The sequence below is a fragment of the Aquabacter sp. genome (assembly GCF_965279295.1).
Lineage (GTDB): Bacteria > Pseudomonadota > Alphaproteobacteria > Rhizobiales > Xanthobacteraceae > Aquabacter.
The window spans coordinates 169,051-629,274 of sequence record NZ_CBDIHQ010000017.1 but is presented as its reverse complement, the minus strand read 5'-3'; the positions used below and the strand labels follow the sequence as shown (position 1 = coordinate 629,274).

At 65.6% G+C, this 460,224-nt stretch carries 395 protein-coding genes, 1 tRNA gene, 1 other RNA gene and 7 pseudogenes (2 of these 404 cut by a window edge); 202 read left to right on the top strand and 202 right to left on the bottom strand.

Going from position 1 to position 460,224, the window contains the following annotated elements; genetic code table 11:
• The 5 genes from ADADO0_RS17500 to ADADO0_RS17480 form a co-directional block, all read right to left on the bottom strand.
• Positions 1-5,350 carry the 5' end (the start) of a hypothetical protein gene (locus ADADO0_RS17500; RefSeq protein WP_511306469.1) on the bottom strand. 6,335 nt of this gene lie to the left of the window's left edge, so 5,350 of the gene's 11,685 nt are visible here — the first part of the coding sequence; the start codon lies at positions 5,348-5,350; the stop codon falls past the left edge of the window.
• Between the two features lie 305 nt (positions 5,351-5,655).
• Positions 5,656-6,435, bottom strand: coding sequence for an amino acid ABC transporter ATP-binding protein (locus tag ADADO0_RS17495; RefSeq protein ID WP_511306468.1), 780 nt, complete (start codon positions 6,433-6,435; stop codon positions 5,656-5,658).
• A gap of 11 nt (positions 6,436-6,446) precedes the next feature.
• Positions 6,447-7,199 (bottom strand): amino acid ABC transporter permease, encoded by a 753-nt coding sequence (locus ADADO0_RS17490; RefSeq protein WP_511306467.1) that lies wholly within the window; start codon positions 7,197-7,199, stop codon positions 6,447-6,449.
• A 245-nt stretch (positions 7,200-7,444) separates the two neighbouring features.
• Complete coding sequence (locus ADADO0_RS17485; protein ID WP_511306466.1) at positions 7,445-8,203, bottom strand: amino acid ABC transporter permease; 759 nt, start codon at positions 8,201-8,203, stop codon at positions 7,445-7,447.
• A 90-nt stretch (positions 8,204-8,293) separates the two neighbouring features.
• Entirely contained in the window at positions 8,294-9,097 is an 804-nt protein-coding gene (locus ADADO0_RS17480) for a transporter substrate-binding domain-containing protein (protein ID WP_511306464.1), read from the bottom strand.
• A 277-nt stretch (positions 9,098-9,374) separates the two neighbouring features.
• Here ADADO0_RS17480 and ADADO0_RS17475 point away from each other — a divergent pair.
• The 6 genes and pseudogenes from ADADO0_RS17475 to ADADO0_RS17450 all read left to right on the top strand — a co-directional run.
• Positions 9,375-10,031, top strand: a pseudogene (locus ADADO0_RS17475) (alpha/beta hydrolase family protein); the annotation flags it as partial.
• A gap of 430 nt (positions 10,032-10,461) precedes the next feature.
• On the top strand, positions 10,462-11,937 hold the full coding sequence (locus ADADO0_RS17470) for an N-6 DNA methylase (protein ID WP_511306463.1): 1,476 nt from the start codon (positions 10,462-10,464) through the stop codon (positions 11,935-11,937).
• A complete protein-coding gene (locus ADADO0_RS17465) occupies positions 11,927-12,835 on the top strand; it encodes a hypothetical protein (protein WP_511306462.1) in 909 nt (302 codons plus the stop codon). The genes ADADO0_RS17470 and ADADO0_RS17465 overlap by 11 nt, the downstream gene beginning before the upstream one ends.
• A gap of 150 nt (positions 12,836-12,985) precedes the next feature.
• A complete protein-coding gene (locus ADADO0_RS17460; RefSeq protein ID WP_511306461.1) occupies positions 12,986-13,606 on the top strand; it encodes a TetR/AcrR family transcriptional regulator in 621 nt (206 codons plus the stop codon).
• Between the two features lie 104 nt (positions 13,607-13,710).
• Positions 13,711-14,811, top strand: coding sequence for an efflux RND transporter periplasmic adaptor subunit (locus ADADO0_RS17455; RefSeq protein WP_511306460.1), 1,101 nt, complete (start codon positions 13,711-13,713; stop codon positions 14,809-14,811).
• 12 nt (positions 14,812-14,823) lie between these two features.
• Positions 14,824-17,931 carry an efflux RND transporter permease subunit gene (locus ADADO0_RS17450; RefSeq protein WP_511306459.1) on the top strand — a complete coding sequence of 1,036 codons (3,108 nt, stop codon included), beginning with the start codon at positions 14,824-14,826 and terminating at the stop codon, positions 17,929-17,931.
• Positions 17,932-18,100: 169 nt separating this feature from the next.
• Here ADADO0_RS17450 and ADADO0_RS17445 read toward each other — a convergent pair whose 3' ends face one another.
• Together ADADO0_RS17445 and ADADO0_RS17440 are read right to left on the bottom strand one after the other, a co-directional pair.
• Entirely contained in the window at positions 18,101-18,397 is a 297-nt protein-coding gene (locus tag ADADO0_RS17445; protein ID WP_511306458.1) for a DUF1330 domain-containing protein, read from the bottom strand.
• 157 nt (positions 18,398-18,554) lie between these two features.
• Positions 18,555-19,391, bottom strand: coding sequence for an alpha/beta fold hydrolase (locus tag ADADO0_RS17440; protein WP_511306457.1), 837 nt, complete (start codon positions 19,389-19,391; stop codon positions 18,555-18,557).
• Positions 19,392-19,518: 127 nt separating this feature from the next.
• Between ADADO0_RS17440 and ADADO0_RS17435 the strand changes: the two genes are divergently transcribed.
• The 4 genes from ADADO0_RS17435 to ADADO0_RS17420 all read left to right on the top strand — a co-directional run bounded on the left by ADADO0_RS17435 (position 19,519) and on the right by ADADO0_RS17420 (position 24,928).
• Positions 19,519-20,550: a GlxA family transcriptional regulator gene (locus tag ADADO0_RS17435; protein WP_511306456.1), complete on the top strand. Its 1,032-nt coding sequence runs from the start codon at positions 19,519-19,521 to the stop codon at positions 20,548-20,550.
• Between the two features lie 372 nt (positions 20,551-20,922).
• A complete protein-coding gene (locus ADADO0_RS17430; protein ID WP_511306455.1) occupies positions 20,923-22,164 on the top strand; it encodes an AAA family ATPase in 1,242 nt (413 codons plus the stop codon).
• Between the two features lie 408 nt (positions 22,165-22,572).
• Positions 22,573-23,091, top strand: coding sequence for a hypothetical protein (locus ADADO0_RS17425; RefSeq protein WP_511306454.1), 519 nt, complete (start codon positions 22,573-22,575; stop codon positions 23,089-23,091).
• Positions 23,084-24,928 (top strand): phage terminase large subunit family protein, encoded by a 1,845-nt coding sequence (locus ADADO0_RS17420; RefSeq protein WP_511306453.1) that lies wholly within the window; start codon positions 23,084-23,086, stop codon positions 24,926-24,928. The genes ADADO0_RS17425 and ADADO0_RS17420 overlap by 8 nt, the downstream gene beginning before the upstream one ends.
• A 104-nt stretch (positions 24,929-25,032) precedes the next feature.
• Here ADADO0_RS17420 and ADADO0_RS17415 read toward each other — a convergent pair whose 3' ends face one another.
• The 3 genes from ADADO0_RS17415 to ADADO0_RS17405 are packed head-to-tail and all read right to left on the bottom strand — an operon-like array spanning position 25,033 to position 25,810.
• Positions 25,033-25,260 (bottom strand): hypothetical protein, encoded by a 228-nt coding sequence (locus tag ADADO0_RS17415; RefSeq protein ID WP_511306452.1) that lies wholly within the window; start codon positions 25,258-25,260, stop codon positions 25,033-25,035.
• The gene (locus ADADO0_RS17410; protein WP_511306451.1) at positions 25,257-25,484 is read right to left on the bottom strand and encodes a hypothetical protein; all 228 of its coding nucleotides are present in this window, start codon (positions 25,482-25,484) and stop codon (positions 25,257-25,259) included. Before ADADO0_RS17410 ends, ADADO0_RS17415 begins: the two co-directional genes overlap by 4 nt.
• 23 nt (positions 25,485-25,507) lie before the next feature.
• Entirely contained in the window at positions 25,508-25,810 is a 303-nt protein-coding gene (locus ADADO0_RS17405) for an Arc family DNA-binding protein (protein ID WP_511306450.1), read from the bottom strand.
• Here ADADO0_RS17405 and ADADO0_RS17400 point away from each other — a divergent pair.
• The 9 genes from ADADO0_RS17400 to ADADO0_RS17360 all read left to right on the top strand — a co-directional run bounded on the left by ADADO0_RS17400 (position 25,809) and on the right by ADADO0_RS17360 (position 32,301).
• Positions 25,809-26,060, top strand: a complete 252-nt coding sequence (locus ADADO0_RS17400) for an Arc family DNA-binding protein (protein ID WP_511306449.1) — start codon at positions 25,809-25,811, stop codon at positions 26,058-26,060. The genes ADADO0_RS17405 and ADADO0_RS17400 overlap by 2 nt on opposite strands.
• Before the next feature lie 38 nt (positions 26,061-26,098).
• Positions 26,099-26,557, top strand: a complete 459-nt coding sequence (locus tag ADADO0_RS17395; RefSeq protein ID WP_511306448.1) for a hypothetical protein — start codon at positions 26,099-26,101, stop codon at positions 26,555-26,557.
• A gap of 108 nt (positions 26,558-26,665) precedes the next feature.
• On the top strand, positions 26,666-27,178 hold the full coding sequence (locus ADADO0_RS17390) for a MerR family transcriptional regulator (protein ID WP_511306447.1): 513 nt from the start codon (positions 26,666-26,668) through the stop codon (positions 27,176-27,178).
• Positions 27,175-28,620 carry a phage portal protein gene (locus ADADO0_RS17385; RefSeq protein ID WP_511306446.1) on the top strand — a complete coding sequence of 482 codons (1,446 nt, stop codon included), beginning with the start codon at positions 27,175-27,177 and terminating at the stop codon, positions 28,618-28,620. The genes ADADO0_RS17390 and ADADO0_RS17385 overlap by 4 nt, the downstream gene beginning before the upstream one ends.
• A complete protein-coding gene (locus ADADO0_RS17380) occupies positions 28,617-28,817 on the top strand; it encodes a hypothetical protein (RefSeq protein ID WP_511306445.1) in 201 nt (66 codons plus the stop codon). The genes ADADO0_RS17385 and ADADO0_RS17380 overlap by 4 nt, the downstream gene beginning before the upstream one ends.
• Positions 28,810-30,636, top strand: coding sequence for a prohead protease/major capsid protein fusion protein (locus tag ADADO0_RS17375; protein WP_511306444.1), 1,827 nt, complete (start codon positions 28,810-28,812; stop codon positions 30,634-30,636). Before ADADO0_RS17380 ends, ADADO0_RS17375 begins: the two co-directional genes overlap by 8 nt.
• 2 nt (positions 30,637-30,638) lie before the next feature.
• On the top strand, positions 30,639-30,857 hold the full coding sequence (locus ADADO0_RS17370) for a phage head-tail joining protein (protein ID WP_511306442.1): 219 nt from the start codon (positions 30,639-30,641) through the stop codon (positions 30,855-30,857).
• Positions 30,858-30,998: 141 nt separating this feature from the next.
• Entirely contained in the window at positions 30,999-31,196 is a 198-nt protein-coding gene (locus ADADO0_RS17365) for a hypothetical protein (protein WP_511306441.1), read from the top strand.
• Positions 31,197-31,203: 7 nt separating this feature from the next.
• Entirely contained in the window at positions 31,204-32,301 is a 1,098-nt protein-coding gene (locus ADADO0_RS17360; RefSeq protein ID WP_511306440.1) for a tyrosine-type recombinase/integrase, read from the top strand.
• An 8-nt stretch (positions 32,302-32,309) separates the two neighbouring features.
• Here ADADO0_RS17360 and ADADO0_RS17355 read toward each other — a convergent pair.
• The 4 genes from ADADO0_RS17355 to ADADO0_RS17340 all read right to left on the bottom strand — a co-directional run bounded on the left by ADADO0_RS17355 (position 32,310) and on the right by ADADO0_RS17340 (position 35,721).
• Positions 32,310-32,396 (bottom strand) — tRNA-Leu (locus ADADO0_RS17355).
• 118 nt (positions 32,397-32,514) lie between these two features.
• Complete coding sequence (locus tag ADADO0_RS17350) at positions 32,515-33,288, bottom strand: enoyl-CoA hydratase (RefSeq protein ID WP_511306439.1); 774 nt, start codon at positions 33,286-33,288, stop codon at positions 32,515-32,517.
• Positions 33,289-33,373: 85 nt separating this feature from the next.
• The gene (gene mutM, locus ADADO0_RS17345; protein WP_511306438.1) at positions 33,374-34,255 is read right to left on the bottom strand and encodes a bifunctional DNA-formamidopyrimidine glycosylase/DNA-(apurinic or apyrimidinic site) lyase; all 882 of its coding nucleotides are present in this window, start codon (positions 34,253-34,255) and stop codon (positions 33,374-33,376) included.
• A 218-nt stretch (positions 34,256-34,473) separates the two neighbouring features.
• Complete coding sequence (locus ADADO0_RS17340) at positions 34,474-35,721, bottom strand: DNA recombination protein RmuC (RefSeq protein WP_511306437.1); 1,248 nt, start codon at positions 35,719-35,721, stop codon at positions 34,474-34,476.
• Positions 35,722-35,803: 82 nt separating this feature from the next.
• Between ADADO0_RS17340 and def the strand changes: the two genes are divergently transcribed.
• The 6 genes from def to ADADO0_RS17310 all read left to right on the top strand — a co-directional run bounded on the left by def (position 35,804) and on the right by ADADO0_RS17310 (position 41,472).
• Positions 35,804-36,322 carry a peptide deformylase gene (gene def / locus ADADO0_RS17335; protein WP_511306436.1) on the top strand — a complete coding sequence of 173 codons (519 nt, stop codon included), beginning with the start codon at positions 35,804-35,806 and terminating at the stop codon, positions 36,320-36,322.
• Between the two features lie 42 nt (positions 36,323-36,364).
• Positions 36,365-37,285, top strand: a complete 921-nt coding sequence (gene fmt / locus ADADO0_RS17330; protein WP_511306435.1) for a methionyl-tRNA formyltransferase — start codon at positions 36,365-36,367, stop codon at positions 37,283-37,285.
• A gap of 11 nt (positions 37,286-37,296) precedes the next feature.
• On the top strand, positions 37,297-38,034 hold the full coding sequence (truA, locus tag ADADO0_RS17325) for a tRNA pseudouridine(38-40) synthase TruA (RefSeq protein WP_511306434.1): 738 nt from the start codon (positions 37,297-37,299) through the stop codon (positions 38,032-38,034).
• Positions 38,035-38,165: 131 nt separating this feature from the next.
• The gene (locus tag ADADO0_RS17320; protein WP_511306433.1) at positions 38,166-39,626 is read left to right on the top strand and encodes a peptide MFS transporter; all 1,461 of its coding nucleotides are present in this window, start codon (positions 38,166-38,168) and stop codon (positions 39,624-39,626) included.
• Positions 39,627-39,737: 111 nt separating this feature from the next.
• Entirely contained in the window at positions 39,738-40,760 is a 1,023-nt protein-coding gene (locus tag ADADO0_RS17315) for an LLM class flavin-dependent oxidoreductase (RefSeq protein WP_511306432.1), read from the top strand.
• 25 nt (positions 40,761-40,785) lie between these two features.
• The gene (locus ADADO0_RS17310) at positions 40,786-41,472 is read left to right on the top strand and encodes a sulfite oxidase-like oxidoreductase (RefSeq protein ID WP_511306431.1); all 687 of its coding nucleotides are present in this window, start codon (positions 40,786-40,788) and stop codon (positions 41,470-41,472) included.
• Positions 41,473-41,533: 61 nt separating this feature from the next.
• Here the strand turns inward: ADADO0_RS17310 and ADADO0_RS17305 are convergent, their stop codons facing one another.
• Both ADADO0_RS17305 and ADADO0_RS17300 read right to left on the bottom strand, forming a co-directional pair.
• Positions 41,534-42,121 (bottom strand): Dps family protein, encoded by a 588-nt coding sequence (locus ADADO0_RS17305; RefSeq protein ID WP_511306430.1) that lies wholly within the window; start codon positions 42,119-42,121, stop codon positions 41,534-41,536.
• Positions 42,122-42,215: 94 nt separating this feature from the next.
• Positions 42,216-42,851, bottom strand: coding sequence for a MarC family protein (locus tag ADADO0_RS17300; RefSeq protein WP_511306429.1), 636 nt, complete (start codon positions 42,849-42,851; stop codon positions 42,216-42,218).
• 125 nt (positions 42,852-42,976) lie between these two features.
• Here ADADO0_RS17300 and ADADO0_RS17295 point away from each other — a divergent pair, with 125 nt between their 5' ends.
• The gene (locus ADADO0_RS17295) at positions 42,977-43,522 is read left to right on the top strand and encodes an NADPH-dependent FMN reductase (RefSeq protein WP_511306428.1); all 546 of its coding nucleotides are present in this window, start codon (positions 42,977-42,979) and stop codon (positions 43,520-43,522) included.
• Between the two features lie 85 nt (positions 43,523-43,607).
• Here the strand turns inward: ADADO0_RS17295 and queD are convergent, their stop codons facing one another.
• Together queD and queE are read right to left on the bottom strand one after the other, a co-directional pair.
• The gene (queD, locus tag ADADO0_RS17290) at positions 43,608-43,964 is read right to left on the bottom strand and encodes a 6-carboxytetrahydropterin synthase QueD (protein ID WP_511306427.1); all 357 of its coding nucleotides are present in this window, start codon (positions 43,962-43,964) and stop codon (positions 43,608-43,610) included.
• Between the two features lie 9 nt (positions 43,965-43,973).
• A complete protein-coding gene (gene queE, locus ADADO0_RS17285; protein WP_511306426.1) occupies positions 43,974-44,606 on the bottom strand; it encodes a 7-carboxy-7-deazaguanine synthase in 633 nt (210 codons plus the stop codon).
• A 265-nt stretch (positions 44,607-44,871) separates the two neighbouring features.
• On the opposite strand from queE, the gene ADADO0_RS17280 reads away from it, so the two are divergent.
• Positions 44,872-45,822, top strand: a complete 951-nt coding sequence (locus ADADO0_RS17280; RefSeq protein ID WP_511306425.1) for a ring-cleaving dioxygenase — start codon at positions 44,872-44,874, stop codon at positions 45,820-45,822.
• Between the two features lie 51 nt (positions 45,823-45,873).
• On the opposite strand, the gene chpT is transcribed toward ADADO0_RS17280, so the two are convergent.
• Entirely contained in the window at positions 45,874-46,542 is a 669-nt protein-coding gene (chpT, locus tag ADADO0_RS17275; protein ID WP_511306424.1) for a histidine phosphotransferase ChpT, read from the bottom strand.
• Between the two features lie 209 nt (positions 46,543-46,751).
• Here chpT and ADADO0_RS17270 point away from each other — a divergent pair, with 209 nt between their 5' ends.
• Together ADADO0_RS17270 and ADADO0_RS17265 are read left to right on the top strand one after the other, a co-directional pair.
• Positions 46,752-47,348: a DUF1134 domain-containing protein gene (locus ADADO0_RS17270; RefSeq protein ID WP_511306423.1), complete on the top strand. Its 597-nt coding sequence runs from the start codon at positions 46,752-46,754 to the stop codon at positions 47,346-47,348.
• 97 nt (positions 47,349-47,445) lie between these two features.
• On the top strand, positions 47,446-48,708 hold the full coding sequence (locus ADADO0_RS17265) for a hypothetical protein (protein ID WP_511306422.1): 1,263 nt from the start codon (positions 47,446-47,448) through the stop codon (positions 48,706-48,708).
• A 62-nt stretch (positions 48,709-48,770) separates the two neighbouring features.
• On the opposite strand, the gene ADADO0_RS17260 is transcribed toward ADADO0_RS17265, so the two are convergent.
• Both ADADO0_RS17260 and ADADO0_RS17255 read right to left on the bottom strand, forming a co-directional pair.
• A complete protein-coding gene (locus ADADO0_RS17260; RefSeq protein WP_511306421.1) occupies positions 48,771-49,784 on the bottom strand; it encodes a zinc-binding alcohol dehydrogenase family protein in 1,014 nt (337 codons plus the stop codon).
• Positions 49,785-49,888: 104 nt separating this feature from the next.
• Complete coding sequence (locus ADADO0_RS17255) at positions 49,889-50,596, bottom strand: alpha/beta hydrolase (RefSeq protein WP_511306420.1); 708 nt, start codon at positions 50,594-50,596, stop codon at positions 49,889-49,891.
• Positions 50,597-50,743: 147 nt separating this feature from the next.
• Between ADADO0_RS17255 and ADADO0_RS17250 the strand changes: the two genes are divergently transcribed.
• The 3 genes from ADADO0_RS17250 to ADADO0_RS17240 all read left to right on the top strand — a co-directional run bounded on the left by ADADO0_RS17250 (position 50,744) and on the right by ADADO0_RS17240 (position 54,670).
• Entirely contained in the window at positions 50,744-51,130 is a 387-nt protein-coding gene (locus ADADO0_RS17250; protein ID WP_511306419.1) for a winged helix-turn-helix transcriptional regulator, read from the top strand.
• 142 nt (positions 51,131-51,272) lie between these two features.
• Positions 51,273-52,961: an NAD+ synthase gene (locus ADADO0_RS17245; RefSeq protein WP_511306418.1), complete on the top strand. Its 1,689-nt coding sequence runs from the start codon at positions 51,273-51,275 to the stop codon at positions 52,959-52,961.
• The gene (locus ADADO0_RS17240; protein ID WP_511306417.1) at positions 52,958-54,670 is read left to right on the top strand and encodes a formate--tetrahydrofolate ligase; all 1,713 of its coding nucleotides are present in this window, start codon (positions 52,958-52,960) and stop codon (positions 54,668-54,670) included. Before ADADO0_RS17245 ends, ADADO0_RS17240 begins: the two co-directional genes overlap by 4 nt.
• A 62-nt stretch (positions 54,671-54,732) precedes the next feature.
• On the opposite strand, the gene ADADO0_RS17235 is transcribed toward ADADO0_RS17240, so the two are convergent.
• From ADADO0_RS17235 to ADADO0_RS17225, 3 genes are all read right to left on the bottom strand, one after another.
• Positions 54,733-55,296: an RloB domain-containing protein gene (locus tag ADADO0_RS17235; protein WP_511306416.1), complete on the bottom strand. Its 564-nt coding sequence runs from the start codon at positions 55,294-55,296 to the stop codon at positions 54,733-54,735.
• Positions 55,293-56,522, bottom strand: a complete 1,230-nt coding sequence (locus ADADO0_RS17230; RefSeq protein WP_511306415.1) for an AAA family ATPase — start codon at positions 56,520-56,522, stop codon at positions 55,293-55,295. Before ADADO0_RS17230 ends, ADADO0_RS17235 begins: the two co-directional genes overlap by 4 nt.
• Before the next feature lie 188 nt (positions 56,523-56,710).
• Entirely contained in the window at positions 56,711-57,994 is a 1,284-nt protein-coding gene (locus tag ADADO0_RS17225; RefSeq protein WP_511306414.1) for an MFS transporter, read from the bottom strand.
• Positions 57,995-58,063: 69 nt separating this feature from the next.
• On the opposite strand from ADADO0_RS17225, the gene ADADO0_RS17220 reads away from it, so the two are divergent.
• The 6 genes from ADADO0_RS17220 (at position 58,064) to ADADO0_RS17195 (ending at position 63,808) form a co-directional block, all read left to right on the top strand.
• Positions 58,064-58,690 carry a TetR/AcrR family transcriptional regulator gene (locus tag ADADO0_RS17220; protein WP_511306413.1) on the top strand — a complete coding sequence of 209 codons (627 nt, stop codon included), beginning with the start codon at positions 58,064-58,066 and terminating at the stop codon, positions 58,688-58,690.
• A 78-nt stretch (positions 58,691-58,768) separates the two neighbouring features.
• Positions 58,769-59,938, top strand: coding sequence for an acetyl-CoA acetyltransferase (locus tag ADADO0_RS17215; protein WP_511306412.1), 1,170 nt, complete (start codon positions 58,769-58,771; stop codon positions 59,936-59,938).
• A 237-nt stretch (positions 59,939-60,175) separates the two neighbouring features.
• On the top strand, positions 60,176-61,726 hold the full coding sequence (gene ffh, locus ADADO0_RS17210; RefSeq protein WP_511306411.1) for a signal recognition particle protein: 1,551 nt from the start codon (positions 60,176-60,178) through the stop codon (positions 61,724-61,726).
• A gap of 106 nt (positions 61,727-61,832) precedes the next feature.
• Complete coding sequence (gene rpsP, locus ADADO0_RS17205; RefSeq protein ID WP_511306410.1) at positions 61,833-62,216, top strand: 30S ribosomal protein S16; 384 nt, start codon at positions 61,833-61,835, stop codon at positions 62,214-62,216.
• Between the two features lie 70 nt (positions 62,217-62,286).
• The gene (gene rimM, locus ADADO0_RS17200; RefSeq protein ID WP_511306409.1) at positions 62,287-62,817 is read left to right on the top strand and encodes a ribosome maturation factor RimM; all 531 of its coding nucleotides are present in this window, start codon (positions 62,287-62,289) and stop codon (positions 62,815-62,817) included.
• 142 nt (positions 62,818-62,959) lie between these two features.
• Positions 62,960-63,808 carry a hypothetical protein gene (locus ADADO0_RS17195; RefSeq protein WP_511306408.1) on the top strand — a complete coding sequence of 283 codons (849 nt, stop codon included), beginning with the start codon at positions 62,960-62,962 and terminating at the stop codon, positions 63,806-63,808.
• Between the two features lie 7 nt (positions 63,809-63,815).
• On the opposite strand, the gene ADADO0_RS17190 is transcribed toward ADADO0_RS17195, so the two are convergent.
• The 4 genes from ADADO0_RS17190 to ADADO0_RS17175 all read right to left on the bottom strand — a co-directional run bounded on the left by ADADO0_RS17190 (position 63,816) and on the right by ADADO0_RS17175 (position 69,061).
• The gene (locus ADADO0_RS17190) at positions 63,816-64,898 is read right to left on the bottom strand and encodes a hypothetical protein (RefSeq protein WP_511306407.1); all 1,083 of its coding nucleotides are present in this window, start codon (positions 64,896-64,898) and stop codon (positions 63,816-63,818) included.
• A gap of 106 nt (positions 64,899-65,004) precedes the next feature.
• Positions 65,005-65,748, bottom strand: a complete 744-nt coding sequence (locus tag ADADO0_RS17185) for a TerC family protein (RefSeq protein ID WP_511306406.1) — start codon at positions 65,746-65,748, stop codon at positions 65,005-65,007.
• Positions 65,749-65,758: 10 nt separating this feature from the next.
• On the bottom strand, positions 65,759-66,727 hold the full coding sequence (locus tag ADADO0_RS17180; protein ID WP_511306405.1) for a lipid kinase: 969 nt from the start codon (positions 66,725-66,727) through the stop codon (positions 65,759-65,761).
• Between the two features lie 1,302 nt (positions 66,728-68,029).
• Positions 68,030-69,061, bottom strand: a complete 1,032-nt coding sequence (locus ADADO0_RS17175; RefSeq protein ID WP_511306404.1) for a TIM44-like domain-containing protein — start codon at positions 69,059-69,061, stop codon at positions 68,030-68,032.
• A 256-nt stretch (positions 69,062-69,317) separates the two neighbouring features.
• Between ADADO0_RS17175 and ADADO0_RS17170 the strand changes: the two genes are divergently transcribed.
• Together ADADO0_RS17170 and ADADO0_RS17165 are read left to right on the top strand one after the other, a co-directional pair.
• The gene (locus ADADO0_RS17170; protein WP_511306403.1) at positions 69,318-69,569 is read left to right on the top strand and encodes a zinc-finger domain-containing protein; all 252 of its coding nucleotides are present in this window, start codon (positions 69,318-69,320) and stop codon (positions 69,567-69,569) included.
• Positions 69,542-70,744 (top strand): FAD-dependent monooxygenase, encoded by a 1,203-nt coding sequence (locus ADADO0_RS17165; RefSeq protein WP_511306402.1) that lies wholly within the window; start codon positions 69,542-69,544, stop codon positions 70,742-70,744. Before ADADO0_RS17170 ends, ADADO0_RS17165 begins: the two co-directional genes overlap by 28 nt.
• A gap of 9 nt (positions 70,745-70,753) precedes the next feature.
• Here ADADO0_RS17165 and treZ read toward each other — a convergent pair whose 3' ends face one another.
• A complete protein-coding gene (treZ, locus tag ADADO0_RS17160; RefSeq protein ID WP_511306401.1) occupies positions 70,754-72,583 on the bottom strand; it encodes a malto-oligosyltrehalose trehalohydrolase in 1,830 nt (609 codons plus the stop codon).
• 178 nt (positions 72,584-72,761) lie between these two features.
• Here treZ and ADADO0_RS17155 point away from each other — a divergent pair, with 178 nt between their 5' ends.
• From ADADO0_RS17155 to ADADO0_RS17145, 3 genes are read left to right on the top strand one after another with little or no spacing between them, the layout of a single operon-like run.
• A complete protein-coding gene (locus ADADO0_RS17155) occupies positions 72,762-74,240 on the top strand; it encodes a pyridoxal phosphate-dependent decarboxylase family protein (RefSeq protein WP_511306400.1) in 1,479 nt (492 codons plus the stop codon).
• Between the two features lie 17 nt (positions 74,241-74,257).
• Positions 74,258-75,415: an acyltransferase family protein gene (locus ADADO0_RS17150; RefSeq protein WP_511306399.1), complete on the top strand. Its 1,158-nt coding sequence runs from the start codon at positions 74,258-74,260 to the stop codon at positions 75,413-75,415.
• A gap of 60 nt (positions 75,416-75,475) precedes the next feature.
• Positions 75,476-77,320: an ABC-F family ATP-binding cassette domain-containing protein gene (locus ADADO0_RS17145; RefSeq protein ID WP_511306398.1), complete on the top strand. Its 1,845-nt coding sequence runs from the start codon at positions 75,476-75,478 to the stop codon at positions 77,318-77,320.
• 278 nt (positions 77,321-77,598) lie between these two features.
• On the opposite strand, the gene ADADO0_RS17140 is transcribed toward ADADO0_RS17145, so the two are convergent.
• The 4 genes from ADADO0_RS17140 to ADADO0_RS17125 all read right to left on the bottom strand — a co-directional run bounded on the left by ADADO0_RS17140 (position 77,599) and on the right by ADADO0_RS17125 (position 80,077).
• A complete protein-coding gene (locus ADADO0_RS17140) occupies positions 77,599-78,423 on the bottom strand; it encodes a TIGR00282 family metallophosphoesterase (protein ID WP_511306397.1) in 825 nt (274 codons plus the stop codon).
• Position 78,424: 1 nt separating this feature from the next.
• Entirely contained in the window at positions 78,425-79,030 is a 606-nt protein-coding gene (locus tag ADADO0_RS17135) for a 5-formyltetrahydrofolate cyclo-ligase (protein WP_511306396.1), read from the bottom strand.
• Between the two features lie 43 nt (positions 79,031-79,073).
• A non-coding RNA gene (gene ssrS / locus ADADO0_RS17130) (6S RNA) lies at positions 79,074-79,227 on the bottom strand.
• A gap of 85 nt (positions 79,228-79,312) precedes the next feature.
• Positions 79,313-80,077 (bottom strand): low affinity iron permease family protein, encoded by a 765-nt coding sequence (locus ADADO0_RS17125; RefSeq protein ID WP_511306395.1) that lies wholly within the window; start codon positions 80,075-80,077, stop codon positions 79,313-79,315.
• Positions 80,078-80,156: 79 nt separating this feature from the next.
• Between ADADO0_RS17125 and ADADO0_RS17120 the strand changes: the two genes are divergently transcribed.
• From ADADO0_RS17120 to guaA, 5 genes are all read left to right on the top strand, one after another.
• The gene (locus ADADO0_RS17120) at positions 80,157-80,576 is read left to right on the top strand and encodes an MAPEG family protein (RefSeq protein ID WP_511306394.1); all 420 of its coding nucleotides are present in this window, start codon (positions 80,157-80,159) and stop codon (positions 80,574-80,576) included.
• 77 nt (positions 80,577-80,653) lie between these two features.
• Positions 80,654-81,316 (top strand): 5'-methylthioadenosine/S-adenosylhomocysteine nucleosidase, encoded by a 663-nt coding sequence (locus ADADO0_RS17115; protein ID WP_511306393.1) that lies wholly within the window; start codon positions 80,654-80,656, stop codon positions 81,314-81,316.
• Positions 81,313-82,617, top strand: coding sequence for an RsmB/NOP family class I SAM-dependent RNA methyltransferase (locus ADADO0_RS17110; protein WP_511306392.1), 1,305 nt, complete (start codon positions 81,313-81,315; stop codon positions 82,615-82,617). The genes ADADO0_RS17115 and ADADO0_RS17110 overlap by 4 nt, the downstream gene beginning before the upstream one ends.
• An 89-nt stretch (positions 82,618-82,706) precedes the next feature.
• Positions 82,707-82,925 carry a hypothetical protein gene (locus tag ADADO0_RS17105; RefSeq protein ID WP_511306391.1) on the top strand — a complete coding sequence of 73 codons (219 nt, stop codon included), beginning with the start codon at positions 82,707-82,709 and terminating at the stop codon, positions 82,923-82,925.
• A gap of 115 nt (positions 82,926-83,040) precedes the next feature.
• Positions 83,041-84,588: a glutamine-hydrolyzing GMP synthase gene (gene guaA, locus ADADO0_RS17100; protein ID WP_511306390.1), complete on the top strand. Its 1,548-nt coding sequence runs from the start codon at positions 83,041-83,043 to the stop codon at positions 84,586-84,588.
• 138 nt (positions 84,589-84,726) lie between these two features.
• Here guaA and ADADO0_RS17095 read toward each other — a convergent pair whose 3' ends face one another.
• Positions 84,727-85,644: an NADP-dependent oxidoreductase gene (locus ADADO0_RS17095; protein ID WP_511306389.1), complete on the bottom strand. Its 918-nt coding sequence runs from the start codon at positions 85,642-85,644 to the stop codon at positions 84,727-84,729.
• Positions 85,645-85,742: 98 nt separating this feature from the next.
• On the opposite strand from ADADO0_RS17095, the gene ADADO0_RS17090 reads away from it, so the two are divergent.
• A complete protein-coding gene (locus ADADO0_RS17090; protein WP_511306388.1) occupies positions 85,743-86,501 on the top strand; it encodes an AraC family transcriptional regulator in 759 nt (252 codons plus the stop codon).
• Between the two features lie 156 nt (positions 86,502-86,657).
• Here the strand turns inward: ADADO0_RS17090 and ADADO0_RS17085 are convergent, their stop codons facing one another.
• Complete coding sequence (locus ADADO0_RS17085) at positions 86,658-87,857, bottom strand: DUF1963 domain-containing protein (RefSeq protein ID WP_511306387.1); 1,200 nt, start codon at positions 87,855-87,857, stop codon at positions 86,658-86,660.
• A 309-nt stretch (positions 87,858-88,166) separates the two neighbouring features.
• On the opposite strand from ADADO0_RS17085, the gene ADADO0_RS17080 reads away from it, so the two are divergent.
• Positions 88,167-88,676: a DUF1993 domain-containing protein gene (locus ADADO0_RS17080; RefSeq protein WP_511306385.1), complete on the top strand. Its 510-nt coding sequence runs from the start codon at positions 88,167-88,169 to the stop codon at positions 88,674-88,676.
• On the opposite strand, the gene ADADO0_RS17075 is transcribed toward ADADO0_RS17080, so the two are convergent.
• From ADADO0_RS17075 to ADADO0_RS17055, 5 genes are all read right to left on the bottom strand, one after another.
• A complete protein-coding gene (locus ADADO0_RS17075) occupies positions 88,655-89,851 on the bottom strand; it encodes a nucleotidyltransferase domain-containing protein (protein WP_511306384.1) in 1,197 nt (398 codons plus the stop codon). The two genes, ADADO0_RS17080 and ADADO0_RS17075, sit on opposite strands and share 22 nt — an antisense overlap.
• Positions 89,848-91,587: an ATP-binding cassette domain-containing protein gene (locus ADADO0_RS17070; RefSeq protein WP_511306383.1), complete on the bottom strand. Its 1,740-nt coding sequence runs from the start codon at positions 91,585-91,587 to the stop codon at positions 89,848-89,850. The genes ADADO0_RS17075 and ADADO0_RS17070 overlap by 4 nt, the downstream gene beginning before the upstream one ends.
• Positions 91,588-91,665: 78 nt before the next feature.
• Positions 91,666-93,708 (bottom strand): NAD(+) synthase, encoded by a 2,043-nt coding sequence (locus ADADO0_RS17065; RefSeq protein WP_511306382.1) that lies wholly within the window; start codon positions 93,706-93,708, stop codon positions 91,666-91,668.
• A 134-nt stretch (positions 93,709-93,842) separates the two neighbouring features.
• A complete protein-coding gene (locus ADADO0_RS17060) occupies positions 93,843-94,385 on the bottom strand; it encodes a GNAT family N-acetyltransferase (protein ID WP_511306381.1) in 543 nt (180 codons plus the stop codon).
• A gap of 96 nt (positions 94,386-94,481) precedes the next feature.
• Entirely contained in the window at positions 94,482-95,612 is a 1,131-nt protein-coding gene (locus ADADO0_RS17055) for a type III PLP-dependent enzyme (RefSeq protein WP_511306380.1), read from the bottom strand.
• 849 nt (positions 95,613-96,461) lie between these two features.
• On the opposite strand from ADADO0_RS17055, the gene hemA reads away from it, so the two are divergent.
• The 3 genes from hemA (at position 96,462) to ADADO0_RS17040 (ending at position 99,545) form a co-directional block, all read left to right on the top strand.
• The gene (gene hemA, locus ADADO0_RS17050) at positions 96,462-97,769 is read left to right on the top strand and encodes a 5-aminolevulinate synthase (protein ID WP_511306379.1); all 1,308 of its coding nucleotides are present in this window, start codon (positions 96,462-96,464) and stop codon (positions 97,767-97,769) included.
• 14 nt (positions 97,770-97,783) lie between these two features.
• Positions 97,784-98,488 carry a lysozyme inhibitor LprI family protein gene (locus tag ADADO0_RS17045; RefSeq protein ID WP_511306378.1) on the top strand — a complete coding sequence of 235 codons (705 nt, stop codon included), beginning with the start codon at positions 97,784-97,786 and terminating at the stop codon, positions 98,486-98,488.
• Between the two features lie 73 nt (positions 98,489-98,561).
• The gene (locus ADADO0_RS17040) at positions 98,562-99,545 is read left to right on the top strand and encodes an ABC transporter substrate-binding protein (RefSeq protein ID WP_511306377.1); all 984 of its coding nucleotides are present in this window, start codon (positions 98,562-98,564) and stop codon (positions 99,543-99,545) included.
• 43 nt (positions 99,546-99,588) lie between these two features.
• Here ADADO0_RS17040 and ADADO0_RS17035 read toward each other — a convergent pair whose 3' ends face one another.
• Positions 99,589-101,508, bottom strand: a complete 1,920-nt coding sequence (locus ADADO0_RS17035) for a transglycosylase domain-containing protein (RefSeq protein WP_511306376.1) — start codon at positions 101,506-101,508, stop codon at positions 99,589-99,591.
• Between the two features lie 691 nt (positions 101,509-102,199).
• Here ADADO0_RS17035 and ADADO0_RS17030 point away from each other — a divergent pair.
• Positions 102,200-104,990, top strand: a pseudogene (locus ADADO0_RS17030) ([protein-PII] uridylyltransferase).
• Positions 104,991-105,123: 133 nt separating this feature from the next.
• On the opposite strand, the gene ADADO0_RS17025 reads toward ADADO0_RS17030, so the two are convergent.
• From ADADO0_RS17025 to ADADO0_RS16925, 21 genes are all read right to left on the bottom strand, one after another.
• Positions 105,124-105,357 carry a response regulator gene (locus ADADO0_RS17025; protein WP_511306375.1) on the bottom strand — a complete coding sequence of 78 codons (234 nt, stop codon included), beginning with the start codon at positions 105,355-105,357 and terminating at the stop codon, positions 105,124-105,126.
• 186 nt (positions 105,358-105,543) lie between these two features.
• On the bottom strand, positions 105,544-107,352 hold the full coding sequence (locus tag ADADO0_RS17020; RefSeq protein WP_511306374.1) for a PAS domain S-box protein: 1,809 nt from the start codon (positions 107,350-107,352) through the stop codon (positions 105,544-105,546).
• A gap of 4 nt (positions 107,353-107,356) precedes the next feature.
• Positions 107,357-107,998 carry a chemotaxis protein CheX gene (locus tag ADADO0_RS17015; protein WP_511306373.1) on the bottom strand — a complete coding sequence of 214 codons (642 nt, stop codon included), beginning with the start codon at positions 107,996-107,998 and terminating at the stop codon, positions 107,357-107,359.
• Positions 107,995-108,378, bottom strand: coding sequence for a response regulator transcription factor (locus tag ADADO0_RS17010; protein ID WP_511306372.1), 384 nt, complete (start codon positions 108,376-108,378; stop codon positions 107,995-107,997). The genes ADADO0_RS17015 and ADADO0_RS17010 overlap by 4 nt, the downstream gene beginning before the upstream one ends.
• A 47-nt stretch (positions 108,379-108,425) precedes the next feature.
• On the bottom strand, positions 108,426-108,701 hold the full coding sequence (locus tag ADADO0_RS17005) for a hypothetical protein (protein ID WP_511306371.1): 276 nt from the start codon (positions 108,699-108,701) through the stop codon (positions 108,426-108,428).
• Positions 108,698-110,920: a chemotaxis protein CheA gene (locus tag ADADO0_RS17000; RefSeq protein WP_511306370.1), complete on the bottom strand. Its 2,223-nt coding sequence runs from the start codon at positions 110,918-110,920 to the stop codon at positions 108,698-108,700. The genes ADADO0_RS17005 and ADADO0_RS17000 overlap by 4 nt, the downstream gene beginning before the upstream one ends.
• Entirely contained in the window at positions 110,917-111,306 is a 390-nt protein-coding gene (locus tag ADADO0_RS16995) for a response regulator (RefSeq protein ID WP_511306369.1), read from the bottom strand. The genes ADADO0_RS17000 and ADADO0_RS16995 overlap by 4 nt, the downstream gene beginning before the upstream one ends.
• Entirely contained in the window at positions 111,299-112,147 is an 849-nt protein-coding gene (locus tag ADADO0_RS16990; RefSeq protein WP_511306368.1) for a CheR family methyltransferase, read from the bottom strand. Before ADADO0_RS16990 ends, ADADO0_RS16995 begins: the two co-directional genes overlap by 8 nt.
• Positions 112,140-112,751: a HEAT repeat domain-containing protein gene (locus ADADO0_RS16985; protein WP_511306367.1), complete on the bottom strand. Its 612-nt coding sequence runs from the start codon at positions 112,749-112,751 to the stop codon at positions 112,140-112,142. Before ADADO0_RS16985 ends, ADADO0_RS16990 begins: the two co-directional genes overlap by 8 nt.
• On the bottom strand, positions 112,748-113,839 hold the full coding sequence (cheB, locus tag ADADO0_RS16980; protein ID WP_511306366.1) for a chemotaxis-specific protein-glutamate methyltransferase CheB: 1,092 nt from the start codon (positions 113,837-113,839) through the stop codon (positions 112,748-112,750). The genes ADADO0_RS16985 and cheB overlap by 4 nt, the downstream gene beginning before the upstream one ends.
• The gene (locus ADADO0_RS16975; protein WP_511306365.1) at positions 113,836-115,365 is read right to left on the bottom strand and encodes a chemotaxis protein CheW; all 1,530 of its coding nucleotides are present in this window, start codon (positions 115,363-115,365) and stop codon (positions 113,836-113,838) included. Before ADADO0_RS16975 ends, cheB begins: the two co-directional genes overlap by 4 nt.
• Positions 115,358-117,298, bottom strand: coding sequence for a methyl-accepting chemotaxis protein (locus tag ADADO0_RS16970; RefSeq protein WP_511306364.1), 1,941 nt, complete (start codon positions 117,296-117,298; stop codon positions 115,358-115,360). The genes ADADO0_RS16975 and ADADO0_RS16970 overlap by 8 nt, the downstream gene beginning before the upstream one ends.
• A gap of 232 nt (positions 117,299-117,530) precedes the next feature.
• Positions 117,531-119,048, bottom strand: a complete 1,518-nt coding sequence (gene paaH / locus ADADO0_RS16965) for a 3-hydroxyacyl-CoA dehydrogenase PaaH (RefSeq protein ID WP_511306363.1) — start codon at positions 119,046-119,048, stop codon at positions 117,531-117,533.
• Positions 119,045-120,046, bottom strand: coding sequence for an NADPH:quinone oxidoreductase family protein (locus ADADO0_RS16960; protein ID WP_511306362.1), 1,002 nt, complete (start codon positions 120,044-120,046; stop codon positions 119,045-119,047). Before ADADO0_RS16960 ends, paaH begins: the two co-directional genes overlap by 4 nt.
• A 13-nt stretch (positions 120,047-120,059) precedes the next feature.
• Positions 120,060-121,172, bottom strand: coding sequence for a CaiB/BaiF CoA transferase family protein (locus tag ADADO0_RS16955; protein ID WP_511306361.1), 1,113 nt, complete (start codon positions 121,170-121,172; stop codon positions 120,060-120,062).
• A 1-nt stretch (position 121,173) separates the two neighbouring features.
• Complete coding sequence (locus tag ADADO0_RS16950; RefSeq protein WP_511306360.1) at positions 121,174-121,827, bottom strand: 3-hydroxyacyl-CoA dehydrogenase family protein; 654 nt, start codon at positions 121,825-121,827, stop codon at positions 121,174-121,176.
• A gap of 3 nt (positions 121,828-121,830) precedes the next feature.
• Entirely contained in the window at positions 121,831-122,706 is an 876-nt protein-coding gene (locus ADADO0_RS16945) for a 3-hydroxyacyl-CoA dehydrogenase family protein (protein WP_511306359.1), read from the bottom strand.
• A gap of 9 nt (positions 122,707-122,715) precedes the next feature.
• Entirely contained in the window at positions 122,716-123,882 is a 1,167-nt protein-coding gene (locus ADADO0_RS16940) for an acyl-CoA dehydrogenase family protein (RefSeq protein WP_511306358.1), read from the bottom strand.
• An 11-nt stretch (positions 123,883-123,893) separates the two neighbouring features.
• On the bottom strand, positions 123,894-124,640 hold the full coding sequence (locus ADADO0_RS16935; RefSeq protein WP_511306357.1) for an SDR family NAD(P)-dependent oxidoreductase: 747 nt from the start codon (positions 124,638-124,640) through the stop codon (positions 123,894-123,896).
• Position 124,641: 1 nt separating this feature from the next.
• On the bottom strand, positions 124,642-125,406 hold the full coding sequence (locus ADADO0_RS16930; RefSeq protein ID WP_511306356.1) for an enoyl-CoA hydratase/isomerase family protein: 765 nt from the start codon (positions 125,404-125,406) through the stop codon (positions 124,642-124,644).
• A 21-nt stretch (positions 125,407-125,427) separates the two neighbouring features.
• Positions 125,428-126,651, bottom strand: coding sequence for a CaiB/BaiF CoA transferase family protein (locus tag ADADO0_RS16925; RefSeq protein WP_511306355.1), 1,224 nt, complete (start codon positions 126,649-126,651; stop codon positions 125,428-125,430).
• Positions 126,652-126,956: 305 nt separating this feature from the next.
• On the opposite strand from ADADO0_RS16925, the gene ADADO0_RS16920 reads away from it, so the two are divergent.
• Genes ADADO0_RS16920 through ADADO0_RS16900 form a run of 5 tightly spaced genes read left to right on the top strand, consistent with a single transcriptional unit; the run spans position 126,957 to position 131,323 of the window.
• The gene (locus tag ADADO0_RS16920) at positions 126,957-127,922 is read left to right on the top strand and encodes a Bug family tripartite tricarboxylate transporter substrate binding protein (protein ID WP_511306354.1); all 966 of its coding nucleotides are present in this window, start codon (positions 126,957-126,959) and stop codon (positions 127,920-127,922) included.
• Positions 127,923-127,957: 35 nt separating this feature from the next.
• On the top strand, positions 127,958-128,647 hold the full coding sequence (locus tag ADADO0_RS16915; protein WP_511306353.1) for a hypothetical protein: 690 nt from the start codon (positions 127,958-127,960) through the stop codon (positions 128,645-128,647).
• Between the two features lie 34 nt (positions 128,648-128,681).
• Entirely contained in the window at positions 128,682-129,734 is a 1,053-nt protein-coding gene (locus ADADO0_RS16910) for an SDR family oxidoreductase (RefSeq protein ID WP_511306351.1), read from the top strand.
• Positions 129,735-129,755: 21 nt separating this feature from the next.
• Positions 129,756-130,325 (top strand): hypothetical protein, encoded by a 570-nt coding sequence (locus ADADO0_RS16905; RefSeq protein ID WP_511306350.1) that lies wholly within the window; start codon positions 129,756-129,758, stop codon positions 130,323-130,325.
• Between the two features lie 26 nt (positions 130,326-130,351).
• Positions 130,352-131,323 (top strand): tripartite tricarboxylate transporter substrate binding protein, encoded by a 972-nt coding sequence (locus tag ADADO0_RS16900; protein ID WP_511306349.1) that lies wholly within the window; start codon positions 130,352-130,354, stop codon positions 131,321-131,323.
• A gap of 82 nt (positions 131,324-131,405) precedes the next feature.
• Here the strand turns inward: ADADO0_RS16900 and ADADO0_RS16895 are convergent, their stop codons facing one another.
• The gene (locus tag ADADO0_RS16895; RefSeq protein WP_511306348.1) at positions 131,406-131,642 is read right to left on the bottom strand and encodes a hypothetical protein; all 237 of its coding nucleotides are present in this window, start codon (positions 131,640-131,642) and stop codon (positions 131,406-131,408) included.
• 23 nt (positions 131,643-131,665) lie between these two features.
• Positions 131,666-133,228: an FAD-dependent oxidoreductase gene (locus ADADO0_RS16890; RefSeq protein ID WP_511306346.1), complete on the bottom strand. Its 1,563-nt coding sequence runs from the start codon at positions 133,226-133,228 to the stop codon at positions 131,666-131,668.
• Positions 133,229-133,619: 391 nt separating this feature from the next.
• Here ADADO0_RS16890 and ADADO0_RS16885 point away from each other — a divergent pair, with 391 nt between their 5' ends.
• A complete protein-coding gene (locus ADADO0_RS16885; protein ID WP_511306345.1) occupies positions 133,620-135,023 on the top strand; it encodes an FAD-dependent oxidoreductase in 1,404 nt (467 codons plus the stop codon).
• A 72-nt stretch (positions 135,024-135,095) separates the two neighbouring features.
• Here ADADO0_RS16885 and ADADO0_RS16880 read toward each other — a convergent pair whose 3' ends face one another.
• Positions 135,096-135,440: a hypothetical protein gene (locus ADADO0_RS16880; protein WP_511306344.1), complete on the bottom strand. Its 345-nt coding sequence runs from the start codon at positions 135,438-135,440 to the stop codon at positions 135,096-135,098.
• A 56-nt stretch (positions 135,441-135,496) separates the two neighbouring features.
• Positions 135,497-137,143, bottom strand: a complete 1,647-nt coding sequence (locus ADADO0_RS16875) for a sigma-54 interaction domain-containing protein (protein ID WP_511306343.1) — start codon at positions 137,141-137,143, stop codon at positions 135,497-135,499.
• 313 nt (positions 137,144-137,456) lie between these two features.
• Here ADADO0_RS16875 and ADADO0_RS16870 point away from each other — a divergent pair, with 313 nt between their 5' ends.
• Together ADADO0_RS16870 and ADADO0_RS16865 are read left to right on the top strand one after the other, a co-directional pair.
• Positions 137,457-138,236: an enoyl-CoA hydratase-related protein gene (locus ADADO0_RS16870; RefSeq protein WP_511306342.1), complete on the top strand. Its 780-nt coding sequence runs from the start codon at positions 137,457-137,459 to the stop codon at positions 138,234-138,236.
• A gap of 2 nt (positions 138,237-138,238) precedes the next feature.
• On the top strand, positions 138,239-139,861 hold the full coding sequence (locus ADADO0_RS16865; RefSeq protein WP_511306341.1) for a class I adenylate-forming enzyme family protein: 1,623 nt from the start codon (positions 138,239-138,241) through the stop codon (positions 139,859-139,861).
• Positions 139,862-139,967: 106 nt separating this feature from the next.
• On the opposite strand, the gene ADADO0_RS16860 is transcribed toward ADADO0_RS16865, so the two are convergent.
• Together ADADO0_RS16860 and ADADO0_RS16855 are read right to left on the bottom strand one after the other, a co-directional pair.
• Positions 139,968-140,789: an SDR family NAD(P)-dependent oxidoreductase gene (locus ADADO0_RS16860; protein ID WP_511306340.1), complete on the bottom strand. Its 822-nt coding sequence runs from the start codon at positions 140,787-140,789 to the stop codon at positions 139,968-139,970.
• 19 nt (positions 140,790-140,808) lie between these two features.
• Entirely contained in the window at positions 140,809-141,453 is a 645-nt protein-coding gene (locus ADADO0_RS16855) for a tripartite tricarboxylate transporter TctB family protein (RefSeq protein ID WP_511306339.1), read from the bottom strand.
• A 132-nt stretch (positions 141,454-141,585) separates the two neighbouring features.
• On the opposite strand from ADADO0_RS16855, the gene ADADO0_RS16850 reads away from it, so the two are divergent.
• From ADADO0_RS16850 to ADADO0_RS16835, 4 genes are all read left to right on the top strand, one after another.
• Positions 141,586-142,170, top strand: coding sequence for a hypothetical protein (locus ADADO0_RS16850; protein ID WP_511306338.1), 585 nt, complete (start codon positions 141,586-141,588; stop codon positions 142,168-142,170).
• Complete coding sequence (locus ADADO0_RS16845; protein WP_511306337.1) at positions 142,170-143,687, top strand: tripartite tricarboxylate transporter permease; 1,518 nt, start codon at positions 142,170-142,172, stop codon at positions 143,685-143,687. Before ADADO0_RS16850 ends, ADADO0_RS16845 begins: the two co-directional genes overlap by 1 nt.
• Positions 143,688-143,713: 26 nt before the next feature.
• Positions 143,714-144,673 (top strand): Bug family tripartite tricarboxylate transporter substrate binding protein, encoded by a 960-nt coding sequence (locus ADADO0_RS16840; protein ID WP_511306336.1) that lies wholly within the window; start codon positions 143,714-143,716, stop codon positions 144,671-144,673.
• A gap of 66 nt (positions 144,674-144,739) precedes the next feature.
• Positions 144,740-145,366, top strand: coding sequence for a glutathione S-transferase family protein (locus ADADO0_RS16835; protein ID WP_511306335.1), 627 nt, complete (start codon positions 144,740-144,742; stop codon positions 145,364-145,366).
• An 8-nt stretch (positions 145,367-145,374) separates the two neighbouring features.
• Here ADADO0_RS16835 and ADADO0_RS16830 read toward each other — a convergent pair whose 3' ends face one another.
• From ADADO0_RS16830 to tcuA, 7 genes are all read right to left on the bottom strand, one after another.
• Positions 145,375-146,916 carry a tripartite tricarboxylate transporter permease gene (locus ADADO0_RS16830; RefSeq protein ID WP_511306334.1) on the bottom strand — a complete coding sequence of 514 codons (1,542 nt, stop codon included), beginning with the start codon at positions 146,914-146,916 and terminating at the stop codon, positions 145,375-145,377.
• 6 nt (positions 146,917-146,922) lie between these two features.
• Positions 146,923-147,609 carry a hypothetical protein gene (locus ADADO0_RS16825; protein ID WP_511306333.1) on the bottom strand — a complete coding sequence of 229 codons (687 nt, stop codon included), beginning with the start codon at positions 147,607-147,609 and terminating at the stop codon, positions 146,923-146,925.
• 99 nt (positions 147,610-147,708) lie between these two features.
• A complete protein-coding gene (locus tag ADADO0_RS16820; RefSeq protein ID WP_511306332.1) occupies positions 147,709-148,671 on the bottom strand; it encodes a Bug family tripartite tricarboxylate transporter substrate binding protein in 963 nt (320 codons plus the stop codon).
• A 207-nt stretch (positions 148,672-148,878) separates the two neighbouring features.
• The gene (locus ADADO0_RS16815) at positions 148,879-150,387 is read right to left on the bottom strand and encodes an aldehyde dehydrogenase family protein (protein ID WP_511306331.1); all 1,509 of its coding nucleotides are present in this window, start codon (positions 150,385-150,387) and stop codon (positions 148,879-148,881) included.
• A 3-nt stretch (positions 150,388-150,390) separates the two neighbouring features.
• Positions 150,391-151,830 (bottom strand): MmgE/PrpD family protein, encoded by a 1,440-nt coding sequence (locus tag ADADO0_RS16810; protein ID WP_511306330.1) that lies wholly within the window; start codon positions 151,828-151,830, stop codon positions 150,391-150,393.
• Positions 151,831-151,975: 145 nt separating this feature from the next.
• Positions 151,976-153,379 carry an MmgE/PrpD family protein gene (locus ADADO0_RS16805; RefSeq protein WP_511306329.1) on the bottom strand — a complete coding sequence of 468 codons (1,404 nt, stop codon included), beginning with the start codon at positions 153,377-153,379 and terminating at the stop codon, positions 151,976-151,978.
• Between the two features lie 70 nt (positions 153,380-153,449).
• On the bottom strand, positions 153,450-154,991 hold the full coding sequence (tcuA, locus tag ADADO0_RS16800; RefSeq protein WP_511306328.1) for an FAD-dependent tricarballylate dehydrogenase TcuA: 1,542 nt from the start codon (positions 154,989-154,991) through the stop codon (positions 153,450-153,452).
• Positions 154,992-155,126: 135 nt separating this feature from the next.
• On the opposite strand from tcuA, the gene ADADO0_RS16795 reads away from it, so the two are divergent.
• Positions 155,127-156,074 carry a LysR substrate-binding domain-containing protein gene (locus ADADO0_RS16795; RefSeq protein ID WP_511306327.1) on the top strand — a complete coding sequence of 316 codons (948 nt, stop codon included), beginning with the start codon at positions 155,127-155,129 and terminating at the stop codon, positions 156,072-156,074.
• Positions 156,075-156,242: 168 nt separating this feature from the next.
• Here the strand turns inward: ADADO0_RS16795 and ADADO0_RS16790 are convergent, their stop codons facing one another.
• Positions 156,243-157,415, bottom strand: a complete 1,173-nt coding sequence (locus ADADO0_RS16790; protein WP_511306325.1) for a mandelate racemase/muconate lactonizing enzyme family protein — start codon at positions 157,413-157,415, stop codon at positions 156,243-156,245.
• A 140-nt stretch (positions 157,416-157,555) separates the two neighbouring features.
• Positions 157,556-159,211, bottom strand: coding sequence for a GMC family oxidoreductase (locus tag ADADO0_RS16785; protein ID WP_511306324.1), 1,656 nt, complete (start codon positions 159,209-159,211; stop codon positions 157,556-157,558).
• A 283-nt stretch (positions 159,212-159,494) separates the two neighbouring features.
• Between ADADO0_RS16785 and ADADO0_RS16780 the strand changes: the two genes are divergently transcribed.
• On the top strand, positions 159,495-160,988 hold the full coding sequence (locus ADADO0_RS16780) for an aldehyde dehydrogenase (protein WP_511306323.1): 1,494 nt from the start codon (positions 159,495-159,497) through the stop codon (positions 160,986-160,988).
• A 21-nt stretch (positions 160,989-161,009) separates the two neighbouring features.
• Here the strand turns inward: ADADO0_RS16780 and ADADO0_RS16775 are convergent, their stop codons facing one another.
• The 6 genes from ADADO0_RS16775 to ADADO0_RS16750 all read right to left on the bottom strand — a co-directional run bounded on the left by ADADO0_RS16775 (position 161,010) and on the right by ADADO0_RS16750 (position 166,943).
• Positions 161,010-161,702, bottom strand: coding sequence for a cyclase family protein (locus ADADO0_RS16775; RefSeq protein WP_511306321.1), 693 nt, complete (start codon positions 161,700-161,702; stop codon positions 161,010-161,012).
• A 64-nt stretch (positions 161,703-161,766) separates the two neighbouring features.
• Entirely contained in the window at positions 161,767-162,474 is a 708-nt protein-coding gene (locus tag ADADO0_RS16770) for an ABC transporter ATP-binding protein (protein ID WP_511306320.1), read from the bottom strand.
• Positions 162,461-164,221 carry a branched-chain amino acid ABC transporter ATP-binding protein/permease gene (locus tag ADADO0_RS16765; RefSeq protein WP_511306319.1) on the bottom strand — a complete coding sequence of 587 codons (1,761 nt, stop codon included), beginning with the start codon at positions 164,219-164,221 and terminating at the stop codon, positions 162,461-162,463. Before ADADO0_RS16765 ends, ADADO0_RS16770 begins: the two co-directional genes overlap by 14 nt.
• 3 nt (positions 164,222-164,224) lie before the next feature.
• The gene (locus ADADO0_RS16760; protein ID WP_511306318.1) at positions 164,225-165,184 is read right to left on the bottom strand and encodes a branched-chain amino acid ABC transporter permease; all 960 of its coding nucleotides are present in this window, start codon (positions 165,182-165,184) and stop codon (positions 164,225-164,227) included.
• Positions 165,185-165,384: 200 nt separating this feature from the next.
• Positions 165,385-166,617: an ABC transporter substrate-binding protein gene (locus ADADO0_RS16755; protein ID WP_511306317.1), complete on the bottom strand. Its 1,233-nt coding sequence runs from the start codon at positions 166,615-166,617 to the stop codon at positions 165,385-165,387.
• Entirely contained in the window at positions 166,614-166,943 is a 330-nt protein-coding gene (locus ADADO0_RS16750) for a hypothetical protein (RefSeq protein ID WP_511306316.1), read from the bottom strand. The genes ADADO0_RS16755 and ADADO0_RS16750 overlap by 4 nt, the downstream gene beginning before the upstream one ends.
• Before the next feature lie 63 nt (positions 166,944-167,006).
• Here ADADO0_RS16750 and ADADO0_RS16745 point away from each other — a divergent pair, with 63 nt between their 5' ends.
• A complete protein-coding gene (locus ADADO0_RS16745) occupies positions 167,007-167,819 on the top strand; it encodes a hotdog family protein (RefSeq protein WP_511306315.1) in 813 nt (270 codons plus the stop codon).
• Positions 167,820-168,222: 403 nt separating this feature from the next.
• On the opposite strand, the gene ADADO0_RS16740 is transcribed toward ADADO0_RS16745, so the two are convergent.
• Positions 168,223-170,346 carry a xanthine dehydrogenase family protein molybdopterin-binding subunit gene (locus ADADO0_RS16740; RefSeq protein ID WP_511306314.1) on the bottom strand — a complete coding sequence of 708 codons (2,124 nt, stop codon included), beginning with the start codon at positions 170,344-170,346 and terminating at the stop codon, positions 168,223-168,225.
• Entirely contained in the window at positions 170,343-170,825 is a 483-nt protein-coding gene (locus ADADO0_RS16735) for a (2Fe-2S)-binding protein (protein WP_511306313.1), read from the bottom strand. The genes ADADO0_RS16740 and ADADO0_RS16735 overlap by 4 nt, the downstream gene beginning before the upstream one ends.
• 592 nt (positions 170,826-171,417) lie before the next feature.
• Here ADADO0_RS16735 and ADADO0_RS16730 point away from each other — a divergent pair.
• The 7 genes from ADADO0_RS16730 to ADADO0_RS16700 all read left to right on the top strand — a co-directional run bounded on the left by ADADO0_RS16730 (position 171,418) and on the right by ADADO0_RS16700 (position 179,151).
• Positions 171,418-173,220, top strand: coding sequence for a thiamine pyrophosphate-binding protein (locus tag ADADO0_RS16730; RefSeq protein ID WP_511306312.1), 1,803 nt, complete (start codon positions 171,418-171,420; stop codon positions 173,218-173,220).
• Positions 173,221-173,353: 133 nt separating this feature from the next.
• Positions 173,354-174,724: an MmgE/PrpD family protein gene (locus ADADO0_RS16725; RefSeq protein WP_511306311.1), complete on the top strand. Its 1,371-nt coding sequence runs from the start codon at positions 173,354-173,356 to the stop codon at positions 174,722-174,724.
• Positions 174,725-174,880: 156 nt separating this feature from the next.
• Positions 174,881-175,897 (top strand): ABC transporter substrate-binding protein, encoded by a 1,017-nt coding sequence (locus ADADO0_RS16720; RefSeq protein WP_511306310.1) that lies wholly within the window; start codon positions 174,881-174,883, stop codon positions 175,895-175,897.
• A gap of 76 nt (positions 175,898-175,973) precedes the next feature.
• Positions 175,974-176,597 carry a glutathione S-transferase family protein gene (locus ADADO0_RS16715; protein ID WP_511306309.1) on the top strand — a complete coding sequence of 208 codons (624 nt, stop codon included), beginning with the start codon at positions 175,974-175,976 and terminating at the stop codon, positions 176,595-176,597.
• A gap of 2 nt (positions 176,598-176,599) precedes the next feature.
• A complete protein-coding gene (locus ADADO0_RS16710; RefSeq protein WP_511306308.1) occupies positions 176,600-177,379 on the top strand; it encodes an ABC transporter ATP-binding protein in 780 nt (259 codons plus the stop codon).
• Positions 177,372-178,226, top strand: coding sequence for an ABC transporter permease (locus ADADO0_RS16705; protein WP_511306307.1), 855 nt, complete (start codon positions 177,372-177,374; stop codon positions 178,224-178,226). Before ADADO0_RS16710 ends, ADADO0_RS16705 begins: the two co-directional genes overlap by 8 nt.
• A gap of 109 nt (positions 178,227-178,335) precedes the next feature.
• Entirely contained in the window at positions 178,336-179,151 is an 816-nt protein-coding gene (locus ADADO0_RS16700) for an IclR family transcriptional regulator (RefSeq protein WP_511306306.1), read from the top strand.
• Positions 179,152-179,160: 9 nt separating this feature from the next.
• Here the strand turns inward: ADADO0_RS16700 and ADADO0_RS16695 are convergent, their stop codons facing one another.
• From ADADO0_RS16695 to ADADO0_RS16675, 5 genes are all read right to left on the bottom strand, one after another.
• Positions 179,161-179,667, bottom strand: a complete 507-nt coding sequence (locus ADADO0_RS16695; protein WP_511306305.1) for a TIGR00645 family protein — start codon at positions 179,665-179,667, stop codon at positions 179,161-179,163.
• A gap of 72 nt (positions 179,668-179,739) precedes the next feature.
• A complete protein-coding gene (locus tag ADADO0_RS16690; RefSeq protein ID WP_511306304.1) occupies positions 179,740-180,621 on the bottom strand; it encodes a carbohydrate ABC transporter permease in 882 nt (293 codons plus the stop codon).
• A gap of 169 nt (positions 180,622-180,790) precedes the next feature.
• On the bottom strand, positions 180,791-181,648 hold the full coding sequence (locus ADADO0_RS16685; RefSeq protein ID WP_511306553.1) for a carbohydrate ABC transporter permease: 858 nt from the start codon (positions 181,646-181,648) through the stop codon (positions 180,791-180,793).
• Between the two features lie 343 nt (positions 181,649-181,991).
• Positions 181,992-183,308 carry an ABC transporter substrate-binding protein gene (locus ADADO0_RS16680; protein ID WP_511306303.1) on the bottom strand — a complete coding sequence of 439 codons (1,317 nt, stop codon included), beginning with the start codon at positions 183,306-183,308 and terminating at the stop codon, positions 181,992-181,994.
• Positions 183,309-183,389: 81 nt separating this feature from the next.
• Positions 183,390-184,457 (bottom strand): ABC transporter ATP-binding protein, encoded by a 1,068-nt coding sequence (locus ADADO0_RS16675; protein ID WP_511306302.1) that lies wholly within the window; start codon positions 184,455-184,457, stop codon positions 183,390-183,392.
• 239 nt (positions 184,458-184,696) lie between these two features.
• On the opposite strand from ADADO0_RS16675, the gene ADADO0_RS16670 reads away from it, so the two are divergent.
• From ADADO0_RS16670 to ADADO0_RS16655, 4 genes are all read left to right on the top strand, one after another.
• The gene (locus ADADO0_RS16670) at positions 184,697-185,662 is read left to right on the top strand and encodes a 2-hydroxyacid dehydrogenase (RefSeq protein WP_511306301.1); all 966 of its coding nucleotides are present in this window, start codon (positions 184,697-184,699) and stop codon (positions 185,660-185,662) included.
• Between the two features lie 11 nt (positions 185,663-185,673).
• A complete protein-coding gene (locus tag ADADO0_RS16665; RefSeq protein WP_511306300.1) occupies positions 185,674-186,105 on the top strand; it encodes an AprI/Inh family metalloprotease inhibitor in 432 nt (143 codons plus the stop codon).
• A 93-nt stretch (positions 186,106-186,198) separates the two neighbouring features.
• Positions 186,199-186,999: a protease inhibitor Inh/omp19 family protein gene (locus ADADO0_RS16660; RefSeq protein ID WP_511306299.1), complete on the top strand. Its 801-nt coding sequence runs from the start codon at positions 186,199-186,201 to the stop codon at positions 186,997-186,999.
• 237 nt (positions 187,000-187,236) lie between these two features.
• Positions 187,237-188,154, top strand: a complete 918-nt coding sequence (locus ADADO0_RS16655) for a TorF family putative porin (RefSeq protein WP_511306298.1) — start codon at positions 187,237-187,239, stop codon at positions 188,152-188,154.
• A 210-nt stretch (positions 188,155-188,364) separates the two neighbouring features.
• Here the strand turns inward: ADADO0_RS16655 and radC are convergent, their stop codons facing one another.
• The 19 genes from radC to ADADO0_RS16560 all read right to left on the bottom strand — a co-directional run bounded on the left by radC (position 188,365) and on the right by ADADO0_RS16560 (position 213,725).
• A complete protein-coding gene (radC, locus tag ADADO0_RS16650) occupies positions 188,365-189,072 on the bottom strand; it encodes a RadC family protein (RefSeq protein ID WP_511306297.1) in 708 nt (235 codons plus the stop codon).
• Positions 189,073-189,078: 6 nt separating this feature from the next.
• Positions 189,079-189,906, bottom strand: a complete 828-nt coding sequence (map, locus tag ADADO0_RS16645; RefSeq protein WP_511306295.1) for a type I methionyl aminopeptidase — start codon at positions 189,904-189,906, stop codon at positions 189,079-189,081.
• A 172-nt stretch (positions 189,907-190,078) separates the two neighbouring features.
• Positions 190,079-190,792: a DNA/RNA nuclease SfsA gene (gene sfsA / locus ADADO0_RS16640; RefSeq protein ID WP_511306294.1), complete on the bottom strand. Its 714-nt coding sequence runs from the start codon at positions 190,790-190,792 to the stop codon at positions 190,079-190,081.
• On the bottom strand, positions 190,792-191,253 hold the full coding sequence (locus tag ADADO0_RS16635) for a PaaI family thioesterase (RefSeq protein ID WP_511306293.1): 462 nt from the start codon (positions 191,251-191,253) through the stop codon (positions 190,792-190,794). The genes sfsA and ADADO0_RS16635 overlap by 1 nt, the downstream gene beginning before the upstream one ends.
• 224 nt (positions 191,254-191,477) lie before the next feature.
• Entirely contained in the window at positions 191,478-192,251 is a 774-nt protein-coding gene (locus tag ADADO0_RS16630; protein ID WP_511306292.1) for a fumarylacetoacetate hydrolase family protein, read from the bottom strand.
• A gap of 47 nt (positions 192,252-192,298) precedes the next feature.
• Entirely contained in the window at positions 192,299-192,502 is a 204-nt protein-coding gene (locus tag ADADO0_RS16625) for a YqaE/Pmp3 family membrane protein (protein ID WP_511306291.1), read from the bottom strand.
• 307 nt (positions 192,503-192,809) lie between these two features.
• Positions 192,810-194,060, bottom strand: coding sequence for a formyl-CoA transferase (frc, locus tag ADADO0_RS16620; protein ID WP_511306290.1), 1,251 nt, complete (start codon positions 194,058-194,060; stop codon positions 192,810-192,812).
• A gap of 168 nt (positions 194,061-194,228) precedes the next feature.
• A complete protein-coding gene (locus ADADO0_RS16615) occupies positions 194,229-194,651 on the bottom strand; it encodes a PAS domain S-box protein (protein WP_511306289.1) in 423 nt (140 codons plus the stop codon).
• Positions 194,652-194,762: 111 nt separating this feature from the next.
• Positions 194,763-196,040, bottom strand: coding sequence for a formyl-CoA transferase (gene frc, locus ADADO0_RS16610; protein WP_511306288.1), 1,278 nt, complete (start codon positions 196,038-196,040; stop codon positions 194,763-194,765).
• A 117-nt stretch (positions 196,041-196,157) separates the two neighbouring features.
• Positions 196,158-197,894 (bottom strand): oxalyl-CoA decarboxylase, encoded by a 1,737-nt coding sequence (oxc, locus tag ADADO0_RS16605; RefSeq protein ID WP_511306287.1) that lies wholly within the window; start codon positions 197,892-197,894, stop codon positions 196,158-196,160.
• A gap of 58 nt (positions 197,895-197,952) precedes the next feature.
• Positions 197,953-198,654 carry a GntR family transcriptional regulator gene (locus tag ADADO0_RS16600; RefSeq protein WP_511306286.1) on the bottom strand — a complete coding sequence of 234 codons (702 nt, stop codon included), beginning with the start codon at positions 198,652-198,654 and terminating at the stop codon, positions 197,953-197,955.
• Between the two features lie 279 nt (positions 198,655-198,933).
• Positions 198,934-200,448, bottom strand: coding sequence for a tripartite tricarboxylate transporter permease (locus ADADO0_RS16595; RefSeq protein ID WP_511306285.1), 1,515 nt, complete (start codon positions 200,446-200,448; stop codon positions 198,934-198,936).
• Positions 200,449-200,591: 143 nt separating this feature from the next.
• A complete protein-coding gene (locus tag ADADO0_RS16590) occupies positions 200,592-201,098 on the bottom strand; it encodes a tripartite tricarboxylate transporter TctB family protein (RefSeq protein WP_511306284.1) in 507 nt (168 codons plus the stop codon).
• Between the two features lie 174 nt (positions 201,099-201,272).
• Complete coding sequence (locus ADADO0_RS16585; protein ID WP_511306283.1) at positions 201,273-202,289, bottom strand: Bug family tripartite tricarboxylate transporter substrate binding protein; 1,017 nt, start codon at positions 202,287-202,289, stop codon at positions 201,273-201,275.
• Positions 202,290-202,739: 450 nt separating this feature from the next.
• A complete protein-coding gene (locus tag ADADO0_RS16580) occupies positions 202,740-204,089 on the bottom strand; it encodes a L,D-transpeptidase family protein (protein ID WP_511306282.1) in 1,350 nt (449 codons plus the stop codon).
• Between the two features lie 213 nt (positions 204,090-204,302).
• The gene (locus ADADO0_RS16575) at positions 204,303-205,253 is read right to left on the bottom strand and encodes an acetyl-CoA carboxylase carboxyltransferase subunit alpha (RefSeq protein ID WP_511306281.1); all 951 of its coding nucleotides are present in this window, start codon (positions 205,251-205,253) and stop codon (positions 204,303-204,305) included.
• 488 nt (positions 205,254-205,741) lie between these two features.
• Positions 205,742-209,077 carry a transglutaminase family protein gene (locus ADADO0_RS16570; protein WP_511306280.1) on the bottom strand — a complete coding sequence of 1,112 codons (3,336 nt, stop codon included), beginning with the start codon at positions 209,075-209,077 and terminating at the stop codon, positions 205,742-205,744.
• Between the two features lie 135 nt (positions 209,078-209,212).
• Complete coding sequence (locus ADADO0_RS16565) at positions 209,213-212,413, bottom strand: efflux RND transporter permease subunit (protein WP_511306279.1); 3,201 nt, start codon at positions 212,411-212,413, stop codon at positions 209,213-209,215.
• A gap of 28 nt (positions 212,414-212,441) precedes the next feature.
• A complete protein-coding gene (locus ADADO0_RS16560) occupies positions 212,442-213,725 on the bottom strand; it encodes an efflux RND transporter periplasmic adaptor subunit (protein ID WP_511306278.1) in 1,284 nt (427 codons plus the stop codon).
• Positions 213,726-214,161: 436 nt separating this feature from the next.
• Between ADADO0_RS16560 and secA the strand changes: the two genes are divergently transcribed.
• The gene (gene secA / locus ADADO0_RS16555; RefSeq protein WP_511306277.1) at positions 214,162-216,939 is read left to right on the top strand and encodes a preprotein translocase subunit SecA; all 2,778 of its coding nucleotides are present in this window, start codon (positions 214,162-214,164) and stop codon (positions 216,937-216,939) included.
• A gap of 43 nt (positions 216,940-216,982) precedes the next feature.
• Here the strand turns inward: secA and ADADO0_RS16550 are convergent, their stop codons facing one another.
• A complete protein-coding gene (locus ADADO0_RS16550) occupies positions 216,983-217,828 on the bottom strand; it encodes an IclR family transcriptional regulator (protein ID WP_511306276.1) in 846 nt (281 codons plus the stop codon).
• Between the two features lie 231 nt (positions 217,829-218,059).
• Between ADADO0_RS16550 and ADADO0_RS16545 the strand changes: the two genes are divergently transcribed.
• On the top strand, positions 218,060-219,094 hold the full coding sequence (locus ADADO0_RS16545) for a 2-dehydropantoate 2-reductase (protein WP_511306275.1): 1,035 nt from the start codon (positions 218,060-218,062) through the stop codon (positions 219,092-219,094).
• A 507-nt stretch (positions 219,095-219,601) separates the two neighbouring features.
• Complete coding sequence (locus ADADO0_RS16540) at positions 219,602-220,183, top strand: YqaA family protein (RefSeq protein WP_511306274.1); 582 nt, start codon at positions 219,602-219,604, stop codon at positions 220,181-220,183.
• A gap of 167 nt (positions 220,184-220,350) precedes the next feature.
• Here ADADO0_RS16540 and ADADO0_RS16535 read toward each other — a convergent pair whose 3' ends face one another.
• Both ADADO0_RS16535 and gltB read right to left on the bottom strand, forming a co-directional pair.
• Complete coding sequence (locus tag ADADO0_RS16535; protein WP_511306273.1) at positions 220,351-221,775, bottom strand: glutamate synthase subunit beta; 1,425 nt, start codon at positions 221,773-221,775, stop codon at positions 220,351-220,353.
• Positions 221,776-222,064: 289 nt separating this feature from the next.
• Complete coding sequence (gene gltB, locus ADADO0_RS16530) at positions 222,065-226,726, bottom strand: glutamate synthase large subunit (RefSeq protein WP_511306552.1); 4,662 nt, start codon at positions 226,724-226,726, stop codon at positions 222,065-222,067.
• Positions 226,727-227,168: 442 nt separating this feature from the next.
• Here gltB and ADADO0_RS16525 point away from each other — a divergent pair, with 442 nt between their 5' ends.
• From ADADO0_RS16525 to pucL, 3 genes are all read left to right on the top strand, one after another.
• Complete coding sequence (locus ADADO0_RS16525; protein WP_511306271.1) at positions 227,169-227,948, top strand: hypothetical protein; 780 nt, start codon at positions 227,169-227,171, stop codon at positions 227,946-227,948.
• Between the two features lie 127 nt (positions 227,949-228,075).
• Positions 228,076-229,305 carry an ArgE/DapE family deacylase gene (locus ADADO0_RS16520; RefSeq protein ID WP_511306270.1) on the top strand — a complete coding sequence of 410 codons (1,230 nt, stop codon included), beginning with the start codon at positions 228,076-228,078 and terminating at the stop codon, positions 229,303-229,305.
• Positions 229,306-229,393: 88 nt separating this feature from the next.
• On the top strand, positions 229,394-230,230 hold the full coding sequence (gene pucL / locus ADADO0_RS16515) for a factor-independent urate hydroxylase (RefSeq protein WP_511306269.1): 837 nt from the start codon (positions 229,394-229,396) through the stop codon (positions 230,228-230,230).
• Between the two features lie 41 nt (positions 230,231-230,271).
• On the opposite strand, the gene ADADO0_RS16510 is transcribed toward pucL, so the two are convergent.
• Together ADADO0_RS16510 and cutA are read right to left on the bottom strand one after the other, a co-directional pair.
• Positions 230,272-232,128 carry an autotransporter family protein gene (locus ADADO0_RS16510; protein ID WP_511306268.1) on the bottom strand — a complete coding sequence of 619 codons (1,857 nt, stop codon included), beginning with the start codon at positions 232,126-232,128 and terminating at the stop codon, positions 230,272-230,274.
• A gap of 225 nt (positions 232,129-232,353) precedes the next feature.
• Positions 232,354-232,692, bottom strand: a complete 339-nt coding sequence (cutA, locus tag ADADO0_RS16505) for a divalent-cation tolerance protein CutA (RefSeq protein WP_511306267.1) — start codon at positions 232,690-232,692, stop codon at positions 232,354-232,356.
• A 131-nt stretch (positions 232,693-232,823) separates the two neighbouring features.
• Here cutA and ADADO0_RS16500 point away from each other — a divergent pair, with 131 nt between their 5' ends.
• On the top strand, positions 232,824-233,606 hold the full coding sequence (locus ADADO0_RS16500; protein ID WP_511306266.1) for an NAD kinase: 783 nt from the start codon (positions 232,824-232,826) through the stop codon (positions 233,604-233,606).
• Positions 233,607-233,627: 21 nt separating this feature from the next.
• Here ADADO0_RS16500 and ADADO0_RS16495 read toward each other — a convergent pair whose 3' ends face one another.
• The 3 genes from ADADO0_RS16495 to ADADO0_RS16485 are packed head-to-tail and all read right to left on the bottom strand — an operon-like array spanning position 233,628 to position 235,809.
• A complete protein-coding gene (locus tag ADADO0_RS16495) occupies positions 233,628-234,611 on the bottom strand; it encodes a rhamnan synthesis F family protein (RefSeq protein ID WP_511306265.1) in 984 nt (327 codons plus the stop codon).
• A 14-nt stretch (positions 234,612-234,625) separates the two neighbouring features.
• Positions 234,626-235,234 (bottom strand): flavin reductase family protein, encoded by a 609-nt coding sequence (locus ADADO0_RS16490; RefSeq protein ID WP_511306264.1) that lies wholly within the window; start codon positions 235,232-235,234, stop codon positions 234,626-234,628.
• Between the two features lie 11 nt (positions 235,235-235,245).
• Positions 235,246-235,809 (bottom strand): nitroreductase family protein, encoded by a 564-nt coding sequence (locus tag ADADO0_RS16485; RefSeq protein WP_511306263.1) that lies wholly within the window; start codon positions 235,807-235,809, stop codon positions 235,246-235,248.
• 186 nt (positions 235,810-235,995) lie between these two features.
• Here ADADO0_RS16485 and ADADO0_RS16480 point away from each other — a divergent pair, with 186 nt between their 5' ends.
• Positions 235,996-236,973, top strand: a complete 978-nt coding sequence (locus ADADO0_RS16480) for an RgsD C-terminal domain-containing protein (protein WP_511306262.1) — start codon at positions 235,996-235,998, stop codon at positions 236,971-236,973.
• A 94-nt stretch (positions 236,974-237,067) separates the two neighbouring features.
• Here the strand turns inward: ADADO0_RS16480 and ADADO0_RS16475 are convergent, their stop codons facing one another.
• From ADADO0_RS16475 to yidD, 3 genes are all read right to left on the bottom strand, one after another.
• Positions 237,068-237,211 (bottom strand): hypothetical protein, encoded by a 144-nt coding sequence (locus ADADO0_RS16475; RefSeq protein ID WP_511306556.1) that lies wholly within the window; start codon positions 237,209-237,211, stop codon positions 237,068-237,070.
• 210 nt (positions 237,212-237,421) lie between these two features.
• Positions 237,422-239,398 (bottom strand): threonine--tRNA ligase, encoded by a 1,977-nt coding sequence (thrS, locus tag ADADO0_RS16470; protein ID WP_511306261.1) that lies wholly within the window; start codon positions 239,396-239,398, stop codon positions 237,422-237,424.
• 103 nt (positions 239,399-239,501) lie between these two features.
• Positions 239,502-239,744, bottom strand: a complete 243-nt coding sequence (gene yidD / locus ADADO0_RS16465; RefSeq protein ID WP_511306551.1) for a membrane protein insertion efficiency factor YidD — start codon at positions 239,742-239,744, stop codon at positions 239,502-239,504.
• A gap of 156 nt (positions 239,745-239,900) precedes the next feature.
• Between yidD and ADADO0_RS16460 the strand changes: the two genes are divergently transcribed.
• A complete protein-coding gene (locus ADADO0_RS16460) occupies positions 239,901-240,656 on the top strand; it encodes an acid phosphatase (RefSeq protein WP_511306260.1) in 756 nt (251 codons plus the stop codon).
• Here ADADO0_RS16460 and ADADO0_RS16455 read toward each other — a convergent pair whose 3' ends face one another.
• Positions 240,657-241,118, bottom strand: coding sequence for an iron-sulfur cluster assembly scaffold protein (locus tag ADADO0_RS16455; protein ID WP_511306259.1), 462 nt, complete (start codon positions 241,116-241,118; stop codon positions 240,657-240,659).
• A 291-nt stretch (positions 241,119-241,409) separates the two neighbouring features.
• Between ADADO0_RS16455 and folE the strand changes: the two genes are divergently transcribed.
• From folE to ADADO0_RS16440, 3 genes are all read left to right on the top strand, one after another.
• Positions 241,410-242,066: a GTP cyclohydrolase I FolE gene (folE, locus tag ADADO0_RS16450; protein WP_511306258.1), complete on the top strand. Its 657-nt coding sequence runs from the start codon at positions 241,410-241,412 to the stop codon at positions 242,064-242,066.
• A 30-nt stretch (positions 242,067-242,096) separates the two neighbouring features.
• Positions 242,097-242,585: a phosphoribosyl-AMP cyclohydrolase gene (gene hisI / locus ADADO0_RS16445; RefSeq protein ID WP_511306257.1), complete on the top strand. Its 489-nt coding sequence runs from the start codon at positions 242,097-242,099 to the stop codon at positions 242,583-242,585.
• Positions 242,586-242,688: 103 nt separating this feature from the next.
• Positions 242,689-243,735: a patatin-like phospholipase family protein gene (locus ADADO0_RS16440; RefSeq protein WP_511306256.1), complete on the top strand. Its 1,047-nt coding sequence runs from the start codon at positions 242,689-242,691 to the stop codon at positions 243,733-243,735.
• Positions 243,736-243,768: 33 nt separating this feature from the next.
• On the opposite strand, the gene ADADO0_RS16435 is transcribed toward ADADO0_RS16440, so the two are convergent.
• Together ADADO0_RS16435 and ADADO0_RS16430 are read right to left on the bottom strand one after the other, a co-directional pair.
• Complete coding sequence (locus ADADO0_RS16435) at positions 243,769-244,200, bottom strand: CBS domain-containing protein (RefSeq protein ID WP_511306255.1); 432 nt, start codon at positions 244,198-244,200, stop codon at positions 243,769-243,771.
• A 139-nt stretch (positions 244,201-244,339) separates the two neighbouring features.
• Entirely contained in the window at positions 244,340-245,140 is an 801-nt protein-coding gene (locus ADADO0_RS16430; RefSeq protein ID WP_511306254.1) for a rhomboid family intramembrane serine protease, read from the bottom strand.
• 194 nt (positions 245,141-245,334) lie between these two features.
• Between ADADO0_RS16430 and ADADO0_RS16425 the strand changes: the two genes are divergently transcribed.
• Entirely contained in the window at positions 245,335-245,970 is a 636-nt protein-coding gene (locus tag ADADO0_RS16425) for a transglutaminase-like cysteine peptidase (protein ID WP_511306253.1), read from the top strand.
• Positions 245,971-245,976: 6 nt separating this feature from the next.
• On the opposite strand, the gene ADADO0_RS16420 is transcribed toward ADADO0_RS16425, so the two are convergent.
• The 4 genes and pseudogenes from ADADO0_RS16420 to ADADO0_RS16405 form a co-directional block, all read right to left on the bottom strand.
• Positions 245,977-246,507, bottom strand: coding sequence for a gamma carbonic anhydrase family protein (locus tag ADADO0_RS16420; protein WP_511306252.1), 531 nt, complete (start codon positions 246,505-246,507; stop codon positions 245,977-245,979).
• Positions 246,508-246,764: 257 nt separating this feature from the next.
• Positions 246,765-247,229: pseudogene (locus ADADO0_RS16415) on the bottom strand (DapH/DapD/GlmU-related protein); the annotation flags it as partial.
• A gap of 422 nt (positions 247,230-247,651) precedes the next feature.
• Positions 247,652-248,035 (bottom strand): cell division protein ZapA, encoded by a 384-nt coding sequence (locus tag ADADO0_RS16410; protein WP_511306251.1) that lies wholly within the window; start codon positions 248,033-248,035, stop codon positions 247,652-247,654.
• Positions 248,036-248,069: 34 nt separating this feature from the next.
• On the bottom strand, positions 248,070-248,363 hold the full coding sequence (locus tag ADADO0_RS16405) for a DUF4164 domain-containing protein (protein ID WP_511306250.1): 294 nt from the start codon (positions 248,361-248,363) through the stop codon (positions 248,070-248,072).
• A 145-nt stretch (positions 248,364-248,508) separates the two neighbouring features.
• Here ADADO0_RS16405 and ADADO0_RS16400 point away from each other — a divergent pair, with 145 nt between their 5' ends.
• The 11 genes from ADADO0_RS16400 to ADADO0_RS16350 all read left to right on the top strand — a co-directional run bounded on the left by ADADO0_RS16400 (position 248,509) and on the right by ADADO0_RS16350 (position 261,282).
• Positions 248,509-249,042 carry a YqhG/Tai3 family protein gene (locus tag ADADO0_RS16400; RefSeq protein ID WP_511306249.1) on the top strand — a complete coding sequence of 178 codons (534 nt, stop codon included), beginning with the start codon at positions 248,509-248,511 and terminating at the stop codon, positions 249,040-249,042.
• A gap of 190 nt (positions 249,043-249,232) precedes the next feature.
• Positions 249,233-251,221, top strand: coding sequence for a transketolase (gene tkt / locus ADADO0_RS16395; RefSeq protein WP_511306248.1), 1,989 nt, complete (start codon positions 249,233-249,235; stop codon positions 251,219-251,221).
• A 95-nt stretch (positions 251,222-251,316) separates the two neighbouring features.
• Entirely contained in the window at positions 251,317-252,324 is a 1,008-nt protein-coding gene (gene gap, locus ADADO0_RS16390; RefSeq protein WP_511306247.1) for a type I glyceraldehyde-3-phosphate dehydrogenase, read from the top strand.
• A 22-nt stretch (positions 252,325-252,346) separates the two neighbouring features.
• Positions 252,347-253,624: a phosphoglycerate kinase gene (locus ADADO0_RS16385; protein ID WP_511306246.1), complete on the top strand. Its 1,278-nt coding sequence runs from the start codon at positions 252,347-252,349 to the stop codon at positions 253,622-253,624.
• An 80-nt stretch (positions 253,625-253,704) separates the two neighbouring features.
• On the top strand, positions 253,705-254,733 hold the full coding sequence (locus ADADO0_RS16380; RefSeq protein ID WP_511306245.1) for a class I fructose-bisphosphate aldolase: 1,029 nt from the start codon (positions 253,705-253,707) through the stop codon (positions 254,731-254,733).
• Positions 254,734-254,895: 162 nt separating this feature from the next.
• Positions 254,896-255,501 carry a thiamine phosphate synthase gene (locus ADADO0_RS16375; protein ID WP_511306244.1) on the top strand — a complete coding sequence of 202 codons (606 nt, stop codon included), beginning with the start codon at positions 254,896-254,898 and terminating at the stop codon, positions 255,499-255,501.
• Positions 255,498-256,664 (top strand): tetratricopeptide repeat protein, encoded by a 1,167-nt coding sequence (locus tag ADADO0_RS16370; RefSeq protein ID WP_511306243.1) that lies wholly within the window; start codon positions 255,498-255,500, stop codon positions 256,662-256,664. Before ADADO0_RS16375 ends, ADADO0_RS16370 begins: the two co-directional genes overlap by 4 nt.
• A gap of 128 nt (positions 256,665-256,792) precedes the next feature.
• A complete protein-coding gene (locus tag ADADO0_RS16365) occupies positions 256,793-257,581 on the top strand; it encodes an inositol monophosphatase family protein (protein WP_511306242.1) in 789 nt (262 codons plus the stop codon).
• Between the two features lie 137 nt (positions 257,582-257,718).
• The gene (locus ADADO0_RS16360) at positions 257,719-258,837 is read left to right on the top strand and encodes an OmpH family outer membrane protein (RefSeq protein WP_511306241.1); all 1,119 of its coding nucleotides are present in this window, start codon (positions 257,719-257,721) and stop codon (positions 258,835-258,837) included.
• 3 nt (positions 258,838-258,840) lie between these two features.
• Positions 258,841-259,863, top strand: coding sequence for a peptidoglycan -binding protein (locus ADADO0_RS16355; RefSeq protein WP_511306240.1), 1,023 nt, complete (start codon positions 258,841-258,843; stop codon positions 259,861-259,863).
• Between the two features lie 123 nt (positions 259,864-259,986).
• A complete protein-coding gene (locus ADADO0_RS16350) occupies positions 259,987-261,282 on the top strand; it encodes an MFS transporter (protein WP_511306238.1) in 1,296 nt (431 codons plus the stop codon).
• 8 nt (positions 261,283-261,290) lie between these two features.
• Here the strand turns inward: ADADO0_RS16350 and ADADO0_RS16345 are convergent, their stop codons facing one another.
• The gene (locus tag ADADO0_RS16345) at positions 261,291-261,950 is read right to left on the bottom strand and encodes a glutathione S-transferase family protein (protein WP_511306237.1); all 660 of its coding nucleotides are present in this window, start codon (positions 261,948-261,950) and stop codon (positions 261,291-261,293) included.
• A 557-nt stretch (positions 261,951-262,507) separates the two neighbouring features.
• Here ADADO0_RS16345 and ADADO0_RS16340 point away from each other — a divergent pair.
• On the top strand, positions 262,508-262,837 hold the full coding sequence (locus ADADO0_RS16340; RefSeq protein WP_511306236.1) for a DMT family transporter: 330 nt from the start codon (positions 262,508-262,510) through the stop codon (positions 262,835-262,837).
• 65 nt (positions 262,838-262,902) lie between these two features.
• Here the strand turns inward: ADADO0_RS16340 and ADADO0_RS16335 are convergent, their stop codons facing one another.
• On the bottom strand, positions 262,903-263,517 hold the full coding sequence (locus ADADO0_RS16335; RefSeq protein ID WP_511306235.1) for a GNAT family N-acetyltransferase: 615 nt from the start codon (positions 263,515-263,517) through the stop codon (positions 262,903-262,905).
• Between the two features lie 241 nt (positions 263,518-263,758).
• Positions 263,759-265,027, bottom strand: coding sequence for a glycerate kinase type-2 family protein (locus ADADO0_RS16330; RefSeq protein ID WP_511306234.1), 1,269 nt, complete (start codon positions 265,025-265,027; stop codon positions 263,759-263,761).
• A 307-nt stretch (positions 265,028-265,334) separates the two neighbouring features.
• Between ADADO0_RS16330 and ADADO0_RS16325 the strand changes: the two genes are divergently transcribed.
• The 4 genes from ADADO0_RS16325 to ADADO0_RS16310 all read left to right on the top strand — a co-directional run bounded on the left by ADADO0_RS16325 (position 265,335) and on the right by ADADO0_RS16310 (position 269,089).
• Entirely contained in the window at positions 265,335-266,246 is a 912-nt protein-coding gene (locus ADADO0_RS16325) for a metallophosphoesterase family protein (RefSeq protein WP_511306233.1), read from the top strand.
• 145 nt (positions 266,247-266,391) lie between these two features.
• A complete protein-coding gene (locus ADADO0_RS16320) occupies positions 266,392-266,919 on the top strand; it encodes a Spy/CpxP family protein refolding chaperone (RefSeq protein WP_511306232.1) in 528 nt (175 codons plus the stop codon).
• 351 nt (positions 266,920-267,270) lie between these two features.
• Entirely contained in the window at positions 267,271-268,494 is a 1,224-nt protein-coding gene (locus tag ADADO0_RS16315) for an MFS transporter (protein ID WP_511306231.1), read from the top strand.
• Between the two features lie 130 nt (positions 268,495-268,624).
• Positions 268,625-269,089 (top strand): hypothetical protein, encoded by a 465-nt coding sequence (locus ADADO0_RS16310; protein ID WP_511306230.1) that lies wholly within the window; start codon positions 268,625-268,627, stop codon positions 269,087-269,089.
• Positions 269,090-269,112: 23 nt separating this feature from the next.
• Here ADADO0_RS16310 and ADADO0_RS16305 read toward each other — a convergent pair whose 3' ends face one another.
• Positions 269,113-270,027 (bottom strand): LysR family transcriptional regulator, encoded by a 915-nt coding sequence (locus ADADO0_RS16305; RefSeq protein ID WP_511306229.1) that lies wholly within the window; start codon positions 270,025-270,027, stop codon positions 269,113-269,115.
• Between the two features lie 101 nt (positions 270,028-270,128).
• Here ADADO0_RS16305 and ADADO0_RS16300 point away from each other — a divergent pair, with 101 nt between their 5' ends.
• Entirely contained in the window at positions 270,129-270,554 is a 426-nt protein-coding gene (locus ADADO0_RS16300) for a DoxX family protein (RefSeq protein WP_511306228.1), read from the top strand.
• Between the two features lie 152 nt (positions 270,555-270,706).
• Here the strand turns inward: ADADO0_RS16300 and ADADO0_RS16295 are convergent, their stop codons facing one another.
• Positions 270,707-271,672, bottom strand: coding sequence for an IS481 family transposase (locus ADADO0_RS16295; protein WP_511303867.1), 966 nt, complete (start codon positions 271,670-271,672; stop codon positions 270,707-270,709).
• Positions 271,673-271,721: 49 nt separating this feature from the next.
• Positions 271,722-273,413: a tetratricopeptide repeat protein gene (locus ADADO0_RS16290; RefSeq protein WP_511306226.1), complete on the bottom strand. Its 1,692-nt coding sequence runs from the start codon at positions 273,411-273,413 to the stop codon at positions 271,722-271,724.
• A 297-nt stretch (positions 273,414-273,710) separates the two neighbouring features.
• Between ADADO0_RS16290 and ADADO0_RS16285 the strand changes: the two genes are divergently transcribed.
• The 5 genes from ADADO0_RS16285 (at position 273,711) to ADADO0_RS16265 (ending at position 277,498) form a co-directional block, all read left to right on the top strand.
• Entirely contained in the window at positions 273,711-274,580 is an 870-nt protein-coding gene (locus ADADO0_RS16285) for a 4-(cytidine 5'-diphospho)-2-C-methyl-D-erythritol kinase (RefSeq protein ID WP_511306225.1), read from the top strand.
• 11 nt (positions 274,581-274,591) lie between these two features.
• Positions 274,592-274,912, top strand: a complete 321-nt coding sequence (locus ADADO0_RS16280; protein ID WP_511306550.1) for a YnfA family protein — start codon at positions 274,592-274,594, stop codon at positions 274,910-274,912.
• Positions 274,913-274,989: 77 nt separating this feature from the next.
• Positions 274,990-275,454: a nuclear transport factor 2 family protein gene (locus ADADO0_RS16275; RefSeq protein WP_511306224.1), complete on the top strand. Its 465-nt coding sequence runs from the start codon at positions 274,990-274,992 to the stop codon at positions 275,452-275,454.
• Positions 275,454-276,011: a TetR/AcrR family transcriptional regulator gene (locus ADADO0_RS16270; RefSeq protein ID WP_511306223.1), complete on the top strand. Its 558-nt coding sequence runs from the start codon at positions 275,454-275,456 to the stop codon at positions 276,009-276,011. The genes ADADO0_RS16275 and ADADO0_RS16270 overlap by 1 nt, the downstream gene beginning before the upstream one ends.
• A gap of 44 nt (positions 276,012-276,055) precedes the next feature.
• Entirely contained in the window at positions 276,056-277,498 is a 1,443-nt protein-coding gene (locus ADADO0_RS16265; protein WP_511306222.1) for an FAD-binding oxidoreductase, read from the top strand.
• On the opposite strand, the gene ADADO0_RS16260 is transcribed toward ADADO0_RS16265, so the two are convergent.
• From ADADO0_RS16260 to ADADO0_RS16245, 4 genes are all read right to left on the bottom strand, one after another.
• Entirely contained in the window at positions 277,491-278,708 is a 1,218-nt protein-coding gene (locus ADADO0_RS16260; protein WP_511306221.1) for an MFS transporter, read from the bottom strand. The two genes, ADADO0_RS16265 and ADADO0_RS16260, sit on opposite strands and share 8 nt — an antisense overlap.
• Before the next feature lie 261 nt (positions 278,709-278,969).
• Positions 278,970-281,021 carry a SpoIIE family protein phosphatase gene (locus ADADO0_RS16255; protein ID WP_511306220.1) on the bottom strand — a complete coding sequence of 684 codons (2,052 nt, stop codon included), beginning with the start codon at positions 281,019-281,021 and terminating at the stop codon, positions 278,970-278,972.
• Positions 281,021-281,842: a hypothetical protein gene (locus tag ADADO0_RS16250; protein WP_511306219.1), complete on the bottom strand. Its 822-nt coding sequence runs from the start codon at positions 281,840-281,842 to the stop codon at positions 281,021-281,023. Before ADADO0_RS16250 ends, ADADO0_RS16255 begins: the two co-directional genes overlap by 1 nt.
• The gene (locus tag ADADO0_RS16245) at positions 281,829-282,575 is read right to left on the bottom strand and encodes a hypothetical protein (protein WP_511306218.1); all 747 of its coding nucleotides are present in this window, start codon (positions 282,573-282,575) and stop codon (positions 281,829-281,831) included. The genes ADADO0_RS16250 and ADADO0_RS16245 overlap by 14 nt, the downstream gene beginning before the upstream one ends.
• A 283-nt stretch (positions 282,576-282,858) precedes the next feature.
• Between ADADO0_RS16245 and ADADO0_RS16240 the strand changes: the two genes are divergently transcribed.
• The 9 genes from ADADO0_RS16240 to rplS all read left to right on the top strand — a co-directional run bounded on the left by ADADO0_RS16240 (position 282,859) and on the right by rplS (position 290,729).
• Positions 282,859-283,506, top strand: a complete 648-nt coding sequence (locus ADADO0_RS16240; RefSeq protein WP_511306217.1) for a hypothetical protein — start codon at positions 282,859-282,861, stop codon at positions 283,504-283,506.
• Entirely contained in the window at positions 283,503-285,491 is a 1,989-nt protein-coding gene (locus ADADO0_RS16235) for an MFS transporter (protein ID WP_511306216.1), read from the top strand. The genes ADADO0_RS16240 and ADADO0_RS16235 overlap by 4 nt, the downstream gene beginning before the upstream one ends.
• Complete coding sequence (locus tag ADADO0_RS16230) at positions 285,488-286,498, top strand: ABC transporter substrate-binding protein (protein WP_511306215.1); 1,011 nt, start codon at positions 285,488-285,490, stop codon at positions 286,496-286,498. The genes ADADO0_RS16235 and ADADO0_RS16230 overlap by 4 nt, the downstream gene beginning before the upstream one ends.
• A gap of 4 nt (positions 286,499-286,502) precedes the next feature.
• Complete coding sequence (locus tag ADADO0_RS16225) at positions 286,503-287,171, top strand: hypothetical protein (protein WP_511306214.1); 669 nt, start codon at positions 286,503-286,505, stop codon at positions 287,169-287,171.
• Positions 287,168-288,343: an alanine racemase gene (locus tag ADADO0_RS16220; protein WP_511306213.1), complete on the top strand. Its 1,176-nt coding sequence runs from the start codon at positions 287,168-287,170 to the stop codon at positions 288,341-288,343. Before ADADO0_RS16225 ends, ADADO0_RS16220 begins: the two co-directional genes overlap by 4 nt.
• A gap of 146 nt (positions 288,344-288,489) precedes the next feature.
• The gene (locus ADADO0_RS16215) at positions 288,490-288,951 is read left to right on the top strand and encodes an ATP-binding protein (RefSeq protein ID WP_511306212.1); all 462 of its coding nucleotides are present in this window, start codon (positions 288,490-288,492) and stop codon (positions 288,949-288,951) included.
• A 159-nt stretch (positions 288,952-289,110) separates the two neighbouring features.
• The gene (locus tag ADADO0_RS16210) at positions 289,111-289,413 is read left to right on the top strand and encodes an STAS domain-containing protein (protein ID WP_511306211.1); all 303 of its coding nucleotides are present in this window, start codon (positions 289,111-289,113) and stop codon (positions 289,411-289,413) included.
• A 63-nt stretch (positions 289,414-289,476) separates the two neighbouring features.
• Positions 289,477-290,190: a tRNA (guanosine(37)-N1)-methyltransferase TrmD gene (trmD, locus tag ADADO0_RS16205; RefSeq protein WP_511306210.1), complete on the top strand. Its 714-nt coding sequence runs from the start codon at positions 289,477-289,479 to the stop codon at positions 290,188-290,190.
• A 119-nt stretch (positions 290,191-290,309) separates the two neighbouring features.
• Entirely contained in the window at positions 290,310-290,729 is a 420-nt protein-coding gene (gene rplS, locus ADADO0_RS16200; RefSeq protein ID WP_511306209.1) for a 50S ribosomal protein L19, read from the top strand.
• A gap of 56 nt (positions 290,730-290,785) precedes the next feature.
• On the opposite strand, the gene ADADO0_RS16195 is transcribed toward rplS, so the two are convergent.
• Positions 290,786-291,709, bottom strand: a complete 924-nt coding sequence (locus tag ADADO0_RS16195) for a hypothetical protein (protein ID WP_511306208.1) — start codon at positions 291,707-291,709, stop codon at positions 290,786-290,788.
• A 94-nt stretch (positions 291,710-291,803) separates the two neighbouring features.
• Here ADADO0_RS16195 and ADADO0_RS16190 point away from each other — a divergent pair, with 94 nt between their 5' ends.
• From ADADO0_RS16190 to ADADO0_RS16175, 4 genes are all read left to right on the top strand, one after another.
• A complete protein-coding gene (locus tag ADADO0_RS16190) occupies positions 291,804-294,818 on the top strand; it encodes a hypothetical protein (RefSeq protein WP_511306206.1) in 3,015 nt (1,004 codons plus the stop codon).
• Between the two features lie 156 nt (positions 294,819-294,974).
• Complete coding sequence (locus tag ADADO0_RS16185) at positions 294,975-295,565, top strand: ANTAR domain-containing response regulator (protein ID WP_511306205.1); 591 nt, start codon at positions 294,975-294,977, stop codon at positions 295,563-295,565.
• Positions 295,562-296,698 (top strand): CmpA/NrtA family ABC transporter substrate-binding protein, encoded by a 1,137-nt coding sequence (locus tag ADADO0_RS16180; protein WP_511306204.1) that lies wholly within the window; start codon positions 295,562-295,564, stop codon positions 296,696-296,698. The genes ADADO0_RS16185 and ADADO0_RS16180 overlap by 4 nt, the downstream gene beginning before the upstream one ends.
• Before the next feature lie 28 nt (positions 296,699-296,726).
• Complete coding sequence (locus ADADO0_RS16175; protein WP_511306203.1) at positions 296,727-297,572, top strand: ABC transporter substrate-binding protein; 846 nt, start codon at positions 296,727-296,729, stop codon at positions 297,570-297,572.
• Positions 297,573-297,630: 58 nt separating this feature from the next.
• On the opposite strand, the gene ADADO0_RS16170 is transcribed toward ADADO0_RS16175, so the two are convergent.
• The 7 genes from ADADO0_RS16170 to ADADO0_RS16140 all read right to left on the bottom strand — a co-directional run bounded on the left by ADADO0_RS16170 (position 297,631) and on the right by ADADO0_RS16140 (position 304,399).
• Complete coding sequence (locus ADADO0_RS16170) at positions 297,631-299,424, bottom strand: sulfatase family protein (RefSeq protein WP_511306202.1); 1,794 nt, start codon at positions 299,422-299,424, stop codon at positions 297,631-297,633.
• A gap of 78 nt (positions 299,425-299,502) precedes the next feature.
• Positions 299,503-299,850 carry a cupin domain-containing protein gene (locus tag ADADO0_RS16165; protein ID WP_511306201.1) on the bottom strand — a complete coding sequence of 116 codons (348 nt, stop codon included), beginning with the start codon at positions 299,848-299,850 and terminating at the stop codon, positions 299,503-299,505.
• 12 nt (positions 299,851-299,862) lie between these two features.
• Positions 299,863-300,615 (bottom strand): 2-dehydro-3-deoxy-D-gluconate 5-dehydrogenase KduD, encoded by a 753-nt coding sequence (gene kduD, locus ADADO0_RS16160; RefSeq protein WP_511306200.1) that lies wholly within the window; start codon positions 300,613-300,615, stop codon positions 299,863-299,865.
• Positions 300,612-301,451, bottom strand: a complete 840-nt coding sequence (kduI, locus tag ADADO0_RS16155; protein WP_511306199.1) for a 5-dehydro-4-deoxy-D-glucuronate isomerase — start codon at positions 301,449-301,451, stop codon at positions 300,612-300,614. Before kduI ends, kduD begins: the two co-directional genes overlap by 4 nt.
• A gap of 31 nt (positions 301,452-301,482) precedes the next feature.
• Positions 301,483-302,763 carry a TRAP transporter large permease gene (locus tag ADADO0_RS16150; protein WP_511306198.1) on the bottom strand — a complete coding sequence of 427 codons (1,281 nt, stop codon included), beginning with the start codon at positions 302,761-302,763 and terminating at the stop codon, positions 301,483-301,485.
• Between the two features lie 11 nt (positions 302,764-302,774).
• Positions 302,775-303,308, bottom strand: a complete 534-nt coding sequence (locus ADADO0_RS16145; protein ID WP_511306197.1) for a TRAP transporter small permease — start codon at positions 303,306-303,308, stop codon at positions 302,775-302,777.
• A 104-nt stretch (positions 303,309-303,412) separates the two neighbouring features.
• A complete protein-coding gene (locus ADADO0_RS16140; protein WP_511306196.1) occupies positions 303,413-304,399 on the bottom strand; it encodes a TRAP transporter substrate-binding protein in 987 nt (328 codons plus the stop codon).
• 165 nt (positions 304,400-304,564) lie between these two features.
• Here ADADO0_RS16140 and ADADO0_RS16135 point away from each other — a divergent pair, with 165 nt between their 5' ends.
• Positions 304,565-305,236, top strand: a complete 672-nt coding sequence (locus ADADO0_RS16135; protein ID WP_511306195.1) for a GntR family transcriptional regulator — start codon at positions 304,565-304,567, stop codon at positions 305,234-305,236.
• Positions 305,237-305,481: 245 nt separating this feature from the next.
• Here the strand turns inward: ADADO0_RS16135 and ADADO0_RS16130 are convergent, their stop codons facing one another.
• Positions 305,482-307,014 carry a D-arabinonate dehydratase gene (locus tag ADADO0_RS16130; RefSeq protein WP_511306549.1) on the bottom strand — a complete coding sequence of 511 codons (1,533 nt, stop codon included), beginning with the start codon at positions 307,012-307,014 and terminating at the stop codon, positions 305,482-305,484.
• Positions 307,015-307,163: 149 nt separating this feature from the next.
• Between ADADO0_RS16130 and ADADO0_RS16125 the strand changes: the two genes are divergently transcribed.
• The 4 genes from ADADO0_RS16125 to ADADO0_RS16110 all read left to right on the top strand — a co-directional run bounded on the left by ADADO0_RS16125 (position 307,164) and on the right by ADADO0_RS16110 (position 311,367).
• A complete protein-coding gene (locus tag ADADO0_RS16125) occupies positions 307,164-307,952 on the top strand; it encodes a GntR family transcriptional regulator (RefSeq protein ID WP_511306194.1) in 789 nt (262 codons plus the stop codon).
• Between the two features lie 5 nt (positions 307,953-307,957).
• Positions 307,958-309,394, top strand: coding sequence for a glucuronate isomerase (uxaC, locus tag ADADO0_RS16120; RefSeq protein ID WP_511306193.1), 1,437 nt, complete (start codon positions 307,958-307,960; stop codon positions 309,392-309,394).
• Between the two features lie 13 nt (positions 309,395-309,407).
• Entirely contained in the window at positions 309,408-310,883 is a 1,476-nt protein-coding gene (locus ADADO0_RS16115; protein ID WP_511306192.1) for a mannitol dehydrogenase family protein, read from the top strand.
• 103 nt (positions 310,884-310,986) lie between these two features.
• Positions 310,987-311,367, top strand: a complete 381-nt coding sequence (locus ADADO0_RS16110) for a hypothetical protein (protein WP_511306191.1) — start codon at positions 310,987-310,989, stop codon at positions 311,365-311,367.
• A 53-nt stretch (positions 311,368-311,420) separates the two neighbouring features.
• Here the strand turns inward: ADADO0_RS16110 and ADADO0_RS16105 are convergent, their stop codons facing one another.
• Positions 311,421-312,119, bottom strand: a complete 699-nt coding sequence (locus ADADO0_RS16105) for a GntR family transcriptional regulator (RefSeq protein ID WP_511306190.1) — start codon at positions 312,117-312,119, stop codon at positions 311,421-311,423.
• A gap of 422 nt (positions 312,120-312,541) precedes the next feature.
• Here ADADO0_RS16105 and ADADO0_RS16100 point away from each other — a divergent pair, with 422 nt between their 5' ends.
• From ADADO0_RS16100 to ADADO0_RS16075, 6 genes and pseudogenes are all read left to right on the top strand, one after another.
• Positions 312,542-313,738 carry an ABC transporter substrate-binding protein gene (locus ADADO0_RS16100; protein ID WP_511306189.1) on the top strand — a complete coding sequence of 399 codons (1,197 nt, stop codon included), beginning with the start codon at positions 312,542-312,544 and terminating at the stop codon, positions 313,736-313,738.
• 182 nt (positions 313,739-313,920) lie between these two features.
• A complete protein-coding gene (locus ADADO0_RS16095) occupies positions 313,921-314,790 on the top strand; it encodes a branched-chain amino acid ABC transporter permease (protein WP_511306548.1) in 870 nt (289 codons plus the stop codon).
• A 2-nt stretch (positions 314,791-314,792) separates the two neighbouring features.
• Positions 314,793-317,426: pseudogene (locus tag ADADO0_RS16090) on the top strand (branched-chain amino acid ABC transporter ATP-binding protein/permease).
• A gap of 32 nt (positions 317,427-317,458) precedes the next feature.
• Complete coding sequence (locus ADADO0_RS16085) at positions 317,459-318,691, top strand: amidohydrolase family protein (protein WP_511306188.1); 1,233 nt, start codon at positions 317,459-317,461, stop codon at positions 318,689-318,691.
• Positions 318,692-318,753: 62 nt separating this feature from the next.
• Positions 318,754-319,968: an amidase gene (locus ADADO0_RS16080; RefSeq protein ID WP_511306187.1), complete on the top strand. Its 1,215-nt coding sequence runs from the start codon at positions 318,754-318,756 to the stop codon at positions 319,966-319,968.
• A 63-nt stretch (positions 319,969-320,031) separates the two neighbouring features.
• On the top strand, positions 320,032-320,478 hold the full coding sequence (locus tag ADADO0_RS16075; RefSeq protein WP_511306186.1) for an RrF2 family transcriptional regulator: 447 nt from the start codon (positions 320,032-320,034) through the stop codon (positions 320,476-320,478).
• A gap of 7 nt (positions 320,479-320,485) precedes the next feature.
• Here the strand turns inward: ADADO0_RS16075 and otsA are convergent, their stop codons facing one another.
• The gene (otsA, locus tag ADADO0_RS16070; protein WP_511306185.1) at positions 320,486-321,964 is read right to left on the bottom strand and encodes an alpha,alpha-trehalose-phosphate synthase (UDP-forming); all 1,479 of its coding nucleotides are present in this window, start codon (positions 321,962-321,964) and stop codon (positions 320,486-320,488) included.
• A 2-nt stretch (positions 321,965-321,966) separates the two neighbouring features.
• Positions 321,967-322,794, bottom strand: coding sequence for a trehalose-phosphatase (otsB, locus tag ADADO0_RS16065; RefSeq protein ID WP_511306184.1), 828 nt, complete (start codon positions 322,792-322,794; stop codon positions 321,967-321,969).
• Positions 322,795-323,045: 251 nt separating this feature from the next.
• Here otsB and ADADO0_RS16060 point away from each other — a divergent pair, with 251 nt between their 5' ends.
• Positions 323,046-323,417 (top strand): hypothetical protein, encoded by a 372-nt coding sequence (locus tag ADADO0_RS16060; protein ID WP_511306183.1) that lies wholly within the window; start codon positions 323,046-323,048, stop codon positions 323,415-323,417.
• A 132-nt stretch (positions 323,418-323,549) separates the two neighbouring features.
• The gene (locus tag ADADO0_RS16055; protein WP_511306182.1) at positions 323,550-323,819 is read left to right on the top strand and encodes a YMGG-like glycine zipper-containing protein; all 270 of its coding nucleotides are present in this window, start codon (positions 323,550-323,552) and stop codon (positions 323,817-323,819) included.
• Between the two features lie 224 nt (positions 323,820-324,043).
• Here the strand turns inward: ADADO0_RS16055 and ADADO0_RS16050 are convergent, their stop codons facing one another.
• Together ADADO0_RS16050 and ADADO0_RS16045 are read right to left on the bottom strand one after the other, a co-directional pair.
• Positions 324,044-325,069: a transglutaminase family protein gene (locus ADADO0_RS16050; RefSeq protein ID WP_511306181.1), complete on the bottom strand. Its 1,026-nt coding sequence runs from the start codon at positions 325,067-325,069 to the stop codon at positions 324,044-324,046.
• A 99-nt stretch (positions 325,070-325,168) separates the two neighbouring features.
• Positions 325,169-325,348, bottom strand: coding sequence for a DUF1328 domain-containing protein (locus ADADO0_RS16045; protein ID WP_511306180.1), 180 nt, complete (start codon positions 325,346-325,348; stop codon positions 325,169-325,171).
• Between the two features lie 902 nt (positions 325,349-326,250).
• On the opposite strand from ADADO0_RS16045, the gene ADADO0_RS16040 reads away from it, so the two are divergent.
• Positions 326,251-326,502 (top strand): NepR family anti-sigma factor, encoded by a 252-nt coding sequence (locus ADADO0_RS16040; RefSeq protein ID WP_511306179.1) that lies wholly within the window; start codon positions 326,251-326,253, stop codon positions 326,500-326,502.
• A gap of 262 nt (positions 326,503-326,764) precedes the next feature.
• Here ADADO0_RS16040 and ADADO0_RS16035 read toward each other — a convergent pair whose 3' ends face one another.
• The 3 genes from ADADO0_RS16035 to ADADO0_RS16025 form a co-directional block, all read right to left on the bottom strand.
• Positions 326,765-327,349: a sigma-70 family RNA polymerase sigma factor gene (locus ADADO0_RS16035; RefSeq protein WP_511306178.1), complete on the bottom strand. Its 585-nt coding sequence runs from the start codon at positions 327,347-327,349 to the stop codon at positions 326,765-326,767.
• Positions 327,350-327,584: 235 nt separating this feature from the next.
• A complete protein-coding gene (locus tag ADADO0_RS16030; protein ID WP_511306177.1) occupies positions 327,585-327,851 on the bottom strand; it encodes a con-10 family general stress protein in 267 nt (88 codons plus the stop codon).
• Positions 327,852-327,941: 90 nt separating this feature from the next.
• A complete protein-coding gene (locus ADADO0_RS16025; protein ID WP_511306176.1) occupies positions 327,942-329,672 on the bottom strand; it encodes a sensor histidine kinase in 1,731 nt (576 codons plus the stop codon).
• A gap of 248 nt (positions 329,673-329,920) precedes the next feature.
• On the opposite strand from ADADO0_RS16025, the gene ADADO0_RS16020 reads away from it, so the two are divergent.
• The 3 genes from ADADO0_RS16020 to ADADO0_RS16010 all read left to right on the top strand — a co-directional run bounded on the left by ADADO0_RS16020 (position 329,921) and on the right by ADADO0_RS16010 (position 331,508).
• Positions 329,921-330,712, top strand: coding sequence for a response regulator (locus tag ADADO0_RS16020; RefSeq protein WP_511306175.1), 792 nt, complete (start codon positions 329,921-329,923; stop codon positions 330,710-330,712).
• A gap of 143 nt (positions 330,713-330,855) precedes the next feature.
• Positions 330,856-331,164, top strand: a complete 309-nt coding sequence (locus ADADO0_RS16015; protein ID WP_511306174.1) for a hypothetical protein — start codon at positions 330,856-330,858, stop codon at positions 331,162-331,164.
• An 11-nt stretch (positions 331,165-331,175) separates the two neighbouring features.
• Positions 331,176-331,508: a hypothetical protein gene (locus ADADO0_RS16010; protein WP_511306173.1), complete on the top strand. Its 333-nt coding sequence runs from the start codon at positions 331,176-331,178 to the stop codon at positions 331,506-331,508.
• A 117-nt stretch (positions 331,509-331,625) separates the two neighbouring features.
• Here ADADO0_RS16010 and ADADO0_RS16005 read toward each other — a convergent pair whose 3' ends face one another.
• On the bottom strand, positions 331,626-334,427 hold the full coding sequence (locus ADADO0_RS16005) for a hybrid sensor histidine kinase/response regulator (RefSeq protein ID WP_511306172.1): 2,802 nt from the start codon (positions 334,425-334,427) through the stop codon (positions 331,626-331,628).
• 429 nt (positions 334,428-334,856) lie between these two features.
• On the opposite strand from ADADO0_RS16005, the gene ADADO0_RS16000 reads away from it, so the two are divergent.
• The 9 genes from ADADO0_RS16000 (at position 334,857) to ADADO0_RS15960 (ending at position 343,519) form a co-directional block, all read left to right on the top strand.
• Positions 334,857-335,129: a hypothetical protein gene (locus tag ADADO0_RS16000; protein WP_511306171.1), complete on the top strand. Its 273-nt coding sequence runs from the start codon at positions 334,857-334,859 to the stop codon at positions 335,127-335,129.
• Positions 335,130-335,253: 124 nt separating this feature from the next.
• Positions 335,254-335,736, top strand: a complete 483-nt coding sequence (locus ADADO0_RS15995) for a tellurite resistance TerB family protein (protein ID WP_511306170.1) — start codon at positions 335,254-335,256, stop codon at positions 335,734-335,736.
• Entirely contained in the window at positions 335,717-336,484 is a 768-nt protein-coding gene (locus tag ADADO0_RS15990) for a glutamine amidotransferase (protein ID WP_511306169.1), read from the top strand. The genes ADADO0_RS15995 and ADADO0_RS15990 overlap by 20 nt, the downstream gene beginning before the upstream one ends.
• Before the next feature lie 52 nt (positions 336,485-336,536).
• Positions 336,537-339,089, top strand: coding sequence for a sensor histidine kinase (locus tag ADADO0_RS15985; RefSeq protein ID WP_511306168.1), 2,553 nt, complete (start codon positions 336,537-336,539; stop codon positions 339,087-339,089).
• Positions 339,086-339,454 (top strand): response regulator, encoded by a 369-nt coding sequence (locus ADADO0_RS15980; protein WP_511306167.1) that lies wholly within the window; start codon positions 339,086-339,088, stop codon positions 339,452-339,454. The genes ADADO0_RS15985 and ADADO0_RS15980 overlap by 4 nt, the downstream gene beginning before the upstream one ends.
• Before the next feature lie 435 nt (positions 339,455-339,889).
• On the top strand, positions 339,890-340,819 hold the full coding sequence (locus tag ADADO0_RS15975) for a sugar phosphate isomerase/epimerase family protein (RefSeq protein ID WP_511306166.1): 930 nt from the start codon (positions 339,890-339,892) through the stop codon (positions 340,817-340,819).
• A 107-nt stretch (positions 340,820-340,926) separates the two neighbouring features.
• Complete coding sequence (locus ADADO0_RS15970) at positions 340,927-342,579, top strand: FMN-binding glutamate synthase family protein (protein WP_511306165.1); 1,653 nt, start codon at positions 340,927-340,929, stop codon at positions 342,577-342,579.
• Positions 342,580-342,774: 195 nt separating this feature from the next.
• Positions 342,775-343,203 carry an Hsp20 family protein gene (locus ADADO0_RS15965; protein WP_511306164.1) on the top strand — a complete coding sequence of 143 codons (429 nt, stop codon included), beginning with the start codon at positions 342,775-342,777 and terminating at the stop codon, positions 343,201-343,203.
• A 49-nt stretch (positions 343,204-343,252) separates the two neighbouring features.
• Positions 343,253-343,519, top strand: coding sequence for a BQ00720 family protein (locus ADADO0_RS15960; protein ID WP_511306163.1), 267 nt, complete (start codon positions 343,253-343,255; stop codon positions 343,517-343,519).
• A gap of 15 nt (positions 343,520-343,534) precedes the next feature.
• Here the strand turns inward: ADADO0_RS15960 and ADADO0_RS15955 are convergent, their stop codons facing one another.
• Complete coding sequence (locus ADADO0_RS15955) at positions 343,535-344,482, bottom strand: LysR family transcriptional regulator (RefSeq protein ID WP_511306162.1); 948 nt, start codon at positions 344,480-344,482, stop codon at positions 343,535-343,537.
• Positions 344,483-344,636: 154 nt separating this feature from the next.
• Between ADADO0_RS15955 and ADADO0_RS15950 the strand changes: the two genes are divergently transcribed.
• From ADADO0_RS15950 to ADADO0_RS15940, 3 genes are all read left to right on the top strand, one after another.
• Positions 344,637-345,470 carry an alpha/beta hydrolase fold domain-containing protein gene (locus tag ADADO0_RS15950; protein ID WP_511306161.1) on the top strand — a complete coding sequence of 278 codons (834 nt, stop codon included), beginning with the start codon at positions 344,637-344,639 and terminating at the stop codon, positions 345,468-345,470.
• A gap of 18 nt (positions 345,471-345,488) precedes the next feature.
• On the top strand, positions 345,489-346,757 hold the full coding sequence (locus ADADO0_RS15945; RefSeq protein ID WP_511306159.1) for an efflux RND transporter periplasmic adaptor subunit: 1,269 nt from the start codon (positions 345,489-345,491) through the stop codon (positions 346,755-346,757).
• A gap of 208 nt (positions 346,758-346,965) precedes the next feature.
• Positions 346,966-350,160: an efflux RND transporter permease subunit gene (locus tag ADADO0_RS15940; RefSeq protein WP_511306158.1), complete on the top strand. Its 3,195-nt coding sequence runs from the start codon at positions 346,966-346,968 to the stop codon at positions 350,158-350,160.
• Between the two features lie 53 nt (positions 350,161-350,213).
• Here the strand turns inward: ADADO0_RS15940 and ADADO0_RS15935 are convergent, their stop codons facing one another.
• The gene (locus tag ADADO0_RS15935) at positions 350,214-351,005 is read right to left on the bottom strand and encodes a cation efflux transmembrane domain-containing protein (RefSeq protein ID WP_511306157.1); all 792 of its coding nucleotides are present in this window, start codon (positions 351,003-351,005) and stop codon (positions 350,214-350,216) included.
• Between the two features lie 58 nt (positions 351,006-351,063).
• On the opposite strand from ADADO0_RS15935, the gene ADADO0_RS15930 reads away from it, so the two are divergent.
• Positions 351,064-351,474, top strand: coding sequence for a MerR family transcriptional regulator (locus ADADO0_RS15930; RefSeq protein ID WP_511306156.1), 411 nt, complete (start codon positions 351,064-351,066; stop codon positions 351,472-351,474).
• A 62-nt stretch (positions 351,475-351,536) separates the two neighbouring features.
• Here ADADO0_RS15930 and ftsH read toward each other — a convergent pair whose 3' ends face one another.
• The 14 genes from ftsH to ADADO0_RS15860 all read right to left on the bottom strand — a co-directional run bounded on the left by ftsH (position 351,537) and on the right by ADADO0_RS15860 (position 366,323).
• Positions 351,537-353,462: an ATP-dependent zinc metalloprotease FtsH gene (gene ftsH, locus ADADO0_RS15925; RefSeq protein WP_511306155.1), complete on the bottom strand. Its 1,926-nt coding sequence runs from the start codon at positions 353,460-353,462 to the stop codon at positions 351,537-351,539.
• Positions 353,463-353,559: 97 nt separating this feature from the next.
• Positions 353,560-354,660, bottom strand: a complete 1,101-nt coding sequence (gene tilS / locus ADADO0_RS15920; RefSeq protein ID WP_511306154.1) for a tRNA lysidine(34) synthetase TilS — start codon at positions 354,658-354,660, stop codon at positions 353,560-353,562.
• Positions 354,647-355,588, bottom strand: a complete 942-nt coding sequence (gene ybgF / locus ADADO0_RS15915; RefSeq protein ID WP_511306153.1) for a tol-pal system protein YbgF — start codon at positions 355,586-355,588, stop codon at positions 354,647-354,649. The genes tilS and ybgF overlap by 14 nt, the downstream gene beginning before the upstream one ends.
• A gap of 178 nt (positions 355,589-355,766) precedes the next feature.
• Positions 355,767-356,213 carry a peptidoglycan-associated lipoprotein Pal gene (gene pal, locus ADADO0_RS15910; RefSeq protein WP_511306547.1) on the bottom strand — a complete coding sequence of 149 codons (447 nt, stop codon included), beginning with the start codon at positions 356,211-356,213 and terminating at the stop codon, positions 355,767-355,769.
• Between the two features lie 335 nt (positions 356,214-356,548).
• The gene (gene tolB / locus ADADO0_RS15905; RefSeq protein ID WP_511306546.1) at positions 356,549-357,862 is read right to left on the bottom strand and encodes a Tol-Pal system beta propeller repeat protein TolB; all 1,314 of its coding nucleotides are present in this window, start codon (positions 357,860-357,862) and stop codon (positions 356,549-356,551) included.
• Between the two features lie 190 nt (positions 357,863-358,052).
• On the bottom strand, positions 358,053-358,907 hold the full coding sequence (gene tolA, locus ADADO0_RS15900; RefSeq protein WP_511306152.1) for a cell envelope integrity protein TolA: 855 nt from the start codon (positions 358,905-358,907) through the stop codon (positions 358,053-358,055).
• A gap of 101 nt (positions 358,908-359,008) precedes the next feature.
• Positions 359,009-359,461, bottom strand: coding sequence for a protein TolR (gene tolR / locus ADADO0_RS15895; protein ID WP_511306151.1), 453 nt, complete (start codon positions 359,459-359,461; stop codon positions 359,009-359,011).
• Between the two features lie 3 nt (positions 359,462-359,464).
• On the bottom strand, positions 359,465-360,337 hold the full coding sequence (gene tolQ / locus ADADO0_RS15890) for a protein TolQ (protein WP_511306150.1): 873 nt from the start codon (positions 360,335-360,337) through the stop codon (positions 359,465-359,467).
• 223 nt (positions 360,338-360,560) lie between these two features.
• Positions 360,561-361,097, bottom strand: a complete 537-nt coding sequence (ybgC, locus tag ADADO0_RS15885) for a tol-pal system-associated acyl-CoA thioesterase (RefSeq protein ID WP_511306149.1) — start codon at positions 361,095-361,097, stop codon at positions 360,561-360,563.
• Positions 361,098-361,125: 28 nt separating this feature from the next.
• Entirely contained in the window at positions 361,126-362,160 is a 1,035-nt protein-coding gene (gene ruvB, locus ADADO0_RS15880; protein ID WP_511306148.1) for a Holliday junction branch migration DNA helicase RuvB, read from the bottom strand.
• A 103-nt stretch (positions 362,161-362,263) separates the two neighbouring features.
• A complete protein-coding gene (gene ruvA / locus ADADO0_RS15875) occupies positions 362,264-362,878 on the bottom strand; it encodes a Holliday junction branch migration protein RuvA (protein ID WP_511306147.1) in 615 nt (204 codons plus the stop codon).
• Positions 362,875-363,303, bottom strand: a complete 429-nt coding sequence (locus tag ADADO0_RS15870) for an anthrone oxygenase family protein (RefSeq protein ID WP_511306545.1) — start codon at positions 363,301-363,303, stop codon at positions 362,875-362,877. The genes ruvA and ADADO0_RS15870 overlap by 4 nt, the downstream gene beginning before the upstream one ends.
• A gap of 38 nt (positions 363,304-363,341) precedes the next feature.
• Positions 363,342-363,851 carry a crossover junction endodeoxyribonuclease RuvC gene (gene ruvC, locus ADADO0_RS15865; protein WP_511306146.1) on the bottom strand — a complete coding sequence of 170 codons (510 nt, stop codon included), beginning with the start codon at positions 363,849-363,851 and terminating at the stop codon, positions 363,342-363,344.
• Positions 363,852-363,968: 117 nt separating this feature from the next.
• The gene (locus ADADO0_RS15860; RefSeq protein WP_511306145.1) at positions 363,969-366,323 is read right to left on the bottom strand and encodes a hypothetical protein; all 2,355 of its coding nucleotides are present in this window, start codon (positions 366,321-366,323) and stop codon (positions 363,969-363,971) included.
• 281 nt (positions 366,324-366,604) lie between these two features.
• Between ADADO0_RS15860 and ADADO0_RS15855 the strand changes: the two genes are divergently transcribed.
• A complete protein-coding gene (locus tag ADADO0_RS15855; protein WP_511306144.1) occupies positions 366,605-367,024 on the top strand; it encodes a MerR family transcriptional regulator in 420 nt (139 codons plus the stop codon).
• 61 nt (positions 367,025-367,085) lie between these two features.
• Here ADADO0_RS15855 and ADADO0_RS15850 read toward each other — a convergent pair whose 3' ends face one another.
• On the bottom strand, positions 367,086-368,348 hold the full coding sequence (locus tag ADADO0_RS15850; RefSeq protein WP_511306143.1) for a glycoside hydrolase 5 family protein: 1,263 nt from the start codon (positions 368,346-368,348) through the stop codon (positions 367,086-367,088).
• 145 nt (positions 368,349-368,493) lie between these two features.
• Here ADADO0_RS15850 and ADADO0_RS15845 point away from each other — a divergent pair, with 145 nt between their 5' ends.
• Entirely contained in the window at positions 368,494-369,396 is a 903-nt protein-coding gene (locus ADADO0_RS15845; protein ID WP_511306142.1) for a methyltransferase domain-containing protein, read from the top strand.
• A 3-nt stretch (positions 369,397-369,399) separates the two neighbouring features.
• On the opposite strand, the gene ADADO0_RS15840 is transcribed toward ADADO0_RS15845, so the two are convergent.
• The 3 genes from ADADO0_RS15840 to ADADO0_RS15830 form a co-directional block, all read right to left on the bottom strand.
• A complete protein-coding gene (locus ADADO0_RS15840; protein WP_511306141.1) occupies positions 369,400-370,098 on the bottom strand; it encodes a DUF1045 domain-containing protein in 699 nt (232 codons plus the stop codon).
• Between the two features lie 32 nt (positions 370,099-370,130).
• Positions 370,131-371,264 carry an alpha-D-ribose 1-methylphosphonate 5-triphosphate diphosphatase gene (locus ADADO0_RS15835; protein ID WP_511306140.1) on the bottom strand — a complete coding sequence of 378 codons (1,134 nt, stop codon included), beginning with the start codon at positions 371,262-371,264 and terminating at the stop codon, positions 370,131-370,133.
• A gap of 66 nt (positions 371,265-371,330) precedes the next feature.
• A complete protein-coding gene (locus tag ADADO0_RS15830) occupies positions 371,331-372,884 on the bottom strand; it encodes a glycosyltransferase family protein (protein ID WP_511306139.1) in 1,554 nt (517 codons plus the stop codon).
• Positions 372,885-373,051: 167 nt separating this feature from the next.
• Here ADADO0_RS15830 and argB point away from each other — a divergent pair, with 167 nt between their 5' ends.
• From argB to ADADO0_RS15805, 5 genes are all read left to right on the top strand, one after another.
• The gene (gene argB / locus ADADO0_RS15825; RefSeq protein ID WP_511306138.1) at positions 373,052-373,957 is read left to right on the top strand and encodes an acetylglutamate kinase; all 906 of its coding nucleotides are present in this window, start codon (positions 373,052-373,054) and stop codon (positions 373,955-373,957) included.
• Positions 373,954-374,667, top strand: coding sequence for a pyrimidine 5'-nucleotidase (locus ADADO0_RS15820; protein WP_511306137.1), 714 nt, complete (start codon positions 373,954-373,956; stop codon positions 374,665-374,667). The genes argB and ADADO0_RS15820 overlap by 4 nt, the downstream gene beginning before the upstream one ends.
• Positions 374,664-375,527, top strand: coding sequence for a GNAT family N-acetyltransferase (locus tag ADADO0_RS15815; RefSeq protein WP_511306136.1), 864 nt, complete (start codon positions 374,664-374,666; stop codon positions 375,525-375,527). Before ADADO0_RS15820 ends, ADADO0_RS15815 begins: the two co-directional genes overlap by 4 nt.
• A gap of 96 nt (positions 375,528-375,623) precedes the next feature.
• Complete coding sequence (locus tag ADADO0_RS15810; RefSeq protein WP_511306135.1) at positions 375,624-376,268, top strand: TetR/AcrR family transcriptional regulator; 645 nt, start codon at positions 375,624-375,626, stop codon at positions 376,266-376,268.
• 103 nt (positions 376,269-376,371) lie between these two features.
• Positions 376,372-376,785 (top strand): DUF2852 domain-containing protein, encoded by a 414-nt coding sequence (locus tag ADADO0_RS15805; protein ID WP_511306134.1) that lies wholly within the window; start codon positions 376,372-376,374, stop codon positions 376,783-376,785.
• A gap of 207 nt (positions 376,786-376,992) precedes the next feature.
• Here the strand turns inward: ADADO0_RS15805 and ADADO0_RS15800 are convergent, their stop codons facing one another.
• From ADADO0_RS15800 to dnaK, 5 genes are all read right to left on the bottom strand, one after another.
• A complete protein-coding gene (locus ADADO0_RS15800; RefSeq protein ID WP_511306133.1) occupies positions 376,993-380,469 on the bottom strand; it encodes an indolepyruvate ferredoxin oxidoreductase family protein in 3,477 nt (1,158 codons plus the stop codon).
• A gap of 161 nt (positions 380,470-380,630) precedes the next feature.
• Positions 380,631-381,635, bottom strand: a complete 1,005-nt coding sequence (locus tag ADADO0_RS15795; protein ID WP_511306132.1) for a nickel/cobalt transporter — start codon at positions 381,633-381,635, stop codon at positions 380,631-380,633.
• Positions 381,632-382,273 (bottom strand): DUF1007 family protein, encoded by a 642-nt coding sequence (locus ADADO0_RS15790; RefSeq protein ID WP_511306131.1) that lies wholly within the window; start codon positions 382,271-382,273, stop codon positions 381,632-381,634. The genes ADADO0_RS15795 and ADADO0_RS15790 overlap by 4 nt, the downstream gene beginning before the upstream one ends.
• A 306-nt stretch (positions 382,274-382,579) precedes the next feature.
• Positions 382,580-383,734, bottom strand: coding sequence for a molecular chaperone DnaJ (gene dnaJ, locus ADADO0_RS15785; RefSeq protein ID WP_511306130.1), 1,155 nt, complete (start codon positions 383,732-383,734; stop codon positions 382,580-382,582).
• Between the two features lie 224 nt (positions 383,735-383,958).
• A complete protein-coding gene (dnaK, locus tag ADADO0_RS15780) occupies positions 383,959-385,917 on the bottom strand; it encodes a molecular chaperone DnaK (RefSeq protein WP_511306544.1) in 1,959 nt (652 codons plus the stop codon).
• A 149-nt stretch (positions 385,918-386,066) separates the two neighbouring features.
• Here dnaK and pncA point away from each other — a divergent pair, with 149 nt between their 5' ends.
• Positions 386,067-386,714 carry a bifunctional nicotinamidase/pyrazinamidase gene (gene pncA, locus ADADO0_RS15775; RefSeq protein ID WP_511306129.1) on the top strand — a complete coding sequence of 216 codons (648 nt, stop codon included), beginning with the start codon at positions 386,067-386,069 and terminating at the stop codon, positions 386,712-386,714.
• 4 nt (positions 386,715-386,718) lie between these two features.
• Here pncA and ADADO0_RS15770 read toward each other — a convergent pair whose 3' ends face one another.
• A complete protein-coding gene (locus tag ADADO0_RS15770) occupies positions 386,719-387,081 on the bottom strand; it encodes a hypothetical protein (RefSeq protein WP_511306128.1) in 363 nt (120 codons plus the stop codon).
• A 131-nt stretch (positions 387,082-387,212) separates the two neighbouring features.
• Here ADADO0_RS15770 and ADADO0_RS15765 point away from each other — a divergent pair, with 131 nt between their 5' ends.
• Positions 387,213-387,833: an alpha-ketoglutarate-dependent dioxygenase AlkB gene (locus ADADO0_RS15765; RefSeq protein WP_511306127.1), complete on the top strand. Its 621-nt coding sequence runs from the start codon at positions 387,213-387,215 to the stop codon at positions 387,831-387,833.
• A 77-nt stretch (positions 387,834-387,910) separates the two neighbouring features.
• On the top strand, positions 387,911-388,846 hold the full coding sequence (locus tag ADADO0_RS15760) for a hypothetical protein (protein ID WP_511306126.1): 936 nt from the start codon (positions 387,911-387,913) through the stop codon (positions 388,844-388,846).
• Positions 388,847-388,882: 36 nt separating this feature from the next.
• Here the strand turns inward: ADADO0_RS15760 and grpE are convergent, their stop codons facing one another.
• Entirely contained in the window at positions 388,883-389,500 is a 618-nt protein-coding gene (grpE, locus tag ADADO0_RS15755; protein WP_511306125.1) for a nucleotide exchange factor GrpE, read from the bottom strand.
• An 86-nt stretch (positions 389,501-389,586) separates the two neighbouring features.
• Positions 389,587-390,687 (bottom strand): heat-inducible transcriptional repressor HrcA, encoded by a 1,101-nt coding sequence (hrcA, locus tag ADADO0_RS15750; RefSeq protein ID WP_511306124.1) that lies wholly within the window; start codon positions 390,685-390,687, stop codon positions 389,587-389,589.
• 231 nt (positions 390,688-390,918) lie between these two features.
• Here hrcA and rph point away from each other — a divergent pair, with 231 nt between their 5' ends.
• The 3 genes from rph to hemW all read left to right on the top strand — a co-directional run bounded on the left by rph (position 390,919) and on the right by hemW (position 393,649).
• Positions 390,919-391,632, top strand: a complete 714-nt coding sequence (rph, locus tag ADADO0_RS15745; protein WP_511306123.1) for a ribonuclease PH — start codon at positions 390,919-390,921, stop codon at positions 391,630-391,632.
• Positions 391,632-392,294 carry an RdgB/HAM1 family non-canonical purine NTP pyrophosphatase gene (rdgB, locus tag ADADO0_RS15740; RefSeq protein ID WP_511306122.1) on the top strand — a complete coding sequence of 221 codons (663 nt, stop codon included), beginning with the start codon at positions 391,632-391,634 and terminating at the stop codon, positions 392,292-392,294. The genes rph and rdgB overlap by 1 nt, the downstream gene beginning before the upstream one ends.
• Positions 392,295-392,479: 185 nt before the next feature.
• Complete coding sequence (gene hemW, locus ADADO0_RS15735) at positions 392,480-393,649, top strand: radical SAM family heme chaperone HemW (protein ID WP_511306121.1); 1,170 nt, start codon at positions 392,480-392,482, stop codon at positions 393,647-393,649.
• Positions 393,650-393,682: 33 nt separating this feature from the next.
• Here hemW and ADADO0_RS15730 read toward each other — a convergent pair whose 3' ends face one another.
• The gene (locus ADADO0_RS15730; RefSeq protein ID WP_511306120.1) at positions 393,683-393,958 is read right to left on the bottom strand and encodes a metal-sensitive transcriptional regulator; all 276 of its coding nucleotides are present in this window, start codon (positions 393,956-393,958) and stop codon (positions 393,683-393,685) included.
• 729 nt (positions 393,959-394,687) lie between these two features.
• On the opposite strand from ADADO0_RS15730, the gene ADADO0_RS15725 reads away from it, so the two are divergent.
• The 7 genes and pseudogenes from ADADO0_RS15725 to ADADO0_RS15695 form a co-directional block, all read left to right on the top strand.
• Positions 394,688-395,296, top strand: a complete 609-nt coding sequence (locus tag ADADO0_RS15725; protein ID WP_511306119.1) for a YHS domain-containing protein — start codon at positions 394,688-394,690, stop codon at positions 395,294-395,296.
• A gap of 7 nt (positions 395,297-395,303) precedes the next feature.
• Complete coding sequence (locus ADADO0_RS15720) at positions 395,304-396,590, top strand: heavy metal translocating P-type ATPase (protein ID WP_511306542.1); 1,287 nt, start codon at positions 395,304-395,306, stop codon at positions 396,588-396,590.
• Positions 396,578-396,964, top strand: coding sequence for an HAD-IC family P-type ATPase (locus ADADO0_RS15715; RefSeq protein WP_511306118.1), 387 nt, complete (start codon positions 396,578-396,580; stop codon positions 396,962-396,964). The genes ADADO0_RS15720 and ADADO0_RS15715 overlap by 13 nt, the downstream gene beginning before the upstream one ends.
• Before the next feature lie 55 nt (positions 396,965-397,019).
• Positions 397,020-397,816, top strand: a pseudogene (locus ADADO0_RS15710) (ComF family protein).
• A 60-nt stretch (positions 397,817-397,876) separates the two neighbouring features.
• On the top strand, positions 397,877-398,131 hold the full coding sequence (grxC, locus tag ADADO0_RS15705) for a glutaredoxin 3 (RefSeq protein ID WP_511306117.1): 255 nt from the start codon (positions 397,877-397,879) through the stop codon (positions 398,129-398,131).
• Between the two features lie 93 nt (positions 398,132-398,224).
• Positions 398,225-399,105: pseudogene (locus tag ADADO0_RS15700) on the top strand (carbon-nitrogen hydrolase family protein).
• Positions 399,102-399,502, top strand: a pseudogene (locus ADADO0_RS15695) (DUF1178 family protein); the annotation flags it as partial. The pseudogenes ADADO0_RS15700 and ADADO0_RS15695, both read left to right, overlap by 4 nt.
• A 76-nt stretch (positions 399,503-399,578) precedes the next feature.
• Here the strand turns inward: ADADO0_RS15695 and ubiG are convergent.
• Positions 399,579-400,322 carry a bifunctional 2-polyprenyl-6-hydroxyphenol methylase/3-demethylubiquinol 3-O-methyltransferase UbiG gene (ubiG, locus tag ADADO0_RS15690; protein WP_511306116.1) on the bottom strand — a complete coding sequence of 248 codons (744 nt, stop codon included), beginning with the start codon at positions 400,320-400,322 and terminating at the stop codon, positions 399,579-399,581.
• Positions 400,323-400,445: 123 nt separating this feature from the next.
• Between ubiG and ADADO0_RS15685 the strand changes: the two genes are divergently transcribed.
• Positions 400,446-400,742: a GNAT family N-acetyltransferase gene (locus tag ADADO0_RS15685; protein WP_511306115.1), complete on the top strand. Its 297-nt coding sequence runs from the start codon at positions 400,446-400,448 to the stop codon at positions 400,740-400,742.
• A 174-nt stretch (positions 400,743-400,916) separates the two neighbouring features.
• Here the strand turns inward: ADADO0_RS15685 and ADADO0_RS15680 are convergent, their stop codons facing one another.
• Genes ADADO0_RS15680 through ADADO0_RS15665 form a run of 4 tightly spaced genes read right to left on the bottom strand, consistent with a single transcriptional unit; the run spans position 400,917 to position 402,138 of the window.
• Complete coding sequence (locus ADADO0_RS15680) at positions 400,917-401,102, bottom strand: hypothetical protein (RefSeq protein WP_511306555.1); 186 nt, start codon at positions 401,100-401,102, stop codon at positions 400,917-400,919.
• Positions 401,095-401,424, bottom strand: a complete 330-nt coding sequence (locus ADADO0_RS15675) for a hypothetical protein (RefSeq protein ID WP_511306114.1) — start codon at positions 401,422-401,424, stop codon at positions 401,095-401,097. The genes ADADO0_RS15680 and ADADO0_RS15675 overlap by 8 nt, the downstream gene beginning before the upstream one ends.
• Positions 401,421-401,804: a hypothetical protein gene (locus ADADO0_RS15670; protein ID WP_511306113.1), complete on the bottom strand. Its 384-nt coding sequence runs from the start codon at positions 401,802-401,804 to the stop codon at positions 401,421-401,423. The genes ADADO0_RS15675 and ADADO0_RS15670 overlap by 4 nt, the downstream gene beginning before the upstream one ends.
• A gap of 10 nt (positions 401,805-401,814) precedes the next feature.
• Positions 401,815-402,138, bottom strand: a complete 324-nt coding sequence (locus ADADO0_RS15665) for a hypothetical protein (RefSeq protein ID WP_511306112.1) — start codon at positions 402,136-402,138, stop codon at positions 401,815-401,817.
• Between the two features lie 206 nt (positions 402,139-402,344).
• On the opposite strand from ADADO0_RS15665, the gene ADADO0_RS15660 reads away from it, so the two are divergent.
• Genes ADADO0_RS15660 through ADADO0_RS15650 form a run of 3 tightly spaced genes read left to right on the top strand, consistent with a single transcriptional unit; the run spans position 402,345 to position 404,834 of the window.
• On the top strand, positions 402,345-403,067 hold the full coding sequence (locus ADADO0_RS15660) for a response regulator (protein ID WP_511306111.1): 723 nt from the start codon (positions 402,345-402,347) through the stop codon (positions 403,065-403,067).
• On the top strand, positions 403,064-404,326 hold the full coding sequence (locus ADADO0_RS15655) for an ATP-binding protein (RefSeq protein WP_511306110.1): 1,263 nt from the start codon (positions 403,064-403,066) through the stop codon (positions 404,324-404,326). Before ADADO0_RS15660 ends, ADADO0_RS15655 begins: the two co-directional genes overlap by 4 nt.
• A 52-nt stretch (positions 404,327-404,378) precedes the next feature.
• Positions 404,379-404,834 (top strand): GNAT family N-acetyltransferase, encoded by a 456-nt coding sequence (locus ADADO0_RS15650; protein ID WP_511306109.1) that lies wholly within the window; start codon positions 404,379-404,381, stop codon positions 404,832-404,834.
• A 30-nt stretch (positions 404,835-404,864) separates the two neighbouring features.
• Here the strand turns inward: ADADO0_RS15650 and ADADO0_RS15645 are convergent, their stop codons facing one another.
• The gene (locus ADADO0_RS15645) at positions 404,865-406,682 is read right to left on the bottom strand and encodes an ABC transporter transmembrane domain-containing protein (protein ID WP_511306108.1); all 1,818 of its coding nucleotides are present in this window, start codon (positions 406,680-406,682) and stop codon (positions 404,865-404,867) included.
• Between the two features lie 99 nt (positions 406,683-406,781).
• On the opposite strand from ADADO0_RS15645, the gene rpmE reads away from it, so the two are divergent.
• Both rpmE and ADADO0_RS15635 read left to right on the top strand, forming a co-directional pair.
• Complete coding sequence (gene rpmE, locus ADADO0_RS15640) at positions 406,782-407,006, top strand: 50S ribosomal protein L31 (RefSeq protein ID WP_511306107.1); 225 nt, start codon at positions 406,782-406,784, stop codon at positions 407,004-407,006.
• 959 nt (positions 407,007-407,965) lie between these two features.
• A complete protein-coding gene (locus tag ADADO0_RS15635) occupies positions 407,966-427,768 on the top strand; it encodes an autotransporter-associated beta strand repeat-containing protein (protein WP_511306106.1) in 19,803 nt (6,600 codons plus the stop codon).
• 30 nt (positions 427,769-427,798) lie between these two features.
• Here ADADO0_RS15635 and ADADO0_RS15630 read toward each other — a convergent pair whose 3' ends face one another.
• Positions 427,799-427,984 (bottom strand): DUF1192 domain-containing protein, encoded by a 186-nt coding sequence (locus tag ADADO0_RS15630; RefSeq protein ID WP_511306105.1) that lies wholly within the window; start codon positions 427,982-427,984, stop codon positions 427,799-427,801.
• A 141-nt stretch (positions 427,985-428,125) separates the two neighbouring features.
• Here ADADO0_RS15630 and ADADO0_RS15625 point away from each other — a divergent pair, with 141 nt between their 5' ends.
• Together ADADO0_RS15625 and ADADO0_RS15620 are read left to right on the top strand one after the other, a co-directional pair.
• Positions 428,126-429,127: an NAD(P)H-quinone oxidoreductase gene (locus ADADO0_RS15625; RefSeq protein ID WP_511306104.1), complete on the top strand. Its 1,002-nt coding sequence runs from the start codon at positions 428,126-428,128 to the stop codon at positions 429,125-429,127.
• Entirely contained in the window at positions 429,124-432,219 is a 3,096-nt protein-coding gene (locus tag ADADO0_RS15620) for an EAL domain-containing protein (protein ID WP_511306103.1), read from the top strand. The genes ADADO0_RS15625 and ADADO0_RS15620 overlap by 4 nt, the downstream gene beginning before the upstream one ends.
• A 20-nt stretch (positions 432,220-432,239) precedes the next feature.
• Here ADADO0_RS15620 and ADADO0_RS15615 read toward each other — a convergent pair whose 3' ends face one another.
• Positions 432,240-432,857: a YqgE/AlgH family protein gene (locus ADADO0_RS15615; RefSeq protein ID WP_511306102.1), complete on the bottom strand. Its 618-nt coding sequence runs from the start codon at positions 432,855-432,857 to the stop codon at positions 432,240-432,242.
• A gap of 143 nt (positions 432,858-433,000) precedes the next feature.
• On the opposite strand from ADADO0_RS15615, the gene ADADO0_RS15610 reads away from it, so the two are divergent.
• Together ADADO0_RS15610 and ADADO0_RS15605 are read left to right on the top strand one after the other, a co-directional pair.
• Positions 433,001-433,843 carry a protein-disulfide reductase DsbD domain-containing protein gene (locus ADADO0_RS15610; RefSeq protein WP_511306101.1) on the top strand — a complete coding sequence of 281 codons (843 nt, stop codon included), beginning with the start codon at positions 433,001-433,003 and terminating at the stop codon, positions 433,841-433,843.
• 121 nt (positions 433,844-433,964) lie between these two features.
• Positions 433,965-434,450 (top strand): peroxiredoxin, encoded by a 486-nt coding sequence (locus ADADO0_RS15605; protein WP_511306100.1) that lies wholly within the window; start codon positions 433,965-433,967, stop codon positions 434,448-434,450.
• A 98-nt stretch (positions 434,451-434,548) separates the two neighbouring features.
• On the opposite strand, the gene ADADO0_RS15600 is transcribed toward ADADO0_RS15605, so the two are convergent.
• Entirely contained in the window at positions 434,549-434,755 is a 207-nt protein-coding gene (locus ADADO0_RS15600; RefSeq protein ID WP_511306099.1) for a YdcH family protein, read from the bottom strand.
• Between the two features lie 451 nt (positions 434,756-435,206).
• Here ADADO0_RS15600 and ADADO0_RS15595 point away from each other — a divergent pair, with 451 nt between their 5' ends.
• The 4 genes from ADADO0_RS15595 (at position 435,207) to ADADO0_RS15580 (ending at position 440,150) form a co-directional block, all read left to right on the top strand.
• Complete coding sequence (locus tag ADADO0_RS15595) at positions 435,207-435,386, top strand: YdcH family protein (RefSeq protein ID WP_511306098.1); 180 nt, start codon at positions 435,207-435,209, stop codon at positions 435,384-435,386.
• Between the two features lie 93 nt (positions 435,387-435,479).
• Positions 435,480-437,297, top strand: a complete 1,818-nt coding sequence (locus tag ADADO0_RS15590) for an ABC-F family ATP-binding cassette domain-containing protein (RefSeq protein ID WP_511306097.1) — start codon at positions 435,480-435,482, stop codon at positions 437,295-437,297.
• A gap of 797 nt (positions 437,298-438,094) precedes the next feature.
• Positions 438,095-438,874 carry a DUF5131 family protein gene (locus ADADO0_RS15585; RefSeq protein ID WP_511306096.1) on the top strand — a complete coding sequence of 260 codons (780 nt, stop codon included), beginning with the start codon at positions 438,095-438,097 and terminating at the stop codon, positions 438,872-438,874.
• A 34-nt stretch (positions 438,875-438,908) separates the two neighbouring features.
• Entirely contained in the window at positions 438,909-440,150 is a 1,242-nt protein-coding gene (locus tag ADADO0_RS15580) for a three-Cys-motif partner protein TcmP (RefSeq protein ID WP_511306095.1), read from the top strand.
• 136 nt (positions 440,151-440,286) lie between these two features.
• Here the strand turns inward: ADADO0_RS15580 and ADADO0_RS15575 are convergent, their stop codons facing one another.
• Together ADADO0_RS15575 and ADADO0_RS15570 are read right to left on the bottom strand one after the other, a co-directional pair.
• A complete protein-coding gene (locus tag ADADO0_RS15575) occupies positions 440,287-441,048 on the bottom strand; it encodes an ABC transporter permease (RefSeq protein ID WP_511306093.1) in 762 nt (253 codons plus the stop codon).
• Positions 441,048-441,971, bottom strand: a complete 924-nt coding sequence (locus tag ADADO0_RS15570) for an ABC transporter ATP-binding protein (protein ID WP_511306092.1) — start codon at positions 441,969-441,971, stop codon at positions 441,048-441,050. The genes ADADO0_RS15575 and ADADO0_RS15570 overlap by 1 nt, the downstream gene beginning before the upstream one ends.
• A gap of 235 nt (positions 441,972-442,206) precedes the next feature.
• On the opposite strand from ADADO0_RS15570, the gene ADADO0_RS15565 reads away from it, so the two are divergent.
• Together ADADO0_RS15565 and alr are read left to right on the top strand one after the other, a co-directional pair.
• Complete coding sequence (locus ADADO0_RS15565; RefSeq protein WP_511306541.1) at positions 442,207-443,691, top strand: replicative DNA helicase; 1,485 nt, start codon at positions 442,207-442,209, stop codon at positions 443,689-443,691.
• A complete protein-coding gene (gene alr, locus ADADO0_RS15560; protein WP_511306091.1) occupies positions 443,688-444,794 on the top strand; it encodes an alanine racemase in 1,107 nt (368 codons plus the stop codon). The genes ADADO0_RS15565 and alr overlap by 4 nt, the downstream gene beginning before the upstream one ends.
• Positions 444,795-444,801: 7 nt before the next feature.
• Here alr and mmsB read toward each other — a convergent pair whose 3' ends face one another.
• From mmsB to ADADO0_RS15545, 3 genes are all read right to left on the bottom strand, one after another.
• Positions 444,802-445,686 carry a 3-hydroxyisobutyrate dehydrogenase gene (gene mmsB, locus ADADO0_RS15555; RefSeq protein WP_511306090.1) on the bottom strand — a complete coding sequence of 295 codons (885 nt, stop codon included), beginning with the start codon at positions 445,684-445,686 and terminating at the stop codon, positions 444,802-444,804.
• A gap of 30 nt (positions 445,687-445,716) precedes the next feature.
• Positions 445,717-446,859, bottom strand: a complete 1,143-nt coding sequence (locus ADADO0_RS15550) for an isobutyryl-CoA dehydrogenase (RefSeq protein WP_511306089.1) — start codon at positions 446,857-446,859, stop codon at positions 445,717-445,719.
• Between the two features lie 181 nt (positions 446,860-447,040).
• A complete protein-coding gene (locus ADADO0_RS15545; RefSeq protein ID WP_511306088.1) occupies positions 447,041-448,537 on the bottom strand; it encodes a CoA-acylating methylmalonate-semialdehyde dehydrogenase in 1,497 nt (498 codons plus the stop codon).
• A gap of 107 nt (positions 448,538-448,644) precedes the next feature.
• Here ADADO0_RS15545 and ADADO0_RS15540 point away from each other — a divergent pair, with 107 nt between their 5' ends.
• The 3 genes from ADADO0_RS15540 to ADADO0_RS15530 all read left to right on the top strand — a co-directional run bounded on the left by ADADO0_RS15540 (position 448,645) and on the right by ADADO0_RS15530 (position 450,608).
• Entirely contained in the window at positions 448,645-449,562 is a 918-nt protein-coding gene (locus ADADO0_RS15540) for a LysR family transcriptional regulator (protein ID WP_511306087.1), read from the top strand.
• A 162-nt stretch (positions 449,563-449,724) separates the two neighbouring features.
• On the top strand, positions 449,725-450,024 hold the full coding sequence (gene rpmB / locus ADADO0_RS15535) for a 50S ribosomal protein L28 (RefSeq protein WP_511306086.1): 300 nt from the start codon (positions 449,725-449,727) through the stop codon (positions 450,022-450,024).
• A gap of 68 nt (positions 450,025-450,092) precedes the next feature.
• Positions 450,093-450,608, top strand: coding sequence for a queuosine precursor transporter (locus tag ADADO0_RS15530; protein WP_511306085.1), 516 nt, complete (start codon positions 450,093-450,095; stop codon positions 450,606-450,608).
• On the opposite strand, the gene ADADO0_RS15525 is transcribed toward ADADO0_RS15530, so the two are convergent.
• The 3 genes from ADADO0_RS15525 to ADADO0_RS15515 all read right to left on the bottom strand — a co-directional run bounded on the left by ADADO0_RS15525 (position 450,609) and on the right by ADADO0_RS15515 (position 455,503).
• Positions 450,609-452,210 (bottom strand): AMP-binding protein, encoded by a 1,602-nt coding sequence (locus ADADO0_RS15525; RefSeq protein ID WP_511306084.1) that lies wholly within the window; start codon positions 452,208-452,210, stop codon positions 450,609-450,611. It lies immediately after the preceding gene.
• A gap of 91 nt (positions 452,211-452,301) precedes the next feature.
• A complete protein-coding gene (locus ADADO0_RS15520) occupies positions 452,302-452,805 on the bottom strand; it encodes a CAP domain-containing protein (protein WP_511306083.1) in 504 nt (167 codons plus the stop codon).
• Between the two features lie 106 nt (positions 452,806-452,911).
• Positions 452,912-455,503: a DUF3772 domain-containing protein gene (locus ADADO0_RS15515; RefSeq protein ID WP_511306082.1), complete on the bottom strand. Its 2,592-nt coding sequence runs from the start codon at positions 455,501-455,503 to the stop codon at positions 452,912-452,914.
• Positions 455,504-455,655: 152 nt separating this feature from the next.
• Between ADADO0_RS15515 and dapE the strand changes: the two genes are divergently transcribed.
• The 5 genes from dapE (at position 455,656) to ADADO0_RS15490 (ending at position 459,334) form a co-directional block, all read left to right on the top strand.
• Complete coding sequence (gene dapE / locus ADADO0_RS15510) at positions 455,656-456,876, top strand: succinyl-diaminopimelate desuccinylase (protein WP_511306081.1); 1,221 nt, start codon at positions 455,656-455,658, stop codon at positions 456,874-456,876.
• An 11-nt stretch (positions 456,877-456,887) separates the two neighbouring features.
• On the top strand, positions 456,888-457,667 hold the full coding sequence (locus tag ADADO0_RS15505) for an alpha/beta hydrolase (protein WP_511306080.1): 780 nt from the start codon (positions 456,888-456,890) through the stop codon (positions 457,665-457,667).
• A 58-nt stretch (positions 457,668-457,725) separates the two neighbouring features.
• Positions 457,726-458,175 (top strand): DNA polymerase III subunit chi, encoded by a 450-nt coding sequence (locus tag ADADO0_RS15500; protein ID WP_511306079.1) that lies wholly within the window; start codon positions 457,726-457,728, stop codon positions 458,173-458,175.
• Between the two features lie 122 nt (positions 458,176-458,297).
• A complete protein-coding gene (locus ADADO0_RS15495; protein ID WP_511306078.1) occupies positions 458,298-458,657 on the top strand; it encodes a hypothetical protein in 360 nt (119 codons plus the stop codon).
• 50 nt (positions 458,658-458,707) lie between these two features.
• A complete protein-coding gene (locus tag ADADO0_RS15490; protein ID WP_511306077.1) occupies positions 458,708-459,334 on the top strand; it encodes a 2-hydroxychromene-2-carboxylate isomerase in 627 nt (208 codons plus the stop codon).
• 6 nt (positions 459,335-459,340) lie between these two features.
• On the opposite strand, the gene ADADO0_RS15485 is transcribed toward ADADO0_RS15490, so the two are convergent.
• A protein-coding gene (locus tag ADADO0_RS15485) for an alpha/beta hydrolase (RefSeq protein WP_511306076.1) crosses the window boundary here: on the bottom strand, positions 459,341-460,224 show its 3' portion. The gene runs 76 nt beyond the window's last position; only the last 884 of its 960 coding nucleotides appear in the window; its start codon lies beyond the right edge, outside the window; the stop codon is at positions 459,341-459,343.

The window sequence follows — 460,224 nt, the reverse complement described above, 5'->3', positions numbered from 1 at the left end:
CGCCGCTTCCCCCGGAACCGGATAGGCCGAAGCTCACGCTCACCTTGCCACCGCTGGCGGTGTTGGCCGAGCCGCCCGCCGTGCCGCCGCCGCCGCCCACCGACTGGGCGAGAATGCCGATGGACTGGTCGCCGGTGAGCCGGATCAGCCCGTTGTTGGTGACTTGGACATTACCGCCAGACGTCCCCTCGCCGCCGGAGCCGCCAAGCGAGGCGCTGATGTTGTAGGCGCCGCCCGCCCCCTTGGAGGAGACGTTGCCGCCCTTGCCGCCGCCGCCGCCGATGGACTGGGCGAGGATGCCGTCGGCATGGTCGCCGGAGGTGGCGATGCTGGCGCCATTCTTGATGGTGACAGTGCTGCCGACGCCGCCGACGCCGCCTGAACCGCCGAGGCTGACGGACAGCGCAACCGACTTGCTGGCGCCCGCGGCGTGATCGTCCGACCCGGCCGAGCTGCCGATGCCGCCGCCGCCACCTACCGATTGGGCGAGGATGCCGTCGGCGAGATCGCCAAGCGTGACGATGCTGCCGCCGGTGGTCACGCTCACCGTGCCGCCGTTGCCGCCCGCCGCGCCATTCTCGCCGATGGCCCCGCCCAGGCTGATCTTGGACGTGGTGGTGGAATTGGTGTTGCCCGCGCTGCCGCCGCCGCCGCCCACGGACTGGGCGATGATCGCCCCGGAATCCGTTCCGGCCGTGCTGACCGCGCCATAGCTCGACACGATGACATTGCCGCCCGCGCCGCCGACGCCGCCCGTGGCGCCGAGCGCGAAGGCGAGACCGACGCTGCCGCCGCTCTCCGCGCCTGCCGCCGCGCCGCCCTTGCCGCCGCCGCCGCCCACCGAATGGGCGAAGATCGCGACCGCATGGTCGCCTGAGGTGGTGATCGTCGCGCCCTGGCTGGAGGTGCCTGATGTGACGGTCACACTGCCACCATCGCCACCGCCGCCGCCGGAGCCGCCCAGGGCTGCGGAGAGCCCGAAGCTGGAGCCGGAGCTTTGGCTGAGCGCCCCCGCGAGGCTGGAATTGCCGGTCTTCGAGGTGCTGCTGGCACTGCCGCCCACGCCGCCGCCGCCGCCCACCGACTGGGCGAAGATCGCGTCCGCGTCATCGCCGGTGGTGGTGATGATGCCGGTGTTGTTGATCGTCACCGCGCCGCCACTGCCACCGCCGCCGCCCGAGCCGCCGAGGGACACGCTGAGGGCGACCTTGCCGCCATTGGAATTGGCCGTGCCGCCTCCGGCACTGCCGCCGCCGCCACCGACCGACTGGGCGAAGATGCCGCGCGAACTCGCGCCCTGCGTGGAGATGGTGCCCGTATTGCTGACGGTCACGCCCGCGCCATTGCCAGCCGTGCCTCCCGAGCCACCGCCGCCGAGCGACAGCGAGATGGTCATTTCGCCCGGCATGCTCAGGGCGTCGGACGAGGTGGTGCCGACGCCGCCATTGCCGCCGCCGCCGCCGATGGACTGGGCCTGGACGCCGTCAGCGAAATCACCGGCGGTTAGCAGGACACCGAAATTGTTGACCGTGACGGCGCCAGCGCTCGCGCCGCTGCCGCCCGAGCCGCCGAGCGCGACGGATGCCGTGAGCGCGCCTTCGGGAGAGGCCGCGATCGCCAAGGCGCTGGAATCACCGCCATTGCCGCCGCCGCCGCCGATGGATTGCGCGAGGATCGCCACCGAACCCGAGCCGGCGGTCGCGATGGTGCCGGAATTGGTGACAAGGGCGTTTCCTGCGACATCGCCTTCGCCGCCGCTGCCGCCGAGGCTGGCCGAAATTGAGACCGCAGGTGCCTCGAGCGACACTGCAGCGCTCTTGGCGGATGAGGACCCACCATTGCCGCCGCCGCCGCCGATGGACTGGGCGAGAACGCCAAAGGAATCCATGCCGGAGGTGCTGATGAGGCCCTCGTTGACGACGTTCACCTGGGCGCCGGTGCCGCCGCCCCCGCCGCTGGCGCCGAGTGCCACTGCCGCGGTGAAATAAAGCCCCGCGCTTTGCGCGATTGCACTGCCGCCCGACCCGCCGCCGCCGCCGATCGATTGCGCGATGATGCCAGACGAACGGTCGCCGCTGGTGACGATTCCTGCCTGGTTCAGCACCACCACCGCGTTGGCATCACCGCCATTGCCGCCGGTGCCGCCGATGGCGAGAGCCACGAAGCCGATCTCGCTGGCCTTCGCGCCGCCTCCCGCGCCACCGCCGCCGCCGATCGACTGGGCCATGATGGCTGCGGAACTGTCGCCCACGGTCGAAAGGGTGATGCTGGTGGCGCTGGCGCCTGCATTCTTCACATAGACGTAGCCGCCATTGCCGCCGCCACCACCGCCGCCGCCAATGGCCGCCGCGACTCCAACGCCGACACTGGTCGCTCCGCCGCCGCGACCGCCGCCGCCGCCGATGGACTGTGCGACGATGGCGAATGAGCCATAGCCCTGGGTCGTGATGGTGCCGCCGTTGTTGTAAACCCGTGTGGTATCGGAATTGCCGCCGGAGGCGCCTTGCCCGCCCAGCGATGCCCAGCCGCCCGCGCCGCCGCCATTGCCGCCGCCGCCGCCGATCGACTGCACAAGCATGCCGTCGGAGAAACTGCCTGATGTGGCGATGCTGCCGTAATTCTTGGCGAGCGCCTCTGCGCCGAAGCCGGTGCCGCCACCCGAGGCGGTTCCGCCCACCGCGATGGAGGAGCCTGCGCCGCCGATCAGGCTGCCGCCGCCGCCGCCGACCGACTGGACCAGCATGCCGTGGGCATAATTGCCTGAGGTCTTGACGCTGCCGCCGGCCGCGTTGATGCCGGTGGCGCCGCCCGCGTCGCCGCTCGCCGCACCGTTGCCGCCCATGGAGGAGAAGACGGAACTCGAGCTGCCGCCATTGCCGCCGCCGCCGGCGACGGACTGGATGACGATGGCGACCGAGCCGTTGCCGGACGTGGTGATGCTGCCGCCGTTGCTGGCGTAGACATAACCGGAGGAGCCGCCCGCGCTGCCCTGGCCGCCATCGCCAGAGAAGAAGCCGCCCACGCTGGCGCCGTTGGCGCCCGAGCCGCCCAGGCTCTGGGCGATGAGGCCGTTGGACGCATAGCCTGTGGTGCTGACCAATGCGCCGGCCTGGATGATCACGTTGACCACCTTGCCGCCCGACGCTCTGCCGCCGACGCCGCCGTTGCCGCCCTGCTCGTTGAGAGAATCGTCCGAGCCCGCGCCCGCGCCGCCTGCTCCGCCGTTCGCGGCGACGAGAATGGCTGCGGAGCTGTCGCCTGTGGTCGAAATACTCACGCCGGACGCGACCGTCAGCGCGGCCGTGCCGCCGGTACCACCCGTGCCGCCGTCGGCGCCGTAGGCGGTCCAGTCGGACCGCGCCGAGCCGCCCGTGCCACCGGCGCCGCCATTGGCGTAGAGCGCCACCGCAGGAGCATTTGCGGCGCTGCTGGTCAGCACGGCGCCACTGGTGATGGTGACGGACACGGCGCCGCCGCTGCCGCCCGTGCCGCCGGTTCCGCCCCAGGAATTGGAGGTGCCGCCATAGCCGTAACCGCCCAGGCCGCCGGTGCCGCCGTTGGCCTGGGCCACCAGTGCACTGCCCCCCGTCTGGATCTGGGCGCCGGAGATGAAGACCGAAACGCTGCCCGCGCCACCACCCGCGCCGCCGTTGCCGCCGGTGGCGTTGGCGACGGTGGAATCCCCTTCGCCGCCGACCCCACCGTTCCCGCCAAGCGACGCGGCGAGAATGCCGGTGCCCGTGGCGCTGATGCTGCCGGGGCCGATCGTCTTGCTGGAGACGCTCACATTGACCGTGCCGCCCGCGCCGCCCACGCCGCCCACGCCGCCGTCGGAGCTTGAAAAGTCGGAATGCCCGCCGCCGCCGGTGCCGCCTGCACCGCCCGTGGAGCCGACCGACAGGCCTATACCACTGCCGCCATTGAGGGTGGCGCCGGTGAGAACCCCATAGGCGCCGCCGCCGATGCCGCCCGTGCCGCCGGTGCCCCCGTTGCCGCTGGTCGTGCCGGAATTGCCGTAACCGCCGCCGCCGCCGGCACCACCCGCGGAGCTGATCACCGCGCCGCCGCTGCTCCCCGTCGCGGTGGAATACGAGAGAGTGAGCTTCGCGGTCCCACCCGCGCCGCCCGTGCCGCCCGTGCCGCCATATGCGGCGCCGCTGGAGCTGTTGGCCGATCCGGCGGTTTGCGACAGGCCGCCGATGGCGGAGATGATGATCGCCGTGCCGCCATTGGCGGTAATGGTGCTGTCGTTCGAGATGCTGAGGCCGGCATAATAGGCTTGGCCACCCGTGCCGCCGGTGCCGCCGCGGGCCGTCGTGGTGCCGCTGCTGGCATAGCCGCCAAAACCGCCCGCACCGGCGGTGGTCATGGCGATGATGCCGTTGCCCGCTCCCGTGACCGTGGATCCGCTAATGGACCCGAAGGTGTTCGAGAAGGCGCTGGAAATTCCGCCCATGCCGCCGGCGCCGCCCTGGCTACCGGCGGTGGAGCTTTGCGCAGATGCTCCGTTGCCTCCGGCCGTGCCCGCCGATTGCATGAAGATGGCGGCATTCTGGCCGCCGCTGCCGCCCGTCACCGTAGACCCGGTCAGGGTGAGGCTGACCCAGTTGCCGAGACCGCCCGTGCCGCCAGCGCCGCCGTTGGCATTACCGAACGAGGAGGTCGCCCACCCGCCTGTGCCGCCGCTGCCACCGGCGCTGAGCAGACTGATGCCCTGTTCGGGCGAACTCAGCGTGGAGTTCGTGATCGTGATGTTCACCGCCCCGGCACCCCCGCCGGTGCCGCCGGTCCCGCCGTTTCCGGTATCCGTATAGCTGTGGCCATAGCCGCCCGCCCCGGCGTTCCCGCCGAACGACTGGACGGTGACGGCATTGCTGATGTTGCTGCCGGAGATGCTGGTGGCGGTGACGACGGTGTACCCGCCCCAGCTGCCCGCGCCGCCCGTCCCGCCGTTCCCGTAAGAGCCGGACCCCGTGGAGCCGTAGCCGCCATTGCCGCCGGAACCGCCCCAGGTGTTGATGAATATGGTCCAGGGCGCGGTGCCGGACGAGCCCGTGACAGTGAATGGCAGCCTGCCGAGCCCCTGACCATCGCCGCCGGAGCTGCCGCTCGCCGAGGAGAAATAGTAGTTCTCGCTGCCGCCGCCGCCGCCCGATACGCCAGCGCGGCTATAGATCAGCGGAACGGTGCTCTGCGCCTGCGCTTTGGCAGGCAAAGCTGCTCCGGCGCCGGCCAGCGCCGTGATCCCGCAGAGCGTGGTGGACAGGGCCGTCGACAGGCGCAGCCGCGCCGTGGACGCGCCATAAACGCTTCCGGCAGACCTGCCAGATTGTGTCCCACCCCGAGCCATCGACGCCCCCGCCGTATACACAAGACGTATCCTGCCGCGCTTCCCCGCACAGCAGGCTACTTCGATACCACGAGGTTTAGGGCCGCTCCACAGCTTTGGAGCGAAAAATGAAATATCACAAAATATGTCAATAGTATTTTTTTTGAAAAATGCGCTGAATGCGCTCTATACATTTAAAATACTAAGTTTTTATTTTATTTATGCGCATTCAATAAAATATAAGGAAAAATAAAAATAATTTATCAGCGTATAGATATAAAATATGAATGAAAATTTATTCTATTAGTCGCAAAACTACATAAAAATTACAGAATCTGACCCAGGAACGCACGCGTGCGCGCATCGCGGGGATCAGCAAAGAACGTCGCCGGTGGACCATGTTCAACGATCATCCCGGCATCGGTGAAATAAATGTGATCGGCCACTTCGCGGGCAAAACCCATCTCATGGGTGACGAGAATGCAGGTCATCCCCTCTTCCGCCAGTTCCCGGATAGTGAGCAGCACCTCCTTCACCGTCTCCGGATCGAGCGCGGCCGTCACTTCGTCGAACAGCATCACGTCGGGGCGCATGGCGAGCGCGCGGGCGATGGCGACGCGCTGCTGCTGGCCGCCGGAGAGTTCGCCGGGATAGGCATTTTCCTTGCCCGCGAGGCGAACCTTCGCCATCAAGGCGCGGGCGCGGGCCTCCACCTCGTGCTTGTCCTGCTTCAGCACCTGGATCGGTGCCATCATCACGTTCTGGAGCGCGGTGCGGTGGGGGAACAGATTATATTGCTGGAACACCATGCCGACCTTGCGGCGCAGGGCCAGCTTGTCGAGCCTCGGGTCGTTCACCTCCTGCCCCTCGACGCGGATTGTGCCGGAATCGATCGGCACCAGAGCATTGATGCAGCGGATCAGCGTGGACTTCCCCGAGCCGGACGGCCCGATGATGCAGATCGCCTCCCCCTTGGCGACATCCAGGGAGACGCCCTTGAGCACCTCCAACTGGCCGAATGATTTGCGCACGTCGACGATGCGGACCAGCGGCTGGTCCGGTGTCCATCCGAAGTCCTTAGGCGGTCGAGGGGAAGCCAAGGCCATGTCTCCGGGGATCACTGGTTCGTCTGAAAGCGCCGCTCAAGATAGAGGGTGAAGCGCTCGATGGGGTAGCAATAGAGAAAGAAGCACAGCATGGCGAAGCCGTAGAGCGGCGCCAGCAGATCCGGCCGCCCGCCCTCGGCCGCATGCACCTGGGCGGTGAGGGTCAGCATCTCCGTGACGCCGACGATCGAGGCCTGGACGGTCGCCATGGTGACGAGGGAGTAGAGGTTCATCCAGGGCGGCAGCATGCGCTTCACGCATTGCGGCAGAATGATCATCCAGAGCGTCTGGCGGCGCGAGAAGGCGAGCGATTCCGCCGCTTCCCACTGCCCGTTCGGCAACGAGCCCACGGCCCCGCGCACGATCTCCGACACGTTCGCCATGACCGGCAGGGCGAAGCCGACCACCGCCTTGATCCAATCCGGCAGGGGATAGGTGTGGCCGAACAGGGTGAACTTGAACGGGATCATGAACATGGCGAAGAACAGCAGCACCAGCCAAGGCGCGTTGCGGAAGAATTGCGTGAAGCTCCAGGCAAACGCGCGCACCGGCCGGTTCTCGCTGATGGCCAGCAATCCGAGGCCCACCCCCGCCGCCGTGCCCAGCGTCATGGAGAACACCGAGATGGCGATGTTGAAGGCGAACCCCTCCATGAGCAGGGGAAACCACTTCCAGATCACCCCCAGCGCCGAAAGCCGCGCGCCGCTCGCCTGGGCATAGGCGGCACCCCCGGCAAACAGGATGAGGCCGACGAGCCCCACCATGTGGGTGAGCCGCAGGCGCGGCCATCGGATGGGTCGCCGCGCGGGCGGGCGGAATGGGAGAAGGACGGGGAAGGATTTGAAAGCGCCATCTTCCCTCAGACCCGTCCCCTCTCCCGCTTGCGGGGGAGGGCTAGGGAGGGGGAAATGGTGCAGATCGACAGGCTGCGGACGCTCGCCGGCGTCGCCCGCCCCCTCCCCATCCCTCCCCCGCAAGCGGGAGAGGGGGTGCAATGCAGCCGCCCCTCTCATCTGGCGCTTCCCTGGCCATAGCCGGGAATGGCGAGTGTCTTTTCCCAGCGGTGCATGATGAACACCAGGATGCCCACGAACACGGTGTAGACCACAAGCAGCACGATCATCATCACCGGCACGTTCTGGCTGTCGGTCCAGATCTGCTTCGAGGCATAGAGCGTCTCCGGCACGGCGATGGCGTAGGCGAGCGTCGTGGTCTTCAGCAGATTGACCAGATTGTTGTTCAGCGCCGGCAGGCAGATGCGCAGCGCCAGCGGCAGCAGGACGTGGCGATAGACGCCGAACCGGGTGTAGCCCAGCGCCTCCGCCGCCTCGGTCGTGGTGCGCGGCACCGCCTCGATGCCGGAGCGGAAAATCTCCACGTTGAACGCCCCCGCAAACAGCGAAAGCGAGATGATGGCCCATTGTACATTGGTGAGGATCGGCACGCGCATGCCGTCCGCGCCTTCGATGCGGGGCAGCATCTGGCCGAGGCCGAAATAGAAGAAGAAGATCTGCACCAGCGGCGGGGTGTTGCGGAACACCACGACGAAGCCGTTGATGAGCCAGCGCACCGCGCGCAGCGGCGAGCCCTGCGCCCACGCCCCCACCGCGCCGATGGCGATGGAGATGAGGATGCAGACCACCGAGAGATAGACCGTCATGCCCAGGCCCGACAGAAACCGCTGCCGGTCATAGGAATCATAGACGATGGTGAGATTGATTCCGGTGGTCTCGTAGAGTTCGAGGAACCACTTGGCGACGGTATCCATGAGCACTCGAAAAGCGGCGGTCAGAAGGAGCGGCGGGCACTTGGCTCGAGGCGCTTGGCCTCAAGCGTTTGGCCCGCCGCAATGGGCCGATCAGCTGCCCTTCATCTTCTCATGCATGCGCTTGGCATAATCTGTGGGGGTGATGCCCCACTTCTTCTCTTCATTGACGATGAAGCCGGTCTTCATCCAATCGTTGGTGGTGTCGGTCATGAACTTGGCGAAGGCATCTTCGCCGGGCGCGACGGCGAGAATCCACGGCGCTTCCATGATGCCGGGCAGCGGCATGGCGTATTCGGTGTTCCATTCGGCATCGAGCAGTTTGCCCTGCACGAAGGTCTGGTCATAGAGATAGCCGATGCATTCGCCGCCCTTGAGCGCGAACAGCGGCTTCTCCGACCCGTCGAACGCCTTCACTTCCGCGCCGTATTTGGCGGAGACGTCCTTGTTGTACCAGGCGCCCGAGGTGCCGCAGAGCACCTTGCCCTTCAGGTCGTCCCAGCTCGCCAGCTTCGCCTTCTTGGAGAGCAGGATGTTGACCGAGTCCGAATAATAGGGCGGGTCGATGGCCAACGTGACCTTCCGGCGCTCCGGCTTGTCCGACATGGTGGCGATCATCAGGTCGATCTTGCCCTGCTGGAGGAACTCGATGCGGTTGGCCGAGACCACCGGCACGAGTTCGAGCTTCACGCCCAACCTTTTGGCGACATCTGCCGCGAGATCGGGCTCGATGCCGACAATCGCGCCGGACGGATCGCGGAAGCCGAACGGCTTGTAGTCGGCTTTCACGCCCACCACGAGCACGCCCTTCTGCTTGATGCTTGCGAGAACATCGGCGGCGGCCGGCACGGCGCCCAGCGCGAGCGCGAGGCCGGCGGCAACGAGAAGCTTTTTCATTCGCTTATCCCTCCTGCGCCGGAGGCCCGGCGAGAGCGTTCAGTGTGCGCGCAGGCGCTGAGGAGCGCCACCACGACGAACGTCATATCTTGCAAGAGCGGGACCAGTTTGGAAATTGTTAACTGGGATTTCAGCGCACACGTTTTGCCGGACCGACGACGCGTCGGCATCGTGAGCGGCGGCGCGATGGCAAGGACACTTTACATCCCTCGTGCAGAGATCGCTTATGCCGGGGCCGGCAATCGGCACCGCCGGGCGGTGATATCTCGGAGACATCATGACACTGCTGAACCGCGTCATCGCGCTCTGCGCCTTATCCCTGATGGTCCTGCCCCACGGCGCGGCGGCTCAGGATCAGGCCCGTGCCGTCAAGATCGGGGCCGGCGCGCAGTATGAATTCCTGGCGCGGTGGGATGTCGACAAACTCAACCGCATCCTGACCACGGACACCCCGTCGTTTTCCGGCATCCCGGTCAGCTACACGCCGGCGCGCAACGCCGTCAGGCTCTACCGCGTCACCTATCCCTCAGTGATCCCCGAGCGTGGCAACATGCCGACCCTCGCCACCGGGCTGCTGGCCGTTCCCGATACCGGCGCGGTGAGCTTTCCGATGGTCTCCTACCAGCACGGCACGGTGTACGGGAAACAGGAGGTGCCCTCCTTCCCCGATCAGTCCCCAGAGACCCAGCTCATGCTCGCCCAGTTCGCCGGCCAGGGCTATGTGATGATCGGCGCGGATTATTTCGGCCTCGGCGGATCGCAGACATCCGAAGGCTACATGGTCAAGGCGAGCCACCAGCAGGCGACCTACGACATGCTGATGGCGTCGCGCGCCGCGCTCGCCGATCTCAAGATTTCAACGCCCAAGCTGTTCCTCGCCGGATGGTCCCAGGGCGGCTTCGTGGCGATGGCCATGCTGGAGAAGCTGGAAAGCGTCATTTATGGCTTTCTGCGTGCGCCGAGTGGGTGATCAGTTCTCCCAATTACGCCGGCCGAACCAGTTGCCGGCACCATGCGCCTCGCCCTTGGGCCTCCTCTAGCTAACGTTCCCGGGGACGTTAATCCCGCTCCCGTCGGACAACCGCCCCCCGCACCACACATCAGGCCGCTCCGGACGCGCCCCTCCTTGGTGCAAGGTGAAGGCAAGCTAGCACAGGTTGGAGGAAAAAGGAATATAATCCTTTAATATTTTTTAGCTGAATTGCGGAGCGGCCTTTTTTATCAAAGGCACCCCTGCACGAGTGTGCCCAAGGGGCAGCACACGGCGCTGTAGCAGTGAATTTAACTTGTTCATCTTATGTTCTTATTTTAAGTCAATGCTGTGGCCCGTTGATCCGATCGGGTCAAGGGGCCAAGGTGCAGACATGCTCCACACTGAATCGCCAATCCTAGATCGGAAGAAATCAGGCGCCTATTTTACACCACCTGAGGTGGCGCAGACCCTCGTCAAGTGGGTTCTGCGTCAAGATTCCGACAGACTCCTCGATCCATCTTGCGGCGACGGACAGTTTCTTTCCGTTCACCCCAACTGCGTAGGCATCGAGCAGAATCCTGCTTCAGCTGAAGCCGCCGTTTCAGCCGCTCCTTGGGCGCTAGTTCACAATGGGGACTTCTTCGCCTGGGCCGGACAAACGTATGAGCGCTTTGAATGCGCAGCCGGCAATCCACCGTTTATCCGTTACCAGAACTTTAAGGGCGAGGTCCGGCGGCGCGCCCTTGAACTGTGTATGGAGCACGGAGCGCATTTCTCTGGTCTCGCCTCATCATGGGCCCCGTTTCTAGTAGCGACCGCCACACTCCTTGCACCCGGTGGCCGAATGGCCTTTGTCGTTCCAGCAGAGATCGGCCACGCACCGTATGCAGCGCCGTTACTTGAATACCTCATTCGGTCATTTTCTGAAGTACATGTCATTGCTGTGCGCCGGAAGCTTTTTCCTTCGCTTTCCGAAGATTGCTGGCTACTCTATGCAAACGGCTACGGTGGAAGAACGTCGCAAATCGGCATGACCGTGTGCGAGGAATTCAAGCCTGGCAAGCGCCGGCCGAAGCCGAATGTTCTCATTGATATTGAGGAATGGCGCACGCTCTGGTCGCGGCGTCTGCGTCCCTATTTGGTGCCGAAGGAAATCCGCGACATCTATTCCACCGCTGCCCTGGATCCAGGTAGCCAAAGGCTTAGCGACTTCGCGAACGTTGGCATTGGCTATGTTAGTGGGAACAATGAGTTTTTTCATCTTCGCCCTTCGGAAGCGCTGCGACTGAAAATTCCCTCGCAATTTCTCCATCCCAGTCTTCGCAACGGCCGCTCCATGCCCGACCAACAAATCACGAAGGCGACCATCGAGGGATGGGCACGGAGCGACGACAAAGTACTGCTGCTTCGGCTATGTCGCGGGCAAGAATTTCCTATGAGCGTTCGCCGTTACTTAGACAGCAGCGCCGGTCGCGAGGCCAGTGAGGGTTACAAGTGCCGTAACCGAACCCCATGGTATGTGGTCCCGGATGTTCAAGTGCCAGACTACATCCTGAGCTACATGTCCGGACGCTCGGCGAATATAGTGCGAAACCTAGCCGGCGTTACCTGCACTAACAGTGTTCATTCTGTGAGAATCAGTGACGCTATCGCTGCACGGAAACAATTGCCGAAATGGGCGACACCGTTCGTGCGCCTAAGTTGCGAACTTGAAGGCCATGCACTCGGAGGTGGGATGCTAAAGCTGGAGCCGAGGGAAGCCAGCCAAATCCTCTTTCCAGGCGAAGCGATCACGATTCCTAAGAATGACGAAGCATTGGAAGAGGCAATCAGCACGCTTCGGCGTTGGAGGCACTATGCCGAGTAAAATCGAGGCGAAAACCTGCCAGTGGACCAACCAGACAGATGCTCTCGCTGCGTTCGCAGAGTTTACCGGTAAGACACAAAGCGCCAGTCATATTAAGCCATTGCACTGGTATGTTGCTTGCCGCCTTGTGATAGAAGGTGGGTTCGATCCAGATGATGTTGTACCGCGACCGCCATTCAAGGTGGTTCGCTCGGGTCATGCTCCCACCCTCCACTACGATCCAATTCTAGCGGAAGGTGGCGAGCGCACGATTCTTGGCGGACTTAAGACTAAGAACGTCGACGTCGTCGTGACACGAGAAGGTATAGGCCCTGTTCTCGCTGTTTCGTGCAAAGGCGTAACGGGCGCATTCCGAAATCTGACCAATCGGATGGAAGAGACGATCGGCGAATGCACAAATCTGCACATCACCTATCCAGCTCTGGTCCTTGGATATCTTGTTCTCCTGCGCGCCAACCGCTTAGTCGAGACCGCTCTTGACGATGCCGCGAAGGTCGATGTCGATATTGCGGAGGGTGCCCGCACCCTCGCCGCGAACGATATAGCTATGACCGTGGGTGGTGAACCGGTTGCCGGAATCATCCGTTTCCACAATGCTTTACGTGAACTCGTCGGTCGCCGAGGCATCCGAAATGATGTCAGCCGCTACGAAGCAATTGGCTTCGGTCTCGTAGAGATGCACGGCGTCCACCGAAACTCTCTGCTCGAGAGCTTTCCTGTCCTCGAGAGCCCTCTGAATCTCAGGGGATTTTTCGATACGCTATACGCGCGCTATGATGAACGCTTTGTGGTGAGCGCACCGGATTTGTCACGGGTGACGCGCCGACTGGAATGGGATTCGAAATCATCTGCGTTTCGGTTGCCGGGTTTAGATTATGCGCCCCGTTGCGGTGACTGAAGACACACTCGCCCGGAGACAACGAGTAGCGATTTATACGACAGTGCGAAGACCATGCTCGAGTGAAACAATCACTTCCTTCTTCTCCCCCCTTGCAAAAAACTCCTGACGATTTATGATAATCGTCAGTTCACCGGAAACACCCCCCCCGTGCCCCCAGTCGCCCATCGCACCAAGGAGACCGCCGACGAGACCCGCGAGCGCATCGCGCGGGTGGCGGAGGAGATGTTTCGGCGTATGGGGTTCGCCAAGACGGCGGTGGCCGATATCGCCGCTGAGCTCGGCATGTCGCCGGCCAATGTCTATCGCTTCTTCCCCTCCAAGAACGCCATCGTCGAGGCCATCTGCTCGCGCATCTTGCTGGAGATGGAGGACGAGATCCGCGCCATCCTGGGCCAGCCGCAGCCGGCGCGGGCGCGCATCTTCGCGCTATTCCAGGCGATCCTAGTGCATCACCGCGAGACCTTCATCTCCGAGCGGCGGCTGCACGACATGGTGCTGGTGGCCATCGAGCTGAACTGGGAGTCGATCGAAGCCCACAAGAAGCGGATCGGCGCCGGCGTCCAGAGCCTTCTCGAGGAGGGCATGGAGGACGGCGTGTTCGTCTCCCACGATGCCGCCGCAGCCAGCCAGATCCTGCTGAGCGCAATGGTGCGCTACTGCCATCCCATCCTCATCGCCGAAAGCATCGACGAGGATCTGGACGGCCAGTTGCACGCGACGCTGACCTTCCTGCTGCGCAGCGTCGAGGTCGCGCGAACAGCCATGTGAACAGGAAACGCCCGGGGCGCTGTCCCGGGCTTTTTCATGCGTAAGCTGTGATGAAAATCAAAATTCGTCAGTCGTGACACGTAAATCTTCAGGAGCATGAGACCATGTCCGCCGCTCGTCCCTTCCTCCCGGCCCTGCGCCTGATCGCGGGCGTGAGCCTCGCCGCGCTTCTCGCCGGCTGCGGTGATCCCGCCCCCGCCCAGCAGGCCGGCCCGCCGCCCCGCCCGGTGCAGGTGGTGGAGGTGGCGCTGCGGCCGCTGGAGGTGGACAAGACTTTCGTCGGCGTCATCCGCGCCCGGCGCGAGATCGACCTCTCGTTCCGCGTCGGCGGCAAGGTCTCGCAGCGCGCGGTGGAGGTGGGGCAATTGGTGAAGGCGGGCGATCTGATCGCCAAGCTGGACCCGGAGGACTTTTCGCTCGAACTCCAGAGCGCGGAGGCCGAGCTGGCCGCCGCCACCGCCAATTTCAACCAGACCACGGCGGAGGACGGGCGCTATCGCACCCTCACCCAGCGCGGCTTCGCTTCCAACGCCGATCTCGACCGCAAGTCGGTGGCGAAGGAGGAGGCGGTCGGCCGGCTCGAGCGGGCCAAGCGCGCCCTGGATCTTGCCCGCAACAAGCTCGCGTATGCCAATCTCCTCGCCGACGCCGACGGCGTGGTGATGTCCACAGCCGCCGAGCCAGGACAGGTGGTGACATCAGGCCAGACGGTGGCGCGCATCGCCCGCCTGGATGAGAAGGAGGCGACCGTCGCCCTGCCCGAGACCGCGCTGGCCGATGCGCGGGCGGACGTCGCCACCGTCACCCTATGGGCCGACCCCACCCGCGCCTACAAGGCGCGTCTGCGCGAACTCTCGCCCCAGGCCGATGCCGCGAGCCGCACCTATGCCGCCCGCTTCACCCTGGAAAACCCGGATGACACCGTCGCGCTGGGCATGACCGCCACCGTCACCCTCCACCCCGCGGGACACGCGGATGTCGCCCGCCTGCCGCTCTCTGCGGTGTTCGACAAGGGCACCGGCCCGCATGTCTATGTGGTGGACCCCAAGACCCGCACGCTGTCGGCCCGTTCCGTTGAGATCGCGGGCTACACCGCCGACACCGCGCTCGTCTCCACCGGCCTCGCGACCGGCGACAACGTCGTGACCATGGGCGTCCAGACCCTTGAGCCCGGGCGCGCCGTGCGCACCGTCGCAGCGCGCTGACAGGAGGCGAACATGGGGGCGTTCAACCTTTCCGACTGGGCCATCCGCCATCGCGCGCTGACCCTGTTCGCCATTCTGCTGCTGGCCGTCTCGGGGGCCTATGCCTACGTCAATCTCGGGCGCGCCGAAGATCCCTCCTTCACCATCAAGGTGATGGTGGTGAGCGCCGCCTGGCCCGGCGCCACCGCGGATGAAATGCGCGACCAGGTGGCCGACCCGATCGAGAAGAAGCTCCAGGCGCTGGGCCACCTCGACCGGGTGGAGAGCTATTCCCGCCCCGGCATCTCCTTCATCCAGGTGTTCCTGGAGGATTCCACCCCGGCCAAGTCGGTGCAGGACCTCTGGTACCAGGTGCGCAAGAAGGTCGGCGACATGCAGGGCGACCTGCCGGCGGGCGTGGTCGGCCCGTTCTTCGACGACGAATATGGCGACGTCTATTCCGCCCTCTACATGCTCTCCGGCGACAAGGTCGGCCCGGCGGAACTGAAGAAGCAGGCCGAGATCATCCGCCAGAAGCTGCTGCGAGTGAAGGACGTGGAGAAGGTGGACCTCGTGGGCGAGCGCCCCGAGCGGATCTATATCGAGTTCAGCCACGCCCGCCTCGCCACCCTCGGCATCACCCCGCAGGCGATCTTCGACAGCGTGGCGCGGCAGAATGCCGTGGTCTCCGGCGGCGCCATCGAGACCAATGCGGACCGCATCAACCTGCGCCTCTCCGGCGCCTTCAAGGGCGCCGAGGCGATCGCCGCTGTGCCTGTTGCCGCAGGCAATGCCATCTTCCGCCTGGGCGACATCGCCACCGTCAAGCGCGGCTATGAGGACCCGCCCGCCTTCATGATCCGCCAGAACGGGCGCGACGCCATCGGCATCGGCGTCTCAATGTCGTCCGGCGCCAATATCATCACCATGGGCCACGCCCTGAAGACCGCCATGGATGCGGCCGTCGCGGAACTGCCCGCCGGCATCGATGTGACGCAGGTGGCCGACCAGCCGCACATCGTCTCGGAATCCGTGGGCGAGTTCCTGAAGACCTTCGCCGAAGCCCTGGTGATCGTGCTGGTGGTGAGCTTCCTCTCGCTCGGCCTGCGCACCGGCATCGTCGTGGCGCTCTCCGTGCCGTTGGTGCTCGCGGTGGTGTTCCTGGTGATGTTCGCCAGCGGCATGGACCTGCACCGCATCACGCTCGGCGCCCTCATCATCGCGCTCGGCCTGCTGGTGGACGACGCCATCATCGCCATCGAGATGATGGTGGTGAAGATGGAGGAAGGGCTCGACCGCGCGCACGCCGCCGGTTTCGCCTGGACCTCCACCGCCTTCCCCATGCTCACCGGCACGCTGGTGACGGCGGCCGGCTTCCTGCCCGTGGGCTTCGCCAAGTCCTCGGCCGGCGAATATGCCGGCGGCATCTTCTGGGTGGTGGGCATGGCGCTCATCGCCTCGTGGTTCGTGGCGGTGATCTTCACGCCCTATCTCGGCTATATGCTGCTGCCGAATTTCAAGACCGCGGCCCACGGCCACGATGCCCACAACGGCCGCCTCTACCGCGCCTTCCGCAAGGTGTTGACCTTCAGCTTGCGGCACCGCTTCGCGGTCATCGGCGTGACCTTCGGCATGTTTGCCCTCTCGCTTGCGGCGTTCGGGCTGGTGCAGCAGCAATTCTTCCCCACCTCCACGCGGCCCGAGCTGTTCCTTGAGATGCGGCTGCCGGAGGGCACCTCCATCTCCGCCACGCAAGCAACCGCGAAGAAGGCCGAGGCGCTGGTCGCCGGCGACCCGGATGTCGCCACCGCCACCACCTATATCGGCCGTGGCACGCCGCGCTTCTGGCTCGGGCTCAACCCGGTTCTGCCGAACCCGAACTTCGCCGAGATCGTCATCGTCGCCAAGGACATCGAGGCGCGCGAGCGGCTGAAGGCCAAGCTCGACCAGATGATCGCGGACGGCGCCCTGCCCGAGGCCCGCTCGCGCGTCGACCGTTTCGTGTTCGGCCCGCCGGTCGGCTTCCCCGTGCAGTTCCGCGTGGTCGGCCCCGACCCGCTGAAGGTGCGCGAGATCGCCGAACAGGTGCGCCAGGTGATGGCGGGCGATCCCGCCCTCCTCGACCCCCACCTCAATTGGGGCGAGCAGGTCAAGTCCATCACCCTCCAGGTGGATCAGGACCGGGCGCGCGCCATCGGCACCACGCCGCGCGACATCGCGGAAACCCTCCAGACCCTGCTCTCCGGCTATACCGTGACCCAGCACCGCGAAGGCAACCTGCTGATCGGCGTGGTGGCCCGCGCGGTGCCCGAGGAGCGGGTGGACCTGGAACGCCTTGCGGCGCTCACCGTCACAACCCGGAACGGTGTCGCCGTGCCGCTCGCCCAGGTGGCCCGCATCGTCTACGGCGCCGAGGAACCCATCCTGTGGCGGCGCGACCGCGACCTCGTACTCACCGTACGCGGCGACGTGAAGGACGGCATCCAGCCGCCCGACGTCACCACGCGCCTGCTGCCGCAACTCGCCGCCATCAAGGCTTCGCTGCCGCCGGAATACCGCATCGAGACCGGCGGCTCCATCGAGGAGAGCGTGAAGGCGAACACGGCATTGGCCGCCGTGTTCCCGATCATGATCATCGTCATGCTCACCTTGCTGATGATCCAGCTCCAGAGCTTCTCGCGGCTTGCCCTGGTGCTCGCAACGGCGCCGCTCGGCTTGATCGGCGCGACCTTCGCCTTGTTGCTCGCGCATCGCCCGTTCGGCTTCGTGGCGCTGCTGGGGCTGATCGCGCTGGCCGGCATGATTATGCGCAACACGGTGATTTTGGTGGACCAGATCGACAAGGACATCGCCGCCGGGCACGCCCCGGCCGACGCCATCGTCGATGCCACTGTGCGCCGCGCACGGCCCGTGGTGCTGACGGCACTGGCGGCGGTGCTAGGCATGATCCCGCTGGCGGAAAGCACCTTCTGGGGGCCGATGGCCATCACCATCATGGGCGGCCTTCTGGTCGCGACCGTTCTCACCCTGGTGGTGGTGCCGGCCATGTATGCCGCCTGGTTCCGGGTGAGGGTGGCGAAGGTTATCGCCCCCGAGCCGGTGCCGGCCCCTCACATCAAGGACGGTCACGCGCCGGCGTAGCCGTGTCCCGTCGGAGAGGGGCTGCCAGTGGGACCGACCCAACCGCTTGCCCCCTCCCCGGCCCTCGCCCGCAAGCGGGAGCCACCGCGCATGACACAACGTTCCCCTTCACGGGTCGTGGCGGGCAATGGACTAGGACCACCTGATTCCGCCCCTGCGTTCTAAAACATCAAGCGGAGGCCGCTTCGACAATCCGAATGTCGCGCTCCGCCCCTCCGGCCAGGGCGGCGAGAGCTTCCTGATAGGCCGCGCTGTCGTGTGCTGCCTTGGCTTGATCGACGCTATCGAACTCGATGATGACGGTGCGCTGCGCCAGCCCGGCCTCATAGGTCTGTGCAGGCACGCCCCGCACCAGGATCCGTCCGCCGGCAGCGACGATCGCCGGTCCGCTCAGCTTGGCATAGGCGGCCAATGCCTCGGGGTTGCTGATTGAGCGATAGGTCGCGACCCAATACGCCTTACTCATTCTCTGTCTCCGCCTTGTCGTTTCGATCCCGCGTCGGATTCGCACCGCAGGCAGGATAGCCACGAAAGCCCGCCTGCGCCGAATCCGCTTCACTGGCGTCAGCAGGGTAGCGAAAGGCAACGGGCGCATCACTGCGATGCGCCCGCCGTGTTGTGGCTCAGCTCTGGATAAAGGCGAGCAGGTCGGCATTGAGCACGTCGGCATGGACCGTCAGCATGCCATGGGGGTAGCCGGGATAGGTCTTCAGCGTGCCGTTCTTCAGCAGCGCGGCCGAGAGGCGGCCGCTGGCGTCGATCGGGACGATCTGGTCGTCCTCGCCGTGCAGCACGAGGGTCGGGACGGTGATCGCCTTCAGGTCCTGCGTCTGGTCGGTCTCCGAGAACGCCTTGATGCCATCGTAATGCGCCTTGGCGGAGCCGATCATGCCCTGCCGCCACCAGTTGTTGATCACGCCCTGGTCGATCTTCGCGCCTTCACGGTTGAAGCCGTAGAAAGGCCCGGTCGGCACGTCCAGGAAGAATTGTGCCCGGTTGTCGGCCAGCGCCTTGCGGAAGCCGTCGAACACCTCGATCGGCAGGCCGCCTGGGTTGGTCGACGTCTTCACCATCAGCGGCGGCACGGCGCTGACCAGCACCGCCTTGGCCACCCGCCCCTGCGGCTCGCCATGCTGCGCGACATAGCGGGCGACCTCGCCGCCGCCGGTGGAATGGCCGATATGGATGGCGTTCTTCAGATCGAGATGCTGCACCACCGCCGAGGCGTCGGCCGCGTAATGGTCCATGTCGTGACCCACCCACACCTGGCTTGAGCGGCCGTGCCCGCGCCGGTCGTGGGCAACGACACGATAGCCCTTGGCGAGGAAGAACAGCATCTGCGCGTCCCAATCGTCGGACGAGAGCGGCCAGCCGTGATGGAACATGATCGGCTGGGCCTCCTTCGGACCCCAATCCTTGAAGAAGATGTCCGTCCCGTCCGTGGTGATCACCGTGCCCATGATTTTTGACTCCTGCCTGTCGCCGGTCTCTGTCGTCCCCGGCGGCTCATTCGATCAACAGACACTAGCCGTCCGCGTTCCGCTTTCGCATTGGCGCGATCGACAGATTTCAGGCCATAATTGACAAATGACCTACCCGGCCCCCTTGGCGGAAATCGCCGTCCTGCTCTATCCCGGCGCACAGCTCGGTGCGGTTCATGGGCTGACGGACCTGTTCTCCGTCGCCAACCTGATGGTGACGCGCCGTCTCGGCGATGCGGCGCCGCGCCTGCGTGTCAGCCATTGGCGCGGCCGGGAGACTGGCGAAGGCGCCGAACGCATCTTCGATAGCGATCCCGGCGCTTCGGGCGAACCGGATTTCGTCATCCTGCCGCCCGCCGTGATCGCGCCGATCACCAAGGAGGCGGCGGCGGCGCTGGCGATCTGGTTGCGCGAGCGCCACGCGCGGGGCACGACGCTCGCCTCGGTGTGCGCGGGCGCATTCCTGCTCGGCGAGACCGGCCTGCTGGAGGGCCGCGCCGCCACCACCCACTGGTTCTACGCCAACGACTTCGCGGAACGGTTTCCCAGTGCCCGCATGGACATCGATAAGCTGGTCATCGACGATGGCGACCTGATCACGGCGGGCGGCCTGATGGCCTGGACCGACCTCGGGCTCAAGCTTGTGGACCGGCTAATGGGGCCGACCGCGATGCTGGAGACCGCGCGTTTTCTGCTGGTCGACCCGCCCGGCCGCGAGCAGCGGCACTACAGCGTGTTCTCGCCGAAGCTGCGCCATGGCGACGAGGCGGTCCTGAAGGTCCAGCACTGGCTTCAGGCGAGCGGTGGCCGCGATGCGACGCTCGCCGCGATGGCGGACCGCACGGGGCTTGAACCGCGCACTTTCCTGCGCCGCTTTCAAAAGGCGACGGGGTTGAAGCCGATCGAATATTGCCAGCACCTTCGGGTCGGCAAAGCGCGTGAGATGCTGGAGACCACCACCCGCCCCGTCGATCAGATCGCGTGGGATGTCGGATACGAGGACCCCGGCTCATTCCGAAAGGTTTTCCTAAAAGTCACCGGCGTCGGCCCCCGCGAATACCGCCAACGTTTCGGTCTTGCGGGCATTCGCCTGAACACCCCGGTTGAAGACGCAGGCCTGCCGATTGCGGACCGATAATGGGCTCGTGAGCTTACCCGCGGCGCGAGCTGTCCATTCGTCCGTACGGAACGTCCGGTTGTTGACGATGTCTCCATGTCGGCAACTGCCGCGCCACGTTTACCGGCAGGTGGCCGGCACCATTCCGGAATCAATCGGCGAAATCTGGATATAGGGAAGGGGCAGGAGCCAATCGACCAATGTGTATCACCCCAGTGTATGACTCGGGAGTAATCCATTGAAATCTAAGGCAAGTGGTGCCCAGGAGAGTGCCGGCGAAGCTTCCATTAATTCAAGCACTTGTGCCCAGGTGCGGAAGCATGTGCGCCCGTTGATCCGCTTCGGCTTTTTCCCGCCACGCCCTTACATTTATTGACCGGCGGAGATCGCGCTATGGTCGATTTCCCCGATCGCCTCAAGGGGGGCGGTGCAGGCCCCCGCACAATCGCAGAAATCATCGAAAAGGCCGCCAGCGCGGCCGCTCCGCAGAACAAGTCCACCCAGCCTTCGGGATGGCCTGTCATTTGCCCGAGCGCACTCGATGGAAAGACCATTCCGGAGCGCCGCTGGTGCCTGCCTGGATGGTTCCCTGATGGTTGTGTATCGCTATTAAGTGGAGATGGTGGCACAGGCAAAAGCTTGCTCGCCATGCAACTCGCTACCTGTGCCTCTACGGGGACGCCGTTCTTTGGTATCGAGATGGCCCCTCGCAAGGTGCTGTACCTCTCGTGCGAGGATGACCTAGACGAACTGCACCGCAGGCAAGCCGATATCAACGCAGCCCTTGGCATCGACTGGCCGGATCTCGATGGGCAGTTGTTTTGGCGCCCCGTGGTGGGTGAGGAGACAACCTTGATGGGGCCGGACAGGAGCGGCCGGCGCCTGGTCACAACCGCTCTCTACGACAACCTGCGCCGCTACTGCCGGGAGAACGGCGTTCAGCTCATCATTATCGATACGCTGGCCGACACCTTCGGCGGCCTGGAGATCGACCGCCAGCAGGTGACTCGCTTCGTGCGCTCACTGCAAGCTATCGCTCGCGAGTGCGACGGCGCGTGCGTTTTGGTGGGGCATCCCAGCGTCGCAGGCATCCGGGACAACACCGGAATCTCGGGGAACACCGCATGGCGCAATGCCGTGCGTTCCGTTGTGCAGATGCGCCGTCCTAATGAGGAAGAGGCCAGTGGGCCGAGTGCCCGCGACTTGCGCATCCTGGAGCGCCTGAAAGGTAACTACGCCCCCAGCGATACGCCCTTGATGATGCGCTACTTCGACGGCGCTTTCATGCTCGATGGCAACTCAGATCAATCGGCCGTGTCCTTCGACATATTCGCCACCGAGGTGAAGGTAGAGGCGGCTTTGAAGGCAGCGTTGAAGGCTGGCCGCCATCCCTCACCAGCGAAGAACTCCGAGAACTATGTGGTGGCTATGCTGATGCACTACCCCGAGACCAAGGGCCTTACCCGGAAGCACATTGAGGGCACAGTGGAGCGGATGCTGACCGCCGGCAGACTGCGGATAGCGCGTCTCGGTCGTGTGTCTCGGCAGAGCCAGGTCTTAGTACCGATGCACCACCCGCCGTTGCCGGACGAACGTGATCCGTCCACGGGCGAAGCCTACGGGGGCGCCTCATGAGCGGGGGCGTCAAGGTGTCAAGGTCATCTGCTAACCCATTGAAATCATTAGGTGTCACAGTGTCCCGTCAAGGTGTCAGGGTCTTCTGTAAGTCCTTGAAGAATAAGGGGGTTTTTTGTGTGTCGCAGTACCCCCTATCTAAAGATAGGGGGGCTGGTAGCGCCCCCCTATCAGATCAATCGGTAGAACCGGCGAGGGAGGCATGTCGTCTCAGCGCTCTCCACCCGCACCCGCAAGCCGATCGCAAGGTCGAGGCGCCGAGCGATGGCCCTCTGCGCCTTGTCGCATGGGTCCTCCCTGCCTTCCCGGTATACGGGCGAACTAAGCGCATGGGTCTTCTAGACGGTGGGCGTTTTAGTTCTAAAATCCCTGACTTTACAAAGGCTTGAGGTGCGAATTATGCATAGCTTGAGCTTTTTTCCGGATGCCAACCGGCCCGCCGAAACCCTTTCCAAGAAGGGGGTCGCCGAGCTGCTGGGCGTAAGCCCCGGCCGCGTGTCGCAGCTCATCACCGCAGGCATGCCGGTTGAGCCGAACGGGCGGGTCAATGTCGCTCGTGCCAAGGCGTGGGTGGCGGAGAACGTCGATCCGAACCGGCGCCGCGCCTCGCTGGACGGCACGTCTGCCCCGTCCCCGGTGTTCTCGGCGCGGGCCGTGAAGGACACCGCAGATGCCGAGATCTCGCGGCTCAAGGCCGAGCGCCTCGGTGGCCAACTCATCGACAAGGCCGCCACCCTGCGGACGGTGGAGACCCGCGCCCGTGCCGAGCGGGACGCCTGGATAGGCTGGGTGAACCGGGCGGCGCCGGAGATCGCAGCCGCCACCGGAGGCGACATGGCGAGCACCGTGGCCGCCCTGGACCGCCTGGTGCGCGACCAACTCGCCATGCTCGCCGCACTCCCGCTCGGGGAAATCGCCCATGACTGAGATCACCACCCTCACCGCTGCGCTGGTGGACGCCGCATGGCGCGCCGGCCTGAAGCCCGAACCCCAACTCACCGTCACCGAGTGGGCGGATAAGCACCGCATGCTGCCGGGCACAAACGCGGAGCCAGGGCCGTGGCGCACCTCTCGGGTGCCATACCTAGGCGAGATCATGAATTGCCTGTCAGTGGCCTCCCCTGTTGAACGGGTGGTGCTTATGAAGGGCGCACAGACCGGCGGCACCGAGGCCGGCTTGAACGCCATCGGCTATTGGATCGCCCATGCCCCCGGCCTCATCCTCGCCGTGTGGCCCTCGATCGACATGGTGCGGCGAAACTCGCGCACCCGCATTGATCCCCTCATCGAGGGCACGCCCGCCCTGCGGGAGAAGATCGCGCCGGCGCGCTCGAAGGAGCCCGGCAACACCGTTGGACTGAAGGAGTTTCCCGGCGGCGCCTTGGTGATGACCGGCGCCAACTCCGCCACCGGGCTGCGCTCCACCCCGGCGCGCTACCTGGTGCTGGACGAAGTGGACGCGTTCCCCGCCGACGCGGACGGCGAGGGCGACCCGGTGGCGCTCGCCGTACAGCGCACTGTCACCTTTCGCGGCCGGCGCAAGGTGTTCCTCATCTCAACACCCACCGAGGCGGGCATATCGCGGATCGAGAAGGCTTATGCGGAGAGCGACCAGCGCCGGTTCTTCGTGCCCTGCCCGCACTGCGACACGCACCAGGTGCTCAACTGGCGCGGCGTCACATGGCCGGAAGGCGAGCCACGCAAGGCGTTCTATGCGTGTTCCACCTGCGGCGGTGTGATCGAGGAGATGGACAAGCCCGCCATGCTGGCGGCCGGGGAGTGGCGTGCGACGGCGCCGTGCGATGGCCTCACCGCAGGCTTTCACCTCTCCGCGCTGTATTCGCCGTTCGAGAGTTGGGGCGAGATCGCAGCGGACTTCCTGGCCTCGAAAGCCGACCCCTCACGCCTGAAGGCCTGGACAAATCTGAAGCTGGGCGAGCCGTTCGAGGACCGGGACGATGCCGCCCTTGAGGCCGACAGGTTCATGGCCCTGCTGGAGGAGTGGGGCGAGGATCTTCCCGAAGGTGTGGCCGTGATCACCGCGGGCGTGGACGTGCAGGGAGACCGGCTGGAACTGGAAATCGTCGGATGGGGTGCGGGCGAGGAATCATGGTCCCTCGAATACACCGTGCTGTGGGGCAACCCGGCCGAGCCCGCGGTGTGGCAGGCGCTCGACGCCGAGATCATGCGCACCTTCCCGCATCCCCGCTCTGGCGCGATGCCGGTGCGCGCGGTGGCCATCGATTCCGGCGGGCACCATACACAGACCGTGTACCGCTTCGCGCGGGATCGCGCCGGCCGCCGGGTGTGGGCGATCAAGGGCCGCTCGGGGCCGGGTGTGCCGGTATGGCCGCGGCGCCCGCCCAGGCCGAAGGACCGGGCAAAGATGCTGGCCCCGTTCATTGTCGGGGTCGATTCGGCAAAGGAGGTGGTGACGACACGCCTTCGCCTCTGCGAATCGGGGGCGGGCTATTGCCATTTCCCCGTTGGGCGGGACCTCGATTATTTCCGCCAGCTTGGCGCGGAACGGCTGATCCGCACATGGCGGCGGGGTGTGCCGGTGCGGGAGTGGCGCAAAGATCCTGGGGTGCGAAACGAGGCGCTCGACTGCCGCGTCTACGGCTATGCCGCCTTGCAGGGGTTGGTGGCGCTAGGCTTCCGCCTGGGAGACGAGGCCAAGCGGCTGGCAGACCTTCAGCCGCGGAGCACGGTGAGCGCACCGGCAATGCCGCGCGTCGTCAAAAGCCGCTGGATGAGCGGCTAACGTGCTCGCGCCTCAGTCGTGGGCGTGGCGGGCGGCCAGGAAGATGCCGTAGCAGACGATCAGCAACAGCACCGGTGCGACCAGCCAAGCGATGGTTTCCGGCGTCACGGCTTCAGTCCCTTCAAAAGATATCTCGCCATGTAATGTATGGCCGATCCGGCCAAAAGCCAAACCACGGTGATGAGCAGCGCTGACCACCCACCCGCCGGGCCAGGCAATCCATAGGACAAAGCGACGTTCGGGCCGACCACGCCAGTCACCAGGGTGGCAGCGGCGACGTTGTTCAAAAGCGTGGCCGTGAGCTTGGTTCGCTCGTTATGGACGAGGCTCATAGCGGATCACAGCCGTCATCGTCATGGATGTGAGCCTGAAGCGGCAAATCTTCCCGTACTAGGCCGAGAATCTCATAGGCCTCACCTAACGAAAATCTCGCGTCGTCAACGGCTTGTTCCATGCTCATCGCACCAAACACTGTCATGGCATGGATACCAGGCTCATCGTCCCATCGATAGAAGACCGTCCAATCCCAGCCCGGTCGCTTGATGATATCTGTCATTCCACCGCTTTCCGCAGCCGCTTTTATTTTTTGAGTTCCGCCTTAATTGTTTCTTTGATGACGGTAGATAATTTCAATTCAAGCAAATGAAGCAATAACTTCATGTCGTCTCCCGACATGAATAAATCCAAGCTTCCATCAGTATAAAGATCGCCTGGACGCATTGATTGCGTGGTTTCTAACAAATCATCTTGGGCGATTGTCCTTTCAATTCGAGAAATTATCTCCGCATTGATCGAGCGTTTGCTCCATTTCGCGTCTCGCTCGATACGCTCCTTGAGGTCCCAAGGTAGTCGGAGGCGAAAGTGTGGATCATCTCGTGCCATGACGCACGTATGCCGCACTTTTCGCTTGACGCAAATGCCGCACGGTGCGCTATATCCATATAACGCACCGTGCGGCATTGGAAACTGTATGGCGAGAGGCGACCCCCACGTAAAAATCCGACTCCCTCAAGAGGTGAAGGTCTGGATAGAAACCGAAGCTTCCCGCAATGGTGCTTCACAGAACTCCGAAATTGTCCGCGCTATTCGTGAGCGCATGCAGCGTGTGCAGGCCGCCGCGCCGGCAAGTTAAACCGAACCCCACCAATAAAACTCCAGGGAGAAACGCGCATGAACTGTCATGTCCGCGAACGGGACACCTATGCCGAATTCGAGCCTCACCCGGACGCTGAGTTGCTGCGGCTAGGTCAGGTGTTCGGCCTCAAACACCAAGCGTGGTTGGAGTTGTGGTGGGTCACGCAACGAAACCAAGACGTTTTCTCCGACGCATGCGCCCCGATCGATTACGACCACCCCTATTCCGCCATCGTCCATGATGCCTTGCGCGATAAGTTTGGCCACACCGCCTCAGACGACGCCCTGGATCAGGTGGATGCCATCGCCACCCAAATACGCGTCATGCCAGCGAAAAGCGTTGCGGGGCTGGCGGTGAAGGCGCGGGTGGCGATGTTCAACATGTTCCCGGCCGACAAGTACATCGGCCTCACCGAGGAGGAGATGGATTGGCCCGCACAAATGGCCGCCACCCTGGTTCGCGAGATCGAGCGCATGGCGGAGGGGGAGGGGTGAGTCAGCGGGCCACTGGACGCCAGTGCTGAAATGCAATCGTGGGACTTCACACGATTGGTATATCGTGTTATATCTCACGTAATGACGGCACTTAACACGGTTTGAACAATGACCATTCGCATCGAGATCCAACGCGAAACCTTCTCTGCCTCCGAGGCCGAGACCATGACCGGCGTTCCGCAGGTGGTTATGCGGGACTGGCGCCGTCGCGACCTCTTGAAGACCAAGACGGTGTCCGGCCGCGCGGTGTTCGAAGTTCTGGATCTCGCATATCTCATTATTCTCAAGCAGTTGACCGCGTGGGGCGTGGCAGTGGGCACCGCTGCCGAGGCTGCTTTGTTCGCCCGCTTCATGGTCATGGACTTTGCTGAGTGGGCAAGCATCCAGGGCGAAGACGCCCGCTTTGTGGGATCGCGCGGCACGGGCGATGCCCGCTTTCTGATCCTTCCCACCGCCGGCGGCGTGATTCGCTGTGCCCATCTCGAAGGATGGCAGGCCATGCAGGACAGCAAGGGGCAGAGCGCCAGCGGCATCGTACTCGACTGCAAGGCGCTCGGCGAAGACCTCGCAGGCCGCTCTCCCCGGCCCGTCGTCACCGTGAAGCGGAGCGACGCAGAATGAAAAACGTCCTCTCCCGCATCTTCGAGAGCTTCGGCCGCCCGCTGGGCAGCACCGCCGTTGCGCGCCGTTCCTATGACGCCGCCGGCGGTGGGCGCCGTTGGCGCGGCTTCAACGACATGCCCAACCAGCTCGCGGCGCAGCTTGCGGCGCGCGGCCCGGCGGGCAAGCGCTCGCGGGCGATGGTAGGGAACAACCCTCACGCGGCATCCGGCGTCGAGACTTGGGTTTCGGCACTTGTTGGCACCGGCATCAAGCCGCAGTCCACGCACCCTGACCCATCTGTGCGCGCGAAACTCAATGTCAAATTCGAGAGTTGGGTGGACGGCGCCGATGCCGACTGCTCAACCGATTTCTACGGCATGCAGGCGCTCGCCGCCCGCCGCTTGGTGGTGGACGGGGAATCCTTCGCCGTCTTCATCTATGCGCCCAATGGCGCCCTCACCGTGCGTCTGCTGGATGCCGAACAGATCGACCCGGCAATGCATCGGGATGCCGGCGGCGGTGTGCGTATCGTGGCGGGGGTCGAGTTCGACGCCACCGGACGCCGCCTTGCCTACCACGTCTTCCGCGAGCGCCCCGGCCTGCCGCTGGGCACCATGCTCGACACCATTCGCATCCCCGCCGAGGACATGTGCCACTTGTTTCGGGTGGATATGCCCGGCCAGGTGCGGGGGCTGCCTTGGCTTACTCCGAGCCTCTTGCGAATGGCTGATTATGACGCCGCCTCCGATGCGCAGCTTATGCGCCAGAAGGTGGCCGCGATGTTCGCAGGATTCATCACTGATCCCAACGGCGTGCCCGCCGACTTTCAGGGGCAGGCCGATGGCATGGGCAATCTCGATGGCGGCATTGAACCTGGTATCTTGAAGGTTCTCTTGCCGGGCCAGGATATTCGCTTTTCCGAGGCCGCCAGCGTCGGCGGGGAGGTGATCGAGTTCATGAAGGTGACGGCCCGCGAGATCGCGGCCGGCCTGGGTGTGCCCTACGAGGCGATGACCGGCGACCTTTCCGGCACCAACTATTCCAGCATCCGCGCAGGGCTGGTGGAGTTTCGCCGCCGCGTCGAGGCGCTTCAGCACAACGTGCTGGTGTTCCAGTTTTGCCGCCCCGTTTGGCGCCGCTTCGTCACTGCCGAGATACTTTCCGGGCGCCTGGACGCGCCCGGCTTCGAGCGCGACCCCGAGCCCTGGCTGGGCGCCCGCTGGATTACACCGCGGCAAGAATGGGTGGACCCGAAGAAGGATGCCGAAGCGGAGATCGCCGCCATCGGCGCAGGTCTCATGAGCCGCCGTCAGGCCGTCGCCGCGCGGGGCTATGACCTCGAAGTCATCGACGCCGAAATCGCGTCCGACAACGCGCGCGCCAAGGCCCTCGGCCTCACCTTCGGCGCTGTTGCGGCCCCGGCTCCCGACGCTCTCGACGCGGAGGACATCGCAGCATGAGCCATCGCCCCTCCACCCCTCCCGATCTCCTCATCGAACACTGGAACGCCTTCTATAAGGAAGGTGGCCGGCTGGCAAAATACTGCACCGTCAATGAGTTGCGCCGTCTGCAAGATGCTGCCGAGCGGTTTGCGCTGCACTGCGAGCGCCTCGCAAACGCTGGACCCGGCTTCCGGGAGCGTGAATGGAATGACTGAAATCATCACCCGCCGCGCCCCGCTCGCGGCGACGAGCTGGAACCCCGACACATGGACCTTCGAGGCAGTGCTCTCCACGGGCGCCGCCGTCGAGCGCTGGGATGTCCGGGGCGCCCATGACGAGATCCTCTCGCTGTTGCAGCGCGCATGGCCCGCCAGGGTACCGTTGCTCGACAGCCATGGAAGGGAGAGCGTGGACCGCCAGCTCGGGAGCGTCGACACGCTGCGCGTGGTCGGCGGGGACCTCCTGGGGCGCGCCACGCTCTCCCGCCACAATCCCCGCTCGCAGCGCATCGCCGCCGAGCTGACCGATGGCGCCACCTTCGGCATCTCCATCGGCTACCAGGTCCACACCTGGGCCGAGCGCACCAATGCGAAGACCGGCCGCCGCGAGAAGGTGGCCGAACGCTTCACTCTGATCGAGGCCAGCCTCGTCGTTGTCCCCGCCGACCCGCATGCAGGCATCAGGAGCCATGACATGACGGTTAGCCCCGAGCCGGCGAACTCGCCGGTTCCCTCCACCCCGGCCGCCGCGCCGATCCTCAACCAGACGGCTGCTGCGGACCGGGCCGCCGTCAACGCGGAGATCCGCTCTATTGCAACTCTCGCCGACCTTGATCAGGGCTGGGTGAACACCCAGGTGGACGCAAGCGCCACCGTGGAAGCCGCCCGTGCGGCGGCCTTCGACGCAATGCGCACGCGCATGGCCCCGGCCGGCCATGTGCGCAACACCACCATCAGCGTGGGCACCGACCACACGGACCCGTCCGTGCGCGCCAGCGCCCTTGGTGAGGCGCTTTATACCCGTGCAAATCCGGGGCACACGCCCTCCGAGCCTGCCCGCGCATATGTCGGCCTCTCCATCCCGGAGATCGCCCGCGACTGCCTCCGCACCCGTGGTGTGCAGACCTCGGGCCTCTCCTCTGCCAGCGTGATCGAGCGGGCGCTTTCCACCAGCGACTTTCCGCTGATCCTTGGCGACACGGTGGGTCGCACCCTTCGCGACGGATATCGCACCGCGCCGGCGCCGGTGCGCCAGCTTGGTCGCCAGACCACCAATCGCGACTTCCGGAACAAGCATCGCCTTCAGCTTTCGGAAGCTCCGACGCTGGAGAAGGTGCTGGAAGACGGCGAGTTTAAGTATGGCGGCCTCGCTGAAGCAAAGGAGTCCTACAAGCTCGACACCTTCGGACGGATTATCTCCATCACCCGGCAGGCCCTGGTGAATGATGACCTCGGCGCCTTCTCAGACCTTGCTCGCCGGTTCGGCCGTGCGGCGGCGGCCTTCGAGGCGAAGTTCCTTGTGGACCTCATCACGAGCGCGGCAGGCTTGGGCCCCACCTTGTCCGATGGCAAAGCCCTGTTCCATACGGACCACGGCAACAAGGGGACGGTGGCGCTCGACGGCACCTCTGCCCTCAGCACCGCCCGGCTCGCCATGCGCAAACAAAAGGGGCTGGTGGCCGAACCCATCGCGGTGACGCCGAAGTTCCTGCTGGTGCCGCCGGAGCTGGAGACCATGGCGGAAACGCTGGTGGCGCAGATCACCCCGGCGACGGTGGACGAGGTGAACGTGTTTACCTCCAAGCTGACGGTGCTGGTGGAGCCCCGGCTTACCGACACCGGGCGTTGGTATGTGGTCGCTGATCCTGCCGAGGTTGACGGGCTGGAGTTCGCCTATCTGGAAGGCGAGCCTGGGCCGCAGATCGAGACGCAGGCCGGCTTCGACGTGGACGGTGTGAAGGTCAAGGTCCGCCTCGACTTCGGCGCCGGCTTCGTGGATTGGCGCGGCTGGTACGCGTCGAAGGCGGGTGCCTGATCATGGCCGAAGACACCACGACACTGGAGGCGCAGCTCACCGAGCTGCGCCAGATCCGCGGGCGAGGCGTCCTGCGCGTGCAGTATTCCGATGGCCGCAGCCACCAATACGCCTCCCTCGATGAGTTGGGCCGCGCGATCGCGGACCTCGAACGCCGCCTCGCGGCGACGAAACTCGGCCGCATCGGAACGGTGCGCGTCTTCTCCTCGAAAGGGGTGTGACATGAACCTGACGCACGGGGTCCTCCTGCGGGCCAGCGGCCGGCCCAACAGCGGCAAGCCCACCTCCTCGCCGTGTGTCGGGCGACGTAAGCACGGGGACAAGGTGGGCAAGGCCGCATTCATTTTCTTGGGGGTGCTGTGATGGCCCGAACGCAAGCCCGCCATACCCAGGCCGACCTAACCCGCGTTCTGAGGGCGGTTCGTGCCGCGGGCATGCAGACGGACACCCAGGTGGAATCACGTCCGGATGGTTCGATCGTAATTCTTCCGCTCGACCCGAAACGCAAAATCACCGTTGAACCGGAGATCGAGCGCGACGGGAGCGATATCGTCCTCTGAGGCGCCTATGCCGAAGCCCCGCCCCCCTTACCTACACCGGGAAGTGACCCGCCATGGCGTCACGACCTGGTATGTGCGCCGTCATCACGGTGCACGCATCCGCTTGATGGCAGAGTACGATACGCCCGAATTCTGGACACAGTATCGCGCGGCTATTGAGGGGGAGCCCCACCCGAAAAAGGGGCCAAAAACCGGCTCGCTAAGTTGGGCGATCGATCGCTATCGCGCAAGTTCGGCATGGGCAGGCCTTGCATCGGCGACTCGCCGCCAGCGCGAGAACATTTATCTCCATGTTGTGAAATCCGCTGGGGAGGAACCTCTCGGCAACATCACTCAGAAGACCATCATTCTCGGGCGCGAACGCCGCGCGTCCAGGCCGCACTCGGCGAACAATTTTTTGAAGGCCATGCGCGGACTGTTCGATTGGGCAACGGGCGATGGGAAGCTTGTAAAGACCAATCCCTGCACTGGCGTGAAACTCCTCAAGGGAGCCAACGACGAACATGGGTTCCACACATGGAACGAAGATGAGGTGACCACCTTCGAGGCAAAATGGCCGGTCGGTACCCGCCAACGGTTGGCGTTCGACCTGCTGCTATACACGGGCTTGCGCCGCGGTGACGTGGTGAAGCTTGGCAAGCAACACTTGCGCGACGGCCTGCTAACGATCCGCACAGAGAAGACAGGCGAGACGGTATTTTTGCCGCTGCTGTCGCCACTGGAACGCTCGATCGACGCGACCAAAACGGGCGACCTCGCATTCCTCATAACGGAATCCGGCCACCCATTCGTGAAGGAGAGCTTCGGCAATTGGTTTCGTAAGGCATGTAGCGATGCCGGTTGCCCTGGCTCGGCCCACGGTCTGCGCAAAGCCGGTGCCACGCGCGCAGCCGAGAACGGCGCCACCGACAGGCAGATGATGGCTTTGTTCGGATGGACCACGCCGAAAATGGCGTCGCTCTATACGCGTGCCGCCGACCGGAAAAAGCTGGCTGAGGAAGCCGCAAAATTGCTGGTGAGGAAACAACCCAAGAACAAAAACGCCCGCACCTCGCCTAGTGGTGCGGGCGCCAGCCCGAAAACCCTAAACAAATCAGGAGCTTAAGAAATGAGTGGTGCCCAGGAGAGGACTCGAACCTCCACGGCCGTTAAGCCACTGGCACCTGAAGCCAGCGCGTCTACCAATTCCGCCACCTGGGCCCGCGCCGGTCCAAGGAGCGGCGGGAGGGCGTCTTCTAGGGGAGCGCGCCGGGGGTTGTCAACGGGAAGCGCGCGCACTCCCCATGGAAATTGGCGGCTCCCAGCGATACGAGACCATTCAGTCCCGATTGAATTCCGCCGGGCGCTTCGCAATGAAGGCGGCCATGCCTTCCTTCTGGTCGGCGAGGCCGAACTGGGACTGGAATACGCGGCGTTCGAAGCGAATACCTTCCGCGAGGCTGGTCTCGAAGGCCCGGTTGACGCTTTCCTTGGTCATCATGGCCACAGGCAACGACATCGCAGCGATGGAGGCGGCAACCTTCAGGGCCTCATCCACCAATTCCGCGAGCGGGACGATGCGCGAGACGAGGCCACAGCGTTCCGCCTCCACCGCGTCCATCAGGCGGCCGGTCAGGCACATTTCCATGGCCTTGGACTTGCCTATGAAGCGCGTGAGGCGCTGGGTGCCGCCCGAACCGGGCATCACGCCAAGGCGAATTTCCGGCTGGCCGAAGCGGGCGTTGTCGGCCGCCAGGATGAAGTCGCACATCATGGCGAGTTCACAGCCGCCGCCCAGCGCCACACCCGCAACCGCCGCGATGATCGGCTTGCGGGTGCGCGACAGCCGTTCCCAGGCGGTGATGAAGTCATCCAGATACGTGTCTGGGTAGGTGAACTCCTGCATCTCCTTGATGTCGGCGCCGGCGGCGAACGCGCGCTCGGAACCGGTCAGGACGAGACAGCCGATGTTGCGGTCAGCCTCGAGCGCGTCGAGCGCGGCGGAGAGATCGCGCACGAGCTGGATGCTGATGGCGTTCAACGCCTGCGGCCGGTCGAAGCGGATCAGTCCAACCCGCCCGTGCGTCTCCACCTTCACCGTCTCATAGGTCATATGTGCCTCCCGAAGCGCCTCAAGCCGCTCTTTCGATCTCACTTAGCATTTCTGCGGGAAAGTCGCCCACTCGCCACTTGAGGTCTTAACGCTGGCAGACCGGGCAGAAGAAGGTGGAGCGGGCGCCCTGGACGATGCGCTGCACCGTTCCGGAACAACGAAAGGTGGGGCATGGCTTGCCCTCGCGATCGTAAACCCGGAAGGAATGCTGAAAATAGCCAAGCTCTCCATCCACCTGCCGATGATCCCGCAGGCTCGACCCGCCGGCCTGGATTGCCGCGCGCAGCACTTCCCTTATGGCAGTGACCAGCCGTTCGGTGCGCTGGGTTGGCTCTCCCGCCTTGGTGGCGAGGGTGGAGGCGAGGCGACGGGGCGAGATACCCGCCATGTTGAGCGCCTCGCAAACATAGATATTGCCGAGCCCGGCCACCACCTTCTGGTCCAGCAATGCAGCCTTCATGTTGGTGCGGCGCCCCGCCAAGGCGCGCGCGAGATGGACCGCGCTGAACGTATTGCCGAGCGGCTCCGGCCCGAGGTTCTGCAGCAGCGGATGACTGTCCAGCCGATCGTAGGGGACAAGGAGGATAGCCCCAAAGCGACGCGGGTCGTTGAACGTGACGGTGGCGCCGGAGGCAAGGTTAAACACCACATGGTCGTGGGGGCCTGGCGCGGCGCGCGGATGATGAAAACGACCGGGCTGAGATTTTCCACCCCATCCTTCGACGCGAATCGAGCCGGACATGCCGAGATGGAGAATGAGCACCTCACCGCCATCGAGATCGGCCAGCAGATATTTTGCCCGGCGTCCCACCGCCTCGATACGGCGGCCGGCAAGGCGTTCCGAGAAATTTTCAGGCAACGGCCAGCGCAGATCGGGACGACGCGCTTCAGCGGTGTCGATCACGGCGCCCTGAAGCACGGGCAGAAGGCCGCGGCGGACTGTTTCCACCTCGGGCAGTTCGGGCATTTCTTCCTTCGACTTCCAGCGCGCGACGAATCGGCGGCGCCGGCTGGTTCATGACGCGGCGATGAAACTAACGACACAACCGGATCGCGCAAAGACGCATTTGCAAGGATGTCCACTGCCCGCACCGGCAAGACCACACGCGGTCAAGGGCATCCATGCGGCCGCGAGGAACGATGCGCGAAACGATGAGAAAGAACGAAACGGTGCGTTAAGGCGCCCTATTCCGCCGCCGCACCCGGCGAGCCAAGGCCGAACACCCCGCGGGGTTCCGTGGGAACGAGAGGCCCTAGGGGAGCAGGAGATGCCGGCACGCCCGCGTGCGTCTCTGTCGCGGACTGCGGCATATCCTCGAACTCCAATTGCTCCAGCCGCTGGCCGCGCTTGGCGATCTTGTCGGCTGAGACCAGCACCTTCGCGACGTCGTCTCCCACCTGCCCGAAATGCTTGGAGAGGTCGCCAACGCGGTCGCGCAGGCGCGTGACGTCGGCGACCAGCGCGCCGACCTCATGACGGATGCGATCGGCCTGCTCGCGCATCCGGGCGTCCTTGGAAATCGCCTGCACCACCTGGATGGCCAGCATCAGAAGCGAGGGAGAGACAATCACCACCCGGGCACGAAACGCCCGCTGGATCACATCGTCGAAATTCTCGTGCAACTCAGCATAGACCGATTCGGACGGTACGAAGATGAGCGCGATATCCTGCGTCTCCCCCGGCACCAGGTAGCGTTCAGAGACGTCGTTGACATGCTTCATCATGTCGGTGGTGAGACGCGCGGCGGCCGCCTTCCTGATCTCCGGGGTCTGCGCTTCGCGAAAGGCAGTGACCCCTTCCAGGGGGAACTTCGCGTCGAGCAACAACGGGCGATGGTCGCCGGGCAGGAACACCGCGCAGTCCGGCCGCCTACCGTTCGACAGGGTATATTGGAAGGCGAAGCTGTCCTTCGGCAGGCCATCGGCGATAATCGCCTCCATCCGTGCCTGGCCGAAAGCGCCGCGCGCCTGCTTGTTGGAAAGGGTCTCGCGCAGGGAAATCACCTGGGAGGACAGGTCGGAGAGGCTTTTCTCCGCCTTCTCCACCATGATCAGGCGTTCAGCCAGCTTGGTCAGGCTCTCATGGGTCGCTCGGGCAGCGGTATTGAAGCTCTCCCCCAACCGATGGGAGGATGAATCCAGTCGCTCGGAAACCGCGCGGGCAAGGTCGCTCTGCCGCTGGGCCAATACCTCGCCCATGCTCTGCACCCGCCCCGTGGTTTCGGCCTGGATGCGGGCGAGGTCGCGCAGGCGCACCTCCATCTCGCGGGCGTGCAGCGCCGCCTCCTCGGCCTCGGCCGCCCGGTCGCCGGCTGCACGCCGCGCCGACAGCGTCATGAGGGCAAGCAGAAGCAGCGCGCCCGCCGCGCAACCCGCCAGCGCCATGCCCGATGTGACCGCCAAAGCGCCGAGATGGAACAGAACTTCGCTCATTTTTTCTCTTTATCCGATTCCGCCCCATGAACAAAGCGCGAACATGTTGACCCTGCGAGCGCCATGGAATATCTGCGAAAACATGGCTCTGCGACCCATCCTCATCATCCCCGAACCGACCCTGCGGCTGACCTCCAAGCCGGTCGAAAAGATCGACCGCGAGATCAAGGCGCTGGTGGCCGATATGTTCGAAACCATGTACGACGCGCCCGGCATCGGGCTGGCGGCGCCGCAGGTCGGCGTGCTGAAGCGGGTGGTGACGATCGACATCGCTCGCGACGACGAGCCCAAGCAGTCGCTTGCCCTGATCAATCCTGAGATCGTGGCTGTCTCCGAAGAGAAGTCGGTCTATTCCGAGGGTTGCCTTTCCATTCCGGAATATTACGAGGAAGTTGCGCGCCCCGCCGAGGTGACGGTGCGCTACCTGAATCTCGATGGTCAGACGGTGGAGACAAAAGCCTCCGGCCTGTTCGCCATCTGCATCCAGCATGAGATCGACCACCTCAACGGCGTTTTGTTCATCGACCATCTGTCCAAGCTCAAGCGCGACCGCGTGGTGAAGAAGTTCGCCAAGGCCGCTAAGCGCGAGGCGGCCGGCTGAGCCGGCGATCCATCGCACGCAAGACCCAAACCTGAGAGAGCCATGCGCATCGTCTTCATGGGGACGCCGGATTTCGCCGTGCCGACCCTCACCGAGATCGTCGCGCGCGGCCATGACGTGGCCGCCGTCTATTCCCGCGCGCCGGCAGCGTCTGGGCGGCGCGGGCTCGATCTCCTGCCCTCTCCTGTGCATGCGGTGGCGGAGAAGTTCGGCATACCCGTCTTCACCCCCGCAACCTTGCGGACCGAAGAGGCGGCAGAGCAGATGCGCGGCTTAGCTGCGGACCTCGCGGTGGTGGTCGCCTATGGCATGATCCTGCCCCAGGCGATCCTCGACGCGCCGACCCTGGGCTGCCTCAACCTCCACGCCTCGCTGCTGCCGCGCTGGCGTGGCGCCGCGCCGATCCAGCGGGCAGTGATGGCGGGGGATGCCGAGACCGGCATCGCGGTGATGCGCATGGAGGCCGGGCTTGATACCGGCCCGGTGGGCCTTCTGGAACGTGTGCCGGTCGGTCCCGACACCACCGCCGGCGAACTGCACGACACCTTGATGGTGCTGGGGGCAGACCTGATGGGGCGGGCGCTGGCGGCGCTGGAGCGTGGCGGGCTGCATTTTACGCCCCAGCCTGAGGATGGCGTGCTCTACGCCCGCAAGATCGACAAGACGGAGGCGCGGATCGACTGGTCGCGGCCGGCGCACGAGGTCCACAATTCCATTCGCGGGCTCTCGCCCTTTCCGGGCGCGTGGTTTCCGCTCGAAGACGGCACGCGGGTCAAGGTTCTGCGCTCCGCGCTTGCGGACAGCACCGGCGCTCCGGGAGAGGTGACCGGAGACGGCCTCGTCATCGCCTGCGGCGAAGGTGCGGTGCGGCTCACCAGCCTACAGAAGGCCGGCAAGCAGCCCATGGGCGCGGAGGTATTCCTCAATGGAAATCCCCTGCCCGCCGGCGCGCGGCTGACCTGAGGCGGGTCGGCATGCCCCGCTACAAGCTCACCATCGAATATGACGGCACCCAGTTCGCCGGCTGGCAGATGCAGGCGGCATTGCCCACCGTCCAAGGCGTCCTGATGGATGCGGTGGAGAAGCTGGCAGGCGAGCGCGCGCATGTCGCCGGCGCCGGCCGCACCGATGCCGGCGTCCACGCCACCGGCCAGGTGGCGCATGTGGATCTGACGCGCGATTGGCGATCCGACACCATACGCGACGGGCTCACCGCGCAGCTTCGCCCGCATCCTGTGGCGGTGCTCGCGGCCGAAAAGGTGGCCCAGGACTTCGACGCCCGCTTCTCCGCGCTAAGGCGTCACTACCTCTACCGGATCGTGAACCGCAGGCCGGACCTTGCGCTTGAGCGGGACCGGGCGTGGCGCATCCCCCAACGGCTGGATGCAGAGGCGATGCATGTGGCGGCGCAGAGGCTGCTGGGGCAGCACGATTTTTCCGCCTTCCGCGCCGCCGAGTGCCAAGCCGCCTCTCCGTTGAAAACGCTGGACCGGCTCGATGTCAGGCGCGAGGGGGAGGATATTCGCGTGACCACCTCGGCGCGCTCCTTCCTCCACCATCAGGTCCGCTCCATGGTGGGATCGCTGATGCGGGTGGGCGAGGGCCGCTGGAGCGCGGACGACCTCGCCGACGTGCTCGCCTCGCGCGACCGTGCCCGCTGCGGGCCCATGGCGCCGGCCTGCGGGCTTTATCTCGCCCAGGTCGACTACTGAGTGCCGCAGGCAAGCATGACGCTTCGGCATTGACACGCTCTGCCGCGCGGCGTGATTTAGGCCCCTGATAAACAGGTTACATGGCGGGCCTCATGCGAGCGGTCGCGCATTTCCTGTAGCCGGGGGGCACCATGAGCGTAGCTGAAGTGATCGAGGTTCCGCGCGAGACATCTTTGCGGCAACCCAGGGGTCTCACCTTCCTGTTCGCGGCCGAGATGTGGGAGCGGTTCAGCTTCTACGGCATGCAGGCGCTCATTGTGCTTTACATGGTCAACGTGCTGGGCTTTTCGGATGCCCGCGCCAGCCTGACCTATGGCGCCTATGCCGCCTTCGTCTTCCTCACACCGATCGTCGGCGGCGCGTTGGCAGATCGGGTGCTGGGTTTCCGCTGGGCGGTGATCGTCGGCGGGCTTATCATCATCGTCGGCCACATCGTGCTCGCCTTGCCGTTTGGGGCGATGAGCATGTTCACGGGCATGGCGTTCGTGGTGGTGGGCACCGGCTTCTTCAAATCCTCGGTCTCGGCCGTGGTCGGCCAGCTCTATGGCACGGATGATCCCCGGCGGGATGGCGGCTTCACGATTTTCTACATGGGCATCAACGTGGGCGCGCTGCTCGCGACCCTCATCGTCGGCTATGTCGGCCAGCAGATCGACTGGCACCTGGGCTTCGGCCTCGCGGCCATCGGTATGGCCATCGGTCTCGTGGTATTCATATGGGGCACCCGGCACTATTCGCCCACCAGCCTCAAATGTCCCCGCCCGCGCATGATCGCTCCTGCAGTGATCGGCGCGCTGCTGGCCGTGCCCGTGCTCACCTATCTGCTGGCCGAGCCGGACGGCGCCAAGCTGATGATGCTGATCGGCGGCGGGCTCACCTATGCTTATGTGATCTATCGCGCCTTCACCTCGGCGCCTGAATATCGCCGGCACCTCATCGCCATCATGATCTATGTGCTGTTCGCCAGCTTCTTCTGGGCGCTGTTCAAGCAGAAAGACGGGCCGGTGCTGCTGCTGGTGGACCGCGCCATCGACCGGCACATCTTCGGCATGGAAATGCCGTCCGCCATGTTCACCTCGTTCAACCCGTTTATGATCCTGATCCTGGCGCCCCTTTTCGCGCGCATGTGGAGTGCGTTCGCGGCGGCCGGGCGGCCGGTGTCGACGGGCGTGAAATTCTTCCTCGGCATTCTGTTCGCAGGGGGCTGCTTCGCGCTGATCTCCACCGCCGCCTATCTCTCATCCTCCGGCACGCCGGCCTCGCTGCTGTGGATCGCCGCCGCGATCTTCCTGCTCACCTGCGGGGAGCTGTCGCTCTCCCCGGTTGGCCTGTCGATGATCACCGCTCTGTCGCCGCCGGCTCTCACCGGTCTGATGTTCGGCGCCTGGTTCCTCTCCACCTCCTTCGGCGCATACGCCGCCGGGTGGATCGGCACGCTCGCCACGCTGCCGCCGGGTGCGGAGGCCAATATGGCCGCCTATGCCGCCGCCTGCGCGTCGGTCTATTTCAAGGTGGCCCTCCTGGGTTTCGGCGCCGCCCTGGTGTTCCTCTGCATCCTGCCCTGGATGCGGCGCCTCCAGGCGCATCACTGACGGTGCATCACTGACATGCGGCGGGCTTGCGAACACCTGCCGTCGCCCCAATCTTAGGGGCGTCGGCGGGGGCGCACGTCTGCCGGCGTATTTCAGCGAGTGAACCGTCCCATGCTCTCTAAGCCCACGCCCCCGTTCTCCATCCTCGACCTCGCCCACATCCCCCTGGGCGGCTCGCCGGCGGATGCGCTGCGCAATTCGCTCGATCTCGCGCGCAATGTCGAGCGGCTGGGCTACCGGCGCTATTGGCTCGCCGAGCATCACAACATGATCGGCATCGCTTCGGCCGCGACCTCGGTGGTGATCGGCCATGTGGCGGCCGGCACCAAGACCATTCGGGTCGGCGCCGGGGGCATCATGCTTCCCAATCATTCGCCCATGGTGATCGCCGAACAGTTCGGCACGCTGGCGACGCTGTTTCCGGGGCGCATCGACCTCGGCCTCGGCCGCGCGCCAGGAACTGATCAGCGCACCCTGAGGGCGCTCCGCCGCGACCCGAACACCGCCGATACCTTCCCGCAGGACGTGCTGGAATTGCAGGCCCTGCTCGGGCCACTCCAAGAGGGCCAGAAGGTGCAGGCGGTGCCGGGCACCAACACCAATGTGCCCTTGTGGATTCTCGGCTCCAGCCTGTTCGGCGCCCAGCTCGCCGGCATGCTGGGCCTGCCATATGCCTTCGCTTCCCACTTCGCGCCCGAGGCGCTGATGCAGGCGCTCTCGGTCTATCGGGAGCGGTTCGAACCCTCGCGCCAGCTTGATAAGCCGCACGCCATGGTGGGTGTGAACGTGATTGCCGCCGACACCGACGCCGAGGCACGGCGCCTGTTCACCTCCGTGCAGCAGACCTTTGCGAACATGGTGCGTGGCACGCGCGGCCAGTTGCCGCCGCCCATCGACGATATCGAGAGCTATTGGTCACCGATGGAAAAGGCCCACGCCTCCGGCATGCTGGCCTGCGCCTTCGTCGGTTCCCGCGAGACGCTGCGGACCTCGCTACGGGCCTTCCTCGACAAGACCGGCGCGAACGAATTGATGGTCGCCTCCGCGATCTTCGACCATGGCGCGCGGGTGCGGTCCTACGAAATTCTCGCGGACGTCCACGCGGACCTTTCGGTGGAACCGGCGCTGTCCTAGCTTAAAATTTCGATGGGAGGCTTGCATGGCACAGGACGATGACGCGACCTCCGCTTCCGGCGTCGAGGCCAACCCCACCAAGCTCACCACCACCAAGCAGAAATGGGCGCGGGAGCACAAATTCCTCACCGGCCGCTCGACCCGGCCGGAGGCGGACCGGCTGCCGCCCGGCCAGCATCTGGTGAAGGACTGGCCGGTGCTCGACCTCGGCATCCAGCCCAACCTGCCGCCGATCCGCTGGTCACTGGATGTGGACGGGCTGGTGGAAAAGCCCATGCACTGGAAATGGGAAGCGTTTTCAACGCTGCCCCAGACCACCGAAGTCACCGATATCCACTGCGTCACCACATGGTCGCGCTACGACAATAGATGGGATGGCGTTTCCACTCGCGATCTGCTGGCCCTGGTAGAGCCGCGCGAAGATGCCCATTTTGTCGTGCTTCATTCCTTCGACGGCTACACCACCAACCTGCCGCTGGAGGATTTCGCGGCTCCTGACGCCATCCTCGCCCATAGCTGGGAGGGCAAGCCGCTGACCCGCGAGCACGGTGGCCCGCTTCGCCTCGTAGTTCCGCATTTGTATTTCTGGAAAAGCGCCAAGTGGCTGAAGCGGATCCAGTTCATCACCGCCGACGAACTCGGCTTCTGGGAGGTCCGCGGCTATCACGAGCGCGGCGATCCCTGGAAGGAAGAGCGCTATTCCGGGGAATGAGCGGTCTCACCATCACAGCCGCGCGCGGCTGTGATGGCATCCATGCCGATGTAGGAACGCCTCAGACACCCCTGCGCGTGGTCTCAAACAGGAACCAGGCGCGCCGCTGGGTCTCGTCGGTCCAATTCTCCAGCAGCGAGGCGGTGGCGATGTCCTCGTGCTCGTCGGCGAGGTCGTGGCATTCCTTGATGAGGGCAACCAGTTGGAGGTTGTCGTCGCGCAATTCCGCCAGCATGTCGTCGGGCGTGACGAAGTCGGCGTCATTGTCTTTGATGCGCTGAAGGCGCGCGGCATGGCCGATGGAGCGCAGCGTGGTGCCGCCCACCTTGCGCACGCGCTCGGCCATTTCGTCGGTCATCGCGAAAATCTGGTCCGCCTGCTCATCCAGCAGCAGGTGATAGTCGCGGAAATGCGGGCCGGACATGTGCCAGTGAAAGTTCTTTGTCTTCATGTAGAGCGCGAACACGTCCGCGAGCAGCGCGGTCAGCGCACCGGCCATGTCTTTGACGGCGTTCGAACCGACGAGGTCGGAAGGGGTCGCGAGCGCCGCGGTCTGCCGTGACTTGACCGAGGCCGAAGGGGCTTTCGCGACCTTCGGAGCCGCAGTTGGCGCGGTCTTGGCGGGAGCGCGAGGTGTCTTGGCGGGCATTCTACTCTCCTGAAATGCGGCCGGGTTGGCTCCCGGCACTGCATAGAGCGATCTCGTGACACTTGTGTTCCGCTATTGGCGCGCGGACCACGCGTCAGATCGGCGGCAGGCTCAGCCATTGCGCCACGGCGGTGAGCACGATGTTGACCGACAGCGCAGCCAGGACCAGCCCCATGATGCGCCGAATGAGGTTGGCGCCCGCCGAACCAATCACCCGGATGACGTACTCGCCCAACCAGAACAGCACCATGAGGATGAGCATGAGAACCGCCACCACGAAGATCGTGATGGCGGTGTGCGACAGCACATGCCGGTTGTTGTCCGCCAGGATCACCACGGACAGGATGGCGCCGGGTCCGGCGATGATGGGAATGGCGAGGGGATAGACCGCCAGCGACATCAGATGTTTGTCGGAACCAACCTCAAGGGCCGGGGGCGAGTGCGGCTCGGAGAAGATCATTCCGGTGGCGTAGATGAACAGCACCAGCCCGCCAGCGATCTGGAACGACAGGGATGAGATGCCCATGGCATCCAGCAGCGCGCGCCCCACGAGAATGAAGAACACCAGGATCAGGAAAGCGAACATGCAGCAATACATCGCCACCCGGCGGCGATGCTGCGGCGTCATCTCGGAGGTCGTGGCGAGAAAGAGGGACAGGTGGCTTATGGGTTCCAGAACCGCCCAAAGGGTAACGAACTGCGTCACCAGCAGATTGTAGTCCTGTAGCATCCCATCCCCCATTCCCGACCCTGAGTTAAGATGCGATGATTCCGGCAGCCGCGCCATGCGAGAGCACGACGCGGCGGCAGTCCCTCGGCGTTCAGGGAGCCGAATAAACTCAGGGAGAACGTGCGATGAAATGGGTGGTTCTGGTCGGCAGCGTGCGCAAAGGCTCCTACAACGCAGCGATCGCGCGGGCCTTGAAAGATCTCGTCCCGGAAGGGGTTGAGGTGGAGTTGCTGCCTTCAGTGGCGGAACTACCGATCTATGATGCGGACATACAGGCGGAAGGTTTTCCGGAGAAAGTCACCGCGCTGGGGGATGCCATCCGCGCGGCCGACGCCGTTGTCGTCGTCACGCCGGAATACAATTATTCAGTTCCTGGTGGCCTGAAGAACGCCATCGACTGGGTGTCGCGCCTGCCCAACCAGCCGTTCAAGGGCAAGCCGGTGCTGATCCAGTCGGCGTCCATGGGTGTCCTCGGCGGCGCCCGCGCACAGTATCACCTACGCCAGATTTTCGTGTTCTTGGATGCGAGCGTGATGAACGTGCCCGAGGTGATGGTGGGTGCCGTGCACAAGAAGGTCAGCGAGGGCGGCGAACTCACAGACCAGCCGACCCGCGATTTCATCGCCGGCCAGCTCAAGACGTTCCACGATTTCGTGTCACGGGCGCACTAACTGCCCCACGCTTCGCCAAGGTCGGCCATGGCCGGGCTCGTCCCGGCCATGGCGAAAGCCGGTACCTGATCGTCTCCGGCGCCCCTCAGCTTCCGTCGTATTCCGCCCAGGAGAGCGGCGTCTCGAACACCCGCACCAAAGCGAGCGGCTCTAGGAGCGGCTTGGCGCGCTGCCAGATCCAGATGGCGATGTGCTCCGCGGTGGGGTTTTCCAGCCCCTCGACCTCATTCAGGCAGAAATGGTCGAGTTGCTTCAAAAGCGGGGCGAACGCGGCTTCCACATCGAAGAAATCCGCAACGAAGCCGGTAAAGGGGTCCACATCGCCGTCAAGAACCAGTTCCACCCGATAGGAATGCCCATGCATGCGGAAGCACTTGTGGGTCGCGGGAACATTGGGAAGGCGATGGGCCGCCTCGAAATTAAACGCCTGGGTAATCCGCACGATATGCCCTCAAGGAATGCCGATCATCTTATGGGTCTGGAGCGACAGGCGCCATTGTGGATGGCTGAGACAATAATCCACGGCTGCGCTGGTATTTGAAATGCGCTCCGGCCCGTCCATCGGCTGAAGGAAAAAATGGGCAAAATCGAGCCCGGCAACGCTATCAGGCAGAAGCGTAGGCTGGGGATAGACAAGCTTCAGTTCCTGGCCCCTGAGAACGACCAACTCAGCCCCGGCCTTGGGGCTCACGCAGATCCAGTCGATACCCTGCGGCGGGGTCAAAGTGCCGTTGGTCTCGATCGCGATCTCGAAGCCCCGGGCATGGGCGGCCGCCACCAAGCCGTCGTCGATCTGCAACAGCGGCTCGCCGCCGGTGAAAACCACGAAGCGACGCGCTTTCGTGCCGTCCCAGGTGCGCACCAACGCATCGGCCAGCGCATCGGCATCGGCAAAGCGACCGCCGCCCTCCCCGTCCATGCCGATGAAATCTGTGTCGCAGAACTGGCAGATGGACTGCGCGCGATCGGCCTCCCGGCCGGACCAGAGATTGCAGCCGGCAAAACGGCAAAATACCGCCGCACGCCCGGCATGGGCGCCCTCCCCCTGGAGGGTCTTGAACATTTCCTTCACGGCGTAGGACATGGAAACGCCTTAGCGCGCTTTTGGCGCGGATGGAATGAGAACAACACGCAGAAATGCTTTGGCCCGGCTCGCGCCAACTCTGTGAACCTCTGTCCCATTTGCAAATTTTAAATTCCGCGAAAGCGCAGTTCCATGCACGCCTGCAATGTCGCCTTGCAAAACCACCGCTCGCACCGCCCGTATCTCCGCACTACCTGTGAGTACGAACGCCCCAGCATGTGGGGCCACGAAAGGAGCGGCCGAAAGCCGCTCCGGGAGACGAGCCATGCAGCTCACCGGAATTCATCACCTGACCGCCGTGACCGCCGACGCGGCCTATAACCATCATTTCTACACCGACACGCTGGGCATGCGCCTCGTGAAGAAGACGGTGAACCAGGACGACACCTCGGCCTACCATCTGTTCTATGCCGATGGCGAAGCCAACCCCGGCACCGACCTGACCTTCTTCGACTGGCCCGCAAGCCCGGAGCGGCGCGGCACCCGCTCGGTGGTGCGCACCGCGCTGCGGGTTCGGGACGAGGCGGCGCTGGACTATTGGGCCGCGCGCCTCAGAGAAAAGGACGTTTCGGCTGAAGCCATAGCCATACGCGACGACCGCGCCACGCTTGAATTCGAGGACGCGGAAGGCCAGCGCCTGAGCCTGGTGGCTGATGGCGGCAACGGCCCGGGCGTGCCTTGGGGACGCAGCTCGGTGCCGACGGAACATCAGATTCGCGGCCTCGGCCCCATCACCCTTTCGGTGCCCGAGCTTGCGCCCACCGACGCGGTGCTGACCACAGTCATGAGCATGCGAAAGGTCCGCGCCTATGCGGCGGCGGACGGAGTCGAGGTTGCGGTCTATGAGATGGGCGAAGGCGGACCGGCCGCCGAACTCCATGTGCGGGTCGAGCCCAATTTGGCGCCGGCCGGACAGGGCGCCGGCGCGGTGCATCATGTGGCGTTCCGCGTACCGACCTTCGGCGAATACGACGCCTGGGCGGAACTGCTGAAAAAGCACCGGATGCCGTCTTCGGGGCCGGTGGACCGCTTCTATTTCCGCAGCCTGTATTTCCGCGAGCCCAACGGCATTCTGTTCGAGTTGGCCACCGACGGACCGGGATTCGCCTCCGACGAGCCCATGGAGACACTGGGCGAAAAGCTCGCCTTGCCGCCTTTCCTTGAAGGACGCCGGCAGCAGATCGAAGCCAGGCTCAAGCCGCTCGTCACGGCCTGACGCCGTGGGATCGGTTGCTCGCCCCCGGCTGAAAGGCCGGGGGCGAGCGGCTCAGACCGGAAGAGCCGAGAGGGTAACCGTGTCGCCATCCTGCGCGAACACGATCGCCAAGCCGACTTCGCGTGCCAGCATGCCTGCGTAGAACGGCTGGATTGCGTGGGCATCGAGCCCATCCTCAAGCGCGCCACCGGCGATCAGACGGGGCAAGGCGACCGGGATGCGCGCGCTCGCGCCCGCCATGGTGAGGACGAAACCAACGGAGGGCCCGCCCGACGCTGCCGAGACCGTGATCACGCCACCGCGCGGGATCGTCGTGCCGGCGAGCAGCGTGAGGTTCAGCAGAAGCTTCACCCGATTCTTCGGCTGAAACTCGCGCGGGACTGTCCATTCGATCTTGGTGCGGGTGTCTTCCATCATGCCGCGCACCACGGCCTCGGCGTCGCCAAGGTCGATGGTGGCACCGGCCGAACCCGCCGCCCCGAAGGCGAGCCGGGTAAACTGGAGCCGGGCGGATGCCTGCCGCGCGCTCTTGGCGATGAGGTCAAGCGCCACCTCGCGCATGTCAGCGGAGTTTTCGTCTTCAAGCACTTCAAGGCCGTTGACGATGGCGCCCACCGGACTGATCACGTCGTGGCAAACCCGTGAGCAGAGGAGTGCTGCAAGGTCCAGGGCGGAGATGACGATTTGTTCGGGTGCAGGCGTCACGGGAGCTTCGGACATGGCGGTTCCGCGTGGCGGCGGGGACCGGCAGAGGCCGGCTGATCCCGCGAAATGAAAGATGCGCCTGAATATACCCCCACCCCCAAGGCCACAAGCCGGCGCACAATCGCAGGAGGCCTTGCTCGCCGCCTTTTCTGCGTCACAGTGATTCGAGAGATTGCCGTGCCGATTCGCGGCGCCCTGTCCATGACGCTCTTTGCGAGACGCCAATGACCGCCAAAGCCGCTCCGCGTTCCGCCCTCCTTGCCGCACTGGCTCTTCTCTTCACCGCACTTTCCGGCACGGCTTTCGCCCAGCAGCCGCCGCCGCCGCGCGCTCAGCCGGCGCCCTATTCCACCAACGAGTTGATGACCAAGGGCCATTCCTTCTTCGGCAGCGTCTCGAAAGGGCTGGCCTTGGCCATCGAAAAGGCCACCAGCCAATGGGGTCAGCCCAACGGCTATATCCTGGGCCAGGAAGGCGGCGGCGCATTCGTCGGCGGCCTGCGCTATGGCGAGGGCGTGCTCTACACCCGCAATGCAGGCGACCTGAAGGTGTATTGGCAGGGCCCATCGCTGGGTTGGGACTTCGGCGGCGATGGCGCCCGCACCATGGTTCTGGTCTATAACATGCGCACCGTGGACGATATTTTCCGCCGGTTCGGCGGCATCTCCGGCTCGGCCTATCTCGTCGCCGGCTTCGGCATGACCGCCCTCACCGCCGACAACATCGTCGTGGTGCCGATCCGCTCAGGCGTCGGCGTACGGCTGGGCGCCAACCTCGGCTATCTCAAGTTCACACCGAGCGCCACCTGGAACCCGTTCTGACGTTTGCCATATCTCAGCAGCCCGTCCGGGGGTGCTGGCAAGCGGGCGCCTGACATCGTATGTTCGGCGCCCCAAGCGGTGAAAGTGCAGGTTCCGCGTGATCGAACAGATCATGTTCTTCGTTCTCGGCGTCCTCGTGGCGACGCTGATGGCTCTCATGGTGCTGCCCGCCGTGTGGAATCGCGCGGTTCGGCTGACCACGCGGCGCATCGAGTCGGCGGTGCCGGTATCGATGTTCGAGATTCAGGCCTCCAAGGATCACCAGCGCGCCAGCTTCGCGCTCAACCAGCGCCGGCTTGAGCTTCAGATCGACGCGCTGCGCGAAACCGTGACCACGGACGCGCGGACGCTCGAACAACACCGGCTTAAAATCGTCGGCCTCGAACGTGACCTTGCCGCGAAGACCGCCGAACACGACGCCCTGACCGTGCGCTTTAATGCCGAGGAAACCGCGCTCAAGGAGCGCACCCAGACCCTCGCAGCGACCGCCGCCGCACTGGAGGAGACCCAATCCGGCCTCACCCAGCGGACCGCAGAGTTGACCGAGACCCGCGCCGCGCTCGAGCGCACCCGCGCCGACCTCACCGCACAGACCGCGCGGGGCGACGGCCTCGACGCGACCCTTGCAGCGCGTGAAGCTACCATCGCCATCCTCACGGCCACCATCGCTCGGCTGGAAACGGAGCTTGCGAGCGCCCGCGACGAGATCGCGACAACACGCGGGCGAATTGCCGAGCTTGAAGGAATGCTGGCGTCGGAGCAGGAAGCGCATGCCACTTTGCGTGCCCATACCGCTTCAGAACACGCCCGCCTGGAAGCTGAACTGGAAGCCCAGCGCACCCGTCTCGAAGGCGAATTGGCCGAGGAGCGGTCCGCGCTCGCCGACAGTCTTGCGACCGCCGAAACGCGGGCTGAGGCCATCACACGCCTGGAGATGGAGGTCGCAAACCTGTCCGGTTCACTTGACGCCAGCCGCGCCGACCTTGCCGCAACCCAGTCGGTGGCGCAGGCAACCGAGACGCGCCGTGCAAGCGAATTTGCCACCGCAGAGACCGAGGCACTGCGCCTGCGCGAGGAACTGGGCATGCTCCGCGCCGACCACGCGATGATGGACGGCGCACTCGCAAAGACCAGGGAAGAGCGGGCGGCTCTGGCGGCGCGCGAGGCGGACCTCGATGTGCTGCGGGAGACATTGAGCGACGTCGCCGCTCGCGTGCTTGGACGGGTAGCGGGAGAGGCTGCGCCAGAAGCGAGCGATCCGCCGCCGAACCTTGCCGAGCGCATCCGCGCGGTGCGCCAGGAACAGGGTACGGCGGCACCGGCAAAAGCGCCGGCAACCCGCCGCTCGGCGAAACGCTGACGCCAGCCCTGCCAGAGGCCAGCCCTGCCAGATGCCAAGCGCCTGACAGGGACGAGCGCGGCCTACCAGCCTTCGAGTACGATCTTGCCGATGCTCGCGCCGCCTTCCAGGGCGGCATGGGCGCGCTTCAGATTTTCCGCCGAAATGGTGCCGAAGTTCGCGCCGACCGTGGTCCGCAACAGACCCTCGTCCACGAGGCCCGCGACATCCGTGAGCAGTTGGTGCTGTGCCAGCATGTCGGGCGTCTCGAACAGCGAGCGCGTGAACATGAATTCCCACACGAACGTGCCCGCCTTCGGCTTCAGCAGAGAAAGGTCGATGGGGCCAGGATCGTCGATCGCGCAGATCACACCCTGCGGCTTCAAAGCCGTGACGATCTCGCTCCAGTGCTTGTCAGTTTGAGTGACGGCGAACACGGCGTCCACGGCGGGGATGCCGATCGCCTTCAGTTCCTCGGACAGTGGCTTGCGGTGGTCGATGACATGGTGCGCGCCCAATTCCTTCACCCATTTGGTGCTTTCGGGGCGGGAGGCGGTGCCGACGACTGTGCAGGAGGTCAGGCGCCGAGCCAATTGCGTGGCGATGGAGCCGACACCGCCCGCCGCCCCGACGATCAGCACATTGCCAGCAACGCCGCCCTTGCCAGCCGGCAGCCGCAGGCGATCGAACAGCGCCTCCCAGGCGGTGATGGAGGTGAGCGGCAGCGCCGCGGCCTCGCCGAAGGAGAGAGATTTGGGCTTGAGTGCGACGATGCGCTCGTCCACCGCGTGCAGTTCGGCATTGGTTCCGGCGCGCGGCAGGCTGCCGGCGTAATAGACCTCATCGCCGGGCTGGAATAGGGTCACGTCCGCCCCCACCTGCTCGACCACGCCGGCCGCGTCCCAGCCGAGAATGACCGGCGCCGCATCCGTCCCCTGCCGGCGCATACGCACCTTCGTGTCCACCGGATTGACGGAAATCGCCTTCACCCGCACCAGCAGGTCACGCGGGGCCAGTTCGGGCGTGGGCGCCTCGAAGTCAAACAGGGAACGCACCTCCGTGATGGGAAGCGACTGGGTGTAGCCGATGGCTTTCATTGAAAAACTCCGACAGGTCAGAAAACCCTGCCCCTCCATGTCGTAGGCAGGCGCTTATGCGCAAGACGGCACCTTTGGGTGACGTTGTATCGCAATTGATACGCTCAGCCGGGCACATGCCCCGACACATCGCCCATGAAGAAGTCCACCGCGAGCGCGACCACCGGGGGCTGATAGGCGTGGGGGCCGTTATATTCCAAATAGGTGATGTCGTAGCCTGCCTGCTTCAACAGGTAGGAATGGGCGCGCGCGCTGCGGTCGATGAGGATCTGTTCGTCTGCGATGCCGTGCGACATGAAAATGCGCGGCGCGCCCTCCTGATGCTGAACCGACATGAAGCCGGCCGATGACACGATGATGTGCGTCACGAACTGCCCGTTGGTCAGCCCGAGAGACAGAGCATAGGACCCACCGTCGGAGTGGCCGGCAAAGCAGATATGCGTGGGGTCGAGCGTGTAGTGCGCCGCCACTTCCGCCAGCGAGAGGTCCAGCCGCTCCCGGTCCGGCCCATTGCCGACGATGACGATATCCCAGGTGGGGAATTGCGACTGGGGCACCAGCAGAAGGAAGCCGCGCGCCATGGCGTGCTGCTCCATCATGGGCAGGATTTTCTCGGCGTGCCCGCCACCGCCATGAAACAGCACCATGAGCGGGGTCGGCACATCAGGGTCGATGCCTTCCGGCACCACCAGGATGGCGTCGCGCTCCGCGAACAGCCCAAGCGGATTGCGCCCCGGCACCAGAGGCGGCTTCTGCACCGGCTGTTCGGCGGGCGTGAAGGTGAGACGGCCGGCAAGGAAGGGATCGAGCATGACGCACCGGATTGGCTGACGTGCATACGGTATATCGGGGAGGCCGACCCTGGCCAAGATGCCCCGTAGAGCCATCCGGTGACGGCATGGAGTGGCGACACCGCAAGCCTTTGGCTATCTTCGGCGAAGACGGTGAGGAGTCTGAAGATGGCCAAGCGCCATGTGGGATATGGCCATGCAGGTTGCCCGGTCGAGGCGGCAATGGAGATCATCGGCGCCAAGTGGAAGGGCGGCACGATCTATCATCTGTTCTCGGGCGAAAAGCGGTTCTCCGAACTGCGCCGGCTGATGCCCAGCGTCTCACAGCGCATTCTTTCCAAGGCCTTGCGGGAGATGGAGGCAGACGGCGTGATCTTGCGCACCGTCTATCCCGCCGTGCCGCCGCAGGTGGGCTACCGGCTGACCTTTAAGGGCGAGGCGCTGCGTGGCGCCGTTCTCGCGCTGCGCGATTGGGGCAGCGATCACCTACAGGCTTCAGACCTACGCCCCATGGGCGCACACCCCGCGGAAGCACTTCCGGCGGCAGCGGAGTGAGGATGGCAGCGGCAGGCCCTTTCCCCAGGGGCGTGGTTTCCTTTAAAACTCAGGCCATGATGTTCGACGCTTTGTTCGTGAATCAACCGGCCCTCTCCCGCTCAAAGGTGATTGAGGAAATCGGCATAGGCACTTCCCGCCCATGACCGACCGCTCTTTCGCGCCCGCCGAGACGCTTCGCATCGTGGTGGCGCAGCTCAATCCTATCGTAGGCGACGTGGCGGGCAACACGGAACGGGTTCGGCGCACACGCGATGCCGCCGCCGGGCAGGACGCCGATCTCGTGGTGTTCTCCGAGCTTTTCATCTCCGGCTATCCCCCCGAGGATCTGGTGCTGCGGCCGGCTTTCCAGCGCGCCTGCCGTTCGGCCGTCGAGGCGCTGGCCGCCGAAAGCGTGAACGGCCCCGCCCTGCTGCTCGGTGCGCCGTGGGTGGACAATGGGCGCCTCTACAATGCCGTTCTGCTGTTGGAGGTGGGAACCATCGCGGCGGTCCGCTACAAGGTGGACCTGCCCAATTACGGCGTGTTCGACGAAAAGCGGGTGTTCGCATCCGGCCCCATGCCGGGGCCGATCCCGTTCCGGGGCGTGCGGCTCGGGGTGCCGGTGTGCGAGGACATCTGGGCCGGCGACGTGGCCGAGTGCCTGGCCGAGACCGGCGCCGAAATCCTGATCGTCCCCAATGCGTCGCCCTATCGCCGCACGGTTTATGATGAGCGCGCCTCCGTTGCCGTCGCCCGCGTGGTGGAGACCGACCTGCCGCTGCTCTATGTGAACGCCGTGGGCGGGCAGGACGAACTGGTGTTCGACGGCGGCTCCTTCGCGCTCAACGCCGACCGTAGCCTTGCCATGCAGTTCCCGACCTTCGTCGAACGGGTGCGCATGACGCATTGGCAACGCTTTGAAAGCGGCTGGCGCTGCATGGAGGCGCCCCTGGCCGAGCGCACCGAGGGGGATGGCGCGGACTATGCCGCCTGTATGCTCGGCCTGCGGGACTATGTGGAGAAGAACGGATTTCCCGGCGTGGTGCTGGGCCTTTCCGGCGGCATCGACAGTGCGCTGGTGGCGGCCCTGGCGGTGGACGCCTTGGGCGCGGACAAGGTCCACTGCCTCATGATGCCCTATCGCTTCACCTCGAACGATAGCCTCGTAGACGCCGCCGCCGTCGCGAAGACGCTTGGGGTACGCTACGAGACGTTGCCGATTTCGCCTGCGGTCGAAGCTCTGGAGGCCGTTCTGGCGCCTGCCTTCGATGGCGCGGAGCGCGACGTGACGGAGGAAAACCTCCAGTCTCGCGTTCGCGGCACGCTGCTCATGTCGGTATCGAACAAGTTCGGGGCGCTTGTGCTGACCACCGGCAACAAGTCCGAGATGTCCACCGGATACGCCACCCTCTATGGCGACATGAACGGCGGGTTCAATCCCATCAAGGATCTCTACAAGACCGAGGTTCTGCGGCTCGCCAGCCTGCGCAATGGCTGGAAACCCTTGGGCGCCAAGGGGCCGGACGGCGAGGTCATTCCGCAGCGGCTCATCGACAAGCCGCCCACCGCCGAATTGCGCGAGAACCAGACCGACCAGGACAGCCTGCCGCCTTATCCCGTCCTCGACGCCATCCTCGCTCGCCTCATAGAGGGCGAGGCATCGGTCGCCGAGATCGCGGCGGACGGCTTCGACCCGGCAACCATAGCCCGCGTCGAGCACCTGCTGGCGCGGGCGGAATACAAGCGCCGTCAGGCCGCGCCGGGCGTGAAGGTCACGCTGCGCAATTTCGGCCGCGACCGCCGCTACCCCATCACCAACCGTTTCAAGGATGAGGCTGAAAGCCCATGAACCAGCTGGCATCCCACCAGAATCCGGCCCGCGTGCTCGACCCCAACAGCGATGCCGCCATCGCCGGGAGCGTCACGCCTCTGCCCATCGAGGAAGTGGCGGCACGGCTCGATATCCCCGCAGCCGGCATCTTCAGGTATGGTCCCTACAAGGCCAAGCTCTCGCTCGACTATATCAAGACCCTTGAGACGCGGGCGCCGGGCAAGCTGATCCTCGTCACCGCCATCAGCCCCACGCCTGCGGGCGAGGGCAAGACCACCACCACGATCGGGCTCGGCGATGCGCTGGCGCGGATCGGCAAGAAAGCCGCCATCTGCCTGCGCGAACCCTCGCTCGGTCCGGTGTTCGGCGCCAAGGGCGGGGCGACCGGCGGCGGGCATGCGCAGATCATTCCCATGCAGGACATCAACCTGCATTTCACAGGTGATCTGCACGCGATATCGGCCGCGAACAACCTGTTGTCGGCGTTGATCGACAACCACATCTACTGGGGCAATGCGCTCGATCTGGACTCCCGCCGCATCTCCTGGCGCCGGGTCATGGACCTGAACGATCGGGCGCTGCGGCAGGTGACGGTCGGCCTCGGCGGGCCGGCGAACGGCTTCCCGCGCGAAGACGGCTTCGACATCACGGTTGCGAGCGAGGTCATGGCGATCTTCTGCCTCGCTAAGAACCTGGAAGAACTGGAGAATCGCCTCTCGCGCATGGTGATCGGACAGACCCGGGGCAAGCGCATGGTGGAGGCCGGCGCGCTGAAGGGCATCGGCTCCATGCTGGCGCTGCTGCGGGATGCCTTCCAGCCCAACATCGTCCAGACCATGGAGTACACGCCGGCGTTCGTTCACGGGGGCCCTTTTGCCAATATTGCCCATGGCTGCAATTCGGTGATTGCCACCCGCTCGGCGTTGGCCTTGGCGGATTTTGTTGTGACGGAAGCGGGGTTTGGCGCGGATCTGGGGGCGGAGAAGTTCCTCGACATCAAGTGCCGGCAGGCGGGCCTTGCCCCCTCCGCCGCCGTGGTGGTGGCGACGGTGCGCGCGCTGAAAATGCACGGCGGCGTGCCGGTGAAACAGCTCGGCACCGAGGACGTTGAGGCCGTGCGCATCGGTACTGCTAACCTGTTGCGCCATGTGGAGAATATGCGAAAATTCGGGCTGCCCGTGGTGGTGGCGCTGAACCGTTTCCTGTCCGATACCCCCGCCGAAATCGAGATGGTGCAGGCAGCCCTCGCCCCGCTCGGGGTGAGCGTGCATGTGTGCAGCCATTGGGCGGACGGCGGGGCGGGGGCGGAGGGGCTGGCGCGGGAGGTGGTGGCGCTGGCCGAACAGCCCGCCAGTTTCCGCACCCTCTATCCCGATGTCATGTCGATCAAGGACAAGATCGAGACCATTTCGAAGCAGATCTATCGCTCGTCGGGGGTGACATACACACCGATGTCGACAACCCGCATCGCCGAGATCGAGGCCGCCGGTTTCGGCCACCTGCCGGTGTGCATGGCGAAGACCCAATACTCCTTCTCCGCCGACCCGACGCTGCGGGGCGCCCCCACCGGCCATGTCATCCCGGTCCGCGAGGTTAGGTTGTCGGCTGGGGCGGGGTTCGTGGTGGCGCTGACCGGGGATGTCATGACCATGCCGGGCCTGCCCTCGGTGCCTGCGGCAGAGGGGATTTTTGTGGATGCGGATGGAGTGATCGGGGGGTTGAGTTGAGGGGGATTGACTGAAAAGTGAGCAGACGGAACTGAGTTAGCCTCAGCGCCATTGTCAATCGACTAGATGAGCCCAATGCAACGCAATAGGCATTCCAGCCCGGGTTCAACCGCAGCCGTCCGCAATACCGCAGCGCGGTCGATGCGCCTCGCAAGCTCCATGCGTGTCATTGGCTTGGTGTATTCTGGCCAATCGCGCCGCAACTCTCTGCAGGCCGTTGGAGTGTCAATCGGTCTATTGCCGGACCTACCCGGCATGTGCCTAAGGAGCACCGCTTCGAAGCAAGGGATCTGCCAGATGATTGTAATGTCATTGTCAGACGCGATACGGAGTGCCTGATTTGCTCTGTTCAGATCCCGCTCCGCCTGATCATGATCCAGCAGAGCAAATCTTTCTCGCGGAGTCGTGCGCGTTCGACGCAGAACCGATAGACGCTGTACGGCCTTGTTAATGCGTGCGAGCGGATCACCGGCACCAGGCCCGAGTTCCTCGATTATTAGATGCACCGGTAGATTTGAATCTCGAATCAAATCCTGCAGGAAACTTGCGTAGCCAACCTCAGAAGCTCCCTCGCAACCGACATAGATCGGCCGGCGCTGCGGAATGTGAGGCGGGCGGCGTCTCATCCCAGGAGCGGTACGCCGCCATAGGCGCCGCTGAGATATTTGCGATAATGGTTCTCATCACGTCGAACCTTTACATCCATAAGACTGTGAAGGTGGGTCCGGCCCTGCCTATCCTTCTCGCAGAGCACGATTTCTTCTTTAAGAAGATCATCAAGTAGCGAGGCTGAATGACAGGTCAGCCAGAGCTGCGCGTCGAGCTTATTTCTGTTTAGCGAGTCGTAGAACCAACGCACCAACTCCGGCAAAACAATGGGGTGAATAGCTGCATCCATTTCGTCAATGGCAACTAAACCACCGCTATCAAGGGCAGTCATGATGAAAGGAAACATTTTTATAAAAGCGCGCGTCCCATGACTTTCAAGCAGCCAATTCATTTCGACTTGTAAACCTAAATGCTTGAATAGGAGAACTGGGCCGTTGCCTTTATCTTCGAAGCGAACATTTTCTACACCGACGTCGATCCGGCTCAACTCACTCTTCAGTCGCGACAATACGGCGGGCTGATCTTTCAGATACCTGATCACGTCACTATCCATAAACGAGTGTACGGACCCTATCTGGAACAGCGCCTTTCGTGCGGCATGAACAAAGAGTTGAGAGGATGGATGCTGAAACTTTGCAAATGACGATAGTACTGTATGATTATTAGCGAGCGTCTTAACTAGATGGCGGAAACCAGATAGGTTAAAGGACTTAGAATCCTTCACTTCTCCCTCGGCATCGCGCTCAAAGACACGCTGCCACCTTCCTTGACCATCCGGTCTTTGCCGAAGCGCTTCACTGATTATTCGCTGCGGAACGCCCTGCTTGACCTCAATTGTCAATTCGTACCGGTAAGTACCTTGCTCAACCTTTTCTCCTGCTTCAGCGCGGCGAGCGACTTCGGGCGTAAGATTCACGACGCCGCCAAGCTCAATAGCAAGACGGATTGGGCGTTCACAAGATTCTTTGTCGTTGAAGCGCTCACAGCCGTTGAATCCGGGCTCTGCACGCTGCACGCTGTCTCTGATCATCGAAACGATGAATTCCAAAGCTCGCAGAACTGTTGTTTTGCCTGATGCGTTGGCCCCATAGAGCGCCACGACCCTCGGGGCGCGCACCGCGGCCCCCTCAAAAATCGTTGCAAAGCGCCCTTCAGGGTCGGGGACTTTGCCGTCGATCGATAGGTCGAGCACCTGTTGATCACGGATCGAGAAAAAATTTTCGATCTCTAGCCTGTAGATCATGCAGCACCTTAACACGCCAAGTTGGCATCTTTAACTGAAAATCGTCGAAATGGCAATTTCAGAGCGGACTTTCATGAGTTGGGCTGGAGATATGAAGGTGCCGCTGATCATTACGATGCCTAGAGATTCTATGACCACCCTTATCCCGGCCTTCCCCTTCGCCGTGAGGCTCCACGCGAACAAAATCCTCACGCCACCCGCACCTCCCCCCTCACCACCCCTTCCCGCCTCCCCCGCCCAATCAACAGCGACAACACCGCCGCCAGCGCCCCCGTCGCCCCGGCAATAACAAACGCCTGCAGATACGTCCCATTGGCATCGCGCATCACCCCCGCGAACACCGCCGCACTCGCTGCGCCCAACTGGTGCCCGGCGACGATCCAGCCGAAGACGATGGGGGCGTCGCGTTCGCCGAAGGATTGGGTGGCGAGTTTCAGGGTGGGGGGCACGGTGGCGATCCAGTCGAGGCCGTAGAACACCGCGAACAGGGAGAGGCCGTAGAAGGAGAAATCCGAGAACGGCAGGTAGATCAGCGAAAGCCCGCGCAGGGCGTAATAGACGAACAGCAGCTTGCGGGCGTCGTAGCGGTCGGTCAGCCAGCCCGACGCGGTGGTGCCGAACAGGTCGAAGAAGCCCATCATCGCCAGCAGGCCGGCGGCGCGCACTTCGGGGATGCCATTGTCCGAGCACAAAGCGATCATGTGCGTGCCCACCAGGCCGTTGGTGGTGAAGCCGCAGATGAAGAAGGTGGCGAACAGCAGCCAGAAATCCCGCCGCTTCACCGCCATGCCGAGCGTCTTGAAGGCGACGACGATCGGATTGCCGCGCGAGGGCGCGGGCGGCGTCGGCGCGGTGGCGCCATAGGGGAGGACGCCGATGCTCTCCGGCCGCTCGGGCACCAGCAGCCACACCAGGGGCACCAGAACCGCCGCCGCGCCGGAGACGGTCCACACCACGGCGCGCCAGCCGGCATACTCCACCAGTGCCGCGAGCGCGGGCAGGAACAGCAGGGTTCCGGTGGCGGTGGAGGCGGTGAGCAGCCCCATGACAAGGCCGCGATGGGTGGAGAACCAGCGGTTTGCCACGGTGCCGGCCAGCACGATGGCGACGCCACCACCGGCGATGCCGCCGACGATGCCCCAGGTGATGATGAGGTGCCACGCCTCGCTCATGAAGCCGCTGGTGAAGGTGGCCGCCGACATCATCGCCAGCGCGATCATCATGGTGCGGCGAATGCCGAAGGTCTGCATGGCGGCGGCGGCGAACGGACCGGCGAGGCCATAGAGGAAGATGCCCATGCCGGCGGAGAAGGAGATGATGCCCCGGCTCCAGCCGAACGCCTCCTGAAGCGGCAGCAGCAGAACACCGGGCGCGGAGGCCCGCCCGGCTGAGACCAGCAGGGCGAGGAACACCACCCCCACCACCACGAATGCGTACTTCTGGCCGAAGGGGCGCTTGATGGATATTGCCATGTGACTAACCGGTACGTATATTGGGAGCCGGAAGATACGTACCGGTCAGTAACATTGCAAGGCCAAAATATGGCGAACGCCGAAATGCCGCCGGACGCCCCGGTGGAAAAGCCCAAGCGCGCGGCGGACCGCATCCGCGAGAGCGCGCACGACCTGTTCTACGCGCAGGGCATCCGCGCCGTGGGGGTGGACGAGATCGTCACCAAGGCGGGCGTCACCAAGCCGAGCCTCTACCGCGCCTTCGCCTCCAAGGACGAACTCGCGGCGGATTTTCTGCGCGGCTATGACGCGACATTCTGGGGCCGTTTCGAGGCGGCGGCGGCGCAGGCGCCCGGTGATCCGCGCGGCCAGATCCGCGCCTTCTTCGCCCGCCAGCGCACACGCTCCGGCGCCGGCAAGGCCCGCTGGCGCGGCTGCGCCCTGACCAATGCGGCGGTGGAATATCCGGAACCAGACCACCCTGCCCGCAAGGTCGCGGAAGCGGCCAAGGCGGCGCTGCGCGCCCGGCTGCACCAGATGGCGGGCGAGATGGGCGCGCGCGACCCCGAGGCGCTGGGGGACGGCCTGCTGCTGCTCATGGAAGGCGCCTTCGTCACCGGGCAATTGTTCGGCGCCGGTGGGCCGGCGTTGGTGGCGGGCGAGATGGCGGACCGGCTGATCGCCGCCAGCCTCTTACCTGACAAAACCGCCGATTGATTTTCACCGCCGGGCGCGCTTGGGTGCGCCCGGCTCAAATATGAAAATTGGCGCGAAGGGCGCGCACAGGAGGATCACATGACCAAAGCTGCCATCGTGGGCTGGTCCCACTCCCCCTTCGGAAAGCTGGAAGACGCCGACACCGAGGCGCTGATGGGCCGGGTGTCGGGCGCCGCCATCGAGCATGCCGGCATCGAGCCGGGCCAGGTGGACGGCATCTTCGTCGGCGTGTTCAATTCCGGCTTCCAGAAGCAGGATTTCCAGGGCGCCATGCCCGCCCTCTCCGTGCCGGAGCTGGCCTATACGCCCGCGACCCGCGTCGAGAATGCCTGCGCCACCGGCTCGGCCGCGATCCATTCGGCGCTCGACTTCATCGAGAGCGGACGCGGCAAGATCGCCCTCGTGGTAGGCGCGGAAAAGATGACCGCCAAGCCTACCGCCGAGGTCGGCGACATCCTGCTGAACGCCTGCTATCGCAAGGAAGAGGCGGACATCCAGGGCGGCTTTGCCGGCGTGTTCGGCCGCATCACCCAATCCTATTTCCAGCGTTACGGCGACCGTTCCGAGGAACTGGCGCACATCGCCGCCAAGAACCACAAGAACGGCGTCTCGAACCCCTATGCGCAGATGCGCCGGGACTTCGGCTTCGACTTCTGCAACACGGTGTCGGAGAAGAACCCCTATGTCGCCGGCCCGCTGCGCCGCACCGACTGCTCGCTGGTCTCCGACGGCGCCGCCGCTTTGGTGATCGCGGCGCCGGAAGTCGCCGAAACGCTGGCGCGCGGCATCGCCTTCCGCGCCCGCACCCATGCCAACGACATCATGCCCATGTCGCGCCGCGACCCCACCACCTTCGAGGGCGCCCGGCGCGCCTGGATGAAGGCGCTGGAAATGGGCAACATCACCCTGGATGATCTCGACCTGGTGGAGACCCACGACTGCTTCACGGTCGCCGAACTGCTGGAATACGAGGCCATGGGCCTCGCCAAGCCGGGCGAAGGCTACAAGGTGGTGCGCGAAGGCATTGCCCAGAAGGGCGGCAAGCTGCCGGTGAACCCCTCGGGCGGTCTGAAGTCCAAGGGCCACCCGATCGGCGCCACCGGCGTCTCCATGCATGTGCTCTGCGCCATGCAGCTCATGGGCGAGGCCGGCGACATGCAGATCGAAGGCGCCAAGCTCGCCGGCATCTTCAATATGGGCGGCGCGGCGGTCGCCAATTATGTGAGCGTGCTCGAACGGGTGAAGTGACCGCTCCCAGCCAAGATCGCTCCTGATAACGCGAGGCAATGCGCTGCCATTGTCTCGCCCCGCTTCCAATGCTAAGAACGCCCCCTTCAAGAGGACGGCCACGCCGATCCAGCCGACCGGGACCAGATCCCGGAGGTCCCCGCCCGACAGCGCGTTGCGCCCTCGGGCGTGTTCGGCGTTGGGCGCATCCTCGCGAGACACCTTTGGCCGAAAGGCCGGAGATCACCGGGCGGACCCATGTTCGATAACCTTTCCGACCGCCTTGGCGGCATACTCGACAAGCTCAAGCGGCGCGGCGCACTCAGCGAATCCGACGTCGCCGAAGCCATGCGCGAGGTGCGCCGCGCCCTGATCGAGGCGGATGTGGCGCTCGAAGTCGTGCGCGACTTCGTCGAGAAGGTGCGCGCCCGCGCGGTGGGCGTCGAGGTGGTGAAGTCGGTCACGCCCGGCCAGTTGGTGGTCAAGATCGTCCATGACGAACTGGTCGCCATGCTGGGGTCCGACGCAGACCCCATCGACCTGAACGCCGTTGCCCCGGTGCCGATCCTGATGGTCGGCCTCCAGGGCTCGGGCAAGACCACCAGCACCGCCAAGATCGCCAAGCGCCTGACCGAGAAGGGCAAGCGCCGGGTCCTGATGGCCTCGCTCGACACCCGTCGCCCCGCCGCCATGGAGCAATTGGCGACGCTCGGCACGCAGGTCGGCGTCGCCACCCTGCCGATCGTGGCGGGCCAGAGCGCCGTGCAGATCGCCCGCCGGGCGATGGAAGCGGGCCGGTTCGGCAATTACGACGTGGTGCTGCTGGACACCGCCGGCCGCGTCACCCTGGACGAGGCCCTGATGGCCGAGGTGGCCGAGGTCAAGGCCGCCACCAACCCGCACGAAGTCCTGCTGGTGGCGGACAGCCTCACCGGCCAGGACGCGGTGAACACCGCCCGCGCATTCGATGACCGCGTCGGCCTCACCGGCATCGTCCTGACCCGCGCCGACGGCGACGGGCGCGGCGGCGCCGCCCTCTCCATGCGCGCCGTCACCGGCAAGCCCATCAAGCTGATGGGCACCGGCGAAAAGATGGACGCGCTGGAGGATTTCGACCCCAAGCGCGTCGCCGGCCGCATCCTCGGCATGGGCGACGTAGTCGCCCTGGTGGAGCGGGCGGTCGAGAACATCGACATCGAGAAGGCCAAGGCCACCGCGGAGAAGATGCGCAAGGGCGCCTTCGACCTGGAGGATTTGCGCGACCAGCTGGCCCAGATGCAGAAGCTGGGCGGCATGAGCGGGCTGATGGGCATGCTGCCCGGCGTCGGTAAGATAAAGAACCAGATCGCCTCCGCCAACATCGACGACAAGGTGTTCAAGCGCCAGACCGCGATCATCAATTCCATGACCCGCCACGAGCGGCGCAACCCGAAGGTGCTCGACGCCTCGCGCAAGCGCCGGGTCGCCGCCGGTTCCGGCACCAAGGTGGAGGAGATCAACCGCCTCCTGAAAATGCACCGCCAGATGGCCGACATGATGAAGTCCATGGGCCAGGGCGGAAAGCGCGGCCCCATGGCCGGTCTCGCCAGCATGTTCGGCATGGGCGGCGGCGGCATGCCCTCGCCCGAGGCACTGCAGCAGATGGCCGAGAAGATGCCGGGCGGCATGTCTGGCGCAGGGGGTGGCGGGCTTCCCCCCACCATGCCCGGCCTCGGCAAGGGCCTTCCCCCGACCTTCCCCGGCAACCTGCCGGGCCTTGGCGGCATGCCGCGTGGCCTACCCGGCCTCGCAGGCCCAAAGAAGAAATAGCGGCTGCCGAGCGGCCTCTGAAATTGCCGTCAGTCCCGGATCCGATGCCGGGCGGACGACATGAGACACCAAGACAAACGATCAAAGACTTGAAAGGAAGAAAACCATGTCCCTGAAGATCCGCCTCGCCCGTGGCGGCGCCAAGAAGCGCCCGTACTACCGCATCGTCGTCGCCGACGCCCGTTCGCCCCGCGACGGCCGTTTCATCGATAAGATCGGCACCTTCTCCCCGCTGCTGGCGAAGGACGCGGAAAACCGCGTTGTGCTCGACGTCGAGAAGGCGAAGGCCTGGCTCGAAAAGGGCGCCCAGCCCACCGACCGCGTCGCCCGCTTCCTCGACACCCTCGGCCTGCTGAAGCGCGATGCGCGCAGCAATCTCAAGAAGGGCGAGCCCGGCAAGAAGGCCCAGGAGCGCGTCGCCGAGCGGGCCAAGAAGGCGGAGGCCGCCGCTGCTGCTGCCGCCGCCCCGGCTGAAGCATCCGCCGAGTGAGGCTTCGCGCCTGTCATGTTTCGTCATGCCCGGGTTCGCCCGGGCATGACGCGCATCGAGACCTGTTTTCATGACTGACCGCGTCCTCATTGCCCGCATCGGCGCTCCCCACGGGGTGCGCGGCGAAGTGCGCCTGTTTGCGTTCGGCGAGGACCCGCTGGCGCTCAGGACCTATCGCCTGACGGACGCTAAAGGGCGGGAATTCCGCCTTGCCTCCCTGCGCGCGGCAAAGGACCATTTCGTCGTCCGCCTCCATGGCGTGGACGACCGCACCGCCGCCGAGGCGCTCACCAATACCGACCTGTTCGTCCCGCGCGAGGCCCTGCCCCCGGCTGATGAGGAAGAATTCTACCACGCCGACCTGATCGGCCTCTCGGTCGAGGACGCTGCCGGCGTGAAGCTCGGCACCGTCACCGCCATGTTCGATTTCGGCGCTGGCGACATCCTGGAATACATGCCGCTGGACGGCGGCAAGACCCTGCTCGTGCCGTTCACCAATGCCGCCGTGCCGGTGGTGGACCTCCCCGGCCGCCGCATCGTCGTGGAAGCTCTGGCGGAAATCGCCGGCGACGATCCCGAGGCTGCCGAACAGGCGGACTGATCCGGGCGGGTTTCTTTTTTTGCCAAGGCGCCCGCTTGAATGCTTGCGCGCAGCGGCGCGCGCGCAATGAGTGCGTGTTTTTATATTTACAACTTTAGATATCCGTAGGAGTGTACCTTGCAATCTTGGATTGGGGGGTCCTATGGCGATCAACAAAGAGACCATTCAGGTGAATACGACGCCCGGCGATCTCCCGAACTGGGTCGACGCCGTGAGGCAAAGCGCCGTTGCAAACGGCCTGCTGACCCTGAACACCACCACCAACCATCACATCTACCCCCAGAACCTGATCGTCGCCGCGCGTCGCGCGGCAATCACTGCGACCAGCGAAACCGTGCTTGAGAGCGTCGCCAAATACGCTTCCGAAACCAAGGCCGTGCCGAATGCCGGGACCGACCAGGACAAGCTGGAACGGCTCATGGAGCGGATACTCTGGGCGTTCGGCAACATCATCCCCGGCCCGCCAAATGTGAGCCGTATCGACGACCCAATGGGCGCAGGAGGCTGGGAGGCCGCCGGGCCTTTCACCGCTGCAATGGCCTTCGCAAAGAAGCTCCGGGATACGCTGGAGGCAATCGCCGCAGGTCCCGGAGCCGGGGAAGATGCAAAGAAACGGGAAAACCGGCGCTTCACCCAATGGAGAGGCTTGGTGGACCTGGTCCATCTGGAAGGGTCGGACCATAGAGCCGCCAAGCAGGATATCCTCGCCTGGGCGGATGCCTGGGGAACCCATCGAACGTTCAGGATCTATGCCCGCCTTTCGGCTGACGAAACCCGCACCTCCCGCAGGGACCACCTGACGCGAGCGGGATTTGGCGCCTGGGTCTATCCTTCCCATCGGGAGATCGGGTCCATCGGGAGCCAATTGGAAACATGGGCACAGACGATCAACGCTAGCCAGGGCGCCGACAAAGCTCTGGCAATCAACCGCATGGTGGATGCAATCAAGAATGGCCAAGCACGCAACTGGCTTACGCTCCACCCGGTGTAGAGGCGTTTCAGGCCGGGCTTCGCGACATCGCGATCCCTGACGTTCCAACGCTGCGGCGTTTCCGCCGCCGCCACAGCGGCCGCACCAGCGCGACGCAGAAGCCGTTGAATGCCGCGATCAGCCACACCAGCCAGACAGCGGCGCCGATGCCCCACCACAGGAACGAGAGCACGGCGCCGGTCAGCGCGAGCGCGCCGCGACCCGCCGCGCGCAGGATGAACAGGGTCTGCCCGCCCTTCTTCTCGGCAAGCTTGGCGAGGCGGCCGACGTCCGCGCCATTGTCCACCAGCGCCAGCCCCTCGAAGGCTGCGCGGCTACCGGCCTTGGCCTGCACCGTGCCGAGATCGCCCATCACCCGCGTCACGCGGGCGAGCCCCTGCGGGCGCACCGCGCCGCGCAACGCGGCGGCGTCCAGCGTGCCCCCGGCCCGCCGCAGCGCCGAGAGGTCGATGCTGTCGCGCACGATCCGCCCGAGATAGACGGCAAAATCGGCGGAAAGCTTGCCGGTGCGCCGCGCCGCCTTCACCAGTGACAGGCCCATGCGCGCCGGCACACCGCCTCCGAACGTGGCGTAAGTGCCGGCGGTGATGGCGAGGCCGGCAGCGGAGAGGCCCAGCACAAGCGGGTCCACCGCCTCGCCATTGGCATATTTCCATCCCTCGCGGCTGGCATCCCGCAGGTCGCCCCACACGGTGAGGTCGCCCGCCGCCGCGCCGGCAAGGCCCGGCAGGTCGTCGGGCACGCCGGTGACGAAGCCCATGCCGAACTTGCGCGCCGCGCGAAGGGCGACGGCGGTGTCGGTCTGCTCGGCCGCTACCTTCGCCCGCAGGTCCGGGGCGATCGCGAAGCCGCGCGCATCGGCCCATTCCAGCGCCGATGCGGCAAGGTCGGGATCGTCCGCCGCCAGCGCCGCCGCGATATCCCCCTGCGTCTGCGCCGGGGTGCGGGATCTCAGCACGAAATCGGCGAGGACCGCTGGATCGTCATGCCCGATCACCAGGCGCGCGCCCTGCTTGGCGGCGGGAAGCATCCAGGGCGCGAGCCCCGCAAGACAGCCCGCCAGGGCGAGGAAAGATATGATCCGGCGCATGGGACACGACACACCTGACGAATGCGGCCGATCAACGTCGGCCGCTCCATCAGATCAAGCCGCGCGGGGGACGCCAGGTTCCCCGCGCGGCCGGCTCACGCGATCCTCAGGCGTGCCCGCCTTTGCGCTTGGCGCGCCGGGCCAGCATGTTGAGCGCCTCGACACCGGCCGAGAAGGCCATGGCGGCATAGATGTAGCCCTTGGGCACATGGGCGCCGAAGCCTTCGGCGATCAGCGTCATGCCGATCATGATGAGGAAGCCCAGGGCCAGCATCACCACGGTCGGATTGTTGGCGATGAACTTCGCCAGCGGATCGGCCGCGAGCATCATCACGCTCACCGCCACCAGGACCGCGATCACCATAATGGGAATGTGCTCGGTCATGCCCACGGCGGTGATGATGCTGTCGATGGAGAACACCAGATCCAGCATGAGGATCTGCGCGATGGCGGCGGCGAAGGTGATGCTCGCCTTGCCGCTCTCGAACATGTCGCCTTCGGGGTCGTGATCCACCGTGTGGTGGATTTCCTTGGTGGCCTTCCACACCAGGAACAGGCCACCGGCGATCAGGATCATGTCGCGCCAGGAGAAGGCGTGATCGAACATCGAGAACACCGGCTGGGTGAGCCGCACGATGAACGCAACGGTGCCCAGCAGGGCAAGCCGCAAGATCAGCGCCAGGCTGATGCCGATGCGCCGGCCGCGCGAGCGCTGCGCCTCGGGAAGCTTGTTGGTGAGGATCGAGATGAAGATGAGATTGTCGATGCCGAGCACCACCTCCATGGCGATCAGCGTGATCAGGGCCACCCAGGCGGCGGGGTCGGCCGCAAGCTGCAGCAGATAGTCCATCTCTTGTTCTTCAATCCTGTCGAGAGGGAGGGGGGAGGAAACGGCGGGAGTAATGCAGGGGCCCCGGCGGGGTCTCCGGGGCATAGACGCGGATCGCCGCCGGGCGGATGGTGAAATGCGCCGGCGTCCAGGTCGTGAGTTCGCCGTCGGTGTTCACCGGCCGGGGCTTGCGGGTGCGGATGACCACTTCGGTGGTGCGGAAGGTGCGCACGTCGCTCCACCGCCCCTGCGTGCCTTCGCGCAGGCTGGGCAAGAGCAGCAGCAGCTTCCACCAATGGTCGACTTCCAGGCTGTAGAAATCGAGCGTGCCGTCGTCGGCGGTGGCGTCCTGCGACACGGTCATCCCGCCGCCGTAATGGCGCCCGTTGCCCACCGAGGCCTGGAGCGTGCGCACGGTTTCGATGGTCCCGTCATGCTCGATATAGGCGGTGAACAGGCGGGACTGGGCGAGAAGGCGCGCGGCGGTGATGCCGTAGCCCAGCTTGCCCCACTTTTTCTTGGCCTTGGCGCTCAGTTCCCGGGCGAGATCGGCGGAAAAGCCGATGCTGGCGACATTGAGGAACGCGTGGCCGTTGACCTCGCCGAGATCCACATGGTGCGGCCGGCCCTCGACGATGAGGCGCGCGGCGGCGAGCGGGTCGGTGGGGATGCCGAGCGTGCGGGCGAAATCATTGGCTGTGCCGAGCGGCAGAACGCCCAATGGAAGCGAGGTATCGAACAGGCCTTCCGCGGCACCGTTCAAGGTGCCATCGCCGCCGCCGACGATCACCAGGTCGCAATCCTTGGCACGCGCGCGGATCAGGTCGGAGAGGCCCTCGCCTTCCGGCAGCGGCTGATCCAGCAGCGTGATGCCGCCATCCTCCAGCACCTCGCGCACCATGCCGATGGGCCCGCTACCCTGGCGCGCGCGTTGGTTCACGACGAACAAAGCGCGGCGCGGGCGAACGGAAACTGAAGATGACGTCGGATGATCGGTCACGGAACCCCTCGCCGGCATAATGTCGGAGCAGTTCCGACATCGCGCGCCAGAAGAACTGGTCGCGCCAGAGGGGCCCGGATTGCTGCTCCCTAATTAGGTAGAGGCATCCGCCGCGCCCACCCCGCGCCATTGGGACGGATTGTCGCACAGGCTGGCGGACTTGGGGAGCATGACGACCATCTCGGCGCCCGCCTTCGCGCTCTTTCCCTTGCCAAGCGAAAGCGCAGCTTGAGCGCAGAGCCGGGGTCCAGCGCAAAGGTCCGGCGAAGCCGTCATCTCGCGACCAGCGTTCAGAGCCTCCGCGCTGCGTGGCAGCCCGGAGGGATTGAAGCGCCTTCGGCGGCGCCTTGCGCTGGACCCCGGCTCGGCGCTCGCGCTGCGCGCTCACTTGGCCGGGGAAAGAAACGCAACACCAACATCCCCGCCGTTTCCCCCTTCCTTTAGCTCCCTCCCCCCTTGCGGGGGAGGGCTGGGGTGGGGGGTATGGTGCCGCCAGGGCCACCCCCGCCGGACCAAGTGGAAAGATACCCCCCACCCTAGCCCTCCCCCGCAAGGGGGGAGGGGACGCCAACGGAAGGGGTCGTGCCCAACACCAACATCCCCGCCGTTTCCGGCGAGGGTGGAGGGATGCGGGAGTGGAGACGCGTCGGCAGACGCGCGTCGGGTAAAATGGGTGATATCAGGGCCTTCGCCCCTCCACTCCCACGCGGTGATTTATGGCTTCTCGCTGACGCCGAGTGGGTGATCGGTTCTCCCATTAGCACCGGACGAACCAGTCCCGGATCCATGCGTCACGCCCTTGGGCCTCCTCTAGCTAACGTTTCCGGGGACGTTAATCCCGGTCCCGTCGGACAACCGCCCCAAACACCGCACATCAGGCCGCTCCGGACGCGCCCCTCCTTGGTGCAAGGTGAAGGCAAGCTAGCACAGGTTGGAGGTAAAAGGAATATAGTCTCTAGGATTATTTTCATTCAAGCCCGCGGTCCCGCCGGACCGCCCCATCTTGCCCTGGCCAAGCGACGGCGAAGACGGAGCGCAGAGCCGGGGTCCAGCGCACGGGCCCGCCGAAGGCGCTTCAATTCATCTGCGACGCCGCGCGGCGCGGATGCAGGGCGCTGGCCGCGCCCATTGCCGGCTTCGCCGAATTTCTGCGCTGGGTCCCGGGTCTGCGCTCGCGCTGCGCGCTCAGTGGCCCAGGACAAGGCTTCTGGCAGACGGCTTGCTTCTCGGAAAAAGAAAAACCCTCTCCCGCACGCGGGAGAGGGTCGTTTTCGCATCAGGCGTCGGGCCTCAATGGCCTGCTTACACGTCCTGGATCGCCGAGAGTTTCCACTCGCCGCCACGGGGGCGGGTGAAGGTCCAGATCTCGGTGGTCTCGGTCATCTTGTCGATGCTGTCCGACGCGAGAACGCCGGTCTGGCGGTCGTGCAGGGTGTCGCGCATCTCGTAGCGCATGGCGACGGTGGCATATTCGGTGCCGCCCTCGCGCCACGCCTCGGACAGGTCGCCCTGCAAGAGCTTCACGTCGCTGACGCGATTGATGACACCGCGCGTGGCGTTCTGGCTGAGTTCTTCCGAGAGATAGGACATGACTTCCGGCGTCGTGCGCTGGCGCAGGCCGTCATAATCCTCGCGGGCGAAATTATCCTGAACTTCGCGCAGCAGCCGCTCGAACCCCTCGAAGTCCTTCTCGCCGATGCCGATCTCGTCCTTCACCCGGCGCGCGGGCGCCGGCTGGTAGGGCGTGCCGCCGACATTGCCGCCAGCGTTGCCATTTCCAAGACCGCCACCAAGACCGCCGAGCGCGCTGCGCCCGGTGGGACCAGAGCCGGAGCCACCCGGCGCGCCGCCGAACATGGACTCGCGGTTCATGCCATAGGGCGCCCCAGCCGCGGCCGGAGCCGGTGCCGACTGGCGGCGATTGGCGAAGAAACGCAGCGCCAGCATCACGACGCCGGCGATCAGGGCGGCCTGAACCAGCAGGCCGAGGAAGCCCGCCATGCCGCCAAAGCCGCCGCCGAACAGCATGCCGACCAGGCCGCCGATGGCGAGGCCGCGCAGCAGCGAACCGCCGAGGCCGCCGCCGAAAAGGCCGCCGCGCCCGGCCGTCGCGGCGTTTGCCGCCTGGGTGGGTGCCGGCGTCATGGACCGCTGGATCGGCTGCGCCGCAGATGGCGCGGTGGTGGTGGACGACGGCGCCGTATAGGTGCGCCCGCCACGGCTGCCGAAGCCGCCGCCGCTGCGCGCGTCGGCGTAATCGACCGCCGCGGCCGTGATGGCGACGCCCAGCAGGAGAGCGCCAAGGAACGCAGGGAAACGCTTGAGAATGTTCATGTCACCTTCCAGAAGCGCAGGGCTTCCTCCCAACCTGCCCTTACGGCAGTCTGAGCCAATATGGGGTGCCCGGCGGAGGATTGTAAGAGGGGTTTCGCGCCCGCCGCTGCCTTGTCGGGATAACGCGCGGTGGAACAAGCGCCCTGCGCCGCATGATTGACGCGGCATATGGCGGCATCGGGGCGCTTCCCTGCACGGCGCCGGCGCATTAGAGTGCGCCGCGATATCGCAACGCCCCACGGGAGCGACGAGGGACATGGCAGCCACAGGAATTCCTCATTTCTGCAACGACCTCGGCATCCCGGTGATCGAGGTGGGCGCGCATGAATTCATGTGCATCGGCGCCGCGCCTCCGTTCGACCATCCGCACATCTTTCTCGACATGGGCGACGACAAGGAAATCGTCTGCTCCTATTGCTCCACGCTCTATCGGCACAACCCGGCCCTGAAAGCGGCTGAGGCGCGGCCGGAGGGAAGCGTGTGGCAGGAGCGGCCGGTCGCGGCCTGACCGTGGCCGCGAACCCGATCCGAGGGGTTGCCGCGAGCGCGGTGATCGTGGGCGGCGGCATCGGCGGTCTCGCCTCTGCCGTGTCCCTGCGCCGGGCCGGGCTGCGCGTCAGCATCATCGAGCAGGCGACCGCCTTCGAGGAGGTCGGCGCCGGGCTGCAACTCAGCCCAAACGCCACGCGCGTGCTGCGCGACCTTGACCTGCTCCCTGCCCTGGAGGCCGTGGCGGTTGCGCCCGAAGCCCTGGAAATCCGCGACGGCCATTCCGGGCGGCTGATCGCCACCTGTCCCTACGGGCCGGCGGCGGCGCGGCTCGGTGCACCATTCCTGGTGGCCCATCGCGCCGACCTGCACCGCGTGCTGGTGGATGCCGCCCGCAGTCTCGGCGTCAGGTTCGAGATGGGCGCGCGCCTGGAAGGCATGGAGGCCTCCGAAGGCGCCGCTGTCGCGGTTGCCAGCCGCGATGGCGAAGCGTTGCCGATCGAGGCCGACATATTGGTGGGGGCGGACGGCGTGCGCTCGACGGTGCGCGCCCAGCTCGGTGGATCGGCGGCGCCGGTGTTCGCCAACCGGGTCGCCTATCGCGCCACGGTGCCGGGCGCCGGGGGCGGCCGACCCGCAGTCAAACTCTATCTCGGCCCGGAAGCCCATCTGGTGACGTATCCGGTGCGGGGCGGGGATACGGTCAATATCGTCGCGGTGGTGAAGGCGGATCAGCCGGTGGCGCGCTGGAGCGAGCCGGGTAGCGCCTCCACGGTGCACGCGGCCTTCGCCACCTGGGCGGACGAGGTTCGCGCCCTGCTGGCGGGGGCGGCGGAATACCGCTGCTGGGGTCTCTACGATCTCGACCCGATGCCGCGCTGGGGCGCGGGACGCGCGACGCTGCTGGGCGATGCCGCTCACGCCATGCTGCCGTTCCTCGCGCAGGGCGCGGCGCAGGCGATCGAGGATGCGGCGGCGCTCACAGCCGCGCTGGGCCAAGCCGCCACGGCGGAATTCGCGCTCCGGGCCTATGAGACCGCGCGGCGCCCGCGCACCGCGCGCATCCAGCGCGAGGCGCGCACGTCAGGCGCGATCTACCATCTCTCCGGCCCCGCGCGGATGGCCCGCGATGCCTTCATCGGCCTCACCGGCAGCCGGCTGCTGGAACGCTACGAGTGGCTCTACGGGGGCTGAGCGCATCGGTCAGGGGAGGATCCAGCGCACCGACCAGGGGCCGGCGCGCGCGGCGGCCGTGTCGCCCGACATCTCGCCTTCCGACCAGATCACCCGCCCCGGCGGCAGCGGCAGGCCCGCAATATCGCTCGCGCTGAGATTGGCGCGCAGCGACAGGAGGGGGCGGTCGCCGTCGAACCAGTCCACCGCGACCCCGCCCGGCTCCATCGCGCGCCACACCCCGCCGCGCCTGATGAGCGGGGCCAGCGGCCAGATGTGGGCACGGCGCACCGAAATCGCCTGGCGATACCAGTCCAGCCACGCGCGGTGTTCCGGCTCATCCCGTGCGGCCCAGTCGAGCTTGGCGGATTGGAAGGTGGACACGGCCACCGGATCGGGAATGGTTTCCCGCACGAGCGGATCGGCGAACGCGGGAAAGCGCGCGAACTCGTCGCGGCGGCCCTGACGCACAGCCTCGGCGAGATCTCCGGTAAAGTCGCAGAAGAAGGGGAAGGGCTGGGCGCTGGCCCATTCCTCGCCCATGAACAGCATGGGAATCTGCGGCGAGAGCAGATAGATCGCCGCCGCCGCGCGCACCGCCGCCTGCGGCGCAGTGGCGGTGATGCGGTCGCCGAACGCGCGATTGCCGATCTGGTCGTGGTTCTGGAGGAAGGCGATGAAGGCGGTGGGCGGCAGGCTCGCGCTCGGCTCGCCGCGGGCGTGGCCGCGATAGCCCATCACCTCGCCCTGGAACGCGAACCCCTCGGCGATGGAGCGGGCGAGCAGGGTCGGCGCGCCGAGATAGTCTGTGTAATAGCCATCGCCCTCCCCGGTGACCGCGACATGCAGGGCGTGGTGCACGTCATCGTTCCACTGCGCCGTGAAGCCGCTCGCCGCCTCCTGGGACAGACGCCGCGCCTCGTTCTCCTCATTCTCGAGGATGAGATGGATATAGCGCCCCTTCTGCGCCGCCCGCACGCGGCGCGACAATTCGGAAATCAGATCCTCGCCGCTTTCGTCCTTGATGGCGTGGACGGCGTCGAGGCGCAGGCCATCCATATTGAATTCCTCGATCCAATAGAGCGCATTATGGATCATGAAGTCGCGCACCACGCTGCTGCCCTCGCCGTCGTAATTGATGGCGGCGCCCCACGGCGTTGCATGGCGATCGGTGAAGAAGCCGGGTGCATAGGCGCCGAGGTAATTCCCGTCCGGCCCGAAGTGGTTGTAGACCACGTCCAGCAGCACCATCAGCCCGCGCGCGTGGGCAGCGTCCACCAGGGCGCGCAGGTCGTCTGGCGGGCCGTAGGCGCCATCGGGCGCATAAAGCAGCACACCGTCGTATCCCCAGCTCCGCACGCCGGGAAAATCCGCCAGCGGCATCAGTTCGATCGCCGTCACGCCCAGGTCCACCAGCGCATCCAGCCGCGCGATTGCGGCGCGGAACGTGCCCTCGGTTGTGAAGGTGCCGACATGCAGTTCGTAGATGATCGCCTCGGCCCAGGGCCGGCCGGTCCACTGCGCGTCGCGCCAGGCATAGCGCGTGGGATCGACCACCTCGGACGGGCCGTGGCAATCCTCCGGCTGGTGGCGCGACGCCGGGTCCGGCACCATCAGGCCATCCTCCAGTTCGAAGGCATAGCGCGTGCCCGGCGGCACCCGCATCATGCAGCCGTGCCAGCCTTCGCCGCTCCGCTCCATGCCCACCACCACCCCATCCACATGCAGCCGCACCTGTTGCTGCGAGGGGGCATAGAACGAGAACCGCACCCCCTCCGGCGTGATCTGCGCGCCGAACGGCATGCGGTGTTGGCGCGCCGGCGGTGCGCCGGCGGGCAGACCGGTGGTTTCAAGCGTCATGAGAGCAGCCATTGATCCGATTTTGCCGTGGTGAAGGGGGCGATGGTTCGCGCGTCATCGACTGAACCCGGCATCGCAACGGCAGGTTCCGCCATTGCCGGCCCGTGTTGCCAGCCCGTGTTGCGCTTGGGCGTTGCCGCATCCACTATCCCACGCGGTGCGGATCGGGGGACCCTCCATGCGGCGCGACATCATCGGCAATGAACCGTCCTTGGACCCGGCGGACTGGGGCGCCTTGCGCGCCGTGTTCCAGACCGCCATGGAGGACGGCATCTCCCATCTGGAGGCGGCGCTGACGACGCCGGTGTGGACCGCCCCGCCGCAAGCCTCCATCGCCGCGCTGACCGAGCCGCTGCCGCAGGAGGGCATGGCGCTGGACGAAGTCTACGCCACCTTCAAGAGCCATATCCTGCCTTATGGAACGGGCAATGTGCATCCCGCCTTCTTCGGCTGGGTGCACGGCGGCGGCAACGTCCAGGGCGCGCTGGGCGAAATGCTCGCCGCCTTCATGAACTGCAACCTCGGTGGCCGGAACCACATCGCCAATCAGGTGGAGCGCCAGGTGATCGACTGGTGCAAGGAGATGGTGGGCTTCCCCGTCTCCGCCAGCGGCATCCTCACCAGCGGCACCTCGCTCGGCACGGTGATCGCCATGGCGGTGGCGCGCAATGTCATGGCGCAGGGCGATGTCGCCCGCGACGGGGTTGCGGCGGCCGGGCTCGGGCTGGTGGGCTATGCCTCCACCGAGGCGCATTCGTGCTTCGCCAAGGCGTTCGACATTCTCGGCCTCGGCCGTGCCAACGTGCGCATGGTGCCGGTGAACGGGGCGCGCGAGATCGATTGCGATGCGCTGGACGCGATGATCGCGGAAGATCGCGCCAAGGGCCTGAGGCCGTTCTGCGCGGTCGCCACCGCCGGCACCGTGAACACCGGCGCCATCGACGACATCGCCCGCGTCGGCGACATCTGCGCCAAGCACAAGCTGTGGTTCCATGTGGACGCCGCGTTCGGCGTCGGCGCGCTGCTCACGCAGGACCACCGCCACCGGGTGGACGCCATGAGCGGCGCGGATTCCACCGCCTTCGACTTCCACAAATGGTTTCAGGTGCCCTATGACGCCGGCATCGTGCTGATCCGGGACGCCAAGGCCCATCACGACGCCTTCGCCGCCCGCAAGGAATATCTCGCGCCCGCCGAGCGCGGTCTGGCCGGCGGCGAGCCCTGGTTCTGCGATTATGGCCCGGAACTCTCGCGCACCTTCCGGGCGCTGAAGGTGTGGTTCACCTTCAAGTCCCATGGCATCGCCGGGCTCTCCGCCATCATCGAGAAGAACTGCCGGCAGGCGCACGCCCTCGCCGAGCTTGTGGAGGCCAACGCCCCCCACCTGGAAATGCTGGCGCCGGTGAGCCTGAACGTGGTGTGCTTCCGCTATGTCCCCGAGGTCGGCGATGCCGGCTTCATCGACTGGATCAACAAGGAGATCGTCGCCGATCTTCAGGAACTGGGCATTTCCGCGCCCTCCACCACCACGCTCTCGGGCCGCACAGCGATCCGCGTGTGCCTCGTGAACCACCGCACCCGCACGCAGGATCTCGAACAATTGGTGGCCGCGACACTCGAACTCGGGAAGGTGCGGGAAGCGGCCAGCGCCGCCTGAGATCCCGCAGAAGCGCCATGGCGTCCGTATCCGCACGGGACGTAACCCCGAAAGCCGCTTCCGCAGGCGATCGCGTCGCCTGCCTCGACGGGCTGCGGGGCGTCGCGGCCGTCGGAGTGGTGGCGTTCCACTTCTTCTATGCCTTCGACCCCGCACCGTTCGCGGACAAGGCCCGCACCGGCTTCGGCATCATTGACCTGCCAGTGGCGGCGCTATGGAACGGGCGGTTCTCGGTGGCGGTGTTCTTCGTGCTCAGCGGCTTCGTGCTCGCCGCCTCCAGCCCGCGCACCCTGCGGGAGGCGCCGTTCATGATCGCGCTGCGCTATTTTCGGCTCGCGCTGCCGGCGGTCGCGAGTTCGGTGATCGCCTGGGCCTGGCTCACCGGCTTCCCCCACGCGGCGCATGAGGCGCAGGCGATCAGCGGCAGCCGCTGGTTCTACTGGACCTATCAGGCGCCGATCCCGCCGCTGTCGCAGGCCCTGTGGGAGGGCGCGGTCGGCGTGTTCGTGGAGGGCACCACCAAGTTCAACAATCCGTTGTGGACCATGCGAACCGAGTTCCTGGGCTCGGTGCTGATCTACGGCGCCTATGCGCTGATCGCGCCACGCTGGCGGGCGGGGGCGATGGTCGCGGGGCTGGTCGGTCTGGCAATCGCGCAGGAATACGGATTGGCGGCGTTCTGCGGCGGCGCCCTGGTGTTCGAGGCGCGGCACAGATTGGTGTCCCACACCGCCCTCGGTGCCGGCCTCTGTCTGCTGGGGTTGGTTCTCGGCGGCCCCTTTCCGGGCCATGTGCCGGGGCCGGGACTGGGCGATCTCATCCTCTCCCACCTCGGCACGGACGGCGTGCGGGAGGCGGGGGCGCTCTGTTTGATCGTGTCGATCCTCATGACGCAACAGCTTCGGCGCGCGTTCGCGCATCCGCTGCTGCTGCGGCTCGGCGAATTGTCCTTCCCACTCTATCTGGTGCATGTGCCGCTGATCTGCGCGCCCGTCTCCTGGCTGTTCGTGCATTTCGCGCCGCTGTCGCCAGCGAGCCTTGGCCTGCTGTTCCTGCTGCTGCTCGCGACGTCTCTGTTGCTGGCGGGTGTGTTCCTGGTGGCGGTGGAGCGGCCGGTGCTGGCGCTGCTGCGCACCGTGCGGACGCGCGGACGCGCCCGCCTCGCGGCACTTTGAGGCATTTCGCGGTGCACGCGCCCTTGCCCTTCGCCTTCGCGCCTGCGAGAAGGCCCCATCATGATCGTTCTCGACGATATTTCGCTCCGGCTTGCGGGGCGCCTTTTGCTGGATCACGCCTCGGTCGCCATCCCCGAGGGGGCGCGCGTGGGCGTGGTTGGGCGCAACGGCGCCGGCAAGACCACTCTGTTCAAGGCCATCATGGGCGAGTTGGAGCTGGAAAGCGGCTCCATCCGCCTGCCCAACCGCGCCCGCATCGGCCGGGTGGCGCAGGAGGCCCCGTCCGGCCCGGACAGCCTGCTGGAGCGTGTTCTCGCCGCCGATGAGGAGCGGGCCGCCCTGCTCATCGAGCGCGAGACCGCCACCGAGCCCATGCGGATCGCCGAGATCGAAATCCGCCTGGTTGATATCGACGCCCATTCGGCACCGTCCCGCGCCGCGCGCATTCTCGCCGGCCTCGGCTTCGATGAGGATGCCCAGGCGCGCGCCTGCTCGGAATTCTCCGGCGGCTGGCGCATGCGCGTCGCGCTGGCGGCGCTGCTGTTCACCGAGCCGGACCTGCTGCTGCTGGACGAGCCCACCAACTATCTCGACCTTGAAGGCACGCTCTGGCTTCAGGACTATCTCGCGAACTATCCGCGCACGGTCATCCTGATCAGCCATGATCGCGACCTGCTGGACACCAGCGTCGATCACATCCTGCATTTCTCCAACGGCAAGCTGGCGATCTATCGCGGCGGCTTCACCTCGTTCGACCGCCAGCGCCGCGAGCGCTTGCTGCTGGACCAGAAGCACCGCAAGAAGCAGGAAGCCGCCCGCGCCCACATGGAAGCCTTCGTCGCCCGCTTCAAGGCCAAGGCGTCCAAGGCCAAGCAGGCCCAGTCCCGCGTCAAGGCGCTGGCCCGCATGGAGCCGATCACCCCCGAGGTCGGCGAGCAGAGCGCCGCGATCTCGATCCGCCACCCCGAGAAGCTGCTGTCCCCGCCGATCATCGTGCTGGACCGGGTGGATGTCGGCTATGTCGAAGGCCAGCCGATCCTGCGCAATCTCGACCTGCGCATCGACGAGGACGACCGCATCGCTTTGCTGGGTCCGAACGGCAACGGCAAGTCCACGTTCGCCAAGCTGCTGGCCGACCGGCTTCAGCCCCAGCGCGGCAACATCGTGCGCGCTGACAAGCTTGAGGTCGCCTATCTCGCCCAGCATCAGCTGGACGAACTGGTGCCCGGCGACAGCCCGGCCCAGCATGTGCGCAAGCTGATGCCCGACGCCCCGGAAGCGCGGGTGCGCGCGCGGGCGGCGGAAATGGGCTTCTCCGGCCAATCGGCGGACACCAAGGTGTCGTCGCTCTCCGGTGGCGAGAAGGCGCGGCTGCTGCTCGGCCTCGCGGCCTTCAATGGTCCGCACATGCTGATCCTCGATGAGCCCACCAACCATCTGGATATTCAGGCGCGCGAAGCCCTCATCACTGCCATCAACGATTTTCCCGGAGCGGTGATCCTGGTGTCCCATGACCGCCATCTGCTGGAAGCCTGCGCGGAGCGGCTGTGGATGGTCGGCGGGGGCACGGTGAAGCCCTATGACGGCGACCTCGACCAATATCGCCGCGAAGTGCTCAGCCGCTCAGGCCGCATGACCGGCGAGGGCCGCAAGGACAAGGAAGAAGCCCCCGCGCAGGACAGCGCGGAGCCGCTGCGCAAGCGGCTGCGGGACATCGAGAGCCAGACCGCGAAGCTGGAAAAAGACATCGCCGCCATCGACAAGCGGCTCGCCGACCCGAAGATCGCGAAATTCCCCGCCGACGGTGTGCGCCTCACCAAACAGCGCGACGACGCGGTCGCGGCGCTTGCGAGGTGCGAGGAGGATTGGCTGGACGCGTCTACTGCGCTTGAGGCGGCGGAGTAGGCGGGGGGAATAGGCGGGCGGGTCTGCGGCTTTCGCCGCCAATCGCAAAGGATTGCCGCATCTCCGATTGCTCCCTCCCCTCTCCACTTGGCTCCCTCCCCCCTTGAGGGGGAGGGTTGGGGTGGGGGGTACGGCGCCGCTTGGCGGGGCATCGGCGGAGAAGAGAGCGGTTTACCGCTCGGATTCTTCTATCCCAGCATTAGCTCCGAATGGAAAGATACCCCCCACCCCAGCCCTCCCCCTCAAGGGGGGAGGGGGCCGATAGCAAGGGGGAAAGCCTACCCCTCCCAGAACTCCGGCCGTGCCTCCGAAAGCGCACCACCCAACCGCACCGGCGCCACCTTGAGGGCGAGCCCGGTCTTGTCGCAGCTTTCCACCGCAAGGCCGGAGAGGCTCGCCGGCCCGGACGCCGGCTCGAACCGGCCGGCGCCGATCTTGCGGGTGAAGCGGCGCAGCGGCTCCTCCTTGTCCATACCGATCACGCCGTCATAGCTGCCGCACATGCCGACATCGGTCATGAAGGCGGTGCCGCCGGCGAGGATGCGGTGGTCGGCGGTGGGCACATGGGTGTGGGTGCCGACAACGAGGGTGGCGCGGCCGTCGCAATAATGGCCAAACGCCTGTTTCTCGCTGGTGGTCTCGGCGTGGAAATCCACCACCGCCGCATCCACATGGGCGCCCATCTCGACCCCGCCGAGCAGCTTGTCGAGCGCGGCGAAGGGATCGTCCATGGGATCCATGAATGTGCGGCCCATGATGTTGGCCACCAGCACCCGCGCGCCGTTCTTGGCCTCCACCAGCGCCGCGCCGCGTCCAGGCGTGCCGGGGGGATAATTGGCCGGGCGCACCAGGCGCTCGGCCCGCTCGATGAACACCAGGGCCTCGCGTTGGTCGAAGGCGTGGTTTCCAAGCGTCACGGCATCGGCCCCGGCGGAGATGAAATCCTCATAGATCGCTTCCGTGATGCCGAAGCCGCCGGCGGCATTCTCGCCGTTCACGATCACCAGATCGAGCCGCCAGCGGGTGATCAGCCCCGGCAGGTGTGCCAGCACGATGTCCCGGCCCGAGCGGCCAACCACGTCACCAAGAAACAAGATCCGCATGCTACCCGCCGCAGGAATAGGCCCCTGCCTCCGTTATCATCCCCTCCACCCTCTCGTCATGCGCTTCGATGGGAACTTCGCCGACTTCCTGACAGGCGAAAGCATAGCCGAACGCGCGCACCGGCCCCTCCGCGCGCAACATCGCAAGGGTGCGGTCGTAATGGCCGGCGCCATAGCCGATGCGATAGCCGCGCCGATCGAACGCCGCCAGGGGGACGATGAGGTCCTGGGGAATGATTTGCGGAGACGAGGGAAGCGGGGTGGGAATGCGGTAGGCGCCGACCAATTCCAGCACGTCGCCGGGGCGCCAGAGGCGGAACAGGAGGGGCAGGTCGCGCGCGACCACCACCGGCAGCGCCACGCTGGCGCCGGCCTCCCACAGCATGGCCGCAAGCGGGGCGGTATCGATCTCGTCGCGGAACGGGGCGAACAGCGACACCACGCGGCCCGTGACGGGCCCCAGCAGCAAAGGCGCCTGCTGGGCGGCGGCGGAAGAGGCCGCGATGCGCGCTTCGCCGCCCATCGCGGCACGCCGCGCCAGCGCCTCACGGCGCAGGGCGGCCTTGAGACCCGGCAGATCTTTGGGATCGATTGGAGCGATCGGCATACCAAAGCCGGAGCCGGCGTGATCGCCGAAAGGAAAATGAAGGAGCGGAGCCGCAAAACCGTCGGAGTGCGATCCCGGGAAACCTACAGAGTAGGTGGGCGCCGTGTGATCAAGCCCAGGGGCAAGACCAGGTACAGCTCCCTAAGGATCGTTAAGGCCCCGGGGAAAAAGTCTCCTAACGCGCCCCGCAGCCCCGCTTCGCCTCTAATGTAGGGCCGGATCGCGCGTTGCGCCAGAGGGATACGCAGCAGAAGGCGCGCGACGTGACGCTGGCGCTCCTCATCACCCGGTTTTCGTCATCCCACCTTGTTCCGGCAGCACCGCGCGTGCCGCGGGCGCTATCTTTCGCTTGCGCGCCGCGGGCGCCAAGGCGGCGACGGGGGTGGGCTGCGTTTCCTCCACCTTCCCGGCATCCGTCTGGGTGACATCCATTTCGGCTGGGCTCGATTTGGGACCATCCAACTCAGCGTCCGCTTTGGCGGTCGCCCGCTTGCGCGCGGGTTTCGCTGCGGTGACCGCCTTCACGGCCGCATCCGCCACGGTGCGCACGATGCTCGCCTGCTCGACGGTCTCGACCGGCGTGCACACCTCGCCGATGGTGCGCTCCGGCGCCAGCCCGGCCGAGCCCTCGCCGATTTCGCCGCGCGCCACATCCGCCATGCGCGCATAGTCCGCGCGCAGACGGTCCAGCATGTCCTCGTCCAGATCCTCAAGGTCGAGCAGGGCGTTGCGCGGCCCCTCGGTGCGGGCGATCAGTTCGTCCAGCTTGATCTGAAGCGCGGCGGTGTCGCGGTTCTGGCTGTTCTGGATCAGGAACACCATCAGGAAGGTGATGATGGTGGTGGAGGTGTTGATGATGAGCTGCCACGTATCGTTGAAATCGAACAGCGGCCCGGTCGCGCCCCAGATGATAATCACCAGGATCGCGCCGACGAACGTCACCGGCTTGCCGGCATAGCGCGACACCTGCTGCGACACCCGCGTAAAGAACGGCCGATGCGCGTGCCCGTGAGACGGGGACGGCAGCTTCTGATCGATGTTCGACATGTGAAAAGCTCCTAAACAGGCGTGGAACGTGTGGCCGCGCTCGAGGTTCCTTCACGCGTGTCCAAGCTGGAGCTTTCCCATGACCGTCGCAATGATCCTCCTGCCCCTGTTCGTCCAGGTGGCCCTGATATTCGTTTTGCTGTTCGCCCTCGGCCCCATGCGCTACCGCGCGATCAACGCCGGAGCGGCGCCCGCTGCTGTGGCGCTGGACCGTGACGCCTATCCGCCGCGCTGCCGGCAGTTCGCCAATGCGTTCAGCAACCAGTTCGAGCTTCCGGTGCTGTATTTCGTGCTGACCGTGCTCGCCCTGTTCACCCGCAAGGCGGATGTGGTGTTCGTGATCCTCGCCTGGGTGTTCGTGATTTCGCGCATCGTCCATGCCGGAGTGTTCGTGACCTCCAACAGCCTGGGCCTGCGGTTCGCGGCCTATGCCATCGGCGCCATCGCGCTGGTGGTGATGTGGGTGCTGTTCGCCCTGTCGATCCTCCTCAACATCTAAGGCGGAAGCGAAGCCGGCATTGACACGGCGCGTCCCGCGTCAGAGGAGTGCGGCCGCAATGCTTTGGATGACGCGCAATGGATGATCCACGCCGCAACGTCCGCGTCATCGGCGGGGCGAGGGTCCTGTTCGTGATGGCGACGGCGATGGAATACGGGCCGCACCTTCAGGCGCGCATCGATCCGCTGATCACTGGGGTCGGCCCGGTGGAGGCGGCGGCGGGCACCTCCGCCGCCCTCGCCCATCTTACCCATCACGATGCCGCGCCGGACCTCGTTTTCACGCTCGGCTCGGCCGGCTCGCGCGTGCTCGACCACGCCGGCATCTACCAGGTGGCGAGCGTGTCCTATCGCGACATGGACGCCTCGCCGCTCGGTTTCGAGAAGGGCCGCACGCCGTTCCTCGACCACCCTTCCGTCATCCCCCTGCCCTTTCGCATCGCTGGCATTGAAGCCGCCTCGCTCTCCACCGGGGGCGCGATCGTCTCCGGCGCGGCCTATGATTCCATCACCGACGAGATGGTGGACATGGAATCCTTCGCCGTACTGCGCGCCGCCCACCGCTTCGGCGTGGAGATGATCGGCCTGCGCGGCATCACCGACGGTCGCACGGAGCTGTCCCGCTACGAGGATTGGTCCGACTATCTCCACATCATCGACGAGAAGCTCGCCGCGGCGCTGGACGCCTTCGCCGCCCAGGTGGCAGACGGCAGCCTCGAACTCCCCAGGTCCCCATCATGACGCCCTCCGCGCGCCTTTCCGCCGCCATCGAAATCCTCGCCGACATCGCGGCGCGCCGCCGGCCCGCCGGTGATTGCCTGCGCGAATGGGGCCTCTCCCACCGCTTCGCCGGCTCGGGCGACCGCGCCGCGCTGGCCGGCATCGTCTTCGACACGCTGCGCCGCCGCGCCTCCGCCGCCCATGTCATGGGCTCGGACGAGCCGCGCGCGCTGGTGCTGGGCATGCTGGCGGTGATGCGCAATCTCGACCTGCCGGCCATCGAGCGGATGTGCGACGGCTCCCGCTTCGCCCCCGCCCCGCTGAGCGCGGAGGAGCGCGCGCGCCTCGCCGATCCGAGCCTTGAGACCGCCGCCCCCTGGGTAAAAGGCGACTACCAGCAATGGCTCGACCCGCATCTGGCGCGGACCTTCGGCGAGGACCGTGTCGACGAGGGCCGCGCGCTCGCCTCCCGCGCGCCGCTGGACCTGCGCGTCAACACCCTGCTCTCGACGCCGGAAGCCGTGCTTCAGGATCTCGCGCATCTCAATCCCGCGCCGGGCGTCTGGTCGCCGCTCGCGCTGCGCATTCGCCTCGACGCCGAGGGCAAAGCGCCGCCGCTGACCTCCGAGGGAGCGTTCGTGAAGGGCGGCGTCGAGGTGCAGGACGAAGGCTCGCAGATCGCCGCCATCCTCGCCGCGCCGATCCCCGGCTCGCAGGTTCTGGACCTGTGCGCCGGTGCCGGCGGCAAGACGCTGGAACTGGCAGCGCTCATGGACAACAAGGGGCAGCTCTATGCCCATGACGACGACATCCGCCGCCTGAAGCCGATCCACGAGCGCCTCGCCCGCGCCGGTGTCCGCAACGTGCAGGTGCGCGCCCCGCGCGGCGCGATGGACGTGTTGTCCGATCTCGAAGGGCAGATGGACCTCGTGCTGGTGGACGCCCCCTGCACCGGCAGCGGCACCTGGCGCCGCAACCCCGACGCCAAATGGCGCGTGCGGCCCGGCGCCCTGGCGGAGCGCACCGCCGACCAGGCCAAGATCCTCGACACAGCCGCCCGCTATGTGAAGCCCGGCGGACGCATCACCTATGTCACCTGCTCCCTGCTGGACGACGAGAACGGCGCACAGGTCCGCGGCTTCCTGGAGCGGCACCCGGATTTCGCTGTCGTGCCTGCGGTCGAGAGCGTGCTGGCCCTCGGCAGCCGAGGGCTTGCGCTAAAGGACGCCGCGCTGGTAAGCCCGGAAGGCATCCTCATGACGCCGCGCCGCAGCGACACGGACGGGTTCTTTGTCAGCGTGCTGAAGCGCGCCGCTTCCTAGCCTCTCATGATACCACCAAATGGAACGGTTTCCACCTCAAGCGCGTCCATAGCGCGAAGGGCCGAGGCCCTGCACCAAGGAACACGCTCATGATCGTCCGCCTGCTTCTCCTGATCGTCGTCGTCGTAGGGGGCTATTGGGCCTATTACGTCTTCGCCTCCGGCTCGCCGTACGACCAGATCGGGGTGGCCATCAATTCCCGCCTGCCCGCGGATGCCCGAGCCTATGGCTGCGCGGAATTGAAGAAGCGTCACGCGTCCGCCAACCCTGCGCCGCAGGGCTGCGAGGGATACTGGAAGGCCCCCTGACCACGGGCCCTTCGCGGTTCGCATGGGAGAGCTGCGCGGTTCCTGCGCGCCTTTGCTTTTGGAATCGCTCCTTTGCCGCTAAAGGAGGGGCCACCGCCCCACCGGAAGCCGCGCCATGCAAGACACCGTCCTCATCATCGACTTCGGCAGCCAGGTGACGCAGCTCATCGCACGCCGCGTGCGCGAGGAAGGCGTCTATTCCGAAGTGGTGCCGTTCCAGAAATCCGCCGAAGCCTTCGCCCGGCTGAAGCCCAAGGCGGTGATCCTATCCGGCGGCCCGGCCTCGGTGATGGAGGGCGAAAGCCCGCGCGCGCCGCAGGAAATCTTCGAGGCCGCCATTCCGGTGCTCGGCATTTGCTATGGCGAGCAGACCATGGCCGCCCAGCTCGGCGGCAAGGTGGAGGGCGGGCACCACCGCGAGTTCGGCCGCGCCGAAGTGGAAGTGAAGACCACCAGCCCCCTGTTCGAGGGCGTCTGGCAGCCGGGGCAGCGGTATCTCGTGTGGATGAGCCACGGCGACCGCGTAACGGCGCTGCCGCAGGGGTTCGAGGCCATCGCCACCTCCGACAACGCGCCGTTCGCCGCGATCGCGGACGAGGCCCGCAACTATTACGCGGTGCAGTTCCACCCCGAGGTGGTGCACACGCCGGACGGCGCCAAGCTGCTGCGGAATTTCGTGCGGCGCATCGCCGGCCTGCAAGGCACCTGGACCATGGGGGCCTTCAAGGAGGCCGCCATGGAGAAAATCCGCGCCCAGGTCGGCACCGGCCGGGTGATCTGCGGCCTCTCCGGCGGCGTGGATTCGGCGGTGGCGGCGGTGCTGATCCACGAGGCGATCGGCGACCAACTCACCTGCGTGTTCGTGGACCACGGCCTGATGCGCCTGGGCGAAGCCGAGCAGGTGGTCTCGCTGTTCCGCAACACCTACAACATCCCCCTGGTGCACGTCGACGCCTCCGAGCTGTTCCTCGGCGAACTCAAGGGCATCAGCGACCCCGAGGCCAAGCGCAAGACCATCGGCAGGCTGTTCATCGACGTGTTCGATGCCGAGGCGAAGAAGGTCGGCGGGGCGGACTTCCTCGCCCAGGGCACGCTCTATCCCGACGTGATCGAGAGCGTCTCCTTCACCGGCGGCCCCTCTGTCACCATCAAGAGCCACCACAATGTGGGCGGCCTGCCCGAGCGCATGAACATGAAGCTGGTGGAACCGCTGCGCGACCTGTTCAAGGACGAGGTGCGCGTGCTCGGCCGGGAACTCGGCCTGCCGGAGAGCTTCGTCGGCCGCCACCCCTTCCCCGGCCCGGGCCTCGCCATCCGCTGCCCCGGCGAGATCACCGAGGAGAAGCTGGACATCCTGCGCCGCGCCGATGCCATCTATCTCGAGGAAATCCGCGCCGCCGGCCTCTACGACATCATCTGGCAGGCGTTCGCCGTGCTGCTGCCGGTGCGCACGGTCGGGGTGATGGGCGATGGACGCACCTACGACAACGTCCTCGCCCTGCGCGCAGTGACCTCGGTGGACGGCATGACCGCCGATTTCTACCCCTTCGACATGAACTTCCTCGGCCGCGCCGCCACCCGCATCATCAACGAAGTCCGCGGCATCAACCGCGTGGTCTACGACGTCACCAGCAAGCCGCCGGGGACGATCGAGTGGGAATGACGGGGCGTCGGTTTGATGCTGCGGGAGATAGATGCCGTATGACTTCCGCAGATGGGACTTTGCGGCCACGCCTGCGGCAGGGGACGAACGGCAGCCTCTGACAGAAGCCGATGTTCGCGATCGGGACACGAACGCCAGCTACGCGGCAATCTGCAGGACGATCTTACCGCGCGTGTGCCCAGCCTCCGAAAGGGCGAGCGCCTCTTTGATTTGCGTGAGCGGCAGCACCTTGGCGATATGCGCGGCGAGTTCGCCGGCTTCCACCATCGCCCGCAGGAGCGCGAGTTCGCCTGCGTCGGGCTTGCAATACACCCGCGCCACACCGACGCCGTGTCGCTGCGCTTCGTCGGTCGGAAACGCGACCGACGTCACCACGAACCCGCCCTTCTTCACAGTGCGAAAAGCCCGCTCGAACGTGTCGCCGCCGACCGTGTCGAAGACGACGTCCATGTCGCTCGCCACCTGCTCGAAGGATTGCGTGGTGTAGTCGATAAATTCGTCCGCGCCCAAGCTGCGGACGAAAGCCTCATTGCGTCCGGATGCCATGGCGGTGACGTGAACGCCCTTCGCCTTGGCGATCTGCACTGCCAGCGAGCCGACCCCGCCCGAGGCGCTGGTGATGAGCAGGCGCTGGCCGCTGACCAGGCCGGCTAAGTCAAACATCGCCTGCCACGCGGTCAGACCCCCGAGCGGGATCGCCGCGGCGTGGAGGAAATCGAGATTGGCGGGCTTGCGCGTCAGGTGTGCCGCCGTGGCGAGCGCATATTCGGCAAATGCGCCGCTTGGGATAATCCCGTAGATCGCGTCGCCCTTCGAAAGATGCGCGACGCCGTCGCCCAGCGCCTCGACGGTGCCGCTGATCTCCCCTCCCAGGTGCACGGGCAGGGTCATTCCCATGCGCTGGCCCATGCCACTACGAATCTTCCAGTCGACCGGGTTCACCCCGGCCGCCGCGACCTTGATGAGCACCTCGCCGGCCTTGGGTTCCGGCGTGTCGATATCGGTGTATCGCACCACGTCGTTGCTGCCGTACTCATGGATGATTGCCGCCTTCATAGCGCGCCTGCTTTCTGGTTGTTGATCAATACGAACCTCCATATACCCCCGCAGGTTTACGATGTAATGCCAATCGGCATCGCGCAGAGGCCACTTCCATGGACCAGCCCTTCTCAATCAGTCGCGGCATTAAACGGCGCGCCGCGGGCCTGCCGCCGCATGCGCATACGGCGGCGCAGCTGACCTTCGCCGCCTCCGGCATCGTCCAGGTCCACACGCCGGAGGGACGCTGGCTGGTGCCGCCGCAGCTGGCCGTCTGGATTCCGGAAGGCGTCTTGCACCATGTCGAGGTGCTGACCGATGCCGAGCTGTGGATGGTGCACTGGCAGCCCCGGACGGTGCGTGCGTGGGGACCGGACCTGCTTCCGGACCGAGCCTTCGCTCTGCGCGTCACCCCGCTGCTGCAGTCTCTGCTGAACGCGACCTTCGTCGCCGATATCGGCACGCACAAGGCCGAGCTGATCGCCAGGCTGATACTGCACGATCTCACCGAAACGGCCCACGCGCCGACGTTTCTTCCGCTGCCGACGACTCCCGCAGGACGGCGCGTAGCCGACTTGGCGCTGGACGATCCTCGCATCGAATTGAGTATCGAGGCGCTCGCATCGCGCGCCGCGACGAGCATCCGTACCGTGAGCCGCGTGTTCCGGGCAGAAACCGGAATGACGTTCAAGGCGTGGCGCCAGCGCGCGCGCATCGTCCACGCAATGGATCGACTTGCCAGAGGGGAGTCGATCGCGCGCGTGTCTACGAACTGCGGCTTTTCCAGCACGGCTGCATTCTCGTGCGCATTCCGGCAGGTGACTGCAATGACTCCAACCCGATTTTTGGCCCGAGCGGACCAACCTTCGGTATAGCCATGACAGCTCTACCAATTGCCGCGGCGCCCACACCAGACCGTCGACATTTCGAACCGGCTTTGCTGCGAGAAACGGGGCATGCGTCGTCACCGGGGCGACAGCCCCTAAGCTGTTTCGGGCTCGGCCCAGGGTCGAACCGAGCCTCCGGCGCCTCTACGTGCACTGCGTGACCATCTCCACCTCGTCGAAGCGGCGGCCAGCGAGGGCGTCGGCTTCGATCATGAAATAGATCATGCCGCCGGGTCCCAGGTCGTTCCACTCTGCCCCGTCGTGATAGGTGCCGATCTGGAGCAGGATTTCGCTCGGTGTCTCTCCAGCCGCCGCGTCGCCCCACCAGTCGTCCTGGATCATGTCGGCCCAGCCCAGCATGTGGGTCGCGTAGTCGTCGTCGTCGGGCAAGGGCGCGCCGCCGTTTCGCATCTCGCGGCGCAGCTTTGCGTAGAGCATCTCTTCCTCGGCGCTTAGGCCAAGCGCCTCGAACGTGCTGCTTTTGAGGTCGGGCAGATCCATCGTGGCGATGAACTCCAAGCCGCAGTGCGCCACCACGACAAAGTCCTCGATGGGCGCGCGCCGGGTTTTGAGCCCTGTGTCATCAGCGAGATGAAACACCACGCCACCGCCCATCGGCCCTGCCCCGCAGAGATCGTCGGGATGGCCGAAAAACAGCAGCGCCCCGGTCTCGGGCAGCGCCGTCTCTCCCACCGCCGCGTGAACCTCGGCGCAGTCGATCCGGGCGAGGAACAGCAGAGGTTCGTCCTCGGACGTCGGCCATTTCATGCCGCGCGGCAGCCGGGGCATTCCACCGAGAGATGAGGCTTGGGTGTCGCGGCGCGCCTTCACCGGCCACAAACGTATCGCGGGTTTCAGGAGCGCGGCCAGACTGTCGCCGCGCGCGCCGGGAAACCGGGCCGTGACAAGCTGAAGCGCCTCCGCTCGGCTGTATACCTTTGGCGCGGGGAGAAAGGGCAGAACCTTCTTCTTCACCTCAGCTTGAACGGGCCGTGCCCAGGCCATTCGGCTTCGGTCTTCAAGCCACAAGGCAGCGCTTTGGCCGAGCTTGTCGGTCCGCGTTGCAAGCTGAAGGACGGCGCGCTTCGCTTCCGCGACCATGTACCCGTCCCAGCTGCATCGGTGAGCTGTGGTCATCCTCACATGCGGGTCGGGGTGAGTAAGCAATTGCAGCGTCAGCTCCTCCCGCGCCGGGTTCTGCACGATTTTATCCAGCTGATCCTGCTGCTGCTTGAAGAGGCGATTGTAGCGGCTGACTTGAGAGGAATCGGTCAACTGCATGTCGTTTTCAATCGCGGCGATCTTCGCGACGATGGCATGTCGCGCGGTCGGTTCCGAAGTCATGGTGGCGCCCTCGATAGTGCCAGTTCTTTCACCAAGTGAGGCCGCGCTCGCCGAAATTCCCGCCATGCGCGAGAATTCCTCAACTGCCCCTACTCAAATGTTCCTTATATGTTCCATTTCTGTCAATCGCTAAGATGACGCTTCGTCATGATTTTTTTCCGGCGCGGCAACGCGCGGAGCCTGGCGCCGACGCCGCCCGCACATTCGCGTCACCCGGCGCGGGACCTGTCGCCGAACGGCTGCGCTTGGCTTAAACAGAGGCCATCAAACGCGCGCGCGGTTTCCGGCGCGCCCTCCCCTGGAGTTTCCATGACTCTCTCGATCTATGACGTCTCGATCCCCGCCCTGGTGCGGGGCCTACAGGTTCTCACGGCCTATATGGATAAGGCGGCGGCGCATGCGGCCGAGGCGGGTCTCGACCCGACGAGCCTGGTCGGCGCGCGGCTGGCGCCGGACATGCTGCCGCTGTCCGGGCAGATCCAGCGGGCCAGCGACACGGCGAAGGCGGCGGTGCCGCGCCTCACAGGCCTCGCGGCGCCGAGCTTCCCGGACACCGAGACCACGTTCGATGACTTGAAGGCGCGCCTCGCCAACACCATCGCCTTCCTCGAAAGCGTGCCGCAGGATGCGTTCGCGACGTCGGCGGAGCGCAGCATCGAGCTGAAGTTCGGTCCCCATAGCACCACCCTCACGGGTTCGGGCTTCGTGACGAAATTCCTGCTGCCGAACTTCTATTTCCACGTCGCCACCGCCCACGCCATCCTACGCAGCCAGGGCGTCAACGTGGGCAAGCTGGATTATCTCGGCGGCGTCGACTGAGGCCGCACCATCCGCACGGCGTGCCGCAGCAGCACCGCCGGAATGCGGATGACATGATAGAGAGGGTGGAGGCCGCGCGGGAGTTTGAGCGCCTGCCGGTCCCCCACCGAAACCCAGATCCGCGCGAGTTCGCTGCGGGCGTAGCCCAGGCCGGGCTTAAGGAACGGCAGGGCGATGTTGAGGCGAAGCGTCGCCGCCAAGGAGTGCTTGCGCTCGCTCTCGCGCGCCTGAAGACAGGCGATGGCATTGCCGGCAAGTGCCATGACGATCCGGTCGGCGCGCACCTCTTTCAGCAGAGAGGCCGGCACGGCGAGGCCCATCACGTCGTGGCACAGCACCAGCGCCAGGGCCGAGGTGCGCCCGCCGCCCATGGCGAGGGAGGCGCGGTGAAGCCGCTCCATTTCGCCCGGCGGCTGCACCCCCAAGAAGGCTGAGAGATCCGCCAGCCATTTGAGCCGCGCCCAGGCATGGCCCCCGCCGTGGGCGCAGAGATAGGCATAGAGTGGCGCATCGGCCAGCGTGCGCATCACCGCGCCGGCCATCGCCACGTCCTGGCATTCCGAGGACAGGCCAAGGCCGGGGAGCATGGCGGGATTTTCGGTCAGCGCCCAATGAAGGTCCACCACCACACCGCTGGCAGCGTGGACAAACGTGATCTCCCGGCACATGGAAAGCATGAGGGCGAAGCCGCGCCCGTCATCGTCCGCCGGCAGATCGGCGAGGACGTAGCCTGCGCCCTCCAGAAGCGCGCGCGCCTGCGGGATCGCGTCGAACGCCACTAGGAAATCCACGTCCCGCGCCTGCTTGAGGCCGATGTCGCCATAGGCGAGGCGGCCAAGGGCGGCGCCCTTCACCACCAGGGCCCGCACTCCTGCGGTATCGAAAAGGCGCTGGAGCCGAAGGGTTTCGCCCGCCATGGCGAGCGCGGTGCGGGCCTGCACGGCGGCGGCGCTGCGCAGCCGCTCGGCGACGTCAGGCGGCGGCTGGATGCCGGCGGATGCCAAGCCGTTGCAGGCCAGCGCGACCACGCGGTGGCGGCGCAGCAGCCGCTCGAACTCGGACCAGTCCGGGGGAACTGCGGCTGCAACCCGCACCGCAGCGTCGCGAGCCGGCGCGGCGGGCCAGCGGCAGCAGGCCGCGAGCAGCGCGAGTTCCGGCTGCAAGGCGCGCGTCACGCCCGCACCTCCGCGCGGGCCGGACCGCCGCGCGTGGCATCTGAAATTTGGCCGTGCTCCACCACCAGCACACGATCGCAGAGCGCCAGGCTCTCCGCGCGATGCGCGATCATCACAATGGCCGGGCGGGGGGCGAGTGCCCGCAGCCGGGCCAGGATGTCCCGCTCGCCGGGGATGTCGATGGCGCTGGTCGCTTCGTCGAGGATGAGCAGCGCGGGCGCACGCAACAGGGCACGGGCGAGCGCGAGGCGCTGGCGCTCGCCGCCGGAGATCAGGGCGCCGCGTTCGCCGACCACGCTGTCGAGCCCGAGCGGCAGCCGCGCCACCACCGGCGCCGCGCCGGCGACCGCGAGGGCAGCCGAAATCGCCTGGGGTTCGGCTGAAGGCCGCGCCCACAGCAGATTTGCGCGGACCGTGTCGTTGAACAGCACCGCGTCCTGCGTGACATAGGCCACCTGCTCGCGCCAGCAGGCCGCCGCGTCTTCGCTGAGCGGCGTATCGCCGATCAGCGCGCGCCCCGCCTGCGGCGCGATCAGGCCGGAGAGAAGGTCGGCCAGCGTGGTCTTGCCAGCCCCCGAGGCGCCCGCGATGCCGACCATTTCGCCCGGCGCGATGACCACGGAGAGGCCCTTGATCCCCGCGCCGGAGGGATAGTGATAGGCGACCTCTTCCAGCCGCACCGGCCCCTCCAGAGGCAACCCCGGCACGGGCGCGGGGCGGGCCGCGCCGACAAGTTCGTGCTGGAGCGCGCGGACCGCCTCCCAGGCCGGCAACGCATAGGCGATCTGCTGGAGGCCAAGCTGGATCTGCCCCGCCGGCCCGCTGATGCGGCTCAGCACCACCAGCAACGTGAGCAAGACGGGCGCGGAGAGATTGAGCAAAGAGAAACCCACCAGCACCGTCATCATGGCCGCGAGCGCGCCCAGCAGGCTCCACAGGCCGCGCATCAGCGATTGCTGCCGCATGAACACGATCTGCTGCGCCGTGCCACTCGCCTGATCGCGCGCGAAGGCGGCGACGAAGCCGCGCTCCAGATTCTGGCTCATGGCCAGCTTCATGCCGGACAGGAACCGCCCAACCTCCTCCATGAGGGAAAGGTTCGAGCCCGTCACCCGACGCCCGGCGTCATGGGCACGGCTCAACAGGCGGGAGAGCGCCAGCGCGCCCGCCGCCATCAGCCCCACCGCCAGCAGGGTCAGGGTGGGGGACAGCAGAAACGCCACCACGGCCTGGACAGCGATCATCACCGCCGCCGTGCCGCTCTGCAGCAGGAAGTGCACACCCGCCCCGCACCGCTGCACGTCGCTGCCCATGACATGATTGACGCGCCCGTGGCCGAGCCGCGCGAGAGCCGACCAGCGGGCACGCGAGAGCTGTTCCGCCACCGCCGTGCGCTGCACCTCGACGAAGCCGATCTGCAAGGCGGCGAGATGGGCATCGCGCAGCCAGAGCACGAAGGTGCGCGCCACCATCATTGCCGCGAACAGCCCCAGAAGAAGGGCGAGGCGCGCGCCGGGGGCAAGGGTCGGGGCGATCGCGTCGGCCATGCGGCCCAGCGTTCCGGTGCCGGCGCCGGCATCGAACAGGGTCGCCAGAAGCGGCACGAGCAGCACGATGCCGATGCCCTCAAGCACCGCCCCGCAGGCAACCAGAAGCGCCGCCAGAAGCGCGCGCGCGCCAGCGTACCGCGCCACCGCGCGGGTAAACTCCACACATCGCTTGAGAAGTTCGATCATCCCCGCCCTTTCCCGTCGATCGCGCGCGACCGACGGGCCGAACCTGCCTGTTTTCCCATTCGTCCGCCAGCGCGCCGCTCAGGCCTCTGGCACATTGGCGTGCAATTCCGCCAGCCACAGCTTGGCGTCGCCGTCGGAGGGCGCGCGCCAGTCGCCGCGCGGCGAGAGCGAGCCGCCCGATGTGATTTTAGGCCCGTTGGGCAGGGTGGATCGCTTGAACTGGCTGGTGAAGAACCGCTTGAGGAACTGCTCCAGCCAATGGCGGATGTCCGCCAGCGCATAGGCCCGCTGGTCGCCCGCCGGCAGGTCCACCGGCCAGGCGCCCCGTTCCGCATCGCTCCAGGCGTGGTGCGAGAGGAAGGCGATCTTGGACGGGCGAAAGCCGTAGCGGGTGAGGTAGAACAGGTTGAAGTCCTGCAACGCGTAAGGGCCGACGATGGACTGGGTGGACTGGATCGGCTTGCCCGCGCTCGCCGGCACCAGTTCCGGCGAGATTTCGGTTTCGAGGATGGCGTACAGGATGCGCCCGGTCTCCGCGCTGACATCACCCGAGGCGGCGACGAAGCGGATCAGGTGCTGGATCAGTGTCTTGGGGACCGAGGCGTTGACGTTGTAGTGGGACATGTGATCGCCCACCCCATAGGTGCACCAGCCGAGCCCGAGTTCGGACAAATCGCCGGTGCCCACCACAAGGCCGCGATTGTGGTTGGCGAGGCGGAACAGATAGTCCGTGCGCAGGCCCGCCTGCACATTCTCGAAGGTGACGTCATAGACCGGCTCGCCCTTGGCGAACGGATGGTCGAGGTCCGCCAGCATCTGCCGGGCGGCGGGGCGAATGTCGATTTCCTGCGCGGTGACGCCGAGCGCGCGCATCAGCGCCCAGGCGTTGGACTTGGTGTCGTCCGACGTGGCAAAGCCCGGCAGCGTGTAGGCCAGCACATTCTTGCGGTCGCGGCCGATGGCATCCATGGCGCGCGCGGCGACGATCAGCGCCTGGGTGGAATCCAGGCCGCCCGAGACGCCGATGACCGCGGTCTGCGCGCCCGAGGCGGTGAGGCGCTTGGCGAGGCCCTGCACCTGGATGTTGTAGGCCTCATAACAATCCTCGCGCAGGCGGGAGGGGTCGGAGGGCACGAACGGATACCGCTCCACACTGCGCTCCAGCGCCACCGTGCGCCCGGGCGTGTCGAGGGCGAACGCAATTGTGCGGAATGCCGGCCCGCGCGCGCCCTCCTCCTGCACGCAATCGCCAAAGCTGTTGACCCGCATGCGCTCCTGACGGATGCGCCCGAGGTCGACATCGGCGGTGGCAATCACCGCGCCAGCGGGAAAGCGCTCGGTCTCGGCGAGGATCTCGCCATATTCAAACACGGCCGCGTGCCCGTCCCACGCAAGATCGGTGGTGGATTCCCCCGGCCCCGCCGCCGAATAGGCGTAAGCGGCGATGGTGCGGGAGGAATGGCTGGCGCACAGCAGCCGCCGGGTGTCGGCCTTGCCGATGGTGATGTTGCTGGCAGAAAGATTGAGCAGCAACTCCGCGCCATTGAGCGCGGCCCGCGTCGAGGGCGGCAGCGGCACCCAGATGTCCTCACACACCTCCACATGGAACGTCACGGGCACCCCGCCCGTGGCGCGGAACAACAGGTCGGTGCCGAACGGCACCGTGCGCCCGGCAAGCTCGATGACCCCGCCGGTGACGCCAAGGCCGGAGGTGAAATGGCGGCGCTCGTAGAACTCTCGGTAATTGGGGAGATAGCTCTTGGGCACGGCGCCCAGAATTTCCCCGCCGTGGATCACCAGCCCGCAATTGTAGAGCCGCCCCTCGCGGCGCAGCGGCCCCCCCACCACCAGCACCGGATACAGCGCGCGCGAAGCCTCCACGATGCGCGTGAGCGCGGCGTCCACCGCGTCCTGCAGCGCATCCTGGAACAGCAGGTCGTCGATGGCATAGGAGGAGATGCCAAGCTCCGGGAACAGCATCACCGCTGTTCCCGCGTCATGGCCCTCCTGCGCGAGACGCAGCGTCTCCTCGGCGGCGAACACGGGGTCCGCCACCCCCGCACGCGGCACGCAGGCGGCGACGCGGATGAAATCGTGGCTGTAGAGAGAGTGGAAATCCATCGTCGCCGGCACGCCGCTCATGGGTCAGGAGTGGCGCGCAAGGTCGGGGATTTTGAGCGCAAGAACAAGTCACGCCATCACGGCGGCGCTGCGTCATTCCCTCTCCCGCAAGCGGGAGAGGGAATAACAGTGCATCACGCCGCCGAAGCAGCCATCAGTTCAGCCATGCTCGGCACCGCGACCTTGGCGCCGGTGGCGCTGATGAGGCCGCGCGCGCCGGCGAGGGCGCCGGGCTTCAGTTCCAGCGCCAGCAGGCGGTTGCGGTCGTAGGAGCCGGGCATCCACAGCGCCTGGGTGCGGGCGTTGGAGAAGCCGAAGCGGCCGTAATACGGCGCATCGCCCACCAGGACGATGGCGCCGTGGCCGCGTGCACGCGCCTCGGCAATCGCCGCATCCATCATCCGCGCCCCGAGCCCGCAGGCCTGGAACCAGGGATGGACGGCGAGCGGGCCGAGCAGCAGCGCCGGCTTTCCCGGGCCTGCGGTGACGTGCCAGAGCCGGACCGTGCTGACCAGGCGCCCGTCCGGCGCATGGGCCGCCAGGGACAGGCCAGCGGCCGGCAGGCGGCCTTCCCGCAGCCGCTCGGACGACTTTTCAAAACGCGCGGGCATGGTGAGATCCAGGAGCGCCTCGCGGGCAGCTGCCTCTTCCACCTTCTCAGCGACAATCTCAGTCATCAGCACCTCCTGTGCCAAAACCGAAGTCGAAAGACGCCGGCCCAGCCGAGCTCACGCTCGACTTTCCACACGGGGGCCGGTCGGGAAGGGTGATCGTCAGATCACGTAGGACTTCAGCGGCGGGAAGCCATTGAAGGCGACTGCCGAATAGGTCGTGGTGTAGGCGCCGCAAGCCTCGATGAGGATCTTGTCGCCGATCGAGAGCGACACCGGCAGTTCCACCGGGGTCTTCTCGTACATGACGTCAGCCGAATCGCAGGTCGGGCCGGCGAGCACGCAAGGCGCGGTGTCGTCCCCGTCGCGCGGCGTGCGCAGCGGGTAGCGGATCGCCTCGTCCATGGTCTCGGCGAGACCGCCGAACTTGCCGATGTCGAGGAACACCCAGCGCATCGTGTCGGTCTCCGCCTTGCGGGAGATCAGGACCACTTCGGTCTCGATCAAGCCGGCATTGCCGACCATGCCGCGGCCCGGCTCCATGATGGTCTCGGGGATCGCGTTGCCGAAATGCTGGCGCAGCGCCTCGAAGATCGCCTCGCCATACGCCTTCGCCGAGGGCACATCCTGGAGATACTTGGTGGGGAAGCCCCCGCCGAGATTGACCATGGACAGAGCGATGCCGCGCTCGGCGCACTCCTTGAAGATGCCGGCGGCGGATGCGAGCGCCTGGTCCCAGGCATTCACATTCTTCTGCTGCGAGCCGACGTGGAACGACACGCCATAAGCGGTCAGACCCAGGCGGTGGGCATGCTCGAGCACGTCGCTCGCCATTTCGGGCACGCAGCCGAACTTGCGCGAGAGCGGCCATTCGGCGCCGGCGCCGTCGCACAGGATGCGGCAGAACACCTTGGCGCGCGGCGCCACGCGGGCGATCTTCTCGACCTCCTCGTAGCAATCCACAGCGAACAGGCGCACGCCCAGCTTGAAGGCGCGCTCGATGTCACGCTCCTTCTTGATGGTGTTGCCGAACGAAATCCGCTCCGGGGTCGCGCCGGCGGCCAGCGCCATCTCGACTTCGCCGGTGGAGGCGGTGTCGAAGCACGAGCCCAATTCGGCCAGCGCCTTCAGGATGGCGGCGTCCGGGTTCGCCTTCACAGCATAGAACACGCGGGTGTCCGGCAGCGCGCGCGCAAACGCAGCGTAATTGGCGCGGACCACGTCGAGATCAACGACGACGCAGGGACCATCCTCTCGTCGGGTCTTAAGAAACTCGCGGATGCGATCGGTCATGGTAACCTCCTTGACCTGAAGCCAGTGAAGCGCGGCAACCCGCGCGACGACAGGACGGACACGCCTTATTGGCTTGTCCGGGACACGCACACGCGGAGTGAAAGGCGGTGTGGACGCGCCTTCGACCCGCGGGCCGTGCCCGCTTCGCCGGTCACAAACCGGCCGCATCTTCGCGCCGAAGGCATCCATCGCCGCACATCGGCGATAAGCCGACGAGAAGCGTTCTTTAGGATGCGCGCGTTTGGAATGGGGGTTTCCCGTTCCGCACGACCGGCAAGAAGTAGTGCCTCTTCAGTGACGCCGACCTTTGGAGGGCCGACCGAGACCAAAAAAGCCCTTACGTCGTTGCTTCAAGTCACGTCCCCCGCGTGAGGAGCGGGGTGCGCCGGTTCCCTCCGGCTGTCGATCGTCCTGGTAGTTTTCCGGCCTCTTGTCCGGAGTTCCACCGATCGACACGTAACCACAGGCACGTGCGAATTTGGGCAAGCGCGATGTAGGAGGATTCGGCCGCCTCCGCAAGCGGCAATTTGATGAATTCCGCTCCATCAAGGCGCGACTTTCTCCAGCCGGCTGAACGTTTCGGCAGCATTCGCACCCGGTTGGCCTCTCTGGAGCCTCAAGGGGGACTTTGAGCATCGCACCACGCTCGCGCGCTCGTGATCTGCGTGTGCCCCTCCGCTTTGCTCTCCAGGCGCCGGCTGACGCTGGGCGCGCCCCTTCGCCGCGTGGCTGGTTAACGCCCTTGATCGATGTCAAGGGAGGGGGCAATGTGCAAGCCTACGATTGGAAGAATTCGCGAGTGATTGATTCACCCGCGCTTTCAGATCCACCCCGTACCCCGGGACCGTGATGAACTACGATTTGTTCTTCTCCGATGCTGTCGATGCGCTGCGCCGCGAGCGCCGCTACCGGACCTTCACGGACATCGAGCGCGACGCCAGCCGTTTCCCCCGCGCCATCTGGCATTCGCCGGGCGGACCGCGCGAGATCACGGTGTGGTGCTCCAACGATTATCTCGGCATGGGTCGCCACCCAGATGTGGTGGAGGCGATGCGCGCCGCCGCCCTGCTGCGCGGCGCCGGCGCCGGCGGTACCCGGAACATCTCGGGCAACAGCCACGAAATCGTTCTACTGGAGCGGGAACTCGCTGATCTGCACGGCAAGGACGCCGGGCTGGTGTTCACCTCCGGCTATGTCTCCAACGCCACCGGCATTTCCACCATCGTCAAGCTGATCCCCGATTGCGTGGTGATCTCGGACGAGTTGAACCACAATTCCATGATCGAGGGCGTGCGCCAGGGCGGCCGCCAGAAGGCCATCTTCCGCCACAACGACCTCGGCCATCTGGAAGAAGTGCTGCGCGCCGCCGGTAACCGGCCCAAGCTGGTGGTGTTCGAGAGCGTCTATTCCATGGACGGCGACATCGCCCCCATGGCTGAAATCTGCGATCTCGCCGAGCGCTACGGCGCCATGACCTATCTCGACGAGGTGCACGCGGTCGGCATGTACGGTCCGCGCGGCGGCGGCGTTGCCGAGCGCGACGGCGTCATGCACCGCATCGACGTGATCGAGGGCACGCTGGGCAAGGCGTTCGGTGTCATCGGCGGCTATCTCACCGGCAAGCGCGTGGTGATGGACGCGGTGCGCTCCTATGCGCCCGGCTTCATCTTCACCACCGCCCTGCCCCCGGCCATCGCCGCGGCGGCCACCGCTTCGGTCCGCCATCTGAAGACCTCGCAGGTCGAGCGCGCCGGCCAGCGCGCCCAGGTCGCAAAGACCAAGTCCGCGCTTGCCGCTATCGGCCTGCCGCAGATGGAAACGCCGACCCATATCATCCCGGTGATGGTGGGCGACGCGAAGGCCTGCAAGGCCGCCAGCGATGTGCTGCTGGCCGAGCACGGCATCTATATCCAGCCGATCAACTACCCCACCGTGCCGCGCGGCACGGAGCGGCTGCGCATCACGCCGACCCCGTTCCACACGGATCGGATGATCGCGCATCTCGCCGAATCGCTGAGCGACGTGTGGTCCCGCCTGGACCTGCCCCGCGTCACCGATGCCCCGATACCGCTGCGGGCGGCTGCGCGCGCTTCCATGGGGTCCTCCTCGGGCAGCTCGATCCCCGCGCCGATTCCGGTGCCGGTGGGCGGCGGCTGAAGCGCACCGCCGCCATGACCGAACGCGGCTGGGCCTTGGCCCTCGCATCGGCGCTGTGCCTTTTGGCGTCCGCCGCGCACGCTGCGCCGGAGAGCAAGCCTTCCTTCGACTGCAAGGCCGCGCGCAGCGACACGGAAAATGCGATCTGCGCCAACCCCACGCTGGGCGCCCTCGATCTGCGCATCGCCACCGCCTACCAGAAGGCCATGGCCGGACTGGACCCGGCCGCGCAGGCGGCGCTCCAGACCGACCAGCGGTATTTCCTGGCGGCGCGCGATGATTTCTACGACACGCCCTATTACGATCTGAAGGGCGACCTCACCAACCGCGCGCGGATGCTGGAAGCCATCGTCGTCTCGCCGCGTCCCGGCTGGGATGGGGCTTGGGCCAATGTGATGGGTGAGATCACCATCGCGCCCGGCGCCAGTGGCCACCAGGTGACCATCTCAACCACCGCTCTCACCCAGAGCCAGCCCACCTGCGACTTCGAGGCGGCGGCCACGCTGCAAGGCGATACGCTGGTTGCTGGCGGCGATGCGCAGACGCTGCGGGAGAATGAGGGCTGGTCGGTGCGCCTGACGCGCGCCGGGGCAAGCCTCGGCGCGGAATTGCTCCCGCCGAAGACCGCGGCACCCGGCGGCCCGCCCTTCTGCGGAAACATACCCTCCATCGCCGGCAGCTTCCTGCCGGTCCGAAGCGATCACGGGCCGCACCCTTAAGCCTTCCCCACCGCGCTCTCGGCCTCTTATGATGGCCCTGGGAATGGGGGACAGCATGATTTCAAGGCGGGACATGAGCGCGGGCCTGTTCGCGATGGCAGTCGGCGGGGCGATGGGGGCGGTCCATTCCACAGCATCCGCGCAGAGCCCCGGCCCGACCACCGATATCGCCATGTTCCGCGATGCCGCTGAAACTCTGTTTGCGGTGGCGGATCTGCGGCGCGCGGCCGATGCGACCGCACCATGGGTCCCCACCCGCGCCTTCGTAAAGGACGCGGACGAAGCCCACCGCTTTGCCTTCGAGGGTCCCGCCCCTGTCATCGGCATGTCGCTGGACGATTTGATCGACTGCGCGCGCAGCGGCCGGCCCAATGCGGAAGAACTGGTGACGTTCGCCGGCGTACATCGCGGCTTCCTGCATCTGATGGCGAAGCCCGGCATTACCGGTATTGCCGATCTGAAAGGCCGGCGGATCGCCGTTGACACCGACACCGGCTATGCCAGCGCGCTGTTTGAAATTCTCCATCGCCACGGCTTGGAGCGCGGCCGCGACTATGAGGTGGTCTACGCCGGCGCCACCAATCTGCGCTACGAGAAGCTGCTGCGCGGTGAATTCGACGCGACCCTGCTGGGCGCGCCCTTCGCCCGCCTCGCCATGCGCCAGGGGTATCCGTCTCTGGGAACGGTGATTGGCGCGCTCGGCGGATATCAGGCGGTGGTGCTTGTCGCCCATCGCTCCTGGCTCCGGGCGAACGCGGACACCGCCCGCCGCATCGCTGCATGTCTGACCCAGACGCTGGCGTGGACCTCAGCACCGGAGAACCGCGCCGCGCTCGAAGCGTATATGGGCAAGATATTCGCCGATCAGGATGCAGCGACGGTGCGCGACCTGAGCGAGGATATGTTCGGCCCGCCCAGCGAATTCCTGCGCGACGCCCGCATGGCGCCGAAGGACGTCCAAGTGGTGATCGACCTCTTCAACGCCTCGCGCAAGGCCTCGGTCACGCTGGCGGATGTCGCTGACATCACGGACACAGGATACCTTCCGGCACGCTGAAAAGGGACGCGCGACGAAGATCCGAGCGTGTGAATCACAAGGTTCAGCGCCGCCCGCCGAGGAACGTGTCCACAAACCAGCGGTCGAGGGTCATGGGCTCCTCCTGCTGCTGCCGTTGCTGCGGCGGCAGGCTGCCCACCACGGCGGGCGGGGCCTCGTCCGGCAGCGAGCCGGGAGGCAAGGGCTGGCCGAACCCAAAGCCCGGCGAGCGCCCGCCGCCCGGCAGTTCCGCCACCGGCACGCCCTGGAGCGCGGCCTTCATGAAGCGGCTCCAGATTTCCACCGGCAGGTTGGCGCCGGACGCCTTCTTGGTGGGCGAGGAATCATCATTGCCGAGCCACACCGCCGTCACCAGGCGCGCGGTGTAGCCCACGAACCAGGCATCGCGATAATCCTGCGACGTGCCGGTCTTCCCGGCGGCTTCCCAGCCCGGCAGGTCGGCGCGACGCGCGGTGCCGGTGATGAGGGTTTCCTCCATCATCCGGTTCATCATCCCGGCATATTCCGCAGCCATCACGCGCCCCGGGCCGGAGGTGGAACGGGAATAGAGCATCTTGCCGTCCGCGCCCTTCACGCTCTCGATCACATAGGGGATGACGCCGATGCCGCCATTGGCGAACGGCGCATAGGCGGAGGCGAGTTCCAGCACCGACACCTCCGATGTGCCCAGCGCGATCGAGGCGTTCGGCTCAAGCGGCGAGGTGATGCCGAGGCGATGGGCGGTTGAAACCACCGCCTTCGGCCCGACCTCCAACACGAGGCGTACCGAGACCGTGTTGAGCGAGGCGGCCAGCGCCTGCTGAAGCGTGACCGGCCCGCGATAGTCGTGGGTGGCGTTTTCCGGTCGCCAACCCTTGAGCTGGATCGGCCCGTCCTCGCGCACCGTGTCGGGGGTCAGGCCGCGCTCCAGGGCGGTGAGATAGATGAAGGGTTTGAAGGCCGATCCGGGCTGGCGGCGCGCCGTGACGGCACGATTATACTGGCTCTCCTCATAGGACCGGCCGCCGATCAGCGCCCGCACGGAACCGTCCGGGTCGAGCGACACCAGCGCGCCCTGCTGCACGCCGAACTTGGTGCCGGACTTCGCCAGCGTATCGCTGAGCGCCGCCTGCCCCTGCGCCTGCATCGACGCGTCGATGGTGGTACGCACGGTGACGTCGCCGGAGAGTTCGCCGACGTAGGAATCCAGCTGGTCCACCACCCAGTCCGCGACATAGCCGATGGAGCCGGGCGCGGTGGGCGGGGCTACGGTTGCAGGGCGGGACAGCGCGGCCGCCTGCATGTCGGGGGAAATCAGCTTCTGATCGCGCATGGAGGCGAGCACCAAAGCCGCCCGCTCCTGCGCCGCTTTCAGGTTCCGCGTCGGCGCAAGGCGCGAGGGGGCATTGACGATGCCTGCCAGCATGGCGGCTTCGGCAAGCGTCACATTGCGCGCCGACTTGCCGAAATAGCGCTGCGCCGCGGCCTCCACCCCATAGGCACCGGAGCCGAAATAGACCCGGTTCATATAGAGATCGAGGATCTCGGCCTTAGAGAATTTCTGCTCCAGCCACAACGCCAGGATCACCTCCTGGATCTTGCGGGAGAAGGTCCGCTCCTGGGTCAGGAACAGGTTCTTGGCAAGCTGCTGGGTGAGCGTCGAGCCGCCCTGCCGGACCCGCCGGGAGACGATATTTGCCGCCACCGCGCGGCCAAGGCCCACCGGATCGAGACCGAAATGCTCGTAGAAGCGCCGATCCTCAATGGCAATGAAGGCGTTGGGCAGATAGGTGGGAAGCTGCTTCAGCGGCACGGCGGCGCCGCCCATGTCGCCCCGCGTCGCCAGGACCTTTCCATCCTCCGCCTGGATCATGATGGTCGGCGGACGCTTCGGGATCATCAGCGTCTGCATGGGCGGCAGCTTGGAGGCCTCGTAGACGACCAGCCCGGCAGCGGCGATGCCGCCCCACACGGCGAATATCATCAGCCATTTCACCAAGCCGAAAATCAGCGAGCCGCCCCCGCCCCGTCGCCTGCGTGCGGGCTCGGCCCTGCCTCGCCTCGGCGGAGCCGCCTTGGGGGGTGCGGGTTTGGCGGCAGGCTTGGCGGGGGCCCCGCTTTGGCGCAACCTGTTTGGGCGTCGCCAGCTCCTCCTCATATCTCGCGGCGCTGAGCCTGGACGGCGCCGCCTTTTCGGTTCGCGCGCGGCCGGACGGGACGCGACGTTCGACGACCTCCTCCATCTCGGGCTCGTCAAACCCGTGGGAGGGTTGCTGCGGGCGCACACGGCGCTTTGGCCGATCCTCCTCGCGCGGCGGAGCGGAGCGGTCGGCGGCATCGAGGCGAATGTCGAACGGCGTCTGCGGGCGCCCTAGCACCGGCTCGCGTCGTTCGCCCTCCCCGTTCCGTCTCGCCATGAATATTCCGCCCGCCTGTTTCGAGCAGACCTGAAAGACCTTTGAATGCGGCCATTTAAGGGGCAGTTAACGGCGGGAGAGGGGTTCCTGGCCGGAAGGGTGCGTTTGCGGGCCGGGTGTGGCGCACAAGGCCGAGTCCGATTTTACGCCGCAGCGCGCCGTGACCTTGTCACACGATTGCGATAAAGCGAAAGTCTCGGTTTCGCACCGGGCAAAACCCTTTCCTGAGTGGCGAACACTCCAAGAGCGTAGCGACGCATGCCTCGGCTTCCCCGTACCATCTCCGAGCCCTTCCTCGGCGCCCGTTTCAAGACCGAGGTCATGGAGATCGCCAAAGCGCACGCCGGGCGCGAGAGCGAACTGAAGCGTGCCGTCGTCGCCTACATGAAGCAGGAACTCGCGCTGTGCCACGCCGAGGCGGAGCGGCTGCTGCTGGAGGAAGGGTGCGGGCGCTGCTGCTCTCAGCGCCTCTCGATCTTCCAGGACGCGATCATCTGCGCCACCCACGAGGTGGCCACCACCATCCTCTATCCCGTGGAGAAGCCGTCCCGCGCCGAACGCATGGCGATCGCGGCGGTGGGCGGCTATGGGCGCGGAATGATGGCGCCGGGCTCGGACACCGACATATTGTTCGTTCTCCCCTACAAGCAGACCGCATGGGGCGAGAGTGTCGCCGAAGCCATTCTCTACATGCTGTGGGACATCGGGCTGAAGGTCGGCCATGCCACCCGCTCGGTGGACGAATGCGTGCGGCAGGCGCGCGCCGACATCACAATCCGCACCTCGATTTTGGAAGCCCGCTTCGTGGTGGGCGAGAAGGAATTGTTCGAGGATCTGGAGCACCGCTTCGACAAGGAAGTGGTGGAAGGCACCGCCGCCGAGTTCGTCGCCGCCAAGATGGCCGAGCGGGAGGAGCGCCTGCGCAAGGCCGGTCAGTCGCGCTATCTCGTCGAGCCGAACGTGAAGGACGGCAAGGGCGGCCTGCGCGACCTGCACACCTTGTTCTGGATCGCCAAATACGTCTACCGGGTCCGCTCCACAGGCGAACTGGTGGCGAAGGGCGTGTTCACCCGCGACGAGGTGCGCCTGTTCACCCGCTGCGAGGATTTCCTCTGGTCGGTGCGCTGCCACCTGCATTTCCTCGCCAAGCGGCCCGAGGAGCGCCTCTCCTTCGACGTGCAGCGTGAGATGGCCGAGCGCCTCGGCTACACCGAGCATCCCGGCCAGCGTGACGTCGAACGCTTCATGAAGCATTACTTCCTGGTGGCGAAGGACGTGGGCGACCTCACCGCCATTCTGTCCGCCGCGCTCGAAGCCCGCCACGACAAGCCGGTTCCGGGCTTGAAGGGAATGGTGGAGCGCCTGCGCAAGGGCTCGGCCCGCACCCGCCTCAAGGACAGCCCGGACTTCATCATCGACCATGACCGCCTGAACGTGGCGGACGACGAGGCTTTCGCACGCGCGCCGATCAACCTGATCCGCATGTTCCACATCGCGGACAAGCGCAACCTCGCGTTCCACCCGGACGCCATGCGGCTCGCCGCGCGCTCTCTGGGACTGATCGACGGCAAGCTTCGGGAAGACCCCGAGGCGAACCGGCTGTTCATGGACATCCTGTGCTCACGCAACTCCCCGGAAATCGTGCTGCGGCGCATGAACGAGGTGGGCGTGCTGGGCCGCTTCGTGCCGGAGTTCGGCCGGGTCGTGGCGATGATGCAGTTCAATATGTACCACCACTACACGGTGGACGAGCATCTGCTGCGCTGCATCGGTATGCTGACCGAATTCGAGCGCAAGACCAATCCCGAGAACGGCCTCGCCAACGAGTTGATGGGCAACACCATCAAGCAGCGCAATCTGCTCTATGTGACGATGTTCCTGCACGACATCGCCAAAGGCCGCCCCGAGGACCATTCCATCGCCGGCGCCAAGATCGCGCGGAAGCTGTGCCCGCGCTTCGGCTTGACCCCGATCGAGACCGAGACGGTGTCCTGGCTGGTAGAACAGCACCTCACCATGTCCACGGTCGCCCAGTCGCGCGACCTCTCCGACCGAAAGACCATCGAGAATTTCGCCGCTGTGGTGCAAAATCTCGACCGCATGAAGCTGCTCACCATCGTCACCACCGCCGATATCCGGGCAGTTGGGCCAGGGGTGTGGAACGGCTGGAAGGCCCAACTTCTCAAGACCCTCTATTACGAGACCGAGCCGGTGCTGACCGGCGGCTTCTCCGAGGTGGACCGGGGCAAGCGCGTGCAGGTCTCGCAGGCCCAGTTGCGCCACGCGCTCGCCAACTGGTCGGACGCGGATTTCGCCGCCTATGCCGCCCGCCACTATCCGCCCTATTGGCTGCGGGTCGATCTCGACACCAAGCTGCGCCATGCCCGCTTCATCGCCAAGGTGGAGGCGGAGGGACGGACCCTCGCCACCCGCGCCGACATGGAAGGTGGGCGCGGCATCACTGAAGTGACGGTTCTGGCCACCGACCATCCCAAGCTGCTCTCGGTGATCGCCGGCGCCTGCGCAGCGACCGGGGCGAACATCGTCGATGCCCAGATCTCCACGACCACGGACGGCCTCGCGCTCGACACCATCGCGCTGCGCCGCGCGTTCGACCGCGACGACGATGAGGAGCGCCGGGCGCAGAAAGTCTGCGATGCCATCGAGCATGCGCTCGTCGGCGACGTGCGCCTGCCCGAGGTGATCGCCCGCAAGCAGCCAAAAGGCCGGCGCACCTTCTCGGTGGAGCCGGAGGTCACGGTCAACAATTCCTGGTCAAACCGCCACACGGTGGTGGAAGTCTCCGGCCTCGATCGTCCCGGCCTGCTGTTCGAGCTGACCACCACCCTGTCGCGCCTCAACCTCAACATCGCCTCAGCGCATGTCGCGACCTTCGGCGAGCGGGCGGTGGACGTGTTTCTATGTCACCGATCTGATGGGCGCGAAGATCACGGGCGCGGCGCGTCAGTCGGCCATCCGCCGGGCGCTGATCACGGTATTCGAGGGCACGTTCGACGAGGAGGAGCCGCCCCGTCGCCTTCGCGCGTGAGAGCGGGGACCAGAGGCTTTTCGCAAGGCCTCGGTTCAGGAAGCGATGATCTGGTTGATCTTCAGCGCGAGGGCGTCGAGCTGTGAACGGCTTCGACACCATCTCCATGCCCGGATCCAGGAACTTGGCCTCTTCAAAGGGCCCGTTCCGCATACCCCGTCACAAACAGGACTTTCAAACCCGGCCCGCCGCTCGCGCGCCTCAACCGCCAGTTTGCCGGCCGTTCATGCCTGGCAAAACCGACATCGGTGATCAGCAGGTCCAGGTGGATATCGGAGGCGAGAATGGGCAGCGCCGCCTGGCCGTCGCCAACCTCGACGCAGCCATAGCCAAGATCCCTGAGCACCTCGCCGATCAGCATGCGCACCGCGACATCGTCCCTCGACGAGCAGAACGGTCTCGCCGGAGCCCTTAGGCATGTCTCCCCGGATGCCAGCCGCTTCGCTTACGATGTCGCCGGTATAGCGCGGGAGATAGAGAATGACGGCGGTACCGACACCGGGCGTGCTCTCGATCCGCACATGGCCGCGGGACTGTTTGGCGAAGCCGTAGATCATCGACAGGCCGAGGCCGGTCCCCTGCCCCTATGGGCTTGGTGGTGAAAAAACGGCTCGAAGACCTTCTGGAGGATATCGGGCTCCATTCCAACGCCGGTGTCCTGAACCTGGATCAGAGTATATTCGCCCGGCTGAAGCGCATCTTCGCCATCCGCGTCGATTGTTTTGACCGTCTCATTCCTGGTCGAGATCGTCAGCGCCCCACCGGACGGCATCGCATCGCGCGCGTTGATCGCCAGATTGAGAAGCGCGTTCTCCAACTGGTTGGCGTCGGTCAAGGTCGGCCATAGATCCGCTGCGAGATCGGTCTCAAGCCTGGCCTGCTCGCCGAGCGAGCGCGTCATCAATTCCTTCAAGCCGATGATGAGGTCATTGGCATTGACCGCCCTGGGGGCGAGCGGTTGACGTCGGGCAAACGCCAGAAGCCGGTGGGTGAGCGCGGCCGCCCGGTTGGCAGAGGCCGAGGCCGCATCCATGAAGCGGTGCAGGTCGTCGTACTGTTTGGCCTTGATGCGGCGCTTGATGAGATCCATCGCGCCGATGATGCCTGTCAGAAGATTGTTGAAATCGTGCGCGATGCCGCCGGTCAATTGGCCGATGGCCTCCATCTTCTGGGACTGGCGCAGATTTTCCTCGGCCTTCTTCAGGGCCTGCTGGGCTTCACGTTCCGCCGTGACATCCCGGCCCACCGCCTGGAGCAGACCATCGGCGGTGGCGGCGCTCCAGGCAATTTTCCGGAAGCCGTTGTCACGGGTGTGGATGCAAAGTTCAAACACACGGGGCAACGAGGACTGCGAAAATGAATGGAGCACATCCTGAAGGACCTGGCGATCCTCCTGCGCGACGAACTCCGCGACATTGGCTCCCACAAGACGATCTTCGTGTACCCCGAAAAGCGAACTCAGGGCCGGATTGACGGCATTGATGGTGCCATCCAACTGAGTGACAAGCATGACGTCGGCGGACAGGCGCCACATGCGGTCGCGGTCGGCGGTTCGCTCCGCGACGCGCCGCTCAAGCGTCTGATTGAGACCCCAGAGGGCGTCCTCAGCGGCCCGTCGCTCGTTCACGTCTCTCAGGATCGCCGTGACGAAGACGCGGGAATTGCTGAGCCATTTTGAAGCGGTCGCCTCCATGTAACTGGAGGAACCATCCTTGCGCCGGACCACCACGTCCAGAGGACGGTGAAAAGTCCCCTGGGCCAGGACGGTGGTCCAAGCCTCGGCCCATCCCTCCCGGCTGTGAAGAAGCACGTCGATGTGCTGATTGACCAATTCCAGCGGCGCGTAACCCAGCTTAGTCGCGGCAGGGTTGGCGAACTGGATGACACCTTCGACATTGAGCGTGAGGATCGTGTCGGATGAGCTGTCCATCACCGCGTCGTAGCGCGCGTTCTGGCGTTCGCGGAGAACGCGCTCGCGAAGCACCGCCGCGGTGATATCGGCGACCTGTATCAGGCACCAAGCATAGGGCCTATCGCCCACCGGGCGCACGGTCACATTGTGAAAAAGCTCCGCTCCCGCGCGCGTGTGCAGCGGAAGCAGCCGAGGATGCAGGCTTTGAGTGAGGAAGGTCGACGTGCCGGCATCAAACGCCTGCGTGGCGGCGGAGGACAGCCAGCGCAAATCCTTTCCGGGAAAGACCTCTTCGAGGCGCTTGCCGAGGATTTGCTCGGCCGGGATACCGCTCGCGGCCGCAAGCCAAGCATTCCAGGCAACAACGTGCCGAGAAGAATTCAGAACGATAAGGCCGGTGTCTTGCGCGTCAACAACAGCGACCCAAAAAGGGCCTTCCGATAGGGACATGGTCTCAGCTGGCCGCGCCGATTGTTCGCTCAATGAATTCACCCAGCAGCTCTTTCAGGGCCGCCAAAGAGGGCATGTCCATGAGCATAGCAATATAGCCCCGAATGTCCCGCTCGCGAACTGAAAAATCTATGTAAAGGAACATTACGATATCGTCAGCAGCAGAAACCGGAGTTAGATTAAAAAAATCAGAGCCTTGTCCCCGCATGATCTCGGGCAGCGACATCTTGAGGCTTCGCTGTAGCATGTTGGCGATCGTGGCGAGGCAGCTATTGAGAATGATATTGCCGGTTTCGGCCAGCGCTTCTTGTTCAAGCTCGATAATGTCTTCCAAAGGCAATTCGCCGCCGGTCACCGCACGGACCAGCTCAAGGCTTTTCACCTCGGGGAAAATCAGCATCGCGCGACCCTGGATGTCTCCCTCGAAGGCCTGATGGACGGCGACGAGGTTCTTGTCCTCCCGCTCCTTGAGGATTTCCACGGCGCGCGCCGCGCTAACGATGGCAAGTGTGGGGACAGACAGGAGGACTTGCTCGCCAACCATTTCACGCAAGCTGAGAGCCGCGCGACTGACGCCGATGTTCACCAGTTCGGTGAGGGCGTCCAGTTCAAGTTCGGAGAGCATCGGAGGGCTGGTCACCGTCATGTGGTAACCGGCTTCAGTTGACCACCCACGCTTCCTAACAACGATTGCAGCAATGCCACGGTTACAGGCTTGCCCAAGAAAAACGCGCCTATGCCTTTGGCTTTATTCACAATTTCTTCTTGGTGATTTGCCGAGATGATGGCCACCGGCATATCAGGATAGAGGGTCTTGAGTTCGGCCGCGAGCGCGAGACCGTCGCGGCCCGGCATGTTGAAGTCCAGCAGCGCCATGGCGACGTTGCCCTGCTTCACCAGCGCCAGGGCCTCGTCAGCGTTCGCCGCCTCGACATGCGACCAATCCGGATGGAGGGATTTGAGCGCCTTGGCGACCGACATCCGGGCCAGCTTGCTGTCATCGACGATTAATACTGTCACGCTCATGTGCTCTCCGGAAGGCATGAACCCTTGAAAATTCAGCCTCTTGTATCTTAACTCCCCGCCGCCGACAAAGATGCATCGCCTGAGCTTTTAAGAAGCGCCGGCTCGATCCAGACGCGCAGGAACGCGCCGGCGGGCGGCCCATCGACCCGCGATGCCGCCGCAAGCAGAACTTGAACGACGGCGGTATGCGCCTGCTGGCATGCACGCCAATCCACCCTTGCAGCGGGAGATGCCGCAAGATGGGCCAGGAGGCTTTCGGCATCCGCCGCCGGACAGGGGCCTTCCAGTACAATCTGGGTGGGATCGACAAGCCGTACGGTCATGCGAGAAGCTCCTGCACATCCAGCACCAACAGCACCCTGCCGTCGCCCAGAAGAGTGGTGCCGGCTATTCCCGGCATGCCAGCCAGGATGCCTTCCATGGGCTGGAGGATGACATCGAGCCTCTCCCCCAGCCTGTCCACCGCCAGCCCGCCGATCTGCCCGCCCATCCCGATGACAACCACGGTTATGTCGCCGTCCCGCCGCGGACCCTCCGCCTCGCCCAGCGCGGCGGCCAGTGAGACCAGCGGCACCGTTCGGTTGCGCAGGAAGAAGGCCTTCGCGGCCCCGATATCGGCGATCCGCGCCGGCGGCACCCGGACCGTTTCCACAACCATGTCCATCGGAATGCCGAACACCTGCTCGCCGGCATAGACCGTCAAGACCCGCGTCACCATGACCGTGAAGGGCAGGATGAAGCGCACGATCGTGCCTCTGCCCGCCTGGGTTTCCACACTGACCTGGCCGCCCATCCGGTTTACGGAGGCGCGAACGGCATCCATGCCCACCCCGCGGCCGGACAATCCGGTAACGGTCTGGGCGGTCGAGAAGCCCGGCAGGAAGATGAGATCGGTCGCCTGGGCATCGCTCATGGCGGCGAGGTCCTCGGCGGTGACGATGCCACGCGCGACAGCAATCTGCCGAACCCGCGCGAGATTGATGCCGGCGCCGTCGTCCTGAACCTCCACGACCACATGCTCGCCGTCTCGCGCCGCGCGCAGGTGGAGCGTTGCAAGAGCCGGTTTCCCCGCATCGGCGCGTTGTGCGGCATTCTGGATGCCGTGGTCGAGTGCGTTGCGGACCACATGGAGCAGAGGTTCGAACAGGGCTTCCACGATGGCCTTGTCGGCCTCCGTGGCATCGCCCTGCGTGACAAGCTGAACCCGCTTACCCAGTTCAGCGGAAATCTCGCGCACCAGACGCGGGAAGCGTTGGAAGACATGGCGAAGCGGCAGCACCCTCAGGCGCAGCACCGCGCTTTGCAATTCATCCAGCAGCCGGTCCAGCACCGCATGCTGGTCTTTCAGCCCGGCGGCGATGGTGGCGAGGTCAGTCCCCTTCTGCGCCAGCGTCGAGAAATGCCCGACAGCATTCTTCGCAATCGTCAGTTCGCCGGTCAGCTTCACCAGGGCGTCGATCCGCTCCACATCGACACGAAGGGTGCGCGCCGAAGTTTCCTGGGTCGCTCGCGTTTCCGCCCCCTCGGCCTCGCCGACAGGATCGTCGGGTTCGTCAGGGTCGGTGGGGGCCAGAATAGAGGAAATGGCCAGGGAGAGGGCCGTGACGTCGCCTGAGGCTTCGCTCGCCACGCGAGCAAGCGCCACGCGTTCCGCAAGCGCGAAAGCGCCGACATGGCGCAGCACATTGACTGCGACTTGGCCGGCAGAGAACAGGCGTCCCCTCACCCCATCGCCGGCAGGCTCGGCCAAAAGCAAGACCTGCGCTTCCAGCAATTCCCGCGCCGGAGCGGACAAGATTACGCCTTCACCGCCTGCCGTCTCGGGACCCCCGAGGGCCACGATCTCCACCTGGTCCGGGATATCCGCGAACAGCTTGGCAATGGCTTCACTCGGGGTGGACAGGAGCGCGAGGAAGACCAGAGCGCAAGTGAAAGGGTCCATGTCCTCCAGAGCGGCCGGGGCGCCGGCGTGTTCCAGGCGAAGGGCAAGCAAGCCGGGAATGGTCTCGATGCGTTCCAGCGGGTCTTCGCCCTGGAAGAAGCAGTCGGCACTTGGCCGATAACGCAGGGCGGTCCGGGCGGACACGGCTTCCAGGGGCGCTGCGGCGCGTAGCCGGCTCTCCCAAGGATCGTCCCTCTCAACCTGGGGCTCGGCGTTGATGGAGGGCGGCGTGGTGAACCGGGCAACGATCGCCGCTGCGCTCGCCTGGGCATCGGCGGGTGGCTCGCCCGTCGCCTCCATCTGGTCCAGCCACTGCACCACCTGATCCAGACACGTCAGATAGTCTCCAACCCGCGCCGGCGTTATGGGCTCCTCGCCCGCCCGCGAGCGCGAAAGCACATCCTCGGCCGCGTGCAGCGCGTGGGCCATGGCGTCGAAATCCATGATCCCGGCGGCGCCCTTGAGCGTGTGGAATGCGCGGAACACGGAGCCGAGGCGCTCCGCGTCATCGGGCGCCCGCTCGAGGATAAGCAGATCGTCGGTGGCCTGCGCAACCAGCTCGCGGCACTCAATGAGGAATTGTTCGAGCAGTTCGTTCACACGCCGGCTCCGCACATGAGCGTCGCGTATTCAACCAAGGCGGGCTGGCTCACCGGCTTGACCATATAGAAATTGGCGCCCGCCGCCCGCGCCGCAGCGAAATCCTGTGGTCCTGATTCCGTGCTGATCATCAGCACCGGCGTCGCGCAGAGGGGATGATCCTGCCGCCGCAGGGTCTGGACGAAGGTGAAGCCGTCCATCTGCGGCATGTTCACGTCGACAATCACGAGGTCGACCGGATCCTGGAGCAGTTTCTCCAACGCTTCCAAGCCGTTGAGCGCCTCGTCGACCCCATGGCCGGCGGCTTCCAAGGCTTGGCGATAATAGAGCCGAACCAAGCCGGCATCATCCACCACGAGGATGCGCTTTGCCGCCACCTCAGCCATCGGTGCCTCCTCCCGGCTTCTGATAGACGATGGCATCGGCATAGCGGCGCACGTCGAAAAGCGACGATATGCGGCTCATGGATTCCGCGTGACCCAGGCAAAGATATCCACCCGGCGCCAGGTTGTCGGACAAATTTTCTGCGGCGATCCGGCGCGACGTATCGTCGAAGTAGATCAGCATATTCCGGCAGAACACGACGTCGAAGATGCCATGATCGCGTGTCTGACCCGGCTTGGACAGATTGACCGGGGTGAAGCGGACGGACTCACGCAGTTCGTTGATGATCTGCCAGGTTTCGGGCCCGGTCTGCGTGAAATATTTTGCCACCAGATCATCCGAAAGCCGCATCAAGGCCCGCCGACCGTAAATGCCGGCCCGCGCCGCCTCCAGTACCGCTGTATCGATATCGGAGCCAATGATTTCCACATCGTACTGATCCACCTGCGGCCAGTTCTCCAGCAGCCACATGGCAATCGAATAGGCCTCCTCTCCGGTCGAGCACGGCGCGGACCAGATGCGGATCGGCTCTCCGGGCTTCTTGAGTTTTACCCGCCGGTTCAGCAGGTCGGAGGTGAGGCAGCGGAACTGGTGGTCCTCGCGATAAAAATAGGTCTCGTTGACCGTGAAGGCGTTGACGAACTGCTCGATCTCGCCGGCCACATCACTTCGCAGCCGGGCAAAGTACGAAGCGAACGAGCTTGAGCCCGTGGCGGCCATGCGCTCGGCGATCCGACGCTGCACGAAATAGCGCTTGTTGTCGGAAAAAAGCATTCCGGTCCGCCGGTAGAGGAAGTCGCAGAGCCTGCGGAACTCCTCGTCGCTTTCTCCGGGCTCATTCACGCCGGGAGGATTTCTGCGAAGCGATGCGATCGATCGCGATTTTGATGGAAAAGCCCAGGAAGGGGTCTGCGCCGAAGCGCTCTGCACATTGTGCGAGGCCGGGAAGGACCTCCTCGCCGCCACAGTCGGCAAGGACATCCACCGCTGCGGCGCAGACATTGGCCTCGACTTCATGTGCCAGCAGGTGGCCCAGCATGCCTTGCAAAGCTGCGGTCGGCACGCCACGGCAGAGGTCGCAGGCCAGCACGCGCACGTCCGAATCCGGGTCCGCCAGCAGGTCCGGCAGATGGCTGACGATCCGCTCGGGCATCGTCCGCAGCGCATCCAGCGCGCCGGTTCGCATGCGGGCGTCGTCCGATCGCAAATGGTGAAACAGCACCGCGGCACTCTCATCGGTATTGATGAGCGCCAGGCTGGTAAAGATCGCCTCGCGGACCCTGGGGTCCTTCTCCTCGGAAAGCGCCGCCTTCAGCGATGCGGTGTTTTCCACCGAGGCGCCGGCGGCACGCGCGGCCGCCCAACGCTCCTCGCTCGTGCCACTGGCAAGGCTCGGACGCGCCGACGCGGGGTGCTCAACAGCGATCGATGTGGGCTTGCGGATCAAGGGCATCGTGGCACCAAGCCGAGAACGCAGCGGGATATGGCGGAAAGCGGCACGATGAAATCGGCCCCATTCCTGCGGACCAGATCGCCGGGCATGCCCCAGACGACAGCGGTTTCCTCGGCCTCCGCGATCGTGCGCCCGCCTTGCTCTCGCAACAGGGTCATCGCCTCCGCGCCATCATTTCCCATCCCCGTCATGAGGACGCCGATGAGTTGGCTTGCAGGCACATGCTCCATTGCGCTGCGCACCAGACGGTCCGTGCTTGGATGCCAAGGATATCCCGGCTGGGAGGGCGCCGCCATGGCCATCAGCCCACCGCTGCGCTGCGAAAGGATAAGGTCGGCATCGCCGCGCCCGATATAGACATGGCCCGGCTCCAGCAGCGTCGGCCGTGAGACCTCCGTTACCGTAACGGCACACAATTTGTTCAGCCGTTGGGACAGCGGGCCCGTGAAGGTTGCCGGCATGTGCTGGGCAACCAGGACCGGCCAGGGAAAATTGGCGGGCAGCGCCGTCAGCAGCGTTTCCAGAGCGGGCGGCCCACCGGTGGATGTGCCCACGAGCAGCAGGCCATCGCCGGACGCCCGCGCCGACGTCGTTGCGCTGCGCTCCTGCGTTTCCGGTTTGAGGACGGACGCGGCACGCATGCCGATCCGGTGGCGCACCCGCTCCTTCAGCCTCAGGCTGGCCTTGAGCTTGGCCTGGGACGCGGAGCGCACCTTCGCCACCAATTCGGCTGCCATCTTCTCGATGTGCAGGGATACGGCGCCCACCGGCTTGGCAACGAAGTCTACGGCACCCAAGCGCAGCGCCTCCAGCGTGGCATCCGCTCCCGCCGCCGTCAGCGAAGACACCATGACCACGGCACACGGCCGCTCCAGCATAATGCGGTCCAGGCAGGTCAGCCCGTCCATCTCGGGCATGTGGATGTCGAGGGTGATGACATCGGGCTTGAACATCGCCATCTGGGCGAGCGCCTCGATGCCGTTTCTCGCGAACTGAACCTCGAAATCCGGCTCAGCAGCCAGCACCTGTCCCAGCAGCTTGCGGACCAAAGCGGAATCATCGACCACGAGAATCTTGATCACAAATCGACCGTCTCTTGATCAGCGTCAAATGCACCGAGCAGCGACTGCTCGGTTCGCGTCAGAAGCTCATTCGGGTCGAGCAGAAGCACCATGCGCGCTTCCGCCGGCAGGTTGACGACACCGGACACCAGGCGGTTCTCCTCTCCGGCAAGATCCGGCGCCGGCTCGATCATGTCTTGCGAGGTTCGCAGGACATGCGACACGCCGTCGACGATGATCCCGGCGCGATGGTCGGCGGTGCGCACGACCACGAGCCGACGCGTGGCGCCCGGGTCGAGCGCCGGCATGTCGAACCGCCGCCGCTGATCGATGACCGGCAGAACCTCGCCCCGCAGGTTGACGACCCCCTCCAGAAACGCCGGTGTCTTCGGCAGGCGCGTGAACTGGGCCGGCACGGGCGCCACTTCATCCACCGCTTCGACAGGAAGTCCGAACTCGCTCTCGCCCAGCCGGAAAACCAGGAAATGCATAGTGCGCGTTTCTTCCGTGCCGCCTAAGGGGTTGACGGACGAGGGGTCATTCCCGGCAGCCAAACGCTGCATCACGTCCTCCCGGAACAAGTGCTCGGGAGCGAGAACGGAAATCATCCTGCTCCCCTCGTCAGCGCGGTAGATGGACTTGATCCGCGCCTCGCCGCCGGTTCGGGCCGCCAGCAACGATGGCACCGCCTCCATGAGAGCCGGGTCGATGCTGATAACGGAGCGCAGACGGTCCACCAGCAACCCGACAAGGGCGCCGTGGACGTTGGCGACGATGATTTTTTCCCGGCCATACCGCTCGACCATCGGCAGGCCGAGCAGGCCCCGCAGGGAGAATAAAGGCAGCAGAGACTCGCGGTGGGGCATCATGCCGATGACCAGGGCTTCGGCCCGAGGCACCAGGGTCAACCGTTCGGGGACGGGAACGATCTCGCGCGCATCCTCGAGCGCGAGGGCGAACTCCTGGCCGGCGATCTCGAACGTCACCATGCGTCCGTGGTACGCCGCACCGTCCTGATGCGCGACAGCGACTTGAACCGGAGCGGCGGAGCGGCGCGGCTCAGATGCGCGCCGCGCGAACGCGCGCCCGATCAAGCCTTTGATGTCGAGGATTTTTGCGACGGCACCCGCTTCGCCCGCGCGGTAGGGAAAGGTGCCGCGCAATTGTTCGCCTGGCGCCGCGGCAAGTTCCGCATGGCGGGTCTCGATGGTCCCGACATCCACGGTGACAAGCGCCTCGACCTTGTCCACCGTGAATGCGACGGCGGCCTCGCCCTGAAGCACGATCGCGACGCCGGTGCGCTCGGCGCTTGCGATGTCGCGCTCCAGCAGGCCGCGAAGGCTGGCGAGGGCGAGCGAACTGCCGCGCAAATTGCCGATGCCGAGGAGGCTCTTGGGACTTAGGGGGATGCGTGCCACCTGCGGCACGGTGATGACTTCACTGACCATTTCGACCGGCAGGGCATAGAGGTCGGCATCCGACCGGAAGGTCAGAAAACGGCGCTGTTCGCCGGTCGCCCCCCAGGACGGTTGGATGGCCTCACCCATTCTGGGTCTTCAGTTCGTCCGCCAGCGACGCGATCTCCTCGATCGCGGCCGCCAGTTCCTCGGCGCCCTTGGCCTGCTCGGCTGCGGCTATCGCGGCCTGCCTGGACGCTACGCTCGCCTCTTCAGCGGCAGCGGACACCTGCCGCGCGCCGGTTCCCGTCTCGACCACCGCCGAAAGCGTTTCTCCGACACCGTAGAGAATTTGCATGGCCGCCGCGTTCAAGGCGGCGATGTCCCCGTCAAGCCTCTGTAGCGTGGCGAAGATGGCGCCGTTGTTCTGCAACTGCGCTTCCGAAGCCGTGACCAGCTGCTCAAGGTCACGCTTCAGCGCCCCGATCTGATCGAGGATGCCGCGAACCGTGTCCTTGATGCTGCCCATGCTGTCCGAGGCCTCTTTCGCCAGGGAGCGAATGTCCTTGGAGACCACCGCAAAGCCGCGTCCGAACTCGCCGGCGCGGGCGGCTTCCACCGCGCCGCTGACTGCAAGCATGGTGGTCTGGACCGCGACCAGGGTAATGGCATCGACCGTCTTCTCGATTGTCCGCCCCAGGCTCTCGATGCGCACAATCGTCGTCAGGTTGGCGTGCGCCGCCTCCAAAGTGCCATTCATGCCTCGGGACAAACTATCCAGCGAGGCGCGGCTGTCCTGCAATGCGGAAGTTATGAGTTGCGCGCGCTCGCTCGCGATCTCGGCATTTCGTTTGGCTAGGTTGGCGCTCGCCTCGATCTGCGTCAAAGCGGCGGATGTCTGCTGAGTGGCTGACGCCTGTTGCTGAGCCCCACGGCTGATCTGCTCGACACCAGCCATGATCTCTGCAGAAGCGCTCGAAAGCTCCTGGATGGTCGCCGAAAGCTGCTCCGCCGTTGCGCTGATCTGCTCGGCAGCGGCGCTATCAGCGCCTCCGGAACGCACCGCTTCGGTCAGGGCGGTGACCACCTGCACGGCGGTCTGCCCCTGGTCGAGCGCCAGGACCTGCTGAAGAATCCCCTGCTGCGATTGGTTCGCGGCCCCGGCCTGCTGCTCCGCTGCGGATGCCACCTGCTCGGCGCCACGCTGCGCCTCGACGGCGCCGCGCTCGGCTTCGACGGCAGCGGCCAGCGTCTCCTCGCTGCCTTCCGCGAGCCGGTTCATATCGAGATGAATCGCCTCAAGCGTTTCAATCACGCCCAGGGCCGCCTTGGCCTCTTCAGCCGCCATCTGCGCCGCACTCTGGACAGAGGCCGCCACTGCGCGAACGTCGTTGCCGATGAGATCGGCCAGCCTCTGGACCTCTTGCGCGCTCAGATCCGACTGCTCGGCCAGCGCCCGGACTTCCTCCGCAACCACCGCGAAACCGCGCCCGTGATCACCCGCACGCGCGGCCTCGATGGCGGCATTCAGGGCCAGCATACTGGTCTGGTCCGAAAGGCTGCTGACGGTGCGCGTGATCTTGGCGATGTCCTGCGCACGCCGCTCGAGTTCGGAAATGGCCGCGACCGAAGCGCCCTGCCGTTCAGCGTTTTGCCCGATGGCGGTTACAGTCGTGGTGATCTGAACGGTGGTTTCGGTCAGTACTTGCTGGACGCTCTCGGTCCTGCGCCGAGACGCGTCGGCGTGGATTCGTGCGGCACCAAAATTGCGGCTCATCTGCGTGATGGCGGCGAGTTGCTCCTGAGCCGCGCTCGCTGCCTCTTCCGCACCGCTGCCGATCTGCTCCATCGACCGACGAAGCTGCTCGGCTGCGGCAGATGCCTCGCCCAGCCCGCTCCCGAGTTCCTCGATCGCGGCAGACAGCCGCTCGGATAGCTTATCGTGAGTCGGCTGAGTCAGTTGGCTAACGGATGGAAGCGGAGCCTTAGCCTGAGCCGGAACCGGAATTGCTGCCGGCAAAACTGCGTCTGAAGCGGCCGCCCGAGCCCGCGTCGTGATTTTCGCGCTTTTGACTAAGGCCATACTTCGCTCACTCAGGTGGGGCTTCGGCGGCAGACCCTCTGCATATAGCGCGGTTACGACATGAGTTCATCCCATTTAAAGCTAGGGATATTGCTTCACAAAGCGGCGAGGCCCCAATCGCATTTCATACGACTGCCACCGCCGAACAGCCAAGCTTCTTTCAACAACACAAAAACCCGATTGCAGCGAAGAATATAAGCGGCCGCACAGACCGCTCGGATGCCATGGCGGCTCACGCCGAAAGGGTGTGCCCTAAGGTCACGCGCCGACGCAGAAGGGACGACGGGCGGTAACGATCATCGCCGGTCGCCTCCTGGATCGCCTCCAGCACGGCGAGTATGCGCGCCGGTCCCACCGCATCCGCCCAGGCGAGCGGTCCACGCGGATAATTCACCCCAGCCGTCATGGCCTTGTCGACGTCCTGCGCCGAAGCCACACCCTGGAGCACGGTGTCCGCCGCCTCGTTGGCGAGCATGGCAAGGGTGCGCATGACGGCAAGACCGGGGGCATCGTCCAGCGCGCTGACCTCCTTGCCGAGCGCCTGGAACAGGCCGGCGGCTGCCGAGAGCGCGCCCTCCGGCGCCTGATCCGCCTTGGCGAGCGCGATACGGGTCGCCCGAGTGAAGTCGAGTGCGAGATCGACCAAGACGAGATCGGAAATGCCCTCTTCCGCCGCACGCCGCGTGGCACTGCGTCCATCGGTGAGCGCGATGGTGGCGCCTGCGATCCGCAGCAGACCATCGCCCGATACGCGCTCCACCGGAATACCGGCGGCTGCGATGAGATCGGCAATCGCCTCCGCAGGCCCAAGCGCGCCTTCGATGCGCACCGAAGCGGCACGCTGGCCCGGCGGCAGCGAAACCGGCTTGGGCGGCGTTGCGCCGGGCGCATAGTCGTAGAAGCCGCGCTTGGTCTTGCGGCCAAGCCAGCCCGCCGCCACCAGTTCCTGCTGGGTGAGAGAGGGACGGAAGCGCGGATCGCCGAAATAGGCGTCGAACACCGAGCGCGTCACGGCGAAGTTCACGTCGTGGCCGATCAGGTCCATGAGTTCGAACGGCCCCATTCGGAAGCCGCCGCATTCGCGCATCACGCCATCCAGTGTCGCGGGATCGGCGGCCCCCTCCTCCAGGAGGCGCAGACCTTCGGCGTAGAACGGGCGAGCGACGCGGTTGACGATGAAGCCGGGCGTGGACTTGGCCCGCACCGGCTGCTTGCCCCACGCCTGCGCCGTCTCAACCAGCCGTGTCGCCACCTCCGGCGCCGTCGCGATACCCGAGATCACCTCGACCAGCGCCATGATGGGAGCGGGATTGAAGAAGTGCAGCCCCGCCACCCGCTCGGGATGGCGGGCCCCGGCGGCGATGGCGGTGATGGAGAGGGAAGAGGTGTTGGTGGCGAGGATCGCATCCTCGGCCACGATCCCCTCCAGGTCGCGGAACAGGGTCCGCTTGACCGCAAGGTCCTCGACGATGGCTTCGATCACGAGGCCCGCATCCCTGAAGTCGGCAAGCGCGGCGGCAGCCTGGACACGCGCGCCGGCCGCTTCCGCCTCATCCGCCGAAAGCCGGCCTTTCGCGACCAGCTTGGCGAAATCCGAGAGGATTGCGGCGCGCCCCGCCTCTGCGGCGCCGGCCCGGGCATCGAACAAAAGCACGGGATGCCCGGCGCGCGCTGCCACCTGAGCGATGCCTGAGCCCATGGCCCCGGCACCGACCACACCGACGATCGTGGAGACGGGCAGCACGCTCATGCGCCGTCGCGCTCCATCGAGATCACGGCCTTGCCCTGCACCTTGCCCTGGTGGACCAGATTGAGCGCCTCCGGGGCCTCGACGAAGGGAAAGGCGCGCATGACGCGCGGACGCACCGAACCCTCATGCCAGAGGCGGAACAGGTCCTCCTGCACGGCGCGCACACGCTCCGGCGTACGGTCGCGATAGTCGCTCCATTGCAAGCCGCAGACGGAGATGTTCTTCACCAGCAGATAATTCACCTTCACGCTGGGGATATCCCCGGCGGCGAAGCCGATGACAACCAGCCGCCCGCACCAGGCCATGCCGCGCAAGGCAGCAGCGAAGAAATCGCCGCCGAGCGGGTCGAGCACCACGTCCGCGCCGTGGCCGTCGGTGGCCTTGTGGACCTGGGCGCGCAGGTTGTCGCGCAGGTTGTCCACCGAGACGTCGATGATGTGATCGGCCCCGCCCTCGCGGGCGACGTTCGCCTCTTCCTCAGAGCGGACGGCCGCGAGAACCCGCGCGCCGAGCCCCTTGGCGATCTGCACCGCCGCAAGGCCGACACCGCCAGCGGCGCCGCCCACGAGCACGGTTTCGCCCTTTTTGTAGAGGCCCCGGTCCACCAGCGCGAAATAGGCGGTCTGGTAGACGAGGCCCATGGCGGCGGCGGCGGGGAAGCTCAGCCCGTCCGGTATCTTGAAGCTCTGTGCGGGCGTGGTGATGGCCTGTTCGGCATAGGCGCCAAATTCCACCTGGGACATGATCCGGTCGCCAGGCTGGAAGCCCTCGACACCAGCGCCCACCGCACGGACCACACCGGCGAAATCCTTGCCTGGCGTAAACGGGCGCGGAGGCAGGATCTGATATTGCCCGCTGATGACAAGCACGTCGGGGAAATTGATGCCGGCGGCTTTTACGTCGACGGCGATCTCGCCGGGGCCGGGCGTCAGATCCGGGAGGTCATCTATCCGCATGGTATCGGGAGCGCCATGCTCCCAGACGCGATAGCTGCGCATGGCGGCAGTCCTTTCAGAGATACTGTAACGGGTCGCCCGCTTCGCCCAGCGCCGGAGCGGCACCATCGGCGGCGGACCGGAAGGCAGGCGCGAGCGGGACCGGAAGCGCCGGGATACTCGTGCCGCCCAGCGACAGGCGCTGCTGGAACACGCCGCGCGCGGCAAAATGCGGATCGGCGACCGCCTCTTCCAAAGTGGCGACGATGGAGCAGCACACATCCTTGCCCGCAAAGGCGGCACGCCATTCGTCCGACGTCTTCTCGGCGATCCGCGCGGCGACCTCGGCTGTCACCTCATCCACCGGCGCGGCCGGCGCGCGCAGCGCCTCGGAGAGGCCGATGATGGCGGTGAAATTCTCCCAGAACTTGTCTTCCAGCGGCGCCGCCGCGAGGTAGCGATCATCCCTGGTGCGATAGATCTGGTAGCGGGGCGATCCGCCCGTCACCAGTTCGCGCCCGCTGACCGGCCAGGCGCCGGAGGCGAAGCCGTTGCCAAGGCCCCAATAGACGAAGGAGAACAGATTGTCGGCCATGGCAACATCGAGATGGGTCCCGGTGCCGGTCCGCTCCTTCAGCCGCAGTGCCATCAAGATGTTCATGATGGCGGGATAGGTGCCGCCCGCGATGTCGGCCGCGAGCACCGGCGGCAGGACGGGCGCGCCGTCCACGCCTGCGGAGAGTCCCAGCACGCCGCTCTCGGCCATATAATTGAGATCATGCGCCGCCACCGACGCCTTCGGCCCGGTCTGGCCCCAGCCGGTGATCGAGCAATAGACGATACCGGGGTTGATGGCCTTGACCGCCGCATAGCCCAGGCCTAGCCGCTCCATCACGCCGGGGCGGAACTGCTCCACCAGGATATCCGCCTTGCGCAGCAGCGGCGTCAGCTTCTCCACGGCATCCGCAGCCTTGAGATCCAGCGCGATGGATCGTTTGCCGCGGTTCAGCATGTGGAAATTGATGCCGTCATCGCCGACCAGCGGCTCATAGCTGCGCATCTCGTCGCCCCGGCCCGGACGCTCGATCTTCACCACCTGCGCGCCGGCTTCGGCCAGGATCAGGCTCGCCAGGGGGCCCGGCAAAAGGGTGGAGAAATCGACGACGAGAACCCCGTCGAGCGGCTGCATCTCACAGCCCTCCGTTGGCGCGCGCCTTCGCCACCTGGGCGCGGCGGGCGGGGCTATAGGGCTGCTCACCAAACGCCGCGTAGAGCGCCTGCGTCACGTCGTAATGCGCGTCGAGGCCCGTGCGCTCCAGAAGCTCGATCGGGCCTTCGGGATAGCCGAGGCCGAGACGCAACGTCAGATCCATGTCGGAAGCGGTGGCGAGCTTCGCGTCCAGCCGGCTCAGCGCCGCGTTGTAATAGGGGCGCACGAGGCGGTCGATGATGCGGCCCGGGAAGTCGCCGCACACGGCGGTCTTGAGCCCATGGGCTTCGAACAGCGCCCTTGCGGCCGCGACTGCGCTATCCGGCGTGTTGGGCTGACGGACGATCTCCACCAGATCGCTCGGCGCGGCGATACCCAGGCGGAAGCGGGCGAAGCCGAGCACATTGCCGCCCTCATCGCCCCGGCTTTCGCCGGTGTGGACCCCGAGGCACTCGGTTCCGAGTTCGATCAGGATCAGGCCATAGGCGCTCTGCTGCGCGATGCCGGCAAAGGTGGCGCCCGCGCCGTCCCCGAGGAGGACCAGAACATCGCCCTCGCCCTGCGCGGCCTCAAGAAGGGGATGGCTTTCCGGGAAGGAGCGGCTTTCGCCGGTCGCGATCACTTGATGGGGCATAACTCAGGCTCCGAAGATCGCGGTGGACTGATAATCGAGGAAGCCGCGCTTGGTCTTCCGGCCGAGCCGGCCGGCGGCGACCATGCGGCGCAGCAGCGGCGGGCAGGCGGCACGCGGCTCGTGGGTGACGCCGTTCAGCGCCTCGCAGAGCAGAACCTGGGTGTCGAGGCCGACAAGGTCGAGCAGTTCCATCGGGCCCATTGCATAGCCGAGCGCACCCCTGATGGCCTTGTCGATCTCGGCCGGCTCCGCAACGCCTTCCTCCACCAGCCGGATGGCGTCGTTGTTGAAGGGCACCAGGAAGTAATTGAGGATGAAGCCGGGCGCGTCCTGCGTCTTCACCGGCCGCTGGCCCATCTGCTCGCACATGGCCCAGGCGGCCTTGAAGCTCTCGTCCGAGGTGTTGAGGCCGGGCGACATCTCCACCAGCTTCATGAGCTGCGCCGGCAGGCAGAAATGCATGCCGACGAACCGGTCGTCGCGGCCGGACTTGGCGGCGATCTCGGTGATGGAAAGCGTCGAGGTGTTCGAGGCGAACAGGGTGTGGGGCTGGCACACCTCGTTGAGCGCGGCGAAGAGCTTCCCCTTCACCTCCAGTTCCTCGAAGATCGCTTCGATCACCAGCCCGCAGGCGGAAAGGTCCTTGATATCGCTGGTGCCGGAGACCCGGCCCATGATCTCGTCCACCTGCGCCTGCGTGAGCTTTCCGCGCTGGACCGACTTGCCGAAGAAGGCGCGCATGGACACGATTGCGGCTTCGACGCGCTTGGCGTCGAGATCGAACACGATGGTGGGGAAACCGCCCCGCGCCGCGACGATAGCGATGCCGGTTCCCATGGTGCCGCTGCCGGCGACGCCGACCGGATGCTTTTCAGTCATGTGCTGTCCTCAGCGTTCGATGAAGCTGCGGCCGATGAGTTGCCGGTGGATCTGGTTCGTGCCTTCCCAGATCTGCGTAATCTTGGCGTCGCGCATCAGGCGCTCCACCCGGTAGTCCTTCACATAGCCGTAGCCGCCGTGAAGCTGGACCGCTTCGGTCGCCATGCGCATGGCGATGTCGGTGGCGCGCATCTTCAGGATGGAGGCTTCGACGCCGATGTCGGTGGCGCCGCCTTCGATCTGTTTCGCCACATGCACCAGCCAAGTGTCGCAAAGCGCGATCTCGGCGGCGAGGTCTGCAAGCAAGAACTGGATGCCCTGGAATTCGATGATCTTCTTTCCCGACTGCTTGCGGCCATTGATGTAGGCGATGCTGTCGTCGAAGGCGGCGTGGGCGATGCCGAGCGCGTGGGCCGCGACCGAGGGGCGCGACTTGTTGAGCGAAGCCAGGAGAAGCTTCAGTCCCTCGCCGGGACCGCGCAGCAGATTGGCCTTCGGCACGCGGCAATTGTCGAAGGAAAGCGAGGCGGTTGAGGAGGCGCGGTGGCCCATCTTGTCCTCCAGCCGCACCACCGAAAGCCCCGGCGTGCCCTTCTCCAGGATCAGGCAGGAGATCGCCTTCTTGGGATCTTCCGTCTCGGACCATTTGCCGAACAGCACATAGAGATCGGCGACATCGCCGTTGGTGATGAAGGTCTTGGAACCGTTGACGATGATGTCGTCGCCGTCAGGCGTGAACTTGGTGCGCATGCCCGTGGCATCGGAGCCTGCGTCCGGCTCGGTGATGACCAGAGCCGCAAGGCCGCCCTCCGCGATGCGCGGCAGGAGGCGCATCTTCTGCTCCTCCGAGCCGAAGTCGATCAGCGGCTTGATGGCGTGAAAGTTGGTCGCCCAGATAATGCCGGTCGAGGCGCAGGCGGCCGAGATGTCCCTGACGCAAATCAGATAGGAGAGATAGGAGAGGCCCGCGCCGCCGTAGGCCTCGGGCACGAACATGGCGTTCAAGCCGAGCGCGTTGATGCCCTCCACGTTCTCCCAGGGAAATTCTTTCGTCTCGTCGTGGTGCGCCGCGCGCGGCGCCACCTCGTCGCGGGCGAACGCCCGCACATTTTCGAGCAGGAGGGCTTCATCCTCCGGCAGGTCGAGCGCGGCGTCGAGGCGATGGAAAAGCGTCATTTCATGTCACCCTAAAGAGCCATGCCCTGGCCGCCGTCGAGATAGATGGTCTCGCCGGTGAGAAAGCCGATATCTTCCGCGAACAGACCGCCGATCAGGCGCGCCACATCCTGCGCTTCGCCTGGGCCACCCACGGGAATACGGGCGGCCAGGAAGGCGCGGATCTTCTCGGAAGCGAGGAAATCCTTGTTGAGGTCGGTCTCGATGTAGCCCGGAGCCACCGTCATCACGCGGATTTTCTTGGCCGCCCACTCCACCGCGAGGCAGCGGGTGATGGCGGCGACCGCCGCCTTGGAGGCGCAATAGGCAGCGTTGCGACGCACACCCATCTTGTCGAAGAACGACCCCATATTGACGATGAGACCGCCACCTGCCTTGAGCAGAAATGGATAGGCCTGCTGGCAAACGGTGAAGGTGGCGGTGGCGTTGGTTCGCATCACCTCCTCGAATTCCGACAGAGGCTGGCGATCCGCCGGTCCCTCGATATGGATGCCGGCATTCTGTACGAGGCCGCTCACCGGGCCGACGCGACGCTCGAAGTCTTCAAACGCCGCCGTCATGGATGCGGGATCGAGGATATCGCCCTTCAGCAGCACCATGCGGGCGCGCAGGTCGTCCGCCAGGTCGAGCCCCTGCGGCCCCTCCCCCTTGCGGGACAGGCAGCCGACGGTGTGGCCGCGCGCTGCGAGTTCGGCTGCCACCACGGCGCCGATGCCGCGGCTTGCACCTGTGACAATGATATTGCGAGAGGTCGCCATCTCAACGGTCCTTGAACGCGGCGGGGCGCTTCTCAACAAAAGCGGCAAGCCCTTCGGCCGCGTCCTGCGTGCGATAGGCAAGGGTGGATAGGTCCGCCTCGATCTTCAGTCCCTCGTGGAGCGGCACGTCCAGCGCCCGGCTGACCGCGCTGCGCGCCAGCGCGAGCGCTGGCAGGCCGTAGCCCGCGAAGCTTGCCGCGAGTTCCTTGGCCGCGCCCTTCACGTCGCTCTCCACGACCCGGCTCACGAGCCCCATCGCCAGGGCTTCGGCGGCGTCCACGGTGCGGCCGGTGAGGATCATGTCCATGGCGCGGGCTTCGCCGATCAGGCGCGGCAGGCGCTGGGTCCCGCCATAACCGGGGATGAGGCCGAGCTTGATCTCCGGCAACCCCATCTTGGCCTTGGCGGAGGCAATCCGAAACGTGCAGGCGAGCGCCAGTTCGAGACCGCCGCCAAACGCAAAGCCGTTGATGGCGGCGATGGAGGGCGCCTTGAAGCTGTCGAGCCTGGCGAACGTCGACTGGCCAAGCTCCGCGCCCGCCTTCTCCTCCATGAGGGGCCGGCCGATCAATTCCTTGATGTCGGCACCGGCACAGAAAGCCCGTTCCCCGGCGCCGGTGAAGATCAGCGCACGGATGTCCCAGCGCCCGGCCTCGTCCAGTGCGGCGCCGAGCTGACGGATGATGTCGAACGAGAGCGCGTTAAGCGCCTCCGGACGATTAAGCGTGATGACGGCGAAGGCGCCGTCTCGGGATAAGTCGATCATCGCGTCCTCGATCATGCGCCGTCAGATGGCGCCCGCAGCGCGCAGCCCGGCAATGCGGTCGTCGTCATAGGCCAGGATATCGCGCATGATTTGCTCGGTGTGCTCGCCAAGGCGGGGCGGCGGGGCGGAACCGATTGGCGCAACCCCATCCACTTTGATGCCGAGGCCAACCTGCGGCAGCGCCTCGCCCTCGCGGTCCATCTCGTAGAAGGTGGAGCGGGCGTGGAAATGGGGGTCCTGCACCACCTCGTCCACGCGGTAGATCGGGCCGGCGGGCACCTTGCTGGCGCCGAAAATTTTCAGCCACTCAGCACGCGGCCGGGTGTGCAGTTCCTGCTGGATCATGGCAACAATTTCCTCGCGATGCGCACGGCGGTCCGCATTGCTGGAGAAGCGCGGATCCTTCGCAATGCCCGGCTGGCCGAATGCATCCCACAGGCGGTTCCAGATCGCATCGTTCCCCACGCCCAGCGTCATCGGCAGGTCGGCGGTGTCGAAGGTCTGATAGATCGCGATCACGCTGTCCTTGCCGCCGGAGCGACGCGGGATTTCGCCGGAGCCCATGTAGGTGACGATGCGGGGCGACATGAAGCGGATCATGCTCTCGGTGAGCGAGATGTCCACCGCACACCCCACCCCGGTGGTGTTGCGCTTGTGGAGCGCCGCCAACACCGCCATGGCGGCATCCGAGCCGGCCAGCATGTCGGCGGCCGGAGAGCCGACCTTCTGCGGCTCGGTGTCCATCGTGCCCGTCAGGTCCATGACGCCGCTATAGCCCTCGGCGATCAGATCATAGCAAGGCAAACCGGAATTGGGGCCGGAAAGTCCGAAGCCTGTCAGCGACACATGGATCAGCCGCGGACGGTCCGCGCGCACCGCGTGGGCATCGAGGCCGAGCTTGCGCTGGACGTTCCCAAGCTGGTTGGTAACAACCACGTCCGCCTTGTCGAGAAGATCGGAAAGAACTGTCTTTCCCTCGGTGGAGGCATAGTCGAGCCGTATGCTCTGCTTGTTGCGATTGACGCTCAGAAACCAGAGCGACTCCCCATGCAGAAAGGGCGGACCCCATTGGCGGGCATCGTCCCCGCCGAGCCGCTCCACCTTGACCACGTCCGCTCCGAAATCAGAGAGCAGCATCGTGGCATAGGGGCCTGCGATGGATGTGGTGAGATCCACCACCCTCACGCCCGAAAGCATCTTGAAGGGCGCGCTGGCCGGTTCGATTGAAAGGTCCACCGAGTTCATGTGTTCACCACTGTTCCGGTGGATGTTCAGCAAGGCGCATGCCAGCCCTTGGGGAAGGGCCATGCGGGCGCAAACGCGGCGGCAGCTCGCCCATTGTCGTGTCCACGGGGCGGACAGACGTGTCGGTCGTGGCGACAACCAAATGACGTTACGGCGCCCGAAACGTCTCTGCGCCAACGCGAAGACCGGCGCCTGAAGGCACCGCGGCGCTGGCACGACCCTTGCGGAACCCTGACCAGCGCCGCGTAGGCGTAGAAGGACAACGCCCTGCCAGCAGAAGACTGGCGGCGGCAAGGGAGAGGAACATGCGGTTTATACGTTTCGCCGCGAGTCTTGCGCTCGCCACACTGATGCTGCCGGGTGCCGCTCCGGCGCAGACCTACCCCAGCAAAGCCATCGACCTCATCGTGCCGTTCGCGCCCGGCGGCTCCACGAGCCTGACGGCGCGCGCGGTTGCCCAGTCGCTGGAGGAATTGTGGAAGGTGCCGGTGCGCGTCGTCGCGAAACCGGGCGGCAACACCGTCCCCGCCGTCGAGGAGGTCATGCGCTCCCCGGCGGATGGTTACACCCTGCTGGCGGATTCCCCGGCATCGTCGTCGATGCTGGAAGTGGTGGTGAAGAATCCGCCCATGCCGGTGATGGACCGCAGCTTCGTCGGCATGGTGGCGCAGACCCCGATGATCTTCGTGGTGCCGGCGGACTCGCCCTTCAAGACGATGAAGGAGGCCATCGACCGCCTGAAGAGTGATCCGACCACCTTTACCTGGACCTCACTGGGCGGCGCGGGCGCGCAGGACTACACCTTCCGCCAACTCTTCAAGGCGGTGGGCGTCGACATCAAGCGCACCCGGCCGGTCGCCTCCAAGGGCGGGGCAGAGGCCGTAACCATGACGGCCGGCGGGCATGTCATGCTGGGCGCCGGCTCCTGGAGCGCGGTGTCGCCGATGTTGCAGGCCGGCAAGCTGCGCGTGCTCGCCGTGGCGTCCGACGTTCGTTTCCCGCCGCTGCCGGAATCACCCACCCTGGGTGAACTCGGCTATCCCTCCGTGCAGATCCTGTTCTGGTTCGCCGTTTCCGGTCCGCCGAACCTGCCGGCCGATGTCATCAAGGTCTGGACCGAGGGCCTCGCCACCATCTCCAAGGACCCGAAATTCCAGCAGGCGCTGACCAATATCGGCATGGTGCCCTATCTCCATGACGCCGCGAAATTCCGCACCTTCGTCTCGGACGAGAAGAAGACCGTAGAGATGCTCTGGGCCGTCGGCCCATGAGCGATCGTCTGAGCGATCGTCCCGCGGACAGCGTCGTGGCGCATGAACCTCGCACCGCAAAAGCGGTGCTGTTCACCTGGACCGACATCGCCCCTGAGGAAGAGGCGGGGTTCAACGACTGGTACAATCGCGAACACATGCGCGACCGCATTCTGGCTTTGCCCGGCTTCATCCGGGGACGGCGCTATGAGAATGCGGGAGAGGATGGGCCCAAGTACCTCGCCTTCTACGAGGCGTGGGACACCGGCGTATTCCAGTCGCCCGCTTATGTCGGGATGGTGAGCGAGCCCGACCCGGCAAGCCGCCACTACATTCTGCGGTTCAAGAACGTGATCCGGACCATCGCCCGGGTCGTGCAGGATTTCGGCGAGGCAGAGGGGGCGTGCCTTGCGGCAATCCCGCTCTCGCCCGCGCCCGGACGAGAGGAAGCCCTGCGACAGGAACTCACCTCCTCCGTCATTCCGGCGCTGCTGAAGACACCCGGTATCGTCGCGGCGCGGATCATCGCGCGCGACGACAGCCTTGCCATGAAGTCCACCGGCGGACATGTGCGCCAGGGCGACCGTCGCCTCGAATGGGGTCTGTTCGTTGAGGCCACCCACATGGAGCCCTTGCGCGCCGCCGTGGAGGCCGCATGCGCCAAGCCACCCCTCGCGGGCGTGAGCACGGCGCCGCTGGACCGGCCCGCTTATCTGCGGCTGCTGTACCGCGTGTCGCCGGCCTGACCAGACGGGCAAATTCAGACAAGGACGATTGGGAATGACGACAAAGCTCGCGGTAATCGCTGGCGCGACGGGCGTGATCGGACGGGGCCTTGCGGACGAACTCGCAGGACGGCCGGACTGGGACGTGGTGGCTTTGGCCCGCAAGAAGGTGGACGTGCCGGGGGTGCGCTTCATCCCTGTGGACCTGACCGACGCCGATGACTGCCGGACCAAGCTGATCGGCCTTCAGGACGCGACGCACATCTTCTATGCCGGCCGCTTCGACCATGTGGCGGGCCAGCCGGAGCCGGTGGAGAAGAACCTCTCCATGCTCCGCAACTTGGTGGAGCCAGTGGAGGCGCAGGCGCCAAACCTTGCCCATGTGCATCTGGTGCATGGCACGAAATGGTACGGCTCCGACCTCGGGCCGTTCACCACGCCTGCCCGGGAAGAAGACCCGCGCAGCATGCGCACCACATTCTACTACGCCCAGCAGGACTATATCGCCGCGCACCAACGCGGAAAGAACTGGACCTGGACTGCGACACGCCCCCACGGCATCTGCCATGCCGTGCCTGACGCGCCGAGAAACCTTGTTCTGGTGATTGCCGCCTATGCACTGATCTGCCGGGAGATGGGGCTGCCGCTGTCGTTCCCGGGCACGGAAGCCAACTACCACGCGCTCTATCAGTGCACCTCGTCCGACCTCCTGGTGGAGTCCATCCTCTGGATGGCGCAGACGCCGGGATGCGCCAACGAGGCTTTCAACATCACCAATGGCGACTACATCCGATGGGAACGCCTGTGGCCGGCGTTCGCGCGCCATTTCGGCATGGAGGTCGGGCCGGTGCGCACTGTCAGGCTTGCCACCGCCATGGCGGACAAGGCTCCGGTGTGGGAGGCGATCGTGCGCAAGCATGGCCTGAAATCCACCCCTTTCGACCAGCTCGCCTTGTGGTCGTACGGCGACTTCGTTCTCACCCCCCATTGGGACATCATGTCCGACACGGGGAAGGCGCGGCAGGCTGGCTTCGCGCGCCAGGTTCGGACGCAGGACGAATTCATCCGATATTTCAATCATTTCACAAAGGCCGGCGTGCTCCCCTAGGAGCCGCCGGGAGGACGCGACATGGTTTCTTCGCAAAACGCGCTAGGTCTTGGCCTCGCTATTTATGAGGCTCCGCCCCCCGCTTTGATTCCGCCCGAAGGCCGAACACGGCAGGTGTGGAAGGGCGCACGGACCGACCGCGACACACGGGGAATGCAGGCCGGGGCCGCCTTCTGGATCACGCTCGACGAAGGTCAGGCGGATATCGTGCCGTCGGCTCCGGGCGCGCCGATCTTGACCTGGGATCTGGTCCAGCTCGTTCCCGGAGACCGCCCTTCGCCGGACGCCGGCGGGCTGGTGCTGACGTCCATGGACGTGGACCCCGCCGTCGAGGAAGAGTTCAACGAGTGGTACACGACCGAGCACATTCCGCTGCTCTCGCAGGTGCCAGGAATGGTCGCGGCGCGGCGCTTCAAAGCGCGAAGCACGACCGGCGGAGCGCCCCGCTACATGGCGCTCTACCATGTGAGCGATGTCTCGATTTACGCGCTCGATGCCTGGACCACGGCGAACTTCACGCCCTGGATGTTGCGCATGCGGCGGTTCCAGAACAACCGCACCTATTTCATGTTCGATCAAAGAGAACAGTGAACAAAAAAGCGAAAAGGAAACGCCGCATGCCAATTTCAGCCAGAGGACTACTCGCGGCCTTCGCAGGCCTCGCTCTTTCCGTGGTCGCGACGGGCGCCGTTGCACAAATGGGACCACCGCTGCGCATCATCGTGCCCTTCCCGGCGGGCAGCGGCACCGACGTCGTGGCTCGCCTTCTCGCCGGTGAACTTCAGCCCAAGCTCAATCAGCCCGTTGTGGTGCTCAACCAGTCGGGCGGCGGCGGCATCTCGGCCACAAATATGACGGCGAAGGCTGATCCGGATGGCAACACCATCTTCCTCACCACCTCGGCCCACGCCATTTTGCCGAAGGTGAAGAAGGATCTTCCCTTCGACATCGTCAACGACTTCGCGCCCGTCATGCTGGTGTGCGCCGGGCCGCTGGTGCTTACGGTGGCGGCTGAGTTCCCGGCCAAGAACCTCCAGGACATGATCGCCCTCGCCAAGGCCAAGCCGGGTCAGATCGACTATGCGTCCTCGGGCATCGGCACCGCCCCGCATCTCGCCATGGAGTTCCTGAACGCCAAGGCGGGCATCAAGATGTCCCACGTCCCCTATCGAGGGGGCGCACCCGCAATCGCCGACGTGGCAGCGGGCAACGTGCCCATGTATTTCGGCGCGCCCTCGTCGGGCCAGCCGTTCATAGCCACAGGCAAGGTGCGGGCGATCGCCATATCGAGCGCGACGCGCCCGACCTTCATGCCCAACATTCCGACCGTCCAGGAACAGGGCATCGCCGATTTCAATGTGGAGCTTTGGTACGGCATCCTCGCGCCGGCCAAGACCCCGAAGGCGCGCATCGACCAGCTTCAGAAGGATATCACCGAAATCCTCGCCAAGCCGAATGTTCGCGAGACCATGTTGAGCCTCGGCTTCGAGCCGCGTCCTTCGACGCCAGCTGAGTTCGCAGCTTATCTGAACCGTGAGATCAAACTGTGGAGCGAGGTGGCCGATATCTCGGGCATGAAGCCGGAATAGCGAGCGCCCCCAGATCAGTTGCTGTCGAATTTGATGGCGCCAGGACCGGTTTCCGGTCCTGGCGCCATCCGCGTTTGAGGGCTTAGCGGGGGATCATCGTGTCGGAGATCACGCGCGCCATTTCCACATAGGTCATCAGGAACAGCAGCAGGATCGGCGCAACCACCACGCCGGCAACCAGCAACAGAACCGATCCGCCCGTGGCCACGGCAGCGATGCCGCCCAGCACCGGCAAAGCGGCGATCAGAAGCGCCAGCCACTTGCCGTGCTTCACCAGAAAGCCGAGGGCGGGATAGGTGGGAATGTCCGGCATATCCATCTGAAAAATCCTTTTGGCAAACGTCAGAGAGCCGGTGCCGCTTCGGGCAGGTCATCGGTCGTGACGTGATAGGCAGCGTTGCGCGCTGCGATGCGCCCTGAGGTGAAAACCCAGCCGAGATGGTGACCGTGACCTTCCAGCAGAACGCCGCCCATTCCGGTCAAGCCGGCCGCGTAGAGACCCGGGATCGGCTTGTCCTCGGCACCCAGGACCTGGAGATTGTGGTCCACGGCGAGGCCGCCGTCGGTGAAGTTGATGTAATAGCGCACCGGGCCGAGGGCGACATAGGGTCCTTCCTTCAGAACCGGCCGCCCCGGCTGCGGATGGCTCTGCCGTTCGGCGTTCAGCTTGCCGAGGGTGGCTTCGAGGGCGGCGGCGGGAACGCCGATCTTGGCGGCAAGGCCGGCCAGGGTTGGCGCCTCGTTGAAGATGTCCTTCCGGTTCCGACGGTAGTCCGCCATGGAGGCATACGAGAAGCCGGAGGCGGTCGAGACGTAATAGGGATAGCCCGAGAACTTCCGCGCCAGCGCCCCGTCGAGGAGGATGAAGGCCTTCTGGTCCGGCTGGGCCGCCATCTCGGCGGCGGAGTCGCGGGTCTCCTCGGTGAAGCGCTCGCCCTTGGCGTTCACCAAAATCGCGCCTTCGTGGAACATCTTGTAGGAGGGCACCAGCACGGTGGTGAGAAAGCCGGTGATGAGCTTGTTCGTCAGCACCCCCGGCATGGTTTCCAGCGCCCAGCGCATGAAGCGCGTGATGGGACGATAAGGCGGGATGCGGCTGTACCATTTGGGCGGCGGCGCGGGGAAGCGCAGGCCCGACAGGTGCAGATGTTCGTTGATGATGCGCCCGCCCAGCGCCTCCACCATGCGGTGTCCGTCGCCGGTATTGTACGGATTGACCGGGGTCACCCCAGCCATCGCCGGGGCAAGGTGGCGCGCCCGGCGCTGCCCGTTTGCGCTGTAGTCGCCGCAGGACAGCACGACACCGCCGCGCGCGCGGAACGCCGTGGCCGTGCCGCCGACCATGGCGATGACACCGACTGCGCGCCCGCCCTCAATGATCAGTTCCTCGACCGGCGCGGAGGTGCGGATGTCCACCCCGATCTTCCGCGCATATCGCCCGAGATGGAACGGATAGGCCCGGGAATCGGGGATGACGTTGTGCATGCGCTTTTTCTTGTGCGGCAGCTCCACCATCGGGCCGAAAAATTCCAGGCCCATGGATTCCAGCCAGCGGAAGGTCTCCGGCACATTCTCCACCAGCATCCGGGCGAACACGGGGTTGCCCGGCAGGTTGAGCTTCTCGTTGAAGGCGCCAAGGTCCCGCAGGTGGTCCTCAGGGCAATCCTTGATCCCCTTGCGGATCTGGTGCGAGGTGTTGGTGGCGGCGATGGAGCCGATCGAGCGGCCGGTGGTGCCGCCGATCTTCTCGGCTTTTTCCAGGAGCAGCGTGGAGCGTCCGAGGCTGCGTGCCTCGATGGCGGCGGCCAGGCCGGCCCCGCCCGCGCCCACCACGATCACGTCATAGGCTTCGCCCTGCGCCTGGCGCGCGCCGCTTGCCGGTCGTGCCGCATTCACCGCGTCCATCCGCTTCTCTCCCTGCCGCGGGTGGAGACCGTTCACCCGCCATCCATCACCGGCACGCGTGCGCCCAGGATGGCTTGATTATTCCCCTCCCCCGCGCATGCGGGAGAACAGAAACAGGGGAACGATGGGATCGCCCGGAGGGGATCGCCGCCCGTCATTCTTTCGGTGCGTGCTTCGCAAGGCCCATGCCATACCCACCACGCTCCGCCACGCATGGGCATCCGCCATAGGCTGTCCTCCGGGCGGACACTTTCCGCCCGCCTCTGGCCGCTTCGAGGACAACACTTGTGCCCGCGCGATGGTGCGCCCCCCTGGCATGGATGGTGCACCGGAGCCTGAGATAGACTAGGCCCGCCAATGCGGGGAACAACAACAAGACGGGACCAACGGGATGGAACGCAGTGTGGATCTGGCGGTGATCGGCGGTGGCATGGCGGGCATGGTCGCCGCCGTGCATGGCGCCGAGCTTGGCCTGTCGGTCGTTGTGCTGGAAAAGGGCGCCACGGATCGCTACCCCTGCAACGCCCGCATGTCCGGTGGCATCATCCACATCGGCTATCACGACGGGAAGGAGGGTGGCGCGGAACTCACGGCCGTCCTGAAAGAGCGCCGGCCGGACATCTCGCCGGCTCTGGCGGATGTGCTTGGCGCCGGATGCCCGATCTTTGTCGATTGGCTGCGCGCGCATGGCGCCCGCTTCGTGCGACCGGGACCTGCCTGGCAGAACTGGACCCTGGCGCCGCCGCGCGCGCTCTCCGCCGGGATCGACTTCGTCGGGCGCGGTCCGGACATCCTGCTGCGCAGCCTTGGTCAGCGCCTCACCCAGCTTGGCGGCGCGCTGCTTCTGGAAACCCGCGCCACGCGCCTCAGGATCGAGGACGGAAAGGTGGTGGGCGTAGAAGCCGAAGGCCCCGGCGGCTTGGTGACGATCACGGCCAAGGCAACGATCATCTGCGACGGCGGATTCTCCGCCTCCCTGGACAGCGTTCGCGAACACATCTGCGCGTTGCCCGAAAAGGTGAAGCAGCGCGGCGCCGCCAGCGCCATGGGCGACGGCTTGCGCATGGCGGTTGATGCCGGCGCGGCGGTCTCGGAGCTTGCCCCCTTCTACGGGCATCTGCTTTCGCGCGACGCCATGAACAATGACAAGCTCTGGCCTTACCCGGAAGTGGATGCGGTTTCCCAGGCTGCCATACTGGTGGGCGCGGATGGTCGACGCTTCGTCGATGAGGGCAATGCCGGCGTCTATCTCGCGAACGCGGTGGCGCGCCGGCCGGACCCGCTTTCCACGGTCCTGATCTTCGACCAGAAGGTTTGGGACACGGCAGGCCGCATCGCACGCATCCCGCCCAACCCGCTGCTGGCGAAGGCGGGCGCGACGATACATCGTGCTGATACGATCGAAGGGCTCGCCGCCCAGGCCGGCCTTCCCCCAGATGCCCTCGCCGATACCATCTCCCGCTATAATGCGGCAGCAGCAGCCGGGGCGCAGTCGCAGGCTTTGCTCGATCCGCCCCGCACCGCCGGAGCCTATGGCGCGGCAGCGCTGAATAACGGGCCGCTCTACGCCATGCCGCTGTGCGCCGGCATCACCTACACCATGGGCGGGCTTGTGATCGATACTGAGGCGCGCGTTCTGAACGGAGATGGCGCGCCCATTCCCGGCCTCTACGCCGCCGGTAGTTCAACAGGCGGAATCGAAGGCGGGGAGCACGCGGTCTATCAGGGCGGGCTGGCAAAAGCCGGCGTGTTCGGCATGCGGGCCGCGGAGCATGTGGCCAAGGCCCGGGCGTGAACGCGCGGACCTCAGACAGGGCTTGATCATCGCGTCCCCCCGGATCAGTCGAGGGGATCGCGAAAACCGGCGTCAGCCTTCCGTGGAGGCTGGCGCCTCGTCCGATGTCCCGGACAATTCGCGGAACATCCCATGTCGCCGCACCTTCAGGTGCGGCCGGATCTTCTCCGCCCAGCCGCTCTTAACGGACGCTTCCTTCCACTCGGCGGACTTGGGCACTTCCGGTCCGTCCACCTCGTAGAAAGCCAGATATTCCGGCATCTCGCTGTCGGCCCATTCCAGTTTGAAGCGGCGGCATGAACGCACCCCCGGCACGCGCAGAAGGTTTGGCACATAGCCTTCTTCGTATAGCTCGTTGAAGGCCGCCTCCAATTCCTGCGGGATCGACAGGTGGGCGAGGTAGACATAGCTGCTCACGAAACACTCCCTAGGTTGTTTTATCTCGACATCAGCAAGGGGCGTACCAAGTGCCCCTAGGCGCGCACGCCTTCGTCGAGAAGCTTGTAGAGATATGAGCGCGAGATCCCGAGTTCCTCGGCCACGCGCTTCTTATTGCCCTTGTGGCGCACCAATGCCTCGCGCACCAATTCCGCTTCCACGCGGCCAAGATTGGCCTTCAGGGAATCGCCGCCCCGGCGAAGCGCCCGCTCCTCCGGCGGCACGGCTGTTGGCGGCTGCATGTCACTGTGGCCAGTAAAGGTGTCGGCCGAGATGACGCCGTTCTCCGCGAACACGAAGGCGCGTTCCACCTCATGGCGCAACTGGCGGATGTTCCCCGGCCACGCCTGTTCCATCAGATAGGAGAGCGCGCTCTCCTCCAATTCCGGCATCGGATAGCTGTGGCGTGCGGACACCTCCTTGAGGAAGTGCTCCGCCAGCTGCGGAATGTCGTCGATGCGCCGGCGCAGCGGCGGGACCTCGATGGAGATGGGTGAGATGCGGTAGAACAGGTCGAGCCGGAACTGACCCTGGGTCACAAGTTCCTGGAGGTTGCGGTTGGTGGCCGTGACCAGTCGGAAGTCCACCTGATAGGGCCGGTCGCCGCCGATGCGCTCGACCATGTGGTCCTGGAGCACGCGCAGAAGCTTGGCCTGTACCTCCATGGGCATGTCGCCGATCTCGTCCAGAAAGATCGTGCCGCCCGCAGCCTGCTCAAACTTGCCTTTGCGGCCCTTGCGATCGGCGCCGGTGAAGGCGCCGGGCTCGTAGCCGAACAGCTCCGATTCCACCAGGGTGGCCGGCAGCGCCGCGGCATTCACCATCACATGCGCGGCGTCGCGGCGCGGGCTCAGGCGATGCAGGGCGTGCGCGACCAATTCCTTGCCGGTGCCGCTTTCGCCATAGATCAGAACCGGAATGCTCAGCGGCGCGATCTTCGTAAGTTCGCTCCTGAGGCGCTGCATCGCGGGGCTGTCCCCGATCAATTCATCAAGGCCATAGCTGCGGGTGCGCAGTGCCGCCGCCTCCCGCTTGTAGAAGCGCACCTCGCTTTCCAGCACGTTGACGCGGTTATTGAGCGCCTCCACCTGCTGTGGCCCCTTGAACATCATGCGCCCCACGGCGCCGATGACCTGCCCGTTGCGACGGATGGGCACGCGCGAGACTACGCGGCTGGAACCGCGCATCTGCTGGATTTCCCCCACCTCCGGCGTCCCGGTGGCAACGATCTTGTCGAGCCGTGTGTTCTCGATCACCTCGCGCACCGGCCGCCCGTTGGCCTCGCCGCGCGTGAGCCCGAAGAAGCGTTCGTGGACCGGGGAGAGATAGGCGACCCGCGCCTCACCATCCACGACCGTCATGGCGTCGAACGGGTCGGTGAGGAGGTGCTCCAATATGTCGTAGGCGAAATCCACCGACCCCAGGAATTCCAGCACCGCCTGGCCCGAGACCGGGGAGAACACCACCAGTTCCGTGTCCTTCAACGGGGTCACCAGGACGGAATAGGATTTGCGGTCAAGAGTGAATGCTTGGAGCCGATGGGCACGGGCGCTCGCCATCCAGGCCTTGTCGGCAAACAAAGAGCGGACCCGCTGATCCGCCGCAAGACCGGTGCAGAATGAAAGGGTTCCATCCGCCTTGATAACGGCCAAGCCTTCGATGACGCCGCGGGTGGCATCCATAAGCGTCACTCCCAATTTTATGTCTTTGTTGGCGACACTGTACGCGCCTGCGTGTTGCAATCAAAGACAACGGAGGTTGTAGCGTCCTTTTTCAGGTCACAATTCTTTCGAGGCTCTCTTGAGACGCTTGGCTTCGGTCCACAAAATCATCCATGGCATGCACATTGCTCTGTGAAGGAAAGACCGCAGAAGTGTCTTCGCTCCCGCTTCGGGAGACGGCGCGCCGCAGGCGAAGTTGCATAGACCGTGCCGCGTGGATCGCGTGGCGACACTTGAACAGGCCGGGCAACGGCCGATGACCAGGAGACGCCCGTTGGGTTACGAAACCATCCTTTATTCAGAAGACGGCCCCATCGGCACGATCACGCTGAACCGCCCCGACAACGGCAACATGTTCAACGTGACCATGTGCCACGAAATCCGCGACTGCATCGAAGCGGTGCGGCGCGAGACGCGCACGCGGGTTCTGGTCATCACCGGGGCGGGCGACAAATTCTTCTGCATCGGAGGCCAGAAGGACGGCATGGAGGATACGACCCTCTATGCCGGCACCCTGCCGACGCTTGAGATGTATGAGGCCATCGACCGCCTCCAGAAGCCTGTGGTCGCCAGTGTCAACGGCTTCGCCGTGGGCGGCGGCAACGTGCTTCAGGTGGTCTGCGACCTCACTATCGCCAAGGAAAGCGCGGTGTTCCGGCAGGTCGGCCCGATGATGGGCTCGTTCGATGCCGGCTATGGCACCTGGTATCTGGAGGATCTCGTCGGCAAGAAGCGGGCGAAGGACATCTGGTATCGCAACCCGCGCATCAGCGCCCAGGAAGCCCTCGCCATGGGCATGATCAATAAGGTCGTACCGGACGAGAAGCTGCAGGAAGAAACGCGCACCTTCGCCATGGAGATCGCGGAGCGCGGCCCGTTCGCGCTGGCCTCCATCAAGGGCGCCTTCAACGCCCGCCACGGCGGCGTTTCCGGCCTCGCCCGCGTCGCCCACGACCTGCTGCTTCGCTCCTATCTGGAGAGCGAGGAGAGCAACGAGATGTCCGAAAGCTTCAAGGGCAAGCGCAAGCCGGACCCGTCCAAGTTCGGGAGGTAAGGATGCGCCCCTTCCTGACCCTCCACCATCCCGCCGCCGCCGAACGCTATTATGCCGAGGGCGTCTGGCAGAAGGATACTTTCTACGACCTTCTCGCCCGCCACGCGGCGGGCAGACCCCACGCCTTTGCGCTCCAGGACGGCACCCGTAAGCTGACGTGGGAAGACTTGCTGCGCCGCGTGGACGGCATGGCGGCGGACCTGCGGGCCTATGGCCTCACCGGCGGCGACCGGGTCGCCACCTGGATGTCGAACCGCGTCGAGGCGGTCATCACCTTCCTGGCCTGCTCGCGCGAAGGGTTCGCTTGTAATCCATCGCTCCACCGCACCTACACCTGCGGCGAAGTCGTCGGCCTGCTGGAGCGGCTCTCCGCCCGCTGCCTCGTCACCGAGGCCAGCTGGGGCGCGGACCGGGACAGCGCGGACTTCGAGGCCATGCTGGCAACCCTGCCCGCTTTGAAGGTGGTCTATACCCCTGAGACCTTCCCCGGCGGCGGGCCCTATATGTCGCCGCCCTGCGCCGACCCGGATAAGGTGGTCTACCTCGCCTTCACCTCCGGCACGTCGGGGGCGCCGAAATGCGTCATGCATTCGGACAACTCCCTGCTCGCCAATGCCCGCGACCTGGTGCGGGACTGGGGCCACGGGCCAGATACGGTGCTCCTCACCCTGTCGCCGCTCTCCCATCACATCGCGTGGGTGGCGGTGGGCCAATGGCTGCTGGCCGGCTGCCGGCTGGTGACGGATCTGCCCCCCGCCGGCATGTCCCGGCTCGACTGGATCATCGAGACCGGCGCGACCTACATCATGGGCGTGCCGACCCACGCCATGGACATCCTCGCCGAACAGAAGGCGCGCGGCCTGCCACGCCTCGGCGCCGTGGACCTGTTTTACATGGCGGGATCGCCGATCCCGCCCTCCGTCGCCGACGCCTTCGTGCAGCAAGGCATCAAGCCGCAGAACATCTACGGCATGACGGAGAATTCCTCGCACCAATACACCCACCCAACCGATGACCACGACGTCATCATCTCCACCTGCGGGCGCGGCGGGCGAGCCTATGAGGTCAAGATTTTTGACCCTCTTGATGAGGACCGCGTGCTCGCCTCGGGCGAGGTCGGCCATATCGGTGGACGCGGCGGCGCGCTGATGCTCGGCTATTTCTACAACCAGAAGTCCACCGAGACCTCGTTCAATGCAGCGGGCTGGTTCCTCTCCGGCGACCTCGGCTCCATGGATGCGGCGGGCAATCTGCGCATCGAGGGGCGCCTGAAGGATCTGATCATCCGCGGCGGGCACAACATCTATCCCGCACATATCGAGGCGCTCGCCTTGCGCCATGGGCAGGTGGATAAGGTGGCCTGTTTCCCGGTGGCGGACGACCGGCTCGGCGAGCGGGTGTGCATCGCCATCATCGGCACGGCGGAGCCCGATGTGCTTCTCGCCCATCTCGCCGAACTCGGCCTGTCGAAGTTCGACATGCCGGAATACTTCCTGCGCGTGGACGCCTTTCCGCTCACGGCGAGCGGCAAAATTCTGAAGCGTTCGCTGGTGGAAATGACACGGCGCGGCGAGATCGAGCCGACACCCATCCGCTTCAAGCCAAAAGTCGCGCGCAGCGCCTGAAATCCCGAAGCTCGGCCTCTGGCCGAACTTCGACCGAAGCTTCCTCCTGGCCCTCCCCTCGGGGAGGGCTTTTTTTACCCGCCGCGCGTCTCCTCGCGGCGGCGTCTCATGACGCTTCGGCTTCCGCCTTCGCCAGTTCATCGCGCATGCGGGAGCGCATCCAGATCGAGCCCCCGGCGGTGAAGCCGCCGTCGATGGCGATTTCCGCGCCTGTGATGAAGCTCGACTCGTCGGAACCGAGGAACAGCGCGAGATAGGCGCATTCCAGCGGCGTTCCCTGCCGTTGCATGGGGATGGAGCGGCGCGCGGATTCCGCGTGCCCAGGCGCGGCATCACGGAAGAAGCTGGTCTCGACGATCTGGCCGGGATGGATGGAATTGGCGCGCACGCCCCACTCCACCAGTTCGATGGCGGCGGTCTTGGTGAGGCCGCGCACACCCCATTTGCTGGCGCAATAGGCGGCGTCGTAATGCGCGCCCATGCCCGCGATGGAAGAGACGTTGATGATGGAGCCGCCGCCGGACTCTCGCATGGCCGGCGCGCAGGCCTGCATGCCGAGCATCACGCCGGTGAGGTTGACGTCCAGCGTGCGGTTCCAGGAAGCCAGCGGAATGGTCTTGATGCCGTGGCGGCTGATGGTGCCGGCATTGTTGATGAGAATATGCAGGCCCGCGAATTCCGACATCGCGGCCGCAACGCAGTCCGCCCAGGCCTGAGGATCCGAAACGTCATGATGCAGGAAGAGGGCGCGACCGCCCTCCCCGCGCACCGCTTCCGCCAGTTCCTCGCCGCGGGCGGTGTCCACGTCGGTCAACACCAACGCCGCGCCCTCTTGTGCGAACAGATGGGCTTCCGCCGCGCCCTGACCGCCGGCCGCACCCGTGATCAGCGCCACCTTGCCGTGGAGGCGTCCTTTTTCCCGCGCCATGTGCGCCCCTTTCATTGGATCAGAACCCGAACGGGCCAACCGGCAGCGGCATGTCCGCAAGCTTTTCAAACAGCACATAAAAAATGCCGGCCGAAACCGCGCTGTAAGCGAAGGTGGACGGCAGCGTGCGCTTGCCCGCCAGATGGTAGATGACCAGGAAGAAAAGGAAGGTAGACGCGGCGTAGCCGAGCGGCGGGATCAACAGTGTGTAAGCAACCAGCGCGAGCGTGAACGTCACCGGCGGACGCGGCGGCCACCACGCGGCCCGATCAAGCGAGAATTTCGCATTGGCGGCGCCCGCCGGCGGTTTGATGAAAAGCGTTATGCCCACCGCGAGCATGATGACGCCGAGCACCATCAGATAGCGATCCGGCCCAAGCTCATCGAACATCGAGTCCTCGCGCTGCGATGTCTCAAGCCGCCATCCGTCCCAGCACCACACCGCACCGAAAATAATGAATAAGAGCCCCCAGATGCGTCCCATTCCCGAATGCTCCTTCGCCGCACCTCGATCCAGGCGCGCTTTCCCTGTCTTCGCAACCTGTCGCAAGCCGCATGCCATGACGCTGCTGGACCACGAGACGTTGATTCCCTTGGGGCAGTATCTGTCCACGGACATTCCTGTCCGCGTGAAATACACTTTCGATGTTTGCAAAGAAGACACCCCACCTCCCCCGGAGACGATGCGGGCGGTTTGCCTCGCAATTGTAGCTCTGGCCCGGTCGTTGCATTAAGGCTTCGAGATCGGAAGTCCGAGTGCGGACAGTCATTTTAAGAATTCCGGCCGGAGGAAGAGATGTCCCTCGCTTATATTGTGCGCTGCAACTTCAACCGTGAGGATCTCGAGCAGGGTTGGAATGAGTGGTATGGCGGCCCCAAGCTGAAACAGATGCTGGACAAGCCCCACTTCCTCTCGGTGCAGCGTTTCTTCAAGAGCGAAGGCGCGGGACGCAACTATGTGGCGTTCTGGATTCTGGAATCCGAGCAGGCCTTCGAGACCCCCGAATACAAGAACGACTGGGGCTTCTTCGAGTGGCGGCCCTACATCATCGACTGGAGCCGCGATCTGTTCGCGCCGCTCTCGGGCGATGTGCGCTCTCCGGTCGTGAAAGATGGACAGGCACTGCGAGTCATCTCCTTTGAGGGCCTGAGCGAAGCCGAGGCGGGCGCGGCGATGGAAGCCGTCACCCTCCACCGGCCTGGCGTCAAATGGATGCGCACCGTGGGCCTTGATCGCCATACGCCGCTGTTCGGCTATGAGGTGGCCGATGCGAGCGCACCCGACCGTCCGCTCGACATCGCGGGCGTGGTCGAGGGTCTTTACCGGCCGATCTCCGAGCTGGTGCATGCAGACGAAAACACCGGAAATGGACGCGCCTGATGGAAACAGGTCTGCTTGCAGGGCTCTTAAACGCCCTGAGCTTCATGAACGTGGGGTTCGCTCTCATCGGCTGCCTGCTCGGCACGCTGGTGGGCGTGCTGCCCGGCCTCGGCCCCGCTTCCGCTATGGCCATCCTGCTGCCGGTGGCGGTGTATCTGCCCCCCGACGGCGCCATCATCATCATGGCCGGCATCTATTACGGCGCCATGTATGGTGGCTCCACCACAGCCATCCTGATGAACATTCCGGGCGAGGTCTCCTCCATCGTCACGGCGCAGGACGGCTTCCCCATGACGAAGCAGGGACGCGCCGGCGAGGCTTTGGCCATCGCGGCCATCGGGTCCTTCCTGGCCGGCATCCTGGGCACCATCGCCATCTCGGTCATCGGCCCGGCCATTGCCGATCTGGCGCTGAAGTTCGGGCCGGCGGAATATTTCGGGCTCGTTCTATTCTCCATGACGGCCCTAGTTTCGTTTGCCGGCAATTCGCTGGTGCTGGGCCTGGGCATCGCCGCCTTTGGCATGGCCCTCGCAACGGTCGGCGCGGACCCGCTTACCGGAGCCCAGCGCCTCACGTTCGGGTCGCTGGAATTCACCAAGGGCTTCGACATCGTACCGGTTCTGGTGGGTCTCTTCGGCATCGCCGAAGTGCTCTATTCCGCTTCCACCGATACGCAGAAGGTCTATTCCGGCAAGCTTGGAAGCTGGTGGTCCATGATCCCGCGCGGACGGGAACTGAGGGCCGGCATGATGGCCTCCGCGCGCGGCACTGGCATCGGCTTCTTCATGGGGCTTCTGCCGGGCATGCTGCCCGCGCTCACCGCCTATCTCGCCTATGACGTTGAAAAGCGCATTTCCCGCACGCCGGAGCGCTTCGGCAACGGCGCCATCGAGGGTGTGGCCTCGCCGGAAGCCGCCAACAACGCCACCGCCATGGCGGGCTTCATCCCGCTTTTGGCGCTCGGCATTCCGACCAGCCCGGCACTTGCCATCATGCTCGGCACGCTGATGATCAACGGCCTGACACCGGGGCCCATGCTGTTCGAGCAGCAGGGCCTGCTGGTGTGGACCGTCATTGGCTCCATGCTCATCGCCAACATGATGCTGTTGGTGCTGAACCTGCCGCTGGTTGGCATGTGGGCGAAGATCAGCCAGATCCCCTACTCGATCCTCGGGCCGGTCGTGCTCGGCGTCTGCGTCATCGGCGCCTATGCCCCGCGCAACACGCTGTTCGACGTGTGGGTGGCGATCATCTTCGGCATGGTCGGCTATGTGATGCGGCGGTTCAACATGCCCGTTGCGCCGCTGGTGCTGGGCTTCCTGCTGGGTCCCATGTTCGAGCAGTCGCTGCGCCAGTCTCTGGCGCTGAACAGCGGCAGCCCTCTGTTCATGGTCCACCGGCCGATCGCACTCGCCCTGTGTCTCGCCGCCGTGGCTGTGGTCGCGGCCACCGCCTACTTCAAAAGAAAATCCAAGGTCATGGCTACCCTCGTGGAAGAGAGCACCAACGAGGTCTGACGAAAACATAATAATGGGAGGAATAAATGAACCGATTGAGTCTCATTCTGGCGGCATGCGCCGCGGTGGCGCTGCCGAGTTTGGCGCAGGCGCAAGACAAGTTTCCGAGCAAGGCGATCGAGATCATCGTGCCGTTCGCGGCCGGCGCATCCACCGATCTCGGCTGCCGGGTGATCGCGCAGGCGCTGGAAGCCAAGTGGGGCGTCCCCGTCAAGGTGGTCAACAAGCCGGGCGGCAACACGGTGCCGGCGGTCAACGACGTCATGAACGCCAAGCCGGACGGCTACACGGTGCTCGCCGACGGCCCGCCACAGAGTTCCATGCTCGACACGGCGGTGAAGAACCTGCCGTTCAAGGTGACGGACCGCACCTTCATCGCGATGACCGCGTTCACACCGATGATGTTCCTGGCCCCCGCGGATTCACCTTTCAAGACGCTGGCGGACGCGGCGGCGGCGGCCAAGGCTGATCCCTCGGGCTTCACCTGGACCTCGCTCGGCGGCGCCGGCGCACAGGACATGGCGAACCGCCAGTTCTTCAAGGCGATCGGCGTCGACGTGACCAAGACCCGCGCGCTTCAGCTCAAGGGCGGCTCCGAAGCCGTGACCATGACCGCCGGCGGTCATGTGAAGATGGGCGTCGGCTCCTACAGCGGGTTTGCTCCCGCGCTCCAGTCCGGCAAGATTCGCGTTCTCGCGACCGCCTCGCCCGACCGCTGGCCCAACCTGCCCGATATCCCGACCGCCAAGGAAGCCGGCTTCCCGACCATCGAGACGCTCTACTGGATCGGCATTTCCGGCCCGCCCAAGCTGTCGGCGGATATCGTCGCCACCTGGGACAAGGCGCTCAAGGAAATCATCGCGGAGCCCTCCGTGCAGGAAAGCCTGCTGAAGGTCGGCCTGAAGGCCAGCTACGAGGACGCCGCCGCGATGGCGAAGCGGGTCGAGAAGGAGCGCGCGGAAACCCAGGAGCTGTGGTCGCGCTGATTTAGCGACGCGCTCTTTTGAGTAACGGATCGGGGGCGCGTCCAAGCGGGGCGCGCCCCTTTCAGCATGAAAGGCCAAGCGATGAAGCTCTACGGCTCCCTGACATCCCCCTTCGTGCGCAAGGTGCGGGTGTGTGCGATCGAGCGTGGAATTCCCTTCGAGATGGTGGTGGAGGACCCCTGGCAGGTCACGCATCGCCTGATCGGGCTCAACCCGGCCGGTAAGGTGCCGGTGTTGGAACTCGACGATGGCAGCATCCTGGTCGAGTCCCTGCTGATCATCGAATATCTGGATTCACTTGGCGATCCGGCCCGGCTGCTGATCCCGAGGGAAGGCAAGGCCCGCTGGGCCGCACTGCTCTGGCATGCGCGTGCCCACGCACTGATCGAGGCCGCGGTGGCGCGCCTGCTGGAGCTTCGCCGCCCCGAGGGGCTGCGCATGCCCGAGCGGATCGAGCGCGAAGAACGCCGCTTCGCAGAGATCCTGGACTTCATCGAACGGGAAATGCCCGCGACACCCTGGTTCGGCGGCGAACAAATCGCCATCGGCGACCTTATTCTGGGGGTCGCCTTGCGCTACGCCGCGTTCCGCTATGCCCATGACTGGCAGTCGACCCATCCCCGCCTCGCCGAGCGGCTACAGGCCCTTGAGGCACGCCCCGCCTTCCGAGAGACCGAGCCGCCCGGCATGTAGGGGAGCAATCATTCCGCGAACGCGCGCTCCCGGCCCTTTCTCAGGGACGGCACGATGGCGGCCGCCAGTACAGCGAGCGCGACCAACAGCAGCCCCGCGCTGACCGGCCGCTCCAGCACGCCGAGGAGGCTTCCCCGCGACATAAGCAGCGCGCGCCGCAGATTGTCCTCCATCAGCTTGCCCAGTACAAATCCCAGCAGCAGAGGCGCCGGCTCGAAGCCGAGCTTGATGAGCGTGTAGCCCGCCACCGCGAAGGCGGCCGTCATCACCACGTCCATCGGACTGTTGTTGATGGAATAGATGCCGATGCAGGAGAAGACCAGGATGGTCGGAAACAGCAACCGGTAGGGCACCTGAAGCAGGCGCACCCAGATGCCGATCATCGGCAGATTGATGATCAGCAGCATCAGATTGCCGATCCACATGGAGGTGATCATCCCCCAGAACAGGTCCGGGTTCTTGGTCATCACCTGTGGGCCGGGAATGATGCCCTGGATGGTCATGGCGCCGACCATCAAGGCCATGACCGCATTGGGCGGCACGCCGAGGGTGAGAAGGGGAATGAAGGAGGTCTGCGCGCCCGCATTGTTGGCGCTTTCCGGCCCCGCCACGCCCTCGATGGCGCCGCGTCCGAAGCGCCATGGCGTCTTGGACAGGCGCTTTTCCAGGGAATAGGACGCGAAGGGCCCGAGCACCGCGCCATTGCCCGGCAGAATGCCGAGGATGGAGCCGACGATCGTGCCCCGTACGACAGGCGCAAACGACTGCTTCAGTTCCGCGAGCGAAGGCAGCAGGCGGCCGATGGGCTTGGCGACGAGATCGCGCTTTTCATCAACGCCCAGGTTCCGCAGCACCTCGGCAAAGCCGAAGATGCCCATGGCGAGCACGGCGAAATCCACGCCATCCGAAAGCGGCGCGAAGCCGAAGGTCAGGCGGTCCTGCCCGGTCTCCATGTCGGTGCCCACCGTCGACAGAAGGAGGCCCAGAAAAATCATCGCCATGGCCTTGGAGAGCGAGCCGTGCGCGAGCACGACCGCGAATACGAGACCCATGACCATGAGCGAGAAATATTCGGCTGGGCCGAACATCAGCGCCATCTTGGTCAAGGGCAGCGCAAGGGCGGCAATCACCAGCGTCGCGACGCAGCCAGCAAAGAAGGAGCCGAGCGCGGAGATGCCCAGCGCGGTGCCGGCGCGGCCCTGCTTCGCCATCTCGTGGCCGTCGAGCGCGGTGACGACCGAGGTGGCTTCACCTGGAATATTCACCAGGATCGCGGTGGTGGATCCGCCATACTGGGCGCCGTAATAGATCCCCGCCAGCATGATCAGCGCGCCGGTCGGCGGCAGGCCGAAGGTGATCGGCAGCAGCATGGTGATGGTGGCGATCGGCCCTACACCCGGCAGGACGCCAATCAGCGTGCCCACGAGGCAGCCGACGAAGCACAACAAGATGTTCACCGGCAGCGGCACCATACCGATGAGCGGCACATGTACGTCGACGAGGTTCAGGACTGTGGCAAAGCCGAGCCCGAGATTGGCGAGGATGTCCATCGGCCCTCACAGATACACAATGCCGGGAATGATGAGCGCCGGCATCGGCAGTTGCAGCACGTATTTGAAAAGCCCGACGCTAAGCAGCGTCACGCCGATGGCGAAAATCACCAGTTCCCCGAACCGCGTGTCGGGCGCTGCGGCGCCGCTGATGATGGCGAGCAGCGGCCCGGCCACAAGCAGGCCGGCGGAGCGAACGGTCAGCGCGAAGGCCAGCACGCCGCCGATCACGAACACCGGCCCGCGCAGCCCGCTGCGGTCAAGCCACGTCGAGCGACGGATGCTGAGCACGGTCAGGCCGAGCATGAGCGCGAGATAAAGCACGCAGAAGATGAAGGCTGCGGGTGCCAAACCCATGATCTCGCCAGTCTTCAAGACCGCCCCGGCGGCGACAGCGGCGGCGATCACTGCCGCGATAGCCAGGATTGCGCTGAAGTCGGAGAAGAGGATCGTCTGCTCCCCCTGTTGGAGCAGCGCATTGCCCGACAGGAACAGGCCGAAGCCGGCAAGCCCCAGCATGAGGAAGCGCGGCAGCAGCCCCGGGCCCATGACATAGAGCGTGCCCGTTTCCAGGTCAGCGGAGGCGAGGGCGCCCACTGCGGCAAAGCCGATCAGCACCAGGCCTGCGAGAAAATTCTGCGGGTCCTTGATGGTGAGGCCGGCCACGCGATGGGCGGGCTTCTGATTGTCCATTCCGTCACTCCGCCCTGAAACCCAAACCAACCGAATGCATACCGCCTGAAATGGCACGGGCGCGCCACCCGTGCGGCGCGCCCGGCGGGTCACTGCCGCCTATTGCTGCTGGATGGCGGCCTCAGCCTTCACCAGTGCCGCCCACTTCTCGATTTCGGCCGCCAGATAGGTCTTGAACTCGTCCGACGAGGTGCCCGTCAGTTCGTATCCGAGGGTCTGCAGCTTGGCCTTGGTCTCGGGCTCCCTCAGGATTTCCACGAACGCGGTGTTCAGCTTCTTGGTCAGTTCCGGCGACATGCCCGCCGGGCCGAAGAAGCCCCACCAATTGACCATATCGTAGCCCGGCAGGCCGGACTCAGCCATGGTCGGGATCTTCGGCAGGTTGGAGGCCCGCACCTTCGAGGTGACGGCGAGGCCGTTGAGTTGCCCGCCCTCGATGGTGGCGGCGACCGTGGGCGCGGAGCAGAACATGTAGGGAAGCTGGCCACCCATCACCTGCGGCAGCGCCGGGCCCTCGCCGGGGAACGGCACCGCCACCGGGTTCACCTTCGCCATGTTGTTGAAGAACATCGCCGCCATGAAGGAGCCATCGCCCCGCCCGCCGGTGGCGAAGGACACATCCTTCGGATGGGCCTTGATGTAGGTGATGAGTTCCGCGACGGTCTTGGGCGGGAAGGCGGGATTGGTCACCAGCACCAGCGGCGACCAAGCGACAAGGCTGATGGGGGTGAAATCCTTCACCGGATCATAGCCGATATTGGGATAAAGCGCCGGTGCGACCGCATGGGTGGTCTGGGTGGCGATCTGCAAGGTGCGCCCATCCGGCGCCGCCTTGGCGACAAAGCGCGAGCCGATCTGCCCGGTGGCGCCGGCCTTGTTCTCGATGATCACCGGCGTGCCGAGCTTCTCCGCAAGGCGCGCGCCGATGATCCGGGCCAATGTGTCGGTGGTGCCGCCAGCGGCGTAGGCCACGACGATGGATATGGGCTGCTCGGCGCGCGCTGCGCCGGCAAAGCCGAGCATCAGGGCCGCCACGCACGCCATTACACGGCGATTTATCATTGTACTCTCCCTAGAATTTTTCGGAGTGGGAGCGTCTTTCACCTGCGGAATGCCGCAGGGTGCGTTCCCTTTAAGCCGAGCTTATGGGGCGGAAGGGTCGGATCAAATACCGATTGAAGATCGAGTATCTGTTTTTAATATCCTGTTCCCGCCGGTTCCTTTGCTGAACCCGCTGACCCACCTCTGCGGAATGTCAGGAAACGCCCGTCAATCCGCGAACGGATCAGCCGGCGCGCCCTCGGCGAGTTCGATAACCACTGTCTTGGTCTGGGTATACTCGTTCAGCACTTCAAGGCTGTTCTCGCGGCCAAGGCCGCTCATCTTGTAGCCACCATAGGGCAGCATCCAGTGCACGGGGCGGAACGTATTGACCGAGACCAGCCCGGCCTCGATGCGGTGCGCCACGCGGTGCGCGCGGGTGACATCGGAGGTCCACAGGCCGCCGACCAGCCCGTAATCGGTGTCATTGGCAAGCGCGATCGCCTCTTCTTCGTCCTCGAACGGCATGACCGCCACCACCGGCCCGAACACCTCTTCCCGTGCGAGGCGCGAGGTGTTTTCGACGTCCACGAACACGGTGGGCTCGATGAAATAGCCGCGCGGCAGGCGTTCCGGCCGCCGGCCGCCGGCGAGGACATGGCCGCCGGCCTCACGCCCGAGGGCAATGTAACTCTGCGTCTTCGCCAATTGCTCGGCCGAAGTCTGCGGGCCGATATGGGTCTTCGGGTCCAGCGGATTGCCAATGCGGATGCGCAGCGAACGCTCCGCCATGCGCTCAGCGAACTCGCGCTGAAGCGAGCGTTCGACAAACACCCGCGAGCCGGCGGAGCAGGACTGCCCGGTGGAGCGGAACGCGCTGTGCAGGGCGACGGTGAGCGCCTTGTCGATATCGGCATCGGCGAACACGATGTAGGGCGATTTGCCCCCACACTCGAAGGTGCACCGCTTCAGCGTCGCGGCACCCGATTGCATGATCTTCTGCGCCGTGCGGTGGTCTCCGGTGAAGGAGATCTTGGCGACCCCCTTGTGGGCGACGAGCGCCGCCCCGGCGACCTCGCCATAACCTGGCACCACATTGACCACGCCCGCCGGAAAGCCGGCCTCCTCCACCAGTCGGGCAAGCGCCAGCAGGCTCGCAGGCGTCTGTTCAGCCGGCTTCAGGACGATGGTGTTCCCCGCCGCCAGCGCCGGGCCGAGCTTCCAGGAGCACAGCGAGATCGGTGAATTCCACGGCAGGATCGCTCCCACCACGCCCACCGGCTCGCGCCGGGTATAGGCCAGCGCATCCGGGCGAAACGGGATTTGCGAGCCGTTGATCTTGTCGGCCGCCCCCGCGAAGAAGGTGATCCAATCCGCAGCGCGGGAGATTTCCCCCTTGGTGTCGCGCAGCGGCTTTCCGTTATCGCGGCTTTCCACCTCGGCAAGGAGATCCACGTCACGCCGCATCAGCGCGGCAAGACGCAGCAAAAGCTCGCCCCGCTGGGTCGGTGTCAGCCGGCTCCATTTGCCCTTGAGGGCAGCTTGCGCAGCCGCCACGGCATCGTCGATATCCGAGGCGTCCGCCTCCGCCACCTCCGCCCAGACCTCCTCGGTCGCGGGGTCGATGGAACGGATCATCCGGCCTGATCGGGGGGTAACCCATTCGCCGCCGATGAACAGTCGGTCGAACCGGCGCAGTTCGGTGGTCGGGCGGATCGCCTCGGACGTCAGGGTCATGGCTCAGACCGCCTCGATCACAGGCCGGCGCGCGGCTTCCGCAGCGATCCGGCGGAACAGTGCCTCGGTGGCTGTGCCCTCGGCGGTCTGGGTCAATGCCGCACCCACCTCGCGGGCACGGGCGCCGAACAGCCAGCCCGAATTGCGCGCGAACTTGTCGAGCACGTCGTCCTGGCTCAATGCTGCCTCCGGGGAGCCCGGATGGAAGCGGACATGGCGGCGATACAGCTTGCCGTTGGCCGTCACCTCAAGGATCGCCGGGCAATGCTGGGGATAGTCGCTGTCGGGGTCCTCGGAGGAGACCACCAGCGCCGCGATCTTGCGCACCACCGGATCGGACAGTCGCTCGACGCGGAAGGTTTCCACATCCACATCGCCATGCACCAGAGTGGTGGCGACACCGTAAGGCAGGCTGAAGCGGGCCTCGTGGGGATGGCTCGGCGCCTTCTTGCGATCCTTCGGCTCGGTGACGAGGGTGAGGCCCGGCTCGGCAAGCTGGCAGGAGATGTGCTCGATGGCGTCCAGCGAGACGCCGTCGCGCGCGAACTCCTCGCGGATCTGCTTGCCGCCCTCGATGAAGGCGTGCAGCAACTGGCAGCAGGGATAGGGCTTGTAGGCGGTCTCCGGCAGATACCAGCGCGTGCCCAGCCCCTCTGCGGCGATGGCGAAGTTGAGTTCGCCCGTGATCGGGGTGAGGAAGCAGGAAAAGAAACCGAACTTGCCCTCGAACACAGTCGCCGGCCCGGTGATGCCGGCGCGGGCGAGATCAAGGGCGATGATGCCCGCATGAGCGCCCCAGCCGCCGTGCAGGATCTTGGAGGTGGACCCGGTGCGCGTCGCCTCCTGAATGCCCGCCGCGAAGGTGCCGGCGATGCCGAGCGCATCCATGATCTCGGCGGGCGTCGCCTTCAGCAGCGAGCCGATGGCCGCCACCGTGCCGAATGCGCCGAGCAGGGATGAGGTGTGATAGCCGCGTTCCAGGAAGCGGTCGCCGGCAACGAAGCCGAGGCGGATCATCACCTCATAGCCCACGGTCACGGACGTGATGAGATCGGAAAGCGGCAGATTGTTGGCCTGCGCCACGGCCAGCGCGGCGGGAATGACGGTGGAGCCGGGCCGGGCGAGCGAGGAGCCGTGTTTGTCGTCCATCTCCAGCGCCTGGGCGAGCGACCCGTTGAGCAGCGCGGCCATTTCCGGCCGGATGATCGAGCCGACGCCCAGCACTGTCGCGCCAGAGGGCGAGGCCCATTGCCGCGCGAGCTTGATGGCCGCCTGCCCGCTCTCCTCGCGCGGATTGGCGCCGGCGATGCATACGCCGATGGAATCCACCACATGCCAGAGTGCTGCGGTGCGGACCTCCTGGGGGATGCGGTCATAAGTGAGCCCGGCCGCGAACTCGGCGAGCGTGGTCGAGAGCGTACGCTCGGTGATCGGCTGTGCCATGGCGGATGTTCCTTCAGAATTGCGGTTTCCCTCTCCCGCTTGCGGGGGAGGATTGGGGAGGAGGCTCTCCAGGATGAGCGGTCGCGCCCTTCCCCTCCCCGGCCCTCCCCAGCAAGCGGGAGAGGTGCGGTGTCGTACCTGACGGCTATGCGCGCACCTTCTGGAGCGCGGCGCCGAGCTTGGAGGCGGGAGTCTGCTGGGTCTCCAGGGTTGTGACGAGGCTCTCCACCTCTGCAACGGCCTCGGGGGTGAGGCGGCGCCCGGCGAGGTCACGGAACTTCGCCTTCAGCGTCTCGTCGGAGAGCGGGTTCTTCCAGTGGCCGGACCGGTAGGTCTGGGCATGGGTGAACTTTTCCCCCGACTTGGTGGTGACGGTGACGCGGACCGCGCGCATCTCATGCGGGCCGAGAGCGTCGAGATCCGGCGCAACGACCACTTCAACACGGTTTGCGAGATCGATGATCTTGGGGTCACGCAGCTTGTGGTCGGCATACTGGTCGACGAAGGCATTGCCCTCCAGCAGCGTCACGGCGGCGGTGTAGGGCAGGTTCATCTGGGCGGTAATGGTCTCGGCGGGCACGTAGGCCCAGCCGCAATGCCGGTGCACCATCTCGGTGGTCTCTACGAACACCGAGGCGACATCCTCGCCTTTCACATTGTGCTTTTCGCGGATCGCCCGCAGCGCGTCCACCGAGGTCTGGCTGGAGGCGAGCGAAGAATACCGCTTGAAGCCGTTGTGGCGCATCTCGAACTCGGTGCCGAGGCCGTTGGTGGCATAGCTGAGGTCGTATTGCGCGGCATAGGTGGAGCAGAAGCCGCCGTAGGGTGCCTCAAGCACGTTGCGCACGCCGGTGAGCCCCTCCTTTGCCGACATGGCGGCGAGGATGCCGTTCTGCGCCGCCTTGCCGGAGTGGAAGCGTTTCGCCATGGCGCCGTATTGCGAGGCCATCAGCCCCGCCGCCTGCGAGCCGGCGAGGCCCAGCGCGCTGACGAACTGGTCGACATCCAGCCCAAGCAGCTTGCCGATGGCGGCGGCGGACGCGAAGGTCGAGGTGAGGCCGCAGGGATGGAAGCCACGGGTGAAGGCGTGTGGGCTGACCGTATTGCCGATGCGGGTGCCGAGTTCATAACCCACCACGGTGGCGAGGATCAGGTCCTTGCCGTCGAACGGCCCAAACGCTTCCGCGACCGCCAGGACAGAAGGCACCACGCCGGCGCCATAGTGCGACATGGACTGGTCGTGGCAGTCGTCCAGCTCAAAGCCCTGGGCGGCGGTGCCGTTGATTAGTGCCGCGCCGGTGGGGTCGGCACGCAGCGCCATGCCGAACGCGCTGGCGCTGCCCTTCTGGCCGAGCTTCTCCACCACGCGGGAAACCGCCAGGGTCCAGGGCTTGTCGGAGCCGAAGATGGAGCAGCCGAGGCTGTCGAGAATGCACTGCTTGGCGTTGAGAATGAGGTCCGCCGGCAAGTCTTCGTAGCGCAGGCCGACCGCGAATTCGGCGAGCGCTCGGGTAGGTGAGGTGACAGCGGGATCGACGGCGACGTTCATTGAAGAAGCTCCTTGGGATAGTTGCGACCTTCGGCCGGTGAGGCGGGTCGTTCGGGTCTCATCCGGCTGGTCAGCCGTATTTGCGGGCCGTCGCCGTGGCGCTTTCCTCCGGCGCACGGCGCAGCGCGAACAGCGCAGCGCTCTTGCCCGCAAGGCGTCCGAATACGGCGCCCGAGGTGAGGCCCGACGCGCCGGGATAGTTGAAGTAGAAGATGCCGCCGATCATCTCGCCGGCCGCGAACAGGCCTCGAATGGGCTCCTGCGCGGTGTTCACCACTTCGGTGGAGGTCGTGACCTTGACGCCGCCGAAGGTGAAGGTGACGCCGCACGTCACGGCATAGGCCTCGTAAGGGGCCGTATCGATCTTGCAGGCCCAATTGGAGCGCGGCACGGGCAGGCCGGGGGCACCACGGCCGTCCTTGATATTAGGATTGAACGGCACGTCGTCGAGGACCGCCGCGTTGAAGTCCGCCACGGTCTTGAGGAACTGTGCCTTGTTCACTTCCTCGATCTTGTCGGCCAGTTCTTCCAGCGTATCGGCGGTGAACTTTGTGACGTGGCGGGTGCGATATTCATCGCGCAGGAGATGGCGGGTCTTGGCGTCGTAGATCTGCCAGGCCACCTGCCCCGGCTGTGCCAACACCGCTTGCCCATACTTGGCGTAGGTGTAATTGCGGAAGTCCGCGCCCTCGTCGATGAACCGCTTTCCGTCCTGGTTCACCACCACGGCAAAGGGGTAGGAATGGCGCTGATATTGCGGCGTCAGCGCAAGATCGCCGAAGTCGTTGGCGTAGCGTTCCCACGCCGTGGCGTGGCAGCCGGACCAGTGGCCATGGGGTTGCGCGCCGAGGTCGAGGGCCATCTTGAGGCCATCGCCAGTGTTGAAGCGGCTTCCGCGCACCTTGGCGAGATCCCAGCCCGGTCCGAGATAGCGGGCGCGCCACTCGGCATTGGCCTCGAAGCCGCCGCAGGCCAGCACAACCGCGCCGCTCAGAAGCGTGTGGGTCGTGCCGCCGTGCTGGAGGACGATGCCGTGCACGCCGGTGTCGTCGTGGATCAGGTCGCGCACCCAAGCTTCATAGACGACGTCGACGCCCTTCTTCTCGGCGCAGAGATAGAGCGCGTCGACGAGGCCGGGACCACCCGCGGCGACCGCCATGGTGGCGCCGCCCCAGAACTTGAAGCGGCCATCCACCTTGAACGCCTGCCGGCCGAAATTCGGCATGAAGCGGACACCCTGATCGCGCATCCAAAGCATAGTGGCCTTGCTGCCGCGCACCAGGATTTCGCAGAGGTCGGGGTCGGTCCGGTACTGGGTGATCCGGGCCATGTCGTCGAAGAAATCGCTCTCGGTGTAGCTGCCGAAATCCGCGCTCTCCACCTCGGCATCGGTGAGGTCGGGCGCGAAGGCGCGGATGTCGTCGGCACCTTCGTAGACGACGCGCATAAGGCCGTCGGTGTAGGTGGAATTTCCGCCGCGCTCCGCCTCAGGCGCGCGCTCCAGCACCAGAACGCTGGCGCCCTGTTCCCGCGCGGACAAGGCCGCGCAAAGGGCCGCGTTGCCGCCGCCGACAACGATTACATCATACCGCTTGCTGAAAGGCTCTGTCATGGAGCGGGACTCCCGATGCGCGGGGCCTTGTGCGTGGCCCGTCTTGTCCATGGCCAGACACTTAGATCGTTCACCAGTATGCACGCACAGAATAAGACGTTATCCTAGCATGTGAAAAACACATGAAGAGCGGCAATGAAGCTCCAACAGCTCCGGTACATTCTGGAAATCGTCCGCCAGAACAATCACTTGTCAGCAGCGGCGGAAGCCCTTCACACCTCCCAGCCGGGGGTCAGCCGGCAGGTGCAGTTGCTGGAGGCGGAACTCGGATTCGAGATCTTCCTGCGCACCCGCAACCGTATCATCGGGCCGACCGAGCCGGGGCGGCTCGTGCTGGAAATCGCCAAGCGCGTCGTCACCGACATGGCAGCCCTGAAGGCGCTGAAGGAAGACGTCAATTCCGGCACCCACGGCACGCTCACCATCGGCACCACGCACACCCAGGCGCGCTATGTGCTGCCCCATGTGATCCAGGAATTCGTGAAGTCCCATCCGGACGTGCAACTGGTGCTGCGCCAGGGCAATCCGGAGGATATCTGCACCATGGTGGATGCGGGCGAGGCCGACATAGCAATCGGCACCGACACCATCAACGCCTTGCCGAACCTGGTGAAACTGCCCTGCTTCTCGCTTCCGCGCTCGGTGGTGGCGCGCAAGGACCATCCCATCCTGCAGATCGAGAAACTGACGCTGGAGGAGATCGCGAAATATCCCATCATCTCCTACGATCAGCGTTACAGCGGCCGCTGGCGGGTGATGAATGCCTTCACCAAAGCTGGGCTGGACCCGAAGATCATCTTCAGCGCGATCGATGCGGATGTGTGCAAGACCTATGTGGAGCTTGGTCTCGGCATCGGCGTGCTCACCACCATCACCTACAATCCCATCCGCGACGTGGACCTCGGCGCGCGCGATGCCAGCGACCTGTTCGAGCCCAGCACCATCTTCATCAGCCTGCGCTCCAACACCTATCTGCGCGGCTACATGCTGGACTTCATCAAGGCCGTAGCACCGCAACTGACGCCGGCCGTGGTCCGCGCCGCGCTGCGTGATTCCAACGCCGCGCGGGAGACGGGGAACTGACGGCTGTTTTTGGCCCTTCTGCTTTGAACCAGCCCCCTCCCCAACCCTCCCCCGCAAGCGGGAGAGGGGGTTACAACTCAGAGGGACCCAACGCAAAAGCCCCCTCTCGCTTGCGGGGGAGGGTTGGGAGGGGGAATGGAGCCGAGGGTTGGGAAGAAGGGGACCCGCTCAGCGCGCCACCACAGTCTTCTGCAACGTCATCTTCTCCAGCGCGGCCTCGTCCAGCACCAAACCGAGGCCCGGGCCATCGGGCACGCGCACAGCCCCATCCTTGATGACCAGGGGCGTGTCCACCACCAGCGGATCGCGACCCAGAGGGCCGAGGCCGAAGACGAATTCCGCCGCGCCGAAGGTCTGGCGTGCCGGGATGGTGGCGCAGAAATGCGCAGCCGCCGCCGCCTCAAAATTCGAGACCGTGGCGAGCCCACCGCAGTTCAGCAGGATGTTGGCCGACTTGGCGATCGCCGCGATCTTACGCGCCGGGGTGAGGCCGCCGACCTTGTAGAGCTTGATGCAGAACACATCGACCGCGCGGTGGCGCACGAGGTCCATGGCGTCCTCAATTGTGAACAGGCTTTCGTCCGCCATCATGGGCACACCGGCCGCCTCCCGACGGATATCGGCGAGCGCATCAAGGTCGCGCCGGCTGATGGGCTGCTCGACATAGCCAACATCGAACGGACGCAGGGCGCGCATGGCGGCGATGGTGTCAGGCACGCTCCAGCCCGTGTTGGGGTCGATGCCGATGACGATGTCCTCGCCGAAGGCCCGGCGCATGGCCTCGAAATTCTTCACGTCCTGCTTCCAGCCCCCCTTGCCGGCGGCCTTGATGCACAGAACCTTGATGCCGAACTCGTCCACCGCGCGGCGCCCCTCAGTGATCATCACCTCCACGTCGTCGGCAAGGCTCACCGACCATTCCAGCGGGATCACGCTCTGCGAGCAACCGCCGATCAGCTTGTGCACCGGCACGCCGAGCGCCTTGCCCATGGCGTCGTGCAAGGCGATGTCCAACACCGCCCGCGCCGCCGGGTTCGCGGCCAGCCTCAAGTCGAACATTTCCGTAATGGATTCGATGTCGAAGATGCTGCGGCCCAGCAGGTTCGGGCCGTAGATTTCGGTGATGGCCGCCACCACCGACTGGGTCGTATCGGCCACGAAATGACCGGGGCTGATGGGACGGATTTGCGCGCAGCCGACCATCCCCTCGGCATAAATTTTCACGAACACCGGCTTACCGAGCAATTGGTCGGGCGGTCCCGTGTCGTAGCTTCCCGAGGAGAATATCCGCTTCAGGCGGATCGGCAGTTCCGTGACGATGACTTCGATGCGTTCGATCATGATGCGCGCCCGGAGCGCCTCCTTTTGGAATTCTTTTGGGCGCTTCCGCGCGTACCGGTCAGTTGCCTCCCCAACCCTCTCCCGCGTGTGGGGGGAGAGTTGGGAGGGAGAAATGCCGAGCGCAGAAGTCGGTGTTTTGTTCACGCCGCCGCGCTGAGCGAAGCGGGCTTTCCGACTGCGCTCAGGATCAGGTCCGCTCCCTTTTCGCCCAGTGCGATGGTGGGCGCGTTTGTGTTGGACGAGGGGATGGTTGGGAAGACCGAGGAATCCACCACCCGCAGCCCCGCGATCCCGCGTACCCGCAATTCCGGGTCCACCACAGCCTCAGCGTCATTGCCCATCTTGCAGCTTCCCACAACGTGCCAAGTGGTCTGGGCGGTGGAGCGGATATACTCCACGATCTGCTGCTCGGTCTTCACCTCCGGGCCGGGGCGGGTCTCGCGCACGATCAGGCGCTTGAGCGAGGGGGCCTGCGCCAGCCGGCGCACGGCATCAATGCCGGCGGCCAGAACCCGCACGTCCTCATCGGCGGCGAGATAGTTCGGATCGATCTTGGGATGCTTCGCGGGATCGGCCGAAGCGATATGGACATAGCCGCGCGAGCGTGGCCGCAGGGCCATGATGCCGATGGTGAAGCCCGAATAGGGGTCGAGGCCGTCCTTTGGCCGGCGCGCGTAGCGGTCCTTGCCGGAGAAGGGCTGCAATTGCAGCTTCAGGTCTGGTTGGTTCTCGCCGGGATGGCTGCGCATCACCGTGTGGGCGGTGGCCGAGCAGATGGAGAGCAGGCCGGTGCCGAACAGGATATAGCGGATCCCCTCCTTCAGCTTGCTGGTGGGGCGCTGAAGCACATCATTGATGGTGATCGGCCGCGCGCACTCGAAGGTGAGGCGCACATTCGGGTGGTCGGACATATTCTCCCCGACACCGGACAGCGCGTGGATCACCGGGATGCCGAGCGGGGTGAGGACGTCCGGCCGGCCAATACCAGACAGTTCAAGGATTTTCGGCGACTGGATCGGCCCGGCGGAAACGATCACCTCGCGCCGCGCGCTGGCGATGACAGTCTGGCCCCCGCGCGTGCACTCCACGCCGACCGCCCGCTTGTTTTCGATCAACACGCGGGAGACCATGGTGTCGGTCCACACCGTGAGGTTTGCCCGCGAGCGTGCGGGGCGCAGATAGCCCACCGAGGAGGAACAGCGGAAGCCGCGTCGGGTGGAATACTGGAGATAGGACGCGCCTTCGTAATGGCCGTCATTATAGTCGTCCACCAGTTCGAAGCCGGCCTCGCGGTTGGCATCGAGATAGGCGTCGGCAAGCTTGTCGAACTTCTTGAGCTGGGTGACGTTGATCGGCCCGCCCTTGCCGCGGGTCTCCGGCGCGCCCTCGGCGAAATTCTCCATCTTCTTGAAATAGGGAAGCATTTCGTCCCAAGACCAGCCGGCGCAGTTCCAGGAATCGAACTCCGCCGGGTCGCCGCGAACATAGACGTTGCCGTTGATGGAGCTTGAGCCGCCGAGCACCTTGCCGCGCGCCCAAAGCTGTTCGCGCCCGTTCAGATGCACCTGTTTCTCGGTCATGAACGGCCAAGTGTACCGCTCGTCCTTGAGCAAATTCACCACCATCAGCGGCACATGGATGTTGATGGAATTGTCTTTGCCGCCCGCCTCGATCAGAAGCACCCGGCGCGCGCCGTCTGCCGACAGGCGGTTCGCGAGTACGCAGCCCGCCGATCCCGCGCCGACGATGATGAAGTCGAATTCCGCACGCGACGTGTCGTTTTTCGGCGATGCCATCCCATGTCCTCGTCGTTTCCTGGCCCGCCGTTCCATCACGCCCGAAAAAGGCGCCTGCGGCAGTTGCCCTGGACAATAATCCTGTACGGGTCGGACCATAAGAGGCTCCACCATCCAGGGATAATCACGAAAGAGCCTTCAGTATGCGGCTGACGCATAGCACGGGGATGGACCGGAGGCGGCCAGTATGTTTACCGGGCATCGCGGACACCAATATTGGTATTTTTTCGGCATCCCCGTAGCGTCTAGCTTCCGCGCAAGATGATCGAACGGAGCCGCAGGGATGAATGCGCCAGGAAACCTGAAGACCTATCAGCTCTTTATCGACGGCCGCTGGGTGACGCCCGAGGCTGGGGAGACCTTCCCGACCTATAATCCCTTCACCCAGCAGCCCTGGGCGCTGGTCTCACAGGCCGGCGCAGCGGATGTCGCGGCGGCGGTGGCGGCGGCGCGAACCTGTTTCGAGACTACATGGCGGCATGTCAGCGGCCTGGAGCGCGGTCGTCTGCTGCTGCGTCTCGCTGATCTTCTGGAAGAGAATGCCGACCGCTTCGGCCGCATGGAGAGCACCGACAACGGCAAGGTTATCCGTGAGACCCGCGCGCAGATGCCGTTTTCAGCCCGCATCTACCGCTTCTATGCGGGATATGCCGACAAGATCTTCGGCCAGGTGATCCCGCTCGACCAGCAGAATGTATTCGATTACGCGAGCTATGAAGCACTTGGCGTGGTGGGCCTCATCACCGCCTGGAACTCGCCCATGGCGCTGCTCGCCAACAAGCTGCCGGCGGCACTGGCGGCGGGCAATTGCGTGGTGGTGAAGCCCTCCGAGCATGCCTCGGTCACGACTCTGGAATTCGCCAGTCTGGTGGAGAAGGCCGGCTTCCCGCCCGGCGTGTTCAACGTGGTGACGGGCGATGGCCGCACCGGTGCCGCTCTGGTCGAGGGTGGCGGGGTCGACAAGATTTCCTTCACCGGCAGTCCCCACACCGGACGGCGCATCGCCGCCGCCGCCGGCAAGATGCTCATCCCGGTCATCATGGAGTTGGGCGGAAAGTCCCCTAACATCGTGTTCGACGATGCCGACATCGACCGCGCCACGGTCGGCGCGCTCGCAGGCATCTTCGCCGCCACCGGGCAGACGTGCATCGCCGGCTCGCGGCTGCTGGTGCAGCGCGGCGTATATCAGGAGATGGTGGATCGCCTCTCGGCCCGCGCCAAGATCATCAAGCTCGGTGACCCGCTGGACCCGGGAACCGAGATGGGCACTGCGGCCAACGAGCCGCAGTTCAACACCATCATGTCCTTCATCGAGACCGCCAAGACCGATGGCGCCACCCTTATGGCGGGCGGTGAGGCGGCGCGCGAAGGAGCGCTCGCGAACGGCCTGTTCGTGAAGCCCACCATTTTCGCCGACGTGCGCAACGACATGCACATCGCACAGGAAGAGGTGTTTGGGCCGGTGCTCTCGATCATCCCATTCGACACCGAGGAGGAGGCGATCGCCATCGGCAACGACACCCGCTACGGGCTCGCTTCCGGCATCTGGACACAGAACCTCAACCGGGCGCTGCGGGTCAGCCGCGCCATCAATTCCGGCATGGTATGGGTCAACACCTACCGCGCCTCCGCCGCCCAAACGCCGTTCGGCGGGGTGAAGGAGAGCGGCTACGGGCGCGAGCGCGGCGAGGCTGGACTTTACGAATTCCTGCGCACCAAGAACGTGATGGTGGATTTCTCGGAGGACGCACGCGATCCATTCGCGGTGCGCGTCTAGACCGGTGCGCCGGTCGCGGGCTCAGTCCGCGACCGGCCGCGCCATCACGCGAGCGGGCGCGCCGTCGCAGGCGGTGACATTGAGCGCGCCGAAGACGAATTCCACGCGCCGTCCGGCAAGCGCCGCATGGCCGGTGAGGTGCTCACAGACCAGCACGCCATCGCCCAGCAAAGCACGGTGGACAGGCCAGTCGAACCCCGGCTGGCGCAGATGATAGACAAGGTCGGGCGTTGCGAAATCGCAGGCGAACAGCTTGATGCGCTGGGCCACCAGCCATTCCGCCGCCTCCGTGGACAGGCTGGGGTGCCGCTCATAGTCTGCGGTGCCGGCCTTGGCGGTCCAGCCGGTGTCGATCGCCAAAATATCGCCCGGCCGCAAGGCGGGCGCCGCGCTCTGAAGCACCGCCAGCGGAATGACCGCGTCTGGCATCTGCGGCAGGTGCCAGACCACACCCGTTCCGCAGAGCCGGTCGAGCGGGATACCCTCGAACCCCGGCGCATCGTTGAAATAATGGCGCGGGGAATCCACATGGGTGCCCGCATGCGCCACCATGCGAATCTCGGTAACGTTGAAGGGGTCTCTCGGCACCTCGCGCAGGGCGGTGAAGCTCGGCGTCGGAAAGATGGAGGCGCAGGGCATCTGCGCATTGACGGGGTGCGAAAGGTCCACCCAGTCGCCGACCGGCGTGAACGGCCGCGCCTCCGGCATCTCCATGAAGCCGCGCCATCCTGACTTCGGCTTGAGACATCCCTCACACACGCGCGTCCCCTCCGTTGGATCAGGCGCCGAGATACGCCCGGCTGACCGCTTCGTTGCGCATCAGGTCCCGGCCCGATCCGGTGGCGACCACGCGGCCGGTGGTGAGCACATAGGCGCGGGTGCACAGTTCCAGCGCCTCCACGGCGCGCTGCTCCACCAGCACCACGGTGAGGCGGGTCTCGCGGTGGATGCGGGCGATGCGCTCGAAGATCGTTTCGACGATGCTGGGCGCGAGGCCCATCGACGGCTCGTCCAACAGCAGCACGCGGGGCGAGGACGCAAGGCCCCGCCCGATCGCCAGCATCTGCTGCTGCCCGCCGGAGAGGGTGCCGGCGAGTTGGGTCATCCGCTCGCGCAGGATCGGGAATAGGTCCATCACATATTCGATGATGTCCTGGCGCTTGTTGCGGTCCACCAGAGCGGTGGTGCCGAGTTCGAGGTTTTCCAGCACCGACAGTCCGCCGAAGACTTGCCTATTCTCCGGCACATGGGCCAGGCCGAGATGCGGGCGCTTCTGAGAGGGTACTTTGGTAAGGTCGCGGCCCTCGAAGGAAATCCGCCCGGCGGCGAGCGGGACCACGCCGGAGATCGCCTTCAGCAGCGTGGTCTTGCCCGCGCCGTTCGGCCCGATGACGGTGATGAAATCCCCCTCGGCGATATCGAGCGAAACATCGGTCAGAGCGGAGAGGCCGCCATAACGCACGCATACCCCATCAAGCGACAGCATCGGGCACCCATTTCTCGCCGAGATAGGCGGTGATGACGGTGCGGTCCCGCACCACCTCGCGCGGCGCGCCATCGGCGATGACACAGCCATGGTCCAGCACCACGAACCGATCCACCAGTTGCATCATCGCGTGCATGGTGTGCTCGATGATGGCGACCGTCATGCCCTGGTCCCGCAACATGCGGATCAGCCCCATGAAGGCCCGGATCTCATTGGTGTCGAGCCCCGCGAACGGCTCGTCTAACAGCAGGATGAGCGGACCGCCGGCAAGAGCGCGCGCGACCTCCATGAGGCGCAGTTCGTAATTGGTCAGCGTGTCCGCCGGGGCGGAGGCGAGATGGCCGATGCCGACCCGCGCCAGCGCCTCCCGCGCCCGCTGCGCCGCTTCGGCATCGCCCTTCGTACCAACGAAGGCGCCGACCGCCACGTTCTCCAGCAGCGACATGCGGCCGAACACCCGCGCCACCTGAAAGGTGCGCCCGACGCCCAGCGCGCAGATCCGGCTGGGCTTGAGGCCAGCCATGTCGCGCCCCGAAAGCCGGATACGGCCGGAATGGGGCGCCACCAGTCCGTTGAGCACATTGAACAGGGTGGTCTTGCCCGCGCCGTTCGGCCCGATGATGCCGAGGATCTCCTGCTTGCGGACCTGAAGCGTGACATCGCTGAGCGCCTTAACCCCGCCGAAGCTGCGCGAAATGCCGTGGACGTCGAGCACCGTTTCGGCACTTTCCGGTAGGGTGAAGGGGGCAGTGATATGCTCGATGGGGCTCACCGCGGCGCCCGCCGGACGGCCCGGCTTGGCGAAGAACCGATCGCGCACCGCGAGGGCGATGCCCTGGGGCATCTTCATCATCACGACCATGATGGCGAGGCCGAACACCACCCCCTGAATGCCGGGTAGGCGGCTGCCGAGTTCGGCATGCAGCAGTTCGGACACCGGCACGAGGATCGCCGCGCCCACCACCGGGCCCCAGAGCGTGCCCACCCCGCCGAACATGGTGACGATCAACGCCTGCGCGGAGGTCGCAAGGCCGAACACGGTGTGGGGCGTCACCACCAGCAGCACCACGGCATAGAAGCCACCGGCGGCACCGGCCAGGGCGCCGCTGAGCGCGATCGCCTTGAGCTTCCAGCGCATGCTGTCGATGCCGGCGACTTCCGCTGCGATCTCGTTCTGCTTCACCGCCAGCAGCGACAAGCCGAAGCGCGACCGCTCCACCCTCAGCGAGACCAGCATCGCGATCACCAGCAGGCCGAGCGCGATCAGCGCGTTCCACCTCTGGTCCTGGAACTGCATATAGGCGAACGCCTCGCCCCGCTTCATGGGGAAGGAGACCTCCTGAAAGCCCGCCCACTCGAACACGTAGAGCATGGCCAGGGGATAGGCGAGCATGGCCAGCGCGAAGTAATGGCCGCGCAGCCGGAAGGTAATGGCGCCGATCACCAACCCGGCGATGGAGCCCATCAGCGCCGCCGCCGGGATGCCGAGCCAGGGAGTAATCCCGCCCTTGGCGAACAGCAACGTGGTTGTGTAGGCGCCGAGGCCGAAGAAGGCCGCATGTCCGAACGAGACCAGGCCGGAATAGCCGGAGAAGACATTCCAGGACAGGCCCATCACCGCCCAGATCGGCACCAGGGCGAGGATCAACTGGTAATAGGAGTTCTCCACCAGGAAGATCAGCCCAATGTAGATCGCTGCAAGCGCGGCCACGGCGAGATAGGCGCGCAATGGGTGTGTGCTGAACATGGCTCAGGCGCGCTCCACGCTGCGGCCGAACAATCCTTGCGGACGGATCAGCAAGATCAGCAAGAACACGACGAAGACTGTCGTGCCCTGCAATTGCATGGGCAGCACAAGGGTGGAAAGCTGCTGGACCAGGCCGATAATCACCCCGCCCCAGAACGAGCCCATCACCGAGCCCATGCCCCCCAGCACCACCCCGGCATACATGACGATCACGAAGTCCAAACCGACATAGGGCTGGAACGGGTAGTAGGTCGCCACCATGACCCCTGCGAGCGCCGTCAGGCCGAAGCCGAGCCCGAAGGTGACACGATAGGAGAGGATCACGTCGATCCCCATGTAGGTGGCCGCCAGCGGGTTGTCGGCGGAAGCCCGCAGCTTGCGGCCGAGATCGGTGCGGTGGAGCAGCGCATAGAGGCCGCCGGTCGCGAGCAGCGCCGCCACCGCCGCCAGCACCCGGGCCTCGTTCAGGAACACCAGCACGTCGGCGCCGCCGAACGGGTCGAGCACGAAGGCCTGAGAGGCCATGGGGGTATTGAGCGAAACCGGCGTCGAGCCGAACACCATGAGCGCGCCGTTGGACAGCACCAGGGAGATGCCCAAGGTCATGATGAGCTGGGTCTGATGCACCTCGCCCTCGGTCATCTTCCTATTGGCACCGATGCGCGCCAGCAGCAGCTTGTGGATGATCCAGCCGACGACGAAGAACACGGGGATCGACGCCAGCGCCGCAAGCAGCAGTGCCGGCAAGGGTCCCATGAAGCTGCCCAGGCCGAGCCCGGAGAGCACCGCGACGGCGAAATACATCCCCAGCATGAGGAAGTCGCCCTGAGCGAAATTGATCAGGCGCATGATGCCGAAGATCAGTCCCAGCGCGACGCACATGAGGCCATAGGTGAAGCCCACCAGCAGACCCGTGGCGATGGTCTGGAGTACGGTCTCCAGGGCGGGAAGCGATTGCAGCATGTGCCTTGTGGGTCCTTGTGTAGTTTCCGCCGCGAGCCGGCCTCGGAGCGTTTCTTTTTGTCTTGAATCCGGCTGGGCTTAGTCGGGCGTTGCCGGCCCCCTCCCAACCCTCCCCCGCAAGCGGGAGAGGGCTATTCGGCAGGCGCTCACGGTTTCAGCTCCACACACCCCTCTCCCGCTTGCGAGGGAGGGAAGACCCCTCAGGGCTTCGGCCAAAGCGGCGTGCGGACCGCATCCTCGCGGGGCCAGATCAGATAGGGCAGCCCGTCCTGCCACTGAATGAGGCCGACCGCACCGCCCACCCGGCGACCCTTGTCGTCGAAGGCCAGGCGGTCGCCGAGGTAGAAGTCCGCCGGGCCGTCTTTGCGATCGGTGGCGCGCAGGGCCAGCATGACCTTGTCGCTATCGGTGGAGCCGGCCCGCTCAAGCGCGTCCCGGATCAGCATGACATCGCCATAGGTGCTGATGGTGTCCTGCCCGAGCCACGGCTCGCCGCTTCGGCTGGTGAGGCTGGGCAGCGCCGCCTCCTGGGACTTGGAGGGCCAGTTGGGCGCCACCACGATGAGGCCCTGGAGCAATTCCGGGCCCACCGCCTTGAGGATTTCCGGGCTCGCCAGTTGCACGCCGACCGTGACCGCCGGCAACTTGCCCTTGCCGAGACCGAACTCGTTCATCTTGGTGAGCACCAGCTTCGCGTCCGGGAAGCCGGTGGAATAGAACAGCAGGAAGTCCGGCTTGGTCGCCCGCAGCTTCTGCACCATAGCGGTCGCGTCGGTGAGCGGCGGCGTGAAAACATCATCGACGACCACGGTGACGCCGAGCTTCTGGAAGCCGCCGTCCCGCAGCGGCTGGACGAAGGCCTGAGAGGCCGCAGTGCTATCGGAAATGATGGCAACCTTGGTGGGTCGGGTGCCGGTTGCGGCCTGGGCCATGTCGAGCACGGTGGGCATAGCGTTGAGCGCAAGAGCGCTGGCGATCGGCACCGTCTGGACCACGTATTTGAAGCCGCGGTCGGTGATCTGGTCGGCATAGGAGAGCGTCACCCAGGGAAGCCCGGCGCGCTCGGTCACTTCGGTGACGGCGAGGGTGAGCGAGGAACTCCACGCGCCGGTGCCGGCCACCACGCCCTGGCGGTTCGCCACGAGGCGCTGCGCGGCATTCTTGGCGGTCTCCACCTTGTCGCCGGCATCCTCGACCATGAGGCTGAGCTTGGCGCCATTGAGAGACTTGATCCCGCCCTGCTTGTTGACGTCCTCGATCGCCAGTTCAGCACCCTTGCGCATCAGGTCGCCCTGGCGCGCCATGGGGCCGGAAACCGGCGCGATGATCGCGATCTTTACGTCAGGTGCCTGTGCCCTTGCAGGTATCGCGGACGCGGAAAGGGCCAGAGCAAGTCCGATGACGACAGAATCGATGCGCGGAAGCGTCTTCATTGTTGTTGTCCCTCCCTGTTGTTTTTTGCTTTTCTTGGTAGATGCCTGGATTTTTGACCCATGGCGTAGATCAGCTTAGGGCAAGGGGACCATACGATCCCATAATAAATATCAACAGCAGGATGCGAAATGTGAATAGCGACGCGTGAGCGGTAGGCGAAGCGCAGGGCGCACCTCGAACGCAAATGCGCCTCGGCCGCCGCGATGTTTACGAGATCGGAGAACCAATTTCCTTGCCGCAGGCTCATGCGTCCCGAGGTGCCCGGTACAAAGTGCGGCACGACGAAATCAGTCTCGGCACCTGTGTCTGGAATTAACCCAACCACTCCATCTCAAGCTGCGAGAAAGCCGGTCGCTGATCCGGCGCCGACTGGCGCTGGCAACGGTGGGTGCGTCGTAACGAAGAAATCAGCACCGAGGCCTGGCTGTCCGACCTCGTGGAGCACGAGACTACCTTCGCCGGTCGCGCCATCCGGCAGGTCTATCATGTGGAATTCTACGGCGCGGGAGGCGACCTGATCGCTGAAGCCGAAAGCTGGTGTTTCCGCACCCATCGCGACGCCGCGCGCGAGCAGGGCAGAAAATATACCGAAGTAAAGGCCCGCCCCCCGCGCAAATACACCGAGGAAGAACTGGACCGGGTCTATCGGCTGTATACCCAGGAAGAGGTTCGCGGTGCGGTTCCCCGCGATTACGAGGATGTCCAGGTGGGCGACAAGCTTCCCACCATGGCCAAGGAGCCGATGGCCGTCACCGGCTTCATCGCCTATGCCCAGGGCTGGGGCGGGCTCTATATCCGCGCCAACAAGCTGGCGTGGCAGCAGGTGCGCAACCCTCCCGGCCTCGGCATCAAGAACCGTTTCGGCATTCCCGATTGCCCCGAGCGCGTCCATTGGGAGCCCGAGATGGCGCTCATGGTGGGTGCCCCCGGCGCCTATGATTACCGCCCGGAGCGGTGCTCGTGGCTGACCCATCACCTCACCAACTGGATGGGCGACGACGGCTTCCTGGTGCGCGCCCACAGCAAGCTTCGCCGTCACAATCCCGAAGGCGATCTCCTTTTCATCGACGGGAAAGCCACCGGCAAGCGGGTGGAGAACGGCCGTCATTTGTTCGAGGTCGAACAGTCCGCGGCGAACAAGGATGGAGAGCTTTCGGTGATCGGCGGCGGCACCGTCGCCCTGCCGTCCCGCAACATCTGAGACACGCAAGATCTGAGTAAACTGACCGGCAAAAGCCGGCGGACCTGAATAAACGAAACAAAACTTCGGAGGAAACGCCATCAGGAGGAGAACATTCCTGGCCGGCTCCCTTGCCGGCCTGACGTCCGCGGCGCTGCTCGGGCCCAGTGCCCGGGCGGAGGCCTATCCCAACCGGCCCGTGCGCATCGTCGTCGCCTGCCACCGCGCGCGTAACCGCGGACACCTGACGCACCACCATCGCGCCTCCCGGCCGATCGCCCGACGTCTCCGCGTCCGCTCCGTTTCCATCTCCGCCATGCCTTGGCGATACACGCCCCCCATCAAACAGCTACACATCGGGTAAAGCCCGATGGCATCACGCAATTGCGCATCCAGGTGTTCACTGCGCGCGAGATGCGGCTCCTCAGCTCTCGCCGAGCAGTGCCTCCATAATCTTGTCGCGGGTCAGCGGCAGCGAGCGCACCCGTGTTCCCAGCGCTCGGGCAACCGCATTGCCGATGGCGGCGCCCGCCGGGCCGACGGAGCATTCGCCCATCCCAAGCGTGGGCTCATTGGGCGCATGGACGATTTCGATGTCGATTTCCGGAATCTCCGAGAAGCGCAGGATGGGATATTTCTCCCAGTGATCTGTCACGACCCTGCCGTCTTCGAAGCTGACGCTCTCCTTCATAACGAAGCTCGCGCCCTGAATGATGCCACCTTCAAGCTGGTTGCGCGCGCCGTCCGGATTGATAACGAGGCCGGCGTCGGCCGCGCACCAGATGCGCTTCAGCCGAACCTCCTCCTCCACCTCGATCTCAACCGCCACAGCGCAATAGGTCGCAATGTTCTTGTAGCGGGCGAAGGCGATGCCGTAGGCGGAGCCGTCATCCACCGATTTCCCCGGCCACCCGCTCATCTCGGCCACCATCTCGACGACGCGCCGGGCACGCGGATCGGAGAGAAGCGACAGCCGGTAGGCAACAGGATCGGCCCCTGCCCTCTCAGCCAGTTCGTCGATGAAACATTCCAGCGCGAACACATTCCCCCAGGCGCCAAGCCCACGCAGCGACGAGGTGCGCAACGGCACCTCCGGCAGCATGTGATGGACCAGGCGATGCCGCGCCAGATCATAGAACGGACGGGAATTGCGCGTGGCGCCGCCGCCGCGCGATTCCGGGACATCCTCGATGGGATTTCGCGGCGCGGAATCCGGCAACGCCTCATAGGCGAGGAAGCTGCAATTCTCGTTCATACCGGGACGCTGGGCGTGGGGAGGGCTCCAGATTTCGGTCTGCCAGTCGCTCGGGCGCCCATCGGGGCCGACCACCGCCGTCAACTGAATCAGCATGGACGGGCTGACGGGCGCCGACGTGAACTCATCCTCGCGGGTCCACATCACACGCACCGGGCGGCCCGGCCGATGCGTGGCGATCAGCGCCGCATCAAAGGCGGCATCATCGCCGCTGTTGTGCCCATAGGTGCCGGCCCCATGGCGATGGTTGACGCTCACATGCGCGGGGTCCATCCGCAGCGCCTTGGCTATCCATTCCCGCTGCACGCCAGGGCCCTGCGAATGAGTCCAGACGGTCAGTCTGCCATCGCGGAGTTCGGCGAGCCCGCACGAGGGGCCGATCGACCCATAGGTGAGGAACGGGCGCCAATAGGTCGCCGTGACCACCTCACCTTTAAGGATCTCGCCGCCCCCCAGGGTCTCGACCACATTCAGCGTCGACGCCTGGCGCTTGAGCCAGTCGGGTGCGCCCACATCGTGGGAAACCAGCTGTCCCTTCGTCCATTGAGCGGTCTGCCGCGCAGCTTCAGCAGCGCGCATGACCGCGATCTCGGTGTCGGCGATAAAGGCGACGAAATTGCCGATGCGCAGGATATCGACGGGCGCTTTCGCGGCCTTGCGGATTTTCTCCTCGTCCATCGTGACGAATTCGGCATCCCACCAGGGCTGGCGCAGCACCCGGCCGTGTAGGCAGTCGGCGGGGGCCATATCGTGGATGAAGGCCGCACCAGTGACCTTGGCGGGAAGATCAACGCGTGGAAAACTGCGCCCCACAATGCGGTATTCGGACGGACGCTTGACTGCCACCGTACCGGAGGCATCCCGATCCAGGGAGATTTGGGAGGCCATGGACCAATAATCCTGGCCGCAATCCTTGCCCTCATGAAGAAAACGACCGCTTGCGACGGAGATATCGGCTTCCGTCCAGCCTCGCTGCTGCGCGAGACGGGAGATGAATATCGCCCGAACCTCCGCGCATACGAGGCGTATGGACGCCCCGCCGACGCTCACCGAATAGCTACCTGAAGTGAACCCCTCGTCCGGACTGATGGCGGTCTCACCGGAAATGAGCTGCACCTGCTCCGGCTCGATATCGAGTTCCTCAGCGGCAATCTGGAGGATGGCGGTGGAGATGCCCTGACCGATCTCCACCTTGCCGGTGGCGACGCGCACCTTACCCGGCTGCTCGAAGGCAATCCATTGCGAGAGACGGGGATTGACGGTTAGGCTGAGGGGAAGCCCGTTGGAGATCATTTGGCAGCCGCCTCGGACATCATCTCACCTGCCTTCATGACGGCGCGCACCACGCGGTTATGCACCCCGCAACGGCACAAATGGGCATCCAGCGCCGCGAGCACTTCGGCGCGGCTGGGATGCCTGTTCCGCTCAAGCAAAGCCACCGAAGAGATCAGCAGGCCCGAAAGGCAGTAGCCGCACTGGCCGGCCTGCTCCTCGATAAACGCCGTCTGCACCGGATGCAGCGCGCCATTGCGCGACAGGCCCTCGACGGTGGTGATGCGGCGCCCGGCAACCGTGCCGATCTCGCGCGAGCAGGAACATTCCGGCTCACCGTCGATAAGGACCATGCAGGCGCCGCACAGTTCCATGCCGCACCCGAAACGACTGCCGCGCAGGTCGAGATCCTCCCGCAGCACCTGCAGCAACGGCTTGGTGCCGTCGATGTCGAGCACGACGGGCGCGCCGTTCACGACCAATTCTATGTGGTCTGTCATCTGGAAGCCCCTCCCTGCAGCATCAGAGATGCCGGCGACACCATGGCCGGCATCACCAGACCAGATTGTTCTGGCGGGGGCTCGGGCGGGTCCGTTCGTCACGAACCCGGGCACCCTGACCGGCGAGCGATGTAGGCTTCTTTATTGATTATAATGTTCGGTTGCATCAACGGCAGTGTGCCGCTTAACTCTCGACCATTCCGATGGCGCTCTGCGGCACCGTACCCGAAACGACCGGGACGCTATTTGCCAGAATAAGAGATGTCAATCCACCATACGGGAAAATGTCCCTTTGCACTCACGCAGCGGAAAACGCTTGTCGGGACTGACCTGCGACATAGACTTGTACCCGCTGGATATCATTTTCACGCCCAACGGACCCACCATCCGGTAAATGCAGAATGCTTTTTGCAATGCAAAATAATTTGGGCTTAAAAACGATTTTATACCACATACACGGAAAATATTTTTTGAAAGCGGGTGAAATCCGGCTCCGTTTCTATGTCTCTTGCTTTTCATGAAACCTCATTTAACAATGTGAGAAAGGCCGGCGTGAAGCATGGCCGGTTTTGAGTTGGGGAGTGCTACGCCAATGGCAGCCGAAGCCACGATGAATGGCGGCGAAATCATCGTCGACTATCTGGTTCAGGAAAAAGTCCCGTACATTTTCGGCATATGCGGCCATGGCATCATTGGCTTCATGGACGCCCTGTACGACCGCCAGGATGTCATCAAGACCATCTCGACCCATCATGAGTCCGTCGCCGGCTTTATGGCGGACGTCTATTATCGCGTCGCGGGCAAGGCCACGGCCACCTTCACGTCCTGCGGCCCCGGCTCGGCCAACATGCCGATCTGCCTCGCGAACGCCTATTTCGATTCCGTGCCGTTCCTCGCGATCACCGGGAACGTGCCCACCAGCCAGTTCAATCGCGGCGCTTTCCAGGAGACCTATCGGCAGTATCAGGCCGATTTTCCCTCCACCGTCCGCGCCTATTGCAAGCGCGTGTTCCAGCCCACCCGTGGAGACATGGTGCCGCTCGCCACCCGGCAGGCATGGAAGACCATGATGACCGGCCGTCCCGGCCCCGTGGTGCTGGACGTACCCTTCGACATCTTCAAGGAAGACACCGGCGAGACCACGCCGAAGCCCTCCGACTGGAACGACAACATCTCTTCCCGCTGCGGCGCCGATCCCGAAGGTGTGCTCAAGGCGGTGGACATGCTGCTCTCCGCCGAGCGGCCGGTGATCATCGTCGGCCAGGGCGTGCGTTACGGCGGGGCCGCCGACGACCTCCTGGCGCTGGCCGAACTGCTTCAGATCCCGGTGGCTTTCTCCGCCAGCGGCCTCGGCGCGTTGGATAGCGACCATCCCCTCGCGCTCGGCCTCGTCGCGCGCAACGGCCACTACCAGGCCAACCACGCCACCCGGCAGGCAGACGTGCTGCTGGCGCTCGGCATGCGCTTCGACGACCGCACATCAAGTTCCTGGATTCCGGGTTATTCCTTCAACATCCCGCCCACCAAGCTGATCCATGTAGATATCGACCCGGACGAAATCGGCCGGAACTATCCCGTGGCGCTGGGGCTGATGGCCGACGTGCGCACCTTCATGCGCCAGCTTCTTGCCGAGCTTCAGCACCGCAAGGACATCGACAAGCGCCTGCCGGCGCGGCGCGCGTGGCTCGACCAGATCGAGGGCTACCGCCAGGAATGGAACGCCTTCGTCGCTCCCGGCTTCCTTGATGCCTCCTCGCCCATCTCGCCCCAGCGGGCGGCGCGCGAGATCGATCTCGCGCTGCCGGAGGATGCCATCCTGGTCAGCGACATCGGCATCCACCACAATTGGCTGCTGCAATATTGCAAGCCGAAGCGGCCGGACTCGCTCATCGGCTCCATGGGCTTCGGCCCCATGGGCTTTGGCGTCGCCGGCGTGCTGGGCGCCAAGCTCGCGGCCCCGCATCGGCCGTGCGTCTCGGTCTGCGGCGACGGCGCGTTCTTCATGCACGCCAGCGTCCTGGGCACGGCGGTCGAATACAACATCCCTGTGGTCTGGGTGGTGTGGAACAACTACGCCTACGCCTCCATCCGGGGCCTGCAGCGGGGCTATCTCGGCGGCCGCGAACTCGCGACCGACTTCCGGCATCCCGACAATGGCGAACCCTATAATCCCGACTTCGCCGCCATGGCACGCTCCGCCGGGGTGATGGGCGTCACCATCGACCGTGCGGAGGATCTCGGCCCGGCCATCCGCGCCGCGATCGCCGCCAACCGACCCTATCTCATCGACGCAAAAATCAGCGCCGACATCAACCCCGGCGGCGCCGGCGTGTGGGAACTGCCGGGCCTCGGCCGCAGCAAGCCCATGTATGGCGGCCGCTTTGAAATGACCTGACCGCCGCTCGACCCGGACGCCGCGCCGTCCGGGTCGCTGGGCTTAAGTGCGTGAACGGACGGCGAGAGACGAGCGAGGCATACCTCGCCGTCTGCACGCTCCGATGCTGAACAAAAGACGTGTGGAGGAAACAATGACCCAGACGACCACAGAGGATCTTGCCAAGTTCGCCGCCACGCTGCGCTACGAGGATATCCCCGAGCACACGCGCGAGCACTGCAAGGACGTGCTGCTGGACACCATCGCCTGCGCCCTTGCTGGACATGCCGGCGAGGAGACCGATCAGGTGTCCCGCTTCGCCGCCGCCTTGGCCACATCCTCGGAAAGCTCGGTGATCGGCGGGGGGAAGCTCTCGCTCACCGGCGCCACGCTGCTGAACGGCTATCTCATCACCGCCGTCACCATGTGCGACATCCATCGCTCGACCCTCACCCACGTCACGCCTTCCGTCATTCCCCCCGCGCTGCTGATCGCGGAGCGGGATGATGCATCGGGCCGCGACCTGCTCACCGCCATGGTGGCCGGCCTTGAAGTCACGACCCGCATCGGCGTCGCCTCCGACTATCCCGCCGTGCGGGCGCGCGGCTTCCATGGTCCCGGCGTGTTCGGTCCGTTCGGCGGCGCAGCAGCAGTCGGCCGGCTCGTCGGGCTGGCGCCGGAAGCCATGGCGCGCGCGTTCGGCCTCGCCGGCAGCCAGGCCGGTGGCACGTTCGCCGCTTGGGGCACGCCCACGGTGAAGTTCCACCAGTGCCGCAGCGCGCTGTCCGGCCTGATGGGGGCGCTGCTCGCCGAACAGGGCTTCCTCGCCACCCGCGAATTCCTCACCGCCAAGGACGGCGGCTTCTTCACCAGCTATTCCAACGGCGGACACCCCGAGCAGGTCACGGCCGATCTCGGCCAGCGTTGGGAAATGGAGCAGATCGCGCTGCGCCTCTGGCCCTCCGCATCCTCCATCCAGGGCATGAACACCGCTTTGTTCGACGTGCTCGAACAGCGTCCCTTCAAGCTCGCGGACATCAAGAGCGCGCGCATCAGCCTGCCGACCGTGGTGTTCAACCTCCATGGGAAGCTCTCGCGCTACAAGGCGAAGTTCGACGCGCTGATCTCGGCGCATTACACGGCCGCCGTGATCCTCCAGGACCATGAACTCACCCTGGAGCAGTTCTCCCCCGGCCGTTACGACGACCCGATCCTGCGCAGTGCCGCCGCCGACCTGATCGACGTGCGCCCCGACGACAGCCTCTCCGGCGTCCAGGCGGTGGTGGAGTTCGAGCTGAAGGACGGAACCACCCTCACCAACCGCTGCGACCACCCCCGTGGCTCGCCGGAAAACCCGCTCTCCCGCGCCCAGATCGAAGGCAAGCTTCGGACCTATGCGCAGGGCCGGATTTCGGCCGCCGCCGCCGACCGCATCATCGAACTCGTGGCCGGCTTGGAAGACGTGCGCTCGTCCCGCGACCTGATGGCCGCCATGCGCCAAGAACTCTGTTCCGCAGCGGCCTGAGCCTCATCCGATCCGCCCGTTCAAGGCGGATCGGACACTCAGGAACAAAAGACTTCGACGCGCGACGCCAACGCGCTCGAAGACTGAAGACCAAAGCTAAAACCGAAAACAACGAGGCAAAAGCCTCTTCAAAAATAACCATCAGGGGAGGTCATCATGAAATCGAACGTATTGGCATTCGCGACCGCGGCGGCGCTGCTTCTGTCTCCCGCGCTCGTCGGCACCTCCCGTGCGGAGGTCTCCGAGGTCCGCATGGCGACGCAGTTCGGCATCGGCGCTATGCCCATGATCATCATGCAGCGCCAGAAGCTGCTGGAGGCGCAGGCGGTCAAGCAGGGCCTGCCCGAGCCGAAGGTCACATGGCGGCAGTTCCCCGGCGGAAATCCCATCAATGAGGGAATTCTCTCCGGCAGCCTCGATATCGGCAGCGCCGGCGCCACCGTGTTCATCACGCTCTGGGCGAACGCCAAGGGCACGCCGGTCGCCGTGCGCGGCTTCGGCGCGGTCTCCGCGCTCCCGCTCTATTTGAACACGCGCGATCCCAAGGTGAAGTCGATCAAGGACCTGGATGCCAGCGACAAGGTCGCGGTCACCACCTTGAAGGTTTCGGTGCACGCCATCCTGCTCTCGATGGCGGCCGAGAAGACCTGGGGTCCTGAAAACAGCACCCGCCTGGATAAGCTTGTGGTGCAGCTCCCCCATGGCGATGCCGCTGCGGCGATGATCTCCAGCGCTGGCGAAATCAACAATCACTTCACCGCGCCGCCGTTCCAGGAAATCGAACTGAAGCACCCGCACATCCGGCGCATTCTCACCGCCGAGGAAATCCTGGGCGGGCCGGCGACCTACATGATCGCCTACGCCACGGAAAAATTCGCACAGGCCAACCCGAAGACCTCCCAGGCGTTCGTCGACGCTTTGCAGGAAGCCCAGGCGTTCATCACCAAGAATCCCGAGGCGGCGGCGAAGATCTATCTCGACTTCTCAAAGGACACGATCACCGTCGATGAAGCCGTCGCGATCATCAAGGAGAAGGATGCCTTCTTCGACCTGACGCCGCGCAATGTCGCGACCTTCGCCAAGTTCATGGCGAAGCAGGGGATCACCAAGGTGGCCCCGACCTCCTGGCAGGAGATGTTCTTCCCGGACGCCCAGAAGCTCGGCGGAAGCTGATCTCGCGCCCGGTACGGCGGCCGTGGGTCGCCGTGCCGGAAGTCGGGTTCCCTGTTCCTCAGCCTAGGGTCTCCTAATGCTCCGCCTTCTGTATGGGCCGCTCTCGCCATTCGCCCGAAAGGCGCGTGTGGCGGCCTACGAAACCGGCCTCGCCGATCAGATCCGCTTCGTGGAGATCGACGTCTGGTCGTCCAACCCCGATCCGGATGTGCAGTCCGATGCACCGCTAGGCCAGATTCCGGTTTTGCTCGGCGGCCCCGTCCCATTGCCGGGCTCGACGCTGATCTGCGAATATCTCGACAGCCTGAGCCGAGGCGCGCGGCTGATCCCCGCCGCCTCTGACGAAAAATGGCTGGTGATGGGGCGTCATGCGCTCGCCGACGGTATGATCACCGCCGGGGTGTCCCATACGGTGGAACGCCATCGCCGGCCCAAGGATGTGTTCTGGCCGCAATGGCTGGTGCGCCAGAAGGGCAAGATCGAACGCTCGCTGACCAAGTTCGAGGCGATGCCGCACGACGATGATGTCGTCGATCTCGCGACCATCACTTTGAGCTGTGCCCTCTCCTATCTCGACCGCCGGCTGCCCGAGATGAACTGGCGCGACCGCCACCCCGCGCTCACCCGCTGGCACGCCGTCTTCGAACAGCGCCCGTCAATGCAGGCAACCCGTTTCCCCGTTGAAGAAAAGGCAGTTTGACCATGTCGGCCCTGCTCCAGGTCAACGGCGTGACCCTCCGCTACAAGACGCCCCAGTCGCTTATCACCGCCACGCAGCGCGTGAGCTTCCAGGTGAATGAGGGCGACCGCTATATCCTTCTCGGCCCATCGGGCTGCGGGAAATCCACGCTGCTGAAGGCGGTGGGCGGATACATCGCCCCGGTCGAGGGCGACATCCGCATTCGCGACAAGAAGGTTACCGCCCCCGGCTACGACCGCATGATGGTGTTCCAGGAATTCGACCAGTTGCTACCCTGGAAAACCGTACTTCAGAATGTGATGTTTCCCCTCACGGTGGCACGCGGCCTGAGCAAGAAGGAAGCCGAGGAGCGAGCCCGCTCCTATATCGAGAAGGTGCGGCTCACCAAGTTCGCCGACAATTATCCCTACATGCTCTCGGGTGGCATGAAGCAGCGGGTCGCCATCGCGCGCGGCATGGCCATGCAGCCGGACATCCTACTGATGGACGAGCCCTTCGCCGCGCTCGACGCCCTCACCCGCCGCCGCATGCAGGACGAACTGCTCTCCCTGTGGGAGGAGATCAACTTCACGGTGCTGTTCGTCACCCATTCCATCGCCGAGGCGATCCGCATCGGCAACCGCATCCTGCTGATGTCGCCGCATCCGGGCCGAGTGAAGGCGGAGATCGGGCAGATCGACCGCTCGCGTCTCGATGACAAGGCGGCCGGACGCCTTGAGGCCGAAATCCACGAAATGCTGTTTGCAGATCCCACCGAGCTACAGGGGGCCCACCATGGCTGATGCCTATATCGTCTATCGGGCCGACGAGGCTGTGGCCACCGAAGGCGAGGTCGAGCGCAAGCTCAGCCTGCTGGAACGGCTCTGGGCCAGCGGCACGGTTCGCAAGACGCTCATCATTCTCCTCATGGCGGCCGCGTGGGAGGGTTATGCCCGCTACCTCGGAAATCCGCTGATCTTGCCCACGCTTTCCGCATCGCTGGAGTATGGCTACGGCGCGGTGAAAGACGGCACGCTCCCTGATCGGGCGTGGACCTCGCTGCGGGTCCTGCTCATGGGCTATTCGCTGGGGTGCGTTCTAGCGGCGACACTTTCGGTGCTCGCCATCAGCACCCGACTGGGCTCGGATTTCCTTGAAACCGCGTCCGCCATGTTCAACCCCCTGCCGGCGATCGCGCTGCTGCCGCTCGCGCTCATCTGGTTCGGGCTTGGCGAGGCGAGCGTGGTGTTCGTGCTGGTGCATTCGGTGCTCTGGGCGGTCGCGCTGAACACCCATGCGGGTTTCCTTGCGGTGTCGCAGACCTTGCGGATGGTGGGGCAGAATTACGGGCTGCGGGGCCTTCCCTTCATCGCCCTCATCTTCGTGCCCGCCGCCTTCCCCTCCATCCTCACCGGCCTGAAGATCGGCTGGGCGTTCGCCTGGCGTACGCTGATCGCGGCGGAACTGGTATTCGGAGTCTCCTCCGGCGAGGGTGGGCTCGGCTGGTTCATCTTCGAGCGGCGCAACACACTGAACATTCCCGGCGTGTTCAGCGGCCTGCTCACCGTGATCCTGATCGGCCTCGTGGTGGAAAACCTGATCTTCCGCACCGCAGAACGCCTCACCCTGAAGAAATGGGGCGTGCAATAGGTAGCCCTATGTGCCCGGCCGGTCATCCAGGCCGGGCCCTTGGCAACCGCCTCGCAAATTCGTCCACCGGACACGGCCCCTCCCGCGCCCGTCCAACCGAGGATGAGATATGCCGACCGAGATCGACGACAAGAAAGGGGGCGGAATCCAGTCGCTTTTTCGAGCTTCGGGATTGCTCGACGAAATCGCGCGCAATCGCGACGGCATCGGCCTCGCCCATCTCAGCAAGGCGACCGGTCTGCACACCAGCACCGCGTTCCACCTGCTGAAGACCCTTTGCATTCTCGGCTATGTCCGTCAGGACGAGACGACGAAGGTCTATCGCGTTGGATCCTCGATCTTCAAATTGGCGGCGACCGCGTTCGACGAAGTGGAGATGGCAAGGTTTGCAGCGCCATACCTCGACGAACTGGCCATGCTGACCACCGAGACCAGCCATTTCGCCATCCGCTCCGGCGATCAGGTCGTGATCGTCGCGCGCACTGACGGCACGGGCGCCTTCCGCATCAATGAGCGCACCGGCGTCACTCGCCCGGCGCACGCAACGGCTGTGGGTAAGGTCCTGCTGTCGGCCATGCCCCGCAAGACTCTGGATGTGCTTCTGAGTGGGCGCCCGTTGGAACCCCTCACCCCGCGCACCATCACCGACCCCGCCCGTCTTTTGACCGAACTGGAAAGCGTTCGCAGCAGCGGGATCGCCTACGACGATGGCGAGTTCCATCCGGAATTGCGCTGCATTGCAGCCGGGGTGCACAATTTCACCGGCGCCATTGTTGGCGCGCTGGGCATCTCCACCGCCACATGGCGCCTGTCCCTCAACGACCTCGCCGGCAAGACGCTGATCTTGCGGCAGATCGCGGACAAGCTCTCGGAAAGCCTGGGCTATCTGGAAACCGAGGCCGGCGCGCGCACCGGAACCCTGTAAACCTCAGGCTCAGTGCCCCTCGCCCGAGCCGCCGATCTTGTCGGACCAGGCGAGGACGAGGCTCGATCCCACGAACACCACATGGATGATCACCAGCCACATGAGCTGGGTGGTGTCTGTGTTCGGCGTAAGGTTCATGAACGCCTTCAGCAGCGAGATCGCCGAAATTGCGACGATAGACGCCAGCAGCTTCTGCTTCAGGCCGGAGAAATCGATCTTCGCCATCCATTCGGGCCAATCGGGATGGCCGGCGGGGTCGATCTTGGAGACGAAATTCTCATAGCCGGAGAAGATGACGATCAGCACCAGATTGCCGGTAAAGGTCAGGTCCACGAGAGTGAGAATGCCCAGGATGGTGTCGCTTTCGCTGGCACCCACCGCGTGGGTCACGAAATGGAAAAGCTCGTGGCCGAACTTGAACAGCAGCACCAGCAGGGCGATCACCAGTCCGATGTAGAACGGCGCCATCAGCCAGCGACTGCGGAACAAAATATGCTCGATGGTGCGCTCGATCATGACCCTCTCCTCGCATGGCACGTCTGGGGTGCCATGCGGAAGGCGGCCCCCGCAAGAGGGATCAGCGCCGCATCATTCCTTTACGGCACCCGTCATGGACGAGACATAGTGCTCGACGAAGAAGGAATACAGCACCACCACCGGCAGCGAGCCGATCAGCGCGCCGGCCATCAGCGCCCCCCATTCATAGACATCGGATCGCACCAGTTCGGTCAGCACGCCCACTGGAACGGTTTTATTCTCCGATGACTGGATGAAGGTGAGCGCATAGATGAACTCGTTCCAGGAGAGCGTGAACGAGAAGATGCCCGCCGAAATCAAACCCGGCACCGAGAGCGGCAGCAGCACTTTGATGAGAATCTGCCAGCGCGAGGCGCCATCCACCAGCGCGCATTCCTCCAACTCATAGGGGATGGAGCGGAAATAGCCCATCAGCAGCCAGGTGGAGAACGGCACCAGGAAGGTGGGATAGGTCAGGATCAGCGCCAGCTTGGTGTCGTAGATCCCGAGCTTGAACACCATCAGCGCCAGCGGGATGAATAGGATCGACGGCGGCACGAGATAGGCCAGAAAGATGCCGAGCCCGACCCAGCGCGAACCATGGAACCTAAGCCGCTCGATGGCATAGGCGGCGAACACCGACGTCACCAGCGAGATGAAGGTGGCGCACACCGAGATCAGCATCGTGTTCCAGAGCCAGCCCGGATAGGAGGTCTCGAACAGCAGATATTTGATGTGCTCCAGCGTCGGCTCCACCACCCAGAGCGGGGAGTAGTTGGCATAATCAGTGAGCTGGTAGTTCGGCTTTATGGCCGTGATCGCCATCCAATAGAACGGAAACAGCAGCACGAACACGAACACCAGCAGCGGCAGCACTACGGTGACGAGGCGCCGCGGCAGGCTGTCGAGATAGCTCATGCCGGAGGAATGATCGGCGACATTCTGCTCGGTCATAGGCCGGTCCTCGTGGTGTCGAAGGCCCTCTCCCGCTTGCGGGGGAGGGTTGGGAGGGGGAATGGGCCGAAGGCTAGGTGCCGGCTAAAGGCGGCCGGCTGAGCCAGCCCCCTCCCCAGCCCTCCCCCGCAAGCGGGAGAGGGGGCGCAGAGCGCATAATCGATACGCATCAATCCCCCCCGCCCTGCTGCCATTTGCGCCGCTGGAGGCCGAAATAGCTGAACATGATGGCGGCCAGCAGGAACGGGATCATGGCAACGGCGATCGCGGCGCCCTCCCCCAATTGTCCGCCCGGAATGGCGCGCTGGAACGACAAAGTCGCCATGAGATGGGTCGCGTTCAACGGCCCGCCGCGGGTGAGCACGTAGATGAGCTGGAAGTCGGTGAAGGTGAACAGCACCGAGAAAGTCATCACCACCGCGATGATCGGCGAGAGCATGGGCAGCGTGATGTAGCGGAAGCGCTGCCAGCCGCTCGCGCCATCCAGCGTCGCCGCCTCATGCAGCGAGGGTGGAATGGTCTGGAGCCCCGCCAGCAGCGAGATGGCGACGAACGGAATGCCGCGCCACACGTTCGCGGCGATCACCGAGGCGCGGGCATTGGTGCTGTCGCCCAGGAAGTTGATGTTGTGATCGATCAGCCCGAGCTTGATGAGCGCCCAGGAGATAATCGAGAACTGCGCGTCGAAAATCCACCAGAAGGCGATCGCCGAGAGCACGGTCGGCACCACCCAGGGCAGAAGCACCACAGCGCGGAAGAACGACTTGAACGGCAGGTTCTCGTTCAGCAGCAACGCCAGCCAGAGGCCCAGCGCGAACTTCAAAATGGAAGCGCCGATCGTGTAGAGCAGCGTATTGAACACTGCCAGCAGGAACACGCTGTCATCCAGCAGCGACTGGTAATTCTCCAACCCGATGAAGACGCCGGCACGGCCGATCCGGGTATCGGTGAAGCCGAGCCACACGCCGAGGCCGAGCGGATAGGTGAGGAAGAACAGCAGAAACACGGCGCACGGCAGCATGAACATGAGGCCAAGCACATGCCGCCCCTGGCCGATCCCCGACCACCAGTTCCGCGCGCGCGACCGGGCGGTGCCCTGTGCTGCGATGTCCGCCATGAAATGCCTCTGCCTTCATTCAGTCCGTCATGCCCGGGCTTGACCCGGGCATCCACGGCTCTCCCTCAAGCACCACCCAGCGGCGCCGCGTGGATGGCCGGGACAAGCCCGGCCATGACGTTCGTCGAAGGCCTGAAGCAGCGCGCACGGCACGGCTTCCGGCCACCTCCCCGGCCCTCTCCCCGAAAGCGGGAGAGGGGGATAAATTCAAAGTTGCCGCCCCGCCTGCCCTGACAGGCGGGGCGGCGGCGGGTTAGCCGCGATAGATGCGGTTCGCCCGCTGCTCGGCACGCCGGGCGGCTTCTTCCGGGGTGCGGTTTCCGGTGGCCGCCTCGGCCACCATGTCAACGACGATCCAGTCCGCCATGGCCGCCGCAGACTGCGGGCCGAGCGGGCCGGAATAGCCGTTGGGCCGCAACAGTTCGGAGGCCTTGGCGTAGGGCGCGAGGTTGGGGTTCGAGGTCCACACCGGGTTGCTGGCGAACGCCTTGAGCGTCTGGCAGCAATAGCCGCTGGAGCCCTGGATCCAGGCGTTCATCTGCGGCGCGTCGTACATGAAGGCCATATAGGCCTGCGCCGCCTGCGGGAACTTGGAATATTTGAAGATGCAGGCCGAGGTGGTCTGCGCCAGTTCCGCCGGCCCGGTGGGGCCAACCGGCATGTTGACGGTCTTAATATCGGCCGCCATCTCCGCCAGCTTCGGGTCGTTCTTCGCGGCATAGTACAGCGACACGCCGTTCGCCGTTACTGAGATTTCACCCGCCAAGAAGGCGCGGTTGTTATTGACGTCGAGCCAGCTTTCCGTACCGGGAATGAAGGTCTTGTAGAGTTCGGCGGCATATTTCAGCGCGGCGATGGTCTCCGGGCTGTTGATGACCACCTTGGACTTGTCGTCCACCATCTTGCCGCCGTGGCTCCACAGCACCCAATGGCAGAAATTGTTGCCGTCGCCCACGCCGTGGCCAAGGGTGAAGCCCATGGGGTGGTTCTTCGCCTTCAGCGCCTTGGCGAGTTCGAGGAAGCCCTTGGTCTCGTTCGGGAAGCTCGAGAATCCGGCATCCTTCACCCAGCTGTCGCGATAGCACACCGCATTGCCGATGGTGGCCAGCGGCAGGGCGATAAACTTGCCGTCGGATTTGGCATAGCCCTCGTTGCCGGGATACCAGCCGCCGTACTTGGCGCCGAGCGCGGTGGCGAGCGGTGTCACGTCCAACAGCTTGTCGGGATATTGCTGGGCATCGTCGAACCACACCCAAACGATATCGGGGCCGGAGCCGACGTTTGCTGCCACCGCCGCCTTGGGACGGATGTCTTCCCAGCTTTCCTTATCGATGCGCACCTCGACGCCGGTGGCCTCGGTGAACTTCTTGGTGTTGGCGATCCAGGCGTCTTCCTCGCCTTTCACGAACGGCGCCCAGCGCAGCACACGCAGCGACGCTCCGGGCTCCGGCTTGAACTGGGGAATGGTGGCGCCCTGGGCGAAGGCGGGCAGGGCACCGAAGCTCGGCAGGGCAGCGGCGCCGGCGAGCCCGGCACCGCCGAGCAGAACATTGCGTCTCGAAATGGTCATGGCGTTCCTCCAATCACGACGTTGCGTGCATGTCTGTGCCGGCCGCTTGCGGGTTCCCCGCGCGGCTCTTTTCGGCGTTGCTTATTGAATCAGACGGGCGCCCGTGGCCTCGTCGAACAGATGAGCCAGCCCCGCGAACGGGACGATATGGATGGTTTCCCCGGGCTTGAACATCAGGCGCTCGCGGAACAGCAGGGTGATGTCCTGCCCGCCGAGCCGCGCGATCACCAGGAGTTCCGAGCCGGTGGGCTCCACCACGACAACCTCCACGGGGACACCCTGGGGATCGATGCGCACATGCTCGGGCCGCAGGCCATAGACCGCGCGCCGACCGTCCACATTCCCCGGCACGCCTTCCAGCGGCAGGCCCACGCCGCCGTCCGTGACGAACGTGGCGCTGCCGTTCACCCGCACCGTGCCCTTGATGAAGTTCATGGAGGGCGAGCCGATGAAGCCGGCGACGAACTGGTTGCGGGGATGGTCGTAGAGATCCAGCGGCGCGCCGATCTGCTCCACCACGCCGTCATGCATCACCACGATCTTGTCGGCCATGGTCATGGCCTCGATCTGGTCGTGGGTGACATAGACCGTCGTGGTCTTGAGGCGCTGGTGCAGTTCCTTGATCTCGGTGCGCATCTGCACCCGCAGCTTGGCGTCGAGGTTGGAAAGCGGCTCGTCGAACAGGAAGACCTGGGGATCGCGCACGATGGCGCGCCCCATGGCAACGCGCTGGCGCTGGCCGCCGGAAAGCTGGCGCGGATAACGCTCCAGCAGATGAGAGAGCCCCAGGATGTCTGCTGCCTTCAGCACCCGATCGTCGATCTCGGATTTCGGTGCGCCGCGCAGCTTCAGCGAGAAGCCCATGTTGGCGCCCACCGTCATGTGGGGATAGAGCGCGTAATTCTGGAACACCATGGCGATGTCCCGCTCCTTGGGCGGCACATCATTGACCACGCGGTTGCCGATCAGGATTTCGCCGCCGGTGATATTCTCCAGCCCGGCAATCATCCGCAGCAGGGTGGACTTGCCGCAGCCGGAGGGGCCGACCAGCACCACGAACTCGCCGTCGCGGATATCCACGTCCACGCCGTGAATGACCTGCGTGGTGCCATAGGCTTTCTTAACTGCGCGAATGTCGACGGTCGCCATTCCTGCTCCGCTCCTGCACGTTCCCACCCGATGCGCACGATCCGCCGGACGGGCGGTCGCGAACCTTTGAATTGGGCCGCGCATTGGCGGCCGGCCCCCGGTCGAGCGGAAAGCGTCCGGATCATGGTGCGGGGGTGCGCCGGGATCAAGCGAAATTTAAAACGATTGAACCAAAGGAGGAGGAGGCTTATTGCGGGCTTGTCTCCCGCTTCCCTGCCCCATCCGCAACCGAGCGAGCCATGAGCGAAGATACCCGTCCCCTACTGCTTCTGACCGGCCACATCATGGACAAGGTGGTGGAGCCGCAGCTTGCCGACCGCTTCCGCCTAGTCGGCCCCGGCGATTTCGAGGGCGCCATCGCCGCCCATGGCGCGGAGGTGCGCGGCATCGTCACGCGCGGCGCCCTCCCGGTGAGCGATGCCGTGATGGCGCGCCTGCCCAGGCTCGAAGTGGTGTCGAATTTCGGCGTCGGTTACGACACCATCGATGCCGCCGCCGCCGCGAAGCGCGGCGTCGTCGTCACCAACACCCCCGACGTGCTCAACGAGGAGGTGGCCGACCTTGCCCTCGGCCTCCTGCTCGCGACGGTGCGCGAAATTCCCAAGGCCGACCGCTATGTGCGCGCCGGCAAGTGGAAGACCGCGCCGCTTCCGCTCAGCCCCACCCTGCGGGACCGCAGCATCGGCATCGTCGGCATGGGCCGCATCGGCCGCGCCATCGCCAAGCGCCTGGAAGCCTTCGGCATGCCGATCGCCTACCACACCCGCACCAAGGTCGCGGACCTGCCCTATCGCCATTATCCGGACCTCGTCGCCTTGGCGCGTGACGTGGACACGCTGCTCCTCATCCTGCCGGGCGGCGCCTCCACGCGCGGCATCGTCAATGCCGAGGTGCTGGCGGCACTCGGCTCCAACGGCATCCTGATCAACGTGGCGCGCGGCACGGTGGTGGACGAGCCAGCCCTGGTGGGGGCGCTCCAGAACGGCACGATCCTCGCCGCCGGGCTCGACGTATTTGTGAGCGAGCCCAATGTGCCGGAAGCCCTGCTGGGCCTCGACAATGTGGTTCTGCTGCCCCACCTCGGCTCCTCCACCCATTTCACCCGCACCGCCATGGGCCAACTGGTGGTGGACAACATCCTGTCTTGGTTCGACGGTAAGGGCCCTGTGACGCCGGTGGTGGAGACGCCCTGGTCGAAAAAATGAGGAGTTGGGGCATGGGCGGGATGCGACGCGCGCCGCTGCTGGCGATGATATTCTGCCTTGCCGGCCTCGCTGCCGGCGCCGCCCATGCCCAGACCTTCGAGCCCATCAAAGTCATGGACACGAAGGACGTCGACAAGGCGATGCTGGACGACGTGTTCGGCCGCTACGAAATCCGCGACACCACCGGCAAGAAGAAGTGCCGCTTCACACTGAAGCGGGATTTGACCATCGGCGGCATGCAGATCGATGTGGCGAAGGACTGCGCCGCCAAGTTCCCCGTGATGGGCGAAATCACCGCCTGGCGGCTGATGGAGAACTGGACCATCGATCTGTCGGACGCACTGCGCAAGACGCGCGTGCGATTCCAGACCCCGGACGAACGCTATGTCGCGATCCCCGAAGTGGACGGGATCGACGAACTGCTCAAGCTCACCGGCAGATAGCCGAAAAACTTCGATACCCCTGCCCTGCCCGGACCCGGCGCTTCAGAGCCTAACGCTTCACCTGCCCCGCAGGGTGGGTTAGCGTTGCGCACCATGCGCTTCACGCTCGCAACACCAGCCCTGCTTCTCGGCGTCCTCATCGCGGCGGCCGCGCTGGCGCAGACCGGTGCCCCCGCCAAGCCTCCGGTGGGCGGGACAGCGGTCCCGGCCAAGCCGGTGCCGCCGAAACCGCAGGCCGCCAAGCCGCCGGCGCCGAAGGCGGACCCCGTTCTGGTTGCCGCCGCGCAGAAAATGGCCGGCGCCTTTTCCCTCTCCAGCGCGGATGGGACCCGCACCTGTCCGCTGACGCTGAAGGCGGACCCTGTGGGGGCGAATTTCGCGGCCACTATTGACGGGGGCGCGTGCTCCACCATCGCCTTCGCGCTGCAAGTGTCGGGCTGGACGCCCGATGACTCCGGTTCGATCCGGTTGCTGAGTGCCGATGGACGCCTGGTGAGCGAATTCACCGAATCCACCGGCGGCGTCTACGAGGCGCTGCGGGAGGGAGACGGCGTCTACTTCCTCGCGAGCCCCGCCGCGACCGTCTCCGCCGATGTCAGCCTGGAAGAGATGCTTGGCGACTGGGATCTTGTGCGGGCCGCCGGCAGCGCCGCGCTGTGCCGCTGGACCCTGACCGGGGACGCCCGCCCCGGGGGTGGCTATGCCCTGCGGGTTACGCCCGGCTGCAACGCCGCTCTGGCGGAGTTCTCACCCTCCGCATGGCGCATCGAAGGCGGCAACGTGGTGGTCACATCCGCCAGCGGTGCCACCCCCCTGCGATTCGCTCGGCAGGAGGACGGAGGCTGGGCAAAGACGCCCGAACGGGGCCGTCCACTGTTGCTGTTGCGCCAATGACACAGGGTTAAGCAACTGATAATGCCCCGTTTCGGACGCCCCTGAGCGGATTCCCAAAAAAGCCAAATTCGCTTTCACCCCTGCGCGTTGCAGTTGTGCAACAGCAGAATCTAGCATTCATGCGGGTTTGCCTATTTTTCCGCCAAGATGTGCCTGCTTTTTCACATTGGACAAGGTCGCGAAATTTGGCTCAATCGAGATCAGAAATATCGAGATCAAATTCCTTTGGGGGTTCTTATGAAGAAGCTAGTTCTTGCCGCCGCCGCCAGCATGATGATCGCCGGCGCAGCCAATGCTGCCGACCTGTCCATGCCGGTTAAGGCCGTGGCGGTTCCCCCCCCGCCCCCCATGTGGGACATTGCTTTCGGCGTGTCGCTGACCTCGGACTACCTGTTCCGCGGTATCAGCCAGACCAACAACAACGCCGCGATCCAGGGCTTCGTTGAACTCCAGGTCATGGACTGGGTTTACTTCAACGTGTGGGCCTCGAACCAGAACTGGGTCGACACCACCATCACCGGCCTCGGCTACAACTACGGCAACAGCTCGCTTGAAGTCGACTTCTCGGGCGGCCTGCGTCACACCTGGGGTGCCTTCACCCTCGACGTTGGCGCCGTGTACTACACCTTCCCGGGCAGCAGCTCGAGCTACGATCCCTTCCTCGGCTACAACGCCGGCCCCGGCTCTTCCGACTTCAACTACTGGGAAATCTACGCGAAGCCCAGCTACGTCGTGGCCCCCTGGCTGACCGTCGGCTTGAACCTCTACTGGACCAGCGACTTCGCCTCGACCGGCACGGACGGTACGGCGCTGTCGGCCACCGCGAAGGTTCCCCTGCCGAGCTTCGGCCCGGGCGGCGACTTCGGCTGGTACGCTTCGGGTGAGTTCGGCCATCAGTGGCTGTCCACCAGCGTCTACAACTACCCTGTGACCAACGCTATCACCGGCATCACGTTCGATCAGAACCTGCCCGGCTACAACTGGTGGAACATCGGCGTCGCCTTCACCTACAAGGCCGCAACCCTCGATCTGCGCTATTCGGGCACCGACCTCAGCAGCAACGATTGCGCCTTCATGATCTCGAACTCCAACTCTTGCGGCGACAAGTTCATCGCGACCCTCTCGTTCGCGACTTCTCTGAACGCCCTCAAGTGATCTGATCCGGCGCGCGGCTCCGCCCGCGCCGGTCTCGCATCAAACGTCGCGCGAAAGCGCGGCGTTTTTTGTTTGTGGTAACGCCCACGCGCAAGCAAACCCACCCGAAGCATCCAGGGCGCAGGAATGGCTCAAGGCTAGCCGCAGCCGTCCCGGTGTGGGGATTGAAGATTGGAAAGACCGCAGGGCGTGCCCCGCACGCCCCAGCCGTCAGATCAGCCGCAGGCCCTTGAGGCTGGCATGGCCATCCTTGCCGACGATGATGTGGTCGTGCACCTCGATGCCCAGCGGCTTGGCCACATCGATGATCTTTCGGGTCATGTCGATATCGGCGCGCGAAGGCGTCGGATCGCCGGACGGGTGGTTGTGGCACAGGATCAGCGCCGATGCCGACACCTCCAGCGCCCGCTTCACCACCTCGCGAGGATACACCGGCGCATGATCGACAGTCCCGGTCTGCAGCACCTCGTCGGCGATCAACTGGTTGCGTTTGTCCAGGAACAGAACGCGCACCTGCTCGCGCTCGGAAAACGCCATGGCCGTGCGGCAATATTCGATGACCGAACTCCAGGATGACAGCACCGGGCGGCGCTTGACCTGCCCGCGCGCGATGCGATGCGCTGCGGCCTCCACCAGCTTCAGCTCGGTGACGATGGAAGCGGTCATGCCCGCCACTTCCTCAAGCAGCGGCGCGGGCGCGGCCAGCACTTCGGCGAATGAGCCGAACCGCTCCACCAGCGCCTTGGCAAACGGTTTCACATCCCGGCGCGGAACCGCGCGGAACAGCACCAGTTCCAGCAGTTCGTAATCGGCGAGAGCCGCCGCACCCGCCTCGCGGAACCGCGTGCGCAGGCGGTCGCGATGGCCGTGGAAATGCGGCGCAGCCTCCTCAAGTCCATCCCCGGGAGCCCGCGCCACGGCGCATCAACCCGCGACGTAAGGCGGCTTGTGGTATCCCTTCGGGCTGAGGGTGAATATCTCCACCCCGGTTGCCGTCACACCCACCGCATGCTCGAACTGCGCCGAGAGCGAACGATCGCGGGTCACAGCGGTCCACCCGTCGGACAGCACCTTCACATGGGGGCGGCCCAGATTGATCATGGGCTCGACGGTGAAGATCATGCCCGGCTTGAGTTCGGGCCCTTCCCCGCGCCGGCCGACATGGACGATATTCGGCTCGTCGTGGAACACCTGCCCCACCCCGTGGCCGCAGAAGTCGCGCACCACGCTCATGTGCTGCGGCTCGACGAAATCCTGGATCGCCGCGCCGATGTCGCCGACATGGCCGCCGGGACGGATCGCGGCGATGCCGCGCATCATGGCGTCATAGGTCACGTCCAGCAGCCGCTCGGCGCGGCGCGGCACGGCGCCGATGGCGAACATGCGGCTCGAATCGCCATACCAGCCGTCCAGCACCAGGGTCACGTCCACATTCACGATGTCGCCGTCGCGCAGCGGCCGCGCGTTGGGCATGCCGTGGCAGACCACATGGTTGATGGAGGTGCAGACCGAATAGCGATAGCCGCGATACATCAAAGTCGCGGGATAGGCGCCATGGTCCATGGCGAAGTCGAACACCAGCTTGTCGACGGCATCCGTCGACACACCCGGCCCGATCATTTCGCAGACCGCGTCGAGCACCTGGGCCGTCAGTTGCCCAGCGCGGCGCATACCCTCGAAGCCTTCCGGCCCGTAGAGCTTGATATGTCCGGTCTTTCGCAGCGGCGCGTTGGCCGCCTCCACATAAGTCATAACGCGTCCTGACAGCGGGCCGCACCCGCCCTTGATCCCATCCTCAGATTTAGGCCAACGGCCGCGCAAAGCAAGTCACCGGGCGATTTTGCGGCGGCAGACCCCATCAGGACTGCCATGCAAGCGCGGCTTTCCCGCGATCTCCTGCCATGTCCGGGGATCGGAAAAGCCCTCACCCCAGCATCGGCACCTCGTGCGCCAAAGCGATGCTTTCAACGCTCACCGCGCAGGTGAAGGCCAGCGCCTCCACCCCGGCCGCGCGCGCAAGGTTGAAGGCGGCGCCATAGGCCGGGTCGATATCGCGGGCGAGCGCGATGGCCTGCGGCGAAGCGATCTGGCCGAGATAGACCATCACCGCCCGCGCGCCGCCCGCAGCCATGGCGGCAAGCTCCACCAGATGCTTGGTGCCCCGCGTCGTCACGCAATCCGGGAACTCCGTCAGCCCCGGCCGGCGGACCAGATGGACATTCTTCACTTCGACATAGCAGGGCGGACGCCCTTCCCCCTCCAGCAGCAGGTCGATGCGGCTGTTGACGCCGTATTTGACCTCCCGGCGAAGGCTCTCATATCCGACAAGCGCGGGAATCCGCCCGGCCCGCACCGCCTCGGCCACCAAAGCATTGGGGTACATGGTGTTGATGCCGACCAGTTCCGTGCCGGCACCGAAGTCTGCCTCCACCAGTTCCCAACTGAAAGCGAGCTTGCGCCCGGGCGTGCCGGGGCGGGACAGCCAGACGCGGGAGCCCGGCGTCGCAAGGCCGGACATGGCACCGGAATTGGCCACATGGACAATCGTCTCGGTGCCGTCCTCCAGCACCACGTCGGCGAGGAAACGCTTGTAGCGGCGCAGCAGCGTTGCCGGCACCAGGGGGCTGGCGAACTGCATCAGGCTCGGGCGTCGCTTTTGCCGGTCAGGCAGAACAGGGTCTGGGTGGCCATGGCACAGTGGGTACGCGTGCCCCCGCTCTCGGCGAAGATGTCCACCTTGACGATGGTCAGCGTGCGGCCGGAGCGGACCACTTCGCCCACTGCCACCAGCCGCTCGCCGCGTCCGGGCGCCATGATGTTGATTTTGTATTCGACGGTGAGAATGGTCGAATCCGCCGGAAACAGCGTGAAGGCGGCATAGCCGCCGGCGGTATCGGCGATCGCCCCCACGGCCCCCCCGTGGAAGAAGCCGTGCTGCTGCGTCACGCTCTCCGCATAAGGCAGCACCACCTCGACCCGGCCCGGCGCCACCGCCCCCATCTGGGCGCCCATGTGCGTCATGAACGGCTGACGCGCAAAGCTGGCGCGCACCCGGTTTTCATAGTCGGGATCGGGCGGCGTGAAGGTGGGAGCAGTCATGGCATCGTCCAGGCGGCGGATGCCCGCATAGAGACGCAACGGATCGCGCGAGGCAAGGGCGGGCCTTGTGGGGAGAATCCCCTCTCCCGCTGGCGGGGGAGGGTTAGGGAGGGGGAATGGTGAGAACTGGCTGGGCAGCATTGCGTCTTGCGAGGCGCCTGCCCCCTCCCCGGCCCTCCCCCGCCAGCGGGAGAGGGGAATCCGCGCAGGAGGCGGCCATCCCCTCACTGCACGAACACGTTCCGCAATGTGCCGATGCCGTCGATGGAAACCTCGATCTGGTTCACCGCATCCTTCATGGAGCCCACCCCCAGCGAGGTGCCGCAGGCGATCAGGTCGCCGGGATGGAGGGTCATGTCGCGCGAGAGCAGAGCCACCAGCCGATGCGGAGGAAAGATCATGTCGGCGAGGGGATAATTCTGCCGCTCCACCCCGTTCAGCACAGTGCGCACATGCGCACCCGCCGGCGGGGAGATGGTCGTAAGGATGGGCCCAAACGGCCCGTAATCGTCAAACCCTTTGGCGCGCGCCCATTGCGGGAATGTTGGATCCTTATTCAGGATGTCTGCCGCAGTGATGTCGTTGACGATGGTGTAGCCGAAGATATGGCCGCCGGCCTCGTCCTCTGAAATGTTCGAGGCAACCTTGCCGATGACAATGCCCAATTCGCCCTCATAAACGGTCTTGCCGTCATAAGCCGGCGGCCGGCGCACCGTTGCGCCCGGCGCGGCGGCGGTGGTGGGGGCTTTCAGCAGATAGAGCGGCTCGGCCGGCGCGGCGACGCCTAGTTTGGCGGCGAGGCCGTGGAAGTTATTCCAGAGCGCGATGATCTTGGAGGGGCGGCACGGCGCCTCCAAAGTCACCGAGGCGAGCGCAAGACGTTCGCCGGTGGCGCGCGCACCGGCGAACATGCAGCCCGCGTGAACGATGATATCTTCGCCGTCCAGCACACCGATGCCGGACGTTTCCCCGTGGGTGAAGCGAACCCAGTCTGCCATGTCATCCTCCCGCGGCGCGTGGCCGCCGCGCGAGGCACGGGCCGGGCCTACCGCCTGTTCTGAAGCGACGTGAGAAGCGCGCGGTGGCGACGCTCCTCATTGTCGGAATTGACCACCATGACGGCCCAAATGGCCGCCGGCAGCCAGCCGATCAGCGTGATCTGAAGGATCAGGCAGAGAAGGCCCTGGAACACGCGGCCGCGCAGCATGAGGGCGAGCCAAGGCAACAGAACCGCAACCGCGAACATCATCCCACTCTCTCCATACGGAAGGACGGAATTTATGTAGGAAGGCTGGGCGCGAGTGTAAGGGGCGCACGCGGCTCAGGGGGGCTTCGCCCGCATCCCGGCCCGATTTTCTGCGGCCCTGTTAGGAGCAAACTCCCTCTCCCGCTTGCGGGGGAGGGTCAGGGAGGGGGAAGAGTGCCCACTCCCCGTTTCAAGGATTTTTCATGGTGAAGGCCCCCTCCCCAGCCCTCCCCCGCAAGCGGGAGAGGGGGCCAAGAGAAGGTAAAAAGGGAACGGCGCGTGCGCCGTTCCCGATGCCAAACGCGGACGCTCAGACGGCGCGGGCCGCGTGCATTTCCTTGATCTGGTCGGCGTTGTAGCCAAGCTCGGCCAGAACTTCGTCAGTGTGCTCGCCGAGCAGCGGCGACCCCGTGATCTCGACGCTCATGTCGGAGAACTTGATCGGGCTGCCGACGGTCAGGTACTTGCCGCGCTCCTTGTGGTCGACTTCCACGATGGTGCCGCTCGCGCGCAGCGAAGGATCTTCCGCGATCTCCTTCATGGTGAGCACCGGCGCGCAGGGGATGTCGAACTTGCGCAGGATGTCCACGGCCTCGAACTTGGTCTTGTCCGCGAGCCAGGCCTCGATGATGCCGAAGATCTCGAAGATCTTGTCCTGGCGTGCAGAGGCGGTGTTGTAGGCCGGATCGTCGATCCACTCGTCGCGGCCCAGCGCCTTGCAGATCGGCGCCCAGGCATGGCCCTGGATTGTGAAGTAGATGTAGGCGTTGGGATCGGTCTCCCAGCCCTTGCACTTCAGCACCCAGCCCGGCTGGCCGCCGCCGCCCGCATTGCCGCCGCGCGGCACCACGTCCGAGAACTCGCCGTGGGGATACTGCGGATATTCTTCAAGGTAGCCCACGCGGTCGAGGCGCTGCTGATCGCGCAGTTTCACGCGGCAGAGGTTGATAACCGCATCCTGCATCGATACGGCGACCTTCTGGCCCTTGCCGTTCTTGTTGCGGGCGTGAAGCGCGGTGAGGATGCCGATGGCGAGGTGCATGCCGGTGTTGCTGTCGCCGAGAGCGGCGGACGACACGGTGGGGGGGCCATCCCAGAAGCCGGTGGTGGAGGCAGCGCCGCCGGCGCACTGCGCGACGTTCTCATAGACCTTCAGGTCTTCGTAATGGTGGCCGTCGGAGAAGCCCTTCACCGAGGCGACGATCATACCCGGGTTCAGTTCATTGATGTGCGCCCAGGTGAAGCCCATGCGGTCGAGCGCGCCGGGGCCGAAATTCTCCACCAGAACGTCGCTCTCCTTGATGAGCTTCGTCAGCACTTCCTTGCCGGCGGCGGTCTTGGTGTCGAGCGTCAGCGAACGCTTGTTGGAGTTCAGCATGGTGAAATAGAGGGCGTCGGCATTGGACACGTCGCGCAGCTGCGAGCGCGTCACGTCGCCGGAACCGGGGCGCTCCACCTTGATGACGTCCGCGCCGAACCAGGCGAGGAGCTGCGTGCACGCCGGGCCGGCCTGCACATGGGTGAAGTCGATGATCTTGATACCTTCCAATGGCTTCGACATGTCGTCTTCCCTTTCGAGCGTTTTAAATGTTTCCGGGTGGAGGCCCCTCAAGGCCCGTCCCGGACGATTTTCACCCCGCGCACCCCAGGCGGCCGGTTTCCTCGTTCGGGAGGCACCGCCTGTTCCAGGCTTCGGGGGATTGCTTGCCGGGCCATCAGCCCGGCGATCTCATGCGCCCTGCGCCTCCAGTTCCGAGAGGCGCTTGCGCAGGGCACACTCCTCGTTCCACCGCAGGGTTTCGTCGCGCACCACGGCGACGCAGCTTTCCGGCGCATCGCCGCCGGAATTCAGCAGCGCCACCGTGAAGGCGATGGACATGGCGCGCCCGTCCTTGTGGATCGCCGGCACGCGCAGGAGGTCATGGCCGTAGCGCGTCACGCCGGTGCGCATGGTGACGTCGTAGCCATCCCAATGGCGCTTGCGCAGCTTCTCGGGAATGATGAGGTCGAGGGAGTGGCCCAGGGCCTCCTCCTGGCTGAAACCGAACATGCGCTCGGCCGCCGGATTCCAGAGCGTGATCAGGCCAGCGCCGTCAGACACGATCACCGCGTCTCCGATCGCGTGGACAAGCTCACTCAGGTCGATCGCCATTGGGCCTTTTCCAGCTTAGCTAAGGACAGCCGTTTGTTGTCTCTTCATGCAGCGCGGCACCGAAACCGGCGGCCGCGCTGCATGTCTTCGGTTCTCACCCGAGCCTGAGGCTCACTCCGCCGCCATGCGGGCCGGCACGCCGAGCGCCCCGGACACCTTGAGCGAGGAGATGCGTGCTTCGTCGAAGCCGAGCACGCTGGAAAGAATTTCGTCGGTGTGCTCGCCCAGGAGCGGGGAACGCTCCACCGGCACATCGTTGTCGGAGAGCTTGATGGGGTTGCCCACCGTCACATAGGTCCCGCGCACCGGGTGCTCCACCTCCACCAGCGTGCCGGTGGCATAGAGCGAGCGGTCCTCCGCGATCTCCTTCATCGAGAGGATCGGGCCGCAGGGAATGTCGTACTGGTTGAGGATTTCCATGGCCTCGAACTTGGTGTGGGCCATGGTCCACGCCTCGATGCGCGTGAAGATCTCGTTGAGGCGTGGCAGCCGCGCCGGTGCGGTGGCGTAGCTGGGATCGGTCTTCCACCGGGTCTCGCCGATGACGTCGCAGATCCGCCCCCAGACCGGCGCCTGGGTGATGAAATAGATGTAGGCGTTGGGGTCCTGCTCCCAGCCCTTGCACTTCAGGATGCGCCCCGGCTGGCCGCCGCCCGAATCGTTGCCGGCGCGCGGCACGCTGTCGCCGAACGGCACGCCCTCGCCGAACTGGCTGTATTCGGTGAGCGGGCCGTGGGCGAGGCGCTGCTGGTCGCGCATCTTCACGCGGCAGAGGTTCAGCACCGCATCCTGCATGGCGGCGAGCACCTTCTGCCCGCGACCGGTCTGCTCACGCTGGTAGAGCGCGGTGACGATGCCGAGCGCCAGATGCAGCCCGGTGCCGCTGTCGCCGAGCTGAGCGCCGGAAACCAGCGGCAGGCCATCGCGGAAGCCGGTGGTGGAGGCGGCGCCGCCGGCGCACTGGGCGACGTTCTCATAAACCTTGCAATCCTCGAACGGGCCGGGGCCGAAGCCCTTCACCGAGGCGAGGATGAGGCGGGGATTGAGTTCCTGGAGGCGCTCCCAGGTGAAACCCATGCGGTCGAGCGCGCCAGGGGCGAAATTCTCCACTAGCACGTCGCAGACCTTCACCAATTCCTCCAGCACACGCTTTCCCTCGGCATTCTTGGTGTCGAGGGTGATCGAACGCTTGTTGGAATTCAGCATGGTGAAGTAGAGGCTGTCGGCATTGGGCACGTCGCGCAATTGGGTGCGCGTCACGTCTCCCTCGCCCGGCCGCTCAACCTTGATCACATCCGCGCCGAACCAAGCGAGCAGCTGCGTGCAGGTGGGACCGGACTGGACATGCGTGAAGTCCAGGATGCGAACGCCGTCTAAAGCCTTGCCCATAAGAGCCTCTTGATCCTCTCGGCACGCGCTTGAAGCGACGCTTGTTCTTGTGTTTCAAACCCTCTGGAGAGTAGCGGGCGGAGCCGTGGCTCCGCCCTGTCGGCTGATGCCGTCAGATCACTTCTTCTTGACCACGCTCTGCGGATTGAGATTGCCGATGCGGCCGCTCTCGGTGCCGGCGGCAGGGTCGATCACGGCATTGATCAGGGTCGGCTTGCCGGAATCCATCGCCGCGTTCACGGCGCGGCTCAGCTCGTCCGGGGTCGTGACGTTCACGCCGACGCCGCCGAAAGCCTCCATCATGAGGTCGTAGCGCGCGTTCTTCACGAACACCGTGGTCGCGGGGTCGCGGCCGGTCGGGTCGATGTCGAGCCCGCGATAGATGCCGTTGTTATTGAAGATCACGATGCAGATCGGCAGGTTGTAGCGGCAGATCGTCTCCACTTCCATGCCGGAGAAGCCGAACGCGCTGTCGCCCTCCACCGCGAGCACCGGCTTGCCGGTCTCGATGGCCGCGGCGACCGCAAAGCCCATACCGATGCCCATGACGCCCCAGGTACCAACATCCAGGCGCTTGCGCGGCTGGTACATGTCGATGATCCCGCGAGCGAGATCGAGCGTGTTGGCGCCCTCATTCACCAGGATCGCGTCGGGACGCTCCTTGATGATGGTGCGCAAAGCACCCAGCGCACCATGGAAGTCCATAGGCGCCGAGTTCTTCATCAGGCGCGGAGCCATCTTGGCGATGTTCTCTTCGCGCTTGGAATAGACGGTGCTCAGCCAATCGGAGGGCGGGGCCTGCCACTTGCCGTCGATTCCTTCCAGCAGCGCGGAGACCACCGAGCCGATGTCGCCCACGAGGGGCGCGGCGATCTCGATGTTCGAGTCCATTTCCCGGGGCTCGATGTCGATCTGGATGAACTTCTTGGATCCGGGGGCGCCCCAGGTCTTGCCCTTGCCGTGCGACAGCAGCCAGTTGAGGCGGGCGCCGATCAGCACCACCACGTCGCTGTCCTTCAGCACCGTGGAGCGCGCAGCGCCGGCGGACTGAGGATGGGTGTCGGGCAGCAAGCCCTTGGCCATGCTCATGGGCAGGAACGGAATGCCGCTCTTTTCGACGAGTTGGCGGATTTCATCGTCCGCCTGGGCATAGGCCGCGCCCTTGCCGAGCACGATCAGCGGACGCTTGGCGCTTTTCAGCAAGTCCAGGGCACGCTTGACGGCGGAGGGAGCCGGAATCTGTGCCGGCGCCGGATCGATCACCTTCACCAGGGATTTTGCGCCGGCCTCGGCGTCCATCACCTGCGAGAACAGCTTGGCCGGCAGGTCGAGATAGACGCCGCCGGGACGGCCCGAGACCGCTGCGCGGATCGCGCGCGCCACGCCGATGCCGATGTCGGCGGCATGCAGCACGCGGAACGCCGCCTTGCACAGGGGCTTGGCGATGGAGAGCTGGTCCATCTCCTCATAGTCGCCCTGCTGGAGGTCGACGATCTCGCGCTCGGAGGAGCCGGAGATCAGGATCATGGGGAAGCAATTGGTGGTGGCGTTCGCAAGGGCCGTCAGGCCGTTGAGAAAGCCGGGCGCCGAAACCGTCAGGCAGATGCCGGGCTTCTTGGTGAGGAAGCCGGCGATGGACGCGGCGTTACCGGCGTTCTGCTCGTGACGGAAGGAGATGACGCGAATGCCTTCGGCCTGCGCCATGCGGCCAAGGTCGGTGACCGGGATGCCCGGAACGCCATAGATGGTCTCGATGCCGTTGAGCTTGAGCGCATCAATGACGAGATGGAAGCCGTCCGTCAGTTCCCGCTCTTCGGCGACGTTTGCATCGATGGTCTGTGCTAGTGCGGACATCCGCTTTCTCCCGGAAATCTTGTCTGTAGCGTTACGGTTCTTTTCCGGCGCCCGAAGGCTATTCCGGAAAAACCCCATGTTTCTCAACGTGGGCCGCGAGGCCCATCGTATGTTCGCGAACCAGGCGCTCCGACAGATCGGAATCGCCGCTTTCGAGCGCATCGATGATGCCCGTGTGCTCCCGCATCGAGGTCTCGGAACGGTTTTCCTGGCGCACAGAGACCGCGCGGATGGCGCGCATATGAAGGAACAGGTTCTGGGTCATGTCCACAATCAGGTTGCAGCCGCCCATGCGGATGATGGCCTGATGAAAGGCGATGTTAGCGTTGGAATATTCGTGCATGTGAGCCGCCAGGGGCTCCTTCTCGAATTCGTCGAACAGGCGGCGCAGACCCTTGATGTCGGCGGGCGCGGCGCGGGATGCGGCGAGGCGCGCCGCCATGCCTTCGAGCGCGGCCCAAACCGTGATCATCTCGATGATCTGGCGCTTGGTCTTGCGCACCACGAAGATTCCCCGGCGCGGGACGGAGCGCACAAACCCCTCCTGCTCGAGCACCGTCATGGCTTCGCGAATCGGTGTGCGGGAGACCCCGAGATCTTCCGAGAGCTGGCGCTCATCAAGCCGGAATTCGGTGGTCGAGCCGTAAATGTCCATCTCGGTGATGGCCCGCTTCAGCGCATCGTAAGCCAGCATGCGAAGGCTTGAGCTTGCGCCCAGCGGCTCCACATTCAGCTTTGGTGTGTCTGCGACCTGCTGCACGGGTGTTCCCTTCCCTATGGCCGGCGCCTTCTGGCGGGCGCGCGCCGTCGGTGAAATACTGTGTACTGTATGCTACGTGGAGGCGCAATCCCCCTCCAGATCCCGCCTAACCCACTGCGGGGCTTGCTTCTCACCACTTTGGGCATGCCGCTGTGGGAGGTTGGGGGATGCCGTCTTCCCCTTCGCTCCCCCACCTGGCCAGTGCCTCTCCCTCTTGCGTGGGAGGGGAGGGAGCATCAGGGGAAGGCGGCCCGGCGCACGCGGCGCCGGGCCGTCATGTCACTCCGCAGCGGCGGGGCGCGGGCCGCCCATAAGACGGTTCTTGACCATGGTGATGAGCGGCCAGAACAGCATGGTGAGCGCCAGTGTGACAATGGAGCCAACCAGCGGGTTGGACCAGAAGATGGCAAGGTTGCCCTGGGACACCAGCATGGCCTGGCGGAACGAGGATTCCGCCATGTCGCCCAGCACCAGCGCAAGCACCAGCGGCGCCAGCGGATAGTCCAGCTTCTTGAAGACATACCCGATGACGCCAAAGATCAGCATGACCGCGATGTCGAGTTCCGCATTGTGGACCGTGTAGGCACCCACCGCGCAGATCACCAGGATGATGGGCGCGATGACGCTGAACGGGATGCGCAGGATCGCCGCGAACAGCGGCACTGTGGTCAGCACCACGATCAGGCCGGCGATGTTGCCGAGATAGATCGAGGCGATGAGACCCCAGACGAAGTCCTTCTGTTCCACGAACAGCAGCGGACCGGGCTGGAGACCCCAGATCAGCAGGCCGCCCAGCAGCACCGCTGCCGTGGGCGAACCGGGGATGCCGAGGGTCAGCATGGGCAGCAGCGCAGAGGTGCCGGCCGCATGGGCCGCCACTTCCGGCATCACGACGCCTTCCAGCTCGCCCTTGCCGAAGTTCTTTCCATTCTTGGAAAACTTCTTGGCCAGGCCGTAGCTCATGAAGGAGGCGGGCGTCGCGCCGCCGGGGGTGATGCCCATCCAGCAGCCGACGGCGGCTGAACGCAGGATGCCCACCCAGTAGCGCGGCAATTGCTTCCAGGTCTCGAACACGACCTTGGAGTTGATCTTCGCGCTCTTGCCCTTGAAGGCGAGCCCCTCTTCCATGGTGAGCAGGATTTCGCCAACTCCGAACAGACCGATGACCGCCACGAGGAAGTCAAAGCCGCGCAGCAGTTCAGTCGAGCCGAACGTCATGCGCAACTGCCCGGTCACAGTGTCGATGCCGACCGCCGCCAGGGCAAAGCCGAGCGTCATGGCCGCGAGCACCTTGAAGGGAGATTCGCGCCCCATGCCGACGAACGAGCAGAAGGTGAGGAGATAGACCGCGAAGAATTCGGCGGGACCGAACTGCAACGCGAACTTGGCGATCACCGGCGCCAGGAAGGTGATCAGCAGCACCGCCACGAACGCGCCGATGAAGGAGCCGGTGAACGCGCCGGTCAGCGCCTCGCCCGCCCTGCCCTTCTGCGCCATGGGGTGCCCGTCGAACGTGGTCGCCACCGACCAGGGTTCTCCGGGAATGTTGAACAGCACCGAGGTGATGGCGCCGCCGAACAAGGCTCCCCAATAGATGGAGGAGAGCATGATGATCGCCGAGACCGGCGACATGGAGAAGGTGAGCGGCAACAGGATGGCAACGCCATTGGCGCCGCCGAGGCCCGGCAGCACGCCGATGAGAACGCCCAGCGCGATGCCGACGAACATGTAGACGATGTTCATCGGATCAGCGAGGACGCTGAACCCTCCGATTAGTGATGTAAGTGCTTCCACTATATTCCTCCCCAGGCCCCCGGCGGTCGAGCGCGGGTTGTACGGGTGACGTTTCAGGTCGGGCGTACCGTTGCGCCGGCGCGGCTAAGCCGCGAGGCGTCCGGCATCTTTGGGTTTGGAGCCGCCCGCAGGGGGCGGCGAAATCAGTAGCCGAGCGCGGCTTCGATGGGCCCCTTGGGGAGCGGCACCAGGAACCAGATCTCGAACATCACGAACAGCATAAGCGGCACGCCGATGGAGACCGGGATAATGGTCGACAGCTTGTACTTGCCCAGCCACCACATGAAGAAGGCGATGAAGAAGATCGACGCCACATAGATGCCGATAAACGAAATAAGCACCACGTAGACGATGGTGGGCACCAGAACCTTCAGCACCGAACCCAGTTGCTCGCGATCAACGAAATTGGCGAGGTCGGGATGCTTGGTGAAGATGTTCGTCGCCAGCGTTCCCAGGCTGGCCAGAAACATGATCGCCCCGACGTAGAAGGGGAAATAGCCGGCCTCCGGGCCGTCAGACGCCCAGCGCGCACCGACGCGCCAGCTATCCGCCATCACCAGCACCGCCAGGGCCATGAACAGAACGGCGACGACGATGTCCATCGTGCGGTTGGAGACGGTGTGTTCGGATTTTTCGGTTTCGATTGCCATGGCTGACGTCCTGTCGATAAGGCCTTGGGCGACGCAGATGAGATGATGGGCCCTGCTTCGGGCACCAGGGGTCGTTCCCGAGTCTGCCGCGGGACACGTCCCACGACAGCGCATCAGGTTCGGGTCATCGCGGCCGAACAGGCCGCGATGAGAAAGACGAGTTGGGTGACGGGCCTACTTGGCGATAAAGCCAGCGGCTTCCATCAGCGCGCGATGGCTTTCGGCGGCCTTGCCGAGCCAAGCCTTGTATTCTTCGCCGGTCAGCATGGTGGTGTTGAAGGCACCCTTCTCCATGAAGTCCGCCCATTCCGGCGTCGCCCGCACCTTCTTGAACAGATCGACGTAATAGTCGACCTGGTCCTTAGTGACCTTGGGGCCCATGAAGATGCCGCGCAGCATCAAATATTCGATGTCCAGGCCGGCTTCCTTGCAGGTGGGGATATCCCCCCAGGACTTGCCCTCGGCGACCGGCTCCTTATAGGGCAGGCGCGTGGTGTCGAACACGCAGAGCGGCTTCAGCTCACCGGCGCGCCACTGCGACACCGCCTCGATCGGGTTGTTGACGCTGGCGGTCACATGGCCGCCGACAAGCTGCGCCGCCACGTCTCCGCCGCCCTTGTACGGGACATAGATGAACTTCGCGCCGGTCTTCTGCTCGATCGCGGCGGTGATGATCTGGTCTTCCTGCTTGGAGCCGGTGCCGCCCATCTTGAACTCGCCGCCGCCCGGGGTCTGGCCCTTGAATGCGGTCAGGAAGCCCTTCACGTCGCTGTAGGGCGCCTTGGCGTTCACCCACAGAACGAACTCGTCCAGCGCCAGCATGGCCACCGGGGTCATGTCGTCCCACTTGAACGGCACGCCGGTGGCGAGCGGGGTGGTGAACAGATTGGACAGGGTGATGATGATCTTGTGGGGGTTGCTTGCCGACCCCTTCACATCGAGGAAGCCCTCGGCGCCCGCGCCGCCCGACTTGTTGATGACCACCAGCGACTGCTTCATCAGGCTGTGCTTCTGGATAATGCCCTGAAGCATCCGCGCCATCTGGTCGGCGCCGCCGCCGGTGCCGGCGGGAACGATGAATTCAACCGTTTTGGTTGGCTCCCACGCGAGAGCCGAAAAAGGCGTCAGTGCCGCAACGGCGGCGCAAACCGCAGCGAAACGCTTTGCGGAATTGGCAAAGGCCGAACCCATTGTCTTTCCTCCCTTATGGCGCTCCACCTTCTTTTTGAGGCGAATGCGCACGTAACACCCTGAATAAACAAGTGTTCTTGCCACTCTGGCTAGGAGCGGATTTGGAAAGAGTATATTGTATGTCAACCCGCCGCAACGGAAATTGTAAATCTTATATTCGGTACGCCGAATACAATGATCGGTTATGTGAAATACATTATTTCAGAAACGCAGCAACGGAAGCTGCCAAACACTCCAACGTCATACCGCACCGCAATACGAACACGCTGCGGATGCGACGGCCGGGACGACTTGAGAGATCCCCCTCGACGTGCAGCACCTGCCCACGGCGCACCAGAGACTACGGCCAATAGAAAAGGCGGCCGCTAGGGCCGCCCGTTTCACCTCAGACAGATGAGTGAACCGTCGAGCGGCGGATACGGGCGCTGCCCGCATCAGGCACACCGGTCTTCAGCGCGCGCTGGAAAAGCTCTCGGTGCCCATAATGGAATTGGTGCCCGAGATCGGAGCCGGCGGCGCGGCGGTCTCGGAGGAGAGGCTGGCGGTCTTGGTCTTATCCGCTGGACTGCCGGGACGCGCGGCAGATCCCACCGGGTCGCTCGCACCATTCGGCTTGTTGAAGCCGAGCACATTGGACAGCGAGAACCCGCTGGCGCCACCGGACGAGGCAGCGGGCGTCGGGCCAACCGCGACGCTGGTCGCGGCAGGCGCTGGAGCGGATGCCACGGCAACCACGGAGTGCGAACCTGACCCCTGCGGACTGAAGCCGTCGTCCGCGACACGCGGCGGATTGGTGGTCTTAGCCGGCATGGTGCCCGGCGGTGTCGCGGCGGCGACGATCGGGCCATCGGCGAAGGCGGGGTTCAATTCCTTGAACTTCGCCAGGAAAATCGGATGCATGCCGCCGTCGATGCCCGCGCGGCTGGACGGGGTCGGCGTGCTGGCGATGAGTTCAGCGACCTTGGCGTCGTCCGCTCGCTCCTTCGCGGAGATGGCGCGGGCGATTTCGGCCGGCACAGTATAGTTCGGGCATGCCAGGGAGGCATCGAAGCCGCGGCCGGGATCCGGCGTGCCGTTGAACACGTAGCGGCGGTTGCAGACATTGACCTTAGGCTCGCGCAGCGTCACATCGAAAGCATCCGTGCCCTCCTTCAGGTTCTTCCAGAAGGGCATGTTCGGATTGTTGCGATACTTGGCGAGATTGGTGGGCGTCATGCGGAACGGCAGCGCCTGCACCTGGAAGCTTTTCTGCCCACCGACGAACGATTCGCGGCCAAGAGCGTAGATCTCGGCAATCTGCTCGTCGGTCATGGAATAGCAGCCGGCCGACGAGCAATCCCCGTGCACCATCAGGAAGTCGCCCGAGCGGCCATAGGCGCGATCATAGGCATTCGGAAAGCCGAGGTTGAACGAGAGATAATAGCTCGAATTCGGGTTCATCTGACCCGGGGTGATCGTATAGAAGCCCTCGGGCGCCTGCCGGTCGCCCGTGCGCACCTTCGGGCCGAGATCACCGGACCAGCGGCAGATGGGATAGGTCTTCAGGAGAGCGAACTCGCCGTCCTTCTTTTCCTTCCAAACCTCAAGCTCTGCTTCCTGCTTGTAGATGCGCACCAGGATCGGGCTCTGGGTCGTCATGCCCTTTTCTTCGATCAGCGCCACAGTCTTGGGGGAGAGTGGCTGCCTTGAGCGGGCGGAGGTTTCGTAGGAATCGCCATTGCAACCGGCGAGCGCAAGCGCGGTGAAGCCGGCCAAAGCCGCCAGGCGCAAACGCGGAAGAAGATGCAGCGGACGGCTCAACGCAGAACTCCAATGTCCGTAGCGGGCGCGGTGAGCAACACGATTAGAACGTCCACCTTGACGGTGAGTTACCGCAAGATGGCTAAAAAAGGAAGAGTTGCGCCCCTTTGGGCCAGAAAGCCCGGTAAATGCGGCCAAGATGAGATTGTTCCCTGGCCCATCGCACGACTTCGGCCGGTCAAATGCAGTCGTGGTTAATCCCGCCCGATCGCCTCAAAGCGTGCGGCCGATGGCCAGGAACTTCTGGCGCCGCGCCTTGCGCACGGCTGCGGCGTCGAGCCCCGCAAGCCCGCCGAGCGCATCTGCAATCGCGTCCCCAACAGAGGCAAGGGTCGTCTTGGGATCGCGATGCGCGCCGCCGGCTGGCTCGCGGATGATGGTATCAACGACGCCGAACTTCAGCAGGTCCTGAGCAGTGATCTTCATGTTGGTGGCCGCCTCCTGCGCCTTGGCGGTGTCGCGCCACAGGATGGAGGCAGCCCCTTCGGGCGAGATCACGCTGTAGATGGCATGCTCCAGCATCAGCACCTTATTGGCCGTCGCCAGCGCGATGGCGCCGCCGGAGCCACCCTCGCCGATGATCACGGCCACGTTCGGCACGCTGAGTGCCAGGCACGCATCGGTGGAGCGGGCGATGGCTTCCGCCTGCCCGCGCTCCTCGGCGCCAATGCCGGGATAGGCCCCGGCCGTGTCGACCAGCGCCACCACCGGGACCTCGAAGCGGTCCGCCAGTTCCATCAGGCGCACCGCCTTGCGATAGCCTTCAGGACGCGCCATGCCGAAATTGTGACGGATGCGGGACTCGGTGTTGGAGCCCTTCTCGTGGCCGATCAGGCAGATCGCCTGCCCCCGGAAACGCGCGAACCCGCCGATGATGGCTTCGTCCTCGCCGAACTTCCGGTCCCCCGCGAGCGGGGTGAATTCATCGAATAGGCCCTTGGCGAAATCCGAGAAATGAGGCCGCGCTGGATGGCGCGCCACCAAGGTCTTCTGCCAGGGCGTGAGGTTGGCATACAATTGGTTCAGGGCGTCCGCCGCCTTGGCCTGGAGACGCTGCACGTCATCGGCGATGGCCACACCGTCGCCCGTCGAGAGGGCGCGCAATTCCTCGACCTTCGCCTCCAGCTCTGCCACGGGCTTCTCGAAGTCTAAATAGCTGCGCATGCCTATCCGTGGGTTTGTTGAAGGGGACGCGCCCAGGCGCTCGCCATTTCTATGCCGCGGAAGCTGCCTGCCACCGCAATGGGAGTCAAGCGCCCCAACCTGTCACGCCCGTCCCTCTCGGCCACCACGCCAAGCATCGAACGCAACTCTGCGGCGTCTCCAGCGTTAGCTACTAAACATGGTTTATCTGAGAAAGGCCCGTTATGGGACACCCCGTTGCGTTTCCCGCTTCCCGAGGCACCGAAGCTGACCGCTCCGTCGCATCTGAGAAGAAGCGTGCTGCAAACAAAGACCCCGCCGCCGGCCCCCACGCCAAGCCCCGACTTACCGACCCTGAAAAGACCCCAGGCGCCGGCAGCCTCCCCTCCCCGGACCTCCCCTCCGACGGGGACGCAACCACGGGTTGACACGGCCTTCCCTGAAGCGGTGCCGTAGCGTAATCGCTCCCACTTGAGCCGCGCAGTGCGGCTCAAGTGGGACAGTCGGCGTCAGACGCCAACGGCACGACGCAGGTCGAGAGTAGTCGGGAATTCGTCCGACGCGTGCTCGTCGACCACATGCGGGATGCCTGGCGTATGCCCGTGGGCCTCGAAACGTGCCAGACGGCGGGCCTCGGCCTCGTAAGAATTAACCGGATAGGTATCGTAATTGCGGCCGGCCGGATGGGCGACGTGGTAGACGCAGCCGCCCCGCGAATGTCCGCTCCAGGTGTCGATGAGGTCGAACGTCAGCGGAGTATCGACCGGGATGGTCGGGTTCATGCCGGTCGGGGGCTGCCAAGCCTTGTAGCGAACGCCGGCGACGAAGGTGCCGTTGCGCCCCGTGGGGGTCATCGGGATTTTGCGGCCATTGCAGGTCATGACATGGCGGGTGGGATTGAAGCCCTCCACCTTGACCTCGAGGCGCTCAACCGAGCTATCCACATAGCGGACGGTTCCGCCGATGGCGCCCTCTTCGCCCAGCACATGCCAGGGCTCGAGCGCACCGCGCAATTCGATGTCAACGCCCGCCCGATGGATTTTGCCCAGCGTCGGGAAGCGGAACTCGAACTGCGCCTTAAACCACAGCGGGTCGAACTCGTAGCCGGAGGCGGCAAGCTCGGCGAGCACATCCTCGAAGTCCGACCATACATAATGGGGCATCATGAAGCGGTCGTGGAGGATGGTACCCCAGCGCACGCAATTGCCCTGGATCGGCTTACGCCACAGCGTGACGATCAGCGCGCGCAGCAGAAGCTGCTGAGCCAGGCTCATGCGCCAATCCGGCGGCATCTCGAAGCAGCGGAACTCCACCAGGCCAAGGCGGCCGGTGGGGCCGTCTGGCGAATACAGCTTGTCGATGGAAATCTCGGTGCGGTGGGTATTGCCCGTCACGTCGATCAGGAGGTTGCGCAGCAGCCGGTCCACCAGCCACGGGGGCGGCGGCAGGCCGGCACCAGGCATGGGGAACCGCGAGAGCGCGATTTCCAGATCATACAGGCTGTCGTGGCGGGCCTCGTCGATGCGCGGATGCTGCGAGGTCGGTCCGATGAACAGGCCAGAGAACATGTAGGACAGCGAGGGGTGGCGCTGCCAGAACAGGATCAGGCTTTTCAGCAGATCCGGCCGGCGCAGGAACGGGCTATCGGCGGGGGTGATGCCGCCCACGACAACGTGGTTGCCGCCGCCTGTGCCGGAGTGGCGCCCGTCGAGCTGGAACTTCTCGGTGCCGAGACGGGTGAGCCGCGCCTCCTCATAAAGCACGCGCGTGGTCTCCACGCAGCCGCGCCAGGTGGCGGACGGATGCACGTTGACCTCGAGCACACCGGGATCGGCCGCGAGACGGATCACCTCCAGGCGCGGATCGAACGGCGGCGGATAGCCTTCCAGGTGGATCGCCAGCTTGAGTTCGGCGGCGACTGCCTCAACGGCGGTGATGATGTCGAGATATTCTTCCAGCGTCTCCAGCGGCGGCAGGAACACGCACAGGCGGCCGTCGCGCGGCTCCACCGCGATCGCGGTACGCACATGGAATTCGCCGATGGTCGGGGACTGGCTGAGATAATCCTCGACGACCTGGCGTGCCCGCTCGGCGGCTGGCACGAGGCCGGTTTGGGCATCGCGGCGATAGCTCTGCCTCATGGCGTCCGCATCCGGCAGCGGCGGGCGCGGATCCAGCGGATCCGCCGGCAGGATGTGGGGATAGATGGTCGGCGGCAGGTGCTTCAGCGAATCCAGCGGAATGCGGAAGCCGATGGGGCTGTCGCCCGGCACCAGGAAAAGGTGCCCGCGACGGAACTGCCACAGTTCGGAGAGCCAGCCGCTGCCGGCCTTGGCATTGAGCCGCTGGATCGGCAGCACATAACCGCGCGGCGTGCCGAGACCCTCGGCAAAGGCGGTGGCCATCGCCTTGCGCGCGATGGGGTCCTTGATGCGCGGATCGCCCGGCTCAATGTTCTCCGGGAGGTTCGCCTCCTTCATCATGAAGTGGACGATGTCTTCATAGGCCGGCAGCAGATACTTCGGGTCCAGCCCGAGGCGTTCGGCGAGGGCGTAGGAGAAACGCTCCGCATCCGCCGGGCCGACCTTGTAGTTCTCGGTCTCGATCGCGATCAGGCTCTCGTCGTGCCAGACCGGCTTGCCGTCCTTGCGCCAGAACAGGCCAAACGACCAGCGCGGCAGGTCCTCGCCGGGATACCACTTGCCCTGGCCGTAATGCATCATGCCGCCGGGGGCAAAACGCTCGCGCAGGCGGCGGATCAGTTCATCCGCTCGGATGCGCTTCATCTTGCCGAGGGCGGCCGTATTCCATTCGGGCGCCTCGTAATCGTCGATCGAGATGAAGGTGGGCTCGCCGCCCATGGTGAGGCGCACGTCGTGCGCCAGCAGGTCCTCATCCACCTTCTCGCCGAGCGCGTCGAGAGCGGCCCAGCTATCGTCGGAGAACGGAAGCGTCACGCGGGGCGCCTCGGCGACGCGCGTGACCGTCATCTCGAAGTCGAACTCGACCTCGGCCGGCTCCACCGCGCCCGAAATGGGGGCGGCCGAACGATAGTGCGGGGTTGCCGCGAGCGGGATATGGCCCTCGCCGCACAGCAGGCCGGAGGTGGCGTCGAGGCCCACCCAGCCGGCGCCGGGCAGATAGACCTCGGCCCAGGCGTGTAGGTCGGTGAAGTCCACCTCGGTGCCCGAGGGGCCGTCCAACGACTTCACGTCGGGCTTCATCTGAATGAGGTAGCCGGAAACGAAGCGCGCCGCGAGACCGAGGCGGCGCAGCACCTGGACCAGCAGCCAGCCGGAGTCGCGGCACGAACCCAGCTTGTTGCCCAGCGTCACGTCGGGCGTCTGCACGCCCGGCTCCATGCGGATGACATATCCGACCGCGCTCTGGATCGCTTGGTTCAGCTCCACGAGGAAATCGACGGTGCGCCGCTTCTCCATGGACACGCCGGCAACGAAGGCGTCGAGCAGCGGCCCCGCGTCCTCGAGTTCGAGATACGGGGTCAGTTCGGTCTTCAACTCGGGCGTATAAGCGAATGGAAAGTGCTCGCCATATTCCTCTATGAAGAAGTCGAAGGGGTTGGTGATGGCCATGCTGGCCAGCAGATCGACCTCAATCTTGAATTCCGTGGTGCGCTCGGGAAACACGCACCGCGCCAGCCAGTTGCCGAACGGATCCTGCTGCCAGTTGATGAAGTGCTCAGCCGGCGTGATCTTCAGAGAATAGGCGGGGATCTCCGTCCGGGCATGCGGAGCGGGGCGCAGGCGGATGATCTGCGGACCCAGCGCTACCGGCCTGTCATAGGTGTAGCTGGTAACATGGTGCAGATTTGCAAGTATGGGCATGTCGGTTCACCAGCGTCGGTGGGCAAGGCGTGGCCCAAGGTTAGACAAGGGGTTAGACGCTTGAAAGCAAGAGTTTACGGCTACCTGCCGCATTAGCAGGCAGCGGTTTGAGGAGGCAGCGCGCAGACGCTGTCCTCATGCGGAAGCCGGGTGGACCGGCCCGGCCGGCGGCTGGCCGCCCGGTGTTGCGCCGTGCGCATTTGGCTTCGGCTTCTTCTTCAGCACCTTCTCCTCGAAGCGCTGGAGCACCGCGTAGAAGGACGGCACGAAGAGCACCGCAAGGCAGGTGGAGGCCAGCATCCCGCTGACCACGGCGATGCCGATGGACTTGCGGGAATTGGCCCCGGCGCCGGTGGCGAACACCAGCGGCAGAACGCCCAGGATGAAGGCGAACGAGGTCATCAGGATGGGGCGGAACCGCAGGCGCGAAGCCTCCACCGCCGCATCCATGATGTCCATGCCCTCGGCCCGTTTTTCGCGGGCGACCTCGACGATCAGGATGGCGTTCTTCGATGCCAGCGCGATCAACAGCACGAGACCGATCTGGGTGTAGAGATTGTTGGACGCCCCGACCGCCATCAGCGCGCCCACCGTACCAAGCAGCGCCAGGGGCACCGCAAGGATGACGGAGAACGGGAGAATCCAGCTCTCATACTGTCCGGCGAGCACCATATAGACCAGCAGGATCGCCATGCCGAAGACGAAGTACATCTGCGAGCCGACCGCCTTTTCCTGGTAGGACATTGCGGTCCACTCGTAGCTCATGCCCGGCGGCAGGGTGGCGGCGGCGATCTGCTCCATCAGGTTGAGCGCCTGGCCGGAGGAGAAGCCCGGCGCATTCCCCCCGACGATGGTCGCGGTGGGATAGAGATTGTACAGCGAGATCAGCGGCGCACCTGGCAGGATGCGGATGTCGATCAGCGTGCCGAGCGGGACCATCGTGCCCTGGGGGGTACGGATCTTCAGGTTTTGCAGATCTTCCGGCAGCAGGCGGGACTTGGATTCCGCCTGGACATACACCTGGAACACGTTGCCGAACTTGTTGATCTGCGTGACGTAGCTCGATCCAACATAGGCCGAGATGGTGCTGAACACCTGCTTCACCGTCACGCCGAGGGTCTCGGCCTTGATGCGGTTCACCTCCACCTGGAGCTGCGGGGCGGTGGCGCGGAACGAGGTCGAGAGATGCGCGAGGCCGGACTGGGCCTGCCCCTTCTCGACGATGGCGTTGGCGACGTTCTGCAACAGGGTGTAGTCGAAATTGCCGTCGCGGATCTGCGGCTGCATGGTGAAGCCGGAGGCGTTGCCGATGCCCTGGATGGCGGGGGGCACGAGCACCGCGATCTGGGCTTCCTCGACCTTGGCAAACTCCCGGTTCATGGTGGTGTAGATGGAGAGGAGGTCCTGCCCCTTTTCCTTTTCGCGCACGCTCCAATCGGTGAATGGCACGTAGAGCACGCCACCATTGGCGAGGGTCGCGTTATTGTCGAGCGCCGAGATGCCGGTGATACCGAGCACGGTGGCGACGCCGGGGACCTTCAGGGCGATCTCTGTGACCTTCTCGACCACGCGACGGGTGCGCTCGGTGGAGGAGGCGTCGGGAAGCTGCACCGCCAGCACGACGTAACCCTGGTCCTCGATCGGTAGGAACGAGGTCGGCAGGCGGGCCAGCCCCCATGCTGCGATGCCCATCAGAATGAGCGAGACAATCACCGCCAGCTTGGAGTGATGCACCATGCGGCTGATGATGCCAGCGTACCAATGCTCGCAAACGTTGTAGCCCCGATTAAAGCCGCGGAAGAAGAAATTCTTCTGATCCTCAGGGGTTGGCTTGCGCAGCCACAGCGCGCACTGGGTCGGCTTCAGAGTTGCGGCGTTGATGGCCGAGATGAAAGCGGTGGCGGCGATGACAAGCGCGAACTGCTTGAACATTTCGCCCGTCAGGCCGGGGATGAACGAAGCGGGCAGGAAGACCGACATCAGCACCAGCGTGATGCCGATAACCGGACCGAACAGTTCGTCCATGGCCTTCTCGGCGGCTGGCTGACCGTCCATGCCCTCCTCGATATGCCGCGCGACGCCTTCCACGATGACGATGGCGTCGTCCACGACGATGCCGATGGCCAGGATGAGCGCGAACAATGTGGAGAGGTTGACGGTGAAGCCCATCGCCGCCATCGCCGCGAATGCGCCGATGATGGTCACGGGCACTGTCGTCGCCGGCACCAGCGTCGCGCGCCAGTCCTGGAGGAACAGCATGATGACGATGAGCACCAGGATGCCGGCCTCGATCAAGGTCTTATAGACCTCGTTGATGGAGGCGGTGACGAACAGCGTGGTGTCGAACGGGATCTTATAGGCAAGCCCCTCGGGGAAGGACTTGGCCAGTTGGTCCATCTTCGCCTTCACTTCCTCGGCCACCTGAAGCGCGTTGGCTTCGGGGAGCTGGAAGATGCCGATGCCGGCGGCGGGCTTGTTGTCCTGGGTGAAGGTCTTGCTGTAGGTCTGCGCGCCCAGTTCCACACGGCCGATGTCGCGGATGCGAACGATGCGGCCGCCGTTCTGGTTGTCCGACTTTACGATGATGTTCTCGTAGTCGGGCGCGTCGTTCAGGCGACCCTGAATATTGACCGTGTATTGGAAATTGGTGCTCGACGGAGCGGGCGGCATGCCCACCTGGCCGGCGGTGACTTCCTGGCTCTGCCCCTGGATGGCGTTGATGATGTCGGTCGGGGTCAGGCCCACCGCCTGCATCTTGTCCGCGTCCATCCAGACGCGCATGGCGTAGCTGCCGGCGCCGAACACCAGCACGTTGCCGACGCCGGGAAGGCGCGCCAGCTCGTTCTGGACATAGATGCCCGCGTAGTTGGAGAGGAACAGGCCGTCATAGCGCCCGTCGGGCGAGACCAGGGTGACGAATTCCAGGATCGAGGTGCCCTTCTGGAGCACCGTGACGCCCTGCACCTGCACCGCCTGCGGCAGCGAGGCGTTGGCGATCGAGACGCGGTTCTGCACCAGAACCTGCGCCATGTTCGGGTCGGTGCCGATGTCGAAGGTCACGAGCAGGGTGTAGGTGCCGTCAGCGGCGCTCCACGACTGCATGTAGAGCATACCCTGGACGCCGTTGACCTGCTCCTCGATCGGCAGGGCGACCGTGTCAACCATGGTCTTGGCGCTGGCGCCCGGGTAGGAGGTCGTCACCGTCACGGTGGGCGGCACGATGTTCGGATATTGCGCGACGGGAAGCCGGTAGAGGCAGACCGCGCCGATGAGAACGAACAATAGGGCGAGCACGTTCGCCAGAACCGGCCGCTCGATGAAAAAGCGCGAGATCATATTCGCCGCCTGGGTGCGAGGTGCCGGATCAGTTCTTCGGTGTCGCCGGAGCAGGCGTCGTAGCTGACGGTGCCGGAGGCGGGGCAGCGCCCGGCGCGATCGGCCGAGGCGGAGGCACGACCCCCATGGTTCCCTTCTCCGGTGTCACCGTGGAGCCGGGGATGGCGCGCTGAATGCCGTTGATGACCACCTGGTCACCGGCGGCAACGCCGCTGTCGATGGCGCGCAGGCCCTTGTCCTGCAACTGGCCGAGCTTGACCTGCGCCTGCTTGACCTTGTTGTCCTTGTCCACGGTCAGGAGATAGCTGCCGCTCTGGTTGGTGCCGACGGCGTTGTCGTTGACCAGCACCATGGTGCTGGCCGGGCCGAGCGGCAGGCGCACGCGCGCGAATAGGCCGGGGATCAGCGCGAGGTTGGGGTTGTCGAAGATGCCCCGGACCGTCAGCGTGCCGAGGTTCGGATCGACCTGCGGAGACACATAGTCGAGCTTGCCCTTGTGGGGATATCCCTCCTCGGTCTGGAGCCCGATCTCCACCGGGATGCTGGCGAGGTCCTGCGCAACCGACTGAAGGGTGCGGCCCTGCTTGGCGAGCCCTTCCTTGATGCGCAGCACCTGGGTCTCGGAGAGCGAGAACCAGACGTAGATCGGGTTCACCTCGACGATGGTGGCAAGCTTGGTGGGGCTGCCATAGCCCACCAGCGCGCCGACATCCTGCAAATGGGCGGTGACGACGCCGTCGAACGGGGCCGCCACTTCGGTATAGCTGAGGTTGATCTTCGCGATGGTGAGAGCGGCCTGGGCGTTCTGCACGTTCGCCACCGACTGGTCGCGCTTGGCGCGCGCCTGGTCGAGGGTCGCCTGGGAAGAAAAGTCCTGCTTGGCAAGCTGGTTCTGCCGGTTGAACTCGGCCTCAGCCTGCACTTGCAGTGCCTGGTTGGCCGCGAGCGTCGCCTCGGCCTGTGTCACATCGGCCTTGTACTGGTCCTGCTCGATAACGAACAGGACAGTGCCCTTCTTCACCAAGGCGCCGTCCTTGTATTTGATGGCGGTCAGGAAGCCCTGGACGCGGGCCGTCAGGTCCACGGTATTGATGGAGGCTGTGTTGCCGGTCAACTCAAGGTACCGCGTCACAGGCTGCTCGACGGCCGGGGCAATCGTCACCGTGGGCGGGGGCGGTGCAACATAGGTATTCTTCTCCTCGCACCCGGCGAGCAAAAGAGCACCGGCGACGCAGCCCACCACGGCCACGCCTTGGCGGACAGCCCGGTTCACCGAACCATAAGCGCCGCAAACAGAAATCACCCCGGCCATACCCGTCCCCCGACCGTCAAATTCGCGCGGATAGTACGCAGCGCCCACCAGACTGTCCATGACACAGAAAGGACGCAGGGAACATCACCGTCCCTTCGGGCGTTCGGCGGGGAATTTCGCCGCACGCCGCGGCTGGGAAAGTCAGTTTGCACCGCAGCAAGCCGGCATTCCCTTGAAAGAGGAAACGCGCGCGATCATTGACAAGGCCACGCACCGTTCATAAGTCTCCGCACGGCGCAAGGGCGTCCCTCCAGCGTGCTCCAGCCGGGCGCGGCCACAACGTTTTACACGGCATCGACGACCGTACGTAAAGGCGTTTCGGACTTGCTGACGCCGCATTGGCGGCGTCGAAGAGGGCATTGCCATTGACCGGAGGGTTCGGCCGGCCGTCCCCACCCTCCTCGACACAGCGACGGAACGGATAGAGACCTTAACCATGTTGGGTGGAATTGCTCGAAAGCTGTTCGGATCGTCGAACGACCGCAGGGTCCGCGGCTACCGCCCCTCCGTCCAGGCGATCAATGCGCTGGAGAGTGAGGTCTCGGCCCTGAGCGACGACCAGTTGCGTGCACGCACAGCGGCGTTCCGCGCGGAACTCGCCGCCGGTAAGGATTTGGACGATCTTCTCGTACCCGCCTTTGCCACCGTGCGCGAGGCGGCCAAGCGTGTGCTCGGCCTGCGCCCGTTCGACGTGCAATTGATCGGCGGCATGGTGCTGCATGACGGCGGCATCGCCGAAATGAAAACCGGCGAAGGCAAGACCCTGGTGGCCACCGCCCCGGTCTACCTCAACGCGCTGGCCGGCAAGGGCGTTCACGTCGTCACGGTCAACGACTACCTCGCCCGCCGCGACGCCGAATGGATGGCGCGGATCTATGGCTTCCTCGGCCTCACCACCGGCATCATCGTCCACGGCCTCGACGACGAGCAGCGCCGCGCCGCCTATTATTGCGACGTCACCTATGCCACCAATAACGAGCTTGGGTTCGACTATCTGCGCGACAATATGAAGTATGACCGCGCCCACATGGTGCAGCGGCCGCACTTCTTTGCCATCGTCGACGAGGTGGACAGCATCCTGGTGGATGAGGCGCGCACCCCGCTCATCATCTCCGGACCTCTCGACGACCGCTCCGACTTCTACAACACGATCGACACCTTCATTCCGCGCCTCACCAAGGCCGATTATGAGGTGGACGAGAAGCAGCGTTCCGTGGCCTTGACCGAAGCCGGCATGGAAAACATGGAGCAGATGCTCACCGCCGCCGGTTTGCTCAAGTCGGCCTCGCTCTACGACATCGAGAACGTGACGGCGGTTCACCACGTCAATCAGGCGCTGCGCGCGCACTCGCTGTTCCAGCGCGATAAGGACTACATCGTCCGCAACGACGAAGTGGTGATCATCGACGAGTTCACCGGCCGCATGATGCCTGGCCGACGCTATTCCGAAGGCTTGCATCAGGCCTTGGAAGCCAAGGAGCGCGTGACGGTCCAGCCGGAAAACCAGACCCTCGCGTCGATCACGTTCCAGAACTATTTTCGGCTTTACCAGAAGCTCGCCGGAATGACCGGCACGGCCTCCACAGAGGCCGCTGAGTTTGGCGACATCTACAAGCTCGACGTGGTGGAAATCCCCACCAACATGAAGGTCTCCCGCATCGACGACGATGACGAGGTGTACCGCACGGCGGGCGAGAAATACGCCGCCATCATCACCCTCATCACCGAGGCCCATAAGCGAAGCCAGCCGGTTCTGGTGGGCACGACCTCGATCGAAAAGTCCGAACTGCTGGCCGACCTCCTGAAGAAGGCGGGCCTTCAGCAGAAAGACTTCTCCGATCCCGATGCCTTCACCGGTCACGGCCACGACATGGCATTCGCGGTTCTGAACGCGCGCTACCACGAACAGGAAGCCTATATCGTCTCCCAGGCCGGGGTGCCCGGTGCCATCACCATCGCGACCAACATGGCGGGCCGTGGCACCGACATCCAGCTCGGTGGCAACGCCGAGATGCGCATCTTGCAGGAGTTGAAGGACCTTCCCGAGGGCGAGGAGCGCGCCGCGAAGGAAGCCACCATTCGCGAGGAGATCGCCGTTCTGAAGCGCAAGGCGCTGGATGCGGGCGGACTTATGGTGCTCGGCACCGAGCGTCACGAGAGCCGGCGCATCGACAACCAGTTGCGTGGCCGGTCCGGCCGCCAGGGCGACCCCGGACATTCCAAGTTCTTCCTGTCGCTGGACGACGACCTGATGCGCATCTTCGGGTCCGATCGGCTCGATGGCATGCTCCAGAAGCTTGGCCTCAAGGAAGGCGAGGCGATCATCCATCCCTGGATCAACAAGGCCCTGGAAAAAGCGCAGCAGAAGGTCGAGGCGCGGAATTACGACATCCGCAAGAACCTGCTGAAGTATGACGACGTGCTCAACGACCAGCGCAAGGTGGTGTTCGAGCAGCGCCTGGACCTGATGAACGACGCCGATATCGCCGAGACGGTGGAGGACATGCGTCACTCCGTCATCACCGACCTGGTGGCGAAGTACATTCCCGCCAACTCATATCCCGAGCAGTGGGACGTGAAGGGGCTCGACTTCGCCGTGCGGGATGTCCTCACCCTGGAAATGCCGGTGGAGGAGTGGGCCAAAGAAGAGGGCATCGGCGCCGAAGAGGTGAACGAGCGCATCCTGCGCCGCGCCGACGAATGGATGGCCGCAAAGGCCGGCCAGTACGGCCCGGAACTCATGCGCTATGTGGAGAAGTCGGTGCTTCTCCAGACGCTCGACCATCTGTGGCGCGAGCATATCGGCATGCTGGACCATCTGCGCCAGGTGGTGGGCTTGCGCGGCTACGGCCAGCGCGACCCGCTCAACGAATACAAGTCCGAGGCATTCACGCTGTTCGCCGCTCTCCTCGGCCGGCTGCGCGAGATCGTCACCTCGCAGTTGATGCGCGTTGAGATCGTAACCTCCCCGCCCCCCATGGCTGAACTTCCGCCCATGGAAGGCCACCATATTGACGCCACCACCGGCGAGGACGAGATGGCATCCGCAGGCGCCGCCATCGGCGTCCGGCCCCAGTTGGCGTTGACCGGCGACGTGGCAGTTGCGGAGCGCGATCCCGATGACCCCTCGACCTGGGGCAAGGTGGGACGAAACGAGAATTGCCCCTGCGGCTCGGGCAAGAAGTTCAAGCATTGCCACGGCCGCTTCGGCTGATAGCGCAGGCTTTGGAAGGCGCCCTCCCGGCGCCTTCTTTGCTTCAGCGATACGCGACGAATTCCGGCGGCACGCTCTCATCGGCGCCGGAATAGAGCCGGGTCATCTGCTCGGCGGCTGCAAGCACGCGCGGCCCGAGGCGGTCCACCCGGTCATTGCTCATGCGCACGGCGGGCGCCGCCACCGACACTGCGCCGATGGGCTCGCGCCATTCATTGAAGATCGCAGCGGCGACGGCGCGCATGCCGTCTGTATGCTCGTCATTATCCACCGCATAGCCGCGCGCGGAGATGGCGACGAGATCATCAACCAGTTCGCGTTCCGACCGATGGGTGCGCACCGTGAACGCCTCATAGCGAATCTGTGCCAGACAGGCGCCGCGGAAGGCGGGACTTGCCGCCGCGAGCACGGCCTTGCCGCTGGCGGAGGCATGGAGAGGCAGCCGCACGCCCAGGCGGAAGAAGGCCCGCACGGGCGAATGGCCTTCCGCTTGCGCCACCACCACCAGTTCGTTGCCGTCGAACATGGCGAGGTTCACGGTTTCCTGGGTCTCGTGAAGCAGGCGGCGGATCACCGGCCGCCCGATATCTGGCAGCTTGCGGATGCGCAGGTACGCTGCGCCGATCCGAAACAGGCCGAGCCCCACGGTCCATAGCCCGCTTTCCGGATCGTGATTGACCAATTGGCGCTTCTGGAGCGTGCCCAGCAGCCGATGAGCCGTGCTCGCGGGCAGCTCTGTCTTTTTGGCGATCTCGCTGAGGCTCATGCCGTCCGCGTCAGCCAGCACCCGTAGCAGCGCGATCGCCCGGTCCAGCGACTGCACCTCCCCCCCCTCTACGGCGGACGCGGGGCGACCACGCCGCCGGGGCGCAATGTTCTGGTCCTCCATGGGCCTCCCCGCCTTCGCTGCTTCGCGCCGCCTCACCAACTGATGGCGCGGATAGCTGCATTCGGCAAGGCGGAGGGGTTTGTCGGGTGGAGCGTGGTAGGTACCTGCGTCAATTTTCCATATTACGGAAATTTATCCCATTAATATCCTTAGCCCAACAGCAAGGACGCGGAATTCCATCCGCAATCTTGGCATACATTATACCGAATTAGTCATACGGGAGAATTCGCCATGAAAATTTGCATCTATGGCGCGGGCGCCATTGGTGGCTATCTGGGCGTTCAGATGGCCCTGGCAGGGGCGGACGTCAGCCTGGTGGCGCGCGGTCCGCACCTGGAAGCGATGAAGCGCGACGGAGTGAAACTCCTCATCGGCGGCGAGGAGAGGGTCGCCAAGGTGCGCGCGACCGACGACCCGAGCGAACTCGGCCCGCAGGATTATGTCTTCATCGCCCTGAAGGCCCACTCCGTGCCCGCAGTGGTCGACCGGATGCGCCCTCTGCTGGGCAATGACACCAGCGTCGTGACGGCCGTCAACGGCGTGCCCTACTGGTATTTCTACAAGCACGGCGGCGCCCTCGAAGGCCGCAGGCTGGAAAGCATCGATCCCGGCGGAAAACAGTGGGATGTGCTGCGCCCGGAACGCGCCATCGGCTGCATCGTCTACCCCGCCACCGAGGTGGTGGCGCCGGGCGTGATCCAGCATGTCTATGGCGACAAATTCCCCATCGGCGAGCCCTCCGGAGAGAAAAGCGCCCGCGTGCAGCGCCTCGCCGACATGATGAACACGGCCAACCTACGGGCGCCGGTGCTCACCAACATTCGCGATGAGATGTGGCTGAAGCTCTGGGGCAACCTCTGCTTCAACCCCATCAGCGCCCTCACCCAGGCCACCCTCGACGTGATCGCGACCGATCCAGACACCCGTGCCGTAGCGCGCGCCATGATGAGTGAGGCGGAAGCCGTAGCGCGCCGCCTTGGAGTGAATTTCCGGGTGAATGTGGAGCGCCGCATCGATGGGGCCGGAGCGGTGGGCGCCCACAAGACCTCGATGCTCCAGGACCTGGAACGCGATCGACCCATGGAGATCGACCCATTGGTCACGGCAGTTCAGGAAATGGCCCGCCTGATGGATCAGCCGACGCCGACGCTGGACGTTGTGCTGGCCTTGGTGCGCCAGCGCGCTGCCGTGGCGGGGCTAGGGGGCCATCTGTCCACCCCGCCCCTCACCGCCGCCGATATGCCGCGGGCGCAGGCTCGGCACTGAGCCGGCCGGTTATGCCGTGAGATCTCCCCCCGCGACACCCGGGCGGGAGAGAGAGTCATGAATGGAATCGCCCGGTCGCGGCCCGTTTCAATCGGGGCTGGGGCAATAAACGAAAGCTTTGAAGATCAGTCGGACACAACCGCTGTTGCGACGGTCGCGGTCACGCTGCCGGTCGACAGCGCAACGCCGGCAAAGGCGTAGCCGAGGATGAGGGCGGTAAACACGGCAATGCGCTTCAACATGGAGGGTCTCTTGCGGCCTGAATGAAAACTCTTCGCTTCAGCGAGATATGCACGCTGCGTTACGCAGGTTTTCAATTCGTTAAATCCCGAGACCGGATGCAGATTTGCGCCCGGACCCTTTCAAAGACAGTTAATGCGCGAGCGTGGCTGATGTTCCCTCACCGCCGCACGAAACCGACGGCGTGGCAATTTTGCCCACGCTGGACAGGAGGCAGCGGCCCGTCTAAGCCCCTCGCAGCCTCCAGCCGCAAAGAACCGTGCCCCGATGCTCCGCAAGCTCTACGACTGGGTGATCGCCTATTCCGCCCGCCCCTCAGCCCCCTGGGCCCTGGCGATAGTCTCGTTCGCGGAAAGCTCGATCTTCCCCATTCCGCCTGACGTGCTCCAGGTGCCCATGACCCTGGCGCGGCCGGAAAAAGCGTGGACCTATGCGCTGATTGCGACCGTCTCATCGGTCCTCGGCGGCCTCGTCGGCTATGCCATTGGCGCTCTGCTCTATGACAGCGTGGGCCTGTTCCTGATCAATCTGTACGGCTACAGCGGCAAGGTAGAAGTGTTCCGCGCGGCCTATGCTCACTACGGGCATTGGGTGATCCTTCTGAAGGGTCTGACGCCCATTCCCTTCAAGCTCGTCACCATCACGTCCGGCTTTGCCGGCTACAATCTGTTCTGGTTCGTGGTGCTGTCGGTGGTCACGCGCGGCGCCCGTTTCTTCCTGCTCGCCGCGCTGCTGCATTATTTCGGGCCGGCCGCGCGCGAATTCATCGAGAAGCGGCTGGGTCTCGTCACCCTGGGCCTGTTCGTCGTGCTGGTAGTGGGCATCGTTGCCGCGCTTTATCTGATCTGAGCGTTCTCCGCTCCAGCCGTCGCACACGGATCAAACGTCATGCCCGGGCTTGACCAGGGCATCCAATCGGTGCCGGAGGTACGGCCCTCGATAGCTTGAAACACGCGGAAAACGTTGATCCCCGGGTCAAGCCCGGGGATGACATATCTCTTGCTTCACAAGCACCCTCAGCGCGGAAGCGTGGTCGCACCCATCAGGGCCTTGTCGATGGCGTGGGCCGCCTGGCGACCCTCGCGGATCGCCCATACCACAAGCGACTGACCGCGCCGCATGTCGCCCGCCGCGTACAGCTTAGGCGTGGAGGTCAGGTATTCCTCTTCGTTCGCCTGCACGTTGCCGCGCTTGTCCAAGCTGGCGCCGCTCTGTTCGATCATGCCCGCATAGAGCGGATGCGCGAAACCGATGGCCAGGAACACGAGGTCCGCGCGCAGCACGAACTCGCTGCCTGGAACCGGCTGGCGCTTGGCGTCCACGCGGGCGCACTTCACGCCGGTGACGCGGCCGTTGCGGCCCTCGATGCCTAGGGTGGCGCAGGCAAACTCGCGCTCGGCGCCCTCGGCTTGGGACGAGGAGGTGCGGAACTTGGTGGGCCAGAACGGCCACACCGCCATCTTGTCTTCCTTGGTGGGGGGAACCGGGCGGATATCCAACTGGGTCACGGACAGCGCGCCCTGGCGGAACGCCGTTCCCACGCAATCGGACGCCGTATCGCCACCGCCAACAACAACCACATGGCGGCCCGAGGCGAGGATCGGCAATTCGCGGTGCACCTCTTCGCCGCCCTCGCGACGGTTCTGCTGTACGAGATAAGGCATGGCGAAATGCACGCCTTCGAATTCCTGGCCGGGAAGGCGCGGATCGCGCGGGGCCTCAGAGCCGCCGGCGAGAAGCACGGCGTCGTAATTGTCGAGCAATTCCTGGATCGGCTTGGTCACGCCCACGTTCACGCCGTAGTGGAAGGTGACGCCCTCCGCTTCCATCTGGGTGACGCGCCGATCAATGTGGCGCTTCTCCATCTTGAAGTCGGGAATGCCGTAGCGCAGCAGGCCGCCGGCCTTCGGCTCGCGCTCGAACACATGCACGTCATGCCCGGCGCGGGCGAGTTGCTGCGCCGCCGCCATGCCCGCCGGGCCAGAGCCGATCACCGCCACCGAACGGCCGGTGCGGATCGACGCCACTTCCGGCTTGGTCCAGCCCATCTTCCACGCCTTGTCGGCGATCGCCTGTTCCACCGTCTTGATGGTGACGGGCATGTCCTCAAGATTCAGCGTGCATGCCTCCTCGCACGGAGCGGGGCAGACGCGGCCGGTAAACTCGGGGAAATTGTTGGTGGAGTGCAGGTTGCGCGCCGCCTCCTCCCAGTCGCCGGCATAGACCAGATCGTTCCAGTCGGGGATCTGGTTGTTCACGGGACAGCCGGTGGGGCCGTGGCAGAACGGAATGCCGCAATCCATGCAGCGGGCGGCCTGGTTGGCCACCTCCGTGTCGGGCAATGGCAAGGTGAATTCGCGGAAATGGCGAATCCGGTCGGAAGCGGGCTGATACTTCTGCTCCCGCCGGTCGATCTCCATGAACCCGGTGACCTTACCCATTACCACCCCTCCGGGAGCCGCGTCGCATCACGAGCGCCATTAGCCCCATTACAAGAATTGTTCCAGCTTGATGGCCAGCTTTTGTGCCATGCAATGACGCACAGCGCCGCGCCTTCATTTTTGGTGAGCGTGGAGCCTTCACCCGCTTACGGGGGAAGGTTGGAAGCGAGCACCGCATCGCTGCGGGCGGACCTTATGACTAGAACAACACCAAATCGCTCCAGGGTCAGCCCCCTCCCCGGCCCTCCCCCGCAAGCGGTAGAGGGAGAGGTTCAGTACAGCGGAGAAACTATTCCGCCGCCTGAAGACCGCGCAGTTTTTCCATCTCGCGCAGAGCACGGCGGTATTCCACCGGCATGACCTTGACGAATTTGCTGCGGTAATCGGCCCAGTTGTCGAGAATCTTCTGCGCCCGACCGGAGCCGGTGTGGTGCAGATGCTTGGCGATGAGCTGGTGCAAGCGCTCTTCATCATGGCGGGACATGTCGCCCTGCACGTCGATGCGCCCCTTGAACTCAAGATCGCCGCCGTGGTGGTGGAGGCGTTCCAGCAGGTCCTCCTCCTCCTCCACGGGCTCGATATCGACCATCGAGAGGTTGCAACGCTTCGCGAAGCTCTTGTCCTCGTCCAGCACATAGGCGACGCCACCGGACATGCCGGCCGCGAAATTCCGCCCGGTCTGGCCGATCACGACGACGATGCCGCCGGTCATATATTCGCAGCCGTGGTCGCCTGTGCCTTCAACGACGGCGATTGCCCCCGAATTGCGCACTGCGAAGCGTTCGCCCGCGATGCCCCGGAAGAAGCATTCGCCCTCGGTCGCCCCATACATCACGGTGTTGCCGACGATGATGGAGTCTTCCGGCACGATCGCGGTGTTGGCCGGTGGACGGACGATGATGCGTCCGCCCGAGAGGCCCTTGCCCACATAGTCGTTGGCCTCACCCACAAGGTTGAGCGTCACGCCGGCGGCGAGGAAGGCGCCGAACGCCTGGCCCGCAGTGCCGGTAAGGTGCACCTCGATGGTATCGTCGGGCAGGCCGGCGCCGCCATAACGCTTGGCCACCGCGCCCGAGAGCATGGCGCCCACGGACCGATCGACGCTGCGGATCGGGCTTTCGATGACGACCTTCTCGCCGCGCTCCAGAGCCGGCGCCGCCTTCACGATGAGGGTGCGGTCAAGCACCTTCTCGATCGGGTGGTGCTGGCGCTCGGTGTTGCGGGTGGCAACCTCCGGCGGCATGTTTGGCTTGGCAAAGATGCGCGAAAAATCGAGCCCCTTCGCCTTCCAATGGTCGATGGCGGCCTTCTGGTCGAGGATCTCGGAGCGACCGACCAGTTCGTTCATGTTGCGGAAGCCGAGTTCCGCCATGATCTCCCGCACTTCTTCCGCGACGAAGAAGAAGTAGTTGATGACGTGCTCCGGCGTGCCCTTGAAACGCTTGCGCAGCACCGGGTCCTGGGTGGCGACGCCAACCGGACAGGTGTTCAGGTGGCACTTGCGCATCATGATGCAGCCGGCGGCAATGAGCGGCGCCGTGGAGAAGCCGAACTCGTCGGCCCCCAGCAGCGCGCCGATCACCACGTCCTTGCCGGTGCGCAGTCCGCCGTCCACCTGGAGAGCGATGCGCCCGCGCAGCCGGTTGGCCACCAGCGTCTGCTGGGTTTCGGCAAGGCCCATCTCCCAGGGCGAGCCGGCGTGCTTCAGGGAGGTCAGCGGGCTCGCGCCCGTGCCGCCCTCGAAGCCGGAAATGGTGATGTGGTCCGCGCGCGCCTTGGCGACGCCCGCCGCGACCGTGCCCACCCCGACCTCGGAGACGAGCTTCACCGACACGTCCGCGTCGGGGTTCACGTTCTTCAGGTCGAAGATGAGCTGCGCCAGATCCTCGATGGAATAGATGTCGTGGTGCGGCGGGGGGGAAATGAGACCCACGCCGGGCATGGAATGGCGCACCTTGGCGATCACCGCGTCCACCTTGTGGCCGGGCAATTGTCCGCCTTCGCCGGGCTTGGCACCCTGCGCGACCTTGATCTGCATGACGTCGGAATTGACCAGATATTCCGCCGTGACGCCGAAACGGCCCGAAGCCACCTGCTTGATGGCCGAGCGCATGCTGTCGCCATTGGCCATGGGCACGTAGCGTTCCGCCTCTTCGCCGCCCTCGCCGGTGTTCGACTTGCCGCCGATCCGGTTCATGGCGATGGCGAGGGTGGTGTGCGCCTCGCGCGAGATCGAGCCGAACGACATGGCGCCGGTGGAGAACCGCTTGACGATGTCGGCCGCCGATTCCACCTCGGAGATGTCCACCGGGGTGTTGCCGAACTCTTCCGCCGTGCGGATGCGGAACAGTGAGCGGACGTTCAGCAACGTCTCGTCCTCGTTCATCAGCTTGGCGAACTCGCGGTAGCGGTCCTGTGCGTTGCCGCGCACGGCATGCTGGAGCAGCGACACGCTGTCCGGCGTCCAGGCGTGGGCCTCGCCCCGGATACGGTAGGCATATTCGCCGCCGACATCGAGCGCGAGCCGGTAGATCGGTGCATCGGAGAAGGCGAGTTTGTGGCGCCGCACGGTCTCCTCGGCGATCTCGGCCAGGCCGATGCCCTCAATGGTGGTGGCGGTGCCGAAGAAATACTTGTTCACCAGCTCGGAGTTGATGCCGACCGCGTCGAAGATCTGCGCGCCGCAATAGGACTGGTAGGTGGAGATGCCCATCTTGGACATCACCTTCAGCAGCCCCTTGTCGATGGACTTGATGTAACGCTTGACGATCTCGTAGTCGTCCACCTCTTCGGGGATCTCATCGCGCATACCCACCAGCGTCTCGAACGCGAGGTAGGGGTTGATGGCTTCCGCGCCATAGCCCGCGAGGCACGCGAAATGGTGGATTTCGCGGGCGTCGCCGGTTTCCACCACGAGGCCCACCGAGGTGCGCAAACCCTTGCGGATCAGGTGATGGTGGACGGCGGCCGTGGCCAGCAAAGCCGGAATGGGGATACGGTCCGGCCCGGTCATGCGGTCGGAGAGGATGATGATGTTGTAGCCGCCGTGGACCGCCGCCTCGGCGCGCTCGCACAGCCGCTCCACCGCGTCGGGCATGCCTGCGGCGCCCTTGTCGGAGGGATAGGTCATGTCGAGCGTGCGGGTGTCGAACCGCTCCTCCATCATGCCGATGGAGCGGATCTTCTCCAGGTCCTCATTGGTGAGGATCGGCTGGCGCACCTCCAGCCGCTTGCGGCGGGCATTGCCCTCAAGGTCGAAGATGTTCGGGCGCGGACCAATGAACGACACCAGGCTCATGACCAATTCCTCGCGGATCGGGTCGATGGGCGGGTTCGTCACCTGGGCGAAGTTCTGCTTGAAATAGGTGTAGAGCAGCTTCGACTTGTCCGAGAGCACCGAGACCGGGGTGTCGGTACCCATGGAGCCAACCGCCTCCTGGCCGGTGACGGCCATGGGGGGCAGCAGCAGCTTGATGTCTTCCTGGGTGTAGCCGAACGCCTGCTGGCGATCGAGCAGCGCCACATCTGTGCGCACCTCGCGCGCCTCCACGGGGCGAAGCTCCTCGAGCACCAGTTGGGTGTGCTTGAGCCATTCCTTGTAGGGATGCGCGCGGGCGAGCGAGGTCTTCACCTCCTCGTCGGGCACGAGGCGGCCTTCCACTAGGTCAACCAGCAGCATCTTGCCGGGCTGGAGGCGCCACTTGGTGACGATCTTCTCTTCCGGCAGCGTGAGCACGCCCATTTCAGAGGCGAGCACGATGATGTCGTCGCTCGTCACCATGTAGCGCGCGGGACGCAGGCCGTTGCGGTCGAGGGTCGCGACGATCTGGCGGCCGTCGGTGGCGACGATGGCCGCCGGGCCGTCCCAAGGCTCCATCATGGCCGCGTGATACTCGTAGAAGGCGCGCCGCTCCTCATCCATGAGCGGATTGCCGGCCCAGGCCTCTGGCACCAACATCATGGCCGCGTGGGACAGCGAGTAGCCGCCCTGGGTCAGGAATTCGAGCGCGTTGTCGAAGCAGGCGGTGTCCGACTGCCCCTCGTAGGAAATCGGCCAAAGCTTCGAGATGTCGGAGCCGATCAGCTCCGAATCCACCGATGCCTGCCGTGCCGCCATCCAGTTGACGTTGCCACGCAGGGTGTTGATCTCGCCGTTATGGGCGACCATCCGGTAGGGGTGGGCCAGCGGCCACGCCGGGAAGGTGTTGGTGGAGAAGCGCTGATGCACCAGGGCGAGCGCGCTCTCGAAGTCCGGATCGTGCAGGTCAGCGTAATAGGCGCCCAGCTGGTCTGCAAGGAACATGCCCTTGTAGACAAGGGTGCGGCACGACAGGGACACCGGATAATAGCCGGCCGTGCGCGGGTCACGCGCATCATAGATGGCGTTGGAAATCACCTTGCGCAGCACGAACAGGCGGCGCTCGAACGTATCCTCCTCGCACACGCCGTCGCCGCAGCCGATGAAGACCTGGACATGGTTCGGCTCGGTCGGAAGCACACTGAAGCCGAGGGAGGAATTGTCAGTGGGCACGTCCCGCCAGCCGATCAGAGACAAGCCCTCCTCGGCGATCACGCGCTCGAAGGCTGCGCGGACGATCTCCTGCCCCTCGGGATCGCGCGGCAGGAAGATGTGGCCAACCGCATACTTGCCGGGCTCGGGCAGTGAGAAGCCGAGGCGGGCAGCTTCCTTGGCGAAGAAGCGATGGGGAATCTGCACTAGCATGCCGGCACCGTCGCCGGCGCGCGGGTCCGCGCCCACCGCACCACGATGCTCAAGGTTCAGAAGGATCTGAAGACCGTCCTCGACGATCTTGTGGGACTTGCGGCCCTTGATATCGGCGATAAAGCCGACGCCGCAGGCATCGTGCTCGTGCGCTGGGTCAAACAGGCCGAACGCCTCAGGACGACCGAAAATCGCCGGGTCTTTGGCGGGGGCGGATCCAGGCACCATGCGTGCGCCCATATAGTCCATGCGATCCGTCGACATCGCTGTGCCCTCTCCTATAGCCGAGCTTACGCCCTGTCCCTTGCAACTCTCGCACCACGTCACCGGCCGCAGGCACGGAAAAGCGCGCATCCCTAGAGAGATGCCCGCCGATCCAAGCTGGACTGTGCGAATGATAGGGCAGCATGACTGCCCTATTTCGCGGAACATGACAGAAAAGCGGCACGCCCACAAGGCCGCCGCCATGCATTCGACGGAGGCAGACCTGCGTAAATTGCGTGGACGAGCATCCCTGCGCAAGAACGGTACGGTGGGAGCGCGTGCGGCGCAATGGTGTTGCGACGCCGCAGGAATTGCCGATCTTCGCGCCAGTCTGCACACGAGCCGCATCCGTGCCTCAATGGCGGGCTTAACTCTGCGTTAAGGTTTTTCGCAACGGGACGCAGCCATGGGCTTTTCTTTTTCGTCCCGCGCCGTGTTCGCGGTTATGGCGGCCGCAGCCTGCGCGGTCAGCGGGCCGGCCGCCGCGCAATATTATTACGCATATCCGCCTGGCTATTACGGCCCGCCGCCCCGGACCTATGCCCCGCCCCCCGCCTATGGCGCCCCCGGAATGCTCCCGCCGGGCGAGGTGCGCAATATCGTCGCCGGTCTCGGCTATGGGCAGGTGGGTCGGCCATCGCTGTCGGGGCGCAGCTATTTTCTGAGTGCCGTTTCGTCCGCCGGCCCAGTCACGCTCTCGGTGGACGCCTTCACCGGCCGCGTCCAGCCGCTCGGCCCAGCCTATGGCGGCCCGCCGCAGGGCGCCTATCGGCCCTACGGCGCCCCACCCCCGCCCGGACCGCTCGCCGCCCGCACCCCGCCGGGCGCGCCTGTGCCGATCACTCCACCGCTGCCGAAGCCCCGACCATTGGATATCGAACTCGCACAGCCGGAAGCCGCCCCGGCCCCTGCCGCGCCTGTCACCGCCGCACCGGAAGCAGTGACGCCCGCACCCGTGCCGGCCGTGCCCGCCGAGCCGCCTGCCCAACCCCAGCCGCCCGCGCCTGCGAGCCAGGCGGCCGTGGCACCCACCCCACCGCCGCCGGCAGCGCCCCAGGCTGTTCCGCCCTCCATCGTCCCGACCACCCCTTCGCGTCCCACCGGGGCGGGCACGGCGACGCCCAGCGACGGCGTATCGGCGGGGACCGCATCGGTGATTTCGCGCCCGGCACCGAAGTCTCCCTGAGCAGATAAAAAGGACGCAGCGGGCCGGCGCACCGCGGCGTCCTGCCTTATGCCGTTGCGGTTATGGCGCAGTGCATTATCCATGGTGTGTTGCCCCGCTGACGCTGGGGCCTGGAAGGACAGCACCCATGAATTCCACCGAGGCAACCCGTCTCGATACCCTCATCGCCGAGCGCGAGGAGGCGCAGCGGAGCTTCCTCGCGGAATTGGTGAAGGTCCCCTCGGACAATCCCCCCGGTGACTGCGCCGCCCATGCCACGCGCACGGCGGAATTGCTCGAAGGCCTGGGCTATGAAGTGGAACGCCACACGGTGCCGGAAGCCCGCGCCCGCGCGGCGGGAATGATTTCCGCCACCAACCTTGTTGTGCGCCATCGTTTCGGTGAAGGCCCCACCATTGCCCTCAACGCCCATGGCGACGTGGTTCCCCCCGGCGAGGGCTGGACCCAGGACCCCTATGGCGCGGCCATCGTCGATGGCGAGATGTATGGGCGCGGTGCCGCCGTCTCCAAGTCCGACTTCGCCACCTATGCCTTCGCGCTGGACGCGCTTAAGCGGTCAGGCCTGCCCTTGAACGGAACGGTGGAACTGCATTTCACCTATGACGAGGAAATCGGCGGCGAGGTCGGCCCCGGCTTCCTGATCGATGAAAAACTGACCAAGCCGGATTATGTCGTGTCGGCCGGCTTCTCCTATGCGGTGGTGGTGGCCCATAACGGCTGCCTGCACCTGGAGGTGGAGGTCGCCGGCAAGTCGGCCCATGCCGCCCTGCCCTTCACCGGCGTCGACGCGCTGGAAGCGGCGACCGCTATTTTGTCCAGCATCTATGCCTATCGCGATACGCTGAAGGCCACGGTCTCCGAAGTCACCGGCATCGGCTCGCCGCAGATCACGGTTGGGCTGATTTCCGGCGGCATCAACACCAATGTTGTGCCGGACCGCGTCACCTTCCGCCTCGACCGCCGGATCGTGCCGGAGGAAAATCCGGAGGGCGTGGAAGCCGAAGTGCGCGCGGTGATCGAACAAGGCGCGGCGGTATTCCCCAAGGCCCGCGTCTCGATCCGCCGCATCTTGCTGGCCCGCCCGCTGGTGCCCGATGATGCCGCCCTGAAGATTTCCGACGTCATCCGGCGTAACGCCGCCGATGTTCTCGGCGAGGAAATCCCTGCCAAGGGCGTGCCGCTCTACACCGACGCGCGGCTCTATGCGGAGGCGGGCTTTCCCGTGGTGCTCTATGGCGCAGGCCCCCGCACCATCGAGGAAGCCAACGGCCATCGCGCCGACGAGAAGCTGCGGCTTTCCGACCTCTCCCTGGCGACCCGCGTGATCGCCCGCTCCCTGGTCGACCTCCTGTCCTGATCGAGATCAGCGCGCACGGCGTGCCACAAGACACAATGCGGGGCGGCCAACGCCCCCTTTCAAAAAACCAAACCCAGAGGTGAACGACATGACTTTGGTCAGCAAGACATATGGCAAAGGCCGCGTGCGGGTCCTGCGGGTCAAGCGGGATGGTGATCAGCACGAGGTTCGCGAACTTACCGTACAGGCGATGATCACCGGCGATTTCGCCGGGGCCTTCGTCAACGCCGACAATTCCAAGATGGTCTCCACCGACACCATCAAGAATGTCGTCAACGTGGTTGCACGCGAAAACCTCGGCGCCGACAATGAGGAATTCTGCGCCGCGGTCGCGACAAAAATCCTGGAGACCTACCCACAGGTCGATACCACCACCGTGACGGCACACGAGACCAAATGGAACCGCCTCTCCATCGGCGGAACGCCCCACCCGATTTCGTTCACGCTGGATTCCAACGGCAAGCCGTTCGCCAAAGTGTTCGCGACGCGCACCGGCATGGAGGTCACCTCGGGAATCGCGGGCTTCACCTTCATGAAGACCACGGAATCCGCCTGGGACAATTATGCCCTCGACACCTACACCACCATCAAGGAAACCCGCGACCGCATCTGCGCGACGGCGATGGAAGCAAGCTGGCGGTGGAGCACGGCGCCCGAAGACTACAAGGCCACCAACGCCGCCATCCTCACCACCATGATCGAGGTGTTCGCGACCACCTTCTCCGAAAGCGTTCAGGACAGCCTTTACCGCATGGGCCAAGCGGTGCTGGCGCAGGTGCCGGAGATGATCGACATCTCAATGGCCTGCCCGAACAAGCATTATCTGCTGATCAACCTGAAGCCGTTCGATCTCGATAACGACAATGTCGTCTTCCTGCCCACGAACGAGCCCCACGGCCAGATCGAGTGCACCGTCGCACGATAAGCCACCCGCGCCCCCTCCCGAAGGCGGGAGGGGGATGCCCCTCACATTTTGATTTTCAGGGTCAGCGAGCCGACCTGATTCAGGAAGCCCGATGTGCTGGCCTCCAGATCATAGTGCATGCTGAGATCGAGGGCGCCGGTGCGCATGCCCACCAGGCCGATACCAGCTGTATAAAGCCAGGGCGAGACATCGAGGCCATAGGTCGCGAAACCGCCTCCGCCGCCGGCATAGTTGGCGAATATCTGCGTCTGATTCTGCAATGTGTTGTAGCCGACGCCTGCGTTGGCCGTGAGCAGGATGCGGTCGGCGATCTGGTAGGTGCCTTTGAGGCCAGCCGTGAGCATCAATTCCCTGTAGGTCTGGGAGCCCACCGAAAGGTCCAGCGCACCTGCGCCGCTTTCGGCATAGGCGTCGGCATAGACCTGCGCGTAGTCGAGCCGCAGGATCGGAGCGAGGGTTACACCCGGCGCGAGCGTGAAGGTCTTCTTCAGACCGATGCCGGCATGGCCGGTGGTGCCATCGTAGTCAGCCGTTGCAGTGGAGCCCATAAAGGCGATGGAACGGCTCGCATTGTTGCGGTTAAGGCCGAGATCGAGCTGAGCGTTGAGGTCGAGGTCCGGCGTCAATGAATAGGCGCCGTAAAGGCCGAGTTGGTAGGTGTCGATGCCGAGGCTGTTGGGCACCGCATCGTTGCCGCCGGTAATCGCGGTGTGGGAATAGGCGAACACGCCGCCCAGCGCGAACCCCGGCGTCAGTTCGGTGTCGACACCCGCCGCGATGCCGCCGCCGCTGGCACTATAGCCAGCGACGCCGCCGACCGAACCTTGGTCGGCAAAGGCACCGAAGGGGCGCATCCAGGCATTGCGTTCCGCGCCCGGCGCATCTGGACCGTGGACCGTATCCAGCCGCGTCATGATGACCTGCTGGAGGGCACGCTGCGTGGCATAGGTCGCTTGCGCGCCCGCCCCCGCCAGCACGGGCAGCGTCTGGCTTATGGCGGTGGAGAGCGCGGCACCGCTGAGATTGTTTAACACCGCGATGGCGGGCGCCAGCGAGCCGAACAGACCCTCGGAACTGCCCGCCACGCCATAAAGCACCCCCGCCGCACCTAGCGCCGCGGGATTGTTCAGCACCGCTACGGTTTCGGAATACGGGCGGACCACCGAAATATAGCTGATGTCCCCGGTGAAAATGGCGCTTGAATCATAGGTGCCGAGCAGCATCTGCGCGGCTGAGGCATCGCCCTCGATGCCGCCATACAGGCTGATCAGTGCACCGCCTTGGATGATGTTGAACAGCACACGCCCCTCGGGCGTGATCGACCCGAGCAGAGTATAGGTGCCCGCCGACGCGCCGCCGGGGCCAATCCCCGTACCCCAGAAATATCCACTCTTGTAATTGGTGATGACGAGCGTACCGGCGCCCGGGGCGCCGAACAGGCCGGGGCTCACGATCCGCCAGGGGGTACCTGCGGTCCAGGCCCATTGCGGCGAGGCGTTGCTCGGCACCACCTGCGCGGCGGGTGGCGTGAAGGTCTGGGGATCGTAGGGCACCATATACGCCCAATGACTCACCAGCAGACTTGTGCCGGTGATCATCTGCATTTCCATCTCGGTCACGCCGCCACGTTCCACCATCTGGCCGAGGCCTATGGTGGTGGCTCCGCCTGTGGTCGGTGTGAAGACCATGGTGATCTGGCCGGAGGGAGTGACGTAGCCCTGGATATCGGAATCCGATGTGGTGGAGATGGGGCCGATGGCGAGTTCGGCGGAAGAGGTGCCGGTGAAATTGCCATTGGTGGATGTGCCCAGGCTCCACAGCGTCTGGTCCCCGATCGGCATTGGATTGGCGAACGACGTGCTGGGCGCGGCATAGGCCAGCATTTGCGGAACGGTCACATACCAATTTGAATTGGTAATGATTGGGTCCCAGGGACTTGATTGCGCAAAGGCGGGTAAGCCCGCCAGCAAAGCGCCCATGGCGCCGAACACAAAGCTCCCGCCCCCGAAAAGCTCCCCCCTCATGATCACGCCCTCGCATTTCCCCGGCTCGGAACTTAGCGAACGCGAGCTTAGCCTGACAGGTCGGATTTCAGGCTGGAACAATCTGCCCCGAAGCGGCTCTCATCCGTCTCCATGTCCAGTCTGCGCCACCACCCAGGCCGCGAACGCCGCGTCCGCCCCCTCCACTGGCAGCAGCAGGATGGCGGGCACCTCGTAAGGATGCTCAGCCTTCACCCGCGCCATGACCTGCGGCGCCAGCGCGGCCGTGGTCTTGAGCAGCAGCACAACTTCCTCCGCCCGCTCCATCACTCCCTGCCATTCGTAAAAGGAGACCATGGAGGGCAGGATATTGCCGCACGCGGCGAGGCGTGCCTCCACGACCACCCGCGCGACCGCCTCTGCTGACGCGAGCGATGGAAAGGTGGAATAGACCAGCTTCAGCTCTGTCGGCGCATTCATTCAGCGAGCCTCTCCGGTCGGCCCGCCCGAGAATGGGACGCGGGACGCGCCTCGACAAGCCGGTTGCCGACCGATACGAAGACAGGGCGTCGCTTTGGGCGCCGGAGAGGAGCCGCGAGGCGGCCGTCTTGATGAGCGAGCCCGCCGTGTCCGTGTCCCGGATTGCTTTCGTCGCGGCATCGAGCCCAGAAGCCGAGACGGCGCGGCAACGGCTTTCAAACCGCTACGGCAACGCCGGCGAGGACGAAGCCGACGTGATCGTCGCCCTCGGCGGCGACGGAATGATGCTCCAGACGCTTCACAACTTCCGTGGCCGTGGGGTGCCGATCTACGGCATGCATCGCGGCTCGGTGGGGTTCCTCATGAACACCTATCGCGAGGATCGGCTTCCAGAGCGCCTCGCCAGCGCCGTTCAGGTGGAAATCCACCCCCTGATGATGGAGGCGGTGGACCAGGACGGGGCGACCTATAGCGCGCCGGCGTTCAACGAGGTGGCGCTGTTTCGCCAGACCTATCAGGCGAGCAAGCTGCGCATCTCCATCGATGACAGGGTTCGGCTGGAGGAGTTGATCTGCGATGGCATCATCGTCGCGACCCCGGCCGGCTCGACCGCCTATAATCTCTCCGCTCACGGCCCGATCCTGCCGCTCGGCACTTCGCTTCTGGCGCTCACCCCTATTTCCCCGTTTCGCCCGCGCCGTTGGCGTGGGGCGCTGATCCCGGACAAGGGGCGCATCGACATCGTGGTGCTGGAAGACATCAAGCGGCCGGTGAGTGCGGTGGCCGACCATTTCGAAGTTCGCAACGTGGTCTCGGTGTCCGCCCGGCTCGACACCACCTCCGCGGCGACCATGCTGTTCGATCCCGACCATGGGCTGGAAGAACGCATTCTGCGGGAGCAGTTCGTCTACTAGCTAGGGCGAGCCCCGCAAGGCTCAGCGCAATTCCAGCAGCGCGGCAGCGCCATTCGGCCGGGCGCCGAGATGGAAGGCGATCTCGGGCATCTCGAAGCCTTTCCCGGCCATTTCGCCCCGCCAGCCGGACAGGTCCGCCCCATAGGGATTGTCGCGCAGAAGCTGCACCTTCACGAAGGGAAACCCCGCGCCCAGCAGGGTGCGCCAGCCATGGTGCAACTGGTTGTCGCCTCCCGCGCCTGACGCCGGAAACAGGATGCCGATGCTCAGCCCCGCCGTATCCAACGCGGCCTTCTGCCCGACCTCATAGTCGCGGATCACCTGGTCCTTGTCGCCGAGGGAACGAACCTCGTCCCAGAAGCGGCGGACGCCGGGATTGCGCAGCGCCGCTGCCTTCAGCACAAAGAAATAGCTCTGGAAATGGGGGGCGATCTCACCGCTGCCGGTCATCCCAACCACATCGGCCTGATGCGTGCGCACCTGCTCCACGGCGGCAGCGAGAGGAGCCGTGGAATGATAAACGCTGTCGTTGACGAACCAAATTTCCGGGGCGCTCCATATCTCCGGCAGATGGCGAAGCGTTGAGGCCCAGGCGGAGAAATCATAGCCATGGTTCTCCCGCACCACCACCGCATCAGCCACGTCAGGTCCGGGGTCGAGGCAGGCAAGGTCCGGGCGGTCGGTCACCGCGATCAGCACCAGCTTCAGTCCGGATCGCCTGAGATCGGCGCAGAAGCGCAGAGTATGGGGAAAGAAGCGTCCATCCGGCGCCAACGCGACGAGCAGGCAGACTGGCCCCTGGGTCTGCAAGAGCGGTGGGAAGCGCACGACCCGGAAGCCAGCATCCCGTACGTCCTTGTCGACGCCTGGAACGGGCGGCGCCGGCACCGAAAGCAGCGTCAGCGCCTTGCGCAGCCGGCGCAGGGGGTTCTCTCCGGCCAGCACGCCGAAGGCCGCCGCGAAAAGCTGCTTGGCAACCTCCGCCCGAGTGCCGAACGTCCGCATCCCCGCTCGCCCCTCTACGCCTTTTCGCCGGGCCGTATCAGCTCGATCAGGTCCGACACGGCGGAATAGTCGCGATAGCCGCAGCGGGCGAGCGCGCCGATGAGCGCGGTGTCCACCCGCCCGTCACGGATCACAGCCTCGTTCACATAGACCCCCACCACTTCGCCGATCACCATAAAGCGGTTGGACACTTTGCCGTGGCGATCCTTGGGCTGGATGGTCTCGACATAGACGCATTCCAGCGCGCACGGCGCTGCAGCAACACGCGGAGGCTTCACGAGCCGGGAGGGTGCGGCCTCGATCCCCGAATGGTCGAATTCGCTCTCATGGGGTGGAAGCTCAGCCGCGGAATTGTTCACCGCATCGATCAGGTCCAGCGTCGCGATATTGCAAACGAACTCCCCCGTCGCCTCCGCATTGGCGACGCTGTGCTTGCGCCCCATGGAGGAGAACATCACCAGCGTCGGGTCCTCGGAAATAAGGTTGAAGAAGGAATAGGGCGCGAGATTCGCCACGCCGTCCGGCGTCAGTGTGGAAATCCAGCCGATCGGTCGCGGCGCAACGATGGCCTTGATCGGCGTGAAAGGCAGGCCGTGATCGCGCTTGGACGGTTCATAAAACATCGGGCGAACTCTCAAAAATAGGTGACGATTTCTTCCAGCGACGGACGCGGGCGGTCCTCCATCTTCTGGAGAGCGGTGCCCACATAGATGAAGCCGGCAATGCGCTCGTGTTCGGCCAAGCCCAGCACGGCGCGCGCCTTGGGCTCGTAGGACGGCCACTCAGTGAGCCAGGTCGCGCCGTATCCCAGCGCGGCGGCGGCGACGAGCATGTTCTGCGCCACCGCAGCAGAAGAGAGAACCTGCTCCCATTCCGGAATCTTCCCATGTGGCGCCGCCTTTGAGACAATGGCTACCACCAGAGGCGCACGCGTGAAACGCTTGCGCTCGTCCTCGATCCGTCGCTCGCCCGCTGCCGGCTCGACCTCGATCAGCACGTCGGCCAGCGCATCCCCAACGCGTACGCGGGCCTCCCCCTTGAACAGGATGAAGCGCCAGGGCGCGAGCTTGCCATGATCCGGCACGCGGGAGGCGATGGTCAGGAGGGTTTTCAGTTCGCAATCATCGGGACCGGGTTCGATGAAATCGATGATCCGTGTGGACCGGCGGGTCAGAAGCAATTCGATGGCATCAGGCATGAAACAACCTTGGCGACGCGGCGAAAGCGGCGGGCGATGCCACCGACTGAGCCGGCATTGTCATTCAAGGGATGCTCTATCACGCCGCTGCCACGCACCAAAGGCTGGTCGCCGCATGCACCTCATCCTTTTGCGCTGACGTTGCGGTGACTTGAAACCGCCGCCGTTTCGATGCACCTCAACAGCATGCGTGCTCTCCTGTGTGTCCGCCGTGCATTTCTGGCTCTCCTGCTCGTGCTGCTGCCGCTCGGCGTGGCGCAGGCGCAGACCATGCCGTTTATCGGCGGCTCCTCGGCGGTCCCCTCCGACAGTTTCGGCCCGCCCCCACCCAACAGCGGGCGTCCGGGCGCCGCCGCCCCCGCGGGCCGCGAGCCCCATGCCGTGCTGCCACAGCCGCCCGCCGGTAAAGCGGCGCTGGGCGCCTATGCCAGATTCGGCGCCGATGGCGCGCCAATCCCGCGCGGGGTCACATGGCGCGTCTTCGCCGACACGCCGGAAGCCTCAGGTGCCTTTCCCCTGGTCGCGGAAAGCGCCGAGCCCTTCCCTGTGTTCCTGCTCAATCCAGGCGGCTATGTCGTGCACGCCACCTATGGCTTCGCCTCCACGGCACAGCGCGTGCAGATGGGCACAGCCTCCCGCCGCGAGGCGTTCACCCTGCCCGCCGGCGGCCTGCGCCTTCAGGCGGACGTCGAGAACAAGCCGATACCCCCACAGCGCGTGACCTTCGACATTTTCGAGGGTTCCTTCCTCCAGGGGCGCACCTCGACCCAGCCTTATTATCGCGGGGCGAACGGGGGCGAGGTGGTGCTGCTGCCGGAGGGCACCTATCATGTGGTCTCCACCTACGGGGACGCCAACGCCGTGGTGCGCGCGGACGTTGCGGTTCAGGCCGGCAAGCTCACCGACGCCATGGTTCACCACCGCGCCGCGCAGATCACGCTGAAGCTGGTGAAACAGGCCGGCGGCGAGGCCTTGGCCGACACGCAGTGGACCGTCACCACGCCCGGCGGCGACACCATCAAGGAATCCATTGGTGCCTTCCCGCGCTTCGTGCTGACCGAAGGCGACTATGTCGCCTTCGCCCGCAACGACGGCCGCACCCTCAGCCGCGACTTCAAGGTCGAGGCCGGACAAGACGCCGAAGTGGAAGTCATCCTGAAATAGGCGCCGAGCGGTGCGCGCGTGGCGGCCGGATCAGAACGTCTTGTTGCTCGAGACCGTCAGCGCCTGCGAAGTCGAGCCGCCGGTCAAGTAGCGCTCAGGATGCCGATGGCGTCGTAGCCGTGGGCCGTTGGTCCTTGTAGCGGGTGGAGTTGAAGCTGACCCCGCCGCCGACGAAGAAGCCGCCAATCGGCACGCTCACCGACTGGGCTTGCGCACCGGCAACGCGACTGGCGGTCATAAGCCCCAAGATCATCAGGACCAAAGCCATTTTGTTCATCGCAACCCCACCACCTCGACGCCAATGTCGAATCCCAGTGCATGCCATAGGCGTTCGGAGGTGGAAGCGACCGCATTGGTTGTGGCGGCAAAAATCGCCCCAACCGAGAAAAGCGCGGCGGCCGATGCCGGACAGGCCCCCGGCATCGGCTCATGACACGCTGGCCGGCCTTCAGGCCGCCTGGGAACGCGCGAAACGGCGCTTCATATCCGGCGGCACGGCCTCGTCCGCCAGCATCGCCAGGGCGGCGTCCAGCGGCATGGAGACCTGCTCGCTGGAGCCGAGGCGCCGGATCGACACCGTGCGCTCCGCTGCTTCCTTCTTGCCGGCGACAAGCAGAACCGGAACCTTGGCAAGGGAGTGCTCGCGGACCTTGTAATTGATCTTCTGATTGCGAAGATCGAGATCCACCCGCAGATCGAGCGCCCGCGCGGCGGCGGCCATGTCTTCCGCGTACGCGTCCGCGTCCGAGGTGATGGTCGTCACGACCACCTGCGTCGGCGCCAGCCAGAGCGGGAAGTGGCCGGCGAAATGCTCGATCAGGATGCCGGTGAAACGCTCCATGGAGCCACAGATGGCGCGGTGTATCATCACCGGCGTCTTCTTCTGGCCGTCGGCGTCGACATAAAAGGCGCCGAACCGCTCCGGCAGGTTGAAGTCCACCTGGGTGGTGCCGCACTGCCATTCGCGGCCGATCGCGTCCGCCAGGGTGTATTCGAACTTCGGCCCGTAGAACGCGCCCTCGCCGGGCAGGATGCCGGTCTTGATCTTGCCGCCGGACTGTTCCTCGATCTGCTTGAGAACGCGGCCCATCACCTCCTCGGCATGGTCCCACACCGCGTCCGAACCTACCCGCTTTTCCGGGCGGGTGGAGAGCTTCACGATGATCTCCTCGAAGCCGAAATCGGCATAGGTGGAGAGGATCAGATCGTTGATCTTCAGGCACTCGGCCGCCATCTGCTCCTCTGTGCAGAAGATGTGGGCGTCGTCCTGGGTAAAGCCGCGCACGCGCATCAGCCCGTGCAAAGCGCCGGAGGGCTCATAGCGATGCACCGCGCCGAACTCGGCGAGGCGCATGGGCAGGTCGCGATAGGATTTCAGCCCGTGCTTGAAGATCTGCACATGGCCGGGGCAGTTCATGGGCTTGAGGGCGAACACGCGCTCGTCGTCGGTGTCGTCCCCCGCCGACTGAACCTTGAACATGTTTTCCTTGTACCAGCCCCAATGGCCGGAGGTCTCCCACAGCGACTTGTCCAGCACCTGCGGGGCGTTGACCTCGTCATAGTCGGCCTTCAGGCGGCGGCGCATGTAGGCGACCAGTTCCTGGAACAGCGTCCAGCCCTTGGGATGCCAGAACACCGTACCCGGCCCTTCCTCCTGGAAGTGAAACAGGTCCATCTCCCGCCCGAGGCGGCGGTGATCGCGCTTCTCGGCTTCTTCCAGGCGGTGGAGATAGCCGTCCAGCGCCGCCTGATCGTGCCAAGCGGTGCCATAAATGCGGGTCAGCATGGGATTGTTGCTGTCGCCGCGCCAATAGGCGCCAGCCACCTTCATCAGCTTGAAGGCGTTGCCCACCTTGCCGGTGGAAGGCATGTGCGGGCCACGGCACAGGTCGAACCAGTCGCCCTGGTAATAGATCTTGAGATCCTGGCCCTCGGGAATGGCATCCACCAGTTGGACCTTGAAGGCCTCGCCCTTCTCTGCGAAGACGTTCTTGGCCTTGTCGCGCGACCAGATCTCGCGCGTGAACGGGCGGTCGCGCGCGATGATCTCGCGCATCTTCGCCTCGATCTTCGGCAGGTCATCGGTGGTGAAGGGCTCGTTGCGGGCGAAGTCGTAATAGAAGCCGTTCTCGATCACCGGGCCGATCGTCACCTGGGTGCCGGGATAAAGATCCTGTACCGCTTCGGCGAGCACATGCGCGGCATCGTGCCGGATGAGTTCCAGTGCGCGATCGTCGTCGCGGGTCACAATCTCGATGCGGGCATCCCGCGTGATCGGCTCGGACAGATCGGCGAGCGTCCCGTCGAGGGTCACCGCAACCGCCTTCTTCGCAAGCGACTTGGAGATAGCGCCAGCGATGTCGGCGCCCGAGGTGCCCATCGCATATTCGCGCACGGCGCCGTCGGGGAACGTCAGGTGGATCATGTCTTCTTCTCCGGCCCACTCCTGCACACCAGGCAGGTAGGCGTATTGGTTGATGGGCGTTCTCTAAAAGCTGAAGCGCGCCGCGTCCAGCTTGGCAGCCGGATCAGGGTGTCGCGTTGGGGGTATCTTCCGGCGGTTGGCGCCAGAGCCCATATCGCCATGGCCGATCCCATCGCCCCCCTGCTGGGAGGCATTGCGGCACAGGGTCGAACCCATGGCCGCCCCATGGGTGGCAGCGGCACAACCGCGCTGTCGCCATCCACCCCCCGGCCCAGGCGCCGTGCTGGGAAATCGCGGTGTCGGCATATTCCGAGCAGGTCGGGAGATAGCGGCACTGCCGCCCCATGAAAGCGGAGAGCGTGTAGCGATAGACAAGGATTGGCGCGCGCAGCACGCGGCGCGGAAGGCGGCTCAAGCTGTCGCCAAAACGTGTTCGATCTTGCCTATGAAGGGGCGCAGGTGTCATGACACGATCCATAAACTGATGTTCGGGGGCTTTTCCATGATGGCTCGCTGGCTTCTCGCCACGCTCGCGCTTTGCTTCTCCCTCTCCGGCGCCTTGGCCGGCGATGAGCCGTATATCCGCCCGGACCAACTCGACCTCACCAAAGTCCTGGCGCCGGCGCCCGCCCCCGACTCGGCCACGACCCGCGAAGACCTGCGCATTCTGCTCGCGCTGCAGGCGTCCCGCACCCCCGCACAGGTGGCGCAAGCCAATGCCGACGTGGCCCGTTCCCTGACGAACTTTATGGAGGTTCTGGGCGTCGACGTCACGAAAGAGCGCGCCCCTCTGACCCACGCTCTCGTCGACAAGGCGTTCAAGGATGGCGGTGTCATCTTCTATGCCGCGAAGGCGCATTGGCAGCGGATCCGTCCCTACACCGCATTCCCGGAAGTGAAGCTCATCGTGCCGCCGGAGAACAGCTTCTCCTATCCCAGCGGGCACGCGACATTCGGGGCTGGAACCGCCGTCATCCTCGCCAATATGGTGCCGGAGAAGGCGGTCGCGCTTTACGAACGCGGCGCTCAATTCGGTTTCGAGCGGGCCATTGCGGGCGTCCACTATCCCAGCGACGTGGAAGCCGGGCGAATTGCCGGAACGGTCATCGCCGCCTTCATGCTCGACAACAAGCAGTTCAAGGAAGACTTCAAGGCCGCCAGCACGGAGCTTCGCGGCCTACTCGGCCTGCCTCCGCTAGCAGCCCCAGCACCGGCTATACCTGTGGCGCGGCAGCCGGCCGCCGCGACGGCCAAATAGTCACGTCTTCGCGGCGCTCGCCCCAGCGGGGCGTCGCCCTGCCTCGATCTGGTCGATGGCGTCCACCACGGCATCGAAGGTGAGGAGGGTGGAGGCATGGCGGGCCTTGTAGTCCCGCACCGGCTCCAGAACCTCAAGATCGGCCCAGCGCCCCACAGGCGCCGGGCCATTCTCCTTCAGCATCTTTCGCATCGCCTCGCGGACGGCGCGAAGCTCCTCCACCTTGGCGCCCACCACATGGCGCGCCATGATGGAGGAGGAGGCCTGCCCCAGCGCGCAGGCGCGCACCTCATGAGCGAAATCGGCCACCGTGTCGCCGTCCAGCGAGAGGTCTACGATCACGGTGGACCCGCACAGGCGCGAATGGGCGGTGGCGGTGGCGCCGGGCGTCGCCAATCGGCCGAGACGGGGAATGTCCGCCGCCAGCGAGAGAATGCGCGAATTGTAAACGTCGTTAATCATGGCCGGTTCATCTGTCGCCGCCACGCCGGAGCCCGCATTCCTGCGGTTCGTGGCATGGGAGGTAAGCAAAACATGCATTTGCGGCTGCCTGCCGCCCCTCTTATATAAGTTCAAGATGCGCGGGCGGAAGACGCCGCGCTGCGTCTGGAACGATGGGGCTCACGCCCAGCAGGATGGACGCCAAGACCGCAGGGCGGGATGACCGGCGGGGATAGGATTACGGTGATCGCGCATGCGCAGCCGACACCGGCGATACGCTCGCCCGCAGGGGTGGGTCGGACGGAGTTGGGCATGGACGCGGTGGTGAAGCTGTTGAAGGCACAGGCCGAACTAGAAGCTGGTGAGCTGCGGAGCGCGCAGCCCGGCGAAGCTGGCACGCGCCCGACCCAGGAACAGGCTGAAGAGGCGGTTCGCACCCTGCTCGCCTATATCGGAGAGAACCCGACGCGCGAGGGCCTTCTCGATACCCCCCGACGCGTCATCAAGGCCTATGACGAGCTTTATGCCGGCTACGGCCACGATGCCGAGGAGATTCTTGGGCGCACGTTCGGCGAAATCGGCACGTTCGACGACTTCGTGCTGCTGCGGAACATTCCGTTCTATTCGCATTGCGAACATCACATGGTGCCGTTCGTGGGCAAGGCGCATGTCGCCTATTTCCCGGTGGAACGGGTGGTCGGCCTCTCCAAGATCGCCCGCGTGGTGGACGTCTACGCCCGCCGCCTCCAGACCCAGGAGCATCTGACCTCTCAGATTGTCCAGGCGCTCGACGAGGCGTTGAAGCCGCGCGGCGTCGCGGTGCTGATCGAAGCGGAGCATATGTGCATGGCGATGCGCGGCATCGCCAAGGCCGGGGTTTCCACCCTCACCAGCCAGTTCACCGGCGCCTTCCGCGACGATCCCGCCGAGCAGGTGCGCTTCATTACCATGCTGCGCGCCCGCTCCTGAGGCGCCGCATCGCCCCGAGGGCAGAGTTCCATGACACAGACGCCCACATTCGGCGTGAGCGCCGGTGCGCACGACCTTGAGGAAGGCACCCGCCTCGCCCCGCGCTTCGATGCCGCTGGCCTCGTCACCGCCATCGCCGTGGACGCGGCGACCGGCGAGGTGCTGATGCTTGCGCACATGAATGCCGAGGCTCTCGCCCGCACCATCGAGACCGGAGAGGCGCACTATTTCAGCCGCTCGCGGCAGAAGCTCTGGAAGAAGGGGGAAAGCTCCGGCCACGTCCAGACGGTGAAGGAGTTGCTGGTGGACTGCGACCAGGACGCCGTGCTTCTGAAGGTGGAGATGGGCGGCACAGGCGCCGCCTGCCACACCGGGCGGCGCTCCTGCTTCTATCGCCGCATTCCGCTCGGCACCGCCCCGGGCGCGGCGGCACAGCTTGCCTTCACCGGCGACACGCCGCGCTTCGACCCCGCTGAGGTCTACCGCGCGGGTGGCGGAAAGACACCGCAAAATACCTGATCCCGCGATGGTTTCGGGGAACTTCCGGCTCCGGCCACGCTTCCGTCATCAAGCGCATACACGCTTCAGGCATGTAGGGCGCGGTGTGTGCGTGGAGGCGTTCATGTTCCATGGCTTCAACCTGCTCGGCCGGCCGGTCGACCCCTCCGGTGCCGCCAGCGGAAATAGTCCCCAACCCGCGCCGCGCCTCAAGACTCAAGCCCCGGCCTGGACTGCAGATCATCCCGGCGGTCCGAGCATCGCACTGGCGCTCGGCGGCGGCGCGGCGCGCGGCTTGGCCCATATCGGCGTCCTGCGGGTGTTGGAGCGCCATGGTATCCGGCCCTCGGTCATCGCCGGCACATCCATCGGCGCGGCGGTGGGCGGCGTCTGGGCGGCGGGGCATCTGGATGCCATGGAAGCCTGGGCGCTGAAGCTCACCAAGCGCGGCATCCTGCGGCTCATCGATCCGGCCATCGGCGCGCCCGGCCTGATGAATGGCAGGCGCCTGCTGGATCAGCTTCGCGCGGAAATTGGCACCATCGATATCGAGGACATGGCGGTCACGTTCAGCGCCATCGCCACGGAACTGGGAACCGGGCATGAGATCTGGCTGACGCGCGGCAATCTCGCCGATGCGATACATGCCTCGTATTGCCTGCCAGGCATCTTCACGCCGGTGAAGGTGAGCGGGCGTTGGCTGATGGACGGCGCGCTGGTGAACCCGATCCCAGTCTCGGCGGCGCGCGCGCTCGGCGGACGCATCGTCATCGCGGTGAATTTGAATGCCGAGGTGTTCGGCCGGGGCACCGTGATCCAGGACCATGGCGGCCCCATCGCCACCACCGCCGAGGCCGTGGTGGAACGCAAGAAGCACGGGCTTGCCCGCATGCTGCGGCCGGATCTCCTGCTGCGCGGCGGCTTCCTGCCCGGTCCGACGGATGGCCCCAAAGCCATCTCGGCGGTGATGATCGACGCGTTCAACGTGATGCAGGACCGGATTGCCCGGTCGCGGCTAGCTGGCGATCCGCCCGATGTCACCATTTCGCCGAAGCTCGGCAAGATCGGCCTGTTCGATTTCCACCGCGCGCAGGATGCTATCGACGCGGGCGCGGAGGCAGCCGAGCGGATGGTCGACGAGATCAAGCTGGCCATTGAGGCGCTGCGATAGCCGCAGGCGCGCCAACGCTCACGAGCGGACCGCTCAGGCGGTCATGATGTAGTCGCGCAACTCCGCACTTTCGCGCTCCATCTCCTCGACGCGATGCTTCACCACGTCGCCAATGGAAATGATGCCGATCAGCTTGTCGCCGTCCACCACGGGAACATGGCGGAAACGGCCGCGCGTCATGCGCTCCATGATGACGGGAATGGTCTCGTCCGGGGCGCAGGTGACCACGGCGCGTGTCATCACCGCGGACACGGGCGTGGAGAGAACATCCGGCCCCTTCTCGGCGAGGATTCGCACCAGATCGCGCTCGGAAAGAATCCCCTCCAACCGCCCGGTCGGGCCGACCGCGACGATGGCACCGATGCGATGCGAAGCGAGGCTCGCGACGGCGTCGTTGAGGGACGCATCGGGGGAGATCGTAACGATGCTCCCGGTCTTGCGCTGTAACAGGATGCTGACGCTCATGGCTTGTCTCCGCTCCCTTTTTAGGCGCTATCGAGGGTCGCCCCACGGCACAGACATCCTGCGCGCCGACGACCGACCTTTGCCTTTAGGGCAATGATCCCTCCGACTGGGCAGAACCGCAACCTTCATTTGGAAAAGTTCAAGACCGGAACGCGGCGTCCTTGGACGCGGGCGGGACGGGATCAAAGAAGGAGAACAGCAGCAGGCCGGCGAAGAAGCCGCCCATATGCGCCTGCCAGGCGATCTCCTCACCCTCGGTGCCCGGCATGGAAATTCCGACGCCGAACAGCACGTTGAGGACCACCCAGACGCCGACGAAAACCAGGACACGCTTGTCCTTGAAGGCTTCGATGAGCGAAACCGCCGGCTGGCGGTCAGTGCGGAACCGGCCCGGCGGGCCGAGCGGACCACCCGGCGCGAAGGCAAATCGCACCGCCGCCGCCATCGCCCCCGAGACCACGGCGGAGGCGCCGATCATCGGCACCATGGCGCTGGGATAGGAGGCGAGGTGCGCGAGCGCGCCCGCGATCGCCGTCACTCCACAGAATAGAAGAAACCGCGCATGCCCGAATCGGCGCGCCACGGGTGAGGCGAAAGCCAGCATCCACACCATATTGACGCCGAGATGCATCCAGCCGCCATGCAGCAGTGCGTAGGTGACGAAGCTCCAGATTTCAGCCCCGAGGCCGCCCGGCAGATCGAATTCCGGCACCCGGTCATAGCGCGCCGGAATGAAGGAGAAGAGTGCAAGGATTTCGACGTTCGCGGCTTCGCTGAGTGCGCTACGCACCAATTGGATCGCGGCCATGGCGCCGGCAAGCAGCGCGATTATGCCGGGAATATTGAAGGCCGGCTGCCTGGAGGGCGCGCGGCGCGGATCGAAGGGATCGTGCACCTCCCGCACATAGGCGCCCGGTGGCGGGCGGGCAAGCGGAAACACCGGAAAGTGGAAACACGGGCCAGCGGCGACACGAAAAGCCGAAAGCCGGAATGCCGAATCGATTCCCTACCGAAGTGTTGCAGTAATGCTCTTGCGTGCACTGCACACGGCATTAACGTTAAGAACTGGTTGACGGCGCAAATGCGGCGATCATCGGGCATTATCGAATCGTTAACCGAGATGCGATTGCTGCCATGCCGCTCCCCCTTCGCCTGCTTATGACCTTCGGCCTGCTTCTGGCGGGTACCGCGGGCGTTGCCGCCGCAGAGCGTTACGCGGCGCTGACGCCGGCACCGCTTCAGGATCACCTGCGCGCAACGGGGGCCAGTTCCCCGCCCATCGGCTATGTGCGCTTCTGCTCCGAGAATGCGGCCGACTGCACCGCGAACGGCGACATTGTGTTCGAGGTCTCCCTCGACAAGGCGCACCTGACCCAGCTTGAGCGGGTGAACAACAAGCTGAACGCGGACATCGAGCCGATGACCGACCTTGAGCATTACGGCGAAACCGAGCGCTGGGCCTACCCGACCGACGGCAAGGGTGACTGCGAGGATTATGTGCTGGCCAAGCGCAAGGCGCTGATCGGCCTGGGCTGGCCCGCCTCTGTGCTTCTCATCACGGTAGTGCGCGACAAGGACGGCGACGGCCACGCGGTGCTCACCGTCGTGACCGATCGCGGCGATCTCATCCTGGACAATCAGGCGGCGGAAATCCTGCCGTGGCAGGACACCGGCTATCGCTATGTGAAGCGCCAGTCGCAGGGCGACCCCGCCCTGTGGGTGGCCCTGGGCGAAACCCGCTCCGCTCCTGTGGTCAGCGGCGGACGCTGAGGTTTATCAGTCGATGCGCTGGAGGCCAGCGGCAAACCGCTTCCAATTGGCCTGATAGCGCAATGCCGTGTCGCGCAGCCGCTCGGCGGCGTCAGCATCCAGCGTGCGGATAACCTTGGCCGGCGTGCCGACGATCAGGGAATTGTCCGGAAATTCCTTGCCCTCGGTCACCAGCGCATTGCTACCGACCAAGCAATTCTTGCCGATCTTTGCCCCGTTGAGCACCGTGGCGCCCATGCCGATCAGGCTGTTGTCCCCCACCGTGCAGCCATGCAGGATCGCCATATGGCCGATCGTGACATTGGTGCCGAGCGTCATGGGATAGCCGGGATCGGTGTGGAGAACGCAATTCTCCTGAATGTTCGTGCCTTCGCCGACGACGATCTCTTCATTGTCGCCGCGCAGAACGCAGCCGAACCAGATGCTGGCGTCGTCCTTGATGACCACGCGGCCGATGACTTTCGCGTCCGGCGCGATCCAATAGCGGCCGGAAGCGGGCAGTTCCGGGCTGAGCCCGTCGAGCGAATACAAAGGCATGCGAGAATCCTGCGTTTCCACCTTTGCTCACTATAACGATGCCTCGGCGCGTGCCAGAGCCTTTGGCATGGCGAGCGGTCTTTAAGCTGGCGGGTGCAGTTCCGGATGAGCTGGTCTAGAGAGCGGGTGCTGGCAACGGCCTCAAGCTGACCAGTCCGGCCGTTGCGGCGGAAGACCAAGCCGGGCTGGCCGGACAATGCGAGGGCCTTCACCACCTCGCCCGAAGCCAAGGTAATCGGCGCACCGGCAGTGATGTAGCAGCCCGCCTCGACGGAGCAATTGTCGCCGAGTGAAATCCCGATGCCGGAATTCGCACCCAGCAGGCAGTTCCTGCCCACGCTGATCACCTGCTTCCCGCCGCCCGATATGGTTCCCATGATCGAGGCGCCGCCGCCGATGTCGGTCCCCTCCCCGACCACGACGCCAGAGCTGATCCGGCCTTCCACCATCGCGCGTCCGAGGGTCCCGGCGTTGAAGCCGCAGAAGCCCTCGGCGGTGAGGATGGTTCCAGGCGCCAGATGGGCACCCAGCCAGACCCGGTCGGCGTTGGACATGCTGACGCCGCTTGGCACCACATAGTCCACCATGCGCGGGATGCGGAAGATGCCCCGAAGATCCACCGCGAAGCCCTGGGTCCGCCCCAGCCACTGCGTGGCCTCCACCTGCTCCGGTGCGCAGGGGCCGATCGAAGTCCAGGCGACATCGCGCGTGAGCGCCGCCATGCCGTCGAGGTTGAGCCCGTGCGGCCGCACCAGCCGATGGCTCAGCAGATGCAGCCTGAGATAAAGGTCGTGAATATCGAGCGGCGGCGCCGCGAGATCGGAGATGCGCGTGCGCACCGCGAAGACGCTTACCCCGCGCCTTTGGTCAGGTCCGATTGCCCGATCCACACCGGCGGGAAATTCCCCGGCGATTTCAGAGGGCTCCAGCCGAGCGGAGCCGGCGGCCGTGACATCTGAGGTTAAGGCGAGGGTGCGGAACCAGGTGTCCAGCACCTCGCCATCGTCCGTCATGGTCGCCAACCCGACACCGATGGCGCCTGGACCCGAGCCCGCGATGAGCATGTGAGTTTCCGCTGCCGGGTGGACGGTAAGGCGCAGACCGCGCGATACGGGCTGGAGGATAGCGTGGGCCGGAAAAACCCTCAGCCCATGCCCACCACCCGCGCGGCGGGTGGGGCGATGTCGCGGGCGAGGCGTTCGAGGTGTTCGGCGGCCTCGTCGATGGTGCGAGCCACGACTTCCTCGCTCGCCTCGATGCGCGCGATGGCGGAGGCGCGGGCGTCGCGCTGCCCCTCGATATCGCTCTCCAGGGCGCGGATGCGGGCACGGGCCTCGTGCAATTCATCGGCGATGGTGACGGCAGCCATGACGGTGAGGCGCTGATCGCCGATCTCGCCGAACGCGGTGCGCAACTGGCCGATGCGGCTGTCCACGTCGCGGCCGAGGCGCATAAGATGCTCCTCCTGCCCCTCATCGCAGGCCATCCGATATTGGCGGCCGGATATCGTGACGCTCACCTGAGCCATGGTCGATCCCGGTCCTTGGGTTAACTGCCTGGGGCTAGCCGCCGTGCGTGGCGAGCACATCGCGGATGGTGCCCATGGCGACATCCAGCCGGCGCGTCACCTCCTGCCCCACATCGCCAAGTTCGGCAATGCGCGCGCAGGCCTCATCCAACTCCTGAGCCAGACGTGCCCGGTCGTTGCCCATGGCGTGGAGTTGCGCCAGAAGCGCCTCCTGCTGGCGGTCCATCTCGCGGCGCCGGTCCACCGCCGCGCCGAGCGCGTCGAGGGCTGCGTGGAGCCGCTGGGTGGCCAGCTCGATGGGGCCGAGGTCAGGTTGGCGTTGCTTCACAGCGTACATGCAAGAAAGTGTAACCGAGTCGAGGTGGAAGCCACCATCAACTTCCCACTTGTCAACGCAAATAAGACGTGGCTGAGACAAGCGGGGACGTCGCTATGACGTCGAAGTCCTGCGCAAATGCGGGGCCGGTGGGGGAATGAAACGCGTGCACACGACACTGAGGGCTGGATTTTCATTTCTACGGACATTGCGTCCGCTTGCCGCCGCCTGCCTTTTCGGCTTGGTGACGCTCCCCGCGCTGGCGCAGGGCGCCAAGCCAGCCGCGCCTCCAACACCGGAGGCGGTGGTGCGCGCGCTTTACCAGCATTATCTCGATACCCAGCCCGACACGCTGGTGGCATTCAACTATGTCGATCCCGGCGTCGCGAAGGACTATTTCGAGCCGACTCTCGCCAAACTGCTGGTGACCGACGGCGGACTTGAAGAACCGCGCCTGGAATTCGACCCGTTCGTGGACGGTCAGGAGTTCGAGATCAGCTCGGTGGACTATGTCGCCAAGCCGATTTCCGCAAAGGAAGCGCAGGTGACCGCCCAATTCAACAATTTCGATGAGAGGAAGACCATAATCTACAAACTGCTCCGCACCCAGGTCGGCTGGCGGATTTCAGATGTGAGCTGGGGTGGAGGCCGCGAGACCTTACGCAAGCTGCTCTCCGGACCCTCCCGATAGGCTTCGAAAGGGTTCAGCGCGACGATGAGGCGCGGCAGCTCAACGCCGCCTGCACTTGACGTTCCGCCACCGCTGCGTTTGACACCCCTGGCGGCGCTGCTATCACTGCCGCGGCCCGAGGCAGGCATCTTTACCCTGCCTCCGTCATGGACCGGAACGAGGCGCCCTCGGCGCCGGAGACACGCCCCGCATGTCAAGCCGCACCCTTCACGACCGCATGGCCAACGCCATCCGGTTCCTTGCCATGGATGCCGTCGAGGCGGCCAACTCCGGTCACCCGGGTCTGCCCATGGGCGCGGCCGATATCGCCACCGTGCTGTTCACCAAGGTCATGAAGTTCGATCCCGCCGACCCCAGGTGGCCGGATCGCGACCGCTTCATTCTCTCGGCCGGCCACGGCTCCATGCTGCTCTATTCCCTGCTTCACCTGCTGGGCTACGAGAATGTGACCATTGATGAGCTGAAGCGATTCCGCCAGTTGGGCTCGCTCACGCCGGGACATCCTGAGAATTTCGTCACCACGGGCATCGAGACCACCACAGGGCCGCTGGGCCAGGGCATCGCCACCGCCGTTGGCTTCGCCATGGGTGAGCGCCTGATGGCCGCCCGCTTCGGCGCTGGGGTGGTGGACCACCACACCTATGTGCTCGCCTCGGACGGCGACCTCATGGAGGGTCTCAGCCAGGAGGCCATCGATCTGGCCGGGCACATGAAGCTCTCGAAGCTGATCGTGATGTGGGACGACAATCTCATTTCCATCGACGGTGCCACCTCGATTTCCGGATCCACCGACCAGCTTGCCCGCTTCACGGCGTCCGGCTGGGACGTGACCCGCGTCGACGGGCACGACCCCGACGCCATCCTCGCGGCGCTTGAGGCGGCAAAAGCCAGCGACACGCCGAGCCTGATCGCCTGCCGCACCGTGATCGGCTTCGGCTCGCCGGCCAAGGCCGGCAGCGAGAAGGTGCATGGCGCCCCGCTTGGCGCGGCCGAGATCGCGGCGACCCGCGCTGCGCTGAACTGGGAAGGCGCGGCCTTCGAGATTCCCGCCGACGTCTACGCCGGCTGGCGCGACGCGGCGTCCAAGGGCGCCGCCGCGCGCACCGCCTGGCAGGAGCGCCTCGCCGCCCTGCCCGCGACCGAGCATGACGAGTTCGAGCGGCGCCGGAAAAATGACCTGCCGACCGCGCTGGGCGACGCCGTTAAGTCCGTGAAGGCCAAGGCGATCGCCGACGGCGGTGCCGTGGCGACCCGCAAGTCCTCCGAGATCACGCTCGACGCCATCACCCTGGCAGTGCCCGAGATGCTTGGCGGCTCGGCCGACCTCACCGGTTCGAACAACACCCGTGCCAAGGGCCAGAAGGCGGTCACTCCGGACGACTTCTCCGGAACCTTCGTGCACTGGGGCGTGCGCGAGCACGGCATGGCGGCAGCGATGAACGGCATCGCCCTGCACGGCGGCTTCATTCCTTATTCCGGCACCTTCCTGGTGTTCTCGGACTATTCACGCCCGGCCATCCGCCTCGCCGCCCTCATGGGCGAGCGGGTGATCCATGTGCTGACCCACGATTCCATCGGCCTCGGCGAGGACGGCCCCACCCATCAGCCGGTGGAGCACCTTGCGGCGCTGCGGGCGATCCCCGGCCTTTTGGTACTGCGTCCCAGCGACACGGTGGAGACCGCCGAGTGCTGGGAAATCGCCCTCAAGGCCAAGGACCGGCCGAGCGCGCTGATCCTCTCGCGCCAGAACCTGCCGATCCTGCGCACGCAAGATGATGCCAACCGCTCGGCGGAAGGCGCCTACGAAATTCTGGCCGCCAGCGGCGAGGCCCAGGTCTCTCTGTTCGCCACCGGCTCGGAAGTCTCGCTCGCGGCTGACGCGCGCAAGCTGCTGGAAGCCCAGGGCGTGCCGACGCGTGTCGTCTCCGTCCCCTCCTTCGAACTGTTCCTGGAGCGTCCGCGGGACGAACGTGCAGCGGTCATCGGCAACGCTCCGGCCAAGGTCGGCATCGAGGCGGCGATCCGAATGGGCTGGGACGCCATAATCGGGTCGGATGCAGCCTTTATTGGAATGACCAGCTTCGGTGCGAGCGCGCCGGCCAAGGAACTTTTCAAGCATTTCGGCATTACGCCGGAAGCGGTCGCCGAGGCGGCCCTTTCCCAGCTTCGGCAGGCGTGACACACGAGCTTTAAGAAAGGCCCTCGCGTTGAACGCGGGCCGAATGGGTCGGAAAATGGACGGCTGGTCCGCAGGACCGGCGGATGGAGGATGACATGACGGTGAAGGTGGCCATCAACGGGTTCGGTCGCATCGGGCGCAACATTCTGCGCGCCATCATCGAATCGGGCCGCACCGACATCCAGGTGGTGGCGATCAACGATCTCGCCCCCGTGGAGACCAACGCCCACCTGCTGCGCTTTGACAGCGTGCACGGCCGCTTTCCGGCCGAGGTGATCGTGGACGGCGACACCATCGATTGCGGCAAGGGCAAGATCAAGGTGACCGCGGTGCGCGATCCCGCCCTGCTGCCCCACAGGGAACTCGGCGTCGATATCGCGCTGGAATGCACCGGCATCTTCACCTCGAAGGAGAAGGCCTCGGCGCATCTGACCGCCGGCGCCAAGCGCGTGCTGATCTCCGCTCCCGCCGAAGGCGCCGACATCACCGTCGTCTACGGCGTGAACCATGATCAGCTCACCGCTGATCATTTCGTGGTTTCCAACGCCTCGTGCACCACCAACTGTCTCGCCCCGGTGGCGAAGGTGCTGAACGACACGGTCGGCATCGTGCACGGCTTCATGACCACCATTCACTCCTACACCAACGACCAGCCCTCGCTGGACCAGGTGCATAAGGATCTTTATCGCGCCCGCGCCGCCGCCGTTTCCATGATCCCAACATCCACCGGCGCCGCCAAGGCGGTCGGGCTGGTGCTGCCGGAATTGAATGGCAAGCTGGACGGCGTCTCGATCCGCGTTCCCACGCCGAACGTCTCTGTCATCGACCTGAAGTTCGTGGCCAAGCGCCCGACCACGATCTCGGAGATCAACGACGCCATCAAGCGTGCCGCCGAACAGGAGCTGAAGGGCGTCCTGAACTTCACGACCCAGCCCAACGTCTCCATCGACTTCAACCACGATCCCCACTCCTCCACCTTCCACATGGACCAGACCAAGGTCATGGACGGGACGCTGGTGCGCGTGATGTCGTGGTACGACAACGAGTGGGGATTCTCGAACCGCATGGCGGATACCGCCGTCGCGCTTGGAAAGCTGGGCTGAGCGGCGATCGGGAGCAAAGCCCATGAACGCATCAGCTGCCGCCGTTGCCAAGAGCGGTACCAAAAAGACCGACACGACCAAGACCGGCGCCCCAAAGCCGGGCGTCGATCTCTCCTCCTTCCGCACCCTCGATGAGGCGGACCTTGCCGGCAAGAGCGTGTTGGTTCGCGTCGACCTGAACGTCCCGATGGACGGCGCGCGCGTCACCGACGACACGCGCATCCAGTCGATCATACCGACCGTGCGGGACATCACCCGCCGGGGTGGCCGTGCGATCTTGATCTCCCACTTCGGCCGCCCGAAGGGCCGCGACGAGAGCCAGTCATTGGCCGCGGTGGTGCCCGCCGTCGCTGCGGCGCTGGGCGCGCCGGTGAGCTTCGCGAAAGATTGCATCGGTCCGGATGCCGAGGCGGCGATCGCCGCGCTCACGCCCGGTGGCGTGCTGGTGCTGGAAAACACCCGCTTCTATCCTGGCGAGGAAAAGAACGCGCCGGACTTCGTCGCCGCGCTCGCCAAGCTCGGCGACCTCTACGTCAACGACAGCTTCTCCACGGCGCACCGCGCGCATGCCTCCACCGAGGGACTGGCTCACGCGCTGCCGGCTTTCCTGGGCCGCGCCATGCAAGGCGAGATCGAGGCACTGACGCAGGCGCTTGAGGCGCCTGAGCGTCCGGTCCTCGCCGTGGTGGGCGGCGCCAAGGTCTCCAGCAAGCTCGATCTGCTGGGCAACCTCAGCGCCAAGGTGGACCTGCTGGTGATCGGCGGCGGCATGGCCAACACCTTCCTGGCGGCCCAGGGCATCAATGTCGGCAAGTCGCTGTGCGAGCACGACCTCGCCCCGACCGCACGCGAGATCCTCGCCAAAGCCAAGGCCGGCCACTGCGAGATCGTGCTGCCGGTGGATGCTGTGGTTGCCAAGGCGTTTGCCGCCAATGCCCCACACCGCGTGGTGCCGGTGGCCGAAGTCGCCGACGACGAGATGATCCTCGATGCCGGCCCAGCCACGGTGCGCCTGGTGACCGAAAAGCTGAAGACGGCGCGCACGGTGGTGTGGAACGGCCCGTTCGGCGCGTTCGAGCTGACCCCGTTCGATGCCGCGACCGTCGCGGTGGCCCGCGCGGCCGCCGATGCCACGCAGGCAGGCAAACTGCTGTCGGTGGCGGGGGGCGGCGACACGGTGGCAGCGCTCAACCATGCCGGTGTGGCCGAGCGTTTTTCCTATGTGTCCACGGCTGGCGGCGCCTTCCTCGAATGGCTGGAAGGCAAGTCCCTTCCAGGCGTCGAGGCACTGCGCCGCTGAAGCCCAGATTTTACCATGCGCTCCTGGCATGGTTGATTCAGATCAAAGCCGCAGAAGCGGCTTCCAGAGATGGGTGAAGAATGATGACTGCTGAGCTCGACGCGATCGCGCAAAAAATGGTGGCTGACGGCAAAGGTATCCTGGCCGCAGACGAAAGCACCGGAACGATCCAGAAGCGGTTCGACGCCATCGGCGTTCAGAACACCGAGGACAATCGCCGCGACTATCGCGAGCTGATGTTCCGAACCACGCCGGCCATGCGGGATTATATCTCGGGCGTCATCCTGTTCGACGAGACCATTCGCCAGAAGGCAAAGGACGGCACGCCGCTCGTGCAGTTGATCCAGGACGCCGGCTCGATCCCCGGCATCAAGGTGGATGCGGGCGCCAAGTCTCTCTCCCTGTGCCCCGGCGAGACCATCACCGAGGGCCTGGACGGGCTCGGCGGACGCCTTGAGGCCTATTATGATCTCGGCGCCCGCTTCGCGAAGTGGCGCGCGGTGATCGATATCGGCGCCGGCATCCCGAGCCGCACCGCCGTGCTCGCCAACGCCCATGCGCTCGCCCGCTATGCGGCGCTGTGCCAGGAAAACAAGATCGTTCCCATCGTCGAGCCCGAAGTGCTGATGGACGGCGATCATGGCATCGAACGCTGCTACGAAGTCACAGAAGCCGTGCTGAAGGCCGTGTTCGAGGAACTCTTCCTCCAGCGCGTCCGTCTGGAAGGCATGGTTCTGAAGCCCAACATGATCGTGCCGGGCAAGAAGTCCCGCTCCGGCGCTTCCATCGAGGAGGTGGCCGAGAAGACCGTTCGGGTTCTCAAGAGCTGCGTGCCGGCTGCGGTGCCGGGCATCGCCTTCCTCTCCGGCGGCCAGTCGGACGAGGACGCCACCGCCCATCTGGACGCCATGGTGAAGCTCGGCAACCTGCCCTGGAAGCTGACCTATTCCTACGGCCGTGCGCTCCAGGCCGCGCCGCAGAAGGCATGGTCGGGCAAGGCGGAAAACGTCCCCGCAGCCCAGGCCGCCTTCAACCACCGCGCCCGCATGAACTCGCTCGCCGCCCTCGGCCAGTGGTCGGCGGAGCAGGAGCGCAAGGCCGCCGCCTGAGCTGATTGTTTCCAGCGTATGCGAGGCCCGTCGCATCGGAAGGTGCGGCGGGCCTTCTTTTTGCGGTCATGCCCCCAACGCCCTTGCCTTTTTCATCCTCATCCGGCTAGCCATCGTCCACCGCCCCGCTTTTGCCCGCTTCCTGGCTGACCGATCATTCCCATGCCTGCTTCACCATCTTCCGCCGCCCCGCGCTTTATGCTGATCCTCCCCGCCGATGCCGCTTTCGCGCCGGTGGTCATGGAGGCGCTGATGCAGTCCGGCGACATCGCGGCCGTGATCGCGCCGGTCAAGGAAGGCCCGCACGAGCGTGCCCGTCTGGCGGCGCTCGCGGCCCCGGTGCAGGCGGCGGGTGGTGCCTTCCTGGTGGACGGACGCGCGGATCTCGTCGCGGGCATTGAGGCTGATGGGTCTCACCTGGGCGACCTCCCGGCGCTGCGTGCGGCCTTGCCGGCGCTGAAACCCCGCCGCATCGCCGGTGTCGGTGGACTTGCCAGCCGGCACGATGCGATGGAGGCGGGGGAGGCGGGCGCGGACTATGTCCTATTCGGCGATCTGCCCGGCGATTTCGAGCAGACCATCGACGCGGTGGACTGGTGGGCCGAAGTCTTCGAGGTCCCATGCGTGGGCATCGCACGTTCTGACGCGGAAGCCGTGGCGCTGGCGCAGGCCGGCGCCGATTTTATCGCCCTGGACGGCGCCCTGGTCACTGTCGAGGCCATCACGCGGGTCACGGCGCTGATCAACGCGCTTGAGGTGACGCCTTGAACCGCCGTGGGCCTCTCGCGGTTATCCTCGCCCTGCTCACGGGCGGCGCGGCTTTCGCCCAGACCTCCACGGCACCTGATGTAGCGCCCCAAGCCCCAGCCGCTGCGGTGCCGGCACGGCCCGCTCCCGCAAATCCGCCTGCCAACCCCTCTGCCAATCCCCCACAGCAAAAGCCTGCGGCCCCTAAGCCGGCTGCGGCGAAGCCAATCGCGCCAGCAGCGGCACAGGGGACGCCTAAGTCCCTCGCGTCGTCTCCGGTTTCTCCGCTCCCAGCGCCCTCGGCTGCGGCAACTCCGACCTTCGGGTCCACCGGGTCCGTAGACATCGCATTCGGCGCCTATCAGAGCGGGCTCTACATCACCGCCGCCCAAGAGGCGATCAGGCGGGTGCGCGCCGGCAAGGACCCGGCCGCCTATACCCTGCTCGGCGAACTCTATGGACGCGGTTTCGGTGTCCCCTACGATCCGCCGCGCGCCGCGGATTATTATCGCCGCGCCGCGCAGGATGGCGATGCCAACGCCATGTTCGCGCTCGGCATGGCCTCACTCACCGGGCAAGGCATGCCGCAGAGCGACACGGAAGCGGCCAAATGGTTCGAGCAGGCGGCGAAGTTGGGCAATGGCCCAGCGGCCTATAATCTCGGCCTGCTCTACATGCAGGGGCGCCCGTTCCCATCCGATTATGCCGTCGCCGCCAAGTGGTTCCAGCAGGCCTCGGACGCCGGCATATCGGACGCGCAATACGCGCTCGCAGTCATGAAGAAGGAAGGCAACGGCATCGCCCCCGACAAGGCCGGCGCCATGAAGCTCCTGGCCGAGGCGGCGGCGCAAAACCATGTGACGGCGGAAGTCGAGCTGGCCATTGCCACCTTCAACGGCAACGGCGTTCCCAAGGACGAGGCGGCCGGCGCCCGAATGTTCCGCAAGGCCGCGCTGGAGGGCAACGCCATCGCGCAGAACCGCTATGCCCGCCTGCTGTCCGTCGGGCGCGGCGTGCCGCAGGATCGGCTGGCATCGGCGAGTTGGCACATCCTGGCCCGCAGCCGCGGCCTCGGCGACCCCTATCTCGACCAAGTGGTCGCCTCGCTCTCCGAGGCCGACCGCAACAAAGCGGAAGAGACCGCCCGGAAGTGGGCATTCAACACCACCGACGCCCGATTTTGAGCTTCGCAACCCTGCCCTGCCCTTCGCACGCCTTGACGGCGCCACGTCGGGCGGGCACACGAAGCCCGCTCCAAGATTTCACGGCTGCCGCGCGCGGCCCTTTTTCCGCGCAACGGCAGGGAAAATCCATGATCCGCACCCCTCTTATGACTGTGATGGTCCAGGCCGTTCGCAAAGCCGGACGTGCCCTAATCCGCGATTTCGGCGAAGTGGAGAACCTCCAGGTCTCCGCCAAGGGTCCCGCGAACTTCGTTTCCGCCGCAGACCGCAAGGCCGAGGATACGCTGTTCGCCGAACTGTCCCGGGCCCGCCCCGGCTACAGCTTCCTGATGGAGGAGCGCGGCCGCGTCGAGGGCACGGACGTTGCCAACGAATGGGTGGTCGATCCGCTCGATGGCACCACCAATTTCCTTCACGGCATTCCCCTGTTCGCGATCTCGGTTGGGCTGGTGCGCAATGGCGTTCCGTTTGCCGGCGTGATCTTCAACCCGGTCACGGACGAGCTTTACGTCGCAGAAAAGGGCCAGGGCGCGTTCCTGAACGACCGGCGCCTGCGGGTCGCGGCGCGCCGCAAGCTGGCCGACACCGTGGTGTGCTGCGGCCTGCCGCATCTCGGCCGTGGAAATCACGCCCGCTTCAACAGCGAACTCGGCGTTGTGCAGACCCAAGTGGCTGGACTGCGGCGCACCGGTTCGGCGGCGCTCGACCTCGCCTGGGTCGCGTCCGGGCGATTCGATGCGTTCTGGGAGCGTGATCTCAGCCCCTGGGACATGGCGGCCGGCATCATCATGGTGCGCGAGGCCGGCGGCTACGTCTCCGATCTCGACGGCGGCGACCGGGTGTTGGAAAAGGGCGACGTCATCGCCGGCAACGAGGACATCCGCCGAGATCTCCTGGCCCTCCTGAAGACCGCCTGAGAGGTCAAAAAAGGCCGCTTAAACGCCCCTTGCCGCCGCTGACTTCAGGGGAACACCCTGCATTGCGGCGTGCGGGTGCCATTTTGGCTCAGGTATGCCATAGTCATCGCGCACCGAAGCGGCGTGCGGGAGCGAACATGGCGCGCATTGTCGATCCATTTATAAAGGTCTCTTCCCCCCGCATCTTTCTCGTGCGGATCATTGTTTTTCTTGGGCTCTGCATTGCGCTTTCCTCGGTGCTTTATCAGCAGATTCTCGCCGCCTTCCTGAACAATCCCGGCCTCAACGGGGTGATCTTCGGCGTTCTCGGCATCGGCATCATCCTGGCGATCCGCCAGGTTGCCCGGCTGTTTCCCGAAGTGGAATGGGTCAATTCCTTCCGCCTCGCCGACCCCGGCCTTGCGGTTTCGCGTCCGCCCACCCTTCTGGCGCCCATGGCGGCACTGCTGGGTGACCGCATCGGCCGGATGACGATCTCGCAGACCACCATGCGCTCGATCCTCGATTCCATCGGCACGCGCCTGGACGAGGCGCGGGACACCGCGCGCTATCTCACCGGCCTTCTGGTCTTCCTCGGCCTGCTCGGCACCTTCTGGGGCCTTCTGGAAACCGTCTCATCCATCAGCGGCGTCATCAATGCGCTGGAGGTCCGCCCTGACACAGGCTCGGTGTTCGAGGAAATCAAGCGCGGCCTCTCCGCCCCGCTGGCGGGCATGGGCATCTCGTTTTCCTCATCGCTGTTTGGCCTCGCGGGCTCGCTGGTCCTCGGCTTCCTCGACCTTCAGGCCGGCCAGGCGCAGAACCGCTTCTACACCGACCTTGAAGACTGGCTTTCCACCACGGTGCAGGACATGGGCGTATCCCCGGTCGGCCCGCCCGCCACCATCATCCGCGAGCGCCTGTCGGAGCCGGTGACGGTGATGGAAGCCACCGCGTTGCCTTTGCCGCTGGCCCTGCCGCCGCCCCCGCCGATCGAGATCACGCCTCTGGTGGAGGCACTCGACCGGCTTGAGCGCACCATGACCGAGGCGGGCACCCAGCGCGTCACGAGTGCAATGGCGCATCTGGCGGAAAGCCTCCAGGGTCTCGTCACCCACATGCGCTCCGAACAGGCGCTCATGAAGCAGATGATTGAGGTGCAGAGCGCCCAGCAGACTGAGATGCGCCGCATTGTCGATCGCCTAGACCAAAGCATCGACACCTTCGAGGCTGAAGCGGGTGGCCCGGGCGCCGGCTCAGGCCCGCGGGAGGGCTAAAGGATGGCTCTCGGGCGGCGCGGGCGCGAACGCACCATCGACTATTGGCCCGGCTTCGTGGACGCCCTTTCCACGCTGCTGCTGGTGTTTATATTTCTGCTGTCCGTGTTCATGATCACCCAGTTCTTCCTGACGCAGGAAATGTCGGGCAAGGACAATGTGCTTCAGCGCCTCCAGTCGCAAATCCGTCAGTTGACCGAGCTTCTGTCGCTGGAGCGGGCCACCGGCCAGACCGCAGAGGGCGAGATCAGCGCGCTGCGCGCCAACTTGTTCGCCCTTGAAGTCGAGCGCGACCGCTTGCGCAGCCAGGCCGGCGCTCCCGCACCCGCCGCGCCCGACCCGTCCCGCGCACAGGGGCTCGCGCGCGAGGTCGACTTGCAAAAGGATGTCGCTGCCCGCGCCCTCGCCCAGATCGACCTGCTCAACCAGCAGATTGCCGCGCTCCGTCGACAGATGTCGGCGCTGGAGGAGGCACTGAACATCTCCGAGAAGCGCGACCAGGAAAGCCAATCCAAGGTCGCCGATCTCGGGCGGCGGCTGAACGTGGCGCTGGCCCAGCGGGTGCAGGAACTGAGCCGCTTCCGCTCCGAATTCTTCGGTCGCCTCAGGGACATATTGGGCAATCGCCCGGATATCCGTGTGGTTGGCGACCGCTTCGTTTTCCAGTCGGAAGTTTTCTTCGACCGCGGCGCGGCCACCCCCCGCCCCGAGGCCCTGACCGCCCTCGACCAGCTCGCCAGTGCCATCCTGGATCTGGAAAAGCAGATCCCTCCGGATATTTCCTGGGCCTTGCGGGTCGACGGCCACACCGACAGCCGGCCCATTTCAACCCCGCAATTTCCCTCCAATTGGGAGCTTTCGGCGGCACGCGCCATCGCGGTGGTGCAATATCTCATCAGCAAGGGCGTGCAGCCTCGGCACCTGATCGCGGCCGGTTTCGGCGAATACCAGCCCCTCGATTCCGGCACATCCGACGACGCACTCTCTCGCAATCGCCGCATCGAATTGAAGCTGACGGAGCGTTAAAGCGCGCTCCCAGGGGGCGAGTGTCAAAACGCCCGTTTAAATGTCGGGGCGAGCCGCTTAGGTTGTCAGCGCGCCGGTAACCGCTCTGAGAATCGCCGCACCCGCGAGGATCGACCTCCCATTATGGGCCAGACCACAGACACCATCCACTCCCGCACGGAGATGGATGTGCTCAAAGACCCCTTGTTTCGTGCCTATTTGTTCGGACGGCTCTCCAGTCAACTTGTGACCCGCATGCAAGCGGTGGTTGTAGGCTGGCACATCTATGAATTCAGCAATGACGCCATTGCGCTGGGCTATGTGGGCCTCGCCATGTTCATTCCCATGGTGTTGTTCGGGCTCATCATCGGCGATTGGGCGGACCGGGTCAGCCGCTCTCTCCTCCTGACGCTGTCCTCGCTCATCCTGACCGGGGCCTCATTGGGCTTCCTTGCTCTCGCGCTGATGGAGGTGGTTCACGTCTGGCCGTACATCGCGCTCACCAGCGTCTTCGGCGTCGGCGCCGCGTTCAACCGCGTCGCCCTGCCGGCCCTGCTGCCGCAAATTCTTGGCCCGGAGCGGTTGGCGGGCGGCGTCGCCTGGGCATCAAGCGCAGGCCAGTTCGCCACCATCGTAGGGCCCGCCATCGCCGGACTCTTGCTGTTGATGGGGCAGGATGCGGCCTATGCCGCGACCACCCTGTTGAGCCTTTCGGCGGCTTTCGTTTGGTGGCGCATGCAGATTCCGCCGGCGGTCGCGCCCAGCCTCGATAGCCACGGCATCTCCATGCTGGAGCGGGTCATTGAGGGCATTCAGTTCGTCTGGCGCAAGCCGCTCATTCTCGGCTCCATCCTGCTTGATCTTTTCGCCGTTTTGCTGGGCGGCGTGGTGGCGCTGTTGCCGATCTATGCCAAGGACATTTTGCATGCTGGGCCACTGGGTCTAGGCTTGCTGCGTGGCGCCCCGGCGGTCGGCGCCGTGCTCGTGGCCCTCGCCCTCGCGCGCTATCCGTTGCAGCGAAAGGCGGGGCCGATCTTCATCCTCTCGGTCGGCTTGCATGGTTTGGCGACGCTGGTGTTCGGCCTGTCCGAGACCATCGTGCTGTCGTGCATCGCCCTGGCCATTGCCGGCGGCGCCGACATGGTGAGCGTGGTGGTGCGCACCACGGTGGTCCAGCTTGCCACGCCCGATGCCATGCAAGGCCGGGTCAATGCCGTGAACCAGGTGGTGGTGAGCGCCTCTAACGAATTGGGTGACTTCCGTGCCGGCGTGATGGGCGGGCTGATCGGCGCCGTCCCGGCGGTGGTTACCGGCTGCTTCGCCATTCTCGCCGTCACCGCGCTCGGCGCCTGGCTCTGTCCGCCCCTGCGCAAGCTCGACCGAATGGAGGACGCGCACAAGACGCTGGAAACCGGCTCGGAGGGAACGGCAAAAGCCTAGCGTCCGCCTCAGTCCCGGTCCGGGGCTCCGAGCGGGAAGAACGGGCGATAAGAGCGCGCCTCGTCCACAGCCCGCGCGAAGGACGGGCGCGTGAGAAGGCGGGCACGATAGGCGCGCAGGTTGGCCAGCGAGCCGCCGATCTCATGCGACCAATCGGCATAGAAAAGCGATGGCGCCGCGGCGCAATCGGCGAGGCTGAAAGATTCGCCACACGCCCATGTCCGCCCGGCCATGCGCTGGTCGAGCCAGTCATAGGCCGTATCCAGCATGGCCCGCGCCTCCGCCACGCCATAGGGATCGCGCTCGGCCTCCGGGCGGATCTGGTTCAGCACCAGCTTCTGCATGGGCGTCATGATGTAATTGTCGAACACGCGGTCCAGCGCACGCACATCGAGCGCCGCCTGCCTATCATGCGGAATAAGGGAGGCCGATCCTGGATGGTTCAGTTCCAGGTACTCGATGATGATGCTCGCCTCGAAGAGGGTGTGTGCGCCATCTACCAGAACCGGCATGCGCTTCAGCGGCCACAGCGCCTCAAGCTCAATCTCCGCCTCCGGCTGGTCCGGGCCCAGCATACGCAGCGTGAACGGCGTGCCGCTCTCATAAAGCGCGACCAGCACCTTCTGACAATAGGAAGAGAAGGGGTGTGCGTACAGGAGCATAGCCATGGATCCAGCCTATGGGGCAGACACCCAGCCCGCAATCGCGACCTTGACTCTCTCCCTCTCTTTCGGAATACATTAGAACAAATAGAGAACTAATACATGTGGAGGTGCTGTCCCCCTCCGGTGGCGCCGAGACGGGGCAATTGGCGGGTTAAAGCAACTGGCCCTCTGGAAGAGAAGGGGAACTGCTTCCCCTGGGATTCGGCGGTGGATCGCACCCTTAGTGGCGGGGTTGCCCTGGGCGCGCTGCACGAAACCTCCACCAATGCACCAGGGGCCGAACCGGCGATGAGGGCGTTCGCCCTCACACTCGCCGCCCTGGTCGCACAAGCGATGCGTTGCCCGTGAGCCGACCATGCGACACCTCCTATGGGGCCAGACGAACTCCGATACGGATACACTGACCCGCGCGAGGACAGCCGCGCGCAGCTTGGGCGGACGCACCTTTGCCCCACCGCCCGATATCGTAACTGATGCCAGGGTTCTCGACGTCATGACCAAGGCCGCAGCGTCCACTTACGGCCGTTGACGGCCCGAACGGCTTACCGCTTCATGGTGGCATGACCTATCTTCTGCTGTTCACCGCCATCGTCGCGGAAGTCATCGCCACTTCGGCCCTCAAGGCTGCGGAGGGCTTCACCCGCCTCGTGCCGTCCATCATCGTCGTAGTGGGATATGCCATCGCCTTCTACTGCCTTTCCCTGACCCTGAAGACCATGCCGGTCGGCATCGCCTATGCGATCTGGTCGGGGATCGGCATCGTGCTCGTCGCCGGTATCGGGGCGGTGGTTTACGGTCAAAAGCTGGATTTGGCCGCGATCATCGGCCTTGGCCTCATCATCGCCGGCGTGCTGGTGGTGAACCTGTTATCCAAAACAGTCTCGCATTGAGCCATTCATTGGAACGGTCTCCTGCTGAGACCGTCCCGCCTTGTGTCGTTTTCAGTGCGTCGTTTTCAGGCCGCTTTCGCCTGAGGCATGAACAGATCGAACACGCGCCCGGCTGCACGCACCTGCGCCTGGAACAGCGAGCCGGCGACCCCGCGCACCTCGGCATTGGCCTCCCGTGCCAGAGAAAGAGCGGTGGGGAACGGTGCCACCACCTCGGCCATTACCGAATCCATATCGAAGGCGAGATCGGCGTCGAACTTACGCGCCACTTGCTGCATGCGCCGATTATGCACCAGGCAATTCATCTGCAGCACGCGGATGCCCCGGTTCCGGGCGGCGAGAATGATCCGCTCCATCAGCAGCGTGCCGAGGCCGTGGTTCTGGAAGTTGCTTTCGACGCTGAAGGCGACTTCGGCCTCATTGGCGAGGATTTCCGAGAACGGATAAAGCTCGGTCGCCGCGCGCAGCACCCCCTCGATGAAGGCGCCCAGCACGATGGCATTGGACCGGAACACCCGCGCCGCATACTGCACGACAAATTCGTCGGACACCGCCGAACCGAAGCGGCTGCGACGGCTCTCATTGTCCAGGCGCAGAATATGCTCCTTGAAAAGCTGCGCCTCGCTGGGCCACAGCCTGCGGATGACCGACGCTGCGGCCTCATCCTGATCGGCGCTCATACCGGCCTCCTGACCTAAAATCGCGGATGGCCCCCATAGCGAACATCAACTATGTGCACCGCAACAAGGTCAAGAACATTGACCTAAGACCTTTGGATCCATCCTACGGAAATTAAAGGCCAACTCTTTGATAATACGACCGTTTGAAAGAGCCATGCGCCAGAAGCGCGCCTGCTGCGCTGCAATATCATGGGACACGACAACCGTAAGCTGGCACGGCCACGCAGGGCGCGGGTGGACATCAGCGCACCAGGATCGCCCGGAAATCGTTCACATTGGTCAGGGTTGGACCGGTTTTCACCAGCCTGTCTAGCCCGGCGAAGAAGCTGTAGCCGTCATTGTTGGCGAGCATATCCAAAGGCACCAGCCCGGCGGCGGCGGCCTGCGCCAAGATGCCGGCGTCAAACCAGGCGCCTGCATTGTCCTCGGTGCCGTCGATGCCATCGGTGTCGCAGGCGATGGCGGAAATGCCCGCTTCACCCTTCAGCGCCACAGCCAGCGCGAGAAGAAACTCCACGTTTCGCCCACCGCGCCCCTTGCCGCGCACCGTCACCGTGGTCTCGCCGCCGGAGAGCAGCACGCCGGGCGCCGTGAGCGGCACGCCGTGCGCGGCGGCCGAGCGCGCGATGCCGGCGAACACGGTCGCCGCCTCCCGCGCCTCGCCCTCAATGGCATCGCCCAGGATGAGGGGCGTCAGGCCCAGTTCGCGTGCCTTGGCCTGCGCGGCCTCCAGGGCCATGAGCGGGGTGGCGATCATGTGCACCTCCTGCCCCGGCAGCGCCTCGCCTGAAACCGTATTGGCGCGGATGACGGCTTCCATCTGCGGCGTCACCGCGACCTCGTATCGGCGCATCAAAGCAAGCACCGCCTCGGGATCGGAGGCTTCGGGAATGGTTGGTCCCGAACCGATGGCGCTGGGATCATCGCCGGGAACGTCGGAGATAAGATAGGTGACGCATCGCGCCGGCGCGATGGCGGCGGCGAGCCGCCCGCCCTTGATGGCTGACACCGATTTGCGCACCTGGTTCATCACGCCGATAGGCGCGCCAGACTTCAGCAGCGCCTTGTTGAGCGCCTGCTTGTCGGCAAGCGTCATGCCTTCGGCCGGAAGCGTCAGAAGGGCCGAGGCACCGCCCGACATGAGGAAGACCACAAGGTCGTCCGGCCCGGCGGAACGGGCGAGTTCCAGAATGCGCTGCGCCGCGCGATGTCCCGCCTCGTCGGGCACCGGATGGGCAGCCTCGACGATCTCCACATGCTGCGTCTCGCAGCCGTGGCCGTAGCGCGTCACAATCAGCCCCTCGCACGGCTGTCCCCATTCCGCCTCGAAGGCCCGCGCCATGCGGGCGGATGCCTTGCCCGCCCCAAGCACGATGGTCCGCCCTTTCGGCGGCGCGGGCAGTCGATCCCTGAATTTGCCGTCCGGCAACGCGGCGCCGAGGGCCGCGTCGAACAGCGCGAGAAGGATGTCCCGATCAGACGCGGATGTTGCGGGCGTATCGGACGGCATGGCGGCTCCTGGCTCCCTTGAGGCAAGCCCTTTCGGGCAGTCTGCCGGTCCCTGAGGGGCGCGGATTATGATCTTGTGCGGTCAGTAGCCCCGCTGCCTGCGGCGATCAATGGTCGTGACACGGCAAAAGTGGCGCAAAGGCCGGTGGCGTCGCGAGAGAGAGCGTGCGTCCGTGGGAAATTCGGGAATCGGGGTGGCTGCGTGAACCACGCGGGCATTCTCGGCGTTGGGGGCTGGCGGTGCCGTACGTTCCGCGCTTTACATCCCGTGCCGCAATCTGCATCCCTTGCCCAAGGCTGGTCCGCTTATGTTCGTCCTTGCCCATCTCTCCGACCCGCACCTCGGCCCGATACCGGAGGCGCGCATCTCGGAGCTTCTGGGCAAACGCTTTTTCGGCATGATGAACTGGATCGGCGCGCGCCGGCGCAATTTCGGGCAGGTGACCCTAGCCGCCCTCCTCACAGACCTTCTCGCGCAGCCGACCGACCATATCGCGGTGACAGGCGACTTGGTGAACGTCAGCCTGCCCGAGGAGTTTGATACCGGCGCCACCTTCTTGGCCTCGCTGGGTACGCCAGACGATGTCACGGTGATCCCCGGCAATCACGACGCCTATGTGCATTCCGCCCTGGCTTATCATCTGGAGCGGTGGGCGCCGTTCCTTTCGGGCGACGAGACCCATCCCGGCACGCCGCTGGACCGGGATTCTTTCCCTTTTGTGCGGCGGCGCGGGCCGGTTGCCATCGTCGGCGTCTCCACCGCCATACCGACCGCCGTGTTCCTTGCCAGCGGCGAGGTGGGCGATCCTCAACTGGAGCGGCTGCGCGCCATTTTGCAGGGCCTGGAGCAAGAAGGGCTATTCCGCATCGTGCTGATCCACCACCCGCCCGTGGGCGGCAGGCACTATCATCGCGACCTGCGGGATGCGGACGCCTTTCGGAAGGTGATTTCCGAGGCCGGAGCCGAACTCGTGCTTCACGGCCACGACCATCGCGCCTCGCTCGGCCATATCCGCACGGCGGGACGGTTCATTCCCGTTGTCGGCGTTCCCTCCGCCTCGGCAGGCCCCGAAGATGGACGCGGCGCAGGGTGTTATAATCTGTATCGCATCTCCGGAGAGCCCGGCGCTTGGGCGTGCATCATGGAAAGTCGCGGGTTCGCCTCAGGCGACCCAATCGTCAAGCTACGCGATACTCGGCATATTATTGGCATAACCTAGACAACAACTTTGACATTTCCAAATTGTAATGTATCTGAATATATATTCAGCCTTAGAGACAATGAACAATCTCTGAATTACAGAAGTTTAACTTGAACAATAGCAGAACTGGCGGCACGCTCATCCCATCATCGGAGGATGAAACATGAAACGAGCCATTATCGCCGCCACCGCCGCCGCCCTTCTTTCAGGCTCGGTCATTGCATATGCCGCCAATCCCGGTCCCGGCGGCCCCGCCGGTGGACCGCCTCCAGCCGGCGAGCAACAGCACAACCGCTGGAAGCCGAGCGCGGAAGACCGCGCCGCCCTCACAGACGCCCGCCTCGCCGCGCTGAAGACCGGCCTCACACTGACCCCCGACCAGCAGAAGCTGTGGCCCGCAGTGGAGACCGCCCTGCGTGACGTCGCGAAGGACGCAGCCGCCCGCCGCGCCGAACTCGCCGCAAAGCCGCGCGACAACGCCCAGAAGCCCGACCCGATCGCCCGCATGCGCCTGCAGGCGGAGATGATGACGAAGCGCGCCGCCGATCTCACCAAGATCGCGGACGCCGCCCAGCCGCTCTACCAAACGCTGGACGACAGCCAGAAGCATCGTCTCCAGATCCTTCTGCACCAGGAGTTCCGGCCCATGAAGGGACCGGGCGACGGCCCGCACGGCCCGCGTCGCGGCTGAGTGGTTGCGGAGCCTCTCTCCCTCCGCACCCCTTTTCCGCCTCTCCACCCTCTCCCTACGCGCGATTGCTCTCCCATATGAGCGATCGCTCCCTCTCCTGCTTGCGGGGGAGGGTTGGGGAGGGGGCAGGAGCCTTAAAAGCACTATGCAACTCGCCTCCTCTCAGCATTCCCCTCCCTAGCTTCTCCCCTAGGCGGAGGCGACAAAATCAACGGTTCTTCCCGACTGCCGCCGCGACACATGAGAAAACGTCATAAGTCGCGTGACGAAGATTGATTTTTTCCACACACCAACCCGCCTTATGATCCTAAGGGAAACGGAGGATTCCTCCCCCGCCCATTGGATTCCCGCATGAGCCGCACAGCCACCTCAGCCTCGACGATCCTCGTGCTTGTGGCGGGGTGTCTGATCGCGATGCTCACCTTCGGCCCCCGCGCCACTTCGGGCTTCTTTCTTTTGCCCATGTCCAACACCTACGGGTGGGGACGCGATGTGTTCGGCCTCGCACTGGCGCTGCAGAACCTGTTGTGGGGACTGGGTTCCCCGTTCGCTGGCGCCATCGCGGATCGCTTCGGCACGGTGCGCGTGCTGTGCGTAGGCGCGGTCGTCTACGCTGCCGGCATCGCCCTCATGTCGACAGCATCCACGCCGGGCCTGTTGCATCTGAGCGCCGGCGTGATGGTGGGCTTCGGCCTCTCAGCCTGCTCGTTCAATCTGGTACTGGCGGCGTTCGGCAAGATCCTGCCGGAGCGGTGGCGCTCCATCGGCTTCGGCGCCGGCACGGCGGCCGGCTCATTCGGCCAGTTTCTGTTTCCCCCGCTCGCCACCGGCCTGATCTCCCAGGTGGGTTGGCAAGAAACCCTCCTGGTCTTCGCCGCGATTCTCCTCTTGGTGATCCCGCTCTCGTTCGCCCTGGCGACACGCGGCACCGCATCCGCACCGGCAGGCGCTGCGCCCGCACAGTCGCTCACCGGAGCCCTGCGGGAAGCTTTCGGGCACCCCAGCTACGTTCTGCTGGTGCTGGGCTTCTTCACCTGCGGCTTCCAACTGGCCTTCGTGACCGTGCACATGCCGGCTTATCTCGCGGACAATGGAATTACCGCCACCGTGGGCGCATCGACCCTCGCACTGATCGGCCTGTTCAACATCGTCGGCTCGCTCACGGCGGGTGCGTTGGCGTCGCGCTTTTCGCGCAAGTGGATGCTCGCGGTCATATATGCCGGGCGCGGCGTCGCCATCGCCGCCTTCATCATGGTTCCGATCACACCCCTGAGCTGCCTGGTGTTCGGCGCGGCCATCGGCCTGTTGTGGCTTTCCACCGTACCGCCGACATCGGGCCTTGTGATGCTGATGTTCGGCACACGCTACATGGCGACGCTCTATGGCTTCGCCTTCTTCAGCCATCAGGTGGGCGGCTTCCTCGGCGTGCTGCTGGGAGGTATCCTGTATGAAGCCACGGGCTCCTACACCATCGTGTGGTGGCTTGCGGTCGCACTTTCCTTCGCCTCGGCCGCCATCAACATTCCCATCCTGGAGCAGCCTGTGAAGCGGCCGGCGGTAGCCGGCACCGCCTGACGCGCGGCCTTTGCGCAACACCCAACGGGCAAACAACAGCGTGTGCGGACAGGCTTTCGGTTGTCCGCTTGCGTCGCGCGGGGTGGTCGGTGCATCGTTTTGTTAACCAACCCATCGTATCTAAAAGGCCATGCGAAGCATCCTCATCGCGGCAGCCGGCATCGCCTTCTTCGGGACAGGGGCGGCCAGTGCTCAATCCCTCAGTCCTGAACAGGCGCGCGCCTTCGTGACAGGACGCACCTTCGCCTTCACCTGCTTTGAAGGCTCAACCGGCGCCGGCCGCATCTTCCCTGACGGGTCGGTGGCCGGAACCATCACCATGCATGCGCAAGGCTCGGCACGCTTCGTGCGGCTGCCGCCCAATACCGTGCGGGTGCGAGGCGAAAATGTCTGCGGTTTCGTCGAAGGCATGACCTTCGAGCCGTGCTTCGAAGTGGTGAAGACCAGCACCTCCACCTTCCGCGGCCAGCTCGCTGGCGTGGAGACCATGTGGTGCGACTTCACCCGTCTCGGCGGGGAGCCCGAGCCGAAGGTGGCGAGCCGCCGCAAGCCGCGCCCACCGACGAATGCCGTCGCGGAGACCACGGCGGAATAGCCGCCGGGTCTCTTACCCTTCGCTCAGGCGCTGATTTCCGAGGGCGCCTCCTCGCGGCCCTCGATCTGCGCACGGCGGCGCCCGATCTCGCGGCCAGCGTGATCCATGAAGGCGCGCACCCGCGCCGTGGTCCGCAAGTCCGGGTGCGTCACCAGCCATAGGCCTGATTCCATGTCCGGCTCCGGCCCCGCATAACGCACCAGCCCCGGCGTGACGCTCCCGATGAAGCATGGCAGCACGGCGAGGCCGATCCCCGCGGCAGCCGCCTCCGCCAGGCCGAGGACGGTATTGATTCGGTAGACGATCCGTCCCTCCCCCGCGCGCTCGCGCAGCCATTTCGCCGGGCGAATGGCCGAGAGATTTTCCGCGAAACCCACCCAGTCATGCTGCCGCATCTGCGTCAGGTCGAAGGGCACGCCGCCGAGCGCATCCGCCCGCCCATAAATGCCCCAGGCGATGGCCGACAAGCGGCGCCCGACCAAGGTATCGCCGGGCCGGTCGCTGGCGCGCACCGCCACGTCCGCGTCCCGCTTGGTGAGGCTGAGGGACTGGTTGGAGATCACCACATCCAGTTGGATCTCGGGATAGGTGCGGCGGAACGAGGCAAGTATCGGGGTGAGCAGATGCACCAGCATCGTGTCGTTGGTGGTGATGCGCAGTTCGCCGGTGGGCCGCAGATCGCGCCCGGTGATGCGGCGCTCCACCGAGACCACCTCCTCCGCCATGCGCTCGGCAAGGCGCACCATCTCCTCGCCGGTGGGGGTCGGCGCGTAGCCGGAGCGGGCGCGCTCGAACAGGCGCGTGCCGAGTTGCGCCTCCAGCGCGCCCAGGCGCCGGAACACGGTGGAATGGTTGACACTCAGCATATCCGCCGCGCCCACCAGAGATCGCGTCTCGGCCACCGCCTGCACAAGGCGGAAATCATCCCAGGCGATCATGCAATTGCATCCATGCAAACAATGAGAGGCATTTGTGAGTATGGCATTGCGAGCAGGTGAGGGCTAGCTGTTGTGTCACATCAAACCCGATGGAGGCACACATGATCGACCTTCGTACCGCTCCTTATGGACTCTTCCTGCTTCGCGCCGCTCTTGGCCTGATGTGGGTTTCACATGCCCTTATGAAGTACATCCTCTTCACCGTTCCTGGTTTTGCCGGCTACCTCACCTCGGTGGGCATGCCGGGCTTCCTGGCTTGGCCGGTGATCCTCGCCGAACTCGGCGGCGGCCTGCTGATCCTGTTCGGGGTGTACGCCCGCCAGGTCTCGGTGCTGCTGATCCCTGTCATGGCCGGCGCCATGTCGGTGCATATCGCCAACGGATGGGTGTTTTCCGCGCCAGGCGGCGGCTGGGAATATCCCGCCTTCCTGATCCTGGTGTCGGTGGTGGTGGCCCTTGCCGGCGAAGGCGCCTTCGCCCTGCGCTCCGCGCCACTCCTGCCCCGGCCGCGCCCCGCCACGGCCTGAAAGCCCCACTGAAAAGAAAAAGGGCGCACCGCAAGGCGCGCCCCTTTTTCCGATCACGATGCAACGACCCCGAGGATCAAGCCCTCACGGCGACAGGATTCAGCCGCCCTTCTGATCCGCCTGCTTGACGGCCGGTTCGATCTCCACGGCGTCTAGGTGTTTAGTCCCGGCATTTGATGGATGGGGTCGAGGATGAATCTCTCTGGCTCTGAAGTCCAGCATTTGCAGATGAACTCGTAGGGCGTGAGCCCCCTGAGGGTCTTCAGGCGCCGGCCGAAATTGTATGCGGCGACGAAGTCGGTGAGATGCGTTTCGAACTGATGATGGTCGTCGTAGTGGAAGCGCTTGACGGTCGCTTCCTTGATGGTCCGGTTCATCCGCTCGACCTGGCCATTGGTCCAGGGGTGCTTCACTTTAGTCAGGCGGTGCTCGATGCCGTTCTCTCGGCAGCGCATGTCGAACATATGGGTGATGTAGCGAGCTGTCGGCCCATCGGCGTAGCGAGGCGGAAAGGTGAACTGGATGCCGTTGTCGGTAAGAACGGTATGGATCCGGTAGGGCACCGCGTTGATCAAGGCCATGAGAAAGGCCGAGGCTGAGCTCCGGCCTGTCTTCCTGACGACCTGCACGAAGGCGAACTTGCTCGTGCGGTCAATGGCTACGTAAAGGTACAGCTTGCCCTCGGCGGTCTGCACCTCGGCGATATCGATATGGAAAAAGCCGATCGGATAGGACTTGAACCGCCTCTTCGGCTTCTTGTCGCCCTCCACCTCCGGCAGCCGGCTGATGCCGTGGCGCTGCAGGCAGCGATGCAGGGATGAGCGCGTCAGATGCGGGATCGTCGCCTGCAAGGCATAGAGGCAGTCGTCGAGCGGCAGCAGCGTATGCCGGCGGAAAGCGATGATGATGGCCTCTTCTTCAATCGACAGAACCGTCGATGTCGGCTCTCTCGGACCAGTCGGCAGATCGGCGACCGAGGTCCGCTTCTTCCACTTGGCGACGGTCTTCTGGTTGATCCCATAGCGCTTCGCCAGAGCCCTCAGGCTCTCTTGACTATGCTGTATCGCTCGACGGACTGCCTCAGTCGTCGTGGCGCTCCCGTGTAGAAACTGGCCCATAGTGCCTCCCTCCACTCCCGCGAAAAGACTGCACCATCAAAGCCCGGGATCAAACATCTAGGCCACCCTGGAGTTTCTTGACGATCTTCACCATCTCGTCGGGCTCGGGCTTGAGATCACGGGCATGGTTCCACTGGAACGTCGCCTCAAGCTGGCGGCCGACCTTCCAGTAGGCATCGCCCAGATGGTCGTTGATCACAGGATCCTGGGGCTTCAACTCGACCGCGCGCTCCAGTTCGTTGACCGCATCCTCGTAGCGCCCGAGCTTGTAATAAGCCCAGCCCAGGCTATCGACGATGTAGCCATCGTCAGGGCGCAGGGCGACCGCCTTGCGGATCATATCGAGGCCCTGGTCGAGGTTTATGCCCTTATTGACCCAGCTATAGCCGAGATAGTTCAGCACATGGGGCTGATCCGGGAACAGCACGAGTGCCTTCTTCAGATCGGCCTCGGCCGCGTCCCACTTGTTGCTCTGCTCGTTGCAGATGCCGCGGAAATAGAACAACGTCCAGCTGTTGCGACCCGGATTTGGCACCAGACCCAGAGCCTTGTCGTAGGTGGTGACACATTCCCCAAACATCTTGCGCCCACGCTCGATGCCGGCTAGCGCAACGATCGCTTCAAGATCCTTCGGGTCCGCCTTGATGAGCGCCTGAAGATGCTTGCGGGCCTCGTCATACTTCTCGGTGGCATCGAGATTGATCGCGAGCTGGACCTCGGCGTTGCGCTTCAGCGGCGATCCATCAGGCACCTTCTCGTAGACTTGGATCGCCTTGTCCGGCTGCTTCAGTTGCTCGTAGAGGTCAGCGAGCGTCAGCCCGGCAAGCGGGTGATCGGGAGAGAGCCACAGGGCAAGCTGGAGATAGACCAGAGCGAGATCTTCCCCGCCCTGACGCGCGAGCGCGGCACCAAGGCCATAAAGCACCTCCGAGGCGCCTTCCTGCGGGGTCTTGATGAGGGCGGGCAATTGCTTGCCCTCCTTCAAGTCAGCAACCGCGCTGGCGATCAGCGGGTGGCGCGGCAGCAGCTTGTCGAAAGCCTGGTAGGCGTCCAGCGCCGTCGGGGCGCCGGCATTGCGCGACGCCCAGCGGGCGTAGGCGTCCACTGCCCGCACGGACGAGGGGTCGAGCTTCATGGCGGCCTCAAGCCGCTTGCCCGCGTCCTTCTTCATGCCGGCGGCATCGAAGATCAAGCCGGCATTGAGATCCTTGAAAGCCGCATACCAGTCAGGGCCCTGAAGGCGGTCGATCATATCGACACCGGCCTTGGCGTTTCCCGAGCCGAGCATGGTCCAGGCCGCAAGCAGCGTGGCGGTGAGATCACCGATCGGCCCTCGCACGGACAAGGAAAGATTGGTGCGGGCGCGCTGATAGTCGCCCTTCTTGATGGCGCGCGCGGCCAGCACCAGCCGGGCAATGCGATGCGAACGGTCAACCTTCACCATGCGCTCGGCGAGCGGGATGGAATCGTCCACATCCCCGTCCACCAGCATGGCGAAGAACGCGCGCTCCATAACCTCGTCGTTGCGCGGGTCCATTTTCAGGAGCGCACGCAGATAGGTCACGGCCGCATCGGTATCGCGCTCCGAGCCGGCGAGGCGCGCCGCGAGGTAGCTGCCGGCAACGGTTGGGTCGGAGACGGGCGAATAATCGGCGCGGGCGGCCTGGGGCACCGCCACGAAGAGGGCGGCGCAGACCGCAGCCATGCGGGTCAGTGGCGAACGAGAAAAGAAGATCTTCACCGTGCGGGAATCCTGAAGGGCGGCGCTAGGGCGCGGTCTGTCCGACGGGAGCGCCCCTGCTCCCACCGGCGAGGCGGATCGCCCCTAGCTTTGGACTGAGAGAGGTCTCAACCGAGATGAAGGCACAATTGGGTCCCATCACGGACGATCAGGCTCTCGCGGTAGCAGAAACACGGCACTTACGAACAAATCCGTAATCAGAGGATGGCTGCTTTCCCCCTGCGCCGCAAGCTGGGGAGGCCGCGAAGCCTCGCTGCAGCTTGCCGCGCGCGGGTGATCGCGCCATAAGCCCCGCTCATGCAAAAGCTTGTGGCGCGTGCGCCTGCGAAGGTCAATCTGACATTGCGCGTGCTGAGACGGCGCGCCGATGGGTTTCACGATCTCGCGAGCATCGTCGCTTTCGCCGGTGCAGCCGACCTGTTGACGCTGCGTCCCTCGCCGAGTCTCGCCCTGGAAATTTCGGGCGAGCGCGCGCTTTCTGCAGGTCCGGTTCAGGAAAATCTGGTCCTCAAGGCGGCGCGCGCACTGGCGGATCTCCTGCCGGGGATAAGATACGGCACCTTTTACTTGGTGAAGCGGTTGCCGGTTGCGGCCGGACTCGGCGGTGGTTCGTCGGACGCAGCGGCGGCGCTTCGCCTCCTGGCCAAACTTAATGGCCTCGCGCTCGATCATCCCGCACTCATGGCGGCGGCGCGTATCACGGGCTCGGACGTGCCGGTCTGCCTTGATCCCCGCGCCCGCTTCATGGGTGGTATCGGCGATCGGCTCTCAGTGCCGCTGGATCTTCCCCGGCTTTCGGCCGTCCTGGTGAATTGCGGGGCGGTGGTGCCCACCGGGCCGGTGTTTAGGGCCCTCGCGCTACAGCCGGGCGCTTCGTTGGACGGGCCAAAGCATCCCGTCGTCCTTCCGGCCGAACGAGTTGCGCTGATGGAAACGCTCGCCGGCCTCTGCAATGACCTTGAGCCTCCAGCTCAAGCCCTTGCGCCTGAGATAGGCAAGGCGAAGGCATTGCTGATGGCCGACCCCGAGGCCCGTCTGGTGCGCATGTCCGGGTCGGGCGCGACGGTGTTCGCCCTCACCGACGATTGCCGCGCGGCTGCCCGCTTGTCCCGGCGCATGGCCGCGCAACGCCCCTCTTGGTGGGTGCGTCCCACGGTGCTGCGATGACCGGTTCTGCGATGACCTTTGGCGCCTACCTCGTCGCCGCCGCCGCTGAAATCGCCGGCTGCTTCGCCTTCTGGCATGTGGTCCGGTCCGGCGGATCGATACTCTGGCTGATACCGGGCGCTGCCAGTCTGCTGGCCTTCGCCGGCGCCCTCACGCTGGTGGACGCAGCGGCTGCGGGGCGCGCGTTCGCGGCCTACGGCGGGGTCTATATCATCGCCTCACTCGCCTGGATGTGGGGCATGGAGGGGGTGCGGCCGGATCGCTGGGACACCGGTGGCGCCGTGCTTTGCGTTGCCGGAGCGGCACTCATCATCTTCGGGCCCCGCGCCTGAACGCGGCGACTTGTTGACTCTCGTCGCCCTTACTGTACTGAATGGTACATTATAGACTGAACGGTACAGGACCCGCCATGTCGCGCCCCCCGCTTCCGCCCTTTACGTTCGAGACCGCCGCGCAGAAGGCCCGCATGGCGGAAGATGCGTGGAACACGCACGATCCGGTCCGCGTGGCCGGTGCCTATACCGAAGACAGTGTGTGGCGGAACCGCTCGGAGTTCTTCTCCGGCCGCCCTGCCATAGTCGCCTTCCTGACCCGCAAGTGGGAGAAGGAACACGACTACCGCCTGATCAAGGAATTGTGGGCGTTCCACGAAAACCGCATCGCGGTCCGCTTCCAGTATGAGTTCCACGATGCCGCCGGCCAGTGGTTCCGGGCCTATGGCAACGAGAACTGGGAGTTCGACGTGCACGGCCTCATGCGCTGGCGTCAGGCCTCCATCAATGATCTCGCCATCACGGAAGCGGAGCGCAAGTTCCGCTGGCCGAGTGGCCCGCGCCCGGCGGACCATCCCGGCCTCACCGAACTCGGACTGTAATGGCGAAACAGATTCACGAACGCGCCGACGCCCTGCCCCTTCTGGGCGAGGTCTTCCGGGAATACGGCTTCGAGGGCGCCAGCCTCGCCATCATCTCGAAGCGCACCGGCCTCGGCAAAGGCAGCCTCTATCACTTCTTCCCCGGCGGGAAAGAGGAGATGGCGGCGGCCGTGCTGGCGCATGTGGACAGGTGGTTCGAGGACGAGGTGTTTAGCCCGCTGCGCGATGACACCGACCCCAGCCGCGCGGTCACGCGCATGCTGGACGCGACCGATGCCTATTTCCGCTCTGGAAACCGGGTGTGCGTGGTCGGTGTGTTTGCCCTCGCCGAAACCCGCGACCGCTTCGCGCAATCCGTATCCAGCTATTTCGCCCGCTGGATCGCCGCGCTGGCGGACGCGCTCATGCGCGGTGGACGCACACCGGACGATGCCCACGCCCTCGCGGAGGACGCCGTTGGCCTGATCCAGGGCGCGCTGGTTCTGGCACGGGCCCTGGACGATACGGCGGCCTTCACCCGGGCAATCGAGCGGTTGAGAGCCCAACTCTTAGCTTAGCTGGCCCTTGATTGGCGCGCGCACCTCGGCCAGTGTCCGCCACCATGTCCAGCACCGCACCCGCCCCCCTTGTTCTTCCCCAAGAGCGCATCGCCAGTGCCCTGTCGGCGCTTGCCGCAAAGCTTGGACCGCGCGGCATCGTCACTGCGCCAAGCGATATGGCGCCCTATCTGGTGGAACAGCGCGGCCTGTATCAGGGCGTGACCCCGGCGATCCTGCGCCCGGCAAATACCGCTGAGGTGGCGCTGTGCGTCGCCGCCTGCGCCGAAGCCGGCCTGCCGATCGTGCCGCAGGGCGGGAACACGGGGCTGGTGGGCGGGCAGGTGCCGTTCGGTGCGCTGGTGCTTTCGCTGGAACGGCTTGACAAGGTGCGGGCGGTCGACGCCGCCGATCTCACCCTCACGGTGGAGGCAGGCGTAACGCTGCATGGCGCGCGCATGGCGGCCGAGAAGGCCGACTGTCTGTTTCCCCTCTCCATCGCCTCGGAAGGCACCTGCCGGATCGGCGGCAACCTCTCCACCAATGCCGGGGGCACGGCGGTGCTGCGCTATGGCAACATGCGCGAACTGACGCTCGGGCTTGAAGTGGTGCTGCCGGATGGGCGCATCTGGAACGGCCTGTCCCGGCTGCGCAAGGACAACACGGGCTACGATCTCAAGGACCTGTTCATCGGCGCCGAAGGCACGCTCGGCATCATCACGGCGGCGGTGCTGCGTCTATTCCCGAAGCCGCGCGCCCGCGCCACTTTACTCGCCGGCCTTAACGATCAATTCGCGGTGCAGGCCTTCATGCAGCGCCTGCGCGCGGTGGCCGGGGACGCCTTGACCGGCTTCGAGATGATCCCGCGCTTCGGCATGGAAACGGTGCTGAAGCACATGCCAGGCACCGTCCGGGCGCTGGGCGGCGACCACCCGGTGTTCGCGCTGGCGGAACTCACCTCCACGCGCCGCGACGACGACCTCGCGGGTCTCGCCGAAGCAGTGCTCGCGGAAGCCTTCGAGGAGGGTGAGGTTGCGGACGCCGTGATCGCTGCGAGCGAAGCCCAGGCGAACGCCCTCTGGCGCCTGCGGGAAGATCTGTCCGATGCCCAGAAATTCGAGGGCGGCTCGATCAAGCACGACGTCTCGGTGCCGGTGTCTCGGTTTGCCGAGTTCGTGGTGGAAGCCACCCGCCTGTGCGAGGCGCATATGCCGGGCGTCAGGGTCTGCGCCTTCGGGCATGTCGGCGACGGCAACATCCATTTCAATCTGAGCCAGCCGCTGGACATGGAAAAGGCTGCCTTCCTCTCGCAATGGGAGGACTTCAACCGGCTGGTGCACGATTATGTCGTCGAACTGGGCGGGTCCATATCCGCGGAACACGGCATCGGCCTGCTGAAGCGCGAGGAACTCAAGGTCTACAAGGACCCGGTCGCGCTCGACCTGATGGCGGCGCTGAAGCGTGCCATCGACCCCGCCGGCCTGATGAACCCGGGCAAGGTCATCTAGCCCGCGTGGGCTTTACCTTGACGCCGATGACCGTCACCACGCCCACCAGAAGTGGAACCGCAGCGGCGATGAAAATCGCGTGGGTCAGGTGCCGGTCCAGTAGCGCGCCATACATCAGCGGCCCGGCCAGCGCGCCAACGTCGAAGCCGGAGTAGACGAAACCAAACACCTTGCCCCGCGCATTGGCCGGCGCGGCATGGCGCACCAGAACGTCGCGCGAGGGTGTGGTGACGCCGAGGGAGAAACCCGCCAGCGCCATCAGCACGAACGTCACGCTCGCAGGATTCTGCCCTAAGCCTATCGCCAGTAGGAATGCGCTCGCGGCGCCAAGGCCCACCATCGCGATGCGGTGGTGGTTGACCGCGCGATCTGCGATGAAGCCGCCGATCATGACACCGCAAATGGTGGCAGCCTGGTAGACCGTGAGCGTCAGGGCGGCGAAGGCCGTGCCCATGCCGAATCCTTCCTGCAGCGCCGTGATGCCGAAGCTTTGCAGGCCCACGAGGCAGGTCGCGGTCAGGAAGAAATAGAAGAAGGCGAGCACCACCACCGGGTTGGTGACGATGTCGAGCACACTCGGCACGCCGGCCGCCATGTGATGAGCTGGCTCCAGGTGGCGCTCAATCCGCAGTACGGAGCGCGCCAGGATCAAGCCGAACCCCACCAGCAGGCAACCCAGCCCCATCACCACCAGAGCCGTGCGCCAGCCGTACATCAGGCCGAGCGCGCCCGCCAACAAAGGCGAGACGGCGTAGCCGACATTGCCTGCCACCACATGCAGCGCGAATGCCCTGCCCAGCCGCTCGGAGCGAATGCGATGGCTCAGAATGGAGAGATCGGCGGGGTGGTAGACGCTGTTGCCGAGCCCCGCGAGCGCCGCCAGCGGCAGCAAGGCGGCATAGTTTGGCGCGAGGCCCATGCAGGCCACGGAGGCGGACTGAAGCAGGATGCCGCCGATCAACAGCCGATCGGCTCCGAAGCGATCCACCATGATGCCGGCGAGCACCTGCCCGGCGCCCGAGAACAGATAGAAGATCGAGAGCACCACACCCAGCTCGGTAAAGGAGACACCGAGGTCCTCGCGCATGGCGATGAACAGCGGCGCCAGTGCGAGTTGCAGGACGTGGCTGACGAAATGTCCGGCGCTGACCACCGAGATGGTCGCGAATTCACGGCGTGGCGCCACGGCGGGGTGGATGGCTACGGACACGCGTCTCTCCCTGCCCAACTTCTGGCGATGGGCTTCGCGGCGCCGGAGCGCGCCCCGAACAGACGCTCTCTCTTACAATCTTGGAAGCAAGGAACCGTTCGGGCGCTGCCACCCCACGGGCCCGCTTCTGAATGGGCCGTCTGCTTGGGTTTAGTGGCAAGGAGCGGCGGAACGCCAGACAATTAGATATGAGAAACACGCATAGGGTTTTGCGGGTCTCCCGCTTCAGGCGCATGCTGGCACCCTGCTACCCACCCGTGATCATACCATCGGCTGATGGTCGCCACCGAAATAGCGCAGGGTGAGGCAGGTTATGTCGTCCGCCTGCGGCGCGCCGCGCTCGAATTGCCTGATGGAGCCCAGGACCCGCTGCGAGACTTCCGGAACCGTCCATTCCGCCGCGCCTTCGGCCAGCAGTGCCTCAAGACGCCTCTCGCCATAAGGCATTTCATCAATGTCGAACGCCTCCGTCACGCCGTCCGTGAAAAGCAGGATCGTGTCGCCGGGGTCGAGGTAAAGCACATGCTCCTTGTAGAGGAAGCCCTCCATTACCGCGACCGCCATGCCGGCGGTGCTGGGCACTGTCGTTATCTCTCCGCGCGGCGAGATCCGGTAAGGCAGATTGTGGCCGGCATTCACATAGGTGACGCGCCCGGAGTTAAGGTCCATCACCCCGTAGAACAGGGTCACGAACAGCATCTGCTCGTTCTCCATGGCCAGCAGATCGTTCAGGCGGCGCACGCAGCCCGAGGGCGAGCGTTCAAATAGCGCGGTGGAGCGCAGGAGTGTGCGGGAGATCGCCATGAAAAGGGCAGCCGGAACGCCCTTGCCGGAGACATCCGCCACCACGAAGCCAAGGGTGGATTCGTCCACCAGGAAATAATCGTAGAAGTCGCCGCCCACCTCGCGCGCCGGCGTCATGTGACCGTCCAGCGCAACCCTGCGGTCCGCAGGAAACGCCTTGGGCAGGATGGCGAGTTGCACCTGCCGCGCGATCTCCAATTCCTGCTGGAGGCCCGCCAGCTTGGTCTTCGTGACCAGGGCCTCGCGCAATTCCACCACCATCGAGGACAACCGGGTGTGCTGCTCGACGATGCGGCGCGACAGGTCGTGAAGCACCCGCGCCACGCGCCGCAATTCGTCCTCGGCCTCTCCGCCGCTGGGGGAGGCGAGCAAAGCGAGGACCTCTTCCCGGTCGGATGCATCGACGGAATCGGCAAGGAACTTCAGCTCGGTGGAAATCACCGCTTCCTGGCGGCGCCGCACGCGATCACGCTGGCGGCGGGTATCGGCGAGCGCCTGGGCATTGCCGCGCAAGCCGGCCACCGCCTCGGCGATTCGTCCCATCTCGTCGCTGCCGGAATAGTCCAGCATGGCGGACGTGTCGCCACGCGACAGAGCCTGAAGCACGCCGATGGCATTCTCCAGCGGCCGGAAACTGTACCAAAGGAAGATATTGAGCCCGATGACGCCGAAGATCGTCAGACCCACGGCGGCGGCGATGGCGACCGAGCGCAACGCCCGCTGCGCAGCCCAGGCCGCAGTATTGTCCTTGAGACTGATCAGCGCCCCGACCACGCCGCCGGTTACGCCGTCGACGGGGACGCTGGTGATCGAATAGGTTTTGTCGGCAACATCGATCCGCCCAAAGAGCGCCTCACGCGGTGCGATGGTCGGGTTGGCGTTGCGCCACAGTTCGGCGTTCGTGGTGGCGATCAGACGACCGCGGAGAGAGAGCAGGCTTGCCTGCGCGTCGATGCTGGTAGCAAAACGGCTGAGCGCGACGCTGGCGTCCCGAGCCAGGACGAGAACCGTCGCCCCCCGCTTGGGCAGCATGACGGTACGGGTGGCGATCACCATGAGCTGCTGCGCGGAAACCGAACGCAGGCCGGACGTCCGCGTGCCCGCCAAGGCGCGATCGAGGGTGCCCGCATCCAGAATGCCGCGTCCGCCCGCCACAGTGCCGAAGAAGGAGGTTACATCGCGATTCTGCCCGACGACCTCAAGCGCAAGCGTGTCGTCGCCATCCTTCACGCCGAGGTCGGCAAGGGCCGCGGCGATGCCCGGGCGATCACCGAAGGACATTGCGATGCGGATGGCGGACGACGCCTCCATCGCGTCGAGCTGCTGCTCCAGATCGGCGACTTGGACTTCCACGATCTCGCGCCACAGCGCGGATTGAGCCGAAATGGCGACATCCGCCGTGCGGCTCTCCTCAAGGCGGTCCCGCACCAGGCTTGCCGCCCAGAAGGTCGCCATGAGGGCGATGAAGCCGGCGGCGACGATGAGGGTTATTCGGGTGCGGAGCTGCATCAGGCGTCTCGCTGTCCCTGCTGCGGCTTGGCCGCAGCCTCGCGCCGGATGCGTTCGATCTCAGCGCGCAGCCGACCGTCGAAGTCCACCGCGAGAAGTTCCTCGGCGTAGCCCAGGAACGCGGCCCGGCGGTTTGCCTGCTGCCGCTCGCCGGTGACAAGCGCGGAAAATGCGGCGGCGATCACTCCCTGCCCCTGGCTGGCGCCGGAAAGCGCACTTTCCGGATTGCCGGCTGCGCTCGCGGACAAGGCCCTGGCGAGCCGCTTGCGCCCACGGGTCAGGCTGGTGCCGGCGGTAAATGCCGCCGCCACTCCCGAGAGGACGGCGCAGACCAGTACCGTGTAACCGGTACGCCAGTTCAGAGAACCGAGAACCGAGCTGAGTGTCGCCGGCGTGGTGGTGACATCCACCTGGCCGAGCGGGATGCCGTCCACCAGGATCGGCGCGATCACCGTGTCGAGCCCGGTCACCGGGCCGATGGCGCTGCGCACCTCGCGACCGTCGGGTCCACGCACCACGATGCGGGTGAGGCCGGGCGTGCGCGCCATGGTTTCAGCAAGGTAGGTCTCGACACCCGGCAGCAGCTTCAGTGGGATTCCGAAGCGCGCCGCCTTCTCGAACTGCCCCGCCAGCGAACGCGCGACGGTCTCGCCGATGATCTTGGCATCGCGCCGGGCGGTTTCCTGTACCTGGGCCTTGAACCCGTTGACCACCATCATCCCGGCGCCGCCGCCGATGACGAGCACGGTCATGAAAGCGAACACGGCGCACACAAGGCGATCCCGCGCCCGCACGGCGGATCGGCGGTCAGTCGGCGTCATCGAGCGCCTCCAACTGGCTGATGCCGTGGGCGGTACGCGCATCCGATGCCGCCCAGGCTTCGCGCACCTGGATCGCCAGCCGCTCCAGACGCTGGTGTTGCGTCGGGCGCAGTTCGGCGCCGCGCAAAATGCGCGCGACCCGGCTGAACGGGCGGCCAAGCGCCCAGGCAAAAGCGAAGGCCAATGCCAACGCCAGGATCATGGCCCCGGCACCAATCACCATGGTGCGCGCCACCAGATCGATACCCAGGACTTGCGCCCGCAGGCTCCGGCTCGCCCCGGAAACCGTCACGGCAATCCCGCCGGCGACGCCGAGATCATTGTCGAACCGGGTGCCGAACACCGTCTCGCCGTGCGCCGCTGCCTGCCAGAGGCCGTCGCGGAGCAGGTGATCATTCCAGCCACTATCCACCTTCTCGCCGATCGAGCCCCGATCGGTGCTGTAGATCGAGCGGCCGGCATTGTTGAAAACGTCGATGGCGACGATGGTGGGGTCGTTGGACTTCTCGCGCTCGATGCTGGATTGCAGCAGCGAAATCTCGTCCAGGGTGAGACCGATGGAGAGATTCGCCTCCGCCGTGCTGCGCAGGGTACCCAGCAAGTGCGACACGCGCGCCTGCTCGATTTCCTCGCTGACCTGCTCGCCGGCCACGAATGCGGCTCCGGCGATCGCCAGAAGGGTGATCGTGACGGATAACCCGATAACGAAAATAAGCCGGCCGACGAATGTCATGAATAGGACTTGTGCGCGGGATCGGGCGGACGTTAGCCGTCCGGGCCGTTGCAAACCAGACCTAAACTGCGCAGACTCGAAAAGTCACGTTTTTAGAGGCGCTTCACAATCAACCTGCGGCTAAGCCATCAACGGGCTCTCACGCTTAGGAATTGCTGAAGAGTCCCGCTGTTAGAGCCTCAGTTCACGGTCCGTCCCTTCCCAACGGAAAGCGAAGCTTTTCCACCGGGCATATGATCCCAGCAGGCGGGTGTGTCGTCGTGCGTGTTTGCGAGCAGCCGGAATGATCCGAACCTCCCTCGGCCTTATCTTCGTCTTCGCCTTGATCGCCGCCGCCTGCGTCGCTTTCGGCGCCTATTTTTCCTATGTCACCCTCCAGAACGCGCACCGAAAGGCGATCGAAGCGCGATTCGTCATTACCGCCGAACGCATCGCCGGCAGCGCGCAGATCGCCTCCTCGCTCGGCATCGCCCTCCCGGCGCAGGCGACATTGGCGGAACTCCTCCGGCGCGAGGCGCGTCTCGACCAGACCATTCTCTCCATCGATGTGACCGGCGACCGCCATCATGTGCTGTACAGCAGCGACCCCGCGCGGGTCGGTCATGACGAGGGGGCGCGCCCCTCCAATGCGGTGAGTCGGAAAATCGAGAACGACCTCGCCGCAACCATCGGCAATGTGGTGGTCCGCTACAATCCCGCCGCGCTCGCGGCCGGGGCCGCGGCACTGTCCCATGATCTCGTGCGAATCGCCCTGCCCGCCCTGGTGGGCGCCGCCATTGCCACCGTCGCCATCGGCCTCCTGCTCGCGAGCGGATTGAGACGGGCCGCGCAGCGCGCGACCGATCCGGCGCTCTGGCCCAGCGCGGCCCGCACCGCCGTCGCTGAAGCTGAAGCTGCCCACGCGGCGATCCGCATGGAGGGCCCGCGATGATCGGACTGAGGGCCGGCATCTCCATCGCCATCGCGATCATCCTGTGCGGCGCCCTCGCCGTCATCGGCTGGGGCGCGCGGGAGGCCGTGGAACGCACCATCGTTCCCGCCATAGCCGCGCAGGCGCAGTCGGTGGGCCGCTCCGCGGCGGCCCTGGTGGAGGACGCTGTGACGTCCGGCGTTCCGATCGACAAGCTGGTGGGCGTGAACGCCTATCTCGACGACTTGCGGCGGGCCAACGTCGAACTGGCGGAAATGGTGCTCATCACACCCAGCGGTAAGATCCTCGGGCGGTCGGGCGCTCCCCCGGCGGGAATAGACCCGCCCAAGGTGACCACGGCGGTGACGGCGCGCAGCGGCGTGCCGCTGGCGAGCCTTATCATCACCATTGATCCCAGCGTCGTATCCGCCCAGGTGACGGCACTGCTGGTGGACGTCGCCTTCATCGGCATGGTGGCGCTTCTCGTGGCGCTGGAACTCGTGGCCCTGGTGGTCGGCGCACGCGGCGTCGAGGTGCTGGCGGCGCTGGAATCCCGGGTGCGTGCGCTGACGCGCGGTCGCCTATGGATGCACGCGGATGCCGCCGAGGGCTCGCCGGTCCTGGCTCCCATCGACACCCATGTCGCCAAGCTCCATGCGCGCCACACGGCCGCGCGGTCGGAGGCGGAGCGGCGCGGCGATACGCAGGCGATTCACGATCTCGACGCTCTAAGCGCCCGAACCGGGGTTGGAACCACCCACACCGGCGAAAACCATGCCGCCACCGTGATACGCCCCGCCCTGTTCCTGTTCATGATGGCGGAGGAACTGGCGCGCCCGTTCCTCCCGCGCCTTGCGGCAGAGGTCGTACCGGCCAACCTCAACATGAACTTGGATTTCGCGATTTCCCTCCCCATCGTCGCCTTCATGGCCGGCGTTGCCCTGTGCCAATTGCCGTTCGCGGTGCTTTCGGAGCGGCTGGGGCGGCGGCGCGGCTTTGTCATCGGCGCGGCCATTGCCGCCTTGAGCTATGTCGTGCCGGCGGTCAGCGAAAATTATTACCTGTTCCTCGGCAGCCGGGTGACGGCGGCCATCGGCTATGCCCTCGTCTTCGTCTCCGCGCAGGGACACGTCATTGACCATTCCCGGCCGAGCGAGCGCACCGCCGGGCTCGCGGTGTTCGTGCGGGCAATCCTGGTGGCCGCCCTGTGCGGTCCGCCCATTGGCGGCGTTCTGGCCGACCGGCTGGGCGATCACACCGCCTTCCTCGGCTCGGCAGGCGTTGCCTTCCTGGCGCTGCTGGTGGCGCTGGTTAGCCTGCCGCGCTCGGAGCCCAAGCGAAACTCCGGTGGTGTCCGCGTCTCGGACCTTGGAGCGGCGCTGCGCGCGCCGCGCCTTGCGGCGCTGCTGTTCGGCTGCGCATTCCCGGCCAAGATCCTGCTGGCGGCGATCTGCTTCTATCTCGTGCCAGTCGAACTCCAGCGGCAGGGCTACAGCGCCGCCGCCATCGGCCGCCTGCAGATGATCTATCCCGTGCTCATGGTGCTGGCGGTGCCGGCATTCGCCGCTCTCGCCGAGAAATGGAACGCGCGGGCTGGCCTCGTCACGGCGGGTGGTCTGTTGGCGGGCGCCTGCATGCTGCTGCTGCTCGTCGGCACCACCCCGCTGGTGATCGCAGGTGTCCTCGCCCTGCTGGGCCTAGGTCAGGCCATGTCCATCGCCTCCCAATCGGCGCTGGTGGCGGACAGCGCGCAGCACGTACCCGGCGGCAGCTCGGCGGGTGTCCTTGGCCTGTTCCGCTTGATCGAGCGTACCGGCAATGCGGTGGGTCCGGCGGCGGCGGGCTTGCTGCTTGCGGCGGTGGGGTTCGCGTCCGCCGGCGCGACGCTCGGCATTTTGGTGGTAGCGGGAGCACTCGGCTTCGCGTTATCTGGGCGCAATCAACCCTCATCCCCCCGCGCCACCCGGCGCGAGGGAGATTCCGCGGCAGAAGGAAGCCCGCTGTGATCGACCGGCGCTCACTTCTCTCCCTCGGCCTCGGCGCAGGCGCGGCCGGCCTCATCGGCGCGGCTCCGGCGCGGGCCCAGGACAAGCCCTTCCGCATCCTGATGCTCACCTTTCGCGGCGAGACGGATGTGGAACGCGGCTTCAAGGAATTCTTCCAGGCCGCCGATGTAAAGGCGGAGTTCATCATGCGCGACGCGGAGCGTGACCCGCGCAACGTGCCCGCCATGATCGCCGACCTTGCGACGCTGAAGCCGGATCTGATCTACACCTGGGGCACACCGGTGACCCTCGGAGTCGCCGGTCCCTTGGATTCCCGCGACCCGCGCTATGTCCGGGACATTCCCATCGTGTTCGCCCTGGTGGCGGCTCCGGTGCGCGCGGGCATCGCCAAGAGCTTCGAAAGCTCCGGCCGCAACGTCACCGGTGCGGTGCATGTGGTGCCCACCGACGTCCAGTTGCGCGCCATGCAGGCCTACATGCCCTTCACCAAGATCGGCATCCTCTATTCCACCACCGAGCAGAATTCGGTCGTGATCGTAGAGGAAGCCAAGAGCGTCGCCGCGAAGATGGGCGCGAGCGTCATGGCAATGCCGTTCCGCAACGACGCCTCTGGCCGCCCCACATCCGACGGCGTGGTCGACATGATCAAGCAGATGCGGGCGGAAAAGGTGGATTGGCTCTATCTGCTGCCCGACACCTACCTCGGCACCATCTACGACAAGGTGACACCGGCGGCGCTTGAAGTCGGCCTGCCCACATTTGCAGCCGCCGAACTCGGCGTGCGCGAAGGCGGCGCCCTGGTGGGCCTGGTTAGCCGCTATTATTCGGTCGGGCAGCTCGCCGCTGCCAAGGCGATCGAAGTCCTGGTGCAAAAGAAGAAGCCGCAGGACGTGCCGATCGAGACGCTTAAGCGTTTCTCGCTGATCATCAATATGCGGATTGCCAAATCCCTCGGCATCTATCCGCCCATTGCCATGCTCAACTACGCGGAAGTCGTCACGAGCTGATCCCGTGCCGGGTATTGAAAACCTTCGATGGCGAGACCTGCAGGCAAGCGATCTCGATCTGGTCGAGACGCTGCATCGCGCTGTCATGGCGGGGCTCGGCCCCGACGTGGTGAAGCCCGAGACCCGCGCCTTCCTGGCCGACATGCTCGGCGCACGCGGCAATATGATCGGGGCGTTCGATGGTGCCGCGCTGGTCGCCTATGGCGTGCTTCAGCACGACATTCCCCCTTATGACGACCCGCGCCGCGAGATCGGCCTGCCGCTCGATGCCCCGCTCATGAAACTCGCCGGAGCCTCGGTGGCGCCGGCTTATCGCGGCCGCAGCCTGCAGCGCGAAATGATCGCGGCGCGGGTGAGCTTGGCCCTTCAGATGAGCACGGTCGCCGCGCCGGTGCTGTTCGCCACCTCCGCCCCGGCGAACCGCGCAAGCTGGACAAATCTTCTCGCCGAGGGGTTCACTATCCGCGCCATCAAGCCGTATTACGGCGGATACCTGCGCTATGTGATGGTGCGCAATACCGAGGCGATGGAGCTGGAGAGCGCGATGTCCGTGGACCCGAGCGCATTGCCCGAGCAGGCCGCGCTGATTGCCGACGGGTGGCGCGGCGTCGAACTGCGCCAGGGTCCGGCCGGCCCGGTCATCGCCTTTGCCCGCGCGGCGACCGCGCCGTGACCGATTCGCTTCCCAAAGACCGTCCGTCCCTGGTGATTGATCTCGACGCGGTTCGGCAAAACTTTCTCACCGCCCGTGCGGCCTATGACGGGAGCAGCCTCGGCGCGGTGGTGAAGAAGGATGCGTATGGGCTCGGCGTCGCGCATATCGCTCCGCTGCTCCATGACCTCGGCTGCCGCGACTTCTGGGTGGCAGACTTCGACGAGGCGGTCGAGTTACGCCGCATCCTGACGCAGGGGCGCATTTTCGTCCTGCACGGGCTCGCCGGCAACGCGCCGGCGGATTTCCGCGCCATCGGCGCGGTGCCGGTATTGCTGGATATGGACGAAATCCTACGGGCCTCCGCCGCAATCGGCCCCCGTCCGGAGGTGGCGATTCATCTCGATACCGGCATCAATCGGCTCGGCATCGACCTTGCTGACGTGCGTACGCTTGCCCAGGACCCCTCCCCCCTCGCGCGGCTTTCAGTTGCGGCATACGTCACCCACCTCGCCCGCTTCGCCACCCCTTCGGCGCCGCAGAACCGTTGGCAGTGGCTGCGGTTCCGCGCCTGGACACGCGTGCTCCCATCCGCCCCCTTGAGTTTTTGTGCCTCGGCTGGCGTGTTCGGCCCGCGCGATCGGCATGTGGATCTCGCGCGCGTCGGCAGCGCGCTCTACGGGGTGGAAACCACCCCCGCCCGCCCCCAGCCGATCATTCCAGCCGCGACGCTAAGCGCGCCGATCCTGCGCCTCCATGAGGTGCCCAAGGGGGGAGAGATCGGCTATGGCGGGGTTTATCAGGCCCCCGGCCCACGCCGCATCGCGCAGGTGGCGGCGGGCTATGCGGCGGGGATTCCGTTCTCGTTCCGCAAGCCCTGGCATGTGATGCTGGATGGCCATTGCGCGCCGATCGTCGCCGGAACCGCCATGAGCCTGATCAGCATCGACGTCACCGACCTGCCTCCCGGCCTCGCGCGCCCCGGCGCCCAGGTCACGATCTTCGGTCCTGACCTGCCGGTCAGCGCCTTTGCAGAGGCGGCCGGTGTTGCGCCCAACGTCATCATGGTCGCTGCCGGCCGTGGGGTTCGCCGGATTTATCACGACACGGCGCGCGACCTGCCGGGCAAGACTGAAGCCATCGTCCCCAGGCGCCTGGATGAGCCGATTGCCGGAGCCAGCGGGGACATATAGCGTGGCGTCGGCTCAAGCGACGTGGCGTCAAGAATCACGCGCAAACATATCGCTGGGCGGTGGCAGGCAAGCGGCGGCGCCGCGCTTCCGACCACCACGGCGCGGCGGCGGCATACCAGTCCTCAAGCGGGCACGCGGACCCCTCCATGACCCCCTCTCTCGGCGAAAACCTTGTGTCATCGCTCACCATCGGCGCGTCGGTGGAGGAGATTGCCAAGGTTTCGGAATGGCTCGATCACGTTGCCGACGAGGCCGGTTGGCCGGACCGGCTGCGCTTCGGCATGGAACTGAGCCTGGAGGAGGCGCTCGCCAACGTCATCCTCTACGGCTTCCCGGAAAGCGGGCGTGCCACTCATGAAGCGCCAGCGATCCGCGTCGACTATCTCAGCCTGCCCGCCGAACAGGTGGCGGTGCGCATCGTCGACAACGGTGTCGCGTTCGACCCGACCGCGGTGGCGGCGCCCGACCTCGCCGAAAGCGTCGAAGAGGCGCGCATCGGCGGCCACGGCGTCCGGCTGATGCGGCATTTCCTTCAAGAGATTGCCTATGCGCGCATCGGCGCGGAAAATCAGCTTACGCTGGTCGCAAGTCTCCCGGCCCCGGAGTGAAGGCCGGCAAGTAACGCCAGAACGGTTGCAACCAGATACCGCCACCTTAACCTGATGGTGATTGCTTCCGCGTTTGCGCATGTGTGCAGTGCATTGCGCCCAATGGCGAATAAGGCTAATCGAAACCCTGACGCACAATATTTCACCGGGATGAGGCTGATGCAGATTGAGCGTGAACAGGCTGGGTCGGACGTGGTGCTGAAGGTGTCCGGGCGGCTCGACACTCCCAATGCCAAGCCGTTCGAGGCAAGTCTCCTGGAGACGATCTCTGGAACCGCCGGTGCGATCACCGTCGATCTCGCCGGAGTGGATTACGTCTCCTCTTCCGGTCTGCGGGCGCTTCTCGTGGCCGGCAAGGCGATGCGTGTCGCCAAGCGCGAATTGGCGCTGCGCGCACTGCAGCCGCAAATCCGCGAAGTCTTCGATATCTCGGGCTTTTCGACCCTCTTCGAGATTCGCTAGACCTGCGGACCCTGAAGGGTCGCATTTGACGTTCGGCACGCACGCGCCCATCACGGCGGGATAATGTTTCGCGCCACTATCCTCACAATCTATCCCGAGATGTTTCCCGGGCCTCTCGGCCATGCCCTGGCGGGCAAGGCCCTGGCGGCGGACCTGTGGTCGCTTGAGACAACTCAGATTCGCGACTTCGCGCTCGACAGGCACCGATCCGTGGACGACACGCCGGCTGGCGGCGGACCCGGCATGGTAATGCGGGCTGATATTCTGGCTCGCGCTGTGGATGGGGTCTCTCCACCAGATGACCCGCGTCCGCGCCTGCTGATGACGCCGCGCGGCCGCCCGCTCACCCAAGCTCGGGTCGCCGCGCTCGCGCAAGGCCCCGGCGCCGTGATCCTGTGTGGGCGCTTCGAGGGTGTGGACGAGCGCGTGATCGCCGCGCGCAGTCTCGAAGAGGTCTGCGTCGGAGACGTGGTGCTGTCCGGCGGGGAAAGCGCAGCTTTGCTGCTGCTGGATGCCTGCGTGCGGCTGCTTCCCGGTGTCATGGGGAAGATCGAGAGCGGAACCGACGAGAGCTTCTCGGACGGGCTGCTGGAATATCCGCAATATACCCGCCCGCAGATATTCGAGGGCGTGGGCATCCCGGAGGTGCTGACCTCGGGCAATCATGCGCGCATCCGCGCCTGGCGCCACGCGCAGGCCCTTGAGGCCACCGCAGCCCGCCGGCCCGACCTGCTGGCGCAGTGGGAACATGACGGCCCTATGAATGAAAGCACATGACAGGCCGCGCATTCTGGGATATAGGCCGCCCGTCCCTTTAATTTAAAACAACACGATGTGGTGCCGGGGCAACGGTCCGGAAACGGAGCGCGCATGGCGACCGCTAGAGGTATGGCGACATGAACATCATTCAGACACTCGAAGCCGAGCAGGCTGCTCGGCTTTCCGAAAAGCGTGCAACCCCCGAATTCCAGCCCGGCGACACGGTCATCGTGAACGTGAAGGTGGTCGAAGGCGAGCGCACCCGCGTTCAGGCCTATGAAGGCGTGGTGATCGCCCGTTCCGGCGGCGGCATCAACGAGAGCTTCACCGTCCGCAAGATTTCCTACGGCGAAGGCGTGGAGCGCGTGTTCCCCGTTCATTCCCCGCTGATCGATTCAATCAAGCTGGTGCGTCGCGGCAAGGTCCGTCGCGCGAAGCTGTATTATCTGCGCGACCGTCGCGGCAAGTCTGCCCGTATCGCCGAGCGCACCGACCGCACCACCGAGAAGCGGGTCAAGGGCCCGGCGACCACCCCGCCCCGCGTGCGCGCCGAGTGATCCTGCACGTTTGCTGAGGTTTTAGCGCCGCCGGTCTCCGGCGGCGTTTTCTTTTGTCAGAGCACCTCGATGATCGGGCGGGCATGAGCCATCAGCCGCCCGTAAAGGCCGTCCGGGTCCGCCTCATAGGCCCTCCGCACGCGCTGGAGCGCCGCCGCCCCGCCGCCGCGATGGCCGGCGCCGCCCACATGCAGCCATCCATCCGCCAGCAGGTAAGGCTCGGTCTCACCGGTTTCCGGGTCGCTCACATCGACCTCGAACGTGTGCGCCCGCTGCAGGGCAGGCAGCGACAGGCCCCGATAAAGGACGCGCCAGTTCTGGCCGCCGGTGTCGAGGGTCAGAGGGGTGTCCGTGCCGAAATCCAGCGGGAGGCTTTCCACCGCCGCGAAGTCGAACACGCTATACCCCGGCCAAAGATACCAGCCACCGAACTTCCTGCCCCTGCGCACCATGCCGTAGACCGGCTGATCCGCGACGCACGCTTGCAGGTTCTGCTTAGCCAGCGGGATCAGGTCATGATCGATCAGCGCGAAGCCACTGGGGCGCAGCGGACGGATGAGATTGCTCCAGATCCAGTTGAGCGCGACCCCGTGGGAGCGCGAGCCGTTCGGGCGGGACGAGACCTTCGGCGCGGGCGGCATGGGGCAGTAGAGATGCCCGGCTTCGGCGCAGATCGCGGCGATACGGGTTCGGGCAAGGGGATCGCTGGAATTGTCGCACACCACCAGGGGCAGGTCTGGCATGGCGCGCGCCAGAGCCTGCGAGAGGAACGCGATCGCCTCCGGCAGATTGAACGCAACAGTGAAGGCGACGAACTGTCCTTGGAAACGCGCGAGGTCCGCCAGAAATGCATCCTGTCCGTGCGCCCGGCGTGACTGATAGATCCGGTCCACCGCGACGTTTCGTAGCCGCCGCGCGCCATGCGTCAACGGCAGCGCCCGCATCCAGTCGCCTAGCGCATAATCCTTGAGGTCCCGCATAGACTTGGCTTTTCGCGGTGCCTGCCTCCGGCGTCAAGCCACGGGCTAGCATTTCGGGGGGAGATCGTGCCAACGTCGCGGGAAGGAGGATCGCATGGGTAGATTTCGCACTTGGTTCGGCGGTTTCGCGTGGGGCCTCGTCTTCGGCCTCATCTGCGCGAGCGTGGGATGCGTTCTCCTGTTCCGCCCCGACTTCATCGAGCGGCTGAGGGCGGAACGGCCTTTCAGCGCCACTGCGCCAGCGCCCGCCGCGGCCCCAGTGGCGGTGGCACCGCCCGGCGTGGCACCCACAGTGGCCCCACAGGCGGCGGCGAATATCCCTGCCTTTTTCATCAACACCACCACCAAGGAGGCGTTGGACAAGGGATTTAACCCGCCGCGCGCGTTTTCCGCCGGCGACGATCTGGTGATCCGGGGCACCAACACCAGTTCCGACCCCCTCAATCTCTCAGTGCGCATCGACGACGCCAATTCCAAGAATTGGCTCACCAACTTCAACGTCAATTCCAATTTCCCGCCCGGCCCGTTTGTCATGCGGGTGCCGCTGAACAATCTGCCAACGCCAAGCCAGACGGCGCTCAACGTCGGCGCACTCACGCGCTTCATCGTCTTCACAGACCAGGGCACCCCGACAGCGCAGATCGAAAGCGTGAAGATCGAGCCCCGGCAGACCTCCGGCGCGCTGCCCGGCACCACCAAGACCGCCGCCAATCCCGTCAAGGACGGTCAGGTGTGGCTGAAGGGTGCCACGCTCACGGCGGCGCAGGATTTTGCGACGCCGGTTTCGTTCGAGGCCAACCAGGATCTGGTGGTCACCGGCGTTAACACCTCCACAAAGCCGGTGACGATCTACCTGAGGGTCGACGATGTCGCGTCGACCAACTGGTATTCCAGGGCGGGAGCGTCCGGCACCTATCCGCCCGGCCCGTTCGTCTTGCGCTCCTCCGTTTCTTCCTGGGTCACGCCGTCCAAGGCGCGGCTCGACCGCACACAAGTGAAGCGCATCGTCGTCTCCAACGGCGATGGCGAAGGCCCCATCAAGCTGACCGATATGCATGTGGAGGCGGGCTCCCCGGTCCCGCCGGACGCATTGGCGCTTCGTTTCGCGCCGACCGGGGACATCCAGGTTCCAGGTTTTGAGACCGTGCTGCCCAACGACCCGCGCCTGTCACGGCCTGCCGGCGCTCTGGTGCGCACCCAAAACGATCCGCTGCTGTCCAGCGGCCTCAACGGCCTCGACACAATCACCATTCCCTGGACCAAGAGCAGCACCGCCACGGTCTCGCTGTGGACGGAAGACCAAGGTGAATGGGAATATTTTCCACACTCCCTGAACCGCACCATCATTATCAACGGGCAGGTGGTGCTTCAGCAGAGCCTGACACCGCAGGAATGGGTGGATCAGGTCTATAAGCGCAACATCTGGAAAGAGGCCATGATCGATGGCGGTCCATGGGAGATTTACGCGCGCGACCGCGCGGGTCTCATCACCGCCACCGTCCCCGTGATCGACGGCAAGATCGTGGTGCAGCTCAAATCCGACCAGCCGCCGAACAACGGCTATCTTGCCGCGATGGTGATCGAGCCCGGCGACAGCGACAAGGCGGTGGACGCCATCGAAGCGTGGCGAAAGGCCCGCTATCTGGAACGCTGGCCGGTGGTGGACAAGCCGGTCGACCCCAACCTTGCCAAGGATGTGACGCTGCGCATCCTGCCTTCAGGCTCGCCCCGCAGTCAGCATCCGTTCTGGGACCCGTCCCTGCCGTTCCAGGCGAACTTCCGAGCGCCGCGCGGCGGCATCGTCTCGCTCGACTTCCTGGCCTTCTCCAATCAGGACGACCTGATGCCGGACGTCTCCGTGAGCGCGCCGGCCGGCATCTCCACGTTCACCCGCTGGGGCAAATGGACCTATATGCGCCGGGGCGTCGCCGAAGGCGGCCTCGCCATCACCTCCGACGTTCTGGACGGCGACCTCTCTCACATGCGGATCGCCAACGGCATCCCGCGCCGGCTCAACGTGACCTTCACCGTGCCCGACAATGCCACCGGCACGCTGCCCATCACCCTCTCGGTGGACATCGCGGGGACGCAGGTCCAAGCCTCAGCCATGGTCGAGGTGATCCCCCTCCTCCTCCCGCCGGCGGACCGGCCGATCGGCTATTACATGGCTGCGCCGAACTGGGAGGTGTGGTGGCCGCCCGCGCCTGATGAAGCGGACCGGGGCATGGCGTGCGACTACAATGCCCTGCGCGGCTTCGGCATTACCGGTCTGTCTCCCGACACCGTGGCGCCCACGCCGGACAAGCTCTCCCGCTATGTAAAGCAACTGAGCCTCGCGAAACAGGCCGGCTTCCTCGCCCCCTATTTCGACTACACCTCGGTCAAATACATGCAGCACAGCACCGGCTTCTCGAAGGTCGGTCCGAACATCGCGTCTGCCCAGCGCGCGCTGGTCGCCGCCGGTGTTCCCAACCCGCTGTGGTCGATCGCCGACGAGCCGGAGGCGGGAGATGCCGGCTTTGCCGATCTGAAGGGGGTACGGGATGCCATCAAGGCGACCGCCCCCGACGCACTGATTTCAGGCCAGCTCAACAATACCAAGTTGCGAAACTATGCCCCGCTGTTCGACACCGTGCTGGTGAACGACGGCTTCGGGGTCAGCGCCTCCGGCTTCCAGCAGTTGCGGTCGCAGAAGGTCATCCCCTGGATGTACAACATGCCCGACTTCCGGGCCGCAGCCGGTTTCCTCATGTGGCGCACCGGGGCGCGCGGCTATTTGCAGTGGCACGCCCGCGCCTGGACCGGCGATCCCCGCGATCCCACCGACGGGCGCGAATCGGACTATGCCATGCTGCCGCTTGCCGGCGACCGCTGCAGCCCCGCGCCGACCGTCGATGCGCTGGTCATCACCACCAGTGAGGGCATTGAGGATCTGCGCTGGCTGCTGTGGCTTGATGAAAAGGCCACCGGCGATTCAAAGGCCCGCGCGCTGAAGGATTCCCTCACTCAGGCTGTCCCCGCCGATTGGGCGGCTTTCCTGAAAACACCGCCGTCCCTGCCGGCGCTGCGCGCTCAGATCATCGACTTCGCCCTTGCCTCAGGCAAGTAGCGGTGATCGGCAGCCGCCGTTTCCAACGTGAAACCTTAGCTGTTCCCCGGCTGAACAGCTAAGGTTGCCACCGCCGCCCTCTCTCCTTGAGGGCCAGGACCTCAGGAATTTGGTCCGCTTTTTGCTTTGTACGAAGCACTCAACAGCGCAAGGTTCATGGCGAACGATCTCTCCCTGCGCATCGTCATCGTCGATGACAGTCCGGTTCGCGCGGCCATCCTCGGTGAGGGGCTGCGGGAGGCGGGATATGTCAACGTGCTGCGCCTGGAGGGGGTGAACAACCTTCTGGAGCGCATCTACGCCATCGACCCCGACGTCATCATCATCGACCTGGAAAATCCCAGCCGCGACACCATCGAGCAGATGTTCCATGTCAGCCGCGAGGTGAAGCGGCCGGTGGCCATGTTCGTGGACCAGTCGGACAGGTCCACCATCGAGGAGGCGATCGCGGCGGGCGTCGCGTCCTACGTGGTGGATGGCCTGCGAAAGGACCGGCTGCGGCCGATCCTGGAAACAACGATTTCTCGCTACCGTGCCTTCGCGCGTTTGCGCGAGGAGCTTGAGGAGGCCCGGAGCCAGCTTGAAGAACGCAAGCTGGTGGACCGCGCGAAACTCATTCTCATGAAGGCCAAGAATATCGACGAGCAGACCGCTTATGGCCTCATCCGGCGCACCGCCATGAATGAGAAGAAGCGGCTGGTGGATATTGCGCAATCGGTCATTACAGCCGCGGAGCTTCTGCGATGAGACGCCTCGCCATGGGCTTCATTCCCCTCACCGACGCGGCGGTCTTGATCGCGGCGGCCGAGCGCGGCTTCTCCATGGCGGAGGGGATCGAGATCGACCTGCACAAGGAGGTCTCCTGGGCCAATATCCGCGACAAGGTGAATGTCGGCCTTCTCGATGGCGCCCATATGCTGGGTCCGCTCGCCATCGCATCCTCCCTGGGCCTTGGCCATGTGCGCGTACCCCTGGTGGTGCCATTCGCGTTGAACCTGAACGGCAGCGCCATCACCATCGCCAAGGATGTCTATGCCGAGATGGGCGAGACCGGGGATGATCTCTCTAACGCCCTGGGCGCCGCCGGCGCGCTGGGCAAGGTGGTGGCGGCGCGGCGTGCTGCCGGGCGCGATCCGCTTACCTTCGCGGCGGTCTATTCCTTCTCCACCCATACCTATCTGATCCGCCATTTCCTGAAAGCAGGCGGCATCGATCCCGACAGGGACGTGCGCCTTGTGGTCATCCCGCCGCCCTTCATGGCAGAGAGCCTGCGCAACGGGCTTATCCACGGTTTCTCCGTCGGCAGCCCCTGGAACAGCGTGGCGGTGGACGCGGATGTCGGGCGGATCGCGGTCCTGGGCGCGGAGATCTTCGGCTGGGTGCCGGAAAAGGTGCTGGGCGTTCACGCCCGCCTCGTGAACACCGAGCCGGACCTGCTGCGCCGCCTGGTGCGCGCGCTGCATGCCGCCGCCCGCTGGTGCGAGGACCCGGTCAATCACGAAGACCTCGCGCGCCTGCTGGGTGAGCCGCGCTACCTCGGCCTGCCCGCCGACATTCTGCGACGGACCCTCGACGGGCGCCTCCACACCGCGCCCGGTGGCGCATCGCGCTCCCATCCCGACTATCTCGTGCTGAACCGCGACAACGCCAATCGGCCGGATCTCGGCCATGCCTTGTGGATGTACGGCCAGATCGTCAAGGCACGGCAAGGGGAATGGGCAGCGGATGCCGCCCGCGAGGCGATTTCGGTCTATCGTCCAGACCTTTACGATGCAGCAGTGGGTCCGCCCGTTCCCACCGCTGCGCATGTGCCCGACTGCGTGGCCACACAGTTTGGCGAGGTGTTCGACGCCGACCGTTTCCTTTCGACGGGAGAATGAGGTCATCGGCCTAAGCGGAAACCCTATCGTGAAGCGACGCGATCTGCTCGGCGGCCTCGGCGCCCTGGCCTTGGCGCCGGGCCTGTTCGTCTGCGGCACGCGTCCGGCGCGCGCGGCGGCGCCCCTGCGTGTGGCCTCCGCCTTGCCCGATCCGCCGTTTGAGGTCGTCATCGAGGACAAGCCGCCCGCTGGCTTCGACATCGAGTGGACACAGCTCATCGCCCAGCGCCTCGGGCGGCCCTGGCAACTCGTGCGCTACACCGGTGCGGACTTCAACGGCGTCTTCGCGGGGCTCGACGCCGGCACCTTCGATTGCGTTGCCTCCGGCACGACGATGACGCCGGAACGCGCGAAGGTGGCGGACTTCTGCGAGCCCTATGCCGTCTCCGGGCAGTCCCTGGTGGTCAACAAAACGCGCCTGCCACAGGTGAAGTCCATCGACGACCTCAAGGGCCTGACCATCGGCGTTCAGAGCGGCAATACCAGCCAGCCGTTCGCCCAGAGGCTGGTTGCCGAAGGCCGGGCGAAGGCGGTGAAGATTTATCCCTACAACCGCATCGGCCAGGCTCTGGTGGATGTCGCCAAGGGCCGCTGCGACAGCTTCATGAAGCTTGCCCCTGTCATGGGCGTGCTGCTGCGGGACTTTCCCGATTTGCGCATCGTGCAAAGCGCGATCACCTGCGAGTTCATCGCCCTCAGCGTGCGCAAAGGCGACACCGCACTGCGCGACACGATCAACCACGCGCAGGCCGATCTCGCCCGGGACGGCACGCTCGATGCGTTGATCGCGAAATGGCTGAAGGTGGGCACGACCAGCGTCGCCAACGCCTCGACGCTATTCCCGCCCGAGATGCTCAAGGCCGCGTTCCGCTAAAGGCGAGGGGCGGAGCGACCAGGTGCGTTCCGAAGCCTAAAGGGCCTTTGGAAACCCGCTATCGCTGGTCTGCCGTGGGAAATATCCACCGGCCGTTCTTGAATGGCAGGAAGCTGCCGTCGTCCACGCCAACTTCCCTGGCGATGAGGCTGTTCAGTGTCGTGTTCAGCGCCAGGATGAGGTCGCCTTTCGCCTTGCCTGACAGGGCGAGGTTGTTGACCTCATCCGGGTCATCCTGAAGGTCGTAGACCTCAAGATCGTTCTTCGCCGTCAATTCCTCCCACGTCGTGGGCGTATTGAATCCCTGGGGCGAGAAATAGCGGCTGAAGCGGTAACGCCCGTCGAACATGCTGCGGATCGAGCAGCGGAGCTGGAAATCCGGCGGATTGGCCCGCATGGCGGCGATGCGCTGGTCCAGGCTCAGATTGCTGTTCGACTTCACATCAAAATGAGCCGCCCATCTGGCGTCCTGGTAGCTCAACATATTGTAGCAGAACAGCGATCCCGGCCGCAGCGTATCCGGTTTGGCGGCGCCGGGCGCAGTCAGGAGCGGAGAGAAATCGTGGCCCGGCAGGCCGTCAGCCGTCGCCTTCAGCTTGTCCGGCGCGGCGCCGGTCAACGCGAGGATCGTCGGCGTCAGGTCCACCTGGGACGTAACGGCATCGCAGGCGAGACCGCCGGGATAGGCGGGGTGGACGATCATCAGCGGCAAGTGGTTCTGCTGGCGATAGGTGGAATTACCCTTGCCGCGCATCTGGTGGTGGCCGCCAAGCTCCCCGTGGTCGGCGGTGAAAATGATGATCGTGTCATCCGCCATGCCATTGGCCTTCACGGCCTTCAAAACCCGCGTCACCTGCAGGTCGCAATCCCGGATGCAGTTGAAATAATAGTTCTGGAGCAGGCGCCAGCGGCGATCCTCGTCGGGCCACTGGCCGACCAGCAGGTCGATCACCTTCTGATAGGTCTGCTGCGCCATGGGCCTGCCCGGCGCATCGAAGGCTTGGGTGCGGGTGGAAGGCAACGGCACGTCCCAGTCGGCCTTGTAGAGTTCGTTCGCCGGCGCGCGGGCGATCGGCATGAGCGACTGCTTGCCCTGGACTGTCTGCCCCGGCAGGTCCGAGTTGATGAACATCACGTCGTGCGGATTGACGAAGTTCACCGCCAGGTACCATGGCGTGCCGGCTGCGCGCAGGTCCTGCCCCTTGGTCCGCAGCCAGCGCGTCACGAAGGCGGTGGTGGTGTCGTCGTAATTATAGCCGCCCAGCGTGCGGTCATTGATATCGCCGACACCGAAGAAATCATCGAAGCCATAGCTCTGGATGATCTTGCGATAGGCCAGAAGCGGAGCCTCGATGGCCTCGGACACCTGATCGAGATTGATCGAAAGGTGCCACTTGCCCTGGTAGGCCGCGTGATAGCCGAGTTGTGAGAGGCGGTGGCCGATGGTTTTCACATCGGTCGACATATCCGCCTGCCAAAGGGCGTTGGCGTTGTCATAGACACCGGTGTGCGGAATGTGCTGGCCGGTATAGAGCGTCGAGCGCGCCGGCGAGCACACACACGACGCCGCCTGATGATTGCGGAAGGTAATGCCGTTGGCCTTGATCCATTCCCGGCCGGGCACCGGAAACGGCCAGGCATCGAAGAAATGCTCCTGGTCCACCAGGATGAACAGAATGTTGTAGCCACCCGGCGGTGCGTCCGGCCCCTTCACGGGCCGGACCGCTCCCGCCGGCACTGCATCCGCCGAGTGCGCGACCTGGGGCAGGAGGCTCGCGCCGAGCAGGGCGGCACCTGATGTGAACAGTTCGCGGCGTGACGGTGCGGGCTTTCCGTCTTTGTCCTTCGCCATAGCCCAGACTCCAGCCAGATACTGGCGGAACTGTCTCAGCTTTCAAAGCCGTGGACCAGGGCAAAGGGCTGACGCGCTCTATCCCTTGATGAACTCAGCACGCATGGGTGTGAACACGTCGATCAGGACGCCCGGCTCGATGCATTCGCAGCCGTGCCAGAGGCCGGTGGGCACGTAGAAGCTGTCGCCCGCTTTCAAGCGCGAGGTCTTGCCGTCGATGGTGGCATCGAACACGCCGCTCTCGACGCTGGTGATCTGAACATGCGGGTGGCTATGGAATGCGCCGCACGATCCCGGCTTGGTGGCGATCACGCGCACCAGCATGATCTCGTCGTTATAGGTGAGGATCTGCCGGCGGATATTATCGTCCACCACCTCGGTTTCGGTGGTGTCCGCATAGCCGAAGAACGCGCCCTTTTCCGTCATCCTGAAATCTCCTCAGCGGGCCAGCCAGCCGCCGTCCACGGGCAATACCACGCCATGCACATAAGTGGCGGCGGACGACGCCAGAAACACCGCCGCACCGCCAAGCTCCGACGGCTCTCCCCAATGACCCGCCGGAATACGGGCGAGGATGTCGGCCGAGCGTTTGGGGTCGTTGCGAAGCGCATCGGTGTTGTTGGTGACGAAATACCCCGGCGCGATGGCGTTCACATTGATCCCCTTGCCCGCCCATTCGCAGGCCAGCAGCCGGGTGAGGCCGGCCAACCCGCTCTTGCTCGCGGTGTAGGAGGGAACGCGGATGCCGCCCTGGAAGGACAGCAGCGAGGCGATGTTGATGACCTTGCCGCCCGCGCCATCCGCGATCCAGCCGCGCGCGAATGCCTGGGTCAGGAAGAACGCGCCCTTGAGGTTAACATCCATCACCGCGTCCCAGTCGGCTTCGCTAAAGTCGATGGCATCGGCGCGGCGGATGATGCCGGCATTGTTCACCAGAATATCGACGCGCCCGCCCTGCCCCGCCTCCGCGACGATGCGCGAGATCGGCTCAAGCGTGCCGAGATCCGCCTTCACCTCGGTGAAGGCGACGCCTGTGTGGCGCAGCTTTTCCCCCGTGTCTTCCATCGACGAGCGGCCCACCGCGACGATCGCCGCGCCGGCCTCGGCCAGCGCCACCGCGACCGCCTGTCCAAGCCCGGTATTCGCCCCGGTGACGACGGCGCGCTTGCCCGAGAGGTCGAACGGGCTCACCGAAGCTGATCCATGGGCACGACGTCCATGTCGGTATAGTCGATATTGTCCCCGCCCATGCCCCAGATGAAGGTGTAGGCGCGGGTGCCGACGCCGGAATGGATCGACCAGGGCGGCGAGAGCACCGCCTGCCCGTTCGCCACCACCAGATGCCGGGTCTCGGACGGCTCGCCCATTATGTGAATGACCCGCGCGTCCGCTGCCACGTCGAAATACAGATAGACCTCAGAACGGCGGTCATGGACGTGGCACGGCATGGTGTTCCAGATGTTGCCTTCAGCGAGTTGAGTCATGCCCATGACGAGCTGACAGGACTGCACCACGTCGGGGTGGATCATCTGGTAGATCGTGCGCTTGTTGGCGGTCGTCTGGTCACCAAGCGGGACACTTTTCGCCTCCGAAACCTTCACCACCTTGCTCTCGTAGCGGGTGTGAGCCGGGGTCGAGAGCAGGTAGAATTTGGCCGGAATCTTGGGGTTGTCGGACGTGAAGCGCACCTCCTTCGTCCCCATCGCCACATACAGCGCATCACGATGGTCGAGGGCATAGACGACGCCGTCGGCCTCCACCTTGCCAGGCCCGCCGATGTTGAAAACGCCCAGTTCGCGCCGATCAAGGAAGTTCGGCGAGCCGATGGTCGCCTTGTCGCTCTCAAGCTTCAGCGGCGCGGACAGCGGGGTCACGCCGCCCACCACGAACCGCTCGATGTGGGAATAGGTGAGATGCACCATCCCCGGCTCGAACAATTCCTCGATGAGGAAATGCTGGCGCAGTTCGTCGGTATCGAAAAAGCGGACAGCGTCAGGGTGGCACACATGGCGCACGTCAGTGATCATGAAAAAGACCTCGATGAAAAGGGTGCCCGCCTCAGTGGAACAAGGCAGGCAGCCAGAGGGAAACAGCGGGGATATAGGTGACAAGCATCAGCACGAAGATGCTGGCGCCGAAGAACGGCCATATCGTCTTCATCGCCTCGCCGATGGTGATCTTCCCCACCGCGCATCCCACAAACAGCACCGAGCCCACCGGCGGGGTGTTAAGGCCGATGCCGGCGTTGAGGATAAGGATCACACCGAACTGCACCGGATCAATGCCGAACGCCTTGATGAGCGGCAGGAAGATTGGGGTGCAGATGATGATCATCGGCGCCATGTCCATGAACGTGCCGAGAACCAGCAGGATGATGTTGATGAGCAGCAGGATGACGTACTTGTTGTCGGAGATTGACTGCATCAGCTCGATGGTGGCCTTGGGGACCTGGAGGAAGGCCATGAGCCATCCGAAGGCGCCGGCCGTGCCGATCACCAGCAGCACCATGGCCGTGGTGCGCACCGCGCCGAGCGTCGCCTCCCAGAACGCGGCCAAGTCCAACTCGCGATAGACGAAAACCGTCACCAGTAGCGCGTAGATCACGGCGATGCAGGAGGATTCCGTCGCGGTGAAAATGCCCGAGCGCACGCCGCCGAAGATGATGCCGATCAGCAGGATGCCGGGGATCGCCTGCACCACCGAGCGCCCGACGCCTGCCCAGCCGGGGAACGTGCCGGCCGGGTAGTTGCGCCGACGGGCCACCACATAGGCAGTGATCATGAGTGCGATGGCGAGCAGGATGCCGGGCACGACGCCGGCGGTGAACAGGTCGGCGATAGAGATGGTCCCGCCGGCCGCCAGGGAATAGATGATCATGTTGTGCGACGGCGGTATCAACAGCGCGATGATCGCGGCATTGACCGTCACGTTCACAGCATAGTCCTTGGCGTAGCCGCGCTTTTCCATCTGCGGAATCATGATGCCGCCGATGGCCGAGGCGTCCGCCACCGCCGATCCGGAGATGCCGCCGAACAGGGTGGAAGCCACCACGTTCACCTGGCCGAGGCCACCGCGCAGATGACCGAACAGTGATGCCGCCATGCCGATGAGCCGGTCGGCGATGCCGCCGCGCATCATCAGGTCGCCGGCGAAGATGAAGAACGGGATCGCCAGCATGGAGAAGGCGTTCATGCCGGAATTGATCTGCTGGAACACCACGATGGGTGGCAGGCCCATGTAGATCACGGTCGCCAGCGACGCGAGGCCGAGGCAGAAGGCCACCGGCATGCCGATGACGAGAAGCAGGGTGAATGCCCCGAACAGGATGGTCATGGCCATGGCGCGGTTTCCTACTCGACCGTATGCACGCCATGCAGGGGAACCTCTTCCACCTCCCTGCTTGTCGCGTGGACCAGAAGCTTTTCCAAAGAGAACAGAGCAATCATCACGCCCCCGCCCGCCAGGGGCAGGTAATCGACGCCCTGTGGCAGATTGACTCCGGCCATCTTGGCGGCCCAGGTGCCCATCGCCAGCGCCCAGCCGTACCAAGCCATGGCGATGCCGAAGAACAGCACCAGAAGGTCGGTAACGATCTCCATGGCGCGGCGCAGCGGCGGGGGGGCATAATGCAGGCCGATTTCGAAGCCGAGGTGGTTCCCCTCGCGCACGCCCACCGCCGCGCCGAGCAGGATGAACCAGCTCATCAGCAGCAGGGAGAAGGGCTCGGTCCAACTCGGCGAGTCGTTCAGGATGTAGCGGCCGATGACCTGCCATGTCACGCAGCCGGTCATAACCAGCAGGCCGATACCGGAGATCCACAGCGCGGCGTTCGACAGCCGGCGAACCGCACGGTGGAGCTGGAGCAAGGCGGGGGTTTTACCCATGGTGCTCTGCCTCTGGGATGATGTCTGGCTCATGGCCTGAAACCGCAATCGGGACATCGAAATGGAAGGAGTGGCCCGGCGCACGCCGGGCCACGTTTTTCAGATCACTGGGTCGCTTTGATGCGCTCTACCAGGCTCTTCATCTTCTCGGAGGTGACGAACTTGTCGTAGACCGGCTTCATCGCGTCGATGAAAGGCTGCTTGTCCACCTCGTTGATAATGGCGCCGCCCTTGATCACAATGGCCTTCGACTGCTCGTCGCGTGCGGTCCACAGTTCGCGCATCTTCTTGGTGGCTTCGACACCAGCCTCCTTGAAGAGCTTCTGGTCCGCAGGAGACAGCTTGTCCCACGCCATCTTCGACATCACGAAGACTTCGGGGGCCATGGAATGCTCGGTCAGCGAGAAGTATTTCGCGACTTCGTAGTGCTTCACGGACTCATAGGACGGGAAGTTGTTCTCCGCCCCGTCCACGAGGCCGGTCTGCAACGCGGAATAGAGTTCGCCGAACGGCATCGGCGTCGCATTGGCGCCGAGCGCGTTGATCATGGAGATGAACAGATCCGACTGCTGGACGCGGATCTTCATGCCCTTCATGTCGGCCAGCGTCTTGATCGGGCGCTTGGAATTGTACATGGAGCGCGCGCCGGAATCGAAGAAACCGAGCACTATGAGGCCGTGCGGCTCGAACGCCTTGGCGATCTCCGCGCCGAGCGGACCGTCCACCACATGGTACATATGCTCAACGGACCGGAACAGGAACGGCAGGCCGAGAACCGCGGTTTCAGGGATGAGATTGTTGAACGGCGCGGTGTTCACGCGGTTCAGATCGATGACGCCGAAGCGCGTCTGCTCGATGGTCTCCTTCTCCTGGCCGAGTTGGCCGGAGAAAAACACCTGGACGTTGTATTTGCCGTTGGTTTTATCCGACAGTGCCTTGCCGAAATACTTCACCGCTTCCACGGTGGGGTATCCATCCGGATGGATGTCTGCGGAGCGCAAGGTCACGCTCTGCGCAAAGGCGGGAACCACGGGGGCGATGGAAAGGGCAGCAGCCAGCGCAATCGCACGGCGACGGGTAAACATGAGCATTCTCCCTAGGCAGAAACGATATCTTTTTCGGGTCCGGCCTTGGTGGCCATGTTGTTGGTGGGATGGACGAGCCCATCCGGTTTAACCTAGCGTCAGCGGAGTCTATGCTCCATTTCGCTTCTTGTATGGTAGTATGAATTTGCACGCAACTGGGGAGGGCGCCCGTTGGACGCCATAAGAGTTCCGCCGCAAGGGTCTGCGGCGCGTAAAGTGGAGGCGGAGCTGCGGCGCGCCATCGTGGCCATGGCGCTGCCGCCTGGCACGCGCCTGTCCGAAGCCGAAATCGCGGAACGCTACGGCGTGTCCCGGCAGCCGGTCCGTGAAGCGTTGATCGGTCTCGCCCGTACCCGCTTGGTGGAAATCCAGCCCCAGCGTGGCACCGTGGTGGTCAAGATTTCCGTGAAGAAGATGATGGAGGCGCGGTTCGTGCGCGAGGCCATCGAGGTGGCCGTCGCCCGCCGCGCGGCGCAGGGTTTCGACCCCTCCGCGCGCAATCGGGTCGAGGATCTCCTGGACCTTCAGGCCAACGCGGCAGCGCGCGGCGACCACGAGGCGTTTCAACGCTATGATGAGATGTTCCATATGACGCTGGCTGAAGGGGCGGGCTGCGCCCTGGCCTGGGAAGCGATCAGCGACATCAAGGCCCATATGGACCGCGCCTGCCACCTCACCCTCGCCGGGTCCATGGCGCCGCTGGTGGACCAGCACCGCGCCATCATCGCAGCCGTGGAAATCAGCGATCCCGATGCTGCAGGCGAGGCCATGCGGTTGCACCTCAGCGAAATCCTGCGCGCCCTGCCGAAGGTTGAAGCGGAGCACCCGGACCTGTTCGAATAGGGCCCTTGTCCTGGACAAATGACGGCGAAGCCGGAGTGCAGATCCGGGATCCAGCGCGAAAATCTGCCGTAGGCACTTCCGCTCGCCAGTGCCGCGGCGCGGCAATGGCGCATCGACGCTAGGCGCGGGATGCCGGCTTCGCCGTACCATTGCGCCGGCTCCCGGATCTGCGCTCAGCCTACGGCTTCGCTTGTCCGGGGAAAATCCCGCTCTTTTCCCTGCGATATGAAAGCCCCCCGGCATCATCACATCACCGCCCCGATTTGCCAGGGAACGAACTCGGCGTCGCCGTAGCCCAAATCCTCGGATTTGGTGCGCTCCCCCGAGGCGACGCGCACCACCAGGTCGAAAATCTCGGCGCCCTTCTGGTCAAGCGGCACGCCCTCAAGCACGTCGCCGCAATTGATGTCCATGTCCTCAGTCATCCGGGCATAGATGTCGGAATTGGTGGCGAGCTTGATGGAGGGGGTCGGCTTGCACCCGAAGGCAGAGCCGCGCCCCGTGGTGAAGCAGATAAGGTTCGCCCCGCCGGCCACCTGCCCGGTGGCAGCAACAGGGTCGTAGCCGGGCGTGTCCATGTAGACGAAGCCGTGCGCCGTGACCGGCTCGGCATACTCATAGACTGCGTTGAGCGTTGAGGTGCCGCCCTTCGCCGCCGCCCCCAGCGACTTCTCAAGGATTGTGGTCAGCCCGCCGGCCTTGTTGCCGGGCGAGGGATTGTTGTTCATCTCCCCGCCGTTACGGGTCGTGTAGTCTTCCCACCACTTGATGCGGGAGACCAGCTTCTCCCCGATTTCACGGGTCGCGGCGCGGCGGGTCAGCAAATGCTCCGCGCCGTAGATTTCCGGGGTTTCGGACAGGATCGAGGTGCCGCCATGCCGGACTAGAAGGTCGGAGGCGATGCCAAGCGCGGGATTGGCAGTGAGCGCGGAATAGCCATCCGAACCGCCGCACTGGAGCGCAAGAACCAGTTCGGACAAGGGCCGCGTCTCGCGCTTCAGCGCGGCTGCCGCCGGCAGCATTTCCCTCAGCGCGCCCGTAACCTGCTCCACGGTGCGGCGCGTGCCGCCCTCATCCTGGATGGTGAGGGTGCGGAAAGTGTCTGTCTCCTCCACCCCATATTCCGACTTGAACCGCGCGATCTGGAACATCTCGCACCCAAGACCCACCATCACCACCGCCGCAAAATTGGGGTGTGTGGCATAGCCCCATAGCGTGCGGCTGAGGATGTCGTAGCCCTCGCCCTTCGAGGCCATGCCGCAGCCGGTGCCGTGGGTGATCGGCACGATACCGTCAATGCCGGGAAACCATTCGGTGAGATCGGAGCGCTCAAGTGCCTGCGCCGCAAAGCGAGCCACCGAGGCCGAGCAGTTCACCGAGGTGAGGATGCCGAGATAATTGCGCGTGCCGGTGCGGCCGTTCGAGCGGCGATAGCCCTCGAACGTGCCCCGCTCGCCAGGAGGCAGCAGCAGGTCGTCCTTGGCGTCCGCCGCGAACGCATAGTCGCGGGCAAAATCGTGAAGAGCAACATTGTGTACATGAACATGCGCGCCGGCCGCGATGGGTGCGGACGCAAAGCCGATGATCTGGCCGAACTTGAGGATCGGCGCGCCCTCGGCGATCGGCTCCAGCGCAAACTTGTGGCCCCTCGGCACACGCGCAGGAATGGCGATGCCTTCGATGGAGACCCCTTCGGGAAGTGCGTCGAGCGCGACAGCGACATTGTCGCGTGGCGACAGGCGCAGGGTGCGCGGCGGGGCGGCGCCGACCAGTGTCATCATGGCAACCTCCCCTCCCCGCACGCCCGAGGCTTTCCCTTGGCGCGGCTTGTTTCCGCCGCCTTTTCGGCAAGCGATTATTGACGCTTCTGATATGCTAATATATCAGTGCCGATACAAGTACAAGAAAATGGTTCGGAGGAATCGCGTTGGCGCTGGGCGAAAAAAGCGCGCTGGGTAGCCTTTCAGGCAACGCCACCCCGCGCCTGGAAAGCCTGCGCGGCGTCACCGCATCCGCGCGCATTCATGCGGCTCTGCGCGAGCAGATCATAGGCATGGAGATCGCGCCGGGCACCGCGCTTCAGGAAAAGCAGATCGCGCTATCCTGCGGGGTCAGCCGCACTCCGGTACGCGAGGCGATCCTGAAACTCGCCGACGAACGCCTCGTCGATATCTTCCCCCAATACGGCACCTTCGTTTCGCGCATCTCCCTGCCCGCCGTGCGCGATGCCATGGTGATCCGGCAGGCCCTGGAGCGCACCGCCGTGCGCGAGGCTGCGGTGCGGGCGGATGCCGCCGCCATCGCTTTGCTGCGCGCCGGCCTTGCGGCGCAGCGGGCCGCCCATGAGAGCGAGCGCATCGACAGCTTCCACACTGCGGATGAGGACTTCCATCAGACGGTGGCGGAGATTTCGGGCCACCCGAACCTCTGGCGTGTGGTGCGCCACGAGAAGGCCCAGGTGGACCGCTGCCGCATCCTCACTTTGCCGGCGACCGATCGGCGCGCGAGCGTTATCGCGGAGCACACCGCCATCGTCGATGCTCTCCAGAAGGGCGATCCCGATAAAGCGGAGGCTGCCATGGCGCGGCACCTCGACCGGGTGCTCCCGAGTGTCGGCGAACTCGTCTCCGCCCACCCCGATTTTTTCGACGAGCCCGTTCCGGACGCCGCTCCGCCGCCCCCCCCTGCTCAGAAACTCAAGACACGTTCGAGGTGATTGTCATGCCCGCACTGGCCCCGCGCGCGCACGCTGCCCCCTTCCTGCATCCCGACCGGCTGTTTCCGGCCGAGCCCGAGGTTCGCGCCATTGCCCGCTGGCTCTACGAGGAGGTGAAGGGCCTGCCGCTGATCTCCCCGCACGGCCACACCGACCCACGCTGGTATGCCGAGAACGCCCATTTCCCGGACCCCGCCCAGCTCTTCGTGGTGCCGGACCATTATATTTTCCGCATGCTGTACAGCCAGGGCGTGCCGCTTGAAGACCTCGGCGTGCCGCGCAGGGATGGCGGTCCGGTGGAGACGGACGGGCGGACCATCTGGCGGCGTTTTGCCGAGCATGCCTATCTGCTCCGGGGCACGCCGACCCGGATGTGGCTGGACCATGCTTTTTCCACGCTGTTCGGCATCGACGAGGTCCTGTGCCCCGGCAACGCCAACGACACCTATGACATCATCGCCGCAGCGCTGCGCACCGATGCGTTCCGGCCTCGCGCGCTGTTTGAGCGGTTCAACATCGAGGCCATCTCCACTACGGAGAGTCCTCTGGACGACCTGAAGTGGCACAAGATGATCCGCCAGTCCGGCTGGAAGGGCCGCGTCGTCACCGCCTATCGGCCGGACCCGGTGGTTGACCCCGATTTCGAGGGTTTCCTCGGCAATCTCACCAAGTTCGGCGATCTCACGGGAGAGGATACGCTGTCCTGGAGGGGCTACCTCGCGGCTCATCGCAAGCGGCGTGAATTCTTCAAGAGCTTCGGCGCCACCTCCTCCGACCACGGCCACCCCTCGGCGTTGACCGCCGACCTCTCAACTGCCGACGCGGAATATCTGTTCGAGCGGATCAAGGGGCACGAGCGCACCCCTGAAGATTCCGAGCTGTTCCGCGCGCAGATGCTCACCGAAATGGCCCGCATGTCGGTGGACGACGGGCTGGTGATGCAGATCCATCCCGGCTCGGTGCGCAATCACAATGGCGGCGTGTTCGCACGCCACGGCCGCGACATGGGCGCTGATATTCCCAGCCGCACCGATTACGTGCGCGCCCTGAAGCCCCTGCTTGACCGCTTCGGAAATACGCCGGGCCTCACCATCGTCCTGTTTACGCTCGATGAAACCGCCTATTCCCGCGAACTGGCGCCGCTGGCGGGGCATTATCCGGTGCTGCGCCTCGGCCCTCCGTGGTGGTTCTTCGACAGTCCTGAGGGCATGCGCCGGTTCCGCGAGCTGACCACCGAAACCGCCGGCTTCTACAACACCGTCGGCTTCAACGACGACACCCGCGCCTTCCCCTCGATCCCCGCGCGACATGACGTTGCGCGGCGGGTGGATTGCGCTTTCCTGGCCGGCCTTGTGTCGCAGCACCGGCTCGGCGAGAACGAGGCCCGCGAGGTCGCGCACGATCTCGCGTACACGCTGGCCAAGCGCACCTATAAGCTTTGAGACGGAGATTGATGTGAGGCTGTCCGCCGCGACCCTGGAACACCTGCCGAAGACCGTGGTGCGCCCAGGCTATGACCTGCGCGCCGCGAAGGTCGGCATCGTCCATCTCGGCGTCGGCGCCTTCCACCGGGTCCATCAGGCCGTCTACATGGATGACCTGCTGGAACTCGGCCATTTGGACTGGGCGATCTGCGGTGCCAGCCTGCGCTCGCCAGATACGTCCGATGCCCTCGACCCGCAGGACGACCTCTACACGCTGTGCGTCCGCTCCGGTGCGGGAGACGACCTGCGGGTGATCGGCGCGCTGCGCCGCCTACTCGTGGCACCGCGCGCACCGCAATTGCTGCTGGCAGCCATGGCGGATCCCGCCGTGCGCATCGTCACCCTCACCGTGACCGAGAAGGGCTATTGCTACGACCCGGCAGCCGGCGGGCTGGATGAGGAACACGCCGACATCATCGCGGACCTCGCGACGCCCCATAGCCCCCGCAGTGCCCCGGGCTTCCTGGTGGAGGCATTGCGCCTGCGTCGTGCCGCGGGCGTCGCGCCGTTCACAGTGCTGTGCTGCGACAACCTCCCCGCCAATGGCGAGACGGTGGCGAAGGTGACGCGGCGCTTCGCGGAACTGCGCGATCCTGCACTTGGCGCCTTTATCACCGATGAAGTCGCCTTCCCCTCCACCATGGTGGATCGCATCGCCCCGTCCACCACCGACGAGGACCGTCGCACTGTCAGCGAACGGCTCGGGATGGAGGATGCTTGGCCGGTTATGGCTGAGCCCTTCAGCCAGTGGGTGATCGAGGACCGCTTCCCCACCGGCCGCCCGCCATTCGAGGCGGTCGGCGCGCAGATGGTGTCGGACGTGGCCCCGTTCGAGCACATGAAGCTGCGCCTGCTCAACGGCAGCCATTCCACTCTTGCCTATCTCGGCTATCTCGCCGGTTACGAGACCATCGCCGACACCATGGCGGCCGCGCCTTTTGCGCGGCTTGTGGAACGATTGCAGGACGACGAGATGACGGCCACCGTCCACATGCCGAAGGGCACCGATCTCAAGGCCTACAAGCGGGCCTTGCGCGCGCGGTTCAAAAATCCCGCGCTGCGCCATCGCACCTGGCAGATCGCCATGGATGGAACCCAGAAATTGCCCCAGCGCCTGCTGGCACCGGCGCGCGAGCGTCTCGCCCTGGACGCCTCCGTCGATTTCATCGCCCTCGGTGTGGCGGGGTGGATGCGCTACGTGACGGGACTGGACGAGAAGGCCCAGCCGATCGACGTGCGCGACCCGCTGGCCGCCCGCCTGCGAGCGATCGCGGACGAAGCCGGGCCGGACGCGAACCGCCTGGCACCGGCGCTCCTTGCGGTGCGCGAGGTGTTCGGCGATGACCTGCCGCGCGACGAGCGTTTCACCCGTCCCGTTCGCCGCTGCCTGGACCTGCTGCTCAGAGAAGGCGCAGCCGCGACCGTGGCGCGAGTGACGGGCCGATAACACGCGCGCCGTTGCCGCAGCCTTGGCCTTTTGCCGCATGCTAAGGTCAAGCTGCGGCTATCGTTTCCTCGGGGCGACGGGCCGTTATTCGGGGGAATAGACCATGCGGATCATCTCAGGCGCGCTCGCGTGCGCGCTCCTGCTCGGCGCGACCGCAGCCCATGCGCAAGCGAACAAATCAGGCTGGTGGGTCCGCATGGACACGGCCGTCACAGTTGCCGATACGGTGGAACTGAGCACCGGCACGGCGCGGGCAAACCTTGCTCCCGCCCATACCTGGACCAAGGGCGCGGCCGCCGAATTCGACCTTCCCGCGGCGCTAAACAGCGCAACCGCCATCACGGTGCGCGCCAAGGGCACGCCCGCGCAGGCGGATGTTCGCTTCTGCGTATATTATGGGGCGACGGCCGTGGAGGAGTTCGACTTCGACGGCACCGACACCGAAACCGTCCGGCAGAACGGACACGAAGAAGACTGCCGCTGAGACCCGCGAGGTCCTGCCGGCGGCTCAACTTCCGTCGGCGAGTACCTAAGGTTTCAGCCGGTGCGCGAGGCTTCGGCATAGGGCGCGAGCAGGTCGCGGATGCCCCAGTCCTTGTCCCGCGAGGCGGTGTCGATGGCACGGGACAACACGGCTTCCAGATGGTCGTGCATGAGATGCTCAAGCCGCGCGATGTCACCGTCCACCAGACAGGTAACAAGGTCACGGTGTTCCTGCACTGAACAATCGGTCCAGCGCGGGCGCCCATAGAGACCGAGAATAAGTGCGCTGCGCCCGACGAGTTGGCGCATGTAGCGGACGAGCAAAGGACTGCCCGTCATCTCCGCCAGCACCAGATGGAACTCGGCGGCGTGGCGGATATATTCCGGCCGGCCCTCGCGATGAGCACTCTCCTCTGCCTCGATCTGGGCGTTAAGGCGCACCACTTGGGCGGGGGTGAGGTGGCCGCAGAGGCGACGAATCACCAATTGCTCGACGTCTTGGCGAACGCTGAACAGGTCGCGGGCCTCCTCAAGCGAGGGCTTGGCGACGGCGGCGCCGCGGTTCGGGCGGATGTCCACCAACTCTTCGCTCGCCAGAAGCTCCAATGCCCGCCGCACAACCGTGCGGCTTGCACCGAACTGTTCGCCGATCGTGTCTTCGGGTAACTTCGTGCCCGGCTGGAGCGCCTGCTCCAGGATTGCGAGGCGCAGACCCGCATAGATCGCGTCGACTCGTTCGCCCCGCTGCTTCATCCCGTGCTCCGTTCGCCCCCTCAATGGCATGGCAAGGGATGGCGCTCAAGACGGGGAGGTATTGTATACGATTTTACGGCGATTTTCAGAGCAAAATCCGCATCAGGGGCGTCAGCCGATCTGCCGTTTATTCAGGCAGGAGAAGATGCATGGCGATCGATGAAGGCCGCTGAAAGAGGGGTCGGAGACGAAACGCCGAGACACTCCCAGCAAAATCGTATACGATTTTGATTATTCATTGCGCACAAATGCACAAGGCTTAGGCGTTGTGTTTTGGCTTCGCACTGCACATGCGGTCCCGGCGGGAGAGAGACAAACCCGCCTGGAGTAAGGGAATCATCGTGGCGCTGGGCGGTTTTCGCGTGGTGGCACGCGCCTTGCGATGAACCGGTTCTGGCTTTTTCGGGAGAGGAACGACGAACATGGTCACGCCCATCCTTAGGTCCCGCATCGGGTCCCGCCTGCGCCTCGCGGGTTACGTTTTCGGCATCAGTGCGGCCCTCGCGCTTGCCGTTCCGGCGGTTGCGCAGGAGACCATCAAGGTCGGACTGGTCGCCGCCCTGTCCGGTCAGTCGGCCAAATCCGGCGAGGCAATCACGCGTGGACTCGAGGTCGCCATCGACCAGATCAATGCGGATGGCGGTGTGCTTGGTAAGAAGATCGAGCTGGTTCGTCGAGACGATGAAAGCAATCCGGCCAAGGGCGTCCTCGCCGCCCGCGAACTGGTCCAGAAGGAGAAGGTCGCGGCCTTCTTCGGCGGCATCGACACCCCGGTCTCGCTCGCCATCGCGCCGTTCGCCAACCAGGCTAAGGTTCCCTTCATCGGCGTATGGGCGGCGGGCACGAACATCACCCGCAACGGCGCGGCGGAAAATTATGTGTTCCGCGTCTCGGCAGTGGACGACCTCGTGGACGAGGCGATGCTCGACTATGCGGTGAAGACCTACAAGACCGCCAAGCCGGGGCTGATGCTGATCAACAATCCCTGGGGCGAGTCCAACGACAAGGGGCTCAAGACCGCCGCCGCCGACCGCAAGCTCACCGTCGTGGGCGCGGAGAAGTTCGACAACAATGATGTCGACATGGTTCCCCAACTGACCCGCCTGAAGGATGCCGGCGCGGATACCATCTTCCTGGTGGGCAATGTGCAGCCGGCAGCGCAGGTGGTGAAGTCGCTGGACCGCATGGGCTGGAATGTCCCGGTGGTCTCCCATTGGGGTCCGGCCGGCGGGCGCTTCACCGAACTGGGCGGTCCCAGCGCGGAGAAGGTGCAGATGGTCCAGACCTATTCCTTCTCGGGCAAGCTCTCCAAGACCGGCGAGACGGTTCTTGCGGCGCTCAAGACCAAGTATCCGCAGATCACCACGCTCGCGGACGTCACCCCGGCGGTGGGCATCGCCAACGCCTATGACGCCATGCACCTGCTGGCGCTCGCCATCACCAAGGCCGGCACCACCGACGGGCCGGCGCTGCGCAAGGCGTTCTACGAGATCGGCACCTATCAGGGCCTGATCAAGACCTACAACAAGCCTTTCACGCCCGAGAACCAGGATGCCCTGGGCAAGGACGACTACATCTTCACCCACTTCAAGGGTGCGGAAATCGTGCCGGTGAATTGAGCGATTAAGCTCCCTCCCCCCTTGAGGGGGAGGGTTGGGGGGGTATGGCGTCGCCAGCACCACCACAGAACCAAGCGGGGAGCTACCCCCCACCCTGCCCTCCCCCCTCAAGGGGGGAGGGGGAAATCGGCGGGAGAGGGGATGAACAACACCCAACAACAAGAGCCGAGGAGGCCCCCATGCTGATCGTCTCCGCCATCGTCTCGGGCCTCTCGCTCGGCGCCATGTATGGGCTGATCGCGCTGGGCTATCACGTCACCTTCGCGGTCTCGAACACCGTGAACTTCTCCCAGGGCTCCTCGGTGATGCTGGGCGCCGTGCTCTGCTACACACTCTGGATTACGCTTTCCTGGCCGCTTCCCGCTGCCATTCTCGGGGCACTGCTGCTGGCGGCGCTGTTCGGCCTTGCGGTGGAACGCTTCCTGGTGCGGCCGTTCGCCGAGCGTGGGTCCAACGCCTGGCTGATGGCGACGGTGGCGGGGGGCATCATCCTCGACAATGCGGTGATGTTCACCTTCGGCAAGGAGCCCCGCTCCCTGCCCTCGCTGCTCGCCCAGAAGCCGGTCAGTCTGTTCGGCGCTGGGGTCTATCCGCTCCAGCTTGTCATCCCGGTTGTGGGCATCGCCATCGCGGTCGGCCTGCATGTCCTGCTGCGCCACACCCGCGCGGGCAAGCGGCTGCTGGCCTTGGTGCAGAACCCGTCCGCCGCGCGGCTGATGGGCATTGATGTCAGGCGCGCCATCGCGCTGTCGTTCGCCGCCTCGGCGGTGCTTGCGGCGGTCGCGGGCATGCTCATCGCGCCTCTGCTCTCAGTTTCCTCCGACATGGGACTGATGTTCGGAATCAAGGCCTTCGCCGTCGCGATCCTGGGCGGCATCGGCTCGGCCTCCGGCATCATGATGGCGGGGTTCCTTTACGGGCTGGCGGAAGCCCTCATCACCTCGTTCCTTGGCTCCTCCTACACCCAGATCCTGGTGTTCTCAGCGGTCATCGCGGCGCTGGCCTTCATGCCCAACGGCCTGTTCGGCCGGGCGGCGGTGAAAAAGGTCTAGGGATGCGCCGCTTTCTTCTTCCCGCCGCCATTCTGGCCGGTGCCGCGCTCATCGCCGGCTTCGCCTTCACTTGGGAAAGCTACACGCTGTTCGTGCTGGCCCTGGTGGCGCTGACCGTGATCGTCGGTGTGGGGCTGAACATCCTGCTCGGCCTCGCCGGCCAGGTCTCGCTCGGCCATGTCGGTTTCTACGCCATCGGCGCCTATGTCTCCGGCATCCTGATCCTGAAAGGCTGGGACTTCTTCGCCGCGCTCCCCGTGGCGGTCCTGGTGACCGGCGCGATTGGCGCCTTGCTGGCGCTGCCGGCACTGCGCGTGAGCGGGCCGTATCTCGCCATGGTGACGATCGCCTTCGCCTTCATCGTCGAGCACGGGCTGATCGAATGGAAGGATGTGACCGGCGGCGCCAACGGGCTCATGGGCATCATGCCACCCACCCTCGGTGGCCTGATATTCGCCGAGCGGGAAATGGCGCTGCTCTCGCTGGCGCTCGCCACCTTGTCGCTGCTCGGCTTCTGGCTGCTCTCGCAAAGCCGGCTCGGCCGGGCCATGCGAGCGGTGCGTGACAGCGAAGTGGCGGCGCAATCCATCGGCCTCAATCCGGTGGGTCTGAAGACGCTGGCGTTCGCGCTCTCGGCCGCGCTCGCGAGCCTTGCGGGCGCGGTATTCGCGCCGCTGCTCATGTTCATCAGCCCCGGATCGTTTCCGTTTTCCCAGTCCATCCTGTTTCTGTTCGCGGTGGTGGTCGGCGGGGCGGGCACCGTGCTCGGCCCGGTCATCGGCGCCCTGGTGGTGACGGGCCTGCCGGAACTGCTGTCGGGCCTTGCGGAATATCGCCTGCTGCTGTTCGGCGTCATGCTGCTGGTGGTGCTGTGGATCGCCCCCGAAGGCATTGTCGGTGCCATCGCCCGCCCACTGCGCCGGCTGGACCCGCGCCCGGCGAAAAACGGGCTTTCAAGCCGACGCCGATGTCGCCGCTTTTCTGCGGCCCCAAACTCCGGCGCCGCTGGAGGTGAAGGGCCTCGGCATTTCATTCGGCGGGGTGCAGGCGGCCCGCGATGTCTCGTTCAGCGCCCTGCCCGGCGCAGTCACGTCGGTGATCGGCCCGAACGGGGCCGGCAAGACCACCGTGCTCAACATGATCGGCGGCTTCTACAAGCCCGCAGCCGGATCGATCCGCCTGGGGGACGGCCCCGATCTGGCGGGCGCGCCCGCCTACAAGGTCTCCCGGGCCGGCATCGCCCGCACCTACCAGACGACGCAATTGTTCGGCACGCTGTCGGTGCTGGATAACGTGCGGATCGGCTTGGCGCAGGCCAAATCTCTTTCTCCCTCTTTGTCTCCCTCCCCCCTTGAGGGGGAGGGTCGGGGTGGGGGGTATGGCGCCGCTCAGACCACCGCTGCCGGACTTAGGGGAGAGATACCCCCCACCCTGCCCTCCCCCCTCAAGGGGGGAGGGGGAAAAACGGAACGTCCTGCGCGACTTAGACATCGCCGAAGCCCTTCTCGCTTTCGTCGGCTACGCCGGCCCCATCGCGGCGCGTGCCGATGACCTGCCGCATGTGGACCGGCGGCTGGTGGAGATTGCCCGCGCGCTGGCCACCCGACCACGCGTTCTTCTGCTGGATGAGCCCGCGGCCGGCCTGATGCGGGGCGACAAGGACGCCCTCGGGCTGCTGCTCCGGCGGATCGCGCAGGCGGGCATCGCGGTGATCCTGGTGGAACACGACATGGCCATGGTCATGGGCGTGTCCGATCATGTGGTGGTGCTGGACGCCGGTCGGCCGATCGCGGCGGGAGCGCCTGGCGTGGTGCGCGAGGACCCGAACGTCATCGCCGCCTATCTCGGCGGCACCAAGTCCCGCGCCCGTGGCCGCGCGGCCCCCTGGTCCGGCCCGCAGGATGCCGTGCTCTCGGTGGTGAACCTGTCCGCCGGCTATGGCGCGGCACCGGTCCTCGAGAACGTGAATATCGATGTGCGCCCCGGCGAACTGGTGGCGCTGCTGGGCGCGAACGGCGCCGGCAAGTCCACCATCATGAAAGCAGTGAGCGGCCTGCTGCGGCCGGTGTCGGGAGATATCGTGCTGCGCGACGCGCGCATCAGCGCCCTGCCCGCCCATCGCATCGCCCCGCCGGGGCCTCGCTTTGGTGCCGGAGGGCCGGCAGGTCTTCCCCGAACTGTCGGTGCGCGACAACATCCTGCTTGGCGCCTCCGCCCGCATCGATGCGCCGGACGCAGCGACGCTGGAAGCCGAGCTTGAGGCGCAGCTTCGCCGCTTCCCGCGCCTCAGGGAGCGGATTTCCAGCCGCGCCGGCCTGCTCTCCGGCGGCGAGCAGCAGATGCTTGCGTTGGCGCGCGGGCTGATGGCGCGGCCCGACATCCTGCTGGCCGACGAACCCTCCCTCGGCCTTGCGCCCGCGATCATCAACGAGGTGTTCGACGTGCTCGCGGAGCTGCGCGAGGAAGGCGTGACCATCCTGCTGGTGGACCAGATGGCGGCGCTCGCCCTCACCGTGGCGGACCGCGGCTACGTGCTCGAATCCGGCCGCGTCGTGAAGACCGGAACCGCAGACGAATTGACCGGCGATGCGGCGCTCGAAGCCGCCTATCTCGGCGCCCGCCCTGCCCCGCACTAATTGCCCCCATTCGCATTCAAGGAGTTTCCATCATGGCGTTCGACCAGATCTTCCGAAACGCCCGCATTGCGGGGCGCGAAACCGAACTCGTCCAGATCGGCATCAGCGGCGGCCGCTTCGCCGCCATCGACACCACGCTGGAGGCGGACGGCCCCTCCGAGGACTTGGGCGGACGGCTGGTGGTGCCGGGGTTCTGCGAAACCCATATCCACCTCGACAAATCCTGCCTGCTGGGTCGCTGCACCTGCCAGAAGGGCACGCTGGACGAGGCGATCGCGGCGGTGGCTGCGGCGAAGAAGGAATTTACCGAGGAAGACGTCTACACGCGCGCCTCCAGCACCCTGGAAAAGTCCATTCTCCAGGGCACCCAGCGCATGCGCACCCATGTGGAGGTGGACCCGCGCATCGGCCTCACCTCGGTGAAGGCGCTGCTAGAACTCAGGAAAGCCTATGCCTGGGCCATCGACCTCAAGCTCTGCGTCTTCCCGCAGGAGGGGCTGCTGGACGATCCCGGCTGCGAGGATGTGATGGTCGCGGCGCTGGAACTGGGGGCCGACGTGGTGGGCGGCGCGCCCTATATGGACAAGGACAGCCACGGCCAGATCGCCCATGTGTTCGCCCTCGCCAAGCGGTTCAACGTGGACATCGACTTCCACCTCGATTTCGGCCTCGACCCCTCCCATCTCGACCTGCTGGAGGTCTGCCGCCTCGCAGAGGAAACCGGCTGGAGCGGGCGCGTCGCCATCGGCCATGTCACCAAGCTCTCGGCGGTGCCGGAGGCGCGGCTGATGGAGCTGGGCAGGCGCCTCGCGCAAGCCGGCGTCGCGCTGACGGCCCTGCCCGCCACCGACCTGTTCCTGATCGGCCGGGAGTACGACCACAAGGTGCCGCGCGGGGTTGCCCTGGCGCACCGGCTGAAGGAGATCGGCGTCACCACCTCGCTCTCCACCAACAATGTGCTGAACCCCTTCACCCCGTTCGGCGACTGCTCCACGGTGCGGATCGCCAACCTCTATGCCAACGTCGCTCAGGTGGGGACGCCCGCCGGCATGGCGGACTGCCTGGACATGGTGAGTTCCTCCTCGGCCAAGTTGATGAACCTTGGGGATTACGGCATCGCGGTCGGCAATCCCGCAGACCTTGTGGCGCTGGATTGCGAAAGCCGCGCCCAGGCCGTGGCGGAACTGGCACCGACGCTGTTCGCCATAAAGGGCGGACGGCGCACCATGACGCGCCCTCTGCCGACCTTGCATTCGCCGGGGTGACAACGCCGGCCCGATGACGCAAACACACTCATCCCAGGATTTTTGCCTGGGATGAGGACCCATTGAATTCTTCGCGTAACGTGAAAGCCTGCCTTATGCCCGTCACCGATACCCTCAACGCCTTCGTCGCCCACGGCCTGTTCGAGCGCGCGCCGACGTCTGACGGCCCGCTTTCCGGCCGGACTTTCGCGGTGAAGGACTTTTTCGACGTGGCGGGCATACCCACGGCAGCCGGCAGCCCGGACTGGCTCGCCTCCCACCCCGTGCCGCAGAAAAGCGCCTCGTTGGTGGACAATCTGCTGGCGGCCGGCGGCACGCTGGTGGGCAAGACCCACACCGATGAGCTGGCCTGGAGCCTGAACGGCGAAAACCACCATTACGGCACGCCCATCAACCCCGCCGCGCCGGGGCGCATTCCCGGCGGCTCGTCGTCGGGCTCGGCGGCGGCGACATCAGGCGGGCTGGTGGACTTCGCCATCGGCTCCGACACCGGCGGCTCCATTCGCCTCCCCGCCAGCTATTGCGGCGTTATCGGGATGCGCCCGACCCATGGCCGCATCCCGATCGACGGCGCGGTTCCGCTGGCGCCATCTTATGATTCGGTTGGCTGGTTCGCGCGCGACCCCGATTTGTTCGCGCAGGTTGGGGCGGTTTTGTTCGGCGGTCTGGCGACGGTGGGCGCGCCCGGCCGCTTCCTGATCGCGAGCGATCTGTTCGCGGCGGCCGGCGCGGAGGTCGCGGCGGCCCTTGAGCCGGCGCTGGCGCAGGCTGTGGCTCTGTTCGGCGAAATGCAGACCATCGATCTGGCGCAGGGTGGCCTGCCGGCCTGGCGCAATGCCTTCCGCTTGGTGCAGTCCGATGAAGCCTGGACCTCCCATGGCGCGTGGGTGGAAGAGGTGCGCCCCCAATTCGGCCCCGGCGTGCGGGAGCGGTTCGCTGCCGCCGCCCATCTCGATCCGGCAGAAGTCGCGGCGGCGCAAGGGGTTCGGGCCGAGGCGCGGGCGCGCATCAACGCGGTGCTGGGCGAAGACACCATCATTGTCCTGCCCACCGCGCCCGGCATCGCGCCTCTGCGCGACACCCCCGGCGACCAGCTTGAGACCTTCCGCGCGCGGGCGCTGGAACTGCTCTCGCCCGCGGGACACGCCGGCGTGCCGCAGATCTCCCTGCCACTGGGCACGTTGGATGGCTGCCCTGTCGGGCTCTCGTTCATCGCCCCCTACGGCAAGGATGAGATGTTGCTCGCTATCGCCACGGCGCTTTTAGAAAAGAAATGATTATATAGAGCCTGTTGACCGGGCGCGGCGGGCGCCCCATAAGCCGCCGCGTCGAGGTTTTTAATGCTGACGAAAAAGGGAAAGTACGGTCTCAAGGCGGCGGTCTTTCTTGCGCGCCTGCCCCCTGGCGGGTCGGTGCAGGTGGCGGAGATCGCCGATATCAACCACATCCCGAAGAAATTTCTCGACGTCATCCTCAACGAACTGCGCAATGCCGGCTTCCTCGCCAGCAAGAAGGGCAAGCTCGGCGGTTACCGCCTCGGCAAGCCAGCCGACGAAATCATCGTCGGCGAAATGATCCGCGCGCTGGACGGCCCCCTTGCACCTTTCCCCTGCGCAAGCCGCAACGCCTACATCCCATGCGAGGATTGCGACGTCCCCAATTGCGAGGTGCGCCGGCTCATGGTGCGCGTGCGCGATGCCATGGGCACCGTGCTCGACACCTACACGCTGGCGCAGATGCGCGACCTCTCGGAGGACCAGATGAAGTCCTTCGTGGATTACATCTGAACGCGGCTCACCGCTGAGGGCCGTGGACCCCATGCCAGCCGCTATATCCCGCCCCCTGCAGCATCGGTCGCGGCAGGGGCAGCGTCGGGGCCACCGATTTTTCGGGCTTTTCCGCAGGAATCAACGCGTCTAGGAACGACTCGGCCCATTGGTCGATGTCCTGCCGCAGCAGCACCGTCATCATCCGCTCATACCGCTCGCGTCGTTCTTGCAGCGGCATGTCCAGAGCCCGCTTGAGCGCCTGGGCCATGCCTTCGGTCTCGTGCGGATTGACCATGAGGGCACCGCACGACAATTCCGCCGCCGCGCCCGCGAATTGCGAGAGGACCAGAACGCCGGGGTCGGCCGGGTCCTGCGCCGCGACGAACTCTTTGGCGACGAGGTTCATGCCGTCGCGCAGCGGCGTCACCATGGCCACCTGCGCGGCGCGGTAGAAGCCGGCGAGGGCGGAGCGTGAATAGGTGCGGTTCACATAGCGCAGCGGGGTCCACGCGACATCGCCATAGGTGCCGTTGATCTGGCCTGCCTTGTGGGTGACGAAGCGGTCCATCTGGACATATTCCGGCACTTCGGTCCGGCTTTTCGGCGTGATCTGGGCAAATGTCACCTTATCGTGCCATTCCGGCGAGGTGCGCAGCATTTCCTCATATGCCTCGAGGCGATGGGGAATGCCCTTGGAATAATCCAGGCGATCGACGCCGATGATCAGCTTGCGATTGCCCACGCTCTGCCGGAACGTCTTGACGTAATTGGTGCGCCCCGCATGCCGGGCGCGGCGGGCAAACGCCTCCGTCTCGATGCCGACCGGAAAGGCGCCGACGATGACGCGGCGCCCGGCGACCTCGTAGACGCCCGGCGTGCTGGTCTCCTCACCACCCCGGGTGACCAGGTAGCGGCCGAAATTGTCCCGGTCATTCTCGGTCTGGAAGCCGAGAAGATCATAATGGGCCAGGGCACCGAGGGTCTCCCCATGGCGCGGCAGCGTCTGGATCAACTCGGGCGGTGGCATGGGGATATGCAGGAAGAAGCCAATGCGGTTCTTGTGCCCGCGCTCGCGCAGATATTTCGCCAGCGGCATCATGTGGTAGTCGTGCACCCAGATGACGTCGTCGGGCTGGATGATCTTGGAGACATGCTCGGCGAAGAGCCGGTTCACTCTGATATAGCCGGACAGGTCGGCGCGCTGGAATTCTGCGAGATCCACCCGGTAATGCAGGGTCGGCCATAGCACGCGATTGGCGAAGCCGTTGTAATATTCCTGGTAATCGCTGTCTTTCAGATCGATCACCGCATATTTCACCTTGCTCCTCGTGGTGACGATGGGACGATCCGAGGGTTCCTCAGTGATTCGGCCGCTCCACCCGAACCACACGCCGGAGCGATTCTTCAGCGCCGCATTCACGGCCACGGCCAGACCACCCGCAACCGCCTTACCGCCGGCCTGGGGGACCGCGACCCTGTTGGAAACCAGAATAAGGCGCGACACGATCAATCCCTCCGTTCGAAGAAATGGGCGAGGTGCTTGACGAGCGCACGCACGTCCTCGGCTTGGGGCAATGTGAAGTCGGCACCAGGCAAGCGCCGACCGATTGAAATGGCAATCCCGTCCAATTCGCGAACGGCGGCGAACCCGGCTTCGTCAGTAACATCGTCGCCGATAAAAACCGGGGTCCGCCCGGCAAACGGCGGTTCGGACATGAAGGCACGAACGGCGGCACCCTTGTCGTGGCCACGCCGCTTCACCTCGAACACCATGCGTCCCGGCAGCACCGTCAGGGTGCGTGCATCTGCGCTCACCACCTTTGCGATGCGGTCCTCAAGCACAGAGGCGATGCCCGGATCGTTGCGGTAGTGCAGTGCGACGCTGGCGCCTTTGTCCTCAACCAGCACCCCGGAGAAGGTCGCGGCGAGTGCCTTCAGCGCGCTGCGGATGCCCTGCGGGAGATCCTCGACCAAGGACATCTCGCCGCCAGGCCGGCGGCGGAATTGGGCGCCATGGACGCCGGACACAGACATCTCCAAAGGCTGGAACAGCCGATCGAGCACAGCGACCTCTCGGCCGCTGACCAGCGCCACCGCGCCATCACTGGCGGCAGAGAGCCGGTCGAGATCATCCACCAGCATCTTGGACACGTATACTGCGTCGGGATGGGGCGCGATATCGATCAGCGTGCCGTCGACATCAAAGAAGAAGGCGGTGCGCGAGGGATGGAGCAATGCAGCAACATCCTCGAGGGAAATCTCGACCAAAGCTTCGCCGGAGGCGCCCGCCGGAGCGCGGAAATCATGCACGGAAGACGGCATCGGGAAGGACATGGGCCGGAACGCGCCTCTCAAAAGCACCCGGCAATCCCTCACAAAATCGACTGAGACATGCCTATGGCGCTTGGATGGATGCAGTTAAAACCCCAAGCTTCGCCTCAGGTTCCATTTCAAACGATCAATAAAAAGCCATGATGCGAAAAGCAGCGCAGTCTGCACCACAGGAATTGTTGCAGCGCCCGCTGTCTCTGACCGGAACCTTCGCCGTCAATCGGCGTTTCCTCACCGCCATACGGAGACAGCTTATGTTCGGAATGGGATCGCGCTCTTCAACCCACGACATCGCGCAGCGACTCGAAACGCTACGGCATGACGTGGCCCTGCTTGGAGAAGCGTTGGCGGATGCCGCCGAAGAGACGACGCGTGGCCCTCGCAAGAATGCGCGACGTTATGCCCACGACACTGTGGAAGGCTTGACGGCCCACGCGGAGGAATTGGGTTCGCAGGCCGGCGCACTGGCCCGCAGCGGCCTCTCGGCTGCTATAAAAGGCCAGCGCCAGCTTCGCAGCGAGTTCGACGAAGCTGCGGAGCGTACACAGGATTTGGTTGTTCGCCACCCCGGTCCGGCGCTGTTTGCTGCCCTGGGGGGTAGGCTTGGTGGCGGCACTTGTGCTTAGCTTGGTGGTGCAGAAGCCCCACCGGCAAGGTGGATCTTCGCGAGGCGGAATTGTCCGCCGACCGTCTGCGAAGACGCGTTAAATCGGTCGGACCATCCCGGCACAGCCGGCGAGAAGGATGTGGAGAATAAAATGAGGGCGGCAATCATCGTTATGGCGGCGGCACTGGCCCTGGGCGGATGCAGCCAATACTCCGAATCTGACCGCGCCGTCGGCGGTGGTCTGATGGGAGCGGGCGCAGGCGCACTGATCGGCGGCCTTGCCACCGGCAGCGCCGGCGGCGCAGTGGTGGGCGGCGTCCTCGGCGGCGCGACCGGCGCCATCGTCGGCGCGGCAACCACCCCGAAGGCTTGCTGGGCGCGCGACGCTTACGGCAATTCCTTCCGAGTGGCCTGCCCCTGAGCTATTTCGTCCAACGGGCGAACTGAAACACGACGACAAAACGGGGCGCCTTGTGCGCCCCGTTTTATTTTAAACCCGCGTGATTATTTTTGAGCTGGCTGGAACCGGACGGCCCGCTCGGCGTTGATCAGGTGTCGATCACTGTCATCGACGCCTCCAGGTATACTGTGACGGCGGGCTTGCTTCGGTAGCCCGCCGTTTTTTTTGCTGCCATTTTTTGGCCGTCAGGCCACCCGGTCGGATTCGCCCACGCGCTCATCGCGGGCGTCCTCTTCGTTTTCCGCTACGACCTCTTCCGGGACCTCTTCGATAAGCTCTTCCGCAATTCGCGTATCGTCCTCGTCGTCGCGGATATCGAGTTCGACCGGCGTGCGGGTGGAGACGAACACCTCAACATCCATGGCGATGAAGGCATTGGCCGCGCCGGAAAACGTACCGACGATGGGCGAGGCCTGCCGCGGATCGCGCACCACTGCCACCCGCACCAGATGGTCGGTGCCGATCAGCGCGTTGGTGGGGTCGAAATCGATCCAGCCGGCGCCGGGCAGGTAAACCTCGGCCCAAGCATGGGTCGAGCCCGCACCCCGGATTTCCTCGCAGAGATCGATATTGAGATCCAGATGAGGGGTATAGAGGTAGCCCGTAACGAAACGTGCCGCGAAGCCAAGCTCGCGAACCGCCTCGATGAACAGCAGTGCGAAGTCCCGGCAGGTGCCGGAGCGAAGCTGAAGGGTCTTATCGGGGGGCTGGGTGCCCTCCTCATACCGCGCATTATAAGTGAAATCGTCTTTGATCGCGGCGTTGATGCGCTGGAGCAGATCAAGCGTCCCCACGCTCTCGCCGAGCGTTATGAAGGTGCCGACCCACGCTTTCACCTCACCATTGTCCTGGTGATAGCGGGTGAGCATCTGCGAGGCATCGAAGCGATCGTCGCTGTCATAGACGAAGGGGTAGGTGGCGGCTCCCGGCTCAAGGAGCACCTCCAGCTGCGGCGCGGCGTAGCTGTCAAGTTCCAGGACGCTTTCGATCCGAAGCTCACTGCCCGGTCCGTCGAAATCGACGATCGCGATGGAATTTCCGAAAACGTCGTAGATGTATTTGACAGTCCCGGTCGGCGAGAGCGTGATGGTCGCTTCGTGCAGACGAAGGCCGTGACTGTCGCGGGGACGCAGCATGAGCCGGTGCTGACCGAAGTGCACAGGCTCGGCATAACGATAAATAGTTCTGTGTTCGACGGTCAGGCGCCGCATAATTAACCGCTTTCAGTTCAGGCCCGGACAATAGGCCCCCGGAGCCCCGGAGGCCATTGTCCTTTTGCTAACTTGATGCGGCTGTAGCGGGGTGAGGGATCAATTGATCCGCGGCCCGCGGCCGCGCAGAAGGCCGAACACGGCAGAAATCAGGAACAGAACGATTGCGACGAAGAAAATGATCTTCGCAATGCCAATCGCAGTGCCGGCAATGCCGCCAAAACCAAGAACAGCGGCGATCAGCGCCACGACGAGGAACGTGAGAGCCCAACCCAACATGACGTTATCTCCTATCTTGCTAATTCATGACGATAATGGGGGCACGAATTGCGCCCGTGTCGGCCACGGTGTCTGAGATGACCTCAGCGAAACGTCGCCGCGTGTCTTGAAAATGAAAACGTAGCAATGGAGATTCCGGTTCCGCAGGATACCGACGAACTCTGTCCATCCCCCTGATGGGGCATCCGTACTGACTCGACGCGCCGAACGAATGAAGCGGCCCAACCGCGCGCGAGGCAGCGAGAAAACATGCCTTTTTGCCGCAGGAACCTAAAGCGAGGCCGTTCGTTTGGATGCGAAAGCCTTGATCCAATCGAGCTTCAAAAGTGACATTCGACCGCGTGACCCGTGCTGCATGAAAAGGTGTCGGATTTTTTGCGTCAGCGACCAGACTCCCTGGAACAAAGAGCCTTGAGAGTCGTTTCCAATCGACAAGGCTTCTGAAGATGGGAGGACGGCAATGCCGATGCCTCGGAACAGCGACAGAAACAGCGGGACGTCGATCCAGGATTGGAAACCGACATCTTCGCCTCAAGGCTATGACCAACCGGAGTTCGAGCCCGCCGCAGCGGCGCGAGATTACCGGCGCCAGCGCGAGCACGGCCCTGATGACGAGCGCAGGCGCCTGCGGAATGCGAGCGCGGCGATGGATGGTGAGGGGCCCCAGACGGAGGGGCCTCACATTAAAAAGGACGAGAAATGGGACGAGGACGACGCCATGACTTCTCCCCCCGTCTCTCGCCTTTATCGAGACTGACGGCCGGGCTTGTTAGAAGCGCACCGCAGAGCTACCGTTTAACCTCCCGTGCGCGTGGATGGGATGTGGGTTTTGAATTGAGCCCACACCGTTTCGTGCCAGCAATCGAAGATCTTCCATGCGACAGCAGCGGCCAGACCTTCCCATGACGCAAGACCAGAAAGAGGGAGGCGTAATGCGGGCCCCTCACAGGCGGGATATTTCCGCGCGCCAGGATCTCCTGGGCAAGGAACTCCGGCAGTTGTTCGACGACTACACCAATGAAGATGTGCCGGATGAGCTGATGAAGCTCGCCGCACAGCTTCAGGGAGCGTTCGAAACTCGCCCAGCCGACACGCCGGGCGAAAACGAACCGTCCGATTTTGCCGACGGACATGCGTCCGGCAAAGACGACTGATCCTCGTCGATGGTTTGCAGTTTGGTCCGCGCGACTTTCGCGCGGGCTTTTTTGTGCTTGGTTGGACACTGAATAATAGCTCGTCCGTCTCTGCCAGCTGGCAGAGATCGCTGGTTTTCCAGCCGGCCTGTTTAAGACGGCCCGCAGAAGACGCACCCGGAGCCAAGCCGACCACAGCCACGCAAAAACAAACCGCCCACCGGTGGGCACCGGTGGGCGGCTGTTTATTCTTCAGAGAATTTGCCCGTGAAGGGCAGCACGATCAGCTTCGCGCGGCGGATGAAATTCGCGCAGCCGACATGGCAAGGGCATCGCCTTCGACCACATCAGCGGTCTCCTCGGCACCCATCAGCACCAAAAGCTTGGCACGGGCGCGGTTGACGCGGCTCTTGATTGTGCCGAGTGCGCATTGGCAGACATCGGCCGCTTCCTCATAGGAAAGCCCAGCAGCACCCACCAGTACCAGAGCCTCGCGCTGGTCGGCAGGCAGCAGTTCCAAGGCTTCCTTGAGACTGCGCAGCGTCACCGCCCATTCCTGCCCCGGACCCATGTTGGAATCCTGCTGAGACAAGGTGGAGATGCCGTCGGTCTCACGCCGGCGCTTGCGGATCTCGGTGTAATAGGTGTTGCGCAGAATGGTGAACAGCCAAGCCCGAAGATTGGTGCCCGGATCGAATTTGTCGATGTTCGACAAGGCCTTGAGAAGTGTTTCCTGCACCAAGTCGTCAGCCTCTGTCCGATTTCGCGTCAGCGAACGGCCAAAAGCGCGAAGCGCAGGAAGCAGCTCCAGAACCTGAGAGCGTAGATCCGCCGCGTCTTTAGCGGATGTCGTCTTGGGCAGATTCATGGGGCTTCTGCTATCCGTTTCCTCTGGATGAAACACGCTGGCTCCCCCTCGCGCAATCCCGCGCCCCCGGCGCATGCCCGTCCGCGAGGCGCTCTTGCGAACGCTTCAGCGCGACGAACGTGGATCGGGGACTGCTTGTCGACCCTTCCATGAAGGACACAACGCCTCGATCCGCATCGAGTTCCATTTCGCATCAGAAATGTTGCCCGCGCAGAGTACCCTCCCCGTCGCCGCGTCAGGAGCGACCAGTATGGGAGGCCTGCCCGCCCTTCTGTCCGGCCTGCGATGCAAGATCCCGGTCGCGTGAGAAGCTGCGATCCTCATCGGCGACGCTCTGGCCGCCTTTGCGGCCGGCTGCGGATGCCAGCGCCCGATCCTGGGAGAAACTGCGCTTCTCCGCCGGCACGCTCTCGCCGCCCTTGCGAGCGATCGCCCGCTGCTTTTCGGCGTCCATCGCCGCAAAGCCGCGATTGGAGGTGCCCTTCGCCTTTGTCTGTGCCATCCCGTTCTCCTTGTTTTGGACCGCGCTGCACTTGCTGTCCAAAGACAAACGGCGAGGGCACGCTACGGTTCCGATCAAAAGGCAAAGGGATCAGGAGGGCTTGCGAATACGAGGGCTGAAGCGGACTTCCACCTGAGATCCGCCGGGGGTCTGGGTGGTGAGAATGCTGCCCGAGAGCTGGCGCGCGAAACCGTGGGCGAGCGGCGCATTCGCTTCCTCCAGCCGGTCGCCGATGGCGTCCGATACGTCGATCCGCAGGACGAGGCACCCCTCCTCCTCCATGCCCCGGATCGCCATGCGCACCGGCTGGCGGGCCTGCGTATTGGCGATGATCATCACCATTTCGGTGAGCAGGAGGGCGAGCGGGACGGCAAGGTCGGTGGGCAACGCAACGTCTTCGGCATCCACCACGATCCGGACATTGCGCTCTACCGCGACTTCGAGCAGCGCCGCAAGCTCGCGCAGAAGCTCGCGTGAGCGGACCTCCGAGCCCTCGTTTACCTCATAAAGGAGCCGGTGGACCACCGCCAACGTGTTGACCCGCATCCGCAACTGGTCGAACCGCTTGCGGTCCTCCTCGCCCTTGACGCCGGAGCCGTAGAGGCTGAGCAGGCTAACCACCACCTGGAGGCTGTTCTTGATGCGATGGTGGATTTCCCGCACCATTGCGGTCTTATCGGCTAGGGCCTCGCGCAGCTTGCCGTCACGCTCGCGGATCGCGAGCGCCATGTCCTCGATGGCATTTCCCAGCACGCGGAACTCGCTCGGCGCCTGGTCCATGCGCGAGGGACGGAAGCCGTAATGCCCCTGCGCGTACACCGCTGTGACGCGCCGGAGATAGAGCAGCCATTGCAGCACCATCCGGTCGGTGGCGAGCCAAATGGCGACGATGGTGAAGATCAACATGAAGATCGGCAGCACGAAGCTTACCGCCACATGCAGTGTGGTCCATTGGAAAAGCTGGTCGCTCGGCTGTGCGAACGCCACCAGCAGGTCGTGCCGATCGAGCGGCGCCACCGCATAACTCCAGGAGCGCCCGGCCTCGTCGCGGGTCTCGCCCAATTGCCCGACATTGGCGGCGACGGCACTGGGCACGAACAGGCGCTTGCTGACCGCCGGGGCATTGGAAACCAGTTGCTCCCCGTCGGTATCGACCACCGCCGCGACGCCCTGGCTAAGCGGGGTTTCCCGCTTCAAGAGATTGTCCAGCCAGCCGGCGTCGATGCCGATGGAGAGCGCGCCCTCGAAATCCCCGTTCGCGCCATATAGTGGCAGCGTCCCCGCCACGATCTCGGCGCGCGTGATCGGGCTCAGGAGGCGTTCGCTGAGCGTAAAGGACTTGGATGCCTTCGCCTCGATCCACCAGCGGCGTTGCGAGATGTCCAGCCCGACCGGCGAGAGGGCGGAGCAGCGGATCGCGCCATCGGGGCCGACCAGCGCAATGTTGGAGGCGAACGGCAGGCTCAGGGTCGCGCCATAGAGAGTGGCGGCGCATTCCCCGCCCCCGCTGCGCACGGCCTGAACATTCTTGAGGGCCTGGAGCACGTTCTCGGCCGAGGCGAAGACGTTCTGCTGTGTGCCGGCGGCGGCAATCGCGCCCTGAAGCAGGCGGTGCTGCGCCTCCTCGGTCGCGCGCCGCAATTGCAACACGCCCTGGAGCATGCTGGCGCAGGCGATGGGAGCGATGGCGATGAGAATGACCAGGATGAGGCCGCGCCGCACGCTGTCGAGTAAGTGCCGGGGATGCCCTGCCGCAGATGCGAAGATGGCGGCGCGCTCGCGATGGCGCGCCCGCGCCGCCTCGCCTGTCACCCACCGCATTCCAACTCCACCCTTTCGCTTCGCTGCCCGGCGCCGACGGCGTCCGTCGCATCTCAACCTGCAGCTTGGCCTTCTCAATCCATGTAACCGCTCTGGCGGTCCAACGAAACAATTCTCAATCTGGTGCTGGCTGCTGTTTTCACGCGCGTCTGCGGGTATAATGCTTGAAATGCCCAGCGGTTCCTTAGCCCTGGGAACTTTTCGCGCACAGCCGCGTTATTGCCGACTTTGTTCGAGGTAAGAGGCGCATGGCCCAGCAACAGCTCTTAAAGCAGCTTCCCCTCCTGCGACGCTATACGCGGGCCCTTCTGGGCAGCCAGAAGGCCGGCGATACGTTGGTCCAGGAGACCCTTCAGTCGATCATCGACGGCCGCGTCGCCGTCGCGCACGATCTGTCCCCGCGCGTTGCCCTCTACAAGGCGTGTCAGGAAGTCTGGTCGCGTCGTCCCAGCGGGGCCTCGCTTGGTGCGAGCCGTGCCGACCAGCGGCTCCAGCAATTGGGCGCGGTGTCCCGCGTGGCGCTGCTGCTCACGGCCATGGAAGGCTTTTCGTTCGCCGAGGCCGGCTCCATCCTGTCCATTCCGCTGGACCAGGTGGAAAGCCAGGTGATCGCCGCACAGGCCGAGATCGACGCACAGCTCGCCACCCGCGTCCTCATCATCGAAGATGAATGGGTGATCGCGCTCGATCTGAAAACCCTCGTCACCGAACTGGGCCATGAAGTCGTGGGCGTCGCGCCGACCCACTCCAAGGCGATCGAGTTGGCGAACCAGGGCAATTTCGGCCTCGTGCTGGCCGACATTCAACTGGCGGACGGCTCGTCCGGCATTGATGCGGTGACGGACATCCTGCAGAGCTTCAATGTTCCGGTGATCTTCATCACCGCCTTCCCGGATCGTCTGCTCACCGGCGAGCGCCCTGAGCCGACCTACCTCATTACCAAGCCATTCCTGAGCGAGAACGTGAAGGCGACAATCGCCCAGGCGCTGTTCTTCCATGAGGCGCGCGATCACTCAGAGCCTGCAGCCCGCATCGCCTGATTTTTCTCGGGGGACTTCAACGTCCCCACAGACGATTGTGCGGGGACGGCAAAGCCCCCGCCAGGAACCAGCCCAGCCAGAATGCGTTTCGCCCATGCGCTGCCGTTCCGGCGGCGATGCGCAGCGAACATCGGAGAGAACTCATGGCGGACACGCCGAACCTGAACCCCGGCTCGGACTTCACCAGCGATGCCCATATCGCGGAACTGAAGGCCGATATTGCGACCCTCAAGAGCGATCTCGCGCAATTGGTGGAAACCCTGGGCCGCACCGCGCGCCACAGCGTCGATGGCGCGACCGGCGAGGCCGAAGCGGCAATCGGGGAAGTGACAGACTGGGCCGAAACAAAGTATGAAAGCCTGCGCGAGAGCATCCAGGCACAACCGCTTGCTGCCTGCGCTATCGCGGCCGGGCTCGGCGCTCTGCTCGGCCAGATCCTCTTCCGCCGATAAAGGGAAACCCCGTGGCCCTACGCGCCGGTCTGTTGTTCGTTGCCGCCGGTCTGGTCTGGATCGGCACGGTGTTTTTGGGCATTGGCCTTTACCAGGCCCTGCTGCTCTGGCTTGCGCCATGGGCCGCGGGTCTGCTGACGGGTCTCGCCGGCTTCCTGCTGGCGGGCCTGGCTGCTCTCATCGCCAAGCCGTCCCGTCGGCGCACGGCATCCATGGGCGCCATGCCGTTTGGCGCTGCGACCGAGACGGTTTCCAGGGCGGTCGAAAACCACCCGCTGGCAGCCATCGCGGCGGCTGCGGCCGTCGGTTTGATCCAGTCGCTAATTTTCGGCCGGAGGCGCTGAAAAAAATCGCGTCACCCTAGGAACCCAAAGAGCGAAATTGGGTTTCTTCACCGAGTGGCGGACGCGACGGAGGTGCCCACCCCCTTCCCCCCTCCCCGGCTTTCGTTGCGTTCGCCCTCACTCCCCGAATTTGAAACCGAAACCGCCCAGCGCTTGCCGCAGGGCGGCGCTGTCGTATGGCTTGCCCACCAGAGCGATATGCGTATCATCGGCGAACAGTGCCTGAAGCTCCCCCGTGCCATAGCCTGAAGCCACCAGGATTGGCAGATCAGCCCGAAGGACGCGAAGTTTCTCCACAAGCGCGTCGCCCCGCATGTCGGGAAGACCAAGGTCCACCACAGCGGCAACCAGAGTGGCGCTGTTTGCCTCGGCAAACGACAAGCCGGCAGCGGCGGTGGCCGCGAGGCTGACCTCGAAGCCTTCGTCTTCCAAAATCTGGCGCGCCACCATGGCGACGAAAGGCTCATCCTCCACGAGAAGGAGGAGACCCAGCGGCTCCGGTTGCTCCAACACGTCTCTGACCTTTCCGGCAAGTTCATTCTGGCTGAACGGCTTGGTGAGCAGTTTCACGCCCTGATCCAACCGCCCGTGGTGGACGATTGCGTTGCGTGCGTAAGCTGTGGTGAACAAAACGCGCAGTGTCGGCATGAACTCAACGGCGCGTTCAGCAAGCACGCGGCCGTTGATGCCGCCACCAAGATTCACATCGGTAAACAGAAGATGCGGCCGAGCGCCATCTTCAAGGAGACGCAGAGCCTGTTCGCCGCTGTTCGCCTCTATAACATGGTATCCAAGATCCGATAGGGTGGAGACTGAGTACCTGCGAACGGCTGTCTCATCCTCCACCACGAGAATGCTTGTATTGGAAGCCATGCGCGGCGGCGGCGCAGGGTCCACAGGCGCCGGCTCCACAGTGTTGAGCGACTTGAGACGCGGCAGGTAGACCTTGACCGTCGTGCCCTGCCCGGTCTCGCTGTAGATCTTCACATGCCCGCCGGATTGCTTCACGAAGCCATAGACTTGGCTGAGCCCGAGGCCAGTTCCTTCGCTCGGCCCCTTCGTGGTGAAGAATGGCTCGAACGCCCGCTCGCGTACGTCCGGGCTCATGCCGGAGCCGGTGTCGCTCACGCAGATCAGCACATACTGGCCCGGCGCGACCTCTTCGTGGGTGGCGGCATAGGCTTCGTCCAGATGGGCGTTGGCCGTCTCGATGGTCAATTTGCCGCCGGCCGACATGGCATCGCGCGCGTTGACCGCCAGATTGAGGATCGCATTCTCCAACTGGTTGGGGTCGATCTCAGCCGGCCACATGCCGCCGGCCAGGACGGTTTCCACCATGACCCGCTCTCCGAGCGTCCGGCGCAGCATCTCCGACATACCGGTCACGAGGCGATTAACGTCGGTCGGCTTAGGATCGAGCGGCTGCCGGCGGGAGAAGGCGAGCAGGCGCTGGGTCAGCACCGCCGCCCGCAGCGCACCCTGGCGGGAATAATCCAGGAATGTGCGAATCTCGGTATCGGTGACGGGGATCCGGCGCTCCGCCGCCTCCAGATTGCCGATGATGACAGTGAGCAGATTGTTGAAATCGTGTGCCACACCGCCGGTGAGCTGGCCCACGGCCTCCATCTTCTGGGCCTGGCGAAGCTGTTCCTCCGCCTTCACCCGCTCCTCGATCTCGCCTTTGAGGCGAGCATTGGTTTCCAGCAGTTCGGCCGTACGCTTCAGGACGAGGTTTTCCAGTTCCTCGCGGGAAGTGGAGAGGGCCTCGCGGGCACTCACGATTTCGGAAATATCGGTGCAGGTGCCGAACCAGCGTTGCACCTTTCCGTCCGCGCCCCGCACCGGCGTAGCGCGGCAAAGGAACCACTTGAACGTGCCCTCCACTGACCGCAGCCGATATTCCCGGCCGAACGGTTCGGACGTCTCGAGCGCGGCTTGCCAGTATTTCAGGGCTTCGTCCCGATCGTCGGGATGGAGGAAGGCGTTCCACTCAAGTGACGCCTGACCGAACGGACTGCCGGTATATTCGCCCCAGCGGTTGTTATAATAGTCGCCCTTGCCTCCCGCGTCGGCGGTCCAGACCATTTGCGGCACGGCCTCGGCGAGGTCGCGGAAACGCTTGACGCTTTCCGCTAACGCCCGCTCGGCAACCTTGCGCTCGGTGATCTCGATGACGGTGATGCCCACCAGGCTCACCTCTCCGGACTCGCGCACGGGGAAGAAGCCGGTCAGCCAATAGCGCCAGACGCCGGGGGATGCCGGCACCTCGCCCTCGATTTCGACACTGGAGATGACCTCTCCGGTCTCGAAGACGCGATCGATGTATCCGTTGACCGAGACAGCATAATCGGGCGCGAAATCCGCGACGGTACGACCCAGATGATCCTCGATGGCCGCGCCATTCAAGGTGGCGACACGCTCATTCACGCGCACAAAGGCATGAGTCGCGTCAAAAAAAGCAAAGCCGACCGGGGCATGGACCAGCAAGGCTTCGAGGGTGGCGAGCGCGGACTCCTGAGCTGCTGTGGTCTCGACCAGTCGATCCTGCGTCTGCTGGAGAGCGTCCAGCGCGCGGCGCAGGGCCACCGCGATGAAGCACAGCACCAGCCCGTTCACGAGGAAGGAGCCGAGCGTGATTACGGCCGGGCTCAGCGCGGGAAAATCCTGCCAGACCTCGACCGGCACCAGCGCGGCGTTCGCCACCAGCGCGCCCAGCAGGCCCAGCACGCCGATGGTCAGGCCGCCGAGCAGGGTCACGAGCAGAATGGCTGGGAGCTGGAAAGCGAACGGCGCGATCTCACGCAGGGACAAAGACAGGACAAATCGCAGCGCGAATACCGCGCCGATGACCACCACCGCCATGGCAAGGCGCCATGCCAACGATCTCTGGCGGGACAGCAACTGAACAAGAATCGCCACGCGCCAACACCTCGGGGCCGTCTGTTCGCAGGACCCTGCGCGCGACGCAGGACGCGCCAACATGCCTTCTAGCCGCCCGCCAGACAACCCGAGGGGACAGGCTTCAATTGGGTTCCCATACTGGCTTTTCCAGGCAAACGGGAGGCCGTCTGAGCTTCGCTATTGGTCAAATCCTTGTTAGCTCCTGCGCGCTCAAGTTAAGATCAAGCTTGTATTCCGCGCCCCGGCGGCGGGTTGGAAATCCGCATTCGTTCCAGATAAATGTGATGAAACAGAACGTCTTATTCGCTTGTTACCCTGCCATACGCGGCATCTGCGACCTATTGCAGAGGTCCGTGTAGAACGACCCAAAGACGGACCCATAGCGGTTCATGTTCCCGCGTCCCATCTGATAGCCAACGGGATGGGCGCCCCAGGCGGAGACGAGAGATGACACTTCTGAAGACAGGCGGAGCGGCGCTGAGCCTGCTGCTGCTGGCCGGGGCTGTGATGGGACCGGCACAGGCGCAGACCCGCTATGTGCCCGTGCCCCAGGTTCCGTCCCAGGGTGTCCCTGGACAAAATCTGGCCCCCCCGGCGCCGCGTCAGAATCTGGCGCCCCCGCCCATGCGCACGCCGCGCCCGGGCGAGGGGGATTCCACCACCCGCATTCAAAGCGACTACAATAGCCGCTTGCCCTCCCCCGCAACGCCGAGCCGGTAAACCGCAGCACGAAAGCAACACTTCCCGAAGAAGTTATTGGCAGGACGCGGATTTCCGCGTCCTCGCTTGTTCCCCCCGCGGTTTATGTGGCACCACAGCATAAGCTGCGCGACCAGGGGGCCATATGTTCCGCGTGCTCTCCGACTTCATCGCCGAGATCACCGGCGGCCACCGCGACGCCAGCGCGTTCGAGGAGAACGACTATCGGCTCGCCGCCGCGGTCCTCCTGGTTCACGTCATGTCTATCGACGGCGCCGTGACGCCGGCCGAGCGCGCCGTGGTCCGAACAATTCTCGCCGAACGCTTCGAGTTGAGCGAGAGCAGCACCGAAGCTTTGGTCGAACTCGCAATCGCCCGCGACGCCGAGGCGGTTGACCTTTATGCTTTCACCAGCATTCTCAATCGCGCGGTCGACGAAGAGGGCCGCATGCGCGTGGTGGAGATGATGTTCGAGGTGGCCTACGCCGATGGCGGGCTGACCGAGTTCGAGGACAATCTCGTTTGGCGGGCAGCCGAATTGCTGAACGTGGGCTCGCGCGACCGAGTGCGCATTCGCCGCGAGGTGCGAGAGGAGGCGGAAGGGGACATTGGATCGCGAGATAGCTGACGAGCCGCCGGCCGAGGAGATCAGTGGCGCCGCCGCGCCCGACGCCGGCCGAATCCTCGTCATCATGCATCAGGCGACCTCGGTACCGGGCCGCATCGGGCATCGGCTGGAGCAGCGCGGCTATCGTCTTGACACACGCCGGCCCGCCATCGGCGACCCTCTTCCCGATCATCTGTCCTCCTATGCTGGCGTCGTGGTGTTCGGCGGCCCGCAGAGCGCCAACGACACCCACCCCTATATTCGCGCCGAAATCGACTTCGTTGGCCGCGTCATGGCGCAGGACAAGCCGCTGCTTGGCGTCTGCCTCGGCGCGCAATTGATGGCCGTGCAACTCGGCGCCAAGGTCGACCGCCACGCCGAAGGCCTATGCGAGCGCGGCTATTATCCGGTGCGGCCGACCCCGATCGGCAATAGCCTTCTGCCCTGGCCGAGCCATGTCTACCACTGGCATGCGGAGGGCTTCGACCTGCCCCAGGGCGCGGACTTGCTGGTGGAGGGCGACGTTTTCCCCAACCAGGCGTTCCGCCACGGCAAAAACGCCTATGCGCTTCAGTTCCATCCCGAGGTCACGCAGCAGATGATGTGCCACTGGACGGCGCGCGGTGCCGAGCGCCTCAAGCATCCCGGTGCCCAGCCGGCGGAGGCGCATCTGGAGGGCTGGTCGCGCTATGATCCGGCCGTCTGCTTCTGGCTCGACAAATTCCTTGATGCCTGGATGGGCCTGACCTTGGCTGATCGCACCTCGTGACCTCAGCGCCCCAGCAAAACGGCTCCGGCCTCTCCGGCACGGCGAGGACCGCATGAGCGACCCCCGTGCATTCCCGAAGGTCGAGCGGCGCAAACGCCGGCGCGGCATTCGCCGGGTGCTTATCATCGGCGTGCTGGGCGCCGGCGTTGCCGCCGCCATCGTGCTGGCGGTCGGCTTCTCCAGCTTCCGCGAATTTGCGTCGGCCAACCGCCTGCGAGAGGACCTGCTCTATTCCTCGCAGATTCGCGACCATCTCCAGCGCATCTTCGAGGATCTGCTGAGCGCGGAAAGCGGGACGCTGGGCTATGTGGTCACCGGGCGGGAGGAGTTCCTCAACCCGCTGAACCGCATCCGCGACACTGTGAGCCCGGATATCGAGGCGCTCACCAAGATGGCCTGGGGGCGTCCGCAGCACCAAGTGGCGTTGGCGGAGTTCGCGCGGTTCGCCGAGGAGGAGATGCGGCTGCTGCGCGACATGGCGGCGACCCGCAACGCCGCAGGCGGCCTTGCCGCCGCCAATGTGATGGAGGCCAGGCACGGCAAGGCGGTGATGGACCGCATCCGCAACGTGGTAAACACCATCAGTGCGGAAGAAGTCGCCGACACCGAGACGCGCACCTATGCGGTGCGGCTCGCCAGCCAGCGCACCAAACAGACGCTGCTGCTGCTGCTATCGGCAGCGATCGCGGTGGTGGCGGGCTCATCCCTTGTCATGATCGCTCATCTGATGGGGCGGCGGCGCGCCGAGATGGTGCTGGCCGACACGCTGGCCCGGCACCGCGCCATTCTGGCGAGCGCCATGGACGTCATCGTCACCATCAATGACAAGGGCCTGATCGAAACCTCCAATCCCGCCACCGTGCGGATGTTCGGCTGGACGCCGGAAGAGTTGGCCCGCTCCTCGGTCGCTCGGCTGTTCGCGCTGGACGAGGACGAAACCGAGGGTGAACTGTTGCGCAGGCTGGAGGGCTATGCCGTCAACGGCGGTCATGCCCAGGAATTCGCCGGCCGGCGCAAGGACGGCTCCATCGTGCCGGTGGATGTGGTGATCGGCCAGATGCGCGCCAGCGACGGCAACCGGCTGGTGGCGATCCTCCATGACATTTCCGAGCGCAAGCGCACGGAAATCATGAAGAACGAGTTCGTCTCCACGGTCAGCCACGAATTGCGCACCCCGCTCACCTCCATTGCCGGTTCGCTCGGCCTGCTGGATGGCGGCGCCGCCGGCCCGCTGCCGGCCCCCGCCAAGCGCCTGGTGGCGATCGCCCATCAGAACAGCCGCCGGCTGGTGCGGCTCATCAATGACATTCTCGACATCGAGAAGATGCAGTCGGCCTCCATGACCTTCGCCCATGAGCCGGTCTCCATGGAGGAGGTGACACGGCAGGCCATGGAGCAGAACGCGGGCTTCGCCGACGAACACAAGGTTCGCCTCGCCTTCCAGTCACCCAAGACCGACACCACCGTGGTGGGCGATCATGACCGCCTGATCCAGGTGCTCACCAACCTGATTTCCAACGCGGTCAAATTCTCGCCGCCGGAGGGCACGGTCAATCTGGTGGTGGCGCGCCGGAACGAGATGGTTCGGGTATCGGTGGAAGACCACGGCACCGGCATTCCGCTCAGCTTCCGCAACAACATTTTCACGCGCTTCGCCCAGGCCGACAACACCGATACCCGCCAGCGCGGCGGCACCGGCCTTGGCCTCGCCATCGTCAAGGAAATCGTCGAGCGGCATGCCGGCCGCCTCTCCTTTGAGACCGAGGAGGGCGAAGGCACCACGTTCCATGTGGACCTTCCCGCCCGTCTGGCAGAGGCGACGCCGGAAAAACCCCATGAAGACGCCCCCGTTCTGGTGGTGGAGAGCGACGCCGGGCGCGCCGCCGCCATTCTTAAAGATTTGTCGGAACACGGGATCGAGGCGGAGCGGGCGGAAACCGCCGCCGAGTGCGAGGGGCGCGCCGCGATCCGCTCCTGCCGCGCCATTCTGGTCTCGCCCCATTTGCGTGATCGCGACGGAATCTCCCTGGTCCGCTCCCTGCGCCGGGCGGAGCGAACCCGCGAGACGCCGCTCATGCTGGTGAGCCTGCCGACAGACACAGGCGATGCCCGAAACACCAGCGGCGGCGGCCTGATGCCGGTGGCCGACTGGCTCGAACTGCCCCCCGAGCGAAGCCGTTTGGAACACTTGCTTGCCGGCATCGACACGAATGGGGGGCTCCCCACCCTGCTGCATCTGGTAACGGCGGGCGAGGCGAGGCGCACCTTCGCCAAGGAAGCGCGCGGGATCGCTGAAGTGATTGCCGCCGCCACCATCGCCGATGCACGCGCGGCGCTGTCCATGCGCCCCTGCGCCTTCCTGGTGGTGGATTTCACCGACCCCGGCCTGCCGCGCGAGGAACTGGTGCTTCTCCTCCAGCAGCCCGCCGGCACCCTGCCCCCTATTGTCGGGTGCAGCACGGCTTCGCATGATGGGGAGGTGGCCCATCTCCTGGACCAGGTGATCGCCGAAAGCCGGACCGGCCTCGGCGCCGTCGTCGAAATCCTCGGGCGCGCGCGTCAAACCCCGCCCTCCCAGTCCTCGACGACCGGAGTTCCGGCATGAGCCTGCGCGTTCTGTATGTGGACGATGAAGCGGACATTCGCGAAATCGTCGCTCTCTCGCTCAGCCTGGATCCCGATTTCGAGGTGGAGACGGCATCCTCTGGCGCCGCCGCGCTGGAACGGGCGCGCCAAGGCGGTCTCGACCTCATCCTGCTCGATGTCATGATGCCGGTGATGGACGGACGCACCACGTTCACCGAACTGCGCGCGCTTGGCCTTGAGCCGCCCATCCCCGTGGCCTTCGTCACGGCCCGGACCCAGGCCCACGAGATCTCGCTTTTCAAGAGCCTGGGCGCGGTTGGGGTGATCGCCAAGCCGTTCGACCCCATGTCGCTGGCGCGGGATGTGAAGGCGCTGTGCCCCTAGAGTGATTTCGTCCAGATTAGTTTTGATATTTTCAAAACGAGCGGGTCGTTATTGCCCCCGCCCAAGCCCACCTTGACGCTGCGGAATAAGAGGGCGTTCAGCAAACGCTCCTCGCCAAACTTTATCGGATGCTCTTTTTTCTAATTTCAGTGTCCGATCCTGTTTTCGGCGATTGCTGATCACACCGTAAAATATGCGTGTCATTCCCCCTTTCCCGCGCTTATTCTTGAGCTTTGGGGCTGACCTGCAGGCACATAGGTCGGCGCGATCTGCTGAATTTTAGCCCAAGCGCGCGCCCCCCATTTTGCAGAATTCCGGCCGATAAAAAATATCTTGTTTATTTTCAGATATTTACGCCGACACACAGGCTTCAGGATGAAGGGCCATCATCCGCACCAGAAATACATTCGTTCTCACGGGGAGGATAAGCCGATCATGGAAAAGCCCGTTCACTTTCAATCCATTCGCGGTATCGGTTATTCCCTGTGCCCGAAGGACCCCGATTTCAACGATCTCCCGGCCAAGCTTGACGAGGCCGAGGCGCTCGGCGTCGATTTCGTCGAGCTTCCGATCTACGCCTGGACCCTGATCGCCAATGGGCGGGTGATGGAAGATCGGCTTCAGCGCTTGCTGCGCCTGACCCGCGACCGGCCCTTCGGCTACACCATCCACGGCCCCATGGCGGTGAACCTGATGGAAGTGCGCGCGCGGGCCGGCGCGCACGCCGCCCTGCTGGATGCCGCCATCACGGTTGCCGGCGCCCTGAAAGCCCTTCATCTGGTGATACACGCCGGCTGCGTGCGCGACCCCGACGACACTTTCGCCGTGGCCTATTCACGCCAGCGCGTCGCGCTTCAGCGCGCCGGCGACCGGGCGGCCGAGGCGGGCGTGACCCTCTGCCTTGAAAACATCTTCCGCTTCGCCGCCATGCGCGAGACCGCCACCCCTTCGCGCCTCGCCGGCGAGATCGACGCTATCGCCCACCCCAATGTGCGGGCGACGCTCGATGTCAGCCACGCCTATCTGCGCTGCGCCGAAGCGAAGCTCGATCCCCTCTCCGAGATCGCCGCGCTCGCGCCGTTCGCGCGGCATGTGCATGTCCATGACAGCTTCGGCCGGCCGCTGGAAAGCTGGAGCGTGGACCAGGCGGAACAGCTTGGTCTTGGGGAAGGCGACCTGCACCTGCCGGTCGGCTGGGGCAGCATTCCCTGGGAACATCTGCTGCGCACTCTGAAGCTGGAACCGGGTGCCATCCTGAACCTTGAGCTGAACCCGCGCTACTGGACCGAGCTTGCCTCGCAGGTGGCGCTGCTGCGGGCGCTATCCGGCACGGCTGTGGCGCCGGAGCTGACGCGCGTGGCGTGAGGCGGAAGCGCCGGCCTCCTTGGCCGGCGCATCTTTCCTCAAACTTAAAGCCGCTCTAGTTTGCACCCCGCGCCGGCTCCCGCAGAAGGAGCCAGACCGGGGGAACCATGCCGAACACATTCTCACCCAGCACCAAGATGCTCATGCGCCGCTACAGCGCGTTTGCCGCCGTGGTCCTCGCCTGCATCGCCACCTTGCTGCTGTCCTTCGTCGGAAGCCCGGCATGGCTGTTTCTGTTCTGCATCCTGTTCCCGCTGGCCTGGGTGGGTGTGTTCGACATTACCCAGAAGCACCACTCGCTGCTGCGCAATTATCCCCTCGTCGCTTCGGTGCGCTGGATGTTCGAGGCGGTACGGCCCTATCTGCGCCAATATATCGTCGAGGGGGACCTGGACGGGACGCCCTATAACCGGCAGGCGCGCACCCTGGTCTATGCCCGCTCCAAGGGGCAGGAAGACCGCCAGCCGTTCGGCACCGAACTGGACACCCAGGCATCCGAATACGAGTGGATGACCCATTCTCTGGCGCCGATGCCCGTGGAGGAGGAGCCGTTCCGCGTGCGGGTCGGCGGCAGCGAGTGCACCAAGCCCTACGACGCGGCAGTGCTCAACATCTCCGCCATGAGCTTCGGTTCGCTGGGGCGCAACGCCATCGAGGCGCTGAACCTAGGCGCCAAGCAGGGCGGCTTTTATCACGACACCGGGGAGGGCGGCCTCTCCCCCTATCACCGCATCCATGGCGGCGACATCGTTTGGGAATTGGGCTCGGGCTATTTCGGCTGCCGCAATCGCGACGGCTCGTTCAGCCCCGAGAGGTTCGCCGAGAAGGCGCTCGACCCCCAGTTGAAGATGATCGAGATCAAGCTCAGCCAGGGTGCCAAGCCCGGCCATGGCGGCGTGCTTCCCGCCGCCAAGGTGACCAAGGAAATCTCCCTGATCCGCGGCATCGAGATGGGCGAGGACTGCATCTCCCCTTCGCGCCACCCGGCCTTCAACACGCCGGCGCAGATGATGGAATTCGTCGCGCGATTGCGTGAACTCTCCGGCGGCAAGCCGGTGGGCATTAAGATGTGCGTCGGCCACCCCAGCGAGACCTTCGCCATCGCCAAGGCCATGCTGCACACCGGCATCCGCCCCGACTTCGTGGTGGTGGACGGGTCCGAGGGCGGCACCGGCGCCGCGCCGCAGGAACTGGCGGACCACATGGGCATGCCGCTGCGCGAGGGGCTGGTCATCATGCGCAATGCGCTGGTGGGCGCCGGGCTGCGCGACAAGGTGCGGCTCGCCGCCGCCGGCAAAGTCACGTCCGGCTTTAGCATGGCGGCGAACATGGCGGTGGGCGCCGACTGGTGCAACGCGGCCCGCGCCTTCATGTTCTCGCTCGGCTGCGTGATGTCCATGCGCTGCCACACCGGCGGCTGCCCGACCGGCGTCACCACCAACGACCCCCACCTCCAGCGCGGCCTCGTGGTTGAGGACAAGGCCCAGCGCGTCACCCACTTCCAGCAGCAGACGGTCGCCGCTTTGGCGGACCTTGTGGCGGCCGCCGGGCTCGCGCATCCCAGCGAACTGGCGCCGCACCACGTCTGGCATCGCCTGACACCGGTGGAGGCGAAGCCGCTGGACAAGCTCTACCCCTTCCTGGCCACCGGCGTGCTGCTCGAGGCGCCGGAGGCCACCTGCTATTCCGCAGAATGGGCAGCGGCCGACCCCGACAGCTTCACGCCGCGCTCCTCGGTGGGTCCGCGCCGGGCGGCGTGAGCTTGAGAGAGCGCAGGCCTCAATGCGGCTTGCGCTCGTTCCGACCCAGCCGGCGCCAAGCCGCGGCCGGCTCTTGCGGCGGGTGAGATCGCTTCCCATATCCAAGCTCGAACGGGGCGCCTGCAAAGGGCCCTGTCGGAAGGGCCGAGCCGGCTTTTCCGAACTCACAAAGTCGCTTGACGAGGACTTTGGCTCATGTCGCGTATCTCTTCGCTGTCGAACCCTTTTCTTTTGGGCTTCGACGAGGTCGAGCGGGTGCTTGACCGCGTGACCAAGGCTGCTGAAGGCTATCCGCCCTATAATGTGGAGCGGATCGAGCCGGAAAATGGCGCTCCCTTGCGCCTGCGGATCACGCTGGCCGTGGCCGGCTTCACCGAACAGCAGCTCGACATCACGCTCGAGGAGCGGGAACTGACCATCCGCGGCCGCCAGGTCGAGGAAAATGGCGAGCGCATCTTCCTTCACCGGGGGATCGCCGCCCGACAGTTCCAGCGCACGTTCGTTCTGGCCGAGGGCATGAATGTGCTCGGTGCGGAGCTGCGCAATGGCCTCCTGTCCATCGACCTCGCGAGGCCGGAGCCCACGCGGCAGGCCCGGCGCATCGACATTCAGTCCCGCCCCTAACGGACCTTTTGCCGGTGAACCGCGTTTGCGAAGAGAGAGGACTTTCAAAATGATTCAGAAGATTCACGCGGAAGCCATTCCGTCCATGACCCCTGAGGCCCTTGCGGTGCTCGGCGGCGGACAGATCGCCTATGTGCGCTCCATCCGCTCCGAGGATGTCCAGCGCCTGTTTCCGCAGGCGCCCGATATCGCGCCGGGCATCACCCTGTTCACGCTGCACGCGGCTGATGGCACCCCCATCATGCTCACCGACAGCCGCGAAGCTGCTTTGGCCAATGCCAGCGAGCATGAACTTGTGACCGTCAGCGTGCACTGAGCCCGAAGCGCAGCCTCACCCGGCGGCGCGCGCGCCCGCCAGGGTGGAGCGCCGCTGGATGACGTCGCTGTCGGCGAAAAGCTCGGCCACCCAGTCGACGAACACGCGAAGCCGGTTCGAAATGTGGCGGTTCGGCGGAAACACCACGAACAGCGGAAACGCATCAGTGGTCCATTGGCTCAGCACCGGCACCAGAGCGCCAGTGCCCAGATGCTTCTGGACCATGAAGGTCGGCGCCTGGAGCAGCCCGAGGCCGGAAAGCCCCGCCTGGACATAGGCATTGCCCTCGTTCACCGAGATCATATAGCGCCCCTCCGGCTCCAGCGTTTCGCCGTCCCGGATGAATTCAAGCGGCATCATGCGGCCGTTCCCGGCGTTGAAATAGCGCACAACCGGAAAGTCGCCGGTCGCCAGCTCATTCGGGTGGATAGGTTCGCCATACCGCGCGAGATAGGACGGCGCGGCGCTGGTCATCATATGGATCTCGCCGATGCGACGGGCCACCAGCGAGGGATCGATCAAGTCCCCACCCCGTATCACGCAATCCACATTCTCCCCCACGAGATCCACGGATCGATCGGTCACACCCAGATCGATGCGGATGTCGGGATAGCGGGCGAAGAAATCCGGCAGGGCGGGGATCAGCAACAGCAGGGCCAGCGAGGTGCTGATATCGATGCGCAGCCGGCCGCGCGGGCTCGCCTGCGAGGATGTCATGGAGCCGTCCAGTTCCGACAAATCGTTCAGCAGTGCCAGGGCGCGCTCATAATAGGCAGCACCATCCGGCGTCACCGTCACACGGCGTGTGGTGCGGTTGAGGAGCTTGGTGCGCAGATGGGCTTCCAGCGACTGCACCTGCTTGGTGAGGGTCGGCTTGGGAATTTCCAGCAGGTCCGCCGCGCGCGTGAAGGTGCCCGCCTCCACCACCCGCACAAACGCCCGCATTGCAGCAAGCTGGTCCATTTTCGCCTCTCGGCCGCCTGATTTTCCGCTTCATTATTTCCATACAGAAACAATGAAGTCACGTTTGGATTATTTATTCGTCCGTTTGAGAGGACTAGGTTCGCCGCACTGCACAAGACCGCGACATAGCGGCTGACACGGGCAGATCAGCGAAATGACCTCCTCCTGGACTGAAGACACGATTGACATGGCGCAGGCCGGCAAAATGCCGGCGCGGATCTATGGCACTGAGAGTGCCTCCCGCGCGGCGCCGGTCGTGCTTCAACTTCATGGCGGCGCCTTTACCGGCGGTTCGCTGGAAAGCGGCGCCGAGATCGCCGGCATGCTGGTCGCGGCCGGTGCCGTGGTGGTGTCCGCCGATTATCCCTTCGGCAAGGCCCATCCCTTCCCCGAACCCCTGGAGGCGGTGTTCACCGCCCTGCGCTGGGCCTTTGATGCCCGCGCCCGGCTCGCCGGCAAATCCTCCAAGCTTTATGTGGCCGGCGCCGAGGCCGGCGGAAATCTCGCCGCCGCCCTCGCCATGATGGCGCGCGACCAGCAGGCCCCCCCGCTGGCCGGTCAGATCCTGATCTCACCCATGCTGGACGCGAGCCTTGCCACCTGCTCGCTGCGGATGGCGGACGCCGGCCCCGTGGGCTGCAAATGGGCGGATGGCTGGCATGCCTACCTCGGCAGCGCCGACAAGGCGGGACATCCCTATGCTTCGCCGCTGACGGCGACCCGGCTCGCCGGCCTCGCGCCCGCCCTGATCATCACCGCCGGCGATGATCCGCTGCGCGATGAAGCCCTGACCTATGCCCGGCGCCTGCGCGAAGCGGGTGTCGCGGCCCGCCAGCATGTGGTGCCGTCCCCCACCGGCTGGCCCTGTACCATCGATTACGCGAGCGAGACGAGCGCCTGCATCGCCGCCCTCACCCCCGTGATCCGCGACTTCTTCGATGAAACTCGAACCGGGACCGCCAAGCGCCCGGCGCATGCTCAAATCTGATTTTCAAGGACGACCGCCATGACCGCTCGCAACACTGACACCACCACCGCTCCTGCCGCCCGGCGTCGCCGGCTTCTCATTCCCGCTCTCGCCGCCCTCATCGTCGGCGCGGGGCTCGCAACCCCTTTCGTGCTGCCGCTCACCGGCGCACGCGCGGCAGACCCCGCCGCCCAGTCGGCACCCGCGGCCGTGCCGGTCTCGGTCGCGACCGTCGAGGCGCGCGAAGCGCCGGTGTTCGATGAATTCTCCGGTCGTCTTGAGGCGGTCGAGCGCGTGGAGGTCCGTTCGCGGGTCGCCGGCGCCATCCAGGCGGTGCATTTCCGCGAAGGCGAACTGGTCCGCGAGGGCGAGCTTCTGGTGACGGTGGACCCTGCGCCGTTCCAGGCCGAGGTGGACCGCTACGACGCCCAGGTCGCCGCCGCCGAGGCGCGCGTTGCGCTCTCCAAGGCCGACCTTGAGCGCGGCCAGCGGCTGTTCGACAGCCGCACCGTTTCCCAGCGCGACCTCGACGAGCGCATCAACGCCAGCAAGGAGGCTGCGGCCAATCTGAAGGCCGCGCAGGCGGCGCTTCACACCGCCCAGCTCAACCTCTCCTATACCGAGGTGCGGGCGCCGGTGTCCGGCCGGGTCGGCAAGCGTGAAATCACCGTCGGCAATCTGATCTCCGCCGGCCCCGGTTCGACCGCGCTCACCACGCTGGTGTCCGTGGACCCGGTCTATGCCGCCTTTCATGCCGACGAGCAGGTGGTGACCCGGGCGCTGCGCAGCCTCGCGGTCGGCCCCGGCAAGTCGTTCGCGCTGGACCGCATCCCGGTTCAGATGACCACCGCGATCGATGAGGACATGACCGCCGGCAAGACCTACCAGGGCACGCTCCAGCTGATCGACAATCAGGTCGATCCGCGCACCGGCACGGTGCGGGTGCGCGCGGTGTTCGCCAATGTGGATGGGCGGCTGATCCCCGGCCAGTTCGTGCGCCTGCGCATGGGCCGCACCACCGCCGGTCTCGCCCTGCTGGTGAGCGAGCGCGCGGTGGGCACCGACCAGGACAAGAAGTTCGTCATGGTGGTGGATGGCGACAACAAGGCGGTCTATCGCGAGGTCGTGCTGGGCCCGACGGTCAACGGCCTGCGCATCGTCACCTCCGGCCTCAAGGCGGGCGAGCGGGTGGTGGTCAACGGCCTTCACCGCATCAAGCCCGGCGTGACCGTCGCCCCCCAGACGGTGGCAATGGACGCGACCCGCCCGGTGGCGGCGGCCCAGCCCACCGACGTCGCGACGCGCTGATCGTTTGATTTTAAGAGCGACGCGGTCCCCTCTCCCGCTTGAGGGGGAGGGCTAGGGAGGGGGAAGGCCGTTAGCCCACCCTCCACCGCTCCTCTGCTGCACCTGCCCCCTCCCCAACCCTCCCCCGCAAGCGGGAGAGGGAGCCTCGCGTTTGTATGCGGGACAGGTGGAGCATTGAATTCCCCAACCCCCGCGAGGGGAGGATGCCATGAATATCTCCAGGTTCTTCATCGACCGCCCGATCTTCGCGGGTGTGTTGTCCACGCTGATCTTCCTCGCTGGCCTGATCGCCATGCGGGTCATGCCCATTTCGGAATATCCCGAAGTGGTGCCGCCACAAGTGGTGGTGCGCGCACAATATCCCGGCGCCAACCCGAAGGTGATCGCCGAGACTGTGGCGACCCCGATCGAGGAGCAGATCAACGGCGTCGAGGGCATGCTCTACATGAGCAGCCAGGCCACGACCGACGGCCTGATGACGCTGACCGTCACATTCCGCATCGGCACCGACCCCGACAAGGCCCAGCAACTGGTGCAAAACCGGGTTTCGCAGGCTGAGCCGCGCCTTCCGGAAGCCACCCGCCAGCTGGGCATCACCACCATCAAGTCCTCGCCGGACCTGATGCTGGTGGTCCATGTGCTCTCGCCCAACAACCGCTACGACATGACCTATCTGCGCAACTACGCGGTCCTCAACGTGAAGGACCGGCTGGCGCGCATCGACGGCGTGGGCGACGTACAGTTGTTCGGCGCCGGCGATTATTCCATGCGGGTCTGGCTCGACCCGCAGAAGGTGGCCGAGCACGGCCTCTCCGCGTCCGACGTGGTGAGCGAAATCCGCGCCCAGAACGTACAGGCGGCCGCCGGCGTGGTGGGTGCTTCGCCCAGCATGCCCGGCGTCGACCTTCAGCTCTCCGTCAACGCGCAGGGCCGCCTCCAGACCGAGGAGGAGTTCGGCGACATTGTCGTGAAGACCGGGGCGAACGGAGAAATCGTGCGCCTGCGGGATGTCGCCCGCATCGAGCTTGGCGCGGCTGAATATTCTTTGCGCTCGCTGCTCGACAACAAGTCGGCGGTGGCGGTGCCCGTGTTCCAGGCTCCCGGCTCCAACGCCATCCGCATCGCCGACGACGTGCGCCGGGTGATGAGCGAGATCAAGGAGAACATGCCCGAGGGCGTGGACTACCAGATCGTCTACGACACCACCCAGTTCGTCCGCGCCTCCATCGACGCCGTTGTGCACACCTTGCTGGAAGCCATCCTGCTGGTGGTGCTGGTGGTGATCCTGTTCCTCCAGACTTGGCGCGCCTCCATCATCCCGCTGCTTGCGGTGCCGGTCTCCATCGTCGGCACGTTCGCCGTGATGTATGTGCTGGGCTTCTCCATCAACGCCCTGACCCTGTTCGGTCTGGTGCTCGCCATCGGCATCGTCGTGGATGACGCCATCGTCGTGGTGGAGAATGTCGAGCGCAACATCGAGGAGGGGCTCTCCGCCCGCGAGGCCACCTACAAGGCCATGCGCGAGGTGTCGGGGCCGATCATCGCCATCGCTTTGGTGCTGGTCGCGGTGTTCGTGCCACTGGCCTTCATCACCGGCCTTACCGGCCAGTTCTACCGGCAGTTCGCGCTCACCATCGCCATTTCGACGGTGATCTCGGCGATCAACTCGCTGACCCTCTCGCCCGCGCTCGCCGCTCTGCTGCTGAAGGGGCATGACGCGCCGAAGGACTGGCTGACCCGAGGCATGGACTTCAGCCTCGGCTGGCTGTTCCGCGGCTTCAACAAGGGGTTTGCGCGCGGCTCCGCCGCCTATGGCTCGGGCGTGAAGGCCGCCATCGGCCGCAAGGCGATCATGATCGGCCTCTATGTGGTGCTGCTCGGTGTCACCGTCGTGCTGTTCCGCACCGTGCCGCCGGGCTTCGTGCCGGCGCAGGACAAGCAGTATCTCGTCGGCTTCGCCCAGTTGCCCGACGGCGCCACCCTCGACCGCACCGAGGACGTGATCCGCCGCATGAGCGACATCGCCCTGAAGCAGGAAGGCATCGAGAGCGCCATCGCCTTCCCCGGACTGTCGATCAACGGCTTCACCAATTCCTCCAACGCCGGCATCGTCTTCGTGACGCTGAAGCCGTTCGAGGAGCGCAAGCGGCCGGATCAGTCGGGCGGCGCCATCGCCATGCAGCTCAACCAGAAGTTCGCCAGCATCGAGGAGGCCATGGTCGCCATGTTCCCCCCGCCGCCGGTCCAGGGGCTGGGCACCATCGGCGGCTTCAAGCTGCAACTCGAGGATCGCGCCGGCTTCGGCTATGAGGCGCTCAGCGAAGCCACCAAGGGGTTCCTCGCCAAGGCGGCGCAGGCCCCTGAGCTTGCCGGCCTGTTCTCCTCCTATCAGGTGAACGTGCCCCAGCTCTACGCCGACATCGACCGCACCAAGGCCCGCCAGCTCGGCGTCGCCGTGACCGATGTGTTCGAAACCATGCAGATCTACCTCGGGTCGATCTATGTGAACGACTTCAACAAGTTCGGCCGCACCTACACGGTACGGGTCCAGGCCGACGCGGCGTATCGCGCCCGTGCCGATGACGTGGGCGCGTTGAAGGTCCGCTCCAAGACCGGAGAGATGGTGCCGCTTTCCGCGCTGCTGAAGGTGAAGGCGGTGGCAGGCCCCGAACGGGCCATGCGCTACAACGGCTTCCTCACGGCGGATGTGAACGGCGGCCCGGCGCCGGGCTATTCCTCCGGCGAGGCGCAGGCGGCGGTGGAGCGGATCGCGGCGGAAACCCTGCCCAAGGGCTTCAGCTTCGAATGGACCGAGCTGACCTATCAGGACATCCTCGCCGGCAATTCGGCGGTGTGGGTGTTCCCGCTCGCCATCTTCCTGGTCTTCCTGGTGCTTGCCGCGCAGTATGAAAGCCTGGTGCTGCCGCTCTCCATCATCATGATCGTCCCCACGGGGCTGCTCGCCGCCATGCTCGGCGTCTGGCTGACCAACGGTGACAACAACGTCTTCACCCAGATCGGCCTCGTGGTGCTGGTCGGGCTCTCAGCCAAGAACGCCATCCTGATCGTGGAGTTCGCCCGCGAACTGGAGTTCGCCGGCCGCACGCCCTATCAGGCTGCGATCGAAGCCAGCCGGCTGCGGCTGCGGCCGATCCTGATGACCTCGCTCGCCTTCATCATGGGCGTGGTGCCACTGGTGGTGTCGACCGGCGCGGGCGCGGAAATGCGCCACGCTATGGGTGTCGCGGTGTTCTCCGGCATGATCGGCGTCACCTTCTTCGGCATCTTCCTGACGCCGGTGTTCTACGTCCTGCTGCGCAAGCTCTCGGGCAACCGGCCGCTGGCCCAGCACGGCACCCACGAGGTCCCGGCGGCTCCGCTGCCGACGCCAGCCCCGCACTGAGATATCTGTTCCGCTAAAACGAAAACGGCGGCGCCAAAAGCGCCGCCGTTTTTTCATTGCGCCGGCACCGAGAGCTTTGGCGCCCCGCCGTCGCGATACTCGCGCCAGGCCTGCCTCAGGATCTGGACCGAGGAGGTGAGGAAGATCGCCGCCATCACGGCCGCTACCGCGAGATCCGGCCAGGCGCTCGATGTTCCCCACACGCCCAACGCCGCCGCCATCACGATCACATTGCCGATCGCATCATTGCGCGAGCAAAGCCAGACCGAGCGCACATTGGCGTCCCCGTCCTTGTAGGGCCGCAGCAGCATCACCGAGGCAAGGTTCGCGGCCAGGGCCAGCACGCCAATGACGCCCATGACCTCCGCCTTGGGCAGACCCAGAACCAGCGTCTGGTAGAGCGTCGAACCGAACACCCACAGCGCCATCACGAAAAGCGAAAGGCCCTTGGCGAGGGCGGCGGTGGCCCGCACCCTGAGGCTTGCGCCGATGACAGCGAGCGAGAGGCCGTAGGTCACCGTGTCCGCAAGGAAATCCAGGGCATCCGCTTTGAGCGCCTGCGACCCGGCAAGCTGGCCTGCCGCCATCTCCACAAGGAACATCGCGCCGTTGAGGCCGATGACGGTCCACAGCACCAGCTTGTAGCGGGGGTCCATGCCGTCGAACACCGGGATGCCCTGAGCGCAGCAATGATCGGCGTGCGCGGCTCCTTTTGCCGTCCCCTGCGTGTGCCCGTGTTCATCACGATGCGCATCCCCGTGCGCATCCCTTTGGCTCTCTTGCGGCAGGTGCAAAGCCGGCGGGGCACAGCAATCGTGTTTGGTGTCGCAGCAGCTATCGGCCATGGGCTGACTCCTTCTGCTTCAGGAAATACACTCTCTAGTCACTAGAGGTTCAAGCCCCATGATCGAGATTTCTATCGGTGCGCTGGCCGAGCGCACGGGCGTGAAAGTGCCGACGATCCGCTATTACGAACAGATCGGATTGCTGACTGCACCAGCCCGCTCGCAGGGGCAGCAGCGCCGGTACGCGCCTGCGGCTGTGGCACGGTTGAACTTTATCCGCCACGCGCGCGAGCTGGGCTTCGAGGTATCCGCCGTGCGGGAATTGCTGTCGCTGAGCGAACAGCCTGACCAGGCCTGCGCCGAGGTGGACGGCATCGCCCGGCGCCATGTGCGCGATATCAACCATCGCATCGCCCAGCTCATGCGCCTGCGCACGGAACTGGAAGGCGCGCTGGAAACCTGCGGGCGCGGGCGCGTCGGCGATTGCCGGGTGATCGAGGCCCTGGCCGAGGGGATTGAACTGTCCTGAGACTAACAAAAAGGCCGCCCGGTCAGGGGCGGCCTTCTGAATTTCGGAAGATATTAAAGCGATCAGGCCTGCGGCTGCGGCTCGACGCTACCGGGGGAGCCGCCCGGACGGGGGCGGTTCTTGCCGGCGGTCGGCACGGCGGAACCGCGCGGATTGGCGGGTTCGATCACCGTGTCGCGCACCGGCGGCTTGCCGTCGAGCAGGTCGATGATCTCGTCGCCGGACAGGGTCTCGTACTCGAGCAGGCCGCGTGCGAGGTTTTCCAGCTCCTCGCGCTTCTCGCTGAGAATGCGGGTCGCCTCGGTGTAACCTTCGTCCACCAGACGGCGCACTTCCTTGTCGATGGTCTGTGCCGTGGCTTCCGAAACGCTCTGGGTGCGCCCCATGGACATCCCCAGGAACACTTCGTCCTGGTTGTCGCCATAGGCCACCTGACCCAGTTCCTCGGAGAAGCCCCAGCGCGTCACCATCATCTTGGCAAGGCGGGTGGCCTGCTCGATGTCGGAGGCGGCGCCAGACGTCACCTTGTCGTGGCCGAACACCAGTTCCTCCGCGACGCGTCCACCCATCATGATGGCGAGGCGCGACGTCATCTGCTCGTAGGACATGCTGAGCTTGTCACGCTCGGGAAGCTGCATGACCATTCCGAGCGCACGACCGCGCGGGATGATGGTGGCCTTGTGCACCGGATCGGTGGCAGGCACCGAGAGCGCGACGATTGCATGCCCGCCTTCGTGATAGGCGGTCAGCATCTTCTCTTCTTCGGTCATGACCAGCGAGCGGCGCTCCGCTCCCATCATCACCTTGTCCTTGGCGTCCTCGAAGTCGCTCATCGTGACCATGCGCTTGTTGCGCCGAGCAGCCATGAGTGCGGATTCGTTGCACAGGTTCGCAAGATCGGCACCGGAGAAGCCCGGCGTGCCGCGCGCGATCACCTTGAGGTTCACGTCCGGGGCGATCGGGATCTTGCGGGCATGGACCTTCAGGATCTGCTCGCGGCCGACCACATCCGGGTTCGGCACCACGACCTGACGGTCGAAACGGCCGGGACGCAGCAGCGCGGGGTCGAGCACATCGGGGCGGTTGGTGGCGGCGATGAGGATAATGCCCTCGTTCGCCTCGAAGCCGTCCATCTCGACCAGCAACTGGTTGAGGGTCTGCTCGCGCTCGTCATTGCCGCCGCCGAGGCCGGCGCCGCGATGGCGGCCGACCGCGTCGATTTCGTCGATGAAGATGATGCACGGGGCATTCTTCTTCGCCTGCTCGAACATGTCGCGCACGCGGCTCGCGCCGACGCCGACAAACATTTCCACGAAGTCAGAGCCGGAGATGGTGAAGAACGGCACGTTGGCTTCACCCGCGATGGCGCGGGCGAGCAGCGTCTTACCGGTGCCCGGAGGGCCGACGAGCAGCACGCCGCGCGGGATGCGCCCGCCGAGACGCTGGAACTTCTGCGGGTCGCGCAGGAAGTCCACGATCTCGGTGAGGTCGCTCTTGGCTTCGTCGATGCCAGCCACGTCCTCGAAGGTGACGCGGCCGTGCGCCTCGGTCAGAAGCTTGGCGCGGCTCTTGCCGAAGCCCATGGCCTTCCCGCCCGCGCCCTGCATCTGGCGCGAGAGGAAGATCCACACGCCAATCAGCGCGATGAACGGCAGCCACGAGACCAGCAGGCTCACGAACCACGGCACATTGTCCGAAGGCGCGCGGGCGGTGATCGCAACGCCCTTGCCGTACAGCCGCTGAACCAGCGACGGATCGTTGGGCGCATAGGTCTGGAACTGGCGGCCGTCCGTGAAGGCGCCGGAAATATTCGGCCCCTCGATCACGACGTCACGCACGCGTCCCTGGTCCACGTCGGACAGGAGCTGGGAAAACGAGATTTCGTTCGCGCTCGTGCGCTGCCCCGGGCTCTGAAAGAGCGAGAACAGTGCGAGCAGCAGCAGAACGATGATCACCCAAAGGGCGAAATTACGTAAATTGGCGTTCATTGATCCCTCACGGGGACCGCATCAGCCGCGCCTTCGCTCGAACTCCGCCCATCTTCGGCGGCCTGTCGCGCGATCTCGCTCCCGTTGCGTCCGTCCCCTAATCTAGGTGTCGGGCCCTGGCTTGCCAAGGACGCGAGGCACCATCGGATTGAATTTGCCGCGATTGGCTTATTTTTCGGCCTCTTTCGGGGGCGCGGCGAACCACGATCTCCCCTTTATCCAACATCACGAGCGCGCCCGCGAGGGTCCGCGTGACCCGTCCCTGCCCCAGCGCTGCATCGCTGGGGACGGCCATGAGGGCGGCGTGAAGCCGCTCGGCCTTGGCAAGTTCCACCGCGCCCTCGCTGGCGAAATCGGCGCAGGTGGACATCAGGATACGCAGCGAAATTTCCTGCGGCAGGGCAAGCAGCGCACCCGCGTCGAAGCGCACCAACTGCGCCGTGCGCCCCAGGGTGCATTGGGCGGCGGCCTGCGTGGCGATCTGCGCGAGCGCCGCCTCGGCACGGGCCATGCGTTGCGCCAGCACCGCAAAGCGCGGCGCATCAAGACCTTCGGCCGCGAGGGCTGGGGCGAGCTTGCGCAGGCGCGGACGGGTGAAGCGGGGGTCTTCATTGCTCGGGTCGCTGATATAGGCCGCACCAGCCGCCTCAAGGGCTGAGATCAGCCCAGCCTTGGGGATATCCAGAAACGGGCGCAGCAAGACCAGTCCCGCCGCCTGAGAAACGCTACGCATCGCCGCGAGCCCGGAAAGGCCGGAACCGCGCGCCAGCCGGAACAGCACGGTCTCCGCCTGGTCGTCCAAAGTGTGCGCCAGGGCGAGGGCACCGGCGCCGATAACGCCCGCATGTTCGCGCAGCAGCCCATAACGGGCGGTGCGGGCCGCTTCCTGGATGCCTCTGGCCGGCTTGTCTCCGGTCCAGGCCAGGGTTGCATGCGGCAGGCCGAGGCCATGGCAGGCGCGCGCGACACTCAGTGCCTCCTCAGCGGAGGCGGCCCGCAGGCCGTGGTCGATGGTTGCCACATGAAGCGCGGGGCCGTCGGCCCGCGCCGCCCGCCAGCGCGCCGCAAGCAGCATCAAAGCGGTGGAATCCGGGCCACCTGATACCGCGAGCAACACAGCGGAATGGCCAAGGAACGGCGCGAACAGGCGCTCCAGCGCCGCCGGATCGAAAAGGCCGGTTGCGTCAGCAGCCGGCACGCTTCTGCTCGCGCTCAACCGCCTGCCGCACGCTGGAACTGGCGCGCGGATATTTGCGGTCCACCTCGCCGAGGGTCGCGCACGCGGCCTCGCGCTCGTTCAGGCCGGCAAGCGACTGGCCCAGGCGTAGCAGCGCCTCGGGGGCGCGCGGGGCGTTGGGGTATTTGGTGGAGACCTGGAGGAAATTCTCGGCGGCATCCTTGTAGTTCTGCCGCAGGAACAGGCTCTCGCCGAGAAAATAGGTCGCCTCCGGCACCAGACGGTCGGTCGGATAGGTCTGGAGGAATTGCCGCAGCGTCTGGTCCGCGGCGGCGAAATCCTGGCGCTGGATATAGCCGTAGCCGAGATCGAACAGATCCTTGGGATTGTTGGATGTCGGCAACGCGGCCGTCTGCATGCCAGGACGCCCGGCGCCCCCCGGAACAATCTCCGTCGGGCCGGAGAGCCCGGCCGAGCTGCTTCCCGGCGAGCCGAGCGCCTGCGGCACGCCCGGTGCGTCCGGCGCGGCATTGGGGTCGAAAGCGTCGGACCGTCTGCCAGTGCCGGTGCCGGCCGGCGGCATCCCCGGCGGCGGCAGTGGGGCGCTGGAGGGGACAGAGACCGGCGCGCGATTGGCGGTGGGCGGCGGCAGGGCGGCGGCGGGCGACCCGCTCGGCGGACGCGGCGCCCCCGCTTCCATCTGCTGGAGGCGGAACTGAAGCTGCTCCACCTGCCCGGTGAGCTGGCGAACGGTATTTTCCAGCCGGTCCATCCGCAGCACCATTTCGGACTGGGCGGCCAGCGCCGGGTCCGGCTGCTGCTGCACATTGGCCGGCGGCTTGAAAATATCGGTGAAGATGTTGCCGCTGGATTGGGCAAGCGCCGGGACAGCAAGGACCGGGCACAGGGCGGCGGCGATCAGGAGCGCGCGGAAACTCAGGCTTGGCATCATCCGCATTCGGTCAGAGGGGTCGGCCAGGATCGGCTAAAGCTCGGCCCGGCAAGGCGCCCACCTTAGGGGAGGGATCGCGTCCAAAGTGTGACCCACGCGCAGCTTCCGCGCACATGAAAACGCCGGCGCTTAAGGGCGCCGGCGCTTCTCATTCAGGACCAGTACACTTGCGCGATCAGGAGGCGCCGCCGGTGTTCAGCACCGTCACCGCACGCCGGTTCTGAGACCAGCACGAGATGTCGTTGCACACCGCCACCGGCCGTTCCTTGCCGTAGGAGATGGTGCGCATGCGCGCCGGGTCGATGCCGCGCGAGGCGAGATAGTCGCGCACGTTCTGGGCGCGCTTGGCGCCGAGCGCGATATTGTATTCGCGGGTGCCGCGCTCATCCGCATGACCTTCGATCGTGAAGGTGTAGCGGTTGTACTGCTGAAGCCACTGGGCCTGGCGCTCAAGGGTCGCCTGGGCCTGGGGAGACACGTCGGTCTGGTCGGTCTCGAAGAACACGCGGTCGCCGATGGCAACGACGAACTCTTGCGGCGAACCGGGAGGACCACCCGCGCCGCCGGCGGCACCAGCTGCGTTAGGATCCGGCGTATTGGCACAAGCGGCCAGCGCCAGCATGAAACCGAACAGGGCGGCAAACCGGAAGCCGCGTACAAAACCAAAATCAAGCATCCGGTAATTCCCTTCTCAACGCGACCGGCCATGTCCGTGTAGCAGGCGCAGAGTTAAGCGAACGTTCCGTTACGCGGCGCGAGGGGCCTGGACGGGAACGCCACGCCGGCCCTCGATGCACAAGCCGCAAACATGGTTTCCAAATGGTTGCGGCCGCTGCGACCGCGCGTGCCGTTACTGATGGCGCGCCATGGCAGCATGATGGCGAAGGCGTGGGACGAGGAAGGCGCCAGAAGCCATCCGCCGCATGTGGCGGATGGGCAACAGGTGTCCCGCTCAGGTCAGGAGCGCAGCGGCGACCAGGCCGGGTCCGAGGCAAAGCTCGGGGTCGGCACGCGCAGTTCGTTGTAACCGGTCACGTCGATGGTGAAGAGGCTCGGCCCGGCGGCGCCCTGGGGATCGCGGAAGAACATGATGACCCGGCCGTTGGGCGCGAAGGTGGGACCTTCGTTGTGGTAGCCCTCGGTCAGCACCCGCTCGCCGGTGCCGTCCGGCTTCATCACGCCGATGGCGAACTTGCCTTCCGACTGGCGGGTGAAGGCGATGATGTCGCCGCGCGGCGACCAGACCGGGGTGGAATAGCGCGCATTGCCGAACGAGACGCGCTTGGGTCCCGAACCATCGGCATTCATGATGTAGATCTGCGAGGAGCCGCCCCGGTCGCTCTCGAAACAGATCTGCCGCCCGTCCGGGGAATAGCAGGGAGCGGTGTCGATGGCGCTGGTGTCGGTGAGGCGCGTCGTCGACTTGGACCTGAGGTCCATGACGAAGATATTGGTGTTCGCCCCCTGCTGGAGGCTCATGATCACCTTCTGCCCGTCAGGCGAGAAGCGCGGCGAGAAGCTCATGCCGGGGAAATTGCCGACGATCTCGCTCTGCCCGGTCTCGATGTTGAGAAGAAGAACCCGCGGGTCCGACTTCCCATAGGCCATGTAGGTGATTTCCTGGCTGGTCGGCGAGAAGCGCGGCGTCAGCACGAGATCATCGCCGCGCGTGAGATAGCTCACGTTCGCCCCGTCCTGGTCCATGATGGCGAGGCGCTTGACGCGGCGGTTCGCGGCGCCGCTCTCGTCAATGAACACGATGCGGGTGTCGAAATAGCCCTTTTCGCCGGTCAGACGCTCATAGATGGCATCGGCGATGATATGGGCGACCCGCCGCCAGCTGGCTTGCTGGATGACATATTGCTGGCCCACCAGTTGCTGGCCGGCGAACACGTCCCACAGGCGAAACTCCACCTTCAGGCGCCCGTCGCTCTGGCGCGTCACGCGGCCGGTGACGAGACCCTGCGCATTGATGGTGCGCCAGTCCTGGAAGCGGGGCGCGAGGTCGGGGTTCTGGATGTTCTCCAGGAACGCCTTGGGGTCGATCGGCGCGAACAGGCCGGACCGCTTCAGGTCCGCGATGATGACGCCGGAGATCGCCCGCCCCTGCTCCACATCGCCCACCAGATCGGTGATGGCGATCGGGATCGGCTGGGGCGCGCCGGACTGAATGTCGATCCGCAGCGCCGCCTGCGCCGACGAGGCCCCCAGCAGCGAAGGCGCGAGGAGACCGCTCGCCGCGCCCGCCACCACGAACTGGCGGCGGCTCAGAAAGGGGGCGGCAAGGTCCAAGGCGCTCTCCGGGGCTTTGGCGGTCTCGGAGGCTTTGGCGGTCTCGGAGGCTTTCGTCACAGGAACCTCTTCTTCTCTCTCTCGCCGGCGCCGGTGGGCGGCGCGCACGCGAAATTCGGGTCTGGTGCGGCCTCAAGGCGAGGCCGGGGCATAGGAGAGGCGTCGCGCGTCACGCGCCGCCGAACATGTTGGGGAAGAATCTGGGCTCAAGCTCTTTCCAGAGGTCGTACTTCTCTGCCTTGAACATGGTGTAGGGCTGGCACTGGATCAGCGCCCGGATGGCGCTGGCGGCAAAGGCGTCGAACACCTGCCGCTGGTCCGGATTCATCACGCCGTCGGTGATGACAGGGGTCTGCGCCAACGTCCCGTCGCGGTTCAGCCGCAGCAGGATGTAGGCGTAGAGCTTGTCGTCATTGACGTGCGGCATCTTCCAGCACTGCTTCACCTTCTCGCGGAAGGCGTCCTGCTCAGACAGGCTCAGCGCGGGCGCATCGCCCTTCGGCGCGCCGAGCGAGGAAATCTGGGAGACCTGCGACCCGGTCGCCGCCTGGCGCTGCGGCGCCCGCTTGTCCAGCAGCGCGGCGATTTTGTCGGCGTCGAACTTCTGGTCGGTGGGCGGCTGTGGCGTTGCGGCCTGAACCGGCGGCGCGGGCTTCTTTGGCGGAAGCGGCGTCGGTTGGGCCTGCTGCTGGGGCTTGGGCTCTTCCTTCTTGGGCTCCGCCTTCAGCGCCTCGTCCACCTTGGGCGGCGGCGGCTCGACCTTGGCCTGCGCGGGCGCCGGCGTGGGCTTCTGCTCCTCGACCTTGGGCTGGGGCACAGGCGGCGGCGGCGGGCTCGGGGCGGTCGGCGCCACCTCCTGCTTCTCCGTCACCTTCAGAGTGGGATCGGGCGTCGGCTTTTCCTCAGCCACCTTCTCGGCCACGATCTTCGGCGGCTCGGCGGCCTTGCCCTTTTCATTGCCCTTAGTGACTTTGGACATCTCGGAGGCTGAAACCACCTCAACCGGGATCGCCTGGGGCGCCATGTCAAATTGCCTCGGCGACGCGAAGGTCACCAAGGCGAGGACAAGGATGCCCCCATGAATAATGGACGATGCGACAAGACCGACCCGCATCCCGCTCCTTTTCAGCCCCCCTGCTCCACTTCGGTCACCAAAGCCACGCGCTTGAATCCGGCGCCTGAAAGGCGGCCCATCACCCGCATGACCGTTCCGTAGTCAACCTTCTTGTCGCCGCGCACGAACACCCGCTCGTCCATGCTGTTCTTCGTGGCGACCTGCAATTTCCCGACCAGATCGGCATAGGGGACTTCCTGGTCGCCGATGAAAATCTGGCCCTTGTCGTTCACCGATACGGTGATCGGGTCTTTGTTCTGATCCATCGACTTGGCGCCGGTCTGCGGCAGGTCGATGGGCACGCCCACGGTGAGCAGCGGCGCCGACACCATGAAGATGATGAGCAGCACCAGCATGACGTCCACCATGGGCGTCACGTTGATTTCGGCCATCACCGACGTGCCGCGCTTGCGGCGCGAGCGTCGGCCCTGCCATCCCCCCGCAGATCCGCCGGACATTCCCATGGCTCAGTTCCCGCTCCGCTCGTCGATCTGGCGCGACAGGATCGCGGAGAACTCGTCGGAGAAGCCTTCCAGCCGCTGCGCCTGACGGCCAAGCTGGGTAATGAACTTGTTGTAGAAGATGGTCGCGGGAATGGCCGCAAAGAGGCCGATTGCGGTCGCGAGCAGTGCTTCCGCGATGCCGGGCGCCACCACGGCGAGGCTGGTGTTCTTGGAAGCGGCGATTGACTGGAACGAGGTCATGATGCCGATGACCGTTCCAAACAGGCCGATGAACGGCCCAGCCGAACCGACCGTCGCGAGCACCAGCAGGCCCTTCTCCAGCCGCTCCACCTCGCGGCCGATGGTGACGTCCATCACCTTTTCGATGCGCTGGTTGAGGCCGGCAAGCGAGCGCGTGCCGCTCTCATACGTGCGCTTCCACTCACGCATGGCGGCGACGAATATGGCGCCCATGGCCTGGTTGGGACGACCGGCGAGCGAGCGATAAAGGTCCTCGAGGCTCTGCCCGGACCAGAACACCTGCTCAAACTGGTCCATTTCCTTCTTGGTGCGCGCGAACTGCCGGGTCTTGTCGATCACGATCGCCCAGACCCACACGGACGCGGCAATCAGGCCCACCATGATGAGCTTCACCACCAGGGAGGCCTGCATGAACAGGCCGATCAGCGTGACATTGGCTGCCGCGGCGCCATCTCCGGCGAAACCCGTCTGGCCCGCGGGCGCGGCGACCGTTCCGGCGGGAGCGCCGAGCGACTGGGAACCACCGACCGGCGCACTGGGCGCAGCGGTCTGCGCATGGGCGAATGACACCGACACGGCGAGAAACAGCGCGGCGGCCAGGAACAGGCGCGTCGAAAGCGTCTTCATCAACGTCATCAGGCCAATCCTGTCGGGAATCATGTGTCGGTCCCTTATCCGCCCAGCCTTGCCGCAGCGCAGCCGGATTGCTCGCTGCCGCCGGCAAACGCTGTAAACGTCTGCGCCATGGCAGACGCCACGCGGTCTTTGACCGGTTGAGTCTGTCCAAACTTTGACGGCAGGCCGCTGCGGCGCGCCCTGCGCCGCTTCCACACAACACACCAACAGGGTTAATGCACCGTTATCGCTGCGGTGCAACAGTGCCGTTTTCGGCGGTACCCGCGTTTGCATCTGCCAGCGTTGCCCTGCGCAGGGCGTCCGGAATGCGCCGGGCGCGGCCCTGGGAAACGAAGGCGATGCGGACATTCGCCGAAACCAGCACCTCGCCGTCGCGCCGCACGCTCTGCGCCAGCATCAGCGAGGCGCCGGCCACTTCCTTGGAGAGCGTCACCACCTCGAGCACATCGTCGATGCGCGCGGGTTTGAGGAAATCGAGCTGCATGGAGCGCACGACGAAGTGAAAGCCGGGCGCTTCCGCCGCCGCCTCTGCGAACAACTCCCCCTGCACGACGCCGAGCAGGCGGATGTAGTCCGAGCGTCCGCGCTCCATGAAGCGGAGATAATTTGCGTGATAGACGATGCCGGAGAAATCCGTGTCCTCGTAATAGACCCGCAGCGCCAGGCTATGGCCGCCGGGGATGAGCCGGCCCGCCAGATGGGGATGCTGCTGGAGTTCGCCGGGTGTCACCGCCCGCTCCCCGGAAATGTCGTTGTTCATGCCGTTTCCATGCCGTGATGACGAAGCCCTACTCTCCGTCGTCGAACAAAGGCAAGGCCGTCGGCGGTTTCTGCGGTTCAGGCAGGCCAAGATGACGGAACGCGCCGGCAGTGAGCATACGCCCGCGCGGGGTGCGCTGGATGAAGCCCTGCTGCACCAGGAACGGCTCGACGATCTCCTCAATGGCATCGCGCGGCTCGGACAGCGCCGCCGCCATCGTGTCGACCCCCACCGGCCCGCCGGCGTAATGCACCGCGATCATGGTGAGATAGCGCCGGTCCATAGCATCGAGGCCGGCATGGTCCACCTCCAGCGCCAACAAGGCCCGGTCAGCGATGACGCGGTCGATGCGCTCGCTCTCCGCCACCAGGGCGAAATCGCGCACGCGCCGCAGCAGCCGCCCGGCGATGCGCGGCGTACCGCGCGCCCGCTTGGCGATCTCGGTGGCGCCATCGGGCGCGATGCCGATGCCCATCACCCGCGCGCCGCGCGTGACGATATATTCCAGTTCCTCGACCGAGTAGAAGCCGAGCCGAACCGGAATGCCGAACCGGTCGCGCAGCGGCGTGGTCAGCAGGCCCGAGCGGGTGGTGGCGCCGACCAGCGTGAATTTCGGCAGCGATATCTTCACCGAACGCGCCGCCGGCCCCTCGCCGATCACCAGATCCAGCTCGAAATCCTCCATTGCGGGATAGAGGATTTCCTCCACCGCCGGGGAGAGCCGATGGATCTCGTCGATGAACAGGACGTCGCGCTCTTCCAGATTGGTCAGGATGGCGGCGAGATCGCCGGCCTTGGCGATTACCGGGCCGGAGGTCGAGCGAAACCCCACCCCCATCTCGCGCGCCATGATCTGCGCCAGCGTGGTTTTGCCGAGGCCGGGCGGGCCGACGAACAGCACATGGTCCAGCGCCTCCTGCCGGACCCGAGCGGCCTTGATGAACACCTCCAGGTTCGCCCGCGCCTGCGCCTGCCCGACGAAATCCGCCAGCCGCTGCGGCCGCAGCGTCGAGTCGGTGTCGTCTTCCGTGCGCTTTTCGCCGGTGACAAGGCGTGTGTTCATGTTGGCCTTATGCCGTTTCGAGTCGCGTTGAGTCTAACCGCTGCCGCGCAGCGGCACCACGGCGCACGCGCGCAGATCCCCGCAGGCGAGACTCGCCTGCGGGCTACTTCGCCAGTTCCCGCAGCCCCAGGCGGATGAGCGTTTCCGTCGTCGCCCCCTCCCCCGCTCCGCGCGCGGCGGCGGCGATGGCGGCGGAGGCCTGGGGAACGCCGTAGCCGAGGTTGGTGAGGGCCGAGACGGCGTCCGATACCGGCCCGCCGCCGCGCGTGGGCGCTTCGCCGGAGAGTTTCGCGAGCATGGGATCGGCGCCCGTCACCGCCGGCGTTTTGTCCTTTAGCTCGGTGACAATGCGGGTCGCCACACGCGGACCAACGCCAGGCGCGCGGGCGACGGTCGCCTTGTCCCCCAGTGCGATCGCCTCGGCAAGTTCCGAGGGGCGCAGGGTCGAGAGAATCGCGAGCGCGGTCTTGGCGCCGATGCCCTGGACCGCCTGGAGCAGGCGGAACCACTCGCGTTCGGATTCCGACTGGAAACCGAACAGCCGGATCTGGTCCTCGCGCACGAAGGTCTCGATGAACAGCACCGCAGCCTCGCCCACCGCCGGCAGCGCCTGGAGGGTCCGCCCCGAGCAGTGCACGAGATAGCCGACGCCATGCACGTCCAGCACCAGATGGTCGTCGCCATAGCTGTCGATGGTGCCCTTCAGCTTGCCGATCATGGCAGTGCCGCCCAGACGAAGACGAGGGTGGAGAGAACGCCGAGGCCGGAACGGATCATGTGGAGTTGGCCCCAGATTTCGATGAGTTGCGTGGTTTCCGCCCCGGCTTGCGCCTCCGGGGTGTCGAACAGCTTCCGGTTGGTCGGCATGATGGCGATGAAGGTATAGGGCCAGTTGGCGCCGATCAGAACTCCCCCCGCCACGAACTTCCACTGGCCGGTGGCGAAGAAGGCGACGACACCCAGAACGAGCCCCAGCGCCGCCAGCGGCGCCTGCGTGGCGAAGCCCCGGCGATAGGCCGGCTTCCACTGGCGCAGTTGGGACACGGGGTCGAGCATCAGGCGGGCCGGCTGCTCCACGAGGTTCACGTAGAGCGCGGCCCCGGTGAACAGGGCGGCCACCACCAGCGCGAGAAGTCCCCAGATCATGTCACCCCCCACTCATCAGGCGCGCGCCCGCTTCCCTAAAATAGCGCAAGCCGCGCCCGCGCGGCCGCTCCACGATGATGCGCGTGCGTGATCGCCACCGCCAGGGCATCGGCGGCATCTTCGGTTTCCGGGGTCGAGGTCGGCAGCAGGATCCCGATCATCATGCGTATCTGGTTTTTCTCCGCCCGCCCCGCGCCCACCACCGTCTTTTTCACCAGCAGGGCGGCATATTCCGCAACCTCAAGCCCCGCCTGCGCGGGCGCGAGCATGACCACGCCGCGCGCTTGCCCGAGCTTAAGGGTGGACGAGGGATTCATGTTCACGAACGTCTCTTCCACCGCCGCCTCCTGGGGCGAAAAGCGGCGGAGCACGTCGGTCAGGCCCTCGTGGAGGCGCGCCAGGCGCTGGGCCATGGGCGCCTTCTCCGGCGGCAGGATGGTGCCGCAGGCGATAAAGCCGAGGCGCGAGCCGTCCGCCTCGATGACGCCCCAACCGGTCCGGCGCAGGCCTGGGTCAAGGCCCAGAATGCGAATCACATTGCGCATGAGCGGAAAGTGCGCCGCGCGGGTCGCCCGACCAAGAGTTTCTTGCTCGCAAGGCGCGGGGCGTTCCACACCACCGCGCTTCAGCTTCAGGTCGGCGAGGGCGGAGCTGAACCCCTGTCAGGTGCCGGATGACGTGCGCTGGACCGAGGCTTCCGCCGCCGTGTCCCATTCTGGCTTGGTTGTCACCGCGTTCGCTGTCTTGTCGATGGAGGTCGGGGCGAACGATGTCACTGTGCTGCGGGCGCGGTTCAGGCTGGCGTCATCGAGCTTGCGCGCCACCTCATCGCGCTTGCGGGCGCTGGCGGCATCGCCTTGGGCGGCGGCGACGGAGAACCATTTGAAGGCCTCTGTCTGATCCGCCTGTCCGGCGAAGCCGCGCGCATAGATCACGCCGAGATTGTGCTGGCTGTCCTTGAGCCCCGCTTCCGCCGCCTGGCGGAACCATTTCAGCGCGGCCGGCCAGTCCGAGCGCCCGTCCGCGTCACCGGTCGACATGACGCCGAGGTTGTGCATGGCGAGAACGTTGCCGCGTTCGGCCGCCCAGGTATAGAGACGGCGGGCCTCTGCGGGGTTGCGCTCGGAAAATTCATAGACCGCGCCGAGCCGGTAGGCTGCAGGCACCGATCCGCGCGCCGCCGCATAGCTCAGCCACTTGATGGCGTTCGCCGCACTGGCTTCCGTACCGCGACCATCCGCGAAGCGGGCGCCCACCTCGTAAGCGGCGGCGGGATCACCCGACAACGCGGCCGTGCGCAGGGCATTGGTCCCCACTGGCGCCGGCAACTTCGCCAGTTCGAGCGCCTGCACAGGCGCCCCCGACGCAGCCTTGGCCGTCGTCTGGGCGCTTCCCAATTCCGGGCGCGCAAAGGATTCGCTCGGGCGGGCGATCTGCAGAATGGTCACCCCCGCCAAGCCGACGGCGGCGGCGACCACCGCTGCACGACCGGCGAACACGAGGTGCCCCTTGCGGCGCACCTTGCGGGCACCCTTCTCGCGCTGCTCGGCGCGTGCTGCTGCGGCAACCCAGTCGGTGCGGACCGTCCGCTCGTGAATCACTTCGTCATCACCAAGCGCGGTCTCGAAAATCCGCTGGTCGAGATTAAATGCGGGCCGCACAACAAATGCGTTGGAGAAACGCGCGGCGGCTTCGCGGCTGCGGCGCGAGGGCGCCACCTCGATGTCGGCGAGATCCTGAAGCTGAAGCTCCACTTCGCGGATCATGAAATCTTCGGTGCGCAGTTCAAAATCCTGCTGGCGTGCCTCAAGCGCGGCAAGGCCGCGCTTGAGGCCCACCACGGCGGGGGCGTCATCGCGTGCGGACAGGCGCAGCGCCACCGCTTGCACGGCTTCGGCCGACACGTCGGCGGAGGCGTGCTGCAGGTCTTCCATCTGGCTGGAGAGGCGGTGAAGCGCCTCCTCGATGCTGTCCAGGCGGTCCAGCCGGCGGTTCGACGCCACCACCCGCTCGGTCAGCGCCACGAGATGGCGCTCAATCACGTCCACCAGCGGATCGAGGGCGGCGGCATCCACGCCAGAGGCGGCGGTGCTGCTCTCAACCAATTCCGCCAGTTGATCGGACAGGGCGCCGGCAATGTCTTCGGGAAGCGTGCCGATCTGGCGCGTGAGACCCTGAAGCCGGGCATTCAGCGCGACGACCTCGCGTTCAGAACGCTCCTGGCCCTGCGCGGTGGCACGAACCACGGCGCGGATGTCTTGCGTCGCCTGCGCCAGCGGCTCAAGCGCCAATGCCGGGCCGGTGGCTCCCTGAAAGACGCGATCCACCGTACCGCGCAATTCCGCGACCTGGAGTTCAAGGCGACGCAGGGACACCGGGTCGAGGGCCTTCGCATTCAGAAGGTCGATCTTGCGCCCAAGTGCACCCACGGCTTCGGCGAGCAGCACGGAATGCTCGGCACCCTCGAAACGCTGAAGCGTGGCGCGGATGGCTGCCAGCTCGGCGGTGAGGTGCGGCGCTTCCGCGATTTCGAGAACCGGCTCGGCCTCGGGGGAGATATAAGCAACGGCGATATCGGTAGGAAGCCAAGGCGAGATATTGAACGGCGCATCCACCAAAATCGGCTGTAGGGAAACCACGCGATTCGGCTCAACCGCGACCGGAGCAATCTCTGGCTCGGCAGGTTTGGCCTGCGCTGCGCGCGGCTCGGCTGGAAGCTCAGGGGGCGACGCAAAAGCTGTAGGCACCTCTGCACTAAGCTGCGGTGCCACAGCGTCCTGCGCTTGAGCGTCCCTAATCGCGACCCGATTCATCTCGGCGGCTTGGGCTCTGGTCTCCTCCGCGATGGTTTCCCGCATCCGGGCGACCCGCTCGCGCAGAATATCCAGGGCACCCGGCGCGAATGCGGGGGGCACCGGCGGTTCGATGCGCCGCGTGCGAAGCGGCGCTTCGGCAGCGGCCACCTTTTCCGGGAGAGCAGCGATCTCGTTGTACCTAGGCTTGGACATGGGCTCCATGCCCGCCTCCCTCGACCGGAGATGGGCGGCGCGTAAACGCCGCGACGAATCTCACTCAGAATCGATGGGTTTGGTAAATCGCTGGTTAACGCGCCAAAAATGGCTCCATGTAACTGTTACTTTCCCTTAGGGAGCCTGCAACCTTCTCCCCCCGCAAACCCTTTGCCCCTATGTGAATGTTCGTTCGCCGGCGGCGCAGACTGATTTGCCCCGTGCGGTTGGAGAATCGTCACATTTAAGGCCGCTCGCCAGCGCGCGGCCCCGGTAGATGGAGAGTGCGGATGGACGCGAACGCTTTCGGCTCGCGGGAAGCCATGTCTCAGCCCGGCAGGACCTATGCGAACGACGACGTCTACACCATCGGCGATCTCGCGCGTGACTTCGCCGTGACCCTGCGTGCCCTGCGTTTCTACGAAGACAAGGGCCTGCTTGCACCGCGTCGTGAAGGTCTTGCCCGGCTCTATTCCGGCACCGACCGCGAGCGCCTCACGCTGATCCTCAAGGGCAAGCGTCTCGGCTTCACCCTTGCGGAAATTCGTGGCCTGGTAGCGGCGCACGAGGGAAATGCCGGCAGCAAGGGTCTCGCACTCACTCGCGAACGCTGCCTCAGCCAGCTCTCGCAGCTTGAGCGACAGCGCACTGAGATCGATGCGGCCATCACCGAGCTGCGCGACACCGCTACCCGCCTCGCGGCGGCCTGAGCGGTTTTTTTTATGCCCAGGCGGCCGAACGATATCGGCAGCCTGGGCATAGGTTTACTTTTTATCGCACCTCGAACGGGATGTTTCCTGTCGCGGCCGCGCCTCGCCCGTCCCGCACCGTCACGAACAGGCGATAGCGGCCGGGCTCCAGATCGACGATTTTGACGCCGGTACCGGTCGGCTGTCGCAGCCCAAGGGCGAACGAGGCCGGCACCGGCTCAGCGTCTCCGCCGACGCTGCGGACATGGGTTTCGGCCATGATCTGCCATTCCACCTTCAGCGGGTCGCCGTCGGGATCGGTGGCGGACAGCACCGCCTCGGCGCCGGTTCCCCGGTCAAAACTGGCGGAACCATTGAAGCGCAGGCTGAGAATGCGCGGCGCATGGTTGCCCGCGCCGCCCGGCGTCTTGCCGCCCCACGCCTCCGCCATCACCTCCACCGGCTCGGTCCACTCCCCGGTCGGCAGGAACAGGCTGTGCCAGGTCGGCGTGACCTCTTGCTTCTGGCCCCAATAGAACGGCATGGCGCCCACCTTCGCCTGGGCCAGAACCGCGAGATAGCGGCGCAGCTTGTCGGCCTTCTCGGTGCTGGTCAGTTCGATCGGCGCGCGCCACGGCGCCTTGCCTGCCTGCCATTGCCCGAGGGCCCCCAGCTCTGTGACGATGATCGGGCCTTTCCAGCCCTGGAGGCGCGCCCGTGAGATCAGGGTGAGCAGGCTGTCGCCGTAGGCGTTGAGGCCGAGGAGATCGACCGACGGCGCGAGCCGCATGAGGGACGCCACCTTGTCCTCGCCGGTATCAGCCAGAACCGCCATCACCGGATGGGCGGGGTCGAGCGACTTCACCAGCTTCGCGGCCTCCTCGATCGCCGGCCACACCGACAGAGCCTGATCGGGACTCAACTCGGTCTCCACCTCGTTGCCGAGGCCCCAAGCCAGCAGCGCAGGGTGGCTGTGATACCGCTCGACCATGACCCTGAGTTGGGCAAGCTGGCCCTCCACCACCAGGCGGTTGGAATAGTCGAAACCCCGGCGCGGATGCTCCAGCCAGAAGCCGACGATCACCTTGAGCCCGGCTCTCTGCGCCGCATCCAGGATTTCTCCGGGCTCCTCGCCATAGGTGCGCAGCACGGTCGCGCCGGTCGCCCTGAGGTCGGCGAGGCGGTCCATGCCCGCCGCGCCGTTGGCGATGAACGGCACCCCGTCCACGAGCAGGTCCATTCCGCGCACGCTGACCGCGCTGGCGAACAGCGCGCCGGGCCACACGAGGGCAAGGGCGGCAATGAGGGGGGCGTTTAGCCGGCGGCGAATGAGAGGGTGACGCAACGATATCCTCCTTGGATGGGAGGGAGACAAACTCAGGATCATGTACTTATTGTGCCGGGACGCCCGCGCGCAACACATGCCTGTGACGCCAACCGGCTCCGGCAAGCCTCGTGCAAGTGGGCGCGCGAAAGCTTATATCCCTGACATGAGCGCCCCTCTCGTCTTCGACCGCGCATTGCTGCGCCGCCGCCTCGCCCGTGCCGCGGTGCTGGGGCCGGCGGAATTCCTGGCAGACCGGGTAGCGGACGACATGGCCGAGCGGGTCGGCGCCGTAAAGCGGACCTTCCACAACGCGCTGGACCTCGGCACGCCCACCGATGCGGTGTTCCAGGCGCTGCGCGGCTCACCCATGATCGGACATCTGATTCGGGCCACGCCGCTGCCGTCTCGGCGCTCTCCCGACATCCCCGCCGTGGTGGCGGACGAGGAAGCCCTGCCTTTCGCCGATGTCACGCTCGATCTCGTCGTGTCTGCCCTCTCCCTTCAGAATGTCAACGATCTGCCGGGGACGTTCGCCCAGATCCGCCGCGCCCTGAAGCCCGACGGGCTGTTCCTCGCGGCGATGATCGGCGGGGCGAGCCTGACCGAACTGCGCGATGTGTTCGCGGTGGCGGAGAGCGAGACCACCGGAGGCGTTTCGCCCCGCATCGCCCCGTTCGCGGACGTGCGCGACCTCGGCGGCCTGCTCCAGCGCGCCGGGTTCGCGCTGCCGGTAACCGACGTCGACCGGATCACCGTGCGCTATTCCAATCCCTTTGCGTTGTTTGCCGACCTGCGTGCCATGGGCGCGACAAACGCACTGGTGGAACGCCGCCGCCTGCCGCTGCGCCGGGAAACACTGGCGCGGGCCGCCGCGATTTACTCCGAGCGGTATTCAGATGCGGACGGACGCGTGCGGGCGACGTTTGAAATCGTCTGGTTGTCCGGCTGGACGCCGCACGAGAGCCAGCAGAAGCCGCTGCGCCCCGGTTCAGCGAAGATGCGCCTCGCGGACGCGCTGGGGACACGGGAACAGGCGACCGGAGACAAGCCGGACAGCCTTCGGTAGGCGTCAGACCGCCCGCAGGGGTACGCGGGCGAGGATGCGGAACCGCTCGCCCGGCGCGTCCTGGCGATAAAGCGCGACGTCGGCGACGGTGAACGGCAGATGCCCGCCCGATGCGTTGAAGGCGTCGGCGAGCGCATTGCAGGCGTGGGAGAGCACATCCGCGTCCAGCGGCCCGGTGAGGGTCATGTGGAACCGGAATTCATCCAGCACATAGGGGTAGCCGTAGCTCTCCAGCAATTCCCGCTGGCGCGCAGAAAGCGCCTCCGGCCGGCGCCGCTCCATCTCCGCCGTGCTCAACGGCGCGCGAAACGGCTCCAGTTCGGTGACGGCGCAACTGGCGAGATCCAGCAGGGCGGGAGAGGGGGCAGCGGGCACCAGCGCGATGAACGGGCCGATCTCCCGCACCTCCAGGGACGCCAGTTCGAAGCAATGGTGCTCGTCGGCGAAACGTTCAAGGGCGTCCAGCAGGCTCTCCTGCGTACAGTCCCGCGCAAGGCGGAACGGCGCCTTCAGGGTGCCGTGGAACCCATAGCGGCGCGGCGCGGCGGTGAGCGCGTGCCACGTCTCGGCGTCGAAGCCGGGGAGGTCGGGGGTGGAAACATCCGATCCGGTTTCCGCGTCATAGCCGATAATGCCGGAACCGAAGGTCCACACTGCGCTGTCGGCCGGCGGGGCAAGATAGACCGCATAACGCACGGACATGCCGACACTCCCTTGTTTGCGGTCAGCCCAGCTTAGAAAACCCGTGCGCCGCGCACCAGGACTTCACGCACCACCGGCGTGCCCTCGAACAGGCGGAACCGGACAATATCTGCGCGCAGTCCCGGCGCGAGCCGTCCCCGGTCATGCAGGCCGGCCATGCGGGCGGGTGCGCTGGTCACCAGCGCCATCGCCTGCGGCAGGGGAATGCCGCCGCGATTGAGGCTCGCCACCGCCTGGAGAAGGCTCGCGGGCACGTAATCCGACGCCAGCGCATCCAGCAGGCCGGCGGCCGCCAGTTCCTTCATGGCGACACCACCGGAATGCGAGCCGCCGCGCACCACATTCGGCGCACCGCCGATGGTGGTGAGGCCCGAGGCATGGGCGGCGCGGGCGGCCTCCACAGTGGTGGGAAACTCGGAAATCGTGCACCCCGCCGCCCAAGCGTCGGACACATGGGCAGCCGTGGTGTCATCGTGACTCGCCAGGATGATCTCGGTGCTGCGCAGCAGCGCCGCGAGGCGATCGAAATTGCCCGCCACAGCCGCCCTGCCCCGTTCGGTGCGCTCGCTCAGTTCGACCTCCATCTCATCGACGGTCTTGCCGATGCCGAGCAGGAAGGTGCGCAAATGGTCGAGATTGCGCCACTGCCGTGTACCCGGCGTGTGATCCATAAGCGAGGCGAGGCCAACGCCGGGGCGGGAAAGCTCCGGCTCCACCAGTTCCACCACGCCGGGATCGGTCAGCTCGCAGCGCAGATGGATGCGGTGGTCGGCCCGAAACAGCGGAGCGCCGGCCTCCACTGCCTCAAGCATGATCCCGAACAATTCCCGGCGAACCGCCTTGGCCTGGTCGAACCCGCCGGCGCAGATGGCGTCGAACACCGTCGTCACCCCGGAAGCCACCGTCTGTGCGTCATGGGCCAGCGCCGCCGCCCTTCGGTCCGGCCAGATCACCTTCGGCCGGGGCACGAAATGGCTCTCCAGCGCATCGGTGTGAAGGTCGATCAAGCCGGGGCCAACGAAATCGCCGTCACAATCCTGCGCACCGGGCAGATGGGAGCGACCCGGCTCGACCGACGCGATTCCGCCGTCGCGGATGACGAGGGTTCCCTCCTCCACACGGTCTTCGCGCAGCAGCAGGGCATTGGTCAGGACGATTTCAGGCACGCTGTTCAGTCCTCGCTGCGGAGTCGCGCCCGCTGTGTCACGCCATCATGACGCCGGCGTGACGTATCAGGATGTCGGTTTCTTCACCTTATAGAGCTGGAACCGGGCGCCTTCCTGCACCAGCGTCAGACGGTCAGGGTCCGGGTCAAGCTCGCCGCGCTCGGTGAACAGCAAATAGACATAGTCAAAATGCTCCGGCCAGAAGTCCCAATAGCGCGGGCCATCGGGTGTCTTGTCGTCGGCGCTGAGCAGGAATTGCTCAAGGGTGGGCGGATTGCCGTCCTCGGTATCCACGAAATCCCGGTAGGGCGGGTTCACCCGAAGGATCTGCTTGCCCGCCACGTTGAAGGCGGTGGTCACAAGCGCCGACTTCTCGATGATGGCAAGGCAAGCGGCGTGGACAAGCCCAAGATCCGTGGGGTCCGATCCCCCACGCGGATCGGCATAGACCACCAGAACCCGCGACCCGCGCTGGATCTTGCTGACCGATTGCTGAAACGAGGCGGTCCAGCGCGTCAGCCGGTCCCACACCAGCTGGACCTCCCCGACCCGAATCGCCAGCAGGATCAGCAGGACCACCGTGAAGCCCCGCCGCACCATGCGGTGGCGCAGGTCCACACGGATCGAGGCAAGCACCATAAAGGCGAGGGCGATGGGCAGGCGCTGGTCCGCCATATAGGTCGCGAACGCAGTGCGGGGCATGGCGAGATAGATTACCCCGCCCACCACCAGGAGCGGCACCAGGAACGAGGAGGTGCGCACCAGGCTATGACGCAGCGCCCAAAGGCCCGCGAGCACAACGACACCTGTCAGGGCGAAGGCGACATAGTCGTAATAAACATTGATGACGAACTCGATGCCCTCGCCCTTGCCCTGGGGCAGCCAATAATTCTGTCCCGAAAGCCCCATCGTGGGGCTCATGGCGAGCAGCGGCAGGGCGATGACGAACGGAAAGCCGCCGGCGCAGAATTCGAAGATCCGGACCTTCAGCGGCTTGCCCCGCGTCTCAATGAGTCGGGCGATCTCGAATGAGAGAATGCCGATGCCGTACACACCCAGCGCCACGAGATGGCAGAAGAACAGGGCGATGATGAAGCCGGCGGAGACCAGATAGCGCACCTTCCGCTCGCGCAATGACACCCAGCCGGCCAGCGCCACCAGGGCGAGGCCGATGCCGAAAATGTAATTCATCACCCCGATCAGGAAGATGCCGTTGTACAGCAATGGGAAAGCCAGCAGCGATGTGGCGGACCATGTGCCGAACAGCGCCCGATTCAGCGCCAGCGTGCCGAAGGCGATGAGCGCAAAGCACATCAGCGTATAGATTTCCCCGGCGAAATAGATGTCCGTGAAGCGGTCGATGACGGGCACCAGCAGGTCCATCATCAGATTGGGAATCACCGCCCATTCCAGCGAATAGAACCGCTTAAGATCCGGGTCCTGCGGCAAAGCGGAGATGATCCGCATGCGCGAAAGGTGGTTCACGTAGTCCGACAGCGGCGGGATCGGGTGCGTGAGGATCGGCACCGCAACGACCGCGAGGCAGAGCAAGAAAAGAAGTGCAATGAGGCCACGGCTGAGGTCGGCGGGACGGCGGCCGGGATGGGGGTCCAATATCATCAATACGCGTCCAGGAGGGGGCCGCGGCAAGCCGCCAGCCCTCCCTCTTCGGGGCCAAATGTGTTCGTTGCGGGATTGCCTTAGCATTGGTCCAAGGAACAGGCATTCAACTTTTCGCGGTGATGGTCTATGAGGGCGCCGCCCGCCGGAAACGAAAGATCCCAGCCATGAGCGTTCAGACCCCCTACGTCGACGTGCAAGGCCAGCTTCAGGCGGAGGTCCTCGCGAAGGCCCTGCCGCACATGCAGCGTTACGATGATGCCATCGTGGTCGTGAAGTACGGCGGCCACGCCATGGGCGACGAAGCGGTGGCCCGGAACTTCGCGCAGGACATCGTGCTGCTGGAACAGTCGGGCGTGAACCCGGTGGTGGTGCACGGCGGCGGGCCGCAGATCGGTGCCATGCTGGCGAAGCTCGGCATCAAGTCGGAATTCGCGGCCGGGCTGCGGATCACCGACAAGGCGACGGTCGAGATCGTCGAGATGGTGCTGGCCGGCTCGATCAACAAGCAGATCGTCGGCTTCATCAACGCGGCCGGCGGCAAGGCCATCGGCCTGTGCGGCAAGGACGGCAACATGGTGATCGCCAAGAAGGCGACACGCACCATCGTCGATCCCGACAGCAATATCGAGCAGGCGGTGGACCTCGGCTTCGTCGGCGAGCCCGACAAGGTCGATACTATGGTGCTCAAGCAGATTCTGGGGCGTGACCTGATCCCGGTGCTCGCCCCCGTGGCGGCAGCGGAGGACGGCGGCACCTACAACGTGAACGCGGACACCTTCGCCGGCGCCATCGCCGGCGCGCTCGGTGCCAAGCGCCTCCTGATGCTCACCGATGTGCCGGGCGTGCTGGACAAGAACAAGCAGCTCATCCCCCAGCTCACCATTGCCGAGGCGCGGCGGCTGATCGCCGACGGCACCGTCTCGGGCGGCATGATTCCAAAGGTCGAAACCTGCATCTACGCCCTGGAGCAGGGCGTGGAAGGCGTGGTGATCCTCGACGGCAAGGTACCGCATGCGGTGCTGCTGGAGTTGCTCACCGACCTTGGCGCGGGAACCCTCATCACCCGATGACCCACATCAACGAGCCCGCCGCCTCGCGCGGCTTCGAGGATGTGGAGACCTGGGTCTTCGATCTCGACAACACGCTGTACCCCGCACAACACGACCTGTGGGGTCAGCTCGATGCGCGCATGCGCGACTATGTGGCGAACTTCCTCGGCGTGACGCCCGAGGAAGCCTTCGTGGTGCAGAAGGATTATTACCGGCGCTACGGGACATCGCTGCGTGGGCTGATGATCGAGCACGGGCTCGATCCCACGCCCTTCCTGGCGCATGTGCACGATGTAGACCTGACGAACCTTGAGCCCTCGCCGCGCCTTGCGGCGGCCATCGAGCAGCTTCCCGGCACCAAGCTGGTCTATACCAACGGCTCGGAGCAGCACGCCAAGAACGTGCTGGGCAAGCTCGGGCTCGGCGGGCATTTCGCCGCCGTGCACGACATCGTCGCCGCCGAGTTCCATCCCAAGCCGACGGAAGAAGCCTATCAGCGGTTCCTGCGTGCCCATGGCGTCGAGCCGACACGCGCCGCCATGTTCGAGGATCTCGCCCGAAATCTTGAGGTGCCGCACCGACTTGGGATGGCAACCGTGCTGGTCATCCCGCCCGACGAGCGCGTCGATGCCAGCGAGAGCTGGGAGTTCGAGGGCCGCGAGGCGTCATATGTCGACCACATTACTGATGATCTTGCGGGGTTCCTGGAACAGCTAGGCTTGGGTGCATGAGTGATATTCTCGTTATGGACGACGTGCGCGCGCTGACACCGGCGGAAATCGAGATCGCGGTCCAATGGGCTGCGAACGAAGGTTGGAACCCCGGCCTCAACGATGCCGCCGCGTTCCTGGCGCAGGACCCCGAAGGGTTTCTCGGTGTGTTCGAGGGAGACGAACTGGTCTCCTGCATCTCGGCCGTCACCTATGGGCACGCCTTCGGCTTCGTCGGCTTCTACATCTGCCGGCCTGATCGGCGCGGACAGGGCCTCGGCATGTCGGTGTGGCGCGCCGCCATGGATCGTCTGGGCGACCGTACCATCGGCCTCGATGGTGTCGTGGCACAGCAGGACAATTACCAGCGCTCCGGCTTCGAGCTGGCCCACCGCAACATCCGCTATGGCGGCAAGCCCGCCGAACTGCCCGGAGCGGGTGGGATTTCGCCGGTCGATGCCATGTCCATGCCGGCCCTTCTCGGTTTCGACCGGCAGTATTTCATGTTCGATCGGCCCCATTTCCTGGAGAAATGGCTGGTGCCGTCCGAAGGCGTAGCGCTGGTCGCGCGCACCGAAGGCGAGATTTCCGGCTATGGCGTGGTGCGCCGCTGCCGCGAGGGCCACAAGATCGGCCCCCTGTTCGCGGCGGAGGACGACACCGCGCGGGCGCTCTATGCCGCGCTTTCCAGCGCCGCATACACCCTGGCCCCCGACGAGCCGCTATTCATCGACGTGCCCGAACCCAATACCGCGGCGTGCGCCCTGGCCGAGGAGGCGGGCCTCACGCCGGTGTTTGAGACCGCTCGCATGTATCGCGGCGATGCACCGGCCCTGCCGCTGGACCGGATCTACGGCATCACCAGCTTCGAGCTGGGATAGACAGCAACGCAAAGCCGCTCCGCTATCGACGGGGCGGCGGGCGTCATGTAAACAACGCTAACATGACCTCGACCATTTCATGATCCGGACCTTTTCATGAGCTGGTCAAAGCCCGGCAGCGACAACGCGCGCGGCTACCACCACGGCAACCTCAAGGAAGCCCTGGTGCGCGCGGCGCTCGAACTGATCGCGCAGAAGGGCCCGGGCGGTTTCACCTTTGCCGAGGCGGCCCGGGTCGCAGGCGTGAGCCCGGCGGCCCCCTACCGGCATTTCCGCGACCGTGAAGAACTGATGGCGGACGTCGCCCGGCGCGGCTTCGAGGCGTTCGAGCGGGCCCTGGCCGGCGCCTGGGACCACGGCAAGCCCGACCCGGTCTCCGCGCTCGACCGGCTGGGCAAGGCCTATCTCGCCTTCGCCAGCACCCAGTCCGCCTATTATTCCGCAATGTTCGAGGCCAGCATTCCGCTGGATTCGAGCGCGGAGATGCGTGCCGCGGGCGACCGGGCATTCGGCGTGCTGCGCACTGCCACCGAGGCCATCGCCGCAACCTTTCCGGCTGCGACGCGCCCGCCAGCGCTGATGATGGCCTTGCACATCTGGTCCCTCGCCCATGGCATCGCGGCCCTGTTCGCGCGCGGCGATGGTGCCCGCCGCTCCCTGCCCATGACGCCCCAAGACCTGCTGGAAGCCGGCGTGCTGATCTATCTCCAGGGCCTCGGCGCACCGTCCGCCGGCACCTGACGCCGGGCCCTTAAAAAACGATATCGCCGGTGACTTGCGTTCCTTGACAGGGGGTCATGCCAATCCTATCTATGTAAATGTTATTAACATTCACCGTGAGGACATGGCAGTGCCTATCGTAGCGAAACTCGACGATCTCGGGTCCGGAGCCTGGATCGCCCTGGCGGTTCTCGGCTTCGTTTTCTGGTGGCCGCTGGGACTTGCCCTCACGGCCTTCACCATCGGCAGCGGGCGCGTCGGCTGTGGAAGCCGCATGGCGCGCTGGCAGGACAAGATGGACCGCATGGGCGAGCGCATGGGTCGCCCCGGCAACTGGGGACCCTCGGGCAGTGGCAATCGCGCGTTCGACGAGTACCGCTCGGAGACCATCCGGCGTCTCGAGGACGAGCAGCGCGAGTTCAAGGACTTCCTGCACCGCCTGCGGATGGCCAAGGACAAGGCCGAGTTCGACCAGTTCATGGCCGAACGCCGTCGCAACGGCGGTCAGCCTCAGGGCGAGCCTTCCTCGCAGTCCTGAGCCGCAACGCCTTGACCAACCAAGCCGCCGCCCCTCACCGGGCGCCGGTTTTTTGTGTGAGGAAGCTCTGTTGAGTTGCAATAATTACTTTGGAACCGTCGTGGCCGGGCTCGTCCCGGCCATCCAAACGGCTCCGCTGGGATCGCGCATAAGGGAGAAGCGTGGATGCCCGGGACAAGCCCGGGCATGACGACCAGAAAGGGGAACCTACTCCGCCGCCTGAGCCGGCCGTTCGGGCGGTGCACGGAAACGGGCGAGAAGGTCCGCTTCCTCGGCTTTCGCCGCTGCCAAGTGACGGGCCTTCACATGGCCATAGCCCCGGATCTTCTCCGGCACTGAGGCGAGCGCCACCGCATAGGCGTGATTCTCAGGAGTGAGCGCCGCCGATATCTCCTCCACCACCACGCCATACTGCTTGATCAGCGCGCGCTCGGTGCGGCGCTCGGCGCTCCAGCCAAACGGGTCGAGCGGCGTGCCGCGCAGGCCCTTGAAGCGGGCGAGTAGCGCGAAGACCTTCATCATGCGCGGCCCGAACCGCGTCTTGAGCGGCTCGCCCGTTACCTTGTCCTTGCGCGCCAGCAACGGCGGAGCGAGGTGGAATTCGTAGGAGAGGTCTCCCTCGAACGCTGCCGCGACCTGCTTCTGGAATTCGCCGTCGGAATAGAGCCGGGCGACCTCGTATTCGTCCTTGTAGGCCATGAGCTTGTAAAGGTTCTTCGCTACGGCCTCGGCCAGCCCCGCCCGCCCTGGCGCAAGCTTTTCCTCCTGTGCCCGCACCCGGTCCACCAGCGCCTTGTAGCGGCGGGCATAGCGGGCGCTCTGATAGGCGGTGAGTGAGGCGACACGGCGGGCGATCACCTCGTCCAGCGAGCCGGACAGCACCCGCGCATCTGTGGCCACCTTAGACGGGCCGATCATGGCGTCCACAGCAGCCGGATCGTGCGCCGCGCGCCGGCCCCATTGGAACGCCGCTTGGTTCATGGCCACCGCTTCGCCATTCAGCGAAATCGCCTTGAGGATCGCGTCCTCGGACAGCGGCAGCGCGCCGAACTGGTAGGCATAGCCCACCATGAAGATGTTCTGCGCCAGCGAACTGCCGAACAGCGCGGTGGCGAGGCGCGTCGCCTCGATGAGGTGGGTGTTCTCAGGCCCCGCCGCCGCCGCGATGGTGCGCTTGAGGCGCTCGGTGGGGAGCGAATAATCGGCGTTGCGGGTGAAATCGCCGGGCATCACCTCGTGGGTGTTCACAACGACGATGCTCTGCCCCGGCTTCACGGCCGCCAGCACCTTCTTGGTGCCCGCTACCACCAGATCGCCGCCCAGAATGAGATCGGCGCCCCGCGCGGGAATGCGGATGGCGGTGATGTCATCCGGCGTATTGGCAAGGCGGATGTGGCTGTAGACCGCGCCGCCCTTCTGGGCGAGCCCGGCCATGTCGATCATCCCGCACGCCTTGCCCTCAAGATGCGCGGCCATGCCGAGGATGGCGCCGATGGTGACGACGCCGGTGCCGCCGACCCCGGTGGCGATGATGCCGTAGCTTCCATGGATTTCCGGGTGCGCGGGCTCGGGCAGATCCGGCCACGCCTTAGCGCCGGCGGCAACCCCCGCGCCCTTCTTTGGCTTCGCCCCATGCACCGTCACGAACGACGGGCAGAAGCCGTTGACGCAGGAAAAATCCTTATTGCAGGAGGATTGGTCGATCTCGCGCTTGCGGCCCCATTCGGTGTCGAGCGGCTGCACGGAGACGCAATTGGACGCCACGCCGCAATCACCGCAGCCTTCGCACACCCGTTCGTTGATGATCACCCGCTTGTCCGGGTCGGGAAACTGCCCGCGCTTGCGGCGGCGCCGCTTTTCGGAGGCGCAGGTCTGGTCGTAGATCAGCACCGTCGCGCCCGGGATAGCGGCAAGCTCCCGCTGCACCGTGTCGAGCTGGTCGCGGTGGTGGATGGTGAGGCCGGCGGGCCATTGGGTGCCGGCGGGATATTTCTCCGGCTCGTCGGTGACGACCACCACCCGCTCCACCCCTTCGGCCGCCACCTGCCGGGCGATCACGGGAACGGTGAGGTTGCCCTCGTGGCTCTGCCCGCCGGTCATGGCGACGGCGTCATTGAACAGAATTTTGTAGGTGACGTTCACCTTCGCCGCCACCGAGGCTCTGAGCGCCAGATAGCCCGAATGGTTGTAGGTGCCGTCGCCGAGATTCTGGAACACATGCGGGCGCTTGGAGAAGGGCGCCTCGCCGATCCAGTTGGCGCCCTCCCCGCCCATCTGGGTGAAGCCGGTGGTCTCCCGGTCCATCCACTGCACCATGTAATGGCAGCCGATGCCGGCATAGGCGCGCATGCCCTCCGGCACCTTGGTGGAGGTGTTGTGCGGGCAGCCGGAGCAAAAATAGGGGATGCGGGTCGCGACATCGCCGGTGAGCGCGAGCACCCGCTGGGCTTCTTCCAGTTCGGCGACGCGGGCGGCGATATCGGGGATGTCGCCATAGGCCAGCAGGCGCTTGCCGAGCGCGATGGCGATGTCGTTGGGGTCGAGTGCGCCCTTCACCGGGAACAGCCAGCGGCCCTGCTCGTCCTTCTTGCCGATGCACACCGGCTGGTTGGCGGAGCCGTAAAGCTCTTCGCGGACCTGAACTTCGATGAGAGAACGCTTCTCCTCCACCACCATGATGAGGTCGAGACCGCGCGCGAAGTCGTAAAGCCCGCGCGTTTCCAGGGGCCAGGGACAGGCCACCTTCCAGAGGCGGATGCCCAGATCGTTCGCCCGCACCTCGTCGATGCCCAATTCGTCCAGCGCGAGGCGGACATCGAGATAGCTCTTGCCGACGGTGGCGATGCCGATGCGCGGCCGGGTGCCGCCGGAGGTGATGAAGCGGTTGAGGTTGTTGGCCCGCAGAAAGGCGATGATGGCGTCGCGCTTGAATTCCTGAAGCCGCTCCTCCTGCGCCAGCGGTGTGTCGCCGAGCCGGATGTTGAGCCCGCCGGGCGGCATGGCGAAGCCCTCGACCGGGGAAATCCGCACCCGGTCCACCCGCCCATCAACGATGCAGGTGGATTCGATCGTGTCCTTCACCGCCTTGAGACCGACCCAGGCGCCCGAGAAGCGCGAGAGCGCCCAGCCATAGAGGCCATAGTCGATGATCTCCTGCGCCCCCGCCGGGTTCAGCACCGGGATCATCACGTCGACGAAATGGAATTCGCTCTGGTGGGCGGTGGTGGAGCTTTCGCAGGTGTGGTCGTCGCCCATAAGCGCGAGCACGCCGCCGTGCGCCGAAGTGCCGGCATTGTTGGCGTGGCGGAACACGTCGCCGGAGCGGTCGACGCCCGGCCCCTTGCCATACCAGAGGCCGAACACGCCGTCATAGCGCCCTTCGCCGCGCAGCTCCGCCTGCTGCGAGCCCCAGACGGCGGTGGCGGCAAGGTCTTCGTTCAAGCCGCTCTGAAACAGGATGTCATTGGCTTGCAACAGCTTCTGCGCCCGGCCGAACTGCTGGTCGAGACCACCGAGCGGCGAGCCGCGATAGCCCGAGATGTAGCCCGCGGTGGAGAGCCCGGCGCGTCGGTCCCGCTCTTTCTGCATCAGGGTGAGGCGCACCAGCGCCTGCGTCCCCGAGACAAAGACGTCGTCTTTTGCCAGATCGTATTTGTCGTCGAGGGAGACCGGCTTCAGTCCCATGGACGCCTCCCGGAAACAGCGCGCTAAATCGTTCGCTGACCACAGGTTTGCACGGAGTGTCGCACCCTGCAATTTCGTTGTTTGAAACGATTATGAATGAAATTGCTGCCAAAGCAGGCATGACGCATTTTGGCGCAACGCAGCAGAGAAATGGTGCGGCGCTAACCGGGTAGAAGCCGCTCGCTGGCGAGATAGCCGGTCAGCAGGGCCAGCCCGAAGCCGCAGACCATCAACCCCGCGATCATCTCGACGCCCAGCAGCATCAGCGTTCCCCGCCCGCTGCTCAGCGCCGCCAGCCGCACCGCCAGCCGCTTGCCATAGACCGCCAGGATGGCAATGGCAGACACGGTGATGGCGGTGCCGAGGCCCATCGCAAATGTCGCGGCGATGCCGGTCCAGATCACCCCCTGCGACAAGGCGAAGGTGAGCATCAGGATCGCGCCCGAGCAGGGGCGCGCGCCAGCGGAAATCACCGCCACCGCCGCGCGCTTCAGACCGCCGCGCCCGTCGAGCAGGTGCGGGTCGGGGGCATGCTTGTCAATGCAGCCGCAGTCCGGTCCATGGAAATGCCCGCCGGGCGCCGGGCGGCCGGTGGCCACGGCAAACATCGTGCGCGCCTTCAGGAAGGCCAGATACGCCCCGAACACAGCGATGCCGCCATAGGCGGCGATCTCGATCACGTTCATGGCGTTCGCCATCGAGACCGCCGTGGCGCCGAGCAGGATGGCGAGCACGCCCACGAACAGGATCGCCGCCAGCGACTGCACCAGCGCAGACGCGAACGCGAGCGCGATGCCCCGCCGCAGCGTGCCGCCGTCCGCAAGCAGATAGGAGGTGATCACCGCCTTGCCGTGGCCGGGACCGGCGGCGTGGAACACTCCATAGGCGAAGGATAGCCCGGCCAGCAGCCCGAAAGCATGGCCATCGGCCTTGGCCGCCCGCACTGCCTGGATCAGGGCGCGATAGAAGGCGCTCTGCTGGGCGATGATATAGCCGGTGATGCCTCCCGATGTCTCAACGGGCGCACCGCCCATCCCGAACGGCGTCGCCTTCGGTCCCAGCGCCTGCGCCAGGGCGCCGTCCCGCGTCAGGACCAAGGCAAGGGCAGCACATGCGAGACAGAGGCCGGCGCGCCACGCCAGCGACCAGCGGGCCGTCCGCTTCAACAGCGCACCTGGATCTTGTCCGCAAACTGCGCGGCGTATCCGCTGGTGGACGAGAGATTGGAGAAGAAGCTCTCGTTGAGCGGCGCCGACTGCATCTGCCCACCGCCGGGAATGACCTGAAGCGCGCAGCTCTTCGGCGCCGAGACCATATCGGCCGGATCGCGCTCCTGGAAAGAGAAGGCGACGAACATGGTGGGATCATAGATTTCAAGCGTCAGCGGCCCCTTCACGGTCACCGGCTTGGCGAGCGGCAAAACAAAATGCAGCGTCAGCGCGTCGTTCTCAAACGTCAGGTAATAGTCCGTCGGATCGGTGAAGACGAGCTTGGCGGTCGCCGACTTTGCCTTCACGAAATACCCGTATTCCTTCAGCGAGGTGACGTTCACCTCGGCGAGCGGCTTCAGCACCGTGTCGGGATAGCTGCCGTCCTTGTTGCGCTCCAGCCCCTGCAAGGCGAACGCGGTGAAGGCTTCATCGAAGGTCCAGGCCTGTTTCAGCCCGGTGAAGGTGCCCTCAGGGGAGAACATCACCTGCGTGCGCATGGTCACCCAGACGTGGGGATGCGCTGAGGCGGTTGCTGTCGCGGCCAGAAGGAGGAGGACAGCGCCAAGAAAGCGGGACACGAATCGAAAAGCCATGGCCCCCTCAGCGTTGCACGAGGAGACCTCGCCCGCGAGTTCGGCGGAATGGTGGCGGCCAAGGTGACGTGACGCTTTCGTGTTCCCGACAGTGCAACCCTTGTCCCGGACAAGGAGAGCGCGCAGCGCGAGCGCTGATCCGGGACCCAGCGCAAGGGACCGCCGAAGGCGCTTCAACCCATCTCAGCCGCCACGCGGCGGAGATGCCCTCGTGCTAGTCGCGGGGTGACGGCTTCGCCGGAGTGTTTCGCTGGGTCCCGGATCGGCGCTCCGGCTTCGCCGTCGCTTGTCCGGGACAAAACCCGGTCAGTCGTCGGCCGCACCCTGGAAAAAGTCCTTCATCTTGGCAAAGAAGCCGTTGGACTCAGGGTGCGTCTCGGAGGAGCACTCGCCCTCAAATTCGGCGAGCAGTTCGCGCTGGCGCTTGGTGAGGTTCTGCGGGGTTTCCACAACCACCTGCACATACATGTCGCCGGAATTGCGCGAGCGCAGCACCGGCATGCCCTTGCCCGCGAGGCGCAGGCGCTTGCCGGACTGCGTGCCCTCTGGAATGCGTACCTTGGACTGTTCGCCGTTGATGGTGGGCACCTCGACCGTGCCGCCGAGCGCCGCCGTGACCATGGAGATCGGCGCGCGGCAATACAGGTCTGCCCCCTCGCGCTGGAAGAACGGGTGCGGCTCAAGCGACAGGAAGATGTAGAGATCGCCTGCCGGGCCACCGCGCGTGCCGGCCTCGCCCTCGCCGCCCAAGCGAATGCGGGTGCCGTCCTCGACGCCGGCGGGGATCTGCACCTGAAGCGTGCGCTCGCGGGTGACACGGCCCGCACCCGAACAGGCGGTGCAGGGGCTCTCGATCACACTGCCGCGCCCCTGGCAGGCGGGGCAGGTGCGCTCAAGGGTGAAAAAGCCCTGGGCGTGACGGATCTTGCCCGCGCCGCCGCAGGTGCGGCACGCCTTGGGCTGGGTGCCCGGCTTGGCGCCGGTACCGGTGCAGGTCTCGCACACCACAGAGGTTGGAATGTGGATCTCGGCATTCTTGCCGGCAAACGCCTCTTCGAGGCTGATTTCCATGTTGTAGCGCAGGTCCGAGCCGCGCCCGCGCCCGGTGCCGCCGGCTTGCCCGCCGCGTCCGCGCGCGGCACCGCCCTGTCCACCAAACAGGTCGTCGAAGATATCGGCGAAGGTAGAGGCGAAATCGGCGCCGAATCCGGGGCCACCCTGCCCACCCATGCCGTTCTCGAAAGCGGCATGGCCGAACCGATCATAGGCGGCGCGCTTCTGCGGATCCTTAAGGACCTCATAGGCTTCGCTCACTTCCTTGAAGCGGACCTCGGCCTCCGCATTGCCCTGGTTGCGGTCGGGGTGCCAGGTCATCGCCAGCTTGCGATAGGACGCCTTCAGCACCGTCTCGTCGGCACCGCGATCGCAGCCCAGAACCTCGTAATAGTCGCGCTTCGCCATAGCTTACCCAAATCCGCCCCGGTCGGCGTCGGCTTGCGTGAAGCACCTTGTCGCCGGGCCCGTCTGTGCCATCGACCACCCGTCGATTTCAGCACGCTTTCCAAGGGAATGCGATGTCCCTGAACGGATGTGGCCTCCGGAGCAAGCCCGGAGACCACATTTTTCGTCTCTTCAGCCGTTGCGTCTCGCAAGCCGGCCGAAAGCTCCCACGAAGCTCAGACCGCTCAGGCAGACTTCTTCTTGTCGTCGTCGACTTCGGTGAAGTCGGCGTCGACCACGTCGTCCTTCTTCGGGGCTGCATCTTCAGCGCCGCCGCCCTGCTGGGCCGAATACATGGCCTCGCCGAGCTTGAGCGATGCCTGGGCCAGGGTCTGGGTCTTGGCCGTGATGGCTTCCGCATCCCCGGTCTCAAGCGCAGACTTGAGGTCCGCCAGCGCCGCCTCAATGGCACCCTTCTCCACCGCGCCGACTTTGTCGCCGTGCTCGGAAAGGGCCTTCTCGGTGGAGTGCACCAGGGCCTCGCCGTGGTTCTTCGCCTCGGCCACCGCGCGCCGCTTCTTGTCCTCGGAGGCATGCGCCTCCGCGTCCTTCACCATCTTCTCGATGTCGGCATCGTTGAGACCGCCAGAGGCCTGGATGCGGATCTGCTGTTCCTTGCCCGTGCCCTTGTCCTTGGCGGACACCTGCACGATGCCGTTGGCGTCGATGTCGAACGTCACCTCGATCTGAGGCACGCCGCGTGGCGCCGGCGGCAGGCCGACGAGGTCGAACTGGCCGAGGCTCTTGTTGTCCGCGGCCATCTCGCGCTCGCCCTGGAACACCCGGATCGTCACCGCGTTCTGACCATCTTCCGCGGTGGAGAACACCTGGGACTTCTTGGTCGGGATCGTGGTGTTGCGATCGATCAGGCGGGTGAACACGCCACCCAGCGTCTCGATGCCGAGAGAGAGCGGGGTCACGTCGAGCAGCAGAACGTCCTTCACGTCGCCCTGAAGCACGCCGGCCTGGATCGCGGCGCCGATGGCAACCACTTCATCCGGGTTGACGCCCTTGTGGGGCTCTTTGCCGAAGAACTGCTTCACCATCTCCTGGACCTTGGGCATGCGGGTCATGCCGCCCACCAGGACCACTTCGTCGATCTGCGCGGCAGACAGGCCGGCATCCTTCAGAGCGAGCCGGCAAGGCTCCATGGTGCGCTGGATCAGGTCTTCCACAAGCGCCTCGAACTTGGCGCGGGTCAGCTTCATGGTCAGGTGCTTGGGACCGGACGCATCCGCGGTGATGAACGGCAGATTGATCTCGGTCTGGGTCGCGGAAGACAGCTCGATCTTCGCCTTTTCGGCCGCCTCCTTGAGGCGCTGAAGGGCGAGCTTGTCCTTGCGCAGGTCGATCCCCTGCTCCTTCTTGAACTCGTCGGCGAGATAATTGACGAGGCGCATGTCGAAGTCTTCGCCGCCCAGGAACGTGTCGCCGTTCGTGGACTTCACCTCGAACACGCCATCGCCGATCTCCAGCACCGACACGTCGAACGTGCCGCCGCCGAGGTCATAGACCGCGATGGTGCCGGCCGACTTCTTGTCGAGACCGTAGGCGAGCGCCGCAGCGGTAGGCTCGTTGATGATGCGCAGAACTTCGAGACCGGCGATCTTGCCGGCGTCCTTGGTCGCCTGACGCTGGGCGTCATTGAAATAGGCAGGAACGGTGATGACCGCCTTCTCGACCTTCTCGCCCAGGAACGCCTCGGCGGTCTCCTTCATCTTCTGAAGGATGAACGCGGAAATCTGCGAGGGAGAATACTTCTTGCCGTCCGACTCCAGCCACGCGTCGCCATTGTCGCCGCGCACGATGCCGTAGGGAACGAGCTTCTTGTCCTTCTCGACCGTCGGGTCGTCGTAGCGGCGGCCGATCAGGCGCTTCACTGCGAAGAAGGTCCGCTCGGGATTGGTGACGCCCTGGCGCTTGGCGGGCTGGCCGACCAGCCGCTCGCCGTCTTCCGTGAAGGCGACGATGGAGGGCGTGGTGCGCGCGCCTTCCGCGTTCTCAATGACTTTCGGGGAAGCCCCTTCCATCACCGCGACGCAGGAATTGGTGGTGCCGAGGTCGATGCCGATAATTTTGGCCATGTACTTCTCCTTGTCGGCAGACCGGCCGGGCCTATGAAGCGCCCGTGAAGGATTCCGCAGGCCCCTCCTGCAGTTCTCCGCCGATCCCCGTTGAATTGGGGTACGTCGCGAGTGCGACGTTCGAGGCCGATATAAGAGGGGTGATTTGCCGCTGCAAGGCGTGCAAGCTACCGCGCCATCTGTTTTTAGGTGCTTTGCGAGGTCCGTTGATGATCCGCCGCCCCAATATCGGCGATGATCCCCATGCCGTGCTCGTGGCGGTGGACCTCCAGGCGGATTTTCTGCCCGGCGGAAGCCTTGCCGTGGCGCGCGGCGATGAAGTCGTCCCCATGGCCAATCGCCTTGCCCGCACCTTCAGAAACGTCGTCCTGACGCAGGACTGGCACCCGGCCGGCCACGTCTCCTTCGCCTCATCCCATGCCGGGAAAACGCCCTTCGAGCAGATCATGCTGCCTTATGGGGCCCAGATCCTCTGGCCGGACCATTGCGTGCAGGAGAGCGCGGGTGCTCAATTCGCCGCTGACCTCAGCATTCCCCATGCCCAGATGGTGGTGCGCAAGGGCTTCCACGCGAACATCGACAGCTATTCCACCTTCTACGAGGCGGACCGGACAACGCCCACCGGTCTGGTGGGGTATCTCAGGGAGCGGGATATCCGGCGGGTCTATCTGATGGGGCTGGCGACCGACTTCTGTGTCGCGTGGTCGGCGGTGGACGCCGCGCGCCACGGGTTCGAGACCCATGTGATCGCGGATGCCTGCCGCGCCATCGATGCTGACGGGTCGCTCGCCCGCGCCCATGCCGATATGGCGGACGCGGGCGTAAAGTTGATCTCCTGCGCCGATCTGCTCGGCTGAGAGATTAGCGGATGACCTGAATCACCCGGCGGCTGCCGGGCTCGACCACCACCGTCTGATTGTCGGGCGTCACCACATAGCGGTAGCCCGAGGCATCAAAGCCGCCATAGTCGGCGCCAGTGGAAAACGTGTTGAGCTGCACCTCAACCGGCACGGTTGTGCCGACGACCGGCGCATAGCTCTTGGGGAAGGTGACGACGGTGCGCGGCTGGGCAACGACATACCGCTGCACCAGCACTTCCTGCTCAGGATTGACCAGCACGTAGCCCGAAGGCTTCGCGACGATAGTCGTGGTGGTTTGGGCACTCGCTGCCGAGGCGCCGATGACCAGGGCAAGCGCGGCGGCGCCGGCAAGATACTGTTTCATTGCAAGTCTCCTCACCCTTCCCTCTCTCGCACATCCAACGCTCGCCTCCCGCCAACCGTTCCGCTCAAGCGCGAGGAGGCGCTTTGAAGCCGGCGTCAAATACGCCATCCTGATGCGGGGGAGCGGCACGCATGCAGCAGCGATTGGAACTTGCGCCCGGATGTGTCTGGTGGCCGGGATATCTCGACCGTGCCGCACAGGAGACGCTGCTCGCGCAGGTGGAAGCCGCCCTCCTCGCGGCGCCCCTGTTCACGCCGCGCATGCCCAAGACGGGCCAGCCGTTTTCCGTGCGCATGAGCAATCTCGGGCCGCTCGGCTGGGTGTCCGACCAGTCCGGCTATCGCTACCAGGCGTTCCATCCCGACACGCGCGAACCCTGGCCCGCCATGCCCGATGCGCTGGTGAAAGCGTGGGACGAGCTTGCGAGCTATGGCGCGCCGGCGCAGGCCGCGCTGGTGAACTGGTACGCGCCAGATGCCAAGATGGGATTGCACCAGGACCGCGACGAGCAGGATCTGACCGCACCGGTGCTCTCGCTTTCGCTCGGCGACACGGCGATGTTCCGTTATGGCGGCAGCGAGCGTCGGACGCCCACCCGGTCGATCAAGCTCGCCTCGGGGGATGCGCTGGTCCTGTCGGGGGAGAGCCGCCTCGCGTTTCACGGCGTCGACCGCATTCTCGCGGGCACCTCGACGCTGATCGGCCGCCCCGGGCGTTTCAACCTGACACTGCGCCGAGTTTCCCCGCCGTGAGCGGATCCGGGCGGCCTACGTCACGCTTCCGCCCGCTTTGCCGCACAAGAGCCGTAGCTGTTATCCGGGAGTTTTCCATGCGCCTCATACTCGCCGTCGCCGCCGCCCTCCTCATGTCGGGGGGATTAGCCAGCGCGGCAGACGCAGTATTCCCGCGTGGCAGCTCGGTGGGCATCGTGCCGCCCGAAGGGATGGTGGAAAGCAACAAGTTCTCGGGCTTCGAGGACCCCGGCAAGGGCGCGGCCATCCTGATGGTGGAAATGCCGCCCCAGGCCTATGACCAAGTCTCCGCCGGCTTCACCGACGCCAATCTCGCCACCAAGGGCATTCTGGTGGAGCAGCGCGAGACGCTGCCCCTGGGTGACGCCCGCACGCTGTTGATCGTTGGAAAGCAGCAGGCCGGCCCGGTGATCGCCCGCAAATGGATATTGCTGGCGGGCACAAGCACGGCGACCGTGCTCGTCACCGTTCAGGAGCCCACCGATGGAGCTCTGGGGCTTTCGGACGAGCAGGTCCGCAAGACACTGCAGACGATCACGTTCCGCCAGCCGCCCTCGCCTCAGGAACTGATGGCGGGTCTGCCGTTCAAGCTGGAAGATCTCGCCGGCTTCCGGGTGATCAAGGTGATCGGCAACACGGCTGCGGTTCTCACCGACGGCCCGAAGGACATGCTGGACGATACCGAGCAGGCGGTGCTGGTAGCTGGCGTCTCCCCCGGCGCGCCGAAGGACGACGACCGCAAGCAGTTCGCGCTGCGGTCCCTGTCTTCCGTGCCGGGCGTGAAGGATATCCGGATCGAGCGCGCGGAACCGCTGCGCATCGGCGGCCAGCCGGGATTTGAAATCCTCGCCGACGGCAAGAACATGTCCGGCACCACGGATGTGAAGGTGGTGCAGTGGCTGCGTTTCGGCCAGAACGCCACGCTGCGCATGATCGGCATCGTGAAGACTTCGGACTTTCCGCCGGTCTATCCGCGTTTCAGGGCCATCCGGGATGGCGTCGCGACCAATTGAGCGCGGCGCCTTCCGAATTAGGACAGGGTTCCAAGGTCAGCTGTTGCCGACCTCGGACTTGCCTTCCTCGCGCACCTGCTTGGGGCCGCCGCGCGCCACGCCGACCATGGCAGGCCGCAGCACGCGCTCGCCGATGACGTAGCCGGACTGGACCACCTGAACCACCGTACCGGCGGGAATGGTGGCGTCCGGCACCTCGAACATCGCCTGGTGCAGGTTCGGGTCGAATTTCTCGCCCTTCGGGTCGAGCTTGCGGATGCCGTGCTTTTCCAAGGCCTTGTGCAGGCCGCGCTCGGTCAGTTCGAGACCGTCGAGTAGCGACTTCACGGCGCCCTCGGCCTTTTCCTTGGCTTCCGCCTCCACCGTGCCCAGGGCGCGGGAGAGATCGTCGGCGACGTTCAGAACGTCGCGAGCGAAGGACGCGATGCCATAAGTCTTGGCGTCGGCGATTTCCTTGTCGGCGCGACGACGGATATTCTCCGCCTCCGCGAACGCGCGCAGGAACTTGTCCTTGAACGCGGACACCTCAGCTTCGAGCTGCTCGCGCTCCGCCTTGAAGGCATCCACCGCGCCCACTTCGTCCATTTCGGCGCCTTCCGGATCGACCGCCGGATTGGAGCCGTGGGTCTCGGGCGCGCCACCCTTGTCACTCATCGCGCATTCCTCTCTTGGATGCGTGCGGCGTCCGCCGGCACGGATCACGAATTCTGCCCCGCATATCGGGGGACGGGCGTGAAAAATCAAGCGGCGTCGGCGCCGGGTGCCCCAAGGACACGGCTGACCACCCGCGCGGTGAAGTCGACCATGGGCACGATGCGTCCATAATTGAGCCGGGTCGGCCCGATCACCCCGAGCACGCCGACCACCCGGCCCTGCCCGTCGCGATAGGGGGCAACGATGGTGGATGAACCGGAAAGCGAGAACAGCTTGTTCTCCGCGCCGATGAAAATGCGCATGCTCTGCGCCTCCTCAGCGAGCCCCAGCAGCCCCACCAGCTCGCGCTTGGATTCCAGATCGTCGAACAACAGGCGGATGCGCTCCAGATCCTCAAGCGCCTTCAGGTCTTCCAGGAGCTTGGCCTGCCCGCGCACGATCAGCCGACGCTCCGCAGGATCGCCGCCAGACCAGGATGCAAGCCCCGCCTCCACCACGCGGGCGGTGAGCGAATCAAGCTGCTGCCGCAGCTCGGTCAGCAGGCCTTCCATCGCCGCGCGGGCCTCGCGCAGGGTGCGGCCCCGAACCCGGGCGTTGAGGAAATTGGTGGCCTCCACCAGCGCCGAAGAGGGCAAGCCGGGCGGCAGCGGCAGCATCCGGTTCTCCACCTGCCCGTCTTCGGACACGAGGATCACCAGGGCGCGGGTCGGGTCGAGGGCGACGAACTCCACATGCTTCAGGCGCGGATCGGTCTTAATGGCGGTGACCACCCCGGCCCCGCGCGACAGGCCCGAGAGCAGGGCCGATGCCTCCTGAAGCACCCCATCGACGGTATAGCCCTTGGCGGCAGCAGCCACCTGCCCCTCGATGGAGGAGCGGTCCCGCTCGCTGACATCGCCAATTTCCAGCAGGGCATCGACGAAGAAGCGCAGGCCCTGGTCGGTCGGCAGGCGCCCGGCGCTGGTGTGCGGCGCATAGATCAGCCCCGCCGCCTCCAGGTCCGCCATGACGTTGCGCACCGAAGCGGGCGACAGCGACATGGGAATGAGGCGGGAAATGTTGCGCGACCCCACAGGCTCCCCGGTCGCGAGATAGCTCTCAACGATCTGGCGAAAAATCTCACGCGACCTTGCATCGATCTGGGCGATCGAGGCCGCATAGGGGGGAATGATCGGGTTCAGCGGCACGGCGTCATTCCGATTATGATTGAGGTAACGGTGATCGACGGGATCGGTTAACCCTCGCGCCGTCCCTTCCGTCCTGTTTTGTCCTTGCCTAAACCTAGGTGCGGGACACCCGCTTGCGAAGCCCTGATGGCGCATTTCATCAAAGTGACACACAACTTTGCCTGCGCCCCTTGCCCCTGCGCCTCCCCGCTCCTAAAAACACGCCGGTTTCAAACTTGATTGGATGGACGAATGCGCCCGAGCCGCCGCGCGAACGATGAGATGCGTGCCGTTTCCTTTGAACGGGGCGTGCTGCGCCACGCCGAGGGCTCATGCCTGGTGAAATTCGGCGATACCCACGTTCTGGTCGCCGCCACCCTCGAGGAACGCCTGCCGCCGTGGCTGAAGGGCCAGGGGCGCGGCTGGGTCACGGCGGAATACGCCATGCTGCCGCGAGCGACCCTTGAGCGCACGCGCCGGGAAGCGACCCAAGGCAAGCAGACCGGCCGCAGTCAGGAAATCCAGCGCCTGATCGGCCGCTCGCTGCGGTCCGCGACCGATCTGGTTGGTCTCGGGGAGCGCCAGATCACCCTCGACTGCGACGTGATCCAGGCAGATGGCGGTACCCGGACCGCCGCGATCACCGGCGCCTGGATCGCGCTGTACGATTGCCTCGCCTGGATGAAATCGCGGTCCATGCTGAAAGAAATTCCGCTCAAGGAGCATGTGGCGGCGGTTTCCTGCGGGATTTACAAAGGTACTCCGGTGCTCGATCTCGACTATGCCGAGGACAGCCAGGCTGAGACGGACGCGAATTTCGTCATGACGGGCAGCGGCGGGATCATCGAAATCCAGGGCACCGCCGAGAAGACCCCGTTCTCGCAGGACGAGTTGCTGCAACTCCTCAGCCTCGCCCGGAGCGGCATCGACAAGCTGGTCGGCCTTCAGAAGCTGGCCGTCGGCTGATGGAGCATCGCCGTCTCTCGGGGCGCCTGGTCGTCGCCACCCACAATCCCGGCAAGCTGATCGAGATGCGCACCCTGCTCGAACCCTATGGGATCGAGGCGGTCTCGGCCGGCGAACTGGGCCTTCCGGAACCCGAAGAGACCGGCGAGACCTTTGCCGCCAACGCCCGCATCAAGGCCGAGGCGGCCGCGCAGGCCGCGCAATTGCCCGCGTTCGCGGACGACAGCGGCCTGTGCGTGGATGCCCTCGGCGGACAGCCAGGCATCTATTCCGCGCGCTGGGGCGGCCCGGAGAAGGATTTCGATCTGGCCATGGAAAATGTCCAGGCGCTGCTGATCACCGTGGACGCGCTCACCGCGGGCAAGCGCAAGGGCAGCTTCGTCTCCGCCCTGTGCATCGCCTGGCCGGACGGCCATGTGGAGGAGTTCGAGGGCGTGGTGAAGGGCACCATGGTCTGGCCGCCGCGCGGAACGCGGGGCTTCGGCTACGACCCCATGTTCGTGCCCGAGGGCTATACTCGCACGTTTGCCGAGATGACGGCGGAGGAGAAACACTCCATGCCCCCGCTCGGCCTCGGCCTCTCCCATCGCGCCCGCGCCTTCCGCCTGCTCTCGCAGGCGTGCCTGGAGCCTGAAGGCGGGCCGGAGGCACACGAAGCGTGATGCCAGCCTCTGCCCCACGCGCCGCCGGGAGCCCTCTCCCGCTTGCGGGGGAGGGTTGGAAGGGGGAAACCGCCGGGCTCACCACCGGCACCACCTTCCGAACGGATGGCACGCCCTTTCCGGGCAGTTTAGCTCAAGCTGGAATCAGCCCCCTCCCCAACCCTCCCCCGCAAGCGGGAGAGGGAGTGCAGCGGCGCGTGGCGGGGCGGCAGCCCGAGGGCGGGTTCGGCGTCTATGTCCACTGGCCCTTCTGCCTCGCCAAATGCCCTTATTGCGACTTCAATAGCCATGTCCGGCATTCCCCGCCGGACCAGGGGCGGTTCGTTGCCGCGTTCCGGCGCGAGATCGCGCATATGCGCGAGATGGGCGGCCCGGCGCAGGCGCAGAGCGTGTTCTTCGGCGGCGGCACGCCCTCGCTCATGGCGCCCGAGACGGTCGGTGCCATCCTGGAGGCTATCCATGAGGCGTGGCCGATCGCCAGCGGCGCCGAGATCACGCTGGAAGCCAACCCCACCAGCGTCGAGGCCGAGCGTTTCCGGGGCTATCGCGCGGCCGGGGTGAACCGGGTGTCGCTGGGCGTCCAGGCGCTGGACGATGTCCAGTTGAAATCGCTGGGGCGCATGCATTCGGTGGACGAGGCGCTGGCCGCCGTGGCTGTGGCGCGCGCCGCGTTCGAGCGGGTGTCGTTCGACCTGATCTATGCCCGCCCCGGCCAGAAGCCGCAGGATTGGGCGCTCGAACTCAAGCGCGCCATCGCCGAGGGCTGCGAGCACCTCTCGCTCTACCAGCTCACAATCGAGCCGGGCACGGCGTTCGAGCGGCTGTATTCCGCCGGCAAGTTGATCATCCCCGACGACGACCATGCCCGCGCTCTATGGGATGTGACGCAGGAGATCACCGCGCAGGCCGGCCTGCCCGCCTATGAGATTTCCAACCACGCGCGGCCTGGCAGCGAGGCGCGGCACAATCTGGTCTATTGGCGCTATGGCGAATATGCCGGCGTCGGCCCCGGCGCCCACGGGCGCCTCATGGCCAACGGCACACGGCGCGCCACCTTCACCGAGAAGCACCCGGAACGCTGGCTGAACTTGGTCGAGGCACAGGGCCACGGCATCGTCTCAGACGAGACACTGGATCTCACCGAGCAGGCCGACGAAATGCTGCTGATGGGCCTGCGCCTCTCGGAGGGCATCGATCTCACCCGTTACGCCCGTCTCGCCGGGCGGGAGATCGATCCGGGTAGCATCGACATGCTCGCGGGCGAGGGGCTGGTTGTCCACGAGGGCCGCCGGCTGCGTGTGACACCTGCCGGCTTCCCCGTGCTGAACGCCGTGATCCGCGCCCTGGCGGGGTGATTTCTCAGCGCGTGATATGCCGCGCATGAGAACCTACCGCTCCGACCGCACCAGCACATCCATCAACTCAGCAACCTTCCGGCTCTGCTCCTCGGCATCGCCCGAGCGGATGGCGTGGGCGACGCAGTGGGCGACGTGATCGCGCAGCACCTCCTCCTCGGCGCGGCGCAGGGCGGCACGGACGGCGGAAATCTGCGTGACGACATCGATGCAGTAGCGGTCCTCCTCCACCATGCGCGCGATCCCGCGCACCTGACCCTCGATGCGGCTGAGGCGTTTGGCGACGGAGGCTTTAGCGGTTGGTCCCATGGCTTGCCATATACCCCCCATGGGTATAAAAGGCAAACCCATATACCCCCATGGGGTTTCTCTGCAGGGATCCATCGCGGTCCCATGAGGCAGCGCAAGGCGAGGGCGGCTGTTCCAGGCTGCAATGGGCACATGACCGAGCATGACCACAAACACGCGGCGTCCTGTTGCACCGGCCCGGCACCGCTCGATGCGGCATCCACACCGTCGTGCTGCGGTGGGGCAGCCGAGCCCTCTCCCTCTGAGGCTGTTCCCTCTCCCGCTTGCGGGGGAGGGCTAGGGAGGGGGAATTGGGAAGAAATGGCCGGCGGCGGCGCTTTTTCCCAGGCTCCCGGCTCCCTCCCCAACCCTCCCCCGCAAGCGGGAGAGGGGGCGATTGCGCATCATGCTGAGATCCCCGGTGGCGAACCGGTGGCATCCTCATGCTGCGGCGGGCCGGCCAAACTCCCTCTCCCCGAGGGGGAGAGGGCTGGGTTGAGGGGGGCAAACCCCTTAGAACCTGAAACATCGGAGCCCCCTCACCCGGCTGCTGCGCCGCCGACCTCTCCCCCTCGGGGCGAGGTGAAAAGCGCGTGCTGCGGCGGCGCCCACGAGCCACATGGGCATGACCATTCGGCCCATCAGCATGCCCAGCCGGCGCCGGAAACGGCCAGTCACAGCGGCCAGCGCGCAGCCTCGCACGATCACGCACACCACGCACAGGCCCCATCCACCTCCGCGACGCATCCGGTGAAAGACCCGGTTTGCGGGATGGATGTGGACCCGCACACCGCGAAGCATCGCGCCGGCCATAACGGCCAGCCGTTCTATTTCTGCTCCGCCGGCTGCAAGACCAAGTTCGAGGCGGACCCGGCGCGCTATCTCGGCGACACGCCGGCGCCCGCCGCGCCGGTGCCCGATGGCACGGTCTTCACCTGCCCCATGCACCCGGACATCCGCCAGATCGGCCCCGGATCCTGCCCCATCTGCGGCATGGCGCTGGAGCCGGAGACGGCGAGCCTCGACGACGGGCCGAACACCGAACTCCTCGACATGACCCGTCGGTTCTGGATCGGCCTTGCGCTGACCCTACCGGTGTTCGCGCTGGAAATGGGCAGCCATCTGTTCGGCCTGCATCTGCTGATGGGGCAGACCTCGAATTATGTGCAGTTCGCGCTGGCGACCCCGGTGGTGCTGTGGGCGGGCTGGCCGTTCTTCCAGCGCGGCGCGGCCTCGGTGCGCAGCGGCCATCTCAATATGTTCACGCTGATCGCCATCGGCACCGGCGTCGCCTTCCTCTACAGCCTCGCCGGCACCTTCGCCCCCGGCCTGTTCCCGCCGGCGGCTGCGCGGCCATGACGGCTCGGTGCCGGTCTATTTCGAGGCGGCGGCGGTCATCACTGTCCTGGTCCTGCTGGGGCAGGTGCTGGAACTGCGGGCCCGCGAGCACACCTCCGGCGCCATCAAGGCCCTGCTCGGGCTCGCCCCCGCCACCGCGCGCAGGATCAACGGCGAGGTGGAGGAAGACGTGCCGCTGGACCAGGTGGCAGTCGGCGACCTGCTCCGGGTGCGGCCCGGTGAGAAGGTGCCGGTGGACGGCATCATCACGGAGGGCCGCTGCGCGCTGGATGAATCCCTCGTGACGGGCGAATCCATGCCGGTGACGAAAGCGCCCGGCGATGCCGTGGTGGCCGGGAGCCTTTCGTCCGGCGGAGGCTTCGTCATGCGCGCCGAAAAGGTGGGACGCGACACCCTGCTCGCCCGCATCGTCCAGATGGTGGCGCAGGCCCAACGCTCGCGCGCGCCGATCCAGCGGCTTGCGGATCAGGTTTCCGGCTGGTTCGTGCCGGGCGTACTCGCGATGGCCGCCCTGGCCTTCCTGGCCTGGATATGGCTCGGCCCGGAGCCGCGCGTCAGCTACGCGCTTCTGGCGGCGGTGTCAGTGCTGATCATCGCCTGCCCCTGCGCGCTCGGCCTCGCGACGCCCATGTCCATCATGGTGGGCGTCGGGCGCGGCGCCCAGGCGGGCATATTGGTGCGCGACGCCCAGGCGCTGGAAACCATGGAGAAGGTGGACGTGCTGCTGGTGGACAAGACCGGCACCCTCACCGAAGGCAAGCCGCGCGTCACCGAGGTTCGGGCGCTCCAGGGCAGCGAAGAGGAATTGCTGCGCCTCGCCGCCAGCCTGGAACGGGCCAGCGAGCATCCGCTGGCCGCGGCCATCGTCGCGGAGGCAACGGCGCGCAATCTGGTGCTGACCCAGGCTCAGGACTTCTCCAGTCCCACCGGCAAGGGCGTCACCGGGCGCGTCGACGGGCACGCCATCGCCATCGGCCAGAGCGCGCTCATGGCGGATGCTGGCATCGCGCTGGGAACCCTCCAGGCCGAAGCCGATGGCCTGCGCGGCTCCGGCGCGACCGTGGTGTTCGTGGCGGTGGACGGCGCGGTTGCCGGCCTCATCGCCATCGCCGACCCGATCAAGGCGAGCACGCCTGCCCGCGCTGGCGGCGCTGAAGGCGGATGGCGTGCGGGTCATCATGCTCACGGGCGACAACCGCGCCACCGCCCAGGCGGTGGCGTCACGGCTCGGCATCACCGAGATCGACGCCGAAGTGCTGCCCGGAGCACAAGGCCGCCCATGTGGCGCGCCTGAAGGCGCAGGGGCATGTGGTGGCCATGGCGGGCGACGGCGTGAACGATGCACCCGCGCTGGCAGCGGCGGACGTCGGCATTGCCATGGGCACCGGCACCGACGTCGCCATGGAGAGCGCCGGCATCACTTTGCTGAAGGGTGACCTTTCCAGCATCGCCCAGGCGCGCTCCCTCTCGCGCGCCACCATGGGCAATATCCGGCGCAATCTCATGTTCGCCTTCGGCTACAACGCCGCCGGCGTGCCGCTCGCCGCAGGATTGCTCTACCCCGCCTTCGGCCTGCTGCTGTCTCCGGTGGTGGCTGCCGCCGCCATGTCGCTGTCCTCAGTGAGCGTCATCGCCAACGCCCTGCTGCTGCGCCGCTGGAAACCCTGACTTGAACGCCCCCCGCGCCCGGCCCCATTCTGGTCGGGCGCGGGGACAAGCGAGCATGGAGACGGCGCTCGGAAGGGTGTGGACGCGGGTGCGGCCGGCGGCGCGCGCTCTCAAGGCCGCCGGGCGCGGCGCTCTCGACTTGGTGCTGCCGCCCACCTGCATTTCCTGCGGCGCCATCATGCGCGAGGCCGGCGGCTTGTGCGGCGCCTGCTGGGGGCCGGCTTGCCTTCATCGAGCGCCCGTTCTGCCATCGGCTTGGCACGCCGTTCGCCTTTCCACCGCTGCGCAGCGACGAAGGGCCGGATGTCTCGGCGCAAGCTCTTGCTGATCCGCCCGCCTTCGATCGGGCGCCGCGCGGCGGTGCTGTTCGGCGATGTCTCGCGCGATCTCGTCCACCGGCTGAAATATGGGCGACCGGCTGGACCTCGCCTCGGCCATGGCCGGCCATATGGTGCGGGGCGGGCGCGGATTTGCTGGCCGAGGCGGACCTGATGGTGCCGGTGCCGCTGCATGCCTTCCGCCTGTGGCGACGGGCGTTTCAACCAGGCCGCCCTCCTGGCGCAGCGCATTTCCAACGCCAGCCGCGTGCCCGTGCATGCCGACCTTCTGCTTCGGGTGCGGGCCACGCCCTCCCAGGTTGAATTAAGCCGCACCGAGCGGCGCGGCAATGTCTCGGGCGCGTTCAAGGTTCGCCCGTCCGGGGCGGGGCTGATCGAGGCTCGCCGCGTCCTTCTGGTGGACGATGTACTGACCACCGGCGCGACGCTCGATGCCTGCGCCCGCACGCTGCGCCGGGCCGGCGCGAAAAGCGTGGACGCCCTGACGTTTGCGCGGGTTGTCGAAACCGGCTGAGACGATTTATTATGCAACAGTTCGGTGACGGTGTTTCCCCCCCGTCCCGCCGAGGTTTGCATGAAATCCATCACCATCTACACCAAAAGCTGGTGCTCCTATTGCCACGCCGCGAAGGAACTCCTGCGGCGCAAAGGCTGGACCTTCACCGAGATCGACGTCACCATGGACCCATCGGGCCAGGTGGAGATGTCGCGCCGCGCCGGGGGCCGCACCTCGGTGCCGCAGATCTTTTTCGGCGATGAACACATCGGCGGCTGCGACGACCTCTATGCCCTCGAAAGCGCCGGCACGCTTGACGCATTGGCCGCCTGACGCAGGGGCACGCGTTGCACAGCCGGCTTGCCACCCCCCGCCGTTCCGTGAGATTGGCTTAGCAAAGGCCCCCCTTCTCGCGAGCGAGACCAGATGAGCACGACATCCGACATGCTGCGCGTCGCCCTGGTGCAGATGCGTTCCGGCCGCGACGTTGCGGCGAACATCGCCACCGCCGCCGCAATGATCCGCGGGGCCGCCGCCGGCGGGGCGCGCTATGTGCAGACCCCCGAGACCACCAATCTGATGGAGCTGGACCGCTCGGTCCTGTTCGAGCGTCTCAGCGAGGAAGAGAGGCGACCCCGCCCTCGCGGCGTTTCCGAGAGCTGGCCCGCGAACGCGCCATCCACCTGCATGTCGGCTCGCTGGCGATCAAGGTGTCGGAGCATCGCGCGGTGAACCGGGGGTTTCTGATCACGCCGGAAGGCGAGATCGCCGCCCGATATGACAAAATCCACATGTTCGACGTGGACCTGGGCAATGGCGAGAGCTACCGCGAATCCACCGCCTACATGCCCGGCGAGCGTGCGGTGCAGTCCCATGTGGACGGCATCCCCCTGGGCCTCACCATTTGCTACGACCTGCGCTTTCCTGCGCTCTATCGCGCCCTGGCCGAGGCCGGCGCGACCGTGCTCACCGTTCCCGCCGCCTTCACCCGCCCCACCGGTGAGGCACACTGGCATATCCTGCTACGCGCCCGCGCCATCGAGAACGGCGCCTATGTACTCGCCGCCGCCCAGGGCGGGCGCCACGAGAACGGCCGCGAGACCTTCGGGCATTCCCTGGTGGTGGACCCGTGGGGCCGCGTCATTGCCGAGGGCGGCAAGGACCCCGGCATCATCTTGGCCGAGATCGACATGAAGGAAGTGGCGGCGGCGCGCGCGAAAATCCCATCGCTGCGCCACGGCCGGCGCTTCGAGGTGTCTGAGGCGGGCCATGCCGGCCACCTCCATCTTGTCGGAGCCCCGTCTTGATCCGCTACACCCTGCAATGCGTTCAGGGGCATCATTTCGAGAGCTGGTTCCCCTCCTCGGAAAGCTACGAGAAGCAGCGCACCCTCGCATATATCGCGTGCCGGACTGCGGCTCGACGGTGGTGGACAAGGCGATCATGGCCCCCGCCGTTGCCCGCACCGATCTCGCCCGCTCCCGCGCAGAGCCCGAGGCCACCCCCGCGCCCGCCGCATCTGTTTCCGCCCCCACCGCGCCGGTCGCGAAATTGACCGAGGGCGAGCAGGAATTCCGCCGCATGCTGCGTGAGCTGCGCGAGCACGTCACCCGCAACGCCGATTATGTCGGCGACGACTTCGCCGACCTCGCCCGCAAGATGCACGATGGGGAAGTCGAGCACCGCTCCATCTACGGCGAAGCGACGCCGGAAGACGTGAAGGCCCTGCGCGAGGACGAGTGGAGGTCTATGCCCTTCCCGTCCTGCCGGAAGACCGGAACTAGGACCGCCGTTCCGCGACCAGGAAATAGTTCACGTCCATGTCGGGCGCGAGCCGCCACTGGCCGGCGAACGGGTCGAACACCATTCCGATGCGCTCCTTCACATCCAGGCCGGCGACGCCGATCACCGTCTCGAACTCCTCGGGGGTGATGAACTTGTCCCAACGATGGGTGCCGCGCGGCAGCCAGCGCAGCACATATTCCGCCCCGATGATGGCAAGCGCGAAGCTCTTGGGCGTCCGGTTCAAGGTCGAGCCGACGAACAGCCCGCCGTGCGCTACCATGCGCGCGGCCTGCCGCACGAACAGGCCGACATCGGCCACATGCTCAACCACCTCCAGCGCCAGCACGGCGTCGAAGGTCTCCCCCGCCTCCATCACATCCTCGGCGGTGACCGCGCGATAATCGATATCGAGCCCGGAGCCCTCGGCATGCAGGCGCGCGATCTCGACATTGCCCGCCGCGGGATCGATACCCGTCACGCGCGCGCCCATGCGCGCAAGAGGCTCACTGAGCAGCCCGCCGCCGCAGCCGATATCAAGAATGCGCAGGCCGTGGAGCGGGCGCATCTCGCGCGCGTCGCGACCGAAGCGGCGCACCAGCACATCGCGCAGAAAGGCGAGGCGGACAGGATTGATGGCGTGGAGCGGGGCCATCTTGCCCTTGGGGTCCCACCATTCCGCGCCCAGCGCCTCGAAGCGGGCGACCTCGGCGGGATCGACGGTGGTGTTCACCTCAGTCATGGGCGGCTCCTTCGCAGCGATGGTTACGCTGGCAGGCGGCGCGGGCAAGACAGACGCGGGGCAAGGCGACACATCCGGCATGCCGGTCGACGGCGGATGACGGCTTAGCTAATCTGTCCGCGCATGGCTTCCCCCGCCCCGTTCCGCATCATCGCGTTCGCACCGGCGCATCTTCCGGCGATCGCAGATCTGTGGGTCGCGAGCTGGCAGCGCACCATGCCGGACATCGATTTCGAGGACCGCCGCCCCTGGTTTCTCGGCCATATGTCGCGCCTCAAGGCCGATGGCGCCGAGTTTCATGTCGCGCAGACGCCGGACGGGGAGGTGGCGGGCTTCGTGGCGATCGCGCCGGCCAGCGGATATCTCGACCAATTGGCGGTCGCTCCGCCTTCTGGGGCCAGGGCGCGGCGGAGGTGCTGATGAACGCGGCCAAGGCGCGCGCGCCCGGTGGGATCGCGCTCGATGTCAACCAGGACAATCCCCGCGCCGTCGCCTTTTATCGCCGCCTCGGCTTCGAGATCGCCGCCTCGGCAAGAACCCCACCTCCGGCCGCACCATATGGCGGATGGAATGGCGGCCGGCAAAGCCGGGAGCCTACGGCATCACGCAATAGGCCGGCTGGTCCGGCGGCAGCACAAACGAGAGGTTGGCGATCGCGAAGACGGTCAGGATCACACCTGCCACGGCGCCGAGCGCCAGACCCTTCCAGAACATCCATCCCTCCACGGATCGTCCAGAGGCCCACGCCGGGCGGGCGAGGTTCAGTCGCGTCTCAGTCATGGCGCAGCAGTCCCACCGCAGGCATCTGCTCGACTGAAGGATCGGTCCGGTGAACGCTCGCACCCGCCTCATCCGACGCGCCGTAGATGCGGTGAAGCTCCGTGGCGGCGGCCTGCGCCATCCACTGGCTTTCCGAGAGCGCCCAGAAGGCCGCGTCCTCCCACACGCCTTCCGCGTTCCGTTCACTTTGGGCGCGGGGCAAAGGCGCCTTCGACGGGCCCTCGATGCCAGCCTGCGCGGCGGCGGTCGGGGTCCGCGTGATCATCTGCTGCAGGAGCGCGGTCATGATGGCGGTCGGCAGGGCGCGGATGTGCATGCTCATGGCCGTGCCCCCGTTCTTGCCTGAGGTTCCGTGCCGACCTCGGGCTCCAGACCCTGCCAGTCCTTGTCGAGCCGCATGGCTTTCTCCAATTGCGCCGGCGTCAGCTTTGCCTTGAGGGCGTCGCGGGCATCCAGCAGGGCCTGTCCTTTGCGGCCGTCCGCAACCGCCTGCTGGGCGAGCGCACCGGTGACGGCGAAGGGCTCCGGCTTGGCCGGGGGTTGCAGGTTGGCGGGGGCTGCGGCGTCCTGCACCGCGTCGGCATAGGCGCGCCAGGCGTCGAGTTGTTCGGTGCGGATGCCCAGCGCAGTTTCCTGCGCGCTCAGCACCAGCGCCAGCGCCAGGGGGCCGGCCGGCGGTTCCTGCGCCGGGGGCGGCGGCATCGCCTGCGGGTTACGCGGGGGGAGGAGCGTGGCCGGGGAGCGGCGGCGGCGGCATCTGGGGCTGGCCCGAGAACAGCGGCGGGAACGGCCGGGGCGGCGGGGGGAAGCCACAGCGCGGCGTCGCCCACTCGCAATTCTCGCCATTGCCGTTCTGCGGCTTGCGCCCGCCGATGTCCGCCTGGGCGTAATATTGGAGGTTTGAGGTCCCGGCGTCCGCGACCATCGGGAAGCGATCCTGGATCTTGCCCTGCGGCGCGCTGCCATAGGCAACGCCGCCGATACAGCCTCCGATCACGCCTAACGCCACGATGGCGGGCAACACTGCCTTGTTCATCCGCTCAGATCCTTATCTCTGATGTCGGACGACACATCGCCGGGCTGCGTTGCCGCGATAGTTCCGTTCGTGTCCGAATGTTTCTGGAAAAGCGGTTTTTGTATCCGCGGGTTTCCCAGGGCGCGCTGGAAACACAGCGTTGCAACTCACCGGCCGGGCGGGCTTCGTTGTATGGTTTAAGACCTCAGGCAGGGAGAACGAACGTCTTGGAGAGCGGCCCGCACATTCTCGTGGTTGACGATGACCATGAGATCAGAACGCTTCTCGGCCGCTACCTTCTCACCCAGGGATTTCGCGTCATCACGGCGTGCAACGGCCGCGAGATGGAAGAGAAAGTGGCCACCAACCGCATCGACCTGATCGTCCTCGACGTGATGCTGCCGGATGCTTCGGGGCTCGACCTGTGCCGGGGGCTGCGGGTGCGCTCCACGGTGCCGATCATCCTGCTCACCGCGCTGAAGGAGGATGTGGACCGCATCATCGGGCTCGAAATCGGCGCCGACGATTACCTCGGCAAGCCGTTCAACCCGAGGGAGCTGGTCGCGCGCATCCGTGCCGTGCTGCGCCGGATCGCCGAGCGCGAGGTGCCGGCGCGCCAGGGCGAGGTGTTCCGCTTCGCCGGCTTCAGCGCGGCGCGCGAGACCCGCAGCGTGGAGACGCAGGCGGGAGAAGCGGTGCCGCTCACGGCGGCGGAATTCGACCTGCTGATCGCATTTCTCGAACGCCCCGGCCGCATTCTCTCGCGCGACCAGTTGCTGGACATCACCCAGCGCCGCGAGGCCGGACCATTCGATCGCTCCATCGACGTGCTGGTGAGCCGGCTGCGCCGCAAGCTGGGGGACGCCGGTGACTTCCAGATTTTCAAGACCCAGCGCAACGGCGGCTACCAGCTTTCCGTGAAGGTGGAGACCTCGGGCGGGGCAGCATGAGGGCGCGGCACTGGAACACGCTCCGGGTCAAGATCACCGCCGTCCTGGTGGCCGCGATCCTGCTGGTGGTGACATTCGCCAGCGCGGTGTCGTTCTTCCTGCTCGATCCCTCGCGGATGCGGGTGCTCGACGATTCGCTCGCCGAGCAGATCATCTTCGACATTTCGCTTGCCGAAGGGCAGGTGCGGCCGGGCGTGTTCGGCGGCCTGCTGGAGCGCCCGCCGGTCGGCATGGTCGACCCGATGCGCACCCGCGGCCTCAACGATGCGATGGCGCGGCGCGGCGTGGACGTGGCGGTGACCGCCCTGGAACCGGGACCCGACCACCCGCCCCGTGTCTATGCGCGGCTCGCCGACGGGCGCTACCTCCAATTGCCCCTGATGGGCCCGCCCCGCCCTGGAAACGGCTTTCTCATGGTGCTGGCGTGGCTGGCGCTGGTGGCGCTCGGCACCACCGGCGTGGTGGTGCTCGCCATCACCCGGCTCACACGGCCATTGGCTTTGATCGAGGCAGCCATTGCGGATGCCGCCTCCACCGGCGAACTCCCCCATCTGGCGGAGGAAGGCACCACCGAGGTGCGGACCACCGCACGCACCATCAACCGCCTGTCGGAACAATTGAAGACCGCCATGGAGAGCCGCATGCGCATCGTCGCGGCGGCGGCCCATGATTTCCGCACTCCGCTCACCCGTCTGCGGCTGCGCGCGGAGTTCCTGCCCGAGGACGCGGAACGGGACAAATGGCTCGCCGACCTCATGGATCTCGACCGGATCGCCGACAGTGCCATCCGCCTGGTGCGCGAGGAGGTGCAGCCCGCCTCCGAGGAGGTTCTGCGGCTGGACACGCTGGTGGTGGAAATCGTCGAGGAACTGACGCAGATGGCGCTCCCCGCCGAACTGGTGCGCGCCGAGCCGGTGAGCGTGCGGGGCCGCCCCATGGCGCTGAAGCGGGCGGTGCGCAACCTCGCCATCAATGCCGCCACCCACGGCCGGCGCGCCCGCGTATCGATCTTCCCCGCCGGGGGATATGCGGTTCTGGAAATCGCCGATGAGGGGCCGGGCATTCCCGAGGCCTTGCTGCCGCGCGTGTTCGAGCCGTTCTTCCGGGTCGATCCCGCCCGCCAGACCAGCATTCCCGGCGCCGGCCTCGGTCTTGCCATCGCCAAGGAGATCATCGAGCGCCAGCAGGGAACGCTGGCGCTCTCCAATCAACCCGACGGCGGCCTGATGCAGCGCGTCCGCATTGCCGCTGCGGATTGAGCCTTAAGCCGCAGCGTATCCCTTATCCTAAACTTTCAAGGTTTAGCCGCCAGTGGATGACCACGCCCCTCGACTTGCCGACCATCACGACCTGTCTGCGGTCGAGGAGATCGTGCGGGCTGCATATACGCCCTACATCCCCCGGATCGGGTGTGAACCGGGGCCGATGGGCGAAGACTATGGCGCACTGATCGCCGCCGGCAGCGTGCATGTTTTGGAGCACGACAGCGGCGTCTGCGGTGTTCTCGTGCTGATTCCGGAAGTGGACTGCATGCTTCTGGACAATGTTGCGGTGGCCCCGCGCGCGCAAGGTTTGGGGCTCGGCCGAAAAATGCTGGCGTTCGCGGAGGCCCGCGCGAAGGACCAGGGATACCGCGCCATCCGCCTGTACACGAACGAGGCCATGATCGAGAATCTCGGCCTTTACACGCACATCGGCTACGTCGAGACCCACAGGGCGACAGAAAACGGCTTTAGACGGGTCTATATGACCAAGCCGCTTTATTGACCCGTCTTGAGGCCGCTCTGGCTGTGTGGCCTATGCCGCCGCGTGGAACTGGAGCGCGGCGAGGCGGGCATAGAGGCCGCCCTTCGCCACCAACTGGGTGTGCGTGCCCTCGTCGATGATGCGACCGTCCTCCATCACCAGGATGCGGTCGGCAGAGAGCACGGTGGCGAGGCGGTGGGCGATCACCAGGGTGGTGCGCCCGTCCATGGAACGCTCCAACGCGGTCTGCACCAGGGTCTCGCTTTCGGCGTCCAGCGCCGAGGTCGCCTCGTCCAGCAGCAGGATCGGCGCCGCGCGCAGGATGGCGCGGGCGATCACAATGCGCTGGCGCTGGCCGCCGGAGAGGGTAACGCCGCGCTCGCCGACCTGGGTGTCCCAACCCTGCGGCAGGCGCTCGACGAACTCGTCCACCACGGCGGCGCGCCCCGCCTGCTCCACCTCGGCGTCGGTGGCTTCGGGCCTGGCGAGGCGGATGTTCTCGCGCACGGTGTCGGCGAAGATCGCGACCTCCTGCGGCACCAGGGCGAGTTGGCGGCGCACCGCCACGGGATCACATCGGGCGATGTCCGCATCGCCCAGCAGGATGCGCCCGCCCTGCGGGTCGTAGAAACGCTCCAGCAGCTGGAACACGGTGCTCTTGCCGGCACCGGAGGGGCCAACCAGCGCCACCCGTTCACCCTGGCCGACGCTGAAGGACACATTGTTCAACGCGCGCGCCTCGGGACGGGTGGGGTAGGAGAAGGAGACATTCTCGAACCGGATCGCGCCGGTCACCCGCGCCGGCAGCGGCAGCGCAACGGCGGGCGCACGCACCAGCGGCTCCACCTTGAGCAGTTCGCCGATGCGCTCGGCGGCTCCGGTGGCCGAGGACACCTCGCCCCAGGTCTGCGACAATTCCCCAAGGCTGCTCGCCGCGAGCACAGCGAACAGCACGAACTGGCTGAGATCGCCCGCGCTCATGGTGCCCGCGAGCACCGATTGCGCACCGACCCAGAGCACGGCCACCACGCTGGAGAACACGAGGAAGATGCCGACACCCGTGAGCAGGGCACGCGAGCGCGTGGCATCCTGGGCGGCGGAGAAGGCGCGCTCCGCCTCCAAATCGAACCGAGCGCGGGCGACGGCTTCCGCGCTTGAAGCCTGGACCGAGCGCATGGCGCCGACCACTTCCGAGGCATAGGCCGAGGCGTCGGCGAGCGAATCCTGCGCCTTGCGGCTGCGGGCGCGCACCTTCCGCCCGAATGCCACCAGCGGCAGCACGATAAAGGGAATGGCGATCAGCACAAGGCCCGACAGGCGCGGGCTCGTCACCACCATCATGGCGATGGAGCCAATGCACATGACAACGTTGCGCAGCGCCACCGAGGCGGAGGTCGCCACCGCCACCTTGATGTGGGTGGTATCTGCGGTGAGGCGCGAGGTCAGTTCGCCGACGCGGGCGGTGTCGTAGAACGTGCCGTCCAGCGTGGTGAGGCGCGCGAACACCGCGCTGCGCAGATCCGCGACCACCCGCTCGCCCAGCGTGGTGACGAGGTAATAGCGCATGCCCGACGCACCCGCGAGCGCAGCGACGACCACCACCAGCACGCCGAAATATCGGTCGATCATGCCGACATGGTCGTTGGCGAAGCCGAAGTCGATCATCCGGCGCACCGCAATCGGCATGGCGAGCATGGCGAAAGCGGCAACCACCAGCGCGATCAGCGCCAATATGATCCGGCCGCGATAGCGCAGAACATACGGCAGAAGCCCCAGCAGCGGCCCGAGCGAGCGCGCCCGCTTGGTTTCCGGTTGGGAAGACGTGGTTCTGAGCCCGTCATTGGCTCGTGATGTGTCGGCTTGTGTCAACGCATGCTCTCGGCTATAGACCCGCCAATTCCGTCAGGAAACGAATTCAGCCCACTGCTGATCGGCCTATGGCGCGACGCGGTGAGAAGGACCCGACCCATGAAAAGCGACATCCACCCTGATTATCACTTCATCAAAGTGGTGATGACGGACGGCTCCGAGTACACGACCCGGTCGACCTACGGCAAGGCGGGCGACTCGATGCAGCTCGACATCGACCCCCGCACCCATCCGGCCTGGACCGGCGGCTCCCAACAGCTGCTGGACCGCGGCGGCCGCGTTTCGCGCTTCAAGAACAAGTTCGGCGGCCTGCTGAAGGGCTGATCGGGAGCCTTGCTCCCCTTCTCCTCCCTCAGTCTCTCAAAGAAGAGCCGCCTTGCGGCGGCTCAGGGGGGACAGGGAGGAACGCCATGCGGGCGACGGGACCATCAAGACATCCCGGAGCCCATGTCCGACCAAGGACAGCGTCAGGATGACGCAAAAGGCTTAACACGGCATTAAGGGTTTTCAGGCCTCGACGGGCCTGCATCACTTTGCCGTGATTTTGCGCGCCTTCAGTATAGCACCCGCCCGAGACGGCCCGCGCGCTGAACGCCCCTCGCCGGCCAGCCGGCATTTCTGTGCTGCCCGCATGCATGGGCGGGCCTGGATCACCCCCCCCGAATGACAGCGACAAAGCCTCAGGGCGGGACTCAGAATGCGGCGTCATTTGAGGCACACGCGCGGCCGGTTGATCGCATGTTGTGCGCTTAGCGATTCGCCAGCCGGTAAAATCGCGCGTGGGGTGAGCTTTTTGGCCTGCGCACCACCGTCCGACAGCCCATAAAATGATACCCCCCGCCTAGTCTAGGATGAAATTCCCCCCACCACATCTCCAGCCTGCATGCCGATCACCCTGAGTTGCAGACATCATCGCGGGCACTCCAGCCATTTTCGCGCGCGGACTACAGAGCTTTATAAATTTACTACATAAATAAACTATACTCATTACATTTAACTGGAATTACAAATCAATTAAATTAAGTTAATACTTATCTATACATAGATATATACGAATAAATAAGTATCCATTCAGCCGAACTCGATGAAAATTGAGTTTCATGCTTTACGGGCACAGATCGCCCCCTTAGGTTCTGCCCGGGCAATTTCCTGGGGTAAACGCTGTGCACTCAATTTTCCGGGGCACTGCATCGAGGCGGCGCGCGCTGGCTGGATCAACGGCGCTTGTTCGTTTTGCATTGAACTCGTGCATGGTCGCAGGGTTCATCTGCCTGGCTGGACCGGTGGCGTTAGCTGCAGATTTCGACGTCGTCGACCAGTCGCAATACGATGCCGCACTTGCTGCGGCCGGCGGGTTGAGCGAGGCGTCGGCCATCACCGTCACCGGCAGTGGCAGCTCCCTTGTCATCCAGTCCGGCAGCGTCACCTATCCGCCGGGCAATGCGTCGGCCCTCACTGTCAATTTCGACCGGTCCACGCTGAATGTCGGCGGCACCGGCACGGCAGGCGGCACGCTGACCCTTGATGCCAGCACGACGCTGAATTTCTTCGGTGCGCTCCCCACCACGCCGTCCACGCCGATCCAAGGCTTTCTGCGCGTCGGGCAAGGTGACGCCGGAACGCTCAATATCGATGGCGCCACCATCTCCATCACCACCGCATCGAGCGGTGCCCCTGGGCGCTTCGTGGTCGGTGGTGGCGGCGGCGATAGCGGGACGACCAGCGCCGTCAACATGACCAGCGGGTCGATCACGTTCAACAGTGTCTCCGCCAACAACAGCGGCTTCGCGATCGGCCGCACGGCCGGCGTGAAAGGCGTGTTGGCGCAGAGCGGGGGCACCGTCTCCGACGCAGGCAGCGTGCTCTCGGCGGATATTGGTACCGAGGGTGGAAACGGCACCTATGCCCTCAGCGGCACCGCCACCTTCAGCAAGACCGGCACCGGCCCACTCTATGTGGGCTCGCGCACCGGCACCGGCGCGCTGGAGATTTCAGACAGCGCCCAGGTCACCATCGGCGGTTCGAACATCTATGTGGGTGAAGCCACCGGCACAGGCACCATCACACAGAACGGCGCCGGCTCTCTGCTTGCCTTTTCCGCAGCCAATGATGCGACCTTCGGCGACAATGTGAATGCCGGCGCATCGGGCGGCAGCGGCACCTTCAACCTCATAGACGGCACCTTCACGGCAAGCCGGGCCGTAATACTCGGCGCGGCAACCGGCGGCTCCGGCACGTTCAACCTCTCCGGCGGCACCGCCACGATCACCGAAGGACTACAACTCGGCAAAGTGCTGGGATCCACGGGAACCGTGGTGCAAAGCGGCGGCACGCTGACATCGGGCGTGTCGTTCGGCGCCGGCACCGGGGACTACACCCTCAGCGGGGGCATCCTTCGCACCGGGGCAATTTCCGGAACCAGCGGCACCTTCCGCCTGGCGGGCGGCGACATCGTCGCGACCGGAAGCTTTGCCGTCGCGAGCGGCCTCACCACCCTCCTGACGGCCGATACCGACATCGACACCGGCGCCTTCAATGTCACCTGGGGCAGCGCCATCACCGGCACCGGGGACATCACCAAGGCGGGCGCCGGAATATTGGCGCTGTCCGCGGCCAACCCGTCCTATATCGGCGAGATCAACGTCACGGCCGGCACGCTGAGGGCCGGGATCACGGGCGCGTTCTCCCAGCAGACCGCCATCACGCTCGCAGACGCCGCGACGCTCGACATTAACAGCACGAACCAGACCATCGCGACGCTGAATGCCGGCGCGGCGACGATCAATCTGGGCACCGGCTATCTATATTTCGGCGCCAACAACAGCAACATGGTGCTGGACCACACAGTGGTTCACGCCACCAACGGCAACGCAAAGTTCGATAAAGTCGGCGCTGGGACGCTCACCCTTCGCAATGTCGTCGTGGACGGCGGCGAATTCCACATCGTCGCCGGCGCCATCAATCTCGATGCGACCTCCGGCACCAACGCCCTGAAATATCTCGCAGTCGGCTCGGGCGGCGGTGGCAACGGTACGCTGAACATTTCCGGCGGCCTGCTGGATATCCGCGACCCCGCCGGCGGCAACGATTCCTCGCTCCAGGTGGGCGACTGGTCCGGCACCGGCGTGGTGAACCAGACCGGCGGCGCCGTGACGGTGAACAATGCCTCGTTCAACATCGGCAATCAGGGTGGCAGCGGCACCTATAATCTATCCGGCGGCTCGCTGACCCTGAACCAGGGCATCTTCAATTTCGGCCGCAACACCGGAAGCAACCCCGCCAGCACCGGCCTCATGGTGGTGTCGGGCGGCTTGCTGGACGTGCAGGCGGGAAATCTTGTCCTCGGCAATCGCGACGCCGGCACCCCGCCCCCCGTGTCAGGCAATGGAACCCTCACCCAGACCGGAGGCACCGTCCGCATCCAGTCCGGAGCGGGGCTGTTCCTGTCGTCACGCGGCAACGGCGCCTACAATCTCAACGGCGGCACGCTCGAGATCGGCGGAGGCTCGCTGAGCAACCGATACGGCACCGGCAGCGGCACCTATGCGTTCACCTTCGGCGGCGGCGCCATCAAGGTGATCGGCTCCACCCTCACATCCAGCACAAATGCGTCGCTGCTGGCCGACACCACCTCGACCTTCGACACCAACGGCCTCGCCGCCGTTTGGACCGGCGCGCTCTCCGGTGGCGGCACACTGCTCAAGGTCGGCGCCGGCACCCTGACCCTTGGCGGCGCGAACAGTGCCTATTCCGGCGACGTCACGATCTCGGCGGGCACGCTCGCGCTCACCAATGCGTCTGGCCTCGGCCTTGCCAATGATGTTTCGCTGGCGACCGGCACGACCCTCGACATCTCAGGCGTCCCCGCGACCAATCCCCTGCCCTATTCCGTCGTCACCATCGGCGAGTTGAACGGCGTCGGCACGGTGAATGTCGGTGGCAATGCGCTGGCGCTGGTGATCGGCACTGATATCACCTCCTCGTTCGGCGGCGCCCTGATCGCCAGCACTGCCAGCGCCAACAGCGTCGGGCTGCAAAGCTCCCTGGTCAAGGCCGGCGCCGGCACGCTCGTCATCGACAGCATGGCGATGACCAAGGGCAATTTCTACGTCGTCGACGGCAAGATTTCCCAGACTTCGGGCACCACCACCCTCACCTATCTCGCGCTCGGCGAGAGCACCACGAGCGGAACGCCCAACACCGGGCGGCTCGATGTCACCGGTGGGCAGCTCAATATCGGCGACGGCATCCAGATCGGCGACTGGGGCGGCACCGGCGTCCTGAACCAGAGCGCCGGCATCGTTTCGATCTCCCCCACCTGCGGCTTGCCCGCCAACTGCGTCGCCATGAACATCGGCAACCAGGGCGGCACCGGTGTCTATAACCTCAGCGGCGGCCAACTCCTGATCGTCGGCGGCAGCCATTCCATCGGACGCAACAGCACCGGCAACGCAGCCAGCAGCGGGACGCTTAACATCAGCGGCACCGGCCTGCTCCAGATCAGCCCCAACGGGTCCTACGGCAACGGCTTCCTGATCATCGGCAATTTGGTTTCAGCCGGCGCCACCAGCGCCGCCAACAGTTCAGGCACGATCAATCAGACCGGCGGTACGATGCGCTTCATCGATGCCTCCACGCTGTATCTTGGCGGCTATGGATCGGGCACCTACAATTTCAGCGGCGGCACCCTCGAAGTCGGCGGCGCCAGCCTGAAGGGCCTCTATAATGGCGGGGGCACGTCAGGCTCCTACGCTTTCAACTTCGGCAACGGCACCATCAAGGTCATCGGCACCGCGCTGACCACCAGCGTCGCCGCCACCCTCACGACCGCGACCACGGCGACCATCGACACCAACGGCCTCGGCGCCACCTGGACCGGTGCGCTGTCCGGCTCCGGCAACCTGTCGAAGATCGGCGAGGGCACCCTCACCCTCGGCGGCGCAAATTCGGCCTATACCGGCGACATCACTGTGTCGGGCGGCACACTGGCGGCGAGCAATGTCGCAGCGCTGAGCGCCGCGAACGACATCACCCTGCAATCCTCCGCCACCGGCTTTTCCACATCCGGCGTCGGCACCGGCACAGTGACCATCGGCGCACTCAATGGAAACGGCCTGATCACGCTCGGCAACAGCCGGCTGGATGTGACAGTGGCGAACGGGGCGACCGCCACCTTCTCCGGCATCATCGACGCCACCTACACCAACGGAAACAGCTACGGCCGGTTCGGCAAGACGGGCGCGGGAACCCTCGTCATCAATGACCTGACCATGAACAAGCCGGCGAGCGGCGCCGCCGAGTTCTACGTCACACAAGGCGCGATCACGCAAAGCGCCGGTTCCACCAGCATTCCCTATCTCGACATCGGCAGCGGCAAGACCGGCTCGGTCGGCAACACCGGGGCCATGACCCTCAGCGGCGGCACACTAACCGTCGTCTCAACCTTCTCGCTCGGCGCCTGGGGCGGTACGGGCACGGTGACGCAGACCGGCGGCACGCTGAGCATCCCTGAGCCGGGCGAATGCACCCTGTGCGGCGGCCTCTATATCGGCAACCAGGCCGGCACCGGCACCTACAATATCTCCGGCGGGTCGATCGCGTTTTCCGGAGGCACCTTCAATCTCGGACGCGCCAGTTCCTCGGGCAACAGCCCCTCGAACGGCACCCTCAACATCAGCGGCACCGGCGAAGTCCTGATCAACCGGGGCTTGCTGGTCCTCGGCAACTGGCTGGTGACGGGAACAGGCACCGGAAACGGCACCATCAACCAGACCGGCGGCGTGCTCCGTGTTGAGAATGCGGGCGAGTTCTATCTCGGCGGCAACGGCACCAGCACCTATAACCTCACCGATGGCGTGCTCGAGATCGGCGGAACCTCGCTGCGGGAGTTGTTCAGCGGCGCCACCGGCACCTACGCCTTCAATCTGCGCGGCGGACGCATCGAGGTGCTGGATACGGCGCTGACCACCAGCGCCCGGATGACGCTGGCGACGAACACCTCCAGCACGCTCGACACCAATGGCCTCGGCGCCACCTTGAACGGCGCCATCACCGGCTCCGGTATCCTGAACAAGGTGGGCGAGGGGCAACTCACCCTCGGCAATATCGCCACCACCGGCTACATCAACCTGGTTGAGGGCGACCTCGCCTCCACCGGCGCCACCAACTCCATCGGCCTGCTGATTGTCGGCTCCGGCGGCACCCACGCCCTCGATATTGCCAGCGGCACCAGCCTTTTGCTCGCAGGCGTCGCCCCGGCGCAGTCCGCCGCCCTGGTCTATGGCGGCTCTACTCTGAACATCGGCGGCGGCGGCACGCTGAAGGTCAACAGCCAGACCTTCGTGGTGGGATATCCCACCGGCACCGCGCCGGACCTGCAGGCCTCCTCCGGCACGGTCAATCTCAACGGCGCGACCGGGATCGACCTCACCGCCGGCGCCACCACCAATCTCTATGTGGGCGTCGGCTCGAAGGTCCAGGGCGTCACCGGCACCTTCAACCAGAACGACACCAGCCGGGTCACGCTCGGCAGCAACATGATCATCGGCGGCGACGGCGCCACCGCCAACTATACGTTGAACGACACCGCCTCCCTGGTGACGGGCGGCAGCACCTTTATCTTCATCGGCCTCAACGAGGCCCAGCGCACCCTCGGCACATCAGGCACGCTGACCGTCAACGACAGCGCTACGTTCGATTTCACCTCGCAATATATGTTCCTCGGCATCGCCACCGCCGGTGCCGGCGGGGGCAGCGGAAACTTCGCCGGCGACGGCAAGATCGTCCAGAACGACACCTCGGTCGTGCATCTCGGCGGCAGCAGCATCGCCATCGGCCTCGATGCCGGCGGCACCGGCACCTATGAACTCAATGGCGGCACGCTGACCATCGACACCGTCGGCAACGGCGGCTTCATCGTCGGCTCCCGCGCCGGAGCGAACGGGCTGATCACCCAGGCCGGCGGCACCTTGATCGCCAACCAGCTCGTGACCATCGGCGATGCCGGCACCGGCAGCTTCGGCATCACCGGCGGCACGGCGACCTTCAACAACGGCCTGCGCCTCGCCAACGCCGCCGGTTCCACCGGCACCTTCACGCAGGACGCCGGCACGGTATCGCTGACCGCCGGCGCCCTGCGGTTCGGTCTCGGCACCGGCAGCTTTGTGCTTAACGGCGGTACCTTCAACGCCACCGGCACAAACGCCATTTCGGCAGACACGGCGGACGGCGACACCTTCACCTTCGGCGGCGGCACGCTCAGGGCCACCGGCAATCTCAGCACCAACGCCAATTTCACGACCCTCATCGAAACCGGCAAAACCGCCAGCTTCGACACCAACGGCTTCGCCATCACCTGGGCCAGCGCACTCTCCGGCTCCGGCGCGCTCCAGAAAGCTGGCGCCGGCGTCCTGACCCTTTCGGCCGCCAACAGCTTCACCGGCTCGGTCGCCGTCGGCGCCGGAACCCTCGCCCTCACCAACGCCGCGGCCCTGACCAGCTCCAACGCGGTTGCCATCGCGGACGGCGCGACGCTCGATATCGGCGACGTCCCCGCCGCCCCGTCCAGCACCTATCAGACGGTGAATATCGGCCCGCTCACGGGCGTCGGCACGATCGATCTGGGCAACAATTCCCTGCGCGTGACCATCGCCCAGGACGCCACCTCCAGCTTCGGCGGCACGCTGATCGCCGACGGCAGCTCCTGGCAGAGCACGAACTTCAGCAACAGCCTGGTGAAGGACGGCCTCGGCACACTGGTCATCGACAACCTGACGATGGTGCGCGGCAATCTCTATGTGGTCGCCGGCAGCCTGTCCCAGACCTCCGGCACCACCGCCCTCACCTATCTCGCCGTCGGCGAGCAGGCGGGCGCGATGGGCCGGCTGTCCGTCTCCGGCGGGCGGCTGAACATCGGCGAGGCCCTCCAGGTCGGCGACGGAGGCGGCACCGGCGCCGTCAACCAGACCGGCGGCATCGTCGCGCTCGACGCCTCCTGTGGAAACCCCGCCAATTGCGTTGCCCTGAACATCGGCAACCAGGGCGGCACGGGCGTTTACAACATCAGCGGCACAGCACAGCTTCTGCTTTTTGGCGGCAGCAGCAGCATCGGCCGCAACGCCGGCAACCAGCCAGCCGGCAGCGGCACGCTGAACCTGTCCGGCAGCGCCCTGGTCGAGTTGAGCGACAGTTCCTCATCTGGCGCCGGCGTGCTGGTGATCGGCGACCGGGAGGCCGGTACGCTGGCCAACAGCACCGGCATTCTCAACCAGACCGGCGGCACGCTGCGGGTCACCGGTGCCTCCACCCTGTGGCTCGGCGGCTATGGCTCCGGCACCTACAATCTGAGCGGCGGCGCGCTTGAGATCGGCGGCAGCGGCCTAAATGGCCTCTACGGCAGTGCCAACACCACCGGCACCTATGCCTTCAATCTCGGCGGCGGCACCATCAAAGTTATCGGCAGCGCGCTCAACACGAGCGTCAACGCAACCCTGGCGGCTGCCACCTCCTCCACCATCGACACCAACGGCTTCGGCGCCACCTGGGGCGGTACCCTCGCCGGTGGCGGCACTCTGGCGAAAATCGGCGCTGGTACGCTGACCCTCTCCACCGCCAACAGCTACAGCGGCGGTACCGTGCTTTCCGCCGGCACGCTCGCGCTGGGCAATGCGGGCGCGCTCGGCTCCGGCGCCCTGACCTTCGCAGACAGCAGCACCCTGGCGTTCAACGGCAGCTACAGCCTTGCCAATGCGCTCAGCTTCGCGGCAGGCAAGACCGCCACGCTGGATATCGGCGCCAACAGCGTGACGCTGAACGGCGTGCTCAGCGGCGCCGGCAGCCTCGCGCTCTCCGGCACCGGCACGCTGGCCCTCACCGCCGCCAACACCTATTCCGGCGGCACCAGCCTCTCCGCCGGCACGATCGCCGTGGGCCATGCCGCGGCGCTCGGCACGGGCGCGCTGTCGTTCGCGGGCAGCGGCACGTTGTCGTTCCTCGGCGACCTGACACTCGCCAACGCCCTCACCCTCGGCGCAGGCAGCACCGCCACCATCGATACCGCTGCCCATGCAGCGCACTTGAGCGGCGCCCTCTCCGGCACCGGCGGGCTCGCCAAGACCGGAACCGGAACCCTCACCCTCTCTGGCACCAACGCCTTCAGCGGCGGGGCGGGTGTCAGCGGTGGGACGCTGGATGTGACCGGCGCGCTGACGGGCAGCGATGTCAGTGTCGCCGCGGGCGGGACGCTCGCGGGCACCGGCAGCATCACCCAGGCGGTGAGCGTGCAGGCCGGGGGTGCGCTCAATGGCGCCAGCGGCTCGGTGCTTGCGATGGGATCGCTCACCCTCGATGCCGGCGCGATCGTCAATGCCAATCTGACGGCCCCCTCCACCAATGCCCTGTTCAGCGTCGGCGGCGCCCTCACCCTAGACGGCACGCTGAACATCACCAGCGCCAGCCTGGAGACCGGCGTCTACCGCCTGTTCACCTATGGCGGCGTCCTCACCGACAACGGCCTCGACATCGGCACCGTGCCCGGCGGGGTCAGCGCGGCGAACCTCTTGATCGCTGCGAACGGTGGACGGGTTGACCTCGTCAACACCTCGGGCGCGACGCTGCAATTCTGGAACGGTCCGGCGACGCTCGGCGCTGGCAGCGGAACCATCAACGGCGGCTCCGGCACCTGGAGCACCACCAACGCCAACTGGACCAATGCCGCCGGCACCATCAACGCCCCGATGCAGCCCCAGCCGGGCTTCGCGGTGTTCGAAGGCACAGCCGGCACCGTGACGGTGGACGACGGCCCCGGCGCGGTCTCCGTCACCGGCATGCAGTTCGTCACCTCGGGCTATCTGGTCCAGGGCGACGCCATCGGCCTCGCCTCGGCGCAAACGGTGATCCGGGTCGGCGACGGCACGTCGGCCGGCGCATTGACCAGCGTCACCATCGCTTCGGCGCTGACCGGCGCCAACGCCCTTGAGAAGACCGACCTCGGCACGCTGATCCTCTCCGGCGCCAACAGCTATACCGGCGCGACGGTGATCTCCGCCGGCACGCTGGCCCTCTCCGGCTCCGGCAGCATCGCCGCCTCCAGCGGCGTGGTGGCCAACGCCACCTTCGACATCTCCGCCACCACCACCGGCGCCACCATCGCCAGCCTCACCGGCACCGGCGCCGTGGTGCTGGGCGCACGCACCCTGACGGTGGCAGCGGCCAGCGGCACCTTCTCCGGCGCGATCTCCGGCGCCGGCGCCCTCGACATCACGGGCGGCACCCAAACGCTGTCCGGCACCAACACCTATACCGGCCAGACCGCCATCGGCGCGGGCGCCACCCTCGCCCTCGCGGGCACCGGCAGCGTGGCGGCCTCGAGCCGCGTGATCGCCGACGGCACATTGGATCTCTCCGGCGCCGCCGGCGATGCCACGCTCGCATCCCTGGCCGGCGGCGGCTCGGTGCTGCTTGGGGCCAACGGGCTCAGCCTCACCGGCGCGGCCGACAGCTTCTCCGGCGTCATCTCCGGCACCGGCACCCTCACCCTGGCGGGCGGCACGCAGACCCTCTCCGGGGCCAACACCTATTCCGGCGATACCACCCTCGCGGGCGGCACGCTGGTGGCGGGCAATGCCGCGGCGCTCGGCATCGGCGCGCTCAACTTTGCCGGCGGGACGCTCCAGTTCGGCGGAAACTATAGCCTCGCCAACGCGATCACCCTCCCGAGCGCCGGCACCATCGACACCGGCGCATATGCCGGCACGCTTTCCGGCGCCGTCACCGGCGCCGCGGCGCTGACCAAGACCGGCACCGGCAGCCTCACCCTCTCGGGTAGCAATGCCGGGTTCACCGGCGCGGTGGCGGTGACCGCCGGCACGCTGGCGCTCGCGGGCGCCCAGAGCCTCGGCACGGCGAATGCCCTCTCGCTCGCGGCAGGGTCGATCCTCGACATCTCAGGGATAGCCGGCGGCACGGCCAGCCTCGGCGTGCTGACCGGTACCGGCGCGGTCGCCACCGGCGCGAACACCCTGAGCATCGGCGGGGCCGACACCAGTTCCACCTTCGCGGGGAGCATCACCGGCAACGGCGCGCTGACCAAGGTCGGCAGCGGCAGCTTCACCCTCTCCGGCGCCAACAGCTATGCCGGGGCGACGCAGGTCTCGGGCGGGACGCTGGCGGCCGGCGCCGCCAATGCCTTCAGCCAGGCCAGCGCCACCAGCATTCTCGCCGGCGCCACCCTGGACCTCGGCGGCCTCGCCCAGGCCATCGACAGCGTCGCGCTGTCCGGCGGGACGATCCAGAACGGCGCATTGGCCGGTGCCCTCGCCTCCACCGGCGGCACCATCTCCGGCCTCGGCGGCACCGCCAGCCTCTCCGCCACCTCGGGCGTCACCCAGATTCTCGGCACCAACGCCTTCAGCGGCGGGGCGGGTGTCAGCGGTGGGACGCTGGATGTGACCGGGGCGCTGACGGGCAGCGATGTCAGCGTCGGGACGGGCGGGACGCTGGCCGGCACCGGCAGCATCACCCAGGCGGTGAGCGTGCAGGCCGGGGGTGCGCTCAATGGCGCCAGCGGTTCGGTGCTTGCGATGGGCGCTCTGACGCTCGATGCCGGCGCGATCATCAATGCCAATCTGACGGCCCCCTCCACCAGTGCCCTGTTCAGCGTCGGCGGCGCCCTCACCCTCGACGGCACGCTGAACATCACCAGCGCCAGCCTGGAGACCGGCGTCTACCGCCTGTTCACCTATGGCGGCGTCCTCACCGACAACGGCCTCGACATCGGCACCGTGCCGGGCGGGGTCAGCGCGGCGAACCTCTTGATCGCTGCGAACGGTGGACGGGTTGACCTCGTCAACACCTCGGGCGCCACCCTCCAGTTCTGGAACGGTCCGGCGACGCTCGGCGCTGGCAGCGGAACCATCAACGGCGGCTCCGGCACCTGGAGCACCACCAACGCCAACTGGACCAATGCCGCCGGCACCATCAACGCCCCGATGCAGCCCCAGCCGGGCTTCGCGGTGTTCGAAGGCACAGCCGGCACCGTGACGGTGGACGACGGCCCCGGCGCGGTCTCCGTCACCGGCATGCAGTTCGTCACCTCGGGCTATCTGGTCCAGGGCGACGCCATCGGCCTCGCCTCGGCGCAAACGGTGATCCGGGTCGGCGACGGCACGTCGGCCGGCGCATTGACCAGCGTCACCATCGCTTCGGCGCTGACCGGCGCCAACGCCCTTGAGAAGACCGACCTCGGCACGCTGATCCTCTCCGGCGCCAACAGCTATACCGGCGCGACGGTGATCTCCGCCGGCACGCTGGCCCTCTCCGGCTCCGGCAGCATCGCCGCCTCCAGCGGCGTGGTGGCCAACGCCACCTTCGACATCTCCGCCACCACCACCGGCGCCACCATCGCCAGCCTCACCGGCACCGGCGCCGTGGTGCTGGGCGCACGCACCCTGACGGTGGCAGCGGCCAGCGGCACCTTCTCCGGCGCGATCTCCGGCGCCGGCGCCCTCGACATCACGGGCGGCACCCAAACGCTGTCCGGCACCAACACCTATACCGGCCAGACCGCCATCGGCGCGGGCGCCACCCTCGCCCTCGCGGGCACCGGCAGCGTGGCGGCCTCGAGCCGCGTGATCGCCGACGGCACATTGGATCTCTCCGGCGCCGCCGGCGATGCCACGCTCGCATCCCTGGCCGGCGGCGGCTCGGTGCTGCTTGGGGCCAACGGGCTCAGCCTCACCGGCGCGGCCGACAGCTTCTCCGGCGTCATCTCCGGCACCGGCACCCTCACCCTGGCGGGCGGCACGCAGACCCTCTCCGGGGCCAACACCTATTCCGGCGATACCACCCTCGCGGGCGGCACGCTGGTGGCGGGCAATGCCGCGGCGCTCGGCATCGGCGCGCTCAACTTTGCCGGCGGGACGCTCCAGTTCGGCGGAAACTATAGCCTCGCCAACGCGATCACCCTCCCGAGCGCCGGCACCATCGACACCGGCGCATATGCCGGCACGCTTTCCGGCGCCGTCACCGGCGCCGCGGCGCTGACCAAGACCGGCACCGGCAGCCTCACCCTCTCGGGTAGCAATGCCGGGTTCACCGGCGCGGTGGCGGTGACCGCCGGCACGCTGGCGCTCGCGGGCGCCCAGAGCCTCGGCACGGCGAATGCCCTCTCGCTCGCGGCAGGGTCGATCCTCGACATCTCAGGGATAGCCGGCGGCACGGCCAGCCTCGGCGTGCTGACCGGTACCGGCGCGGTCGCCACCGGCGCGAACACCCTGAGCATCGGCGGGGCCGACACCAGTTCCACCTTCGCGGGGAGCATCACCGGCAACGGCGCGCTGACCAAGGTCGGCAGCGGCAGCTTCACCCTCTCCGGCGCCAACAGCTATGCCGGGGCGACGCAGGTCTCGGGCGGGACGCTGGCGGCCGGCGCCGCCAATGCCTTCAGCCAGGCCAGCGCCACCAGCATTCTCGCCGGCGCCACCCTGGACCTCGGCGGCCTCGCCCAGGCCATCGACAGCGTCGCGCTGTCCGGCGGGACGATCCAGAACGGCGCATTGGCCGGTGCCCTCGCCTCCACCGGCGGCACCATCTCCGGCCTCGGCGGCACCGCCAGCCTCTCCGCCACCTCGGGCGTCACCCAGATTCTCGGCACCAACGCCTTCAGCGGCGGGGCGGGTGTCAGCGGTGGGACGCTGGATGTGACCGGGGCGCTGACGGGCAGCGATGTCAGCGTCGGGACGGGCGGGACGCTGGCCGGCACCGGCAGCATCACCCAGGCGGTGAGCGTGCAGGCCGGGGGTGCGCTCAATGGCGCCAGCGGCTCGGTGCTTGCGATGGGCGCACTGACGCTCGATGCCGGCGCGATCATCAATGCCAATCTGACGGCCCCCTCCACCAGTGCCCTGTTCAGCGTCGGCGGCGCCCTCACCCTCGACGGCACGCTGAACATCACCAGCGCCAGCCTGGAGACCGGCGTCTACCGCCTGTTCACCTATGGCGGCGTCCTCACCGACAACGGCCTCGACATCGGCACCGTGCCGGGCGGGGTCAGCGCCGCGAACCTCCTGATCGCCGCCAACGGTGGACGGGTCGACCTCGTCAACACCTCCGGCGCGACGCTGCAATTCTGGAACGGCCCGGCGACGCTGGGCGCGGGCACCGGCACCGTCAACGGCGGCTCCGGCACCTGGAGCACCACCAACGCCAACTGGACCAATGCCGCCGGCACCATCAACGCCCCGATGCAACCCCAGCCCGGCTTCGCCGTGTTCGAGGGTGCGGCGGGCACGGTGACGGTGGACGACGGCCCCGGCGCGGTCTCCGTCACCGGCATGCAGTTCGTCACCTCGGGCTATCTGGTCCAGGGCGACGCCATCGGCCTCGCCTCGGCGCAGACGGTGATCCGGGTCGGCGACGGCACGTCGGCCGGCGCATTGACCAGCGTCACCATCGCTTCGGCGCTGACCGGCGCCAACGCCCTTGAGAAGACCGATCTCGGCACGCTGATCCTCTCCGGCGCCAACAGCTATACCGGCGCGACGGTGATCTCCGCCGGGACGCTGGCCCTCTCCGGCTCCGGCAGCATCGCCGCCTCCAGCGGCGTGGTGGCGAACGCCACCTTCGACATCTCCGCCACCACCACCGGCGCTACCATTGCCAGCCTCACCGGCACCGGCGCCGTGGTGCTGGGCGCGCGCACCCTGACGGTGGCAGCGGCCAACGGCACCTTCTCCGGCGCGATCTCCGGCGCCGGCACCCTGGACATCACCGGCGGCACCCAAACGCTGTCCGGCGCCAACAGCTTCACCGGCCAGACCGCCATCGGCGCGGGCGCCACCCTCGCCCTCGCTGGCACCGGCAGCGTGGCGGCCTCGAGCCGCGTGATCGCCGACGGCACCTTGGATCTCTCCGGCGCCGCCGGCGATGCCACGCTCGCATCCCTGGCCGGCGGCGGCTCGGTGCTGCTGGGGGCCAACGGGCTCAGCCTCACCGGCGCGGCCGACAGCTTCTCAGGCGACATCTCCGGCGCCGGCACCCTCACCCTGGCGGGCGGCACGCAGACCCTCTCCGGGGCCAACACCTATTCCGGCGGCACCACCCTCAGTGGCGGCACGCTGGTGGCGGGCAATGCCGCGGCGCTGGGCACCGGCGCGCTCAACTTTGCCGGCGGGACGCTCCAGTTCGGCGGCGGCTTGACCCTTGCCAACGCCCTCACCCTCCCGACCGCCGGCACCATCGACACCGGCGCATATGACGGCACGCTTTCCGGCGCTGTCACCGGCGCCGCGGCGCTGACCAAGACCGGCACCGGCAGCCTCACCCTCTCCGGCGACAATGCCGGGTTCACCGGCGCGGTGGCGGTGACGGCCGGCACGCTGGCGCTCGCAGGCGCCCAGAGCCTCGGCACGGCGAATGCGCTCTCGCTCGCCACCGGCACCACGCTCGACATCTCAGGGATAGCCGGCGGCACCGCCAGCCTCGGCGTGCTCACCGGCACCGGCGCGGTCGCCACCGGCGCGAACACCCTGAGCATCGGCGGGGCCGACACCAGTTCCACCTTCGCGGGGAGCATCACCGGCAACGGCGCGCTGACCAAGGTCGGCAGCGGCACCTTCACCCTCTCCGGCGCCAACAGCTATGCCGGGGCGACGCAGGTCTCGGGCGGGACGCTGGCGGCCGGCGCCGCCAATGCCTTCAGCCAGGCCAGCGCCACCAACATTCTCGCCGGCGGCACGCTGGACCTCGGCGGCCTCGCCCAGGCCATCGACAGCGTCGCGCTGTCCGGCGGGACGATCCAGAACGGCACACTGGCCGGCGCACTCGCCTCCACCGGCGGCACCATCTCCGGCCTCGGCGGCACCGCCAGCCTCTACGCCACCTCGGGCGTCACCCAGATTCTCGGCACCAACGCCTTCAGCGGCGGGGCGGGTGTCAGCGGTGGGACGCTGGATGTGACCGGGGCGCTGACGGGCAGCGATGTCAGCGTCGGGACGGGCGGGACGCTGGCCGGCACCGGCAGCATCACCCAGGCGGTGAGCGTGCAGGCCGGGGGTGCGCTCAATGGCGCCAGCGGTTCGGTGCTTGCGATGGGCGCTCTGACGCTCGATGCCGGCGCGATCATCAATGCCAATCTGACGGCCCCCTCCACCAGTGCCCTGTTCAGCGTCGGCGGCGCCCTCACCCTCGACGGCACGCTGAACATCACCAGCGCCAGCCTGGAGACCGGCGTCTACCGCCTGTTCACCTATGGCGGCGTCCTCACCGACAACGGCCTCGACATCGGCACCGTGCCGGGCGGGGTCAGCGCGGCGAACCTCTTGATCGCTGCGAACGGTGGACGGGTTGACCTCGTCAACACCTCGGGCGCCACCCTCCAGTTCTGGAACGGTCCGGCGACGCTCGGCGCTGGCAGCGGAACCATCAACGGCGGCTCCGGCACCTGGAGCACCACCAACGCCAACTGGACCAATGCCGCCGGCACCATCAACGCCCCGATGCAGCCCCAGCCGGGCTTCGCGGTGTTCGAAGGCACAGCCGGCACCGTGACGGTGGATGACACGCCCGGCGCGGTCTCCGTCACCGGCATGCAGTTCGTCACGTCAGGCTATGCGGTGCAGGGCGACGCCATCACGCTCGCCTCGGCGCAGACGGTGATCCGGGTCGGCGACGGCACGCAGGCAGGTGCGGCGACAACCGCAACCATCGCCTCGGCCCTCACCGGGTCGAACGGCCTGACCAAGACCGACCTCGGCACGCTGATCCTCTCCGGCGAGAACACCTATACCGGCGCGACCGTGATCTCCCAGGGCACACTCGCGCTCGCGGGCAACGGCAGCATCGCCGCCTCCAGCGGCGTGGTGGCCAACGCCACCTTCGACATCTCCGGCGTAAATTTGATAGCGTTCGTCACCAGCCTGAGCGGCACCGGCGCGGTCGTTCTGGGAAGTCAGCCTCTGGGCATCACAAATGCCAGCGGAACGTTCTCGGGGACCATCTCCGGCTCCGGATCCGTGGCTATCTTAGGCGGCACGCAGACCCTCACCGGGAGCAACATCTACAGTGGCGGCACCTTATTGCTGGGTGGAACGGTGGCGGTGGACAATGCGGCGGCACTCGGTACCGGCACGGTGTCCTTCTACGAAAACAGCACCCTCACCTTCCTGAACGGCTTCGATCTCGCCAATGCCGTGACGATCGGGAGTACCGCCCCGGTGAGTTCGGGCGGTGGCAGCGGCAGTGGAACTTTTGTCCTCACTGGTGGCCTTCAAGTGAGCGGCGTCGGTACTGTTGCGACTATTGATAATAATGCGCCTACACTTTCGCCCTGCACCAGCCTCGCTGCGGCCGGGTCGTGCACGCTCATACTCTCCGGGGCGAACACCAATGCCGGCACCACAGACCTCAGCGCCGGAACACTTACTCTATCGTCACTCAGCGATAGCGGTGCTGAAACGCTCAGCGTCGCCGACGCAAGCACCCTCATGGCGCCGACCTGGCCGCCGACCGCCACCTTCGATACCGGCGCCAATTCGGCCAGCATCAGCGGCGTGATCTCCGGCGATGGCGGCGTCGTGAAAGCCGGCACCGGCGCGCTGACGCTGTCAGCCGCGAATACCTATTCCGGCGGCACCACGCTCGCGGGCGGAAGCCTCGTGCTCGGCAACACCAGCGCACTCGGCACGGGTGCCCTCGGCTTCGCGAGCAACGGCACCGTGGCGTTCGGCGTCGGCGGCAGCTTCGCCAATGCCGTCGGCATCGACGCCGGCCTGACCGGCACCTTCGACACCGCCGGGCAGAGCGTGACCCTGGCCAGTACGGTCTCCGGGGGCGGCAGCCTCGCCAAGACTGGCGAGGGCACGCTCAACCTCGCGGCAGGGAACACCTATTCCGGGGGCACCACGCTCGCCGCTGGCACGCTCGGCCTTGCCGGCGACGGTGCGTTGGGCACCGGCGCCCTGAACGTCACGGGCAACGCGACGGTGGCGTTCGGCGCCAGCCAGAGCCTTACCAATGCGGTGGTGCTTTCCTCCGGCATCATCGGCGCTTTCGACACCGGCGCGAACAGCGTCGCCCTGTCCGGTGCCATTTCCGGTAACGGCGCCCTGGGCAAGACCGGGAGCGGCACGCTGACCCTGTCCGGCGTCAACACCTATGCCGGCGGGACGATACTGGCGGGCGGGACGGTGGCGCTGGGCAATGCCTCGGCGTTGGGCACCGGCGGCATTTCTATGATCCAGAGCACGCAGCTCACGTTCGGTTTCGCGGGAAACTTCGCCTATGCCGTGTCGCTTTCCGGCGGCGCGACGGCGACGTTCGACACCAGTCTGTTCGATGTTGCGCTGACCGGACCCATTTCCGGTACCGGCGGGGTGAATGTGACCGGTGCCGGCACGTTGAGGGTCAACGGCGCGGGCACCTACCAGGGCGGAACAACTGTCTCGGCCGGGACGCTCACGTCCGACACGGCAGGCGCGCTGTCCGCCGCCTCTGCCTTCACAGTGGCGAGCGGCGCGACGCTCGACCTTGCCGGAAACAACCAGACGATCGGCTCGCTGGCGGGTGCCGGCGCGGTGCATCTGGGCGCCGGAACCCTGACAACCGGCGCGGACAATAGCGACACCACCTTCTCCGGCGGCATCGACGGCACCGGGGGCTTGAGCAAGGTCGGCACGGGCAATTTCACCCTAGCCTCCGCGAGCAGCTATTCCGGCGACACCAACATTTTTGCCGGCATCTTGACGGTCGCCAGCGACAATGCGCTCGGCACCGGCCTGATCAATATCACCGATGGCGCGGCCCTCGCGTTTGCCGGCTCGTTCACGCTTGGAAACCGGCTCGACGTGACCGCCGGCGGGGCCATCGACACCTCGCTTTACGCCGTCACCCTCACCGGCGACATCACCGGCGATGGCAGCGTCACCAAGACCGGAACCGGCACGCTGACCCTGTCCGGCGACAACAGCTTCACCGGCGGCCTGTTCGTGGAGGGCGGCACGCTGGCCGCAACGACCCCGCAGTCCCTGGGCATCGGCGCCATCGCCTTCTCCGGCGCCTCGACCTTCGTGTTGCCCGACGCCACGCTCGGCGCGGTCTCCAATGCCGTCAGCCTGGGCGCCAACGTCACGCTCACGCCGCCGTCGGGCGGCACGGCGGAACTCACCGGCGCCATATCGGGCGCGGGCGGCCTGGCGACGGCGGGGGCTGGCACGATCATCCTCGGCGGGCAGAACATCTATGCCGGCGCAACTGAGATCGGCGCCTCCAGCACGCTGAGGACATCGGCGGCGGGCGCACTGCCCAGCGCCACCTCTCTGTTCATCGCCACCGGCGGCACGCTGGATCTCGCCGGCAACAGCCAGACGGTGGGCACGCTGAATGGCGGCGGCGCGGTGACGCTCGGCGCCGGCACGCTCACCAGCGGCAGCAGCAACCAGGACAGCCTGTTCTCCGGCACCATCTCCGGCACCGGCGGCTTTACCAAGACCGGAACCGGAAAGGCCGTGTTCGACGGCACAGGCACCTATAGCGGGCCGACCAATGTGACCGGCGGCGCGTTCATCGTCGGCGGCGAGGCGGGGTCCACCGCCTCGATCACCTCGGCCGTCACGGTGGGCGATGGCGGCATCTTCGGAGGCCACGGTACCAGCGGCCCGGTCACGGTGGGCGCCGGCGGCGCGCTATCGCCGGGCAATTCCATCGGCACCCTCACGGTGACGGGCAATCTGGCGCTCGACCCCACCGCCACCTTCCTGGTGGAAGTGAACGCCACGCAGACCGACCTTGTGCACGCCACCGGCAATGCGGCGGTCGCAGGCACGCTGCGGATCGACACCAGCGCGGGATGGACGCCCAATTACGACTATATCTTCCTCACCACCGGCGGAACCGTCACGGGCACCTTCGCCGATGTGATCGATGATCTGCCGATGGCGGACGCGGAAGTCACCTACGGCAGCAACAGCGTCTCGTTCAGTCTACTGTGGAACAACGTGCCGTTCGCCAGCCTCGCCGCGACGCCGAACCAGATCGCGGTGGCGAACGGGGCCCAGTCGCTGGGGAATGGCAATGCGGTGTTCGACTCGATCCTGATGCTCGACGCGCCCGCCGCCCAGGCGGCGTTCAGCAGCCTCTCCGGCGGCATTTATCCCTCGGCGGCAAGCCTGTTCCTGCTCGACAGCCGGTTCCTGCGCGAGGCCACTTTGTCCCGCGCACGCGGTCCGCTCGGCGCCACAACGCCGGGCATTTCCGGGGCGCCGGCGGGCCAGAGCGGCGCCTGGGCGCAGGTGTTCGGCTCCTGGGGCACGCTGGATGGCAACATCAACGCGCCCTCGCTCAGCCGCACCGTGGGAGGCGTGTTCTCGGGGCTGGACGGGCATATCGGCGATGCGTTGCGCCTCGGCTTCGCGGCCGGCTATTCGCAGACCACCTTCGATGTGTCTTCGCTCGCCTCATCCGGCTCCAGCGACGATTACCACGTCGCGCTCTATGGCGGCGGCGCCCTGGGCTTCCTGGACTTCAGGGCGGGCACGGCCTTCACCTGGCACGACGTCTCGGTCAACCGGACCGTCGCCTATTCCGGCTTCTCCGACCAGCACACCGCCGACTTCTCTGCTCAGACCGGGCAGATCTATGGCGAAGTGGCTGTGCCCTGGGCGTTCGGTGCGGGCGCGCTGGAGCCGTTCGCGAACCTTGCCTATGTCCATGGCTCGACGAATGCCTTCTCCGAGACCGGCGGCGCCTCCTCGCTCAATGCGGCGCGCCAGACCGACGACATCGTGTTCACGACCCTCGGCCTGCGCGGCGCCATGCCGTTCGCGCTGGGCGCGGTCCCCGTCAGCGCACGCGGCACAATCGGCTGGCAGCATGCCTCCGGCGACCTGACGCCGACCTCGCAGTTCAGCTTCACCGGCGGCGGCCTGCCGTTCGTGATCGCCGGCGTGACACTGCCGGAGAATGCCCTGGTGCTGGAAGGCGGGCTGGACTTCGCGCTGACCCCCAACACGGCGCTGAGCCTCGCCTATTCCGGGCTGTGGGCCAGCAACGCGTCGGACAATGCCTTGAAGGTGGCGTTCCAGATCCAGTTCTGAGCGGTGTCCTTAACCCGATCGGACGCCGCGCTAGAACTTGAATACCGCGTCGGCCGCGTTGCGAGAGGCGCGCTTGGATGTGAGCATCGCCTCCAGGCGGGCGATCTCCTCGCGATAGAGGCAGATGCGGTCCTCGATCTCGGTTTCCGAAAGCCGGGACAGGTCCGCGCCCGGCTCCAGCGGCGAGGCCTTTGGCTTCGGGCGTTCATCCTCCATCATGCGTCTCCCTGATGCGTGAATTTTCCGCATTCTTGCGCCGCGCCGGCTGAGTTACTAGACCTGCCCCGTCATCCGACCGCCGCTTACCCGTTTGCCCGCAGCGCCGTCACGGCGCCGACCCTCATGTGGATCCGCGCCATGATAAACTTCCCCCCGACCATGACCGCCATTCTCGTTCCCACCCCCGGTGGCCCCGAGGCGCTGGTTCCGGGGGAACGGCCGGTGCCGGTGCCGGGCAAGGGCGAGGTGCTGGTGAAGGTCGCGGCTGCGGGCGTGAACCGGCCGGACGTGATGCAGCGGCGCGGGCTTTATCCGCCGCCCCCCGGCGCCTCCGACATTCCCGGCCTTGAGATATCAGGCACCGTGGTGTCCCTTGGCGAGGGCGCGACGCGCTACAAGCTGGGCGATCAGGTCTGCGCCCTCGTCACCGGTGGCGGCTATGCGCAATATTGCCCGACCCCCGAGGCGACGGCTTTGCCCGTGCCGGCGGGACTTTCGCTCCAAATGGCGGCGGCGATCCCCGAGACCTTCTTCACCGTGTGGAGCAATGTGTTCGACCGGGCGCGGCTGAAAGGCGGCGAAACCTTCCTGGTGCATGGCGGCACCGGCGGCATCGGCACCACCGCCATCATGCTGGCGAAGGCGTTCGGGGCGACGGTGTTCACCACCGCCGGCTCGGCCGAGAAATGCGCGGCCTGCCGCGACCTCGGCGCCGACCTCGCCATCGACTACAAGACCCAGGATTTCGTCGCGGAAGTGAAGGCCGCGACCGGCGGCAAGGGCGTGGACGTCATCCTCGACGTGGTGGGCGGCGCCTATATCCAGCGCAATTTCGAGGCCGCCGCCGTGGATGGCCGGATCGTGCAGATCGCCTTCCAGGACGGCTCGAAGGCGCAGGTCGATTTCATGCGCCTGATGCTCAAGCGCCTGACCTACAGCGGCTCCACCCTGCGGGCCCGGCCGGTGGCGGACAAGGCAGCCATCGCCCGCGCACTCGAGGAGAAGGTGTGGCCGCTGATCGCAGCCGGCACGCTGCGGCCCCTCATGGACCAGACTTTGCCGCTGGTAGAGGCAGCAGCCGCCCACGCCCGCATGGAAAGCAGCGCGCACATGGGCAAGATCGTGCTGGAGGTGGCATGACCGAGCGGCAGCCGCGCGAAATCCGCGCGGCGGTCCAAAGCTTAGAACGGCTCAGCGCGGCCTTCGCCTTGCTCCGGCCGCAGCCGGGCTTTAGTGATGGGGCTTCGTCCCGGCGGCAGACCGGGCGCGGAGACTTGCCGTTGCGTCTTGTCCTTGCCAAATGCGCCGTGGCCAAAAGCGCCGTGGTTCAATGCGTATTGGCCGTGTGCGTGGTGCTGCTCGCGGCCTTGGCGCAGGCGGTGCCCGCGCAGGCCGTCGAAGCCATCGCGATCCGCCTGGATGCCAAGGTCACCGACCTGTTGCCGGCCGCCGAGCGCGTGGCCACCGACGCCGACCGCATCCAGATTTCCACCGCTCCCGGCACCGACGGCATCGTGAGGCGCATCGAAGTGCACACCACGGATGGCCGCACCAAGGCGGATTGGGTGGTGTTCGCGCTGTCCAACAACACCGACGAGCAGGTGGACCGCCTGATCGTGGCGCCCTTCTACCGCATGGTCGGCTCCGGCCTGTTCTGGCCGGACCTCGGCAACCGGCGCATCCTCAACATCACCCCGAGCCAGGGCTTCAAGCCGGAACGCCAGGCGGCGCCGGACGCGGACGTTTTCCTGGTCACGCTCGACCCCGGCTCCACGGTGACATTCATCGCGGAACTGAACGGGCCGAACCTGCCGCAATTCTACCTGTGGGAGCCGGACGCCTATAAGGACAAGGTCAACAGCTTCACGCTCTACCACGGCATCGTCATCGGCATTGCCGGCCTGCTGGCGCTGTTCCTGACCATCCTGTTCGTGGTCAAGGGTTCGGTGATGTTCCCGGCCGCCGCAGCGCTGGCATGGGCGGTACTGGGCTATATCGGGCTCGATTTCTCGTTCTGGTCGAAAGTGTTCGGCCTCTCGCCGGTGGCCGAGCAATTCTGGCGCGCGGCGGGCGAGGCGGTGCTGACCGCGACGCTTCTGGTCTTCCTGTTCGCCTATCTCAACCTCAACCGCTGGCATGTGCGCTACATGCACGTTGCCGCCGGCTGGCTGGCCTTCCTGGCGGCGCTGGTCGTGGTGGCCCTGCTGGACGCGCCGGTGGCGGCGGGCATCGCGCGCCTCTCCCTGTTCGCCGTGGCGGTGGCCGGGCTCGGGGTGGTGATCTGGCTGTCCCAGCACTCCTACGACCGCGCCGTGCTGATCATCCCCACCTGGCTGCTGCTGGTGGTGTGGGTGGTGATGGCCGGGCTCACGGTTGAAGGGCTGGTCACCAACGATCTCGTCGCCCCGGCACTCTCCGGCGGCCTGGTGCTGATCGTCATGCTCATCGGCTTCACGGTAATGCAGCACGCCTTCGCCGGTCTCGGCGCGATCCAGGGCTCGACGTCCGAACTTGAGCGCCGCGCGCTGGCGCTGTCGGGCTCGGGCTATATCGTCTGGGACTGGGATGTGGACAGCGACCGCATCTACACCTCGCCCGAGGCCGAGGAGGCGCTCGGTCTGAAGCGGCGCTCGCTGGAGACCGAGGCCGCCGGCTGGCTGGAGGTGCTGCACCCCGCCGACCGCGACCGCTTCCGTGCCACCCTAGACGGCATCATCGACCAGCGGCGCGGGCGCATCGACCAGGACTTCCGCCTGCGCGCCATCGACGGCCATTATCTCACCTTCAATTTGCGGGCCCGTCCCGTGGTGGGCGCGGACGGCGAGGTGGTGCGCTGCATCGGCACCCTCGCCGACGTCACCGGCGAGCGCATGGCCGCCGAACGGCTGTTGCATGACGCGGTGCGCGACAACCTCACCGGCCTGCCCAACAAGGAATTGTTCCTGGACCGCCTCGACCAGGCCATGACCTTCGCGCGGATCGACGACACGTTGAAGCCGACCGTGATGTTCATCGACCTCGACCGCTTCAAGCAAGTCAACCTGTCCGTCGGCATGGCCATGGCGGATTCCATCCTGCTCACGGTAGCGCGGCGCATGATGCGCCTGATGAAGCCCCAAGACACGCTGGCGCGCATCTCCGGCGACCAGTTCGGCCTGATCCTGATGTCGGAGCGCGATCCCGAGCGCATCACCACCTTCGCCGACACGCTGCGCCGCTCGCTGCGCGCGCCCATCACCTTCGCCGACCGCGAGGTGTTCATCACCGCCTCCATCGGCCTGGTGCTCTCCGGCCCCGAGATCGGCAAGCGCAACGAGGTGCTGAAGGACGCGGAACTGGCGATGTATTACGCCAAGCGCATCGGCGGCGACCGCATCGAGGTGTTCCGCCCCAACATGCGCCAGCAGAAGATCGACCGGGTCGCCATGGAAGCGGACCTGCGCACGGCGCTGGAGCGCGACGAAATCCTGGTGCGCTACCAGCCCATCGTCCGTCTGCACGACCGCGCCATCGGCGGGTTCGAGGCATTCCTGCGCTGGAAGCATCCGACCCTCGGCGAATTGGCCGCCGCCGAATTCATGCATATCGCCGAGGAGAGCGGACTGATCCTCGATCTCGGCCTGTTCGCGCTGGAACGCGCGGCACGGCAGCTCGGCCAGTGGCAGCGCCAGGTTCGGGTCGACCCGCCGCTGTTCATGAACGTCAACGTCTCCTCCCGCCAATTGCTGCGGCACGACCTGATCCAGGATCTCAAGGCGGTGCTCGCCCGCAACGCGGTGGCGCCGGGCACGCTGAAGCTCGAAGTCACCGAGGCTTTGGTGATGGAGAACCCGGAATATGCCGCCGTCATGCTGGCGCGCATCCGGGAACTCGGCGCCGGCCTGTGCCTGGACGATTTCGGCACCGGCCAGTCGGCCCTGTCCTATCTCCAGCGCTTCCCGTTCGACACCATCAAAATCGACCAGCGTTTCGTACACGAGAGCGCCAAGGGCGCGGCGCGCGCGGCTCGGCCGATCATCGTCGGCTCGATCATCGACCTCGCCCACCAGCTCGGCATGGAGGTGATCGCCGAGGGTCTGGAGAAGGAGGCCGAGGCCGAGGAGATGAGGCAGTTCGGCGCGGAATATGCCCAAGGCAATTTCCTGGGCGAACCGCTCACCAGCGATGAATGCCGCGCCCTGTTCGAGCCAGCGCCCGCCGAGCCCCGCCGCAGGCGGCAGGCGGCAGTTTAGCCCGCACCGGGCGGGCGCCCTCAGGCGTGCCCGGCCTCGTTCGAGAGCATTCCGGGCACGATGCCCAGCCGGCGCAACGCGAGATCGTATTTCGCCTCCACCGGATCGCCGAACACGAGATCCGCGTCGGCGGAGCAATGCAGCCAGCCGTTGGCATGGATCTCGGTCTCCAACTGACCCGGCGCCCAGCCCGCATAGCCCAGCGCGAGAACCGCATTGGCGGGGCCGTGGCCGCCGGCGATGGCCTTGAGGATGTCCAGCGTCGCGGTCAGGCAAATGCCGTTGTCGATCGGCAGGGTGGCGTTATCGATGAAATAATCGGAGCTGTGCAGCACGAAGCCGCGTCCGGTCTCCACCGGCCCGCCCTTCAGCACCTTCACTGCTCCGGCTTCCTTGGGCAGCATGATGCGCTCGGCGGCGGGAACCACGTCGAGCTGAACCAGGAGGTCCGCGAACTCGATATGGCTTGCGCGCTGGTTCACCACGATCCCCATGGCCCCTTCCGCCGAATGGGCACACATATAGATCAGGCTTCGGGAGAAACGCTCGTCCTGCATGGACGGCATGGCGATCAGCATCTTCCCGTCTAGGAACTCGGGTGGACAGCTGGGCGAAAGGCTCTTGAGATCAACCGGCATTTGCAAAGCGTATCGTGATGCCGGGCGTTTGAAAACGATCCTGTCCTGCATCGGGTGCGCCCATGGCCGCACCAGCCGCAACGTCACGGGAAAGTGCGCCGTCCGGCTTTGCACTTCGCCCTCGAACGCGGTAGCGCAATGGCATGTTGATCGCTCGCAATGTTCCCTTCCTGCTTCTCCTCCTCGCCGCGCCGGTGGTGGCCCCGGCGGCCGCCCATGCGGGCGAATCGCCCTGGGTGCGCATCCAGAACGCCGATGTCCGGCTGGTCACCGGCGGCGTTTCGGACGGCAAGCTGGAAGCCGGCGTCGAAATCCGCCTGGCATCGGGCTGGAAGACCTATTGGCGCTATCCTGGCGATAGCGGCATCCCGCCCCGGTTCGACTGGACCGGCTCGCGAAATGTACGCGCCGCCAGCGTTTCTTTTCCCGCGCCCCGCCGCTTCTCGGACGGCGCGAGCGGCCATTCCATCGGCTACAAGAGCGGCTCCGTGCTGATGCCGGTGTCGGTAGACCTTGAGGCGCCCGACAAGGCGACCCGGCTGGAACTTTCGCTCGATTTCGCCGTGTGCGAGGCGCTGTGCGTCCCGGCGCACGCCCAGCTCTCCCTCGACGTGCCGCCCGGCCCCGGCACCCCCAACGCCGCGCTTGCCGCCGCGCGCGCCAGCGTTCCCGCACCCGCCGTTCTGGGCAGCGATGCCACCCCGGCCGTGCTCAGCGTCAAGGTGGATGGCAACGCAAAGCCGGCGGTGGTTGAAGTGATCGCCCGCACCGGCGCGGAAAAGGCCGACCTGTTCGCGGAAGGCCCTAGCGAAGCCTGGGCACTGCCGCTGCCAACCCGCGAGCCGGCAGGCCAGGGGCGCACCCGCTTCACCTTTGCCCTCGACGGCCTGCCCTCCGGCGCCACCTGGAAGGGCGCGCAATTGCGCCTCACCCTGGTGGACGGGGACCGGGCGGTGGAAACCCCCGCCCCGCTGCCCGCGGAATAACCGGCGCGAATTTCACCAACCAGCCGCGCGCCTCTTTCGCGACGGCGAAATCTTTCTATTGTCTGCCCCGGCTGGCGACGGCGCATGCCGCGCCCCGGCACAGAAAACTGCGGAGAGAACGATGCCCATCTCAGTCGGCGACACCCTGCCCTCGGCCACGTTTCGCGTGAACACGGTGGACGGGCCTGTGCCCAAGTCCTCCGACGACATCTTCAAGGGCCGCCGCGTGGTGTTGTTCGCGGTCCCCGGCGCCTTCACGCCGACCTGCCACAAGAACCATCTGCCGGGCTACATCGCCCGCGCCGACGAGATCAAGGCGAAGGGCATCGACACCATCGCCGTGGTCGCGGTGAACGATCCGTTCGTGATGGGTGCCTGGGAGAAGGCCTCTGCCGCCGACGGCAAGGTGCTGTTCCTCTCCGACGGCACCGCGGATTTCGCCAAGGCGCTGGACCTCACCTTCGACGGCTCGGCCGGCGGGCTCGGCATCCGCTCCAAGCGCTATTCCATGCTGGTGGACGATGGCGTCGTGAAGCTGCTGAATGTGGAAGACGTGCCCTCCAAGGCCGACGTCTCCAGCGCCCAGAACCTGCTCGCCCAGCTTTGAGACACAACGGGATGGCCGGGCACACCCTGGCCATCCCGTTGTCCCGGACAAGTGAAGCCGAAGGCTGAGCGCTGATCCGGGACACGCGGCGCCGAACCTCAGGCAATAATGTCGGGAAAAAGCTCGTCCTCGAGATGGCTGATGCGGTCCTTGAGCTGGAGCTTGCGCTTCTTCAGCCGCTGGATTTGCAGCACATCCGCACCGTTCACCGCCATGAGGGCGGAGATCGCCGCGTCCAGATCCCTGTGCTCCTGGCGCAGCCGCTCCAGAACCGACCGCAGTTCGCGTTCCTCATCACTGTCCATGCACTGTCCCGCACCCGCCAAGAGCCCTGCACCGCCCGGAGCTTTGCGTCGCCGATACGCCGCATCGCAGAGAGACCCTGCGATTTAGGAGGAGTCGCAAGTGAGACGCCACCGAAATCGTGTCGTCTGACCCTTCCCGAACCGGGAAAATCACCGTCTGCCCGGCTTCTCATAAGTGAGGAATTCCCGGCGATCGGGCCAACTATGGCACGGGAAGCGATGCCTGCAAGCAGGGAACTGAACGCCCGAATTGCTGCGCTGCGATATCAGAATCGGGGTTAGCGTTTTATGTTTACCCACGGGCATTTGTTCCGCCCCGCCACGCGCCCATACCGCAGCCGCGATGCTCCGGATCGCCGCACCGCATATACATATCTTCGCGAGAGGGTGTCGACTCTTCGCCGGCTCCATGACAGCATGACGTCCGTTGCAGACATGGGAGACGCATCGAATGTCCGTCCAGTCGCACCTTCAAGAGCTTCAGCGTCGTCACGCAGCTCTTCAGTCTGAGATCAAACGCGAATTGTCTCATCCGGCGACCGATCCGCTTCGTCTAGCGGAACTCAAACGCAAAAAACTCGTCCTCAAAGACCAGATCACGCGGCTCAGCGGACCCATCACGGTTCACTGACGACAGGCGAATATCCCGTAGCCTAAGGCCGGATGCACGCGAGGATGCCGCGAAGCGGTTCCCTCGCGATGCAACATGCTTTATTCCGCGAGCATGGCTCCTCCCCTCATCCAGCTTCAGGATATCCACCTGCGCTTCGGCGCGTCCCCGCTTCTGGCGGGGGCCGAACTCTCGGTCGCGCCGGGCGAGCGGCTTTGCCTTGTCGGCCGCAACGGCTCCGGCAAGTCGACGCTGCTGCGCATCGCCGCCGGCCTGATGGAGCCGGACAGCGGAACCGTGTTCGTGCAGCCCGGCTCCACCATTCAATATCTGCCGCAAGAGCCGGACTTCACCGGCTATGCGACCACGCTTGCCTATGTCGAAGCCGGCATGGGCGATGGTGACGAGGCCTATCGCGCGCTTTATCTGCTGGAGCAGCTCGGCCTCACCGGCACCGAGGATCCTTCGCAGATTTCCGGCGGCGAGGCCCGTCGCGCGGCGCTGGCGCGCGTGCTCGCCCCCGAGCCGGACGTTCTGCTGCTGGACGAGCCCACCAACCATCTCGACCTTCCCGCCATCGAATGGCTGGAGACCGAGCTGAAGTCGCTGCGCTCGGCTCTGGTCATCATCAGCCATGACCGGCGCTTTCTGCACAATCTGTCGCGCACCACGGTGTGGATCGACCGGGGCACCGCGCGCCGCCTCGACCAGGGCTTTTCCGCCTTCGAGGCCTGGCGCGACCAGGTGCTGGAGCAGGAGGAACTGGACCGCCACAAGCTCGACCGCAAAATCGTCGCGGAACTGGACTGGCTGCGCTACGGCGTCACCGCGCGCCGCAAGCGCAACGTGCGGCGCCTCGGCCAGCTTCACTCCATGCGCCGCGACAAGAGTGAGGAGCGGCGCGGGCCGGGTGGGGTGAAGATCACCGTCACCGAGGCGGAAACCTCCGGCAAATTGGTGATCGAGGCCAAGAGCATCTCCAAGACCTTCGGCACGCAGGAGGTGGTGAAGGATTTCTCCTCCCGCATCCTGCGCGGCGACTGCGTCGGCATCGTCGGCCCGAACGGCGCCGGCAAGACCACGCTTTTGAAGATGCTGACCGGGGATCTTGCCCCCGACAGCGGCACCGTGAGGATCGGCTCCAACCTCGAGATCGCCTCGCTCGACCAGAAGCGCACCGCCCTCGACCCCAACATGACCCTGCGCGACGCCCTCACCGGCGGCGGCGGCGATACGCTCATGGTCGGCGGCGTGCCGAAGCATGTGATGGGCTATCTCAAGGACTTCCTGTTCACGCCGGACCAGGCCAACTCGCCGCTGCGCGTGCTCTCCGGCGGCGAGCGCGCCCGGTTGATGCTGGCCCGGGCGCTGGCTTTGCCCTCCAACCTGCTGGTGCTGGACGAGCCCACCAACGACCTCGATCTCGAAACCCTCGACCTGCTTCAGGAAATGGTCTCGGATTATCCCGGCACCGTGCTGCTGGTGAGCCATGATCGCGACTTCCTCGACCGCACCGTCTCGGCGGTGATCGCGGCCGAGGGTTCGGGACATTTCGGCGACTATGCCGGCGGCTATTCCGACATGGTCAACCAGCGCGGCCATGGCGTGGAGGCCAAGGCCAAGCCTGAGACCGGGCGCTCCGGCAAGAAGCCCGCCGGCCTTCAGCCCACCGCCAGCGCCAAGCCCTCGGAGAAGCGCCGCCTCTCGTTCCACGAGAAGCACGCGCTCCAGACCTTGCCCAAGACCCTGGAGAAACTGCGCGCCGAGGCGGAGAAGCTGGCCGCCGTGCTCGCCGACGCCAATCTCTACGCCAAGAACCCCGGCATGTTCGAGCGCACCTCGGCGGCGCTCTCCAAGACCCAGGCGGAGATCGACAAGACGGAAGAGGAATGGCTGCGGCTGGAGATTCTGCGGGAGGAAGTGGGCGGCTGAGGACCGCGCCGCCCCGGCGCGGCGTCTTCATCCGGACCCCTCCCCGGCTTCCGCCCCATTTTCTTTCCCTCCCCCCTGTCTTTGGCTCCCTCCCCCCTTGAGGGGGAGGGTTGGGGTGGGGGGTATGGTGCCGCCTGGAACACCCCCGCCGGATCAGGTGGAGAGATACCCCCCACCCTGCCCTCCCCCTCAAGGGGGGAGGGAAACCCAGACATCAACACCAACATCCCCGCCGTTTCCGGCGAGGGTGGAGGGATGCGGGAGTGGAGGGCGCGTCGGCAGACGCGCGTCGGGTAAAAAGGTTGATATCAGGGCCTTCGCCCCTCCACTCCCACGCGGTGATTTATGGCTTTTTGCGTGCGCCGAGTGGGTGATCAGTTCTCCCAATTACGCCGGCCGAACCAGTTGCCGGCACCATGCGCCACGCCCTTGGGCCTCCTCTAGCTAACGTTCCCGGGGACGTTAATCCCGTTCCCGTCGGACAACCGCCCCAAACACCACACATCAGGTCGCTCCGGACGCGCCCCTCCTTGGTGCAAGGTGAAGGCAAGCTAGCACAGGCTGGAGGTAAAAGGAATATATTCCTTAAATTATTTTTGTGCTAATATTTACGATACTGCGCTTGCCAAAAAAATTGAAATTAGAACAAAAAAGGAACAAACTCATAAAATAGTCGATGGAGGCGAAAGGACCGCTTCTAGCGAGGCCTTTAGAGACGGGCCTGCCCGGGAGATTATTCAGTTGGTGAGGAGTTTTTCTTAGCTTTCACGGGTTAGGAATTTGAGTTGGAATGTCGAATGGCTGAAACCCAAATCGAATGGACAGATGCGACATGGAATCCCGTCGCTGGGTGCTCGGTAATTAGTGCCGGGTGCACCAACTGCTATGCCATGCAAATGGCCAAGCGGCTTGAGGCAATGCAGGTAGAAAAGTATAAAGGCCTAACCCGCCAAAGCGGTAACCGTACAGTCTGGAAAGGGATCGTCCGCGAAGACCCCGAGGCACTTTCCATACCCTATGCATGGAAGAAGCCTAAGAAGATTTTCGTCAATTCGATGAGCGATCTATTTCATGATAAGGTTAGTGATGCTTTTATTCTGTCTGTATGGAATGTAATGCGCGAGACACCTCAGCATAACTATCAAATTCTTACGAAGAGGCCAAATCGCATGGCGCAGCTTGTGCGCGAGCAGGTGCGTGATGTTCTTTCAAATGTCTGGCTTGGCACCAGCATCGAGGATGCGGCGGTTCTGACACGCGCTGACGATCTGCGTGAAGTACCTGCTGCGATCCGTTTTATATCGTTCGAACCCTTAATTGGATCTGTGGGCGCCATCGACTTGCAAGGTATACATTGGGCAATCGTCGGTGGTGAGAGTGGAAGTGCCGCGCGGCCCATTCGTGAGGAGTGGATCGATGAAATTCATTCCCAATGTCTTGATCAGCGAACGGCTTTCTTCTTCAAGCAGTGGGGAACCTGGGGGAAGGACAATAAACGCCGCTCTAAGAAGGCAAATGGGCGAGAATATCGCGGAAGAGTTTGGGATGAGATGCCTTCTGTTCAGACTATCGCATAATGAGAAATAGTAAAAATAGGAGGGGTGGAAGGGGATGGTTGAGAAGCCCTACGAATGGCCGGAAGCCACGCTAGAAGATCATTCGCTAAGGAAGCACAAAATCCTTCGCGAGTATTTCTCTCGTTATCTCGCGGTGCGTTGTCAGCTTCCCCAGCAAGAGCGTTTCCGTCTTGCCGTTGTAGAAGGGTTCTCTGGCGGCGGACGCTACAAATGCGGGACGCCAGGGTCGCCGCTCATTTTCGTAGATCAATTACGCACTTCTGTAATAGGGGCGAATACGCGCCGCGCTGCGCAAGGCATGAAACCCTTGCAAATCGAATGCCTGTTCGTTCTCAACGACGCTAACTCCGAAGCCATCGAAATGCTGAAGGGTAATCTCGCCCCATTGCTGGCCGAGATTAAGGAAAACGTTTCACAGCTCCACATAACTCCAGCTTATCTCAATGAGCCTTTCGAAGCCGCTTATCCTAACATTAAGGCGCTGCTGGACGGAGGGCGGTTCCGGAGCGTGGTATTTAATCTTGACCAATGCGGGCATAGCCGCGTTCACCGCCGCACATTGGTTGATATTCTACGCTCCTACCAAGCTGCGGAAATCTTCTACACCTTTTCTATTGGTTCACTTTTGGCCTTCCTGCGTGCATCTGAGCCGCAAGCTTTGGCGTCACAGCTTGCCCATATAGGGCTCAGCGACGCTGATCTTAGAGAGTTGGAAGGCACAATGAGCAAGAACAGTTGGTTGGGGGTTGCCGAACAACTCGTTTTTGGTGCATTTCGCGACTGCTCTCCTTACGTCAGTACATTTTCCATCAATAACCCAAGCGGCTGGCGTTACTGGCTGATCCACTTCGCAAATTCTTACCGCGGGCGGCAGGAGTACAACAATGTCCTCCATCAAAACAGCACCACGCAGGCGCATTATGGCCGATCCGGCCTAGACATGCTTGCCTACGACCAGCGGCATGAGAATGGGACACTTTATCTATTCGATCAGCCGGGCCGAGCCTCGGCAAAAGAGCAATTAATGGACGACATCCCCCGCCTTGTGTCCGAAGTTGGCGATGCAATCCACGTCGGCAATTTCTACGAAAGTATCTACAATACGACGCCCGCTCATATGGACGACATCCATTCCGCAATAATCGAAAACCCCGATCTGGAGGTCATAACGGAGATTGGTGGCGAGCGCCGGAAGGCGAATACAATCGCTGTTAATGATGTGATCCGGTTAAAGCGTCAACGAAGCCTGTTTCCCATGTTCAACAGGACAAAATAACCGCTCTTTTAATCTCAAAACATAAAGTCAAGATTGCGTTAATCGGACGCAATGCGAAATGCAGATAATAAGCGTTTTCGGTCGAAAATTTGCTCATTCCTAAGTCGGTTTTCGGCGAGCGTTGTTCAATCCCCCCTCAACTCTTCAACCGATACCCCGTCCTGAAAATCCACCACACCGCCACCAGGCACGCCGCCAGGAACGCCAGCGTCATCCCCAGGCTCACCGCGATGTTCACGTCCGACACGCCGAAGAAGGCCCAGCGGAAGCCGGAGATCAGGTAGACGACGGGGTTGGCGAGGCTCACCGCGTGCCAGAAGGGCGGGAGCATGTCGATGGAATAGAAGCTGCCGCCGAGGAAGGTGAGGGGGGTCACCACCAGAAGTGGGATCATCTGCAGCTTCTCGAAACCGTCGGCCCAGATGCCGATGATGAAGCCGAACAGCGAGAAGGTGACGGCGGTCAACACCAGGAAACCCAGCATCCAGAACGGGTGCAGCACCTGCACTGGCACGAACAAGGTGGATGTGGCGAGGATGATCAGCCCCAGCATCATCGACTTGGTGGCGGCGGCGCCGACATAGCCGATGGTGATCTCCACATAGGAGGCGGGGGCCGAGAGGATTTCGTAGATCGTGCCGACGAAGCGCGGGAAATAGATGCCGAACGAGGCGTTGGCGATGCTCTGGGTGAGCAGTGCCAGCATGATCAGCCCCGGCACGATGAACGAGCCATAGGGAATGCCGCCCATGTCGTTCATGTGGCTGCCGATGGCGGCGCCGAACACCACGAAATAGAGCGAGGTGGAGAGAACCGGCGAGACGATGCTTTGCAGCAGCGTGCGCCAGGTGCGGGCCATCTCGAATTTGTAGATGGCGCTGACGGCGTGGAAATTCATCACTCTCCCCGCATCAGGTTGACGAAGATGTCTTCGAGCGAGGATTGCTCGGTGTCGAGATCCCGGAACGGCAGGCCGGCCTGGGTGAGGTCGTGGAACAAGGCGGAGACGGGTGCGTCCCCGGTCGTGGTCTCATAGGTGAACACCAGCGAGCGGCCGTCCGCGCCCAGCGCGAGGGCGTGCCCCGCCAAAGCGGCGGGAATGGCGTCGAGCGGCTGGGTCAGATGGAGCGTGAGGCGCTTCTGGCCGAACTTGTGCATCAGGGCGGTCTTCTGCTCCACCAGGATCAATTCGCCCTTGCGGATCACGCCGATGCGGTCCGCCATCTCCTCCGCCTCTTCCAGATAATGGGTGGTGAGGATGATGGTGACGCCGTCATCGCTAAGCGCCCGCACCAGGCGCCACATGTCGCGGCGCAGTTCCACGTCGACGCCGGCGGTGGGTTCGTCCAGGAACAGAACGCGCGGCTCGTGGGAGAGGGCTTTGGCGATCAGCACCCGCCGCTTCATGCCCCCGGAGAGGGTCATGATCTTGGCGTCCTTCTTGTCCCACAAGGAGAGGTCGCGCAGCACCTTCTCGATATAGGCGTCGTTGCGCTTCTTGCCGAACAGGCCGCGCGAGAAGCTCACGGTGGCCCACACGCTCTCGAACGCGTCGGTCTTCAATTCCTGCGGCACCAGGCCGATCAGCGCGCGAGCGGCGCGATAGTCCGTGATGATGTCGTGCCCGCCCACCGCGATCTTGCCCGCGCTGGGGTTCACGAGGCCGCAGACGATGGAAATGAGCGTCGTCTTGCCCGCCCCGTTCGGGCCGAGCAGCGCGAAAATCTCGCCCTCGATGAGGTCGAGGCTCACATTGTTCAGGGCGGTGAACCCGCCCTCATAGGTCTTCGAGAGATTCTGGATGCGGAGGATCGGCTGCATGGCGGCTTGATATAGCCCATACCAGCGACGATTGCGCGGCGGCTTTTGCAGGTCTGCGTTGCGCGTCCTCTGCCTTGCGCTGCGACTCGTCCTTGCGCGATTCCATCGATCGGGCGCGGAGAGTAGGGAGCGGTTATCTTTTCCCCGTGATTCTTTGGTCCACGGCCCGGAGCGTCGAATCGGTTCGGGCGAGGGGCCGCGTCTGGTAAAGGTGACGGCCCAGCAGAGGCGCATGATGCTCGACCTTCCCGCCCACCAGGGGCAGATGGACCCCTCCTATCGCCAGGCTCCGCACAATGTGGAGGCCGAGCAGGCGCTGCTCGGCGCCATCATGGTCAACAACGAGGCGTTCTACCGGGTCTCGGACTTCCTGAAGCCCGAGCATTTCTTCGAGCCGGTGCACGCCCGCATCTATGAACTGTCCAGCGCCCTGGTGCGCGCCGGCAAGGTCGCGACCCCGGTCACGCTCAAGACGTTTTTGCCGGCCGATCTCGACATCGCCGGCCTGTCCGGCCCGCGCTATCTCGCGCGGCTGGCGGCGGAAGCCACCACCATCATCAATGCCGAGGATTACGGCCGGGCAATCTACGACCTCTCGGTGCGGCGCGAACTGATCCGCATCGGCGAGGAGATCGTCACCGACGCCTATGACGCGCCGGTGGAGGCCAGCCCCCAGGAGCAGATCGAGGAAGCGGAAAAGCGCCTCTACGCCATCGCCGAAAGCGGGCGCTACGACGGCGGCTTCCAGCGCTTCGGCGAGGCGCTGCGGCAGGCCGTGGACATGGCCTCCAACGCGTTCCAGCGCGAGGGCCACCTCTCCGGCATTGCCTCGGGCCTGGACGATCTCGACCACCAGATGGGCGGTCTCCAGAATTCCGATTTGATCATCCTCGCCGGCCGCCCGGCCATGGGGAAGACCTCGCTTGCCACCAACATCGCCTATCATATCGCGGCGAGCTACCGCGGCGAGACCAAGCCGGACGGCTCGACCGAGGCGCTGAACGGCGGCATCGTCGGCTTCTTCTCGCTGGAAATGTCGTCCGAGCAACTGGCCACCCGTATCCTGTCCGAGCAGACCGAAATCCCCTCCTACAAGGTGCGGCGCGGCGACATCACCGAGAGCGATTTCTCCAAGCTCGCCGCCGCCGCCCAGACCATGCAGGTGGTGCCGCTCTATATCGACGACACCGGCGGCATCTCGATCGCCCAGCTCACCGCCCGCGCCCGCCGCCTGAAGCGCCAGCGCGGGCTCGATTTCATGGTGGTGGACTATCTGCAACTGCTCACCGGCTCCTCCAAGACCGCGTCCCAGGGGCGCGTACAGGAAATCACCGAGATCACCACCGGCCTCAAGGCGCTGGCGAAGGAATTGAAGGTGCCTGTCATGGCGCTCTCGCAATTGTCGCGTCAGGTGGAAAGCCGCGACGACAAGCGCCCCCAGCTCTCGGATCTGCGTGAATCCGGCTCCATCGAGCAGGACGCGGACGTGGTGATGTTCGTGTTCCGCGAGGAATATTATCTTAAAAGCAAAGAGCCGAAGCCCGGCACCGAGGAATGGTTCAAGTGGGAGGCCGACATGAAGGCGTGCGAGGGCACGGCGGAAATCATCGTCGGCAAGCAGCGCCATGGCCCGACCGGCACGGTGAAGGTACAGTTCGAGGCGAACTTCACGCGCTTCTCCAACCTCGCCGACAAGGACCGCTTCCCGGAACAAAGATGAGCCAGCCCCTTTCCGGCACCCGCGCCGTCCTGACCATCGATCTCGCCGCCCTCGCCGCCAATTGGCGTGACCTTGCGGCCCGCGTCGCCCCCGCGCACTGCGCCGCCGTGGTGAAGGCCGACGCCTATGGGCTCGGCATCGCCCGCGCCGCGCCCGCCTTGTGGGACGCTGGGGCGCGCACCTTCTTCGTGGCTCTGCTGGAAGAGGCGATCGCGCTGCGCGACGTGCTCCCCGACGCCACCATCTATGTGCTGGGCGGCGTACTGCCCGGAACCGGCGATGCTTTCCTCGCGCACCGGCTGCGGCCGGTGCTGGGCAGTCCGGCGGAGGTGGAGGAGTGGGCGCGCCTGTGCGCATCGCGCGGCGAAGACTTTGCCGCCGCGATCCATGTGGACACCGGCATGAACCGCCTCGGCCTGTCGCTGGACGAGGCGTTCGCGCTGGCGGCACGCGGCGCGGGCTTCACGCCGTCGCTGATCATGACCCATCTCGCCTGCGCCGACACGCCGGACCACCCGCTGACCGGGCTTCAGCGGCAGCGTTTCGCGCAAGTCGCGGCGGCTTTTCCGCGCGTTCCCGCCTCGCTCGCCAATTCCGCCGGGTGCCTCGGGCCGAACGACCTGCATTTCGATCTCGCCCGTCCGGGCATCGCGCTTTACGGCGGGGTCTGCGTCGCCGGCGCGCCGGCGCTGAGGCCGGTGGTGCGCCTCGAGGTGCCGGTGATCCAGGTGCGCTCCGGCGTGCCGGGGGACGGGGTGGGCTATGGCGCGGCCCAGCGTCTGGCGCGCGACAGCCGCATCGCCATTCTCTCCTTCGGCTATGCCGACGGGTTCCTGCGCGCCTTCGGATCGGCCGACGGGCGCCCCGGCGCCGACGTGATCCTCGCCGGCCGGCGCTGCCCGCTGGTCGGGCGCGTCTCCATGGACCTGACGGCGGTGGATGTGACCGACCTGCCGGAGGGCGCGGTGCAGCGCGGCGACATGGCGGTGGTGCTGGGCGACGGCATCAGCGTGGACGAACTGGCCGCCCACGGCGGCACCATCGGCTACGAGGTCCTGACCTCCCTGGGGCTGCGCTATCGCAGGGTTTATCTGGGGGACTGAGTTTCCCTCACACCTCCCGCGTGCGCACCCATTCGATGATGCCGGAGAAATCCTTGCCCGCATTGCCGGCTTCGTCAAACGCCGCATAGAGGGCGGTGGCGGCGGCGCCGAGCGCGGTGGCGGCGCCCGCCTGGGTGGCGGCTTCCTGGGAGAGCTTGAGGTCCTTCAGCATCAGCGCGGTGGCGAAGCCCGGCTTGTAGTCACGATTGGCCGGGCTTGCGGGCACCGGGCCGGGCACCGGGCAATAGGTGGTGAGCGACCAGCACTGGCCGGACGAGGTGGAGGCGACATCATAGAGCGCCTGATGGGAGAGGCCGAGCTTCTCCGCCAGCACGAAGGCCTCGCCCACCGCGATCATGGAGACGCCGAGGATCATGTTGTTGCAGATCTTCGCCGCCTGCCCTGCCCCGTCGGCGCCGCAATGGACGATCTTCTTGCCCATGGCCTGGAGCAAAGGCTCGGCGGCGGCGAAGGCCGCATCCGCCCCGCCCGCCATGAAGGTCAGGGTCGCCGCCTCCGCGCCGCCCACCCCGCCGGAAACCGGCGCGTCGAGGGTGGCATGGCCGGCCTTGGCGCCGGCCTCGTGGAAGGCGCGGGCCGAGCCGACGTCGATGGTGGAACTGTCGATGAACAAGGTGCCGGGCTTCGCCGCTGCGAACAGGCCCTCAGCGGCGCCGAGCACATGCTTGCCGCTCGGCAGCATGGTGACGACCACCTCCACATCCGCCACCGCCTCGGCGGCGCTCGCGCTCACGGTGAGGCCGCGCGCCCTGGCGCCGTCCACGGCTGCGGGGGACAGGTCGAAGGCCGACACGTCGTGCCCCGCCTTGACGAGATTGGCCGCCATGGGCGCGCCCATGTTCCCGAGCCCGATGAAGCCGACCTTGGCCATGAACGCCTCCCTGTTTTTATTGAGAAACCGTCAGTTGCCGCGCGCCACCAAAGTGCGGGAGATGATGACGCGCATAATCTCGTTGGTGCCTTCCAGGATCTGGTGGACCCGCAGGTCGCGCACGATCTTCTCCACCCCGTAATCGGCGAGATAGCCATAGCCGCCGAACATCTGAAGCGCCTGGTTCGCCACCTCGAAGCCGCTGTCCGTCACCACCCGCTTCGCCATGGCGCACAGCCGTGTGGCGTGGGGATCGGCGCTGTCGAGCGCGGCGGCGGCGCGCCACAGGAAGGTGCGGGCGACCTCAAGGTCGGTCTCCATGTCGGCGAGGCGGAATTGCAACGCCTGGAAGGCGTCCAGCGTCTTCCCGAATGCCTTGCGCTCACGCATGTAGGCCAGCGCCTTGTCGAACGCCGCCTGCGCCCCGCCGAGCGAGCAGGCGGCGATGTTGAGGCGCCCGCCGTCAAGGCCGGCCATGGCGAATTTGAAGCCCTCGCCCTCGGCACCTAAGCGGTTGGCCACCGGCACGCGGCAAGTCTCGAAGATCACGGCGCGGGTGGGCTGCACCTTCCAGCCCATCTTGCGCTCATTGGCGCCGAACGAGAGGCCGGGCGTGCCCGCCTCCACCAATATGGCCGAGACCCCGCCGGGTCCCTCCCCGCCGGTGCGGGCCATGACAACGTAGAGGTCTGCGGCACCGGCGCCGGAGATGAACTGCTTCTGGCCGTCCAGAACGTAATATTCGCCATCCCGCACCGCGCGGGTCTTGAGCGCGGCGGCGTCCGAGCCGGAGCCCGGCTCGGTCAGGCAATAGGCCGCCACCAGATCCATGATGCAGAGCTTGCCCAGCCAGTGGTGGCGCTGCGCCTCGCTGCCGAAGCGGTCGATCATCCAGGCGCACATATTGTGGATGGAGAGATAGGCCGAGGTCGCGGGGCAGCCGGTGGCGAGCGCCTCGAAGATCAATGTGGCGTCGAGGCGCGAGAGGCCGGAGCCGCCGACATCCTCGCGCACATAGATGCCGGCCATGCCCAAGGCGGCGGCGGCCTTCAGCGTGGGGACGGGGAAATGCTGCGCCTCGTCCCATTCCAAGGCATAGGGCGCGATCTCCTCGCGGGCGAAGTTCTGGGCCATCTCGCGGATGGCCTTCTGGTCTTCGGTCAGGTCGAACATATCTGGGGTGCCATGCGCTTAAGGTTGCGGCATGTTCCACGGCACGGCGCACGAGAGGGGGCGCCGCGGAGGGAACGAAGGTCAGGGCAACACCCCGCCGCGGCGCACGTCGCCGTGTGGGGGAACGCGGCGACAACCCTAGTACGCAAGGCAGGCTGCGCCGGATCACACCTCAAGATGCTTATCCCATCGTGGGAATGACGAACTCGGCGCCGTCCTTCACGCCGGAGGGCCAGCGCGAGGTGACGGTCTTGGTCTTGGTGTAGAAGCGCACGCCGTCCGGCCCGTGCTGGTTGAGATCGCCGAAACCCGACCGCTTCCAGCCGCCGAAGGTGTGGTAGGCGATCGGCACCGGGATCGGCACATTGATGCCCACCATGCCGACATTCACCTTGGAGGCGAAATCGCGGGCGGCATCGCCGTCGCGGGTGAAGATGGCGACGCCGTTGCCATATTCGTGCTCGGTGGGAAGGCGCAGGGCCTCCTTATAATCGGGGGCGCGCACCACGCAGAGGACCGGGCCGAAGATCTCTTCCTTGTAGATGCGCATGTCCGCCGTGACATTATCGAACAGGCAACCGCCCATATAGAAGCCGTTCTCATAGCCCTGAAGCTTGAAGCCGCGCCCGTCCACCAGCAGCTTGGCGCCTTCCTTGACGCCGATGTCGACGTAATTGGTGACGCGCTCCAACGCCTCGCGGGTGACGAGCGGGCCGAAATCGGCGCTGGCGTCGGTGGAGGGGCCGATCTTCAGGCCCTCGACGCGGGGCACCAGCTTGGCCAGCAGCGCCTCGGCCGCCGCCTCGCCCACCGGCACCGCCACGGAGATCGCCATGCAGCGCTCGCCGGCAGAGCCGTAGCCGGCACCGATCAAAGCGTCCACCGCCTGGTCCATGTCCGCGTCGGGCATGATGATCATATGGTTCTTGGCGCCGCCGAAGCCCTGGCAGCGCTTACCCGTCGCAGCGGCACGGGCATAAATGTACTGGGCGATGGCGGACGAGCCGACGAAGCCCACCGCCTGGATATCCGGATCATCGAGAATGGCGTCCACCGCCACCTTGTCGCCGTTCACCACATTGAGCACGCCGGCGGGTAGGCCCGCCTCCATCATCAGTTCCGCAAGCGCCATGGGCACGCCGGGATCGCGCTCGGATGGCTTGAGGATGAAGGCGTTGCCACAGGCGATGGCGGGGCCGAACTTCCACATGGGGATCATGGCGGGGAAGTTGAACGGGGTGATGCCGGCCACCACGCCCAGTGGCTGGCGCATGGAATAGACATCGATGCCGGGGCCGGCGCTGTCGCTGAACTCGCCCTTCAGCAGATGGGGAATGCCGCAGGCGAACTCGATCACCTCCAGCCCACGCTGGATGTCGCCTTTGGCGTCCGGCACGGTCTTGCCGTGCTCGCGGGCAAGGAGATCGGCCAGGGCGTCATAGTCGCGCTGCACCAGTTCGAGGAATTTCATGAGCACCCGCGCGCGGCGCTGCGGGTTGGTGGCGGCCCAGCCGATCTGGGCGGCCTTGGCGTTTTCCACCGCAGCGCGCATCTCGGCGGCCGAGGCCAGCGCGAGGCGGCCCACCACTTCGCCCGTCATGGGTTGCCAGATGTCGCTGGTGCGGCCGGACGTGCCGGGAACGTGCTTGCCGCCGATGAAATGGCCGACCTCGCGCATGATGCGTTTCCTCCGATTTTTTTTGACTGCCTGTTGGCGGGCACAATGGCCTATGATTTTTTGCACATCCACCGCAATCTTCGCACCATGACTGTGCGTACTTTCACATGAGCACCGCTGATTTCGACTGGTCGGACCTGCGCTTCTTCCTTGCGGTGGCACGGGCGGGAAAGCTGACCCTGGCGGCCCGGCATCTCGGGGTGGAGCATTCCACGGTGGGCCGGCGCATCGCCACGCTGGAGGCCATGCTGGGGGCGAAGCTGTTCGACCGGCAGCCGGGCGGATATGTGCTCACCCCGCACGGCGACCGGCTGCTGGCCTCGGCGGAGGCCATGGAGACCCTGGCCTCCACCGCCCAGCAGGAGATCGGCGGGGCCGATTTCGGCGTCTCGGGCACGGTGCGCATCGGCGCGCCGGACGGCTTCGGCACCTATTTCCTGGCCCCGCGCATGGGGCAACTGGCGGCGCAGCATTCCGGGCTGGAAATCCAGTTCCTCGCCATGCCGCGCATCTTCAACATGACCAAGCGCGAAGCCGACATCGCGATTTCCCTCAGCCGACCCAAGCAGGGGCGACTGCACGCCCGCAAGCTCACCGACTACCGGCTGCGGCTCTACGCATCGCGGGACTATCTCAAGACGCACGGGCCGATCGACAACCGGGCGGCGCTGCTGCGCCACACCTTCATCTCCTATGTGGACGAACTGCTGTACGCCCCCGAGTTGGACTACACGCCGCAAGTGGCGAAGGACCTGCGGCCACGGCTGAAAAGCTCAAGCCTGGTGGGGCAATTCATGGCGGTGCGCGCTGGCGGCGGCATCGCCGTGCTGCCCTGCTTCATGGCCCATGCCGACCCCGACCTCGCCTGCATCCTGCCGGACGAGGTGGTGCTGACCCGCACCTTCTGGCTGATCACCCATGCCGACACCCGAGCCTTGGCGCGGGTGCGCGTCGCCGCCGACTTCATTGCCCGCGAGGCGCAGGAGGCACGGGGCCTGTTCCTGCCTGACCGCTCGCCGCCGTGAGAGGCGGGATGGCGGCGCCCGCGCAGGGCGTCGTGTCTTGACGTTCCCCCGCCTCCCGCTTATAGGAGCGCCTTCCCGATCATGCGGGTGGTTGACGAAGGGCCGTGAACTCGGCTCCGTACGGCGTCGCCCGTGAGAACAAAATTAAAAAGGACTTCTGCCATGTCCCGGCGGTGTGACTTGACCGGCAAGGGGGTTCAGAGCGGCCACCGCGTGAGCCACTCGAACCACAAGACCAAGCGCCGGTTCCTCCCGAACCTGTGCAACGTCACGCTTCAGAGCGAGACGCTGGAGCGTTCGATACGTCTGCGCATCAGTGCCAACGCTCTCAAGAGCGTTGACCATCGCGGCGGCCTCGATAGCTTCCTGAAGAAGGCACGCGACGAGGAACTGTCCCCCCGCGCCCTGGAGCTGAAGCGCCAGTTGGTGAAGGCTCAGGCCGAGGCGGCTCCCGCCGCCTGACCGCCGTGGCGGTTGCTTCAAAAGCAGAGATTTCAGAACCGCGGGCGTTCACGCTCGCGGTTTTCTGCATGTGCGGCGCTGTGCTCGCGGCCAACATCCTGGTGCAGTATCCGTTCGCGCCGTTCGGCCTTGCGGATTATCTCACCTGGGGCGCCTTCACCTATCCCGTCACCTTCCTGGTGAACGACCTCACCAATCGCCGCCTCGGGCCGTTCCGCACGCGCCGCGTGATCTATGTGGGATTCGCGCTGGCCGTTTTGCTGTCGGCGGCACTTGCCTCGCCGCGCATCGCCCTCGCCTCCGGCACCGCATTCCTGGTGGCTCAGCTTCTGGATTGCGCGGTGTTCAACCGCCTGCGCCGCCATGCCTGGTGGCTGCCGCCGCTGATGTCGGGCTTTGTCTCCAGCGCCGTCGACACCGCCCTGTTCTTCTCCCTCGCCTTCGCCGGCACCGGCCTGCCCTGGCAGAACTGGGCGCTTTGCGACTATGGCGTGAAGCTCCTGATGATCGCGCTGTTCCTCGGCCCCTATCGCCTGTTCATCATCCGCATGCCGGCCTGGCAGCCGAGAGGGATTCGGGCCTGATCAGCCCCGCGCCCGCAACTCCCGGCGGATCACCTTGCCGGTGGAGGTGAGCGGAAGCTCGTCGACGAAGGCAAATTCGCGGGGATATTCGTAGGCGGCGAGATTGGTGCGGACCAGATCCTGCACTTGCGCTTCAAGCGCGGCATCCGGAGCGAACCCCGGCTTCAGCACCAGGAACGCCTTGACGATCTCGGTGCGCACCGGGTCCGGCTTGCCCACCACGGCGGCGAGCGCCACGGCGGGATGGCGCAGGATCACATCCTCGATCTCGGTGGGGCCGATGCGATAGCCGGCGGAGGTGATGATGTCGTCGTCCCGTCCCTGGAAATGGATGTAACCGTCAGCATCCATCTGCGCCACGTCGCCGGTCAGCATCCAGCCGTGCCGGAACTTCTCCGCCGTCGCCTCCGGCCGGTTCCAATAGCCCAGGAACATCACCGGGTTTGGCGCCCGCACGGCGATCTGCCCCATCTCGCCGGCTTCGCACTGCGTTCCGTCGGGCCGCAGGATGGCAACCTCATGCCCCGGCACCGCCTTGCCCGTGGCACCCGCCCGCGCCACGCCGAGCGCGGCGCTGGAGCCGATGACGTAATTGCATTCGGTCTGGCCGTAGAATTCGTTGACCGAAACGCCCAGCGTCTCCCGGCCCCAAGCGAAGGTCTCGGCGCCCAGCGCCTCCCCCGCCGAGCCGACGCTGCGCAGTTCAAATCCGAACCGCTCGCGGGGGCGGGGCACCGAGCGCATCATCTTCAGGGCCGTGGGCGGGATGAAGACGTTGCGCACCTGCGCCTGCGCCATCAAGGCAAACGCAGCCTCGGGATCGAACTTTCCGGGCGGCTGCACCACCACCGGCACGCCGTGGGCGAGCGCGGGAAGAAGCGTATTGAGCAACCCGCCGGCCCACGCCCAATCGGAGGGCGTCCACATCCGGTCGCCGGGATGGGGCGGAAAGCCGTGGGTGAAATCCTGCCCCGTGACGTGGCCGATCAGCACGCGATGCGCGTGCAGCGCACCCTTCGGCTGGCCGGTGGTGCCCGACGTATAGATCATCAGCGCCGGGTCATCGGGCGTGCTGTCGATGGCCAGCGGCGCGTCGCTCGCCCCCGCCAGCAAGTCGTCGAAACCCGCGACACCGAAGGTCGCGCCGTCGAGACAGATTTTCAGGCTCAGGCTGTCCAGATGGGCGGGGATCTTGGGGAGGCTGGCCGCATCGGTGATGAGCCCCTTCGCCCCGGAATCCTGAAGCCGGTAGGCAATCGCCTCGCGGCCGAACACCGCGGACAGCGGCACGGCGACGGCGTTCAGCTTGTAGATCGCGAGATGGCTGACGAGCACCTGCGGCGACTGCGGCGCCAGGATCGCCACCCGGTCCCCCGCCCCGATGCCCCGTGCCGCCAGCGCATGGGCAAGGCGGTTGGAGGCGCGGGCGATATCGAGATAGCTGATCGGGGCGAAGCCGTTTGCGCTCTTTACGAACAGAGCCGGCCGGTCCGGTGCGCGCGCGGCCCAGGCATCGCAAGCGTGGACGGCCATGTTGTAGCGTGCAGGAATCTGCCACCGAAAGCCGGTGCGTACCCGCTCATAATCGGTCCGCTGGAGCAAATTCCGCGTCCTGCTCAATGCTTGTGCAGGACGCACTCTAATCGGGCGGACGCAGTGCGTCCAACTTTTTGTGCAGTGCGAAGCTTGCCGGCTATTTCTCCGGCTCTGCCAGCACCAGCGCCCAATAGACCTTGTATTTGGACTTGGGCGCGAAAGCGGTGGCGATGCCCATGCGGGTGACGCCGGGGGTCAGCATATTCTTGTTGTGAGGCGGGGAATCGCGCCAGCCGGAAAACGCCTCGGCCAGGGTGTGATAGCCGGCGCCGACATTCTCCACCGCGATCTTCGGATCATAGCCCGACGCCTTCATGCGCATGACGAAGGTGCGCCCGCCGACTTCGTGGGACAGCGTATCCGCCGCCGCCATGGCGTTCGCCTGCTCCTGCGCGACCCGCGACAGGGAGGGATCGATGGTGAGCTGGGACAGGCCCTTGGTGCCGCGATAGGCATTCATGATCGACACGGCAGCGGCCGGATCGACCGGCTGGCCGGTCTTGGCGAGGTCGTTATAGAAGGTCGGCTTGGTTTCCACCTCGGTGGTGCCGCAGGCGGCAAGGACCAGGGCGAGCAGGACAATCAGGGGAGCAGCGCGCATGGCGGCCTCGCAATGGAGTATCGGAGGCCGATAAGAGGCCCTGCGGGTTGAGGAAGGGTTAGCGCCGCGCCGCGTTCCTTCCCGTCATCTTCCCGCGCGGAGCGATTCACGCCTCCGGCGGATCTTCCGGCTCGTTCCGGGGGAGTGCTCCCCGCCCGCCCGCGGGCGGCAGGTCGAGCGCGGGCTCAGCCGGCGGTGGCGGCGGCGGATCGATGCGCGGAGGCACGAGGTCCGTAGGGGCGCGAGCCAGGGACGCCCATGGCTGGCAGGCCATGCCGACGCCGGCCTTGCGGAAGCGGGTCAGGATGGAGAAGTGCAGATCGCTCTTGACGGTGAGCGCATAGTCCACGTTGGCCACCACGCACCTGAGTTCGAACACCAGGCCGGTTTCCAGCATTTTGGTGAGGAAGACGCGCGGCGGCGGGCTCTGGATGACCTGCGGATGGTCGCAGGCACTCCCCACGAGAATGTCGCGCACCAGATCCACGTCGGCATCATAGGTGGCGTTGATGGCGACGATGACACGGCCCGTGGTGTTGGAATGGGTGAAGTTCTTCACCATCCCGGTGATCAGGTCGGAATTGGGGACGATCACCGTGGAGCGTTCAAAGGTCTCGATCTCGGTGGCCCGCACGCTGATGCGCCGGACATACCCCTCCTCGCCCTTCACATTGATGGTGTCGCCCACCCGGATCGGCCGCTCCGCCAGCAGGATTAGGCCCGAGACGAAGTTGGAGACGATGGACTGAAGGCCGAAGCCGATACCGACCGAGAGCGCACCGGCAACCAATGCCACATTCTCAAGGTTCAGCCCGATCTCGCTCATCGCCACCGCGATGGCGATGATGGTGCCGACATATCCCACCACCGTGGATATGGATGTCTGAAGGCTCGGCTCCAGGTCGGTACGCGGCAGGAAGGTGCCGGAGATCCAGCGTTGCAGGCCGCGCGCCAGTCCCACGCCCAGCAGCAGCATCACCACCGCATAGAGCACGTTCCAGGCCGTTATCGTGGTGTTGCCGATGCGCACGCCGAACGAGGCGCGCTCTACCGAATCGATGATGTCGGCGGTCGATGTGCCCCAGCTTCCCGCCACCAGCAGACCCGCCGCAAGCAGCAGCGCCAGCTTCAGCAAGGCGGCGAACAGCAAGCCGATGAGTTCGAGACGCTTCGGCGGCAGCCCGAGCGTCTTCGACACCAGTCGCGCCTGATGGGTGTCAGGCTGGAGATTGTCGAAGAAGGAATCGATCAGGGCATTCAGAATATAAAGCGTGCCGAGCACCGTGATCGCCATGACGACCCGGGCGGAAATGAAGGCGGCGAGGCTCACATAGCCGGCCGCGAGCGCGATGAGGATACCGGCCAGCACCACCCAGATGAGCAGGCGCAGGGGTTGCAGCAGCCGCATGAAGCCGCCGGGCTGCTGCGCCGGTCCGTCCCGGCTCTCATCCTCGTCCTCTGCCGCCCGCGCCAGGACGATCAGGCTGCGCGCAAAGAAGCCGCCGATGAACAGCGCCATGAGCGCGCTGGTGGCAACCGTCAGCGCCACCGGGGTGAACAGCGCCCGATGCGTGACATTCAGGAACGCCGCGATCGCCAGCGTCCACACGGTCCAGGAATAATAGCGATAGCTGATCAGCGCGCCGCGATTTGAAATCACCAGCAAGCGGCGCCACGGCTCGTTGGGCGCCAGCACGGCGCGGGCGACGGCATGGCCGATGCTCTGGACGAAGGCGGCGGTGACAACCCCCTGAAGCACCTCGGCGACGCGTGTCGGCAGCACGTCGAAAGCGGTGAGAAAACCGTAGGCGCCGAGCACCGCCAGAGGCGTCACGAGCGCGTTGAAGACGGCACCCTTTACCGCCTCTCGTGCCGAGCGGAACCTTGGATAGGTGTCGCCCTCCTCGGGCGGGGGGCAGCGGAACCGCCGCCGCAGCATGCGCCCGCCGGTGAAGATGACGGCGAAGACCGACAGGGCACCGATGACGATGACCCAGATCGTGAGAAGCCCATGCTTCTGCTTGGCGAAGCCGATCCAGTCGCGGACCAGGAAGTTGAGCGCGCGTAGTTCAATGGAAAGCGCGGAGCCGGCGGCGGCCCACAGGTCGGGATCGAGAACGCTGGCGGAGCGGCTGAAAAGCTGATCGGCGAACAAGCCGCGCCGCCGGCCGGCGATCTGGTCGGAGAGGCTGTCGGCCCGCACCGAGAGCGCCGCATACTGCTTTACAGCCGCATCGATCGCGGCGATCTGGTTGGTCTGCTGTTCTCGGACCGCAGCCGCAGCCGCCTCCTCCGGCGGGGCGTTGGCGGGAGGCTCCGGCCCCAGCTCAAGCAGGCGCGCCTTGGCGCTGTTGAGGCGCGTCGCCGCCTCGTCGTGACGCTGCTGGAGGTCACGGCGTATCGGGTCCAGGCGACCCCTGAGGTCGTCCAGATCATTGGCCCGCAGTCCCTCCACAGAGAGCGAGCCCTCAAGGCCGTTGAGCGCGGAGCGGGTCGCCTCCACATTCGCGCGGGTAGCCTGCATCGGGTCGGTCGGCGCGGCGGGCGCCGCCGGAACCGCAGACACGGGGGTCTGCGCCATGGCCGCGAAGCCGAGGCCGAGACTGAGCAGAAGCGCGCACAACAGACCAACGGCCCGTCTATAATGACGGGACATCGGCGGCTCAGCCGCCCCAAGGCGCACGATCGAGCGAGACATCAACACCCTCCGGGAGCCGGCCTTCTGCTGCCTGAAGGCGGCGACCTCAAGGCGGCGCGACTTTGGCACCCCGTGCAAAGCCCGCCTTCCGGTTTCCTTCCGGCGGGAAAGCGCACTAAAAACGCGAAAGACGACGCGGAGCCCTTAAGTCCATGAGCATCCCCCTCTCCGTCAAGAGCGAAGCTGGAGCTTCGCAGCCCGATGTCCGGTCGAGCGATCAGTTCGCCGCTGATCCGCTCTCCCTTGCCCAGGCCTTGCTGCGCAGCCCCTCGGTGACGCCGGACGCGGGCGGGGCCATGGAGGTGGTGGCGCGGGTGCTGGAAGCGGGCGGCTATCTCGTGGAGCGGCTGACCTTCGACAGTGCCGGCATCCCCATCGCCAATCTCTATGCCCGGATCGGCACCGAAGGGCCGAACCTGTGCTTCGCCGGCCATGTGGACGTGGTGCCGGCGGGCGATGCCGCCGAATGGCGCCATCCCCCGTTCGCAGGCGAAGTGGCGGACGGGCTCCTCTACGGCCGCGGCGCGGTGGACATGAAGGGCGGCGTCGCCGCATGGCTCGCGGCGGCGCTCCGCTATGGGCGGCCGGAGACCGGCAGCCTCTCCTTCCTTATCACAGGGGACGAGGAAGGCCCGGCGCTGGATGGCACGGTGAAGGTGGTGGACTGGCTCAAGGCCAAGGGGGAGCGCATCGACCATTGCGTCCTCGGCGAACCCACCAATCCGGAAGCGCTCGGCGACATGGTGAAGATCGGCCGGCGCGGCAGTCTCTCCGGGGTGATCACGGTGCGCGGCAAGCAGGGACACGCGGCCTACCCCCATCTCGCCGACAATCCGGTGCCCCGGCTGCTCAAGTTACTGAACGCACTGTCCGAGGCGCCGCTGGACGCGGGGACGCCGCATTTCCAGCCCTCCAACCTGGAGATCGTCTCGGTGGACGTGGGCAATGCGGCCTTCAACGTCATTCCCGGTCAGGCGCAGGCCAAGTTCAACGTGCGCTTCAATGACCAATATTCGTTGGAGACGCTTCAGGCGGAAATCCTGCGTCGCCTCTCAACCGCCGTCGCGCCCACCCTATTCACGCTGGAATTCCGCCCCGGCGGCAGCGAGAGCTTCCTCACCGCGCCGGGCCCGTTCGTGGATCTGGTCTGCGATGCGGTGGCCTCCGGCACGGGACGCCAGCCGCAGAAGTCCACCACGGGGGGCACCTCGGATGCCCGCTTCATCAAGGATCTCTGCCCGGTGGTGGAATTCGGCCTCGTGGGCAGCACCATGCACGCGGTGGACGAGGCGACGCCGGTGTCCGACCTCGTCGCGCTCGCGGACATCTACCACGCCCTGATCACCCGCTATTTCGCCAACCCGCCCGCCTGACGGAGCCTCAATTGACCGCGACCGCAGTTTCTCCCGGCATCGAGACCCTGAGCCATCTGGACGTTTCCGGCCGCACCATCGCCGTGCGGACCCTTCCGGGCCGGGGGCCGGGCGTGGTGTGGCTCGGCGGCTTCAAGTCCGACATGATGGGCGGCAAGGCGCAGGCTTTGGCCGACTGGGCGGCGAAGCGGGGCCAGTCCTATGTGCGCTTCGACTATTCCGGCCATGGCGAATCCTCCGGCCGGTTTGTCGACGGCACGATCTCGCACTGGCTGGAGGATGCCCTCGCGGTATTGGATCAGGCGACACAGGGTCCGCAAATCCTGGTCGGCTCCTCCATGGGCGGATGGATCACGCTGCTGCTCGCCCGCGCACTCGCAGCGCGGGGCGACAAGCGGCTGGCCGGCATGGTGCTGATCGCGCCTGCGCCGGATTTCACCGAGACCCTGATGTGGGCGAGCTTCTCTCCTGCGGTGCAGGCGGAGATTCTCGCCACCGGCCGGTTCGAGCGCCCCTCGGACTATGGCGACGAACCCTATGTCATCACCCGCGCCCTGATCGAGGACGGCCGCACGCACCTGATCCTCGGCACGCCGTTCGCAGTCGGCTGTCCGGTGCGCATTCTCCAGGGCGTACGGGACACGGATGTGCCGTGGGAACATGCCATGAGCCTGGTCTCATGCCTCGCCGAAGACGACGTGGTGTTCTCTCTCGTTAAGGACGGCGACCACCGCCTGTCGCGGCCGGAGGATCTCGAGCGCCTGATCGCGGCCGTCGAGGGCCTGCTCTGACTTGACGCAGCCGTGCATGCCCGCGACGGTGCGCCCGACCTTTTCATGAGCGGATGGCGTGACCGAAGTCCTGTTCTACCACCTGGAGCGGCGCCCGCTGGAGGACGCCCTGCCCCTGCTGCTCGAAAAGAGCCTGGAGCGGGGCTGGCGCTGCGTCGTGCAATGCGGCTCGCCGGAACGGCGCGACGCGCTGGACGCGCATCTGTGGACCTATAGCGACGCCGCCTTCCTCCCCCACGGCACCGACACCCAGGCGCGCCCGGAGCGCCAGCCGGTGCTGCTCACCACGGGGGCGGCCAATCCCAACGGCGCCCAGGTGCGCTTTCTGGTGGACGGCACGGATATTCTCGACGCGGATGGCTATGTCCGTCTCGTGCATATGTTCGACGGCCGCGACGATCAGGCGGTGGCCACCGCCCGCGAGCGGTGGCGCACCGCCAAGGCGGCCGGACACACCCTCACCTATTGGCAGCAGGACGAGAACGGCCGCTGGCAGCGCAAAGCGTGAGCCAACCGGCGGTTTCTGCCAGCCTCTATCTGTCGCATTTCTTCCGCTGCCGCAGCCATTGAACGTATTCAATGCGCCGCCTATCGTCCGCGCCGCATGATGCCGCCCCAATGGATAAGAAAATGAACAAAATTCTAGCCTGCGCTACCGCCCTGACCTTGGCCTTGACCGCACCTGCATTTGCGAAAGGCCCGGGAAAATACAAAATCGCGGGTGAAAATGCCGACGACAAATCGACCTATACCGGTGAAGCCACCATCACCAAGACCGCCGAGGGCGTTTACCGCGTCGTCTCGGTGATCGACGGCGACAAGTTCGACGCCTATGCGATCGGCGATGACGACGTGTTCGCCATGACCTTCACGAGCAGCGGCAAGACCGGCGTTGGTCTATATGTTGCCCAGGATGATGGTTCCTATAAGTCCATCTGGGCCTTTAAGGGCGACCGCAAGATCAGCACGGAAATGCTCGCCCCCAAGTGACACCCTGTTGGGTTCCGGGCGGCTCGGGTGATGTGAAGAAAGAAAACGAAATGTCCCGCACCATCGACTACTTCTTCTCCCTCGCGAGCCCCTGGTCCTTCCTCGGCCACGCCCCCTTCATGGAGGTGGCGCGGCGCCATGGCGCGACCGTGCGGCCGGTCCCGGTCGAACTCGGGCCGGTGTTCGCGGAAACCGGCGGCCTGCCGCTCGCAAAGCGCGCGCCGGCCCGCCAGCGGCATCGCGCGCTCGAATTGCAGCGGTGGCGCGTGAAGCGCGGCGTCGATTTCCATCTGGCCCCGCGCTTCTGGCCGTTCGATGCCGCCTTCGCCGACCGCACCGTCATCGCCGCCATGGCGCTCGGCCCGGTGGATGACCTGCTTTCGCGGCTGTATTCGGCGGTGTGGCAGCGCCAGGAAAACCTCGCGGACGCGGCGGTTCTCGCCGGCATTTATGACGAGATGGGCTTTGCCGGAAGCAACATCATCGCACAGGCGGACAGCCCCGAAATCCATGCGGCCTACGAACGCAATCGCGCCGCCGCATTGGCGGCCGACGTGTTCGGCGCGCCGTCCTACGTGCTGGACGGCGAAGTGTTCTGGGGGCAGGACCGCATCGAGCTTCTGGACGACGCGCTTGCGTCCGGCCGCGCGCCGTTCCAGGGCGTGCTGAAAGCCTGACGCCGCTCAGAGGCCGCTCAGGAAATCATCGATCCGTGCGTTGGCGGCAACGCCGGCGCTTCCGGGGAACCGCGGGAAGACATGGCAGCCGCCGGGCATGACCATCAGCTCCGCGGCATTGCCGGCGGCGATCCAGCGGGCCGACATGAACAGGGTGTCGTCCAGCAAGGCGTCCTGCGTGCCGACGATGAACAGCGCGGGGGGAAGAGCGGAGAGGTTCGCCAGCAGCGGCGACACGTCGGGGTCTTCCACACTGCCGCCGCCGCCCGCGAGGTAATGGTCGACGAAGCGCACGATATCGCGCGTGTTCAGCACCAGGGGCGTCTCGCCCCACTGCCGCACGCTTGGGGTGAGGCGCAGGTCGAAACAGCCTGATGTGAGCACGCTGCCCATGAAGGGCGCCATGCCATGCCGGTCGCGCAGCCGGACCAGGACCGCGGCGGCAAGGCATGCGCCGGCCGATTCCCCGCCGATGGCGAGCTTTTCGGTCCCGAATCGGCTCTGCGCCGCGCGCACCAGCCACAAAGCAGCAGCTTCGCCGTCGTCCGGCCCCTGGGGATAGGGATATTCCGGGGCGAGACGATAACGCACCGAGACCACCGCATAGCCTGTCCGCTGGACGATTCGATCGTTGCCGTTGTCGTTCTCGCGCGGCGAGCCGATGCTCCAGCCACCGCCGTGAAAATGGAGATAGACCCCCTTGGGCGCCCCCTCCGGCAGGTAGATGCGCAGCGGGATCGGGCCATGCGGGCCCTCAATGATTTCTTCCTGCGCCAACAGGCTTTCCGGCGGCAGCGGAAATGCGCCGCGCCCCTCGAGCATCGCCTGGCGGATCTTGGCAGGCGGGTGCGTGCCGCGATCGGGGACGGCGGCCAATCTCTTGGTCACGG

Bases quoted from the DNA above. Each gene is read 5' to 3' on its own strand.
- ADADO0_RS17495 (WP_511306468.1), bottom strand. From the start codon at position 6,435: ATGGCCTTGGCTTCCCCTCGACCGCCTAAGGACTTCGGATGGACACCG.
- ADADO0_RS17490 (WP_511306467.1), bottom strand. From the start codon at position 7,199: ATGGTGGGGCTCGTCGGCCTCATCCTGTTTGCCGGGGGTGCCGCCTAT.
- ADADO0_RS17485 (WP_511306466.1), bottom strand. From the start codon at position 8,203: ATGGATACCGTCGCCAAGTGGTTCCTCGAACTCTACGAGACCACCGGA.
- ADADO0_RS17480 (WP_511306464.1), bottom strand. From the start codon at position 9,097: ATGAAAAAGCTTCTCGTTGCCGCCGGCCTCGCGCTCGCGCTGGGCGCC.
- ADADO0_RS17470 (WP_511306463.1), top strand. From the start codon at position 10,462: ATGCTCCACACTGAATCGCCAATCCTAGATCGGAAGAAATCAGGCGCC.
- ADADO0_RS17465 (WP_511306462.1), top strand. From the start codon at position 11,927: ATGCCGAGTAAAATCGAGGCGAAAACCTGCCAGTGGACCAACCAGACA.
- ADADO0_RS17455 (WP_511306460.1), top strand. From the start codon at position 13,711: ATGTCCGCCGCTCGTCCCTTCCTCCCGGCCCTGCGCCTGATCGCGGGC.
- ADADO0_RS17450 (WP_511306459.1), top strand. From the start codon at position 14,824: ATGGGGGCGTTCAACCTTTCCGACTGGGCCATCCGCCATCGCGCGCTG.
- ADADO0_RS17445 (WP_511306458.1), bottom strand. From the start codon at position 18,397: ATGAGTAAGGCGTATTGGGTCGCGACCTATCGCTCAATCAGCAACCCC.
- ADADO0_RS17440 (WP_511306457.1), bottom strand. From the start codon at position 19,391: ATGGGCACGGTGATCACCACGGACGGGACGGACATCTTCTTCAAGGAT.
- ADADO0_RS17435 (WP_511306456.1), top strand. From the start codon at position 19,519: ATGACCTACCCGGCCCCCTTGGCGGAAATCGCCGTCCTGCTCTATCCC.
- ADADO0_RS17430 (WP_511306455.1), top strand. From the start codon at position 20,923: ATGGTCGATTTCCCCGATCGCCTCAAGGGGGGCGGTGCAGGCCCCCGC.
- ADADO0_RS17420 (WP_511306453.1), top strand. From the start codon at position 23,084: ATGACTGAGATCACCACCCTCACCGCTGCGCTGGTGGACGCCGCATGG.
- ADADO0_RS17415 (WP_511306452.1), bottom strand. From the start codon at position 25,260: ATGAGCCTCGTCCATAACGAGCGAACCAAGCTCACGGCCACGCTTTTG.
- ADADO0_RS17410 (WP_511306451.1), bottom strand. From the start codon at position 25,484: ATGACAGATATCATCAAGCGACCGGGCTGGGATTGGACGGTCTTCTAT.
- ADADO0_RS17400 (WP_511306449.1), top strand. From the start codon at position 25,809: ATGACGCACGTATGCCGCACTTTTCGCTTGACGCAAATGCCGCACGGT.
- ADADO0_RS17405 (WP_511306450.1), bottom strand. From the start codon at position 25,810: ATGGCACGAGATGATCCACACTTTCGCCTCCGACTACCTTGGGACCTC.
- ADADO0_RS17395 (WP_511306448.1), top strand. From the start codon at position 26,099: ATGAACTGTCATGTCCGCGAACGGGACACCTATGCCGAATTCGAGCCT.
- ADADO0_RS17390 (WP_511306447.1), top strand. From the start codon at position 26,666: ATGACCATTCGCATCGAGATCCAACGCGAAACCTTCTCTGCCTCCGAG.
- ADADO0_RS17385 (WP_511306446.1), top strand. From the start codon at position 27,175: ATGAAAAACGTCCTCTCCCGCATCTTCGAGAGCTTCGGCCGCCCGCTG.
- ADADO0_RS17380 (WP_511306445.1), top strand. From the start codon at position 28,617: ATGAGCCATCGCCCCTCCACCCCTCCCGATCTCCTCATCGAACACTGG.
- ADADO0_RS17375 (WP_511306444.1), top strand. From the start codon at position 28,810: ATGACTGAAATCATCACCCGCCGCGCCCCGCTCGCGGCGACGAGCTGG.
- ADADO0_RS17370 (WP_511306442.1), top strand. From the start codon at position 30,639: ATGGCCGAAGACACCACGACACTGGAGGCGCAGCTCACCGAGCTGCGC.
- ADADO0_RS17365 (WP_511306441.1), top strand. From the start codon at position 30,999: ATGGCCCGAACGCAAGCCCGCCATACCCAGGCCGACCTAACCCGCGTT.
- ADADO0_RS17360 (WP_511306440.1), top strand. From the start codon at position 31,204: ATGCCGAAGCCCCGCCCCCCTTACCTACACCGGGAAGTGACCCGCCAT.
- ADADO0_RS17350 (WP_511306439.1), bottom strand. From the start codon at position 33,288: ATGACCTATGAGACGGTGAAGGTGGAGACGCACGGGCGGGTTGGACTG.
- mutM (WP_511306438.1), bottom strand. From the start codon at position 34,255: ATGCCCGAACTGCCCGAGGTGGAAACAGTCCGCCGCGGCCTTCTGCCC.
- ADADO0_RS17340 (WP_511306437.1), bottom strand. From the start codon at position 35,721: ATGAGCGAAGTTCTGTTCCATCTCGGCGCTTTGGCGGTCACATCGGGC.
- def (WP_511306436.1), top strand. From the start codon at position 35,804: ATGGCTCTGCGACCCATCCTCATCATCCCCGAACCGACCCTGCGGCTG.
- fmt (WP_511306435.1), top strand. From the start codon at position 36,365: ATGCGCATCGTCTTCATGGGGACGCCGGATTTCGCCGTGCCGACCCTC.
- truA (WP_511306434.1), top strand. From the start codon at position 37,297: ATGCCCCGCTACAAGCTCACCATCGAATATGACGGCACCCAGTTCGCC.
- ADADO0_RS17320 (WP_511306433.1), top strand. From the start codon at position 38,166: ATGAGCGTAGCTGAAGTGATCGAGGTTCCGCGCGAGACATCTTTGCGG.
- ADADO0_RS17315 (WP_511306432.1), top strand. From the start codon at position 39,738: ATGCTCTCTAAGCCCACGCCCCCGTTCTCCATCCTCGACCTCGCCCAC.
- ADADO0_RS17310 (WP_511306431.1), top strand. From the start codon at position 40,786: ATGGCACAGGACGATGACGCGACCTCCGCTTCCGGCGTCGAGGCCAAC.
- ADADO0_RS17305 (WP_511306430.1), bottom strand. From the start codon at position 42,121: ATGCCCGCCAAGACACCTCGCGCTCCCGCCAAGACCGCGCCAACTGCG.
- ADADO0_RS17300 (WP_511306429.1), bottom strand. From the start codon at position 42,851: ATGCTACAGGACTACAATCTGCTGGTGACGCAGTTCGTTACCCTTTGG.
- ADADO0_RS17295 (WP_511306428.1), top strand. From the start codon at position 42,977: ATGAAATGGGTGGTTCTGGTCGGCAGCGTGCGCAAAGGCTCCTACAAC.
- queE (WP_511306426.1), bottom strand. From the start codon at position 44,606: ATGTCCTACGCCGTGAAGGAAATGTTCAAGACCCTCCAGGGGGAGGGC.
- ADADO0_RS17280 (WP_511306425.1), top strand. From the start codon at position 44,872: ATGCAGCTCACCGGAATTCATCACCTGACCGCCGTGACCGCCGACGCG.
- chpT (WP_511306424.1), bottom strand. From the start codon at position 46,542: ATGTCCGAAGCTCCCGTGACGCCTGCACCCGAACAAATCGTCATCTCC.
- ADADO0_RS17270 (WP_511306423.1), top strand. From the start codon at position 46,752: ATGACCGCCAAAGCCGCTCCGCGTTCCGCCCTCCTTGCCGCACTGGCT.
- ADADO0_RS17260 (WP_511306421.1), bottom strand. From the start codon at position 49,784: ATGAAAGCCATCGGCTACACCCAGTCGCTTCCCATCACGGAGGTGCGT.
- ADADO0_RS17255 (WP_511306420.1), bottom strand. From the start codon at position 50,596: ATGCTCGATCCCTTCCTTGCCGGCCGTCTCACCTTCACGCCCGCCGAA.
- ADADO0_RS17250 (WP_511306419.1), top strand. From the start codon at position 50,744: ATGGCCAAGCGCCATGTGGGATATGGCCATGCAGGTTGCCCGGTCGAG.
- ADADO0_RS17245 (WP_511306418.1), top strand. From the start codon at position 51,273: ATGACCGACCGCTCTTTCGCGCCCGCCGAGACGCTTCGCATCGTGGTG.
- ADADO0_RS17240 (WP_511306417.1), top strand. From the start codon at position 52,958: ATGAACCAGCTGGCATCCCACCAGAATCCGGCCCGCGTGCTCGACCCC.
- ADADO0_RS17235 (WP_511306416.1), bottom strand. From the start codon at position 55,296: ATGAGACGCCGCCCGCCTCACATTCCGCAGCGCCGGCCGATCTATGTC.
- ADADO0_RS17230 (WP_511306415.1), bottom strand. From the start codon at position 56,522: ATGATCTACAGGCTAGAGATCGAAAATTTTTTCTCGATCCGTGATCAA.
- ADADO0_RS17225 (WP_511306414.1), bottom strand. From the start codon at position 57,994: ATGGCAATATCCATCAAGCGCCCCTTCGGCCAGAAGTACGCATTCGTG.
- ADADO0_RS17220 (WP_511306413.1), top strand. From the start codon at position 58,064: ATGGCGAACGCCGAAATGCCGCCGGACGCCCCGGTGGAAAAGCCCAAG.
- ADADO0_RS17215 (WP_511306412.1), top strand. From the start codon at position 58,769: ATGACCAAAGCTGCCATCGTGGGCTGGTCCCACTCCCCCTTCGGAAAG.
- ffh (WP_511306411.1), top strand. From the start codon at position 60,176: ATGTTCGATAACCTTTCCGACCGCCTTGGCGGCATACTCGACAAGCTC.
- rpsP (WP_511306410.1), top strand. From the start codon at position 61,833: ATGTCCCTGAAGATCCGCCTCGCCCGTGGCGGCGCCAAGAAGCGCCCG.
- rimM (WP_511306409.1), top strand. From the start codon at position 62,287: ATGACTGACCGCGTCCTCATTGCCCGCATCGGCGCTCCCCACGGGGTG.
- ADADO0_RS17195 (WP_511306408.1), top strand. From the start codon at position 62,960: ATGGCGATCAACAAAGAGACCATTCAGGTGAATACGACGCCCGGCGAT.
- ADADO0_RS17190 (WP_511306407.1), bottom strand. From the start codon at position 64,898: ATGCGCCGGATCATATCTTTCCTCGCCCTGGCGGGCTGTCTTGCGGGG.
- ADADO0_RS17185 (WP_511306406.1), bottom strand. From the start codon at position 65,748: ATGGACTATCTGCTGCAGCTTGCGGCCGACCCCGCCGCCTGGGTGGCC.
- ADADO0_RS17175 (WP_511306404.1), bottom strand. From the start codon at position 69,061: ATGAACATTCTCAAGCGTTTCCCTGCGTTCCTTGGCGCTCTCCTGCTG.
- ADADO0_RS17170 (WP_511306403.1), top strand. From the start codon at position 69,318: ATGGCAGCCACAGGAATTCCTCATTTCTGCAACGACCTCGGCATCCCG.
- treZ (WP_511306401.1), bottom strand. From the start codon at position 72,583: ATGACGCTTGAAACCACCGGTCTGCCCGCCGGCGCACCGCCGGCGCGC.
- ADADO0_RS17155 (WP_511306400.1), top strand. From the start codon at position 72,762: ATGCGGCGCGACATCATCGGCAATGAACCGTCCTTGGACCCGGCGGAC.
- ADADO0_RS17150 (WP_511306399.1), top strand. From the start codon at position 74,258: ATGGCGTCCGTATCCGCACGGGACGTAACCCCGAAAGCCGCTTCCGCA.
- ADADO0_RS17145 (WP_511306398.1), top strand. From the start codon at position 75,476: ATGATCGTTCTCGACGATATTTCGCTCCGGCTTGCGGGGCGCCTTTTG.
- ADADO0_RS17140 (WP_511306397.1), bottom strand. From the start codon at position 78,423: ATGCGGATCTTGTTTCTTGGTGACGTGGTTGGCCGCTCGGGCCGGGAC.
- ADADO0_RS17135 (WP_511306396.1), bottom strand. From the start codon at position 79,030: ATGCCGATCGCTCCAATCGATCCCAAAGATCTGCCGGGTCTCAAGGCC.
- ADADO0_RS17125 (WP_511306395.1), bottom strand. From the start codon at position 80,077: ATGTCGAACATCGATCAGAAGCTGCCGTCCCCGTCTCACGGGCACGCG.
- ADADO0_RS17120 (WP_511306394.1), top strand. From the start codon at position 80,157: ATGACCGTCGCAATGATCCTCCTGCCCCTGTTCGTCCAGGTGGCCCTG.
- ADADO0_RS17115 (WP_511306393.1), top strand. From the start codon at position 80,654: ATGGATGATCCACGCCGCAACGTCCGCGTCATCGGCGGGGCGAGGGTC.
- ADADO0_RS17110 (WP_511306392.1), top strand. From the start codon at position 81,313: ATGACGCCCTCCGCGCGCCTTTCCGCCGCCATCGAAATCCTCGCCGAC.
- ADADO0_RS17105 (WP_511306391.1), top strand. From the start codon at position 82,707: ATGATCGTCCGCCTGCTTCTCCTGATCGTCGTCGTCGTAGGGGGCTAT.
- guaA (WP_511306390.1), top strand. From the start codon at position 83,041: ATGCAAGACACCGTCCTCATCATCGACTTCGGCAGCCAGGTGACGCAG.
- ADADO0_RS17095 (WP_511306389.1), bottom strand. From the start codon at position 85,644: ATGAAGGCGGCAATCATCCATGAGTACGGCAGCAACGACGTGGTGCGA.
- ADADO0_RS17090 (WP_511306388.1), top strand. From the start codon at position 85,743: ATGGACCAGCCCTTCTCAATCAGTCGCGGCATTAAACGGCGCGCCGCG.
- ADADO0_RS17085 (WP_511306387.1), bottom strand. From the start codon at position 87,857: ATGACTTCGGAACCGACCGCGCGACATGCCATCGTCGCGAAGATCGCC.
- ADADO0_RS17080 (WP_511306385.1), top strand. From the start codon at position 88,167: ATGACTCTCTCGATCTATGACGTCTCGATCCCCGCCCTGGTGCGGGGC.
- ADADO0_RS17070 (WP_511306383.1), bottom strand. From the start codon at position 91,587: ATGATCGAACTTCTCAAGCGATGTGTGGAGTTTACCCGCGCGGTGGCG.
- ADADO0_RS17065 (WP_511306382.1), bottom strand. From the start codon at position 93,708: ATGGATTTCCACTCTCTCTACAGCCACGATTTCATCCGCGTCGCCGCC.
- ADADO0_RS17060 (WP_511306381.1), bottom strand. From the start codon at position 94,385: ATGACTGAGATTGTCGCTGAGAAGGTGGAAGAGGCAGCTGCCCGCGAG.
- ADADO0_RS17055 (WP_511306380.1), bottom strand. From the start codon at position 95,612: ATGACCGATCGCATCCGCGAGTTTCTTAAGACCCGACGAGAGGATGGT.
- hemA (WP_511306379.1), top strand. From the start codon at position 96,462: ATGAACTACGATTTGTTCTTCTCCGATGCTGTCGATGCGCTGCGCCGC.
- ADADO0_RS17045 (WP_511306378.1), top strand. From the start codon at position 97,784: ATGACCGAACGCGGCTGGGCCTTGGCCCTCGCATCGGCGCTGTGCCTT.
- ADADO0_RS17040 (WP_511306377.1), top strand. From the start codon at position 98,562: ATGAGCGCGGGCCTGTTCGCGATGGCAGTCGGCGGGGCGATGGGGGCG.
- ADADO0_RS17035 (WP_511306376.1), bottom strand. From the start codon at position 101,508: ATGATATTCGCCGTGTGGGGCGGCATCGCCGCTGCCGGGCTGGTCGTC.
- ADADO0_RS17020 (WP_511306374.1), bottom strand. From the start codon at position 107,352: ATGTCCCTATCGGAAGGCCCTTTTTGGGTCGCTGTTGTTGACGCGCAA.
- ADADO0_RS17015 (WP_511306373.1), bottom strand. From the start codon at position 107,998: ATGACGGTGACCAGCCCTCCGATGCTCTCCGAACTTGAACTGGACGCC.
- ADADO0_RS17010 (WP_511306372.1), bottom strand. From the start codon at position 108,378: ATGAGCGTGACAGTATTAATCGTCGATGACAGCAAGCTGGCCCGGATG.
- ADADO0_RS17005 (WP_511306371.1), bottom strand. From the start codon at position 108,701: ATGACCGTACGGCTTGTCGATCCCACCCAGATTGTACTGGAAGGCCCC.
- ADADO0_RS16995 (WP_511306369.1), bottom strand. From the start codon at position 111,306: ATGGCTGAGGTGGCGGCAAAGCGCATCCTCGTGGTGGATGATGCCGGC.
- ADADO0_RS16975 (WP_511306365.1), bottom strand. From the start codon at position 115,365: ATGGGTGAGGCCATCCAACCGTCCTGGGGGGCGACCGGCGAACAGCGC.
- ADADO0_RS16970 (WP_511306364.1), bottom strand. From the start codon at position 117,298: ATGGCCTTAGTCAAAAGCGCGAAAATCACGACGCGGGCTCGGGCGGCC.
- paaH (WP_511306363.1), bottom strand. From the start codon at position 119,048: ATGAGCGTGCTGCCCGTCTCCACGATCGTCGGTGTGGTCGGTGCCGGG.
- ADADO0_RS16960 (WP_511306362.1), bottom strand. From the start codon at position 120,046: ATGCGCAGCTATCGCGTCTGGGAGCATGGCGCTCCCGATACCATGCGG.
- ADADO0_RS16955 (WP_511306361.1), bottom strand. From the start codon at position 121,172: ATGCAGCCGCTCGACGGGGTTCTCGTCGTCGATTTCTCCACCCTTTTG.
- ADADO0_RS16950 (WP_511306360.1), bottom strand. From the start codon at position 121,827: ATGCCCCATCAAGTGATCGCGACCGGCGAAAGCCGCTCCTTCCCGGAA.
- ADADO0_RS16945 (WP_511306359.1), bottom strand. From the start codon at position 122,706: ATGACTGAAAAGCATCCGGTCGGCGTCGCCGGCAGCGGCACCATGGGA.
- ADADO0_RS16940 (WP_511306358.1), bottom strand. From the start codon at position 123,882: ATGACGCTTTTCCATCGCCTCGACGCCGCGCTCGACCTGCCGGAGGAT.
- ADADO0_RS16935 (WP_511306357.1), bottom strand. From the start codon at position 124,640: ATGGCGACCTCTCGCAATATCATTGTCACAGGTGCAAGCCGCGGCATC.
- ADADO0_RS16930 (WP_511306356.1), bottom strand. From the start codon at position 125,406: ATGATCGACTTATCCCGAGACGGCGCCTTCGCCGTCATCACGCTTAAT.
- ADADO0_RS16925 (WP_511306355.1), bottom strand. From the start codon at position 126,651: ATGAACTCGGTGGACCTTTCAATCGAACCGGCCAGCGCGCCCTTCAAG.
- ADADO0_RS16920 (WP_511306354.1), top strand. From the start codon at position 126,957: ATGCGGTTTATACGTTTCGCCGCGAGTCTTGCGCTCGCCACACTGATG.
- ADADO0_RS16910 (WP_511306351.1), top strand. From the start codon at position 128,682: ATGACGACAAAGCTCGCGGTAATCGCTGGCGCGACGGGCGTGATCGGA.
- ADADO0_RS16905 (WP_511306350.1), top strand. From the start codon at position 129,756: ATGGTTTCTTCGCAAAACGCGCTAGGTCTTGGCCTCGCTATTTATGAG.
- ADADO0_RS16900 (WP_511306349.1), top strand. From the start codon at position 130,352: ATGCCAATTTCAGCCAGAGGACTACTCGCGGCCTTCGCAGGCCTCGCT.
- ADADO0_RS16895 (WP_511306348.1), bottom strand. From the start codon at position 131,642: ATGGATATGCCGGACATTCCCACCTATCCCGCCCTCGGCTTTCTGGTG.
- ADADO0_RS16890 (WP_511306346.1), bottom strand. From the start codon at position 133,228: ATGGACGCGGTGAATGCGGCACGACCGGCAAGCGGCGCGCGCCAGGCG.
- ADADO0_RS16885 (WP_511306345.1), top strand. From the start codon at position 133,620: ATGGAACGCAGTGTGGATCTGGCGGTGATCGGCGGTGGCATGGCGGGC.
- ADADO0_RS16875 (WP_511306343.1), bottom strand. From the start codon at position 137,143: ATGGATGCCACCCGCGGCGTCATCGAAGGCTTGGCCGTTATCAAGGCG.
- ADADO0_RS16865 (WP_511306341.1), top strand. From the start codon at position 138,239: ATGCGCCCCTTCCTGACCCTCCACCATCCCGCCGCCGCCGAACGCTAT.
- ADADO0_RS16860 (WP_511306340.1), bottom strand. From the start codon at position 140,789: ATGGCGCGGGAAAAAGGACGCCTCCACGGCAAGGTGGCGCTGATCACG.
- ADADO0_RS16850 (WP_511306338.1), top strand. From the start codon at position 141,586: ATGTCCCTCGCTTATATTGTGCGCTGCAACTTCAACCGTGAGGATCTC.
- ADADO0_RS16845 (WP_511306337.1), top strand. From the start codon at position 142,170: ATGGAAACAGGTCTGCTTGCAGGGCTCTTAAACGCCCTGAGCTTCATG.
- ADADO0_RS16840 (WP_511306336.1), top strand. From the start codon at position 143,714: ATGAACCGATTGAGTCTCATTCTGGCGGCATGCGCCGCGGTGGCGCTG.
- ADADO0_RS16835 (WP_511306335.1), top strand. From the start codon at position 144,740: ATGAAAGGCCAAGCGATGAAGCTCTACGGCTCCCTGACATCCCCCTTC.
- ADADO0_RS16830 (WP_511306334.1), bottom strand. From the start codon at position 146,916: ATGGACATCCTCGCCAATCTCGGGCTCGGCTTTGCCACAGTCCTGAAC.
- ADADO0_RS16825 (WP_511306333.1), bottom strand. From the start codon at position 147,609: ATGGACAATCAGAAGCCCGCCCATCGCGTGGCCGGCCTCACCATCAAG.
- ADADO0_RS16820 (WP_511306332.1), bottom strand. From the start codon at position 148,671: ATGATAAATCGCCGTGTAATGGCGTGCGTGGCGGCCCTGATGCTCGGC.
- ADADO0_RS16815 (WP_511306331.1), bottom strand. From the start codon at position 150,387: ATGACCCTGACGTCCGAGGCGATCCGCCCGACCACCGAACTGCGCCGG.
- ADADO0_RS16810 (WP_511306330.1), bottom strand. From the start codon at position 151,830: ATGGCACAGCCGATCACCGAGCGTACGCTCTCGACCACGCTCGCCGAG.
- ADADO0_RS16805 (WP_511306329.1), bottom strand. From the start codon at position 153,379: ATGAACGTCGCCGTCGATCCCGCTGTCACCTCACCTACCCGAGCGCTC.
- tcuA (WP_511306328.1), bottom strand. From the start codon at position 154,991: ATGACAGAGCCTTTCAGCAAGCGGTATGATGTAATCGTTGTCGGCGGC.
- ADADO0_RS16795 (WP_511306327.1), top strand. From the start codon at position 155,127: ATGAAGCTCCAACAGCTCCGGTACATTCTGGAAATCGTCCGCCAGAAC.
- ADADO0_RS16790 (WP_511306325.1), bottom strand. From the start codon at position 157,415: ATGATCGAACGCATCGAAGTCATCGTCACGGAACTGCCGATCCGCCTG.
- ADADO0_RS16785 (WP_511306324.1), bottom strand. From the start codon at position 159,211: ATGGCATCGCCGAAAAACGACACGTCGCGTGCGGAATTCGACTTCATC.
- ADADO0_RS16780 (WP_511306323.1), top strand. From the start codon at position 159,495: ATGAATGCGCCAGGAAACCTGAAGACCTATCAGCTCTTTATCGACGGC.
- ADADO0_RS16775 (WP_511306321.1), bottom strand. From the start codon at position 161,702: ATGGAGATGCCGGAGGCGCGGCCGTTCACGCCGGTCGGCGACTGGGTG.
- ADADO0_RS16770 (WP_511306320.1), bottom strand. From the start codon at position 162,474: ATGCTGTCGCTTGATGGGGTATGCGTGCGTTATGGCGGCCTCTCCGCT.
- ADADO0_RS16765 (WP_511306319.1), bottom strand. From the start codon at position 164,221: ATGTTCAGCACACACCCATTGCGCGCCTATCTCGCCGTGGCCGCGCTT.
- ADADO0_RS16760 (WP_511306318.1), bottom strand. From the start codon at position 165,184: ATGCTGCAATCGCTTCCCGCCCTGGAGACCGTACTCCAGACCATCGCC.
- ADADO0_RS16755 (WP_511306317.1), bottom strand. From the start codon at position 166,617: ATGAAGACGCTTCCGCGCATCGATTCTGTCGTCATCGGACTTGCTCTG.
- ADADO0_RS16740 (WP_511306314.1), bottom strand. From the start codon at position 170,346: ATGATCTCCAACGGGCTTCCCCTCAGCCTAACCGTCAATCCCCGTCTC.
- ADADO0_RS16735 (WP_511306313.1), bottom strand. From the start codon at position 170,825: ATGACAGACCACATAGAATTGGTCGTGAACGGCGCGCCCGTCGTGCTC.
- ADADO0_RS16730 (WP_511306312.1), top strand. From the start codon at position 171,418: ATGGCAGCCGAAGCCACGATGAATGGCGGCGAAATCATCGTCGACTAT.
- ADADO0_RS16725 (WP_511306311.1), top strand. From the start codon at position 173,354: ATGACCCAGACGACCACAGAGGATCTTGCCAAGTTCGCCGCCACGCTG.
- ADADO0_RS16720 (WP_511306310.1), top strand. From the start codon at position 174,881: ATGAAATCGAACGTATTGGCATTCGCGACCGCGGCGGCGCTGCTTCTG.
- ADADO0_RS16715 (WP_511306309.1), top strand. From the start codon at position 175,974: ATGCTCCGCCTTCTGTATGGGCCGCTCTCGCCATTCGCCCGAAAGGCG.
- ADADO0_RS16710 (WP_511306308.1), top strand. From the start codon at position 176,600: ATGTCGGCCCTGCTCCAGGTCAACGGCGTGACCCTCCGCTACAAGACG.
- ADADO0_RS16705 (WP_511306307.1), top strand. From the start codon at position 177,372: ATGGCTGATGCCTATATCGTCTATCGGGCCGACGAGGCTGTGGCCACC.
- ADADO0_RS16700 (WP_511306306.1), top strand. From the start codon at position 178,336: ATGCCGACCGAGATCGACGACAAGAAAGGGGGCGGAATCCAGTCGCTT.
- ADADO0_RS16695 (WP_511306305.1), bottom strand. From the start codon at position 179,667: ATGATCGAGCGCACCATCGAGCATATTTTGTTCCGCAGTCGCTGGCTG.
- ADADO0_RS16690 (WP_511306304.1), bottom strand. From the start codon at position 180,621: ATGACCGAGCAGAATGTCGCCGATCATTCCTCCGGCATGAGCTATCTC.
- ADADO0_RS16685 (WP_511306553.1), bottom strand. From the start codon at position 181,648: ATGTTCATGCTGCCGTGCGCCGTGTTTCTGCTGTTCTTCCTCACCTAT.
- ADADO0_RS16680 (WP_511306303.1), bottom strand. From the start codon at position 183,308: ATGACCATTTCGAGACGCAATGTTCTGCTCGGCGGTGCCGGGCTCGCC.
- ADADO0_RS16675 (WP_511306302.1), bottom strand. From the start codon at position 184,457: ATGGCGACCGTCGACATTCGCGCAGTTAAGAAAGCCTATGGCACCACG.
- ADADO0_RS16670 (WP_511306301.1), top strand. From the start codon at position 184,697: ATGAGCGAAGATACCCGTCCCCTACTGCTTCTGACCGGCCACATCATG.
- ADADO0_RS16665 (WP_511306300.1), top strand. From the start codon at position 185,674: ATGGGCGGGATGCGACGCGCGCCGCTGCTGGCGATGATATTCTGCCTT.
- ADADO0_RS16660 (WP_511306299.1), top strand. From the start codon at position 186,199: ATGCGCTTCACGCTCGCAACACCAGCCCTGCTTCTCGGCGTCCTCATC.
- ADADO0_RS16655 (WP_511306298.1), top strand. From the start codon at position 187,237: ATGAAGAAGCTAGTTCTTGCCGCCGCCGCCAGCATGATGATCGCCGGC.
- map (WP_511306295.1), bottom strand. From the start codon at position 189,906: ATGACTTATGTGGAGGCGGCCAACGCGCCGCTGCGAAAGACCGGACAT.
- sfsA (WP_511306294.1), bottom strand. From the start codon at position 190,792: ATGCAGTTCGCCAGCCCCCTGGTGCCGGCAACGCTGCTGCGCCGCTAC.
- ADADO0_RS16635 (WP_511306293.1), bottom strand. From the start codon at position 191,253: ATGACTGCTCCCACCTTCACGCCGCCCGATCCCGACTATGAAAACCGG.
- ADADO0_RS16630 (WP_511306292.1), bottom strand. From the start codon at position 192,251: ATGGCAGACTGGGTTCGCTTCACCCACGGGGAAACGTCCGGCATCGGT.
- ADADO0_RS16625 (WP_511306291.1), bottom strand. From the start codon at position 192,502: ATGATGTTCGCGGTTGCGGTTCTGTTGCCTTGGCTCGCCCTCATGCTG.
- frc (WP_511306290.1), bottom strand. From the start codon at position 194,060: ATGTCGAAGCCATTGGAAGGTATCAAGATCATCGACTTCACCCATGTG.
- ADADO0_RS16615 (WP_511306289.1), bottom strand. From the start codon at position 194,651: ATGGCGATCGACCTGAGTGAGCTTGTCCACGCGATCGGAGACGCGGTG.
- frc (WP_511306288.1), bottom strand. From the start codon at position 196,040: ATGGGCAAGGCTTTAGACGGCGTTCGCATCCTGGACTTCACGCATGTC.
- oxc (WP_511306287.1), bottom strand. From the start codon at position 197,894: ATGTCCGCACTAGCACAGACCATCGATGCAAACGTCGCCGAAGAGCGG.
- ADADO0_RS16590 (WP_511306284.1), bottom strand. From the start codon at position 201,098: ATGGCAATCGAAACCGAAAAATCCGAACACACCGTCTCCAACCGCACG.
- ADADO0_RS16585 (WP_511306283.1), bottom strand. From the start codon at position 202,289: ATGGGTTCGGCCTTTGCCAATTCCGCAAAGCGTTTCGCTGCGGTTTGC.
- ADADO0_RS16575 (WP_511306281.1), bottom strand. From the start codon at position 205,253: ATGCGCAGCTATTTAGACTTCGAGAAGCCCGTGGCAGAGCTGGAGGCG.
- ADADO0_RS16570 (WP_511306280.1), bottom strand. From the start codon at position 209,077: ATGCCCATACTTGCAAATCTGCACCATGTTACCAGCTACACCTATGAC.
- ADADO0_RS16565 (WP_511306279.1), bottom strand. From the start codon at position 212,413: ATGATCTCGCGCTTTTTCATCGAGCGGCCGGTTCTGGCGAACGTGCTC.
- ADADO0_RS16560 (WP_511306278.1), bottom strand. From the start codon at position 213,725: ATGGCCGGGGTGATTTCTGTTTGCGGCGCTTATGGTTCGGTGAACCGG.
- secA (WP_511306277.1), top strand. From the start codon at position 214,162: ATGTTGGGTGGAATTGCTCGAAAGCTGTTCGGATCGTCGAACGACCGC.
- ADADO0_RS16550 (WP_511306276.1), bottom strand. From the start codon at position 217,828: ATGGAGGACCAGAACATTGCGCCCCGGCGGCGTGGTCGCCCCGCGTCC.
- ADADO0_RS16545 (WP_511306275.1), top strand. From the start codon at position 218,060: ATGAAAATTTGCATCTATGGCGCGGGCGCCATTGGTGGCTATCTGGGC.
- ADADO0_RS16540 (WP_511306274.1), top strand. From the start codon at position 219,602: ATGCTCCGCAAGCTCTACGACTGGGTGATCGCCTATTCCGCCCGCCCC.
- ADADO0_RS16535 (WP_511306273.1), bottom strand. From the start codon at position 221,775: ATGGGTAAGGTCACCGGGTTCATGGAGATCGACCGGCGGGAGCAGAAG.
- gltB (WP_511306552.1), bottom strand. From the start codon at position 226,726: ATGGTGCCTGGATCCGCCCCCGCCAAAGACCCGGCGATTTTCGGTCGT.
- ADADO0_RS16525 (WP_511306271.1), top strand. From the start codon at position 227,169: ATGGGCTTTTCTTTTTCGTCCCGCGCCGTGTTCGCGGTTATGGCGGCC.
- ADADO0_RS16520 (WP_511306270.1), top strand. From the start codon at position 228,076: ATGAATTCCACCGAGGCAACCCGTCTCGATACCCTCATCGCCGAGCGC.
- pucL (WP_511306269.1), top strand. From the start codon at position 229,394: ATGACTTTGGTCAGCAAGACATATGGCAAAGGCCGCGTGCGGGTCCTG.
- cutA (WP_511306267.1), bottom strand. From the start codon at position 232,692: ATGAATGCGCCGACAGAGCTGAAGCTGGTCTATTCCACCTTTCCATCG.
- ADADO0_RS16500 (WP_511306266.1), top strand. From the start codon at position 232,824: ATGAGCGAGCCCGCCGTGTCCGTGTCCCGGATTGCTTTCGTCGCGGCA.
- ADADO0_RS16495 (WP_511306265.1), bottom strand. From the start codon at position 234,611: ATGCGGACGTTCGGCACTCGGGCGGAGGTTGCCAAGCAGCTTTTCGCG.
- ADADO0_RS16490 (WP_511306264.1), bottom strand. From the start codon at position 235,234: ATGTTTTATGAACCGTCCAAGCGCGATCACGGCCTGCCTTTCACGCCG.
- ADADO0_RS16485 (WP_511306263.1), bottom strand. From the start codon at position 235,809: ATGCCTGATGCCATCGAATTGCTTCTGACCCGCCGGTCCACACGGATC.
- ADADO0_RS16480 (WP_511306262.1), top strand. From the start codon at position 235,996: ATGCGTGCTCTCCTGTGTGTCCGCCGTGCATTTCTGGCTCTCCTGCTC.
- ADADO0_RS16475 (WP_511306556.1), bottom strand. From the start codon at position 237,211: ATGACCGCCAGTCGCGTTGCCGGTGCGCAAGCCCAGTCGGTGAGCGTG.
- thrS (WP_511306261.1), bottom strand. From the start codon at position 239,398: ATGATCCACCTGACGTTCCCCGACGGCGCCGTGCGCGAATATGCGATG.
- yidD (WP_511306551.1), bottom strand. From the start codon at position 239,744: ATGGGGCGGCAGTGCCGCTATCTCCCGACCTGCTCGGAATATGCCGAC.
- ADADO0_RS16460 (WP_511306260.1), top strand. From the start codon at position 239,901: ATGATGGCTCGCTGGCTTCTCGCCACGCTCGCGCTTTGCTTCTCCCTC.
- ADADO0_RS16455 (WP_511306259.1), bottom strand. From the start codon at position 241,118: ATGATTAACGACGTTTACAATTCGCGCATTCTCTCGCTGGCGGCGGAC.
- folE (WP_511306258.1), top strand. From the start codon at position 241,410: ATGGACGCGGTGGTGAAGCTGTTGAAGGCACAGGCCGAACTAGAAGCT.
- hisI (WP_511306257.1), top strand. From the start codon at position 242,097: ATGACACAGACGCCCACATTCGGCGTGAGCGCCGGTGCGCACGACCTT.
- ADADO0_RS16440 (WP_511306256.1), top strand. From the start codon at position 242,689: ATGTTCCATGGCTTCAACCTGCTCGGCCGGCCGGTCGACCCCTCCGGT.
- ADADO0_RS16435 (WP_511306255.1), bottom strand. From the start codon at position 244,200: ATGAGCGTCAGCATCCTGTTACAGCGCAAGACCGGGAGCATCGTTACG.
- ADADO0_RS16425 (WP_511306253.1), top strand. From the start codon at position 245,335: ATGCCGCTCCCCCTTCGCCTGCTTATGACCTTCGGCCTGCTTCTGGCG.
- ADADO0_RS16420 (WP_511306252.1), bottom strand. From the start codon at position 246,507: ATGCCTTTGTATTCGCTCGACGGGCTCAGCCCGGAACTGCCCGCTTCC.
- ADADO0_RS16410 (WP_511306251.1), bottom strand. From the start codon at position 248,035: ATGGCTCAGGTGAGCGTCACGATATCCGGCCGCCAATATCGGATGGCC.
- ADADO0_RS16400 (WP_511306249.1), top strand. From the start codon at position 248,509: ATGAAACGCGTGCACACGACACTGAGGGCTGGATTTTCATTTCTACGG.
- tkt (WP_511306248.1), top strand. From the start codon at position 249,233: ATGTCAAGCCGCACCCTTCACGACCGCATGGCCAACGCCATCCGGTTC.
- gap (WP_511306247.1), top strand. From the start codon at position 251,317: ATGACGGTGAAGGTGGCCATCAACGGGTTCGGTCGCATCGGGCGCAAC.
- ADADO0_RS16385 (WP_511306246.1), top strand. From the start codon at position 252,347: ATGAACGCATCAGCTGCCGCCGTTGCCAAGAGCGGTACCAAAAAGACC.
- ADADO0_RS16380 (WP_511306245.1), top strand. From the start codon at position 253,705: ATGATGACTGCTGAGCTCGACGCGATCGCGCAAAAAATGGTGGCTGAC.
- ADADO0_RS16375 (WP_511306244.1), top strand. From the start codon at position 254,896: ATGCCTGCTTCACCATCTTCCGCCGCCCCGCGCTTTATGCTGATCCTC.
- ADADO0_RS16365 (WP_511306242.1), top strand. From the start codon at position 256,793: ATGATCCGCACCCCTCTTATGACTGTGATGGTCCAGGCCGTTCGCAAA.
- ADADO0_RS16360 (WP_511306241.1), top strand. From the start codon at position 257,719: ATGGCGCGCATTGTCGATCCATTTATAAAGGTCTCTTCCCCCCGCATC.
- ADADO0_RS16355 (WP_511306240.1), top strand. From the start codon at position 258,841: ATGGCTCTCGGGCGGCGCGGGCGCGAACGCACCATCGACTATTGGCCC.
- ADADO0_RS16350 (WP_511306238.1), top strand. From the start codon at position 259,987: ATGGGCCAGACCACAGACACCATCCACTCCCGCACGGAGATGGATGTG.
- ADADO0_RS16345 (WP_511306237.1), bottom strand. From the start codon at position 261,950: ATGGCTATGCTCCTGTACGCACACCCCTTCTCTTCCTATTGTCAGAAG.
- ADADO0_RS16340 (WP_511306236.1), top strand. From the start codon at position 262,508: ATGACCTATCTTCTGCTGTTCACCGCCATCGTCGCGGAAGTCATCGCC.
- ADADO0_RS16335 (WP_511306235.1), bottom strand. From the start codon at position 263,517: ATGAGCGCCGATCAGGATGAGGCCGCAGCGTCGGTCATCCGCAGGCTG.
- ADADO0_RS16330 (WP_511306234.1), bottom strand. From the start codon at position 265,027: ATGCCGTCCGATACGCCCGCAACATCCGCGTCTGATCGGGACATCCTT.
- ADADO0_RS16325 (WP_511306233.1), top strand. From the start codon at position 265,335: ATGTTCGTCCTTGCCCATCTCTCCGACCCGCACCTCGGCCCGATACCG.
- ADADO0_RS16320 (WP_511306232.1), top strand. From the start codon at position 266,392: ATGAAACGAGCCATTATCGCCGCCACCGCCGCCGCCCTTCTTTCAGGC.
- ADADO0_RS16315 (WP_511306231.1), top strand. From the start codon at position 267,271: ATGAGCCGCACAGCCACCTCAGCCTCGACGATCCTCGTGCTTGTGGCG.
- ADADO0_RS16310 (WP_511306230.1), top strand. From the start codon at position 268,625: ATGCGAAGCATCCTCATCGCGGCAGCCGGCATCGCCTTCTTCGGGACA.
- ADADO0_RS16305 (WP_511306229.1), bottom strand. From the start codon at position 270,027: ATGATCGCCTGGGATGATTTCCGCCTTGTGCAGGCGGTGGCCGAGACG.
- ADADO0_RS16300 (WP_511306228.1), top strand. From the start codon at position 270,129: ATGATCGACCTTCGTACCGCTCCTTATGGACTCTTCCTGCTTCGCGCC.
- ADADO0_RS16295 (WP_511303867.1), bottom strand. From the start codon at position 271,672: ATGGGCCAGTTTCTACACGGGAGCGCCACGACGACTGAGGCAGTCCGT.
- ADADO0_RS16285 (WP_511306225.1), top strand. From the start codon at position 273,711: ATGCAAAAGCTTGTGGCGCGTGCGCCTGCGAAGGTCAATCTGACATTG.
- ADADO0_RS16280 (WP_511306550.1), top strand. From the start codon at position 274,592: ATGACCTTTGGCGCCTACCTCGTCGCCGCCGCCGCTGAAATCGCCGGC.
- ADADO0_RS16275 (WP_511306224.1), top strand. From the start codon at position 274,990: ATGTCGCGCCCCCCGCTTCCGCCCTTTACGTTCGAGACCGCCGCGCAG.
- ADADO0_RS16270 (WP_511306223.1), top strand. From the start codon at position 275,454: ATGGCGAAACAGATTCACGAACGCGCCGACGCCCTGCCCCTTCTGGGC.
- ADADO0_RS16265 (WP_511306222.1), top strand. From the start codon at position 276,056: ATGTCCAGCACCGCACCCGCCCCCCTTGTTCTTCCCCAAGAGCGCATC.
- ADADO0_RS16255 (WP_511306220.1), bottom strand. From the start codon at position 281,021: ATGCAGCTCCGCACCCGAATAACCCTCATCGTCGCCGCCGGCTTCATC.
- ADADO0_RS16250 (WP_511306219.1), bottom strand. From the start codon at position 281,842: ATGACGCCGACTGACCGCCGATCCGCCGTGCGGGCGCGGGATCGCCTT.
- ADADO0_RS16245 (WP_511306218.1), bottom strand. From the start codon at position 282,575: ATGACATTCGTCGGCCGGCTTATTTTCGTTATCGGGTTATCCGTCACG.
- ADADO0_RS16240 (WP_511306217.1), top strand. From the start codon at position 282,859: ATGATCCGAACCTCCCTCGGCCTTATCTTCGTCTTCGCCTTGATCGCC.
- ADADO0_RS16235 (WP_511306216.1), top strand. From the start codon at position 283,503: ATGATCGGACTGAGGGCCGGCATCTCCATCGCCATCGCGATCATCCTG.
- ADADO0_RS16215 (WP_511306212.1), top strand. From the start codon at position 288,490: ATGACCCCCTCTCTCGGCGAAAACCTTGTGTCATCGCTCACCATCGGC.
- ADADO0_RS16210 (WP_511306211.1), top strand. From the start codon at position 289,111: ATGCAGATTGAGCGTGAACAGGCTGGGTCGGACGTGGTGCTGAAGGTG.
- trmD (WP_511306210.1), top strand. From the start codon at position 289,477: ATGTTTCGCGCCACTATCCTCACAATCTATCCCGAGATGTTTCCCGGG.
- rplS (WP_511306209.1), top strand. From the start codon at position 290,310: ATGAACATCATTCAGACACTCGAAGCCGAGCAGGCTGCTCGGCTTTCC.
- ADADO0_RS16195 (WP_511306208.1), bottom strand. From the start codon at position 291,709: ATGCGGGACCTCAAGGATTATGCGCTAGGCGACTGGATGCGGGCGCTG.
- ADADO0_RS16190 (WP_511306206.1), top strand. From the start codon at position 291,804: ATGGGTAGATTTCGCACTTGGTTCGGCGGTTTCGCGTGGGGCCTCGTC.
- ADADO0_RS16185 (WP_511306205.1), top strand. From the start codon at position 294,975: ATGGCGAACGATCTCTCCCTGCGCATCGTCATCGTCGATGACAGTCCG.
- ADADO0_RS16180 (WP_511306204.1), top strand. From the start codon at position 295,562: ATGAGACGCCTCGCCATGGGCTTCATTCCCCTCACCGACGCGGCGGTC.
- ADADO0_RS16170 (WP_511306202.1), bottom strand. From the start codon at position 299,424: ATGGCGAAGGACAAAGACGGAAAGCCCGCACCGTCACGCCGCGAACTG.
- ADADO0_RS16165 (WP_511306201.1), bottom strand. From the start codon at position 299,850: ATGACGGAAAAGGGCGCGTTCTTCGGCTATGCGGACACCACCGAAACC.
- kduI (WP_511306199.1), bottom strand. From the start codon at position 301,451: ATGATCACTGACGTGCGCCATGTGTGCCACCCTGACGCTGTCCGCTTT.
- ADADO0_RS16150 (WP_511306198.1), bottom strand. From the start codon at position 302,763: ATGGCCATGACCATCCTGTTCGGGGCATTCACCCTGCTTCTCGTCATC.
- ADADO0_RS16145 (WP_511306197.1), bottom strand. From the start codon at position 303,308: ATGGGTAAAACCCCCGCCTTGCTCCAGCTCCACCGTGCGGTTCGCCGG.
- ADADO0_RS16140 (WP_511306196.1), bottom strand. From the start codon at position 304,399: ATGCTCATGTTTACCCGTCGCCGTGCGATTGCGCTGGCTGCTGCCCTT.
- ADADO0_RS16130 (WP_511306549.1), bottom strand. From the start codon at position 307,014: ATGACACTGGTCGGCGCCGCCCCGCCGCGCACCCTGCGCCTGTCGCCA.
- uxaC (WP_511306193.1), top strand. From the start codon at position 307,958: ATGCCCGCACTGGCCCCGCGCGCGCACGCTGCCCCCTTCCTGCATCCC.
- ADADO0_RS16110 (WP_511306191.1), top strand. From the start codon at position 310,987: ATGCGGATCATCTCAGGCGCGCTCGCGTGCGCGCTCCTGCTCGGCGCG.
- ADADO0_RS16105 (WP_511306190.1), bottom strand. From the start codon at position 312,119: ATGAAGCAGCGGGGCGAACGAGTCGACGCGATCTATGCGGGTCTGCGC.
- ADADO0_RS16100 (WP_511306189.1), top strand. From the start codon at position 312,542: ATGGTCACGCCCATCCTTAGGTCCCGCATCGGGTCCCGCCTGCGCCTC.
- ADADO0_RS16085 (WP_511306188.1), top strand. From the start codon at position 317,459: ATGGCGTTCGACCAGATCTTCCGAAACGCCCGCATTGCGGGGCGCGAA.
- ADADO0_RS16075 (WP_511306186.1), top strand. From the start codon at position 320,032: ATGCTGACGAAAAAGGGAAAGTACGGTCTCAAGGCGGCGGTCTTTCTT.
- otsB (WP_511306184.1), bottom strand. From the start codon at position 322,794: ATGTCCTTCCCGATGCCGTCTTCCGTGCATGATTTCCGCGCTCCGGCG.
- ADADO0_RS16060 (WP_511306183.1), top strand. From the start codon at position 323,046: ATGTTCGGAATGGGATCGCGCTCTTCAACCCACGACATCGCGCAGCGA.
- ADADO0_RS16055 (WP_511306182.1), top strand. From the start codon at position 323,550: ATGAGGGCGGCAATCATCGTTATGGCGGCGGCACTGGCCCTGGGCGGA.
- ADADO0_RS16050 (WP_511306181.1), bottom strand. From the start codon at position 325,069: ATGCGGCGCCTGACCGTCGAACACAGAACTATTTATCGTTATGCCGAG.
- ADADO0_RS16045 (WP_511306180.1), bottom strand. From the start codon at position 325,348: ATGTTGGGTTGGGCTCTCACGTTCCTCGTCGTGGCGCTGATCGCCGCT.
- ADADO0_RS16040 (WP_511306179.1), top strand. From the start codon at position 326,251: ATGACGCAAGACCAGAAAGAGGGAGGCGTAATGCGGGCCCCTCACAGG.
- ADADO0_RS16035 (WP_511306178.1), bottom strand. From the start codon at position 327,349: ATGAATCTGCCCAAGACGACATCCGCTAAAGACGCGGCGGATCTACGC.
- ADADO0_RS16030 (WP_511306177.1), bottom strand. From the start codon at position 327,851: ATGGCACAGACAAAGGCGAAGGGCACCTCCAATCGCGGCTTTGCGGCG.
- ADADO0_RS16025 (WP_511306176.1), bottom strand. From the start codon at position 329,672: ATGCGGTGGGTGACAGGCGAGGCGGCGCGGGCGCGCCATCGCGAGCGC.
- ADADO0_RS16020 (WP_511306175.1), top strand. From the start codon at position 329,921: ATGGCCCAGCAACAGCTCTTAAAGCAGCTTCCCCTCCTGCGACGCTAT.
- ADADO0_RS16015 (WP_511306174.1), top strand. From the start codon at position 330,856: ATGGCGGACACGCCGAACCTGAACCCCGGCTCGGACTTCACCAGCGAT.
- ADADO0_RS16000 (WP_511306171.1), top strand. From the start codon at position 334,857: ATGACACTTCTGAAGACAGGCGGAGCGGCGCTGAGCCTGCTGCTGCTG.
- ADADO0_RS15995 (WP_511306170.1), top strand. From the start codon at position 335,254: ATGTTCCGCGTGCTCTCCGACTTCATCGCCGAGATCACCGGCGGCCAC.
- ADADO0_RS15985 (WP_511306168.1), top strand. From the start codon at position 336,537: ATGAGCGACCCCCGTGCATTCCCGAAGGTCGAGCGGCGCAAACGCCGG.
- ADADO0_RS15980 (WP_511306167.1), top strand. From the start codon at position 339,086: ATGAGCCTGCGCGTTCTGTATGTGGACGATGAAGCGGACATTCGCGAA.
- ADADO0_RS15975 (WP_511306166.1), top strand. From the start codon at position 339,890: ATGGAAAAGCCCGTTCACTTTCAATCCATTCGCGGTATCGGTTATTCC.
- ADADO0_RS15970 (WP_511306165.1), top strand. From the start codon at position 340,927: ATGCCGAACACATTCTCACCCAGCACCAAGATGCTCATGCGCCGCTAC.
- ADADO0_RS15965 (WP_511306164.1), top strand. From the start codon at position 342,775: ATGTCGCGTATCTCTTCGCTGTCGAACCCTTTTCTTTTGGGCTTCGAC.
- ADADO0_RS15960 (WP_511306163.1), top strand. From the start codon at position 343,253: ATGATTCAGAAGATTCACGCGGAAGCCATTCCGTCCATGACCCCTGAG.
- ADADO0_RS15955 (WP_511306162.1), bottom strand. From the start codon at position 344,482: ATGGACCAGCTTGCTGCAATGCGGGCGTTTGTGCGGGTGGTGGAGGCG.
- ADADO0_RS15950 (WP_511306161.1), top strand. From the start codon at position 344,637: ATGACCTCCTCCTGGACTGAAGACACGATTGACATGGCGCAGGCCGGC.
- ADADO0_RS15945 (WP_511306159.1), top strand. From the start codon at position 345,489: ATGACCGCTCGCAACACTGACACCACCACCGCTCCTGCCGCCCGGCGT.
- ADADO0_RS15940 (WP_511306158.1), top strand. From the start codon at position 346,966: ATGAATATCTCCAGGTTCTTCATCGACCGCCCGATCTTCGCGGGTGTG.
- ADADO0_RS15935 (WP_511306157.1), bottom strand. From the start codon at position 351,005: ATGGCCGATAGCTGCTGCGACACCAAACACGATTGCTGTGCCCCGCCG.
- ADADO0_RS15930 (WP_511306156.1), top strand. From the start codon at position 351,064: ATGATCGAGATTTCTATCGGTGCGCTGGCCGAGCGCACGGGCGTGAAA.
- ftsH (WP_511306155.1), bottom strand. From the start codon at position 353,462: ATGAACGCCAATTTACGTAATTTCGCCCTTTGGGTGATCATCGTTCTG.
- ybgF (WP_511306153.1), bottom strand. From the start codon at position 355,588: ATGCCAAGCCTGAGTTTCCGCGCGCTCCTGATCGCCGCCGCCCTGTGC.
- pal (WP_511306547.1), bottom strand. From the start codon at position 356,213: ATGCTGGCGCTGGCCGCTTGTGCCAATACGCCGGATCCTAACGCAGCT.
- tolA (WP_511306152.1), bottom strand. From the start codon at position 358,907: ATGGCGCCCCAGGCGATCCCGGTTGAGGTGGTTTCAGCCTCCGAGATG.
- tolR (WP_511306151.1), bottom strand. From the start codon at position 359,461: ATGGGAATGTCCGGCGGATCTGCGGGGGGATGGCAGGGCCGACGCTCG.
- tolQ (WP_511306150.1), bottom strand. From the start codon at position 360,337: ATGACGTTGATGAAGACGCTTTCGACGCGCCTGTTCCTGGCCGCCGCG.
- ybgC (WP_511306149.1), bottom strand. From the start codon at position 361,097: ATGAACAACGACATTTCCGGGGAGCGGGCGGTGACACCCGGCGAACTC.
- ruvB (WP_511306148.1), bottom strand. From the start codon at position 362,160: ATGAACACACGCCTTGTCACCGGCGAAAAGCGCACGGAAGACGACACC.
- ruvA (WP_511306147.1), bottom strand. From the start codon at position 362,878: ATGATCGGCAAGCTGAAGGGCACCATCGACAGCTATGGCGACGACCAT.
- ruvC (WP_511306146.1), bottom strand. From the start codon at position 363,851: ATGCGCAATGTGATTCGCATTCTGGGCCTTGACCCAGGCCTGCGCCGG.
- ADADO0_RS15860 (WP_511306145.1), bottom strand. From the start codon at position 366,323: ATGGAGCCCATGTCCAAGCCTAGGTACAACGAGATCGCTGCTCTCCCG.
- ADADO0_RS15855 (WP_511306144.1), top strand. From the start codon at position 366,605: ATGGACGCGAACGCTTTCGGCTCGCGGGAAGCCATGTCTCAGCCCGGC.
- ADADO0_RS15845 (WP_511306142.1), top strand. From the start codon at position 368,494: ATGAGCGCCCCTCTCGTCTTCGACCGCGCATTGCTGCGCCGCCGCCTC.
- ADADO0_RS15840 (WP_511306141.1), bottom strand. From the start codon at position 370,098: ATGTCCGTGCGTTATGCGGTCTATCTTGCCCCGCCGGCCGACAGCGCA.
- ADADO0_RS15830 (WP_511306139.1), bottom strand. From the start codon at position 372,884: ATGATATTGGACCCCCATCCCGGCCGCCGTCCCGCCGACCTCAGCCGT.
- argB (WP_511306138.1), top strand. From the start codon at position 373,052: ATGAGCGTTCAGACCCCCTACGTCGACGTGCAAGGCCAGCTTCAGGCG.
- ADADO0_RS15820 (WP_511306137.1), top strand. From the start codon at position 373,954: ATGACCCACATCAACGAGCCCGCCGCCTCGCGCGGCTTCGAGGATGTG.
- ADADO0_RS15815 (WP_511306136.1), top strand. From the start codon at position 374,664: ATGAGTGATATTCTCGTTATGGACGACGTGCGCGCGCTGACACCGGCG.
- ADADO0_RS15810 (WP_511306135.1), top strand. From the start codon at position 375,624: ATGAGCTGGTCAAAGCCCGGCAGCGACAACGCGCGCGGCTACCACCAC.
- ADADO0_RS15805 (WP_511306134.1), top strand. From the start codon at position 376,372: ATGGCAGTGCCTATCGTAGCGAAACTCGACGATCTCGGGTCCGGAGCC.
- ADADO0_RS15800 (WP_511306133.1), bottom strand. From the start codon at position 380,469: ATGGGACTGAAGCCGGTCTCCCTCGACGACAAATACGATCTGGCAAAA.
- ADADO0_RS15790 (WP_511306131.1), bottom strand. From the start codon at position 382,273: ATGGCTTTTCGATTCGTGTCCCGCTTTCTTGGCGCTGTCCTCCTCCTT.
- dnaJ (WP_511306130.1), bottom strand. From the start codon at position 383,734: ATGGCGAAGCGCGACTATTACGAGGTTCTGGGCTGCGATCGCGGTGCC.
- pncA (WP_511306129.1), top strand. From the start codon at position 386,067: ATGATCCGCCGCCCCAATATCGGCGATGATCCCCATGCCGTGCTCGTG.
- ADADO0_RS15770 (WP_511306128.1), bottom strand. From the start codon at position 387,081: ATGAAACAGTATCTTGCCGGCGCCGCCGCGCTTGCCCTGGTCATCGGC.
- ADADO0_RS15765 (WP_511306127.1), top strand. From the start codon at position 387,213: ATGCAGCAGCGATTGGAACTTGCGCCCGGATGTGTCTGGTGGCCGGGA.
- ADADO0_RS15760 (WP_511306126.1), top strand. From the start codon at position 387,911: ATGCGCCTCATACTCGCCGTCGCCGCCGCCCTCCTCATGTCGGGGGGA.
- grpE (WP_511306125.1), bottom strand. From the start codon at position 389,500: ATGAGTGACAAGGGTGGCGCGCCCGAGACCCACGGCTCCAATCCGGCG.
- rph (WP_511306123.1), top strand. From the start codon at position 390,919: ATGCGCCCGAGCCGCCGCGCGAACGATGAGATGCGTGCCGTTTCCTTT.
- rdgB (WP_511306122.1), top strand. From the start codon at position 391,632: ATGGAGCATCGCCGTCTCTCGGGGCGCCTGGTCGTCGCCACCCACAAT.
- ADADO0_RS15730 (WP_511306120.1), bottom strand. From the start codon at position 393,958: ATGGGACCAACCGCTAAAGCCTCCGTCGCCAAACGCCTCAGCCGCATC.
- grxC (WP_511306117.1), top strand. From the start codon at position 397,877: ATGAAATCCATCACCATCTACACCAAAAGCTGGTGCTCCTATTGCCAC.
- ubiG (WP_511306116.1), bottom strand. From the start codon at position 400,322: ATGACTGAGGTGAACACCACCGTCGATCCCGCCGAGGTCGCCCGCTTC.
- ADADO0_RS15685 (WP_511306115.1), top strand. From the start codon at position 400,446: ATGGCTTCCCCCGCCCCGTTCCGCATCATCGCGTTCGCACCGGCGCAT.
- ADADO0_RS15680 (WP_511306555.1), bottom strand. From the start codon at position 401,102: ATGACTGAGACGCGACTGAACCTCGCCCGCCCGGCGTGGGCCTCTGGA.
- ADADO0_RS15675 (WP_511306114.1), bottom strand. From the start codon at position 401,424: ATGAGCATGCACATCCGCGCCCTGCCGACCGCCATCATGACCGCGCTC.
- ADADO0_RS15670 (WP_511306113.1), bottom strand. From the start codon at position 401,804: ATGCCGCCGCCCCCGGCGCAGGAACCGCCGGCCGGCCCCCTGGCGCTG.
- ADADO0_RS15665 (WP_511306112.1), bottom strand. From the start codon at position 402,138: ATGAACAAGGCAGTGTTGCCCGCCATCGTGGCGTTAGGCGTGATCGGA.
- ADADO0_RS15655 (WP_511306110.1), top strand. From the start codon at position 403,064: ATGAGGGCGCGGCACTGGAACACGCTCCGGGTCAAGATCACCGCCGTC.
- rpmE (WP_511306107.1), top strand. From the start codon at position 406,782: ATGAAAAGCGACATCCACCCTGATTATCACTTCATCAAAGTGGTGATG.
- ADADO0_RS15630 (WP_511306105.1), bottom strand. From the start codon at position 427,984: ATGGAGGATGAACGCCCGAAGCCAAAGGCCTCGCCGCTGGAGCCGGGC.
- ADADO0_RS15625 (WP_511306104.1), top strand. From the start codon at position 428,126: ATGATAAACTTCCCCCCGACCATGACCGCCATTCTCGTTCCCACCCCC.
- ADADO0_RS15620 (WP_511306103.1), top strand. From the start codon at position 429,124: ATGACCGAGCGGCAGCCGCGCGAAATCCGCGCGGCGGTCCAAAGCTTA.
- ADADO0_RS15615 (WP_511306102.1), bottom strand. From the start codon at position 432,857: ATGCCGGTTGATCTCAAGAGCCTTTCGCCCAGCTGTCCACCCGAGTTC.
- ADADO0_RS15610 (WP_511306101.1), top strand. From the start codon at position 433,001: ATGTTGATCGCTCGCAATGTTCCCTTCCTGCTTCTCCTCCTCGCCGCG.
- ADADO0_RS15605 (WP_511306100.1), top strand. From the start codon at position 433,965: ATGCCCATCTCAGTCGGCGACACCCTGCCCTCGGCCACGTTTCGCGTG.
- ADADO0_RS15600 (WP_511306099.1), bottom strand. From the start codon at position 434,755: ATGGACAGTGATGAGGAACGCGAACTGCGGTCGGTTCTGGAGCGGCTG.
- ADADO0_RS15595 (WP_511306098.1), top strand. From the start codon at position 435,207: ATGTCCGTCCAGTCGCACCTTCAAGAGCTTCAGCGTCGTCACGCAGCT.
- ADADO0_RS15590 (WP_511306097.1), top strand. From the start codon at position 435,480: ATGGCTCCTCCCCTCATCCAGCTTCAGGATATCCACCTGCGCTTCGGC.
- ADADO0_RS15585 (WP_511306096.1), top strand. From the start codon at position 438,095: ATGGCTGAAACCCAAATCGAATGGACAGATGCGACATGGAATCCCGTC.
- ADADO0_RS15580 (WP_511306095.1), top strand. From the start codon at position 438,909: ATGGTTGAGAAGCCCTACGAATGGCCGGAAGCCACGCTAGAAGATCAT.
- ADADO0_RS15575 (WP_511306093.1), bottom strand. From the start codon at position 441,048: ATGAATTTCCACGCCGTCAGCGCCATCTACAAATTCGAGATGGCCCGC.
- ADADO0_RS15570 (WP_511306092.1), bottom strand. From the start codon at position 441,971: ATGCAGCCGATCCTCCGCATCCAGAATCTCTCGAAGACCTATGAGGGC.
- ADADO0_RS15565 (WP_511306541.1), top strand. From the start codon at position 442,207: ATGCTCGACCTTCCCGCCCACCAGGGGCAGATGGACCCCTCCTATCGC.
- alr (WP_511306091.1), top strand. From the start codon at position 443,688: ATGAGCCAGCCCCTTTCCGGCACCCGCGCCGTCCTGACCATCGATCTC.
- mmsB (WP_511306090.1), bottom strand. From the start codon at position 445,686: ATGGCCAAGGTCGGCTTCATCGGGCTCGGGAACATGGGCGCGCCCATG.
- ADADO0_RS15550 (WP_511306089.1), bottom strand. From the start codon at position 446,859: ATGTTCGACCTGACCGAAGACCAGAAGGCCATCCGCGAGATGGCCCAG.
- ADADO0_RS15545 (WP_511306088.1), bottom strand. From the start codon at position 448,537: ATGCGCGAGGTCGGCCATTTCATCGGCGGCAAGCACGTTCCCGGCACG.
- ADADO0_RS15540 (WP_511306087.1), top strand. From the start codon at position 448,645: ATGAGCACCGCTGATTTCGACTGGTCGGACCTGCGCTTCTTCCTTGCG.
- rpmB (WP_511306086.1), top strand. From the start codon at position 449,725: ATGTCCCGGCGGTGTGACTTGACCGGCAAGGGGGTTCAGAGCGGCCAC.
- ADADO0_RS15530 (WP_511306085.1), top strand. From the start codon at position 450,093: ATGTGCGGCGCTGTGCTCGCGGCCAACATCCTGGTGCAGTATCCGTTC.
- ADADO0_RS15520 (WP_511306083.1), bottom strand. From the start codon at position 452,805: ATGCGCGCTGCTCCCCTGATTGTCCTGCTCGCCCTGGTCCTTGCCGCC.
- ADADO0_RS15515 (WP_511306082.1), bottom strand. From the start codon at position 455,503: ATGTCTCGCTCGATCGTGCGCCTTGGGGCGGCTGAGCCGCCGATGTCC.
- dapE (WP_511306081.1), top strand. From the start codon at position 455,656: ATGAGCATCCCCCTCTCCGTCAAGAGCGAAGCTGGAGCTTCGCAGCCC.
- ADADO0_RS15495 (WP_511306078.1), top strand. From the start codon at position 458,298: ATGAACAAAATTCTAGCCTGCGCTACCGCCCTGACCTTGGCCTTGACC.
- ADADO0_RS15490 (WP_511306077.1), top strand. From the start codon at position 458,708: ATGTCCCGCACCATCGACTACTTCTTCTCCCTCGCGAGCCCCTGGTCC.